The 461,373-nt window shown below is 61.4% G+C and carries 401 protein-coding genes, 1 tRNA gene and 9 pseudogenes (2 of these 411 running past the window's edge); 212 read left to right on the top strand and 199 right to left on the bottom strand.

Annotation, left to right across the window (positions count from 1 at the left end; genetic code table 11):
- Positions 1-792, top strand: the 3' portion of a protein-coding gene (locus tag AC3WOG_RS35215; protein WP_492582322.1) for an ureidoglycolate lyase. The gene continues 57 nt to the left of window position 1, outside the view; 792 of the gene's 849 nt are visible here — the last part of the coding sequence; its start codon lies beyond the left edge, outside the window; the stop codon is at positions 790-792.
- A gap of 113 nt (positions 793-905) precedes the next feature.
- Here the strand turns inward: AC3WOG_RS35215 and AC3WOG_RS35210 are convergent, their stop codons facing one another.
- From AC3WOG_RS35210 to AC3WOG_RS35200, 3 genes are all read right to left on the bottom strand, one after another.
- On the bottom strand, positions 906-2,258 hold the full coding sequence (locus AC3WOG_RS35210) for a pyridoxal phosphate-dependent decarboxylase family protein (RefSeq protein WP_492582321.1): 1,353 nt from the start codon (positions 2,256-2,258) through the stop codon (positions 906-908).
- Between the two features lie 31 nt (positions 2,259-2,289).
- The gene (locus tag AC3WOG_RS35205) at positions 2,290-2,592 is read right to left on the bottom strand and encodes an ArsR/SmtB family transcription factor (protein ID WP_492582320.1); all 303 of its coding nucleotides are present in this window, start codon (positions 2,590-2,592) and stop codon (positions 2,290-2,292) included.
- A gap of 108 nt (positions 2,593-2,700) precedes the next feature.
- The gene (locus tag AC3WOG_RS35200; RefSeq protein ID WP_492582319.1) at positions 2,701-3,135 is read right to left on the bottom strand and encodes a PaaI family thioesterase; all 435 of its coding nucleotides are present in this window, start codon (positions 3,133-3,135) and stop codon (positions 2,701-2,703) included.
- Between the two features lie 271 nt (positions 3,136-3,406).
- Here AC3WOG_RS35200 and AC3WOG_RS35195 point away from each other — a divergent pair, with 271 nt between their 5' ends.
- Positions 3,407-5,029 carry a methyl-accepting chemotaxis protein gene (locus tag AC3WOG_RS35195; protein ID WP_492582318.1) on the top strand — a complete coding sequence of 541 codons (1,623 nt, stop codon included), beginning with the start codon at positions 3,407-3,409 and terminating at the stop codon, positions 5,027-5,029.
- Positions 5,030-5,140: 111 nt separating this feature from the next.
- Here AC3WOG_RS35195 and AC3WOG_RS35190 read toward each other — a convergent pair whose 3' ends face one another.
- Positions 5,141-5,344 carry a cold-shock protein gene (locus tag AC3WOG_RS35190; protein WP_007178724.1) on the bottom strand — a complete coding sequence of 68 codons (204 nt, stop codon included), beginning with the start codon at positions 5,342-5,344 and terminating at the stop codon, positions 5,141-5,143.
- 219 nt (positions 5,345-5,563) lie between these two features.
- Between AC3WOG_RS35190 and AC3WOG_RS35185 the strand changes: the two genes are divergently transcribed.
- Positions 5,564-5,839 carry a hypothetical protein gene (locus tag AC3WOG_RS35185; RefSeq protein WP_492582317.1) on the top strand — a complete coding sequence of 92 codons (276 nt, stop codon included), beginning with the start codon at positions 5,564-5,566 and terminating at the stop codon, positions 5,837-5,839.
- 52 nt (positions 5,840-5,891) lie between these two features.
- Here AC3WOG_RS35185 and AC3WOG_RS35180 read toward each other — a convergent pair whose 3' ends face one another.
- Both AC3WOG_RS35180 and AC3WOG_RS35175 read right to left on the bottom strand, forming a co-directional pair.
- Positions 5,892-7,001, bottom strand: a complete 1,110-nt coding sequence (locus AC3WOG_RS35180; protein WP_492582316.1) for an AGE family epimerase/isomerase — start codon at positions 6,999-7,001, stop codon at positions 5,892-5,894.
- Between the two features lie 47 nt (positions 7,002-7,048).
- Entirely contained in the window at positions 7,049-7,342 is a 294-nt protein-coding gene (locus AC3WOG_RS35175) for a hypothetical protein (protein ID WP_492582315.1), read from the bottom strand.
- Positions 7,343-7,399: 57 nt separating this feature from the next.
- Here AC3WOG_RS35175 and AC3WOG_RS35170 point away from each other — a divergent pair, with 57 nt between their 5' ends.
- From AC3WOG_RS35170 to AC3WOG_RS35140, 7 genes are all read left to right on the top strand, one after another.
- Complete coding sequence (locus AC3WOG_RS35170) at positions 7,400-8,683, top strand: hypothetical protein (protein ID WP_492582314.1); 1,284 nt, start codon at positions 7,400-7,402, stop codon at positions 8,681-8,683.
- 216 nt (positions 8,684-8,899) lie between these two features.
- On the top strand, positions 8,900-9,208 hold the full coding sequence (locus AC3WOG_RS35165) for a hypothetical protein (RefSeq protein WP_492582313.1): 309 nt from the start codon (positions 8,900-8,902) through the stop codon (positions 9,206-9,208).
- A gap of 194 nt (positions 9,209-9,402) precedes the next feature.
- Positions 9,403-9,561, top strand: a complete 159-nt coding sequence (locus tag AC3WOG_RS35160; RefSeq protein WP_410837869.1) for a hypothetical protein — start codon at positions 9,403-9,405, stop codon at positions 9,559-9,561.
- Positions 9,562-10,000: 439 nt separating this feature from the next.
- A complete protein-coding gene (locus AC3WOG_RS35155) occupies positions 10,001-10,309 on the top strand; it encodes a hypothetical protein (RefSeq protein WP_492582312.1) in 309 nt (102 codons plus the stop codon).
- Positions 10,310-10,418: 109 nt separating this feature from the next.
- On the top strand, positions 10,419-11,372 hold the full coding sequence (locus AC3WOG_RS35150; protein WP_492582311.1) for a 3-hydroxyacyl-CoA dehydrogenase family protein: 954 nt from the start codon (positions 10,419-10,421) through the stop codon (positions 11,370-11,372).
- A gap of 107 nt (positions 11,373-11,479) precedes the next feature.
- Entirely contained in the window at positions 11,480-12,091 is a 612-nt protein-coding gene (locus tag AC3WOG_RS35145; RefSeq protein ID WP_492582310.1) for a flavin reductase family protein, read from the top strand.
- Positions 12,092-12,260: 169 nt separating this feature from the next.
- Entirely contained in the window at positions 12,261-12,695 is a 435-nt protein-coding gene (locus AC3WOG_RS35140; RefSeq protein WP_492582309.1) for a cupin domain-containing protein, read from the top strand.
- Between the two features lie 60 nt (positions 12,696-12,755).
- On the opposite strand, the gene AC3WOG_RS35135 is transcribed toward AC3WOG_RS35140, so the two are convergent.
- A complete protein-coding gene (locus AC3WOG_RS35135) occupies positions 12,756-14,189 on the bottom strand; it encodes a polyhydroxyalkanoate depolymerase (RefSeq protein WP_492582308.1) in 1,434 nt (477 codons plus the stop codon).
- 215 nt (positions 14,190-14,404) lie between these two features.
- On the opposite strand from AC3WOG_RS35135, the gene AC3WOG_RS35130 reads away from it, so the two are divergent.
- Entirely contained in the window at positions 14,405-15,058 is a 654-nt protein-coding gene (locus AC3WOG_RS35130; protein ID WP_492582307.1) for a glutathione S-transferase family protein, read from the top strand.
- Positions 15,059-15,109: 51 nt separating this feature from the next.
- Here the strand turns inward: AC3WOG_RS35130 and AC3WOG_RS35125 are convergent, their stop codons facing one another.
- From AC3WOG_RS35125 to AC3WOG_RS35115, 3 genes are all read right to left on the bottom strand, one after another.
- A complete protein-coding gene (locus AC3WOG_RS35125; protein WP_492582306.1) occupies positions 15,110-17,083 on the bottom strand; it encodes a methyl-accepting chemotaxis protein in 1,974 nt (657 codons plus the stop codon).
- A gap of 175 nt (positions 17,084-17,258) precedes the next feature.
- Positions 17,259-19,889, bottom strand: coding sequence for a heavy metal translocating P-type ATPase (locus tag AC3WOG_RS35120; RefSeq protein ID WP_492582305.1), 2,631 nt, complete (start codon positions 19,887-19,889; stop codon positions 17,259-17,261).
- Between the two features lie 116 nt (positions 19,890-20,005).
- Positions 20,006-20,695: an FMN-binding negative transcriptional regulator gene (locus tag AC3WOG_RS35115; RefSeq protein ID WP_492582304.1), complete on the bottom strand. Its 690-nt coding sequence runs from the start codon at positions 20,693-20,695 to the stop codon at positions 20,006-20,008.
- 300 nt (positions 20,696-20,995) lie between these two features.
- Here AC3WOG_RS35115 and AC3WOG_RS35110 point away from each other — a divergent pair, with 300 nt between their 5' ends.
- Positions 20,996-22,417, top strand: a complete 1,422-nt coding sequence (locus tag AC3WOG_RS35110) for a DUF1254 domain-containing protein (RefSeq protein WP_492582303.1) — start codon at positions 20,996-20,998, stop codon at positions 22,415-22,417.
- Positions 22,418-22,616: 199 nt separating this feature from the next.
- The gene (locus AC3WOG_RS35105; protein WP_492582302.1) at positions 22,617-26,441 is read left to right on the top strand and encodes a DUF748 domain-containing protein; all 3,825 of its coding nucleotides are present in this window, start codon (positions 22,617-22,619) and stop codon (positions 26,439-26,441) included.
- Positions 26,442-26,484: 43 nt separating this feature from the next.
- Here the strand turns inward: AC3WOG_RS35105 and pdxR (AC3WOG_RS35100) are convergent, their stop codons facing one another.
- The gene (gene pdxR / locus AC3WOG_RS35100) at positions 26,485-28,041 is read right to left on the bottom strand and encodes a MocR-like pyridoxine biosynthesis transcription factor PdxR (RefSeq protein WP_492582301.1); all 1,557 of its coding nucleotides are present in this window, start codon (positions 28,039-28,041) and stop codon (positions 26,485-26,487) included.
- A gap of 130 nt (positions 28,042-28,171) precedes the next feature.
- On the opposite strand from pdxR (AC3WOG_RS35100), the gene AC3WOG_RS35095 reads away from it, so the two are divergent.
- The 4 genes from AC3WOG_RS35095 (at position 28,172) to AC3WOG_RS35080 (ending at position 32,627) form a co-directional block, all read left to right on the top strand.
- Positions 28,172-29,269, top strand: a complete 1,098-nt coding sequence (locus tag AC3WOG_RS35095) for an ABC transporter ATP-binding protein (RefSeq protein WP_492582300.1) — start codon at positions 28,172-28,174, stop codon at positions 29,267-29,269.
- Between the two features lie 108 nt (positions 29,270-29,377).
- Entirely contained in the window at positions 29,378-30,427 is a 1,050-nt protein-coding gene (locus AC3WOG_RS35090; RefSeq protein ID WP_492582299.1) for an ABC transporter substrate-binding protein, read from the top strand.
- Between the two features lie 67 nt (positions 30,428-30,494).
- A complete protein-coding gene (locus AC3WOG_RS35085) occupies positions 30,495-31,763 on the top strand; it encodes an ABC transporter permease (protein WP_492582555.1) in 1,269 nt (422 codons plus the stop codon).
- 24 nt (positions 31,764-31,787) lie between these two features.
- Positions 31,788-32,627 carry an ABC transporter permease gene (locus AC3WOG_RS35080; RefSeq protein ID WP_492582298.1) on the top strand — a complete coding sequence of 280 codons (840 nt, stop codon included), beginning with the start codon at positions 31,788-31,790 and terminating at the stop codon, positions 32,625-32,627.
- 24 nt (positions 32,628-32,651) lie between these two features.
- On the opposite strand, the gene AC3WOG_RS35075 is transcribed toward AC3WOG_RS35080, so the two are convergent.
- The 5 genes from AC3WOG_RS35075 to AC3WOG_RS35055 are packed head-to-tail and all read right to left on the bottom strand — an operon-like array spanning position 32,652 to position 37,862.
- A complete protein-coding gene (locus AC3WOG_RS35075; RefSeq protein WP_492582297.1) occupies positions 32,652-34,112 on the bottom strand; it encodes an efflux transporter outer membrane subunit in 1,461 nt (486 codons plus the stop codon).
- A gap of 12 nt (positions 34,113-34,124) precedes the next feature.
- On the bottom strand, positions 34,125-35,267 hold the full coding sequence (locus tag AC3WOG_RS35070; RefSeq protein WP_492582296.1) for an ABC transporter permease: 1,143 nt from the start codon (positions 35,265-35,267) through the stop codon (positions 34,125-34,127).
- The gene (locus AC3WOG_RS35065; protein WP_492582295.1) at positions 35,264-36,208 is read right to left on the bottom strand and encodes an ABC transporter ATP-binding protein; all 945 of its coding nucleotides are present in this window, start codon (positions 36,206-36,208) and stop codon (positions 35,264-35,266) included. Before AC3WOG_RS35065 ends, AC3WOG_RS35070 begins: the two co-directional genes overlap by 4 nt.
- The gene (locus tag AC3WOG_RS35060) at positions 36,205-37,164 is read right to left on the bottom strand and encodes an HlyD family secretion protein (RefSeq protein ID WP_492582294.1); all 960 of its coding nucleotides are present in this window, start codon (positions 37,162-37,164) and stop codon (positions 36,205-36,207) included. The genes AC3WOG_RS35065 and AC3WOG_RS35060 overlap by 4 nt, the downstream gene beginning before the upstream one ends.
- The gene (locus tag AC3WOG_RS35055) at positions 37,161-37,862 is read right to left on the bottom strand and encodes a TetR/AcrR family transcriptional regulator (RefSeq protein WP_492582293.1); all 702 of its coding nucleotides are present in this window, start codon (positions 37,860-37,862) and stop codon (positions 37,161-37,163) included. Before AC3WOG_RS35055 ends, AC3WOG_RS35060 begins: the two co-directional genes overlap by 4 nt.
- A 743-nt stretch (positions 37,863-38,605) precedes the next feature.
- On the opposite strand from AC3WOG_RS35055, the gene AC3WOG_RS35050 reads away from it, so the two are divergent.
- From AC3WOG_RS35050 to AC3WOG_RS34970, 17 genes are all read left to right on the top strand, one after another.
- Positions 38,606-39,157 carry a fimbrial protein gene (locus AC3WOG_RS35050; RefSeq protein WP_492582292.1) on the top strand — a complete coding sequence of 184 codons (552 nt, stop codon included), beginning with the start codon at positions 38,606-38,608 and terminating at the stop codon, positions 39,155-39,157.
- An 86-nt stretch (positions 39,158-39,243) separates the two neighbouring features.
- Entirely contained in the window at positions 39,244-40,155 is a 912-nt protein-coding gene (locus AC3WOG_RS35045) for a fimbria/pilus periplasmic chaperone (RefSeq protein ID WP_492582291.1), read from the top strand.
- A gap of 146 nt (positions 40,156-40,301) precedes the next feature.
- Entirely contained in the window at positions 40,302-40,520 is a 219-nt protein-coding gene (locus tag AC3WOG_RS35040; RefSeq protein WP_492582290.1) for a transposase, read from the top strand.
- Positions 40,521-40,589: 69 nt separating this feature from the next.
- Positions 40,590-43,316: a fimbria/pilus outer membrane usher protein gene (locus AC3WOG_RS35035; protein WP_492582289.1), complete on the top strand. Its 2,727-nt coding sequence runs from the start codon at positions 40,590-40,592 to the stop codon at positions 43,314-43,316.
- A 121-nt stretch (positions 43,317-43,437) separates the two neighbouring features.
- The gene (locus tag AC3WOG_RS35030; RefSeq protein WP_492582288.1) at positions 43,438-44,019 is read left to right on the top strand and encodes a fimbrial protein; all 582 of its coding nucleotides are present in this window, start codon (positions 43,438-43,440) and stop codon (positions 44,017-44,019) included.
- A 42-nt stretch (positions 44,020-44,061) separates the two neighbouring features.
- Positions 44,062-44,763, top strand: a complete 702-nt coding sequence (locus tag AC3WOG_RS35025) for a DotU family type IV/VI secretion system protein (RefSeq protein WP_492582287.1) — start codon at positions 44,062-44,064, stop codon at positions 44,761-44,763.
- Positions 44,760-46,406, top strand: a complete 1,647-nt coding sequence (locus AC3WOG_RS35020; protein ID WP_492582286.1) for an OmpA family protein — start codon at positions 44,760-44,762, stop codon at positions 46,404-46,406. Before AC3WOG_RS35025 ends, AC3WOG_RS35020 begins: the two co-directional genes overlap by 4 nt.
- A 280-nt stretch (positions 46,407-46,686) precedes the next feature.
- Positions 46,687-47,223, top strand: coding sequence for a type VI secretion system contractile sheath small subunit (gene tssB / locus AC3WOG_RS35015; protein ID WP_492582285.1), 537 nt, complete (start codon positions 46,687-46,689; stop codon positions 47,221-47,223).
- A gap of 50 nt (positions 47,224-47,273) precedes the next feature.
- On the top strand, positions 47,274-48,776 hold the full coding sequence (gene tssC / locus AC3WOG_RS35010; protein ID WP_492582284.1) for a type VI secretion system contractile sheath large subunit: 1,503 nt from the start codon (positions 47,274-47,276) through the stop codon (positions 48,774-48,776).
- Between the two features lie 291 nt (positions 48,777-49,067).
- Positions 49,068-49,550: an Hcp family type VI secretion system effector gene (locus tag AC3WOG_RS35005; protein WP_492582283.1), complete on the top strand. Its 483-nt coding sequence runs from the start codon at positions 49,068-49,070 to the stop codon at positions 49,548-49,550.
- Positions 49,551-49,696: 146 nt separating this feature from the next.
- Positions 49,697-50,239, top strand: coding sequence for a type VI secretion system lipoprotein TssJ (gene tssJ / locus AC3WOG_RS35000; RefSeq protein ID WP_492582282.1), 543 nt, complete (start codon positions 49,697-49,699; stop codon positions 50,237-50,239).
- Positions 50,240-50,244: 5 nt separating this feature from the next.
- Positions 50,245-51,594 carry a type VI secretion system baseplate subunit TssK gene (gene tssK, locus AC3WOG_RS34995; protein ID WP_492582281.1) on the top strand — a complete coding sequence of 450 codons (1,350 nt, stop codon included), beginning with the start codon at positions 50,245-50,247 and terminating at the stop codon, positions 51,592-51,594.
- Positions 51,591-52,907 (top strand): type VI secretion system protein TssL, long form, encoded by a 1,317-nt coding sequence (gene tssL / locus AC3WOG_RS34990; RefSeq protein ID WP_492582280.1) that lies wholly within the window; start codon positions 51,591-51,593, stop codon positions 52,905-52,907. Before tssK ends, tssL begins: the two co-directional genes overlap by 4 nt.
- A gap of 14 nt (positions 52,908-52,921) precedes the next feature.
- Positions 52,922-56,845 (top strand): type VI secretion system membrane subunit TssM, encoded by a 3,924-nt coding sequence (gene tssM / locus AC3WOG_RS34985; protein WP_492582279.1) that lies wholly within the window; start codon positions 52,922-52,924, stop codon positions 56,843-56,845.
- Positions 56,846-57,066: 221 nt separating this feature from the next.
- Positions 57,067-59,265, top strand: coding sequence for a type VI secretion system Vgr family protein (locus AC3WOG_RS34980; RefSeq protein WP_492582278.1), 2,199 nt, complete (start codon positions 57,067-57,069; stop codon positions 59,263-59,265).
- Positions 59,266-59,352: 87 nt separating this feature from the next.
- On the top strand, positions 59,353-59,619 hold the full coding sequence (locus AC3WOG_RS34975) for a PAAR domain-containing protein (RefSeq protein ID WP_492582277.1): 267 nt from the start codon (positions 59,353-59,355) through the stop codon (positions 59,617-59,619).
- A gap of 31 nt (positions 59,620-59,650) precedes the next feature.
- Complete coding sequence (locus AC3WOG_RS34970; RefSeq protein ID WP_492582276.1) at positions 59,651-63,073, top strand: RHS repeat-associated core domain-containing protein; 3,423 nt, start codon at positions 59,651-59,653, stop codon at positions 63,071-63,073.
- Here the strand turns inward: AC3WOG_RS34970 and AC3WOG_RS34965 are convergent.
- From AC3WOG_RS34965 to AC3WOG_RS34930, 8 genes are all read right to left on the bottom strand, one after another.
- Positions 62,984-64,396, bottom strand: coding sequence for a GlcNAc-transferase family protein (locus AC3WOG_RS34965; RefSeq protein WP_492582275.1), 1,413 nt, complete (start codon positions 64,394-64,396; stop codon positions 62,984-62,986). The two genes, AC3WOG_RS34970 and AC3WOG_RS34965, sit on opposite strands and share 90 nt — an antisense overlap.
- A 22-nt stretch (positions 64,397-64,418) precedes the next feature.
- Positions 64,419-65,438: a fimbrial protein gene (locus tag AC3WOG_RS34960; protein WP_492582274.1), complete on the bottom strand. Its 1,020-nt coding sequence runs from the start codon at positions 65,436-65,438 to the stop codon at positions 64,419-64,421.
- Between the two features lie 77 nt (positions 65,439-65,515).
- Entirely contained in the window at positions 65,516-66,583 is a 1,068-nt protein-coding gene (locus tag AC3WOG_RS34955; protein WP_492582273.1) for a type VI secretion system protein TssA, read from the bottom strand.
- Positions 66,584-66,600: 17 nt separating this feature from the next.
- A complete protein-coding gene (tssG, locus tag AC3WOG_RS34950; RefSeq protein ID WP_492582272.1) occupies positions 66,601-67,644 on the bottom strand; it encodes a type VI secretion system baseplate subunit TssG in 1,044 nt (347 codons plus the stop codon).
- Between the two features lie 2 nt (positions 67,645-67,646).
- Positions 67,647-69,527 (bottom strand): type VI secretion system baseplate subunit TssF, encoded by a 1,881-nt coding sequence (gene tssF / locus AC3WOG_RS34945; RefSeq protein WP_492582271.1) that lies wholly within the window; start codon positions 69,525-69,527, stop codon positions 67,647-67,649.
- A 1-nt stretch (position 69,528) separates the two neighbouring features.
- Positions 69,529-70,047, bottom strand: a complete 519-nt coding sequence (gene tssE, locus AC3WOG_RS34940; RefSeq protein WP_492582270.1) for a type VI secretion system baseplate subunit TssE — start codon at positions 70,045-70,047, stop codon at positions 69,529-69,531.
- On the bottom strand, positions 70,034-70,879 hold the full coding sequence (locus tag AC3WOG_RS34935) for a type VI secretion system accessory protein TagJ (protein WP_492582269.1): 846 nt from the start codon (positions 70,877-70,879) through the stop codon (positions 70,034-70,036). The genes tssE and AC3WOG_RS34935 overlap by 14 nt, the downstream gene beginning before the upstream one ends.
- Positions 70,863-71,831 carry a TagK domain-containing protein gene (locus tag AC3WOG_RS34930; protein ID WP_492582268.1) on the bottom strand — a complete coding sequence of 323 codons (969 nt, stop codon included), beginning with the start codon at positions 71,829-71,831 and terminating at the stop codon, positions 70,863-70,865. The genes AC3WOG_RS34935 and AC3WOG_RS34930 overlap by 17 nt, the downstream gene beginning before the upstream one ends.
- Here AC3WOG_RS34930 and AC3WOG_RS34925 point away from each other — a divergent pair.
- Both AC3WOG_RS34925 and tssH read left to right on the top strand, forming a co-directional pair.
- Positions 71,799-72,437: a hypothetical protein gene (locus AC3WOG_RS34925; RefSeq protein WP_492582267.1), complete on the top strand. Its 639-nt coding sequence runs from the start codon at positions 71,799-71,801 to the stop codon at positions 72,435-72,437. The genes AC3WOG_RS34930 and AC3WOG_RS34925 overlap by 33 nt on opposite strands.
- Before the next feature lie 160 nt (positions 72,438-72,597).
- Positions 72,598-75,267 carry a type VI secretion system ATPase TssH gene (tssH, locus tag AC3WOG_RS34920; protein ID WP_492582266.1) on the top strand — a complete coding sequence of 890 codons (2,670 nt, stop codon included), beginning with the start codon at positions 72,598-72,600 and terminating at the stop codon, positions 75,265-75,267.
- A gap of 35 nt (positions 75,268-75,302) precedes the next feature.
- On the opposite strand, the gene AC3WOG_RS34915 is transcribed toward tssH, so the two are convergent.
- From AC3WOG_RS34915 to AC3WOG_RS34885, 7 genes are all read right to left on the bottom strand, one after another.
- The gene (locus tag AC3WOG_RS34915; protein ID WP_492582265.1) at positions 75,303-75,602 is read right to left on the bottom strand and encodes a phage baseplate assembly protein V; all 300 of its coding nucleotides are present in this window, start codon (positions 75,600-75,602) and stop codon (positions 75,303-75,305) included.
- Positions 75,603-75,763: 161 nt separating this feature from the next.
- Positions 75,764-76,585: an ankyrin repeat domain-containing protein gene (locus tag AC3WOG_RS34910; RefSeq protein ID WP_492582264.1), complete on the bottom strand. Its 822-nt coding sequence runs from the start codon at positions 76,583-76,585 to the stop codon at positions 75,764-75,766.
- A gap of 78 nt (positions 76,586-76,663) precedes the next feature.
- Complete coding sequence (locus tag AC3WOG_RS34905; RefSeq protein WP_492582263.1) at positions 76,664-77,485, bottom strand: ankyrin repeat domain-containing protein; 822 nt, start codon at positions 77,483-77,485, stop codon at positions 76,664-76,666.
- A 78-nt stretch (positions 77,486-77,563) separates the two neighbouring features.
- Positions 77,564-78,385, bottom strand: coding sequence for an ankyrin repeat domain-containing protein (locus AC3WOG_RS34900; protein ID WP_492582262.1), 822 nt, complete (start codon positions 78,383-78,385; stop codon positions 77,564-77,566).
- A 78-nt stretch (positions 78,386-78,463) separates the two neighbouring features.
- Positions 78,464-79,288 carry an ankyrin repeat domain-containing protein gene (locus tag AC3WOG_RS34895; RefSeq protein WP_492582261.1) on the bottom strand — a complete coding sequence of 275 codons (825 nt, stop codon included), beginning with the start codon at positions 79,286-79,288 and terminating at the stop codon, positions 78,464-78,466.
- Between the two features lie 78 nt (positions 79,289-79,366).
- Positions 79,367-80,182: an ankyrin repeat domain-containing protein gene (locus AC3WOG_RS34890; protein ID WP_492582260.1), complete on the bottom strand. Its 816-nt coding sequence runs from the start codon at positions 80,180-80,182 to the stop codon at positions 79,367-79,369.
- Entirely contained in the window at positions 80,179-81,543 is a 1,365-nt protein-coding gene (locus tag AC3WOG_RS34885) for a Tle-like phospholipase domain-containing protein (protein ID WP_492582259.1), read from the bottom strand. Before AC3WOG_RS34885 ends, AC3WOG_RS34890 begins: the two co-directional genes overlap by 4 nt.
- A gap of 545 nt (positions 81,544-82,088) precedes the next feature.
- On the opposite strand from AC3WOG_RS34885, the gene AC3WOG_RS34880 reads away from it, so the two are divergent.
- Complete coding sequence (locus AC3WOG_RS34880) at positions 82,089-82,334, top strand: hypothetical protein (protein WP_492582258.1); 246 nt, start codon at positions 82,089-82,091, stop codon at positions 82,332-82,334.
- Complete coding sequence (locus AC3WOG_RS34875) at positions 82,331-83,032, top strand: transposase (protein ID WP_492582257.1); 702 nt, start codon at positions 82,331-82,333, stop codon at positions 83,030-83,032. Before AC3WOG_RS34880 ends, AC3WOG_RS34875 begins: the two co-directional genes overlap by 4 nt.
- 99 nt (positions 83,033-83,131) lie before the next feature.
- On the opposite strand, the gene acnA is transcribed toward AC3WOG_RS34875, so the two are convergent.
- The 6 genes from acnA to AC3WOG_RS34845 all read right to left on the bottom strand — a co-directional run bounded on the left by acnA (position 83,132) and on the right by AC3WOG_RS34845 (position 91,597).
- Positions 83,132-85,849, bottom strand: coding sequence for an aconitate hydratase AcnA (gene acnA / locus AC3WOG_RS34870; protein WP_492582256.1), 2,718 nt, complete (start codon positions 85,847-85,849; stop codon positions 83,132-83,134).
- Between the two features lie 45 nt (positions 85,850-85,894).
- A complete protein-coding gene (locus AC3WOG_RS34865) occupies positions 85,895-87,346 on the bottom strand; it encodes a bifunctional 2-methylcitrate dehydratase/aconitate hydratase (protein ID WP_492582255.1) in 1,452 nt (483 codons plus the stop codon).
- A 25-nt stretch (positions 87,347-87,371) separates the two neighbouring features.
- Positions 87,372-87,869 carry a hypothetical protein gene (locus AC3WOG_RS34860; protein WP_492582254.1) on the bottom strand — a complete coding sequence of 166 codons (498 nt, stop codon included), beginning with the start codon at positions 87,867-87,869 and terminating at the stop codon, positions 87,372-87,374.
- Between the two features lie 101 nt (positions 87,870-87,970).
- Entirely contained in the window at positions 87,971-89,146 is a 1,176-nt protein-coding gene (gene prpC / locus AC3WOG_RS34855; RefSeq protein WP_492582253.1) for a bifunctional 2-methylcitrate synthase/citrate synthase, read from the bottom strand.
- 169 nt (positions 89,147-89,315) lie between these two features.
- Positions 89,316-90,332 (bottom strand): HpcH/HpaI aldolase/citrate lyase family protein, encoded by a 1,017-nt coding sequence (locus AC3WOG_RS34850; protein WP_492582252.1) that lies wholly within the window; start codon positions 90,330-90,332, stop codon positions 89,316-89,318.
- A gap of 281 nt (positions 90,333-90,613) precedes the next feature.
- Positions 90,614-91,597, bottom strand: coding sequence for a malate dehydrogenase (locus AC3WOG_RS34845; protein ID WP_492582251.1), 984 nt, complete (start codon positions 91,595-91,597; stop codon positions 90,614-90,616).
- A gap of 577 nt (positions 91,598-92,174) precedes the next feature.
- Between AC3WOG_RS34845 and AC3WOG_RS34840 the strand changes: the two genes are divergently transcribed.
- From AC3WOG_RS34840 to gltA, 7 genes are all read left to right on the top strand, one after another.
- Positions 92,175-92,975: a GntR family transcriptional regulator gene (locus AC3WOG_RS34840; RefSeq protein WP_492582250.1), complete on the top strand. Its 801-nt coding sequence runs from the start codon at positions 92,175-92,177 to the stop codon at positions 92,973-92,975.
- 157 nt (positions 92,976-93,132) lie between these two features.
- Positions 93,133-93,546: a succinate dehydrogenase, cytochrome b556 subunit gene (gene sdhC / locus AC3WOG_RS34835; protein WP_492582249.1), complete on the top strand. Its 414-nt coding sequence runs from the start codon at positions 93,133-93,135 to the stop codon at positions 93,544-93,546.
- A gap of 4 nt (positions 93,547-93,550) precedes the next feature.
- Complete coding sequence (gene sdhD / locus AC3WOG_RS34830) at positions 93,551-93,919, top strand: succinate dehydrogenase, hydrophobic membrane anchor protein (protein ID WP_492582248.1); 369 nt, start codon at positions 93,551-93,553, stop codon at positions 93,917-93,919.
- 4 nt (positions 93,920-93,923) lie between these two features.
- Positions 93,924-95,699, top strand: a complete 1,776-nt coding sequence (sdhA, locus tag AC3WOG_RS34825) for a succinate dehydrogenase flavoprotein subunit (RefSeq protein ID WP_492582247.1) — start codon at positions 93,924-93,926, stop codon at positions 95,697-95,699.
- A 24-nt stretch (positions 95,700-95,723) separates the two neighbouring features.
- Complete coding sequence (locus tag AC3WOG_RS34820; protein ID WP_179739517.1) at positions 95,724-96,428, top strand: succinate dehydrogenase iron-sulfur subunit; 705 nt, start codon at positions 95,724-95,726, stop codon at positions 96,426-96,428.
- An 85-nt stretch (positions 96,429-96,513) separates the two neighbouring features.
- On the top strand, positions 96,514-96,786 hold the full coding sequence (locus AC3WOG_RS34815) for an FAD assembly factor SdhE (protein ID WP_492582246.1): 273 nt from the start codon (positions 96,514-96,516) through the stop codon (positions 96,784-96,786).
- An 85-nt stretch (positions 96,787-96,871) separates the two neighbouring features.
- Complete coding sequence (gene gltA, locus AC3WOG_RS34810) at positions 96,872-98,173, top strand: citrate synthase (protein WP_492582245.1); 1,302 nt, start codon at positions 96,872-96,874, stop codon at positions 98,171-98,173.
- 141 nt (positions 98,174-98,314) lie between these two features.
- Here the strand turns inward: gltA and AC3WOG_RS34805 are convergent, their stop codons facing one another.
- The gene (locus AC3WOG_RS34805; protein ID WP_492582244.1) at positions 98,315-99,337 is read right to left on the bottom strand and encodes a helix-turn-helix domain-containing protein; all 1,023 of its coding nucleotides are present in this window, start codon (positions 99,335-99,337) and stop codon (positions 98,315-98,317) included.
- A gap of 137 nt (positions 99,338-99,474) precedes the next feature.
- Between AC3WOG_RS34805 and AC3WOG_RS34800 the strand changes: the two genes are divergently transcribed.
- The 18 genes from AC3WOG_RS34800 (at position 99,475) to AC3WOG_RS34715 (ending at position 120,025) form a co-directional block, all read left to right on the top strand.
- Positions 99,475-100,725, top strand: coding sequence for a DUF1479 domain-containing protein (locus AC3WOG_RS34800; RefSeq protein ID WP_492582243.1), 1,251 nt, complete (start codon positions 99,475-99,477; stop codon positions 100,723-100,725).
- A 196-nt stretch (positions 100,726-100,921) separates the two neighbouring features.
- Positions 100,922-102,331, top strand: coding sequence for a 3-isopropylmalate dehydratase large subunit (gene leuC / locus AC3WOG_RS34795; RefSeq protein ID WP_492582242.1), 1,410 nt, complete (start codon positions 100,922-100,924; stop codon positions 102,329-102,331).
- Between the two features lie 5 nt (positions 102,332-102,336).
- On the top strand, positions 102,337-102,495 hold the full coding sequence (locus AC3WOG_RS34790; protein ID WP_154557950.1) for an entericidin A/B family lipoprotein: 159 nt from the start codon (positions 102,337-102,339) through the stop codon (positions 102,493-102,495).
- An 85-nt stretch (positions 102,496-102,580) separates the two neighbouring features.
- Entirely contained in the window at positions 102,581-103,231 is a 651-nt protein-coding gene (gene leuD / locus AC3WOG_RS34785; RefSeq protein WP_492582241.1) for a 3-isopropylmalate dehydratase small subunit, read from the top strand.
- A gap of 73 nt (positions 103,232-103,304) precedes the next feature.
- Positions 103,305-104,372: a 3-isopropylmalate dehydrogenase gene (gene leuB / locus AC3WOG_RS34780; protein ID WP_492582240.1), complete on the top strand. Its 1,068-nt coding sequence runs from the start codon at positions 103,305-103,307 to the stop codon at positions 104,370-104,372.
- 335 nt (positions 104,373-104,707) lie between these two features.
- Positions 104,708-105,829, top strand: coding sequence for an aspartate-semialdehyde dehydrogenase (asd, locus tag AC3WOG_RS34775; protein ID WP_492582239.1), 1,122 nt, complete (start codon positions 104,708-104,710; stop codon positions 105,827-105,829).
- A 140-nt stretch (positions 105,830-105,969) separates the two neighbouring features.
- On the top strand, positions 105,970-108,447 hold the full coding sequence (locus tag AC3WOG_RS34770) for a FimV C-terminal domain-containing protein (protein ID WP_492582238.1): 2,478 nt from the start codon (positions 105,970-105,972) through the stop codon (positions 108,445-108,447).
- Positions 108,444-109,259 (top strand): tRNA pseudouridine(38-40) synthase TruA, encoded by an 816-nt coding sequence (gene truA, locus AC3WOG_RS34765; RefSeq protein WP_492582237.1) that lies wholly within the window; start codon positions 108,444-108,446, stop codon positions 109,257-109,259. Before AC3WOG_RS34770 ends, truA begins: the two co-directional genes overlap by 4 nt.
- Positions 109,256-109,969 carry a phosphoribosylanthranilate isomerase gene (locus AC3WOG_RS34760; RefSeq protein ID WP_492582236.1) on the top strand — a complete coding sequence of 238 codons (714 nt, stop codon included), beginning with the start codon at positions 109,256-109,258 and terminating at the stop codon, positions 109,967-109,969. Before truA ends, AC3WOG_RS34760 begins: the two co-directional genes overlap by 4 nt.
- Before the next feature lie 60 nt (positions 109,970-110,029).
- Positions 110,030-111,223, top strand: a complete 1,194-nt coding sequence (trpB, locus tag AC3WOG_RS34755; protein ID WP_341317143.1) for a tryptophan synthase subunit beta — start codon at positions 110,030-110,032, stop codon at positions 111,221-111,223.
- A gap of 11 nt (positions 111,224-111,234) precedes the next feature.
- Positions 111,235-112,143 (top strand): DNA-methyltransferase, encoded by a 909-nt coding sequence (locus AC3WOG_RS34750; RefSeq protein WP_492582235.1) that lies wholly within the window; start codon positions 111,235-111,237, stop codon positions 112,141-112,143.
- A 31-nt stretch (positions 112,144-112,174) separates the two neighbouring features.
- Positions 112,175-112,987, top strand: a complete 813-nt coding sequence (trpA, locus tag AC3WOG_RS34745; RefSeq protein WP_492582234.1) for a tryptophan synthase subunit alpha — start codon at positions 112,175-112,177, stop codon at positions 112,985-112,987.
- 80 nt (positions 112,988-113,067) lie between these two features.
- Positions 113,068-113,940, top strand: coding sequence for an acetyl-CoA carboxylase, carboxyltransferase subunit beta (gene accD / locus AC3WOG_RS34740; protein WP_492582233.1), 873 nt, complete (start codon positions 113,068-113,070; stop codon positions 113,938-113,940).
- A gap of 193 nt (positions 113,941-114,133) precedes the next feature.
- Positions 114,134-115,444 (top strand): bifunctional tetrahydrofolate synthase/dihydrofolate synthase, encoded by a 1,311-nt coding sequence (folC, locus tag AC3WOG_RS34735; RefSeq protein ID WP_492582232.1) that lies wholly within the window; start codon positions 114,134-114,136, stop codon positions 115,442-115,444.
- Between the two features lie 29 nt (positions 115,445-115,473).
- Entirely contained in the window at positions 115,474-116,379 is a 906-nt protein-coding gene (locus tag AC3WOG_RS34730; protein ID WP_492582231.1) for an SPOR domain-containing protein, read from the top strand.
- 7 nt (positions 116,380-116,386) lie between these two features.
- On the top strand, positions 116,387-116,881 hold the full coding sequence (locus tag AC3WOG_RS34725) for a CvpA family protein (protein ID WP_492582230.1): 495 nt from the start codon (positions 116,387-116,389) through the stop codon (positions 116,879-116,881).
- A gap of 116 nt (positions 116,882-116,997) precedes the next feature.
- Positions 116,998-118,545, top strand: coding sequence for an amidophosphoribosyltransferase (gene purF, locus AC3WOG_RS34720; RefSeq protein ID WP_492582229.1), 1,548 nt, complete (start codon positions 116,998-117,000; stop codon positions 118,543-118,545).
- A gap of 289 nt (positions 118,546-118,834) precedes the next feature.
- Positions 118,835-120,025 (top strand): O-succinylhomoserine sulfhydrylase, encoded by a 1,191-nt coding sequence (locus AC3WOG_RS34715; RefSeq protein WP_492582228.1) that lies wholly within the window; start codon positions 118,835-118,837, stop codon positions 120,023-120,025.
- Positions 120,026-120,106: 81 nt separating this feature from the next.
- Here the strand turns inward: AC3WOG_RS34715 and AC3WOG_RS34710 are convergent, their stop codons facing one another.
- The gene (locus AC3WOG_RS34710) at positions 120,107-120,886 is read right to left on the bottom strand and encodes a helix-turn-helix domain-containing protein (RefSeq protein WP_492582227.1); all 780 of its coding nucleotides are present in this window, start codon (positions 120,884-120,886) and stop codon (positions 120,107-120,109) included.
- A 41-nt stretch (positions 120,887-120,927) separates the two neighbouring features.
- Complete coding sequence (locus tag AC3WOG_RS34705) at positions 120,928-121,269, bottom strand: FKBP-type peptidyl-prolyl cis-trans isomerase (RefSeq protein ID WP_027803023.1); 342 nt, start codon at positions 121,267-121,269, stop codon at positions 120,928-120,930.
- Between the two features lie 188 nt (positions 121,270-121,457).
- On the opposite strand from AC3WOG_RS34705, the gene AC3WOG_RS34700 reads away from it, so the two are divergent.
- The gene (locus AC3WOG_RS34700) at positions 121,458-122,264 is read left to right on the top strand and encodes a sensor histidine kinase (RefSeq protein ID WP_492582226.1); all 807 of its coding nucleotides are present in this window, start codon (positions 121,458-121,460) and stop codon (positions 122,262-122,264) included.
- Between the two features lie 94 nt (positions 122,265-122,358).
- The gene (locus tag AC3WOG_RS34695; RefSeq protein ID WP_492582225.1) at positions 122,359-123,702 is read left to right on the top strand and encodes a hemolysin family protein; all 1,344 of its coding nucleotides are present in this window, start codon (positions 122,359-122,361) and stop codon (positions 123,700-123,702) included.
- Between the two features lie 1,096 nt (positions 123,703-124,798).
- Here AC3WOG_RS34695 and treY read toward each other — a convergent pair.
- The 8 genes from treY to AC3WOG_RS34655 all read right to left on the bottom strand — a co-directional run bounded on the left by treY (position 124,799) and on the right by AC3WOG_RS34655 (position 144,393).
- Positions 124,799-127,657: a malto-oligosyltrehalose synthase gene (gene treY / locus AC3WOG_RS34690; RefSeq protein ID WP_492582224.1), complete on the bottom strand. Its 2,859-nt coding sequence runs from the start codon at positions 127,655-127,657 to the stop codon at positions 124,799-124,801.
- Positions 127,654-129,849, bottom strand: a complete 2,196-nt coding sequence (gene malQ / locus AC3WOG_RS34685; RefSeq protein WP_492582223.1) for a 4-alpha-glucanotransferase — start codon at positions 129,847-129,849, stop codon at positions 127,654-127,656. The genes treY and malQ overlap by 4 nt, the downstream gene beginning before the upstream one ends.
- Complete coding sequence (gene treZ, locus AC3WOG_RS34680) at positions 129,846-131,759, bottom strand: malto-oligosyltrehalose trehalohydrolase (protein ID WP_492582222.1); 1,914 nt, start codon at positions 131,757-131,759, stop codon at positions 129,846-129,848. The genes malQ and treZ overlap by 4 nt, the downstream gene beginning before the upstream one ends.
- A gap of 104 nt (positions 131,760-131,863) precedes the next feature.
- A complete protein-coding gene (gene glgX, locus AC3WOG_RS34675; protein ID WP_492582221.1) occupies positions 131,864-134,083 on the bottom strand; it encodes a glycogen debranching protein GlgX in 2,220 nt (739 codons plus the stop codon).
- Between the two features lie 98 nt (positions 134,084-134,181).
- Positions 134,182-136,392, bottom strand: a complete 2,211-nt coding sequence (gene glgB, locus AC3WOG_RS34670) for a 1,4-alpha-glucan branching protein GlgB (RefSeq protein WP_492582220.1) — start codon at positions 136,390-136,392, stop codon at positions 134,182-134,184.
- Positions 136,385-139,861 carry a maltose alpha-D-glucosyltransferase gene (gene treS / locus AC3WOG_RS34665; RefSeq protein WP_492582219.1) on the bottom strand — a complete coding sequence of 1,159 codons (3,477 nt, stop codon included), beginning with the start codon at positions 139,859-139,861 and terminating at the stop codon, positions 136,385-136,387. Before treS ends, glgB begins: the two co-directional genes overlap by 8 nt.
- Positions 139,858-143,301: an alpha-1,4-glucan--maltose-1-phosphate maltosyltransferase gene (locus AC3WOG_RS34660; protein WP_492582218.1), complete on the bottom strand. Its 3,444-nt coding sequence runs from the start codon at positions 143,299-143,301 to the stop codon at positions 139,858-139,860. The genes treS and AC3WOG_RS34660 overlap by 4 nt, the downstream gene beginning before the upstream one ends.
- A 429-nt stretch (positions 143,302-143,730) precedes the next feature.
- Positions 143,731-144,393: a DUF1345 domain-containing protein gene (locus AC3WOG_RS34655; protein ID WP_492582217.1), complete on the bottom strand. Its 663-nt coding sequence runs from the start codon at positions 144,391-144,393 to the stop codon at positions 143,731-143,733.
- A gap of 368 nt (positions 144,394-144,761) precedes the next feature.
- Between AC3WOG_RS34655 and AC3WOG_RS34650 the strand changes: the two genes are divergently transcribed.
- The 4 genes from AC3WOG_RS34650 (at position 144,762) to AC3WOG_RS34635 (ending at position 149,522) form a co-directional block, all read left to right on the top strand.
- On the top strand, positions 144,762-145,367 hold the full coding sequence (locus AC3WOG_RS34650) for a sugar dehydrogenase complex small subunit (RefSeq protein WP_492582216.1): 606 nt from the start codon (positions 144,762-144,764) through the stop codon (positions 145,365-145,367).
- A gap of 234 nt (positions 145,368-145,601) precedes the next feature.
- Entirely contained in the window at positions 145,602-147,203 is a 1,602-nt protein-coding gene (locus AC3WOG_RS34645) for a GMC family oxidoreductase (protein WP_492582215.1), read from the top strand.
- A 20-nt stretch (positions 147,204-147,223) separates the two neighbouring features.
- Positions 147,224-148,645 carry a c-type cytochrome gene (locus tag AC3WOG_RS34640; RefSeq protein WP_492582214.1) on the top strand — a complete coding sequence of 474 codons (1,422 nt, stop codon included), beginning with the start codon at positions 147,224-147,226 and terminating at the stop codon, positions 148,643-148,645.
- Between the two features lie 136 nt (positions 148,646-148,781).
- A complete protein-coding gene (locus AC3WOG_RS34635) occupies positions 148,782-149,522 on the top strand; it encodes a metallophosphoesterase (RefSeq protein WP_492582213.1) in 741 nt (246 codons plus the stop codon).
- A 24-nt stretch (positions 149,523-149,546) separates the two neighbouring features.
- Here the strand turns inward: AC3WOG_RS34635 and AC3WOG_RS34630 are convergent, their stop codons facing one another.
- Both AC3WOG_RS34630 and AC3WOG_RS34625 read right to left on the bottom strand, forming a co-directional pair.
- Entirely contained in the window at positions 149,547-150,248 is a 702-nt protein-coding gene (locus AC3WOG_RS34630) for an RES family NAD+ phosphorylase (protein WP_492582212.1), read from the bottom strand.
- Positions 150,245-150,682 (bottom strand): MbcA/ParS/Xre antitoxin family protein, encoded by a 438-nt coding sequence (locus tag AC3WOG_RS34625; RefSeq protein ID WP_492582211.1) that lies wholly within the window; start codon positions 150,680-150,682, stop codon positions 150,245-150,247. The genes AC3WOG_RS34630 and AC3WOG_RS34625 overlap by 4 nt, the downstream gene beginning before the upstream one ends.
- A 169-nt stretch (positions 150,683-150,851) precedes the next feature.
- Between AC3WOG_RS34625 and AC3WOG_RS34620 the strand changes: the two genes are divergently transcribed.
- A complete protein-coding gene (locus tag AC3WOG_RS34620) occupies positions 150,852-151,412 on the top strand; it encodes a hypothetical protein (RefSeq protein ID WP_492582210.1) in 561 nt (186 codons plus the stop codon).
- 8 nt (positions 151,413-151,420) lie between these two features.
- Here the strand turns inward: AC3WOG_RS34620 and AC3WOG_RS34615 are convergent, their stop codons facing one another.
- Complete coding sequence (locus tag AC3WOG_RS34615) at positions 151,421-152,350, bottom strand: HTH-type transcriptional regulator ArgP (RefSeq protein ID WP_492582554.1); 930 nt, start codon at positions 152,348-152,350, stop codon at positions 151,421-151,423.
- Between the two features lie 198 nt (positions 152,351-152,548).
- On the opposite strand from AC3WOG_RS34615, the gene AC3WOG_RS34610 reads away from it, so the two are divergent.
- From AC3WOG_RS34610 to AC3WOG_RS34580, 7 genes are all read left to right on the top strand, one after another.
- Entirely contained in the window at positions 152,549-152,851 is a 303-nt protein-coding gene (locus AC3WOG_RS34610; protein WP_492582209.1) for a hypothetical protein, read from the top strand.
- Positions 152,852-153,473: 622 nt separating this feature from the next.
- On the top strand, positions 153,474-153,692 hold the full coding sequence (locus tag AC3WOG_RS34605) for a hypothetical protein (protein WP_492582208.1): 219 nt from the start codon (positions 153,474-153,476) through the stop codon (positions 153,690-153,692).
- Complete coding sequence (locus AC3WOG_RS34600) at positions 153,693-154,514, top strand: PAAR domain-containing protein (protein ID WP_492582207.1); 822 nt, start codon at positions 153,693-153,695, stop codon at positions 154,512-154,514.
- On the top strand, positions 154,489-154,878 hold the full coding sequence (locus AC3WOG_RS34595) for a lysozyme (RefSeq protein ID WP_492582206.1): 390 nt from the start codon (positions 154,489-154,491) through the stop codon (positions 154,876-154,878). Before AC3WOG_RS34600 ends, AC3WOG_RS34595 begins: the two co-directional genes overlap by 26 nt.
- A complete protein-coding gene (locus tag AC3WOG_RS34590) occupies positions 154,865-155,293 on the top strand; it encodes a hypothetical protein (protein WP_492582205.1) in 429 nt (142 codons plus the stop codon). Before AC3WOG_RS34595 ends, AC3WOG_RS34590 begins: the two co-directional genes overlap by 14 nt.
- Positions 155,224-155,790 (top strand): lysozyme, encoded by a 567-nt coding sequence (locus tag AC3WOG_RS34585; protein WP_492582204.1) that lies wholly within the window; start codon positions 155,224-155,226, stop codon positions 155,788-155,790. Before AC3WOG_RS34590 ends, AC3WOG_RS34585 begins: the two co-directional genes overlap by 70 nt.
- Complete coding sequence (locus AC3WOG_RS34580; protein ID WP_492582203.1) at positions 155,777-156,190, top strand: hypothetical protein; 414 nt, start codon at positions 155,777-155,779, stop codon at positions 156,188-156,190. Before AC3WOG_RS34585 ends, AC3WOG_RS34580 begins: the two co-directional genes overlap by 14 nt.
- A 278-nt stretch (positions 156,191-156,468) precedes the next feature.
- On the opposite strand, the gene AC3WOG_RS34575 is transcribed toward AC3WOG_RS34580, so the two are convergent.
- Complete coding sequence (locus tag AC3WOG_RS34575; RefSeq protein ID WP_492582202.1) at positions 156,469-156,642, bottom strand: hypothetical protein; 174 nt, start codon at positions 156,640-156,642, stop codon at positions 156,469-156,471.
- Between the two features lie 599 nt (positions 156,643-157,241).
- On the opposite strand from AC3WOG_RS34575, the gene AC3WOG_RS34570 reads away from it, so the two are divergent.
- Positions 157,242-158,078 (top strand): TOBE domain-containing protein, encoded by an 837-nt coding sequence (locus AC3WOG_RS34570; protein ID WP_492582201.1) that lies wholly within the window; start codon positions 157,242-157,244, stop codon positions 158,076-158,078.
- A gap of 22 nt (positions 158,079-158,100) precedes the next feature.
- On the opposite strand, the gene AC3WOG_RS34565 is transcribed toward AC3WOG_RS34570, so the two are convergent.
- The 4 genes from AC3WOG_RS34565 to AC3WOG_RS34550 all read right to left on the bottom strand — a co-directional run bounded on the left by AC3WOG_RS34565 (position 158,101) and on the right by AC3WOG_RS34550 (position 161,143).
- On the bottom strand, positions 158,101-158,802 hold the full coding sequence (locus tag AC3WOG_RS34565; RefSeq protein ID WP_492582200.1) for a sulfate/molybdate ABC transporter ATP-binding protein: 702 nt from the start codon (positions 158,800-158,802) through the stop codon (positions 158,101-158,103).
- Between the two features lies 1 nt (position 158,803).
- Positions 158,804-159,478: a molybdate ABC transporter permease subunit gene (gene modB / locus AC3WOG_RS34560; protein WP_492582199.1), complete on the bottom strand. Its 675-nt coding sequence runs from the start codon at positions 159,476-159,478 to the stop codon at positions 158,804-158,806.
- A gap of 54 nt (positions 159,479-159,532) precedes the next feature.
- Positions 159,533-160,306: a molybdate ABC transporter substrate-binding protein gene (gene modA / locus AC3WOG_RS34555; RefSeq protein WP_492582198.1), complete on the bottom strand. Its 774-nt coding sequence runs from the start codon at positions 160,304-160,306 to the stop codon at positions 159,533-159,535.
- Positions 160,307-160,441: 135 nt separating this feature from the next.
- Positions 160,442-161,143 carry a phosphatase PAP2 family protein gene (locus tag AC3WOG_RS34550; protein ID WP_492582197.1) on the bottom strand — a complete coding sequence of 234 codons (702 nt, stop codon included), beginning with the start codon at positions 161,141-161,143 and terminating at the stop codon, positions 160,442-160,444.
- Positions 161,144-161,502: 359 nt separating this feature from the next.
- Here AC3WOG_RS34550 and AC3WOG_RS34545 point away from each other — a divergent pair, with 359 nt between their 5' ends.
- The gene (locus AC3WOG_RS34545) at positions 161,503-162,699 is read left to right on the top strand and encodes an extracellular catalytic domain type 1 short-chain-length polyhydroxyalkanoate depolymerase (protein WP_492582196.1); all 1,197 of its coding nucleotides are present in this window, start codon (positions 161,503-161,505) and stop codon (positions 162,697-162,699) included.
- A 107-nt stretch (positions 162,700-162,806) separates the two neighbouring features.
- Positions 162,807-162,983 (top strand): DUF3563 family protein, encoded by a 177-nt coding sequence (locus tag AC3WOG_RS34540; protein WP_074288982.1) that lies wholly within the window; start codon positions 162,807-162,809, stop codon positions 162,981-162,983.
- A 66-nt stretch (positions 162,984-163,049) separates the two neighbouring features.
- Here the strand turns inward: AC3WOG_RS34540 and AC3WOG_RS34535 are convergent, their stop codons facing one another.
- The 6 genes from AC3WOG_RS34535 to AC3WOG_RS34510 form a co-directional block, all read right to left on the bottom strand.
- Positions 163,050-163,226, bottom strand: a complete 177-nt coding sequence (locus tag AC3WOG_RS34535; RefSeq protein ID WP_492582195.1) for a tryptophan-rich sensory protein — start codon at positions 163,224-163,226, stop codon at positions 163,050-163,052.
- Positions 163,227-163,576: 350 nt separating this feature from the next.
- The gene (locus tag AC3WOG_RS34530) at positions 163,577-163,996 is read right to left on the bottom strand and encodes an organic hydroperoxide resistance protein (protein ID WP_492582194.1); all 420 of its coding nucleotides are present in this window, start codon (positions 163,994-163,996) and stop codon (positions 163,577-163,579) included.
- A gap of 168 nt (positions 163,997-164,164) precedes the next feature.
- Entirely contained in the window at positions 164,165-164,617 is a 453-nt protein-coding gene (locus AC3WOG_RS34525; protein WP_492582193.1) for a MarR family winged helix-turn-helix transcriptional regulator, read from the bottom strand.
- A gap of 177 nt (positions 164,618-164,794) precedes the next feature.
- Entirely contained in the window at positions 164,795-165,601 is an 807-nt protein-coding gene (locus tag AC3WOG_RS34520) for a BPSS1780 family membrane protein (protein WP_492582192.1), read from the bottom strand.
- Positions 165,592-166,587, bottom strand: coding sequence for a homoserine kinase (locus tag AC3WOG_RS34515; RefSeq protein ID WP_492582191.1), 996 nt, complete (start codon positions 166,585-166,587; stop codon positions 165,592-165,594). Before AC3WOG_RS34515 ends, AC3WOG_RS34520 begins: the two co-directional genes overlap by 10 nt.
- A gap of 239 nt (positions 166,588-166,826) precedes the next feature.
- Positions 166,827-167,222, bottom strand: a complete 396-nt coding sequence (locus AC3WOG_RS34510; protein WP_492582190.1) for a hypothetical protein — start codon at positions 167,220-167,222, stop codon at positions 166,827-166,829.
- A gap of 200 nt (positions 167,223-167,422) precedes the next feature.
- Here AC3WOG_RS34510 and AC3WOG_RS34505 point away from each other — a divergent pair, with 200 nt between their 5' ends.
- The gene (locus AC3WOG_RS34505; protein WP_492582189.1) at positions 167,423-168,949 is read left to right on the top strand and encodes an AMP nucleosidase; all 1,527 of its coding nucleotides are present in this window, start codon (positions 167,423-167,425) and stop codon (positions 168,947-168,949) included.
- 54 nt (positions 168,950-169,003) lie between these two features.
- Here the strand turns inward: AC3WOG_RS34505 and AC3WOG_RS34500 are convergent, their stop codons facing one another.
- Together AC3WOG_RS34500 and AC3WOG_RS34495 are read right to left on the bottom strand one after the other, a co-directional pair.
- On the bottom strand, positions 169,004-169,534 hold the full coding sequence (locus tag AC3WOG_RS34500; RefSeq protein WP_492582188.1) for a chromate transporter: 531 nt from the start codon (positions 169,532-169,534) through the stop codon (positions 169,004-169,006).
- The gene (locus AC3WOG_RS34495; protein ID WP_492582553.1) at positions 169,531-170,106 is read right to left on the bottom strand and encodes a chromate transporter; all 576 of its coding nucleotides are present in this window, start codon (positions 170,104-170,106) and stop codon (positions 169,531-169,533) included. Before AC3WOG_RS34495 ends, AC3WOG_RS34500 begins: the two co-directional genes overlap by 4 nt.
- Positions 170,107-170,203: 97 nt before the next feature.
- On the opposite strand from AC3WOG_RS34495, the gene AC3WOG_RS34490 reads away from it, so the two are divergent.
- On the top strand, positions 170,204-171,121 hold the full coding sequence (locus AC3WOG_RS34490; RefSeq protein ID WP_492582187.1) for a transcriptional regulator GcvA: 918 nt from the start codon (positions 170,204-170,206) through the stop codon (positions 171,119-171,121).
- A 77-nt stretch (positions 171,122-171,198) separates the two neighbouring features.
- Here the strand turns inward: AC3WOG_RS34490 and AC3WOG_RS34485 are convergent, their stop codons facing one another.
- Entirely contained in the window at positions 171,199-171,942 is a 744-nt protein-coding gene (locus AC3WOG_RS34485) for an LOG family protein (RefSeq protein WP_492582186.1), read from the bottom strand.
- A gap of 1 nt (position 171,943) precedes the next feature.
- Between AC3WOG_RS34485 and polA the strand changes: the two genes are divergently transcribed.
- From polA to AC3WOG_RS34470, 3 genes are all read left to right on the top strand, one after another.
- The gene (gene polA / locus AC3WOG_RS34480) at positions 171,944-174,685 is read left to right on the top strand and encodes a DNA polymerase I (RefSeq protein WP_492582185.1); all 2,742 of its coding nucleotides are present in this window, start codon (positions 171,944-171,946) and stop codon (positions 174,683-174,685) included.
- A 165-nt stretch (positions 174,686-174,850) separates the two neighbouring features.
- Positions 174,851-176,200, top strand: coding sequence for an NAD(P)/FAD-dependent oxidoreductase (locus AC3WOG_RS34475; protein ID WP_492582184.1), 1,350 nt, complete (start codon positions 174,851-174,853; stop codon positions 176,198-176,200).
- Positions 176,201-176,300: 100 nt separating this feature from the next.
- Complete coding sequence (locus AC3WOG_RS34470; RefSeq protein WP_492582183.1) at positions 176,301-177,173, top strand: dienelactone hydrolase family protein; 873 nt, start codon at positions 176,301-176,303, stop codon at positions 177,171-177,173.
- Between the two features lie 93 nt (positions 177,174-177,266).
- Here AC3WOG_RS34470 and AC3WOG_RS34465 read toward each other — a convergent pair whose 3' ends face one another.
- On the bottom strand, positions 177,267-178,136 hold the full coding sequence (locus AC3WOG_RS34465; protein ID WP_492582182.1) for a sulfurtransferase: 870 nt from the start codon (positions 178,134-178,136) through the stop codon (positions 177,267-177,269).
- Between the two features lie 147 nt (positions 178,137-178,283).
- Positions 178,284-179,390, bottom strand: a complete 1,107-nt coding sequence (locus tag AC3WOG_RS34460; protein WP_492582181.1) for an aromatic ring-hydroxylating oxygenase subunit alpha — start codon at positions 179,388-179,390, stop codon at positions 178,284-178,286.
- A gap of 287 nt (positions 179,391-179,677) precedes the next feature.
- On the opposite strand from AC3WOG_RS34460, the gene AC3WOG_RS34455 reads away from it, so the two are divergent.
- From AC3WOG_RS34455 to folE2, 4 genes are all read left to right on the top strand, one after another.
- Complete coding sequence (locus AC3WOG_RS34455) at positions 179,678-179,986, top strand: exodeoxyribonuclease VII small subunit (protein WP_492582180.1); 309 nt, start codon at positions 179,678-179,680, stop codon at positions 179,984-179,986.
- Positions 179,983-180,864, top strand: a complete 882-nt coding sequence (locus AC3WOG_RS34450) for a polyprenyl synthetase family protein (protein ID WP_492582179.1) — start codon at positions 179,983-179,985, stop codon at positions 180,862-180,864. The genes AC3WOG_RS34455 and AC3WOG_RS34450 overlap by 4 nt, the downstream gene beginning before the upstream one ends.
- Positions 180,865-180,950: 86 nt before the next feature.
- Positions 180,951-182,858, top strand: coding sequence for a 1-deoxy-D-xylulose-5-phosphate synthase (gene dxs / locus AC3WOG_RS34445; RefSeq protein ID WP_492582178.1), 1,908 nt, complete (start codon positions 180,951-180,953; stop codon positions 182,856-182,858).
- Positions 182,859-183,145: 287 nt separating this feature from the next.
- Entirely contained in the window at positions 183,146-183,952 is an 807-nt protein-coding gene (gene folE2, locus AC3WOG_RS34440; RefSeq protein WP_492582177.1) for a GTP cyclohydrolase FolE2, read from the top strand.
- A gap of 78 nt (positions 183,953-184,030) precedes the next feature.
- Here the strand turns inward: folE2 and tsaD are convergent, their stop codons facing one another.
- A complete protein-coding gene (tsaD, locus tag AC3WOG_RS34435) occupies positions 184,031-185,059 on the bottom strand; it encodes a tRNA (adenosine(37)-N6)-threonylcarbamoyltransferase complex transferase subunit TsaD (RefSeq protein ID WP_492582176.1) in 1,029 nt (342 codons plus the stop codon).
- A 121-nt stretch (positions 185,060-185,180) separates the two neighbouring features.
- Between tsaD and AC3WOG_RS34430 the strand changes: the two genes are divergently transcribed.
- The 7 genes from AC3WOG_RS34430 (at position 185,181) to AC3WOG_RS34400 (ending at position 194,676) form a co-directional block, all read left to right on the top strand.
- Positions 185,181-186,398, top strand: a complete 1,218-nt coding sequence (locus AC3WOG_RS34430) for a BaiN/RdsA family NAD(P)/FAD-dependent oxidoreductase (protein WP_492582175.1) — start codon at positions 185,181-185,183, stop codon at positions 186,396-186,398.
- Between the two features lie 68 nt (positions 186,399-186,466).
- A complete protein-coding gene (rpsU, locus tag AC3WOG_RS34425; RefSeq protein WP_028196180.1) occupies positions 186,467-186,679 on the top strand; it encodes a 30S ribosomal protein S21 in 213 nt (70 codons plus the stop codon).
- A gap of 225 nt (positions 186,680-186,904) precedes the next feature.
- Positions 186,905-187,351, top strand: coding sequence for a GatB/YqeY domain-containing protein (locus AC3WOG_RS34420; protein ID WP_492582174.1), 447 nt, complete (start codon positions 186,905-186,907; stop codon positions 187,349-187,351).
- Positions 187,352-187,429: 78 nt separating this feature from the next.
- Positions 187,430-189,301 carry a DNA primase gene (gene dnaG, locus AC3WOG_RS34415; RefSeq protein WP_492582173.1) on the top strand — a complete coding sequence of 624 codons (1,872 nt, stop codon included), beginning with the start codon at positions 187,430-187,432 and terminating at the stop codon, positions 189,299-189,301.
- A gap of 91 nt (positions 189,302-189,392) precedes the next feature.
- On the top strand, positions 189,393-191,789 hold the full coding sequence (gene rpoD / locus AC3WOG_RS34410; RefSeq protein ID WP_492582172.1) for an RNA polymerase sigma factor RpoD: 2,397 nt from the start codon (positions 189,393-189,395) through the stop codon (positions 191,787-191,789).
- 159 nt (positions 191,790-191,948) lie between these two features.
- Positions 191,949-192,036: transfer RNA gene (locus AC3WOG_RS34405), tRNA-Ile, on the top strand.
- Between the two features lie 1,083 nt (positions 192,037-193,119).
- On the top strand, positions 193,120-194,676 hold the full coding sequence (locus AC3WOG_RS34400) for a hypothetical protein (RefSeq protein ID WP_492582171.1): 1,557 nt from the start codon (positions 193,120-193,122) through the stop codon (positions 194,674-194,676).
- 348 nt (positions 194,677-195,024) lie between these two features.
- On the opposite strand, the gene AC3WOG_RS34395 is transcribed toward AC3WOG_RS34400, so the two are convergent.
- From AC3WOG_RS34395 to AC3WOG_RS34380, 4 genes and pseudogenes are all read right to left on the bottom strand, one after another.
- Entirely contained in the window at positions 195,025-195,966 is a 942-nt protein-coding gene (locus tag AC3WOG_RS34395) for a hypothetical protein (RefSeq protein ID WP_492582170.1), read from the bottom strand.
- A 130-nt stretch (positions 195,967-196,096) separates the two neighbouring features.
- A complete protein-coding gene (locus AC3WOG_RS34390) occupies positions 196,097-197,332 on the bottom strand; it encodes a glycosyltransferase family protein (RefSeq protein ID WP_492582169.1) in 1,236 nt (411 codons plus the stop codon).
- Between the two features lie 177 nt (positions 197,333-197,509).
- Positions 197,510-197,812: pseudogene (locus AC3WOG_RS34385) on the bottom strand (ATP-grasp fold amidoligase family protein); the annotation flags it as partial.
- 45 nt (positions 197,813-197,857) lie between these two features.
- On the bottom strand, positions 197,858-198,775 hold the full coding sequence (locus AC3WOG_RS34380; protein ID WP_492582552.1) for a helix-turn-helix domain-containing protein: 918 nt from the start codon (positions 198,773-198,775) through the stop codon (positions 197,858-197,860).
- Between the two features lie 1,392 nt (positions 198,776-200,167).
- On the opposite strand from AC3WOG_RS34380, the gene AC3WOG_RS34375 reads away from it, so the two are divergent.
- The 6 genes and pseudogenes from AC3WOG_RS34375 (at position 200,168) to AC3WOG_RS34350 (ending at position 208,190) form a co-directional block, all read left to right on the top strand.
- A complete protein-coding gene (locus AC3WOG_RS34375; protein ID WP_492582168.1) occupies positions 200,168-202,504 on the top strand; it encodes a polysaccharide biosynthesis tyrosine autokinase in 2,337 nt (778 codons plus the stop codon).
- Between the two features lie 64 nt (positions 202,505-202,568).
- The gene (locus AC3WOG_RS34370; RefSeq protein ID WP_492582167.1) at positions 202,569-203,684 is read left to right on the top strand and encodes a glycosyltransferase family 4 protein; all 1,116 of its coding nucleotides are present in this window, start codon (positions 202,569-202,571) and stop codon (positions 203,682-203,684) included.
- Positions 203,685-203,705: 21 nt separating this feature from the next.
- On the top strand, positions 203,706-205,148 hold the full coding sequence (locus AC3WOG_RS34365; protein WP_492582166.1) for a hypothetical protein: 1,443 nt from the start codon (positions 203,706-203,708) through the stop codon (positions 205,146-205,148).
- Between the two features lie 220 nt (positions 205,149-205,368).
- Positions 205,369-205,566, top strand: a pseudogene (locus tag AC3WOG_RS34360) (glycosyltransferase family 2 protein); the annotation flags it as partial.
- Between the two features lie 64 nt (positions 205,567-205,630).
- Positions 205,631-206,947 (top strand): lipopolysaccharide biosynthesis protein, encoded by a 1,317-nt coding sequence (locus tag AC3WOG_RS34355; protein ID WP_492582165.1) that lies wholly within the window; start codon positions 205,631-205,633, stop codon positions 206,945-206,947.
- A 52-nt stretch (positions 206,948-206,999) separates the two neighbouring features.
- The gene (locus AC3WOG_RS34350) at positions 207,000-208,190 is read left to right on the top strand and encodes a glycosyltransferase family 4 protein (protein WP_492582164.1); all 1,191 of its coding nucleotides are present in this window, start codon (positions 207,000-207,002) and stop codon (positions 208,188-208,190) included.
- Between the two features lie 11 nt (positions 208,191-208,201).
- On the opposite strand, the gene AC3WOG_RS34345 is transcribed toward AC3WOG_RS34350, so the two are convergent.
- Positions 208,202-208,759, bottom strand: coding sequence for a phosphatase PAP2 family protein (locus AC3WOG_RS34345; RefSeq protein ID WP_492582163.1), 558 nt, complete (start codon positions 208,757-208,759; stop codon positions 208,202-208,204).
- 121 nt (positions 208,760-208,880) lie between these two features.
- The gene (locus AC3WOG_RS34340) at positions 208,881-210,128 is read right to left on the bottom strand and encodes an O-antigen ligase family protein (RefSeq protein WP_492582162.1); all 1,248 of its coding nucleotides are present in this window, start codon (positions 210,126-210,128) and stop codon (positions 208,881-208,883) included.
- 621 nt (positions 210,129-210,749) lie between these two features.
- On the opposite strand from AC3WOG_RS34340, the gene AC3WOG_RS34335 reads away from it, so the two are divergent.
- Entirely contained in the window at positions 210,750-212,264 is a 1,515-nt protein-coding gene (locus AC3WOG_RS34335) for a mannose-1-phosphate guanylyltransferase/mannose-6-phosphate isomerase (RefSeq protein WP_492582161.1), read from the top strand.
- A gap of 287 nt (positions 212,265-212,551) precedes the next feature.
- On the opposite strand, the gene AC3WOG_RS34330 is transcribed toward AC3WOG_RS34335, so the two are convergent.
- From AC3WOG_RS34330 to pdxR (AC3WOG_RS34310), 5 genes are all read right to left on the bottom strand, one after another.
- The gene (locus tag AC3WOG_RS34330) at positions 212,552-212,677 is read right to left on the bottom strand and encodes a hypothetical protein (protein WP_492582160.1); all 126 of its coding nucleotides are present in this window, start codon (positions 212,675-212,677) and stop codon (positions 212,552-212,554) included.
- A 100-nt stretch (positions 212,678-212,777) separates the two neighbouring features.
- The gene (gene glnQ / locus AC3WOG_RS34325) at positions 212,778-213,506 is read right to left on the bottom strand and encodes a glutamine ABC transporter ATP-binding protein GlnQ (protein WP_492582159.1); all 729 of its coding nucleotides are present in this window, start codon (positions 213,504-213,506) and stop codon (positions 212,778-212,780) included.
- Entirely contained in the window at positions 213,503-214,159 is a 657-nt protein-coding gene (gene glnP, locus AC3WOG_RS34320) for a glutamine ABC transporter permease GlnP (protein ID WP_492582158.1), read from the bottom strand. The genes glnQ and glnP overlap by 4 nt, the downstream gene beginning before the upstream one ends.
- 64 nt (positions 214,160-214,223) lie before the next feature.
- Positions 214,224-214,976, bottom strand: a complete 753-nt coding sequence (gene glnH, locus AC3WOG_RS34315) for a glutamine ABC transporter substrate-binding protein GlnH (RefSeq protein WP_492582157.1) — start codon at positions 214,974-214,976, stop codon at positions 214,224-214,226.
- A gap of 571 nt (positions 214,977-215,547) precedes the next feature.
- The gene (gene pdxR, locus AC3WOG_RS34310) at positions 215,548-217,077 is read right to left on the bottom strand and encodes a MocR-like pyridoxine biosynthesis transcription factor PdxR (protein WP_492582551.1); all 1,530 of its coding nucleotides are present in this window, start codon (positions 217,075-217,077) and stop codon (positions 215,548-215,550) included.
- Positions 217,078-217,241: 164 nt separating this feature from the next.
- Here pdxR (AC3WOG_RS34310) and AC3WOG_RS34305 point away from each other — a divergent pair, with 164 nt between their 5' ends.
- Together AC3WOG_RS34305 and AC3WOG_RS34300 are read left to right on the top strand one after the other, a co-directional pair.
- Entirely contained in the window at positions 217,242-217,922 is a 681-nt protein-coding gene (locus AC3WOG_RS34305; protein WP_492582156.1) for an FMN-binding negative transcriptional regulator, read from the top strand.
- Entirely contained in the window at positions 217,900-218,091 is a 192-nt protein-coding gene (locus AC3WOG_RS34300) for a helix-turn-helix domain-containing protein (RefSeq protein ID WP_492582155.1), read from the top strand. The genes AC3WOG_RS34305 and AC3WOG_RS34300 overlap by 23 nt, the downstream gene beginning before the upstream one ends.
- Here AC3WOG_RS34300 and AC3WOG_RS34295 read toward each other — a convergent pair.
- Together AC3WOG_RS34295 and AC3WOG_RS34290 are read right to left on the bottom strand one after the other, a co-directional pair.
- The gene (locus AC3WOG_RS34295; protein ID WP_492582154.1) at positions 218,036-219,199 is read right to left on the bottom strand and encodes a M20 aminoacylase family protein; all 1,164 of its coding nucleotides are present in this window, start codon (positions 219,197-219,199) and stop codon (positions 218,036-218,038) included. The two genes, AC3WOG_RS34300 and AC3WOG_RS34295, sit on opposite strands and share 56 nt — an antisense overlap.
- 36 nt (positions 219,200-219,235) lie before the next feature.
- On the bottom strand, positions 219,236-220,465 hold the full coding sequence (locus AC3WOG_RS34290; RefSeq protein ID WP_492582153.1) for a diaminopropionate ammonia-lyase: 1,230 nt from the start codon (positions 220,463-220,465) through the stop codon (positions 219,236-219,238).
- A 172-nt stretch (positions 220,466-220,637) separates the two neighbouring features.
- Between AC3WOG_RS34290 and AC3WOG_RS34285 the strand changes: the two genes are divergently transcribed.
- Positions 220,638-221,114, top strand: coding sequence for an Lrp/AsnC family transcriptional regulator (locus AC3WOG_RS34285; protein ID WP_341316995.1), 477 nt, complete (start codon positions 220,638-220,640; stop codon positions 221,112-221,114).
- Between the two features lie 133 nt (positions 221,115-221,247).
- Here AC3WOG_RS34285 and AC3WOG_RS34280 read toward each other — a convergent pair whose 3' ends face one another.
- Together AC3WOG_RS34280 and AC3WOG_RS34275 are read right to left on the bottom strand one after the other, a co-directional pair.
- A complete protein-coding gene (locus AC3WOG_RS34280) occupies positions 221,248-222,384 on the bottom strand; it encodes a branched-chain amino acid ABC transporter substrate-binding protein (protein WP_492582550.1) in 1,137 nt (378 codons plus the stop codon).
- 505 nt (positions 222,385-222,889) lie between these two features.
- Positions 222,890-223,177: a hypothetical protein gene (locus AC3WOG_RS34275; protein WP_492582152.1), complete on the bottom strand. Its 288-nt coding sequence runs from the start codon at positions 223,175-223,177 to the stop codon at positions 222,890-222,892.
- Between the two features lie 88 nt (positions 223,178-223,265).
- Between AC3WOG_RS34275 and AC3WOG_RS34270 the strand changes: the two genes are divergently transcribed.
- From AC3WOG_RS34270 to AC3WOG_RS34260, 3 genes are all read left to right on the top strand, one after another.
- The gene (locus AC3WOG_RS34270; protein ID WP_492582549.1) at positions 223,266-223,832 is read left to right on the top strand and encodes a TetR/AcrR family transcriptional regulator; all 567 of its coding nucleotides are present in this window, start codon (positions 223,266-223,268) and stop codon (positions 223,830-223,832) included.
- Positions 223,833-224,004: 172 nt separating this feature from the next.
- A complete protein-coding gene (locus AC3WOG_RS34265; RefSeq protein WP_492582151.1) occupies positions 224,005-224,430 on the top strand; it encodes an organic hydroperoxide resistance protein in 426 nt (141 codons plus the stop codon).
- Positions 224,431-224,464: 34 nt separating this feature from the next.
- Positions 224,465-225,493 carry an alpha/beta hydrolase gene (locus tag AC3WOG_RS34260; protein WP_492582150.1) on the top strand — a complete coding sequence of 343 codons (1,029 nt, stop codon included), beginning with the start codon at positions 224,465-224,467 and terminating at the stop codon, positions 225,491-225,493.
- Positions 225,494-225,905: 412 nt separating this feature from the next.
- Here AC3WOG_RS34260 and AC3WOG_RS34255 read toward each other — a convergent pair whose 3' ends face one another.
- Both AC3WOG_RS34255 and AC3WOG_RS34250 read right to left on the bottom strand, forming a co-directional pair.
- Positions 225,906-227,321: an IS1182 family transposase gene (locus tag AC3WOG_RS34255; RefSeq protein WP_492576091.1), complete on the bottom strand. Its 1,416-nt coding sequence runs from the start codon at positions 227,319-227,321 to the stop codon at positions 225,906-225,908.
- Between the two features lie 118 nt (positions 227,322-227,439).
- Positions 227,440-228,399 carry a LysR family transcriptional regulator gene (locus AC3WOG_RS34250; RefSeq protein WP_492582149.1) on the bottom strand — a complete coding sequence of 320 codons (960 nt, stop codon included), beginning with the start codon at positions 228,397-228,399 and terminating at the stop codon, positions 227,440-227,442.
- 117 nt (positions 228,400-228,516) lie between these two features.
- Between AC3WOG_RS34250 and AC3WOG_RS34245 the strand changes: the two genes are divergently transcribed.
- The 3 genes and pseudogenes from AC3WOG_RS34245 to AC3WOG_RS34235 all read left to right on the top strand — a co-directional run.
- Positions 228,517-229,683, top strand: a complete 1,167-nt coding sequence (locus AC3WOG_RS34245) for a mandelate racemase/muconate lactonizing enzyme family protein (RefSeq protein WP_492582148.1) — start codon at positions 228,517-228,519, stop codon at positions 229,681-229,683.
- A 165-nt stretch (positions 229,684-229,848) separates the two neighbouring features.
- Positions 229,849-231,204 (top strand): C4-dicarboxylate transporter DctA, encoded by a 1,356-nt coding sequence (dctA, locus tag AC3WOG_RS34240; RefSeq protein ID WP_492582147.1) that lies wholly within the window; start codon positions 229,849-229,851, stop codon positions 231,202-231,204.
- A 34-nt stretch (positions 231,205-231,238) separates the two neighbouring features.
- Positions 231,239-231,487 (top strand): annotated as a pseudogene (locus AC3WOG_RS34235) (NADP-dependent malic enzyme); the annotation flags it as partial.
- A 375-nt stretch (positions 231,488-231,862) separates the two neighbouring features.
- On the opposite strand, the gene AC3WOG_RS34230 reads toward AC3WOG_RS34235, so the two are convergent.
- The 9 genes and pseudogenes from AC3WOG_RS34230 to AC3WOG_RS34190 form a co-directional block, all read right to left on the bottom strand.
- Entirely contained in the window at positions 231,863-232,573 is a 711-nt protein-coding gene (locus AC3WOG_RS34230; RefSeq protein WP_492582146.1) for an ABC transporter ATP-binding protein, read from the bottom strand.
- On the bottom strand, positions 232,570-233,319 hold the full coding sequence (locus tag AC3WOG_RS34225; RefSeq protein WP_492582145.1) for an ABC transporter ATP-binding protein: 750 nt from the start codon (positions 233,317-233,319) through the stop codon (positions 232,570-232,572). Before AC3WOG_RS34225 ends, AC3WOG_RS34230 begins: the two co-directional genes overlap by 4 nt.
- Positions 233,316-234,275: a branched-chain amino acid ABC transporter permease gene (locus tag AC3WOG_RS34220; protein ID WP_492582144.1), complete on the bottom strand. Its 960-nt coding sequence runs from the start codon at positions 234,273-234,275 to the stop codon at positions 233,316-233,318. Before AC3WOG_RS34220 ends, AC3WOG_RS34225 begins: the two co-directional genes overlap by 4 nt.
- On the bottom strand, positions 234,272-235,141 hold the full coding sequence (locus AC3WOG_RS34215; protein ID WP_492582548.1) for a branched-chain amino acid ABC transporter permease: 870 nt from the start codon (positions 235,139-235,141) through the stop codon (positions 234,272-234,274). Before AC3WOG_RS34215 ends, AC3WOG_RS34220 begins: the two co-directional genes overlap by 4 nt.
- Before the next feature lie 131 nt (positions 235,142-235,272).
- Positions 235,273-236,535 (bottom strand): ABC transporter substrate-binding protein, encoded by a 1,263-nt coding sequence (locus AC3WOG_RS34210; protein ID WP_492582143.1) that lies wholly within the window; start codon positions 236,533-236,535, stop codon positions 235,273-235,275.
- A 215-nt stretch (positions 236,536-236,750) separates the two neighbouring features.
- Entirely contained in the window at positions 236,751-238,094 is a 1,344-nt protein-coding gene (locus AC3WOG_RS34205) for a TAXI family TRAP transporter solute-binding subunit (protein ID WP_492582142.1), read from the bottom strand.
- Between the two features lie 141 nt (positions 238,095-238,235).
- Positions 238,236-238,400: pseudogene (locus AC3WOG_RS34200) on the bottom strand (TerC family protein); the annotation flags it as partial.
- A 193-nt stretch (positions 238,401-238,593) separates the two neighbouring features.
- Positions 238,594-238,965 carry an RcnB family protein gene (locus tag AC3WOG_RS34195; protein ID WP_492582141.1) on the bottom strand — a complete coding sequence of 124 codons (372 nt, stop codon included), beginning with the start codon at positions 238,963-238,965 and terminating at the stop codon, positions 238,594-238,596.
- A 309-nt stretch (positions 238,966-239,274) separates the two neighbouring features.
- Positions 239,275-239,523: a hypothetical protein gene (locus AC3WOG_RS34190; protein WP_492582140.1), complete on the bottom strand. Its 249-nt coding sequence runs from the start codon at positions 239,521-239,523 to the stop codon at positions 239,275-239,277.
- Between the two features lie 285 nt (positions 239,524-239,808).
- Here AC3WOG_RS34190 and AC3WOG_RS34185 point away from each other — a divergent pair, with 285 nt between their 5' ends.
- Together AC3WOG_RS34185 and AC3WOG_RS34180 are read left to right on the top strand one after the other, a co-directional pair.
- Positions 239,809-240,975, top strand: a complete 1,167-nt coding sequence (locus tag AC3WOG_RS34185) for a DUF4382 domain-containing protein (protein ID WP_492582139.1) — start codon at positions 239,809-239,811, stop codon at positions 240,973-240,975.
- Positions 240,976-241,028: 53 nt separating this feature from the next.
- On the top strand, positions 241,029-241,196 hold the full coding sequence (locus AC3WOG_RS34180) for a hypothetical protein (protein WP_492582138.1): 168 nt from the start codon (positions 241,029-241,031) through the stop codon (positions 241,194-241,196).
- A 52-nt stretch (positions 241,197-241,248) separates the two neighbouring features.
- On the opposite strand, the gene AC3WOG_RS34175 is transcribed toward AC3WOG_RS34180, so the two are convergent.
- The 7 genes from AC3WOG_RS34175 to AC3WOG_RS34145 all read right to left on the bottom strand — a co-directional run bounded on the left by AC3WOG_RS34175 (position 241,249) and on the right by AC3WOG_RS34145 (position 248,413).
- The gene (locus tag AC3WOG_RS34175) at positions 241,249-241,653 is read right to left on the bottom strand and encodes a hypothetical protein (RefSeq protein WP_492582137.1); all 405 of its coding nucleotides are present in this window, start codon (positions 241,651-241,653) and stop codon (positions 241,249-241,251) included.
- Positions 241,654-242,020: 367 nt separating this feature from the next.
- A complete protein-coding gene (locus AC3WOG_RS34170; RefSeq protein ID WP_492582136.1) occupies positions 242,021-243,079 on the bottom strand; it encodes a catalase family protein in 1,059 nt (352 codons plus the stop codon).
- Positions 243,080-243,222: 143 nt separating this feature from the next.
- Positions 243,223-243,606 carry a hypothetical protein gene (locus tag AC3WOG_RS34165; protein ID WP_492582135.1) on the bottom strand — a complete coding sequence of 128 codons (384 nt, stop codon included), beginning with the start codon at positions 243,604-243,606 and terminating at the stop codon, positions 243,223-243,225.
- Between the two features lie 121 nt (positions 243,607-243,727).
- Complete coding sequence (locus AC3WOG_RS34160; protein WP_492582134.1) at positions 243,728-245,965, bottom strand: xanthine dehydrogenase family protein molybdopterin-binding subunit; 2,238 nt, start codon at positions 245,963-245,965, stop codon at positions 243,728-243,730.
- Positions 245,962-246,957 (bottom strand): FAD binding domain-containing protein, encoded by a 996-nt coding sequence (locus AC3WOG_RS34155; protein ID WP_492582133.1) that lies wholly within the window; start codon positions 246,955-246,957, stop codon positions 245,962-245,964. The genes AC3WOG_RS34160 and AC3WOG_RS34155 overlap by 4 nt, the downstream gene beginning before the upstream one ends.
- Positions 246,950-247,633 carry a (2Fe-2S)-binding protein gene (locus AC3WOG_RS34150; protein WP_492582132.1) on the bottom strand — a complete coding sequence of 228 codons (684 nt, stop codon included), beginning with the start codon at positions 247,631-247,633 and terminating at the stop codon, positions 246,950-246,952. The genes AC3WOG_RS34155 and AC3WOG_RS34150 overlap by 8 nt, the downstream gene beginning before the upstream one ends.
- A 33-nt stretch (positions 247,634-247,666) precedes the next feature.
- Positions 247,667-248,413 (bottom strand): SDR family oxidoreductase, encoded by a 747-nt coding sequence (locus AC3WOG_RS34145; protein ID WP_492582131.1) that lies wholly within the window; start codon positions 248,411-248,413, stop codon positions 247,667-247,669.
- A 201-nt stretch (positions 248,414-248,614) separates the two neighbouring features.
- Between AC3WOG_RS34145 and AC3WOG_RS34140 the strand changes: the two genes are divergently transcribed.
- On the top strand, positions 248,615-249,520 hold the full coding sequence (locus tag AC3WOG_RS34140; RefSeq protein ID WP_492582130.1) for a LysR family transcriptional regulator: 906 nt from the start codon (positions 248,615-248,617) through the stop codon (positions 249,518-249,520).
- Between the two features lie 3 nt (positions 249,521-249,523).
- Here the strand turns inward: AC3WOG_RS34140 and AC3WOG_RS34135 are convergent, their stop codons facing one another.
- Positions 249,524-250,444: a LysR family transcriptional regulator gene (locus tag AC3WOG_RS34135; RefSeq protein WP_492582129.1), complete on the bottom strand. Its 921-nt coding sequence runs from the start codon at positions 250,442-250,444 to the stop codon at positions 249,524-249,526.
- Positions 250,445-250,574: 130 nt separating this feature from the next.
- Between AC3WOG_RS34135 and AC3WOG_RS34130 the strand changes: the two genes are divergently transcribed.
- From AC3WOG_RS34130 to AC3WOG_RS34115, 4 genes are all read left to right on the top strand, one after another.
- Positions 250,575-251,324 (top strand): SDR family NAD(P)-dependent oxidoreductase, encoded by a 750-nt coding sequence (locus AC3WOG_RS34130; protein ID WP_492582128.1) that lies wholly within the window; start codon positions 250,575-250,577, stop codon positions 251,322-251,324.
- A gap of 54 nt (positions 251,325-251,378) precedes the next feature.
- A complete protein-coding gene (locus tag AC3WOG_RS34125; protein WP_492582127.1) occupies positions 251,379-251,918 on the top strand; it encodes a carboxymuconolactone decarboxylase family protein in 540 nt (179 codons plus the stop codon).
- Positions 251,919-252,091: 173 nt separating this feature from the next.
- The gene (locus AC3WOG_RS34120; protein ID WP_492582126.1) at positions 252,092-252,628 is read left to right on the top strand and encodes a carboxymuconolactone decarboxylase family protein; all 537 of its coding nucleotides are present in this window, start codon (positions 252,092-252,094) and stop codon (positions 252,626-252,628) included.
- A gap of 144 nt (positions 252,629-252,772) precedes the next feature.
- Positions 252,773-253,267 carry a DUF417 family protein gene (locus AC3WOG_RS34115; protein ID WP_492582125.1) on the top strand — a complete coding sequence of 165 codons (495 nt, stop codon included), beginning with the start codon at positions 252,773-252,775 and terminating at the stop codon, positions 253,265-253,267.
- Positions 253,268-253,334: 67 nt separating this feature from the next.
- Here the strand turns inward: AC3WOG_RS34115 and AC3WOG_RS34110 are convergent, their stop codons facing one another.
- Positions 253,335-254,288, bottom strand: coding sequence for an AraC family transcriptional regulator (locus AC3WOG_RS34110; protein ID WP_492582547.1), 954 nt, complete (start codon positions 254,286-254,288; stop codon positions 253,335-253,337).
- 189 nt (positions 254,289-254,477) lie between these two features.
- Between AC3WOG_RS34110 and AC3WOG_RS34105 the strand changes: the two genes are divergently transcribed.
- Positions 254,478-255,377 (top strand): LysR family transcriptional regulator, encoded by a 900-nt coding sequence (locus tag AC3WOG_RS34105; protein WP_492582124.1) that lies wholly within the window; start codon positions 254,478-254,480, stop codon positions 255,375-255,377.
- A 42-nt stretch (positions 255,378-255,419) separates the two neighbouring features.
- Here the strand turns inward: AC3WOG_RS34105 and AC3WOG_RS34100 are convergent, their stop codons facing one another.
- The 4 genes from AC3WOG_RS34100 to AC3WOG_RS34085 all read right to left on the bottom strand — a co-directional run bounded on the left by AC3WOG_RS34100 (position 255,420) and on the right by AC3WOG_RS34085 (position 257,961).
- Complete coding sequence (locus AC3WOG_RS34100) at positions 255,420-256,142, bottom strand: SDR family oxidoreductase (RefSeq protein ID WP_492582123.1); 723 nt, start codon at positions 256,140-256,142, stop codon at positions 255,420-255,422.
- A 77-nt stretch (positions 256,143-256,219) separates the two neighbouring features.
- Positions 256,220-256,894: a peroxiredoxin-like family protein gene (locus AC3WOG_RS34095; RefSeq protein ID WP_492582122.1), complete on the bottom strand. Its 675-nt coding sequence runs from the start codon at positions 256,892-256,894 to the stop codon at positions 256,220-256,222.
- 263 nt (positions 256,895-257,157) lie between these two features.
- Entirely contained in the window at positions 257,158-257,406 is a 249-nt protein-coding gene (locus tag AC3WOG_RS34090; protein WP_492582121.1) for a hypothetical protein, read from the bottom strand.
- A gap of 234 nt (positions 257,407-257,640) precedes the next feature.
- The gene (locus tag AC3WOG_RS34085) at positions 257,641-257,961 is read right to left on the bottom strand and encodes a DUF4148 domain-containing protein (RefSeq protein WP_492582120.1); all 321 of its coding nucleotides are present in this window, start codon (positions 257,959-257,961) and stop codon (positions 257,641-257,643) included.
- Positions 257,962-258,523: 562 nt separating this feature from the next.
- Here AC3WOG_RS34085 and AC3WOG_RS34080 point away from each other — a divergent pair.
- From AC3WOG_RS34080 to AC3WOG_RS34065, 4 genes are all read left to right on the top strand, one after another.
- A complete protein-coding gene (locus AC3WOG_RS34080; RefSeq protein WP_492582119.1) occupies positions 258,524-260,035 on the top strand; it encodes a sugar ABC transporter ATP-binding protein in 1,512 nt (503 codons plus the stop codon).
- Between the two features lie 24 nt (positions 260,036-260,059).
- A complete protein-coding gene (locus AC3WOG_RS34075) occupies positions 260,060-261,085 on the top strand; it encodes an ABC transporter permease (protein ID WP_492582118.1) in 1,026 nt (341 codons plus the stop codon).
- Positions 261,086-261,173: 88 nt separating this feature from the next.
- Positions 261,174-262,115: an ABC transporter substrate-binding protein gene (locus AC3WOG_RS34070; protein ID WP_492582117.1), complete on the top strand. Its 942-nt coding sequence runs from the start codon at positions 261,174-261,176 to the stop codon at positions 262,113-262,115.
- A 111-nt stretch (positions 262,116-262,226) separates the two neighbouring features.
- Positions 262,227-263,525, top strand: a complete 1,299-nt coding sequence (locus tag AC3WOG_RS34065) for an L-fuconate dehydratase (protein WP_492582116.1) — start codon at positions 262,227-262,229, stop codon at positions 263,523-263,525.
- Between the two features lie 18 nt (positions 263,526-263,543).
- Here the strand turns inward: AC3WOG_RS34065 and AC3WOG_RS34060 are convergent, their stop codons facing one another.
- The 3 genes from AC3WOG_RS34060 to AC3WOG_RS34050 all read right to left on the bottom strand — a co-directional run bounded on the left by AC3WOG_RS34060 (position 263,544) and on the right by AC3WOG_RS34050 (position 266,001).
- Positions 263,544-263,819: a CppA family protein gene (locus AC3WOG_RS34060; RefSeq protein ID WP_492582115.1), complete on the bottom strand. Its 276-nt coding sequence runs from the start codon at positions 263,817-263,819 to the stop codon at positions 263,544-263,546.
- Positions 263,820-263,953: 134 nt separating this feature from the next.
- A complete protein-coding gene (locus AC3WOG_RS34055; RefSeq protein ID WP_492582114.1) occupies positions 263,954-264,355 on the bottom strand; it encodes a DUF3597 domain-containing protein in 402 nt (133 codons plus the stop codon).
- 134 nt (positions 264,356-264,489) lie between these two features.
- Positions 264,490-266,001 carry an amidase gene (locus AC3WOG_RS34050; RefSeq protein ID WP_492582113.1) on the bottom strand — a complete coding sequence of 504 codons (1,512 nt, stop codon included), beginning with the start codon at positions 265,999-266,001 and terminating at the stop codon, positions 264,490-264,492.
- Between the two features lie 705 nt (positions 266,002-266,706).
- Between AC3WOG_RS34050 and AC3WOG_RS34045 the strand changes: the two genes are divergently transcribed.
- Both AC3WOG_RS34045 and AC3WOG_RS34040 read left to right on the top strand, forming a co-directional pair.
- Positions 266,707-267,681 (top strand): response regulator, encoded by a 975-nt coding sequence (locus tag AC3WOG_RS34045; protein WP_492582546.1) that lies wholly within the window; start codon positions 266,707-266,709, stop codon positions 267,679-267,681.
- A gap of 86 nt (positions 267,682-267,767) precedes the next feature.
- Positions 267,768-269,198, top strand: a complete 1,431-nt coding sequence (locus tag AC3WOG_RS34040; protein WP_492582112.1) for a sensor histidine kinase — start codon at positions 267,768-267,770, stop codon at positions 269,196-269,198.
- Positions 269,199-269,220: 22 nt separating this feature from the next.
- Here AC3WOG_RS34040 and AC3WOG_RS34035 read toward each other — a convergent pair whose 3' ends face one another.
- The 5 genes from AC3WOG_RS34035 to AC3WOG_RS34015 form a co-directional block, all read right to left on the bottom strand.
- Positions 269,221-269,718, bottom strand: a complete 498-nt coding sequence (locus AC3WOG_RS34035) for an acyl-CoA thioesterase (protein WP_492582111.1) — start codon at positions 269,716-269,718, stop codon at positions 269,221-269,223.
- 226 nt (positions 269,719-269,944) lie between these two features.
- Positions 269,945-271,021 (bottom strand): LacI family DNA-binding transcriptional regulator, encoded by a 1,077-nt coding sequence (locus tag AC3WOG_RS34030; protein ID WP_492582110.1) that lies wholly within the window; start codon positions 271,019-271,021, stop codon positions 269,945-269,947.
- A gap of 127 nt (positions 271,022-271,148) precedes the next feature.
- Positions 271,149-272,129 (bottom strand): dihydrodipicolinate synthase family protein, encoded by a 981-nt coding sequence (locus AC3WOG_RS34025; RefSeq protein WP_492582109.1) that lies wholly within the window; start codon positions 272,127-272,129, stop codon positions 271,149-271,151.
- Between the two features lie 46 nt (positions 272,130-272,175).
- Positions 272,176-273,495: an MFS transporter gene (locus AC3WOG_RS34020; RefSeq protein ID WP_492582108.1), complete on the bottom strand. Its 1,320-nt coding sequence runs from the start codon at positions 273,493-273,495 to the stop codon at positions 272,176-272,178.
- A 309-nt stretch (positions 273,496-273,804) separates the two neighbouring features.
- A complete protein-coding gene (locus tag AC3WOG_RS34015; RefSeq protein ID WP_492582107.1) occupies positions 273,805-274,686 on the bottom strand; it encodes an aldo/keto reductase family oxidoreductase in 882 nt (293 codons plus the stop codon).
- Between the two features lie 103 nt (positions 274,687-274,789).
- On the opposite strand from AC3WOG_RS34015, the gene AC3WOG_RS34010 reads away from it, so the two are divergent.
- The 3 genes from AC3WOG_RS34010 (at position 274,790) to AC3WOG_RS34000 (ending at position 276,888) form a co-directional block, all read left to right on the top strand.
- On the top strand, positions 274,790-275,689 hold the full coding sequence (locus AC3WOG_RS34010; RefSeq protein WP_492582106.1) for a LysR family transcriptional regulator: 900 nt from the start codon (positions 274,790-274,792) through the stop codon (positions 275,687-275,689).
- A 209-nt stretch (positions 275,690-275,898) separates the two neighbouring features.
- Positions 275,899-276,186, top strand: coding sequence for a DUF1330 domain-containing protein (locus tag AC3WOG_RS34005; protein ID WP_492582105.1), 288 nt, complete (start codon positions 275,899-275,901; stop codon positions 276,184-276,186).
- A 78-nt stretch (positions 276,187-276,264) separates the two neighbouring features.
- A complete protein-coding gene (locus tag AC3WOG_RS34000) occupies positions 276,265-276,888 on the top strand; it encodes an MlaC/ttg2D family ABC transporter substrate-binding protein (protein ID WP_492582104.1) in 624 nt (207 codons plus the stop codon).
- Positions 276,889-276,994: 106 nt separating this feature from the next.
- Here AC3WOG_RS34000 and AC3WOG_RS33995 read toward each other — a convergent pair whose 3' ends face one another.
- Both AC3WOG_RS33995 and AC3WOG_RS33990 read right to left on the bottom strand, forming a co-directional pair.
- A complete protein-coding gene (locus tag AC3WOG_RS33995; RefSeq protein ID WP_492582545.1) occupies positions 276,995-277,402 on the bottom strand; it encodes an NmrA family NAD(P)-binding protein in 408 nt (135 codons plus the stop codon).
- 26 nt (positions 277,403-277,428) lie between these two features.
- Complete coding sequence (locus AC3WOG_RS33990; RefSeq protein WP_492582103.1) at positions 277,429-277,722, bottom strand: hypothetical protein; 294 nt, start codon at positions 277,720-277,722, stop codon at positions 277,429-277,431.
- A gap of 109 nt (positions 277,723-277,831) precedes the next feature.
- Between AC3WOG_RS33990 and AC3WOG_RS33985 the strand changes: the two genes are divergently transcribed.
- Both AC3WOG_RS33985 and AC3WOG_RS33980 read left to right on the top strand, forming a co-directional pair.
- The gene (locus tag AC3WOG_RS33985) at positions 277,832-278,797 is read left to right on the top strand and encodes a GlxA family transcriptional regulator (protein ID WP_492582102.1); all 966 of its coding nucleotides are present in this window, start codon (positions 277,832-277,834) and stop codon (positions 278,795-278,797) included.
- Between the two features lie 241 nt (positions 278,798-279,038).
- Positions 279,039-279,869, top strand: a complete 831-nt coding sequence (locus tag AC3WOG_RS33980; RefSeq protein WP_492582101.1) for a class I SAM-dependent methyltransferase — start codon at positions 279,039-279,041, stop codon at positions 279,867-279,869.
- A gap of 258 nt (positions 279,870-280,127) precedes the next feature.
- Here the strand turns inward: AC3WOG_RS33980 and AC3WOG_RS33975 are convergent, their stop codons facing one another.
- The 3 genes from AC3WOG_RS33975 to AC3WOG_RS33965 are packed head-to-tail and all read right to left on the bottom strand — an operon-like array spanning position 280,128 to position 282,699.
- The gene (locus AC3WOG_RS33975) at positions 280,128-280,712 is read right to left on the bottom strand and encodes an isochorismatase family protein (RefSeq protein WP_492582100.1); all 585 of its coding nucleotides are present in this window, start codon (positions 280,710-280,712) and stop codon (positions 280,128-280,130) included.
- 56 nt (positions 280,713-280,768) lie between these two features.
- Positions 280,769-281,617, bottom strand: coding sequence for a pirin family protein (locus tag AC3WOG_RS33970; RefSeq protein WP_492582099.1), 849 nt, complete (start codon positions 281,615-281,617; stop codon positions 280,769-280,771).
- 11 nt (positions 281,618-281,628) lie between these two features.
- A complete protein-coding gene (locus tag AC3WOG_RS33965) occupies positions 281,629-282,699 on the bottom strand; it encodes an alkene reductase (protein ID WP_492582098.1) in 1,071 nt (356 codons plus the stop codon).
- Between the two features lie 100 nt (positions 282,700-282,799).
- Between AC3WOG_RS33965 and AC3WOG_RS33960 the strand changes: the two genes are divergently transcribed.
- Together AC3WOG_RS33960 and AC3WOG_RS33955 are read left to right on the top strand one after the other, a co-directional pair.
- The gene (locus AC3WOG_RS33960; protein ID WP_492582097.1) at positions 282,800-283,678 is read left to right on the top strand and encodes a LysR family transcriptional regulator; all 879 of its coding nucleotides are present in this window, start codon (positions 282,800-282,802) and stop codon (positions 283,676-283,678) included.
- Positions 283,679-284,009: 331 nt separating this feature from the next.
- Positions 284,010-284,612: a DUF1326 domain-containing protein gene (locus AC3WOG_RS33955; protein WP_492582096.1), complete on the top strand. Its 603-nt coding sequence runs from the start codon at positions 284,010-284,012 to the stop codon at positions 284,610-284,612.
- A gap of 290 nt (positions 284,613-284,902) precedes the next feature.
- Here the strand turns inward: AC3WOG_RS33955 and AC3WOG_RS33950 are convergent, their stop codons facing one another.
- Together AC3WOG_RS33950 and AC3WOG_RS33945 are read right to left on the bottom strand one after the other, a co-directional pair.
- Complete coding sequence (locus tag AC3WOG_RS33950; protein WP_492582095.1) at positions 284,903-285,187, bottom strand: cupin domain-containing protein; 285 nt, start codon at positions 285,185-285,187, stop codon at positions 284,903-284,905.
- 344 nt (positions 285,188-285,531) lie between these two features.
- Positions 285,532-286,056 (bottom strand): GlcG/HbpS family heme-binding protein, encoded by a 525-nt coding sequence (locus AC3WOG_RS33945; protein WP_492582094.1) that lies wholly within the window; start codon positions 286,054-286,056, stop codon positions 285,532-285,534.
- A 561-nt stretch (positions 286,057-286,617) separates the two neighbouring features.
- Here AC3WOG_RS33945 and AC3WOG_RS33940 point away from each other — a divergent pair.
- Both AC3WOG_RS33940 and AC3WOG_RS33935 read left to right on the top strand, forming a co-directional pair.
- Positions 286,618-286,851, top strand: coding sequence for a hypothetical protein (locus AC3WOG_RS33940; protein WP_492582093.1), 234 nt, complete (start codon positions 286,618-286,620; stop codon positions 286,849-286,851).
- Positions 286,852-286,966: 115 nt separating this feature from the next.
- A complete protein-coding gene (locus tag AC3WOG_RS33935; RefSeq protein ID WP_492580537.1) occupies positions 286,967-287,200 on the top strand; it encodes a hypothetical protein in 234 nt (77 codons plus the stop codon).
- Between the two features lie 512 nt (positions 287,201-287,712).
- Here AC3WOG_RS33935 and AC3WOG_RS33930 read toward each other — a convergent pair.
- Genes AC3WOG_RS33930 through AC3WOG_RS33920 form a run of 3 tightly spaced genes read right to left on the bottom strand, consistent with a single transcriptional unit; the run spans position 287,713 to position 290,560 of the window.
- The gene (locus tag AC3WOG_RS33930; RefSeq protein WP_492582092.1) at positions 287,713-288,483 is read right to left on the bottom strand and encodes an ATP-binding cassette domain-containing protein; all 771 of its coding nucleotides are present in this window, start codon (positions 288,481-288,483) and stop codon (positions 287,713-287,715) included.
- The gene (locus AC3WOG_RS33925; RefSeq protein ID WP_492582091.1) at positions 288,483-289,484 is read right to left on the bottom strand and encodes an ABC transporter permease; all 1,002 of its coding nucleotides are present in this window, start codon (positions 289,482-289,484) and stop codon (positions 288,483-288,485) included. Before AC3WOG_RS33925 ends, AC3WOG_RS33930 begins: the two co-directional genes overlap by 1 nt.
- A complete protein-coding gene (locus tag AC3WOG_RS33920; RefSeq protein ID WP_492582090.1) occupies positions 289,481-290,560 on the bottom strand; it encodes a sugar ABC transporter substrate-binding protein in 1,080 nt (359 codons plus the stop codon). The genes AC3WOG_RS33925 and AC3WOG_RS33920 overlap by 4 nt, the downstream gene beginning before the upstream one ends.
- A gap of 381 nt (positions 290,561-290,941) precedes the next feature.
- On the opposite strand from AC3WOG_RS33920, the gene AC3WOG_RS33915 reads away from it, so the two are divergent.
- Complete coding sequence (locus tag AC3WOG_RS33915; RefSeq protein ID WP_492582089.1) at positions 290,942-292,684, top strand: IlvD/Edd family dehydratase; 1,743 nt, start codon at positions 290,942-290,944, stop codon at positions 292,682-292,684.
- 35 nt (positions 292,685-292,719) lie between these two features.
- On the opposite strand, the gene AC3WOG_RS33910 is transcribed toward AC3WOG_RS33915, so the two are convergent.
- Positions 292,720-293,448 (bottom strand): FadR/GntR family transcriptional regulator, encoded by a 729-nt coding sequence (locus AC3WOG_RS33910; RefSeq protein ID WP_492582088.1) that lies wholly within the window; start codon positions 293,446-293,448, stop codon positions 292,720-292,722.
- Positions 293,449-294,021: 573 nt separating this feature from the next.
- Here AC3WOG_RS33910 and AC3WOG_RS33905 point away from each other — a divergent pair.
- Together AC3WOG_RS33905 and AC3WOG_RS33900 are read left to right on the top strand one after the other, a co-directional pair.
- Positions 294,022-294,471 (top strand): hypothetical protein, encoded by a 450-nt coding sequence (locus AC3WOG_RS33905; protein WP_492582087.1) that lies wholly within the window; start codon positions 294,022-294,024, stop codon positions 294,469-294,471.
- Between the two features lie 283 nt (positions 294,472-294,754).
- The gene (locus tag AC3WOG_RS33900; RefSeq protein ID WP_492582086.1) at positions 294,755-296,521 is read left to right on the top strand and encodes a DNA-binding protein; all 1,767 of its coding nucleotides are present in this window, start codon (positions 294,755-294,757) and stop codon (positions 296,519-296,521) included.
- A gap of 695 nt (positions 296,522-297,216) precedes the next feature.
- Here the strand turns inward: AC3WOG_RS33900 and AC3WOG_RS33895 are convergent.
- The gene (locus tag AC3WOG_RS33895; RefSeq protein ID WP_492582085.1) at positions 297,217-298,329 is read right to left on the bottom strand and encodes a substrate-binding protein; all 1,113 of its coding nucleotides are present in this window, start codon (positions 298,327-298,329) and stop codon (positions 297,217-297,219) included.
- A gap of 1,375 nt (positions 298,330-299,704) precedes the next feature.
- Here AC3WOG_RS33895 and AC3WOG_RS33890 point away from each other — a divergent pair.
- Together AC3WOG_RS33890 and AC3WOG_RS33885 are read left to right on the top strand one after the other, a co-directional pair.
- On the top strand, positions 299,705-301,357 hold the full coding sequence (locus tag AC3WOG_RS33890) for an FAD-dependent oxidoreductase (protein ID WP_492582084.1): 1,653 nt from the start codon (positions 299,705-299,707) through the stop codon (positions 301,355-301,357).
- Between the two features lie 480 nt (positions 301,358-301,837).
- A complete protein-coding gene (locus AC3WOG_RS33885; protein ID WP_492582083.1) occupies positions 301,838-302,995 on the top strand; it encodes a pyridoxal phosphate-dependent aminotransferase in 1,158 nt (385 codons plus the stop codon).
- Between the two features lie 116 nt (positions 302,996-303,111).
- On the opposite strand, the gene AC3WOG_RS33880 is transcribed toward AC3WOG_RS33885, so the two are convergent.
- From AC3WOG_RS33880 to AC3WOG_RS33860, 5 genes are all read right to left on the bottom strand, one after another.
- Positions 303,112-303,597: a RidA family protein gene (locus AC3WOG_RS33880; protein ID WP_492582082.1), complete on the bottom strand. Its 486-nt coding sequence runs from the start codon at positions 303,595-303,597 to the stop codon at positions 303,112-303,114.
- A 200-nt stretch (positions 303,598-303,797) separates the two neighbouring features.
- Positions 303,798-304,157 carry a cupin domain-containing protein gene (locus AC3WOG_RS33875; RefSeq protein WP_492582081.1) on the bottom strand — a complete coding sequence of 120 codons (360 nt, stop codon included), beginning with the start codon at positions 304,155-304,157 and terminating at the stop codon, positions 303,798-303,800.
- Between the two features lie 769 nt (positions 304,158-304,926).
- The gene (locus AC3WOG_RS33870) at positions 304,927-306,198 is read right to left on the bottom strand and encodes a hypothetical protein (RefSeq protein WP_492582080.1); all 1,272 of its coding nucleotides are present in this window, start codon (positions 306,196-306,198) and stop codon (positions 304,927-304,929) included.
- Positions 306,199-307,497: 1,299 nt separating this feature from the next.
- The gene (locus AC3WOG_RS33865; protein WP_492582079.1) at positions 307,498-308,763 is read right to left on the bottom strand and encodes a leucine-rich repeat domain-containing protein; all 1,266 of its coding nucleotides are present in this window, start codon (positions 308,761-308,763) and stop codon (positions 307,498-307,500) included.
- Between the two features lie 605 nt (positions 308,764-309,368).
- A complete protein-coding gene (locus AC3WOG_RS33860) occupies positions 309,369-310,589 on the bottom strand; it encodes a YncE family protein (RefSeq protein WP_492582078.1) in 1,221 nt (406 codons plus the stop codon).
- Between the two features lie 499 nt (positions 310,590-311,088).
- Between AC3WOG_RS33860 and AC3WOG_RS33855 the strand changes: the two genes are divergently transcribed.
- The 5 genes and pseudogenes from AC3WOG_RS33855 (at position 311,089) to AC3WOG_RS33835 (ending at position 313,545) form a co-directional block, all read left to right on the top strand.
- Positions 311,089-311,310: a tetratricopeptide repeat protein gene (locus AC3WOG_RS33855; protein WP_492582077.1), complete on the top strand. Its 222-nt coding sequence runs from the start codon at positions 311,089-311,091 to the stop codon at positions 311,308-311,310.
- A 558-nt stretch (positions 311,311-311,868) separates the two neighbouring features.
- Positions 311,869-312,264, top strand: a complete 396-nt coding sequence (locus AC3WOG_RS33850; RefSeq protein ID WP_492582076.1) for a helix-turn-helix transcriptional regulator — start codon at positions 311,869-311,871, stop codon at positions 312,262-312,264.
- Between the two features lie 233 nt (positions 312,265-312,497).
- A complete protein-coding gene (locus AC3WOG_RS33845) occupies positions 312,498-312,680 on the top strand; it encodes a hypothetical protein (RefSeq protein WP_410836687.1) in 183 nt (60 codons plus the stop codon).
- 93 nt (positions 312,681-312,773) lie between these two features.
- Positions 312,774-313,199, top strand: a pseudogene (locus AC3WOG_RS33840) (DsbA family protein); the annotation flags it as partial.
- Between the two features lie 94 nt (positions 313,200-313,293).
- On the top strand, positions 313,294-313,545 hold the full coding sequence (locus AC3WOG_RS33835; protein WP_492582075.1) for a hypothetical protein: 252 nt from the start codon (positions 313,294-313,296) through the stop codon (positions 313,543-313,545).
- A 428-nt stretch (positions 313,546-313,973) separates the two neighbouring features.
- On the opposite strand, the gene AC3WOG_RS33830 is transcribed toward AC3WOG_RS33835, so the two are convergent.
- The 5 genes from AC3WOG_RS33830 to AC3WOG_RS33810 all read right to left on the bottom strand — a co-directional run bounded on the left by AC3WOG_RS33830 (position 313,974) and on the right by AC3WOG_RS33810 (position 320,966).
- Positions 313,974-316,853 (bottom strand): bifunctional YncE family protein/alkaline phosphatase family protein, encoded by a 2,880-nt coding sequence (locus AC3WOG_RS33830; protein ID WP_492582074.1) that lies wholly within the window; start codon positions 316,851-316,853, stop codon positions 313,974-313,976.
- A gap of 379 nt (positions 316,854-317,232) precedes the next feature.
- Positions 317,233-317,670: a helix-turn-helix transcriptional regulator gene (locus tag AC3WOG_RS33825; RefSeq protein WP_492582073.1), complete on the bottom strand. Its 438-nt coding sequence runs from the start codon at positions 317,668-317,670 to the stop codon at positions 317,233-317,235.
- A 191-nt stretch (positions 317,671-317,861) separates the two neighbouring features.
- Positions 317,862-318,713, bottom strand: coding sequence for a carbohydrate ABC transporter permease (locus tag AC3WOG_RS33820; RefSeq protein ID WP_492582072.1), 852 nt, complete (start codon positions 318,711-318,713; stop codon positions 317,862-317,864).
- A complete protein-coding gene (locus AC3WOG_RS33815) occupies positions 318,710-319,600 on the bottom strand; it encodes a carbohydrate ABC transporter permease (protein WP_492582071.1) in 891 nt (296 codons plus the stop codon). Before AC3WOG_RS33815 ends, AC3WOG_RS33820 begins: the two co-directional genes overlap by 4 nt.
- 133 nt (positions 319,601-319,733) lie before the next feature.
- A complete protein-coding gene (locus tag AC3WOG_RS33810) occupies positions 319,734-320,966 on the bottom strand; it encodes an ABC transporter substrate-binding protein (RefSeq protein ID WP_410837956.1) in 1,233 nt (410 codons plus the stop codon).
- Between the two features lie 282 nt (positions 320,967-321,248).
- On the opposite strand from AC3WOG_RS33810, the gene AC3WOG_RS33805 reads away from it, so the two are divergent.
- The 5 genes from AC3WOG_RS33805 (at position 321,249) to AC3WOG_RS33785 (ending at position 328,139) form a co-directional block, all read left to right on the top strand.
- Positions 321,249-322,022, top strand: a complete 774-nt coding sequence (locus AC3WOG_RS33805; protein WP_492582070.1) for an SDR family oxidoreductase — start codon at positions 321,249-321,251, stop codon at positions 322,020-322,022.
- Between the two features lie 97 nt (positions 322,023-322,119).
- Positions 322,120-323,202, top strand: a complete 1,083-nt coding sequence (locus AC3WOG_RS33800; protein ID WP_492582069.1) for an ABC transporter ATP-binding protein — start codon at positions 322,120-322,122, stop codon at positions 323,200-323,202.
- Between the two features lie 75 nt (positions 323,203-323,277).
- Complete coding sequence (locus AC3WOG_RS33795; RefSeq protein WP_492582068.1) at positions 323,278-324,141, top strand: MurR/RpiR family transcriptional regulator; 864 nt, start codon at positions 323,278-323,280, stop codon at positions 324,139-324,141.
- Between the two features lie 88 nt (positions 324,142-324,229).
- Positions 324,230-325,507, top strand: coding sequence for a DUF3142 domain-containing protein (locus AC3WOG_RS33790; protein ID WP_492582067.1), 1,278 nt, complete (start codon positions 324,230-324,232; stop codon positions 325,505-325,507).
- Positions 325,494-328,139 carry a hypothetical protein gene (locus AC3WOG_RS33785; RefSeq protein WP_492582066.1) on the top strand — a complete coding sequence of 882 codons (2,646 nt, stop codon included), beginning with the start codon at positions 325,494-325,496 and terminating at the stop codon, positions 328,137-328,139. Before AC3WOG_RS33790 ends, AC3WOG_RS33785 begins: the two co-directional genes overlap by 14 nt.
- Before the next feature lie 366 nt (positions 328,140-328,505).
- Here the strand turns inward: AC3WOG_RS33785 and AC3WOG_RS33780 are convergent, their stop codons facing one another.
- Together AC3WOG_RS33780 and AC3WOG_RS33775 are read right to left on the bottom strand one after the other, a co-directional pair.
- A complete protein-coding gene (locus tag AC3WOG_RS33780; protein WP_492582065.1) occupies positions 328,506-329,213 on the bottom strand; it encodes a hypothetical protein in 708 nt (235 codons plus the stop codon).
- Positions 329,210-329,818 (bottom strand): hypothetical protein, encoded by a 609-nt coding sequence (locus AC3WOG_RS33775; protein ID WP_492582064.1) that lies wholly within the window; start codon positions 329,816-329,818, stop codon positions 329,210-329,212. Before AC3WOG_RS33775 ends, AC3WOG_RS33780 begins: the two co-directional genes overlap by 4 nt.
- A gap of 67 nt (positions 329,819-329,885) precedes the next feature.
- Between AC3WOG_RS33775 and AC3WOG_RS33770 the strand changes: the two genes are divergently transcribed.
- The 3 genes from AC3WOG_RS33770 to AC3WOG_RS33760 all read left to right on the top strand — a co-directional run bounded on the left by AC3WOG_RS33770 (position 329,886) and on the right by AC3WOG_RS33760 (position 330,921).
- Positions 329,886-330,080 carry a recombinase family protein gene (locus tag AC3WOG_RS33770; protein ID WP_492582063.1) on the top strand — a complete coding sequence of 65 codons (195 nt, stop codon included), beginning with the start codon at positions 329,886-329,888 and terminating at the stop codon, positions 330,078-330,080.
- Positions 330,070-330,369: a hypothetical protein gene (locus AC3WOG_RS33765; protein WP_492582062.1), complete on the top strand. Its 300-nt coding sequence runs from the start codon at positions 330,070-330,072 to the stop codon at positions 330,367-330,369. The genes AC3WOG_RS33770 and AC3WOG_RS33765 overlap by 11 nt, the downstream gene beginning before the upstream one ends.
- 99 nt (positions 330,370-330,468) lie before the next feature.
- Complete coding sequence (locus AC3WOG_RS33760; RefSeq protein WP_492582061.1) at positions 330,469-330,921, top strand: hypothetical protein; 453 nt, start codon at positions 330,469-330,471, stop codon at positions 330,919-330,921.
- Between the two features lie 111 nt (positions 330,922-331,032).
- Here the strand turns inward: AC3WOG_RS33760 and AC3WOG_RS33755 are convergent, their stop codons facing one another.
- Positions 331,033-331,995: an IclR family transcriptional regulator gene (locus tag AC3WOG_RS33755; protein WP_492582060.1), complete on the bottom strand. Its 963-nt coding sequence runs from the start codon at positions 331,993-331,995 to the stop codon at positions 331,033-331,035.
- Positions 331,992-332,855, bottom strand: a complete 864-nt coding sequence (locus AC3WOG_RS33750) for an IclR family transcriptional regulator (RefSeq protein WP_492582059.1) — start codon at positions 332,853-332,855, stop codon at positions 331,992-331,994. The genes AC3WOG_RS33755 and AC3WOG_RS33750 overlap by 4 nt, the downstream gene beginning before the upstream one ends.
- 279 nt (positions 332,856-333,134) lie before the next feature.
- Here AC3WOG_RS33750 and AC3WOG_RS33745 point away from each other — a divergent pair, with 279 nt between their 5' ends.
- The 5 genes from AC3WOG_RS33745 (at position 333,135) to AC3WOG_RS33725 (ending at position 338,463) form a co-directional block, all read left to right on the top strand.
- Positions 333,135-334,094: an MBL fold metallo-hydrolase gene (locus AC3WOG_RS33745; protein WP_492582058.1), complete on the top strand. Its 960-nt coding sequence runs from the start codon at positions 333,135-333,137 to the stop codon at positions 334,092-334,094.
- A 45-nt stretch (positions 334,095-334,139) separates the two neighbouring features.
- Positions 334,140-335,858 carry an FAD-dependent oxidoreductase gene (locus AC3WOG_RS33740; RefSeq protein ID WP_492582057.1) on the top strand — a complete coding sequence of 573 codons (1,719 nt, stop codon included), beginning with the start codon at positions 334,140-334,142 and terminating at the stop codon, positions 335,856-335,858.
- 74 nt (positions 335,859-335,932) lie between these two features.
- Positions 335,933-336,169: a DUF2783 domain-containing protein gene (locus AC3WOG_RS33735; RefSeq protein ID WP_492582056.1), complete on the top strand. Its 237-nt coding sequence runs from the start codon at positions 335,933-335,935 to the stop codon at positions 336,167-336,169.
- Between the two features lie 181 nt (positions 336,170-336,350).
- The gene (locus AC3WOG_RS33730) at positions 336,351-337,679 is read left to right on the top strand and encodes an MFS transporter (protein WP_492582055.1); all 1,329 of its coding nucleotides are present in this window, start codon (positions 336,351-336,353) and stop codon (positions 337,677-337,679) included.
- Positions 337,680-337,761: 82 nt separating this feature from the next.
- Positions 337,762-338,463 (top strand): 4'-phosphopantetheinyl transferase family protein, encoded by a 702-nt coding sequence (locus AC3WOG_RS33725; protein WP_492582054.1) that lies wholly within the window; start codon positions 337,762-337,764, stop codon positions 338,461-338,463.
- Here AC3WOG_RS33725 and AC3WOG_RS33720 read toward each other — a convergent pair.
- The 4 genes from AC3WOG_RS33720 to AC3WOG_RS33705 form a co-directional block, all read right to left on the bottom strand.
- Positions 338,415-338,921, bottom strand: a complete 507-nt coding sequence (locus AC3WOG_RS33720) for a 4'-phosphopantetheinyl transferase family protein (protein ID WP_492582053.1) — start codon at positions 338,919-338,921, stop codon at positions 338,415-338,417. The two genes, AC3WOG_RS33725 and AC3WOG_RS33720, sit on opposite strands and share 49 nt — an antisense overlap.
- Positions 338,922-338,933: 12 nt before the next feature.
- Positions 338,934-339,413, bottom strand: coding sequence for a hypothetical protein (locus AC3WOG_RS33715; RefSeq protein ID WP_492582052.1), 480 nt, complete (start codon positions 339,411-339,413; stop codon positions 338,934-338,936).
- A gap of 119 nt (positions 339,414-339,532) precedes the next feature.
- Positions 339,533-340,192: a nitroreductase family protein gene (locus tag AC3WOG_RS33710; RefSeq protein WP_492582051.1), complete on the bottom strand. Its 660-nt coding sequence runs from the start codon at positions 340,190-340,192 to the stop codon at positions 339,533-339,535.
- A 145-nt stretch (positions 340,193-340,337) separates the two neighbouring features.
- A complete protein-coding gene (locus AC3WOG_RS33705) occupies positions 340,338-340,811 on the bottom strand; it encodes an Lrp/AsnC family transcriptional regulator (RefSeq protein ID WP_492582544.1) in 474 nt (157 codons plus the stop codon).
- Between the two features lie 392 nt (positions 340,812-341,203).
- Between AC3WOG_RS33705 and AC3WOG_RS33700 the strand changes: the two are divergent.
- Positions 341,204-341,443 (top strand): annotated as a pseudogene (locus AC3WOG_RS33700) (LysE family translocator); the annotation flags it as partial.
- 134 nt (positions 341,444-341,577) lie between these two features.
- On the opposite strand, the gene AC3WOG_RS33695 reads toward AC3WOG_RS33700, so the two are convergent.
- The 5 genes from AC3WOG_RS33695 to AC3WOG_RS33675 all read right to left on the bottom strand — a co-directional run bounded on the left by AC3WOG_RS33695 (position 341,578) and on the right by AC3WOG_RS33675 (position 345,773).
- Positions 341,578-341,949 carry a hypothetical protein gene (locus AC3WOG_RS33695; RefSeq protein WP_492582050.1) on the bottom strand — a complete coding sequence of 124 codons (372 nt, stop codon included), beginning with the start codon at positions 341,947-341,949 and terminating at the stop codon, positions 341,578-341,580.
- Between the two features lie 1,143 nt (positions 341,950-343,092).
- A complete protein-coding gene (locus tag AC3WOG_RS33690; protein WP_492582049.1) occupies positions 343,093-344,730 on the bottom strand; it encodes an MFS transporter in 1,638 nt (545 codons plus the stop codon).
- 41 nt (positions 344,731-344,771) lie between these two features.
- Positions 344,772-345,056, bottom strand: coding sequence for a DUF3303 domain-containing protein (locus tag AC3WOG_RS33685; RefSeq protein WP_492582048.1), 285 nt, complete (start codon positions 345,054-345,056; stop codon positions 344,772-344,774).
- A gap of 301 nt (positions 345,057-345,357) precedes the next feature.
- Positions 345,358-345,534, bottom strand: a complete 177-nt coding sequence (locus tag AC3WOG_RS33680; protein ID WP_492582047.1) for a hypothetical protein — start codon at positions 345,532-345,534, stop codon at positions 345,358-345,360.
- Positions 345,535-345,554: 20 nt separating this feature from the next.
- Entirely contained in the window at positions 345,555-345,773 is a 219-nt protein-coding gene (locus AC3WOG_RS33675; RefSeq protein WP_492582046.1) for a hypothetical protein, read from the bottom strand.
- A 624-nt stretch (positions 345,774-346,397) separates the two neighbouring features.
- Between AC3WOG_RS33675 and AC3WOG_RS33670 the strand changes: the two genes are divergently transcribed.
- The gene (locus AC3WOG_RS33670) at positions 346,398-348,551 is read left to right on the top strand and encodes a serine/threonine protein kinase (RefSeq protein WP_492582045.1); all 2,154 of its coding nucleotides are present in this window, start codon (positions 346,398-346,400) and stop codon (positions 348,549-348,551) included.
- Positions 348,552-348,582: 31 nt separating this feature from the next.
- On the opposite strand, the gene AC3WOG_RS33665 is transcribed toward AC3WOG_RS33670, so the two are convergent.
- Both AC3WOG_RS33665 and AC3WOG_RS33660 read right to left on the bottom strand, forming a co-directional pair.
- A complete protein-coding gene (locus AC3WOG_RS33665; protein ID WP_492582543.1) occupies positions 348,583-349,761 on the bottom strand; it encodes a formylglycine-generating enzyme family protein in 1,179 nt (392 codons plus the stop codon).
- Between the two features lie 33 nt (positions 349,762-349,794).
- Positions 349,795-350,418, bottom strand: a pseudogene (locus tag AC3WOG_RS33660) (caspase family protein); the annotation flags it as partial.
- A gap of 566 nt (positions 350,419-350,984) precedes the next feature.
- Here AC3WOG_RS33660 and AC3WOG_RS33655 point away from each other — a divergent pair.
- From AC3WOG_RS33655 to AC3WOG_RS33615, 9 genes are all read left to right on the top strand, one after another.
- Positions 350,985-351,383 (top strand): DUF4399 domain-containing protein, encoded by a 399-nt coding sequence (locus AC3WOG_RS33655; protein WP_492582542.1) that lies wholly within the window; start codon positions 350,985-350,987, stop codon positions 351,381-351,383.
- A 53-nt stretch (positions 351,384-351,436) separates the two neighbouring features.
- Positions 351,437-351,871, top strand: coding sequence for a DUF4399 domain-containing protein (locus tag AC3WOG_RS33650; RefSeq protein ID WP_492582044.1), 435 nt, complete (start codon positions 351,437-351,439; stop codon positions 351,869-351,871).
- Between the two features lie 275 nt (positions 351,872-352,146).
- The gene (locus AC3WOG_RS33645) at positions 352,147-352,431 is read left to right on the top strand and encodes a hypothetical protein (RefSeq protein WP_492582043.1); all 285 of its coding nucleotides are present in this window, start codon (positions 352,147-352,149) and stop codon (positions 352,429-352,431) included.
- A gap of 331 nt (positions 352,432-352,762) precedes the next feature.
- Complete coding sequence (locus AC3WOG_RS33640) at positions 352,763-354,163, top strand: efflux transporter outer membrane subunit (RefSeq protein WP_492582541.1); 1,401 nt, start codon at positions 352,763-352,765, stop codon at positions 354,161-354,163.
- A 252-nt stretch (positions 354,164-354,415) separates the two neighbouring features.
- Entirely contained in the window at positions 354,416-356,989 is a 2,574-nt protein-coding gene (locus AC3WOG_RS33635; protein ID WP_492582042.1) for an FHA domain-containing protein, read from the top strand.
- Complete coding sequence (locus AC3WOG_RS33630; protein ID WP_492582041.1) at positions 356,967-358,340, top strand: beta-barrel domain-containing protein; 1,374 nt, start codon at positions 356,967-356,969, stop codon at positions 358,338-358,340. Before AC3WOG_RS33635 ends, AC3WOG_RS33630 begins: the two co-directional genes overlap by 23 nt.
- A 37-nt stretch (positions 358,341-358,377) precedes the next feature.
- On the top strand, positions 358,378-359,130 hold the full coding sequence (locus AC3WOG_RS33625) for a peptidylprolyl isomerase (protein ID WP_492582040.1): 753 nt from the start codon (positions 358,378-358,380) through the stop codon (positions 359,128-359,130).
- A gap of 48 nt (positions 359,131-359,178) precedes the next feature.
- Entirely contained in the window at positions 359,179-362,235 is a 3,057-nt protein-coding gene (locus AC3WOG_RS33620; RefSeq protein ID WP_492582039.1) for a peptidase domain-containing ABC transporter, read from the top strand.
- Positions 362,232-363,608 carry a sigma-54 interaction domain-containing protein gene (locus tag AC3WOG_RS33615; RefSeq protein ID WP_492582038.1) on the top strand — a complete coding sequence of 459 codons (1,377 nt, stop codon included), beginning with the start codon at positions 362,232-362,234 and terminating at the stop codon, positions 363,606-363,608. Before AC3WOG_RS33620 ends, AC3WOG_RS33615 begins: the two co-directional genes overlap by 4 nt.
- On the opposite strand, the gene AC3WOG_RS33610 is transcribed toward AC3WOG_RS33615, so the two are convergent.
- Both AC3WOG_RS33610 and AC3WOG_RS33605 read right to left on the bottom strand, forming a co-directional pair.
- Positions 363,600-364,370, bottom strand: coding sequence for a PP2C family protein-serine/threonine phosphatase (locus AC3WOG_RS33610; RefSeq protein ID WP_492582037.1), 771 nt, complete (start codon positions 364,368-364,370; stop codon positions 363,600-363,602). The genes AC3WOG_RS33615 and AC3WOG_RS33610 overlap by 9 nt on opposite strands.
- A gap of 5 nt (positions 364,371-364,375) precedes the next feature.
- On the bottom strand, positions 364,376-364,663 hold the full coding sequence (locus tag AC3WOG_RS33605; RefSeq protein ID WP_115100824.1) for a hypothetical protein: 288 nt from the start codon (positions 364,661-364,663) through the stop codon (positions 364,376-364,378).
- A gap of 439 nt (positions 364,664-365,102) precedes the next feature.
- On the opposite strand from AC3WOG_RS33605, the gene AC3WOG_RS33600 reads away from it, so the two are divergent.
- Together AC3WOG_RS33600 and AC3WOG_RS33595 are read left to right on the top strand one after the other, a co-directional pair.
- On the top strand, positions 365,103-365,606 hold the full coding sequence (locus AC3WOG_RS33600) for a lecithin retinol acyltransferase family protein (RefSeq protein WP_492582036.1): 504 nt from the start codon (positions 365,103-365,105) through the stop codon (positions 365,604-365,606).
- A gap of 39 nt (positions 365,607-365,645) precedes the next feature.
- A complete protein-coding gene (locus AC3WOG_RS33595) occupies positions 365,646-365,900 on the top strand; it encodes a hypothetical protein (protein ID WP_492582035.1) in 255 nt (84 codons plus the stop codon).
- Positions 365,901-365,902: 2 nt separating this feature from the next.
- Here the strand turns inward: AC3WOG_RS33595 and AC3WOG_RS33590 are convergent, their stop codons facing one another.
- The gene (locus AC3WOG_RS33590; RefSeq protein ID WP_492582034.1) at positions 365,903-366,775 is read right to left on the bottom strand and encodes a LysR family transcriptional regulator; all 873 of its coding nucleotides are present in this window, start codon (positions 366,773-366,775) and stop codon (positions 365,903-365,905) included.
- 99 nt (positions 366,776-366,874) lie between these two features.
- Here AC3WOG_RS33590 and bla point away from each other — a divergent pair, with 99 nt between their 5' ends.
- Positions 366,875-367,804: a class A beta-lactamase gene (gene bla, locus AC3WOG_RS33585; protein ID WP_492582033.1), complete on the top strand. Its 930-nt coding sequence runs from the start codon at positions 366,875-366,877 to the stop codon at positions 367,802-367,804.
- A 62-nt stretch (positions 367,805-367,866) separates the two neighbouring features.
- Here bla and tehA read toward each other — a convergent pair whose 3' ends face one another.
- The 5 genes from tehA to AC3WOG_RS33560 all read right to left on the bottom strand — a co-directional run bounded on the left by tehA (position 367,867) and on the right by AC3WOG_RS33560 (position 374,157).
- A complete protein-coding gene (gene tehA, locus AC3WOG_RS33580; RefSeq protein WP_492582032.1) occupies positions 367,867-368,877 on the bottom strand; it encodes a dicarboxylate transporter/tellurite-resistance protein TehA in 1,011 nt (336 codons plus the stop codon).
- A gap of 280 nt (positions 368,878-369,157) precedes the next feature.
- Positions 369,158-370,888 (bottom strand): tannase/feruloyl esterase family alpha/beta hydrolase, encoded by a 1,731-nt coding sequence (locus AC3WOG_RS33575; protein WP_492582031.1) that lies wholly within the window; start codon positions 370,886-370,888, stop codon positions 369,158-369,160.
- 10 nt (positions 370,889-370,898) lie between these two features.
- Positions 370,899-372,038, bottom strand: a complete 1,140-nt coding sequence (locus tag AC3WOG_RS33570) for a porin (RefSeq protein WP_492582030.1) — start codon at positions 372,036-372,038, stop codon at positions 370,899-370,901.
- Between the two features lie 61 nt (positions 372,039-372,099).
- On the bottom strand, positions 372,100-373,311 hold the full coding sequence (gene mhpT / locus AC3WOG_RS33565) for a 3-(3-hydroxy-phenyl)propionate transporter MhpT (protein WP_492582540.1): 1,212 nt from the start codon (positions 373,309-373,311) through the stop codon (positions 372,100-372,102).
- Between the two features lie 375 nt (positions 373,312-373,686).
- Positions 373,687-374,157, bottom strand: a complete 471-nt coding sequence (locus tag AC3WOG_RS33560) for a MarR family winged helix-turn-helix transcriptional regulator (RefSeq protein ID WP_341316845.1) — start codon at positions 374,155-374,157, stop codon at positions 373,687-373,689.
- Between the two features lie 167 nt (positions 374,158-374,324).
- Between AC3WOG_RS33560 and AC3WOG_RS33555 the strand changes: the two genes are divergently transcribed.
- The 5 genes from AC3WOG_RS33555 (at position 374,325) to AC3WOG_RS33535 (ending at position 380,801) form a co-directional block, all read left to right on the top strand.
- Entirely contained in the window at positions 374,325-375,152 is an 828-nt protein-coding gene (locus tag AC3WOG_RS33555; protein ID WP_492582029.1) for a p-hydroxycinnamoyl CoA hydratase/lyase, read from the top strand.
- Positions 375,153-375,221: 69 nt separating this feature from the next.
- Positions 375,222-376,673 (top strand): aldehyde dehydrogenase, encoded by a 1,452-nt coding sequence (locus AC3WOG_RS33550; RefSeq protein ID WP_492582028.1) that lies wholly within the window; start codon positions 375,222-375,224, stop codon positions 376,671-376,673.
- 115 nt (positions 376,674-376,788) lie between these two features.
- On the top strand, positions 376,789-378,702 hold the full coding sequence (locus tag AC3WOG_RS33545) for a feruloyl-CoA synthase (protein ID WP_492582027.1): 1,914 nt from the start codon (positions 376,789-376,791) through the stop codon (positions 378,700-378,702).
- 35 nt (positions 378,703-378,737) lie between these two features.
- Positions 378,738-379,616, top strand: a complete 879-nt coding sequence (locus tag AC3WOG_RS33540) for an amidohydrolase family protein (RefSeq protein WP_492582026.1) — start codon at positions 378,738-378,740, stop codon at positions 379,614-379,616.
- Between the two features lie 132 nt (positions 379,617-379,748).
- Positions 379,749-380,801 (top strand): phytoene/squalene synthase family protein, encoded by a 1,053-nt coding sequence (locus AC3WOG_RS33535; RefSeq protein WP_492582025.1) that lies wholly within the window; start codon positions 379,749-379,751, stop codon positions 380,799-380,801.
- 49 nt (positions 380,802-380,850) lie between these two features.
- Here the strand turns inward: AC3WOG_RS33535 and AC3WOG_RS33530 are convergent, their stop codons facing one another.
- Positions 380,851-381,495, bottom strand: a complete 645-nt coding sequence (locus tag AC3WOG_RS33530) for a helix-turn-helix transcriptional regulator (RefSeq protein ID WP_492582024.1) — start codon at positions 381,493-381,495, stop codon at positions 380,851-380,853.
- Between the two features lie 96 nt (positions 381,496-381,591).
- Positions 381,592-382,563 (bottom strand): ornithine cyclodeaminase family protein, encoded by a 972-nt coding sequence (locus AC3WOG_RS33525; protein WP_492582023.1) that lies wholly within the window; start codon positions 382,561-382,563, stop codon positions 381,592-381,594.
- A 229-nt stretch (positions 382,564-382,792) separates the two neighbouring features.
- Here AC3WOG_RS33525 and AC3WOG_RS33520 point away from each other — a divergent pair, with 229 nt between their 5' ends.
- From AC3WOG_RS33520 to AC3WOG_RS33505, 4 genes are all read left to right on the top strand, one after another.
- The gene (locus tag AC3WOG_RS33520; protein WP_492582022.1) at positions 382,793-383,581 is read left to right on the top strand and encodes an ABC transporter substrate-binding protein; all 789 of its coding nucleotides are present in this window, start codon (positions 382,793-382,795) and stop codon (positions 383,579-383,581) included.
- A gap of 66 nt (positions 383,582-383,647) precedes the next feature.
- Positions 383,648-384,889: an NAD(P)/FAD-dependent oxidoreductase gene (locus AC3WOG_RS33515; RefSeq protein WP_492582021.1), complete on the top strand. Its 1,242-nt coding sequence runs from the start codon at positions 383,648-383,650 to the stop codon at positions 384,887-384,889.
- Positions 384,890-384,934: 45 nt separating this feature from the next.
- A complete protein-coding gene (locus AC3WOG_RS33510; RefSeq protein ID WP_492582020.1) occupies positions 384,935-386,059 on the top strand; it encodes an aminotransferase in 1,125 nt (374 codons plus the stop codon).
- A gap of 177 nt (positions 386,060-386,236) precedes the next feature.
- A complete protein-coding gene (locus AC3WOG_RS33505) occupies positions 386,237-386,485 on the top strand; it encodes a hypothetical protein (RefSeq protein WP_492582019.1) in 249 nt (82 codons plus the stop codon).
- A 215-nt stretch (positions 386,486-386,700) separates the two neighbouring features.
- Here the strand turns inward: AC3WOG_RS33505 and AC3WOG_RS33500 are convergent, their stop codons facing one another.
- The 3 genes from AC3WOG_RS33500 to AC3WOG_RS33490 form a co-directional block, all read right to left on the bottom strand.
- Positions 386,701-388,254: an alkaline phosphatase family protein gene (locus AC3WOG_RS33500; protein ID WP_492582018.1), complete on the bottom strand. Its 1,554-nt coding sequence runs from the start codon at positions 388,252-388,254 to the stop codon at positions 386,701-386,703.
- Between the two features lie 150 nt (positions 388,255-388,404).
- Positions 388,405-389,868 (bottom strand): tetratricopeptide repeat protein, encoded by a 1,464-nt coding sequence (locus tag AC3WOG_RS33495; protein ID WP_492582017.1) that lies wholly within the window; start codon positions 389,866-389,868, stop codon positions 388,405-388,407.
- A gap of 288 nt (positions 389,869-390,156) precedes the next feature.
- Positions 390,157-390,417, bottom strand: a complete 261-nt coding sequence (locus tag AC3WOG_RS33490) for a hypothetical protein (protein ID WP_492582016.1) — start codon at positions 390,415-390,417, stop codon at positions 390,157-390,159.
- A 661-nt stretch (positions 390,418-391,078) separates the two neighbouring features.
- Here AC3WOG_RS33490 and AC3WOG_RS33485 point away from each other — a divergent pair.
- Positions 391,079-392,269: a DUF6402 family protein gene (locus AC3WOG_RS33485; protein WP_492582015.1), complete on the top strand. Its 1,191-nt coding sequence runs from the start codon at positions 391,079-391,081 to the stop codon at positions 392,267-392,269.
- Positions 392,266-392,766, top strand: a complete 501-nt coding sequence (locus tag AC3WOG_RS33480) for a hypothetical protein (RefSeq protein WP_492582014.1) — start codon at positions 392,266-392,268, stop codon at positions 392,764-392,766. Before AC3WOG_RS33485 ends, AC3WOG_RS33480 begins: the two co-directional genes overlap by 4 nt.
- Positions 392,767-392,945: 179 nt before the next feature.
- Here the strand turns inward: AC3WOG_RS33480 and AC3WOG_RS33475 are convergent, their stop codons facing one another.
- The 3 genes from AC3WOG_RS33475 to AC3WOG_RS33465 are packed head-to-tail and all read right to left on the bottom strand — an operon-like array spanning position 392,946 to position 395,682.
- The gene (locus AC3WOG_RS33475) at positions 392,946-393,809 is read right to left on the bottom strand and encodes an ABC transporter permease (RefSeq protein WP_492582013.1); all 864 of its coding nucleotides are present in this window, start codon (positions 393,807-393,809) and stop codon (positions 392,946-392,948) included.
- A gap of 16 nt (positions 393,810-393,825) precedes the next feature.
- On the bottom strand, positions 393,826-394,620 hold the full coding sequence (locus AC3WOG_RS33470; RefSeq protein ID WP_097395642.1) for an ABC transporter ATP-binding protein: 795 nt from the start codon (positions 394,618-394,620) through the stop codon (positions 393,826-393,828).
- A gap of 39 nt (positions 394,621-394,659) precedes the next feature.
- On the bottom strand, positions 394,660-395,682 hold the full coding sequence (locus tag AC3WOG_RS33465) for an ABC transporter substrate-binding protein (protein ID WP_492582012.1): 1,023 nt from the start codon (positions 395,680-395,682) through the stop codon (positions 394,660-394,662).
- Between the two features lie 281 nt (positions 395,683-395,963).
- Here AC3WOG_RS33465 and AC3WOG_RS33460 point away from each other — a divergent pair, with 281 nt between their 5' ends.
- Genes AC3WOG_RS33460 through AC3WOG_RS33445 form a run of 4 tightly spaced genes read left to right on the top strand, consistent with a single transcriptional unit; the run spans position 395,964 to position 400,169 of the window.
- Positions 395,964-396,641 carry a response regulator gene (locus tag AC3WOG_RS33460; RefSeq protein WP_492582539.1) on the top strand — a complete coding sequence of 226 codons (678 nt, stop codon included), beginning with the start codon at positions 395,964-395,966 and terminating at the stop codon, positions 396,639-396,641.
- Positions 396,631-398,046, top strand: a complete 1,416-nt coding sequence (locus AC3WOG_RS33455) for a sensor histidine kinase (protein WP_492582011.1) — start codon at positions 396,631-396,633, stop codon at positions 398,044-398,046. The genes AC3WOG_RS33460 and AC3WOG_RS33455 overlap by 11 nt, the downstream gene beginning before the upstream one ends.
- An 18-nt stretch (positions 398,047-398,064) precedes the next feature.
- Complete coding sequence (locus tag AC3WOG_RS33450) at positions 398,065-399,474, top strand: sensor histidine kinase (protein WP_492582010.1); 1,410 nt, start codon at positions 398,065-398,067, stop codon at positions 399,472-399,474.
- Positions 399,471-400,169, top strand: a complete 699-nt coding sequence (locus AC3WOG_RS33445; RefSeq protein ID WP_341316827.1) for a response regulator — start codon at positions 399,471-399,473, stop codon at positions 400,167-400,169. Before AC3WOG_RS33450 ends, AC3WOG_RS33445 begins: the two co-directional genes overlap by 4 nt.
- Before the next feature lie 55 nt (positions 400,170-400,224).
- Here AC3WOG_RS33445 and AC3WOG_RS33440 read toward each other — a convergent pair whose 3' ends face one another.
- Together AC3WOG_RS33440 and AC3WOG_RS33435 are read right to left on the bottom strand one after the other, a co-directional pair.
- On the bottom strand, positions 400,225-401,580 hold the full coding sequence (locus AC3WOG_RS33440) for a sensor histidine kinase (RefSeq protein WP_492582009.1): 1,356 nt from the start codon (positions 401,578-401,580) through the stop codon (positions 400,225-400,227).
- On the bottom strand, positions 401,567-402,250 hold the full coding sequence (locus AC3WOG_RS33435) for a response regulator transcription factor (RefSeq protein WP_410837916.1): 684 nt from the start codon (positions 402,248-402,250) through the stop codon (positions 401,567-401,569). The genes AC3WOG_RS33440 and AC3WOG_RS33435 overlap by 14 nt, the downstream gene beginning before the upstream one ends.
- A gap of 176 nt (positions 402,251-402,426) precedes the next feature.
- Here AC3WOG_RS33435 and AC3WOG_RS33430 point away from each other — a divergent pair, with 176 nt between their 5' ends.
- The 7 genes from AC3WOG_RS33430 (at position 402,427) to AC3WOG_RS33400 (ending at position 411,038) form a co-directional block, all read left to right on the top strand.
- Complete coding sequence (locus AC3WOG_RS33430; RefSeq protein ID WP_492582008.1) at positions 402,427-403,104, top strand: response regulator transcription factor; 678 nt, start codon at positions 402,427-402,429, stop codon at positions 403,102-403,104.
- Positions 403,105-403,241: 137 nt separating this feature from the next.
- Positions 403,242-404,723 (top strand): efflux transporter outer membrane subunit, encoded by a 1,482-nt coding sequence (locus AC3WOG_RS33425; RefSeq protein ID WP_492582007.1) that lies wholly within the window; start codon positions 403,242-403,244, stop codon positions 404,721-404,723.
- Entirely contained in the window at positions 404,720-405,922 is a 1,203-nt protein-coding gene (locus tag AC3WOG_RS33420; protein WP_492582006.1) for an efflux RND transporter periplasmic adaptor subunit, read from the top strand. The genes AC3WOG_RS33425 and AC3WOG_RS33420 overlap by 4 nt, the downstream gene beginning before the upstream one ends.
- Positions 405,919-409,032 carry an efflux RND transporter permease subunit gene (locus AC3WOG_RS33415; RefSeq protein WP_492582005.1) on the top strand — a complete coding sequence of 1,038 codons (3,114 nt, stop codon included), beginning with the start codon at positions 405,919-405,921 and terminating at the stop codon, positions 409,030-409,032. Before AC3WOG_RS33420 ends, AC3WOG_RS33415 begins: the two co-directional genes overlap by 4 nt.
- A gap of 254 nt (positions 409,033-409,286) precedes the next feature.
- Positions 409,287-409,436 (top strand): hypothetical protein, encoded by a 150-nt coding sequence (locus AC3WOG_RS33410; protein WP_492582004.1) that lies wholly within the window; start codon positions 409,287-409,289, stop codon positions 409,434-409,436.
- 338 nt (positions 409,437-409,774) lie between these two features.
- Positions 409,775-410,530, top strand: a complete 756-nt coding sequence (locus AC3WOG_RS33405; protein WP_492582538.1) for a COG4705 family protein — start codon at positions 409,775-409,777, stop codon at positions 410,528-410,530.
- Positions 410,531-410,618: 88 nt separating this feature from the next.
- Complete coding sequence (locus tag AC3WOG_RS33400; protein ID WP_492582003.1) at positions 410,619-411,038, top strand: histidine kinase; 420 nt, start codon at positions 410,619-410,621, stop codon at positions 411,036-411,038.
- Positions 411,039-411,221: 183 nt separating this feature from the next.
- Here AC3WOG_RS33400 and AC3WOG_RS33395 read toward each other — a convergent pair whose 3' ends face one another.
- Complete coding sequence (locus tag AC3WOG_RS33395) at positions 411,222-411,410, bottom strand: transposase (RefSeq protein WP_492582002.1); 189 nt, start codon at positions 411,408-411,410, stop codon at positions 411,222-411,224.
- 2 nt (positions 411,411-411,412) lie between these two features.
- Here AC3WOG_RS33395 and AC3WOG_RS33390 point away from each other — a divergent pair.
- Positions 411,413-411,679, top strand: a pseudogene (locus AC3WOG_RS33390) (EAL domain-containing protein); the annotation flags it as partial.
- A gap of 45 nt (positions 411,680-411,724) precedes the next feature.
- Here AC3WOG_RS33390 and AC3WOG_RS33385 read toward each other — a convergent pair.
- Both AC3WOG_RS33385 and AC3WOG_RS33380 read right to left on the bottom strand, forming a co-directional pair.
- Positions 411,725-412,993, bottom strand: a complete 1,269-nt coding sequence (locus tag AC3WOG_RS33385; protein WP_492582001.1) for a methyltransferase family protein — start codon at positions 412,991-412,993, stop codon at positions 411,725-411,727.
- Between the two features lie 78 nt (positions 412,994-413,071).
- Positions 413,072-414,760: a collagen-like triple helix repeat-containing protein gene (locus AC3WOG_RS33380; RefSeq protein ID WP_492582000.1), complete on the bottom strand. Its 1,689-nt coding sequence runs from the start codon at positions 414,758-414,760 to the stop codon at positions 413,072-413,074.
- Between the two features lie 502 nt (positions 414,761-415,262).
- On the opposite strand from AC3WOG_RS33380, the gene AC3WOG_RS33375 reads away from it, so the two are divergent.
- Positions 415,263-416,663 carry an alkaline phosphatase family protein gene (locus AC3WOG_RS33375; protein ID WP_492581999.1) on the top strand — a complete coding sequence of 467 codons (1,401 nt, stop codon included), beginning with the start codon at positions 415,263-415,265 and terminating at the stop codon, positions 416,661-416,663.
- Between the two features lie 335 nt (positions 416,664-416,998).
- Here AC3WOG_RS33375 and AC3WOG_RS33370 read toward each other — a convergent pair whose 3' ends face one another.
- The 13 genes from AC3WOG_RS33370 to AC3WOG_RS33310 all read right to left on the bottom strand — a co-directional run bounded on the left by AC3WOG_RS33370 (position 416,999) and on the right by AC3WOG_RS33310 (position 431,579).
- A complete protein-coding gene (locus AC3WOG_RS33370) occupies positions 416,999-417,400 on the bottom strand; it encodes a transcriptional regulator (RefSeq protein ID WP_492581998.1) in 402 nt (133 codons plus the stop codon).
- A gap of 46 nt (positions 417,401-417,446) precedes the next feature.
- Positions 417,447-418,316, bottom strand: coding sequence for an ABC transporter substrate-binding protein (locus AC3WOG_RS33365; RefSeq protein WP_492581997.1), 870 nt, complete (start codon positions 418,314-418,316; stop codon positions 417,447-417,449).
- A gap of 172 nt (positions 418,317-418,488) precedes the next feature.
- Positions 418,489-419,346, bottom strand: a complete 858-nt coding sequence (locus AC3WOG_RS33360) for an ABC transporter ATP-binding protein (protein ID WP_492581996.1) — start codon at positions 419,344-419,346, stop codon at positions 418,489-418,491.
- Entirely contained in the window at positions 419,343-420,410 is a 1,068-nt protein-coding gene (locus tag AC3WOG_RS33355; RefSeq protein WP_492581995.1) for a FecCD family ABC transporter permease, read from the bottom strand. The genes AC3WOG_RS33360 and AC3WOG_RS33355 overlap by 4 nt, the downstream gene beginning before the upstream one ends.
- On the bottom strand, positions 420,407-421,408 hold the full coding sequence (locus AC3WOG_RS33350) for a FecCD family ABC transporter permease (RefSeq protein ID WP_492581994.1): 1,002 nt from the start codon (positions 421,406-421,408) through the stop codon (positions 420,407-420,409). Before AC3WOG_RS33350 ends, AC3WOG_RS33355 begins: the two co-directional genes overlap by 4 nt.
- The gene (locus AC3WOG_RS33345; protein WP_492581993.1) at positions 421,405-422,781 is read right to left on the bottom strand and encodes an MATE family efflux transporter; all 1,377 of its coding nucleotides are present in this window, start codon (positions 422,779-422,781) and stop codon (positions 421,405-421,407) included. Before AC3WOG_RS33345 ends, AC3WOG_RS33350 begins: the two co-directional genes overlap by 4 nt.
- Positions 422,778-423,833 (bottom strand): PLP-dependent cysteine synthase family protein, encoded by a 1,056-nt coding sequence (locus AC3WOG_RS33340; protein ID WP_492581992.1) that lies wholly within the window; start codon positions 423,831-423,833, stop codon positions 422,778-422,780. Before AC3WOG_RS33340 ends, AC3WOG_RS33345 begins: the two co-directional genes overlap by 4 nt.
- Positions 423,834-423,835: 2 nt before the next feature.
- Positions 423,836-425,290: an alanine racemase gene (locus tag AC3WOG_RS33335; RefSeq protein WP_492581991.1), complete on the bottom strand. Its 1,455-nt coding sequence runs from the start codon at positions 425,288-425,290 to the stop codon at positions 423,836-423,838.
- On the bottom strand, positions 425,284-426,288 hold the full coding sequence (locus AC3WOG_RS33330; protein WP_492581990.1) for an ornithine cyclodeaminase family protein: 1,005 nt from the start codon (positions 426,286-426,288) through the stop codon (positions 425,284-425,286). Before AC3WOG_RS33330 ends, AC3WOG_RS33335 begins: the two co-directional genes overlap by 7 nt.
- Positions 426,289-426,296: 8 nt before the next feature.
- Entirely contained in the window at positions 426,297-427,367 is a 1,071-nt protein-coding gene (locus tag AC3WOG_RS33325; protein ID WP_492581989.1) for a TauD/TfdA family dioxygenase, read from the bottom strand.
- Between the two features lie 146 nt (positions 427,368-427,513).
- Positions 427,514-429,982, bottom strand: coding sequence for a TonB-dependent siderophore receptor (locus AC3WOG_RS33320; protein WP_492581988.1), 2,469 nt, complete (start codon positions 429,980-429,982; stop codon positions 427,514-427,516).
- A gap of 51 nt (positions 429,983-430,033) precedes the next feature.
- Positions 430,034-431,086, bottom strand: a complete 1,053-nt coding sequence (locus AC3WOG_RS33315; RefSeq protein WP_492581987.1) for a FecR family protein — start codon at positions 431,084-431,086, stop codon at positions 430,034-430,036.
- Positions 431,087-431,090: 4 nt separating this feature from the next.
- Positions 431,091-431,579, bottom strand: coding sequence for an RNA polymerase sigma factor (locus tag AC3WOG_RS33310; RefSeq protein WP_492581986.1), 489 nt, complete (start codon positions 431,577-431,579; stop codon positions 431,091-431,093).
- A 308-nt stretch (positions 431,580-431,887) separates the two neighbouring features.
- Between AC3WOG_RS33310 and AC3WOG_RS33305 the strand changes: the two are divergent.
- Positions 431,888-432,046, top strand: a pseudogene (locus tag AC3WOG_RS33305) (ferritin-like domain-containing protein); the annotation flags it as partial.
- Between the two features lie 306 nt (positions 432,047-432,352).
- On the opposite strand, the gene AC3WOG_RS33300 reads toward AC3WOG_RS33305, so the two are convergent.
- Together AC3WOG_RS33300 and AC3WOG_RS33295 are read right to left on the bottom strand one after the other, a co-directional pair.
- The gene (locus tag AC3WOG_RS33300) at positions 432,353-432,844 is read right to left on the bottom strand and encodes a cytochrome b (protein WP_492581985.1); all 492 of its coding nucleotides are present in this window, start codon (positions 432,842-432,844) and stop codon (positions 432,353-432,355) included.
- Positions 432,845-432,940: 96 nt separating this feature from the next.
- On the bottom strand, positions 432,941-434,521 hold the full coding sequence (locus AC3WOG_RS33295) for an MFS transporter (protein WP_492581984.1): 1,581 nt from the start codon (positions 434,519-434,521) through the stop codon (positions 432,941-432,943).
- A 127-nt stretch (positions 434,522-434,648) separates the two neighbouring features.
- Here AC3WOG_RS33295 and AC3WOG_RS33290 point away from each other — a divergent pair, with 127 nt between their 5' ends.
- Together AC3WOG_RS33290 and AC3WOG_RS33285 are read left to right on the top strand one after the other, a co-directional pair.
- Positions 434,649-435,554: a LysR family transcriptional regulator gene (locus AC3WOG_RS33290; RefSeq protein ID WP_492581983.1), complete on the top strand. Its 906-nt coding sequence runs from the start codon at positions 434,649-434,651 to the stop codon at positions 435,552-435,554.
- A gap of 1,347 nt (positions 435,555-436,901) precedes the next feature.
- Positions 436,902-439,127: an NADP-dependent isocitrate dehydrogenase gene (locus AC3WOG_RS33285; protein ID WP_492581982.1), complete on the top strand. Its 2,226-nt coding sequence runs from the start codon at positions 436,902-436,904 to the stop codon at positions 439,125-439,127.
- A gap of 89 nt (positions 439,128-439,216) precedes the next feature.
- Here the strand turns inward: AC3WOG_RS33285 and AC3WOG_RS33280 are convergent, their stop codons facing one another.
- Both AC3WOG_RS33280 and AC3WOG_RS33275 read right to left on the bottom strand, forming a co-directional pair.
- Positions 439,217-439,444 carry a hypothetical protein gene (locus AC3WOG_RS33280; RefSeq protein ID WP_492581981.1) on the bottom strand — a complete coding sequence of 76 codons (228 nt, stop codon included), beginning with the start codon at positions 439,442-439,444 and terminating at the stop codon, positions 439,217-439,219.
- A 357-nt stretch (positions 439,445-439,801) separates the two neighbouring features.
- The gene (locus tag AC3WOG_RS33275; RefSeq protein ID WP_492581980.1) at positions 439,802-440,641 is read right to left on the bottom strand and encodes an alpha/beta fold hydrolase; all 840 of its coding nucleotides are present in this window, start codon (positions 440,639-440,641) and stop codon (positions 439,802-439,804) included.
- Positions 440,642-440,991: 350 nt separating this feature from the next.
- Between AC3WOG_RS33275 and AC3WOG_RS33270 the strand changes: the two genes are divergently transcribed.
- Together AC3WOG_RS33270 and AC3WOG_RS33265 are read left to right on the top strand one after the other, a co-directional pair.
- Positions 440,992-442,596 carry an alpha/beta hydrolase family protein gene (locus AC3WOG_RS33270; RefSeq protein WP_492581979.1) on the top strand — a complete coding sequence of 535 codons (1,605 nt, stop codon included), beginning with the start codon at positions 440,992-440,994 and terminating at the stop codon, positions 442,594-442,596.
- A 314-nt stretch (positions 442,597-442,910) separates the two neighbouring features.
- A complete protein-coding gene (locus AC3WOG_RS33265; RefSeq protein WP_492581978.1) occupies positions 442,911-444,827 on the top strand; it encodes a potassium transporter Kup in 1,917 nt (638 codons plus the stop codon).
- 53 nt (positions 444,828-444,880) lie between these two features.
- On the opposite strand, the gene AC3WOG_RS33260 is transcribed toward AC3WOG_RS33265, so the two are convergent.
- The 4 genes from AC3WOG_RS33260 to AC3WOG_RS33245 form a co-directional block, all read right to left on the bottom strand.
- Positions 444,881-445,318: a YciI family protein gene (locus tag AC3WOG_RS33260; protein ID WP_492581977.1), complete on the bottom strand. Its 438-nt coding sequence runs from the start codon at positions 445,316-445,318 to the stop codon at positions 444,881-444,883.
- 325 nt (positions 445,319-445,643) lie between these two features.
- Positions 445,644-445,922, bottom strand: a complete 279-nt coding sequence (locus AC3WOG_RS33255) for a DUF1488 family protein (RefSeq protein WP_492582537.1) — start codon at positions 445,920-445,922, stop codon at positions 445,644-445,646.
- Positions 445,923-446,325: 403 nt separating this feature from the next.
- Positions 446,326-446,496 (bottom strand): hypothetical protein, encoded by a 171-nt coding sequence (locus AC3WOG_RS33250; protein ID WP_492581976.1) that lies wholly within the window; start codon positions 446,494-446,496, stop codon positions 446,326-446,328.
- 68 nt (positions 446,497-446,564) lie between these two features.
- Positions 446,565-447,707, bottom strand: a complete 1,143-nt coding sequence (locus tag AC3WOG_RS33245) for an MBL fold metallo-hydrolase (RefSeq protein ID WP_492581975.1) — start codon at positions 447,705-447,707, stop codon at positions 446,565-446,567.
- A gap of 83 nt (positions 447,708-447,790) precedes the next feature.
- Here AC3WOG_RS33245 and AC3WOG_RS33240 point away from each other — a divergent pair, with 83 nt between their 5' ends.
- Both AC3WOG_RS33240 and AC3WOG_RS33235 read left to right on the top strand, forming a co-directional pair.
- Positions 447,791-448,405, top strand: a complete 615-nt coding sequence (locus tag AC3WOG_RS33240) for a TetR/AcrR family transcriptional regulator (RefSeq protein WP_492581974.1) — start codon at positions 447,791-447,793, stop codon at positions 448,403-448,405.
- Between the two features lie 186 nt (positions 448,406-448,591).
- Positions 448,592-448,747, top strand: coding sequence for a hypothetical protein (locus AC3WOG_RS33235; RefSeq protein WP_492581973.1), 156 nt, complete (start codon positions 448,592-448,594; stop codon positions 448,745-448,747).
- 90 nt (positions 448,748-448,837) lie between these two features.
- Here AC3WOG_RS33235 and AC3WOG_RS33230 read toward each other — a convergent pair whose 3' ends face one another.
- Positions 448,838-450,265, bottom strand: coding sequence for an MFS transporter (locus AC3WOG_RS33230; RefSeq protein WP_492581972.1), 1,428 nt, complete (start codon positions 450,263-450,265; stop codon positions 448,838-448,840).
- A 193-nt stretch (positions 450,266-450,458) separates the two neighbouring features.
- On the opposite strand from AC3WOG_RS33230, the gene AC3WOG_RS33225 reads away from it, so the two are divergent.
- The 6 genes from AC3WOG_RS33225 to AC3WOG_RS33200 all read left to right on the top strand — a co-directional run bounded on the left by AC3WOG_RS33225 (position 450,459) and on the right by AC3WOG_RS33200 (position 454,689).
- A complete protein-coding gene (locus tag AC3WOG_RS33225; protein WP_492581971.1) occupies positions 450,459-450,683 on the top strand; it encodes a helix-turn-helix domain-containing protein in 225 nt (74 codons plus the stop codon).
- Positions 450,684-450,858: 175 nt separating this feature from the next.
- Entirely contained in the window at positions 450,859-451,689 is an 831-nt protein-coding gene (locus tag AC3WOG_RS33220) for a sugar phosphate isomerase/epimerase family protein (RefSeq protein WP_492581970.1), read from the top strand.
- Between the two features lie 160 nt (positions 451,690-451,849).
- Positions 451,850-452,143, top strand: coding sequence for a GYD domain-containing protein (locus tag AC3WOG_RS33215; protein WP_492581969.1), 294 nt, complete (start codon positions 451,850-451,852; stop codon positions 452,141-452,143).
- Positions 452,144-452,205: 62 nt separating this feature from the next.
- A complete protein-coding gene (locus tag AC3WOG_RS33210) occupies positions 452,206-452,415 on the top strand; it encodes a hypothetical protein (RefSeq protein ID WP_341316786.1) in 210 nt (69 codons plus the stop codon).
- Between the two features lie 82 nt (positions 452,416-452,497).
- Positions 452,498-454,003, top strand: a complete 1,506-nt coding sequence (gene glnA, locus AC3WOG_RS33205) for a type I glutamate--ammonia ligase (protein ID WP_492581968.1) — start codon at positions 452,498-452,500, stop codon at positions 454,001-454,003.
- 218 nt (positions 454,004-454,221) lie between these two features.
- Positions 454,222-454,689, top strand: a complete 468-nt coding sequence (locus AC3WOG_RS33200; RefSeq protein WP_492581967.1) for a universal stress protein — start codon at positions 454,222-454,224, stop codon at positions 454,687-454,689.
- A gap of 75 nt (positions 454,690-454,764) precedes the next feature.
- Here the strand turns inward: AC3WOG_RS33200 and AC3WOG_RS33195 are convergent, their stop codons facing one another.
- The 3 genes from AC3WOG_RS33195 to AC3WOG_RS33185 form a co-directional block, all read right to left on the bottom strand.
- Entirely contained in the window at positions 454,765-456,444 is a 1,680-nt protein-coding gene (locus AC3WOG_RS33195) for an alkaline phosphatase family protein (RefSeq protein ID WP_492581966.1), read from the bottom strand.
- A gap of 505 nt (positions 456,445-456,949) precedes the next feature.
- The gene (locus AC3WOG_RS33190) at positions 456,950-458,122 is read right to left on the bottom strand and encodes a YncE family protein (protein WP_492581965.1); all 1,173 of its coding nucleotides are present in this window, start codon (positions 458,120-458,122) and stop codon (positions 456,950-456,952) included.
- A gap of 58 nt (positions 458,123-458,180) precedes the next feature.
- A complete protein-coding gene (locus AC3WOG_RS33185; protein WP_492581964.1) occupies positions 458,181-458,996 on the bottom strand; it encodes a creatininase family protein in 816 nt (271 codons plus the stop codon).
- Positions 458,997-459,279: 283 nt separating this feature from the next.
- Between AC3WOG_RS33185 and AC3WOG_RS33180 the strand changes: the two genes are divergently transcribed.
- Positions 459,280-459,639 (top strand): YbjQ family protein, encoded by a 360-nt coding sequence (locus AC3WOG_RS33180; RefSeq protein WP_492581963.1) that lies wholly within the window; start codon positions 459,280-459,282, stop codon positions 459,637-459,639.
- On the opposite strand, the gene AC3WOG_RS33175 is transcribed toward AC3WOG_RS33180, so the two are convergent.
- A complete protein-coding gene (locus AC3WOG_RS33175; protein ID WP_492581962.1) occupies positions 459,579-460,466 on the bottom strand; it encodes a LysR family transcriptional regulator in 888 nt (295 codons plus the stop codon). The genes AC3WOG_RS33180 and AC3WOG_RS33175 overlap by 61 nt on opposite strands.
- A 175-nt stretch (positions 460,467-460,641) precedes the next feature.
- Here AC3WOG_RS33175 and AC3WOG_RS33170 point away from each other — a divergent pair, with 175 nt between their 5' ends.
- Positions 460,642-461,076, top strand: a complete 435-nt coding sequence (locus tag AC3WOG_RS33170; protein ID WP_492581961.1) for a VOC family protein — start codon at positions 460,642-460,644, stop codon at positions 461,074-461,076.
- 102 nt (positions 461,077-461,178) lie between these two features.
- Positions 461,179-461,373, top strand: the start of a protein-coding gene (gene pxpB, locus AC3WOG_RS33165) for a 5-oxoprolinase subunit PxpB (RefSeq protein ID WP_492581960.1). 573 nt of this gene lie beyond the right edge of the window; only the first 195 of its 768 coding nucleotides appear in the window; the start codon lies at positions 461,179-461,181; its stop codon lies off the right edge, out of view.

The raw sequence follows: 461,373 nt of genomic DNA, 5'->3' as shown, positions 1-461,373 counted from the left end.
CAGGGCAAGATTCGCGATCTGTCGACAGTGGTCGCCGATATCGACGGCGCCGCGCTGACCGCTGAAGGTCTCGCCAAACTGCGCGCGGTCGATCCGGCTGCGCTGCCGCTGGTCGAAGGCAATCCGCGTATCGGCCCGTGCGTCGGCAAGATCGGCAAGTTCATTTGCATCGGGCTGAACTATGCGGATCACGCGGCGGAATCGAATCTGCCGGTGCCGGCAGAGCCGGTGATTTTCAACAAGTGGACGAGCGCGATCAGCGGCCCGAACGATGACGTCGAAATTCCGCGCGGCTCGAAAAAGACCGACTGGGAAGTCGAGCTCGGCGTGGTGATCGGCAAGCCGGCGAAATACGTCGACGAAGTCAACGCGCTCGATTACGTCGCCGGTTATTGCGTGATCAACGACGTGTCGGAACGCGAGTGGCAGATCGAGCGCGGCGGCACGTGGGACAAGGGCAAGGGCTTCGATACGTTCGGCCCGATCGGCCCGTGGGTCGTCACGCGCGATGAAGTTGCGGATCCGCAAAACCTGAGCCTATGGCTCGAAGTGGACGGCCATCGCTATCAGAACGGCAGCACGAAGACGATGGTGTTCGGCGTCGCGAAGCTGGTGTCGTATGTGTCGCAGTGCATGAGCCTGCAACCGGGCGACGTGATTTCGACCGGCACGCCGCCGGGCGTCGGCATGGGCGTGAAGCCGAATCCGGTGTATCTGAAGCCGGGGCAGACGATCCGACTGGGTATCGAAGGCCTAGGCGAGCAGACGCAGAAGACTTATGCGGCGGAGTGAGTGGCTGGTGTAGTCGAAAGGTGTTGATCGATCATGAAAAAGGCCGTTTCCGCGTTGAGCAGGAACGGCCTTTTTTTATGACCCCCCTTCTTGGCGGGAGCGTTCAGGCGGGTTCACACATGTTGAGCTTTGAGCAGCCGCGCAAGCAGCGCGACCAGCTGGTCGACATGCTGATTTTCCGTGCGCCACGACGACACGCTGATGCGACACGCGGGCCTGCCTTGCCAGACCGTCCCGCCGAACCACGTTTCACCCGAAGCCTGCGCGGCCTCGCGAACCGCGACGGTTTGCTCATCGGTTGCCGCGCGCACCAGAACCTGATTCAAGACGACGCGATTCAACACTTCGAAACCGGCGGCGCGCAAACCCTCGGCGATGCGCGAAGCTTGCGCGCAATGACGATCGACCATGTCCTTCACGCCGCTCCGCCCTAAAGAGCGCAATGCCGCCCAGATCGGAATGCCACGCGGCCGGCGCGAGAACTCGAGGTTCAGGTTCTTTTGCGCATCGTGCGCGGCGCTCAAGTACGCCGCATCGCTGTTCATCGCCGCCGACAGCGCGTCCGCGTCGCGGCAGATCGCCATCGCGCCGTCGTACGGCGTGTTGAGCCACTTATGGCCGTCGGTGGTCCAACTGTCCGCGCCTTCGATGCCGTCCGTCAGCGCCCGCTTCGACGACGCCCGCGCCCACAAGCCAAACGCGCCGTCGACATGAACCCACGCGCCCGCTGCCTTCGCACGCGGAATCAGCGTAGCGAACGGGTCGAACTCGCCGGTGTTCACCTCGCCGGCTTGCATGCAGATGATCGTCAGCTCGTCGAGCGGCGGCAATTGCGCGGGGTCGATACGGCCGTGCGCATCGACCGGCGCGAGAACCACGCGCTTCATGCCGAAGCCGAGCACGCGCAGCGCCTTCTTCACCGTGATATGCGCGGTTTCGGAAATCACGACGCGCACGGTGGGTGCACCGATCAAGCCGTCGTTGTCGAAATCCCAGCCCTGGCGCGCCAGCAACGCGCGCCGCGCCGCCGCGATGCAAACCAGCGTGCAGGCGGTCGCGCTGGTGCCGAAACCGATTGCCGCTTGGCGCGGCAGATCGAGCGCATCGAGCACCCAGCGCGTTGCAATCTTTTCGATGGTGGCGGCCGCCGGCGAGTTGTCGAAGGTCGACGCGCATTGGTCCCACGCGCCCATCAAACGCTCGGCTGCCGCAGCCGCCGGCAACACCGCGCCGATCACGAAGCCGAAGTAACGCGGATCGTTCGACGCCACCGTGCCAGGCGAGCCGCTTTCGTCGAGCAGGCGCAGCACGTCGGCGGGTGGGTGGCCGTGCTGCGGCAATGCTTCGTCGAAGGCGGCGAGTTGCGCCAGCGCGGCGGCGTCCGGAAACACCCGGCGCTTGCCGATGGCCGCGAGGTAAGCGTGGGCGCGCCGGTCCGCGTCGGCTACAAGGGCGAGTTCGTCCATGAGGGTCCTTAAGGTCGTGGTGCCAGCAGGTCTAGAGATTGGCGAGATCGCGGCCGAGCTTCTGCAATTCGGCGTCGATTCGCTTGTAGTAGGTGAATTTGCCGATCCGCTGCGCGCGCACCAAACCGGCGTCGGCGAGGATGCGCATGTGCCGCGTCGTGGTGGCGGGCGCAATGCCGAGCTTGTCGGTGATGAAGGTGCAGCACACGCCGACCGTTTCGATGTCCGCGTGGTCCTGATAGGGGAAGTGTTGGGTCGGCTCTTTCAGCCAGCGCATCACGGCAAGCCGGCTGGCATTGGCAAGGGCGTTGATGCGCGTGAGGTCGTCCGTCATCTGGCGTCGGCTTTACTTGCGGGTAACGTTTCGTATATTAGCTAAATGACGAAACGTGAGCAACCGGCTTTCCGGCGGTACGGTTATGACTAGCGGCCCGTTGGCCGTTCAACCCGCCGGTTCGTGCTCGCCGCTGTCACTGATCCGATTGACGGTGCCTTGCGCAACCGCAACAAGCTTCTCGCGATTGCCGTCCATCACGTAGACGTTGCATTGGCAGGTCGCCTGAGTCTGACCCGCGTAGATGACCTTGGCGCGCGCGATCAGCGTGCCGTTAATCGCCGGCCGCAGATAGTTGATCTTGTACTCGCCGGTCACGACCTTCGGTCCCAGCGATAACGCGCCGGCGAACGTCAGCGCATTGTCGGCGAGATAGCTGATGACGCCGCCATGCACGAAGCCATGCTGCTGCCGCAGTTCGTCGCGGATCGGCAGCGACAGCGTCAGTTCGCTGGTGCCCGTGTGCATCAACTCGGCGCCAAGCAGCATGCTGAACGGCTGGGCATGCAGTGCGCCGCGCGCCCGGTCGAGGAGGTCGGTCATCTTGATTCCTTCGGGCATGGCCCGCGGTGGCATCTGCACTGGCGTGCGTTGTGCAGTCCCTACCCACTCTAGGAAGCGTGTGTGCACGGCGTCAAGGTGATTCGGAAAAATCCGCCACACATTGTTGTGCAAAACGACTGCAATTTTGAAGTTGGCCGATGAAAAGGGGACGTAAGGCGATTTTTAGGGAAATTGATCTCAAGCCACGCCTGACGTTGCCGTTAACCCGAAGGTAGCTCCCTGCCATTCTTTTGCAATTCAGGTGTTCACGATGTTCAGCAAGATCAAGGTCGCATCCGGCCTGTTATGTGTCCTGGCCGCGTTCTGCGTGTTCCAGCTTGTGACCGTTGGCTTGGGGTTCTGGTCGCTCACGCGCACTCACGACGACGTGGGCGATCTGTCGAATATCGCGTTGAAGCAGGTCGATGCAGTCAATGAAACGACGCAGCATCTGATGGATGCCCGTATCAACCTGTCGCGCGCCGGTACGCGGATGGTGCGCGGCGGCGCCGAGCCGGCCGACATCGTGCAGCACGCCCGTGAACAACTGACGGCCGCCGATCAGTCATTCGCCGCTTTCATGAGCGCACAGAAGACCAGCGACGAAAACAGCGCCCGCGCCACGGCGTTGGCCGAGCGCTATAAAAAGCTGCACGACGCGCTCGCGGAGCTGGTGCAGTTCCTCGACTCGAACAATATTCAGGCGTTTCTCGACCAGCCCACCCAGTCGTTCCAGGACGACTACCTCGCCGAGTCGCACCGCTTCGTGCAGTTCGGCGACGCGGCGAGCCGCGCGTCGCTCGATTCGATCGACGCACGCATGGCGATGTTCCGCGGCGTCAGCATCGCCATTCTGCTGTTGCTGGTAGTGGGCACGTTTGCGGTTCACATGGCGTTGCGCCGGGGTGTGGTGGCGCCGCTCGAAGAAGCCGGCCGTCACTTCGAGCGCATCGCGCTGGGCCGCCTCGACCAGCCGATTGCATCGCGCGGCACCAATGAAATCGGGCGTCTCTTCTCCGGCCTCGCGAAAATGCAGGCGAGCGTCGCGCGCACCGTGCAGACCGTGCGCGAATCCGCCGACTCGATCCACCTGGGCGCCGACGAAATCGCCACCGGCAACGCCGATCTGTCCGCGCGCACCGAAAACCAGGCGGCCTCGCTCGAAGAAACCGCGTCGAGCATGGAAGAGCTGACCGCCACCGTGCGCCAGAACGCCGAGCACGCCCGCGAAGCCAACGCGCTCGCCGAGACGGCGCTCGATGCGACCTCGCGCGGCAGCGAAGTGGTCAACGAAGTGGTTGTGAAGATGCGCGGCATCGCGCAAAGTTCGGACAAGATCGCCGAGATCATTTCGGTGATCGACGGCATTGCGTTCCAGACCAATATCCTCGCGTTGAACGCGGCCGTCGAAGCGGCCCGCGCGGGCGAACAGGGCCGCGGCTTCGCGGTGGTGGCGGGCGAGGTGCGGGGGCTGGCCCAGCGCAGCGCGCAGTCGGCCAAGGAAATCAAGACCTTGATCAGCGAATCGGTTGCCGAGATTCAGGGCGGTTCGATGCTGGTCGAGCATGCCGGCGAAGCCATGAGCAACGTTTCGGCATCGATTTCACGCGTCACGCAGATGATGGCCGAGATCAGCGCGTCGTCGCTCGAGCAGAGCACGGGCATCGAACAGGTCAATCAGGCAGTGGTGCAGATGGATGAGATGACGCAGCAGAATGCGGCGCTCGTCGAAGAGGCAGCTGCAGCGGCAGCTTCGCTGCATCAGCAGACGCAGCAACTGAAGCAGGCCGTGTCCGTGTTCGAAATTTCGGAAACTGTGTTGCGTACGCAACACATTGATGACATGCGCGGCCAGGCTGCGGTGTTTTCGCTGTCAGAAGCGCGGGCGATTTAAGCCCTGCAAGCGCCTGGAAAAATGGCGTTTGCCAATGAAAATGGCCCGCGCGAGCGGGCCATTTTGCTTTAGACGCAAGCGCCTAAGGGTGCCAGGCGTACCTGAGGGTACTTAGGCCGGCTGGATGTTCGCAGCCTGCTTGCCCTTCGGGCCTTGCTTAACTTCAAACGTCACCTTCTGGTTTTCTTGCAGCGACTTGAAGCCGCTACCTTGAACTTCCGAAAAGTGCGCGAACAGGTCTTCGCCACCGTCGTCCGGCGTGATGAAGCCAAAGCCCTTTGCATCGTTAAACCACTTCACAGTACCTGTTGCCATTTTTAATCCAGTAAATGTTGTGTGTTGCATTCGCGACCGCTATTTCTCAACACGAGATCGAGCGCGAGGTATGAGTTGTATCACGTCTTTATGATGGACGCCAATCAACAAGTATTCGGGTATTCCCCCGATAGCCCCGTTTTGAGCCCTTCGAGGCATTTTGAAGGGGTGCCCCGGCCGGTAGGGTAAACTGCTTGTATTACTCTTCCAGGAAAAACATTGACACATTATTTGCAAGAAGAACTTACGTCGTTCTGGAGTCGTTTGACCCCCTATCTCGCGATATTGGAGTCTAAATCACCTCAAGAAGGCACCCTGGATCCGGTCGGCCGAATTACCGTCGACACCGAAGATCACCAGGCTTTCGCCCTTCACACCACCGACCAGAAGCCGCACGGCGACGCGTCGGACACCCCCACCGGAAAAAGCGCGACCTTCACGCGATTTAAATCTGCCAACGCCGATTGGGGACCCTGGCAGCGCGAAGAGTATTGATCGACCGGTCGGTCGACTAAACCGGCGGCGTCCGGGTTTGACGGCGCTCGGCTCAGCCCGGCAGCGCCTCGTAGGCAGTTGCAAGGTGATAGGGCGTGGTCGACGGCATGTCTGCCCGCGCCACTTCACCCGCCGGCGTCTTGCATTCGAACCAGCCTTGCGGACGCAGAAAGCGCTGCTGGAAACGTTCGATCTGGCCCGGCAGCGTGGCTAGTGCAGCCGGGTCGTCGTGGCTCGCCAGCGCGCGCAGATATTCGGTCTGCGCCCAGATCCGCTGGGTGGCGTCCTTGATCCGGCCGGTTTCGTCGAGCGACGCGCAAACGCCGCCGGTGTCTTTATCCACACCGTGTTGTTGCGCAAAGCTGAACGCGCGCGCTAGCGCTTCGTTGAGACCCGAGGCCTCAAACAGAGCGCCCCCGCGTTTCACCAGCCAGAACCATTCGAACTGATGCCCCGGCTCCAGACGGTTGTCGTCGGCGCCCAGTGGCAACTCGGCGACGCAGCCGCTCGGCGCATGCACGAAATGTCGCGCGACGGCGCCGGCAAGGCGGCTCAACGCGGCGTCGAAAGCGGCATCGTGCGTGGCTTCGCGGGCCGCCAGCCAGGCCTCGGTCAGATGCATCAGCGGATTCTGGATCGGCGTGCCGGTCACGGCGGCGAAGTCGGCGTCCAAAGCGGCGTTGAAAAGATCGCCGTCGGCGGCAAAGCGAGACTGAATCAACGCCGACGTGCGATGCACGATTTCCAACGCGTCGCGGTTGCCGGAACGGCGGCCATATTCCGCGCACGCGAACACGACGAACGCGTGGGTGTACAAATCTTTGGTGGTGTCGAGCGGCACGCCTTGCGCATCCACGCTGTAGATCCATCCGCCGTTGCGTGTGTCCTGAAACGTGTGCGTCAGCGCGTCGAACAGCACCTGTGCGTGCGCCGCGTCACCGGCTTGCGAGAACACGAACAATTGTCGCGCGCAAGCCATCGCACGGTAGCGTGCGGCGGGAACCGGTCGATGATCGTCGGCGCTGACCGCTTCGTACGGCAGCTTCAACTCCGTGTTGAAACCCGGCCCGCGCCACAGCGGCAGCACCACGCGGGCGAAGTGATCGCGCAGCGTGGCAGCCAGGGAGATCGTCGAAGCGGCGGAAGGGTTCATGCTTTGCATAGTTCAGTTCGTCAAACGCGGTAATTCGAAACGCCCATTGATTCAGGTCATTCGGCGTGCGGCCAAGCATAAAGCAAACGCGTGCCGCTGGCACGCCGGCGCGGGAGCGCAATACGCGTCAAATGCTGTCCGGCCAACATGTCGTGCTCGATCCGTCGCGGATGGCTGCCCAGGTCGTGCCAGGCATTGAATACGAAGCGCTCTGCGAACGCGTGCGTCCACTGCCCGGCGTCAAGCCGTTCCGGCCAGACAGGGAGCCGTCTTAAAATTGGCAAATCGTCGGCGAATGGCTTCGGCAGGTGCATGCGGCCATGCGACAATGCGGTCTCGAAAAATTCCAATGGTATTGACGAGCGGTGCTCGGCGCCCGCTTTTTGGCGACGACCGCTTTTTTCTCTATGGCAGATTCCGCAGCATCCACGCAGTCCCGGCCTCCGCGCGCCGCTTCAAAGAAACGGCGCCAGGCCACCGTCTCGACCGAAACCGAAAACAAGCTGGCGCGCGCCGCGCGCTCAGCACAACGCCTCGCGCAATTGAGCGACGCTTCGCGCGACGATAGTACGCTCGACCTGTTCCCTGACGATCCCACCCGCGCCACCCTCGAAGCGATGAACATCGACGTGCGGCAAGGCACGCTGGATGGTTTCGAATTACCCGATGTGGTGCTGGCGGCGGTCGGCGCGATCGATGCCGACACGCCGTCGGACGCGAAAGCGGCGCGCCGCGCGCCTCGCGCTGCGAAGTCCGATGAACCAGCGCCGCTCAACGCGGAGTTGAGCGGGCTGACGGCGCAGGCTGAGGCGATATTGCCGCTGGACGAATTGGCTTTTGCCGAAGCGAAGCCGGCCGCCGAGGCCGCTGTCGAAGAAAAACCCGCGGCAGCGCCGCTCACGTCCGCGATGGCGGCGGCGACCGTGGCGCGCAGTGTGACCGCGCTGCGTCAAGCGAGCGAGCCGGGTGCGTCGGCGGATACGGGTTCCTCGACCACGGCCGGCGCCAAACCTTCGTTGCCATCGCAGCGCTTTGCGGCGACTTTCGCCAAGGCGACAACGGCTTCGCGCGAAGCAGCTGTGGCCGAAGCCGCTAATGCCACAACGGAGCGCGCTTCGCCTGAAAGCGACGCTGTGGCAGCCGCCGAGCCGAAGTCCGACGGCCAGCCGTCGGGCAATGTGTCGGCGCAGGCGAACGCCGCGTTTGGCGCGCAGTTCAGGGCGGCCCAGCGCGCCGAAGCGGCTGCGGCGGCATTGCGTGTCACGCCTGAACTCGACCGTGCGCGCGCAACCGCCTTCGCCGATACCGTCGATGCGCTGTATGGCGTGATCGCCGATCAACGCCGCGCCGCGACCGACCATTCACGCCGCATGAAATGGATGCTGTCGATCGTGGTCGGCGCGTTGCTGGTCACGGTTGCGATCGGTATCACGCAGACGGTGTTGCTGATGCGTCTGACGCGTGAAACCACGGCCCAGCAGCACCGTATCGAACAAATGATGCAAAACCAGCAAGCGGCCATGGCCAGCCTGCTCGACACCCACATGGCGATGGTCAACGCGGCGGCTGCCAATGCCGCTGCCGCTTCGTCGCCGGCCGCAACCCAGCAAGTTGCCGCCAGTCCGTCTCGTGGCAAGCGCGGCGCACGAACACAGCACGCGCACAAGCCACAAGCAGCCAATTCGCACTGATCTTCAGTGATCGCCGCACCGGCGTCAGCCGGTCGCGGCGACTCACTTTGCCGCCCGCCTGGCCGGCGCTTCTCCCGCTCCCCACGTGTTGCCGGATAGATGCCGTAAGGCGCCGCCCGCTGCCGGCCTCTCGCAAGTCGAATTCGCGTTTTACACTCTCGTTGCTGTTGCGAAGCCGGACCGGATACGCCAGCGCAATTTCTGACGGGAGCCACCATGCCGACCAGCGAGCACAAATATTCCATCGATGAACTGATCCGCGCGCTGCTTCGCGATCAGGGCATTCATGAGGGGCACTGGGCACTGAGCGTCGAGTTTTCGGCGTCGGGAACGTCGGTCAAGCCGCAGGATAACTCCGCGCGGACCCTGCCGGGCCTGATCGTGTCCGTCAATAGCGCGACGCTGGTGCAGTCGGAGAGTGCGGCGGCAGGCACTGTCGACGCCGCCGTGGTCAACCCGCGCAAAGGCATGACGAGCGCGAAGCCGGCGCGAATCAGGAAGCCGCAGTCCACCACGCTCCAATAGGCGGGCAGTTTTGACCCTGAAAATGAAAGAAACGGGGTCGTTGTCATGATGCAACGCACCATGCTCATAAAGCCTGCGGCAACGCACCGCACCCGAAAAATTGCTGCATTGCACTAGCTTTTGCCTAGGGAAAACCCTATAATTCTTTTTAAGGGAAAACCCTAGCAAATTGCAGTAACCAACTGGGAGTCGCCATGAGCTTCATTTTTGCACTGTTCCAAAAGGTCAGCGACCTCTTTGCGTCGCCCCATCTGCCGCTGGATTCGGACTACTCGTACGAAGCGCGTAGCCGCGAAGCACAGCGTGTGCGCCAAGCACAGGCTACGTTGTTCGGCATCAAGCTGACCGACTAAACAGCCACGTTGTACAGCCTGAGCGCGGATCATCGCGCATAGGTGCGCACCTCGAGTGCGCCTCGCCTTATTGAAGCCACTGCTCGCGAAACGCGTGCCGTGGCTTTTGTTTTTTCTGGCGGCATGCTCGCCGAATGTCTGATCTGTCCGAATATTTCCCCGCCGAAATGAATGTAACGGCGCCTGACATGGCGCCGCTGCGCCACGCTGCCATTCCGGCGCGCATCACGCTGTAGACCGGCGGCGAAGGCAAAAAAGCGCGCTGTCCATTGCTTCCCGTGTATGAAATGTACGCTTACAAGTGCTCACGTCTTCACGCGGTTTGCATCGCTAAAGTTCGTCTCAAGCGTACGGCGTCTGGTGTGAACCTGAATTTGCAGTCCAAGGTCGACCGAACACGGACGCCGGCTTGACACAAAACTTTGCCTGGGAGGTCACTATGAAAACCTTTAACAAGACGTCGCGTTCGATTCTCGCTACTTTGCTGGCCGGTGGTGCTTTGCTCGCCGCCGGTAGCGCCTTTGCACAGGAGCGGGTCGTTGTCGAAAACGGGCCGGGTCCCGCGGTTCACGGTCAGCCGCACATGATGCCGGTGGACGTCTCGATCAATATCGGCTGGCATGGCGATCGTTACTACGACGGCCATCGTTACTGGGAACATGACGAGTGGATGCGCCATCATCCGCACGACTACGATCCGCGCCACCACGACCGCGACGATCATCGCCCGCCGCCCCCGCGTTACTGATGCGCGGATGACGGCGCCGCTCGACGCGGCGTGAAGTCCACGAAGCCGGTCTTTCCTCACGGAAGACCGGCTTCGTCACGTTCGGCGTTGGAAACAGGCGTGCTGCGCTATGCTTGAAAGTTTTCATCGAAGGCAGCAGGAGAGCGGCGTGGACAAGGCAGTCATAGGCTTAGTGGGCACGGGACTGATGGGCATCGGCATCGCGACGCAAAGCGCGTTGCACGGGCATCGGACGATCGTTCATGACGTCGATCCGGCGCGCCTCGCAAGCGTTGCGCCGAAAGCGGAAGCGGTACTCGATGAACTGATCGACGCCGGACGGATCGACAAAGCCGCCAAACAGGCGGCGCTCGCGCGCATCGAGACGCACGCGGAACTCGACGTCATGGCGTCGGCGCAATTCGTGATCGAGGCGATTCCCGAGGTGCTCGAACTGAAGCATCGCTTATATGCATCGCTAGCCGCGTTGATGTCCGACGACGCGATTCTCGCGAGCAACACCAGCGGCTTTCCGCCCGACCAACTGGTTGCTCCGTTGCGCGCGAAGGCGCGTTTCCTGATCGCGCATTTCTGGAATCCGCCGCACATGATTCCGCTCGTCGAAGTGGTGCCTGGCACCGCGACTTTGCCGGAAGTGACCGAGCAGACCGCCGCGTTGATGAGCGCGATCGGCATGGAGCCGGTGGTGCTGGCCAAGGCGATTCCGGGTTTCGTCGGCAACCGGCTGCAGTTCGCGGTGTTGCGCGAGGCGCTGAACATCGTGCGTTCGGGCGCGGCCACGCCGGATGTGGTCGATCGCGTGATGAAGGCGTCGTTGGGACGCCGCTGGGGCATTGTCGGGCCGCTCGAAGGCGCGGATCTCGGCGGTCTCGATACGTTCCTCGATATCTCGACGCATCTGATGCCGGAGCTCGCCAAAGATGAAGACGTGCTCGATCTGCTGCGCGCGCAGGTCGACGCCGGACGGATCGGCGTGCGCAGCGGCACGGGCTTTTACGATTGGGACGATGCGCATCTCGCGCAGGTGAAGGAAGGGCGCAAGCGGGTGATCAGCCGCGGGTGAAGTGGGGGGGCGGGCCACCAACACCGTGGCTGCTCGCCCCCCGGCAGTGTCCACGCGACTGCGGTATAACCACCTTTCCCGACCCACCACGCCCAACCGCACCAACCATGTCCCACTACTTCTACGACCCCGCCGCCGGCCACGGTCTCCCGCATGACCCGTTCAAGGCAATCGTCGCGCCGCGGCTGATCGGCTGGATTTCGTCACGCGACACCGAAGGTACGCTGAATCTCGCGCCGTACAGCTTCTTCGGCGCGTTCGCCTCGTTTCCGCCGATCATCGGGTTTTGCAGCGAGGGCCGTAAGGATAGCGTCGCCAACATCGAAGTTACCGGCGAGTTCGTATGGAACCTCGCGAGCAAACCGCTCGCCGAGCAGATGAACCGCTCGTCGGCGCCGGTCGCACCTCACGTCGACGAATTCGAACTCGCGGGCCTCACGCCGGCGCCGGGCCGCAACGTAGCAGTGCCCCATGTCGCGGAGTCGCCGGCCGCGCTCGAGTGCAAGCTGCTGCAAGTGGTGCGTTTGCATACGCTCGACGGCACGCCGATGGACAACTATCTGTCGCTCGGCCAGGTGGTCGGCGTGCACATCAACGAAGCGTATCTGAAGGACGGTCTGTTCGACACGCACGCCGCGCAACCGATCATGCGCGCCGGCTACCGCGCGGACTATGCTGAAATTGGCGCGATGTTCCAGATGTTCCGCCCGAGCGCGTAAACTTCAAACTAGGCATCAACTATTTGAACCGCGTCGCCCAGTGCGGCGCGGCATCAACCGCATCGCGTTCGCGGAAAGCCCGGGCTCGAAAACTGGCCCGCTTGATGCTTGCAACCGGCACTCCAACGCGTCGTTTTCAAGTACCGGCTCACTCTCCAGGAGCGCGATCATGTCTACCGAATTCGCTACGCAGTTCTCGCATGTCCGTCCGCAAGACACGTCCTATGTGGATCAGGGCTTACGCGATTTTTTTCTCTACCGCGATTTAGGCATTGCCCAGGCGACCGGCGGCAAAGTGCTCGCGCAACTCGTCAAGGCGAATCACGCACCAGAGCAAGGCACCGGCTGGCACCGTCATGAGGCCGATTTCCACATTGTGATCATGCTGAAGGGCTGGGCGCGCTTCATGTATGGCGACAAGGAAACACTTGTCGCCGCCGGCGATTGCGTGCATCAGGCGCCGGGCATCGTCCATTATCTGTTCGATTATTCGGAAGATATGGAGTACATCGAGATCGTTTCGCCGGCCGATTTCAAATCGATTGAAGTCGAAGGGCCGTGCGAAGTGCCGGCTGTGACGCCCTGGAAGAGCGTCGCGGCTTGAATAGAGTAGAGCCGCCGCAGTTGCGGCGGCTCTCGTGTAACCGCCTTTAGAGGAAACAACTCATTGCGCCGCCGGCGGCCGTCGACGTGCCGAGCGCGCCGCTTGCGGTTTCGCGGCGGCGCCATTCGACACGGCAGCCACCGCAGCGTTCACGTCGACGTCCACCACCGCAGTTGCAGCCGGCGCCGCTGGGGTCACGTCTGCGGCCGTCGCCGCGGGCACAGGTTGAATCGTGCGCGCGCGCGAACTGACCAGCACCGCGCGCGGCTCGTTGTCGTAAATGACCGCGCGCACGCGTGGATAAATCTGCCGCTCCCAGCGGTGTCCATTGAACACGCCATAGTGCCCCACACCGGTTTGCACATGATGCGTCTTCAGATACGGCCGTAACTTGTCGCACATGTCCTGCGCGGCGAGCGTCTGTCCCACCGCGCAGATATCGTCTTTTTCGCCCTCTACAGTGAGTAGCGCGGTGCGCCTGATCTTCGACGGTTCGACCTTGCGTCCGTTCACTTCGAGTTCATGCAACGGCAGCGCGTGCCGCTGAAAAACCGTATCGACGGTTTCCAGATAGAAATCAGCGGTCAGATCCATCGTCGCGAAGTATTCTTCATAGAAGGTGCGAATCGTGTCGGCCTTCGCCGGATCGCCCTTGGCGCGCTCGTAGTACATGGTCTCGAACGAGTCGAGATGGCGGCCGAGATTCATCGACATGAACGCCGTGAGCTGCACGAAGCCCGGATACACGCGACGGTGCGCGCCCGCAAAACCGAACGGTACCGCGCTGATCAAATTCTGCTCGAACCATTCGATCGGCTTGCTCTTCGCCAATTCGTTGACGCGTGTCGGGTTGATGCGCGTGTCGATCGGGCCGGCCATCAGCGTCATGCTGGCGGGCTGCGCGGGGTGATCGTCGGCGGCCATCAGCGCGGCGGCGGCGAGCGCGGCGACCGTCGGCTGACACACGGCCAGCACATGCGCACCCGGTCCGATCGTTTCGATGAAGTCGATCACATGCTGCACGAATTCGTTGAAACCGAAGCGGCCCTGGCTGAGCGGCACGTCACGCGGATTGTGCCAATCGGTGATGTAGACGTCGTGCTCGGCCAGCATTGTGTGCACGGTGCCGCGCAGCAGCGTCGCGAAGTGGCCGGACATCGGCGCGATCACCAGCACGCGTGGCTGCGGAGTGGAAAGCGTGGTGTCCTTACGGAAATGCAACAGTGAGCAGAATGGCGTGTGCGCGACGACTTCCTCGACGATCGCCACCGGTTTGCCTTCCGTCACAACACTTTCGATACCGAACGGCGGTCTAACCGGCGTGAGTCCGGCGAGTGTCAAAAGATCGCAGGCCGCGCGCATCGAGCGGCCGTGCGGCGTTTCGCCGAGCGCAGGCCATGCGTCGAGCGAATGATTGACCAGAGCCGCGCCGTGCCGCATCGGCAGCATCATGTCGGCAAATGCCTGGTATGTGGGATATGCGAACAGGTTCATAACCTTCGCACGAATGCTAGAAAGGAAGGGACTCGAATAGAGGCAAGTCACGTGCCAATCAAGCATACGCGCTGCCTTATGCTAAGTGTACGTTGGCATAGCATTTGCGGCAGTTGCTGAAGCGGGCCGGAATTGCCGCGCTTTGGTGCGCCGACGCACGGCAGCGTGCATGCGCATCGTCAGGCGTCGCGCGAACGCCTCATCAGGAGGAACGTATGACGAATACCACGCTCACCATCAGCAGCAAGAATTATTCGTCGTGGTCGCTGCGCGGCTGGCTGCTGACCAGGTTCAGCGGCCTGCCTTTCGAAGAGATCGTGATGCCGATCGACGATCCCGCCGCGCGTGCCGAATTACTGCTGCTGTCGCCGTCGATTCTGGTGCCGTGTCTGTTTCACGACGGCATCAAGATCTGGGACACGCTGGCGATTGCCGAATACCTGAACGAGCTGAAGCCGGAGGCGGCGCTGTTGCCCAGGGACCTCCGCGCGCGGGCGCACTGCCGCTCGATCTGCGGCGAGATGCATTCGGGTTTTAGTTCGCTGCGCTCGGCGTTGCCGATGAACCTCAAGGCGCATTTTCCCGGCTTCAAGGTGTGGGCGCGTGCGCAATCGGATATCGACCGCATCGTAACGATCTGGAGCGAATGCCTGAAGCAGTATGGCGGCCCGTTTCTGTTCGGCGAGCGCACGGCGGCCGATGCGATGTACGCGCCGGTGGTGACGCGTTTCGTCACCTACGACGTCAAGCTCGATCCGGAGATCGTCGAATACGGACAGCGCATCATGGCGCTGCCCGAAATGCAGCAATGGATTGCCGACGCCCAGCAGGAAGTGGAAGAGATCGACGAACTGGACGTCGAGTTCTGACCACGGCACGGTGGCGCGCCACGACGAAACGAGGCGCACCGCACCGGCAACTTAGTCGCGCCCGGCTTCCAGCTTGAACACGCTGACCACCTGCGCGAGACGCGCGGCCTGATCGCGCAACTCGGCCGCCGCGAGTTCGGCCTCGCCGACGATCGTCGCATTCTGCTGGGTCGCCTCACCGATCTGGGTGACGGCGAGGTTGACCTGCTCGATGCCGCCCGATTGCTCGCGCGACGCGACGCTGATCTCGGCCATGATCGCGCGCACCTGGCCGACCTGGTGAACGATGCCCTGCATCGTCGAGCTGGCTTCTTCGGCGATCCGGAAACCGCTTTTGACGGTCGCCGTCGATTCGGCGATCAAGCCCTCGATCTCCTTCACCGACGCCGCGCTGCGCTGCGCCAGCGCGCGCACTTCCGAGGCCACCACCGCGAAGCCCTTGCCGTGCTCGCCTGCCCGCGCCGCTTCGACGGCGGCGTTCAGCGCGAGGATATTGGTCTGGAACGCGATGCCTTCGATCACGCTGGTGATTTCGGCGATCTTCTGCGACGAGCGGCTGATTTCGCCCATCGTCGACACCACGCGTTCGACGGCGCGGCCGCCTTCCAGCGCGGCGTCGGCGGCGTTCGTGACGAGCGTGTTGGCTTGTGCGGCGTGGTCGGCGTTCTGCTGCACGGTCGAGGTGATCTGCTCCATGCTGGCGGCGGTTTCTTCGAGGCTGCTCGCTTGTGTGGCGATGCGCGCGGCGATGTCGCCGCTGCCGGTGGCAATCTTTTCGGTGCCGTAAGACATGTCGGTCGATGCGCTGCGCACTTGCGAGACGATGCGCGCAAGACCTTCGCCGATGCCGTCGATCGACTGCATCAGGCGGCCGATTTCGTCGGCGCGAGCATGCGCGCCTTGCGCCACGCGCACGCTCAGGTCGCCTGCGGCGAAACGCTCGGACGCTTTGGCGGCTTCATCGAGCGGGCGGCTCACGAGGCGGCGCACAGCGATCAGGAATACCGCCGCGAACACCCCGACCAGCGCGAAACCGATCAACAGGAAGCGGTTGCGGGTAGCGGTGACGTCGGCCATCACCTCGTCGCGCGGTGCGACACCGCCCACCAGCCAGTGCCATTCCGGCACGGTGATGAACGACACGAATTTGTCGCGCGCGTCGCGCTCGCTGAGCGTCGCATCTGCCGAGCTGTATTCGAGCTGCCCTTGTTTCATCTCGAGCATCTGCTGATACGGCGCGTTGGTGTTGTCGGCGATCTGGCCGGCGGCGGCCGGATGCACGATCAGCTTGCCGCGCTCCGCGCCATTTGAAGCGTTGACCACGAAGTAATAGCCGCTGTCGCCGATCTTCAGTTTGCGAATGCCGTCTTCGACCGACTGGATTTCGCTGTCCACGTTCACGCCGACAAACAGCGCGCCGATCACCCGGCCGCCTGCGTCCGTAATCGGTCGATATTGCGTGATCAAACGTTTGCCGAAGAGTGTGGCAAGCCCGGTATAGGATTGGTTCGCGACGATCAGCGCGTACGCCGGCGCCTTGCGGTCGAGCAGGGTGCCGATCGCGCGCGAGCCGTCCTGTTTCTTCAGCGATGTCGTCACGCGCACGAAGTCGTCGCCGCTGCGCGCGAACACGGTGGCGACCGCGCCGCTGCGTTCGAGAAACTGGTCGGGGATCGAGAAGTCCATGTTCAGGACTTTGTCGCCGGCCTTGATGGTCGGCGTGGCGAGTCCGTTGATGTCGACCTTCTGGGTTTCGTCGAGCGTATAGCCGGTGGGCAGGAAGCTCGCGAACAGCGACATCGAACGATCGACTTCCGCCGATAACGCTTTGTCGAACAGCGTGATCATTGCGGCGATCGAACGGTCCTTATCGGCGATGCGTTCAAGCACCTGATCGCTGATCTGCGTGCCCGCAGTGCGAGTGAGTCCCCAGGTGAAGGCGGCGAAAATCAACGCCACGAGCGCGCAGGAAAGCATTGCCAGCCTGGCGCCCACACTGGCGCGGCGCAAAGAGAGAAGTTCCATCGGCGATTGCGGAGTAAAGGAGGAAGGGTGATGCGCTGGCCACGCGTAGGCATGGCCGGCATCGATGTCCTGTTTACGACCGCGGGGCCGGTTTTCTTTAGTTTATTGAAAGCACCGTGTAATGGACCGCAAGGATCACAACGCGGACGACGACGCGGCCAACGTGCTCCGGCGATCAGCGGCGCCCCGGCGCGCCGTGCCAGGTGCGCAGCAGCAGCGCGTTGGTGACGACGCTGACGCTCGAAAACGCCATCGCCGCGCCGGCCAGCATCGGATTCAACAGCCCGAAGGCGGCAAGCGGAATGCCGATCAGGTTATAGACGAACGCCCAGAACAGGTTCTGCTGGATCTTGCGCCAGGTCCTGCGCGAGATGTCGATGGCGTCGGCCACCAGCGCCGGATCGCCACGCATCAGCGTGATGCCGGCCGCGTGCATCGCGACGTCGGTGCCCGTGGCCATCGCGATGCCGATGTCGGCGGCGGCGAGCGCGGGGGCGTCGTTGATGCCGTCGCCGGCCATCGCGACGATGCCGGCGCTGCGGAATTTCAGATCGCGGATCACGCGGGCCTTGTCCTCCGGCAGCACTTCGGCGTGGAATTCGTCGATGCCGAGCGCCTTGGCGACGCTCGCCGCGCTGCCATGGTTGTCGCCGGTGACCAGCACGCTTTTGACACCCATCCGCGCGAGCCGCTCGATCGCGGCGCGCGCGGTCGGCTTGACGGTGTCGCCGAAGGCGATCAGCGCGAGCGCGGCGGGTGCTTGCGGATCGCGCTGCATCAGCCAGGAGACGGTGTTGCCCGCGGCTTCGAGTTCTTGCGCGCGCTCGGTGAGTCGCGACGGTAACTGGATGCCCAGTTCGTTGAGCCAGCGTGTGCTGCCGAGCGCCAGGGTATGGCCTTGAATATCGGCTTCCACGCCGCGGCCAGGCACGGCGCGCGCGGCGGTGGCGGTGACTGCCTCAGCCATCGACACAGGGGATGCCGCTACCGCAGCGAACCCGGCGCCACCGAGCGGGCTATCGCTCCGCGCCGCGGCGCCGTCATTCGCTGATGTCGCTTCAACTGCGATCTCCGCCGGCAAATCGCTTGCTCGCGCCTCTTCATCAGCCTTCACCACCGCCCGCGCCAACGGATGATCGCTATGCCGCTGCACCGCCGCGGCGAGTGCCAGCGCCTCATCGCGACCGATGCCGCCGATCGGTTCGAACGCCGTTACCGACGGTTGCCCGATCGTCAGCGTGCCGGTTTTATCGAACGCGACAACATTCACCCGATGCGCGGTTTCCAGCGCCTCGGCGTCCTTGATCAGCACGCCATGCCGCGCGGCGACGCCGGTGCCGGCCATGATTGCCGCCGGTGTCGCCAGTCCGAGCGCGCAAGGGCAGGCGATCACCAGCACCGCGACTGCGTTCAGGATCGCGGTTTCGCCGCCCGCGCCGGCGCTCAGCCAGCCCACCAGCGTCAGCGCCGCGATCGCCAGAATCGCCGGCACGAAGATCTCGCTGACCCGGTCGACCAGCCGCTGAATCGGCGCCTTTTCGGCCTGCGCGCTTTCAACGAGGCGGATGATCCGCGCCAGCGTCGTTTCCGCGCCGATCGCGGTGGTTGTCACCGCGATCGCGCCTTCGCCGTTGATCGAACCGGCGGTGACCGGATCGGCCACCTGCTTCGGCACCGGCAGGCTTTCGCCGGTAATCAGCGATTCGTCGATATGCGTGCGGCCTTCCAGCATCGCGCCGTCGACCGGCACGCGCTCGCCCGGCCGCACGATTACCACCGTGCCCACCCGCACTTGCGCGAGCGGCACCTCGCGTTCGTCCGCGCCGAGGCGAATCCGCGCGCGGTCCGGGCGCAGCGCGTTGAGCGCACGGATCGCATCGGTGGTCTGGCGCTTGGCGCGCGCTTCGAGCCATTTGCCGAAGCGCACCAGCGTGATCACCACCGCCGACGCTTCGAAATACAGATGCATCACGTCGCCCGGATGGCTTGCCAGTTGGTAGACGCTGATCCCATAAGCCGCCGACGTGCCGAGCGCCACCAGCAAGTCCATGTTCCCGGCGCCGGCCCGCACGGCACGATAGGCCGCCCGATAGAAACGCGCGCCGAAGACGAATTGCACGATGGATGCGAGCGCAAGTTGCAGCCACGGCGAAAGCATCGCGTGAAGCCCGAACCACTCGCCGACCATCGGCAGGACGAGCGGCAGCGTCAGCACGGCGGAGGCGAGCACGGCATGGAGTTCGCGACGCGTCTTGTCGCGCTTGCTGTCGGCGATGGCGGCGCTGCCGGCGGCCGGCGGCGCGTCTCGCGGGGCGATCAACGTCGCCTCGTAGCCCGCTTTCTTGACGGCTTCGATCAGCGCATCCGGGCTGGAACCTGCCTCGCTGAGATTGACGGTTGCGGTTTCGGTCGCCAGATTCACTGACACGCCCGCGACGCCCGGCACCTTCGCCAGCGCCTTCTCCACCCGCATCGCGCACGATGCGCAAGTCATGCCGCCGATCGCCAGTTCCGTGGCCTGCGGCGCTTGTGCCGCTGTGGCGGCTTGCACGCTTGCGGCGGGGGTGGCTTCATAGCCCGCTTTGCGTACGGCGTTGACGAGCGTTTCCGTAGCGACGGTCGCGTCGCTGTCGATGCTGGCTTTTTCGGTCGCGAGATTCACCGACGCGCGCGTGACGCCCGGCACTTTGGCCAACGCCTTTTCGACGCGCATCGCGCAGGACGCGCAGGTCATCCCGCCGATGTCGAGTTCGGCGGTTTTGGCGGGCGCGTCCGCGGGACGCTGGGGAGTGGCAAGTTCGGTCATGGTAGGCAAGGCTCGTGGCGGCATCGGGCCGCATCATGAACCGAGTATCGACCTTCCCATGATGGGAATGTCAAGGGCGTTTTTTATGGCTCGGGAAGGCGGCCGAACGCGCTCGATCAGAACGCCGGCGGCGCATCCAGCATGGCCTGGCCGACCGCCTGCTGTTCGTCGCTCGCGCGCGCCAGCAAGGTTTCGGCGGCACCGCGCCGGTCGGCGGCGTCCTTGTTCTGGCCGAGCTTCCATTTGCCGACCAGCCGCGTCACCTCGATCTCGAGGCCGACAATCGCGCCCAGCATCTGGGACAAATAGTCGGCCGGCGCGTCACCCATTTTCCATGGCACCGCTTCGCCAGCTTCCATCTTGCGTGTGAGCCGCGCCACCAGGCCGCGCACGAAAGCTTCGTCGTCGCGCACGACGATCCGGCCGTGCGCGTGCACGACCATATAGTTGTAAGTCGGCACCTGACGATGCGCTTCGTGCTTGCTCGGATACCAGTTCGGCGAGATATAGGCGGCGGGGCCCTGGAAGATCACGAGCGCTTCCGGGTTGGCGGCGACTTCCTGCCAGACCGGGTTCGCACGGGCGACGTGGGCGCGGAGGATGCAGTGAGCGCGCGCGGCCCCTTCGGTTCCAGCGGGGGCTGCTTCCCTGATGTTCCCTACAGGGACTAGCTGCGCGTCGAAAGGCAGATGGTTCGCATCGAGCCCGTTCGGCCCATTTGTAATCAGCGTGCCGAACGGCCGGTCGGCGATCAGGCGATGGAGAACCTCTGGACGGTTCTCTTCAAAATGGGCAGGCATATACATGAAACGCTCCGGATGCAAAAAGGGCGGCGAATGGTCGAGAACGGCGGCCGGCCAAAGGAGAGCGTAAGCGACGCGTCGTAAAAACGGTCAGCCGTACCGCAAATGAACCCCGCGCGCTTCGCTTATTACAAAGCTCAATTCTTGCCTTTGCGCTTGCCTGGTAAGTAAGGATACGATACAACCCGATGTTGCCGGCATGGCGACCCCAGACTGTCCGCGCTTGGCTTGGGGAGGCCACGCAAGCAGGTTCCGCTGCACACCGACGTATCCCCTGGACCGCGCGTTCCGCCACCTGAACGAATGATAAAAAATCGCCGAGAACTGTTTTCGCTTCACTGGACCTGCGCATCGCTCGCAGGCCTCGCATTTCTGGCCGGTTGCGCGTCGACACCGTCCGCCACGCAAAAAACGACCGGCTGGATCAAGGACGAAGTCGCCGATTCGTACGTATTCGGCTATCCGCTGGTGCTGATGGGCGTCGCGCGCGATGCGGCGGTCGGCACCGATCCGGGCCAGGCGCCGATCAATACGCTGCGTCATGCACAGGCCTTGCCGCCGGTCGGCAGCGCCAATCCGCCGCAGCCAGGCCTCGACACGCTCGATTCGACCGGCTGGCTGGACGTCGGCGCCGAGCCGGTGATCGTCTCGTTGCCCGATTCGCACGGCCGCTACGTCGACGCCCGCGTGCTCGATATGTGGACCAACGTGGTCTGGTCGACCGGAACGCAATTCGCCACGCGCGCAGCGGGCATCAAGGCGCAAACGATTGCGTTCGTCGGTCCGGGCTGGCAGGGCGATCTGCCCAGGGGTGTCACGCGCATCGATGTGCCGACCCGCAACGCATGGGTGAGCGTGCGCATTCAGTCGAACGGCACGCGCGACCTGACGGCGGTGCGCAAGCTGCAACGCGCGATCCGCGTGGCGCCGCTGAGCGTCTATGCCGGCGACACGCGCTCGGCGTCGATTACGCCGCCGCGCAGCAACGCTGCCGATGCCGCCGCCGCGGCAGCGTCCGGTACGCCGGCCGCGCAGGTTGCCGGGCTCGACGCGAACGGTTTCTTCAGCCGGCTTGCACAGGCGTTGCCGGACAATCCGCCGACACCGGCCGATCCGCATGCATTGAAAATCCTCTCCGACCTTGGCGTGAAGCCCGGCGAGTCGGTGACGCTGCCGAGCGCCACCGAGGCGATCGCCACGGGTCTCACCGACGGCCACGAGCGCGTCGTCACGCCGCCTTCCAATGTGCTGACCGGCAACGGCTGGAGCTGGTTCGGCGACGGCGTGGGCAACTACGGTCCCGACTATTCGATGCGCGCTTACGCCGCCTATGCGCAACCGGGCATCGGCACGAGAGACGACGAAGTGCGCGCTGTCGTCACGCAGGATAGCGACGGTCGTACGCTCAACGGCGGGAACCGCTACGTGATCCACTTCGCGCCGAACCAGTTGCCGCCAGCGCGCGGCTTCTGGTCGATCACCGCCTATACCAAAGACGGCGCGCTCGGCGAAAGCGCACCGGCGCGTCTGGCCGTCGGCGATCGCAATGGCGCGCGCCGCAATCGCGACGGCTCGCTCGACGTGACGGTGTCGTCGGCGCGCGGCAAGAGCGGCAACTGGCTGCCGGCGCCGCGCGCCGATCTGCAACTGGTGCTGCGTCTGTACGCACCGAAGCCGCAAGCCACCGACGGCAGCTGGCAACCGCCGGCCGTTGTACGGCAGTGATATGACGGCCATCCATGAGCGATGCATAAGCACGCGCGTGTCCGTTGCCTGGCGCAGCGGGCACGCGATGCCGTATCGCGGATGATTGTGTAAGTCACGGCTTACATTTCTATCCCACGCAAGATTCACGACTTATACTGCCGCTTGCGGGATTTTCGTTTTCGCGGCGGGCTTGCCGCCGCATTACCCAAGACCGAGCATGGCAAGCCTCGATAAAGCAACACTGGCATCTTCCATGCAGGCCGTGCGCGACGTCGCGCAGTCACGCCGTATCCGGCGTGTCATTACCGGTCTGCTGATCTTCCTCGTCGTGTTTGGCCTGCTAGGCTTTTTTGCGGCGCCGCCGCTGATTCGCCACATCGCCGAACAGCAACTCAGCAAGCAACTCGACCGGCCTGCAACGATCGGGCGCATCGCGCTCAATCCGTACACGCTCAAGCTCGAAGCCGATAGCGTGCATATCGGCGAGCGTGGCGGCGCGGGCGATTTCGTCGATATCTCGCGGCTCATCGTGCGGCCGTCGTGGAGTTCGCTGTTTCGCGCGGCACCGATCATCGACGAAGTGCAGCTCGATTCGCCGCGCTTTCATATCGTTCGCTACGATGCGCAGCGCTTCAATTTCACCGATCTGATCGAGAAGTTCGCGAGCCAGCCGTCCCAGCCCGCCAGCAAGCCGACGCTCTTCTCCGTGTCGAACATCCGGCTCGAAAACGGCCAGATTACTTTCGACGACAAGCTGCTCGGCGCCACCCACGTGATCGATCAATGGAAGCTCGGCATTCCGTTCATCGCAACGCTGCCTTCGAAAACCAATATCTTTGTCGAGCCGCTGCTGCGTGCGCGGATCGACGGCAGTCCGCTCGCCATCGACGGCAAGACCAAGCCGTTTGCGGCATCGCGCGAATCGGAAGTGTCGCTGCGCTTTGACGGGCTCGATGTGCCGCGCCTCATCTCCTACCTGCCGACCAGGTTGCCGGTGATCGTGCAGAGCGGCAAGCTGTCCACCGATCTCAAGCTCAACTTCGTGGTCTCCAACGACGAGCCGTCACTGCGCGTGGCGGGCACGGTCGATATGAGCGATGTGGATGTGAGGGATCAGAGCAAGGCGCCGTTCTTCGCGGCGCGTGCGCTGCATGTGGCCGCTGCGACGCTCGAGCCGTTAAAGAGCGTGTATCACTTCGACGATATCCGCATCGACGCGCCTAGCGCCAATCTTGCGCGTGATAAGGCGGGTGTGCTGAGTGTCGAGCGGATGTTCGCATCTGCACCGGCTGCTGAGGCTTCCGCACCTGCGGCTGCTTCCGCACCTGCGGCTGCTTCCGCACCTGCGGCTGCTTCCGCATCCGCGCCCGCCACGGCGAAGAATCCGGCGAGCGCGCCGGTTGCGGCATCCGGCGCAGCCGCTACGGAAAAAGCCGCACCGCCTTTGGACCTGTCGATCAAACGCTTTGTGCTCAACGACGGCACGGTGAATGTGCACGACGAAGCGGCCTCGCGACCGGTCGACCTCGGCCTGCAAAAACTGGCCGTTACGTTGACGGATTTCTCGACGCTCGCCGCGGCGCCCGCGCATTACACGGTGAACACCGCCTTCAAGGACGCCGCCGGTTCGCTCGGCGCGGCGGGCGCGTTCGGCCTCGTCGCGAAGACTGCCAGCGCGAAGCTCGACCTGAAGTCGCTGCCGTTGCCGCTGCTGCAACCGTATCTCGACACCGCGACCGCGGCGCAAGTTGTCGACGGCGCGCTGTCCGCGACGGCGGACATCGGCGCGAACTGGTCGAAGTCGCCGGCGGCGGTGATGGTCTCCGATACGCAACTGGATCTGCAATCGCTGAAACTCGCGGCGCGTGGCAGCAAGGAACCGGTCGTCTCGCTCGCGCAAGGCCGCGTGACGGTCAAGCAGGTCGACGTGGCGGGCCGCAGCGCCGATATCACCGGCGTCGACACGACCGGCCTGGTGGTCAATGCGCAGCGTCTGAAGGACGGCAGCATCGACCTCGCCGCGCTTGCCGGCCCGCATCAATCCGAGCAGCAACGCACGGCGATTCACGCGGTGAAGAAGGCAGAGGAGCAAGGGCCCGCGTGGCACTACAAGATCGGCGAGCTCAACCTGAAAGACGCGACCGCCAATTTCACGGACAACACCACGCCGCAACCGGTCAAGCTGAGCGTCACGCCGCTGCAACTCAAAGTGCAGCAGATCAGCGATGACCTGAGCCGCCCGCTGCCGATCGATCTGCAAGCGACGCTGAACAGGAACGGCACGCTCGGCGTGACCGGCAATGTCACGGCGACGCCGCTCAAACTCGCGTTGAAGGTGAACGCGAACCGGCTCGACGCGGCGGCGTTCGAACCGTACTTCGGCAGCAAGCTGAACGCGTTGATCGCGAGCGCGTTGCTCAACGCGAACGGCGACCTTGCGCTGACCCAGGCGAAGGCGCTGAAAGCGACGTACCGCGGCGATATGGCGCTGGTCGACGTGCGGATGCTCGACAAGGCCACGTCGGACCCGTTCGCCGGCTGGGGTTCGCTCGCGCTGACCAACCTGAAAGCCGACTACGACGATCGCGGCACCGTTGTCGACGCGGGGCGCGTGACCCTCACGAAGTTCTATGGCCGCGTGCTGCTCAACGCGCAAGGCAAGCTCAACCTGAGCGACGTAGTCGCGCACGAAAGCGGCGCGGCACAGTCGCTGACGCGCGACAAGAGCGCTGCCGAGCCGGTGCCGTTGACGCCGCAAGCCGCATCGGCGCCCGAGGTAGCGTCCGCGCCGGTGCCGGCATCGGCGGCTACACCGGCCACCGTGACCGCCGCCACGCCGCCGCAGAACCCCGTCAAGCTGCATTTCGGCCAACTGGTGCTGCAACAGGGCCGCGTGACCTACACCGACAACTTCGTCAAACCGAACTTCACCGCGAACCTGGTCGCGATTCAAGGCACGGTCGGCGCGTTCGGCACGCAATCGACCACGGCGGCGCCCGTCGACATCGCCGCAAAGCTGGCGGCCAACGGCCCGCTGTCGATTCGCGGCACGGTCAATCCGCTGATCGCCAAACCGGCGCTCGATCTGACTGCCACCGCCCACGATATCGAGCTAACCAACCTCACGCCGTATTCGGCGAAATACGCCGGGTATCCGATTACCAAGGGCAAGCTGAACGTCGATCTGCACTACAAGCTCGACAACGATCAGTTGAACGCGAACAACCACCTGTTCATCGATCAACTGACGTTCGGCGATCACGTCGAGAACGATACGGCGACCAAGTTGCCGGTGCGTCTCGCAATCTCGCTGCTGAAAAACTCGCGCGGCGAAATCGACGTGAATCTGCCGGTGTCGGGCTCGTTGTCGAATCCTGAGTTCAGCATCGGCGGGCTGATCTGGCATGCGGTGCTGAATCTGTTGCAAAAGGCCGTAACCGCGCCGTTCTCGCTGATCGCCAACGCATTCGGCGGTGGTGGCGGCGAGGAATTGGGCTATGTCGAGTTCGATCCGGGTTCGGCGAAACTCTCCGACGCCGGTGAAAAAAAACTCGATACGATCGTGAAGGCCCTGGCCGACAAGACCTCGATTCGTATCGACCTGATCGGCCGCGTCGATCCTGCTGTCGACGAACCAGGCTTGCGTGACCGTTATGTCGAGCGGGTGGTCAAGCAGCAGAAGATCAAGGACGTGGTGGGCAATGGCGAGAGCGTGGATTTGTCGACCGTCACCGTCGATCCGAAGGAATACGACAAGTACCTGACCAGGGCCTACAAGGCGGCCGACTTCAAGAAGCCGCGCAACTTTGTCGGCTTGACCAAGAGCCTGCCCGACGACGAAATGAAGAGCGCGCTGGCCGCCAACGCACCGATCGACGATGCTAGCCTGCGTAATCTTGCGCAAGAACGGGCGCAAAGCGTGCAGCAGTATTTCGAAGGCAAGATCGACAGCAGCCGCGTGTTTGTCGTCGCGCCGAAACTGAATGCTGAAGGTATCAAGGACAAGGGCGCGACGACGCGGGTGGACTTCGGCTTGAAGTGATGCGTTGTGGACCGCACGCCTATGCTATTGCAAAGGCGTGCGGTCAAGCGGCGCGCGTTGGCGCTTTCAACGCCGTCTGCTCGATCACACGAGCGAGCGTGTCGAATGCCGGGCCGATCTTTTCATTCGCCACACACGCGTAACCCAGCAGCAACCCGCGCCGTGCGGGCGTTTCGCTGCTGTAGTAACTCGCGAGCGGCCGCACGATCACGCCGGCATCATAAGCGGCCGCCGTTACCGCGCGATCGTTCGCATGATCGGGCAAGCCGAGCACCAGGTGCAAACCGGCCTCGTCGCCCATTACCGGCAATTCGTCGCCGAAACGCGCGGTGATCGCATCGATCAGAATCTGCCGCCGCTCGCCGTACAGCGCTCGCATGCGCCGCACGTGCGACGTGAGATGGCCGTCCATGATGAAATCGGTCATCACCGCCTGCTGCATCAACTGCCCCTCGCGATACAACTCGGCAACGCCCGTGCGAAACGTATCCACCAGATGCTCCGGCGCGATCATGTAGCCGATCCGCAAACCTGGAAACAGCATCTTCCCCAGACTGCCGACGTAGATCACCTGGCCGGCGTCATCGAGTCCTTGCAGCGACGCTAGCGGACGGCTGCCGTAGCGGAACTCGCTGTCGTAGTCGTCTTCGATGATCCACACGTTGTGCTGGCGCGCGTATTCGAGCAGCGTGCGGCGGCGCGCGAGACTCATCACCATGCCGAGCGGATACTGATGCGACGGCGTGACCAGCGCCAAACGCGGCGGCTGCTGCAGATCCTGCTCGCGCGGATTGAGCCCTTCGTCGTCGACCGGCACGGGTACTAGCGTAATCCCCGACGATTGCAGCACGCTGCGCGCGCCCCAATAGCACGGCTCTTCGACCCAGGCGCGATCGCCGACATCGGTCAGCAAACGCACCGCCAGATCGATCGACTGATGAATGCCCGTCGTGATGATGATCTGGTCCGGCGTGCAATTCACCGAGCGCGCGACCCGCAGGTAATCCGACAGCGCGCGCCGCAGCGGCCGGTAGCCGCCGCCGGGCGCATAGGTCAGCAGATCGGGATTGGCTTCCTTCCACAACCTTGCCTGCAAGCGGCTCCACGTGCGCGCCGGGAATTCGGAGACGTCGGGTACACCCGGCATGAAAGCGCCCCATTGTTTGGCTGACACGCCGGCCTGATCGATCAGCCTTCGTCCGCGGGTCGAGAGGTCGTCGAGCTCGCGTTTCGGCGGCTTCGCAGCCGCGGCCGACGCCGCTGCCGCTGGATTGCCCTCCAGGTCGACACTCGCCACCGGCTTCTTGCGCGCATTTACCGCGGCGCTGTCCGGCCGCGTATCGGCGACATAGGTACCGCTGCCGGTGGTCGAGATCACGTAGCCTTCGGCCGTCAACTGGTCGTAGACGTGCAGTACCGTATTGCGTGCGATGCCGAGGTCCGCGGCGAGCGTGCGCGAGCTCGGCAGTTTGGTGCCGGGCGGCAGTTGGCCGGTCAGGATGGCTTGCTGCATCAGCCGCAGCGTTTGCCTGTAGACCGGTTCGGCGGCCGTGCGGTCGAGCCGCGCGGCAAGCCAATCCGACAAGATCACGGTGTCCAAGTGGTTCTATCCGGAATAATGAAATGGTTCCATATTGTAGAACCGTAAGGGACTATAGTGAGCCACGCAATTGTTGCAATCCCTCTGTTTTGAAGAGGGAGCCAGCCGGAACGCAGAGGAGACTAGTGCGATGAAAACCGATGACGTGATCGTCAGCTTTCGGGGTGTGCGCAAGACATATGACGGCGAAACGCTGGTCGTCAAACAGCTCGATCTGGATATCTATCAGGGCGAATTCCTGACGTTGCTCGGGCCGTCAGGCTCCGGCAAAACCACTTGTCTGATGATGCTGGCGGGTTTCGAATTCCCCACCGGCGGCGAAATCTGGCTGGACGGCACGTTGCTCAATACCGTGCCGCCGCATAAGCGCAACATCGGCATGGTGTTTCAGAACTACGCGCTGTTTCCGCATTTGACGGTCGAACAGAACGTCGCGTATCCGCTTACCGTACGCAAACTTTCGGCCGAAGAACGGGCGCATCGTGTCGATAACGCGCTGAAGATGGTGCGCATGGAGAGCTTCGCAAAGCGTTATCCGGCGCAGCTTTCCGGCGGTCAGCAGCAACGTATTGCGCTGGCGCGGGCGCTCGTGTTCGAACCGAAGCTCGTGCTGATGGACGAGCCGCTCGGCGCACTGGACAAACAGTTGCGCGAACACATGCAGTACGAACTTAAATCATTGCACGAGAAGCTCGGCGTCACATTCGTGTACGTCACGCACGATCAGGGCGAGGCGTTGACCATGTCCGATCGCGTCGCCGTGTTCGACAAAGGCATCGTGCAGCAACTCGACACCGTGGACCGTCTGTACGAGTCGCCGTGCAACGAGTTCGTCGCGAACTTCATCGGCGACAGCAACAAGCTGCGCGGCACGATCGCGAACGTCGACGGCGAGTACTGCGAGTTTCATCTGATTGACGGCACGCGGCTCACGGGCCGCAATATCGGTGGCGCGCGGGCGGGTACGGCGGCGGTTGCCTGTATCCGGCCCGAGCGCATGAAGCTCGCGAACGGCGTGTCGCGGCCCGGCGCCAACGCGCTAAGCGGCGAGGCGCGCGGGTTGATCTATTTCGGCGACCACGTGCGCATGCGTTGTGGTCTGCCGGAACAGGACGAGTGCTTCGTCAAGGTGCCGCTCGGCACGGAATTGCTCGATACCTTCGCGCCCGGCGCACCGGTCGCGCTGGAGTTCGCGCCAGAGCATCTGCGGGTGTTCGCAGGGGCGTGAACGCGTTTGACGCGTGGGTAGTTCAACGCAGGCAGGTCGCATAAGCAGCACAAAAAAAGTCGCACTGTATTTAGCTGAAAGTACACCACCAAAGGAGAGCAACACACCATGAGCAAGATCGGGAAATCGCGCTGCGCCATCGCTGTCGGTGCTGTGGCGCTCGCGCTGGGCGCCGCGCAGGCCAATGCAGCAGAACTGACGGTCGTCAATTTCGGCGGCGCGAATGGCGACGCGCAAAAGGTCGCATTCAACCAGCCGTTCGAATCGCAAACCGGCAATAAGGTGACCGCCGTCGAATACAACGGTGAGCAGGCCAAAGTGAAAGCGATGGTCGAAGCGAAGCACGTGAACTGGGACGTGGTGGAAGTCGAATCCGGCGACATCGGCCGTGGCTGTGATGAAGGGTTGTACGAGAAGCTCGACTGGTCGAAGATCGGCAAGAAGTCGGATCTGATTCCGGAAGCGCCGCAAACCTGCGGCGTGGGGTTCTTCGTGTGGTCGACGGCACTCGCTTATAACGCCGACAAGCTGAAAACCGCGCCGACCGGCTGGGCTGACTTCTGGGACGTGAAGAAATTCCCGGGCAAGCGCGCAATGCGCAAGGGCGCGCGCTACAACCTCGAATTCGCGCTGATGGCCGACGGCGTTGCGCCGAAGGATGTCTATAAGGTGCTCGCCACCAAGGAAGGCCAGGACCGCGCATTCAAGAAACTCGACGAACTGAAGCCGAATATCCAGTGGTGGGAAGCGGGCGCGCAGCCGCCGCAGTTCCTCGTGGCGGGTGACGTGGTGATGTCTACCGCGTACAACGGCCGCATCGACGCCGCGCAGAAGGAAGGCAAGAACCTCAAGGTGGTGTGGAACGGCAGTATTTACGACCTCGACTACTGGGGGATTCCGAAGGGCACGCCGAACAAGGCGCTAGCGGAAAAGTACATCGCCTATTCGATTTCGGCGAAGCCGCAGCAGGACTACGCGCACCACATCGCGTACGGTCCGGTGAACGTGACGGCGATCAAGGCGCTCGATGCGAAGACGCTCGCCAATCTGCCGAACTCGCCGGCCAACGGCAAGAACGCGGTGCTGCAGAACCTCGCGTTCTGGACCGACCATGGCGATGAGCTGGAGCAGCGTTTTTCGTCGTGGGCTTCGAAGTAATTAGGTGAAGGCGCGGCTTGCTTAATCAAGCCGCGCCTTATCGACAGAGGGGACGGGTGTGACTACGATGACGATCGCCGCCGATACGACGCCTGAGTCGAGCGGCAGACTCAAGCGCGAACTGAAGGCCGCCGAAGCTAAAAAGCGCGCAATGGCGCTGCTGCTGATCGCGCCGCTCGCAATTTTCCTGCTGCTGATTTTTGTCGTGCCGATCGGCGCGCTGTTGACGCGCGCCGCGCAGAATCCGGAAGTGGTCAACGCATTGCCGCATACGCTGAGCACATTGAGTGGCTGGGATCGCAAAACGCCGCCTCCCGACGCCGCCTACGCCGCATTGGCCGTAGACCTCACCGCGATCGCGGACAGCGACGGTATGGGTGCGCTCGCACGGCGCCTGAACGTCGAGATTCCGGGCTATCGCTCGCTTGTCGCAAAATCGGCCCGCGCCATGCCGTTCGCCGACGACAACAGCAAGCCGTTGACGCTCACGCCGGCCCAGGTTCACGCGAAGTTCGTCGAACTCGACGAACGCTGGAACGACGTCGCTTACTGGCAGGCTATCGCGAAGAACTCAGGCGCGTACTCGCCGTTTTATCTGCTGGCTTCGTTAGACCATAAGCAGGACGCGTTCGGTCACATTATTCCGACCGATCCCGACCAACAGATCTATCTCGCCGTGTTCAGCCGCACCTTTGTGATCGGCGCGGCCGTCACAATTTTCGCGCTGCTGCTCGGTTACCCGCTTGCGTATTGGATCTCCACGCTCTCCGACCGTCGCGCGAATCTGGTGATGATTCTCGTGCTGATTCCGTTCTGGACCTCGATCCTCGTGCGCGTCGCGGCATGGATCGTGATTCTGCAAAGCGAGGGACTGGTGAACAAGGCGCTGATCGGCAGTGGGCTGCTGCATGATCCGCTGTCGCTGCTGTTCAATCGCACCGGCGTCTACATCTCGATGACGCATATCTTGTTGCCGTTCATGATCCTGCCGCTGTACAGCGTGATGAAGTCGATCCCGCCGACCTACCAGCGCGCCGCGATCTCGCTCGGCAGCCACCCGTTCGCCGCGTTCTGGCGCGTGTATGTGCCGCAGACCTATCCGGGCATCGGCGCCGGCGCGTTGCTGGTGTTCATTCTGGCGATCGGCTACTACATCACGCCCGCGCTGCTCGGCGGACCGAATGATCAGATGGTCAGCTACTACGTCGCGTACTTCACCAACGTGACGATCAACTGGGGCATGGCGTGTGCGCTCGGCGGCTTGCTGCTCGCCGCGACGCTCGTGCTGTATGTCATCTACGGACGCTTTACGCGTTCGTCCCTGAGCCTCGGCTGATCGCCTGAACGGAGCTTACCCGCGATGAAACTTGCCAAGCCCTTGTTTGCGCCGCATACGTCCCTGATTGAACGCGTGTGGTACTTCGCGTTGCGCGCGCTTGCCGTGCTCACGCTGCTGTATCTGATCCTGCCGGTACTGGCGATCGTCCCGTTGTCGTTTTCGTCGAGCACGTTTCTCGTGTATCCGATTCCGGGCTGGTCGCTGCGCTGGTATGAGAATCTGATTGGGTCTAGTGAATGGCGTATGGCGGCTAAGAACAGTTTCATCGTGGCGCCGTCGGCGACTGTCGTGGCGACTGTACTCGGCACGCTGGCGGCAATCGGCCTGACCAAAGCGAACTTCCGCGGCAAGGCGCTGCTGATGGCGATTCTGATTTCGCCGATGATCGTGCCGGTGGTGGTGGTCGGCGTCGGCATGTATCTGTTTTTTGCGCCGCTTGGATTGGCGAATACGTATATCGGGCTGATTCTCGCGCATGCGTCGCTGGGTGTGCCGTTCGTCGTGACGACGGTGGCGGCGACGTTGCAAGGTTTTAACTACAACCTGGTGCGCGCGAGTTTGTCGCTGGGTGCGAATCCGGTGAAGACGTTCTTCCGCATCACGTTGCCGGTGATCGCGCCGGGGGTGATTTCGGGTGCGCTGTTCGCGTTTGCTACCTCGTTTGACGAAGTCGTCGTGACGCTATTCCTCGCCGGTGCGGATCAGACGACCTTGCCGCGTCAGATGTTTACCGGTATTCGCGAAAACATCAGTCCGACTATTGCGGCGCTGGCGACGATTCTGATTGTGTTTTCCACCTGTCTGTTGCTCGCGTTGGAATGGCTGCGTGGGCGCAATGCGGCGCGGGCGGTGGCGGCGTAACGTGATTGTGGAGGCGCGGGATGGCTACGGCGTTGAAGTCGTCGTCGCAGCCTGCCACCCGCCACCCAGCGATTGAAACAACGCAGCCGTATCGGCGAACCGGTCGGCCTGCGCGCGGGTACGGTCGAGCGCGGTTTCCAACACCTGGCGCTGCGTATCGAGCAGGCCGAACTGGCTGACACCACCCGCCGAATACTGCGCGTGCGCGATATCCAGGCTCGCCTGCGCCTGCTGTGCGGCATCATCGCGCGCCTGCAGTTCATGGGCGTCGTTTTGCAGTGCCGTCAGCGTGTCCGCAACCTGTTGCAACGCCTGTAGCACCGTCTGCCGATAGTCAGCGAGCGCAGCATCGTAAGCCGCCTGCGCAGAGCGTTTCTTCGCGCGTAGTTCGCCGCCGCGGAAAATCGCTTGGGTGAGATTCAGACCGAAATTCCAGATGTTCAGCCCACTGACTATGTCCTGGATGTTGGTGCGTTCCGAACCGATCCCAGCCGAAATGGAAAACTGCGGATACAGGTTCGCCGTCGCCACGCCGACATTCGCGCTTGCCTGATGCAACAACGCTTCCGAAGCACGGATGTCGGGTCGTTCGCGCGCGAGCGTCGACGGCAGCGTGAGCGGCAACGTGTCCGGCAGATGCAGTGAATCGAGCGTCAGGTCGGCGAAGTCCGCCTTCGAGGGCGGCATGCCAAGCAGGATCGCGAGTTGGTGATCGGTCTGCGCGAGTTGTGTCGCGAGTGGCGGCAACGACGCGCGGGTCTGCGCGAGCAGCGTGCGCTGGCTGCGCACATCGAGTTGCGAGACACCGCCTGCCGCGAACCGTCCTTCCGTGATCGTCAGTTGTCGCGCCTGGGTGTCAGCGAGGCGCTGCGTCAACGTGATCTGTTGCTGTAGCGATGCGCGCCGAACCGCAGTCGAAACCACATTGCCTGCGAGCGAGAGCCGCGCTGCTTCGAACTCGAACGACTGATAGTCGACTTGCGCCATCAGCGCTTCCAGCGCCCGGCGATTGCCGCCGAAAATATCGAGCGCATATGACACGCTCACCGACGCGTTGTAAAGCGTAAACGGCCCCGGATTGGAGACATTCGGAATGCCGAACGCCGCGATATCGACCTGCTGCCGCACGCCGGATATCGTCGCGCCGACAGCCGGGAATACGGTCGCGCCGAATTGCGCATTGTAGTTTTCGCGCGCCTCGATCAGCTTCGCCCGGGCTTGCGTGAGCGTGGGGCTTTGTTGCAGGGCCTGCTCGACGAGACGGTTGAGCGCATCGGATTGAAACTGCTTCCACCACATCGGTGTTGCATGCTCAGCCGCGACAAATGTCTGCGATGCGCCAGCCACACCGCTGGCCGCGACGGTCGCAGCGGGTTGCGCTTCGTGTATGTAGGTTTGCGTGTCCGGCGCCGCCGGCGTATGAAAATCCGACCCCACCGCGCACCCGCACAGCGCGACGACGGATAAGAAAGCGAGCGGCTTCATCGACCGGTCCTCCTAGTCGAGCGTGCGCCGGTAAAAGCGCAGCGCGATGCCCATCACGACGACCATGAACAGCGCCACGGGCCACACCGACGGCCACAGGTCGGCCCAGTCGTTTCCTTTGAGCAGGATGCCGCGAACCAGCCTGTTGAAATAGGTGAGCGGCAGCAGATTGCCGATGAATTGCGCCCAGCGTGGCATGCCCGCAAACGGGAACATGAAACCGGATAGCAGCAGACTCGGCAGAAAATAGAACACGGTCAGTTGCATCGCCTGCAACTGATTCTGCGCAATCGACGAAAGCGTGATGCCGACCGTCAGATTCGCCGCGATAAACAGCAGCGCAGCCAGATAGATCGCCAACAGGCTGCCGGCGAACGGCACATCGAATACGTAGCGCGCCGCAGTGAGAATGATCGACGCCTGCACCAGCCCGATCATCACGTACGGCACGATCTTGCCGGTCATCACTTCGATCGGCAGCACGGGCGTGGCGAGCAGGTTTTCCATCGTGCCGCGCTCGCGTTCGCGCGTGATCGCGAGGCCGGTCATCATCACCATCGTCATCGTCAGGATCACGCCCATCAGGCCCGGCACCACGTTGTATTGGGTGATGCCTTCGGGGTTGTAGAGCCGGTGCACCTGCACGTCGAATGCGGCAGCGGTGCCGTTCAGATGGGCGAGCGGCCCGGTGATGTCCTTGTCCGCGACCGGTTGCACAAGGCCCGGGAGCGCAGCGAGCGCGGTGTTCGTCGCGGTGGGGTCGGTCGCATCGGCTTCGACCAGCAGCGAGGGGCGTTCACCGCGAAGCAGACGTTTCGAAAAATCCACCGGCACCGACAACACGAACTGCACCCGGCCTTGGGCAAGGGCGCGGCGGCCGGCCTCCTCATTGGGCAAGGTTTCGACGATGTCGAAATACATGGAGTTCTTCATCGCCGCGACGAAGCTGCGCGAGAACGTGCTCTCGTCGCCGATGATGACGGCAGTCGGCAGATGCTTCGGGTCGGTGTTGATCGCGAAGCCGAACAGCGTGAGCTGAATGACCGGCAGGCCGACGATCATCGCGAAGGTGATCCGGTCGCGCTTTAATTGCAAAAACTCTTTGAGCACGATGCTCCACCAGCGCGACAGCGAGAACAGGACGCGCGTGCTCACGATTGCGCTCCGTAGTTGTCGGTGGAGTGGCTCATCAGGTAGATGAATACGTCTTCAAGCCCGGTTTCGATGCGCTCGGCGCGCAGCGCCGTGCCCTCGGTCGCGTGTCTGACGGCGGCTTCGAGCGCAGCATGGTCGCTGCCGCTGACATGCAGCGCTGAACCGAATACGACGGTCTGATCGACGCCGGGCGTTTTGCGCAACTGTTCCGAGAGTTTGCTCAGGTGCTCACCGTAGATGGTCCATGTCGCCAGATTCTGCGATTCGATCACTTCCTTCGAGGTGCCTTGCGCCAGCAGCTTGCCGTACGCGATGTACGCCAGCTTGTGGCAACGCTCGGCTTCATCCATGTAGTGTGTGCTGACCAGAACCGAAATGCCGCGCGCGGCGAGGCGGTGCAACTCTTCCCAGAATTCGCGGCGTGCGTTCGGGTCGACGCCCGCGGTCGGTTCGTCGAGCAGCAGCAGTCGCGGCTCGTGCAGCATGCAGGCGGCGAGCGCGAGGCGCTGTTTCCAGCCACCGGATAGCGCGCCGGTCAACTGATTCGCGCGGCTTTGCAGTCCGAGCGATTCGACTGCGCGATCGACCGCTTCGCGCCGGTTTGCCATCTGATAGATGCGTGCGACGAAGTCGAGATTCTCGCGGATCGTCAGGTCGTCCCAATACGAGAAGCGCTGCGTCATATAGCCGACGTTGCGCTTGATCTGCGCGCTCTCGCGGACGATGTCGTAACCGAGGCAGGTGCCGGTGCCAGAGTCCGGCGTAAGCAGCCCGCACATCAAACGGATCGAGGTGGTCTTGCCGCTGCCGTTCGGCCCGAGGAAGCCGAAGATTTCGCCGCGCGCAACCTGCAACGTCACGCCGTTGACGACATGTTTGTTACCGAAGTGCTTATTGAGCTTGTGCACGTCGATCGCATACTGCGGCGCGGTCTGGTTCATCGCAGGCTCACCGCGACGGGTTGGCCGGGATGAAGCTTGACTGCGTCGGCGGCCAACGGATGGGCTTCGACCATGAACACCAGCTTCGCACGGTTCTCGTTGCTGTAGATCACCGGCGGTGTGTATTCGGCCTCGCTCGATATGTACGTGATTTTCGCTGGGACGTCGGCGGTGCAACCGTCGCAATGAATGGAAAGCGCACGGCCTGGGGCGAGCTTGCCGACCACGGTCTCCGGTACGAAGAAGCGAACTTTCACGTTCTGCGGTGGCAGCATCTGTACGATAGGATTGCCCGCCTGTACCCACTCCCCGACGCGATACAGCGTGTCGTAGACGAGTCCTTGCGCCGGTGCGTTGACGCGCTTCTGGTCGAGTTTCCATTGCGCCTGTGCGACGGCCGCCTGCGCGGCGTCGACCTGTGCGCTTTGCGCAGCGATTTGCTGCGAACGGCCGGGGAGCAAAGCGACCTCCACCTGGTTGCTGAGTTCGCGGACCTGCGCGGCGGTGGCGTCGGCGTTGGCGCGCGAATCGTCGAGCTGTGCTTTCGGAACGCCGCCTACGCGGTACTGTGCTTCATCGCGCGTCAATTGCAATGCGGCCTTGCGCGCGTTGGCGACGGCCTGCGCGAGTTGCGCTTTGGTCACGTTCACTTCGGGACGCCGCTTGCCGGTCTGGAGATCGGCTAGCTGTGCGCGTGCCGCAGCGAGTTGCTGTTGTGCCTGCTGCAATGCGGCGCGCTCGTCTACGGATTCGAGCGTGAATACCGGCGCGCTCGCGTCAACCGTCTGCCCTCGTGCGACCGCCAGGTGCGTAAGCTTGCCGGACTGCGACGAGCCGAGATAGACGAACTCACCTTCGACATAGCCTTGATAGACGTTGTCGTCGCGATGCGAGCATCCCGCCAATGCCACCGCGGCGAACAGCAGGCAAACCGAAACGCGGGAACGGCGGCTCATGACTTGCTCCGTGAGACAGCGCGGGGCTTCGGCGGCGCCGGGCGCGGCAGCGGTTGCATGCCGCCGATCAGCAACGCGGTCACATGCCGGCGCAACGCATCACGCTCGATGACGGGCAGGCCCCGCGCGCTTTGCCAGATCTTCGCGGTGGCGAGCGGCAGCATCACGAGCGCCAGAATTGAGTTGAACAGCAACATGGCTTCCAGTTCGGCGTTGACGGTGCCGTCCTGCTGCGCATGTGCAACACGGCTGCTGAAGCGCTTGATGTTGTCGAACGGGATGCGCTGCATCATTCGTTCACGCAGCAGGCCGCCTTCGTTGACGATCTCCCGCAGCCAGAGCGGCGGCAACCAGGGCATGCGGTCCGTCACATCGAACAGGCGCGCGACGAATTCATGAACCAGCGCGAAGGGATCGCTTGCGGCGTCTTCAACGACCGGGTGCCAGACGAATTCTGCCGCACGGGCGAGCCGCTCGTCGGCCACCGCATCGAGCAGCTTTTCGCGATTCGTGAAGTAGTAATGGACCAGCGCCGACGTGACACCCGCCGCGGCGGCGATCTGCGCGACCGTTGTGGCCGCGATGCCGCGTTCGGAAAAGAGTCGTGTCGCGGTGTCGAGCAGATGTTCGCGCACATCGAAGTCCTCGATAGCCGGGCGGCGACCGAGTGGCTTCGCGGACGAGCGTTTCGGGTTCATCGATTCATGCTAATTGATGAGTTAGTTAAATTCAAGGACGGGTTTTGCCGTGTGTGATCTGGATGCTGGAATCCTGGGCAGGGCAATCGCATCACGTCCGGTGTGCGGCTGTGCGGATCACGCAAATCGCCAAACGCCTCTTCGATGCCGAGCACGTCTTCTTGCGGCGCTTTTTCCCGGCCACAAAAGCCAGAGTAAACGCGCCCTCAACACGGTTTGCAAGAATCTCTTCACCATCTGTAACGTTTCATGCGATTGCCCTGATCACGGCGCCGAGGTCACCTCAAATTTAAGAAATTTCCCATATCCTTGGACCATCCGGAGCGGTAATCTCCTGACCTACGCCAGAGCTTGTTATGGACTCGGAGCGACTTTTGAGTTGGGATGCGATAGAACCTTGCCATCTAGATTTCGTAGTCCAAAGGTTTTATGTGATGTCAAGTGCGTCGGTGCGCAGGGTGTCGATGCGTTGGGCCGATCTCCGGCTTTGCCTGTCAGGCTGAGCGGCGAGTAAGGCTGCGCGAGGTTGAATGGCGGCGTGCGAACCAGCGTGTGTTAAGCAACTTTATCTGTACTCCATAACACATACATTTTGCGTGGTTTGCCTGAAAAGCATCAGCATTATTTGTTCAGGTTCATAACAGGCTATGGCGTAAAAAGTGCGCAGCAATTTCGTCCACGCGTCCTTGCGGGGTTTCAGGGCGAAATTGGGCGCTGTTCATTAAATTGATAGAGGGTGTTGTATGAAGATCAAACTAATTAGCGCGTCCGTCGTTGGCTTGCTCGGTCTCGCCGCGGCGTCGACGGCGTTTGCTTACGACGGACAGATCAACTTCGATGGCAAGTTGACGGGGAGCACCTGCTCGGTCGTTGCGGGTGATACCAACAAGACGGTTACGCTCCCGACGATCTCGACGAATACCTTGGCGACGAAGGGCGCAACGGCTGGCTCCACGACGTTCACTATCGGTGTGGAAAATTGCTCGGCTGGTATCAATACGGTTGCGGCTCACTTCGAAACCGACAACCTGGATGCCGATAACCTCGCTGCGAAAAACACCGCACCAGCTGGTACGGGTGCGAGTGCTCCCGCGACGTTTGTCGACGTGCAACTGGTCGATCGCGACGGCACGACTGCTCTGAATTTGGGGCAGACGGGCACTGGCGTGGCGCCTACGTATACGGGCACGACCGGCGCCGCGACGTTGACCTATGCGGCTCGTTATATTGCAACCGGCGCAGCCACGGCCGGTGTGGTTCAGTCGTACGTCAGGTTTACGCTTGCTTATAACTAAGAAGCGACCGAAAACCTGAATATCACGGGGCGACTCCCGGCTTGATGGAAAGCGCCCCGTTTTCTATTGGATTGGAGATGTACTGCATGCGTTCATGGAAACCTCATGTTATTGCGGCTGCGATTGTTTGCAGCGTAATGGCATTCGCGACGCAAGCGGCCATTGTCATCACTGGCACTCGCGTGATCTACCCGGCGCAAAGCCGGGAGGTCGACGTTCGCATGAGTAATATTGAAAACCGTCCTGTACTGGTGCAGGCATGGCTCGACGATGGCGATGCGGCTGCAAAACCTAATGAAATCCGCGTGCCTTTCGTATTGGTGCCGGCCGTGTTTCGCGTTGAGCCGCTAAAGGGCCAATCGCTGCGCATCATGTTTGCGGGTGGAGACATGCCCACCGATCGCGAATCGGTTTACTGGCTGAACGTACTTGAAATCCCGCCGAAGCCGACGGACGCTGATGCCAAGAACCTGCTGCAAATTGCGTTGCGAACCCGCATTAAGATGTTTTACCGTCCGGCATCGCTTCATGACGATCCGGCTTCTATTGTCGTGCGAAAGCAGCTCAAATGGAGTGTCGTATTGGACCAGAAGGGCGAAACGGTCCTACGTATGAACAATCCGTCGCCATACTACATTTCGTTAGGCAGTGTTTCGTTGGGGGATGGCTCAAAGAAAGTGACACTGAGGGCCGACATGGCACCGCCGTTCGGCCACGTTGATCTTGTTCCTGAGAAGGGCAAGCTTAGCGTACCGAATTCACCGACCGTTTCCTATTCTGTGTTGAGCGATTACGGCGCGGACGTGAAAGACACCGCAATGCTCGGTGGGGCCGGTGAAGCGGAAACAAGCAAGCAGCCTGATTCTGCGCCTGAGAAGGACAAGACTGATGTAAGAGATTCGGAGGCGGGTTCCTCTCCAGGCTCCATGGATTCAGGCGCGGAAGTAAAGGGCGCTGCGCAGGTTAGTGAGGCGGGAAAAGCAAAGCAAGCCGAGTAAGACTCGCTAACAAAGTCTGTCATCCGAAAGCGAAAGGTATACGTTTGATGTCGGATGATAAGGCGGCGAATCAGTGGCGAATTGTCGAAGACGCTTGAGCCGTTGCCGCGTGAGTGGTCGTACTCGCCGAGAGGCGGACGGAGTCGTTGAAACGAAGCAGAATCGTTGCACATATAGTTCGGTATGCTAATGAAAGTGGAGAAAAGCTCAGCCGCCATCGCTGGGTTGTCGAACACACTCACGCGTGGCTCGCCGGTATCGGCAAACTGCGAATCCGTTTCAAACGAGGTCTCGATATTCAGATCGCCTTGCTCACACTTTATTGCGCAGTTATCTGCTCGCGGTTCGTAGAACAGTTTTGTTAGCGACTCTAAGTCGGCGATGGGGTGGATGCAGTGAGAAGTAAGAAGCAGTGGAGGAAGTTGCAGCGCCGTATGCACAAGCCTTTGTGCTATCACCCGCTGGCATGGGCAGCGTTTGTCGCCTCAGGCAGCGCCGCATTCAGTACCGACGCGTTGGCCGTATACGGGCCACCCGCTTCCGGTGAAAGTCGCGTGGACGATCGTGGCGGCGTTGATTCGGAAGGACTGCGGATAGGGAGTGCCGCGCCGTCGCCTGAGGCGGGCGCAACGGGTGTCGGTAAGCTGAATGTTGCACAATCCATCGCTCTAGCGGAAGTGGAATTTAACCCCGCGTTCTTTACCGGAAATGTGGCGGATCTGTCGCGCTACACGCGGGGCAATCCGGTCGCACCGGGAACGTATCCCGTTGACGTGTCCGTCAACGGCGAGGCGCGGGGACGGTTCGACGTCGTATTCGAGGCCGTGCCGGGTTCTGACATAGCGGTGCCGTGCTTTACGGTATCCGGCCTGGAGCGCCTTGGCGTGGATGTCGAGCGTGTGCTGCAGCGGTCAAAAGGCCCGGGCCGCGAAGTTGAGGGTGCGCTGCCCCCAACAACCTGCGTCGCGCTGGCGCAAGCCGTGCCGGGCTCAACAGCGGCACTCGATACAGCCGACCTGACACTTGACCTGTCCGTCCCGCAGCTCGAAATGAACAAGCGGCCGCGCGGATATGTCGATCCTTCTCGTTGGGACGATGGGATCAACGCAGGGTTGCTGCAGTACAGCCTGAGCACGTATTCGAGTCATCAATCCCCGAGTGGGGATTTCAACAGCGTCTATCTTGGTTTGCAGAGCGGGATCAACGTCGGCGGATGGCGTCTTCGTCAGTGGTCGACGGCAAATTGGCAGAATCGTGCTGCTGGCATGCATTGGCAGAGCGTCGCCTTGTATGCGCAGCACGACATCACGGCGCTGCGCAGCCAATTCACGATCGGCGACAGTTCGACAAACGGCCAGGTTTTCGACACGTTCAACGTTCGTGGCGTGCAGCTATCCAGCGACGATCGCATGTTGCCCGATTCCGCGGTGGCCTACGCGCCGGTCGTGCGTGGTGTGGCGGATACGAACGCGCGTGTGACGGTACGCCAGGCCAACAACATCCTTTACGAGACCAGCGTTCCGCCGGGGCCGTTTGAGCTTACCGATCTGCCCGCCACTGGGTATAGCGGCGATATCGAGGTGACGGTAACGGAGGCTGATGGCCGTGTGAAGCGCTTCCTTGTACCGTTCGCGGCAGTACCTCAGTTGCTGCGGCCGGGAATGTCCCGCTTCAATGTGACGGTGGGTCAATATCGCGATACGACGCTGAGCACTCAGCCTTGGGTCGCGCAAGCCACTTACCAGCACGGCTTCACTAACCTGCTGACGGCCTATGCGGGCGTGCTGGGGTCCGAGGGCTATGCGTCGGGGCTGTTGGGGGTTGCGCTCAATACGCCAGTGGGCGCATTCGCGTTCGACGTGACGACCGCTCACACCGATTTACCGAATGGGGGCAAGGGGCAGGGGTATAGCGCGCGTGCGTCGTATAACAAGGTATTGCCGACTGTAAAGACGAACTTCGCGGTGGCGGCGTATCGCTACTCGACAGCGAGCTTCTACAGCCTGCAGGATGCAGTTTATGCTCGCTACGGCACGTCCAGGACATCTAATGGCAGCCCGTACAATTCCCGTTCGCGTAATCGCGTACAACTGAGCATTACCCAGCCATTCGGCGAGGGGAGCTCCGTCTACGTTACGGGTACCTCCCAAGACTATTGGGGAGGCCGTAGAGGGTACGATCTGCAATATCAGATCGGCCTGAGCAGTGCGTTCAAGCGGGTAGGGTACTCGGTGTACGCTCAACGCACGCGCATGCAGAACTCGCAATTCAACACGCAAGTCGGCTTAAATCTCACGATTCCGTTGGGCGGTAATTCGGCTGTCAAGCGCAATATCTTTGATTCCCTGACGACTAACCTGACGCGTAGCTCGGGCGGGGATAGCACGATCCAGGCAAATGCATCGGGCAGTACGGCTGGCGTCACCCCGATCAATTACGGCGTCACCGCGTCGCGCATCGGGGCCAGCGGCAGTCGGAATGAGACGATCGGCGGCTACGGCATGTACCGGGCGCCGTATGGCACATTCGACGGCAATGCCTCAGTCGGCAATCAATCGCGCCAAGCGGCGGTCAACGCGAACGGCGCGGTGGTCGTGCATTCGGGCGGCGTCACGCTAAGTCCACCTCTCGGCACGGCCTTCGCTTTGGTCGAAGCCAAGGGGGCGCAAGGCGGCACGCTCATCAACGGGCAGGGCGCCACGATCGACCGAAATGGTTACGCGGTGATTCCTTCGCTCATGCCGTATCGCGTCAACGCTGTGGCGCTCGATCCCAGCGGCGTTTCTCTCGATGTCGACTTGCACAGCACGAGCGAGGAAGTTGTTCCTCGACTGAATTCCTTGGTCAAGGTGAAGTTGGCGACTTCGCAAGGGAAGGCGACGTTCGCCACCTTGGAGAAATCTGACGGCAAGTCGCTGCCGATGGGCACCGAGTTGTTCGACGCATCCGGAAATTCCGTCGGCGTTGTTGGCCAGGGGGGGATGGCGCTATTGCGGGGCCTCGAGGGCAACGGCAATCTGACGGCAAAGTGGGGTACGCAGCCGGGTGATCAGTGTGTGATGCCGTACGCGATTCCTCAAGGAAACACAAAGACGGGGAATTTGAGCATGGTGACGCACGTGCAGTTGAATTGTGAACTGTCGCCGGATGCGCAAAGATGAGCGGTTTATCTCAACCATCTGGTTTGAACCCAGTCAATGGATCCCACGGCCTGCACGGTCGTGGATGGATCTTCGCAAACTCAGAGATCGAGCCGGCGGCCGATACCAGTAAGGCGTCAAGATGAAGAAAGTTGTGGGTGTTTGGGGCGGCGCTCGAGCCGCCGGTTGGATGTTTGGACTTGCGGTGATCGCTTTCGTGCTGGTCAGGCCATGCAACGAAGCCTATGCGTCGCAATCGCCGAGCGTAGCGCTAACTTTCAGCGGAACCTACGTCGTGGACAGCTGCGCCGTGGTGGCCGGATATACGAATATGGCGGTGGAAATGCCGGCCGTTTCGACGCAGTCGTTGACCGCGGCCGGCCAGACCGCGGGTTCGACGGTGTTCACCATTCCCCTGCAATGCGACAGCGGGGTGGCGAATGCGCGCATCTACTTCGAAAGTGGTTCGTCGACCGATTCGAGCACGGGCAATTTGATACCGCAAAACGTAGCGGGCCAGGCCACTGCGTCGAATGTCCAGATTCGCCTATTAAACATAGATGGCACGCCGATCACAGTTGGCAATCGATCGACAATGGCGACGGTTCCGCTTCCATCGACGGGTACGGTGCCGATGAAGTTTATCGCGCAGTACTACGCGACAGGTGCGACAGGGGCCGGCGTGGTTCAGAGTTACGTGACCTACACGGTCGAGATGCCATGATCTCAGTCCTCAGTCGTGGGACAGCAGAAACTAATGTGAAAGATGCTTGAGCTACCCATCCCCTCTCTGCGCATGATGTTCGGGGACACATCGTTGCATGCAGCTTTGCTGATACAAGGCGCGCAGATTCCCGCGGTTCACCTCTGGCGCGCACGCTGTATGACGCTCGTCGAGGAGCTCCAGCAAGCGATGCGCGACGCCGGCTATTTCGAAACAGACATCGACGAGGTCAGTCTCGTGCAATGCACGTTGCTCGACGACTTGACGCTGCGCTCGCTGCCTGTGGCGCAGCGCGGCGATTGGATGCGCGAATCACTGCAGATCCGCTTTCACGACACGCAAGATGGCGCCGAAATTGTCTGCGAGCGTATCGATGCGTTGCTGCTTGGGGAGCGTCTGACGCCAGAATCCATCGAGCTGTATCGAGTCGCGCTGGAACTCGGCTTCAAGGGCGGCCAGGCGGAGCGCGATTCCTATCGCCAGCTTGTGATCACTGCACTGAACAAGCTGGGGCAAAAAGAAGTGCCGCAGCCTGCTGTGCGTACGTCGGTTGAGACGGCGGCGATGGTCCAGCGTCAGGGCGACCCGCATCGGCATTGGCCGACCAACGGCGTCATTCTGGCTGCGATCGCGGCAGCTGCGTTGTGGCTGGTCTTCAATGTGCACCTCGATCGCGCAATGGCCCGCTTGCCCGAGTACGCGCCTGTTGTGCAGGGCGGTTCTCCTTCGCAGGGGCGCCCGTGACTAGCCTGAATCGTTATCGAGCGCTGCTGATCTGGATCGCGATCCTGACGGCCGGTCTCGCATGGCTGTTTTTGCCGCTCGACTTGCAGCCGTATTGGCCTGTCGTACTGGGTGTCGTTTTGCTGATCGGAGCCGGCGTGATCGTGTTGTCCGCATACGGACAATGGCGGCTCCGCCGTAGCGCGGTCAATGTGCAGTTGGACGCAACAACAGGCGAACTGCCGGTCATTCTGGTGGTTGGCCCATACGCCGCTGCAGCATTTCCGCGCGGAGCGCAGGAGTCGACGGTTCGGCCGGAAGGGCATGCGGTATGGCTGCTCGTCAAAACCCCGGATGAACTCGCGAACACGATGACCATGGTCAAAGAATCGCACGGACGATTTCCCGATGCGGCAGTGATGCCCGTCGTTCCCGAGGGGAATACCGATGAAGCAGTGATCCGGCGAGAATTTACGCAGTGGCGGCGCGCGCTCGAAGCAACGTCTCGGCATCGCGCATGCGTCTTGCCGTGCTATCTCGCTGTCTATGCCTGCCTTGGCTCCCGTGACGATGAGGCCGTGAAGCCGGTTTGGTTCGGCGACGTCATCGACATGACCGCCGTCACGTCGAGCGTCGACAACGCGCGGCAACGCGTGCAAATGATTCGACGCCAACTGGATCACGCTTCGCTCGCGGCGGCCGAAGCCGGGCGCACTACCCGACATGCATTGGGACAGTCTGTGCTCGATTGGTTGGAGGATGCCGCGCTGCTGTCGGCACTCGCACCTTTGGCGAACACCGCCCCTTTTGCGTTGCACGGCATGCTGCTCGCCGATATCGGCTACACGCCCACCCGTGCCGGCGCGTGGACGCGATGGTTGATCGGCAAGACGGGCTTGCAACCGCGAGCAGTGGCGTCGGCGGCTCAACCGCTGCCGCTACCGAATGTCATTCCAATGCAGGTCGTTCAGACGAAGGAATACCGTCAGTACGCGTCGCGGCATACGGTTCAGCATACCGTCGCCGCCATTGCAGTCGTACTTTCGGTTTCAATTGCAGCGTCGGGCTGGAATAACGGTCAAATGGTCGCGCGTACGGCCGGCGATCTCAAAACCTATTGGGACATGCCCGACGAACAGGTTAATGCCAGGCGTGAGCTGCTTGGAGCGCTGCGAAGCGGGTACGCCGAAATGGAGCAGTACGCGAAGGGCGGCGTTCCGGTGGGATTAGGATGGGGGCTTTATCGGGGCGACGAGTTGCAGTCGGCGCTGGCGGGCGCGCTCGCAGCCTATCGCCCACCGCCCGTGGTGCTGACGCTGGATAGCCTGTCGCTGTTCGATAGCGGGAAAACCACCCTCAAGGCGGGCGCGTCGCAGAAGTTGATGAATGCCCTTCAGCTGATCCAAGCGAAGCCGGATAACCGGATTCTTATCGCTGGCCACACGGACGATGTGGGTTCGAGCGCAGTCAATTTGAGGCTCTCCGAGGCACGTGCGCGTGCCGTTCGCGACTGGTTTGTCGCCACGTCGTCATTGCCGATCACACGCTTCGCGATCCAGGGGTACGGCGACACACGCCCGCTGGCTACCAACGAGGATGCAGCGGGTCGTGCGCGAAATCGCCGAGTGGAAATCACGCTGGTACCAGACGTGGAGTCGCGCTGACTCGCGATGGCTTCTCCTGAAGCCGAAACATCAATTGTTTCGGCCTCTCTGCTCGTTGCGTTTCCAGCCCCGTTGTGAATCAATAACGCGGGATGAAACAACACATATTCGCTGCCAAAAAATATGGACTACAAAATAATATAGTTTGGGAATAGTCCTATATTGCAAAAAAACCTTGCGGCGTAGCATTCAACTGGTTGCTAGCCTGCTCCATGAAAAACAGCTGGTTTTGAGCGCCATTTGTAAATATTTTTTCGCACGACATCATGTCGGAGTACACATGTCAGCATCCAATAGTTCGCAGAAGTTCATTGCGCGTAACCGCGCACCTCGCGTACAAATCGAATACGACGTCGAAATCTACGGCTCGGAAAAAAAAGTCGAGTTGCCTTTTGTGATGGGCGTCTTGGCAGATTTGTCCGGTAAGCCACTCGAGCCGCTGCCCCCGGTCGGTGATCGCAAATTCTTCAACATCGACATCGACAATTTCGATGAACGCATGAAGGCGATGAAGCCGCGTGTGGCGTTCTCGGTGCCCAACACGCTGACGAATGACGGCCAGTTGATGGTCGATATCACGTTCGAAAGCATGGACGATTTTTCACCCGCCGCCATTGCGAAAAAAGTCGATGCTTTGTCGCAATTGCTTGACGCGCGCACGCAGCTTGCGAACCTCCAGACGTACATGGACGGGAAGTCGGGTGCGGAAAGCCTCGTTAGCAAGGTCCTGAAAGATCCGGCGCTGCTGAACGCTCTCGCAACGGCTCCGAAGCCCGTGCAAACGAAGCCCGTCGACGAGTCGGCAAGCAACGAATGATTTTCGCGATTAAAGCGAAAACAAAAATAGCCTAATACTGTGGGGAAATGATGGCTGAACGTTTATCCAAGGCTCGAGTTGAAGAGGCATCGAGCGTCAATACGCAACCCGATTTCAATGCTCTGCTGTCGCGCGAATTTAAGCCGAAAACCGAGCGCGCCCGCGAAGCGGTAGAAAGCGCGGTCAAAACTCTTGCTGAGCAGGCGTTGCTCACCTCGGTTACCGTATCGGATGACGCCTACAAGAACATCGAAGCCATTATTGGCGAAATCGACCGCAAGCTGTCCGAGCAGATCAACCTGATTCTGCATCACGACGATTTCCAGAAGCTGGAAAGCGCATGGCGCGGCCTGCATCACCTCGTCACGAACACCGAAACCGATGAGAAGCTGAAGATCCGCTTCATGGACGTGTCGAAGGAAGACCTGCGTCGCACGATGAAGCGCTACAAGGGCGTCGCGTGGGATCAAAGCCCGTTCTTCAAGCAGATCTATGAAGAAGAGTATGGTCAGTTGGGTGGCGAGCCGTACGGCTGCCTGGTGGCCGACTACTATTTCGATCACACCCCTCCGGATGTCGACCTGCTTGGCTCGATCGCGAAGGTGGCGGCTGCGGCTCACGCGCCTTTCATCACGGGCGCCGCGCCTTCGGTGCTGCAGATGGATTCCTGGCAGGAATTGGCCAATCCGCGCGATCTGACGAAGATCTTCACGCAGAACCTCGAGTACGCGCCTTGGAACTCGCTGCGCAATTCGGAGGACTCGCGCTACATCGGTTTGGCAATGCCGCGTTTCCTGTCGCGCTTGCCGTACGGCGTCAAGACCAATCCGGTCGACGAATTCAACTTCGAAGAAGCGACCGACGGCTCGGATCACCGCAAGTACGTGTGGTCCAACGCTGCATACGCGATGGCGGTGAACATCAACCGTTCGTTCAAGCACTACGGCTGGTGCACGCTGATTCGCGGCGTGGAAAGCGGCGGTGTGGTCGAAAACCTGCCGTCCCACACGTTCCCGACCGATGACGGCGGCATTGATATGAAGTGCCCGACGGAAATCGCAATTTCCGACCGTCGCGAAGCAGAACTCGCGAAGAACGGTTTCATCCCGCTGATCCACCGCAAGAACACCGACTACGCGGCATTTATCGGTGCGCAGTCGCTGCAAAAGCCGGTCGAGTACTACGATCCGGACGCCACCGCGAACGCCAACCTGTCCGCGCGTCTTCCGTATCTATTCGCATGCTCGCGCTTTGCGCATTATCTGAAGTGCATCGTTCGCGACAAGATCGGTTCATTCAAGGAACGCGAAGAAATGCAGCAATGGCTCAACGAATGGGTCATGAACTACGTCGATGCCGATCCGGCCAACTCGTCTCAGGAAACCAAGGCGCGTCGTCCGCTGGCTGCTGCTGAAGTCGTGGTCGAGGATGTCGAAGGCAACCCGGGCTACTACCAGGCGAAGTTCTTCCTGCGTCCGCACTTCCAGCTGGAAGGCCTGACGGTGTCGTTGCGTCTCGTTGCCAAGCTCCCGCTGGTGAAGGAAGCCGCTTAACAAATACGCGGCGCGTGTGAAGGAGGGAGCTCTCCGAAGCGAGCCTTCGGAGAACTCCCTCTCGATCAACATCGCTTCCTGCTCAATAGCTCAGTGCGCCCGCGGCTTGCCCATGCAGGTCGCGGGTGCTGGGTTGTCAGTTGCAATCCGGCTCGGATTAGGGGCCGTTTGTGCTACGGGGCATTGGTATATCTGGATTGCCAATCTGGATGAGCGGTGGACAGGCGCTCATTAAATATTCCTGGCCGTCACAGCAGTATTTAAATTAACTAAGCACTAAGGAGTATTTCCATGGCGCAAGACATCTTCCTCAAGATTAACGGCATCGACGGTGAATCGGAAGACGCTAGTCACAAGAGCGAAATCGAAGTTCTGAGCTGGGCGTGGAGCGTCTCGCAGCAGGCCAACATGCACGCCGGTTCCGGCGGCGGTGCTGGCAAGGCGACCGTCGACGATTTCACGTTCGACCACTACATCGACTGCGCGACCCCGAATCTGACGCAGTACTGTCTGACCGGCAAGCACATCGATGAAGCGAAGCTTGTGGTGCGCAAGGCCGGCGGCAACCCGCTGGAGTACATCAAGTTCACGATGAACGACGTGCTGGTGACGCAAGTCAGCCCGTCCGGCGTCAGCAACTCCGAATCGCGTCCGACCGAAACGGTGCGCCTGTCGTTCTCCCGCATGAAGCAGGAATATGTGGTGCAGAACGCCCAAGGCGGTAGCGGTGGCGCAATTACGGCAACGTTCGACGTCAAGAAGAACACTGCTTAAGCTGCAAGACGGGTCTTCCTGGATCGTGACCTCGCCAATCTTTGGCGAGGTTTCCGTGGCTGTGACCAGAGTGCCAAACAACCTGTGGGAAATGTGGTCAGCACGGCATCAGACCACAATGATCGCGGAATTCCTGACTCATTTTGATGGTTCCGAACTTTCTTTCGCAATTCGCCACGCGGCGCCGCATCTTCCGATGGCTTGCCGTCAGCGGAATGTGCTTTTGGCTAGCTGCATGCGGCAGCAGTAGTCCGACGGTTAAAGAGCAAACCGACCTGCGGGTCCAGGTTGTCGCGAGTGCGGCTGTCAATCCGGACGACTGGGGACGAGCGGCTCCCATCATGGTGCGGGTTTATGAATTTAAGTCCGCCACGGCATTCGAGAGCGCCGATTTCTTCACGCTCCAGAACGAGGGCAAGAAGGTGTTAGGCGATGACGTGCTTGCGGTCGACGAATTTATTTTGCGCCCTGGCGACGAGCGCGAAATTCGCCGCAAGTCCAATCAGGCAACAACGGCCGTCGGTGTGCTAGCCGGTTACCGCGAGCTCGGCAAAACGGTTTGGCGTGACGTCTACCGGTTGCCGAGGGCGCCAGACGCTGCATGGTACAGGGCAGCGATTCCAGACAAGAAGCAGAAGCTGACTGTACGTCTTGAGCAGCGAGCTGTTTCGATTAAAGAGTCAGATTAATTGCGATGAGTTGGTATAACAAGGTCGTTTGGAGTGAGGGGCTTTTCCTGCGCCCGCAATTGTTTCAGCAACAGGAGCGCTACTTCGAGTACTTTGCGCATAAGCGCAGCGCTGCGCTCAGTCCGTTTTTCTGGGGTTTCAGTCAATATGAAATCGACCAGGAGTCGCTGTCGTTCGGCAAGCTGGTGTTCAAGAGCGGTTCGGGCGTCTTTCCGGACGGTACGCCGTTCGACATACCGGGGCATACACCGCCGCCGCAGCCGCTGACGATCGCGCCCGAACATCAAGACCAGGTGATCTATCTGGCTGTGCCGTTGCGCCTGCCGAATACGGAAGAGACGGCGCTCGTCGAGCAAAGCGGCTCGCTCGCCCGCTATCTGGCTTTCGATGACGAATTGCGTGACAGCAATGCAATTGGGCAAGGGCCGAAACCCGTGCAACTGGCGAATTTGCGCCTGCGTTTGATTCCGGAAAAGGAACTGACGCGGTCATGGATCGGCATCGCGTTGACACGCGTGAAGGCGCTGCATGCGGACGGCGCCGTATCGCTGCGCAGCTCCGACCACATTCCCCCTGTTACCAGCTATGGGGCAAATCCGCTATTACGCGAATGGACGTTGCAGTTGCATGGCCTCGCCAGGTTGCGCGCCGACGCGCTGGCGGCCCGTTTGTCAGGCAGCGACGGAAAAGCGAGCGCTGCCGCCGAGGTCGCGGACTATCTGCTGCTTCAGGTGCTGAACCGGTACGAGCCCTTGCTGCATCACGTTTGCCAAATCGAAGAGACCGCACCGGTTGAGCTGTATCGCGAATTGGCGACGCTTTCTGGCGAGCTTTCGACGTTCGTGCGCCCGCAAACCCGGCGTCCGCTCGTCGCGCCAGGATATGACCATGCGCAGCTTTACGGAAGTATCAAGCCGCTGGTCGATGAGATCCACTTCCAACTCAATCAAGTGCTGATTCGCGGCGCGCAGCCTATTCCGCTGACGGAACAGGCGCACGGCATTCGCACGGCCAGCATGCTGCCGAGCGAACTCGCGGGTTATTCGAGCCTGGTGCTCGCGGTTGGGGCGCAAATGTCGCCGGATGTGCTGCAGCAGCAATTCGCCGCGCAAACGAAGATCAGCCAGCCGCAGCGGCTGCCGGAGCTCATTCGCTCGCACCTGCCGGGCTTGACGATGTCGCCGCTGCCGGTGCCGCCACGGCAGATTCCGTTCAACTCGGGCTTCATCTATTTCGAACTGTCGCGCGCCGGTCCGTTCTGGGAGCAGATCGCGCAGCAAGGCGGTTTGGCGATGCATATCGCGGGCCACTTCCCCGAACTCAAGCTTGAATTGTGGGGAGTGCGTCAGAAATGAGCAACACACACGGCGATAACGCCTTCGATTTTTTGTCGGATGCTGACGAGCCCGGCATGAATCGTCGTGCGCAAGGCGCGTTTCAGGCAGAACGGGGCCGCGCAGCAGGAGGTTCCGAACGGGAGCCAGTCGTGGACCTCGGCACCTTCGACCCGCCGGAGGACATGCAGAGCCGGCTGGAGACGGTGCTGGCGGCCCCGAACCGTGTTCAGGAAGCTGCGCAGCCGCTCTTGCGCATGCTGGCCGATATGCCGGCCTCGCTAGACTCGGAGGCCGCGATCGCCAGCTTGCGTGCACTGCTCGTGCGCGAGGTCATCGCGTTCCAGAGGCTGTGCGACAAGGCGAATTTGCCGTGGAAGTACATGGCGGCCGTACGCTACAGCCTCTGTACGGCCCTTGACGAAGCCGCGAACCGCACGCGTTGGGGCGGCGGGGGCGTATGGGCGGCCAAGAGCCTTTTGATCACGTTCGAAGGCGAAGTCGACGGCGGCGAAAAATTCTTCTTGCTGATTGGCCGCATGGCGACCGATCCCCAGGAATATGTCGATGTCCTGGAAGTCATGTACCGCATTCTCGGCTTGGGATTCGAGGGGCGCTATAGCGTCGTGGTCGACGGGCGCCGCCATCTCGAGCAGATTCGGCAGCGGCTGTTGACGCTCGTCAGTGGAGCGCGCGATACGATGCGGCTGGAACTGTCGCCTCATTGGCGCGGCGAAGAGCCGGGGCAGATGCGTCTACTGAACAGCGTGCCGGTATGGGCGACGGCGAGCGTGGCCGCGTTGCTCATATTCGGCCTCTTTGCCTGGTACAAGTATCAGCTATTGTCCGTCAGCAACGGCCTGGAGGCGCGAATCCTGGCGATCGGCAAGCAAGCGCCGGTTGCACAGCGCTTGCGGTTATCCGTGCTGCTGAAGAATGAGATTGCACGCGGCCTCGTCACGGTCGATGAGGACAGCCGCCACAGTAGCGTGGTCTTCAACGGGGATTACATGTTCGTCCCCGGGCAAAGTCGCGTTCGTCCGGAAATCGACCCGGTACTCGCAAAGGTGGCGCAAGAAGTGGCTCGCGTCGGCGGCAAAGTCACTGTCGTCGGCCATACCGACAGTCAGGCTATCCACACCGCGGAATTCCCCAACAACCAGGTGCTGTCCGAAAAACGTGCTGCATTTGTCGCAGATATCCTGAAATCGTATGGAACCCCCGCAAATCGCATTCAATCGATCGGCAAGGGTGATACGCAACCTGTCGCTGGTAACGCCACGGCAGATGACCGTTCCCGCAATCGGCGCGTGGAAATCGTGGTCACGCAGTAACGGGAAAGCCTGGAATGTCCTACTTAAATCGCTTCTTTAAGTTTATTTTTTCGCGCCGGACGCTGATGTTCGTGGCAATCGTCCTGGTCGCCGCGGCGGTCTGGTTCATCGGCCCGCTGGTTGCATTCGGCGAGTATCGCCCGTTGGAGAGCGTCTCCTCGCGCGTGTTCGTGATCGTCGTTTTGCTGGTACTGCTGTTGCTTTGGCTGCTGAAATGGTCGTTGAGCATTATCGCGATTGCCGTGCTGTGCCTGGCGCTGTGGCATCTCGGCCCGCTGCTGGCGTTCGGCGATGCCCATCCGCTCGCGCCGAGGTGGGCCCGTGTGCTGCTGATTTCGGTGCTGGTCGCGTGCTATGCCGCCTATTGGCTATACCGTCTGTGGCAGGCAATGCGCAGCGATAAAGCAATGCTTGAGCGTATTCTGAATCCGTTTTCCAGCAAGCCCAAGATGGATCAAGTTGCGGGAAACGAAATTCGCGCTGTCAATTCGGTGGTCGCCAAGGCGATCGAAAAGCTCAAGCGGATGCGCAACAGTTCGATGGGATTGCGCCGTCTGCTCGAGAATCAACGCTATCTGTACGAATTGCCGTGGTACATGGTGATCGGCTCGTCGGGCGCGGGTAAAACGACGTTGATCCTGAACTCAGGTCTGGCGTTTCCAGAAGCCGACCAAATGAGTGCGTCATCGATCAAGAGTCGCGTCGAAACGAGTAACTGCGATTGGTGGTTCACCAATGAGGCAGTCCTGATCGATACGGCGGGCCGTTATACCGTGCAGGACGATGCGTCGGCCGGCGGCGGCGAGGATGGCAACGCCACCCGCGTGAATGCGGCGGAATGGCACGGGTTCCTCGGGGCGTTGCGCAAGCGCCGGCCGCGCGCGCCGATCAACGGTGCGTTGCTGACGGTTTCCGTCGAGGAACTGCTGCGTAAGTCGGCGGCCGAGCGCGTCGCGCTTGCTGCGGCGATGCGCGCCCGCTTGGGCGAATTGCGCCAGCAACTCGGCATCCGTTTCCCGGTGTACGTGCTGGTCACGAAGCTTGATCTGTTGCCGGGATTTTCCGACTATTTCAAGTCGCTGACCGCGGAAGGTAGGGCGCAGATCCTGGGATTCACGCTGCCTTACCAGGAGGATCGCGAACAAGGCGATCGCCGCGAGTTGCGCCAGAGCTGCGCGGGTGAAATTCAGTTGCTCGAGCGCAGGCTGGAAGATGGCATCAATGTCCGCTTGCAAGAGGAGTACGAGGCCGATCGGCGCAAGAAGCTCTACGCATTGCCGGGCGAGTTCCGCAGCTTGTCCTCGCAGCTGATCGAATTGATCGGGCTCGTTTTCCTTGATTCGAAATACGACGATACGCAGTTGAACAGCACGCTGCGCGGCGTGTACTTCACGAGTGCGGCGCAGACTCACGACGTGGTTCCGGCAGATCAGACGACGCTGTTCCAGCGTCTGCGGCGTGGGCTGGCCGGTCTGGTTGGCGACGGCGGTGCGGCAGCGTCCGGCGCCGCACCAGTTGGTCATCGCGGTTACTTCCTGCGCAACCTCTTCCAGCGGGTCATTCTTGCCGAAGGGCATCTCGTGCGGCCGAATTTGCGTTGGGAGTTCCGGTTCCGCGCGCTACGCGTGGTGGGGCATCTGCTTTCGATCGTCGTGGCCGTGTGGCTGATCGGTGCGCTGATGGTGAGTTCCGACAACAACCGCGAGTATCTGGCGGCCATCGGCAAGAAGGCCGATACGCTTGCCTCGCAGGTGCTGACGTTCCGCAAGGCTCCGCAAATGGGCGCAATGGCTGGCGTGCTCTCGGCATCGCACAATCTGCCGCAGTTTCAGAACGTGGATCTGAACAGCCCGGGTGGCGTGTTTCGCTACGGCCTCTATTCGGCGCCGGGGGTTGTCGATGCCTCCGCCACGACCTACGCCAATTTGTCGAACCAGATGATGTTGCCCCAGATCGCGAACCGGCTCGAATCGGTATTGGGTACCCAACTGAGCGCGGGGGATGCGGAGGGGGTTTATCGCACGCTGTCGATTTACCTGATGCTGTACGACAAGGCGCACTACGACGCGAAGGCAATCAAGAGCTGGGTATTGAGTGACTGGGAACGCGCCGATAGCGCCTCCTCCATGGGGGACCGCAACGTCATTGCTGGACATCTGGATGCGTTGTTTGCCGATGACAAGCCCGTGGCGCCGAGCGTTTCGCAGAATGCCGATCTGGTGCGGCGCGCTCGCGATTTCCTGGGCCGTAATCCGGTATCGGGGCGGCTTTATGAACGCGCCACGGCGGAGATGGCGAAGGACGCGCCGGAGAACGTCACGCTGATACGAGCGGCCGGCCCACAGGCGACTTCGGTGTTCGCCTTGGTAGCCGGATCGACGCTGGTGAGGGGTATACCGGGCCTCTATACGTACGAGGGGTACCACGAGGTTTTTAATAAGCGCCTGCCCGAATTTCTCGCGCAGGCGCAAAGCCGGGATGCGTGGGTCATGGGCCGCAGCGACGCCGTTTCGAAATTGGCTGGCGCAGCGCAAGGCGGCGTGTTCCGCTCGAACAAGGAGCCGCTGGCGAATGAGATTCGGCGCCAATATCTGACCGACTACGGCAATTATTGGCAGCAATTCCTGGCGGACGTCCGGCCCGTTTCCGGCAGCACGGACAGCACGCTTGCGCTCGACCTACAGACGCTGCGAACGCTGGCTGCGCCGGATTCGCCTCTGGCACGGCTCGCGCGCACGGCGGCGCATGAAACATCGCTGTCGGTTGCCGACAGCGCCGATGATTCCTCTCTGACTGATGCGGCGATGGCGGCGGTCAGCCAGCGCTCCAGAACGGCGCGAGCCGCCAGCGCAGTAGCTGGTGCCACTGCGACCATCGGGCAGCTGGCGCAACTAAAACTGGAGAAGGAACTGGTGGACAACCGGTTTGCCGCATTGCGAGAAGTCGTGACCGGGCAAGCCGATACGGGAAGCGGTCCGGCGCTGGAGAAAGTGACGAGCGCAAGCGGCGGTGCACTGCAGCTCGACGCCATCATCGGCTTGATCAACCAGCAGTACGTCCGTTTGGTGGTGGCCGGCAACGCGTTGTCGACCAACAGCATGCCACCGCCGGAAGACATCGGCACCACGTTGCAGATGGAAGCCGAAAAACTGCCGGCACCGTTCCGTGCGGTGCTGGCCGGGGTTGCGTCGCAATCGATGCAGAAAGTGGATCAGGGGGTGGGGGTACTGTTGGCATTGCAGGTCGACTCGAGCGTCGGGGACCAGTGCCGCCGTGCGATCGAAGGCAAGTACCCGTTCGCGGCCAGTTCCCAGGAAGTCGACATTGATGACTTCAATCGCGTGTTCGCGTCGGGAGGTTTGCTCGACGACTTCTTCCAGAAGACGCTCGCGAGCCAGGTGGACACCAGCATCCGGCCTTGGCGCTACAAGTCGGTGAGTCCGGGCATGCCACCCATCCGGGGCCCGAGCCTCGAGCCGTTCGAGCGCGCCGCGGCGATTCGTCAGGCATTTTTCCGCGATCCCGGTTCTACTCGGATGGCCTGGAAGATGGGCGTGAAGGTCGTGTCGATGGACCCGGAAATCACCGAGTTGGCGATAGATATCGACGGCCAGACCATGCGTTACGCGCACGGTCCTGTGACGGTGTTTCCGGTGACCTGGCCTGGCCCGCGCGGCGGCTCGATGGCTGGAATAACGGCCAACCCGCGCGTTCGACCGGATACCTCGACCATCATGTCAGATGGACCGTGGGCGTTGTTTCGTTTGATCGACCGTGGCCGATTGACTGGTACGTCCTCGTCGAGTCGGTTGGCGGTGGATTACGACTTCGATGACCGTCACGCTGCGCTCGAACTGGTGTCCAGCGGTCAGTCGAATCCGTTTTCGAGCAGTTTGATGAAGGGTTTCCGTTGCCCTGGCGGCGGCATGGGAGGCTGAAGCTCGCGCAGGTCTTCGGCGCCTCTGTCGCGTGGGCGGAGGCGGGAAAGCTGTAGCAGTGGTTTGAAAACTACCCCGAATTGACGCCGATTGATGGCGTGGTCGATCGTTTTTGCCGGGGGGAGATTGCTGAATATACGAAGCGTCAATGACGCAAAGGCCGGCGTTGAATGGACCGGTGATATGAAGTTGTTTTTGACGAGTAGGATCGAGAGGAGTGCATGTCAAAAAGCCCTTTGAAAATTCCTGTTTCACAGGACCGCACCGTAACTGTCGCTAGTGCGGCGATGCCGCAAGTGCTCGGACAACCCGCCCTTCAGTTCTTGTCGATGCGTGGAAAGGAACGTCTGGGCAAGCTTTTTCGATACGAGTTGCTATTGCGCACGCCGGACGACTATAGCGTCCCGCTCGCGTCCAGTGCCAACCTGGATCTGAAAGCATTGCTGGGCAAAGAAGTGACCGTCATGATTCAACTCGACGGCATGGGTACGGGCGTACTCGGCGGTGTCGGCGCCGGCAAGCGGGAGATCAGCGGTCTCATCGTGAGCGCAGCCTATCTGCGTCAGGAAAACCGTTACAACGTGTATCGCGTGATCCTGCAGCCGTGGCTGTGGCTGGCGACACTCACGACTGACTACAAGATATTTCAGGATAAGACCGTCATCGAGATCCTCGATGAGGTACTGAAGGACTATCCGTATCCGGTGGAAAAGCGTCTGGATGTCGCCAAATATTCTGTCCACGGCGATAGCGAGCGCAATGAACCACGCGCATTTCAGGTGCAGTATGGCGAAACGGATTTCAAATTCATCCAACGCTTGATGGAAGAGTGGGGGATCTATTGGTTCTTCGAGCACTCCGACGGCAAGCATCGACTGGTGCTTTGCGATCATATTGGCGCGCACCGTGAGTCGGACAGTGAAGCGTACAAGACGATCACCTACCACCCGCAGGACGACAAGATCGACGAGGAGTACATCAGCGATTTCTCCGTGAACGAGGCGCTGTGCTCCGGCCGGGTGTCGATCGACGATTTCGATTTCACGCGTCCAAATGCTGACTTGACCGCGATCAATCAACAGCCGCGCGATACGAGCTGGAATACGCAAGAGCGTTACGAGTGGCCGGGCGACTACACCGGCAGCAAGCACGGAGAACTGATTAGCCGCGTTCGGATGGAAGAGTTGCGCGCACCCGGTACGCGTGCTCGAGGCGAGGGAAATGTGCGTGGACTCGCATGCGGGCAAACGTTCGTGCTGTCGAATTACAGCCAGATGGACGGCAATCGGGAATATCTCGTGATCGAATCGGATTTCGGTCTGACCGAGACTGCCGATGAATCCGGGAGCGGTTATAGCTACGAGTGCACGAACGTGTTTGATGTGCAGCCGACGAGCGAAGTCTTCCGGCTTCCACGTAATACACTCAAGCCGACGGTCAGCGGCCCGCAGTCAGCCATCGTTGTGGGCCCAGCAGGCAACGAACTGTGGACCGACGAATTCGGGCGCGTCAAGGTTCGCTTCGTTTGGGACCGGTACGGCAAGAACGATGAAGGCGATTCCTGCTGGGTGCGCGTCAGCCAAGCCTGGGCCGGCGTGAACTTCGGCGGTATCTATATTCCCCGGATCGGCCAGGAGGTCATTGTCGATTTTTGGAATGGCGACCCGGATCGCCCGCTGATTGCCGGCAGCCTCTACAACAGCGTCACGCGTCCCCCTTGGGAACTGCCGGGCAACGCGACGCAGAGCGGGTTCATGAGCCGAACCATCACCGGCGGCAAGCAGAACTACAACGGCATTCGTTTTGAAGACAAGACGGGGGCCGAGGAAGTCATGCTGCAGGCGGAGAAGGACATGAACCGCCTGACCAAGAATAACGAGTCGCATACGGTGGGAGCGAGCCTCTCATTGGGAGTGGGTTTGGACCTTAGCCAGATCATTGGCGCCGCCTATAGCCGTAACGTGATCGGTGCGTCTAGCTATTCCACCGGCGGAGCTGAGTCGACCAATGTGGGCGGCGCTCGTGCGGTAAATGTGGGCGGTGCGGCTTCGATGTCGGTAGGGGGGGCTTATTCGATCACGGTGGGTGGCGCTTTCTCGATCGTATGCGGCAGCGCTTCGTTGAGCATGACCTCCGACGGGACGATCAAGCTTATCGGCTCACAGGTCCGTGTGGAGGGCAGTAACCAAGTGGTGGTGCAAGGCTCGCCATTGGATTTGAATCCGGGGGATTCTGATTGCAACGGTGGTGGTGGTGGTGGTGGTGGTGGCGGAGGTGGGGGCGGTGCAGTTCCGCCAGTACCGGTGGGACTTGGCATGCTACAGCTTGGGGTATGGCGAGAAATATCGGAACCGGAGCCAACGGAACCGCCGCCAACGGAACCGCCGCCAACGGAACCGGAGCCAAGCGATACATGGTAAGGCCGGGTTTTAGTGTGCGACATACGGGGTGCAAATCGCGCCCCGATGCGCATGATCTTGTTCACCCTCACGAGAGGAATCTTCGCTATGAATCCAGCTGCCAGACTTGGAGACCCGATCGGCCACGGCGGCTCGATTACCAGCGGCTCAGGGAATGTCTTTATTAACGGAATACCGGCGGCTGTGGTTGGCATGAGCCTGGCGGTTTGCTCTATCCATCCGTCTGCGCAGGCTGTAGTCCAAGGCTCGAGTACGGTGACTATCAACAATATTCCGGCGGCGTACGTTTCGGGCCTGATATCGTGCGGCGCACCGATTGTCGTGGGTTCTCCTGACGTATTGATCGGTGGGTGAGCCGAATCCTGGGTGATTTGCGGAGGTTGATGTGACGACCGGCATTGGAGGCTTGGGCGGCGTGCTGGTCGGATTGCCGGGCATTTTGATGGAATCGCTGGATGCGGCGCCCTGGATTGATCCCTGCCGGCGCTTGCCCGACGTGGCGGACCGCTATGGCGTGCGACGTGCACTGTCCGGCACGTTGTGCGGTTCGGTGGACATGATAGCGGGCGCCGTGATTTGTCTTCCTGAGCGAGAAACCGACTTCGCTTTGCGCGGGCGGCTTCCTATCGAATGGTCGCGTTTTTACTCCAGTACGCTGCACGTAAGCGGCATGCTCGGAGCGGGTTGGCGGACCGGCTGGGAAGTCACGCTGCGCCGGGAAGGCGAAACGCTGACGTATTTCGACGAGCACGGCCGCGCGCTGACGGTGCCGTTTCCCGCTCGCGGGTCGCAGGTCATCATCTCGTCGGAGCAATTGCATGTGGCTCACCTGCCGGATGGCCGCCTGGTCGTGGCCGATCTTACGCCGCGTTATCGCGTGTTCGGCGATTTCGACGCGCACGGCGTCGCGAGACTGAAGTACATCGAAGATCTTCACCAGCAACGCATCGGGTGTGTCTGGGATGCCGAGGGCCGTTTGCTTAGGATGCGCGGCACCTGCGGTCACGAGCTGAGAATGCACTACGATCCGGCGACAGGCTCGCGCCTGGTCGCCATTGAATGTGTGGATGGCGGCCCGACGGGCATGCTGGTCCAATATGGCTTCAACGAGGACGGCCAACTCGCCGAAGTTCGCAATCGCCTCGGCGATACGGTGCGCCGCTTTGCCTACCGCGACGGGCGAATCATCGAGGAAACCGGGCCGCTTGGACGGGTGACGCGCTACGCATGGCAAACGTTCGGCGGCACTGCACGCGTCGTCGAGAGAGCAACTTGCGATGGCGCGCGCGAGCGGTGTTCGTACCGGCTCGAAACACGCACCAGTGAGGTGACCGATGTCTTTGGCCATACCGCGTATTGGCAATACGACGAGCGCGGTCGCGTGGTTTCGCATAGGGATTTCGATGGACGATGCTACAAGTTCCAGTACCACGGAACGGGTTCGCCAAGCACGCTTTGGCTGCCTGGTGAGCGCGTCGTCCGGCTGGACTACGATCAGCTTGGGCGCGTCGCCCAGGAAACCGATCCGCTTGGGCAGTCACGCTCGACGCTGTACGCCTTCGCCACGTGCGAACCGCTAGTTATTACGTTGAACGACCGCCGTACCTGGATCTGGCGGCGCAATGATCGCGTTCAACCGGTGCAATGCCAGTCTCCGTCGGGAGAGATCACGCGTATCGAGTATGGTGGCGATGGCTTGCCGACGCGGTGTGCGGACGTGCAAGGACGCGTGACGACGCTCGAGCACAACGCTTGGGGGCAGGTGACGCGGCGCACTTCCGCCGAGGGCGATGCCACCCGGTACGACTACGACATCAATGGCCACCTTGCCGCCATTACCGATGTCTTGGGGGCGGTCACGCATTTCGAGCGCGATGGCCTTGGCCGGCCGCTGACCGTGACGCGGGCGGACGGCCGGCACGAGCGCCATGTCTGGAATGCCGCGGGTCAGAGAATTTCATTCGTCGGGGCGGGCGGGCAAAGCCGGCATTGGCATCGGGATCGTCGCGGCCATGTGGTGCGTGCGATCGACGAAGAGGGGCACGTTATTGCGTACGGCTACGATGCGCACGGTCGCCGGATACGCGTCGAGAGCGGGAACGGTGCCACGCAGACGCTGGAATGGGACGCGGCCGGACGCTTGCGAACGATTGCCGACGCGGACGGTGTGTCCCGCACGTTCGCCTATACGAATGCCGGTCAGGTACAAAAAATCACGACAAAGGCCGGGACGCACGAGCGTCACGAAACGTTTTCATACGATGTGATGGGCCACTTGATCTGTCGTGACACGTCGCACAATCGCTACGTCTACACCTATTCCGCGCGAGGGCTGCTGGAGGAGGTCAACCGCACACCAACGAAGGAAGGGGTGACGCTGGGCATCGTGGCAGATGCGATTCGTTTCGAATACGACGCCAGGGGACGGCTGCTGGCCGAACAAGGTACGAACGGCGAGTTGCGCTATGGATACGATCCGTCCGGCCGGTTGATCTCGACCAGATTGCCGCACGGCCAACTACTGAAAATGCCGCGATATGCGACGGGTGCGATGGCGTATGCGGAATTGGGCGAGCACCGTATTACGCAATTTTGGTACGACCCGATGCAGCGCGAAATCTTGCGTACGCAAGGTGTGTTGTTTACCCAAACCGACTATACGGCACTGGGATGGCCTTCGTCGTGGCGATCGGTCTCCTCTAACGGAACGTCTGGGCCAGCGACGCCGTCGGCAAGCGACATGCAGCTATGGCGCGAGGTTCATTATCACGCTAGCGGCACTGTGGTTCAGGTGGATGACGGAGCTCGCGGCGCGACTTATTACGATTACGACCGGCGGGGCCGCTTGCTGCGCTGTGTTTCGGATCGTCTGGGTATCGAGTATTTCACGTGGGATGCAGCCGGTAATCTGCTCGACACGCCGGGCGGGAATTGGCTGCCGGCGATCTATTCCAATCATCGTTTGCGGGAAAGCCGCGGGTACCGCTATGCATACGATGTATGGGGACAGGTCGTCGAGAAGAAGGGCCGCGACTACACATTGTTGCTGAAGTGGGACGCCGAAGGGCATCTTATCGCCGCGCGGCGCAAGGGACGGACGGTGCGTTATCAATACGATGCCCTAGGACGGCGCATCAGCAAATCTGTCGAATCGGCTTCGACACGTCACTCGCTCGCTCAAGTGCAAGCGGAGACTACGCGATTTCTTTGGCAAGGCGATCGCTTAGTGCAGGAATGTGGTGATGGTAAGGTTCGGACTTATCTATATCAGCGGATCTGCGGCGATTCCGCAGGACATGCGCCGCTGGCCTGTGTCGATCAGGTTCTCCTCGACAACGGCGAGATGGCACAGGCATGGGTCTATCACTATCACACCGACGCCGCGGGCACCGCCATCGCGCTGACCGATGGCGACGGCAAGCTGATTTGGCGCGGACACTATCAGGCTTGGGGAAATCTCGTCGCGCAAGAAGGAGGCCTTGGCCGCACTTCGCAACCGCTGCGGTTTGCGGGTCAGTACGCGGACGAGGAAACGGCGCTTCACTACAACGGCTTGCGTGTCTACGACCCGGATGCCGGGCGCTATCTTAGCCCGGATCGCAGCGGCCCAGGCGGTACCAGTCCATATCAATATGCACCGAACCCGCTGACCGTATGTAATCCGCTCGGGCGAGCCGTTCCGGTTCGACCGGCGCATCGCGGCGCCGGAGTGACCGTTTCAGGTTTGGATGGGTTGCTTGACTCGAGCCAACGGCCCGCCCGCGTCGTCGAGCAACTCGACGACGTAACCGGCTGGGACCTGGTTTAGCCTGGATTCGAAGATTAGATGGATGTCGAGCCAGTCGCCGTTTATGCGCTCGGTCAGCGCTTGCGCGTTCAGCGTTGTGTGATAGATAGCAACACCGCTGTCGTCGCATACGACGGCATTAGCGGCTGCAGCCGATGACAGTACGCCAAGCGTGGCTGGGCTAAGCGCGTGTTCGTCGAACACATTCCGATGCTGGCAGATGCGAACATCGTTGGAACGTAGCAAGGACGCTGTCCAGGTTGCCTCGGAAGCCGGGAGCGGCGTGTTTAGTGTCGGCGGCACATTATCCAATGTGGCCTGTTGCACACCGCGATGCGCAAAGCTGATGCCCGCGAAAACTTCGTATTGAGTCAGCGTGCGCGCGGAGCCAAAGCCATACTTGCCGAAGTCGATCTGCGATGGCGCGTGTCCGTCCATGCCGAATAGCACGCGGTTGCGCTGATGCGAAGCATCGTTGCGCTCTACCCAATGCAGGGGAACATCACCTGCGTTCTTGGCCTCCCTTGTGTGATCGTTCCACATTTTCGGGCGGTATTTTCGCATGTACTCATGCCAGGCGATCAGCCGATGCGGATGGTACAGGTCGTACCCGTGCGTGAAGGCGCGCACCGCGATCGAAATTTCCTCACCATGGAAGAAATAGAATGGGTCGTGCTGGACCGCTTCCGTAAAGTGCCCATCTGCGAACGCGAAATGCGCACTGTAGAACCGGGCCGGAACGGGGCGCTCACGTATCAGCCGGTCGGGGAAGGGCTTTGCGTGGAAGAACACCGTGCCTTCCGGACTAAAGCGGCCAAAGGCCAACAGCGCCGGATAGTTTGTGCGAGCGGCGGGATCGTTATCGGGATTAAACGAAGGAAGATAGGCGGTGAGTACCGGTTTGGGGCTTTCCGCGCGTAGCGATTCCAGCATGTCGATCAGTCGACGATCCCACTCCGCGACGAAGCGGTGATGTGAGTCGAGTTGCAACGTGTACCGCTCGCCACCGTAGTGCTGCTGGATGAGATTGCGGGCCCAGCAGGCCCCTTGCGTTTGCAGGTGGGGCACGTCGATCAATACGATCTTCGCACCGCTATGAGTCAGGGCATGCACCATTCGGCCGTCAACGGTATCGAAGTGCCACGCCCCGAAACCCTGTTTCCAGAATTCGCCGAGTGTCTCCTCCGGGCCGTGCTGCCAGCAGACAACGGCGCGCAGCAGTTCCGGCCGACTCGACTTTTCGATCAGATCGAGCAGGGTCGGAATCAGCTGTGAATCGCGGTAGCTGGCGATCTGGACAAAGATGGTGTTTTCCGTGGCTTCAGATGCGGATAGATCAGTCATGCGTGTGCCGCGAGCGCGGTGATCAGAGGATGGTCAGGGTGACGGTTGCCGTGGCTTCGATCTTGCCTGCCGTCGGCGCCGTGCTGCCGACGCGCAGCACGGTTGCATTCATCCTGAACGCCGATTGCATTTCGCCGCCGGGCGTATGCACGAGCGAACTGGTGGCGTCGTTAGGCTTGAGGACGGTGCCGGTCGAGGTTTCTTGCAGGCGAATCGCCAGGTTGTTGGCGCCGGTGTTTTTGAGCAAACTTGGGTTGTTCGTATCCGGTGTGCCGGATAGCGTGGCGGTCACGGTGACCGGGGGTGTCGGGCCGGAGCAGCGCACGTTGAAGTTGACGGGCTGGGTTGGGCCGTCGGTCGTCGAAACCGAGTGCGGGCCGAACTGGCCGAAATCGATGTTCAACGCGCTGGAGTCGACTTGACAGCTCGGCAGCACCTTGATGTTCGTATTGTTGGCGGAGACGGTCATAACGGTCTGACCGACTTGAGTGATGAGTTGGCCGACTGTACCGAAGGCAACCACGACGTTGCTGGCAATGTCGCCGGTCTTGTACAAAACGATGCTCATCTGGCTTCCGGTCGGAAGCCTAATGTAGGTGAGATGGTCCACACCTGGTACGACATCTGAATGACGCGGCCACGCTACCGGTGTGCCGCCCACAATGGTGAAAAGTTGGAAGCCGACACCCGTCACATTGGTGTTGTAGATGGTGCCGTAGTCATTGGTCAGACCGGATGCGGTTGGGTTCAGGTAATGGTAGTCCACGAAACCTCCGGTTTCGGTGCAAACTGCCACGCGGTGCGGATTTGCCAACGAGCTGGATTTGCCGGTCACGATGGTCGAACCGACTGCAAGGTCGGGATCGAGTGACGTTGAGGCCGGAAAAACCACATTGAGGGCCAGCAATTGTGTGACTGGAATGTCTGGATTTTGCTGGAGCGAGTGATCCATCTCTGCGGCACTCATTTGGTGGCAATCCGCGAACGCCGTGCGCGATAGCGCGAAGCTGAGGAAGATCAAGAAGGTGGCGAGTCTTTTCATCACAATGAGTCTCTGAGAACCGGCGTGCGGCTAGGGTTGATGGGTAGGTGAGTTTGCGCGAACGCGGCCGAACGATCTTAGGCGTCGACCTCATCCCATTTGGCGAGCAAATCGGCCGGGATAATATGAGCGACCTCCGAAAACCGCTTGCCGACCATGCGCTCCGATTGACGCAGCAGCACGATGACCGGGCTGCTAGGCTCGTTCTGCTCAAACCACATGCGTGTTTCCTGAATTGCCGCAAGCGCGCTCCAGCGGTCCATGCGGTCGGGTTCGGGGGGTGTCGTCTCGAAAGGTAGGTCGTATGGCGTCTCGATCGATGGCGCCGGTGCTGAGGCGGCGGCGCGCCCGGCGGCCGGCGTTTCCGCGACGGCTTCCGCTGCCGGCCGCGCGGCAGGCGCCGGCGCGCCGCCACTCTCCAACTGTGACTGTGCGAACGGCTGGAGCACCTTGATCAACATATCGAGATCAGGCGCATCGGCATCGAGCATCTGCTGGCCCCATGCGGCGATGTCCGTTGCGAGCCGCTGCGCTTCGACGAGCGCCGCCAGCACCGGATCGCGCCTGCCCCACCATTCCTTGAGCAGGCGAGCGACGGATTCCGGCGCGAGCGCCTCTTTTTGACGCGGCGTAGCGAATGATTTCTCGATGTCGCGCACTTGCAATTGCAAGCCCGCCGCCTTGGGCATGGCGATATCGCGCGCGTCGCCCAGGGCACCATCGGGGTCGGCCAGCGCCGCAATCGCGTTCGCATACATGACCGGATCGCGTTCGCCTTCGAACAACGGCACCGGATGGAGCGCCTCGCCGTAGCGTTCGAGCATGGCTTTGAGGAATGACAGGCCGTCGCGCAGCCCCGCGGCCCCGCTTTGCCGCGTTCGGCATCGCAACAGGATCACCGCGAGACGAATATCCTTCGTGCGCAACAACAGCGCGCGGCAATCGCGCTCGATTTCGGCCCAATTGGCCGACTGCGGGACATTGACGAAATCGCCGTATTGCGCCTCGGCTTTGGGCGCAATCGCCGCTTGCAGCATCACGAAGGTCGAATCGTATTCGAGATCCGGACCGCAGGCTTGATCGGCCGAGACGGGTTCGAGCAGATCTGCGTGGTGCAACGCGGCGTTTGGAGAATTGGCGTTCATAGGCAAGTGCCTCAAGGTCAGTTGCTGTACTGTTCGGGCTCGAAGACCATGCCGACGACCGGCCGGTCGTCCATTGATTCGCCCAGCCAGGTGGAATAGCCGAGCCGCTGCGAAGTATCCGCGCGGGCCGGCGGCGCAGCGCGCGGCTTGACCAGCAATTTGACTTCCCAGTCGTATTCGTGGCCGACGAAGGCCCGCACCCATTCGACGAACGTCGGCAAATCTTCGCCGTGAGGGGTGAGGCGCAGGTATTGGTCGAGATCGAGCGGCCCTACGACGAGCCGGAACTTGTGCTGCCGGTCCGGGATCATCTCGCCGAGCAGCGCGCCTTCGCCCATGATGGCGGGCGCCCCGGGAATACCGATTTTGGTATGCTCCGCATGTGCCAACGGAATCCAGTGCGGCACGAATTCCTCGACGATCATCGGTACACCAAAGTAGTTGGACAAGGCCGCGGCGATGCCATCCGGGTTTCGGGCCTCGCGCACCAGATGCGCCGCGGCGCTGAAGCGTGCGTGGGTGGGCAAGCGGGATCGAGCGGCTTCGTCGGCGTCGATGCCGATCAGGCTCGCGACATAGAACGAGAAGGTCTCTTCGTCCGGCCGATCGAGCGATGCCGTGGCTTGCGACGATGCCCACGCCCGATAAAACAGCGTCAGTGCACGGTGATGGAATAGATCGGTGAAGTTGACCAGCGTGTGATCCTGGTGGCTTTCCGTTCGGCTATAAGCCACCTCGGTCATGTGCAGCGGCAGCGGCCCCTGTGGGCCCCATAGGCCGAGCCCGAAAAGCCTGATGTCCAGGCGGCCGTTGCGGGTTGCCAGCGACGCGATTTCGCGTGGCGCGAAGGCCATCGATGGCTGCTGGCCGATACGAAACGGTTCTTCCTGCGGCAGACTTGCCGTGCCTGGCAGCGGCATGCGCTTGTCGCGCGCGGCAAGTGCGCGCAACAGGCCCAGAAAGCCGGCTTTCCACGGGGCGCGCTGATTGAACCACGCGTCGAGATCTTCCGGACGGGGGGGCGACCCGGTATCCAGGGCGGTCGCGGTCGGCGGGTTCATGCTTACACCGCTCCGCGTCCGCCCATGCGGGGTTGCCAACGTGTGATCAGGCCGCGTTGCATGGAGTGAAGTTCGGTCTCTGTGAATACGTTGATGGAGACGTGGCGGGCCAGATAGTGCTCGAGCACCAGGCCGAACAGATAGGGACTGACGCCGGAGAAGCCGGATTCGTCCACTGTCAGTTCGCAGCGCACGCCGCGTCCGTATACCAGTAATCCATGACCGGGCAGGCGCCGCACGACGGGTTCGGTGCGGGCGCCGATCAGGGCGTCGATTTGCGCGGCTTGCTCGCGCTCGCCCGGCGACACGAACAGGCGCAGCATGTTGCGCAGTGCCTGGCCGCCGTCGCCGTGATCGAGTTCGGCAAGCGGCATGTAGTTGAAGCTCAGCTGGCGTATCAGACGCCAGGCGGTTTCGCCGCCGGCATAGGGCGCGCGTGGCGCGCTTGGCGGATGCACCAGCTTGACACCCTCGATCGGCACCGCATCCGACATGATCAGATCTGTCATTCCATTGCGCGGAATCAACCGCGGCAGATCGCGGTTGGTGGCCCATGCCTCCACCGACAGATAGCGAATGTCGTCGGAGTAGGGCGCTTCCGCCTGATCGACGAGCGAGACATACACCTCGGTGCCGACATACGGCGTGCGCGTGCCGTATTTGCGTGCGTTTGTCGACAGCGTGCGCTGTTCGCGCCGCACCGAGAAATAGCGGCCGTAGTTGCCCATGTCGCTGTGCAACGTTTGATACAGCGGATTGAACGTGATTTCCGACGACGTTTTGGCCTTTTGGCCGAATACCCGCGATACGGAGAAGATTTCGTAGTCAAGCGGCCGGGTGCGATCGCCAAGCAGATGGAAATCGGTCAGCGCGCGGTTGACTTCGACACGGTCTGTACGCTTGGGGAAAAGGTTGACGACCGGCGTGCAGAACAGCAGGAAGCGCGATGCCTCGACGTGCGTGGCAAGCTCTTCCGGCAGACGGTTGAGCAATAGCACGATCTCGGCCTCTTTGCCGTCGACCCGTGAGAGCCCCTGCGCGAGTTGGGTCAACGCGAAAAAGTAAAAACGCTCGCGGCACGCAAAGTACTCGTGCAGCAGATTGTGGCCGTGAAAAACGTTCCACGGCAGCGGCAGCAGGCCTTGATTGGCCTGCAAGCCTTCGAATTCGACGGACGACCTGGCGACGACATGCCCCTCGCCGCGGGCCGCGCCGTAGGCGCGCACCACCGACGCCACGCTGCCGGCGTGGATCAGCTCGAATAGATGGGAAGCGATGCGTTCGTCGCCGCCGATGTAGATCGGCAGACGGTCAAATCCGGTCATCTGATTGAACTTCACCTCGCCAACCGTGCGCAGGCGCAGCCGCAACGCGCCGCGCAACTGCATGTGCGGCAATAAATAGCGTTCGGTGTCGGGAATATCGGGCGGGACCGCCGTCAGCTTGGCTTCGACGAGTTCGATCGGCCACAGCGTGACGTCCTGGCCGCTGCGGAACTCGCATGCCGTCTGCTCGCCAGCCGGGATCGCCGAGCGCAGCATGCTGCGACGCGGCACTTTGAAGCCTTGGCTGAAATCGCCTTCGCGCAGGCTCGGTCGCAACTGCGCCACGGCGATCGACGGCGTGGGCGCGACGTAGTTCGGGTAGACGACTTCGAGCAGCCGCTGCGTAAAGCGCGGAAATTCCGCGTCGAGCTTGATCTGCGTGCGGGCGGACATGAAGCAGAAAGCCTCGATTAGCCGCTCCACGTACGGATCGGCCACTTCGATGCCTTGCATGCCGAGCCGGCGCGCGATCTTCGGGTGCTGCGCGGCGAACTCGCCCGCCATCTCCCGCATGTAGGTCAGCTCGCGGCTGTAGTAATCGAGAAACTGTGGATCCATGTCAATTCTGCCTGCGTGAGCTAGTGTCGAGCGTAACCTTGTTCATCTCGATGTCGAACATGCTCTGAATGCGGAACTCGAGCGGATACGGCGACCATTGCATCAACCCATGGATCTCGAACATCAGCTTGTTGTAGCGCATCGGCTCTTTGCTGTTCACCGGCCGAATGCGCAGCGATTCGGGAATCAGGCGCGGTTCGAAGCGCGTGATCGCCAGCCGGATCAGCTTCACGATCGTTTCCCAGTTCCGATCGGTGAGATAGCTGCCGGACAACGCAGGGATGCCGTAGTTGATGACCGAAGCGGCTGCTTCCGGATGGCGCGACGCGTCCATCTCGTCGTCGAGATTGATCGTGTTGAGCAGCAAGCTCAAATCGCGCTGAACGATGCGGCGCATGCCCTCGGTGTCCGGGGCATACGCGTCAGGACGCTCACTGCGTTGTCGGGGCGCATCGTCCAACAGGCGATCGAGCAGCGACGGCAGGTAGGCCTGCTTGTGCCACGAATCAGGCTGCCTCATGGTCGCTCTCGTGGATGAACCGGCATTCACCGACTTCGAGCAGACCGAAGTCGCCCTGATCGGTGCTCCAGGTCTTTTGCCCCAAGGCGATCACGCCGGTGTCGCCGATGTCCGTCCAAGTCGTTTCGCGCGCCAGCTTGATGGCTGCCGCGCCCAGTTCGGAGCCAGGATAGCGAGTAGGCAGATAGCCTCTGAGAACGGTCGCATTACGCAGGATCGCGGTGACCGGGCGCCAGACCAAGTCGGTCAGCGTGGCGGCCGGAGTCAAGGTCAGCGACTTCATTTCGTCGAACGGGATCCAGCGGTAGCCGCCGGCCACTGCCATCTCGCAGATCGGCCCCAGCCGGCTGTCGCTTTCGCTCAGCCACTCGAATGCGCCCATCTGCGGGCTCTCCCCCCGGGTTGTCGGCGCGTTGTTCAGCGCGGCTTCGCGCAATGCGTCCGCTGCGGCCAGGTTGCCATCGCCCAGCTTTGCATTGGCTTGCAGCAGCGCCTCGACCCATGCGGGAAGCGGATCGATGGAGCCGGGCGTGCGCACGCCGGCAAAGACTTCCGCGCGAAACATTTCGCTTTGAATGAGGCCGCGATACAGCTGCGCGCGCGCCTCGCCTTCTGGCTCGAGGGTCGCCCACGTCTGCAGTTGCTTGAGCGCGCGCTCCCATTCGCCGTCCACGCACAGGAGCTGGAACAGCAGCCAGCGTTCGCGCGTGCTGGACGGATGCTTGCGGACGGCTTCCGTCGTGCTTTTCTTGAGGTCTTCGAAGGTTTGCGTTTGCAGCAGGTCGTGTAGCTTACGCGTGCCCGAGGCGGGCAAATCAGTGGTGATTTTCATGTTCCGAATTCAATTCTTCGGGTTGGGTGGTGTGGGGCATAGGGATATGGCTATCCACGCTGATCAAGTGATGCTCTTGGCGAGCCAGCAGTGCCGGCTGCGGGAGCGACGGGTCGGGCACGCCGCCGGGCGCGAGCAGCGCGAGAATTTCGTGCTGCTCGTCCGCTTTGAAGATCTGATCGGCGCCGAACGTATCCAGGTCTTCCAGGACTGCGTCGATGGTTTGACTGCTTCCGAGCAGATCGTCGAGCAACGAACCTTCAGCGTAGCGTTCCGATGCGTCTAACAGCGGGTCAAGCGGCGCCGTGACGATTGGGGCGTTGTCGGCCGATACCTTTTTTAGCTCGAGGGAGTAGTCGCGCTTGTGATGCAGCAGCGCTTGCCGATACTCAAACGTCAGCGCGGTCAATGGGTCCGATTCGTCGGCCTCGAGCGGCAGCTGGATGCTGCAGCCCTGTGGCCCCCCGGCAAACGCCGGAAGCGACGCGAGCTCGCCCAACGGATGATCGTGATAGCGATCGCCCAATACTGCAGGCCCGGCGAGCGCAATCAGATCGCTGAAGTCTGCGGGTTGTGCGAGCGGGACGACTGCAGTTGGTTCGGTCTCCGGAATAGCGGCGCGGCTCGCGTGTTCGACCTGATTCTCCGTCTCGAACGACGGTTCTGAGAGCGCCGGCCAGGACGGATCGACGGAGGTGTCGGAAGGGTATTCCGAAGACCACTGGAAGGACGGCTCGAGAATCGGTTCGACGGCGGCGGCCGCGGCAAAACCACGCGGCGTGCCGTCACACAGGACTGGCGAGGCGATCGCCCCATTTCCTGAGTCGACCGAGCTTTTGACGGCGGATTCCCCTACGTTTTCAGCATCACTGGCGGGCGCGAGGCGCGCTTCGGCTGTCGGCAACGGCAGCGCGTTATCGTGCAATTCGCTTTTGCCGTCGGCGTTGACCATCGATGCTCGCTCGCCGGTTATCGGCGTGAGGGTGTTTTCCAGAGGTTCGTGCTGGTGTCGTGTGTTGCTGCTTTCCGCAACCCTTCCGCTTGCGCCCAGGCAATCGAGGTTGGGCTCGCCGGCTGGCTGGCCGTACTCGAAATCGGGGACCGGCCGGCCATCGTATTGCATCGACCGAACATTAATCTTGAGCTTGCTTGCCTCGACCTGGGCATTGTTCCACTGAGCATAGTAGCCAGTCACGGTTCGACAACTCCCTTAAGGAAAGCGGAAAAGAAGGCGGCCGCCGACAACGCGGCGTGCCAGACATGCGCGCAACGGGCAAGCGTCGATCAAGAGGAGTACGCGTCAGAGTGCATCTCGATGGGATGCTACTTCTCAGTACAGTGGAGAGATATCGGAATTGTCCTAAAGATAGGGCGCTGCGGCTGCGCTATCGTTGTCGAGTTTTGTGCGGCCGGGAAACAATTCACGGAGCAGGATTTTTCGCCCCGCACCATGAACCGGACAATTTCAAGTATGGAGCATGACACCAACTGGAAATCAGTGAGCTTGCGCGTATCGGCAGACGAGCCTTCTCTGGCAGGACGCAAGTTATCGGGCTAACCAACCAGTCTGGCGGGAAATACGAACGTTATTCAATGAGGTCGCCTTTGTGGGAACGACTTCATTTGATTTCTTTGCGACCTCGTTCTGTCGTTTAAATCGCTAAGCAACTCAAAAATCAGCTAGATCATCAAGCACCCAATTACCTATCAAGTACAGTATGACCATTTCACGTCAGGCCTTGTTCGGCAAACTCGGCGCCACGCTCTTCAAGAGTATCGAATCGGCCACAGCCTTCTCAAAATTGCGTGGCAATCCCTATATCGAGCTGGTTCATTGGCTGCATCAGTTGATGCAACTGCCTGACAGTGATCTGCATCGGATTGTCAGGCATTGCGGCATTGCGCGTGAAGCGCTGGATCAAGATATGACCAGGGCGCTGGCCGCATTGCCCGCGGGCGCGAGCTCGCTCAGCGACTTCTCGCATCACATCGAGACCGCGATCGAGCGCGCGTGGGTGCTCGCGACGCTGAGCTTTGGCGACCGCCGCATTCGCGGCGCATGGCTTGCGGCCGCGCTGGTCGAAACGCCCGAGTTGCGCCGTGTGTTGCTGTCGATTTCCACGGCTTTCGCGAAGATCCCGCTGGAAGGCTTGCACGACGTGTTGCCCGCTTGGGTCGAGGGCTCGCCGGAAGCCGACGATGCGCCATACGAGCATAGCGACTTCGGAGCCGCGCTGCCGGGCGAGGCGTCCAACGCCGTGACGGCATCGGGGAAAAGCGGCGCGCCGCTCGAACAGTTCTGCGTGGACCTGACGGCGCGTGCACGCGCCGGCGAGATCGACCCGGTGGTCGGCCGCGAGCTCGAGATTCGCACGATGATCGATGTGCTGTTGCGCCGCCGGCAGAACAATCCGCTGCTGACCGGCGAAGCCGGCGTCGGCAAGACTGCCGTCGTCGAAGGGCTGGCGCTCGCGATTGCGAGCGGCGACGTTCCGCCGAAGCTCGTCGACGTTCGGCTGCTTGGTCTCGATGTGGGCGGGCTGCTCGCCGGCGCGAGCATGAAGGGGGAATTCGAGGCGCGTTTGAAATCCGTGCTGGAAGCGTCTGCGAAGTCGCCGGTTCCGGTCATTCTCTTCGTCGACGAAATTCATACGCTCATCGGCGCCGGCGGCCAGGCAGGCACCGGCGATGCAGCCAACCTCCTCAAGCCGGCGCTCGCGCGCGGGACGATCCGCACCATCGGTGCGACCACATGGGCGGAGTACAAGCGTCATATCGAAAAGGATCCGGCGCTCACACGTCGTTTCCAGGTCCTTCAGATCGCGGAGCCCGAAGAAGCGGCGGCAATCGCGATGGTTCGCGGTCTCGCGCAGACGTTCTCGAAGCACCACGGTGTCGTCGTGCTGGACGAGGCGATTCGCGCAGCGGTTACGCTGTCGCATCGCTACATTCCGTCACGCCAGCTGCCGGACAAGGCAATCAGCTTGCTGGATACCGCCTGTGCACGTGTGGCGCTTTCGCAGTACGCGCCGCCGCGCGAATTGCAGGATGTCCGCCAGCGTTTGCTGTCCGCATGCGTCGAACTGGATCTGCTCAGCAGCGAAGCCCGCATCGGCCTCGACAGCGAGAAGGCGCTAGCCGCGGTTCGCGCGCGCATCGACACGCTCGAGACCGAAGAGCAGGTGGTCGAAGCACGCTGGCGCGCACAAGTCGAAGCCACACAGGCGCTCTTGGGCGCACGCGATGCGGTCTGCGCGAACGAAGAGACGGGAACGGTCCCGGCGGAGTCGCTGTCCGGGCTGCGAGAACTCGGACACACGCTGACGGCGTTGCAAGGCGACACGCCGCTCGTGTTCCCCGAGGTGAACGAGGGCATCGTCGCTGAAATCGTTTCGGACTGGACAGGCGTTCCCGTCGGCCGCATGGTGACCGATGAAGTCGTCGCGGTTCGATCGCTGCCGGCCACGTTGGCGGCACGGGTGATCGGCCAACCCGAAGGCTTGAACCAGATCTGCGAACGCGTGCAGACTGCGCACGCGGGTCTGACCGACCCGAAGAAGCCGCTTGGCGTATTCCTGCTCGCGGGCCCCTCGGGCGTCGGCAAGACAGAAACGGCCCTGGCGCTGGCCGAGGCGCTCTACGGTGGCGAGCAGAACCTCATCACGATCAATATGAGCGAATATCAGGAGGCCCACACCGTCTCCGGTCTCAGGGGGGCACCGCCGGGATATGTCGGCTATGGTGAAGGTGGTGTACTGACCGAAGCCGTGCGTCGGCGGCCATATTCCGTCTTGCTGCTCGACGAGGTCGAAAAGGCCCATCGCGACGTCCACGAGATGTTCTTCCAGGTCTTCGATAAGGGCTACATGGAGGACGGGGACGGTCGCTACATCGATTTCCGAAACACGACGATTCTGCTGACGAGCAATGTTGGCTCGGATTTGACCGCAAGCCTATTCACGGACGAGGCGCTCGCCCCGGATAGCGAAGGCCTGCGCGCGGCGCTGACGCCTGAATTGTTGAAGGCGTTTCCGGCAGCGTTCCTCGGACGGGTTGCCGTCGTACCGTATCGGCCGCTCGCGCAGGAATCGCTTGCGCACATCGTGCGCCTGCATTTGAACCGCGTCGTAAAGCGCATGGCGGAGCATCAAGAGATCGAGCTCACCTATGACAATCGCGTCGTCGACTACATCGTGGGCCGCTGCCTCGTGCAGGAGACAGGGGCGCGCGTGCTGATCGGCTTTATTGAGCAGCATGTGTTGCCGAGACTGGCCGCGTTATGGCTCGATGCGATGTCGTCGAAGCAGTCGTTCAAGCGCGTGGTAATCGATAAGGTTGACGATGCCGCGCCTCCCGCCACTGCCCTCGTGTTTCAGACGTTGTACTGAGCGACGTCGTCGGGCTCCTGGCATCTCGTTCGGTGCTAAGCGCGGCAAGGTTGACTGACCGTCTTGCACAGCGAGATAGATAGAACGGACAATTGCACGGCCATCCATCTTGTAGACGTGGAAACGATTGATGTCAAAGTCGCCGCGAGCGATGAGGCCGCGCCGTCGCGATACTTGCGAACGTGCTTGTTAGGGTTGGTGCTCGGTGGCGGGAAATCTTCGGAATAGAAGCCGCGCAACGCGACCGCTTGCGGCAGGTCGCCGTTCGGGCAAAGCAACATCACGCCTTCGCCGATGGACGGTGCGAGCCATTCGCTCGATTCGCTGGCGTACACCGCAATCTTTTCATTGCATAGGCAGGAAAAGCCGTCACCCGCAGACTGACGAGCAATGCAGCGGTTCGAACAAGCGGGTTCATTGGTCAGCTTTTCCGTAACCCAATGTCAGTTCGGCAGCCGTGACGACGGTCATTTACGGCTGCCGTTTGGTTTTCCGGCTAGAGCGGGAGCTTGCTGTCATCCAATCGTTTCGGCGCGTGACTGCCCCAGCGGGCGCGTATCTGTTCCGGCGATTCTGGTGGCCATTTCACACCCATCTTGATGATGCGGTCACGGATTTCGATCAGTTTTTTATATGTGATTGATTGCGGGTCGCGGGCATTCGTCTCGATATCGTCCGAAAGCGCCAGAGGAAACGACATGCCGTTGATGTTGTAGGTATTGGGGTTCGCCCCGTGATCAAGCAGATAGTCAATTTGATCCAGTGCATTATTCATTAAGGCCTCGTAAAGTGGCGAATTGCGCAACGAATCACGCCTGTTCACATCGGCACCGCGGGCAATCAGCAGCTTGAGCGAGGCAAAGGTTCTCTCCATTGTCACGAAGAAAATGATGGGAGTTCCGCCTTCTGTCATGGTATTGGGATTGACGCCGACGTCGAGCAAGGTCCGCAGAAATTCGGAATGCGAACTATTAGATAACATGCGTAACGCACTGCCGAAATTCGGTACTTCATGGTTCAAGTCGGCTCCAGCTTTGACCAACACGCCCATGATTTCCAGTTGTTGTGGGTCTCGCTGAAGCGCCTCCTGAGCCGCGAAAAACAGCAGTGTCATGTCCTTACGGCCGGGCGTGTTCAGATCGGTGGCCGGCGCAAGCTGCTGCACCTGGACAAGGTCGCCGCGCTCGATCGCCTGGGCGAGTAGAAGCTGCGGACCGGAAAAGAATTCAGTGGCGGGGAATTTTTTCATGGCATACGCAGGAAAAGCCGTCACCAACAGACTGACGAGCAATGCAGCGGTTCGAATAAGCGGGTTCATTGGTCAGCCTTTCCGTAACCCAATGTCAGTTCGGCAGCCGTGACGACGGTCATTTACGGCTGCCGTTTGATTTTCGGGCTAGAGCGGGAGCTTGCTGTCATCCAGCCACTCCGGCGCGTGACTGCCCCAGCGGGCGCGTATCTGTTCCGGCGACTCTGGCGGCCATTTCACGCCCATCCTGATGATGCGGTCACGGATTTCGACTAGCTTTTTATATGTGATTGACTCTGGGGCAGAGGCATTTAGATTGACACGTCTCGATAAGGCTTGTGGAAATGATAGGCCGTTAACATTGTAGGCATTCGGGTTCGCGCCGTGGTCCAGTAAATAGTCAATCTGGTCTAGTGCGCGACCCGTCAAGGCTTCGTACAGCGCCGTATTGCGCAACGAATCGCGTCTGTTCACATCGGCCCCGCGGGCGATCAGCAGCTTGAGCGAATCAAACGTGCTTTCCATTGTTACGAAGAAAATGATTGGCCGACGCCCCTCGATCATGGTGTTAGGATCGACCCCGGCGTCAAGCAGGGCCCGCAGAAACTCAGGATGCGAACTGTTCAGTACCACGCCAAGCACGTCGCCAAAATTCGGCACCTCCTGAAGAGGATCGGCCCCGGTCTTGACGAGCACGGTGATCATTGCCAGTTGTTTCGGATCTCGCTTAAGGGCTTCCTGAACCGCGAAAAACAGTAGCGTCATGTCCTTACGGCCTGGCGCGTTGAGATCGGTGACCGGCGCAAGCTGCTGCACTTTGACAAGGTTGCCGCGCTCGATCGCCTGGGCGAGTAGAAGCTGCGGGCCGGAAAAGAAATCAGTGGCGGGGAATCTTTTCATCGCATACGCAGGAAAAGCCGTTACCAGCAGGCTGACGAGCAATGCAGCGGTTCGAATAAGCGGGTTCATTGGTCAGCTTTTCCGTAACCCAATGTCAGTTCGGCAGCCGTGGCGACGGTCATTTACGGCTGCCGTTTGGTTTTCGGGCTAGAGCGGGAGCTTGCTGTCATCCAGCCACTCCGGCGCGTGACTGCCCCAGCGGGCGCGTATCTGTCCCCGCGACTCTGGCGGCCATTTCACGCCCTTCTTGATGATGCGATCACGGATTTCGATCAGTTTTTTATATGTGACTGATTGCGGTTCACGGGCATTCGTCTCGATATCGTCCGAAAGCGCCAGAGGAAACGACACGCCGTTGATGTTGTAGGTATTGGGGTTCGCCCCATGATCGAGTAGATAGTCAATTTGATCCAGCGCATCGTACATTAACGCTTCATACAGTGGTGTATTGCGCAGCGAATCGCGCCTGTTTACATCGGCACCGCGGGCAATCAGCAGCTTGAGTGAATCAAAGGTGGTCTCCCTTGCAACAAAGAAAATGATCGGTGTGCCCTTTGATGTCGTAGTGTTTGGCTCGACCCCGGCGTCAAGCAAGGCCCGCAGAAACTCAGGATGCGAACTGTTCAGTACCACGCCAAGCACGTCGCCAAAATTCGGCACCTCCTGAAGTGGATCGGCTCCGCCCTTGACGAGCACGGTGATCATTGCCAGTTGTTTCGGATCTCGCTTAAGTGCTTCCTGAACCGCGAAAAACAGTAGTGTCATGTCCTTGCGTCCCGGTGTGTTCAGATCGGTGACCGGCGCAAGCTGCTGCACTTTGACAAGGTCGCCGCGCTCGATCGCCTGGGCGAGTAGAAGCTGCGGACCGGAAAAGAAATCAGTGGCGGGGAATCTTTTCATCGCATACGCAGGAAAAGCCGTCACCAGCAGGCTGACGAGCAATGCAGCGGTTCGAATAAGCGGGTTCATTGGTCAGCTTTTCCGTAACCCAATGTCAGTTCGGCAGCCGTGGCGACGGTCATTTAGGGCTGCCGTTTGGTTTTCCGGCTAGAGCGGGAGCTTGCTGTCATCCAGCCACTCCGGCGCGTGACTGCCCCAGCGGGCGCGTATCTGTTCCGGCGATTCTGGCGGCCATTTCACGCCCATCTTGATGATGCGATCGCGGATTTCGATCAGCTTCTTATAAGTGATTGACCCCGGGGCAGAGGCGTTTTGATCATCAATACGCCTCGATAAGGCTTGTGGAAATGATAGGCCGTTAATGTTGTAGGTACTCGGGTTCGCGCCGTGGTCCAGCAAATAGTCAATCTGGTCTAGCGCGCGATCCGTCAAGGCTTCGTACAGCGCCGTATTGTGCAACGAATCGCGTCTGTTCACATCGGCACCGCGGGCAATCATCAGCTTGAGCGAACCAAAAGTTCTGGAAGATGTGACCTCAAGAAGAATGGGGCTTTCTCCGTCAATCATGGTATTCGGCTCAACGCCGGCATCTAGCAGGATACGCAAAAAGTCCGGCGTCGGACTGTTCAAGGCTACGCCCAACACGCTGCCAAAATTCGGCACTCTTTGGAACGGATCAGCTCCGACTTCGACCAGCGCACCCATAATGTCCAGTTGCTTCGGGTCTCGCTCAAGCGCTTCCTGAAACGCGAAGAAAAGCAAGGTCATGTTCTTGCGGCCTGGCGCGTTGAGATCGGTGACCGGCGCAAGCTGCTGCACCTGGACAAGGTCGCCGCGTTCGATCGCCTGGGCGAGTAGAAGCTGCGGACCGGAAAAGAAATCAGTGGCGGGGAATTTTTTCATGGCATACGCAGGAAAAGCCTTCACCAGCAGACAGACGAGCAATGCAGCAGTTCGAATAAGCGGGTTCATTGGTCAGCCTTTCCGTAACCCAATGTCAGTTCGGCAGCCGTGACGACGGTCATTTAGGGCTGCCGTTTGGTTTTCGGGCTAGAGCGGGAGCTTGCTGTCATCCAGCCACTCCGGCGCGTGACTGCCCCAGCGGGCGCGTATCTGTTCCGGCGACTCTGGCGGCCATTTCACGCCCTTCTTGATGATGCGGTCACGGATTTTAGTCAGCTTGAGCCAGAAATCCGATCCTTCAACCTGGCGTTTCATCTGTCCTTGTAACTGCCAGGAAAAGGAAACTCCATTGATGTTATAAGTACCCGGATTTGCGCCATGATCGAGCAAATAGTTGGTGGCATCAAAGCTATAGCTAGCCATGGCGTGGACTAATGCTGTGTTACGCAGCGAGTCCCGTTTGTTAACGTCCGCCCCCCGGGAAAGCAATAACTTGAGTGACTCCAAGGTTTCCTCTGTTGTTGCAAAGAAAATGATTGGCCGACGCCCCTCGATCATGGTGTTAGGATCGACCCCGGCGTCAAGCAAGGCCCGCAGAAACTCAGGATGCGAACTGTTCAGTACCACGCCAAGCACGTCGCCAAAATTCGGCACCTCCTGAAGCGGATCGGCTCCGCCCTTGACGAGCACGGTGATCATTGCCAGTTGTTTCGGATCTCGCTGAAGCGCTTCCTGAACCGCGAAAAACAATATCGTCATGTCCTTGCGGCCCGGCGTGTTGAGATCGGTGACCGGCGCAAGCTGCTGCACCTGGACAAGGTCGCCGCGCTCGATCGCCTGGGCGAGTAGAAGCTGCGGACCGGAAAAGAAATCGGCGGCGGGGAATTTTTTCATGGCGCTGGCGGTATAGGAACTCAGTAACAGGGCGATCATTACAGTGAAGGCGGAAAGCAGTCGTCTCATGACGATACTTCCTGCAGAATGGAAATATCTTGCTGCTTCTGCTGTTCGATTCCGTCAATCACCTGGCTAATGAAGTGTCGGCTTATGGGAGAGCCTTTGCCTTCCAGCGTATGGGGTGTGCCTACGGCCTCCGGCAACGGCAGCGAGCTTTGCAGGGTCGTTAAGATTTCACCCTTCACATAATACGCATAGATCGTTGAGGGTTGCGGAGCGCCGGCATAGCGTTTCACGGTTTCTGGGTGCAGGCCAGCGGCATTGAAACTCCAGCAGTCCTTACCGCTTGCGCTTGAAGCTGCCGCACACAACCCACCACCCTGTGAGTGGCCCGCGATATCGATGGGGTTTTCGTCGCTCGTAAGCAAAGTACCAATACTAACGGCCCGCCTGTAATACTCGGATTCCATATTCAATCCCTGCGCGGCATTGTTGCTCCAGTCCTCCAGGCTGCTCATCTCGGTTCCCTTGAATGCCAGAGTTGGTTTCATGTCGTTGCCGAATACGCTCGGGTCGGGTTTGTAAAGTTGGGCGCGAAAATTCGTCCCTTCGATTTTAAAATCGAGCGGATCGAGGTGGTGCCTCTTCAACATACCGAGATCCCCACTCGCATTCCCCCACCCCTCCGGCACGGGCTTCGTCGGATCATAAATATGATCCGACAGCCGCGCCTTCTCCACCGCCATGTTATTGCGCGCCAGCCGCTCAGCGGCAGCGTTGACATGGCCAACCGGATTGCCGCGCCCCGCCGCAATCAACGCCTTACGCTCCCGCCAGCGCTGCGCCTTGGTCAGCAGCACTGCGTGCTTCGGCACAGCGCCCGGGACAGCCACCTGCACACCCGGCAACGGCTCATCGAATTGCGCCCGAAACGGCTCCCCCGACAACGGCGTCGTGCGCGCCATCGCCGGGCGCCGCCGGTATACCGCGTCCAGCTGCCACCGCAATGCCGCGCCGATTTGCGATCTTTCCCCCTCGAGATTGACCTGCCAGCGGCCACCGTCCGGCAGCGCGGGATCGTCCACCCAGTCAACCAGCCCTTTGCCCATGGTGAAACGTGATGAACGCAGCACGACCCAGCGGCCCCGCTCAATCTCATGGCGTAATGCTTCGAGCTGGTTATGATGAATCAGGCCATGAGCCGGTGCATCACGCCAGCGCCACGGGCCGAGCACGTCGTCCATGAATTCCGCAAGCTGAGAGCCGCTCACGTGATGCGGCTCGTAAGGGATGTTCATGTGGCCCAATCCCGCGCTGGCTTTCGACTCTATCGTGCCCCACGCGAACAGTGGGTGGAGGACCCAGGGCGCCTGCTCCAGCCTCAGCTCCCCCATGCGCAACAATGCAGGAGTCTCGTAGGCATCCATCAGCAAACCTCGGCGGGCGTGGCCGGAATCGCGGGCGTTCGACCTTTTCCCCCCGCTCATCGGGCACCCCGCCGGCAAGACGGGAGGGCGACATGGCGTCGAAACGGCCGGGCTTCAGCGAGCCGGATCGTGAACGGGTGTGTCGTGCGTTGTTTTGCGTTGTTCGGCGTGCACATCCTCTCTCGTTCTCCTGTGATTGAACACCTCGGGGAACACAGCGTGGCCGAGAGGTTGTCAAGGAGATATAGGATTAAGCCTAAATGTGATTAGGTGTTCCTGGTAAATCTGTCTGGATTCGGCTAACCTGGCGGCCTCTTGAAACCGGGGTAGCGGATGAAGTGCGTGGTAGAACTGAGCGAAGTCGAGGAAATCGCATTGCAGCAGCTTTCGATCAATCACAGGCACGGGGATGCACGCACGCGTGCAGCGGGCCTGTTGCAGCTTGGGCGCAAGGTCAAGCCGAAGATCATCGCCGGCCTGGCGCCAGTGACCAGTCGGTCTACAACTGGGCTCACGCATGGCGCGACGGCGGCGTATGCGTCCTCATGGGCGGCCATAACGGCGGTCGGCCACGAGCCCTTTCTGAAGCGATGGTCGCCACGGCGTTGGAAGTAACCCGTGCCGAACCGTTGACCCTTGGCCGGATTGCGCAACGCGTGCAGGAGATTCGTGGCGAGGCGCTACCGTGCCGCATCGAAACGCTCGGGGAGGCTCTCAAGCGCGAAGGCTTCTCGTTCAAGCGCAACCGCTACGCCCTGAAAAAAAGCGTGACGAAAAGGCGTTCGCCATGAAGCAGGCCACGCTCGACAAACTTCAGGTCGCCGCCCGCGACGGGCAATGCCGCCTGTTCTACCTGGACGAAGCGGGCATTTGCGCAGCACCGCCGGTTCAACGCAGTTGGTCACCACGCGGCTTGCCTCATACCATTGAACCCAACAGCCACTGCGGGCGCTCGATCGTCGGCGCGCTCGACTTCGGCAAGAATGCGCTGATCCATGCCTCGCACACGCGCACTGTCAAGGGACCCCATGTCGTCGAATTCATCGAAGCACTGGTCCAGCAGGGCGACGGCAAACCCACCGTGATCGTGCTCGATAACGCGAGCATCCAAATCGTGCCGAGACAGACCGTGCAACTTGCGGCCCGCGACGACGCTACGACCACCATGTCGCCAGCAAAGCCGGCGAAGCGCGTCAAGGTGGCGCGCCTGTCCGGGAACCATGTCAACGAACGCGTGGCCTTGAACCGTGCTACCCATCCCGTCACGCGTCCAGTGCCCTCGACGCAGTCCGAATGGACAGCCAATGCACCGTCTTCGCATAACACCGCTTTGACCGACGACGCTCCGTGGCTGAACTGGTCCGTCCCGCAGCAACGTCCGACCATGCGCGCAGCAACGCCTGCCGACCATAGCTGGAACGACCACATGACCCAGCGCCGGATCACCGACGACCCCGCCGCCTTTCACGTCGGAAGCAGCGGGAAATAAAAAAAGCCCGACCAAAGTCGGGCTCTCAAATCGGCTGCGTCCTTCCACAAGGACGCAGCACCTGCAAAACAGCTCACGCGTCTGCTTAGCGCATCAGCCTTAAGCAGCCAGCAGCGAACGCAACACGAACGGCAGAATCCCGCCGTGCTTGTAGTAGTCCACTTCAATCGGCGTATCGATACGCAGCAGCACCGGCACACGCTTTTCCTTGCCGTCCTTGCCGCGAATCACCAGCGTCACTTCCTGTTGCGGCTTGAAGTCAGCGCCCAGGCCTTCAATGTCGTACGTTTCTTCGCCGGTGATACCGAGCGATTGCACGCTATCCGAGCCCTTGAACTGCAGCGGCAGCACGCCCATGCCCACCAGGTTCGAACGATGGATCCGCTCGAAGCTGCGTGCGACCACAGCCTTCACCCCCAGCAGTTGCGTACCCTTCGCAGCCCAGTCACGCGACGAGCCGGTACCGTACTCTTCGCCCGCGAACACAACGGTCGGCGTACCCGCGTCGATGTACTTCATCGCTGCGTCATAGATCGACTCCTGTTCGCCGCTCGGCTGGTGAATCGTCAGGCCGCCTTCCACACGCGAACCGTCAGCCTTCGGCGGGATCATCAGGTTCTTGATCCGGACGTTCGCGAACGTGCCGCGCATCATCACGTCGTGATTGCCGCGGCGCGAGCCGTAGCTGTTGAAGTCGGCCTTCTGCACGCCGTTTTCCTTCAGCCACTTGCCTGCCGGCGAGTCTTCCTTGATCGAGCCTGCCGGGCTGATGTGGTCGGTCGTGACCGAGTCACCGAAAATACCCAGTGCGCGCGCGTTCGTCACGGCAGCAATGCTGTCGGCCGGCGTCATCGAGAAGTCGCTGCCGAAGAACGGCGGCTCAGCGATGTAGGTCGACTTCGGCCAGTCGTAGACTTGACCTTCTTCGCCTTCGATCTTGCTCCACAGGTCGCCCTTCTTGGTGAGCTGCGAGTAGTTCTTGCGGAACGCGTCCGCGTCCAGCGCGAACTTGAGCAGGTCGTTGACTTCGTCGCTGGTCGGCCAGATGTCGCCCAGGTAGATGTCCTTGCCGCCCTTGCCCTTGCCGACCGGCTCGGTCATCAGGTCGCGCGTGATGTTGCCGGCGATCGCGTAAGCCACAACCAGCGGCGGCGAGGCCAGGAAGTTCGCGCGGATGTTCGGGTGAATACGCGCTTCGAAGTTACGGTTGCCCGACAGCACCGCTGCCGCGACGATGTCGTTCTTCGTGATCGCTTCGTTCAGTTCCGGCGTCAGGTCGCCCGCGTTACCGATACAGGTCGTGCAGCCGTACGCGGCCAGCGTGAAACCGAGCTTGTCGAGGTACTTCAGCAGGTCGGTCTTCGTCAGGTATTCCGTGACAATGCGCGATCCCGGAGCCAGCGAAGTCTTGATGTGCGGAGCGACCGTCAGGCCGGCTTCCACCGCCTTCTTGGCCAGCAGCCCGGCGGCCAGCAGCACGCTCGGGTTCGACGTGTTGGTGCACGACGTGATGGCGGCGATCAGGATGTCGCCGTTTTTCACGTTGACGCCGTTGCTCGTCGTGTATTGCGCGTCCAGATCGGCTTCCTTCTTCGCAAAGCCGTTTTCTGCAACCGGCTTCGAGAACAGGTCGCTGAAGGTCGACTTCACATTGCCGATTTCGATGCGGTCTTGCGGGCGCTTCGGACCTGCCAGCGACGGTGCAACCGTGCCGAGATCCAGCGTGACGACCTTGGTGTAGTCGATCTGGCCAGCCTTCGGAATACCGAACAGACCTTGTGCCTTGAAGTAGTTTTCGAAGGCGGAGATTTCAGCGTCGGTACGGCCCGTGCCCTTGAAGTAGTCGATGGTTTTTTCGTCGACCGGGAAGAAGCCCATGGTTGCGCCGTATTCCGGCGCCATGTTGCCGATCGTCGCGCGGTCCGGCAGCGACAGCGATTTCGTGCCTTCGCCGAAGAATTCGACGAACTTGCCGACCACCTTTTCCTTACGCAGCAGTTCGGTCACGGTCAGGACCAGGTCGGTCGCCGTCACGCCTTCGCGCAGCTTGCCCTTCAATTCGACGCCGACCACGTCCGGCGTCAGGAAGTACACGGGCTGGCCGAGCATGCCGGCTTCAGCTTCGATACCGCCCACGCCCCAGCCCACCACGCCGATGCCGTTGATCATGGTGGTGTGGCTGTCGGTGCCGACCAGCGAATCCGGGTAGTACACGGTGTCCGCGCCTTCGGCCTTCTTGTGCACGCCGCGTGCGAGGTATTCCAGGTTCACCTGGTGAACGATGCCGACGCCCGGCGGCACGACCTTGAACGTGTCGAATGCCTGCATGCCCCACTTCATGAACTGGTAGCGCTCGTTGTTGCGCTGGAATTCCAGTTTCATGTTCAGGTCGAGCGCGTTCTTTTCACGGAAGTGATCGATCTGCACCGAGTGATCGACGACCAGATCGACCGGGACCAGCGGCTCGATCGATTTCGGGTTCTTGCCGACGCGTTGCGCAACACCGCGCATCGCAGCGATGTCGGCGAGCAGCGGCACGCCGGTAAAGTCTTGCAGCACGACGCGCGACACGACGAACGGGATTTCGTCGACGCGTGCAGCGTTCGGCTTCCAGTTCGCGAGTTGCTCGATGTGTTCTTCGGCGATCTTCTTGCCGTCGTAGTTGCGCAGCACCGATTCCAGCACGATACGGATCGAAACCGGCAGGCGGTCGATCTTGATGTTCAGTGCCTTGCCGAGTTGCGGCAGGGAGTAGAACTTGCCTTTGCCGGAACCGCTGTCGAATTCCTTGAGCGTTTTGTGGAGGTTGTGGGCCATGGTGTTTTCCTTGGTTTGATCGCGGAACTACAGTACTTAACTTGACTAGATGATGTACAGATCGACGTACTCATTGACCGGCATGGCCTCGAGCCTTGCCTGATCCAGTGACACGTCGAGAATCGCCAGTTGTTGCTTGACCGGAAAGCGGCGCGCGAGGTTGGTCTTGAACTTCTCGACCAGCAACGGAATCCCGTCCTCGCGACGACGCTTATGACCGATCGGGTATTCGACTACGACTTCGTCGAACGTCGACCCGTCGTTGAATTCGATCGTCAGTGCATTGGCGATCGAACGCTTCTCCGGGTCGTGGTAATCCTTCGTGAACTGCGCGTCTTCGACACATTCCATCCTGGCGCGCAGCACATCGATGCGCGGGTCTTGCGCGATCGAATCTTCATAGTCCGCGGCCGTCAGGCGGCCGTGGATCAGCGGCACGGCGATCATGTACTGGATGCAATGATCGCGGTCGGCCGGGTTGTTCAGGGGGCCTTTCTTGTCGATGATGCGGATCGCGGCTTCGTGAGTGCGGATCGTGATCTTCTTGATGTCTTCGACGCGCTTGCCGCTGGCGGCGAGCTGCGCGTGCAACGTCATCGCTGCTTCCACTGCGGTTTGCGCGTGAAACTCAGCCGGGAAAGAAATCTTGAACAGCACGTTTTCCATCACATACGAGCCGTACGGGCGCTGGAACCTGAACGCGTTGCCCTTGAAGAGTACGTCGTAGAAGCCCCACGTCTTAGCCGTCAGCACCGACGGATATCCCATCTCGCCGGTCTTCGCGATCAACGCGAGCCGTACGGCGCGCGAGGTCGCGTCGCCTGCGGCCCACGACTTGCGCGAGCCGGTATTCGGCGCATGACGATACGTGCGCAGCGCGTGTCCATCGACAAACGCCTGCGAAACCGCGTTGATCAACTCGTCGCGGGTCAACCCGATCAGTTGACCAACAACTGCGGTCGAAGCCAGCTTCACCAGCAGCACATGATCGAGTCCGACCTTATTGAAGGAGTTCTCGAGCGCGATACAGCCTTGAATTTCGTGCGCCTTGATCATGGCGATCAAAACGTCTTTCATCGTCCGCGGCTTTTTGCCTGCTGCGATGGCAGTGCGCGAGAGCCAGTCGGCCGTGGCCAGAATTCCGCCGAGGTTATCCGACGGATGGCCCCACTCGGCGGCAAGCCAGGTGTCGTTGAAGTCCAGCCAGCGGATCATTGCGCCGATGTTGAAGGCGGCCTGAACCGGGTCCAACTGAAACGACGTGCCCGGCACCTTGGCGCCGTTGGGGACGATCGTGCCCGGCACGATCGGTCCCATCAGCTTGGTGCAGGCCGGGTAGGTGAGCGCCTCGAGTCCGCAGCCGAGCGTATCGATCAGGCAGTTACGCGCGGTGTCCAGCGCGAGCGTGCTGTCGATCTGATAATCCAGTACGTAATCGACGATATCGACCAGGACTGGGTCCGGGTCGGGTCGCACGTTGGAAATCGGAGCGGACATCGGGGCGCCTTCCTGATGTAACTGATTAGTTGGTCTTGTTGATCGCGTTCGATTGCGTCGGAGCCGGCGCACCTTGCACCATGGCTGCCGTCTTGCACTCGTCGGCCAGGCGCGAGCTGTCCTTATCCGAGAACAACATCGCCTTCGTCGGGATCACAACCAGGTCCATACCCGTTGCGGCGTCGTGGAAACGATCTGCGCCCGTGGTGGTCGCTTCGCGCGGCAGATTGTAGTTTTTGTTCGCCCAGTGAACCGTGACGATCTGGTCACGCTTCATGTCGCCCTTCAGGTCGAATGCCAGACCTTCGTTGCACGACCACTTTTCCGAGCCTTCCGGAATCGGATCGACCTTCGCTTCCTTAGCCGGATTGGCTTTGCGCTTGATCAGACGTTTCGGTTGCGGCTTTTTCGGCACAGCCTTGGCGGCCGGCGTGGTCGTTGTTTGCGCAGCGGCGTCGGTCGCAACGGTCAGCATCGTCGTGGACAAAGCGCCGATTACGGCGGCGATCAACAGCTTATTCATGGAGAAAACCTTTCTATCTAATTTCAGTTGAACAGTGCGCGGGCCCGTGTTGGCGACCGCGAGGGTTGAACTGCACGCGCTTTGGAAGCGCACAGCGAGCGCTATTTTCTCCTATTTAGCGGCACGTACTTCAAATTCTCGGGGCCGGTGTAATTCGCGCTCGGACGGATGATCTTGTTGTCGATCCGTTGCTCGATGACGTGCGCGCTCCAGCCAGCCGTGCGGGCGATCACGAACAGCGGCGTGAACATCGACGTCGGCACGCCCATCATGTGATACGAGACCGCGCTAAACCAGTCGAGATTTGGAAACATCTTTTTCACATCTGCCATCACTGTTTCAAGTCGCTCGGCGATGCTGAACAGCCTGGTGTTGCCCGCTTCCTTCGACAGCTTCTTCGCGACTTCCTTGATCACCTTGTTGCGCGGATCGGAGATCGTGTACACCGGGTGGCCGAAACCGATCACCACTTCCTTGTTCTCGACGCGACGGCGGATGTCGGCTTCGGCTTCGTCGGGCGTCTGGTAGCGCGACTGGATCTCGAACGCGGCTTCGTTGGCGCCGCCGTGTTTCGGGCCGCGCAGCGCGCCGATCGCGCCGGTGATCGCCGAGTAGATATCCGAGCCCGTACCCGCGATCACGCGGCCGGTGAAGGTCGACGCGTTGAATTCATGCTCGGCGTACAGGTTCAGCGACACGTGCATCGCGTCGACCCACGCCTTTGACGGCTCCACGCCGTGCAGCAGGTGCAGGAAGTGGCCGCCGATCGAATCGTCGTCGGTTTCGACCTCGATGCGCTTGCCGTTGTGCGAGTAGTGATACCAGTACAGCAGCATCGAACCGAGCGAGGCCATCAGCTTGTCGGCGATGTCGCGTGCGCCGGGCAGGTTGTGGTCGTCTTTCTCGGGCAGAACGGTGCCCAGCACCGATACGCCGGTGCGCATCACGTCCATTGGATGCGCCGCGGCCGGAATCCATTCGAGCGCGGCTTTCACATTCGCGGGCAGGCCACGCAGCGCCTTGAGTTTGGTCTTGTAGGCGGTCAGTTCGGTTTGCGTCGGCAGCTTTTCGTGCACCAGCAGATAGGCGATCTCTTCGAATTCGCAGGCGCTCGCGATATCGAGAATGTCGTAGCCGCGATAGTGCAGGTCGTTGCCGGTTTTGCCGACCGTACAAAGTGCAGTGTTCCCCGCCGTCACGCCCGACAGCGCGACGGATTTCTTCGGTTTGAAGCCAGGACCGCCTTGTGTGCCGGCGGTTTGCGTTGTCTCGCTCATCTCCCGCAATCTCCGTTGTGCCTGCTCGTTGCTTCTGGCTGAACCATGCATTGAACCGCGCATTCCACGCCTGCATGCCGCTGCGACAGGCAATCGCCCGATTCCGTTGCGCGGCGCGCGTGGGCGCCGTCCAGCACTGCCGCATCAGTTGCCGTGTTGACCGTCATGCTCATGATGCGGATTGCCCGTTAGCGCCCACTTTCATGAAGAGCGGCGCGGCGTCTTGCGGGACGGCGCGGCCCGTGGATTGCGCGCGGCGCAGCACCGACCAGTAGTAGCGATAGCTGGCCCGGTCGTGCAGCGTGTCGTGATGGCGCGTCGGTCCCCATTGCGCGGACTGCGCGGCCAGCAGGATTTCGGTGGCCGTGGCGATCTCTTCGTCGCGCGGTGCGAACGCGGCGACGATCGCTTCGATCTGCGCCGGATGGATGCTCCACATCCGCGTGTAGCCGAACTCGTTGCGGGCGCGGGCGGCGTCGCCGGCGACCACGCTCATGTCGCGTACTTCCGTGCTGACGTTATGCGACGGCACCTTGCCATGCGCATGGCAGGCCGCCGAAATTTCGAGCTTCGCGCGCCGCACCAGCGGATGATCGAACTGGCCGGGCGAGCGCATGGCAGTATCGGGAATTGCACCGTCGTGCGCGGAGACGAAGTCCATCAGGCCGAAGCTCAGCGCTTCCACGCCGGGCAGCGCGGCCAGATCGAACACGCGCGTCAGCGCGCCATGTGTTTCGACCAGCAGTTGTACCGGCACAGGTTGAGCGATGCCGAGTTCGCGCCGCGTCGCTTCGATGAACGCGACCATTTCGGCGGCATCGGGGACGTTGCGGATCTTCGGCAGGGTGATGTAAGCGGGCGCTCGCTTTGCGGCGCGCAGAATGAGGCGGACGTCGTCACGCCAGTGCGGGTGGGCGAAGTCGTGGATCCGCACGCCGACGCGGCCGAAACGGTCATGCTCGCTGCCCAGCAGCGACGCGACCAGCTCCGCGTGTTCCGCTTCGCGGCAGACCTGCGCGCCGTCTTCACAGTCGAGCGTGATGTCGAACACCGGGCCCAGTTGCTGCTGCAACGCGAGCGATTTCAGCATCAGCTTCTCGCTGCCGGCGTAGTGATCGCAGGCAGGCAGCACAGCGGGCGGCGCTTCGCCGTCAAACAGCACTTCGGCGGGTGTGAGGGCGCGCATCTTCGGCGTCAGGGGCGTGGATAATGTTTAGTGAAGTCTGATTCGGACGCGCTCTGCTCGATCATCGTCAAGCAGCCGCGCAAAACGCGTTCGGATCAGATGCGAACGTCGGCGTGGCGAAGCGCCGTACCTGCATTCGCACGTAAAAAACCGGAACCCGCCGCGATGACGTCTGGGAGCGCCCCCAGACCTGTCGCTTCGCGCCAGGCCCCCCGAGGGGGGAGGAAACTTGGGGCGGCCCGGCGTTTCCTCACGAGTTCCGGCTCGTCTGCATCAGGCGCTTAGCCGAGCAGGTGTTGAACGCCGTCGCGCTCTTCGAGCAGTTCGTTCAGCGTACCGTCCATCTTTTCGCGCGAGAACGCGTCGATTTCCAGACCTTCAACACGCTTGTACTCGCCGTTTTCGCAGGTAACCGGCACGCCGTAGATGATGTCTTCCGGAATGCCATACGAACCGTCCGACGGAATACCCATCGTGACCCACTTGCCGTTCGTGCCGAGCACCCAGTCGCGCACGTGGTCGATCGCTGCGTTAGCTGCCGAAGCTGCCGACGACAGGCCGCGCGCTTCAATGATCGCGGCGCCGCGCTTGCCGACGGTCGGGATGAACGTGTTGCGGTTCCATTCGTCATCGTTGATCAGCTTGGTCAGGTCCTGACCTTCTGCCGTTGCAACGCGGAAATCCGGGTACATGGTCGGCGAGTGGTTGCCCCACACAGCCAGCTTTTCGATCGAAGCGACCGGCTTGCCCGACTTGGCGGCCAGTTGCGACAGCGCGCGGTTGTGGTCCAGACGCAGCATGGCGGTGAAGTTCTTCTTCGGCAGATCCGGCGCCGACTTCATGGCGATGTATGCGTTGGTGTTGGCCGGGTTGCCGACCACCAGCACCTTCACGTCGCGGCTGGCGACTTCATTCAGCGCCTTGCCCTGAACCGTGAAGATCTCGGCGTTGGCCGACAGCAGATCCTTGCGTTCCATACCTTTCGAACGCGGACGGGCACCGACCAGCAGAGCGACGTCGGCATCCTTGAATGCGACCTTCGGATCGTCAGTGATCACGACGCCCGACAGCAGCGGGAATGCGCAATCATCCAGTTCCATCACGACGCCTTTGACGGCGGCTTGCGCTTGCGGCAGGTCGAGCAGTTGCAGGACCACCGGCTGATCCTTGCCGAGCAGATCGCCATTGGCAATGCGGAACAGCAGGGAGTAAGCGATTTGACCTGCGGCGCCGGTGACGGCAACGCGCTTTGCGGGCTTAGCCATTGAGAAATCTCCAGGACGATGCGTTAGACGCTAGGGAAAACGCCATTCTATATGCGCGTTCAGCGAAGCGTTGTGAAACACGGCGGAATTCACTGTTCGCGTACGGCCCTGTATGTGTATCGGGGCTGTGCAGCGCGCTGCGGCGAGACCGCCATGCCGGAAACCTGTACTACTGAGTGCCCCCAAACCTGGGGCTTCGCGCCAGGCCCCCCGAGGGGGCAAGAAAACTTGGGGCGGCCCGGCGTTTTCTTGAGAGAGCGGGAGCGCGGCATAAAAGGCGCCGGGTAGTCGCTGCACGGTGCGGGCTCCTGCAAACAGCGCGTTTCGGCAAGCGTCTGACCAGACAATGGCGGCGAATCGAAACCTGGACTGCGTGGGAACAGCATGGTGCAGAATGGCTGCCGGTGCGTCGCGGCGCTGCACAAAACAGCCGCCGAAAAACCCGCAAACCCTTGCTCGACAAGGAGTGTAGGAGTCGGACGTCACAAAGTCAACATTATCTTATGTCTTATATAAGACATATCTGTTGCGGGGAAAACCCTAGACGCGGCCCAGCCCTTTATGATGAAATGCGCGCATGACTTCGAACCCGGCGAACACCACGAATCCGAACGGCCAAGGGGCTGCAGGCGAGGGTGTATCCGCTGCCGCGCCCGCTACGTCGCCCACTTTCAGCCCGTTGTATCAGCAGATCAAGGGGTTGATCACACAGAGCCTCGAAAGCGGCGAATGGAAACCCGGCGAGATCATTCCTAGTGAAGTCGAATTGGCGGCCAGATACAAGGTCAGTCAGGGGACAGTGCGCAAAGCGATCGACGAACTTGCCGCCGACAACCTGCTGGTGCGCCGCCAGGGCAAGGGCACTTTTGTTGCAACGCACAACGAAGATCGCGCCCAGTTTCGCTTCCTCCGATTACTGGCCGATGACGGCGCGGAACATCCGCACGTCAGCCGCCTGCTCGAATGCCGGCGCTTGCGCGCTTCGGCGGACATCGCCCGGCAACTCGACCTGAAGCCCGCCGATCCGGTGGTGTTGATCAAGCGCTTGCTGCAGTTCGACGGCGAAGTCACCGTACTCGACGAAATCTGGCTGCCCGGCGGCGTGTTCCGCGGGCTCACGCTCGAACGCCTGTCGGAGTACAAAGGTCCCCTCTACGCGATGTTCGAGACTGAATTCGGCACGCGCATGATCCGCGCGACGGAGAAAATCCGCGCGGTCGCGGCCGACCCTTCAGTGGCTGATCTATTGAGTGTGCCGGCGGGCTTTCCGCTGCTGTCGGTGGAGCGCGTGTCCTATACATACGGGGACCGGCCGGTTGAAGTCCGGCGTGGTTGGTATGTCACAACCGGGTATTACTATCAGAACGATCTAAGCTGAGTCGGGCTGAACGAAGGCGCAGCGTCCCACACGCGCGCCTGTTTGAAGGCGCCTTTATCGCGCATGCTGTAACGGACCTGTAGTGGTTTTCGCTGCAGCGCGATATAAAAAGGCGCTAAAATCGCGGATTAGTGTGACTACATAGTAGGGGTCTAGCATGGCTGAAGCCGTAAAAAAACCGAGGCCGGAATTCCGGAACATCGGTATCGGGCAGATATTGACGGCATACCGTCTCCCGCTAGCGGGGCGAGTGTCGATCTTGCACCGCTTAAGCGGTGGTCTGCTTTTTGTTTTTCTTCCGTTCCTGCTGTACCTCTTCGATCAGAGCCTGACTTCCGAACTTAGTTTCGAAGTCTTCAAAGGTTTCCTCTCCAACATCGTCGTCAAGCTCATCACGCTCGTTCTCGCGTGGGCCTTCCTGTTTCACTTCTGCGCCGGCATCCGTCACCTGGTGATGGACACGCACCGTGCAGTGACGAAGGAAGGTGGCAAGCAAACCTCCATCGTGGTCCTCGTCGTGTCGTCGCTTCTTACGATCGCATTCGCCGCAAAACTGTTCGGAGTCTTCTAAAAAAATGGCAGCTAATAACCGAATCGGTCCGAAGCGTCTCGTCGTCGGCGCACATTACGGTCTGCGCGACTGGCTCGCCCAGCGCATCACCGCCTGCGTGATGGCCGTCTATACGGTCATCCTGCTCGCGTGGTTCTTCGGCGCGCGCGATTTCTCGTATGACGGCTGGGCGTCGATCTTCGCGACGCAATGGATGAAGCTCGCCACGTTTGTCACACTGCTCTCGCTGTTCTATCACGCGTGGGTCGGTATCCGCGACATCTGGATGGACTATGTGAAGCCCGTTGGCATGCGCCTGTTTCTTCAAGCGCTGACGATCGTCTGGCTGCTCGCGTGTGCGGGCTACGCTGCGCAGATTCTCTGGAGAGTGTAAAAGAATGGCTGCAATCAAGAATTCTCTGCCGCGTCGCCGCTTCGACGTGGTTATCGTCGGTGCAGGCGGCTCGGGGATGCGCGCTTCGCTGCAACTCGCGCGCGCCGGTCTGTCGGTTTGCGTGCTGTCCAAGGTGTTCCCGACGCGTTCGCACACGGTGGCTGCCCAAGGCGGCATCGGCGCATCGCTTGGCAACATGAGCGAAGACAATTGGCACTATCACTTCTACGACACGATCAAGGGTTCCGACTGGCTCGGCGACCAGGACGCGATCGAGTTCATGTGCCGTGAAGCGCCGAATGCGGTGTACGAACTGGAACACTTCGGCATGCCGTTCGACCGCAATGCGGACGGCACGATCTATCAGCGCCCGTTCGGCGGCCATACCGCGAACTACGGTGAAAAGCCGGTACAACGCGCTTGCGCGGCGGCTGACCGTACCGGTCACGCGCTGCTGCACACGCTGTATCAGCAGAACGTTGCAGCAAAGACGCAGTTCTTCGTCGAATGGATGGCGCTGGACCTGATCCGCGACGCCGACGGCGACGTGCTCGGCGTGACCGCGCTGGAAATGGAAACCGGCGACGTCTACATCCTCGAAGGCAAGACCACGCTGTTCGCCACGGGCGGTGCTGGCCGGATCTTCGCGGCATCCACGAATGCGTTTATCAACACCGGTGACGGCCTGGGCATGGCTGCGCGTTCGGGCATCGCACTGCAAGACATGGAATTCTGGCAATTCCACCCGACCGGCGTGGCCGGCGCGGGCGTGCTGATTACCGAAGGCGTGCGCGGCGAAGGCGGCATTCTGCGTAACTCGAACGGCGAGCGTTTCATGGAACGCTACGCGCCGACGCTGAAGGATCTGGCGCCGCGCGACTTCGTTTCGCGTTCGATGGACCAGGAAATCAAGGAAGGCCGCGGCGTGGGTCCGAACAAGGATCACGTGCTGCTCGACCTGTCGCACATTGGTGCCGAGACGATCATGAAGCGTCTGCCGTCGATCCGCGAAATCGCGCTGAAGTTCGCGAACGTCGACTGTATCAAGGAACCGATCCCGGTCGTGCCGACCATTCACTATCAGATGGGCGGTATTCCGACGAACATTCACGGCCAGGTCGTGGGTACGCCGCGCGGTCACGAAGAGCCGGTCAACGGTTTCTACGCAGTGGGCGAATGCTCGTGCGTGTCGGTGCACGGCGCAAACCGTCTCGGCACGAACTCGCTGCTCGACCTGGTGGTGTTCGGCCGCGCGGCCGGCAACCACATCGTCAAGCACGTGAAGGAGATCAAGGAGCACAAGCCGCTGCCGGCCGACGCTGCCGATTTCGCGCTGTCGCGTCTGGACAAGCTGGACAAGTCCTCGTCGGGCGAATACACGCAAAACGTCGCGAACGATATCCGCGCCACGATGCAGGCGCACGCCGGCGTGTTCCGTACGTCGGCGTTGCTGGCCGAAGGCGTCGAGCGCATCCGCGAAGTGGCTGAACGTGTCGACAACATTCATCTGAAGGACAAGTCGAAGGTGTTCAACACCGCACGCGTCGAAGCGCTGGAAGTGGCGAACCTGATCGAAGTGGCACGCGCCACGATGGTCTCCGCCGAAGCGCGCAAGGAAAGCCGCGGCGCGCACGCGCAAAACGACTTCGAACATCGCGACGACGAAAACTGGCTGCGCCATACGCTGTGGTTTAGCGTTGGCGATCGCCTCGACTACAAGCCGGTTCACATGCAACCGCTGACCGTCGAATCGGTTCCGCCGAAAGCGCGGACCTTCTAAGGCACAAGTCAAAGGAATTCAGAAATGGCTAAGCGTACATTTGAAATTTACCGCTACGACCCGGATAAGGATGCAGCGCCGCGCATGCAAACGTACGAGATCGACATCGACTCGCACGAACGCATGCTGCTCGACGCGCTCGTCAAGCTGAAGGCTGTCGACGAAACGCTGTCGTTCCGCCGTTCGTGCCGCGAAGGCGTGTGCGGTTCGGACGCAATGAACATCAACGGCAAGAACGGTCTGGCTTGTCTGACGAACCTGAACGACCTGCCGCAGAAGATCGTGCTGCGTCCGCTGCCGGGCCTGCCCGTCGTGCGCGACCTGATCTGCGACTTCACGCAGTTCTTCAACCAGTATCACTCGATCAAGCCGTACCTGATCAACGATACGCCGCCGCCGGAAAAGGAACGTCTGCAGTCGCCGGAAGAGCGCGACGAGCTGGACGGCCTGTACGAATGTATTCTGTGCGCAAGCTGCTCGACTTCGTGCCCGAGCTTCTGGTGGAATCCGGACAAGTTCGTCGGTCCGGCGGGCCTGCTGCAAGCCTATCGTTTCATCGCGGATAGCCGCGACGAAGCGACCGGTGAACGCCTCGACAACCTGGAAGATCCGTACCGTCTGTTCCGTTGCCATACCATCATGAATTGCGTCGACGTCTGCCCGAAGGGCCTGAACCCGACCAAGGCGATTGGCAAGATCAAGGAATTGATGGTTCGCCGCGCTGTCTAGGATGAACAACCCCCACGCTCCCTATCGTTCGCTGCCCCCCGAGGGGGCGGTCAATACGCTTGGGGGCGGCCCGGCGCGTACTGACATGAACGAAACATTGCATCAGTCCGACCCTCTTCGTCGCGCGCGCCTTCGCTGGCGCGCGCGGCGCGGCTTGCTGGAAAACGATCTGATCTTTGAACGTTTTTTCAGCCGATATGAGCATGACCTCAGCGACGCCGATGTAGGCGCACTCACCCGCCTGCTCGAGCTGAGCGATAACGACCTGATGGACTTGCTGCTCGCGCGCAAGGAACCAGAGGGCGACCTTGCCGACCCGGATGTGATCCGGGTGCTGGAGTTGCTGCGAAACGCTTGAGCGGCTTGAGCGCCCCCGCTTGTCCGTTGTTCCAGGCATGCAAATTATCGAAACCCTGTTTCCATACTTCGATTGAGGATGTGCTATGACCCCGTCAGATGTTAAAGCCACGCTATCGTTCAGCGACAATTCGCCGAGCGTTGAAATGCCGATTTACAAGGGCACCCTCGGCCCGGACGTGATCGACATCCGCAAACTGTACGGCCAGACCGGCAAGTTCACGTACGACCCGGGCTTCATGTCGACGGCGGCCTGCAATTCGGCGATTACGTACATCGACGGCGACAAGGGCGAGCTGCTGTACCGCGGCTACCCGATCGACAACCTCGCGGAAAACGCCGACTTCCTCGAAACTTGCTACCTGCTGCTGAAGGGCGAACTGCCGAACGCGCAGCAGAACGCGGAGTTCGTGGGCACCGTCACGAAGCACACGATGGTGCATGAGCAAATGCACTTCTTCTTCCGTGGCTTCCGCCGTGACGCGCACCCGATGGCGATTCTGGTCGCCGCAGTCGGCGCGCTGTCGGCGTTCTATCACGACTCGCTCGACATCAACAATCCGCGTCACCGTGAAGTGTCGGCCATTCGCATGATCGCGAAGCTGCCGACGCTGGTCGCGATGGCGTACAAGTACAGCATCGGTCAGCCGTTTGCGTACCCGAAGAACGACCTGTCGTACAGCGCGAACTTCATGCACATGATGTTCTCGAACCCGTGCGAAGAGTACAAGGTCAACGACGTGCTGGTGCGCGCGCTCGACCGTATCCTGATCCTGCACGCAGACCACGAGCAGAATGCCTCGACCTCGACGGTGCGTCTCGCCGGTTCGTCGGGCGCGAACCCGTTTGCGTGTATCGCAGCCGGTATCGCTTGTTTGTGGGGCCCGGCGCACGGTGGTGCGAACGAAGCCGCGCTGAACATGCTGGAAGAAATCGGCTCGGTCGACAACATTCCTGAGTTCATCAGGCAGGTGAAGGACAAGAACTCGGGCGTGAAGCTGATGGGCTTCGGTCACCGTGTGTACAAGAACTACGATCCGCGTGCGAAGCTGATGCGCGAAACCTGCCACGAAGTGCTGGAAGAGCTGGGTCTGCACGACGACCCGCTGTTCAAGCTGGCCATGGCGCTGGAAAAGATCGCACTGGAAGACGAATACTTCGTGTCGCGCAAGCTGTACCCGAACGTCGACTTCTACTCGGGCATCGTGCAGCGCGCGCTGGGCATCCCGACCTCGATGTTCACGTGTATCTTCGCGATGGCGCGTACGGTCGGCTGGATTGCACAGTGGAACGAAATGATCGCCGATCCGGAACAGAAGATTGGCCGTCCGCGTCAGCTGTTCATCGGCGACACGCAACGTGAAGCGAAGCCGCTCGCGCAACGTTGATCGGGTTTGAGTCTGCGTGGTTCGCGGCGGCTTGTTTGCTGCGAATGAGCGCAGAGTCTGTGCTGATTGGAAACGCCCCAACGGGTTTATCGTTGGGGCGTTTTGTTTTTGTCGCGCGTCGTGTCGCGTGGCGCGGTGCCGTCAAGCCGGTGTGCGGGCCTGGCGCCGTCTGGTTCGTTCGAGCGAGGGCGGGCGTGTCTTGAGGTTGGCCGGTGTCGAAGCGGCGTCCTTCGGCGCATGGCCGTGGGTTTCGAAAAAGCGCCGGTACGCACTCGGCGTCATGCCGCGCGCCGACAAAAACTGTCGATTGAAATTGGCGAGATTCGGAAAGCCCGCTTTCGTAGCGATCAGCGCGATCGGCCAGCCTGTATCGGTCAATTGCCGTGTTGCATAGCCGATGCGTAGCCGGTTCAGATAACGTCCGACGCTTTCGCCCACGTGCCGCACAAAGTAACGATGCAGCGAGCGTGCCGAGAGGTTCGCCACGTCGCACAATTCGGCGATACGCAGCGATTCGTGGAAGCGTCGATCGAGCAGGTCGAGTACGCGATTCAGACGCTCCGCTTCTGACGCACTGCCGCCGTGCGTGACGGCTGGCGCGATGGCGGTCGTTTGCGCGCCGCGAGCATGCGCTGGCCGCGCGCCCGGCGCATGCGCAGCCGGCGACGCCAATGGTTCCGATTCCGCCTCAGAGAGGCACGCGAGCACCTCCAGCACGGCGCTGAGCCGTACTCGTGGCGACGCGTCGAGCAAAGCATCCAGCCGCGCGCGCATCAGCGCCACGGCCTCGGGCGCAAACCGCAGCCCCGGAGCGCCGCGCCTCAGCAATGCGCGCAGCCCCGCAAACTCCGGACAGCAATCGGCGAGACGCCGCGCCCAATCGCCGCTGAACCATACGACGATTGCCACTTGCGGCGCGCGCGCCTTGATCGGCTCCGTGGACGACCACGTGTGCGGCATGTCCGGCGGCACCAGCACGAGATCGTCGCCGCTGTAATCGGCGCAGTGATCGCCGACGAAACGGCGGCCACGGCTGTTCATCGTCAGCGTCAGTTCGTATTCGGGGTGGTGATGCCATTCGAACGGAATCTGCGCGAGCCGCCGGTGGTAGACGCGCACAGAACAACCTTCGGGAATGGTGACGCGTTCGTATTGCGGTTTCATCGGAGTGCGCGTCTGGCCGTAAAAGGAGGGACAGTGAATGTCCAAATTGTATCGATATTTGGCTGAATAGCATCGCTTGCGGTGGCGCAGGGTGCCTAATCTGCAGGCATAGGCAAATCAAACCAAGGAGATAGCTCATGCCCGTCAAAATCGACAACCTTTCCGAAGCGATCCGCACGGCCAAGCGCGAACTGCGCGCCGCGCTGCCGAGTTACGCCCAGGTCTTTCGCGAGGTCGAGGACGCACTGCGGCGGCAGGTCGACGCGATTTGCAGCGAGCGCGAGCGCGGCTTCGAAGCCATCCCCGTATTCGATTACGCGGCCATTGTTTCGGGCGATGTGGGCGCGAGCGTGATCCGAAGAATCAAGGAGCGCGGCGCGTGCGTAGTGCGACGCGTGTTCGAGCCGCAACGAGCGAGCGACTGGGACGACGAAATCGCGCAATACGTCGAGCGCAACAAGCTCGACGACAAGCTCGCGCATCGCGCCGAAGACAAGTACTTCGGCACGCTGTCGTCGAGCAGGCCGCAGATCTACGGCGTCTACTGGTCGAAGCCGCAGACAGCCGCGCGGCAATCTGAACAACTGACGAATACGCGCGTGTTTCTGAACCGCTTGTGGACCGCGGAAAGCGCAGGGAAGCAGCACTTCGATCCCGAGCGCGTGCCGGTGTACGCGGACCGGATTCGTCGCCGGCCGCCGGGATCGGAATCGCTGGGATTGTCGCCGCACGTCGACGGTGGTTCCGTCGAACGCTGGCTCGATCCGAATTTCCGCCAGGTGTACCGGCATGTGCTGTCGGGCAACTGGCGCGCGTACGATCCGTTCGACGCCGCTTTCCGTCCGGACGTGCGGGAGATCCCGTCGCCCGCCGTATGCTCGATGTTCCGCACCTTCCAGGGCTGGACGGCGCTGACGCCGCAAGGCCCGGGCGACGGCACGTTGCAGTTGATTCCGATCGCCAGCGCAATGGCATATATGATCCTGCGCGCGCTGCAGGACGACGTCCCCGACGACGAGCTTTGCGGCGCGCAACCCGCCCGCGCGCTGTCGATTCAGCCGGCCTGGCACAGCCTGCTGCTCGAAGCGGTCACGCCGATCCCGCACATGCAGCCGGGCGACGCCGTGTTCTGGCACAGCGACGTCGTGCATTCGGTGGAAGACACGCATCGCGGCAGTGGCTACAGCAACGTGATGTACATCTCGTCCGCGCCGTGGTGCGCGAAGAACGAGGCGTATCTGAAACGCCAGCTGCCAAGCTTCCTGCGTGGCGAAAGCCCACCGGACTTTCCAGCCGATCACTTCGAGACCGGCTTTATCGGGCGCGCACAGGAAAACGATTTGACGCCGCTCGGCCGCGCTCAACTCGGCTTCGATCTCGAGCGCTGACGACATGTAAGCGCGGCGGCGCATGGGGCCGCCATCGCGCATTCCGCTGCCGGGTAACGGCGATACAGGTATCGGCACTACCACCCAACCCACTGTTTTTTATCGGTTTTTCCGAGGTTTGATGGGCCAGGAAGCGGCTCTGCGTGGCATAATCGACCGACACAGCCAGCCCGCAGTCATTACTACCCCGCATACCATGGCACAGACTCTCTACGACAAATTGTGGAACACGCACGTGGTCCACACGGAAGAAGACGGTACGACGATTCTCTATATCGACCGCCACCTGCTGCACGAAGTCACCAGCCCGCAGGCGTTCGAAGGCCTGAAGCTGGCTGAGCGTCCGGTGTGGCGCATCAGCGCGAATCTGGCGGTATCCGATCACAACGTGCCTACCACGGATCGCAGCCACGGCATCGCCGATCCGGTTTCGAAGCTGCAAGTCGATACGCTCGACAGCAACTGCGACGCCTACGGCATCACGCAGTTCAAGATGAACGACCTGCGTCAGGGCATCGTGCACATCATCGGGCCGGAGCAGGGCGCCACGCTGCCGGGCATGACGATCGTCTGCGGCGATTCGCACACCTCCACGCACGGCGCGTTCGGTGCGCTGGCACATGGCATCGGCACGTCGGAAGTCGAGCACGTGCTGGCCACGCAAACGCTCTTGCAGAAGAAGAGCAAGAACATGCTGGTGAAGGTCGAAGGCCCGTTGCCGCGCGGCTGTACCGCGAAAGACATCGTGCTCGCGATCATCGGCAAGATCGGCACGGCGGGCGGCACGGGCTACGCGATCGAATTCGGCGGTTCGACGATTCGCGCGCTGTCGATGGAAGGCCGTATGACGGTCTGCAACATGGCGATCGAAGCGGGCGCGCGCGCCGGCATGGTTGCTGTGGACGACATCACGATCGATTACCTGAAGGGCCGTCCGTTCTCGCCGGAAGGCGTCGAGTGGGATCACGCGGTCGAGTACTGGAAGCAGTTCAAGTCGGACGAAGGCGCGCAATTCGATCGCGTGGTCGAACTGAACGCGGCTGAGATCGTGCCGCAAGTCACGTGGGGCACGTCGCCGGAAATGGTTACGGCAATTGACGGCCGCGTGCCGGATCCGGAACGCGAAAAAGATCCGGTCAAGCGCGACGCGATGGAACGCGCGTTGAAATACATGGCGCTCGAACCGAACGCGCCGATCGAATCCATCAAGCCGGATAAAATCTTCATCGGGTCGTGCACCAACGCGCGCATTGAAGACATTCGCGCCGCAGCATACGTCGTGAAGAAGCTCGGCCGTCGCGTCGCACCGAACATCCGCCTGGCCATGGTGGTGCCGGGTTCGGGTCTGGTGAAGGCGCAAGCGGAACGCGAAGGCCTCGACAGGGTCTTTACCGAAGCCGGGTTCGAATGGCGTGAACCGGGTTGCTCGATGTGTCTCGCCATGAACGCCGACCGGTTGGATCCGGGCGAACGTTGCGCGTCCACGTCGAATCGTAACTTTGAAGGTCGTCAGGGCGCCGGTGGCCGTACCCACCTCGTGAGCCCCGCAATGGCTGCCGCTGCGGCCATCGAAGGGCATTTTGTCGATATTCGCAAGCTTGGATAATTCGCATGATGAAGAACATGAATCGCACCACTCTATTGCGCCGCTTCGCGCTCGGTACCTTGGCTGGGTTGCTGTTCGGTCTGGCCGGCTGCAATACGGTGCACGGATTCGGCGAGGACATGTCGCACCTCGGCAATTCGATCAGCAATCACGCTGACAAATAAGCGGTTTTCGATTTTTGCCGGCGATGCGCGGGTAGCTTTGCGGCTACCACGCGCATCGTCCGGTCTTGAAACAGGCGCAAGCGTCATGGATAAATTCATCGTACACACCGGCGTCGTGGCGCCGCTCGATCGCGAGAACGTCGATACGGACGCGATCATTCCGAAGCAGTTCCTGAAGTCGATCAAGCGCACGGGTTTCGGGCCGAACGCGTTCGATGAATGGCGTTACTTCGACCACGGCGAACCGGGTCAGGACAATTCGAAGCGTCCGCTGAATCCGGATTTCGTGCTGAACCAGCCGCGCTATCAAGGCGCGTCAGTGCTGCTGGCGCGCAAGAACTTCGGCTGCGGCAGCTCGCGTGAGCACGCGCCGTGGGCGTTGCAGCAATACGGCTTCCGTGCGCTGATCGCGCCGAGCTTCGCCGATATTTTCTACAACAACTGCTTCAAGAACGGCCTGCTGCCGATCGTGCTGAGCGAACAGCAAGTCGATCACCTGTTCAATGAAACGTACGCGTTCAATGGCTTCCAGCTGACCATCGACCTCGAAGCGCAAGTCGTGCGCGTCGGCGACGGCACCGAATATCCGTTCGAAGTCGCGGGTTTCCGTAAATACTGCCTGCTGAACGGCTTCGACGATATCGGCCTCACGTTGCGTCACGCGGACAAGATTCGCCAGTTCGAAGCGGAGCGGATCGCGAAGCAGCCGTGGCTGAATCACCGCATCGTCGGCTAAAGGCGTAAGGGCCTAGATCCCGTTCGCTGATTCAAGCTCAGAAGTCTCGAAGAAAATCATCAAGGAAATTCGCATGAAGATCGCAGTCTTGCCGGGCGACGGCATCGGTCCCGAAATCGTCAAGGAGGCCGTCAAGGTCCTGAACGTGCTCGGCGAAAAGTTCGAACTCGAAGAAGCGCCGGTTGGCGGCGCGGGCTACGAAGCGAAGGGTCATCCGCTGCCCGATTCGACGCTCGCGCTGGCTAAAGAAGCCGATGCGATCCTGTTCGGCGCCGTTGGCGACTGGAAATACGACACGCTCGAACGCGCGCTGCGTCCGGAGCAGGCGATTCTCGGTCTGCGCAAGCACCTGCAATTGTTCGCGAACTTCCGTCCGGCGATCTGCTATCCGCAACTGACGGGCGCTTCGTCGTTGAAGGAAGAGATTGTTTCGGGCCTCGATATCCTGATCGTGCGCGAACTGAACGGCGACATCTACTTCGGCTCGCCGCGCGGCGTGCGCGAAGCGCCGGATGGCCTCTTTGCCGGTTCGAAGGAAGGTTTCGACACGATGCGTTATTCGGAGCCCGAAGTGCGCCGTATCGCGCACGTCGCGTTTCAGGCGGCGCAAAAGCGCGGCAAGAAGCTGACCTCGGTCGATAAGGCCAACGTGCTCGAAACGTCGCAGTTCTGGAAAGACGTGATGATCGACGTGTCGAAGGAATATGCGGACGTCGAACTGTCGCATATGTACGTCGACAACGCGGCCATGCAACTGGTGAAGGCGCCGAAGTCGTTCGACGTGATCGTCACCGGCAACATGTTCGGCGACATCCTCTCCGACGAAGCCGCGATGCTGACGGGTTCGATCGGCATGCTGCCGTCGGCCTCGCTCGACAAGAACAACAAGGGCTTGTACGAGCCGTCGCACGGTTCCGCGCCGGATATCGCCGGCAAGGGCGTGGCGAATCCGCTGGCCACGATTCTGTCCGCCGCGATGATGCTGCGCTATTCGCTGAACAAGGCGGAACAGGCCGATCGCATCGAAAGCGCGGTCAAGAAGGTGCTCGAGCAAGGCTTCCGCACTGGCGACATTCTGACGCCGGGCTGCCAGCAAGTCGGCACCGCGGCGATGGGCGACGCGGTGGTCGCCGCGCTGTAAAGCGCTTTAAGCGTAAGCAGTCGTTAGGCCCTCAAACGGCCTTTAAAACGCGGATTGGCCTCGAAAACAGGCCAATTCGCGCGTAATACGGACGATGGCGTCGCCAGATTCCGGTTTTCGTGTATATTGTAGCGATGGCGCAGATCTCCCAAATCTCCTCGATTTCCAAACTCCACGGCAAAACGGCCCGTGTGGTTGAGTTCGCCATTACCATCAAAACGATTACCCCGAAAACGATCACGAAACGCTGATCGTCCGTCGTGCCCGCTCATCTTCCCCGCGCGGTCACTGCGGGCAAAGATGCGGGGAAGTTTCCACTCGAAGGGTATGAAGTCATGAACGTAGGTCTCGTAGGTTGGCGCGGCATGGTCGGCAGCGTCCTGATGCAACGTATGCAGCAGGAAGGCGATTTCGACTTGATCGAACCGGTGTTTTTCAGCACCAGCAATGCGGGCGGCAACGCGCCGTCGTTCGCCAAAAACGAGACCAAGCTCAAAGATGCAACAAGCATCGAAGACCTGAAGAAGTGCGAAGCGATCATCTCCTGCCAGGGCGGCGATTATACGAATGAAGTGTTCCCGAAGCTGCGCGCAGCGGGCTGGAACGGCTACTGGATCGACGCGGCTTCGTCGCTGCGCATGAAGGACGACGCGGTCATCATTCTTGATCCGGTCAACCTCGACGTGATCAAGAATGCACTGGTCAAGGGCCAGAAGAATTTCATCGGCGGCAACTGCACGGTCAGCCTGATGCTGATGGCGCTCGGCGGCCTGTTCCGCGAAAACCTCGTCGACTGGATGACGGCCATGACGTATCAGGCCGCTTCGGGCGCGGGCGCGCAAAACATGCGTGAGCTGCTGCAGCAAATGGGCACGCTGTACGGCGCGGCCAAGGAAGATCTGGCGGATCCGTCGTCGGCGATTCTCGACATCGACCGCCGCGTGCTGAACGCGATGAACAGCGACCGTATGCCGACCGATCACTTCGGCGTGCCGCTCGCCGGCTCGTTGATTCCGTGGATCGACAAGGATCTCGGCAACGGCATGTCGAAGGAAGAATGGAAGGGCGGCGCCGAGACCAACAAGATCCTCGGCAAGCCGGCCATGGGCGCGCCGGGTTCGATTCCGGTGGATGGCCTCTGCGTGCGGATCGGCGCCATGCGCTGCCACTCGCAGGCGCTGACCATCAAGCTGAACAAGGACGTGCCGCTGGACGAAGTGAACAGCATCCTTGCGTCGGGCAACGACTGGGTCAAGGTCGTGCCGAACGAACGCGAAGCGTCGATGCGCGATCTGTCCCCCGCGGTGGTGACGGGCACGCTGACAGTGCCGGTCGGCCGTGTGCGCAAGCTGGCCATGGGCGGCGAATATCTGTCGGCCTTCACGGTCGGCGATCAGCTTCTGTGGGGCGCGGCCGAACCGCTGCGTCGCATGCTGCGCATTGTGCTCGACAAGTAAAGTAAACTACGCGCTCACGACGCGTAGAAAACTCAGAAAGCGTCGCGTTTCCCGCGACGCTTTTTTCATTGTGTGCCCCGATTATCTTGTCTCTTTCCAACCGCAAACAAGGGCTGCGCGCTGATGCGCCAGGAGTCCCGATGAACCTTCGACTCTCTTCCCTTCGGGCTATGTTTATTCGTCAACGTGCAGGCCGCCTGGCGGCTGCGGCTGCTTTGGCTTTTGCGCTGGCCGGCGTTAGCGCCGGCGCAGGTAACGCGTTGGCAGCGCCGAGCGACGCCGCGAGCGCGCCAGAGGGCGCGTCGGCTTCCGCGTCCACGTCATATGCCGCGGGCAGTCAATACACGGTTCGGCCTGGGCAGTCGCTGAACGATGTGGCGATTGCCGTCACGCAATCGCACGACCGGGCGACGCTCGCGCGCGCCTCACGCGCGTTGTTCGATTCGAATCCGAACGCCTTCATGAGCCATGACCCGAGCCGGATGCGGATGGGTGCGGTGTTGACGGTGCCGGCGCTGGATGCGTCAGGGGCGTTGGCGGCTTCTTCGGCGAGTGCGGGGTCTGCGGCTGTTGCTGCATCCGCCCCTGCGCCTGCCTCCGCGTCGAACGCGCCAGCGGCGGTTGGTGCGGCGAGCGGGGGAGCGCAGGTCAATGCCGCGGCAGCGAGCGCGGCCCACGCCGTGGCGGGCGCGGTTTCGTCCGTGCCGCTAGCGGGTTCGCAGGCGGCAGCCTCGGCCGCGTTGTCGGCCAGCGGCGCGCATGCGTGGTCCGGGTCGATCCAGCCTTCCGCCAGCGAACCGGCCGAAGGAGCATCGGTGCCAGGTGCTACGGCTGCTCCCGCGACGGCCGCTCAGCCAGCATCGCAAGCGCATGTCCAGGTGTCCAGCTTGCAGCAATTGCTTGCGCTGAAAAACCGTGTGCTGATGGAGTTGCAGAAGCACGGCATCGGCGGTTCGACGACAGCAACGGGCACCGCCTCGACCGGCGCGCAGCCGTCGGTGGGGGCGTCGTCCGCGGCGGTCGTGGCCGGTCATAGCGGTGCGGCGATTTCCACGTCGAACGAACCCGCGATGTCGCAAACGGATTTGAGCGTGGCGGCGGCGGTTGGCGCAGCGTTGGTGGCATTGCTGGCGGCTTTGCGTCTGCGTCGCCGTAAGCGCGAGGGGATTGCCGCGGCTGAAGCTACGCGTACAGACGATGACGTGACGGCGTCAGCGCGAGCGGCTGAAGCGCAGGAGATCGCTTCGACGCGTGAACAGCTTCCCGTGAGCGAATCGGCAGATGTGAGCGACGACGTAGCAATGCAGCGCGCGGCGGCACTGGCGGCAGCAGAGCGTGAGGCCGCAGAAGGCGAGGCGGCGGCGCGGGAAGCAGCGGAACGTGCCGCGGCGGAACGTGAAGCGGAACAGCGACTAGCAGCAGCGCGGGAGCGTGAGGCAGCGGAGCGAGCAGCGGCAGAACGCGAGGCAGCGGAGCGTGTGGCGGCAGAACGTGCAGCGGCGGAACGTGCAGCGGCGGAACGTGTAGCGGAGCAAGCGGCGGCAGAACGTGCGACAGCAGCGCGCGAAGCGGCGGCCCACCAACCCGACACGACCAGCGCCCCCTTCCCGGCGCAAGAGCCCGCCGCGTCTGAGTACCCTTGGCAAGAACGCCGCTCGGCGCCAGCGCCCTTCGAACCAGCGCAACCGAACCCCGACGTCTTGCCAACCGCTGACGGCGGCTTTACGTCCGAACCCATTCCGGCGGCCCATCACGACAACTTCGACGGCGCGACCACAGCCGCAAGCCTTGCAGCCGCCGCCGAACTCGGCGCCGAAGCGTTGCCAATGACGCCGCTCGAGCCGGTCAGCGAGGTCCTGCATCAAGAGGAGCCGCCGCCCCACCGTCTGCAATGGGACGACGAGCCAGCCGCGCCGGTCACGAAGCCGCACGACGATCTGAACGCGCCGCAGCCGTACGTCGAGCCGCACACGACTTCGCCGTTCGGCCAGCCGGACGACGACGCGTCGACGCATCCGGCGCCCGCAGCGCCGTTCTCGTCACAGGACACGCCGCCCGCGAGCGCACCACACTTCGAGCCGGCTCCCGCCGCGCAAGCTCAGCCCGCGCCGACGGTACCGACTGAATTCCCGCGCGACGCCGTCAACGCCTTCAGCAGTCTCGACATGCCATTGCCGCCGCGCGTCGAATCGAGCGATGCCGCCGGGACCGCGCCCGCATCGCTCGCGACGCAGCCGGTTGCGTCCCCGGAGACTGCCGCGCACCAGGCCGTTGCGCCTCACGATCCGGACGACGACGCCCCACATATCGCCAATGAAATCGCCTCTGGCACGGCGGGCCCCGCGGCGGTTGCGGGCCTGGGCGCGGCTGGCTTCGGCGCGCTGAACCTCGACTTCGACCTCGAGTTGCCGCCGAGCCCCGCTCAGCCGCTGCCGGCCTTCACGCAGGCCGATCTCAAGCGCATCGCCCGTAACAAGCTCGATCTGGCCGCCGAATACATCGACCTCGGCGACCTGTCCGGTGCGCGCGCGCTCATCAACGAAGTGATCGAAGCGAACGATCCGGCCACGCGCACCGAAGCCCGCACGTTGCTCTCGACGCTCGCACCGTTGTCGTGAAGAAGCGTATCGCTTTAGGCGTTCAGTACGACGGCTCGGCATTCTGCGGTTGGCAGTCGCAGCCGCACGGCAAGACGGTGCAGGACGAACTCGAACGGGCGCTTCGCGAGTTTGCGCAGACGACGGTGCAAACGGTCGTCGCGGGTCGTACGGATACGGGCGTGCACGGTCTCGGCCAGGTCGTGCATTTCGATACCGAACTCGATCGCGCGGATTTTTCATGGGTTCGCGGCACCAATGCGTTTCTGCCGCAAACCATCTCCGTGCAGTGGGCCAAGCCTATGCCCGACGAGTTCCACGCGCGTTTCTCGGCGTTCGAGCGCACTTATCATTACGTGCTGTACGTGAACCCGGTGCGCTCGCCGATGCTGGCCACGCGGGCCGGTTGGGTGCACATGCCGCTCGACGTCGACGCGATGCGTGCCGCCGCTGTCTGCCTGATCGGCGAACACGATTTTTCCGCGTTCCGTTCGTCGCAATGTCAGGCGAAAACGCCGGTCAAGCATCTGTATCAGATCGACTTGCGGCAACAGGGCGACTTCATCCATTTCCGCTTTCGAGCGAACGCGTTCCTGCATCACATGGTGCGCAACCTGATGGGATGCCTCGTCGCTGTCGGTCGCGGACGCCATCCGGTCGAATGGATGGCCGAAGTTCTCGTCAGCGGCGATCGTGATTGCGCCGCGCCGACCTTCATGCCAGACGGCCTGTACCTGGCGCAGGTGGGCTATCCTGAGCAATTCGACGTGCCCGCGCCGCAGACCGGCAGCGTGCCGTGGAGTACCGTATGGAGCGAGCAACCGAAATCATGAATTCAACCGAAAACCTGGCGGCCGAAGCCCAAGCAGGCAAACCGTGTCAAGCCGCGCCGCGCCGCACGCGCATCAAGCTCTGCGGCTTGTCGAAGCCTGAAGATGTCACGCACGCGATTGACCTCGGCGCCGACGCGATTGGCCTCGTGTTCTATCCGCCCAGCCCGCGCTCGGTCAGCGTGGCGCAGGCGGTCGAGCTGGTGCACGACGTGCCGCCGTTCGTATCGGTAGTCGGCTTGTTCGTCAACGCGACGCCGGACTGGGTCCGCGAAGTCGCAAGCAATGTCGGGCTTACGCTGCTGCAATTCCACGGCGACGAGACCGCGGAGCAGTGCGAATCGCTCGCCAGCTTTGCGGGTTTGCCTTGGTTGCGCGCGTTGCGCATCGCGACGGATACTCAGCCCGCTGATTTGGTAAAATCGGCGCTTAACTATTCAGCAGCCAGCGGCCTCCTGTTCGACACTCATGTCGAAGGCTATGGCGGCGGCGGGAAGGTTTTCGATTGGTCACTTATTCCAGCAGAGCTCGCGCGTCGGGCCGTTTTGAGTGGTGGGTTGAACGCGCAAAACGTCAGTGACGCGATCCATCGCGTGCGCCCGTACGCGGTCGATGTCTCGAGCGGCATCGAAGTGCCGGGCGCCAAGGGCGTGAAGGATCACGCCCGGATGGCGGCGTTCGTACGCGCAGTGCGCGAAGCGGACGCCGAATGATTCTGGTGGCGCGGTTTTCTCGCATGAAGTCCGCGCGCCACACTGAGAAGAGTGATCGTTATGTATAACTTGCCTGACGAAAGAGGCCATTTCGGCCAATATGGCGGCGTGTTCGTCGCTGAAACGCTGGTTCACGCGCTCGACGAGTTGCGTGCCGCGTACGAGAAATATCAGAAAGACCCGGAATTCGTCGCTGAATACGAGCGCGAGCTGAAGTACTTCGTTGGCCGTCCGTCGCCGATTTATCACGCGCAACGCTGGAGCGAACTACTCGGCGGCGCGCAGGTTTTCCTGAAGCGCGAAGACCTGAATCACACCGGTGCTCACAAAGTCAATAACGTGATCGGACAAGCGCTGCTTGCCAGGCGTATGGGCAAACCGCGCGTGATCGCGGAAACCGGCGCGGGTCAGCACGGCGTCGCCACGGCGACCATTGCGGCGCGTTTTGGCATGGAATGCGTCGTCTATATGGGTGCCGAAGACGTTCGCCGCCAAGCCGCTAACGTGTACCGGATGAAGCTGCTCGGCGCGACTGTCGTGCCGGTCGAGTCCGGTTCGCGGACGCTGAAGGATGCGCTCAACGAAGCGATGCGCGACTGGGTCACTAACGTCGAAAACACCTTCTACATCATCGGTACGGTCGCGGGACCGCATCCTTATCCGATGATGGTGCGCGACTTCCAGCGCGTGATCGGCGATGAGTGCAAGGTGCAAATGCCGGAACTGGTCGGCCGCCAGCCGGACGCCGTGATCGCGTGCGTTGGTGGTGGATCGAATGCGATGGGTATATTTTACCCGTACATTGACGACACATCGGTGCAATTGATCGGCGTCGAAGCGGCGGGTGACGGCCTGGAAACTGGTCGTCACGCGGCGTCGCTGATCGGCGGAAGCCCGGGCGTACTGCACGGCAATCGGACCTATCTCCTGCAGGACGAGAACGGCCAGATCATCGAGACGCATTCGGTGTCGGCTGGCCTCGACTACCCGGGCGTCGGCCCCGAGCACGCGTGGCTAAAAGACAGCAAGCGGGCGCAATATGTCGGCATCACCGACGAAGAAGCGCTTAAAGCCTTCCACGATTGCTGTCGCATTGAAGGCATCATTCCGGCACTGGAATCCAGCCATGCGCTGGCCTACGCCGCGAAACTCGCGCCCACGCTGCCGAAGGACAAGTACCTTCTGGTCAATCTGTCGGGCCGCGGCGACAAGGACATGCACACGGTCGCTGAGCGATCGGGTATCCAGTTCTGAGCGCCGCGACGATGCGCGACGAGTTCGACGAGCCCCAGCCCGCGGTTGAAACCAACCCGGCCGCCGGCATCATGGCGGCCGAGGTGCCTGCATCTTTGTTACCGCAGGTACCTGCCGGCATCCAGCTGTTGAACCGCGATTTTCTGACCGATGTGGCGAACATCCCCGACCGGTCGATCGACCTGATCCTTTGCGATCCGCCTTACGGGCTCGGCAAGGATTATGGCAACGACTCCGACATGCGTTCAGGCGACGATTTTCTCGCCTGGACGCGCAGTTGGCTCGAGCGGGCCATTCCAAAGCTCAAGCCGTCGGGTTCGCTGTATATCTTCTGCACATGGCAGTACGCGCCGGAAATCTTCTGTTTCCTGAAGACGAAGCTCACGATGATCAACGAAATCATCTGGGACCGGCGCGTGCCGAGCATGGGCGGAACGGTGCGCCGTTTCACGTCGGTGCACGACAACATCGGCTTTTTCGCGGTATCGAAGGATTATTACTTCGATCTCGATCCCGTCCGCATCCCGTACGATGCCGTCACGAAGAAGGCGCGTTCGCGTAAGTTGTTCGAAGGAAGCAAGTGGCTGGAGCTTGGCTATAATCCGAAGGATGTCTGGTCGGTGTCGCGACTGCATCGGCAACACGCCGAACGCGTCGATCATCCGACCCAGAAGCCTCTGGAAATTGTCGAGCGTATGGTGCTGGCAAGTTGTCCGAAGGGCGGGCGCGTGCTCGATCCCTTCATGGGCAGCGGCACCACCGCAGTCGCTTGCGCCCGTCAGCAGCGCGAATTCGTCGGCTATGAGATCAATGAAAGTTACTGCGCGATAGCGCGCGAACGCGTCAGCGCGGCTGCGGCGGCTTCCGCTGTTGCCCGGCCGGTTGCAGCCGAAACTGAACGGCTAACCGAGGCGCAATAAGCGCGCAGTAGCCCAAATCCGAGAATATTCCATGTCCCGTATCAACAACACATTTGCTGCGCTGTCCGCACAAGGTAAGAAAGGGCTGATTCCGTTCATGACGGCCGGCGACCCGGACCCGGCTCGCACGGTCGAATTCATGCATGCGCTCGCCGCCGGCGGCGCCGACGTGATCGAACTTGGCGTGCCGTTTTCCGACCCGATGGCCGACGGTCCAGTGATCCAGCAATCGTCCGAGCGCGCTCTGGCGCAAGGCGTATCGCTGCGCCACGTCATCGCCGACGTCAAACGCTTCCGCGAAACCGATGACAAGACGCCGGTCGTGTTGATGGGCTACGCCAATCCGATCGAGCGCATGGGCACCGAAGCGTTTGCCAAGGCCGCGAAGGAAGCGGGCGTAGACGGCGTACTGGTGGTCGATTACCCGCCTGAAGAGTGTGCTGACTTCGCTGAACAGATGCGATCCGCCGGCATCGATCCGATATTTTTGCTTGCGCCCACCTCAACGGACGAGCGCATCGCGGAAGTCGGCAAAATCGCCAGCGGCTACGTTTATTATGTGTCGCTCAAAGGGGTGACCGGAGCGGCAAATCTGGACGTTTCCAGCATCGCGAGTAAAATCCCGGCCATCAAGTCGCGCGTACCCCTGCCGGTGGGCGTCGGTTTCGGCATCCGCGACGCGCAAACGGCGCGTGCGGTGGCCGAGGTTTCCGATGCCGTCGTGATCGGCAGCCGTATCGTGCAATTGCTCGAACAAGCCGCGCCCGACACCGCTGCCGAGACGCTGACGCGTTTCGTCGCCGAAGTGCGCGAGGCGCTGGACAGCGTTGCGACTGCCCGATAACAGTTATTTTTGTCTTCTGTAGTGTGAGCGGCGGGTTTGTCCCGCCGTTTGCGCAACCGTTGACCCCAGAAGGATTCAATATGAGCTGGCTCGATAAGCTGCTGCCGCCGAAAATCAAGCAAACCGATCCGAAGAACCGCAAGGGGATTCCGGAAGGCTTGTGGATCAAGTGCCCGTCGTGCGAAGCGGTGCTGTACCGCAACGACGTCGAGGCCAATCTGCATGTTTGCCCGAAATGCGACCATCACATGCGCATCGGCGCGCGTGAGCGGCTCGACGGCCTGCTCGATCCGGAAGGCCGCTATGAAATCGGCCAGGAAATCGTGCCGGTCGACGCGCTCAAGTTCAAAGACAGCCGCAAATACCCGGAGCGCCTGAAAGAGGCGATGGACGACACCGACGAAACCGACGCAATGGTCGTGATGGGCGGCGCAATCCACACGCTGCCCGTAGTGGTCGCGTGCTTCGAGTTCTCGTTTATGGGCGGCTCGATGGGTTCGGTCGTCGGCGAGCGTTTCGCGCGCGGCGCACAGAACGCGCTGGAACAGCAAGTGCCGTTCATCTGCTTCACCGCTTCGGGCGGTGCGCGGATGCAGGAAAGCTTGCTGTCGCTGATGCAAATGGCCAAGACCACGGCCATGCTGACCAGGCTGGCCGAAGCCAGGCTGCCGTTCATCTCGGTACTGACCGACCCGACCATGGGCGGCGTCTCGGCGAGTTTCGCCTTCCTCGGCGACGTGGTGATCGCGGAACCGAAGGCGCTGATCGGCTTTGCCGGCCCGCGCGTGATCGAACAAACCGTGCGCGAGAAACTGCCGGAAGGCTTCCAGCGCGCCGAGTTCCTGCTGACGAAGGGCGCGGTCGATATGATCGTCGACCGTCGCAAGCTGCGTGAAGAACTCGCGCAACTGATGGCGCTGCTGAGTCGCCAGCCGGCTGACGCGGTCGCGTAAGCGATAAGCGAAGCGGCTGTATCGATTCGCCAAAGCATTAATCAGCGCCGTGCCTTCGAAGCGCGGCGATTGTACGAAAAGCAGCCCAAAATAGCGCGCCGCGAGAGTCATCAAGCGGCGCGCTGTCATTTCCGGGATAATCACGGTCTCGTGACACCGCGACGGCTGCCCGCACTCCTACTCGTAGTTTTCGATGACCACATTCCCCACTCTCGACGCGTGGCTTACGCACCTTGAATCCGCGCATCCGGTCGGCATCGACATGGGTTTGGCTCGCATCTCCAAGGTACGCGACGCGATGCAGTTGTCGTTCGCGTGTCCGGTCATCACGGTCGGCGGCACGAACGGCAAGGGTTCGACCTGCGCGATCCTCGAATCGATTTTGCTGCGCGCCGGCTTCACGGTCGGCTGCCACACGTCGCCGCATTTGTTGTCGTTCAACGAGCGCGCGCGCGTGAATGGCGAAACCGCGAGCGATGCCGATCTGCTGCCGCACTTCGAAGCAGTTGAAGCCGCGCGCCTGAGCCTCGCTGAGCCGGTCACGCTGACGTATTTCGAATTCACGACGCTGGCGATCATGAGTCTGTTCGCTTCGCGCGGACTCGATGCGGCGATTTTCGAAGTGGGCCTCGGTGGCCGCCTGGACGCGGTCAACATCCTCGACACGGACTGCGCGATCATTACCAGCATCGATATCGATCACACCGATTATCTGGGCGACACGCGCGAGAAAATCGCCTTCGAAAAGGCCGGCATTTTCCGCGCGGGCAAACCGGCAATCTGCGCCGATCCGGTGCCGCCGCAAACGCTGATCGATTACGCCGAACAGATCGGCGCCGAACTGTGGCTATTCGGACGCGATTTCCGCTACGAAGGGCAGGCGGGCAGCGAGCGCCAGCAATGGAGCTATGTGGGCCCGACGATGCGCCGCTCGGCGCTCGCCTATCCGGCGCTGCGTGGCGCGAACCAGTTGATCAACACGTCGGCGGCGCTCGCCGCTCTCGAAGCGCTGCGCGACCGTTTGCCGGTTTCGGCGCAGGACATTCGGCTCGGCCTTGCCAACGTCGAATTGCCGGGGCGCTTCCAGGTGTTGCCCGGCAAGCCGGCCATCGTGCTCGATGTCGGGCACAATCCGCATGCCGCCGCCGTGCTTACGCAAAACCTCGGCAATATGGGCTTTTTCCCGTACACGTACGCCGTGTTCGGCGCGATGCGCGACAAGGATATTGCCGGCGTGTTGGCTCACCTGAAAGGCGAAATCGACCACTGGTGCGTAACCGATTTGCCGACGCCGCGTGCGGCTTCCGCCGAGGAGCTCGAAGCCGCATTGCGCGAGCAGGGCGTGAGCGACAGCGCCGATAGCAGTGTGACGCGCTACGCAACACCGGCAGAGGCTTTCCAAGACGCGCTAAAACGAGCGTCAGAGAATGATAGAATCGTGGTTTTCGGCAGTTTCTATACGGTAGCAGGCGTGATGGCCTACCGTAAATCGCAGCAACACTGAACGGGCGCCAGGCTCGAACCAAGCGATTCATGGGAATTTTCTCGTTCGGCAAGAAAGACGACACGCCCTCACGGCGTGGCGCAAATACCAATTCCACTCGTGCCGCCCGTGGCGAACGCGTGGAGCGGCGAACCCGCCGCACGGAGCGCGCCGTGGACGCCGATGCGATGCTGCTCGACCCCACGTTGCCTGAAAAGCAGCGTGCGCGGCGCCGGCTCGTTGGCGCGATCGCGTTGGTCGTCGCAGCGGTCGTCGTGCTGCCGATGGTGCTGGATTCGCATCCTAAGCCCGTCACCGACGACATCTCCATCGACATCCCGAGCCGCCCCGCGCCGAAGGCCAGCAAGGCCGACGAAGACACGCAGGCCGGCGTAGCACCTGACAATCCGGCGCCCGACTCGGCACTCGCCGCTTCCGGCCTTGCACCGGCTGCACCGGCGACGGCTGTCGCGCCAAGTCAATCCGGCGCCGCCAGGCAGCAGAGCGCGGCAACGAGCGCAGCGAAGCCCGCTGCCAAGCCGCAAGCGCCGGCCGTCGCGGCCAACACGGCTCCTGCGGCGCCGACGCCCGCCAAACCGGCGAAACCGCAGACCGCACATAGCGCCGCGAACGTTCCGGCCCCGAGCGAGGACAACACGAACAGCACCGCCGCAAGCGCGGACGCCGATTCCGGCACGCCCGCGTCGCCGCCCGGCAGCCGCTTCGCCGTGCAGCTCGGCGTGTTCCCGGACGACACCAGCGCGCGCAGTTGGGCAACCAAGTTGAAAGCAGCCGGCGTGCCCGCATATACCGAACGTCGGAAGCAGGCAGACGGCACGACCCGCACGCTTTTGCGCGCCGGTCCGTTCGCCGACCGTGCAGCGGCCAGCGCCGCGATTGCGAAGGTTCGCGAGGCCGGCTTGACGTCGGGCGCGAACAACGGCGCTGCACAGTAAGCGAGCGATGTTCACCGCCTTCGACTACGCTGTAATGGCGGTGATCGGTTTGTCGGCTTTGCGCGGCACATGGCGCGGCTTTTTGTCTGAGATATTCGGGTTGATCGGTTGGATCGCGGCGTTTTTCATTGCTTGCCGCTTTGTCGGTTACGTCGTGCCGTTTATTCCTGCCACGTGGCCGGGTGGCGCGTTGACCCAATGGCTGCTGGCGTTCGCGCTGGTGGTGATCGGCGTGGTGGTGGTGGCGAGCGTGCTGAATGCGCTGCTGAGCCGCATCGTGCAGGTATCGGGCTTGAGCGGCATAGACCGCTCGCTTGGTTTGATGTTCGGCCTCGTGCGCGGGGTTGTTCTGGTGCTGATTCTGGTCGCCCTGGCAGGCTTGACCGAACTGCCCCAACAGGAATTCTGGCGCAACGCACTGCTTCGACCCTATGCGGTCGACGGCGTGCACGTAATGAAACCGCTGCTTCCCGAGACGCTCGCTGCCTACGTCCGTGTGTGACGATCAGGCGGGTGATCAGAGGAAGCCCGCAGTATTCCGGCGCAATCCGGCTGCTTTTACGCTCCATCGCAGGCACCGGCCGCCGTTACGAATTTCGTACCTTTGAAGGACATGCCATGTGCGGCATCGTAGGCGTAGTTTCCCAATCCCCGGTCAATCAGCTGATCTATGACAGCCTGCTGCTCCTGCAGCACCGCGGTCAGGACGCCGCCGGCATCGCGACAGCGAACGGCAGCAATTTCCACATGCACAAGGCCAACGGCATGGTGCGCGACGTGTTCCGCACGCGCAACATGCGCAGCCTGCCCGGCAATACCGGCATCGGCCAGGTCCGTTACCCGACCGCCGGTTCGGCGTCGAGCGAAGAAGAAGCCCAGCCGTTCTACGTGAACGCGCCGTTCGGCATCATCCTCGCGCACAACGGCAACCTGACCAACTGGCAGCAGCTGAAAGATGAGATGTTCCGCATCGATCGCCGCCACATCAATACCAATTCCGACACCGAAGTGATGCTCAACGTGCTCGCGCACGAATTGCAGCTCTCCAGTTCGAGCCTGCAACTCGATCCGGCCGCGCTGTTCAACGCCGTGTCGGGCGTGCATCGCCGGGTGCGGGGTTCGTATGCGATCGTTTCGTTGATCGCCGGCTACGGTCTGCTTGCTTTCCGCGACCCGTTCGGCATTCGTCCGTTGTGCCTCGGCAAGCAGGAAACGCCGGAAGGCGTCGAGTGGATCCTGGCGTCGGAATCGGTCGCGATCGAAGGTATCGGTTTCGAGTTCGTGCGTGACGTGGCACCGGGCGAAGCGATTTTCATCGACCTCGACGGCAATCTGCACGCCCAGCAATGTGCGACGAATCCGAGCCTGAACCCGTGCATTTTCGAACTCGTGTACCTCGCGCGTCCGGATTCGGTACTCGACGGCGTGCCGGTCTACAACGTGCGTCTGCGCATGGGCGACTATCTCGCCGAGAAGATCAAACGCGAGTTGCCCGACGTCGCGATCGACGTCGTGATGCCGATTCCCGATTCGTCGCGTCCGGCCGCGATGCAGGTCGCCAAGAAGCTGGGCGTCGAGTATCGCGAAGGCTTCTTCAAGAACCGTTACGTGGGCCGGACCTTCATCATGCCGGGCCAGGCGATGCGCAAGAAGTCGGTGCGCCAGAAGCTGAACGCGATGGGCATCGAGTTCAAGGGCAAGAACGTGTTGATCGTCGACGATTCGATCGTGCGCGGCACTACCTCGCACGAAATCGTGCAGATGGCGCGTGACGCGGGCGCGAACAAGGTGATTTTCGCCTCGGCGGCGCCGCCGGTGAAGTTCCCGAACGTCTACGGTATCGATATGCCGACGCGCGGTGAACTCGTCGCCCACGGCCGTTCGGACGAAGAAGTCGCGCGCATGATCGGCGCCGACCATCTCGTTTATCAGGACGTCGACGCGTTGAAGCAGGCGGTGCGCGACATCAATCCGGCGCTGAAGGAATTCGAGGCTTCGTGCTTCGACGGCAACTACGTGACCGGCGATGTGACCACCGAATACCTCGACCGCATCGAAACCGCGCGTCTCGCGCCGTCCTCGCAATCGGATCGCGACGCCGCGAGCGAAGCGATCGACGGCGGCCCGGCACGCTCGCAACTGCATTTGCAATTGTCGGTGGGTTGAGCGGTCCCGCAACCGGCGTGGCGCGCTGCACGCCATGCCGCGAGCGTGTTAGCATGACGGCTTGCGTCGATTTGATCTCAGCTTGCGGACGCGGGGCGACCCGAAACAGCTAAAGCGAATGGTGGAAAAGCCGCAGTCATCCGCCTCCGCTCCAGCTTTCCCCCGCACATGAAGCCCGCTTATGCCGACGCAAAAGCGGGCTTTTTTGTTGCTGCCGTTTGGCGTTGCATGCTCGTCTCATGTGAGCCACGCCGGATGCAGCCATGGAACATTGGAAACCAGAACCAACATGGACGACTCCCTGAACTTCGATACGCTGGCAGTCCGCTCGGGCACAGTGCGCAGTGACTTCAACGAACATTCGGAAGCGATTTTCCTGACGTCGAGCTTCGTCTTCGCGAGTGCCGCGGATGCCGCCGAGCGCTTCAGGAATTCCGAAGACAATTACACCTACTCGCGCTTCACGAACCCGACCGTCTCGATGTTCCAGGACCGTCTGGCGGCGCTCGAAGGCGGCGAAGCGTGCATGGCTACAGCCTCGGGGATGGCCGCGATCATGTCGGTGGTGATGTCGGCGCTGCAGGCCGGCGACCATCTGGTCAGCTCGCAAGCCTTGTTCGGTTCGACACTCGGCATGTTCTCGCAGATCTTCAGCAAGTTCGGCATTACGACGACCTTCGTCGATCCGACCGATCTGGGCGCGTGGGAAAACGCCGTGCGACCCGAGACGAAGATGTTCTTCCTCGAAACGCCGTCGAATCCGCTGACCGAAGTCGCCGATATCGAAGCAATCAGCAAGATCGCCAAGGCGGCCAATGCGCTGTTCGTGGTCGACAACTGCTTCTGTAGCCCGGCCTTGCAGCAGCCGTTGAAGCTCGGTGCGGATGTCGTGATGCATTCGGCCACCAAGTTCCTCGACGGCCAGGGGCGTGTGCTCGGCGGCGCGCTGGTCGGCTCCAAGCAGTTCATCATGGAAAAGGTGTTTCCGTTCGTGCGCAGCGCCGGGCCGACGCTGTCCGCGTTCAACGCGTGGGTGCTGCTCAAAGGTATGGAAACGCTGTCGCTGCGGGTCGAAAAGCAGTCGGCGAACGCACTCGAAATCGCGCGCTGGCTGGAAACGCATCCGGCTGTGAATCGCGTGTTCTATCCGGGGCTCGAATCGCATCCGCAGCACGCGCTGGCGATGCGTCAGCAGAAGTCGGGCGGCGCGATCCTGTCGTTCGAACTGAAGGGCGATACGCCTGAGGCGATGCGCGCGAATGCCTGGCGCGTGATCGACAGTACGAAGATCTGCTCGATTACCGGCAACCTCGGCGATACGCGCACCACCATCACGCATCCGGCCACGACCACGCACGGCCGCGTGACGCCGGAAGCGCGTGCAGCGGCTGGCATTAGCGAAGGGTTGATCCGTCTGGCAGTGGGGCTGGAAAACGCCGGCGATATTCGCGGCGATCTGGAGCGTGGTTTGGCGGGTTAATCCGCTTTACCGGCTTTACCAGCTTTACCTGGAAGGGAAACGGAGGCCGCCTGGCGGCTCGCGTTGAAAACTCAGTGGCATTCAGTGGCGCAGCGCGCGCCACTGCCCGGGCGCCAGACCGAAACGCCGCGTAAAAGCGTGCGTGTAAGCGCTCTGATCGCCGAAACCGATCTCGAACGCGATGTCGGTCAACGAACGGCGCGGATCGGCGAGCAACGTAATCGACGTATCGAGCCTCAGCCGCTGCAAATAGCGATGCGGCGTTTCGCCAAAGGCGTCGATAAAAAGCTGATGAAAGCGCCGCATGCCGAAGCCGCAATGCGCGGCGAGGTCGGCGACACGCAGCGGCTCCGATAAATGCGTGCGCAGCCAGCGGTCGATGCGCGCGAAGTCGAGGCCGGCGCCGGGCGCTTGTGCGCCAGCCGTCATGCCTGCGTCGGCTACCAACGCTGCGCCTAAACGCGCCGCGGCGTCCCAATGAAAACGGCGGGTATCCAGATCGTCGCCCTGAGCGCCGCCTGCGGCATGCGCCGCAATCCGATGCACGAGTTGTGTGAGCGATGCATCCACCGTCACCGCCCGGGCGCGGTCGAACAGACGTTCCGGCACGGCCAGCGAGGTGGCCGGCAGATCCAGCACCAATTGCCGGTTCTCACCGACGCCCGCGTAATCGTGCCGCGCGCCGGCTGGAATGAGCCACGCGGAACCGGCGTCGATCTGTTGCGCGACGCCGTCTACCGCCATCACCATCGCGCCGTCGAGCCCGAGCACGACCTGATGAAAGTCGTGCACGTCCGACGCTTCGATCGCGCCGTAACGGCGCAACGAAACGCTAGGCGCGGTGACGGCTGCGTGATTCATTGCGATGCCCCAATTACAAGCAGCGACAAGCAGCGAAAAACTTAGACGCCGAGCAATTCGACTTCGAACACGAGCGTCGCATTCGGCGGAATTACGCCGCCCGCGCCGCGCACGCCGTAGCCGAGTTGCGGCGGAATCGTCAGCTTGCGCGTGCCGCCGACCTTCATGCCCTGCACGCCTTCGTCCCAACCCTTGATGACCATGCCGCCGCCCAGCACGAAGGCGAACGGGTCATTGCGGTCCTTGCTCGAGTCGAACTTCTGGCCATCGGTCAGCCAGCCGGTGTAGTGCACGCTGACGGTCTTGCCGGCAACCGCTTCGGCGCCGGTGCCTTCAACGATGTCTTCGTATTTCAGGCCGGATTCGGTAGTCACAGTCGACATGAGTCGCTCCTTAGGTCAAGTCGTAAAAACCGACATTGTAGGCGCGTTGGCGATGCGTCGCCGAGGATTGCCGCGTGGCATGCGGTTTGCGGCCATGTTGGTCGTCCGGGCAGGGTGGTTGCGCCGGGCAGCATGCCTATAATGGGGCTTCTTTTAACAATTCATATACCGCCTGAGAGGGCTTGATCGTGACAACCTCTTCCATCGGAGCCGACGGCGGCCAGCCGGTTCGTCCCGGTTTCGCCGTATCCGAACGCACCGCGCGTCTGCGGGCGGAGACCGCGCTGTTCATGCGCGACCACGTGCTGTCGCTGGTGTCGCACGATCTGCGCGGTCCGCTGAATGCCATCCATAGCTGGGCGTACGTGCTTGAACGCAAGCTCGATGCGAACGACCCCAACTCGCAGCGCGCCGTGAGCGGCATTCGCAGTGGCGTGGACCAGCAAGTGAAGCTGCTCGAGACGATCGTCGACGCGACGCGCGCCGAAACCAAAACGCTGGCGCTCGCTTATGCGCCGTTTCCGCTACATCCTTTACTCGACGAAACGGTCGAAGAAGTCCGCTCGGGATTGGCCCGCTCGCGCGGCGTCGAGATCGCAGTCGACTCGCAACCGGCTACCGAGCAACTCAACGGCGACCGGGAGCGCCTTGCCGCCGCCTTGTGGCTGATGCTTACCTTCGCCGTCGAAGCGAGCGCGGAGGGCGCGACCGTCACGCTGGCCGCACGCGCGGACGCCGCCACGTGGCACGCTACCGTCACCTTCAGCGTGACAGCCGCCGCGCTGGACGATCCTTCGTTGCCGCATGTGCTTGAAGCGTTTGCCTGCAAACAGGCGCGCGAACCGCGCGAAGCCAAACGGATCGCGTGGGTGTTCGCGCTGTGCAAGCGCGTCGCGGAGGCCCACGGCGGCAGTTTCGAGCAAAGCGACACACAAGACGCTGAAGCGGGCACGCTCGCGCTGCATGTGCCGCTCAGCGCGACGGCAACCGCGTGAGCGCCGGGCGTCGCGGCGTTTTCCCGCGCGCGATTAACTTTCGCCGAGCTTTCGCCCTCTATACTGACAACTTTTGTTGCCGGAGCCTTCCGCTTTGATCCAGGTTGTCGCCCTTATTGGTGCGTTGTTTCTCGTTGCCCTCAACGGTTTTTTTGTCGCCGCCGAATTCGGTCTGGTCAAGCTGCGGCAGACGCGCGTGCAAAGCCTTGCCACCCAGCACGGCATGCGCGGACGTCTGCTGGCGAAGGTGCATGGCCGACTCGACGCGTATCTATCTGCCTGTCAGCTCGGCATCACGCTGGCGTCGCTCGGACTGGGCTGGATCGGAGAGCCGGCGTTCGCGCAACTGCTTACGCCGCTCTTCAGTTTGCTTGGCGTGGAGTCGGAGAATCTGATCCACGGCATTTCGCTGTTCTTTGCGTTCTCGTGCATTTCGTTCCTGCATATCGTGGTCGGCGAACTGGCGCCGAAGTCGCTGGCCATTCGCGAAGCGGAGAAGGTTTCGCTGTGGGCCGCCACGCCGCTCTACGGCTTTTACTGGACGATGTATCCGGCGATCTGGGTGCTCAATACCAGCGCCAACGCGGTGCTGCGGCTCGCGGGACTCGCGGCGGATCACGGCCACGACTCGCACTATTCGACCGACGAACTCAAGCTGATCTTGCGCGGCCGCCATGCAAACGTGGCGACGGGACTCGGTTCGCCGGACGGCGCATACAGCCAGGACGAATGGAACACGATCGCGCATTCGCTGGATTTCTCGCGCATGACCGTGTCCGATCTGATGCGGCCGCCTTATGAAATGGTTGGCTTGCGGCGCGATTTGCCGTTGCGCGAGAACATGCAGGTGGTGGCGCGGCATCGCTTCAGCCGCTATCCGTTGTTCGAAGATGCTGCTGGGGAGCGCGTGGCCGGCATGATTCATTTGAAGGATCTGCTGCTGGCGCGTCATGCGGGCAGTACGCTCGACGATCTTTCCAAATACGTTCGGCCTGTGCAGTACGTCAAACCGGATATGCCGGCGCTCGAACTGTTTCGCCGCTTTCGGAAGGGCGCGCCGCATTTCGCGCTGGTCGGTCACAAGAACTCGAAGCCGATTGGTTTTCTGACGCTGGACAATCTGCTTGGCGCGCTGGTTGGGCAGATTCACGACGAATTCCGTCAAGGCGACGCTGACTGGTCCCGTATGGACGACGGGACGTTGATGGGCAAGGGTAGTTTGCCGGTGGTGTCGCTGGAACGCGCGTTGGGGATCGATATTGACGAGGGCAAGGCTGAATCGGTCGGCGGTCTCGTGATTCAAGCGCTCAATGATTTGCCCACTGAGGGGCAGAGGATTGAGTTTGATCGTTTTGACGTCGTCGTCAAGAAAATGAAGGGACCTCGGATTGTGCTCGTGAGGGTTTATCCGAAGGTTTTTGATGATGAAGGAGGGTGATGGGGGGTTTTGCCTTTGGCGGCGGCATGGGTTATATGCCTACGGCGTTGGGTTTCCTTGCTTTGTTTGCCTTTCGCGGCGCTTTTGGCTGTGTGTCTATGGCGTTGCCTTTCCTTGTTTTGTTATTGGTTTATTAGCGTTCCCCCTGTGCGGGGGAGCACCTACTTTTCTTTGCCTGCCGCAAAGAAAAGTAGGCAAAAGAAAGCGGCTTTACACCGCCAGCTCTTAAGCGGGTCCCCTGGCTCGGAGGAGGTAGTGGCGCATCTGGAATCGGTGTTCCCGCACACTCCGCGCTGGTGACAAGGCAGTCATGCTTCCGGCGGCGCTATGCGCGCCGCGGCGGTACTTCCCAACACCGATAGTAGAGTTGTGCCTCCGGCATCATCCTTCCCGCCTCGCACTGCGTGCTCGCCGGAACGGTTTGCCAAGGAAACCAGGGGCTTCGTTTGCGCACGGTGAGGGCCATCGGTTTCGCCTCGGCGAGGCGCCCACGTGTGCGAGTGCGAGCTACCACGCCGAGTGAGACGCTAGCGCCTCGGCAAGGCATGGGGGACGTGAGTGCAAGCCACCGCAGTCACCGAAAAAGTGCCGAACGAAACGCAGCCGCGCGCTACGCTAACGCAGCAAACACAAGACATGACGCTTGAACAACCACAGGCGCCGGAAGCGTCCAACGGACCCGACGGTTTTGTGAAGTACCGCTGCGGCGCGCGCAGCGCCGCCGGAAGTATGACGGCTTTGTCACAGGCGCGGAGTGTGCGGGAACACCGATTCCAGATGCTCCACTACCTCCTCCAAGCCAGGGGACCGCTTAAGTGCTGGCGGTGTAAAGCCGTTTTCTTTTGCCTACTTTTCTTTGCGGCAGGCAAAGAAAAGTAGGTGCCCCCCGCACAGGGGGAACGCTAATAAACCAATAAGAAAACAAGGAAAGGCAACGCCGCAGGCACACAGACATAAAGCGCCGCGAAAGGCAAACAAAGCAAGAAAACCCAACGCCGTAGGCACACAGACATAAAGCACCGCGCAGGGCAAAAAAAAAACCAAAAAAGCCACCGCCGCAGGCGCACAACCAATGCCGCCGCCAAAGGCAAAAAACCTAAACCTTTGGTACTCCATCCTCCACCATCACAGCAACCGGCATCGCCCCCAACGCATCGCGTAAAAACAGCAATCCATTTTCATCGACCTTAGGCGCCGCCGGACTCAACCAGTCAAACAAAGCACGTCCAGTCAGATCAGCTGGCATCTCAACCGCCGTATCGCCCCATCTGACCACATCGACCAAAGGCAAATCACCGGTCTCACCGAGCAATCCAGCAGCAAGCCGGCTGGCCACAACAACAGCCCATGCATTTCCATGCCGCCGCGCAAACGCAATCACATTCGACGCATGCGCACCGCGCACCACAAGCGGCAAATAGGTACTCTGACTCAGCAATTCCGGCAAATGCGCACGCAACGCCAGCACGCGTTGCACCACCGCGAGCTTCACGCGCCCATCGCGCCAACCCGGCAAAAATTCCGACGGCGGCATCTGCACAAGCAATGCCTCACGCTTTGCAAAATCGACCGGCCGGCGATTGTCGGGATCGACCAGGCTAAAGTCCCACAACTCAGTACCCTGATAAAGATCGGGAATCCCCGGCGACGCCAATCGCAACACCGTCTGCTGCAAGCTATTGAGCGCGCCAGCTCGGCCAATGCGCGTGACGAACGCGGACAACTCGCGCAAAAACCCATCGCGCCGCTGCGGCGCCAGGATATCGAACAGGAAGTCGCGACAGCCGGCCTCATACGCTTCGTCGGGCGCGAGCCAGTTGGTTTGCAGCTTCGCTTCGCGCAGCGCCTTCAACTGCCATTGCGCGACGCGCTCGGCTAGTGCCCTGACGCCGGCTTCATCGTCCGGCGATAAATCGGGTGGCCAGCAGCCCACCAGCGTCTGATACAGCATTGCTTCGGCCGCGGGGCCGGGCGCCCAGTCATAGCTCGCGTCCTTGTTGACGCTGCTGATCGGCTTGCCGTCGAGCGCACGGCGATGCGGTGTGTTCAATGTCGACCAGGCGCGCAACGTCGCGCTCCAGTCGTGCGCGATCTCGCTCAATACCGCGAGCCGCGCGCGTACGTCTTCGCCACGTTTGTGGTCGTGCGTGGCAGTGGCGAGCATCGCGTGAGGAAAACGCTGTGAGCGCTCCAGGTTCCCCGCATGAAACTGCTCGACCGACAACGCGAATTCGCCCGGGTCCGAGCCGACTTCGTTGCGCGACAGCAGACGGCCATAGCGATAGCACGCGGTGTCTTCAATCGCCTTCGCGGCGACCGGCGCGGTCAGTTGCGAAAACAGCGTCTGCGCGGTGCGCCGCGCGGACCCCGCATGGCTCGGCGGCGCGCCGTTCTGGCCTTGCTGAGGCGGTGCGCTAGCCCGTGCATTCGGCATTTCTTCGGCGCTGCCGCCGAGCCAAGCGTTGACGCGTTCGAGCACGACATGGTCCGCACGCGAAAGCGTTTCTTTCGCGCCCGCCAGCGCCTGTTCGAAATAGACGTTATCGGTGGCGTTGCGCAGCCCGTTCTGCGGATAGATCCGATACACCGGGAAATGCACGATCAGCTCGGTCAACACGCGCCGCAGCGCGGTGAAGGTGAAGTCGCGCGTCGTCAGCGAATCGCGGGCGATGCGATGCAATGCACGCGCCGCGCGGTCCAGTTCCGCCGGCAGGTTTTCCGTGAGGATCTTGCGGCGCGCAGCCAATGCTTCGTCCGCAAAGCGCGCACTGCGGCCGGTAAATTCGGCCCACGTCGCCGCGAGCGGCTCGGCGCCGGCCGGATCGTGAAGCAGTGCGCCCACGTCGCGCATGAAATCGTAGCCGGTCGTGCCGTCCACCGGCCAATCGTCGCGCAACGGTTCGCCGCGGCCCAGAATCTTTTCGACGACCACGTACGGCGCCGTGTCGCGCAATTCGGTGAGGCGCTGCCGCAGGCGCTGACAGTATTCGCGCGGCTCAGCGAGGCCGTCGATGTGATCGATCCGCAAACCATCCACCACGCCTTCCTGGTACAGACGGAAAACCAGCGCGTGCACGGCATCGAACACGTCGGGCCGTTCTACTCGCACACCGGCTAGCGTGGAAATGTCGAAGAAGCGCCGCCAGTTCACTTCATCGGACGCGGTGCGCCACCACGCAAGGCGGAAGTGCTGCCGTTCAAGCAACCGATGCAAGCGGTCACGCGCGGCCGGATCGCCCGGCGCATACGTTGCCAGCGCGATCTCGATCGCCGAGGCGCCGTTCTGCGCGACGAACTCGCGCAGCATGTCGCGTCCTTCGGCGGCGCGGGGCTGATCGGCAGGCTGCGTCGTCAGACCCTGGAAGCGTTCGGCCAGCGCAGCGAGATCGGGGCGCTCGGCGCTTTGCAGGATCGACGCGTAATCGATCGGGCACACCGGGAACACATGCGGTCCGTAGCCGATATAAAAGCGCCCGGTATCGGCGGCGAAATGCAGCGCAATGCGGCCCGCCGCGAGTTCCTCGCCGTACGGTGCGCCGAGCGTCGGCGCCAGCACCTTGCCGCGCAAAGCCGGATCGGGCGAATGCCAATCGACGTCGAAATGCCGTGCATACGCGCTGTGCCGGCCCCATTCGAGGATATCGAGCCACCACGCGTTGCTCGAACCGCCCACACCCATATGGTTCGGCACCACGTCGACGATCAGTCCCATGTTGCGCGCGCGCAGCGTGTCGACGAGGCGCTTCAATCCGGCCTCGCCGCCGCATTCGGCGCTGACCTGGGTGTAGTCGACGGTGTCGTAGCCGTGCATCGAGCCCGGCTCGGCAGTCGTGACGGGCGACGCGTACAGATGGCTAATGCCGAGCGCGGCGAAATAGTCGACGTGCTTCGCGGCATCGTCGAAGGTGAAGCCTCGATGAAACTGGAGGCGAAGCGTGGAGCGCGGGACGGTCATGGCGTATCAGGCTCCGAAGAAGCGTTAGTAGCGGAACGGTTCGCGGCGCTGCGTGCGCGGTCGACCGCCAGCAGCCGATCGCAAAACGTCGCGTCCTCGAATAGCGCGTCGATCGGCAAGCTCACGCGGCGGCGCCAGTTCGGATGCTCGTCGATCGAGCCGGGCAGGTTCGGCTGCTCGACTTGCGCGAGCAGATCTTCGAGCGGGTAAGTCACGAGCGGCCCAGGCGTTGCGGCGATGAAGGCCAGCGCTTCGTCCACGGGCGCGTTGTCGGGCGGCGGAGCAGCGACGTCCGGCGCGGCCACGCCGGCTTGCTGGAACGACACCCAGAGGGCGGCGCGATCGTCGGCGCGTTCATCCTGTGCGACCGCTACCGGGTCGCGGCCATCGGCGCGCGCCATCGTCTGGCCGATCCGGTTGCGCCACGTGATATCGCTGCCGCGCCACCAGCCTGCTACGGTCGGCAGGTCGTGTGTCGTCGTGGTGCCTACTGCATTGCGGTCCCACGCGTGCGGCGGCTTGAAACCCTTGCCGTCTCCCGAACGCTCGAACCACAGCACGCGAATCCCGGCGATGCCGTGCTCGTCGAGCCGCTCGCGAAAACCGGGCGGCACGGTGCCGAGATCCTCGCCGATCACGATCGCGCGATGCCGCCACGATTCGAGCGCGATCAGCCGCAGCAGGTCTTCGAGCGGATAGCGCAGGTAGGCGCCGTTGCGCGCGCTTTCGCCTTCCGGCACGAGCCACAAACGCCGCAGGCCGAGAATATGATCGATGCGGATGCCGCCCGCATGGGCGAACGCGGCGCGCAGCATGTCGATGAACGCGGAGAAGCCCTGCGTGCGCATCGCGCGCGGCGAGAAGGTGGTGAGGCCCCATGCCTGTCCCGCCTGGTTGAACAGATCAGGCGGCGCGCCGACTGAAATGCCTTGCAGCATGTCGTCGCGATACGACCATGCATGGCTGCCGGCGCTGTCGCAACCTACCGCGAGGTCGGCGATCAAGCCGACGGCCATGCCGGCGTCGCACGCCGCGTGCTGTGCGTGCGACAAGCCCTTGGCAGCGAGCCATTGCAGGAAGAGATGAAAATCGACTTCATGACGATTGGCGTCGGCGAATGCTTCGACTTCCGGGCTGCGTGGGTCGCGCAACGCTTCGGGCCAGTTGCGCCAGTGACCGTTGCCGCCCGCCTGCGCGAGTTGCGCCGCCTGCAATGCTTCGAAGCGCGCGTGGTCTTCGAGCGCACGGCCGGCGCGTTCGCAGAAGCCGTGAAATTCCAGTGCGCGCGGCGTGTGCTGCGCGCGTTCTGCAGAGCAGAAGTTTTCGTATAGCGCGCGCAATACCTTCAGCTTCAACACGACCGCATTCGGCCACTCGATCAGCGGCAAGTTTTCGAGCCTGGACCATGCATCGGCCGCTTGCGCGGCGTCGAGCGCGGCGCGTGCGGCATCCGCGCCGAACACCGCGGCGGGATCGATATGCGTGACGTTCAGCCATAAACGCGACGACGGCGAATACGGACTGAAGCGATTCGGCTCCGCGCTGAACATCGCATGCGTCGGACTGACGGCGAGCGCATGCGCGCCACGCTTCGCGCTTTCGATCGCCAGCTGCGCGAGCGCCGAATAATCGCCGATGCCGCCATCGCCCGCGCGGCGCAAGCCGTATAGCTGCGCCGCGATGCTCCACAGCAGCGGCGGTTGCGCTGAGTCGCCGTGCAGCGTGCGCCACGCATCGGCGACGGTGTAGCAGCGCGACGGCGCGACGGCCAGCGTCATGCGTTGCTCATTGATCACGAGCGTGTGATAGCCGGGTTCGCTGATCGGCGCGAGCAAGGCCTCTTCGCCTTTGGGCGCGGTAAAGCGGCCGTCGATGATCGAGCCGCTTTCGAGTTCGATCCGATAGTGGCTATCGGACTTGATCGCCGTGGCAGGCAACGCGATGCCGCGCTCGACCTCGGCGGTCATCAGCGGCGGCAATTTGCGGCCGGACAGTTCGGCTTCGAGCGCGGCGGCGCTTTGACGAATCTGCGTCGCGTTACCGCACGGCAAACCCATCTGTTCGAGCAGCACGGCGAGCGTATGCTCGGGCACGTGCCGCGTCGCGTAGTGCGCGTCCCGCCACTCCACCTCGAAGCCGGCGCGCTTGGCGAGGGTCGTGATCGTATCGTTCGGGTGTCGGGTAGGGCTCACGCGTTGCGCTCCTGAATACCTGCGACGCGGGCGTCGTGACCGATCGCATAGTCGCTGACATCGCCGGTCAGCCATGCGACGAACGCATGCGAGGGCAATACCTTGGCGTCGATCTGTTCGCGTACGCGCGGCGGCGTTTCGAAAATCACTTTGCCGGCGGGGACATCGGCGAACGGCACGCTGTCTTTCGATAGATTCAACGCGATCGACAAAGTCTCGCCGTCGCCGAGTTTCCAGCGCGCGATCAGCGCATTGGCGTCAGCGCCGTGTTCCGCTGTCAGCACCATCGCGCCGAGCGCTTTCGAGTGCTTCAGGCGCGGCGTGATCAGTTTCGCCCGCACAGCGAGCGCAGATTTATAGAAGTGCATCCATTCGAGGCGGTCTTTTACGTTTTCCTGTGCGCTCGCCTCAGCAGACGCAGGCGACGACGCAGCAAACGTCTTCACATCGTTCGGATCGGGAATCTGCGCGCGACGCTTTTCGTCGCTGAACGACGAAAAGCGTGCGAACTCGCGGCGGCGTCCTTCACGCACGGCCTCGGCGAGCTCGCCGGTGTAGTCGGTGAAAAACAGGAACGGCTGGGTCGAGCCGTATTCCTCGTCCATGAACAGCAACGGGATTTGCGGCGATAACAGCAACAGACCGGTCACGGCGCGCAGCGCATCGTCGGATGTCAGTTTGCGCAGACGCTCGCCGAACGCGCGATTGCCGATCTGGTCGTGATTCTGCAAGAACATCACGAACGAGGTCGGCGACAGATGCTTGCTCGGCTCGCCACGCGGCGCACCGTTATGAATCGGCGACGGGTCGCCCTGATACGCAAAGCCTTCCGACAGCACACGCGCCAATCTGCGGATCGACTGGTCCTCATAGGCGTGGTAGTAGCCTTCGGTTTCGCCGGTCAGCAGCACGTGCAACGCGTTGTGCGCGTCGTCGTTCCATTGTGCGTCGAAATGCGTTTCCAGCAGGCTCGCGCTGTTGTGTTCGTTTTCCAGCACCAGATGCACATGGCGCCCGTGCTGCACCTTTGCGCGAATATGATCGGACAATTCGCGCAGCCACGCGTGATTGTCGATTGCATGCACCGCGTCGAAACGCAGGCCGTCGACACGATATTCATTGAGCCAGTACACCGCGTTGTCGGTGAAGAAATCGCTGACTTCGGCGCGCTCGAAGTCGATCGCCGGGCCCCATGGCGTGTGCGTGCCTTCGCGGAAAAACGATCGCGCGTATTCGTGCAGATAGTTGCCGTCAGGACCGAAGTGGTTGTAGACCACGTCGAGAAACACCATCAGGCCGAGGCCGTGCGCCGCGTCGATCAGTGCTTTCAGTTGTTCGGGGCGGCCGTAAGCGGAATCCGGCGCATACGGCAGCACGCCGTCATAGCCCCAGTTGCGCGTGCCGGGAAAATCGTTCAACGGCATCAGCTCGATGGCGGTCACGCCGAGCGCGACGAGCGCCGGCAAACGCTTCTGCACGCCCGCATAGCCGCCTAGCGCGCCGACATGCAGTTCGTACAGCACTGTCTCTTCCCATGGCCGGCCATGCCAGTGCGTGTTGTCCCAGCGGTAAGCGCGCGGGTCGATCACTTCGCTCGGACCATGCACGTCTTGCGGCTGGAAGCGCGACGACGGATCGGGCACCGCAAGTGCGCCGTCGAGCCGGAATCGGTAGAGCGCGCCCGCGCCGCAATCGGCGCTTGCTTCGAACCAGCCGTTGCCGGCGGGCGTCATGTCGTGCGCGCCTTGCGCCGGTCCGTTTTCGATTTCCACCTGCACTGTTTTGCACGAAGGCGCCCAGAAGCGAAACCGGGTACGCGGTTTCGTCCCCGATGCGCCCAACAACTGTGCGCCGAACGGCAGACAATGCGCGTGGTGATGCGCGTGAGGATCAATCGGACTTTCGGACATGATTCGCCACCATTCGGTTTTGCCTTCGAGCCGTGCCTGACGTCTCCAACGCGTCGCGACGCGGCCGCTTTACTGTGTTGCTCGTGTTGCCATGCACGCACCGCTTACGTGCTCGGCGACGTGTCGTCGCCCGGTTGCTGCGCACCCGGATCGGGCGGTAGCGCAGTCAGGAGCCGCGGCCCGTGTTGCGGGCCGGCCTTCCAGCCCGCCTGCCAATCCGCCTCGCCGACCGGCTGCGCCGCCAGCATCACGATGCTATGCGCGGCCACTTCGACCTCCGGCACCGCCAACCGATGCGGCGCGCTTTCCGGGTCGGCGGTATCTAACAGCACATGCCATTCCAGGTGCGGGGCGGGAGGCGTAAAACGTAGCATTTCCGCCGACGCGTTGAGCATCATCAACAATACTTCCGTTTCGCCGTTCAAGCCTGGACCGGCGCGTCGCAGTGTGAACGCGCGGCCTTCCGGGTCCTGCCACGCTTCGATAGTCAGCGGATCGCCGTTTTCGTCGAACCAGCCGACATCGAACAGGCCCGGCAACACTTCGCGGTCGCCGAACAGAAAGCGCGTCTCGCGCAGCAGCGGATGCTGTTTGCGCAGCGCGATCACCCGCGCGACGAACTCGGTCATCCTGCGGCCTTCCGGTGCTTGCGCGCGCTCCCAGTCGAGCCATGATAGTTCGTTATCCTGGCAGTACGCATTGTTGTTGCCGTTCTGCGTGCGCAGCGATTCGTCGCCCGCCAGCAACATCGGCGTGCCGAGTGCCATTAGCAGTGTGGTGGTCAGCGAACGGGTCACGCGCGCGCGGGTTTCGAGAATCTGCGGATCGTCGGTCGGACCTTCGGCACCCCAATTGCGGCTGCAATTTTCGTTGTGGCCGTCGTTGTTGTCTTCGAGATTCGCCTCGTTGTGCTTGTGCTCGTACGCGGTGATGTCGGCTAGCGTAAAACCGTCGTGCGACGCGACAAAGTTGACCGATGCCCACGGTTTCCTGAAGCGCCGGTTGAACAGATCGGCCGAACCGGTCAGACGCGCGGCAAGGTCGGGCCGCAAGCCGGCGTCGCCGCGCCAGAAACGGCGCACGGTGTCCCGGAAACGGTCGTTCCATTCTGCGAATCCCGGCGGATGATTGCCGAGCTGATAGCCGCCCGGGCCGATGTCCCACGGCTCGGAAATCAGCTTGCGCTGCGACAGGATCGGGTCCTGGCGCAACGCGTCGAAAAAACCGGAGCCGGGATCGAAGCCGTGTTGTTCGCGGCCGAGCGTCACGCCGAGATCGAAACGGAAGCCGTCGATGTTGAACGCGGTCGACCAGTAGCGCAGCGAATCCATCACCATTTGCAGCACGCGCGGATGCGCCAGATTCACCGTGTTGCCGCAGCCGGTGTCGTTGATATGGTGGCGTTCGTCGCCGGGAATCACGCGGTAGTAGCTGGCGTTGTCGAGGCCGCGCCACGACACGGTCGGCCCCATTTCATTGCCTTCGCAGGTGTGGTTGTAGACCACGTCGAGAATCACTTCGATGCCGGCCGCGTGCAACTGGCGCACTGCGATGCGCATTTCGTCGAGCCGATGCGTACTCAGATACGACGGCGCCGGTGCAAAAAACGCCGCGGTGTTGTAACCCCAGTAGTTGCGCAGGCCGCGCTCCACCAGAAAGCGGTCGTTCAGAAACGCGTGGACCGGCAGCAATTCGATCGCGGTGACGCCGAGCTTCTGCAAATGCTCGATAAATTCCGGCGAAGCCAGTGTGGCGAACGTACCGCGTTCGTGCTGGCGCAAATCGGCGCGCAGCATCGACGCACCGCGCACATGCGTCTCGTAGACGATGGTTTCGCCCCACGGCACATTCGGGCGCCTGTCGTGCGACCAGTCGAACGCTTCGTCGACCACGACGCACTTCGGCATGGCCGGGGCCGAATCGCGCCTGTCGATGGAAAGATCCGCGCGATTCGAATGCACGCGATAGCTGAACAGCGCATCGGACCAGCGAAATTGCCCAACCAGCTTGCGCGCGTACGGATCGAGCAGCAGCTTGTGCGGATTGAAACGATGACCGTGCTGTGGCTGATACGGACCATGCGCGCGAAACCCATATGCCGTGCCCGGATGCGCGTTCGGCAGATAGCCATGCCAGACTTCGTCGGTGCATTCGGGCAGCATGAAACGCCGGATTTCCTTGCGACCGGTGGGGTCGAACAGGCAAAGCTCGATTTTCTGCGCGTTCGCCGAGAACACCGCAAAGTTGACGCCGAGGCCGTCCCAGCTGGCGCCGAGCGGATAGGGTGAACCGGGCAGAAGCCGGTCGGGCATTGCATGCGACATGATTCCCCTTCCTTGTTCTGATTTATGGACGCGATCGTGGGTCTTCATGCAACGAGCGCGCGGCGCATGCGCCGCGCGCTCGCGTTACGGCACACCGATTAATCCGCGCGCAAAACGATCGTCGCGAGCGGCGGCAAAATCAGCGAAGCGGAGTAAGGCTTGCCGTGGCTCGAGATTTCCTCGGTTTGAACCAGCCCGCCGTTGCCCATATCCGAGCCGCCATACACGCCGGCATCGGTATTCAGCACTTCGACCCAGCGGCCGCCACGCGGCATCCCCATCCGATAGCCGACCCGCGGCACCGGCGTCATATTGCAGACCGCGACCAGTTCGCGCCCCGTGCCATCGCTGCGGCGATAGGCGAATACGCTGTTGCTGCTGTCGTCGCCGATCAGCCATTCGAAGCCGCTCGGCTCGCTGTCGAGCAGATGCAGCGCCGGCTCCTGGCTGTACAGATGGTTCAGGTCGCGTACGAGTTTCTGCACGCCGTGGTGATTCGCATCGTCGAGCAGATGCCAATGCGGCGACGTGTCATGATCGAATTCCGCCATCTGGCCGAATTCGCCGCCCATGAACAGCAGCTTCTTGCCCGGATGCGTCCACATGAAGCCGAAATACGCGCGCAGATTGGCGAAGCGTTGCCACGTGTCGCCGGGCATCTTGCCGAGCAGCGAGCCCTTGCCGTGCACCACTTCGTCGTGCGAGAGGGGCAGCACGAAGCGCTCCGAGTACGCGTAGACCATGCCGAACGTCATCTCATGGTGATGGTATCGGCGGTGGATGGGGTCCTCGTGCAGGTAGTGCAGCGTGTCGTGCATCCAGCCCATGTTCCACTTGAACTGGAAGCCGAGGCCGCCGTATTCGATACGCGCGGTGACGCCGGGCCACGCGGTCGATTCCTCCGCGATCGTGATCGCGCCCGGCACGCCCGGCACATAGCCGACCTCATGATTCAGCCGTTTCAGAAAGGCGATCGATTCGAGATTTTCCCGCCCGCCATAGATGTTCGGCACCCACTCATCGGCGGCGCGCGAGTAGTCGCGATATAGCATCGACGCGACCGCATCCACCCGCAAACCGTCGACGTGATAGCGCTTGAGCCACGCGAGACCCGATGCGATCAGGAACGCGCTCACCTCGTTGCGGCCGAGGTTGTAGATCATCGTGTTCCAGTCCTGGTGATAGCCTTCGCGCGGATCGGCGTGCTCGTAGAGCGGTGTGCCGTCGAAGTCGACCAGACCATGCGCGTCGTTCGGGAAATGCGCGGGCACCCAGTCGAGAATCACGCCGAGGCCGGCCGCGTGCGCCGTGTTGACGAATGCGGCAAACTGCTCGGGTTTGCCGAAACGCGCGGACGGCGCGAATTGCCCGAGCGGCTGATAGCCCCACGAGCCGCCGAACGGGTGCTCGGCGATCGGCATGAATTCAACGTGCGTGAAGCCCATGCTTTTCACGTACGGAATCAGCCGCTCGGCGAGTTCTTCCCAGTAGAGGCCGCGCTGGCCTTCTTCAGCGACGCGCATCCAGGATTCGGCATGCACTTCGTAGATCGAGATCGGTGCATTCGCGGTTTGCCTGGCCGCACGAGATTGAATCCAGTCGTGGTCGGTCCATTGAAACAACTCGACTTCGTCGACATGCGCGACCACGGACGCCGTGCCCGGCGGCTTTTCCGTCTGCATCGCGCAGGGATCGGCCTTCAGCGGCAACGGATGACCGTCGCGGGACAGCAGCTCGTATTTGTAGCGGGTGCCCGCGCCGACGCGCGGCACGAACAATTCCCACACACCTGCCTGATGACGCAGCCGCATCGGGTGGCGGCGGCCGTCCCACGAATTGAAGTCGCCGACCACCGAGACGCGCCGCGCATTCGGCGCCCACACGGCGAAGCGCACGCCAGGCACGCTGTCTACTTCCATCGGACGCGCGCCGAGGCATTCGAGCACCGCATACGGATCGCCGCCGGCGAGACGTCCCAACGGTTCGTCGCCGAGCACGGGGCCGAACGAATAGGTGTCCTCGATCTCCTGCACCACGCCGTGCCAGTCGATGCGCAAGCGGTACGGCGCCGCGGACGTGACGCGGCCGGCAAACAGTCCGGGCCGCAATGGCTGAAGCTCGCCGAGCGCCGTACCATCGGCGCGCGCAATGACGCTGACGTGCGCGGCATTCGGCAGCAACGCGCGCACCACCGGACCCGCATCCGTGTCATGCAGCCCGAGTTGCGAAAACGGATCAGGATGGCGCGCTTCAATGAGCGCGTCGATATCGAGCGGTTGAAGGCCTGCGGCCGGATCGTGCTCACTCATAGTCGCCCTCGGCCGGGTTAGGCGGTGCGGCGGCGTCCGACGCCTGGGTGGATGAATCGTGGGCTGGCGTGCCGGTGTCGCCAAGCAAACGGCTGGTGAGCGAGGCTAGGCCGCGCACCGGCAAACCGATCCACGTCGGACGATTGGCCGCTTCGTAACGGATCTCGTAAGCGGCCTTCTCGATCAGGAACAGATCGAGCAAGGCCTGTTCCGCTTCTGGCGCCCCGGAGGAACTGGCGACCAACGGCGGCTCCGCGGTGGCGATTGCGGCGCGGTATTCCTGTAGGAATGTTTTCGCAGCACTGGCGCGGAAACGTTCGAACAGCACGCGCTTGCGATCGGCGGTTTGCGGCGGCGCGCTTTCCATCGTGGACTGCGCCGCCGCGCTCGCATACGAGAGCGAGCGCAGCAAACCGGCCACATCGCGCAACGGGCTCGACTTCTGACGCCGTTCTTCGAGCGAACGCGCAGGCTCGCCCTCGAAGTCGATCAGATAGGCGTCGCCCTGCGCGACCAGCACCTGACCCAGGTGGAAGTCGCCGTGAATGCGGATACGCAGCGCGCCTGCTTCGGCCGGCACGAGCTTCTTGACGGCTTCGGTGAGTGCCGGGCGGCGGTCCATCAGGCTTTGCGCCAATGCTTTGGTTTCCGGGTCGGTCATCTGATCGATGCGTGGCGCGAGCAGATCGAGCGCGCCGGCGAGCATCGATAGCGTGCCGTCGATCCAGGCCTTCACCTGTTTGGCGCTGGCGCGCTCCGGTGCGAAGGCCGGGTCGTCGGAGGGCGCCGCGAGCGCCACATGCAATTCGCCGAGCCGCTTGCCGATGGTGCCGGCCAGCTCGCTATAGCTTTCCACCAGAATCGCCTCGTTGTCGCGATCCGGCGACTGCGCGTCCGCATCGACGGCAATCGCGAGCTCGTCGACCGAGCGGCGCAGGAAGTCGAGCGACCAGTTCCACGCGTCGCCCTGATTGTCGATAAAGCCCTGCAGGATCGCCAGTGTATGCGGCACGCCTTCGGGATCGACGCGCACCACTTCACCATACAGCGGCGCGGTGTTGGCGTAGCCGAGCTGCGTCAGATAGCGGCTGATTTCCGCTTCCGGATGAATCCCGTTCACCAGCCGCCGCACCAGCTTCAGCACCGCGGCGTCGGCGATGATCAGCGAACTGTTGCTTTGCTCGGCCGCGAGCCAGCGAACGTCGGGCCGCTCGCCCAGATGATCGAGTTCGGCGAAACGCTCGGTCGGGACGAACCTGATTTCGCTTTTCTGCACGGTCGGAACGACCGCGTGTTCATGCAGCTTGCGCAGCACGCCATGCGCGAAGATCGGCAGTGCGAACGCGTCGGTCAAGTGGCCGACGTTACGGCCGCGGCGCACGCGGGCCAGTGCCAGCTGGATGAACAGCGGCGTGGTGGTTTCGCCGCCCCACGTGATCGCGATCGGCACCACGTAGCGTTCAGTGTGATTGCCGACGTCCGCTTCGATTTCGGTGAAGGCGAAGCCGCCGTTCGGGATCGTGGTCAGCGCGGCGAGGCGCACGGCGTGCATCTTCTGATCTTTCGACGCAAACCAGCGGCGCCGGCTCAGCCATGACGGCAGCACTTCGGATTCCAGCAGACGGACGTTTTCCGGCGTTGGCCCGACCTGACCCTCGCGGATCACGATCGTGACGAATTCCGGCAGCGGTTCGGAATGCGCCTGCGCCCACGTCGGACGCTGGCCGCTCTCGCACAGCATGAACCACAGGAAGCCGTACGGCGGGAAGGTCAGCAGATAAGTAAGCTGACCAATCGCGGGGAACACGGAATCCGCGGTCATTTCGATCGGCACCGAGCCGTTGAACTCGGACAGATCGAGTTCGACCGCCTGCGGCGCGCGCGACAGATTCGCCACGCACAGGATCGGCGGCTCGCCCGGCATCTCACGCAAATAGGCGAGAATCTTGCGGTTCTCCGGTTTCAGGAAGCGGATCGTGCCGCGCCCAAAAGTTTGCTTCGCGCGGCGCGTGGCGAGCATGCGGCGCGTCCAGTTCAGCAGCGAATGCGGATCGCGGCTTTGCGCTTCGACGTTGACCGCGTCGAAGCCGTACAGCGAGCCCATCACCGGCGGCAGCACCAGTTGTTCAGGATCGGCGCGCGAAAAACCGCCGTTGCGATCCGACGACCATTGCATCGGCGTGCGCACGCCGTCGCGGTCGCCGAGGTGGATGTTGTCGCCCATGCCGAGTTCGTCGCCGTAATAGATCACGGGCGTGCCGGGCATCGACAGCAACAGCGAATTGATTAGCTCGATACGGCGGCGGTCGCGCTCCATCAGCGGTGCGAGGCGCCGTCGAATGCCGAGATTCAGCCGCGCGCGGCGGTCGCTCGCATAGGTGTTCCACAGATAGTCGCGCTCCGAATCGGTGACCATTTCGAGCGTCAGCTCATCGTGATTGCGCAGGAAAATCGCCCACTGGTTGGTTTCGGCGAGGTCCGGCGTTTGCCGCATGATGTCTGTGATCGGGAAGCGGTCCTCGCTCGCAATCGACATGTAAATGCGCGGCATCAGCGGGAAGTGGAACGCCATATGGCATTCGTCTTCGTCGCCGAAATATTCCTTCACGTCTTCCGGCCACTGGTTTGCTTCGGCGAGCAGCATCCGGTTCGGATATTCGGCGTCGATGGTCGCGCGGATCTTCTTCAGAACCGCGTGTGTTTCGGGCAGATTTTCGTTGTTGGTGCCTTCACGTTCGACCAGATACGGCACCGCATCGAGCCGCAGACCGTCGATCCCCATGTCGAGCCAGAAGCGCATCACTTGCAACACCTCGCGCAGCACGGCCGGATTGTCGAAATTCAGATCGGGCTGGTGCGAATAGAAGCGGTGCCAATAGTAGGCGCCCGCAACCGGATCGTGTGTCCAGTTCGACGGCTCCGAATCGATGAAGATGATCCGCGTCTCCTGGTACTTCTGATCGGTATCCGACCACACGTAGTAGTTGCGATGATTCGAGCTGGGCTTCGCGCGGCGCGCGCGCTGAAACCACGGGTGCTGATCCGACGTGTGGTTGATCACCAGTTCGGTAATCACGCGGATGCCGCGCGCATGCGCTTCCTGAATGAAGCGCTTCACGTCGGCGAGCTGGCCGTAATCGGCGTGCACATTGCGGTAATCGGCGATGTCGTAGCCGTCATCGCGACGCGGCGACGGATAGAACGGCAGCAGCCAGATCGCGTTCACGCCGAGTTCGGCGATGTAATCGAGCTTCGCGATCAAGCCCGGAAAGTCACCCACGCCGTCGTTGTTCGCGTCGAAGAACGACTTGATGTGTACCTGATAAATGATCGCGTCTTTGTACCAGAGCGGGTCGTCGCTGAGCGCGGCGGGTTTGCCGCGCCGCGACGTCCGCGCTTTCGCCGCGCTGCCGGCGGCTGTGCTCGCATGGGCCTGCGACGTGCTTTGGGCTGGATCGTCACGCTTCATGTCGCACCTTCCATTAGGATTGGGTTGCCAGTGTCGTCTGCGTGATAGTCGTGGTCGGCATCATCCGGGCGGTCGGCGGGCAGGCCGCCGAGGGGCGCGATGCGCCAGATCGAGAACGGTTGTCCCGAGCCGAGCTGTATGTGCTGCCAGCGGCCATGCCATTCGAAGCGCGCACCGGTCATCTGATCGGTTACTTCCAGCGCGCCGTGGTCATGCAGATTCCAACGCTTGAAAGTGTCCCACGATAATTCGATGTCGGCGCCCTGTTCATTGAACGGGTCGAGATTGATCGCGACGAGGATCACGTTGTCGCGTGCTTCGGTCGCTTTCTCGAAGAACAGCACGTGGTCATTGTGCGCCGGCAGGAACGTTAAGCCGAGATGCGTTTGCAGCGCCGGGTTCGTACGCCGGATCCGGTTCAACGCGCTGATCTCGCCGACGATGTTGCCGGGCCGGTTCCAGTCCCATGCGCGCAGTTGATACTTCTCGGAGTCGAGATATTCCTCGCTATTCGGCAGCGCGGCCGCCTCGCACAATTCGAAGCCGCAGTACACGCCCCACGAACCGGCGAGCGTCGCCGCCAGGGCCGCGCGGATCAGAAAGCCCGAGCGCCCTGACGACTGCAAATGGCGCGGATTGATATCCGGCGTATTGACGAAGAAGTTCGGCCGATAGAAATCGCGCGCATTGGTTTGCGTGAGCTCGGTCATGTACTCGATGAAATCGCGCTTCGATTCGCGCCACGTGAAATAGGTGTACGACTGCGAGAAGCCGATCTTGCCGAGCCGGTTCATCATCCGCGGCCGCGTGAACGCTTCGGCGAGGAAGATCGTGTCCGGATAACGCGAGCGGACGTCGTCGATCATCCATTCCCAGAACGGCAGCGCCTTGGTGTGCGGATTGTCGACACGGAAAATATGCACGCCCGCTTCGATCCAGAACAGGATCACGTCGCGCAACGCGAGCCACAAATCGGGCCTGGCGTCGTGCGCATAGAAGTCCGGATTGACGATGTCCTGGTACTTCTTCGGCGGATTTTCCGCGTAACGCAACGTGCCGTCGGGACGCCACGCGAACCAGGTCGGATGCTCTTTCAGCCACGGATGATCGGGCGAGCATTGAATCGCGAAGTCGAGCGCGATTTCGAGGCCGTGCGCATGTGCTGCAGCCAGCATTTTCTTGAAGTCGTCGAGCGTGCCGAGTTGCGGATGCACGGCGGCGTGGCCGCCTTCGGCCGCGCCGATCGCATACGGGCTGCCGACATCGCCCGGCTGGGCGTTCAGCGTGTTGTTGCGGCCCTTGCGATTGGCGAGACCGATCGGGTGGATCGGCGGGAAGTACAGCACGTCGAAACCCATGTCGCGCACGCGCGGCAGTTTCGTTATCACATCGGCGAAGGTGCCGTGGCGCGATTCGTCGTCGCTCATTGAACGCGGGAAGATCTCGTACCAGCTCGCGAAGCGCGCGGCGGTGCGCTCGGCTTCGATCTTGTAGACGATCGGATCGCGGCTCAGGAACGGGCGGTGCCGCGCGGCCGTCATCGCCTTCGCCGTGGCCGGCTCGAGGATCAGCGCGAGCTTCGCGTCGGGCTCGGCCTTGGTGAAGTCTCTGACGATATGTTCGAGCGGCCCGGTCACCGCGCCGTCAGACGTTTCCACTTCGGCTAGCACGAGCGCGAACAGATGCGTGGCTTCTTCGAGTTCCAGTTCGACGGTTTGGCCGGCTTTCAGCTTCTTCTCGATATGCTCGACCAGCGAGGCGAAGTCGTCGCGCCACGCGATCACGGTGAACTCGTGGCGGCCGAGGCGTTCGAGCGGGATGCGCGCGCGCCAGAGGTCGAGGCCGGCCGGTGGCGCCGGGACCATCGGCACCTCGTGCCACGCGGTTTCGTCGGCGGCGCGCCAGACCACGGCGGCGGCGATCTTGTCGTGACCCTCGGCGAAGATCGCCGCGCCGATCTCGACGCGCTCGCCCACCGCGCGCTTGACCGGAAAGCGTCCGTTATCGACCGAGGGCGTCACGCTTTCGATCGCCACGCGCGGTGCGGCAATCGCGTCGAGCACGGTCTTATGGCCGCTGAGCTTGCTGCTTGCCTTGTCGATCGGCGGTGCGAGACGGATCGGCTGGTCGGCCACGGCGCGGAACAGGCGGCATGCGCCGGGAGCGAGCGTGAACGGCGTCAAGCCGGCCGGCGTGACATGACCAGGCGCCTCGAGCGGGACGAAGCGCGTGAAATTGCCCGGCACGCCCGCGAGGAAGCGCGCCGGATCGAGGTGTACCGGCGCGCCGAGTTCGGGATTGATCGCGATCAGGACGGCTTCGCCGGCGTTGCGCAGGTCCGGGTGGTCGGCGCGCAGCAGCACGGCGGCCGGCGCGCCCGGCCCGCTCAACGGACGCAGTTCGCCGTTGGCGTGCAGCGTTTTCGTATCGCGTACGACTGCGTTCGCATGCGTGATCCGTTCCGAGAGATCGAATTGTTTCGACTGACAAGCGAGGGCATATCGCGAAGCGTCGCCGCGCGTTTGCCACATCGGCTCCGTGATGCCGTATTCGAAACCCATCGGCATCATCCAGCCGGTGCCGGTCGAGGCCGCCACCAACAGCGCGCGCCTGTAAGCCCGCTCGGCCACGGCTGCGTCGTGCGCATCGCTCAGATCAGCAGCGAGGCGCGTGCCGTAAGGAACTTCGGGAAACGCGATCGGCGCACCGACGCGCGCCAGCGCTGCGTGCTCTTCGACCATCCAGCTGGCGCGGAAGTCCCACCAGCGTACCGACGAGAACACGCTGTCGAAGCCCACGCCTTCGAGACCGAGCAGATCGCCGCGTGTCAGACCCGGCGTCGCGGCGAGGAAGCGCACAGCCGGATGCTGCGCGCGCACCGCGTCGCCGAGTTGCCGCCAGACGGCAGCCGGCACGCGATGCGGCGAATCGAAACGGAAGCCGCCGACGCCCGCGTCGGCCAGCGCCAGCAACTGACGCGTCCACCAGCCGGTCAGCGCCGCGCTGCTGTGGGCGTCGTTGAAGTTCGCGTAGGCGACGTTGTCCTCGCGATGCGCATGGCGTGGATCGAGCCGCGCCTCTTCAGACTCGAATGGGTGGAACCAGCCGGCATGTTCGGCGTACAGCGCGCCATCGGCGGCCATCCGGTCGATCACGAGATCGACCAGCAGGGTCAAGCCGTTCTGACGGGCGGCGTCCGCGAGCGCCCTGATTGCCGCGGTGGCCGGTTGCTGCGTGTCGAATACCGGATGCAGCCGGCTGTGATCGCCGACCACCTGCCCGTGTCCTGCCCGGCCCGGCTCGAAGAGGCTGCCGATCAGCGCATGATCGAAGCCCAGCGCGGCTGCGTGAGCGAACTGCGCAGGCCAGGCATCGAGCGGCCCAACGAGAAGTGAATGAAGAAAGTAGATCCGCGGCGCGTACCCGTTTGGAGATTCCATCGGTCTTTTCCAGATTCGTCCTGCTGCGGTGTGGATGCAATTGGCATGCGATCACAGCGCTCATTGGGCTTCCAGAGCCGGATACCGCGCGATGCGTGACGCGAGGGCGCGTACTGGTCAATGTAGTGCAAAGATCGTCGTCCCGCTGGCCAGTAATGGGCGCATTGACGCCAGACGTCGATTGGACGGGGGCTGGCCAGATCGATTGACAATCAATTGGCAATACGCTGCAAACCGCAGCAAACGCTGTGCCAGCGAGTTGTCGACCGGGGCTTGGGCGTGCGAAGCGTGCGCCCGAAAGGTGGGGCGCAGCGAGGATGGCGGGTGGTGGCTAACGGGCCGCGTGTAAAACGGGCGGACGTCGTCCGGGTTTTTACACGCGACCGGCGGAATGGGGAGCGATTATTCGAAGGAGGCGATGCTGCAGTGTCACGAACCGACCAGGCCCGCCGCGATGTTCACGCACAAGCCCAGTACGGCGACGTTGAAGTAGAACGACAGGATCGACTGCGCGAGCGCCGCGCGGCGCATCGTACGCGAGCGCAGCACGACGTCGGAGGTTTGCGAGGCCACCGCGATCGTGAACGAGAAGTACATGAAGTCCCAGTAGTCGGGCTGGAGCTTGTGGTCGGGGTACAGGAGCGGGGTCTCTTTCGCGTCCGGGTCGTAGTAAAGACGTGCGTAGTGCATCGTGAAAATGGTCGGGATCATGAACCACGCACCGATCATCGTGAGGCCGGTCAGCAGATAGTGCCATGCAGTCGAAGCGCCGGCCGTGCCCTTCGCCGATGCCAGTTCGAGCACGATGGCGGCAATGCTGGCAATGGTCGCAACGCAGATCACGACCAGCACGACGCCCGCGTTTTCGTCGTCGCGTAGAGCGGACTCGCGGACCCGGCCTTCGTCGGCGGAAGCCATGTGCACCCAGATCAGGACGAGATAGCTCCATACGGCGGCGTCCCAGCCGACCAGGCCACGCACCATGGAGCGTGTGTGCTCGGGCACCACGAGCGCGGCGACGACGCCGATTGCGAGGCCGACCAGCATGCGCGGCCGATTGCGTAAAACCTGTGGAAAGTATTTTGTGAGCATGGGGGCGGGGCGGGGAGTCGAGCCAATCGGTGTGTCGCGGATTCTACCCGCGCTTCGGGTGCCATTTGTCGAACGGGCGCATCAGAGGCTATAGTCTTTCGCAATGGCCTTGCACACTGCTTTCAGTTGAAAGGCGATTGGCAGGCAGCGGTTTCTGTCGTACTGCGTGCCGTTTTCATACTCTTTTCACACGGCCGTCATCGGCATAACGTCACGCGGCTCGCATCCGCATGCACCGCTCGCAGCAGAACAAGACCGCTTAAGCGGCGCAAGACCAGGTTCGGCGTAGAGCAATCGACGCAACGCGCGAGTGGCATCACGCCATGCCCGCGTTGCACGTTGGAAACGACTCACCATCTGGAGCCCCCATGACAGATGTTCCTGAGAACAATGATGCGCACCGCGAAGTGACGCATTCAGCCGGGTGTTCGTCGTCAACTTCGTTTTCGTCCTCAGTTTCCTCATCCCGCAGAGCATGGGTGCTGGGTGCATGCGCCACGGCCGCCGCGCTGGCGTTTGCCGGCGCCGGCCGCTCCCTCTCGTGGAGTGCCCCCGCGTTTGCCGATGCGCCCGCAGGCGGCGGCCTCGACGCCTTTCTCGTCCTCTCCCAGCGTCTGACCGGCCGCGCCAGCTTCGACACGGTGCTCGGCAAGCGCGTTTACGACGCCCTCGTTAAATCCGACAGCCAGTTCACCCAGAATATCGCCGCGCTCAACACATGGCTGCAAGGCCATGGCGGCGTGCCGTCCGATACCGTCACGCAGGCTTTGCAGGTCGACCGGCCGGCGCTCGCGAAGTCGGTGAGCGCGATCATGCGCGCGTGGTACCTCGGCCTTGTCGGCGAGATGCCGCGGGTGCAGGTGGTCGCCTATGAAAAAGCGCTGATGTTCGACCCGGTCAAGGACGTGCTGACGATTCCGTCTTATTGCCGCGACGTGCCGTTCTACTGGACCAGGAAGCCCGTGGGCGCCTGAACGACGTTGCTCTCGCGCGTGCCGCCCCTCACCCGGTTGGACGAGGCGCCGGCACGCCATGACAGCAAGCAGAGATAAGCCAGCACAACCATCGTGCATGGGACCGGAGTAAGTGCTGTGCATGGGACCCGAGTAACGCGCTATGGGGCTGGAGTAAGCGCTAACTCCAGCCGACACGCGAACTCTGGTCGACAGCTGAAGCGCTAACTCCGGTCGACACAGAAGAGGGTAACAATGGCAAATTCAAATTCCGCCGATATCGTCGTGGTCGGTTCGGGTGTGGCAGGCGGGCTGGTCGCGCATCAAATGGCGTTGGCCGGCGCGTCGGTGATTCTGCTCGAAGCCGGGCCGCGCATTCCGCGCTGGCAGATTGTCGAGAACTTCCGCAACTCGCCGGCCAAGTCCGATTTCGCGACGCCTTATCCATCGACGCCTTACGCGCCGCATCCCGAATACGCGCCGGCCAACAATTACCTGATTCAGAAGGGCGACTATCCGTACAACTCGCAGTATGTGCGGCTGGTGGGCGGTACGACGTGGCACTGGGCGGCGGCCGCTTGGCGGCTGTTACCGTCGGACTTCCAGTTGCGCAAGTTGTACGGCGTCGGACGCGACTGGCCGTATCAGTATGAAACGCTGGAGCCGTGGTATTCGGCGGCTGAAGTGCAACTCGGCGTGTCAGGACCGGACAATTCGATCGATCTCGGTTCGCCGCGCTCGAAGCCCTATCCGATGAGCCAGCTTCCGCTCTCGTACATGGACCAGCGCTTTAGCGACGTGCTCAATGCGCAGGGCTTCAAGGTGGTGCCCGAACCGGTCGCGCGCAACAGCCGTCCGTACGATGCACGGCCTACCTGCTGCGGCAACAACAACTGCATGCCGATCTGCCCGATCGCCGCGATGTACAACGGCGCGGTGCATGCCGAAAAGGCCGAACAGGCCGGTGCAAAACTGATTCCGCAAGCGGTGGTGTACCGCGTCGAAGCCGACAACAAAGGACTTATCAAGGCGGTCCACTACAAGGACCCGAACGGCAACAGCACGCGCGTGACCGGCAAGCTCTTCGTGCTCGCCGCGAACGGCATCGAAACGCCGAAGCTGATGTTGATGTCGACCTCCGACAAATTCCCGCGCGGCATCGGCAACAGCTCCGATCAGGTGGGCCGCAACCTGATGGATCATCCGGGCACCGGCGTCACTTTCCTCGCCAACGAGCCGCTGTGGCCAGGACGCGGGCCGATGGAAATGACTTCGATCGTCAACTTCCGCGACGGCGCGTTCCGCTCCGATTACGCGGCGAAAAAGCTGCATCTGTCGAACGGCGTGCCGACCATGGGCGTGACCGCCGATCTGCTGAAACAAGGCCTCACCGGCGCCGAGCTCGACCGGCAGATTCGCGACCGCGCCTCGCGCACGCTGAACATCAACAGCTTTCACGAGCATCTGGCCGAGCCGCAGAATCGCGTGGTGCCGTCGGCGGATCACAAAGATGCGCTCGGCATTCCGCAGCCCGAGATCTACTACTCGATCAACGACTACGTGAAGAAGAGCGCGGCCAACACGCATGAGCTGTATGCGCAGATCGCGTCGCTGTTCGGCGGCGCCGAAGTCTCCTTCGACGATAGCTTCGCGCCCAACAATCACATCATGGGCACCACGATCATGGGCAGCGATGCGGCCGATTCCGTCGTCGATGCGGATTGCCGCACGCACGATCACTCGAATCTGTTCATCGCGAGCAGCGGCGTGATGCCGACTGCTGCGTCGGTGAATTGCACGCTGACGATCGCGGCCTTGTCGCTGAAACTGGCCGACAAGCTCAAGCGCGAAATCTGAGCCCTGAACGGAGAGCCACAATGACGAAGAACACCTCTCGCGTGCAGCAGGGCAATACGCTTTTGCAGAAGGCTCATCGCCGCGGCTTCAGGGTTGCGACGCTGGCGGCGGCTTTCTCGCTGTTCGCGCTGTATGTCGCCTGGCACGAAGCACATGGACCCGGCGCGCCGCGCAACGACGAATTGCCGATCATGCAAGCCCATGCCGACGATGCGTCGCAACCGGCCAATGCCGGGTCTGCGGCGACGGCCGCCGCCAGCGATCTCGTGAAACGCGGCGAGTACCTCGCGCGCGCCGGCGATTGCGTCGCTTGCCACACCGCCGACAAAGCGCGCCCCTTCGCGGGCGGCCTGCCGATCAATACGCCGGTCGGCACGATCGTGACGCCGAACATCACGCCCGATCCGGACACCGGCATCGGCCAATGGAGCGACGCCGATTTTCTGCGCGCGATGCATGAAGGCATCGGCAAGAGCGGCGAGCGGCTCTATCCTGCGTTTCCGTATGCGGAATACACGAAGGTCACCGATCAGGACGTGCTGGCGATTCGCGCGTATCTGAAGACGCTCACACCGATCCACTACACACCGCCGCGCAACAGCCTGACGTTCCCGTTCAACCTGCGCTGGCTGATGGTGTTCTGGAACCTGTTCAATTTCACTGAAGGCCGTTTCGTCCCTGATCCGAAGCAAAGCGCCGAATGGAATCGCGGCGCGTATCTGGTCGAGGGACTGGCGCATTGCGAGGAGTGCCACACGCCGCGCAATTTCATGCAGGGTTTGAAGTCGAGTTCGCGGTTCTCGGGCGCGGTGCAGGCCGGCTGGCATGCGTACAACATCACGCCGGACAAGAACAGCGGCGTCGGCAACTGGAGCGACGACGAACTGGTCTCGTATCTGTCGGGCGGCGCGGCGCCCGGCCGTGCCAATGCAGCCGGTCCGATGGCCGAGGCGGTGACCGACAGCACGCAATATCTGACGCGTGAGGACCTCGGCTCGATCGTCAAGTATCTGCGCTCGGTGCCGCCGATCAGCGGCGGCGAAGCGCGTGCGCGCGACCAGTGGGGCAATCCTGCCAACGACGTCGCCGCGCTGCGCGGCACCGCGATCAACGCCGTCAACGGCGCGCAGCTGTTCGTCGCCAATTGCGCGACGTGCCATAACTGGACCGGCGAGGGTATCGGCGCGAGCGCGCCGGGCGCGTATCCGTCGCTGATTCACAACACCGCGGTAGGCGCGAGCGACGCCAATAATCTGGCCCTGGTGATTCTGCACGGGGTCAACCGTACGACGAAACAGGCCGACGTGCTAATGCCCACATTCGGTAGCGAGCTCACCGACGACCAGGTTGCCGCGCTCACCAACTACGTGACCAAACAGTTCGGCAACCCGCAGTCGACGGTGACCGTGGATCAGGTGGCCAAGTTGCGCTCGCAGCAATAATGACTGCGTATGTCGCGTATTTCCGGTAAGCCATGCCGAAAATGCGCCGTTTTCGCGACGATTGCACTGTGCGGGGCACGACGAAAAGATAGGAAGCGCGCATACGCATCCGCGCGCGCCGCACTATCATGGTCGAATGGAATCCGTACTCGTCACTCCCGTGCAGCATCATGCGGTCAATCCGAGCGGTCGCGACTTTGTTGTCGGCGATCTGCATGGCTGCATGGATGCACTGCGTTATCTGCTGCGCGAGATCGCGTTCGATCCGGCGCACGACCGGTTGTTTTCGGTCGGCGATCTGGTGGACCGCGGCGAGCATTCCGAGCAGGCGTTGGCGCTCCTCGACAAGCCGTGGTTCTACGCCGTGCTAGGCAATCACGAAGACACGTTGTGTGCTGTCGCCGACGGGCGCTTGCGGCGCCAATGGTGGTACGGGATCGGCGGCACGTGGGCGATGGATGTGACCGACGAGCGTTTGCAGCATTACGCGGAACGTTTGCGGATGCTGCCGCTTGTACGTGTGGTCGGCAGCGGTAAAGAGCGCTTCAATATTCTGCATGCCGAATTCTTCGGTACGGACGCCGATCTCGACGCTGCGAATTTTTCAGCCGACGTGCGCCAGCAATTGCTGTGGGGCCGCGATCTGGCGATAGGCAACGGCGATCCGCTGCGGCAGCGCGGTCTCTCGCTGACTTACTGCGGCCACACGCCGATGCGCGACATCCAGCAGATCGGTTCACAGGTGTTCATCGACACCGGCGCGTTCGGACCGGGCGGCAAACTGACGATCGTCGAGCCCCACAGGTTGCGGCGCTGGTCGATCTCGGTCGAAGCGGCGCGCGCGGAAGGCGCGGCGGCGCTGGCTTTGCCTTCCTGAGGCCGCTCGCCCTCTGTTTGTCTTTCAGCCCACCTGGTTGAGTTCGAACACTATATCGACGCTGCTGCCGTTCCAGTTGTATTCCAGATACGCCGCGTGATGGCAGTCGCGTAACAGTGTCGTTCTGAACGCGGCGAGACACTCGCCTTCGTCGTCCCGCACCGACGGATACGCGATGCCCGGCGCGCCGGCTTCACGCACGGCACGGCCGAGCGTTTGTCCCGCAAGGTAGTCGTCCGGCGACAGCACCGCGAGATCGAGCGACGCATCGCTGCGTATGTCGACCACCTCGCCTTGCGCCAACACCGTGTACAGACGCATCTGCTGACGCATCGGCGGCTCGGACGTAGCTTCCAGAAATTTACCCGTGTGATAGCGCGTTTCCGCGATCGCGGTATCGCGCGAGCGGGCGCAATAGAACACGCCGTAGGTGCCGTCCGAGAAGCGGCTGCCGAGCGGATTCAGGTGCGTGAGCGCGGCCATGATCGGCCCATAACCCGGCCCGAAACGGCGCTCTTCGCGCGGCACCAGATCGAGTTCGCCGACTTCGGTGCGCAGACGGTCGTTGGTCATCGCTTCGAGCGCGTAGAGGGCGTCGAAATCTTCCGGCGAAGCGACCCGGTCGAACAGATTGACGGCCGGAAAACGCGTCGGAATCACGCGATACGCGGGCGACCAGTCGAGCGGCGCGGTGCGCCAGCGGTCCTGCCAATGCGGTTCTGTCACGCCCAGCCGCCTCGCATCGCGTCGAGATACTGGCGCACGGCGACGAGGTCGCTGATGTTGCCGGCCAGCATGCGGTCCAGCGCGCGGCGGCCGCCGAACGGCGGCGCGCTGTTGGGGCGCTTGATCCAGGCATCGGCGGCGCTGGGCTGCGGCAACAGAATCTGTAGCGCTTTATAAATGCCGAGCAGCAGCGACAGACGTTCGAGCGTATCGCGCCCCACGCGAGCCGTTTCCGGTGCCGCCTTCCATTTGAAGAAGGTGGAGCGGCCGGGCGAGCCGAGCAGGACGATCTGCTCGTCGGCGCTCAGATCCCAGTCGCGAGCGATGTTGAAGAACGCACGCAGGCCCGCCGCGGACATTTCCGTGAGCGAAGGTTCCGGCACAGGCCGGCGACTCGGCGGTTCGGGTTGGGGGGCGCGGGCGGCGTGAGACATGAGCGTGTGAGTCCTTATATGTACTTGATATTGATATTAGTCCAATTATGGATTATTGCAAGGGAATATAATCCCGGCTCGTTACGAAGCCGAAGATCAGGAGAAGCTGCAGATGTGGGTTCGAGTAATAGCAACGGCAGTTGCCGTATGGTGTGTTTCTGGCGCGGCAATGGCTGCTGGATATGCGGAAGTGTGGAATCCTCCCGAGGCCACCGGACATGCCGCGAAGCATGCACAGAAAACGGCGGATGGATCGAAGCTCAAGTCTACAACTGGCGCGAAGACGGCACCGAAGCACGCGGCGAGCGGTCAGCATGCGGCGCAGCGGGTGGCGTCGGGGTCGAAGAGCGGCGCGAAGCCGGCGCATGGCAACGTAAAGAAGGTCGCGGCCAAAACTACGGCCAAAAGTACGGCCAAAACTACGGCCAAAGGGGCGGTTAAGGGCGCGCTGAAGTCGAAGCCGGCCGTCGTGGTACAGGGTAAAAAGCCGCACGCGCAGCTCGCTCAAGCGAAACCCGGTCAGGCTAAGATCATGCGCGCCAATCTGGTTCAAGGTCATGCGGGGCACGCCCACGTGGTGAAGGTCGCGGCGAAAACCGGGCCGGCCAAACCAGCCGTATCCCCCACGAGCGCACCGGCTAAATCCGCGGCCGCGCCGGCTAGTCCCGCGAACGTAACGGCCAATCCCGCTACGGCCAGCAGCGGTTCGCTGCCGCCGATCCTTCACTGACCTCGATCTCAGGCAGCGCGTTTGCGTTTGGTTTTGCTGCCCGGCGGACCCAGCGCCGCGCGGCCGAGTTCGACGATGCGCGCCGATAGCTTTTCGAGGCGGGGCGACTGCACTTTCCACGCGTGCCAGTACAACTCGACATCGGTTGGCTGCCTGGGCGCGAGGTCGACCAGTTCGCCATGCTCCACGGCGTGGTGGAATTCCAGTTCGGGCACCATCCCATAAGCCAGACCGCGCTGGATCGCCATGTAACGCGGCACCGGCGCCGGCACGTAATGGCACGGATACGCCTCCGGTGGCAGACCGAAACGCGTCTCGAGGAAGCGCGCCTGCAACGCGTCCTTGCGTGAGGACAGAATCACTGGCGCGCGCCGGGCGGTCTCGCGCGTCAGTCCATTCGGAAACCACCGCTCGACAAACGCCGCCGACGCCACCAGCCGATAACGCATCGCGCCGAGCCGCTCGGCGAAACAGCCGCGCATCGGCGCCGGTTCGGTGGTGATACAGCCGATCGCGAGGCCCGATGCGAGCAATGCATGCGTGTGATCCTGGTCGTCGACGGTCAGATCGAGCAGCACGTTTTCTTGCAGCAGGATCTCGGAGAGCGCTGGGAAGAACCAGGTGGACAACGTGTCCGCATTCACTGCGGCGGCGACGTGCAGCAATGCTTCATTGGCGCCCGCCAGATCGCTGGCGAAGTCGTCTTCGAGCAGCGCGGCGCGGCGCAGATATTGCAGCAGCCGCTGGCCCATCTGCGTCGCGCGGCATGGCCGTGTGCGCACGATCAGCGGCATGCCGAGACGCGTTTCGAGCGCCCGCACACGCTGCGAAACCGCCGACGACGTGATGTTCAGCCGCGTCGCGGCCTGCTCGAAGCTGCCGGTTTCGATGACCGCGCGGACGGCGGCGGTTTGTCGGGGGTCGAGGTCCACTTGGATACCTTGAAATGATGAGTTTTTAGATTAAGCAAAAACCTGCGTTTTACCGGCAGGATCAGGCAGGCAACGGAGTTCTGGACTGACGACTATAACGGCCACAGCACGCGCATCAATTTCGGGAGCATCAAGCTCGCCGATTACGGTTACGGCGCGTACATCGATCTTGCGCGCGCCTGGGACCAGGACTTTCGCTGGCGTATGCACTACAACGCCGGCAATGATGAGCTTGAATTCAGCAACAACGGTGGACGGTACGTTGCGTTCGCGAGCGACGGCAACATTTTTTGCGGCGGGCGAGGGTGGGTATGGGATGGCATCAACATCGCCAACAGTAAGATAGAGGCGGCGACGACGTTGGGCGGTGGATGGCGAATACGGGCAACAGCAATAACGTCGGTGCCTATCGGCTGGACAACGGCGCGTGGAGTCCGAATCCCGGCGGTGGCTCATGGGTTGAGCGTGGCACCGTACAAACCAGTGGCGGATGGCTTGTCCGACTGATCCAGAGGGTGATCCATGAGACCACCTGGACGCACTTCGCCATCGCACAGGCGGACCGCGACGTCGCGCCGGCAGATTCTTACGGCCCATCCCGGCAACGGGCCGACGCGCTACACAACCGGGCTCGGGTAGCCGAAGCCGCCGAGGGGCAGGCTGTGGGCTCACCGGCTGAAAATCGCCGCTAGAGGCGTTGCGCGCCAGTCTCCGTGCTTTTTTTACCCCGTTGCCCGCCCCCCGGGAGAGTCGCCACGGCCTCCTGCGCGCGCCAGGTGGGCCGCATTGCATGGTTGTTCTGGGTAGTCCTCCCCGATTCTCCCCCCTCGACCAGCCCGCGCGATTCATGGCGCGGGCTGGTCGCTCATCAACTTGCCGTTCATTTTTCGAACTTGTTTGATTTTATTGACCTGGAATTTGTGCAAACGTTTCGGGAGAAATGGGGCGCGAGTCTGGTATCTCGCGCCTTGTTCACCCCCTGCGCCGCTGGCGCATTTTTTCATAGGAGGACCAAACAGATGCACGAACAGGCAGGCGAAGGAAATGGCACCCGATACCGTTTCGCGATTATCGGGACATTCATCGAACGCGGTGGGCGAGTCATAACGGCACTGACTTGGAGGTTGTCATGAGACCACATGTTGCCAGCGGCCGGTCGGCCCGTCATGGCCAGCAATTCATCCTGAGGGACTGCAACGGAAGGCCGCTTCGGCGGACGTACTACACGATCCGTCTGCCGTCCGGTTCGCTCGTTCATGGCACAACAGACGATATGGGTCTGAGCGAGCGCCACGTGATAGACGGCGCGCGCGGTCTCGCGATCTATCTCGGTCACAGGAAGGTGTAAATGCCTGGCACCTACTACGCAGTGGTCGGAGGCGACCGGCTCACCAGCCGCGACGGAAGCCGGGTTTTTGCGAGCGGTAATGGTATCTGCAATATCGAAGGCGAAGATGGCGTCCGCCGTCGCATGGTGTTTATTGGTGACGAGGCATATTGCAGCGCGTGTAACAGCGTTTGTGTCATCGTCGGCGGCGCAGGCGTCAGCGAACAGCGCCGCATGCTTGATCTTGTGAATGGCATGCGCCGCCAGGCGGTCGGCGGTGACGAGGTTCTATGCAAGTGTTCCAGACCGCCGAGAGTCATTGCGGTACACGGTCAACGCTGGATGATTCATGACCAGGGCGATATCCCACAACAGGTTGCGCGTGCGACTGAGTCCGCGCCGTCGCTCATCTACGACGAACAGTTCACGCTCATCGACGCGGCCGGTAACGTGCTCGCGGACACGTATTACATCGTCCGTATGCCATCGGGCGAGCTAATCCACGGCATCAACGACTCGTCGGGCAGTTCCGCGCGCTATAGGGGGACAGCGCGCAGGACATTCACGTTTATCTCGGGCATCGCGAGGTCGCGCAATAACGCGCTTTCGATGACAACTCACACGAAGAAAGGAGAAAAATATGCCAGACGCTCTCTGCAGGGCAACAACGAACACAAACCCCAATTCGAACGTCACGGTTTTCACATCTCGCTTATGCAACCCGTTGAAATTATCAGATGGCGGAATTCGATTTATGGCTGTATGCGAAAGCTCAGTACTAAACGGAACTTATCTCGGCATGCCGGTTGTAGATGGGATGATTTTGAAAGTCTACAACGATAGCAAGGGAAACCCGACGGTCGGGCTCGGGCACCTCGTTCTTTCCAGTGATCATTTGCGTGTCGGTGATGTGATTACGGTTGAGCGTGCACGGGAGTTTGCCAAGAAGGATATAGCAGATAGTGAAAGGGCTATCAATCGCCGCGTGCATGTCCCGCTATTACAGTATGAATATGACGCGTTGGTGAGCGTCGCATTCAACGCAGGACCAGGCAATGGAATCGCTAGACTCGTAGACAAAGTAAATACCGGAGTCTATTCTTCGATACCAGACTACATCCTTACTTATCGTGCCAATGGAATCGAATGGCGTCGCCGCCTTGAAGCGCGCCTTTTTTTGACGGGGAACTACGATGCACGTCATTAAATGGTCCTGTTTGGCGATTGCACTATGCTCGTTTCAGGTTGTTCGCGCCGATGAGGCTATCGACAATTCCAACTGCATGCAACACATTGGTGGGGGTGGTTTCGGCGATTTCGATTGCTACGAAAATAATGCCAAACTTCTCGAAGGAGATAATCAAAAAATCGCAGCAAAGATTAGACAGATCCAGGGCGTTACCCGTGCGAATAGAGTTGAACTTAACCGGTATATGCGCGCACAGGATGAAGTTGCGAAATCCTGCGACCTAGCCGTTAACCTTGCTTATTCATGGAAACTGGGCGCTTCGCCAAAAACACATCGGGATTTGTACGATGTCATGACCGCGCGGTGCCACTATACTCTACGAAAGGAGCAAAACGACTTCCTGCACGATCTGTATTCGATCAGGATCGATTGACTAGCAAGCAGGCCCCGCTTCGGCGGGTTTTTTCATGCGACATTAAACGCGGCACGTCTCTCAGCAGATCCTATGCAGGTCACAAAGTGATAGAGGGATTCATTCTGACTGCATACCTTGACAACGTGGGAATTCCAACGGTTGGATGTGGACATCGAATAATCTCGTCCGATCATATCAACATTGGAGATGCAATTACTTTGGAACGTGCGAGAGCCTTCAAAAAGAGAGCCATAAAAGAGGTCGAGGCTCGATTGAACTCTGATATCCACGTTCCATCATTTCAATACGAGTGCGATGCCATTGTTAGCATCGTTTATAATTGTGGATCGTATGGTGGCGCAAATGAAATAATCAGAAAAATCAACACGGGACACTATGATAAAATGTTCAACTATATACTCACATATCGAGTCGGAGCAAACAAGGGGGTTCGGCGTCGGCGATATGGAGAAGCTCGTCTGTTTGCGGCAGGAGTCTACGATGCATCACACTAAATCGCGCCTAGCTTGTTTTGTCGCTCTAGCCTTTGTTTCCGGCTTGGTAGCTGCGAAAACCAATCCTGAATGCTTGAAGCATTTGGGTGGCGGTTACTCCGACGCGCAGTGTTACCACGGTCTGAGCACGGACCTGACTGCGGATAATAAACATCTGTATGGAAGTGTTCGCAAAACGATTCCGGCTGGCAACATGCACGCGGAGTTGCTGCATCAATATATGACGGCGCAAGATCAGGGAGTGAAGTATTGCGAATTGCAGCGAAACGCCGGGGCAATGTGGAAGACCGTGCATGATGGGTCCATGTTTCCAGCGATATACGAGCAATGCGTTTATGACCTGCGTAAAGAACAGAATAAATTCTTGAAAGACTTGCTGGAAATGGCGAACTGGAAATAAGTCAAAAACCCCGCTTCGGCGGGGTTTCTCATGCGGCATTAAACGCGGCCCATCTCTCAGTGGTCCGTGCCAATGGAATCGAATGGCGTCGCCGCCTTGGAGCGCGCCTTTTTTCAACGGGGAACTATGATGCACGTCATTAAATGGTCCTGTTTGGCGATTGCACTATGCGCGTTTCAGGTTGTTCGCGCCGGCGATCCTCGAGTTTCACTGCGATGGGTTCGAAGCGCACGAACCGGCATTGTCCGTCGATGACCACGCTGTCCCATATGCCTTCGCTATCGCAGTAGAGCACCCGCCTGATACGGGTGTCCGGGTATGAGCCGGCCGGCCTCGACGAGCGACGCGAGCACGTGCTCGATATCGTTGGTGACCGTCTTCACCTCGTCGTGCGCGCCGAGATCGGTGATCGCGACAAGGTTAAACGTTTGCGCGTGCAATACGGCGTGCATAGCGCCCTCCCTCATCGATATAACGTCAGCGATGACGGTAGGGAAGCCGTCTCGAGAAATCAAGATACAGATATTTGAACCGGGTCGCGCGCGTCTGTCAAAACATCGCGGAACGGACAGCCAGTCGGGCCTGGCTGGCTTGATAGGTGTAAATCCGGGAGGTTCGCCTTGCGAGACGGCGCGCACTGGACCCGGAGGGAGCAGACCGTGGGCATGGTGGCCGGTCATGCCGTCAAGTCAGTGAGAACAGTTGGAGCAGGCGGGCGTCAGGAAGAGGTGAAAATGGCGCAAAGCCTTACGTGGCTTGGTTTTTGGCCGCTTCGATGCAAGTGTTATATTGTGTATCGTTCGGCATGTGTATCGTTCGGCAATGGGATTGCGCAGTACGCGCTGTAAGCGGTCGGCGAGCGAGACAGCAGCCCGCTCGAGACCGGCGCTGCCGAAAAATATAAAGGACATGCTGTTCTAACCTTCGCATTGAAGTATCCCATCTACCCGGTTTCGAGGTCGGCGGGGGCGCCTCGTGTAGCCGTCCATCGACGCCTGCGTCGCTATAATCAATGGCTGCCCTTTCCTCCGCTCATCGACCGCTCTCCGCCATGACGTCTGACTACCCCGATTCGTCCCACGAACCGCTCGAACTCGGTGGTTCAGTGTGGTTCCAGGCCGGCGCACAAACGCTCGGCGGCGCGGCACGCATCGCGCTGCTTGCAGCAATTGGCGAAACCGGTTCGATCACCAGCGCAGCCAAAGCGGTGGGCATTAGCTACAAGGGCGCGTGGGACGCCGTCGACACAATGAACAACCTCGCTGGCGAGCCGCTCGTCGTGCGTTCGACCGGCGGGAAAGGCGGCGGCGGCACGACGCTCACGCCGCGCGCGGTGAAGCTGATCGAGACGTTTCGCGCCGTCGAGCGTGAGCATCGGCGCTTTCTCGAACGCGCGGGCGCGGCAATCGAGGGTTTCGCGACGGATTGGGATCTGATCGGGCGCATCGGCGTGAAAACAAGCGCGCGCAATCAGCTGTACGGGACGGTTTCAAGCATCGTCCGCGGCACGGTCAATGATGAAGTGTCGCTGGCGCTGCCCGGCGGTCACACGATCGTGTCGGTGCTTACGCACGAAAGTACTGAGACGCTCGGTCTCGCGCAAGGCTCGGCGGCGTTCGCGTTGATCAAGGCTTCGTGGGTGGTGCTGCTCGTCGAGGACGCCAGCGGCGCGCCGCTGAAGCTGTCGGCGCGCAATCAGCTGCGCGGTACGGTGCAGAGCGTGAAACGCGGTGCGGTCAATGCGGAGGTGTCGTTGGCGCTTGAAGGTGGCACCGTGATAACTGCCGTCGTCACGAACGAAAGCGTCGACACGCTCGGCCTGGCAGAAGGCGGCACCGCAATCGCGGCGTTCAAGGCGTCGAGCGTGATTATCGGCGTGAAAGACTGACGGCGGGACTGAAGGCGCGCGCCTACGGCGTGCTGCGCGCGTAGCCGGCGAACGGCTGATTCTCGCGTACGCAGCCGTCGCTGACCTGCACGACCTGATCGCCGAAGGCGGCGACGTCGTCGGGATCGTGCGTGATCAACACCATCGGAATGTCCAGGCGCGTTTGCAGGTCCGACAGCTCGCGCCGCATGCGTTGACGCAAAGCGCTATCGAGCGCGGAAAACGGTTCGTCGAGCAACAGCAACCGAGGCTGCGCGACCAGCGCTCGCGCCAACGCCACCCGCTGCTTTTGCCCGCCCGAAAGCTGCGCCGGATGATTCCCAGCGACACTCTGTAGTTCAAGCGCGTCCAGCCAATAGTCGACTTGCGGATGCGCGATCCGTGCGCGCGGGTTCAACCAGCCCGGCTGCAACCCGAAGCCGATGTTTTGCCGCACGTTCAGATGCGGAAACAGCGCGTAGTCCTGAAACAGATACGCGATCCGGCGCGATTGCGGTTTCAGATCGACGCCGCGCGTGCTGTCGAATAATGCGTTGCCGTGCAACGTGATCCTGCCTTCGTCAGGGCGCAGCAATCCGGCGATAGCCTGCAAGGTCAGACTTTTTCCCGCACCGGATGGTCCGAACAGCACGACGCGCTGCGTGGTCGCCTGGAACGATACGTCGAGCGTAAAGCTGCGCTCGGCGCTCTTGAAGGTCTTGCGGATGTCGACAGCGAGCGGCATATCAGCGGGACGTCAAAAGCGTGTGCTGCGGCACCAGACGGCCCGCGAGCAACAGGATCACCACGCACGCCACCGATGTGACGAGCACGAGGAAATTGGCGGTGCCGTCGTCGCCGGCTTGTACGGCTGAATAGACCGCTACCGAAAGCGTCTGCGTGCGACCTGGCAAGTTGCCCGCGATCATCAGCGTCGCGCCGAATTCGCCGAGCGCCCGGGCGAAGGCCAGCAAGCCGCCAGCCAGAATGCCGCGCGCGGCGAGCGGCAGCGTTACGCGAAAAAAAATCGCTGTCTCGCTGACACCGAGCGTGCGCGCGGCCCGTTCGAGCTGTGGGTCGACGGCTTCGAAGGCGGCGCGCGCCGATTTCAACACCAGCGGGAACGCCACCACTGTCGATGCGATTACCGCGCCTTGCCAGGTGAACACCAACTGGATATCGACGCGGTCGAGCCAGGCGCCGATTACGCCGCGTCGTCCGAGCAGCACAAGCAGGTAGTAGCCGAGCACGGTGGGCGGCATCACGAGCGGCAGCATCAGCAGCGAATCGATCACGTCGCGCGCGCCCGAACGCCAGCGCGACAAGCCAAAGCCGGCGGCGACGCCGAACAGCAGATTGAGCGCAGTGGCCCAGCCCGCCACTTTCAGCGACAGCAAGAGCGGAATCCAGGCCTGTTGCATGAGCGTGCGAGATCTTTAATGAGGCTGATTAATGACGCAAAACAATGACGCAAATTAATGCGCCGGCTTGAAGCCGTACTTCGCGAGCACTGCCTGGCCGGCCGGCAATAGCACGAAACTGATGAACGCCTGCGCATCCGCAGCGTGGCGGCTACCTTCGACCTGCGCGATCGGGTAGGTGATCTGCGTTTGCGTTGGCACGTTCAGCGCGACTTTGACCTTGTTCGGCATGACCGCGGCGTCGGTGCTGAATACGAAGCCGGCGTCGACTTCGCCGCGCGACACGTAGTCGAGGCTCTGGCGGACATTAGCCGCCAGCACGGCCTTGGCGCTGACAGCGTCCCAGACGCCCGCGGCCTGCAACGCGCCTTGCGCGTAACGGCCGATAGGCACCGACGCCGGATCGCCGTAAGCGACGCGCTTCACATTCGCCGATGTCAGATCGTTCAGTGTGGCCGGCGCGAAACGGCTGTCGGTCGGCACGATCAGCACCAGCGAATTGGCGGCGAAGTCCTTGCGGCTTGCCGGCACGATGACTTTTTCGGCTGCGGCCTTGTCCATCGCCTTCTGATCGGCGGAGGCGAACACGTCGGCGGGCGCGCCTTTGGCGATCTGCTGCATCAGCACGTCGGACGCGCCGAAGTTCAACAGCACCTTGGTGCCCGGATGCTGCTGTTCGAAGACCTCGCTGACCGCCTTGAACGCATTGGTCAGGCTGGCGGCGGCGGAGACGACCAGTTCGTCGGCGCGCGCATTGGCGCTGACGGCAACGGAGACGGCGCTGGCGATGAACAGCGCATGTTTCAGAAAACGGCGGGACAGTGTCATGACGGCTCAAAGCCCCGGCATGGACCGGAGCAACGGGTTAAAACGCTATCGTAATATATGAAAGGTTATAACGGTGGCTCGTGACGAATATTCAGCCGGACGCATAAAGCGGCTCACGAACCTGCGGGGAGTGCGTTAGACGCCGGACGAGCGCGGCGGCGCAAGCGTGTTGAGGGTCTGCGAGAGTGGCGCTACGGTGGCGCGGTCGTCACGCGTGGCCTTCCAGCGTGCGCGGATGAACGGCCTTTCGTGACCGGAAACCTTTAGCGCGATATGCGTGACCCAGCGCTGAGTGGGCACGTGCACGCCGTGCATTGTCACCGCGAGGATCATCAGACTCGCGGTGACGGACAGCGCCGACAGCCGGCCCGGCTCGGCGTTCCACGCCATGCGCACGAAAACCAGCGCGGCCAGCGCGCCGACCAGGCAGCCGGTGATCGCTTCGGACGGCGAGTGAGCACTGAGCACAACCCGCGACAGCCCGACGGCCATGCCCGCAGCGAGGCCGAGCAGCACGCCGATCAGACGAATCGCCGGCCGCGTCGGCAATAGCATGAGGAACAGCGCGACCGGGTACACGGCGGTGGACAACATCGCGTGGCCGCTGACGCCGGTGAAATCCAGTTCGCGCACGCCGACGCCCCAGCCGAGGAACGCCAGCTTGGTGACGGTCACAATGCCAACAGCCGCGCCAAGCAACAACAACCAACCCGTAGCCAGTCGCCATGTGTATCCGACCGTCAGCCAAAGCGCGATGGCGAGCGCGAGCGGCAGCGTCATGCCGGCGCCGCCGAGGCTGGTGATCAAATACCACAGATGGGGAGGTAAATCGGGCATGGCAAAAAGCGCGGCCAGGGCCGCGTAGAATCGGGTTGGTAGTGATCTAACGCGCGAACGGCGCGAATCGCCGACGCAGCATGAGGCTCGCACGTCAATTATTTAACCGCCAGTATAGACGGGGGCCACAACGCGGACTTGACGCGGTGCCGCGTTTTTGTCGCTGAAGGTTAGTTGGCGAACAAGCCATGAAGCGGTTTGACGCCAGCCCCGAGGGAAGGTTCGTCAAGCGGAAATTTCGGTGTTGGGCGGGGACTAATGCTTCCAGCATCGCATGAGGATTGGTGTTATTGTGCATTGCACAACGAAGCGTCGTTCTACCGAACGGCTCCTGTCCCTTTTTGCGAGGTTACCCGCCGATGGCAAAAAGTCTATCGAAAATCTGGCTACGCGGTCTCAAGCGGCTGCTCGCGATTCAGACCGAGCACGCTCACAAAACCACTAGGCGCACCACCGCGCATCCGGTGCGGCCCGCCACCACCAAGTCTTCGACGAAGGTCCGTCCGCTCAAGCAAGCGACCGCGGTGCGCACTCCCGCGAAACGCGACGCGCCGCGCGCCGTCGCCCGGGAATCGCGCGTCCGTCCACGTGCATCGGCTTGGGCGAGCGGTTCGTGGACCCGCTCGTTCCATTCGGCGCCTGTGTCGCCCGGGCGGCTCGTCAATCATCTTCAGTATGGTTTGTACATTCCGTCCGGCCATGCGCTCGAAGCCATGCCGCTGGTGGTGATGCTGCACGGCTGCACGCAATCGATCGATGAATTCGCCGAAGGCACGCGCATGAATGTGCTGGCCGACCAGTTCGGCTTTGCGGTGGTGTATCCGGAGCAGTCGAAGCACGTGCACTCGCACCGCTGCTGGCACTGGTACGACGCTAGCGAAAGCGCTGGCGGCGCCGAGGCGCGCGCCGTGGTTTCGCTGGTGGAAGCACTCGTCATGCAGCATGGGTTCGACGGCGAGCGAGTGTACGTCGCCGGGATTTCTGCGGGCGCGGGCTTGACGGCGCTGCTGGCGCTCAGCCATCCGGAGCATTTTGCGGCAGTCGCATTGCATTCCGGCCCGGCTTTGGGCGAGGCCCGTTCCGGTATCACGGCGATGGACGTGATGCGCCGTGGCGCGCGCGGCGAACCGGCCGAACTGGTCGACGAAGTCGTCAATGTGACGGAATATCCCGGCATGCCGGCCATCATCATCCACGGCGACGCCGATCATGTGGTCGCGCCTGTCAACGCGGACCAACTGGCAACGCAATTTCTCCGGCTGAACCGGATCGTCGACGAGAGCGGCGCGCGCAAATCTGGTGAAGTGCGTGAAGAACGCAAAGGCGGCGTGGTTATGCGCGACTACCTGCGTGGCGGCCGGCGCGTGGTGCGGCTGTGCCGCGTGCAAGGGCTCGCGCACGCCTGGAGCGGCGGCGACGACGCGGTGCCGTTTCACTCCGCCAAAGGGCCGGATGCGAGCACGTTGGTGTGGGAGTTCTTCAGGCATCAGCGCCGCACAGGCGCCGGCCGTATTGCGGAAGGTGCCGTCAGTACGGCCTCAGCCGGCGAAAGGTGACGTAGGAACAACACTTCGAAAAGAGGATTGGCGTATTCCTAGGGTTTTCCCTATAATAGGGGTTATCCCCTAGGCGTTAACGCCTAAATTCATCGTCGAGGTTGACCATGTACCTGCTGAGCCGCTTGTTCCTGTTTCTGACCAAATCGCCCGATCAGCTTGCAAAAGAACGCGCTGACGCATTTCTTGCCGAAGCTACTGATCTGTACGACCTCGAATTCCGTATGCGCAAGCTGGATCGCGAGGCGACCCCCCGCCAACCGTCGTGGATGAGCCAGCACTAAGCTGTTGCTGTTCGGGTGAAGCGCCCAAGCTGTCATGAACTTACAGACAGCCGGATTCGATTGCCATCACGCGTGATTCAACCCCGCGGCGAACACCACCCAAGCTACATAGGGCATCAGTAAGCCGCCTGCCCAGCGGTCCCGTCGCCGGAACGCGAACATCGTCGCGACGATCAACACCAGCAGCACCACAATATCGGCCAGTGCAACGCCCGGCCGATACGGGCTGAAGAACAGCCACATCCCGGCCGCGTTGAACAGCAGCCGTTGACACCCACAAGACGATCGCCGCATTCAGGCCATCGCGCTTCCGCACGCCCCCCGCGGCAATCGCCATCAGCAGTTACAGCACTGACCACATCGTCGGGAACACCCAGTTTTTCGATAAAGCGCGGGATCCGAGCGCTACCTGCCGATGCTGGCACGCATGCGGCGCCGCATGCACCACAGTTTGCAAAACCGACCGGATCGATGCCGCATGGAGCGTGCCGCGTCTGCAAAAAGCGCAGCGCCCGCACCGGTCTTGCCAGGTGAGGGCGCTGTTCATGGCGGCCGGCGTGACACTGGCCGCCGTAGTTCAGCAAGCTTGCCGCTTACGCGACTTGCAAACGCACCGCAACGTTGTTGCGCGTGGCGTTCGAGTACGGGCAGACCTGATGCGCCGCGTCGACCAGTTCGTTGGCCGCATCCGCGGCGAGGCCGGGCAACGAAACGCGCAATTCGATATCGAGCGCGAAGCCGCCGTTGTCGTTCGGGCCGACGCCCACTTCCGCCGTGACTTGCGTGTCTGCCGGCAAAACTTGCTTGCGCTGGCCGGCGACGAACTTCATCGCGCTCAGGAAACAGGCCGAGTAGCCGGCGGCAAAGAGCTGTTCCGGGTTCGTGCCCACCGTGCCGTTACCGCCCAGCTCGCGCGGTGCGGCCAGTTTCACGTCCAGCACATTGTCCGACGACACTGCACGGCCGTCACGGCCACCGGTGCTGGTTGCGGTTGCTTTGTAAAGTACGTTCATTTTGCTGCTCCTTAATCTGGGTGGTCAGGGTCTGCATGCTTGCCGCTGCTTGCTTGCCGTTCTGGCTGATCGCTATCGAAGCGGCATGTGATAAAGATAGTACACAAATAATTTGTGTGCAAATTAATTTACGTATCGAACCGATAGCGTGCTTTTGCAGCAGGCTGGCTAGTGGTCCATGTAATCGTTGAGGGTGGTGCGCAGGCGCGTCAGATCGTCGCGCAGACGAAGCAGGAATTCGGGCGTCTGCTGGGTCGCGCAGAAAATTTCCGCCGGCACTTCGCGCGCCTGGCGCTTCAGTGCCGTGCCGGCCTTGGTCAGCCGGATGTAGACGAGTCGCTCATCTTCGACGCCGCGCACCCGTTCCAGGTAGCCTTGCGTCTCCAGGCGCTTGAGCAGCGGCGTGACCGTGGCCGAGTCGAGATTCAGACGCGCGGCCATGTCCTTGACCGTGACGTCGTCGGTTTCCCATAGCACCAGCATCGCCAGATATTGCGGGTACGTGAGGCCGAGCTTGTCGAGTAGCGGCTTGTACGCTTTCGTCATCGCGAGCGAGGTCGAATAGAGCGCGAAGCAGAGTTGCTCGTCGAGCGTGAAGGGCAAAGCGGGGCGCTGGGTCATGATGCATCTCGTCCGAAAGAGCGTGCAAATCGATTGCGCGCAAACTATTGTGCCGCAAATCACCCTGCGTTGACGAGTGCGGTTGGGGATTCGAGGAAGCAGCGAAGACGGGCGGTGCCCAAAGCGGAGCGGCGTGCGAGCGCCGGATCAGCGCCCCGCGTCCGCGCGCAAAAACACTCAAGCCGCCGGGGTGGTCGGCAGGTCCGGTGTTTCGGGCGCTTGCACGCCGAAGCAGCCGCGATAGGTCGCGTAGAACGAGCAATACAGCATGGTCGTAACGATCATCGTGGCGGGCATCAGGATCGCAAATGCGAAGTCGCCTGCGCCCAGCGCCTGCATCACCGCGGACAAACCGAGCGACACTGTCATCGCCACGGCGAACCACAGCGCGCCGAACACGATGAACGCGCCGCGATTGCGCCAGCAACTGACGAGGCTGAAGAACATCGCCTTGACCGGCGGGACGTCGTGCCACGCAATGAGAATCGGCGAGAACCAGAAAATCATCGCGACCGGAATGTAGAACGCGAATGCAGTGACCACCGCGAGCGGGATATTGCTGTTGGCGATCGCGTCCTGATCCATTGCTACGCCGCCGAGCATCACCTTCAGCAGCATGCCGCCGTCCGCCAGCGCCGAGCCGGCGAGCACCAGCGCCATCGCGACGACATACAACACGCCGAGCACCAGCAGCCGTTTGGCGACCACGGGGCCGTACGAATGAAAGCCGTCTACCAGAATGGTCGGAAACACCGGTTTACCGGCGATCGTATTGCGGCACGCCGCCATGAAGCCGACTGCGACGCCTGGAATGAACGCCAGCGGCAGCACGCCGCCGATCACCGGAATCTGCGACACCAGCGTCATGACCAGCAGGTAGGTGAAGAACAGCGTCAGAAACGCGAGCGGATTCTTGCGGAACAGCCAGATACCCTGCCGGAACCACACATAGCCGGTTTTCGCGGGGACTTCGATCAGTTGCATGAGGTATGAATGCCTGGAAGTGCAACGCCGGTCAGGCGTTCGCGCAGAATGCGCTCGAAATGACCGGGGTCGTGCGGTTTGAGCAGCTCGGCCGCGCGCGGCAAATGAAAATCATACAGGCGCGAGACCCAGAAACGGTACGCGCCCGCACGCAGCATGTCACCCCAATGGCGATTTTCTTCGGCGGTGAACGGACGCACGGTCTGGTAGGCGCGCAGCATGGCTTCGGTGCGCGCGCCGTCCAGCTTGCCGGTGGCGAGGTCGACGCACCAGTCGTTGATCGTGACGGCGACGTCGAACAACCACTTGTCGCAGCCGGCGAAATAGAAGTCGAAGAAGCCGCCGAGGCGCACTTCGTGGCCGGTCTCCGGTGCGGCGTGCGCGAACAGCGCGTTGTCGCGAAACAGGTCGGCGTGGCATGGGCCTTCGGGCAGTGCTGCGTAATCGGCCGAAGCGAAGAAGGCTTCCTGATAAGCGAGTTCGGACGACAGCAACTCGCGTTGCGCACCTTCCAGAAACGGCAGGATGGTCGGCACCGTTTCCTTCCACCACGGCAGACTGCGCAAATTCGGCTGATGGCGCGCGTAATCGCGGCCCGCCAGATGCATGCGCGCGAGCATCTGTCCGACTTCGACGCAGTGTTCGACGCCGGGCGCCAACTCAGGCGCGCCTTCGAGCTTGGTGACGATCGCGGCCGGCTTGCCGTGCAGCGTGCCGAACAGCGCGCCGTCTTCGCGCGGCATCGGGTCCGGCACCGGCACGCGGTGCGCCGCCAGATGCTGCATCAGATCGAGATAGAACGGCAGTTGTTCGGCCGTCAGCTTTTCGAAAATCGTGAGGACGTATTCGCCGCGCGTCGTCGTCAGAAAGAAGTTGCTGTTCTCAATACCGGACGGGATGCCGCGAAATTCGACGACTTCGCCGAGATCGTAATGGCGCATCCATTCTGCTAGTTGGGGTTCGGTGACAGCGGTGAAGACAGCCATGCGGGAAGCGTCGGATCAGGTTGGTCGGGCTGGCGCGTTGCGGCCAGTGCGAGGTGTGTCGGTGTGTCAAAAAGCGGTGTCGAAAGCGCGGTAAGGCAGGGTGGCGAGTCGGAGCTGCTACTAAGCGCCGTAACCGGGCGCTGCAATTCAGCAAGCGGGCTGAAGACCCGGTGGCGATGTCTCGCGGGCCGCGCGGAATCGAAGGGGCGGCTTACGCCGGGCCGCCGCTCCGGCATCCATCAATAGCGCAGATTCACCGACGGCAAACGCGTGCTGGCGCGGCCGTTGTCACGCACGCTGGGCGACGTGTCGAGCGGCGCGCTCATCTGATAGCGCGTGCCGAGGTTCGAATGCACGTTGATCTCGACGGGCTTGCCTTTATCGCGATATTCGGTGATTTCGGTGCCGTTGGCGCTGCGCTCGTAGAAGCTCGGTGTGCGCGGCACGTTGATTTCGACCTTGGAGCTGACTTGCGCGGCCGGCCGGTTGATTGCCTTCAGGTCCGGCAGGCCGGCCCGTTCGTTGGCGGACTGCGGTTGATCCGGGGGCGGCGTGGCATCGACGGGCTGGGCAGCCATCGCGGCGTTGCCGAAGGCGAGGGCCAGCGCAACGGCGATGGGAAGGCGCGGCTTCATGGTGATTCTCCGATATGGTGCCCCGATTCTAGCAAATCCAGCCTTGCCTACGGGCGCGATCGCCTTATTTTGCGCCGCTTTCGCGCGGCGTGCCCGCAATCTCGCAGCCGTTGCCGGCGCATTTGCCGCAAGCGCCGCACGGTCATTTTGCGAGCCCGGGTTCCGTGGTAATGTCGTCTCATCAATTGAGGCGAATGAAGATGAACAACGATACCAATCAACGCGCGGTGCAGACTCCCGCCAACAGCTTCCCAACCGAATCTTTCGACGACGCCGCCGAGGCTGTCACCCGTCTGTCCGCCATTTACGAAGCGAACACCTCGTTTCTGCGCGACGCCTTCGCGCGCTACCGCCGCAACGAATTGTTCGAACGCCGCGTGCGCGCCTGCTACCCGTTCGTCAGAGTGTGCACGGAAGTCAACACGCATATCGACTCGCGCCGCTCGTATGGTTTCGTCGCGGGTCCGGGCGTGTTCGAGACGACCGTGACGCGGCCTGATCTGTTCGGCAACTACTACCGCGAGCAATTGCGCCTGCTGGCGAAGAACCATCACGTGCAGATCGAAGTGGGCGTGTCCGATCAGCCGATTCCGATTCATTTCGCGTTCGCCGAAGGTATTCACCTCGAAGGCGATCTGGATCGCGAGCGTCTGTTTCTGATGCGCGATGTATTCGACACGCCGGACCTCGCGCTGCTCGACGACCGCATCGTCAACGGCACGTATGAGCCGCTGCCGGGCGAGCCGCATCCGTTGGCGCTGTTCACGGCGGCGCGGGTCGATTTCTCGCTGCATCGGCTGAAGCACTACACGGCGACGTCGCCCACGCATTGCCAGAACTACGTGCTGTACACGAACTACCAGTTCTATATCGACGAGTTCGTCAAACTCGGCCGCACGATAATGGCCCATACCGACGACGAAGAACTGCGCGCGTACCGCAGCGAGTACACGTCGTTCGTCGAACCGGGCGACGTGATCACGTACAACGAAAATCTCGGTGAGCAGGCGCAGGAAGGCACGGCGCCGCCGCGTCTGCCGCAGATGCCCGCGTATCACCTGAAGCGCGCGGACGGCAGCGGCATCACGATGATCAACATCGGCGTGGGGCCGTCGAACGCGAAGACGATCACCGATCACATCGCCGTGCTGCGTCCGCACGCGTGGATCATGCTGGGCCACTGCGCCGGGCTGCGTAACACGCAGCGTCTGGGCGACTACGTGCTGGCGCACGGCTATGTGCGCGAAGACCACGTGCTCGATGACGACTTGCCGCTGTGGGTGCCGATTCCAGCGCTTGCCGAAGTGCAGGTGGCATTGGAGCGCGCGGTTGCACAGGTCACGCAGCTGGATGGCGTCGAGTTGAAACGCGTGATGCGCACGGGCACGGTGGCGAGCGTGGATAACCGCAACTGGGAGTTGCGCGATCATCGCGAGCCGGTGCAGCGCTTGTCGCAAAGCCGCGCCGTCGCGCTGGATATGGAAAGCGCGACGATTGCCGCGAACGGCTTCCGCTTCCGCGTGCCTTACGGCACCTTACTCTGCGTGTCGGATAAGCCCTTGCATGGAGAGTTGAAGCTGCCAGGCATGGCCGATCAGTTCTATCGCGCGCAGGTCGACCAGCATCTGCAGATCGGTGTGAAGGCGATGGAGTTGCTGCGTATGAACGGGTTGCATCGTTTGCATAGCCGCAAGCTGCGCAGTTTCGCTGAAGTAGCGTTTCAGTAAGCGGTTTTTTATAAGGCGCAGGCGAGCGCCGGTGCAGCTCGCCTTACTCTTGGCTTAAAACTGCCCAAACCCCGTCAGCCCAATCAGACTTCCAGCCGCCAACAGCCACAGCGGATGGATACGCGTTTTCAACGCCAGCACCGCTACTACGGCGGTAATCGCCCACGCGATCGCTGTCGGATCGGACGCTTCAGCGATCAAGGCCGCGCTCGCCGCGACGATGCCGGCTGTCACCGGCACCAGCCCGGCCTGCGCATAACGCCGCCACGGGCGGTCTTTGAAACGATTCCAGGTATGCAGCGCGAGAATCGTCACGATCGACGACGGCCCGAACTTCGCCACCGAGGTCACCAGCATCCCCGCCCAGCCGGCCACATGCCAGCCGACTAGCGTCACGATCATCAGATTCGGTCCCGGCGCGGCTTGCGCGAGCGCGAACAGCGCGCTGAATTCGCTGGCCGGCATCCAGTGATGCACGTCCACCACCTGACGCTGCATCTCCGGAAGAATCGTATTGCCACCGCCGAACGCGAGCAGCGAAAGCTGACTGAAAATGACGGCGAGCGAAATGAGCGTATCGATCATCGTGCGGCCCTCGACGCTATGTAGATGCTGAGCGGCGTGAGCACCAGCATGGTCGGTAGGAGCGGCAGGCGCATGATCGCGATCGCGATGAAGCCGAGCGCCGCGATCAGCGCCGCCATCGGTTTATCCCGTAACGGCAGCAGAATTTTCACGGCCATCGAGACCAGCAGACCGGCCGCCGCCGCGGCGAGACCGGCGAACAGATGCCGGACATGTGGATCGTCTTGCGTGCGTTCGTACAACACGCCAAGGCCGATTACCACCAGCGATGGCCCCGCGATCAATCCGAGCAAGCCGGCCAACGCGCCGGGCACGCCGCGAAAGCGCATCCCAACTGCCACCGAGAGATTGATCACGTTGCCGCCCGGCAGAAACTGGCACAGGCCAAGCAGGTCCGTGAATTCCGCCGCGCTCAGCCAGTGGCGCCGTTCGACCAGCGCGCGCCGCGCGAGCGGCAGCGCGCCGCCGAACGAAATCAGCCCGAGGCCGAGAAAACCGCCGAAGATTTCCCGCAGCGTCGGTGTAGGCGCCGGCGCCAGTGCGGACTCGGACGAGGTGAGATTGTGGTCCATATCGCTAAGCTTCCAGTTCATGCTCCGGAGGTTAGCGCCGAACCGCCGGCAAACAAAACGATTTTTGAGCCCGCGCTTGTGATCTAGAATCACAAGCATGGCTCGTAACCTTCCCCCTTTTCCGGCGCTGCGCGCCTTCGAGGCTGCCGCGCGGCATGAAAGCTTCACCGCGGCGGCGAACGAATTGCATGTGACGCACGGTGCAATCAGCCGGCAGGTCGCCGCTTTCGAAGCGTGGCTCGGCGTGCAGGTTTTCCATCGCCGCGGCAAGCGCGTGCGTTTGACCGACGACGGCCGCCGCTATCTGGCGACCGTGCAGGCCGCGTTCGACAGCATCGCGCTCGCCACCGACCAATTGCGCGACACGGGCGTCGTCCGTGTGCTGCGAGTGAATGCGCTGCCCACCTTCGCGATGAAATGGCTGCTGCCGCGCCTGAATCGGTTTCAGCGCAAGGCGCCGAACGTGGAACTGCGTTTATCGACATCGAATGCGCCCGTTGAAACCCTGGACAGTTTCGACGTCGCTGTGCGGCGCGGGCCGGGCCACTGGCAGAACTGCGTGAGCGGCCATTTTCTCGACGAGAGCGAGATTCCGGTGTGCAGTCCTGCATTGCTGCAACGCTCGCCGATCAATGTCGCCGACGATCTCGCGCGGCACGTGCTACTGCATTCGGACACGCGGCCCGAAGCATGGAGCAATTGGTTATCGGCAGCAGGCGTGACGGCGAAATGCAGGAAGAAGCAGTCGTTCGATCACTTCTATCTGGCGTTGCAGGCTGCGGTGGACGGGCTCGGCGTGGCGCTCGGTCCGTTGCCGTTGCTGGCGGACGAACTGGCGTCGGGGCGGCTCGTGGTGCCGCTGCCGGGTCCGCGTATCGATGCACGCGGCTATTGGTGGGTCGCACGACGCGAGGTGGCGGAGGCGCCGTTGGTGGCGCAGTTCTGCGAATGGCTGCAAGCGCAAGGCGATCAGGCCGATGAAACGGAAACGGGCGGCATGGAGGCCGCCCGCTAGTTCGTGTCAACCTGGGTCGACCTGTATCGCGCTATCTCATGCGCTATCTCACGCGCTATCTCACACGCCGCCGGAGATCACAGATAGAACATCCGGTCTTCATCCGACTTGGCCGGATGCGGCTCGGCTTCTTCGCGGTCTTCGTAGAACTTCAGCACTGCGTCGAGCACCTGGTCCGGGTCGTCGATCACCTGCATCAAGTCCATATCCGTCGGATTGATCAGGCCCATCGGCGTGAGCGAGCTCCTGAACCACGCAAGCAGGCCTTCCCAGAACTCGGCGCCCACCAGAATGATCGGCACGTGGCGCGACTTCTTGGTTTGAATCAGCGTGAGTACTTCGGCCAGCTCGTCCAGCGTGCCGAAGCCGCCCGGCATCACGATCACCGCATCCGAGTTCTTCACGAACGTGACTTTGCGCGTAAAGAAATGGCGGAAGCGCAACGAGATGTCTTGCCACTGATTGCCCGATTGCTCGTGTGGCAGTTCGATGTTCAGACCGACCGACGGCGCCTTACCCGCATGTGCGCCCTTGTTGGCCGCTTCCATGATGCCGGGGCCGCCGCCTGAGATCACCGCGAAGCCGGCGTCCGACAGCTTGCGCGCGATTTGCGTGGCCAGTTTGTAATACGGCGAGTTCGGTTTCAGGCGTGCTGAACCATAGATGCTGACAGCCGGGCGAATCTCCGAGAGGTACTCGGTCGCCTCGATAAACTCTGCCATAATCGTGAACATCTGCCACGATGCGCGGGCCTTCTTAGCCGTTGCGCGCTCTTGATCTGCGAGTGATCGCAGACTCGGAATCACTTTTCTCTTAGTCATAATGCCTGAAGAACGAAGCCTTGAAGGTAAGACCCTGCTATTGGTCGACGGTTCGAGTTATCTGTACCGGGCCTACCATGCGATGCCTGATCTGCGCGGACCCGAGGGTGGCCCGACGGGTGCGCTCTATGGGATGATCAACATGCTGCGGCGCATGCGCAAGGAAGTCACAGCAGAGTATAGCGCGTGCGTGTTCGACGCCAAGGGCAAAACGTTTCGCGACGACTGGTATCCCGACTATAAGGCGAATCGCCCGTCGATGCCGGACGATCTCTCACGTCAGATCGAACCGATTCACGTCGCCGTGCGCGCGCTCGGCTGGCCGTTGCTGATGATCGAAGGCGTCGAAGCCGATGACGTGATCGGCACGCTCAGCACCGCGGCCGAAAAACGCGGCATGAACGTGATCGTGTCGACTGGGGACAAGGATCTGGCGCAGCTCGTGTCGGATCATGTCACCCTCATCAATACGATGACCAACGAAACGCTCGACCGCGCCGGCGTGCTCGCCAAATTCGGTGTGCCCCCGGAGCGCATCATCGACTACCTGTCGTTGATCGGCGATACCGTCGACAACGTGCCCGGCGTCGAGAAGTGCGGGCCGAAAACCGCGATCAAATGGCTCACGCAATACGATTCGCTTGATGGCATCGTCGCGCATGCGGACGAGATCAAAGGTGCGGTAGGAGACAATCTGCGCCGGGCGCTCGATTTTTTGCCGATGGCGCGAAAACTTGTCACCGTCGACCGGAATTGCGATCTGGCCGGCCATATCGTGTCGATCGAAGAAAGCCTGGAAAGCCGTCCGGAATCGCGCGAGGAACTGCGCGACGTGTTTACGCGCTACGGTTTCAAGACCTGGCTGCGCGAAGTGGAAACCGCGGACGCGGTGGACGGTCCGCAAACCGATGTGCCGCCGGCGCTCACCGTGGACGTCGAACGTCGCTATGACACCGTGCAGACGTGGGAACAGTTCGACGCGTGGCTCGAGAAGATCAACGCGGCCGAACTGGCCGCGTTCGATACGGAAACCACGTCGCTCGATCCAATGGTGGCGCAAATCGTCGGCCTGTCGCTCTCGGTTGAAGCCGGGCATGCGGCCTATGTGCCGCTCGCGCATCGCGGACCGGACGCGCCCGTGCAACTGCCGCGCGAGGAAGTGCTCGCGAAGCTCAAGCCCTGGCTGGAGAGCGCCGGGCACAAGAAAGTCGGCCAGCATATGAAGTACGACGAACAGGTGCTGGCGAACTACGGCATCGAAATGCGCGGCGTCGAACACGACACGATGCTGCAATCGTACGTGCTCGAATCGCATCGCACGCATGACATGGACAGCCTCGCGCTGCGTCATCTCGGCATCAAAACCATCAAGTACGAAGAAGTGGCGGGCAAGGGCGCGCAGCAGATCGGTTTCGACGAAGTCGCATTGGACAAGGCCGCCGAATACGCAGCGGAAGACGCCGACATCACGTTGCGTCTGCATCAGGCGTTGTATCCGCAAGTGGCCGCGGAGAAAACGCTCGAGTACGTGTATCGCGACATTGAAGTGCCGACTTCGCGCGTATTGCGCAAGATGGAGCGCACCGGCGTGCTGATCGACGCGGAGAAGCTGCGTCAGCAAAGTAGCGAAATCGCCACGCGTCTGATTCAGCTCGAAAGTGAGGCATACGTACTGGCCGGCGGCGAGTTCAATCTGGGTTCGCCGAAGCAGATCGGTCAGATCTTCTTCGAGAAGCTTGAATTGCCGGTGGTCAAGAAGACCCCGAGCGGCGCACCGTCAACCGACGAAGAAGTGCTGCAAAAGCTCGCCGAAGATTATCCGCTGCCGAAGATCCTGCTCGAACATCGCGGCTTGTCGAAGCTGAAGTCGACTTATACCGACAAGCTGCCGCGCATGGTCAACGCGGAAACGGGCCGCGTGCATACGAACTATGCGCAGGCCGTGGCGGTGACGGGCCGTCTGGCGTCTAACGATCCGAACTTGCAGAACATTCCCGTGCGCACCGGCGAAGGCCGCCGGATTCGCGAGGCGTTTATCGCGCCGCCGGGCCACAAGCTCGTTTCCGCCGACTACTCGCAGATCGAATTGCGCATCATGGCGCACATCTCCGGCGACGAATCGTTGCTGCGTGCGTTCTCGCAAGGTGAAGACATTCACCGCGCCACCGCCGCGGAAATTTTCAGCGTGACGCCGCTCGAAGTCTCGAACGATCAGCGGCGCGTGGCGAAGGTGATCAATTTCGGCCTGATCTACGGGATGAGTTCGTTCGGCCTTGCCGCGAATCTCGGCATTACGCGCGATGCCGCCAAGCTCTATATCGACCGCTACTTCGCGCGTTATCCGGGTGTCGCGCGTTATATGGACGAAACGCGTCTGAGCGCGAAGGCCAAGGGCTATGTGGAAACCGTGTTCGGCCGCCGCCTGTGGCTGCCGGAGATCAACGGCGGCAACGGTCCGCGCCGGCAGGCCGCTGAGCGCGCCGCGATCAATGCGCCGATGCAAGGCACGGCAGCCGACCTGATCAAACTGTCGATGATCGCGGTCCAGAAATGGCTCGAGGAATCGAAGGTCGGCACGCGCATGATCATGCAGGTGCACGACGAACTGATTCTCGAAGTACCCGATAGCGAATTGTCCGAGGTGCGTGAGCGCTTGCCGGAGCTGATGTGCGGTGTGGCCGCGCTGAAAGTGCCACTGGTCGCCGAAGTAGGCGCCGGTTTGAACTGGGAAGAAGCACATTGACACGGATGTGACGGAGCGCGATACCGTCGTGCGCATGTCACACATGTGTTTTGATGGCTTGTGGCAAGCCGTGCTGCTCGCGGACAATCGCTGACAGACAGCGCGCGCGTGCATCTCATGCGCGCCGTCTCGACGCACAACCCATCGGCAAACACGGAGAATTCAATGCATCGTTTTATCGTCGTTGGCGGGGGCGCGGGGGGGCTGGAGCTGGCGACGCGCTTAGGCGACCGCTATGCGCCACATAAGAACAAAGGTGGCCCGCGTGCGCAGGTGACGCTCGTCGATCGCTATCCGACCCATATCTGGAAGCCGCTGCTGCATGAGGTCGCGGCCGGCAGCATGGACCCGTTCACGCAGGAGCTCGAATATGCGGCGCAAGCGCGCTGGCATGGCTTCGAGTTTCAACAGGGCGAGCTGACCGGTCTCGACCGTGCGAACAGACGTTTGACGCTCAGCACCGTGCTCGACGACGACGGCGCCGAGTTGCTGCCCGTGCGCGAGCTCGAATACGACACGCTGATCATCGCCATCGGCAGCACGACGGCGTTCTTCGGCGTGAAGGGCGCGGCTGAGTTCTCCCTGGCGCTCGACACGGTCAGCCAGGCTGAGCGCTTCCGCAAACGGCTGATCGCGGCGTGTATGCGTGCTGAGCATCAGGTGCATGAACCCGTCGAATCGCAATCGGGCACGTCGCCTTCCACGGAGCCACGCATCCAGGTGGCGATTGTCGGTGGCGGCGCGACAGGCGTTGAACTCTCCGCTGAGTTGCGCAATACGGCACAGGTGTTGTCCGCGTACGGCTTGCATAAGCTCGATCCGCGGCACGACGTCGGCATCGTGCTGATCGAAGCGGGGCCGCGCATTTTGCCGGCCTTGCAGGAGCGCGTATCGACGGCCACCGCCGAATTGCTCACCAAGCTCGGCGTCAAGCTGATGATCGGCGAGACGGTGGCGGAAGTCGCGCCCGGCGTCGTTCGCACCGCAAGCGGTAAGACGGTGCGCGCCGATCTGACTGTGTGGGCGGCGGGCATCAAGGCGCCCGCCGTGCTGAGCCAACTCGACGGCTTGCCGGTCAATCGCCTCGGGCAACTCATCGTGCGCCGCACGCTGCAAACCGAAATCGACGACAACATCTTCGCGCTCGGCGATTGCGCGGCGTGTCCGTGGCCCGGCAACGAGCGTAATGTGCCGCCGCGTGCGCAAGCCGCGCACCAGCAGGCGAGCTTTCTGATGAAGGCGCTCGCGGCCCGGCTCGATAACAAGCCGCTGCCGGAATTCACCTATCGCGACTTCGGTTCGCTGGTGTCGCTCGGGCATTTCAGCGCGGTCGGCAATCTGATGGGCGGCGTGATCGGCGGCAATATGCTGATCGAGGGCTTGTTCGCGCGCTTCATGTACATGTCGCTATACCGGCTGCATATCGCCGCGCTGCACGGCTATGCGCGGATGGTGCTCGACACCTTCGCGCACTGGCTGCGTCGCACCACGCTGCCACGGGTCAAGCTGCACTGAGCTGCACTTGAGGGGCGCTGGCAGCTAGCAGGGCCGTTGTGCAACAGGATGCGCGTGAAGCGTATCCTGTTGCCTCCAACGTTCACCTGAGGAGCGCCGCATGCTAAAACCTGATATCGACAGCCTGGTCCCGCATGTTCCGTTCAATCGACGCACCTTCATCAAAGCCGCGCTCGGCACCGGTTTCGCCGCGGCCGTGCTGCCGGTGTCGGCGCAAACCATTCATACCGATAGCGAGGGCCTCGAAGCCGGCGAGGTGGCCGTGCGTTCGGGCGACACGCTGGTGCCGGCTTATCGCGCGCAGCCGAAGGGCAAGACGCATTTGCCGGTGATCGTCGTCGTCCACGAGATATTCGGCGTTCACGAGCATATCGCCGACGTGTGCCGGCGCTTCGCCAAACAGGGTTATCTCGCGATCGCGCCGAATCTGTACGAGCGGCAGGGCGATCCGACCGTGTACACGAGCATGCAGCAACTCAACGATCAGTTGGTGAGTAAGGTCCCGGACGAGCAGGTCATGGCCGATCTCGACGCGACCGTCGCGTGGGCGGGCGAGCACGGCGGCGATCTGAACCGGCTCGGCGTGAACGGCTTCTGCTGGGGCGGCCGCATTGCGTGGCTATATGCCGAGCACAATCCGCGGCTGAAGGCGGGCGTGGCCTGGTATGGGCGTGTGACGGGCGCGAAGGACGCGATGACGCCGGCCAATCCGCTCGATCAAGTGGCGGAGCTGCATGCGCCGATGTTAGGCCTGTATGGGCGCCAGGATCAAAGCATTCCTCAGGACACGCTGGAGCAGATGAAGCAGGCCATCGCCCACGGTCCGCAGGCAGGACGCGGTTCCCAATTCGTCGTGTATGACGATGCGGGTCATGCGTTTTTCGCGGACTATCGGCCGAGTTACAAAAAGGCCGATGCCGAGGACGGCTGGCGCCGCGCGTTGGTGTGGTTCAAGCAGCACGGCGTCGCGTGAAGGCAAGCGGATGCGTTCGGCTTGACGAATGAAAAAAGGCCGTTGCCGCAGGGAAGCGGCAGCGGCCTTTTTACTAATCGTCCCGCGCTACGTTCAAGGATTCGGGCCGGTGGCAACAGGCCGCGCCGGATCGGCAGTCCATTCGCTCCACGATCCCGCGTACAACGCTGCGCCGTGCATCCCGGCGACCTCCATCGCGAGCGCGTTGACGCATGCCGTCACGCCCGAGCCGCATTGAAGCACGACGTGCTCCGGCGGCGTATCGGCCAGCACCGTATGGAACTCCTCACGCAGCGTATGCGCCGGCTTGAAGCGGCCATCCGCGGTGAAGTTGTCCTTGAAAAAGCGATTGAGCGCGCCGGGAATGTGGCCGCCGACACGGTCGAGCGTTTCGTTTTCGCCGCGATAGCGATCCGGTGCGCGCGCATCGACCACAATGCGCTCCCGCGTGCCGAGATTGCGCTCGACCGTCTGGGCGTCAATCGTCACGGAGAGCGGTGCTCCGGCTTTGAAGTCGCCGGTATTCTGCGCCGGCGCGTCTTGCGTCAGCGGCTGACCGGCCGCTTCCCATGCCTGCAATCCACCGTCGAGCACCGCGACAGAATCGTGGCCGAGCCAGCGTAGCAGCCACCACGCGCGGGCGGCGTACATGCCGCCTTGCCCGTCATAGGCGACCACTTGTTGACCTTGCTTCAGGCCGCGCGACTCCAGCGTTTCCACGAGACGCGCACGGTCCGGCAGCGGATGGCGGCCATTGGTGCCCGTCTTCGGCCCCGACAGATCGCGATCGAGATGCAGATAGTGCGCGCCGGGCAGATGTCCGGCCGTATAGGCTCGTTCCCCCGCCTCGGTATCGGCCAGATCGAAGCGGCAATCGATGACGAACACGCTGCCCGGCACAGCGGCAAGCCGTTCCGCGAGATTCGTCGCGGAAATCAATGTGGTGTGGTGAGTGTGGGGCATGACGTCTCCTAAGCAGGCGATTGCGGCTCTGGCGCGGCGGATTGGCGCCGTTCGCTGATGGCCGAAACATGCTGTTAGTCTAAACAAAAAAAGACGGGCCGAAGCCCGTCTTTCCAAGCTTTGGAGCTTGTATTCGCGCGCCCGCGATCAGATCGCGCCCAATTCGCGCCGCAAAAACTCGTGGAAGTGCTGCATGCCGTCTTCCATCGGGCTCTGATACGGGCCGACCTGCGATTCGCCACGCTCCATCAGCGCGCGGCGGCCGGCGTCCATGCGCTCGGCGATTTCGTCGTCTTCGCGGGCCGTTTCCATATAGGCGGCGCGCTCGGCTTCGACGAATTCACGTTCGAACAGCGCGATTTCCTCAGGGTAATAGAACTCCACCACATTGGTGGTTTTCTGCGGGCCGCGCGGAATCAGCCATGACACCACCAGCACGTGCGGATACCACTCGACCATGATGCCCGGGTAGTACACCATCCAGATCGCGCCGAACTCGGGCGGCTGGCCGTCGCGGAAGCGCAGCACGGCGTCGTGCCACTTGCGGTACGTCGGGCTGCCCGGCTGTTCGAGATCCTTGTGCACGCCGACCGTCTGCACGCTGTACCAGTCGCCGAATTCCCACGTCAGGTCGTCGCAGTTGACGAAGCTGCCGAGGCCCGGGTGGAACGGCGCGACGTGATAGTCCTCCAGATAGACCTCGATGAAGGTCTTCCAGTTGTAGTTGCACTCGTGCACTTCGACGTGATCGAACATGAAGCCCGAAAAATCGAAGTGTTGCTTGGTGCCCAGGCGCGCCAGATCGCGGGCGACGTCGCGCCCCTGCGCTTCGAACAGCAGGCCTTGCCAGTTCTGCAACGGTGTGCCGCCGAGATTGAGGCAGGGGTTATCCGCAAAATGAGGTGCGCCGAGAAGCTGGCCGTTCAGGTCGTACGTCCAGCGATGCAGGGGGCAGACGATGTTCTCCGTCTGGCCGCGGCCGTTGAGCATGATGGCTTGCCGGTGGCGGCACACGTTCGACAGCAGGTCGACTTGCGACTGCTGGTTACGGACGAGCACACGCCCCTCGCTTTCGCTGGGCAAGGCAAAATAATTCCCCGCCTCGGGCACCATGAGTTCGTGGCCGATGTAGCGAGGACCTTTCTTGAAAAGGGTGTCGATTTCGCGCGTCAGAAGCGCTTCGTCAAAGTAAGCCGTGACTGGCAGCTGGCTGTGAACAGACCGCAACTGCAATGCATTGCTCAGATTGGACATTCCCACTCCCGATGAAGACGTGAAAGCAGTGAACAACCCAACCATCGAAGATTCGATTTAGGGAGCCCGAGATTATACCCGTTTCCCCCTGCTTGGGGCGCTTAAGTGACTGATTTGGGTCAAAAATGTCAAGGAAGTTCGCGGTTTTCGCCGCAGACCTACAGATATTTTTCTGCGAAACTGGGGGCAGGGCGCGGAGGGCAAAGGCGGGGCGCGGGGCGGCGAGCGGATCGGAAATGTCGCTTTTGCCGTAGAATGTCCGACTTGTTTTAATTTTGCGACTATTCATGGCGAAGACCGCATCGAAGGATACTGCTGCCGCGCCTGCTGAGGGCGTCGACACCACGCCGCTGCCCGAGAACTACGAGGCGGCGCAGGCGGAGCTGGAAGGGTTGGTCGCGCGGATGGAAGGCGGCAGTCTGAGCCTCGAAGAATCGCTCACCGCCTACCGGCGCGGCGCGGCCCTCGTGGCGTTTTGCCAGCAGCAGCTCGAGAAGGTCGAGCAGCAGGTGCGCGTGCTCGATGGCGAGACGCTCAAGCCGCTGCCCGTGAATAGCGCAGGCACAGCCGCTACAGAAAGCGGGGACGACCTATGACATTCGAACAATGGATGCGCTCGGTGCTCGAACGCGTCGAAGCGGCACTAGAACATTATTTGCCCACTGAAGCGACCGAGCCGGCGCAACTACACGAAGCCATGCGCTATGCGGTGCTGGGCGGCGGCAAGCGGGTTCGCCCGTTGCTGTGCCACGCGGCCGGCGAGCTGACCGGCGCGCGCGCTGAATGCCTCGATGCGGCGGCGGCGGCGCTGGAAATGATCCACGTCTATTCGCTCGTGCATGACGACATGCCGTGCATGGACGACGACGCGCTGCGTCGCGGCAAGCCCACGGTGCACGTCAAATATGACGAAGCCACGGCCTTGCTGGTCGGCGACGCGCTGCAATCTCAGGCTTTTGTTGCGCTGACGTCGGACGTACTGGCCCCGGCGCAGCAGGCATCGCTTGTGCGTGAACTGGCTCTCGCGAGCGGCTCGATCGGCATGTGCGGCGGCCAGGCAATCGACCTGGCGAGCGTCGGCCACACGTTGACGCGCGCGCAACTGGAAACCATGCACCGGATGAAAACCGGCGCCTTGCTGCGTGCTGCGGTGCGCATGGGCGCGCTCGCGGGCGAAACGCCGGATGCGGACACAATGCGTTCGCTCGACGCGTATGCGGCTGCTGTTGGCCTCGCATTTCAGGTCGTCGACGATATTCTCGACGTGACGACCGATTCAGCGACGCTCGGCAAGACGGCAGGTAAAGATGCGAAGGACGGCAAGCCGACCTACGTATCGATTATCGGGCTGGATGCATCGCGCGCGCTCGCTGCGCAACTGCGCGCCGACGCCCACGCTGCGATCGCGCCGTTTGGTGCGCGCTCGCAGCGTCTTGCCGAATTGGCCGACCTGGTGGTGAACCGGGTTAGCTGAACGCGAAAGCCCGCCGCCGCGCACCTTCCACTACGAGGTGCATGTATGAAGTGCGGGCGCGTAAGTTTTCCTACAATGGAACGACGATGTACGACTTGCTGAAAACCATCGACGACCCGGCGGCCCTTCGCCGCCTCGATCGCCGCCAATTGCAACCGCTTGCCGACGAGTTGCGTGCCTTTGTGCTCGACAGCGTATCGCAGACGGGCGGCCATCTGTCGTCCAACCTCGGCACGGTCGAGTTGACCATTGCGCTGCACTACGTGTTCGATACGCCGCGTGACCGGATCGTCTGGGACGTCGGCCATCAAACCTATCCGCACAAGATCCTGACCGGCCGCCGCGACCAGATGCACACGCTGCGTCAGCTCGGCGGCATCTCGGGCTTCCCGAAGCGCGACGAGTCGGAATACGACACCTTCGGCACCGCGCACTCCAGCACCTCGATCTCCGCTGCGCTCGGCATGGCAATCGCCAGCAAGCTGCAGGGCGACAATCGCATGGGCATCGCGGTGATCGGCGACGGCGCGATGACGGCCGGCATGGCCTTCGAGGCGATGAACAACGCCGGCGTCGAAGACGACGTGCCGCTGCTGGTCATCCTGAACGACAACGACATGTCGATCTCGCCGCCGGTCGGTGCGCTGAATCGCCATCTGGCGCGTCTGATGTCGGGTCGCTTCTACGCTGCCGCGCGCGCGGGCGTCGAACGCGTGCTGCGCGTCGCGCCGCCTATGCTCGATCTCGCCCGCAAGCTTGAAGAGCACGCGAAGGGCATGATCGTGCCGGCCACGCTGTTCGAAGAATTCGGCTTCAACTACATCGGTCCGATCGACGGTCACGATCTCGATTCGCTGATCCCGACGCTGCAAAACATCAAGGAACTGCGCGGTCCGCAATTCCTGCACGTCGTCACGAAGAAAGGCCAGGGCTACAAGCTGGCCGAAGCCGATCCGGTGCTGTACCACGGCCCGGGCAAATTCAATCCGGCCGAAGGTATCAAACCTGCAACCACGCCGTCGAAGAAGACCTATACGCAGGTGTTCGGCGAATGGCTGTGCGACGCTGCCGAGCTTGACCCGCGCGTGGTCGGCATTACGCCGGCCATGCGTGAAGGCTCGGGCATGGTCGAGTTCGAAAAGCGTTTCCCGGATCGTTACTTCGACGTCGGCATCGCCGAGCAGCACGCAGTGACCTTCGCCGGCGGCCTGGCTGCGGACGGCATGAAGCCGGTGGTCGCGATCTACTCGACCTTCCTGCAACGTGCTTATGATCAGTTGATTCACGATGTCGCGCTGCAGAATCTGCCGGTGGTGTTCGCGATCGACCGCGCGGGCTTGGTCGGCGCGGACGGCGCAACGCACGCGGGCGCGTACGATCTGGCGTTCCTGCGCTGCATCCCGAACATGACGGTGATGGCCGCGTCGGACGAAAACGAATGCCGCCAGATGCTGTACACCGCTTTGCAGCAGCCGAACCCGACGGCGGTGCGTTATCCGCGCGGCGCCGGCGCTGGCGTGGCGACCGTCAAGCAGATGACAGCGATGCCGCTCGGCAAGGGCGAGATCCGTCGCGAAACGTCGCAGCCGGCCGGCAAGCGGATTGCGATCCTCTCGTTCGGCACGATGGTGGCGCCGTCGCTGGCGGCTGCCGAGCAACTGGATGCAACCGTGGCCAACATGCGCTTCGTCAAGCCGCTGGACGCCGATCTGGTCCGCCAACTGGCCGAAACGCACGACGCCATCGTCACAGTCGAAGAAGGCTGCGTGATGGGTGGCGCGGGTTCGGCCTGCGTCGAAGCCCTGCTTGCAAGTGGGGTTATGCGACCCGTACTACAATTGGGCCTCCCGGATCGGTTCATCGATCATGGGGATCCGGCCAAGCTGCTCGCTCAATGCGGTCTGGACAGCGCGGGCATTGCCAAGTCGATCCGCGAGCGCTTTCTCTCGAGCGGCACGGCCGCTGGTCAGTCGTCGGTGAAACGCGTCGCGTAATTTCTCCGCCGATCGTTGTGCTGCTGCGATGCTATGGCGGCCATAGCAATCTCCAACTTGAATCGCTGGACCTTCGGGTCCATCATCCAACGCCGGCAGGGGCCGGCGTTCGCCGTTGCGTGCCCTGATCCGCACGGCCGCTGAGAGCCACCAAACCTGTCGCTTCGCGACAGCCCCCCGAGGGGGGCAATCCCCCAATCCCCCAAGGGGACTTCCTTCGGGGCGGGGGACTTCCTGCGGAGCGGAAAACTTGGGGCGGCCCGGCGTTTTCTTGAAAGGACAAGAATATGAACCAGATGAACCCCGCCTTTGTGATGCCCGACGTGCAGAGCACGCCCGATACGCGTCAGATCCCCATCCAGCGGGTCGGCGTCAAGGCAGTTCGTCATCCGCTGACGGTGCGTACGCAAGGCGGCGACGTGCAGCCGACAGTGGGTATGTGGAATCTCGATGTGCATCTTCCGGCTGATCAGAAGGGCACGCACATGTCGCGCTTTGTCGCGCTGCTCGAAGAGAACAAGGCGCCGCTCGAACCGGCAACCTTCCGCACGATGCTCACCGCGATGCTCGAAAAGCTCGAAGCCGAGGCGGGCCGCATCGAGGTGTCGTTTCCGTACTTCGTGAACAAGACCGCGCCGGTGTCGGGCGTGCAAAGTCTGCTCGACTACGAAGTGACGTTGACGGGCGAGACCCGCAACGGCGCGACGCGTCTGTTCCTCAAGGTGCTGGTGCCGGTCACGAGCCTGTGCCCCTGCTCGAAGAAAATTTCTCAATACGGCGCGCACAACCAGCGCTCGCACGTGACGATCAACGCCGAGCTGGCAGGTGACGTCGCGGTGGAAGAACTGATCCGCATCGCTGAAGAAGAAGCGTCGTGCGAACTGTGGGGCTTGCTGAAGCGCCCGGACGAGAAGTTCGTCACCGAGCGTGCGTATGAAAATCCCAAGTTCGTCGAAGACCTGGTGCGCGATGTCGCGCAGCGTCTGAATGCGGATGAGCGGATCGTCGCGTATGTGCTCGAAGCTGAGAACTTCGAATCGATTCACAATCACAGCGCTTACGCGGTGATCGAGCGGGATAAGCGGGCGGCTTGATACTGCTCGCCAGCTTTGCTTGCTTTAATAAAAAAGCCGCTTTTCGAAGCGGCTTTTTTTACGGTATCGCTGTCAAGCTTAGCGTGCGAGGGAAGTCAGATCCCAGCGTGGTTTGACTGTGAACGCATAGTCTTTACCCGATTGATGGGGCCAGCGTTGCAGCCTCAAAGCACCGGCCAACGCGATCATTGCGCCGTTGTCCGTACACAGCGACAAATCCGGGTAGTGCACGTAAAAATTGCGCTTCCTGGCCGCTGCCGAAAGCGCCTCGCGCAGTTGCCGGTTCGCGCCTACGCCGCCTGCCACCACGAGCCGATTGAGTTTGGTTCGCTTGAGTGCGGCCAGCGATTTTGCCGCCAACACGTCCACCGCCGCGTCGACGAAGCCGCGCGCCAGATCCGCTTTCGCCTGCTCGCAGATATTTGCGCCGCCGAGCTTCTTCGCATGCGTGAGGACAGCGGTCTTCAAGCCGCTGAAGCTGAAATCGAGGTCGCCGGAGTGCAACATCGGGCGTGGCAGCACGACCGCGCCAGGCGTGCCGAATTCCGCCATACGCGAAACTTCCGGTCCACCCGGGTAGCCGAGGCCGAGCAGCTTGGCGGTTTTGTCGAACGCTTCGCCGGCGGCGTCGTCCAGCGTTTCGCCGAGCGTCTCGTAGACGCCCACATCCGTCACGCGCATCAGTTGCGTATGCCCACCCGAGACGAGCAGCGCGACGAACGGGAACGGCGGCGGCTCATCCACCAGCAACGGCGACAGCAAGTGCCCTTCGAGATGGTGGATGCCGATGGTCGGCTTGTCCCACGCCATGGCCAGCGCATTCGCAACGCTCGCGCCGACCAGCAGCGCGCCCGCGAGCCCCGGCCCTTGCGTATACGCGATCGCGTCGATGTCGCTGCGCGCCGCGCCGGAGCGCTCCAGCACTTCTTCGAGCAACGGCAGCGCGCGACGAATATGGTCGCGCGAAGCCAGTTCAGGCACCACGCCGCCATACTCGCGGTGCATCGCAATTTGCGAATGCAGCGCGTGCGCGAGCAGACCGCGCTCCGTGTCGTAGAGCGCGAGACCGGTTTCGTCGCAGGAGCTTTCGATGCCGAGAACGAGCATGATTGGTGGGCTTGGGCGAGCGCGGTGGACTGAGTCCGGGCGCCCGAAAAGTGAAAAGGCAAGCCTGAAAGTATAGCAGTGCGGGTAAGAGCCCGCAGGCGCGCAGGTACAATGCGGCCCCATGGAATCCTTCGATATCGCGGTAATCGGCGCAGGCGCAGCCGGCATGATGTGCGCGGCGGTGGCCGGGCAACTCGGCCGTCGCGTGGTGCTGATCGACCACTCGCAACGCCTGGCGGAGAAAATCCGCATCTCCGGCGGCGGCCGCTGCAACTTCACGAATCTGTACGCCGGGCCGGCCAATTACCTGTCGGCCAACCCCCATTTTTGCCGCTCGGCTTTGGCGCGCTATACACCGCGCGACTTCATGGCGCTGCTCAAGCGTCATCACGTGACGTGGCACGAGAAGCACAAGGGCCAGCTGTTCTGCGACCAGTCGAGCGATGCCGTCATCAACGTGCTGAAGAGCGAGTGCGACGCCGGTCGCGTCGCATGGCGCGCGCCGCTCGCGGTCGAGCAGGTGCGCCAGGGCGCCGCGGAGGGCTTCACGCTGGACACGCAGTCGGGTCCGATTTCCACGCGCGCGCTGGTGGTGGCGACCGGCGGCTTGTCGATCCCCAAAATCGGCGCGACGGACTTTGCCTACCGGCTCGCCAAGCAATTCGGCCACAAACTGATCGACACCCGCCCGGCGCTCGTTCCGTTGACATTTGCCACCGCCGATTGGGAGCCGTTCGCGGCGCTGTCCGGCGTGTCGCTGGAAGTCCAACTGGCGACCGGCAACAAAAAGACCGGTGCCGAGTTCAACGAAGACCTGCTGCTCACTCATCGTGGCGTGTCCGGCCCGGGCGTGCTGCAGATTTCGAGCTACTGGCAGCCCGGCGAGCCGATCCACATCAATCTGCTGCCTGAGCAGGACGCGACCACGGCGTTGCTGGAAGCGAAAACCGGCACCAAGCGCCAGATCGCCAACCTGCTATCGGAATGGGTGCCGCAGCGGCTTGCCCACGTCTGGCTGGAAACCCATCAGATTCCCGCCGAAGCACGCGTCGCCGATCTGCCGGACAAGACGCTGCGCCGCATCGGTGAGGCTTTGTCGCGCTGGACGCTCACCCCGAACGGTACCGAAGGCTACCGCAAGGCCGAAGTGACGCGCGGCGGCATCGATACGCGTGACTTGTCGTCTGCAACGATGATGAGCGCGCGCGCGCCCGGTCTGTACTTCATCGGCGAGGCGGTCGACGTGACCGGCTGGCTCGGCGGCTACAACTTCCAGTGGGCTTGGGCGTCGGGCGTGGCGGCCGGTCAGGCGGCCGCGGAGTATGCCCGAGGGGCTTGACGGCGACCTGGCTTTGTGAGAAAGCTCTGCTATACTCCTGAACCTTTACAAAGTTCCGTTATTGAAAAATGACGACCATCCGCGTAAAAGATAACGAGCCGTTTGAAGTCGCCATGCGCCGCTTCAAACGCACGATGGAGAAAAACGGGCTGCTGACGGAACTGCGTGCACGCGAGTTTTACGAAAAGCCCACGGCGGAACGAAAACGTAAGAAAGCGGCAGCTGTGAAGCGCCATTTCAAGCGTCTACGTGGCCAGATGTTGCCAAAGAAGTTCTACTGATTCTGGCGTTGCCGCAGTTCCCGTCGAACGGAGCGGCGACATCCAACCGGTGGCGGCGCAGCAGGTGCCATCACGGAAAACGCGGCCCTTTCGGGCCAGCCGGCAGGGTCGCATCCACTACGCGAATTTGCGCCAACCCGCTTGAGGAAGCAGTCCCAAGCGGGTTTTTGTGTTGATGCAGATGGCTTTGCCGGTCTTTCAAATTCCAACGCATTCAGGTGAGTGATGAGTCTCAAGGATCGGATCAACGACGACATGAAAGCCGCCATGCGGGCGCGTGAGACCGAGCGTCTCGGCACCGTCCGCCTGTTGCTCGCCGCGATCAAGCAACGCGAAGTCGACGAGCGCGTCACACTCGACGACACGGCAATCACTGTCGTCATCGACAAGATGATCAAGCAGCGCAAAGACTCGATCAGCCAGTTCGAAGCTGCTGGCCGCACGGATCTGGCCGACAAGGAAAAGGCGGAGCTGGCCATCTTGTCCGCCTATATGCCGGAGCAGATGTCCGAAGCGGAGATCATCGCCGAAGTCCAGGCCGCGGTCGCGCAAACCGGCGCCGCCGGTCCGCAAGACATGGGCAAGGTGATGGGCGTGCTCAAGCCGAAGCTGGCCGGCCGCGCCGACATGACCGCCGTCTCGGCTCAGGTCAAAGCCGTGCTCGCGAAGTAATTCCCGTATTTCCGGTCTGCGCGCGCCGTCGCTTGACGGGGCGTGCAGCCTTGGGCTTTTAAGGTAGCGTCATTCACTGTGATTCCACCGTCATTCCTGCAGGACCTGCTTAACCGCGTCGATATCGTCGACGTGGTCGGCCGGTTTGTGCAGTTGAAAAAGGGCGGCGCGAACTTCATGGGGCTTTGCCCGTTTCACAACGAGAAAAGCCCTTCGTTTACGGTTAGTCCGACTAAGCAGTTTTATCATTGCTTCGGCTGTGGCGCGCATGGCACGGCCATCGGTTTCCTGATGGAGCACGTCGGCTCCACGTTCCCCGAGGCTGTCAACGAACTGGCGCAATCGGTCGGTTTGACCGTGCCGAATGAGCCTTCGCCCGGATATGGCGGAGGCGGCGGGGCCGGCGGTTATGCGCCGGCGGCCTCGAAAGCAGTCACCACCGCGCTGTCCGACGTTATGCAAACCGCCTGCGATTTCTACCGCAAGCAGCTGCGCGGCGCGCCGGTCGCGATCCAGTACCTGAAGAAGCGCGGCCTGACCGGCGAGATCGCGGCCCGTTTTGGGCTCGGTTACGCGCCGGACGGCTGGCAAAACCTGGACGCCGCGTTTCCGGATTATCGGGACGATTCGCTGGTCGACTCGGGTCTGGTGATTGTCAGCGAGAAGTCTGACGCGCAGGGCCAGAACCGCCGGTACGACCGCTTTCGCGAGCGGATCATGTTCCCGATACGCAATGTAAAGGGGCAGGTGATCGGCTTCGGCGGCCGCGTGCTGGACAGTGGTGAACCGAAGTATTTGAATTCTCCGGAAACGCCTCTATTTAACAAAGGCAGCGAGCTGTACGGCCTGTTCGAGGCGCGGCTGGCGATTCGCGAGCAGCACTATGTGCTGGTGGTCGAAGGGTATATGGATGTGGTCGCGCTGGCCCAATTGGGGTTCCAGAACGCGGTCGCCACCCTCGGCACGGCTTGCACGCCGATTCATGTGCAGAAACTGATGCGCCAGACCGATACGGTCATCTTCAGTTTCGACGGTGATTCGGCCGGCCGCCGCGCCGCGCGCCGTGCGCTGGACGCCTGCCTGCCGCACGCGGCGGACAACCGGACCATCCGGTTCCTGTTTTTGCCGTCCGAGCACGACCCGGATAGCTACGTGCGTGAATTTGGCACTGAGGCGTTCGCCGAGCAGGTCGAACGGGCCATGCCGCTGTCGCAGTTCATGCTGAACGAGGTGCTGACCGGCAAGGAGCTGGATCAGCCCGAAGGCAAGGCCCGCGCATTGTTCGACGCCAAGCCGCTGTTGCAGGCGCTGCCGGCCAATGCACTGCGCGCGCAGATCATGCATATGTTCGCCGACCGGCTCGACGTGCCGTTCGACGAAGTGGCCGCGCTGTGCGAGGTCGACGCCCGGATCGCGGCGGCCGCCCGTTCGGCGCCGGCCCGCAAAGACCGGCGCAGCGTGACCGGTATCGAAGAAAAAACGCTGCGCAATCTGGTGATGCATCCGCGCACTGTCGCAATGCTCGACGAGGAAGCCGAACAGGCGCTTCTGACCGCCACGCGACATGGCGAACTGTTCGAAGAAGTGACGACGCATGCGCGCGCGCTGGGCGATTCGGCGGAGTTCCAGTTGCTGTCCGACCTATTGCGAAACGGCGCAAACGCCCCAACTTTCGAGGAAATCTTTCGCAAAATTCTAGACTATGATGAAAACGTCCGGGATTTACTGCTGAAGGATCCGGAAGATGCGACCGTCATCGAGGAGCGGCGCGAGCAGGAGCGGATTGTCGGAGAGGAGCTGAAAGCGGCAATTCTGAAGATGCGGTACGACGCATACTGCGATCGCCTGGAGCAGCTTTCGCGGCAATCCCGGCATACGCCAGAGGAGTTCGCGGAGCTAACGGACCTGAATCAGAAGCGGGCTGACATGAAGCGCCAGCTTGGGCTGTAGGCGGGAAGGGCGGGACCTAGGTGCTATAATAAAAGGTTTCCAGCGGTTTGTTTTTCAAAGGTTTTCCTAGCAAAGGCGAAAAGGCGATGCGATGGCAAAGACTTCAGACGGAACTACGGGCGGGAAAAAAGCGACAGGCACAAGCTCGAAGGAGCCGACCAGAAAGGTCACTGAGGCCAAATTAGCTTCTTCCGCCAGAAAAACGTCTGCCGCGAGCGTCACACCTGCAGTTGGGAAGAAATCTTCGACCTCTTCCGCTGCGCGAGCGGAGCCGGTCAGGGCGGCGAAAGCTGTACAACCGGCCGCGAAACGGCCGAGTGCCAGAAGCGCAAGGGAAGCGGCTGCCGCGCAGGACGATGCGGCAGTGCGCGAGACTCCAGTATCCACGGTTCAACCGGCTGTTGTCCACCAGCCGCGAGTCGAGACTACAGCCGGTACGGCGAACTCCATGACGAAAAAGCTGAACGAAGTACCCGTCGATGACGACGCAACCCAGAGCGAAGAAACCCCTGCTGCAGTTCCTGGCAAGGTTGAAAAGGTCAAGGCTCGCGACCGTCGTGCAAAGGAAAAGGCGCTGTTGAAAGACGCGTTCGCGTCGTCGCAGCCCGGCACCGTCGAGGAACTTGAAGAGCGCCGCTCGAAACTGCGCGCGCTGATCAAGCTCGGCAAGGAGCGCGGCTTCCTCACGTACGCTGAAATCAACGACCACCTTCCGGACAACTTCACCGAGACCGAGGCGATCGAAGGCATCATCAGCACGTTCAACGATATGGGCGTGGCTGTGTACGAGCAGGCGCCGGACGCTGAAACGCTGCTGTTGAACGACAACGCGCCGGCAGCTTCGTCAGACGACGAAGTCGAAGAGGAAGCGGAAGTTGCGCTGTCCACCGTCGATTCCGAATTCGGCCGCACCACCGACCCGGTGCGCATGTACATGCGTGAAATGGGTACGGTCGAGCTGCTCACGCGCGAAGGCGAAATCGAAATCGCCAAACGGATCGAAGACGGCCTCAAGCACATGGTGATGGCTATCTCCGCGTGCCCGACCACGATTGCCGACATTCTCGCCATGGCTGAGCGCGTCGCGAACGAGGAAATCCGCATCGACGAACTGGTCGACGGCCTGATCGACGCCAACGCGGAAGATGCGGACGGCTTCTCCGCGCAGGAAGCGGAAGCGATCGAGAGCGAAGAAGAGGAAGTCGAAGAAGACGCAGACGACGAGGAAGAGGACGACGGCACGGCGCAAGCCACGGCCAACGCGGCGCAGATGGAAGCGCTCAAGCGTGCGTCGCTCGAAAAATTCGCGTCGATCAGCGAATGGTTCGACAAGATGCGTCGCGCGTTCGAGAAGGAAGGCTACAAGTCGAAGTCTTACCTGAAGGCGCAGGAAACGATCCAGAACGAACTGATGACGATCCGCTTCACCGCGCGTACTGTCGAGCGTCTGTGCGACACGCTGCGTGCGCAAGTGGACGAAGTGCGTCAGGTCGAGCGTCAGATTCTGCATACGGTGGTCGACAAGTGCGGCATGCCGCGTGCGGAATTCATTGCGCGTTTCCCGGGCAGCGAGACGGATCTCGAGTGGGCCGACAAGATCGTTGGTGAAGGTCATGCGTATAGCGCGATCCTCACGCGGAACATTCCGGCGATTCGCGAGCAGCAGCAACGTCTGCTGGACTTGCAGGCGCGCGTTGTGCTGCCGCTGAAGGACCTGAAGGAAACCAACCGTCAGATGGCGGCCGGCGAACTGAAGGCGCGTCAGGCGAAGCGCGAAATGACAGAGGCGAACTTGCGTCTCGTGATCTCGATTGCGAAGAAGTACACGAACCGCGGTCTGCAGTTCCTCGACCTGATTCAGGAAGGCAATATCGGCCTGATGAAGGCGGTGGACAAGTTCGAATATCGTCGTGGCTACAAGTTCTCCACGTATGCAACGTGGTGGATTCGTCAGGCCATCACGCGTTCGATCGCGGACCAGGCGCGTACGATCCGGATTCCGGTTCACATGATCGAAACGATCAACAAGATGAACCGCATCTCGCGTCAGATTCTGCAGGAAACCGGTCTCGAGCCGGATCCGGCAACGCTGGCTGAAAAGATGGAAATGCCGGAAGACAAGATCCGCAAGATCATGAAGATCGCGAAGGAGCCGATCTCGATGGAAACGCCGATCGGTGACGATGACGATTCGCATCTGGGCGACTTCATCGAAGATACGAACACGGTCGCGCCGGCCGACGCCGCGCTGCATGCCAGCATGCGCGACGTCGTGAAGGACGTGCTCGACTCGCTGACGCCGCGCGAAGCGAAGGTGCTGCGTATGCGTTTCGGTATCGAGATGAGCACCGATCACACGCTCGAAGAAGTCGGCAAGCAGTTCGACGTGACGCGTGAGCGGATCCGTCAGATCGAGGCAAAGGCGTTGCGCAAGCTGCGTCACCCGAGCCGTTCGGACAAGCTGAAGTCGTTCCTCGAAGGGAATTGATCGAAGCAAGCGGGATGTAGCAAATCTAGGGGCTTCCTGGTTGTTTCGCGAGAGCGAAGCGGTCACGGAAGCCCCTTTTTCGTGTAGTATGTCGGCCTGTCAGTGACTAGGCCCGGACTTCAAGACCGGGTCTTTTTCTTGGTTGGCTTAGTTTTCTCAGGGCCGGACGCCGTGCTGGTTGCAGGCAGCGGACTCATAATCCGCCTCCGAAAGGACATCGTCGGTTCGAATCCGACCCGGCCCACCAAAGGTTTCAGCGATTTCTCAACCCTGGTTTTGTTCCGCAACAAGCGGGCTGTTCCGCAAAACCAATTAACGGGTTGGTCCTACCTTGTCTCCTCGACGCTTTCGCATGTAACGCTCAGTCATGACCACTGAGCCGTGGCCGAGCTGTTTCTGAGCTTGCCGAATGTCGCCCGTTGCCTCCGTCTTGTTCTGACCTATTTTCAGAGAGCCGTCACGAATAGAACTCTTGTCGTACCGGAGCGTGTCTTGTCTGGAGCGCGTCCCGGTAGCACCAGCTTCACTCGCACATTGAATTGCTGGCGCTCCTGCGCAAGACACTTCGTGAGCCATGGGAGGTTGCATCGCAATGGCGCCTCTCAAGAGACCGAGAATTTCGCTTGAATCTCGCACCTGCCGGCTCTCACGTTCGGACAAAATTCGCGTACTTCTGACCATGGTTGTTATCGAAGCGTAAGTGAATACGCGCCCCCGAACGGTGCATCGCTCACTGACCCGATGCCCCCTCGGATTTGCTGCGCAAAGCACGAAGCTTTCCTTGGGGTCGAAGTCATAAAGATAGCGATCATCCAATCCTATGATCATCATGAGAAAGCAGGGATATTTGCGATGCGGCAAATTATTAGAAAGATTCTTACTATTTGTCCGAAAAGTACTATTTCTGGTGGGATCGAATCGGTATTCCGGGTACGATTTACCCCGGTCACGGCGAGTGTGCGGAAGAATTTGCGGGTGGCAGCAGAAACGCCGCCCCGCTTGGTGAAACGTTTGCGCATCGCGCGGCGGCAGAGTTTGAGCAGCAGTGAGTATCGTAGTCACGTCGTCCTCCATCGTTTTTAAACGCAGTATGACGCGCGAATCGGTTCGCCGTAGCGATCGCTGAGATTGTCGTATTTAATCGGGCCTCACCTCGGGGCGATTGATCAGGCTTTGAGCTGCGTCCGGGATATGTAAGAAGATCTTTTTTATATAATTAGGACCGCGAAGTAATCAGAGCTATCTACAGGCACTTACTCATTCGAAAACTTTAGAAACCAATATTTGGATTTTTATCGATAATTTTATCGACAGTGGAAAATAATTAGCCATGGTAAAACGACGTCAATTTATTGGTGGGCTAGCGGCCCTCGGTGGAAGTTATCTTTTGAGCGCTTGCGGTGGAGGCTCGGAAGACGGTAGCGGCACGCTTGGATCTGCTGCCATCAAAGCAACGGCACGTGCGAGTGCCGCATCCGCGAGCGGCACGACAATGCCGCCGGCAGCTTCGATTACAGACAGCACGGGAGCCGTATGGACGCTGTCGGGCGGGGTGGTCTATCAAAACGGCGCAAAAGCAGGGAACAACTACAATGTAACGCTCGCGTTGTGGTACGGCGGGAGCATTTATCACGAAAACACGAGCGGCCAGTTCTATCAATGGAACGGCTCGACATGGGTGAGCTGCATCGATCCGCGTCTGGGCAGCATTTCTGCGGACGGTACCACTCTGCCTTCCGCGCCGTACATTATCGATAAATCGGGCGCGAAATGGACCCTCGTTAATGGCGTCATTTACAAGAATGGCACTGTTGTAGGCATCAATTTCAATGTGTCGCTCGTACTCTGGTACGGTGGCAAGATCTATCATTGCAACACGGGTGGTCAGTTTTACGCGAACGCAGAGGTTGCCGCCCAGTGGCTGCCATGCACCGATCCGCGCATCGCCGTCGCTCCGACCGCGGGTAGCTTCTATGGTATCAACGGGCACTACGACTACACCTACACGCCAGCGCAACTGGTCACGACTCTGAAGGCCATGGGCTGTACCAGCTACCGCGTCGGCTGCACGTCCGACCCGACCCAGATCAATGCGGTGGCCAAACTGGCGCAAGCTTTCCAATCGGCTGGGATCAAGCTGCTTGTATTGATTAACCAGGGTCTCTACGACAGTAGCGGCAAACTCTTCGTTGGTGAGTCGACCGCTTACAGCGCTGGCTACTCGGCAGGCTCAGCGGTGGCACGTGCGCTGATGCCGTATGGCGTGACCATCTATGAATGCGGCAATGAGCTGACACGCGATGGCGCCATTATTCTGGATTCCACCAACGCAGGGACGAAGGCTCTCGATTTCAACAATGCTAACTGGCCGGTCTTGCGAGGCGTGATGCGTGGCATGATTGACGGGGTGAAATCGGTTCAGTCTGCCGCGAAGTGCGGTATCAACTTCTGCGTGAACGATGTTGGCGCGGCCGATGCGTTGTGGGAGGGTACTCAACCCGACGGCAGCAGCGGCTATTCCAAGGTGCGCTGGGACATCACTACCTGGCACAATTACGAGGTCTACGGCGATATCTTCAACATCGGCACCGACGGCGCCGGTCCCGGTTTCGATCTGCCGACGTATTGCAAGGCCAGATATGGTGTGCCTTTCATCATCACCGAGTGGAACACGGGCCCGGAACAAACCGAGGCTTATCGGGCAAATTACATCACCACAAAACTGGGCGAGTTCTATCAAGCGAGAAAGACTCACAACATCCAGTCCGTGATGTACTACGTGCTCGATAGCGGAAACAATACCTTCGGCATTATGATGAACGGCTCGCCAATCGACCCATCGTACAGTGCATTTACGAACTTTACCGCGGGCAACCCGGACAACTAAGCCGGCAAGCATCTGATTGCACCGTAGATCTGGTCTCCTCTTGAATGGCTAAGGGGAGACCGGGTACTTTTGTTCTGTCTGCAACTCGACCCAGCGTGCGTTTTAGCAGTGCTTCTTCCCAAACACGGCCCTCGCGGCCGTCGTTAACTCACCAATTTTCTCCACTCGTAGTCACCGCTGTCCGGCGAAAAGGCCATACGACCGCGCCTCAAGTGAAGAGTGAAGGTCAGCTGATCGAAGTAGAATATTTTAATTGAAGCCGGCGCAGGCTTATTTCCCATACTTATGCAGACCCTCGGCAACCCGTCGCTCTGCATTCCAGGGATGGCTGCAAAAGGTGTTCCATATTCAATCAAATTCCAACAGCCGATCGATATCAATCTCGTTGAACTGAGCGATGATCGCCTCCGAATCGTTGACGCCAAACCCGACCGCTACCGTTCCATCATGAACCGCCAACCCGCAACAGAACTCCACGCCATATTCTTTCCAGTAGAACGGTTCAGAGAGCACCACATTCCAGCTCCGATCGAAATAGACAAATCTGTGTTTATAAAGATGCTTTTTTCCTCGACTGCGCTCGTGTACGACACACAGCCAACCGTCCTTCCATTGGACCAGTTGAGATGATCCCAGCAGATCTTTCGGTACCTTCAATGGCTTCCGAAGCGACACTGTTGCGCCACGCTCGTTGATCTCGACAATCGTCAACGGATTCATCGTGTGTATCGCCCAGAGCTTCCCATCGGAAACGAAGGGCATCCAGTTTTTCTCACGACTCGAACCAAATGGCGATTCAATAAGGTAGCTTTCTACAACACGATTTCCGGCTATTTTTTGAAGGGCCATCGTGTTAGTGTCGTCCGAATTGCTACGCGCACTAGCCAGGCACCACAAATCGTCTTTCCAGAAAAAGGTTCGTAAATCTTCAAATCCATCACCTGACTTACCTGATAGGTGCCTGAAAGCAGCGTCTTCCAGAGAGTTCATGCTCAGAACACTAAGATTCGTGGATAAATTGCCAATATAGTTGATGGTGTCGTAGCCTTCACCATGCAATCTTGCGCCGCCGCTCTCCATTAGTTCATAGTTAACAGATCTAACAACGACGGCATAGCCATTTCCGTCAAAACACAATGATGGATTACAGGGGCGGTATTCACCTGGAAGCTTCACCGAAACAAACTTTGGGCGAAATGTATGGAACAGCCTTTCTTCCTGAGGGCGCTCGGCAACATATCTATATAGAAAAGTCTTGAGCCGTCCCGGAACCAGTTGTGAAGTTAACATTCAGGTCTTTCTCCTGCGCACGGTTTTGCTGAGTCAGAAATAGAAAATTTCATTGCATTTTCGGAAATAACGGTCGCTGAACGATGAACCTCCCGACCTCACTCGCTGAGAACCGACCGCCTCGCCTTCACTAAACAACTGGCTTCTCAACCGCGTTCCGGTGGCCCTCAACGGTTTCAAAGAACTGCTCGTAGCGCCGGCAACAGGCATTCCAGCCGAATTCATCGATAGCCAGGCGGTTGCCTGCGTTGCGAGCAATCGTCGACCACGACTCGTTAACCGAATGAACAATCTTCGGGAGCTCGGAGATGTCATCGAACAGAATGACATTATCGAACTTCCTTGCAGCCCACACCATGAACGGTGTCGCGCGCGCGATCAGCAACGGCACGCGTCCGATGGCCTCGAAAAACGCGCCGCTCACCAGCATTGAGTCGGCCGCGTGCGGCAGGATCAGCACGTCGCTATCGACAATGCACTGGGCAAACTCCGCGTCGGATAGGAACTTGGCGTCGAGGCGCACGACGTTCTGGAGCGATCGCTTGTCGATGATTTCATTCAGCGTCGCGAGGTAGGCTTCCGTGCCGTGTCCGGCGATATGCAGCTTGCACTCGCTCGGCCAGACATCGAGCACAGCATCAATCTGCTTGTACGGGCGAATCACGCCGAGCAACGAATACAGTGGCGTCGCGCTATTTTTTTTATGCGTGGTGGGTGCCTGTCCGGGCGCATCCCAATAGAGTGGATGCGGCAGATATTGCGCGTTGTACTGCGCCTGGAAGTCCGGCGCGTGGACCACGCGGAAGTCCGCCAGGCGGCGCACGAATGCAATAATCCGAATCGAAAGACGTTTGTTGAAGCCAATCGTATCGTGGACCACGTGATCGTGTACGAAATAAACGACCTTCGCCCGCCCGATCAACATGAGCGAGCAATAGAACGCGAAGAGCAGAGACCCCGGCAAGCTCAACCGTGCAGTGCCTTTGTCTCGCTTGAATGGCCGGTACTCAAGCCAATGAAAAGCGAGAATGTTGTCTGGTTTGAACAGTTGGGAGAATCCACCTTTCATTAAACCCTTGATGGAAAGTGGTACGACGTCATAACCGATCGAGCTATAGAGATCTTTCTGAACTTGTATATAGCGATTCGTGGGGTTGGTGAATGGACACATCATCACTCGGGGCCGCGGCCCTTCTGCCGCATTGCTGCCGATCGTGTTGCGTGCTTCCTTGATAGCTCGCGTCATTTGTACATCTCCGGTTGAGTTGAAGGTCACAAAGACATTTGGTGAAGCACGCACAGGAGTTAGAAAGTCGCTCGCTCGCAGCCCGTCGCGACCTATTGCGTGCTCGACAGCGCAAGCCATACCTGCGGCATTGAGACTAACGGCGCACCTTTAAACGAGTCGTACCGCCTTCCTGTCTGCGACTCGACCCACCGCGCGTTTTAATGCATCGTCTTCCACGACGCGGCCCTGGTTGTAGATGATGGGACGTCCCGGCCGGCCGCCAAAACAATGCAACTTGTAATCGGCGGGTATCTGATCGGGTCTGAGACTTCGTTGCAGGATCTTTTCGTTGAATGTGGCGGGGCGGAGAAGATTCGGATAGCGGCCAATGCACTTGTGATGCAGCAGACTCAGGAACACGGAATCCGGCAGCATGCACTTCGCCGCCTCCTTGAGCCGCCTGACTACGGAAGCTGACTGCTGCGTTGGCAGATACAGATCTCCCGGTGCGAGGCTCACGTCGTTGGCCACGATGTTTCCAGATGGTCGCGCTTCTTTGTGCCTTGGCGTGGATGTGGCGGCTTCCCGGTCGGACTGTGCGGACTTGGTGGTCGTCATGTTTCAATCCATGGTTGGTGGAGTCGCGAAGCTGCAGTCGGAAAATCAGGGTGCTTCTCGCACAATCTCAGTCGCGGTATTCCAACCTTCTTCGGGCGTCAACCATCGCTCCTCGGACTCGATGTGCTGCTGCGCACGGAATTGCGTGGGTGACATGCCGTATCGCTCCTTGAACTGGCGACCGAGTCGATTGCCGTCGCCCATTCCGCACCGTCTTGCGATTTTGTCGACAGGCAAATCGGTATTTCTTAGCATCGCGCAGACAACTTCAAAGCGCGTGCGCAATAGATACTCGAGCGGTGTCATGCCAAACTCGCATTTGAAGCGACGCTGAAAATTGCGTTTGCTCATTGCAGCGGATTCGGCTGCTTTGGCCACCGAGATGGCCTTGCTATAGTTTTCCTTGATCCAGCGTGCCGACTCGCTGATTTTCTCGGTTGTTGTGGTGATGCTCGCATCGTCCAATTCCGGCTTGTTCTGCTCGATGTAATTCGTTTGCAGCGCACGCGCGATCTTTCGCGCGGTGTCCGAATTCAGGTCGCGCTTGATCTGCGCAAGTGCGAGGTCGGTAGGCGTCACGCTGGTGCTTGCGCCACCGCCGCCGTCGTCAAAGAAAAAGATGGACACTGTTGATTGCAATGTGTTCCTGCAAACGACGGCCAGATTCGCTCCTTGCTGAATACCAAGAGATGCAATCGATCCGTGGCGCGAGATCCATGAAAGAAAGCGATCGTTGGACTCCACAGTTTCAGTGGCGTCACGGCAAGCCACAAAGAACGCGTGGAAATCGGCCAGGCTATATTGTTCGAGACTTTGCGTCCAGATCGAGATGCTGGATGAGCTGGTCACCAGGCCACCTTCGTCGGACACCACCGAGAGCCTATAAGGAGGCTCGTCGCCTCCCGCTTTTTCGAACTCGTTGGCAAGCCGGAAAGCATCTCCGACAGCTCCGGTGGTCAACATGGAGCAGTCCTGAAAAATCAGAAGGCCAATGTGTTTCACCGCTTTCGGTCCATTCTGACGCTCATTGACGCACGACGTAAGAAAACCGGTGGAAGTCATCACGCTTATTTCTCCGAACACGCAATCACGATACGTAGCGAGATTAGCGCATTGAAATTTGCGGTACGAATTTGGCCGGTATTTCAGGGTGTTTTGGCGTAATTGTCATGATCGGGGAAATTCTTACTTTGCACTTTGAAGAAGAAGCGTTTGAACAGTGTTCTTAGCCAGAAATTTTTTCCGAGTCTAATGACCAAACCTGCGTTCAATTGGACCGTCGGTTGATGACCTTTCTGCCCTGTCTGGCAGGGGATTCAGCCAATCTCGCTGGTTCAAACGCGCGTTTTCACGGCGTGAACTGTCACTAAGCTTCTGTTACAGCGCTGCAAGCGAGCCGTACTATTCTGTTGCAGCAGTTACAGATAGTAACAACGCTTTCTGAAGCCACCGCATTCGTAATGCGTTCCGCTTAATCGGCCATTAACACCCGAATTTATGCCGTCGACGATGTGACGCATTAATTGCAGGCTATGCTTCATCGCAACATGAATAGAGAAATTCGCACTGGCGATTCGTCGAATTTCGATTCCGTCCGCTGAGTAATTTGCTTGAAGATGCCGTCCAGCCGCTGTGGCAAGGACGTACCAATTACCGCTTTCCAAGACCGCTGATGGTCTTGTCGGGTCAACATGCGCGATGTCACAAAGCAGGTGCGCGATCGCGTGAAGCTGTGCTCGCGTGGTTCCAACGGTATTGCGTTCGTCGTGTCGCGCTGGACGTCGATGACAGCGAGTGTCTGGGATGCCACGCGCTCGCATACAAAAGATTGACCTTGCAAGTTGAGATCGGCAGGAGGTGGGCCCGTCCGGGGCAAAGCGCGGGCAGCTCACATGGCAAGGCTTTCTCACGATGTGTCCTCGCAGCTAGAGGCCGACGTCGTCGATATCGGGCAGCTCAATATGTACATATCCGCCTGTTCGAAAGACAGCGTGGCCGCTTGTTCGTCATGCACAGTGAAGTCAGTTTTTAAATTGGTCGACGAAACATGTAGTAGTACGAATGTATAGCAGTCTTCGTATGCATAAAACTGATCATTCCGTCGCCTACAGAAACGAGGCGTTTCTGGCGGGGTCGGCAAAGCCGCTGGCAAAAGGCCATAGGCCGTACTGCACTGCGTCGCCCACGAAGGCCTGAATGCGGCTCTTCGACCCAACCTGACCCAGCACGTAACTCCGAGGTGCCGCCGGCCGTGCCACATCCACGTTCGGCGGCGGTTCCAGATCTCGAACTGGTGGTGCAGCAGAGCGGCAACGAGTCATTACTCTGCTCATCGAATATGGAAGGATCAAACCGGTGGATTACTACCCTACAAATTCGCTCTCTCCCGCTCCTGGTACGGAGCGTGGTCAACTCAGCGCTGGCGGAATGCTCACTCTGATGCGGGATCACATTTGGGAAATCGTGGTTACGGCAGTCATAGTGCTGGCCCTGGCGGTGGCTTATCTACTCATTGCAACGCCGATCTACTCCGCCGACGTGCTGTTGCGTGTCGACCCGCCGGAACCGAATGCGCTCGGCCTCGCCTTGCAGAATCAGGAAACCCTTCCGCCGCCCGCGCCATCGCCGGTGACTGAAATGACCGTGATGCGCAGCCGCGCGGTACTCGAGCCGGTCATCGAAAAATTCCGCTTCGACGTGTCGGTGACGCCACACAAGATCCCTTTGCTGGGGGACATCGCGGCTAAGTTTGCCACTCCGGGAGAGCCGGCGGCTCCATGGCTCGGATTGAAGTCGTTTGCGTGGGGTGGAGAGCGCATTGAGGTCGGTTCGTTGGATGTGCCGCGGGACCTCGAAGAAGAGAAATTGACCCTGATCGCCCTCGAAGATGGCGCATACGAGTTGCGTGGTCTGTCGGATCAGCTCCTTGTAAAGGGCGTAGTGGGCAAGGCCGTCCAGGACAATGGCATTTCCATGCTCGTTAAGAAGTTGGACGCGCATCCGGGCACGAAATTTGAAGTCATTCGCTGGAATTCGCTCGACGCAATAAAGCGGTTTGGAGACCTGGTGAAGGTCGGCGACAAGGTGAAGGACTCCGGCCTTCTTCAAATAGAGTACGCGGACAAGAGTCCGGATAAGGCCACCGAAGTCGCCAACGCGTTGGGGGAGCAGTACCTTGCTTATGCAATTGCCGCTCGGCAACTCAACGACACGACCACGCTAGCGTTCATTAATGGTGAGCTTCCCCGTTTGCTGGCGGACCTCAGGAAGGCTGAGGATGATCTCAAGCATTTCCGTGGGGCGTCACAGTCCATGCAGCCGACGAATGAAGCGCAAGCCTATCTCCAGGGTGGTTTGGACATTGACAAGCAGATCGCGACCCTGCAGTTACAGCGTACGCAACTCCTCGATCGCTACACGGCGGATAGCCGCTGGGTGCAGAGTGCCGACCGGCAAATTGCGCAATTGCAGGATGCGAAGGCGCAATTCGACAGCCATTTCAATGGCATGCCGTCGTCCGAACGTGAGAGCGTCGATCTTATCCGCGCGCAGAAAGTTGCGGAAACGATCTACCTCGGGATGGTCCAGAAAGCCGAGCAATTGCAAGTCCGGCGCGCCAGCACGACGGGCGGCGCGCATATCGTCGACGCCGCAATCAGCCCTCATCGTCCGGTCAAACCACAGCCCGCACTCGTGCTTTCGGGGGGCGTGGTACTCGGACTCCTGTCCGGCGTCGTGCTGGTCTTCATGCGCCGCCATGTGATGACCGGAGTGACGGATCCGAGGTACGTGGAAAGTCGCATGAGCGTGCCGGTCTTCGGCGAGATCCTGTTCAGTCAGCAGCAGTTGTTGCTTGACCGCCACGGCGCAGGCCGCAAAGCACTGCCAGGCGTGGGAGGACGTACCGATCTGCCATTTCCGCGAAGCTCAGCCGATATTCAGTTTCCTGGCGGTGCAGCCGGAACGGACATAGCAATGTCTCGTGGTGCCGACAACGCCAGAGTCCTTGCCGCGCGGTTTCCGCATGACACGTCGGTCGAGGCGCTTCGTGCCGTGCGAACAGCGGTGGCGCGCGATCTTGCGCACACGCGCAATAACCTTCTGATGATTATCGGGTCGACGCCTTCCGCGGGAAAGAGCTTTGTTGCGGCGAACCTCGCGATCCTGCACGCGGAGATCGGCTCGCGCGTCCTCCTGATAGACGCCGATATGCGTCGGGGCCACCTCGCCTCGTTGTTCGGCGAAAGCAACCGTGGCGGTCTTTCGGAGGTGCTCTCGGGTCGGCTGGGCTTACGTCAGGCATTGCGGTCGACGAGCATCGACGGTTTGACGTTTCTGTCGTGCGGCATACGACCGGAGAACCCTGCCGCATTGCTCATGAACCCCCACTTTAAGGAGCTATTGGAGCGACTCGCCGGCCAGTTCGACATGGTGATCATCGATACGCCGCCATTTCTCGCAGTCACCGACGCTTCCATCATCGCGAGTGAAGCGGGCTCGTCCTTGCTGGTGTTGCGCTCCGGAATGCAGAGCGAGCAGGAAATTGCGGACACAGTCAAGAAGATGGAGCGCGCCGACGGACGCATTGCCGGTGCGGTCTTCAATGGCATTCCCCTACGACGAAGCACACGAAATTACGGCTACGTGACGAACTATGCCAGCGATTTCGGCGATCTCGAAGCAACGCATTAATAGCGTACCGGCCGCAGGAGACTTGCGGCCAGATGTTTCGCGACGCCGTCAAACGGAGATCCCGATGGCCTTTGCAATTAACGGAAAGTTCACCTCGCAGTCAGTCACCGGTGTTCAACGTGTGGCGTATGAACTCACCCGGGCAATGCAGATGAGCGCAACGCGTGGTGACGAACTGGAAGTTTTCGTGCCTCAAAACGTTGTCGAGCCTGGCGCGCACCTCAAGCGGAAGCGGTGCTTCCCGTGGCTACGCGGCACGCTTTGGGAGCAGATCACGCTGCCCATCGCGGCGAGAGGAATGACGCTCCTTAATCTGTGCAATACCAATCCGATTTTCAAGCGCGGGCAAGTCGTGATGGTTCATGACATGGCGATCTACGATGTTCCGCAAGGCTTCTCCAGGAAGTTCCGGCTTTGGTATCGCATTTGCTTCGCGATGCTGCCGCGAATGGAGCCGATGATTTTGACGGTCTCGACCTACTCGAAGAGGCGGATCTGCCATCACTTGAAGGTTGATGAGTCGCGTGTCACGGTTGTAACGCCCGGCGCGGATCATCTGGACCGCGTCGTATCGAATCCGGCAGTCTTGGGGCGTCTGAAAGTTGTAAAAGACGCTTATTGCGTCATCGTCGGCAGCCTTGATCCACGAAAGAATCTGCAACGTGTTCTTGAAGCGACCGATAAGCTTGGACATCTGAAGGGCGTGAAGTTCGTCATTGTTGGCGGCCGCAATAGACGTATCTTCAACAGCGAGAATGTGGAGCAGCGGACCCATCACAGCCAGATTGTATGGGCTGGTTTTGTGTCGGATGGCGAGTTGAAGTCGCTGTATGAGAACGCGGCCTGCCTCGTTTTTCCCTCCCTGTACGAAGGATTTGGACTGCCGCCTCTCGAAGCGATGTACTGCGGCTGCCCGGTGATCGCTTCTTCGCGGACCTCAATGCCGGAAGCGTGCGGTGATGCCGTGATGTACTGCGATGCGACGTCGGCGGACGATATCGCGGCGAAGATTTCCCAGATGATGGCCGATGCGGAACTGCGGCAGCGTTACCGAACAATGGGCGTGGCTCACGCGCGTGAGTTTCGCTGGGAATACTCGGCGCAGAAAGTGCTACAGATTCTGCAGGGCCATGCCGGCGATCAGTTGTCGGACCTGGCGCCTAGCGCGTCGGCGAGCTAGCCCATGTTCGTGGTCAGGCGAATGGACCGGGTCACGAGCGTTGCCGGCAGGCGGCGGGCGTTGCGCACACTCGCTGCACTCGCAGGAGCGGTGATACCGCTCGCGCGTGGCAAGACCGCGCCGTCATTGATGCCCGAGCCGCGGCCTCAGCGAGTTCGCGGTCGCAGGATCGCGGAGTTGATCGGTTCGAATGGCTGGGCGGGTGCGGCCAGCGATGTTCAGATGTGGCGCGCGATGGGCATCAGTTGGGGGCGAGGCTCGGTTGGCCCTGGCCAGCCGGATGGGCCACAAGACGTGATGCGCATCGACAAGACCAGCTCCGCGTTCGATAGCGACCTGTCGTCGGCGTTGATCGCGAATGACCGCAATGGGATCGGCTCGCTCCTGCAGCTCGGTTACACGCCGACGTGGAATGCGAGCGTGCCAGGCGACGTTAATTCGGCGCCGGTGGACGTGGAGGTGTGGACGCGATATGTCGATGCAGTGGTTCGTAAGTATTCCGCGCCGCCTTATAACCTGCGCTATTTCCAGATCTGGAATGAGGCAGCGGGCAGGTTGTCGGGCGGACTGGCCCAGGCGACCTTCTGGCATGGCCCGGATTCCAACGGGAACGTAAAGAGCTCGAAACCGTACGAGCGTGCAATGCAGGATTACGTCGAGCGCATCCATATCCCGGCGGCCCGCATCATCCGCAGCTATCACGCGTATGTTGTCTACGGTGGATGGCCGGACCAGGGCGGCCTCGACAACTTCAGGACATGGCTTGAGTACAGGAGCCCAGTGTTGAAGGAACGGATGCTGGATTGGGTCGATTACATCGACACGCATTACCTCCCCGTAGCCGACCTGGATTCCCTGTATCAGCAGTACGTCAGGAACGGGCCCGCGCGAGGCATCTGGCAAACGGAAATCGGTGACGAGTATATGAAGGATCCGCACTACCTGCCGCGCTATTTCTTCGACTTCGCCGTGTGGGCACTCGACAGAAACTGGGACGATCCGAACAAATACCTGTCCATGGTTTACCACTGGGATGGCTACGAATCTTTCCGTCTGACGCATCGCGGTCCGCCGAAGCGGACTTACAACGTATCCGGCCGAAGCCTGGTCGTGCTGAATCAGACTGCGAGCGGATCGCTAGCAAACTTTTCGAAACCGTTGCAGTTCGATTCAGGGGCTTCTGGAAGTGCGTTGCTTTCTGGTCATGATGTCGTGATGCAGGTAAGCGCGGATCCGGGTTGGCAAAGCGTCACCGTAGGCGGACTCAAACCGCCGTCTTCACGCAATGCACGGGTGGAGTTTATCGACGCGCTGACTGGTACGGCGAGTGTTCACGACGATGTTGCCATGGCGTGGAACGACCAGACCCTGAAGATCCGCTTCAAGGTGCCGGATCGAGTCAATGGGGCCGACAACAAGCCGCCTAAGCACCTTGCCTATGTCGTTGTTCGTGGAGTCGCGTAGTGAACTGGATCAATAAAGACGATGCTCAACTCGTGTGAGTTTGAGTGCTTGCAGCATGTGTCGGTAGTTTCACGGTCGTCGAATTTCGACTGATCGAACCTTTGGATAGCGTCGAGATATCATGAACCACGTCACTGATGTGATCTGCAACTACAACTACGAGCACTATCCGGCCACGGCGATCGAATCGGCGCTCGCGCAGGACTATCCGGAGATGCACGTTTTTCCGGTTCCGGAAGCGGACATCAACCGCTACGGCGCTGCTCTGGTAGGTCGTGTCGCCACGGTCCGAAAGTCGTTGGGAGGTTATCGCGTGCGCAGCGCGGGCGGCGCGACGGTGTCGTTCGCAAACTCGGAGCAGATCAACAAAGCGCCGGAAGCCTTCAACATGAGATGGGCAATATTGAGGAATATCGCCAATCCGTTTGCCCGCCGCCGCGTGGCTGGGCGCTGAAGTCCAGAACGCATACACGGAGGACAGAATGGATCGACGAAAGAGCGTTCGGATTATTGGATTTGTTTACGGCGGCTACCTGATGAGGTACGTGTACCTCATCATCGTGGTGCCGTTTTACGGCAGGATGCTCGGTGTAGCCGGGTACGGTCGGGTACTGGCGTCAATGTCGCTCATGAACGTGATATGGATGCTCGTCAACTACGGCTTTAGCCCTGTCGGCATGCGCGACGTGTCGAAAGCGCAATCGGAGGCGGAATGTAACGACATCTTCTCGTTGCATGTGAGCGCGCGCCTTGCGCATGGCGTGGTGGGTGGATGTATCGGCCTGGTTGCCACGATGTGCTCGCCCATCTTGTCCGAACGCCCTCTAATCGGTGTGCTGGCTACGCTGCTGGGGATCGTGTCCGGCATGAACCTCGGTTGGCTGTTCCAAGGGCGTCACCAGTTTCGAACTCCCATCATCATCGAGGTGTTCGGCTTCATCTTGAGCCTTGTGCTGGTCCTGACCCTCGTAAAAGGACCCAATGACGCCGTATGGGTGCTTGCGAGCGTTTTGATTGCGGGTGTGGCGTCCTCGATCATTTCCTACGGTCTTACGATCTATCAACTGGGCTGGCCGCGTCTCAGGTTGGCAGGCATCGTTCCTCTGGTGCGAAATTCGACGATGCTTTTCCTTTACTCGTCCGGGTCGGTCGTATTCACGGCATCGTCGACCTACCTGTTGACGCTATTGTCCACGCCCGATCAGGTCGGCTACTTCGGCGCGGCTGAACGCTTTGCGACGATCGCGCTCGCGCTGATGGGACCGGCAGCGCAGGTGTTCATTCCCACCATAACGCGGCAGCTCGCGCAGGGCGACATGCAAGGAGCGCACGAAACGACCCGGCGCGGCGCTACCCTGCTGATGGGGTACGGATTGCTGATTTTCTGTGGCGCGCTAGCGCTGTCGCCTTTCGTGCTGCCTTTGATCCTCGGCGCCACCTTTGAACCCAGCGCTCACGTCCTTCAGATTTTTGCGTGGATGTTCCCGTTCGCTGCCTTTAACGAGTTCGTGGCGGGCTACGTATTTGTGCCGCGAAGGAAGGATCGCCTGCTTGCCATCGTGGGCATCGCGTCGGGCCTGATCAATCTTGTTGCGGCGCTCATTCTTGCGCCGCGGTACGGCGCCATTGGAATCGCACTCGCCCGTGTGATTGGCGAGGCGATGCTATCGGTCATGCTGATGGGCATCGTGATTCGCCTCGAGCTGGTTGGCCTCGTACCGGGAGGCGAGCGGGCGCTAGGGATGGTTCGGGTTGCATGCGGTTTCCGGCCCCAGACACGTGCTGCAAAGGACGAGTGAATCTGATGGTGGAAGGGGAAGGATCTCGGTCGTAATATCACAGGAGGTCGAAGTGAAAGTCGCTATTGTTCACGATTGGTTGGTGGTTTTGGGTGGCGCAGAAAAGGTGCTGAAAAACATCATCGAGTGCTTTCCGAAAGCGGACATCTTTTCGGTTGTCGATTTTCTGGAAGACCGCGAATGCGTGAAGGGGAAATCCGTCACGACCTCTTTCATTCAAAAGTTGCCTTTAGCGCGCAAACGTTATCGTGCATACCTGCCGTTGATGCCGATCGCGATCGAACAGGTCGACCTGTCTGGCTATGATCTTGTCATTTCCAGTTCGCACGCGGTTGCGAAGGGCGTGCTTACCGGACCGAACCAGGTCCACGTCAGTTATGTACATTCACCCATTCGCTATGCCTGGGACCTGCAGCATCAATACCTCAACGAATCTCATCTAAATACTGGCATCAAGTCCGTCATGGCGCGCGTCCTGCTTCACTACATTCGTGGGTGGGATTCGCGCTCGGCCAATGGCGTGGATCATCTTCTGGCGAATTCGCAGTTCATCGCCCGGCGAATCAGAAAAACGTACCAGCGTGAAGCAACCGTCATTTACCCGCCTGTCGATCTGGCAAACATGACGATGTGCACGCAGAAGGACGACTTTTACGTGACGGCGTCACGGATGGTGCCGTATAAGCGCATCGATCTGATCGTCCGGGCCTTCTCGCAGACGCCTGAACGCCGGCTCGTAGTGATTGGCGATGGCCCCGAGATGAAGAAGATCAAAGCAGTGGCTGGCGAGAACGTCACGATCCTCGGTCATCAACCATTCGATGTTCTTGTCGATCATTTACGGCGCGCTCGTGCGTTTGTATTTGCTGCGGAAGAGGACTTCGGTATCTCGGTGGTGGAAGCACAGGCATGCGGTACGCCGGTCATCGCATTCGGCAGAGGCGGCGCGCTCGAGTCCGTCATCGGTCTGCCGCTTGAACGGCCAACCGGCGTGTTCTTTGGTGAACAGACGCCGGAGTCTTTACTAGCAGCGGTAAGCCGGTTTGAGCGCAACGCTAATCTGTTCGACCCTCGGGCATGCCGTAGAAACGCAGAGCGTTTTTCGTCGGAGAACTTCAAGACGGCGCTGACGAATTTTATCGACTCCCGACTCCCATACGGGTGCCTCGAACAGTTTCTCCCGTATCCGGTCATGGGCCAACTACCCGTCAACCAGCGGCATCATGCTGACGTAGTGTCATGAGAATGAATGCGCTATCGGATCTGACCAAGGAAGGCCATGACAGACGGGACATGGCAGTGGATTGCTGACGAGTGAGCATCGATTAAGTATTGAAGCGGCGCCTCGTGCCCATAGACAAGCGTGGAGGCCAGCAAAAGGCTGAGGGTGAACCAGACCGGCCTGAAGCGCGCAAATTCGACGCTGATAGCGGTCCGTAAAAAGAATACGGCCACAAGCGTGCCGAGAAACCGGCCAGCAATCACTTCCGGAAACGAATGGGAGTGATCCATGACTCGGGAAGAACCGGTAAGCGCCCCAATGGCAATACCGGCGCCGACACCTGGGAGCGGCGGCAGACGCCACCACTTCAGCTGGAGGGTAATCGCTACGGTCCACACGGAAGTCGACAACATGGCATGCCCGCTAACGACGCGGAAATCAGTAGCCGGGATGGATACGCCCCAGCCGGCATAGATAATCTTGGTTGCACCGACAATGGCGGTTCCAGCGGCGAGTGCACCGATCAACCGCCATGCCAGGCGGACATTGAATATCGCCAGCCAGCCGATACAGATAGCCGCTACGGGCAACGTTATGGCGGCATCGCCTATGTGGGTGAACAGGGTTCACATAGGATTCTCTCTTCTTCGTTTTCGCCAGCGCGTGGCTGCGAGAAATGTTTGCCGGCACGCCGGCTCGGCGTGCCGGCAGTCAGCGTGGCGCGCGGCCGTTTGCCTTCTGCTGAAGATGTTCGATCGCGGCGGTGTTGACCGACCGCGCTGCCAGCAACAGGGAGATGACGAGAGCAAGGATCAGAACATTCGATGGCGAGACCAGACGATGTTCGGTCGCGGCCATGACAAGCAGGCAAACAGACGAGATTTCAACAAATCTGAAGGCGGCGAAGTTCTGTCCGCCGCCCCACAGCGCAGCGGCGGCTGCGCCGTGTTTGCTCCATTCAATCAATCTCCAGTAGAAGCCCAGCATCAGGGCGAGACCGACTACGCCGAGTTCCGCAAGGAAGTTCAGGTAAGAATTGTGAGCATGCGAGTCGCTATGTTCGATGGTCAAGTCTGAGGGTACGCCCAGCAGATGAAAGTAAGAAGTCACGCTGCCGATATGATCGTCGAATGAGCCGAAACCGAGGCCTACGACCGGGCTCTGCTCGAAGTACGCAAGAGCCCGCGGCCATAGCCATTCATAGCGAATGTCCAGGTTGGCGACCTTGGCATCCTGATTCTCGATGGTGAAGGTGTAGCCCATATAGTCGACCTTCGAATCCGTATGGTAGATCGCCATCGCGATGGAGCCGACGATAAGGCTGGCGATCAGGGTGGCCAGCATCCAGCGTTTGCGGCCGAAGTAGAGGTAGGGAAGTATGACCAGAGCGCCCAGCAAAGAGCCTCGGCTATAGGTGGAGAACAGCATGAGCGCATTACCGGCGAGCAGGGCCAGCAGCGGCTTGCTGCGCCTGTGCAGGTAGCATGCGATGCCCAGGCAGAACAGCATGGCGAAGAACCCGCCTGCCGCGTTGCGCGCGATGAAGTAACTGCCAAAACTGTCGTCGGGACGCGCGAAGATGCTGAGTAAGCCATTGTGGATGATGTAGTAAGCGTAGGGCGGTATGTTGATCACCACCGCGAACATGAAAAACGTGCGAAGGACTTTATTCAGATCCCAACGGTGCGTGTACAGGCAGCCGGCAAAGATCGGTGCGTACGAGATGAGGAAATTGCCGTCGCGCCGATAGAAATCGAATTCCAGGAACGACCGGGGATCGTAGAGCAGCGTGGAGACCACGACCAGAAGGGTGAACGCGGTGAGCGGCGTCATAAACGCGGGGTAGCTGCGTCCAAAGAAGCGCCATGGACAAAAGACGAGAGGGATCAACCCAACCGCGCTCATGGGTACCAGATTGGTGACCGTCAGGAATAGTGCGAGAAGCGATATGTAAGCCATTGCGGCTCCAGGCAAACGGATGGCGTACAGTTTTTGAAGACCACTCCGCGCCGCAGGACAAACATGGAGTTGGACGCCAAAAGCCAGCGTGTTACGGACAACGGACAATATTGGTGTTCTACCTTTCACACCAAAGCATCAACTTGTTCACGTGAACGGTACCACGGCTATAAATTGATTTCCAACCTGCTTATTTCATCAAGCGTGGAAATCAAACATGTTTGGTGCGCTTGCGAAAACGGGTCCGACGATCAGGGCCAAAACCTCAACTGTTCGCGCCAGAAATGCTGTGGTGCAGCGTAGTCTGACTATGATGAAGCACATCAAGTACGGCTCTTTGGCGCCAGCTTGTCGGTAGATCGTCGGTGCGTGTCGTTACTGTTGAATGCCATCCAACTGCGATCGAACCGCTACGCTGTCCACGCTTTCCGGTCGGGCCAGATTGACGGTCAACGCGTGCACCTTTGTCACCGCGAACTGAACCGCTGGCTTTGTCCGCCTGATACGGTCGTCCTGTCATTGAACACACAAGAAGCCAACGGCGCGATTGACGGTGCAACGCATCGTGCGCGGACGTGAGGATTTCGTTCGCCAGCTGGTTTCAATGTAAAGGAGTTTTAAATGAGCAAGGTTACGGTAGTTGCCGGCGAGATGGATAGCGAAGCGATCGATCAGGTTCTGGTGGATTATCCGCCGCTCGTGCAAGTGATTCTCGCCGGTGGGTCAGGTACTCGCCTGTGGCCGGTGTCGCGTGAGCAGTTTCCGAAGCAGTTGATCGACGTGATCGGCAACCAGACGTTGCTACAGGCCACGATGGGACGTATGGCAGGCTTCAGCGCGACGTGGGAGATCGCCGCAGATCCTCTCATCGTGTGCGGGGCAGAGCATTACTTCGCGACTTACGAGCAGGCTCGGGAAATTGGGGTGAACGCGCGCATCATCGTAGAGCCGGCGCGTCGGGATACCGCACCGGCTCTCACGCTTGCCGCGCTGGCGGCATGCGCTGACGGTCAGGATGCCATCCTGGTCGCCATGCCCGCGGACCACGCTATTGCGAATCTGGATGCGCTTCACCAGTCGATCGATATTGCAGCCCGCCATGCGCTGAAGGGCGCGATCGCCACGCTAGGCATTCCGCCCGACCGCGCCGACACGGGATTTGGTTATATCCGCCTCGGTGACGCGTTGCCGGATGGCGCGCATCGCATCGAGCGGTTTGTCGAGAAGCCAGCAGCGGAGCTTGCCGCGCAATATGTTGAATCCGGTAATTACTGGTGGAACAGCGGCATGTTCGTGGTTCGTTCGTCCGTCTGGCTAGCAGTGATCGAGCGGTTCCAGCCGGACATGCACGCTGCGTGTGTGCAGGCCTATCAAGGCGCCAGGAAAACGGACGAATGTGTCATTCCCGATGCCGCCGGGTTCCTGCGTTCGCCATCCGATTCGATCGATTACGCTGTGATGGAGCACGTTGGCAAGCCCGATTCGCCATTCAGCGCAATCGTGGTGCCGCTCGAAGCGGGCTGGTCGGATCTCGGTTCGTGGGATGCGGTCTGGCAGGCGATGGAAAAGGACGAATGCGGCAACGCGTCGAACGGGCGCGTGCTGTTCGAAGGGGCAACGGCCACTTATGCGCGCTCGCAAGGCGGCAGGCTGGTTGCGTGTGTCGGCACGAACAACATGATCGTGGTCGATACCGACAACGCCGTGCTGGTCGCGGACCGCTCGCACGTGCAGGACATCAAGGGACTGGTGTCACGCATCAAGCGCGACAAGTCTCCAGAAGCCGACGCACATAGAAAAGTCCGCCGGCCATGGGGCTTCTACGATTCGATCGATCATGGCGACCGTTTCCAGGTGAAGAGAATCGTCGTGATGCCGGGCGCGCGCCTGTCGCTGCAAATGCATCACCACCGCGCGGAGCATTGGGTCGTCGTGAGTGGCACAGCCCTTGTCGCCCGCGGGGAAGAGCAGTTCATTCTCGGCGAAAACGAGTCGACCTACATTCCGCTTGGCATACGCCATCGTTTGGAAAATCCCGGCTGCGTACCGCTTCAGATCATCGAGGTTCAGTCGGGAACATATCTTGGCGAAGACGACATCGTCAGATTTGACGACAAGTACGGACGGTGCGGTTGAATCATTTTCGCGACTGTATTCAAGGGGCTTCATCATCCTAACGCTTACTGAGCTTAGATCGAGGCCCCAGTAATACGGTACAGGAAGTAGAGCGGTAGAGCCTGTCGGCTTTAAAAGTAGCAAACCGGACGACTCGGTCTTGAGCGGAAACAGTGTCTCAACCAGCGTGATTGATAGAGACGGAGTGCGAAAAACCAGTCGGATATCCGCAGGGTGGGACATGATGTCATTCGATGTTGAGCGCGTAGCTAGACTCCAACCCGGGCACGACGCAGTGACCAAGGTAGTCAAGCTTCGCCGTACCATTCACGATGCAGCGTCACGCGATTTCCCTTGAGCAACGGATTGCCTGCACCGACGCTCTCATTGCTGACCGCACGCCACGCGCTGCACTGCGCTATGTAGGCGTCCATGAGCGAGCGCCCCTTCCCTGTACCGAGGCCATGTCTGCCGCGATATGCCGAGGCGAAAATAAAGGAGGAGTCAAAGCCCGCATCCAAAGCACGACCTCAACTAGGACACATGCCTCAAAAAGTCCTTCAACCGTTGCGTAGGCGGGTTATCAATCAGCACCCCCGGCTCGCCGTCCTCCGCAATACCGCCCTGATCCATGAACAGCAGCCGCGTGCCAACCCGTTTCGCGAATCCGATCTCATGCGTCACGACGATCATCGTCATGCCTTCCATTGCGAGGTCCTGCATGACCTTGAGAACTTCGTGACGAAGCTCGGGGTCGAGCGCGGATGTCGGCTCATCGAACAGCATCAGCTTCGGCTTGATAGCCAACGCACGGGCAATGGCAACACGCTGCTGCTGTCCGCCAGACAGCTCCGACGGATAGTGATTTGCCCGCGCTTCGAGACCGACCTTGTCAAGTAGCGCCATGGCCTGGTCACGAGCGTCGGCGCGCGCCGCGCCGCGTACCTGAATGGGACCGAACATGACGTTCTCGAGCGCAGTCATCTGTGGAAACAGGTTGAATTGCTGGAAGACCATGCCGGCTTCGAGGCGGATGGTGCGTATGTCCGACGCACTACCTTTGACGCTCAAGCCATCGACCAGCAATTCGCCGCCGCTAATCTTTTCGAGCGCGTTGATGCATCGAAGCATTGTCGATTTGCCCGAACCCGAGGGCCCGACGATCACCACAACCTCTCCGTTCTCGATACGAAGACTGATGTCTTTGAGTACGGACACGTGGCCGAAGCTCTTCGAGACGCTTTGGAATTCGACCATGCTCATAGTATGCGCATCCTTTTTTCGACCAGACGCAGCGACAGCGTCATCACACCGGTGAGGACCAGGTAAATCACCGCGACGGCAGACCAGATTTCAACCGCACGGAAATTCCCGGCGATGATTTCCTGGCCCTTGCGTGTCAGTTCTCCTACGCCGATGACGATGAACAGCGACGTATCCTTCAGGCTCACGATGCACTGATTGCCCAACGGCGGGATCAGTCTGCGGAAGGCCAGCGGCCCGACGATTTTCAACAGTGCGCGCGGCATCGACAATCCCATTGCAAGACCGGCTTCCATTAAGCCCTTGGGAATGGACAGCAATGCGCCCCGTACGACCTCTGCGAGGTAGGCGCCCGAGTTCACCGTGATGGCGATGATGGCGGCAGTGAGCCCGTCGATTCTGAGGTGTGCGAGCAGTGGCAGGGCGAAGTAAAGAAACATTACCTGAACAACAATCGGCGTGCCACGAATGAGTTCAATGTAGACCTGCGCAAGGACGTTCAGCGCGAGGGGGCCGTACGCGCGGCACATGCCGGCTATGACGCCGACGACGAACCCTCCGACAAGTCCCACAAATGCAATGAACACCGTTAATTTCACGCCGGCCATCAAGTCTGGAAGTGCAGTCCAGATAACTGACCAATCGAATTCCACAAACCGCTCCTGGTTGATTCGTCCCTGGCGCAGCGGAACTCGCTGCGCTTCCTGCTCGTGACGATTACGACTTAGGCGGTTCGGAACCGAACCACTTCTTGTACAGCATCGCGTAGCGGCCATCGGCCTTTATCTTGATCAGCTCCTCGTTGACCTTCGCTACCAGCGGGCTTCCCTTCGGGAAACCGATGCCGTATTTGTCACCGCTGACTGGCGTGCCGGCGACCTTGACCTGACCTTTGCCGGCGGTACTGACGAAATAGAGCACGTTCGGCGTGTCGTGCATGGCGGCGTCTACCCGGCCCGCCTCCAGCGCAAGATAGGCCTGGTCGATGTTCGGGAACTGGCGGATTTCCTTGGGCTTCAGGTGCGCCTTGATCCAGTCGATGGTGGCCGTGCCGGTTTTGGCCGCGATGACTTTGCCGTTCAGGTCGTCGATGGACTTGATGCTGGTGTTATCGGTTTGCACCATCGCAGCGAGCCCGCTGTCGTAATACGGGGCGGAAAAGTCGATAGCCTTCTTGCGCTCTTCCTTGATGGTCATGCCCGAAAGCGCGACGTCGATGTTCTGCGTCTGCAGGGCCGGAATCAGGCCGCTAAAGTCCATCGGCTGAATCTTATATTTCCAGCCTTGGTCTTTCGCGATTTCCGCCCACAGGTCGAGATCAAAGCCGACGTACTTGTCACCCTGCTTGAATTCGAAGGGCATGAACGAGGTGTCGGTTCCGACGATGAGTTCCTTGTTGTCGGCGTGCGCGAGGGTTGTGCCGAGCATGGCGACAGCAACCATAGACAAGAGGAAGGAGCGACGTCCCATAATTTCTCTCCGCAGTGATTGGCAATGCCCCTGATAGTGTCAAGGGATGGCTGACGGACACCGGGCGGTTTCACAACATGCGATGTGTGATCCGCCAAGGTGGCAACATGTGTTGTCAAAATAGATACTACGACAACAAAATATTTGGCAACAGGTATTTTTGTTGATGAAAACCATGACGTGACAACATGTGTTTCTTTGTGGGTCAATCCAGGGCATCGCGTTAGAGCTATCGTCAGGACCCATTCGAAGCCCGATTTTGTACGCGGATAGCTCGCCCGGTCGGGCGCCAGGTAGCCGGCGACGAGGGAAATCGCTGATGCGTCGGCAACGCGCATAGGTCTGAGATCGGGCATTTGCTACGGCGGCGACGTGATGGCTCGAGGCGAACGGCGCGGCGGCCCGATCTCGGAGGTAGGGCCGTCCGTCGCGCATCCTGGGCTTACGGCCTACCGGCGCTTGGGGGCGGTAGGCGGAAGTTTGTTCGCCAAGCCGTCGGTGCGCGCGCAGGGTATTGCCGTCATGACGCTACGCACCTGATGGGAGATTGATTCCGGATTGTCGGCGCCAATTACCTCGCACCCGCCCTTTTTTTCGGCGGATTCGCACGATCGCAGCGAGCAGCTTTTGCCACAGCCGCAATACTCGTGGCGAGCCGATGGGTGGCAGTTTCAATTTCGTCGTCGCTGAAACCTCCGAGGCCCAGTATCAAACCCATTGGACCTTTTCCATCGGAATACATTGGGGACACCGCCCGTACGGCAACCCCGCTTTCGGCCGCTAGCGACGCCACCGACCTGTCGTCGACGCCTCCTCCAAGCCAGAGCACGAGGTGCATTCCCTGGTCACTCGGCTGCAACCAGGCGACCTCTTTCGGCAACAGTCGTTCGAGCGTCTCGACGATGCGTGCGCGCCGGTCCGCATAGACGCCACGAATACGCCTGATATGACGGTCCAGGTGACCTTCCGCGATGAAGGCCGCTAGCACGTGTTGATCCGCGTTTGGAGGATTGCGATCCATGAGTACGCGCGCGCCGCAGAATGCCTCCACGAGGTTTTCCGGAACAACGGCATAGCCGAGCCGCAATGACGGAAACAGGATCTTGCTGAAGGTGCCGAGATAGACCACCCGGTCAGGGTCGAGCCCCTGGAGCGAAGGAAACGGATGTCCCGCATAACGCAGCTCGCTGTCGTAGTCGTCCTCGACCACCCAGGCGTTGTTTGAGCGGGCCCACGCCAACAGCGCGTTACGCCTTGCCATGCTCAATGGCATTCCCAGCGGGTACTGGTGCGACGATGTGACGAATGCCGCCCGTGCATGCGGGCCCAGCTTCATACCCGCATCGACGTTGAGGCCCTCCGCGTCGACGGGCACCCGGATCATGCGCTCCGGGCGGCCGGTGCTTTCCAGAATTGCCGTAATGCCCCTATACGCCGGGTCCTCCACCCACGCCGACGCGTCGGCATCGAGCAGCACCTGGCATGAAAGGTAAAGGCCCTGCTGTGTGCCGCTCGTGATGATCACCTGCGCAGCCTCGCAGCGGACTGAGCGCGATTTCCGGACGTAATCGGCCACCGCTTCGCGCAGCGCCCGCTCCCCTTGTGGGTCGCCATACCCCGCCGGTGCGCCGGGTCCGCGGGCGCGCAGCCGGTTGCCGAGCCGGCGCCAGACATCGTCCGGAGCGGCGGGTCCAACCGGCACCGAAACAGCGAAGGGCGCCTGCGGTACTGCGGGAAACTGACGTGCAACCTGTGCAAACAGGCGGGCGCGTTCTGGAAGCGGGGCTGTTTCAACGGATGAGGAACGCCCGCGGGCATGGGCGGGAGGCGTCAACGACTGCGCCACGCGTGTGTCAGCGCCAGGATGCGATTGCAGAAAACCCTCGGCGATCAGTTGCTCGAATGCCTCGATGACGGTTCCACGGGCAACATGCAACGACGCAGCTAGCGTGCGCGTGGATGGAAGCACGTCGCCGGGTTTGAGGTCGCCACGGCGGACGGCATCGCGCAGCGCCTGCGCGAGCTGACGCCCCAAATGACCCGCCGCTCGATCCAGCATGCCGATCGACGGGACCTCCACCGCTTTCGGTTTTCGAGCCATGGCTTTCTGGTCCAAAGAAAATGATCCAAACTGGTTCTACAACATAAACCAGTTTACCGCCACAATTCTTTACGGACTTGGAGCCTTGCAATGTGCGGGCCTGCCGCACCGGCGTTGCCTGAAATGAGGGTTAGCGCATCGCTGCACTCATCACGGAGCCTTATATGTACGTACCGACCCATTTTGATGAATCGCGCACTGAGGTGCTGCACACACTGATCGCGGAGAATCCGCTTGGCATTCTGTTCACGCACGGCAAGAGCGGTCTGGACGCCAATCACATCCCGTTTGAACTGAAAGCCGACGAAGGAGCATGTGGCGTCCTTCATGCCCACGTGGCTCGCGCAAATCCGGTCTGGCAGGACGTTGCCAACGGGGACGAGGTGCTGGTCGTGTTTCGCGCTGGCGACGCCTACATCTCGCCCACCTGGTATCCGAGCAAGCACGAGTTTCACAAGCAGGTGCCGACATGGAACTACAGGGTGGTCCACGCCTGCGGCCGGGTGACCATCCGCGATGACGAGCGCTACGTTCGAGGGCTGGTCGCACGTCTCACGCGTACCCATGAAGCGTCCCAGCCCTATCCGTGGAAGATGACGGACAGCGCCAGCGACTATATCGATACGTTGCTCAAGGCGATCGTCGGGGTCGAGATCGAAATCACCCGGCTGGTTGGGAAGATCAAGCTCAGCCAGAACAAGGAGGTGCGGGATAAACGAGGGGCCGGCGCTGCCCTCAACGAACAAGGAGAAAACGTGATCGGTGAAGCCATGCTTGAGTACGCCGCGACAAAAGGCGCCCTAAAGGCGGCGATTACACTACGTGACGCTCGTGAAAAACCGTGACCGGCAACGTCGCCTGTTTCTCGAAATCGCTCAATGCAAGTCGTTGTCAAAAGCCGCGGATGTATTGGGTCTGACGCAGTCCGGCCTCCTGGCGACGAGAAGGGATGCGCTGCTCAGGCAGCGGGAAGCGCGAGTCGCGCTATTTCAGCAAAGTATCGCGCGCCGGTGAGCAAGATCTCGTCGTTGAAGTCGTAGGTGGCGTTGTGGAGCGGAATACCCCCGTCCTTTCCCGTCTCTCCGTTGCCAACGAAAATAAAGTTGCCCGGCACTACCTGAAGGAACGCGCCGAAATCCTCGGAGATCATCATGGGTTGCACGCCGGCGTCAACGTTATCCGCGCCGGCGATATTGCGCGCGGCCGAAACGGCAAGATCCACATATTCCGGTGAGTTCACGGTAGGTGCAAATTCGTGCGTGTATTCGAACGTGCATTCGGCTCCGTGCGCATGGCAGATGCCTTCGCTGATTTCACGCATGCGGGTTGCCAGCATCGCCTGGACCTCAGGTGTGTAGCTGCGCGTATCGCCCTTGATCGTCACGTTCGACGGGATGACGTTGCGGATACCGTCCGTCATGAATTCCGTGCAGGAGATCACCGCCTGCAGGCTCGGATCGAGATTACGGGACACGATTGTCTGCAATGCCAGCACGATTTGCGAGGCGATCACGATGGGATCGACGCCCATGTGCGGCCTGGCTGCATGTGTACCACGGGCCTTGACGTGAATGACGAAATTGTCTTCGCTGGCCATGATGCCGCCGGCACGTGTGGCGAATGTCCCGGCGGGCATGCCGGGCATGTTGTGCGCGCCAAAGATCGCGTCGACAGGGTATCGTTCGAAGAGCCTGTCTTTCATCATCGCTTTCGCGCCGCGGCCATGTTCTTCGGCCGGTTGAAAAATGAACCGCACGGTGCCGCTGAAGTCCTTTCTCTCGGCAAGCAGGCGCGCCGCGCCGAGAATCATCGACATATGTCCATCGTGTCCGCAGGCGTGCATCTTGCCTTGCGTTCGCGAGGCATGCAGGCGGCCCGGTGCGTTCTCCGCGATATTCAGTGCATCCATGTCGGCGCGCAGGCCAATAACGCCGTGGCCATTGCCGACCGTGAGATTGGCGACCAGGCCCGTTCCACCAATTCCGCGATGCACGTCAAGGCCGAGTGCTTTCAACGCGCTCGCGACATAGTCGGAAGTAGCGACTTCCTCAAAACCGGTTTCCGGGTTCTGATGGAGGTGCTGACGCCAACTCTTCAACTGCGATTGCAAGGAGCTTTCCATAACGCATATTCCTTTTCGATGTCGATTCAGGTTGTTTTATCGAACCGCGGCGCCTAGCCAATGAGTCTGACGTGAAAGAACTGAGTCGGCCGTTTCGCCCACGCATTCGCTATAGACCGCTGGTGCCGTCGCTCCCTCTGTGCTGATCACCAGAACACGTGAATGACCGTTCAGGCCGGCGGCCCGCGCCAGCTGTGAATCTCGCATCAATACTTCGAGGCCGGCGTAGCCCGCGGCACCAGATTCGCCGACTACCAGCGGAATGTCCGCGCCGGTTCCTGTTGCGAGCCTGCGCATCGCCCCGATCGCGTCTTCATCGCTGATCGTCATGAAATCGTCCACGCACAGCTCGAGGATCTTCCACGCGAGCGGTGAAGTTTCGCCGCACGCAAGCCCCGCCATGACTGAATCGACGGAGCCGGTCGCTTTCGCGGCTCGACCTTCGAGCGCACTTTGATACAGGCAATCCGCTTGCAGCGGCTCAACGACTATGAATCGCGGACGTTTGCTGCCATGCATCTCCCAGAGATAACTGGCAACCCCGGCGGCAAGGCCGCCGACACCGCCTTGCAGAAATACGTGCGTGAAGGCGCATTCGCCTGCATGACTTTCGGACTGCTCGACAATCTCGGCTGCGATCGCACCATAGCCCTGCATGACGTCGCGAGGAATTGCTTCATACCCTTCATACGACGTGTCGGAGACCACGTGCCAGCCGTTTTCTTTCGCGAGGCGCGCGGCTTCTTCCACCGATTCGTCGTAGTTGCCACTAATGCGAATGATTCGTGCGCCATACGCAGCGATGGCCTGCTCACGCTCAACGCTCACGTTGGCGTGCAGGACAATCACACAATTGCACCCGAGCGTTTGTGCCGCAGCGGCCAAAGCCTTGCCATGGTTGCCGTCGGTCGCACTGGTCACGACCAGGTTCGTGAGCATTTCCTTGTACCGTCCCTGGATCAAGCCCTTGGGATCGAGATCGTGCCCGGGCCACAAACGCAGAACCAGGCGTACCAGTGCGATCGGCGCGCCCAGCGCCTTGAAGCTGCCGAGCGGTGACCGCACGGATTCGTCCTTGATGCTCAGACGCGTCACGCCAAGTCGGGCTGCCGCATCGGGTAGATTCCAAAGAGGCGTAGCGGACGGGCTGAGAAGGTTCCAGTTCGAAAGCCATGCACGGCTCTGTTCAGCGGACTCAACACTCAGAATCGTCTTCAGTTCGTTGGGATAGTCGGCGTGCGACGCGCGCTTGTTGGTGATCAGCATTGCTGTGCGGCTCCATGAAATAAGTGTCCGGCACGACCGTCGGATTCCCCGCACGCGGGAAATCGACACGCCAGCCAATCACAAAATAATATTGCTTGACGTGGTCAAATTAATCGCCGAATCTCCGGGTGCGACGCAATAATTTCTCACTTTTGTACCGGAATTCCACGCCATGGCGACCACACTCGACGTATTCGATCGCAAGCTGCTAGCCGAGGTCCAGCGGGACGCTCAACTCCCTCAAAATGAACTTGGCGCCCGGGTCAACCTCTCTACTGCCGCCGTGAACCGCCGTTTGCGCCGCCTGGCCGAAGACGGAGTGATTGATCGGTATGCGGCCATCGTCTCGCCCGAAAAGGTGGGGTGTCCTCTTACTATCGTTTCCATGGTGGAAGTCGAGAGTGAACAAATCGATCTGCTCGATTCAATGAAGCGGACCTTTGAACAATGTCCGCAGATCCAGCAGTGCTACTACGTCGCGGGTGAATGGGATTTCGTGCTTATCCTCACAGTGCGGGACATGGAGCAATACAACGACCTGACTCGGCAGCTTTTCTTTTCCAATAACAACGTCAAGCGCTTCAAGACGCTCGTCAGCATGAGCCGGGTGAAAGTCGGGCTGGGCGTACCTGTGGACGTCGACGAGTGAAGTGCATCGTCTGATCCGGGGACCCGTGCACGCCGAACGCAACGCTTCTGTTGCATCGCCGCCGGGACGCGGCTGACGATGCCCTCGACGATTTCGCGATGGATCTCGAATTTTCCATAGCGACGAAAATGGCTTATCTGACGACGCTCTTGTCGTGCCAATCACCCTGGCCGAACTGCCGGACAGTAATCGCGCCGTTGCGGATGTCGCCGTTTCCGTCAAACTTGATCGGTCCCGTCACACCGTCCAGCGTCAGGTTCTGGAGCTTGGGCAGATAGACTTTCGGGTCGACCGAGTCGGCCGCCTGCATCGCACCGGCCATCGCCATCACGGCGTCGTACGCATACGGCGCGTAGAGCTGCACGGGAACGCCAAACCGATGCTGGAAGCGCTTGAAGAAGGCGTCTCCCTGCGGCATCTTCGACGGCGGCACGCCCGCCAGCGTGCAGTACGTGCCGCTGTTCATCGCGGCTCCCGCGAGCTTGATGAATTGCGGCGTACACGCTTCGTCGCCCGCGATCAGTTTTGCCTGCAGTCCAAGTTTCTGGGCCTGCTGGGCAAACGCTGCAGCTTGCGTATCTCCGCCTGTGAAGACGATTCCATCGGGAACGTGGCTCTTGATGGTCGTGAGGACCGCCATCCAGTTAGTGGTTTTGTCGGTACCGTATTCGCGATCTACAACGGTGCCCCCCGAAGTCTTGACTGCCTTTTCGACCTCGTCGACCAGTCCCTGTCCATAGGCGGTTCGATCGTCAACGATCGCGATCTTCGTAGCCTTCAGCTCCTTCACAAGATATGTGCCGATGACCGTTCCTTGCCGCACGTCGTTCGCAACCATACGGAAGACGTTTTTATAGCCTTGCGCCGTGAGCTTGGGGTTGGTTGCGGACTCGGTGATCATCGGTATGCCGGCATCCGAATAGATCTTCGAAGCGGGGATCGATGTGCCGGAGTTGGCGTGGCCGACCACTCCCGCAACACGATCATCGACCAGCTTTTGCGCAACGGTCACAGCGGTCTTCGGGTCGGCGGCATCGTCCTGCGAATCCAGCGCGAACGTGACCGGCTGTCCTCCGATATGGAGTTTCTTCGCGTTGAGATCCTCGATTGCGAGCCGGACGCCGTTTTCATCGTCCTTGCCTATGTGGGCCAGTTCACCAGTCAACGGTGATACCTGGCCGATCTTGACCGTGACGTCAGCCTCCGCCAGAAGCGGCTGCCCCGCGAACACCATCGTCAGAAGAGGAGGGATGAATTTCAAATTTTTCATGCTCGGGCGCTCGCTAAGTTGCGCAGACGGTTTAGAGAAAGGCTGGCTCTTCCGCGGTCTTTTTGATCGCGTCAGGCTGTAACGATCGTAAAAGAGCGCTGCAATAGCCAAAATCCACCGGTTGCTCTGCGGTGCAATTTCTGATCGTTCCGATGCGGAAAAGTGAGAGATTTTTGACGTCCGTGTCGCCGCGAGAACGCGGAACAACGGTGACGGTAGATAAAGCTACAGGCACGCCGCCGAGTTACAAGGTTCGGGATTGGCAAAGTGTGCCAGCACAATTGCGCTTCTGAGTGCTTGGCTCGTCGCGCCAGGTGCGGCCGCTATCGATCAAGCAACGGTCATTTGGGTTCTTAATGTTGGGGACCGTTGTGGGTCGACTACGGAAGTCCGCCGTCGGACCGGGTTCGGCCAGTTTGAGGCGGTCACCGTGGTCGCGTGAGCGACCGTTGCACGAGATATACCGATCGGTCACCTCGAACGAACACAGCTCGACCGGAGCTTGTCACAGTCCCGCCTCGCTCCCACAAACCGAAAACAGTTGTTGCAGATGTAGGCTGCCCGCTTGGGACACGTAAGCCGAGCCTGCCTCGATCGTGTATCGGGCGGTCAGACTCAGGTTGGACGGCCGCAGCAGCATCGGTCCAGCTGAAATGACTGCCGAGTCTTTGGCCGGACTTGCGTCGAGGTTCGCGAAGTCGGTTTCGCCAGTTGTATCTGCCGCATCGCGTGCGTTGACCAGCGCCTTCGTATTGTCGTACTCATGATGCCAGGCAATCTGCAGGTCCGGCACGATGACATCGCAACTGGTCGACAGTTCACGCGAGACTATACGACCGAGTCACTTGACAGTCTATCTATGTGTAGATATAGTTCGATCCATGGAAACGACAACGACAGTGCGCGAACAGATCCTCGACCATGCAATCACGCTCATCATGCTGCGTGGTTACAACGGGTTTAGCTACCGTGATCTGTCCAGTCTGGTTGGCGTAAAGACCTCGAGCATCCATTACTACTTTCCGTCGAAAGACGACCTGGTACTGGAAGCGGTCAACGAGTACAGCAAAGAGGTACTCACCGCCCTCCACGCCATCGGCGCTTCGTTGCCTGCCGATGCAAAGCTCAGCAAGTACGCGAAGATGTTTGGCAGGACACTCGGTGATGGCAATCAGATCTGCCTGTGCGGGATGCTGGCCGCCGATATCGAGTCGCTGCCCGACAACATCCGGCAAGCGGTGCAGGCGTTTTTCAAGGCCAACGAAAACTGGCTGGCCAGGGTTCTGGCGCAAGGCGCGCAGGAGCGTACGTTGGCAGTGAACGGTAAACCGGAAAACGCGGCGCGTGCCCTGTTTGCGGCTTTCCAGGGCAGTGTGCTGGCAAGCCGGCTGTTTCACACCAAGGCTCGACTCGAAGATGTCGAGGCTTCGGTGAGGATTGCGCGATAACGCAGTCGATATGAGGTGGTAAGCCACCTCTTTGTTTGGCCCTTTCATCTATCTTTGAGTAGATAGATGAAAGATGAGTGTGTTGTCGAATCATCCGGTTTTTTTTACGGACTAATCTATCTAGTAGTAGATAGCAAACTCTGATTGTCACTCTCTTTAAAGGAGCTTCACCATGTCACTCGAAAAAGTCCTCTACCGCGCCCATGCCCACGCCACAGGCGGCCGCGATGGCCGTGCTGTCGTCCCCGCCGGTAATCTCGACTTCAAATTGACCACGCCCAGGGAATTGGGCGGTGCGGGCGGCGAAGGAGCCAATCCCGAACAGCTTTTTGCCGCCGGCTATAGCGCCTGCTTCCTTGGCGCGATGAAATTTGTGGCCGCGCGCGACAAGGTCGCCATCCCCGCAGACGTCTCGATTGACGGCAGCGTCGGCATCGGCGCGATCCCGAACGGCTTCGGCATTGAAGTCGAATTGAAAATCTCCCTGCCCGGCATGGCACGCGAAGCGGCACAGGCACTGGTCGACAAGGCGCACATCGTCTGCCCGTACTCGAATGCCACCCGCGGCAACATCGACGTCGCCCTCACGATCGTTTAACCACGCGCTCAATCGACTCGCATAGGAACAAGCCATGAAGACATTCAAGCCCTTGCTGCTGGCCGCCGTACTTGCGGCCAGCACCACCCTCGCCGTCGCCGCGAGCCCTGCAACACACGCCTCGCCCGATCTGGTGACCAGCCAGTTCCTCCATGCGCTGAACAGCGGTACAGGACCGGCAATCAACACGTTGACACCGGCGCAAGCGCGCCAGGTGCTGATCGACGCGCAAAACGGCGTGAAGGTCGATCTGTCTGGTATTGATGTGTCGAACAAGACCGTCGAGCAGGACGGCATCACCGTGCCGATCACGATCGTTCGGCCGCAACGCGCAACGGGTACGCTGCCGGTCTTCATGTTCTTTCACGGCGGCGGCTGGATCCTTGGTGACTTCCAGACCCACGAGCGGCTGGTGCGCGACCTCGTCGTGCAATCCGGGGCAGTGGCGGTGTTCGTCAATTACACGCCGTCGCCCGAAGCGCGCTACCCGGTGGCGATTAACCAGGCGTACGCGGCAACCAGATGGGTCGCTGCGCATGGCAATGAAATCGGCGTGGACGGCAGCCGCCTCGCGGTAGTGGGCAACAGCGTCGGCGGCAACATGGCCGCGGTCGTCTCCCTGATGGCGAAGAACAGGCAAGGCCCCACAATCCGCTTTCAAGGCCTGATGTGGCCGGTGACGGACAACGATTTCAGCGACGGTTCGTACAACGCCTATCCGGAAGGCCATTTCCTGACCCGGCCGATGATGAAGTGGTTCTGGGATGCTTATACAAAGGATCCGAAGCAGCGTAACGAGATTTACGCTTCACCGTTGCGTGCTTCAGCGGATCAGCTGAAAGGTCTGCCGCCAGCGCTGATCCAGGTAGCGCAGTTCGACGTGCTGCGCGATGAAGGTGAGGCCTATGGTCGCAAACTCGACGCTGCGGGCAATGAAGTCACCACGACCCGCTACAACGGTACGATTCATGACTTTGGCTTGCTTAACGCGCTCGCCGCAGACGTGCCGACCAAAGCCGCAACCAGGCAGCTTGCGAACGAGTTGCAGGCGCGTCTGAAGTAAGCCGTAAAACCCTGGCCGCGGCGCACTTGCGTAACAGCATCGTGCCGCGGCTATCCGAGCAATCGACTTCACGTTCGTGCAAGGCATCGTGACTCGCCTACACCGAAAAATCGTTGCGAGAGTCTGCTCTGCAGTACGGTTGAGACGTGGGTTCCGGCCACCGCGCAAGGCTGTTGCGGGTCGTGTGCTGCCGATGGCAGACTCGCACAGTTCACAATGCGTATGCGCTTTGCATGAGGCAGTCTGGCCATGAAGAGTCTTTCGAGAATTCGACGCGAATGGCTGCAAGCCTCACGGATTGTGTTGAAAAAGTCTTGTTTTGGATCAGGGCGCTGGAGTTGGCACGACGTTATCGAGTTGTGACGATCGGCGAAGCGGTGAACTTGGGCGAGGCAACGATCCTCATTTCTCGTCATGCAACTGCCTGGTTCATCTGCTTGCTTCCTGACATGAACCGCTTGGCCATTCTTCGCAGGTTTTGCGCAGTCGCTGCCATCAGGAACTCATCATGAGCACCGCTTGGACCTCGCAGTCGCAAACGGTCCAGTTTCAGGATGCGTTTGAGATGGGCAAAGAGCATTTCCACCTTCTTTCGCTCACGGCAAGATCGCTTGTATTCAGGCGTCTTCGCAATACGCCTCGTTTCGTCACGCGCAGCTTCATGGATGCTGCGGGCGATCTTGCGGAATGGTGTATTCGGACAGCAGCGATCCTTCATCGAACAGCTCTCGCAGTCGAGCTGACTTGCCCGATAGATGATCGTGTCAGCCTTCGTGACGCGCGAGCGCGGATTCGTGAATTTGCGCCGATCACTGCGTAGTGCGTGCCCGGTGGGACAGCGATATTCATTGGCCAGTTCATCCCATAGGAACTCGCTGCTGGACAATGTATTGTCCTTGCGCGTCGTTTTATCCCAGACCGGAACATGTGGTGCAATCTCCTTCTCTTCGATCATCCAGGCAAGCATCGCTGCCGAGCCATACGCGGTGTCGCCTGCAAGACGTCGAGGTTTGAGATCATGCCGCCGCTCAACGCGGTCAATCATCGTCCTGGTTGATTCCACTTCGTGCGAACGGTTCGCGGGCGTCGCCTCGACGTCAACGATGATCCCTGCCTGCAGGTCAATCAGATAATTGGTCGAGTAGGCGAAGAACGGCAAGCCACCCTTGGCCGCTGTCCAGCTCGCGGCGGGATCCGTCAGAGATATCCTCTTTGGAGGGGGCAATGTCTCTGCCATCTCCGCCGCTTCGGTGCCCGCTGGATTCGCTTCTTCCAATGCTTCCAGATACTCGCGCACTGCACGGCTTTGTCCCTTGACGCAACCCCAGTCGATGGGCCCGGAACCCGGAACACCGCGTGCAGAGCTCACGTCGGCTCTGATGATGCTTGCGTCAATCGCGAATCCTTCACCCTTTACGAGCCCTTCGGACATGCACCGACCCAGCACCGACTCGAACACATGGCGTAGTACATCGCTATCGCGGAAGCGACCGTGGCGGTTCTTGGAGAATGTCGAGTGTTCGGGTACGGCGTCCTCCAGGCCCAGGCGACAGAACCATCGATACGCCAGGTTCAGATGTACCTCTTCGCATAGCCTGCGCTCGGACCGGATGCCGAAACAGTAGCCGACGATCAACATGCGGATCATGAGCTCCGGATCAATCGATGGCCGCCCCATCGGACTGTAGAACGGCGCGAGATGCTGGCGTAGATCGCGCAGATCAAGGAAGTGATCGATGCCTCTCAACAGGTGTTCGCGAGGGACGTGATTATCGAGGTTAAACGAGTAGAAGAGTTTGTCCTGTCCGCGGCCCAGTTGACCCATCATGACGAATCACTCCCGTCGATCGATGTCTTCCAGGATACCGAACATTCCGAACCACGGACGACTTTTTCAACACAATCCTCACGTATAGCGGACAGTCACGCTTACTGCGCTGGGCGACTCATGCCTTGCGACCTGCTCTCTTTTTTTGATCGTAGATCAAGGCGCCAGTTTCGACCGGGATGAACGGTGCTTGAAAATGGTCGATCAGAAAATCGATGAATGCTCGGGCGCGTGCTGTCTGGTTTCGCTGGCTGGGGTAGTAAACAAACAGGTCGGCTGACGGCAGTAGTATATCTGGCAACACCAGTTTTAACCGGCCGCTCTGAACGTACTTCGCCAGATCCCATTCGGAGCGAATCAATATCCCATGCCCGTCGAGCGCCCACCGCAGCACGATATCGCCATCATTGCTTGAAAGCGCTCCTTTGACTTTCAGCGCTTCGGTGTGGTCGCCCTGTATGTACCTCCAGACGCCGTAGGCATCATCGTTCTGGCGATGAATGATGCAGCGGTGTCGAACAAGGTCCTCTATGCGCTCCGGTGTCCCAAAACGCTGAAGGTACTTCGGCGAAGCGCAAAGAAAACGACGATTGCTCATGATGCGCCGTGCGCTAAGCCGGCTGTCGGGAAGCGTTCCAAAACGGATCGCCATATCGAACGCTTCCTCAACCAGATCGATGGGCCGGTCGGTCACTTCAAACTGGATCTCCACGTTGGGAAAGCGCTTCGCGAATTCAGACACAAGCGGCGCGATGGTCGTGCGCCCGAAGCCGAGCGTCGCATTGACGCGTAACAGACCGTGGGGATCGGATCGAGCCCCAGATATCTCGTCTTCCATTTGCCGGACTTGCCCGACGATCTGCGTCGCGTAGCGCAGGTAAGTCTCGCCTTCGGGCGTCAGGCTGACACTCCGTGTTGTCCTGTTGACTAACCGCGCCGCTAGTCTTTGCTCGATTAGCCCAAGGCGTTTGGTCGCGGCCGGTGGGGTGAGATCGAGCGCCCGCGCGGCTCCCGACAAACTTTTGAGTTTGGCGAGGAGGATGAAAAACTCAAAATCGGAACTCGAATCAGTTGTCACTTTAAGTAAAAAATGAAGTGAATTCAGGTGAATTTTAACCCCTCATTTCGCGGATAAGCTAGTTTCCATTGCAGCCAGACGCATGCAACTCGTGCCTAAAACTCAGGAGACACCGTCATGAGAATCGTTGAAATCCGCGAAAAGACCGTTCCGATCAGCTCCCCGATCCGGAATGCCTACATTGACTTCAGCAAGATGACGCTGAGTCTCGTCGTCGTGGTGACGGATGTCATTCGGGACGGAAAGCCGGTTGTAGGTTACGGCTTCAATTCCAACGGCCGCTACGGGCAGGGCAAGCTGATGCGTGAGCGCTTCATTCCGCGCATCCTCGAAGCCGATCCCGTCACGCTCGTCAACGATGCCGGCGACAACCTCGATCCGCACAGGATCTGGGCGACCATGTTCACGAACGAAAAGCCCGGAGGCCACGGCGAGCGTTCGGTCGCAATCGGCACGATCGACATGGCGATCTGGGATGCGGTGGCGAAGATCGAAGGCGAGCCGCTGTTCCAGTTGTTGGCCGACCGTTACGGCAATGGCCAGCCCAACCGTAAGATTTTCGTGTACGCGGCCGGTGGTTACTACTACCCAGGCCAGGACCACGAGAAGCTGAAAGACGAAATGCGCAGCTATATCGACCGCGGCTATACGGTCGTGAAGAAGAAGATCGGCGGCGCCTCGCTCGACGAAGATCTGCGCCGCATCGACTCGATTCTGAGCGTGTTGGGCGACGGACAAAAACTCGCTGTCGATGCCAACGGCCGCTTCGATCTGGACACGGCGATCCAGTACGCGAAGGCGCTCTCCCAATACGACCTGTTCTGGTACGAAGAACCGGGCGACCCGCTCGACTTCGAACTGCAGGCAACGCTGCGCAACTACTACGACAAGCCGATGGCGACCGGCGAGGATCTGTTCTCGATGCAGGACGCCCGCAACCTGATTCGCTACGGCGGCATGCGTGCGGATCGCGACTGGTTGCAGTTCGACTGCGCATTGAGCTATGGCCTCGTAGAGTATCTACGCACGCTCGATATGCTGCATCAACACGGCTGGTCGGCGAGCCGCTGCATTCCGCACGGCGGACACCAGATGTCGTTGAACATCGCGGCCGGACTTGGCCTGGGTGGCAACGAATCGTATCCGGATCTGTTCCAGCCTTATGGCGGCTTCCCCGACGGCGTGAAGGTGGAAAACGGCTTCATCACGATGCCCGATCTGCCAGGCATCGGCTTTGAAGGAAAAGCCGATCTCTTCGCCGAGATGCAAAAGCTGTCCGCATAAGCCGTTAACCGGCAAAACGCGCCGACAAAAACGTCGGCGTAGCGTTCATAAAAATAGACGAAAGGAACGCAGGCGAAATCGATCTGTGTACGCCGCAGCGCTAGATTCCGCTACGGTGGCTCGACCTGACTTTCATTAAAAAGATGCCACGCATAGGAGACAGTCATGCGGGTTTCAAAGATCGGAAAATCTCTTTCCAAGCTCTATGTACAGGTTCTGATTGGCATTGTTGCCGGCGTCCTCGTCGGCCATTTTTACCCTGACATCGGTTCTCAACTTAAACCACTCGGCGACCTGTTCATCAAACTGATCCGGATGCTGCTTGCCCCGATCATTTTCGCATCCGTTGTCGTCGGTATTGCCCGCATGAGCGACCTTCATGAGGCCGGTCGCGTCGGCGTCAAGGCGGTTGTTTACTTCGAAATCGCATCAACGATTGCTCTCGCTGTCGGCCTTGTAGTGGTGAATGTCATCAAGCCTGGCAGTGGTATGAACATAGACCCCGCGCATATCGACAGCTCGGCCATTTCGACCTACACCCATGCGGCACAGCAGCACGGGATGCTTGAGTTCTTCATGAGTATCGTTCCGAACAGCATTGTCGGAGCATTCGCGAATGGAGATATCCTGCCAATCATCTTCTTTTCGCTTCTGCTCGCAATCGCTCTCGCCAAGCTTGGTCCCCGCACTGCGCCGTTCGTCGACATGCTCGACATGTTCCTTCAGGGCATGTTTGGCGTCGTGCGAATCGTGATGTATGTAGCGCCCATCGGTGCCTTTGGTGGCATGGCATTTACCATTGCGAAGTACGGAATTGGCACGCTGGCATCGTTCGGCCAGCTGATGCTGTGCCTTTACCTGACCTCGATTTTCTTCGTCGTGGTTGTGCTTGGTCTGGTGATGCGGATGAGCGGGCTGTCGCTGTGGAAGTATCTCCGCTACATCAAGGATGAAATCTTCATTACCCTCGGTACAGCTTCGACTGAAGCGGTGCTCCCGCAGATGCTCATCAAAATGGAGAAGCTGGGGTGTTCACGGCCCGTAGTCGGGATGGTGTTGCCTACGGGCTATACCTTCAATGCCGATGGTACGGCGATCTACCTGACCATGGCCTCGATGTTTGTTGCGCAAGCGATGAATATCCACCTGACGATCTGGGACCAGTTACTGCTCCTCGGCGTGCTGCTGCTGACATCCAAAGGGTCCGCAGGCGTGGCCGGAGCCGGATTCGTCGCGCTGGCTGCCACGCTCGCCTCGATGCACAAAATCCCTGTATCCGGACTGGTGCTGCTGTTAGGAGTTGATCGCTTCCTCAACGAGGCCCGTGCCGTCACGAACCTGATCGGCAACGGGGTGGCGACCATCGTGGTAGCTCGATGGGAAGGGGCGCTCGATATGAACAAGGCCCGCGCAATGCTCGACCGTACCGACACGAGCATTGATGCGTTGGAGTCCACCGGCGAGGCGCCGACAGATCGGACGCCTCCGAAAGACGCTACTATCCGGACCCAGGCTCATTGAGCCGTTAGTCAATTTCATCCCGCGCACCGCAGCCATGACCAGGCAATCCGACACAACGAGCTTCCGCGAAGCCGCTCTCGATTATTACGAGTTCCCGACCCCTGGGAAGATCGCGATCGCCCCGACCAAGCAGATGATCAACCAGCGCGACCTCGCGTTGGCGTACTCGCCGGGCGTCGCGTTCGCGTGCGAGGAAATCGTCGAAAACCCGCTGAACGCCGCGCGTTTCACCGCGCGCAGCAACCTCGTCGGCGTCGTCACGAACGGCACCGCGGTGTTGGGCGCGGCCAGGCCGCTGCACGTGCTGACCGCGTCGGCCACGGTTCGCCGCATCGTCAAGATCCGGCGCTGCTGGTGGCGGATGTGATTGCGCTCAAATAGCCGCGACGCTCAAGTACCAGGGCTGCGTTATGTATGCTTTCTGCCAATCCCCGTGTTGGCAGAAAGAAAAGAGGCGACGAACGGCGATCTGTTACCGAGGCGCGACGGTCTGCTCCAAGCGCAACGCCGGACCTTCGGGAAGCGGCAGGAGGCCCGCTAGATGATTTTCAATCGGTATCGGGAGCGAGCGGATCCGGGGGCGGTGCCCATTGCATCCCTACAACGAGCAGACTCTGCCGCGGTGCTACCGGGAAGGGTAAGCCGGCTACAAGGAAATTCACTGCTCCGCACTGGCGCCGGTTAGGGCTCGTACCCGGCTTTCATCGGCGGCAAGCTCGGGCGCATTTCCCGAATAGACGATGCCGCCATCGTCCAGCACGTAAGCATAGTCGGCGATCTCGAGACTCATGCGCGCGTTCTGCTCCACCAGCAGTACCGAAATCCCCTCATCGCGCATCTGCGACACGACTCGAAATACCTCCCGAACGATCAGCGGGGCCAGGCCTTGCGATGGCTCATCGAGAATGAGCAGCCGGGGATTGAGCAGGAGTGCGCGGGCAATCGACAGCATCTCCTGTTCGCCGCCGGAGAGCTGGCGCCCGCGGCTGAACTTGCGCTCGGCCAGGCGTGGAAACAGCGCGTAGATCCGCGCGATCGTCCACGGTCCGCCGCGCTCCAGCGGGACCTTCAGATTTTCCTCGACACTGAGATTGGCGAAGATTCTTCGCCCCTCGGGCACGTAGCCGACGCCGCTCGCGGCGATCTGGAAGGTCGGCCAGCGCGTAGTGTCCACCCCGAAGATCGTCACGCGCCCCTGGCGCGCGGGCGTCAAACCTACGAGGGTACGCAAGGTCGTGGTCTTGCCGGCGCCATTGCGACCGAGCAATGCCGTGATCCGGCCCTCCGCGACCTCCAGGCTCACGCCATGCAGGATATGACTCTTGCCGTAGTAGGTATGGAGTCCATCGGCGGTGAGGGCGGCGCTCATGCTGCGTTACCCAGATAGGCGGCCTGCACGGCCTCGTTGGAGGCGATCTCCGCTGGCGAGCCTTCGGCGAGGAGGCTGCCCTGGTCGAGCACCGTGATTCGATCGGCGAGATGGAAGACCACGCGCATGTCGTGCTCGATCAGCACGATGGTGAAATTGCTCTCGCTGTGCAGGTGGCGCACGAGCTGCGTAATCTCGTGAGTCTCCTGATCGCCCATGCCGGCGGTGGGCTCGTCGAGCAGCAGCAGACGCGGCCGCAGCGCCAGCGCCATCGCGATCTCGGCAACCCGCTGGTCGCCGTGCGGCAGCTCGCCGACCAGCCGGTGCGATTTACCGGCAAGACCCGTGAGCTCGAGCGTCTCCTCGACGTGACGACGCACCCGCGTCCGTTCGTTGCTGCTGATCCACGGGCGCAGGCGAAAACCCTCCGTCACTTCCGCACTGATGCGCACGTTCTCGAATACCGTCAGTTCGGGAAAAATCTCGGTGATCTGGAACGTGCGGGCGATGCCGGCCGCGACGCGCCGATACGCAGGAAGCGCCGTGATGTCGACTCCGTCGAACACGATCGTTCCCGTGCTCGGCGGGAAAAAGCCGCTGATGAGATTGAAAAAGGTGGTTTTGCCTGCGCCGTTTGGCCCGATGACAGCGCGCAGCTCGCCCTTTTCGACGGTGAGCGATACGTCGCGCACAGCGGCCAGGCTGCCGAAGCGTTTGCTGACGCGCCTGACTTCGAGCACGCTCACGAGTCGCTCCTGCGCCGAATGAAGCCGAGCAGCCCGCGCGGGAAAAACAGCACGATCGCGACGAACAGCATGCCGACGAACGACATCCAATTGACCGTGATGCTCGAAAGATAATCCTGCAGCACGACGAATACCGCGGCGCCGAGCAGCGGCCCCCACAAGCTGCGCATGCCGCCCATCACCGCCATCATCACGAAATCGCCGGACTGGCTGTAGTGCAGCCCGCGCGGATCGGCGAAGTTGTTCAGCAGTGCATAGAGCGCACCTGCGAACCCCATGAAGAAGCAGGACAGCGTGAAGGCGAACCAGATATGCCGATCGACGGGGATGCCGAGAAAGCGCGCACGCCGCTCATTTTCGCGGATTGCGATCATGGTGCGCCCGAACGGGGAGCGCAGGATGAAGCCCATCAGGCCGATCGCCAGCGCAAGGCAAAACAGCACGAAGTAGTAGAACGCGCTGGCGTTCGACAGGATGTCGATCCGGGCGACGCCGAGATCGAGCGGCTGGCGCGAAAAGCCGCGCAACCCGTCATCGCCGCCGGTGACAGAGCTCCATTGGAAGGCGATGTAGTAGAAGACCTGCCCGAAGGCAATGGTGACCATCGCGAAGTAGACGCCGCGTCGCCGCGCGATGAGCGCGCCCAGCAGTGTGCCGGCAATGCCGCCGAGCAGCGTGCCGCACAGCAGCGCGAGCGGTGTGCTCGGCGCGAGAAACTTCAGCGCGAAGCCTGCGCCATAGGCGCCGAGCCCGAAATAGGCCGCGTGTCCGAAAGACAGCACACCGGTGAAGCCGAGCAGGAAGTTCACCGACATGGCGGCCAGTCCGAGCACGAGCACGCGCGTGCCGAGCGCGGTGTAGCCGCCGAGCAGCGGCATCCAGTAGGGCGCCAGCAAGAGCACTGCCCAGAGTGCTGCGATGACGGCCAGCCGGGGAGGGTGGCGGTAGTCGCTCATGTCATCATGCCTTCTTCGCCGAGCAGGCCGCGCGGCCGGATCAGCAAAACCACAGCCATCAACACGTACATGATGGCCTCGCTCGCCGCGGGCAGGAACACCGCGGTGATGCCCGAGGCGACGCCGATCAGCAAGCCGCCGAGCAGCGTACCGGTGAGGCTGCCAACCCCGCCGACGATGATGGCGATGAAGCTCGGCATCAGGAGGCCGGTTCCCATCGTCGGCTCCAGCCCGAGCTGGCCCGCGGCGAGCACGCCGCTCAGGCCGGCGAGAAAGATGCCGACGGCGAAATTGAGCGCGCGCAGCCTGCCCACGTTGATGCCGAGCGCCGCGACGGTCTCGAGGTCGAGCGTGCCGGCCCGGATGCGTATGCCAAGCCGACTGTAGCGCAACAGCATGAAGAGCAGTGCAACCGCGATGGTCACAGTGCAGACCATGAACAGGCGGTAGCCGGTGATAAAGAAGAGCTCGTTGCTCAAGGGCTGAGCCAGCGCGGGCGGAATGGTCACGGGCTTGCCCTGCGCACCCCAGATGAAGCGGGTGCCGTCTTCGATCATGAAGGCGAGGCCGAACGTCAGCAGCAGGCTGTAGAGCGGATCGCGCCCGTAGACCCGGCGGATGAGTATCCGCTCGACGGCGAGACCGATGACGGCCGTGCATATCGGCGCGATCAGCAATGCACCCCAGAACCCGACATACGGCGTGATCGTATAGGCAATGTAACCGCCGATCACGAGAAAGCCGCCATGGGCGAAGTTGATCACGTTGCTCAAGTTGAGAATGAGCGACAGGCCAAGCGCCATCAGCACGTAAAACGCACCGATGATCAGCCCGTTGGTGACGTTGAAGAGGAGTAGTTGAGTCATCGGCCGCTCATGTCCGGACGCAACCCGTGCACGAGCCGCGTCGGGCAGCCTGGGTCGCTGTGTTGCCACGCATGCATGTCAGGTTCACGGCAACGGCTGCCGGCACTACCGCGCGGACATCGTCTTCGGGATCAGGCCGGCCACTGCAGCTTGCAGCCGGTCGCAGCCTCGGGCGGCGCAGTCTTGTCGCCGGCGACCACGCGTTCGACACGGAACAGATCCTCCGGGTCGCCCGCCGGCTGGGACAGCGCCTCGCCGACGAACGACGAGGTCATCAGCTGGTGGTCTCCCTTGCGGTAATAGCACTTGTTGGGCTGCAGCTTGACGTCGTCCGCGAGTTCGAACCCGCCGAGCGCCTCGGCGAGCTTTTTCGCATCGAGGCTCTTTTCCTTGTTGGCGACCGACGCGAGCGTATGAACCGACGTGTAGCCGAACCAGTGGCGTGCGGTGGGGACTTTGCCGCCGTTCATCTTGCGGATCTCGGCGACGAACTTCTCGACGCCCGGGACACCCGGCTGCTTCCAGTACCATTCGAACATCCAGATGCCGACGCGCGCCTCCGGCGGCATCGCCTCGAGCGATTCGAGTTCCTGCTGAAGCCCGGCAACGTGGATCTGCTTTCCGATACCGAACTGCGCGACCTGCTTCAGGCAGTTGACCATGTCGGAACCTTGCGGCAGCACCAGCAGAACATCGGGGTTGGCCGCGCGCGCCTTGATCAGGTACGCGGAGAAATCGGTCGTACCGAGCGGCGTGAGCTCGTTGCCGGTCATCGTGCCGCCGAGCTTTTGCAGATCCGCCAGCGCGGCCTTCTGCAGCGTATGGCCGAACGCGTAGTCCGGCGTAATGAAATGCCACTTCTTGCCGTACTTGGTGAAGAGGAGGTCGGCGACCGCGTTGGCCTCCATGCTGGTCGTATTGCAGACGCGAAATACGTTCCACTTGCAATCGCTGCCTGTGATCGTGTCGGTGTGGCCGCCCGAGACGATATGCAACACCTTCTTCTCGTTGGTGACCTGGGCGATTGCCTGAGCGATGCCGGAATTCACGTCCCCGATCAGAAACGTGACCTGATCACGATCGATCAGCTTGCGCGCCTTCTGCACGCCGGTGCCGACGTCGTTCGCCGAGTCTTCTACCAGCAGCTCGATGGGGCGCCCAAGAATGCCGCCGTTGGCATTGATCTGTTGCACGGCGAGCCTGGCGCCCGTCACTTCATTCTGTGCAACCGCAGCATAAACACCGGTCAACGGATCGACCATGCCGATGCGCAGCGGTGTCTCGCCACGTGCCTTGATGATGAACGGTGAGGCGAGTTGCAACGCTGCGGCAGCAGCGGCCCCCTTGAGCAAGGTGCGACGACTGACGGCGCGGATACGACCCGGGGTTTTCATAGGGGTTCTCCCTGATTTTTTCACGTCGAACCGGTCAAACGCCTGAATCCTGAACCGAAGCGTGAGCATCCTCGGTCAACACAATCTTGATCTTGTTAGATGGGATCCACAAGTCCTCGTTATCCCCCCGGCTGGCTAACGGACATCCGCTTTCGCGAGATGCGAACGACGGGTTGCGCTCGAGCGAGCGCCGGACATTTTCATCGCCGCCGCAGCTATTCCTTCACCCTCCCAGTCGCTTGAAGAATCCGGTCTCGTACGACGCTAATCGCCTGTTTCAGGGCGTAAACATCTTGAAGATAACGCTGAGGAATCCGTATCTGGCTGGCATGCGCATCAATGTTCTCGATTTCATCGCGCCACTGTGCAATCTGGTCCGGGGTTGGTTGCCTGTTTCTCCATATTTCATCTTCCAGCGATTTGAGTTCGCGATACCAGATCACGAGCCGGCCTTTTATCCGCGCCTCCGCCATGCGCGGCAATGCCTGTAGCAAGCCTAGCAGTAAGGCCATGAAGGGAAGCAGGATCAGCAGGCGTCTTTCGATAAAGCTGGCCAGCCAGAATGGCAGGTAGCGCTGCAGGAAGGGACGGCCGGATTTGAAGTAACGCGTGCTTTCGTCGGAGAGGGGAAATTCCTCGGAGTTCAGGTTCGGAAACGTGCCGAGCGGCGTGAAGTAATCTTCGCCGCCATGGACGGTTTTGGCCGCGTCCAGCAGCAGGTAGACCAGGGCGGGGTGCATGGTGTCTTTGGCCACGAGCAGAGCCGTGGCGGCCAGCAGGGTGACATCGGCCTGTGGAAGATCGTTGACGATGCTGGTCGAGGCGCGTGGAAAAATAATCTTGGAGAGAGACGGGAATTTTTGCACCAGGGCATCGGCCTGGGCAAAGCTCATCAGCTTTAGATTGCTGTTCAGCAGCGTTGTCTGCATCGCAGCATCGGGTCTGCCGATAAAGAAAGCTGCATCCAGTTGGCCATTTTCGAGGCCTTGATAGGCCTTGACCGCATCCATTTGCAGCAGCGTGGTGTTCTCGCCGGTGACGCCACTATAGTCGAGCAGCACCTGGGCGACGTTAAGCAGGCCGCTGCCGGGAACACCTGTCGCAATCCTCTTGCCGCGCAGTTGCGCCAGCCGGTTGACGGTCGCTTCGCCGCGATAAAACACCCAGATCGGTTCATATGAAACGGCTGCGATGGTTTGCAGGTGGTCAGTTTCTTTTGGACTGGTGGTGCCTGACTGGATAAAGCCCACTTCGTATTCGCTGTCCGGATTCGCCAGCCGCTGATAATTTTCAATCGACCCGGACGAACTGCGAATATCAAGCGTGATGCCGTCGCGCTTGAGGACGGGGGCGTAGCGATCGGCAAAGCCGCGATAGATGCCCTTGTCCGCCCCGGTCGTGATGACGATCGTGCGCTGGATGGCGGGCTTGAGTACGGTCGCCGTTGCCCAGCCTATTGCCGCTAGCAACACTATCGCGCCAATGATGAGCAGCCGCCGGCGCCGCGGTGTCATGGGGGCTTTCTGGCTACGCTGAAGCGCAGGGTTGTGCTTGGGCATTGTGCTGTCCTTCCCCTCTGTGCTCTCTGGTTGAGCCTGATATTCTGCACCGTCGGCATGTTTGCTCCACGGAAAAAACGATTCTGGTTGTCGGGTCCTGTGCGCGGTGTCTTTCCTGGGGATCAGGGAAGGAAACGTACCTCATCCCGAATGGCTGGCCACCCGCCTGGATTTCGCCTGGCGCGCGAGCATGTTCAAAGCCTCGACAAATGCAGAGAACACCATGGCCGCATAGATGTAAGCCTTCGGCACGTGTGAGCCGAAGCCTTCCACGATCAGTGTCATGCCGATCACGAGCAGGAAGCTGGGCGAGCAGACAGTCTATGGAGCGAGTAACAGCCGCTTTGGAACGGACCAACTTGTCGTTAGGAGTCCAACTTTGAATTTTCGCCAGCTCCCATCTGGTCGCCGGCATGTCGTGCAGCGAGCGGACGACGCCCCATCGCCACGCTCGCGGTGCGCCATGACCGGCACCGATGCAACTGTCAGATATTCTGGACTACGGCCCGACTCGCAGAATCAGCCCAGAAGAGACCTGCACCATCAGATAGTCGCCGCCGACGCCGACCCAGGAATAGCCGCGCGGAGGCGGAGCAAGCCGGTAGGCGCGCCAGTCATCGATCACATACTGTCGATCGCGGTATTCGGGAGGCAAACGATCACCCTTGCGCCAGTGTCCGGGCGCGTTCGCCGAGTTGCCCGGACCCTCGGGGTCGTGTCCCGGTGGAACCTGTTTCGGGCCGTGCCCCTTTGATCCTTGACCGTGATTGCCTTTACCAGGGTTGTCGTGCGGCGGTTGCGCGATAGCGAGTGACGATGCCAGCATACCCGTGACCATCAGCGACGCGAGAAGTATGCGGGATTTCTTCATGACTTATCTCCTGTCAGATTCGCAGCATTGGGGTTTGGGGAGGCAATGAAACGGACAAACGGGTTAAATCCGGTCAGGTCTGTATATTAGTGGTCGCAGCCAATCGGCGCATAAAATCTTGATGGCGTCCTCGTGCGCGTTGCCGGCGAGTACGATGCGATGCCTCCATTGGCTTCTGGCTCCCCGTGAGTCCAGTAGCGGACGATCAAAAGTTCTATGCGCCTGACTGCGATTCGGCAATTGGAACCATGCGCCGGCAACAATGCCTTTGTAAATCTCCGCACTTCTCCATTCAGATAATCAGGCCCATTAGCCCGTGCTGACTGCCGCCCGGGGGGCGATACCATTCGAGACCTGGGCTTCGAGTTCATCCAGTTGCCGCAGCAGGCTGTCCAGCGAGCGCAATTGCGCATTGGTCAGGTGCTGTGCATCGAGCAGTTGATGAAGCCGCCCGCGCCAGTAGGCGCCCGGCAGAATCGGTCCCGCGAGGTCCCCGATCATTGATGCGCCCATCACCCGCGCAAGATGTGCGATTTCGAGGTCGAATAACGTGGCCATGCTTTCCCTCACAACGTTCGTTCTTGTTATGTAACGAAGAGCTACTACAACCCTAGTCCAAATGCCGCAGATTAACAATTGGGTCGGTTATCAGTCGCTTTGCTAAAGCCGGGAGCCCGTCGTCCCAATAATCCATGCTGCATCACATGCAAACTGACATGCAGAATTTCTCCCGGCATGACAGAAAATGTTAAAAATTTCGGTTACTGGTTGTTGCAATTTGCTCGATCTACTTACAGAGCGTTTCCGTATCCTTCAGCACACAACAATACAGGAGGATTCCCCATGAACACGGTACTTAAAACGCTGACGTGCGTGCTGGCGTTTCCACTCGTGCTTGCCGGATGTGGAGGCGGCGGTGGTGATGGCGGCAGCACCGCCACCGGCACGCTCCATGTCCAGATGACAGACTCACCGTCGTGCGGTTTCGACCATGTCTATGTGACGGTCAGCAAGGTTCGTGTCAACACGAACGCGCAGGCCGGTGACACCGACGGCGGCTGGACTGACGTGGCATTGTCGAGTCCGCAGAAGATCGATCTGCTGTCGCTGACCAACGGCGTGCTGGCCGACCTTGGACAAACCGCATTGCCCGCCGGCCAGTATCAGCAGGTTCGTCTGGTGCTCGCGCAGAATCAGGGCAGTACGCTGGCGAATTCGATTGTTCCGACCGGCGGCAGCGAGCAGCCGCTCGACACGCCAAGCGCCGCGCAAAGCGGCTACAAGATCATCCGGCCGTTCACGGTTCAAACCAACACGCTGGTCGATCTCGTACTCGACTTCAACGCGTGCAAATCGATCGTCCAGAAAGGTAACGGCTCGTACAGTCTGAAGCCGGTCGTGACCGCGACGCCGACGGTCGTGAGCGGCACGATCTCCGGCTACGTCGCGCCGGCCGAAGCGGGGGCCGGCGTTTATGCGGAGCAGAACGGCCACGTCATCAAGGGCACCGTTGCCGACAGCAACGGACAGTTCGTGCTAACACCGCTCGAGCAGAGTTCGACCAACGGCAACTATGATGTCGTCATCGTGCAGAATAACGTTGCGACGGGTATCGTGCGCTCCGTGCCGGTCGTTGTGAATACGTCGACGGTCGTGGCCACGTCGTCGGCACCGATCGTGCTGCCGGCATCCGTCATGCACGTCGCAAGCGGGACAGTTCTGCCGGTCAGCGCGCAAGCCATCGTACGGGCACTGCAATCGATTAGCGGCCTCAACTACGAAATCACCAGCGCGAACGCCAATCTGGATAGCGGTGCCTACGCGATGAACCTGCCAGCCGCCGCACCACTGATCGGCACTTATTCGGGGAGCCTGCCGGTCGCGCTGGCCCCGGTCGCAAGCGTCGCTGGACAGTACACCGCAGAAGCCGATAGCGCGAGCGGAGCGACCCAGTCGTCCGCGGTCAATGTATCGACAACCGATCAGGCCAACGTCAACTTCAGTTTCTAAGGATCACTACGCGATGAAGAAGGAAGGGCGCAAGCCCTTCCTCGGGGAACCCCATGAAAAAAATCTTCTGTCTTCTGACGGCAGGTGCCGCCCTGTTGGGCGGTTGTGCGCTGTATGTGCCTGATTCGCCGGGCATGCTTGTCGTGCCGCAAGGCGGGCCACAAGGTGGTCCGGGCAACGGTTTCTGTCCGCCGGGACAGGCGAAGAAGGGGAATTGCTGACGAGAAGAAAGATGGAACACAGAGGGCGCCCGCGGGCGCCCTCTGTGTTTCATCAAGTCGAATGGCTGATTGCGATGTGCTGGCTGTGGTGAGGCTTCGCGCTCACCCGCGCATGCGAGTGTGAACGCGCATGATCTGTGTGAGCCGCGTGAAGACTCCGACTGCTCGTTTGCGCGTCGGCGCGGTCCGCCTGCGTGTCCGATCGATCCGCCGCGCGGGCAAGGCCGGCATCGCGGTCGGCTGAGCTAAAGCCGTTGGTATTGCTGACTCCCTTGCTGCTCATGTGGCCGGCGGACAAGCCGCCCGCGTTGCCGCCCAGACCACCGTGTCCGGCCCCCCCGCTGCTTCCCGCTCCGCCGCTTCCACCGTTTCCGCCTCCATTGCCACCCGCTGCCGCAAGGGCTGACACGGACGCAAGTGCCACGAGGCTTGCGGCAATCCATTGCACTGGTTTCATTTTCGCCTTCCCAAAGTCCACCTGAATGCTTCGATTGTACGAACGGCGCGCGCTGGTAACCCCGAACACTTGTAATCAACTGTAAGTGGCGTGGTCTCGTCGCCACGGATCAGGCCTCGATTCCTAGGCCGGTTGCGACAAACCAGGCAGGTTGGCTCCGAACCAGATGTGGTTGGTGCCCGGTAGCAAAGTACGGAAGCAAACGCGGCGGATGGCGGCCATCGTCAATACGCGAACGGTCGGTTAGGCCAATTTCAGGTGTCAAAGCTGGTTTTCCGAACGTCTGCTCCGCACCTGCTACCTGACGCCTGCTAGTCGGAATGGCAAAGGTTTCTTCAGGGTCGATCCCGGAAGTGCGACGCCAGCCTCACACCGATCCAAGGTACTTACGCGCGTCGTCGCTCGACAGTACGCCGCGGTCCTTGCGGTTCGCGGCGCTAGCCGCGTAGATGTCCTTGCGGGCGTGCGTGATGCCCAGCGGCTCGAAACCATTGCCCGGGTTGAATGCCATCTGGTTGATGCACGCTTCGTCATCGGCTGAGGGCGGTGACGGGATCTCCAGCTCGCCGATCGCGATCGGCGTCCCCGCCCATGCAACGGATGCATCGTTTACCGGGGTGCTTTCTTCATCAGCGAAGAGCTGCACGCAGAGTTGCCACTTGAGCGGACCTTTCTTCAATCGGTTCAATAGGTCTTCGCGTAGGTAGTTGTCGCTGTAGCGATCGCCGTCTGTGCCGTGCACGGCTGCATCGTCGGGTTGAAGCGAGTATTTGATGGCCGCTGCGCCCAGCTTGACAACCGAGCCCCAGAACCGCTCGGTCGCCAAACTTTCGACTGAGCGCAGCTTCGTCTCCTTCGCCAGAATCGCGACGATACGGGCCGTCTCGATGGGTCCCAATTTGCCACTGAACACCTCCATCGACGCCACCTCCAGTGCGCTAACCGTGCCATTCGCGATCTGGGCGACGAGGATATCGGCGAAGTCCATGAACTGCACCGCGTTTCTCGCGTGCGAGCGGCCACCCTCGTTGGTCATGAGGAGATCGGTTTCGGTGCCCTGCTGGGTGAAGAACTTGATGGCGACGCCCCGCACGTCGGCGGCCTTGTCGGAAAAGGGGCAGGGCTGGCCGTTCGAAAAGCGGCAGGCGGCGCGATAGGAAAGTGACGGCGCCAGAGCGTCCTGTTTCGCGAAGGGTCCCTGCTTCAGCGCGGGGGAAATCGTGTCGAAGATCCGCAGCGTGCCGAAGGCGCCAAGCGTTTGCTTCTGGTGCTGGCCCCGATCGACGCGTCCGTCCAGACGAGTCTTGCTACTGGCTGCGAGCGTCGCTTGTTGCGCTTTGATCTTCTCGACGAGGACGGCGATTACATTGGCGTCATCAGGCTGGTCGATCCAGCCGGTGCCGCGTTCTTCTGTATCGTTTGCCATGCTCTGCCTCCATCAAGGGTTCGTCGCGCCGGCAACGCCTTCGTGCGCACGCTTTGGTACGTACTAGCGTTTCGGTAAATCGCTTGCCATGCCCACTGCCAGCTTCGATAGGCGATCAGCGAGTGGAGAAGTGCCTGCAGGTGCTAGAAAAGATCCAACTTTGCCTTACGTCTTTGGTTGCGTGGCTTGGGCTCGACACCCACGCGCCAGTCGCGCGCGAGGACGAGCTTCGTCATTCTTTCGGCGATGGATTCAAACGCCGGATCGTCTTGCGGTACATAAAGCCATTTGCCCAACACGGGATGCGGCTGCAAAGCGGGCATTTCATCAATGAGCGCAGCGTGGCGTTCTTGCGATGTGCACACGAGCAAACCATTCCACGGCTTGTCGCGATCGGCGACAACCAGACACAACAGGCCATCGATGTATGCGGCATCGCTGCCGAACATCCTCTTGCGCATGTAGGTCGAATCGCGCTCGAATGCTTCGAAGATCCAGACGAGCGAGTTCCTGATGGAGGAGGGCATTGGCGTGAAGTCGGTGGTTACGGAAGCGAGGATGAGCTTACATAATATAGCGGTCAATCTTTCAGGTGTATTTGCTTCGTAGTGGTCGGGGCAGTCAGCTGAGCGGGACGATTCTCGCTGCTCACAATGCCCCGAATGTCGCCGGCACGTCGTCCATCAGCTTGTCCAGCGTGACTGGAAGATTTCGTATCCGTTTGCCGGTTGCATGATAAACAGCGTTCGCAACCGCAGCCGCCAGGCCGGTCACACCGATCTCGCCGATACCGCGTGCACCGAATTCGCTCAGGTGGTAGTCGGGATAGTCGAGCAGGATCACATCGATCTCCGGCTGGTCCGCGTGCACCGGCACGATGTACTCCGCGTAGTTGTTGTTCACAGGCAGGCCGTTGCGCGAATCGTATTCGGCCGCCTCGAACAGCGCCATCCCGATGCCCATCACAATGCCGCCTTCCACCTGATTGCGGGCCGCCAACGGATTGACCACCTTGCCGACGTCGATTGCGCTGACCACCCGTGCCACGCGCAACCGGGAAATGCCAGGATCCCAGCGAGCTTCGACAAAGTGCACGCCGAACGATCTGAACGAATAGCGGGACATGTCGGCCGCCTCGCTGTGATACCAGCCTTCCGCGCGGGCGAGACGCTGGCTCGCCAGGATGCCGGCGAATGAAACCTGCTTGTTACCGTCCGAGAGCGCGCCGTGCCCCACGACAAGCGAGTCCGGTTTGACGCCCGAAAACGGGCCTGACTCTGCAACGGCGTATTGCTTCAAGTGCTTGAGCGCTTCACGCGTCGCCCCGGCGATCGCCGACATCGCGCTGGCCGTCGCCCACGATCCGCCCGACACTGGTCCGGCCGGAAACGACGAACTGCCCAGTTCGACCTCGACTTTTTCCAGCGGCAGGCCGGTCAGCTCGCTAACGGTCTGCGCGACGATCGTATACGTCCCCGTCCCGATGTCCTGCAAACCGCACTGCGCGAGCGCCGTGCCGTCGGCACGCAACGTCACACGCGCCTCTGTCGGCACGCGGTAGGCTTCCCAATTGCACGCAGCCATCCCGTAGCCGATGATCTCGTCGCCCTCGCGCATCGAACCGACAGCCGGATTGCGTCGATGCCAGCCGAAGCGCTCGGCCGCGCGCGTCATCGCCTCCGGCAGATGATTACTCGACCACGGCAGCCCGCTGCTTTCATCGAGCGTGGACAGATTGAGCTGACGGAAGGCCAGCGGGTCCATGCCGATGGCGAGCGCCATTTCATCGATGGCCGATTCCAGCGCAAACAGACCAGGCGCCGCGCCGGGCGCACGCATCGACGTAGGCGTGCCGCGGTTGACGGCGCTGCGGTTATGCGTGACCAGCACGTTTGGACACGAGTACAGGCTCCTGGTCATGCCGCCACATGCCTCGGTGTAGTCGTCGACGGTCGAGGTGCTGTTGTACGACTCGTGGCTGATCGCGACCAGTCTGCCGGCGGTGTCGGTCGCGAGCTTCACGTGCTGGATCGTTTCGGGCCGGTGGCCGACCGTCGTAAACATCTGCGCGCGCGGCACGACGAGTTGCACTGGCCGGCCGGTCATCCGGGCCGCCGCACAGGCCGCGATTGAGTGCGGCCACGGCCAGAGCTTGCTGCCGAAACCGGAGCCGATAAACGGTGCGCGCACCTCCACCTGATCCGCGGTCAAGTCGAACACATTGGCAAGCACATTGCGATGATTGAGCACGCCCTGACTCGATTCGTAGACGATCAGCCGTCCCGCTTGCCAGTAAGCGGTCGTCGCGTGCATCTCCATCGGATTGTGCGTTTCGACGGGCGTCGTATAGGTCTGCTCCAGACGATGCGCGCCCGCCTGGAATCCAGCCTCCGAATTGCCGCGAGAATGCCCGCGCGGACCGCTACGCGAGCCGTGCGCATCGAGCGCCTGCGCAAGACTCTTCACCGCGTCGGCCACAACGTAGTCCACCTTCACGCGATACGCCGCCGCGCGCGCATGCTCGAACGTATCCGCCACGACGAGTGCCACGAACTGACCCGGATAGTAGACCTGGTCGTCCTCGAAAGGCAGCCGGTGTTCGTCCACTTTCCCGGACGAAAGGATTTCGGCGAAATTCAGCGGCGCGTCGGGCGTCCGATGCAGCTTCAGGATGTTGCCGTGATGCAGGACGTTCACGACGCCGGGCATGCGCCGGGCCTCGTCGTCGTGGATCGCCTGGATTTTACCGCTGGCGATCGTGCTGTAGACGCCATACGCGCACAGCATGCCGCCGACCGGATGATCCGCAGCGTAAAGCGCTTTGCCGCTCACCTTGAGGCGGCCGTCGATACGTTTGTGCGGGGTGCCGATGATCGGGGCGCTCATGAGATATCCTGGGCAGTGAGGTCGCGCAGATTGCGAACGATGGCCTGCTGGCCGAGCGGCACCTTGTACGCGTTGTGCGCGTACGGACGAGCATCCCGGAACGCGATGCTCGCTGCACGTGCGTAAGCATCCATCGATGCAACCTGTCCCGCGAGCGACGCCTCGGCCTCGTGGGCGCGCCACGGCTTGGTACCGACACCGCCCATCGCGATACGCGCCTCGCGGATACGCCGTCCCTCCAGTACGACGATAACCGCGCTCGATGCCAGCGCGAACTGGTACGACGCGCGATCGCGCAGCTTGAGATAACCGGACTTGCTGCCGGCAAGCGGCGCATCCAGCGTGACGTGGGTGATCAACTCGTGCGGTTGCAGCGCGTGTTCCTTCCAGGGCGTATCGCCCGGCAGCAGATGAAAGCCGGCGATGTCGATCTCGCGCGATCCCTGCGGTCCTTGCACGGCGATCCGGGCGCCGATCGCCGTCATCGCCACGCACATGTCCGATGGATGCGTCGCGATGCAGTGATCGCTCGTGCCGAGCACCGCATGTACGCTGCGGTTGTGTCCGTCGATCGCCGCGCACCCCGAGCCTGGCTCGCGCTTGTTGCATGGCGAGAGGCCGTCACGGAAGTAGTTGCAGCGTACGCGTTGCATGACGTTGCCGGCCGTCGTGGCCTTATTGCGCAACTGGGTCGACGCGCCGGCCAGGATCGCCTGCGACAGCACCGGATAGCGCTCGCGCACCAGCGGATGCCGCGCGAGGTCCGTGTTCGTCACCAGCGCGCCGATCCGCAAACGGCCATCGGGCAGGGGTTCGATCTGCTTGAGCGGCAGTCGATTGATATCGACCAGGTGGTCCGGACGCATGACGTCCAGCTTGACCAGATCCAGTAGCGTCGTGCCGCCGGCCAGATAGGAGGTCTGACCGCCGTGGGCATGCCGGCTGACGGCCTGCGCGGCGGAGTCTGCACGTGCATAGTCGAAGTTACGCATCAGGCAACGCCTTCATCCTGGCGCGGGCGGACTGGATCGCTGCCAGAATGTTCCTGTAGGCCGCACAGCGGCAGATGTTGCCGCTCATCGCTTCGCGAACGCTGGCATCGTCGGCGGGAATGTTCGGATCGCGAAGTATCGCCACTGCGCTCATCATCTGACCGGACGTGCAATAACCGCACTGATACGCGTCGTGCTCCCAGAACGCCTGCTGGACCGGGTGCAGTTCGCCGCTGCGCTCGAGGCCCTCGATCGTCGTGACGCGGTCGCCCTCGTGCTGGATCGCCACCGACAGGCACGCATTGACCGCGCGGCCGTTGACGTGCACCGTGCAGGCGCCGCATTGGCCATGATCGCATCCCTTTTTGGTGCCCGTCAGGTGCAGGCGGTCGCGCACCACATCCAGAAGGATCGCATTGGCCGGCACATTTAGCGTATGCGTCTGACCGTTCACGTTGAGCTGGATGCGGTGCTCGCCTGCGGAGGGATTCCCGGCATCGTCAATGGGCTTGGACGGCTCATCGCGCGTGGCGCCTCCGGCAGGAGGCAGCCATGACGTCGCCGTCGCACTGACGACGCCGATCTTCAGGAAGTTGCGCCGCGACGGCCGGTGTGCCGTCTCGTTCGCTCGCTCGGGCAGGGGGGCTTTGTCTGTATCCGGAAAACTCTCTGGCATGCTCGACTCCTTGCTTTCACACCTTCAAAGTACTTACCCTTCCTGGCGCGTAGGCCGGAACAGGATTTCGTTCACGTCGACTTCCGGCGGTTGACTGATCGCGAAGGCGACTGCGCGCGCGAACGATTCGGCGGGGATCGCGTACTGCTCATAGAACTTGTTGATGAAGCCGGCAACATCGGGCTCGGTGATACTGTTCGGGAGTTCCGTTGCCACCGCGCCAGGCGAGATCACCGTCGTGCGAATGTCGTAGGGTTTTACTTCCTGTCGCAGCCCTTCGGACAACATCAGGACGGCGCTCTTGGTAGCCGCATAGACGGCGCTGCCGGGCCGGACTGTACGGCCGGCGACGGACGAGACATTAATGATCTGGCCGCTCTTCTGCTGCTTCATGTACGGCAAAGCAGCAGCGATGCCGTACAGCACGCCCTTGATATTCACGTCGATCGTCTGGTTCCAGTCGTCGATTTTCAGACGCTCAAGCGGAGAGTGCGGCATGAGTCCGGCATTGTTGATCATGACGTCTATGCGTCCGAAGGTCTGCACCGCTGCGTCGACGAGTGCTTTAACGTCTTCGTGGCGGGTGACGTCGGTTGCGACGGCGATTGCCTTGCCGCCATTGCGGACGATATCTTCGGCGAGCGACTGAATGCGCTCGGCGCGCCGTGCGCCTAGCACGACCTTTGCGCCCTGTGCGCTCAGATGCCGGGCGGTCGCCTCGCCCAGCCCGCTGCTCGCGCCCGTAATCACGATGACTTTGCCTTCAATATTCGATCCCATACACCTTCTCCGCTTTGAACCTGCAGGCACCAATCGGCCGTCGAGCGGAAGGCCCGTCGGCTAACGCAATTCATACATGCCGAAGACACCGACAGCGCCCGCGGAATGCCGGTCGGCGTGGAATATCTTCGATCTTAGTTTGTTGCGCCATGCATTAACAATGCAGGTAAAATTTCACGGGGTATTAAGGAAAATTCATCTATGCTGCGCGCCGGGCTTTCGGAACTGACTGCATTCATCACTATTGCCGAGCACCGAAGCTTCCGCGCGGCCGCGCGAGAGCTTGGCGTTTCGCCGCCGGCGCTGAGCCACGCGATACGAAATCTCGAAGAAAGTCTCAATGTGCGGCTGTTTAACCGAACGACCCGGTCGGTGGCGCTGACCGAGGCGGGCGAGCACCTTCTGCGGCGCGTAGGTCCCGCTCTCGCGGATCTGGAGGACGGAATCAACGAGGTGGCGTCGGCAGGCAACCGTCCGTCCGGGTCGATACGGATCAGCGCGGCCGAGGCTGGGGCCAGACCGCTGGTCCTTCATGTTCTCCCAGACTTTTTGGCCACTTATCCCGACATTCACGTTGAAATTGTCGTGGATACCCGGCTCGTGGATATCGTGGCGGATGGTTTCGACGCCGGCATACGTCTCCTTGAAGACGTGCCGCGCGACATGATCGCTGTCAGGTTCGGACCCGAGCTAAGGTTTGCCGCAGTGGCATCGCCAGCGTATCTCTCTCGCCACGAGCCGCCAAAAACGCCTCAGGATCTTGCGCAGCACCGATGCATCCGCTTCCGGTTCGTCAGTGGCGCCCTCTACCGCTGGGAGCTTGAATATCGCGGCAGCAGCGCCAGCATCGATGTCGCCGGGCCGATGACGCTTGGAAACACGAACCTGATGGTCGATGCGGCACTGGCCGGCATCGGCATTGCGTGGGTCCCGGATTACCACGTTACAGAACATCTGGCATCGGGCAGGCTGATCCACCTGCTTCCTGACTGGAGCCCTTCCTTATCGGGCCTGTGCCTTTACTATCCTGCTAACCGGCACCCGCCGGCAGCGCTCAGATTGTTTTCGCAGGCTGTGCGTGAATGGGCGAGTGCCGAATTGCGCTAGATTTCAGCTACGGGCCATCTCCTCGCCGACGTGTTCGAAGAAGGCTTTGACCTTGGCCGAATGCCGACGCTCACGAGGGCTCACCACCTGGATGGGGATGGCGGGCGGCGCCCAATCCGGCAAGAGCTGCTGCACCTCGCCGCTCGCGAGTTCCTGATCGAAAAGCCACATCGGTGAATAGCCGATGCCCATTCCAGCGAGGACCGACGCCCTCATCACCTCGCTGCTGTTGGTTTGCAGGTTACCTTCGACGCGCACGACGCGCGTCGTTCCCGCGGGTTCAGACGCTCCCGACCCGGCCGTAAAACGCCAGTCATTGCGCATGGGCAGCTCTGTGTAGACGATGCAGTTGTGCTGCAACAGGTCTTCAGGATTGGCGGGCGCTTTTGTTCCTTTCGGCAGTGAACGCAGGTAACTGCGATGGGCCACGAGCATCCGGTAGGTCGTCCCCACGCGTCTCGCGATCAGGCTGCTATCCGGCAGGTCGCCAATCCGCACGGCCACGTCGATTCCCTGTTCCACCAGGTCGATGAAGCCGTCATGAAGACGCAGGTCGATCTTCACGCCGCGATGCGCGGCCAGAAACGACTGAATCATCGGCATGAGCTTGAGGCGCCCGAAGCCCACCGACGCCGCGATCCGCAGCCGCCCTGTCAATTGCTGCTCGCCACGTTGCAAGGCGCCCTCGGCCTCCGCGATCTCCGCAACCAGGCGCCGTACCTGGTCGAAATAGCGCTCACCTTCTTCCGTCAGCGCGAGCGACCGCGTGGTGCGTGTCAATAACTTCGCGCCAAGCTCGCGCTCCAGCGCCGCAACCTGTTTGCTCACCGCGCTCTGTGTCGTGTCGGACTCGTGGGCCACCGCCGAAAAGCTTCCCGCCTCGACGACGCGCACGAAAGTCTTCATGGCCTGCAGCTTGTCCATTGGCGCTCCATATATGCCTGATGGGAATGAGTCATATGAGCATACACCGTCTATATCAGCCGTTTGGAATCAGTCAAAGTTCAGCCATCGCAAACGCGATTCAACACAACCCCACCCAAGGAGCACTGACATGAACCAGCCCGTCGTCCTCATTACAGGTGCATTGACCGGAATCGGCCGTGCCACCGCTATCGCTTTCGCCCGCGAAGGAAACCGTGTGGTCGTCAGCGGCCGCCGCGAAGAGGCAGGCCAGACACTCGCCGCTGAACTGCGCGCCCTCGGTGCCGAAGCTGAATTCCTGCGCGCCGACGTGCGTTTTGAAGCCGAAGTCCGCAACGTCGTCGAGCAGACCGTCGAGCGTTTTGGCCGCATCGATGTGGCGGTCAACAATGCCGGTACCGAAGGCCAACTGGCGCCCATCGTCGAGCAGTCGGCGGCCAACTACGAAGACACGTTCGCGGTCAACGTGCTGGGCACGCTGCTGTCCGTCAAGCACGAGATGCGCGCGATGCTGGCCCAGGGCTCGGGCTCGATCATCAACCTCTCGTCGATCGCGGGCCAGGTCGGTATTGCGGGCGCTTCGGTTTATGCGGCCAGCAAGCACGCGGTCGAAGGCATCACGAAGAGTGCGGCTCTCGAAGGCGCCACCGCTGGCGTGCGCGTCAACGCCGTGGCTCCCGGCCCGGTGGCTACCGAGATGCTCGACCGCTTCGCCGGCGGCAGCGAAGAGGGCAAGGCGAGCTTCCTTGCGACGATACCGGCGCGACGCGCCGCCACCCCGGACGAGATCGCGCAAACCGTCGTGTTCCTCGCCAGCGACAAGGCGCGCTACCTCACCGGGCAGAGCATCGCGGTCGACGGCGGCTACACGGCGCAATGACGCGCCGGCTAACCCGCTTTATCACACGATTTTTTTCAACCCAGGAGAACCAGCATGACCACCATCAACGTCCCGACTCGCGACGAAGTGTCCCCGGCCAACCAGGCCATTTTCGACAAGCTCAAGAGCAGCCTTGGCAGCGTGCCCAATCTGTACGCCACGCTCGCTTACTCTGAAAACGCGCTCGGCAACTACCTCGCCTTCCAGAACGCGAAGAGCAGCATCACCGGCAAGGCCCGCGAAGTCGTCAACCTCGTCGTGAGCCAGGTGAACGGCTGCGAATATTGCCTCGCTGCACATACTGTCATCGGCAAGATGAGCGGTTTCACCGACGAGCAGATTCTCGAGATCCGTAGTGGCAAGGCGAGCTTCGATACGAAGCTCGACGCACTGGCGCGGCTCGTGAAAAACATCGCGATCAACCGCGGACACGCCGATCAGACGCTGGTCGAGGCGTTCTTCGCCGCGGGCTGGACCAAGGCCAATCTGGTCGACGCGATCGTCGTCATCGGCGACAAGACGGTGACCAACTATCTGCACGGAACGACACGCGTGCCGGTCGACTTCCCGGCCGCTCCGCAGCTTTCAGCCTGATCGTTGCCATCGGATGAGCCTCGGACGTCACGCGATACGCGCGATGTCCGCCTCGCCCGGTCAATTGAAAGAAGTGATACGAATGAGCATTTTATCGAGTATTTAAGGCCTTATAAGGATCATCCCTTCGTCTTAAAGTGAAGACTCCTACCCCCTGATGAAGGAGTAACACCATGAGTCGTATCACCGTACCCGCAGTTGAGTCCGCCACTGGCGCGACTGCCGAAGTCTATGCCCAGGTCAAGAAGGCCGCAGGCAGCATCCCGAACCTGTTCGTTGCGCTAGGCGCGCTGTCGCCCGAAGTGCTCAAGGCGGTGCTGAATGCCGAAGGTGTTCTGGCTTCCGGCACGCTCAGCAAGCAGGAAGTGGAAACGATCAAAGTGCTGGTCAGTGAGCTCACCGGATGCGACTACTGCGTGGCTGCACACACGATGCTGGGCAAGATGACGGGCCTATCACCAGAGACGCTCAGGCTGATCCGCGCGGGCCAGCCTACCGGGGACGCGAAGCGCGACGCGTTGGTGCGCTTTGTGCGGAACCTGCAGCAAACCAGCGGCACGATCCGCGCAGACGAGTTCGCGGCGATCAAGGCGGCCGGCTTCACCGACGTGCAGATTGCGGAGATCTCATTGGGCATCGCACTGATAGTGTTCACGAACACCTTCAACCGCATTAACGACACCGACCTGGACTTCCCGCCGGTCAAGTAGTGCGCAACGGGGCAGGCGTTCTTTTGTGGCGCCTGTTCCTTTCGCTGCAGGTATTCGGCAAGCGTGACGAACCGACGAGCGGGATGTGGGGCGAGCCGCGTGGACGAATACATCGCAATTTATACGGACATAGTGTGAAAGATCATGAACATTCATTTCCGAGTGGCAGAAAGGAGCAGCGGGTCTTATCTGCATCTGGCATTTTTGAGGTGGTCGATGGTGGCCATCTTCATCTGGTTCGGGATACAGAAATTCACGCCCTATGCGGCCGACGCCATCGCGCCGTTGATCTCACACAGTCCGTTTATGAGTTGGTTGGGCGTGTTCGGCGTGAGAGGCGAAGCCCGGGTTGTGGGGACAATCGAACTGACGACAGCGGCAGCCCTAATCGTCGGATCGGTGATTCCGGCGGTGTCCGCTTTAGGAGCGGCGATGGCGAGCGCCACTTTCCTTCTGACGACGTCCTTTGTTCTCAGCACGCCGGGTATCACGCAAATTAGCCCGACCGGTTTCCCGATCATCTCGACGTTGCTGGAGCAGTTTCTGTTGAAGGACATCGCCCTGTTGGCCGCATGCGTAACGCTGCTTCTCGCCTCGTTGTCACTGCGTGCCGAGGCTCCGGGAGGGGCTCGCAATTAGCAACCTCGGTGCGCGGGACCGGCCTGGTCCCGCGCACCGGACAATGCCGAAGGTTCTTCGGCCCTTCTCATTCCGGGACACGCGCCGAACGGCGCCAATCCCCCGGTGTGATGCCCATGCGCTGCGTGAAGGCACGTCTGAAGGCCGCGAGGGATTGATAGCCCACGACTTCGGCCACGGTTTCGGTGGAAGTCGACGGCTTCTTCAATTCGTTGGCCGCCAGGGTCATCCGGATATCGGTCAGCAAATCACTCGCAGAACGCCCCACCTTGTCCTGAAACTGACGAACCAGTGTTGCACGCGACATATTGCAAAGCTGCGCCAATTCAGGGAGGGTCCACGGATGCGCAGGCTCATTGAACATGGCCGTCAGCGCGGGCGCAAGGCGTGGATTCGCGGCGAGGGCCAACAGGCCGAAAGGCACTGCATTCGACTCGCTGGCCGTGCGCAATGTCAGCGCGAAAAGCGCTGCCGACAGGGCGTTGAGCATCGCATGGCCGCCCAGGTTAAATGTGGTCGATTCTGCGCGAATCAAACCGACCAAGGTTGCCAACTGGAGCGCAGTCGCATTCTGCTTTGCTGCATCGTCTTGCGCAGATGTCCGCACCACGAGCGTGGCGGGGAAATAGTCGCGCATCAAGCGATCGTGCGGGGGCGTGAGGACGAAGCGGCCGCAGAGCATATCGAGGCGTTCGCCGGTTCCACCGTTTTCACTGACTTCCACGTTCAAGCTTTCGCGCGTGCTGGCCGGCAAGGGCGCTGTGCCGCTACCGTCGTGAAGGACGTGCTCCGAGCCGTGAGACAACAGCAAGATATCACCCGCCACCAGGCGTTGTGGCGCACTGCCGCCCGGGGTCTCCAGTATCGCTGACCCGCCGAGCACGACGTGATAGGGCATCTCGCCGGCATTGGCGCGATCGTAAGCAATACGCCACGGCGCGCCATACAAGCAGCGGATTTCAAGCTGACCTCTGACGGGCATCATGACAAGCAGGCGGCTAAGCCAATCCAGACGAAGCATGGTGGTCCTTGTGGTGATACGAATGAGCATTTTAGTGACCCGCAAAAGACTGATCAAGCTCACTCGAGCGGCTTAAAATGGATAAGATTCTGAGGATGGCAGAAGTGGTGTACGCGGACTCCGATCCGGATCAGACGAAGAGCAGGGGCGAAGCGCGACGCCCAAACATCCGTTCGAGGAGGGACGACTGTGGACCGACTGACAGCGATGGAAACCTTTGTATGCGTGGTGGAGTCCGGTTCCTTTTCGGCTGCGGCGCGGCTGCTGAGCGTGGGGCAGCCAGCCGTTTCCAAGTCTATCGCCCAACTCGAAGAACGGCTCGGCGTTCGACTGCTGCTCCGCTCTACGCGGGGGTTGACGCCGACTGAGGCGGGGAACGCGTTTTACGAACGCGCGAAGCGCGCGATCGAAGAGGCCGACGAAGCGGAGTTTGCGGCAAGGGGATCGGCTGGCGCCCTCTCGGGTCGTCTCAGGATTTCAGCGGCAGTGACCTTTGCGCGGCTTCATATCGTCCCGCGACTCCCAACATTTCTCGATCGACATCCCGAACTGAACATCGACATCGTGCTCGACGATGAGAATATTGATCTGCTGGAAGGCGGTATCGACGTAGCGTTACGGATGGGGGTGCTCGGCGACTCGAACATGACGGCGCGCAAGGTCGGTCACAACCGGCGTTGCGTCGTCGGCACGCCAGCCTGGTTCGCGAAAGCCGGCGAACCACGGGTACCCGCCGATCTGCTATCGCATCACGCGATTGTGTATGAGCAAGGCGGCGGCGGAAACGTGTGGTCGTTCAGGCGGGGCAATACGGAGACGTCGATTGTCGTCGCCGGGCGCGTCCGCGTGAACGCGGCGGAAGGCGTGCGCGCAGCAGTGCTCGCCGACATGGGCGTCGCAATCGCGTCCGAATGGATGTTCGCGCCGGAAATTGCGAATGGCGCGGTAAAACAGGTGCTCGCTGACTGGGAATTGCCAGGCATCGACCTGTGGGCAGTTTTTCCGAGCGGACGCATGGTCGGTGCAAAAGCACGTGCTTTCGTCACGTGGGTCGAGGAGGTGTTCCGCGCGTTCGATACAGCGGCTTGACTCGATGAGCGTGCCCGCTGACCTCTCCCAGGTAGCGGGTCTTCAAATTGAAGCCTTACCGATCGAGGCGCCGCCATCGACCAACAGCGTTTGACCTGTAATGAAAGCAGCATCTTCGGACAGCAGGAAAATAATGGCTGCAGCGATTTCAGCCGGCCTGCCGAAGCGTTTCATTGGGACAGCAGCGAGGTAGCGCTGCTCGCCTTCGCTTCCCGGTGCGTTGTTGGCTCTAAAGAGTTCGGTTTCCGTGGGTCCGGGCGCCACGGAATTGACCGTGATGCCGGCGGTCGCCAGCTCAAGTGCCCAGGAACGTGAAAAGCTCACCAGGGCGGACTTGGCGGCAGCATAAGCGGTACGTTCCACGATGCCAAGGACAGTGAGGCTCGATATGTTGACGATTCGCCCCCAGCCCTGGGCGCTCATATTGGGCAGGAGCGCTTGCGCCGCCTGTATAGCCGGATGCAGATTGAGCGACATGACGGAGTCGAGTGTGTCCAGGTCGATGGCGCCCAGCCGCTGCGGTTTCACCAGCCCAACGTTATTGACCAGACCATCGAAGTGATATTCCGATGCAAGTTTGTCGAGCGTGGCCTGCGTTTTCACGCGGTCGGACAGGTCGACGGACACGAGCGTTCCTGGGAAATCAGGGTCGTCGCCATGACGTGCCAGTCCCACAACCCGGTGCCCGTCTGCGTTCAGCCGCTGTGCGACGGCCCGGCCGATGCCTTTGCTGGCACCCGTTACTAGAAAAGTGCGTGATTTCATGTTGTCTCGATGTTTAGACGCCCGTCGCCCGTTTGCTCTCGCCGACCTTGAAGCGTCGGGAGCGAAGCAGATCCGGCTTACGAAGCCGAGGCGACCTTGCGGCGGAGAACGGGCAACATGTCTTGCGGCTCAGGGCGGTGCGTGTAGTCCGGGTTCACTTCGGAGTACAGGATCGTTCCATCTTGCCCGACCACGTAGCGCGCCGGCATCGGCAGAGTCCAGCTATCGTCGCCGTTGAACGCCGGCAGGTCGTTCTTGAGGTTTTTGTACAGATCAACCAGATAGTCCGGCAGAGCAAAGCGGATGCCGAACGCGGCTGCGACGTCATTGTGCGTGTCGCTCAGGATCGGGAAGCCTAGCTTGTTAGTGCGGACCGACTTGCGGCTATTCACGGCATTCTGCGGTGAGATTGCGACCAGATTGGCACCTTCGGCTTTGAACGACGGCAGCGCTTCCTCAAGCGCCATCAGTTCAAGGTTGCAATACGGGCACCACACGCCACGATAGAAGCTGATGACGAGCGGCCCGCGTTTCAGCAGTTCGACAGACGACACAGGTTTGCCATCCGGGTCGTTGAGGGTAAATTCCGGCGCTACGTCGCCCGCTTTGAGAGCACGTTCAGCCTGACCAGACGCCACCAGTTCGGCCGTAGCGCGTTCCATGACCGGATGGATTTCCGGCGGAGCAAAGTATGGAGCCTTTCCGCCTTTGAAATCCGCTTTGAATGCGTCGAGTTTCGCTTGAAGTGACATGACAATCTCCTTCTTCAGACGGGGATGTGTTGAAGTTGTATTGCATTGCGTTGGACGGATAGTCCACCAATGCAAACGAGTGGAGAAGGCACGCCGGCCGAATAACAGTCATTCCGGCAAGGCATAAAGGTTTGTGGTACCCGGACAAGTGGGTCGCGGTGTGCCAGGCATGGGCGATCTGGATCGGCTTTAGTATTTATATTCGGACTACAAAAGATGCAATCTGTTTGCCCTTTACCGCTTGTTCGAGCTTGTGATACAGATCAAGCGGCCCACCGATCACTGGTCATTGAGGGGCGTGCGATCCGGGGCGGAAATACGCACCAGCAGCCGTCGTCGTGCCGAAAGAAAAAGATTGCACGGGAGCCGCTCGGAGTTGATGCTTCGACGTGCACGTAGCGTCTCCTATATTCGCGTAGACGCCCAAACTGGACTACGCGAATTTGAGTGTGCGGGGCAGGCGCAAGCCACTTTTCCACCAGGTAATGCAGGGACTTCTCGGCGGTGTTCATGGTCCTCTCCTTCGATCGCCCATCCCTCGCCGGCCGGAGACTTAAGTGCTGAGACCTGAGCCCATTGCGACGGGGATGACTACAGCCTAGGCCCTGCCGTCAATTAACGATAATTAATGTTTTTAACGATAACAATAAATCATTATTTATATATCGTTCTTCTTTGGCGAACGCGACTGCTCACTTGATACGCCGACACGAGCAGCCGGCGCTGGCTTGCGAGACATGAGGTCATCAGTGACCGAAGTAGATTGTGTGACTACCTTCGTTTGCCCGCGGCGCACCCGCCTGCGTGGAGCCATCCGACACACCGCCTACACCCGAGGAGGTTCCTGGCGCCGTGACATCCTGCGCTTGAAGACGCGCCTCGGCCGCCTGAATATCTGCTGGGTAGTACAGATCGTTGGCGGCCGGCCGGTATCCGGCCTGCTCGACTCGAACCAGATCCGCGCGGACTTCGGCGCGCGTCAACGGAGCAGTAGCGTCCTGTGCGAAAGAAGCAATCGGAGTGGCAAGTGCGCCGGCAATCAGCGCTGCATAGATAAGGGCTTTCATAGTGAATTACCTCCTGAACTTAGGTTTGGTCGGCATCGCGCCGCCATGGATGAAGCCTGCAATCTCACGACCTCGTGGAAACGGGAGTGCGTAACCCTTATTCTGCACAGCGAAGATTGATGCACACTGACGCTCACATTACATTGACGTTATGTTCGATCCGCCTTCAGGAATGACGGATCTGGCCGGGAAGAAGACCGCACCGGTGACAGTTAATCGACCCACGTCGCTGCCTTGCGCTCCGCAGCGCACGGAATGATCGGCAGCACCAGCCTGTTTCATTGCCTCACACACAAAACGGAACGGGTGGGACGGCAAATAGTGGGAAACACGCGTGAGATACATTTGCTCAGACACTAGGGAATGCCTACGCTTGAGCCGCTGCCGTCCAGCGTCGTAAAATCGTGGCACATCGGTTTGGGGCCCCAGCAATGTGTCTGGCTTCTCGTTGCGATTTCAGCCGCGGTTTCAGCCGCGATACCCGGCAATGCCCGGCGTTTTTTCGACCCGCTTCTCGCGATGAGACCAGCGGCGGTCGCGGAATTGTTGTTAAATCCGCGCCATGAGCCCGCTCATTTCCGTCAAAAGGCTCAGCAAGAGCTTTCCCGGCGTGAGGGCGCTTCACGAAGTCCAGTTCGAGCTCATGGCGGGTGAAGTCCATACGCTGGTGGGCGAGAATGGCGCCGGCAAGTCGACGCTGATGAAAATCCTCGCCGGCGTGTACACCCGGGATTCCGGCGAGATCCTCCTTGACGGCGAGCCGGTCGAGTTCTTAAGCCCGCGCGAGGCGCAGGCCATGGGCGTCTGCATTATTCATCAGGAACTCCAGTTGATGAATCATCTGACGGTCGCCCAGAATATGTTCATCGGCCGCGAGCCGCGCGGACGCTTCGGCCTGTTCCTCGACGAAGACAAGCTCAACGCGCAAGCGCGCGACATCCTTGCCCGCATGCATGTGACTCTCGACCCGCGTGCGGTTGTCAGCACCCTCACGGTCGCCAGGCAGCAGATGGTCGAGATCGCCAAGGCTTTGTCCTTCGATTCGCGCGTCCTGATCATGGACGAGCCCACCTCGGCGCTCAACGACGCCGAGATCGCCGAGCTCTTCCGCATCATCCGCGAACTGAAGAGCCGGGGCGTGGGAATCATCTATATCTCACACAAGATGGACGAGCTGAAACAGATTTCCGACCGCGTCACTGTGTTGCGTGACGGGGAATACGTGGCCACCGTCGCCGCCGGGGACACCAGCGTCGACGCGATCATCGGCATGATGGTCGGGCGAACTTTGATCGACGTCGCGCCTTCTAACAGCGCCGCGGACAAAGGCGAGGTCGCACTCGAAGTAAAAAATCTGAACGCCGGCCCGCTGGTCAGAGACGTGAGCTTCACGCTGCATAAAGGCGAGATACTGGGTTTTGCCGGCTTGATGGGCGCTGGTCGTACCGAGGTCGCGCGGGCGGTGTTCGGCGCCGACCCGATCGAATCCGGCGAACTTGTCGTGAGAGGCGTGAAGGCGACGATCAGGACGCCGAGCGACGCGGTGGCGCGCGGTATCGGCTATCTCTCGGAAGACCGCAAGCGCTTCGGCCTTGCGACCAAAATGGACGTCGAATCGAATATCGTGATGTCCAACTTGCCCAAATTCCTGTCGCTCAACTTTTTCTTGCGCCGCGCTCAGATACGCCGGACGGCCTCCCATTTCATCAATCTGCTTGCCATTCGTACGCCCTCCGCGGCGCAGGAGGTGCGGCTACTCTCCGGCGGCAATCAGCAGAAAATTGTCATTGCGAAATGGCTCGAGCGCGACTGCGACGTGCTCTTCTTCGACGAGCCGACGCGCGGCATCGACGTCGGCGCCAAGAGCGAAATCTACAAGCTCCTGCGCTCGCTCGCCGGGCAAGGCAAGGCGATCGTGATGATTTCGTCGGAACTGCCGGAAATCTTGCGTATGAGCGACCGCATCGTCGTGATGTGCGAGGGCCGCATCACCGGCGAACTCTCGGCCACGGAGGCGACGCAAGAGCGCATCATGCAATTGGCGACGCAGCGCGAAACCTTAAAAGCGGCGTGAGCCTCGAGAGGAGAGGTCCATTTTATGACACTGCGATCGGATACTTCGGCGCTGGCTAACGAGGGGCGGCCGTCCGGCCTCAGAGCCCGCATCTTCGCGCCGGCCGCTCTGCAAAAGCTGCTCGCCTTCGCGAGCCTGATCCTGCTGCTGTTTTTTTTCAGCTTCGCCTCGCCCGCCTTCATGCAGACGGACAATATGCTCGGGATTCTGCAGGCGACGGCGGTCAACGGCGTTCTGGCGATCGCGTGCACGTTCGTCATCATCACCGGAGGCATCGATTTGTCGGTCGGCACGTTGATGACCTTCACGGCGGTCATTTGCGGCGTGTTTCTGACCTTTTGGCATTTGCCGATGTGGATCGGCGTCGTTGCTGCGATTGGGACCGGCGCGATCTGCGGAACCATTTCGGGAACCCTCACGGCGAAAATGAAAATACCGCCGTTCATTGCCACCTTAGGCATGATGCTGCTGCTGAAAGGGCTTTCGCTCGTCGTCTCGGCCGACAAGCCGATCTATTTCACCGACACCGAAAACTTCTACATGATCTCTCAGGATTCGCTGATCGGTTATGTACTGCCGAGCCTGCCCATTCCAAACGCGGTCCTGATTCTGTTTTTCCTTGCGGTCGCGAGTTCGATCACGCTGAATCGCACGGCGCTCGGCCGCTACACATTTGCGCTCGGCAGCAACGAGGAAGCCGTACGCCTTTCCGGTGTGAATGTCGATCGATGGAAGATCGCCATTTACGGCCTGGCCGGGGCAATTTGCGGCGTCGCCGGGCTGCTCATCGCCTCGCGCCTGAATTCGGCCCAGCCGGCGCTGGGGCAAGGCTATGAACTCGAAGCGATCGCCGCCGTGGTGATCGGCGGGACCTCGCTTAGCGGCGGTGCGGGCACGATTCTGGGCACCATCATCGGCGCGTTCATCATGAGCGTGCTGACCAACGGCCTGCGCATCATGTCCGTCGCTCAGGAATGGCAGATCGTGGTGACCGGTCTCATCATCATTCTCGCGGTTTATGCCGATATTTTGCGGCGCAAGAAAAGCTGAAGTTGCACAGGACAAGATCAAGAAAGGGAGCGCCAAAGGCTCCCCCAACGGCTGAAGGTTAATGGCCCACCTTAGGAGGAGAAACACCATGTTGAAAAGAAGATTAATCGGTGTCGTGGTCGGCGTTGGCGCGCTCATTGGCGGGACGAGCCTTGCGCGCGCCGACGAAGCCTACATTCCGCTGATCTCGAAAGGCTTCCAGCACCAGTTCTGGCAGGCCGTCAAAGCCGGCGCGGAACAGTCGGCGAAGGAGCATAAGGTCAGGATCACCTTCGAGGGTCCGGAAACCGAAGCCATGGTCGATAAGCAGATCGACATGCTCTCGGCCGCGCTCGCCAAGAAGCCCCAGGCGCTCGGCATCGCCGCGCTCGACAGCAAAGCCGCCATTCCGCTGTTGAAGCGGGCGCAGGCCGCCAAAATGCCGGTCATCGCCTTCGACTCTGGCGTCGACAGCGACATTCCACTGACGACGTGTGCGACGGACAACCTTGCCGCGGCCGCCCTCGCCGCTGACAAGATGGCCGAGGCGATCGGCAATGCCGGTGAGGTCGGCGTGATCGTGCACGACCAGACCAGCCGCACCGGCATCGATCGCCGCGACGGCTTCCTCAATGAAATGAAGACGAAGCACCCGAACGTCAAGATCGTCTCCGTCCAATATGGCGGCGGCGACCATCTGAAGTCGGCGGAAATCGCCAAGGCGATGATCCAGGCCAACCCCAATCTCAAGGGCATTTTCGGCGCCAATGAAGGTTCGGCGGAGGGTGCCGCGATCGGCGTCAAGGAATCGGGCAAGAAGCTCGTGCTGATTGGCTACGACTCCGGCAAGGAGCAGAAGGAGGACATCAATTCGGGGCTGATGGCCGGCGCCATCACGCAGAACCCGGTCGGCATCGGCAAATGCGTCGTCGACTCCGCGGTGAAGGCGCTGAAGGGCGAGAAGCTGCCCAGGAAAGTCGACACGGGCTTCTATTGGTACGACAAGAGCAATATGAGCGATCCCAAGATCGCCGCTGTGCTCTACGACTGACCGTCGCTGTCAGGGCGCGGCGAGAGAGGGAGGGTCGCGGCGCCGTTCGGCGCCACGGCCCTCTTTGCTCATCGGCGCGAATCGAAAGCTGTCGACCAGGGGAGTGTGCAGATGCCCACGATCACCAGGCTGTCCGTGCGGGACATTCGGTTTCCGACCTCGCGTTCACTCGACGGCTCCGATGCGATGAACGCCGCGCCGGATTACTCCGCCGCCTACGTGACGCTCGAAACCGATTCGCCGCGGACGCTCACAGGCCATGGCCTCACCTTCACCATCGGGCGCGGCAACGAGATCTGCGTGAGTGCGGTACAGGCGCTTGCCCCGCTGATCGTCGGCAAAACGCTGGAGGATATCGCGGCGAACATGGGCGCTTTCTGGCGCGCGCTGACCTCGGACAGCCAGCTGCGCTGGATCGGCCCGGACAAGGGCGCCATTCATCTGGCGACGGCGGCTGTCGTGAATGCGGTCTGGGACTTGTGGGCAAAAGCGCAAGGCAAGCCGGTGTGGAAGCTGCTCGTCGACATGAGCCCCGAAGAACTCGTGCGTTGTCTCGACTTCCGCTATGTGACCGACGCGATTACGCCGCATGAAGCCATCGCCATGCTGCACCGCCATGCAAAAACCAGGGGTGAGCGCGAAAAGGACATGCTGGCGCGTGGCTATCCGGCCTACACGACTTCGGCAGGCTGGCTCGGCTACGACGACGACAAGATCCGCCGGCTCGCGCGTGAAGGCGTCGCGCAGGGCTGGACGCACTTCAAACAGAAGGTGGGCGGCAATCTCGAAGAAGATATGCGCCGAGCCCGCATTCTGCGTGAAGAAATCGGCGAAAACCGCAAGCTGATGATGGATGCGAACCAGGTGTGGGATGTCGATGAAGCGGTTGTCAACATGCGGCGCCTGGCGCAATTCGATCCGTGGTGGATCGAGGAACCCACGAGTCCCGACGACATTCTCGGCCACGCGGCCATCCGCCAGCGGATTCGGCCAATCGGCGTGGCGACGGGCGAGCACTGCCATAACCGTGTGATGTTCAAGCAGTTGCTGCAGGCGCACGCAATCGACTTCTGTCAGGTAGACAGCTGCCGCCTGGGCGGTCTGAACGAGGTGATCGTCGTCCTGCTGATGGCGGCGAAATTTGGCGTGCCCGTATGTCCGCACGCGGGCGGTGTCGGCTTGTGCGAGTACGTTCAGCACATTTCGCTTTTCGACTATATCTGCGTGTCGGCGTCGCTAGAAAACCGGGTACTCGAGTACGTGGATCATCTGCACGAGCATTTCGTCGATCCTGTCGTGATCCGCAAAGGCCGTTATATGCCGCCGCAACGTCCCGGCTACAGTATCGAGATGCATGCGGCATCGCTCGATCAGTATGACTTTCCTGAGGGCCCGGTCTGGCGGCCCTAAGACACGCGGCGGAGGTTTTCACCAGCGATGCGCCCGTTCACGCGCCGGCGTGTTCCGGGAAGTCAGTATCTGCCGGATCGTCGCCAGCGACTGCTCGGCGGCCGCGCTTGGACGCAGCGAACTGAATCGCGGCGCAGTCACACCGAGCGTTCGGCAGACCGCCGACAGGTATGGCTTCGCCGCTCCGCCGCATTGCTGCGCCGCTTGCGCGATTGCCGCGTCGCCGACCTGCGCCCGCAGCCACGCGAGCGTGCGGCGGTCCCGTTCATTCTGCACGCGCACCAGATGCTCCATGACGACCTCCGGAACTGTATATGCAAACATACTGTACATATATACAGGTTCCGCGGGTTTTTCAAGGTCCAGTCCGTTCAATTAACGAGGCGAACGGTGAAAGACCCTCGGTCAGGTGGGCGTCAGAAGCGAATTCAGGCCGCGAGGTCGGGCGGCAACTTCCCGCCGTTCGCCGCCAGCGCCGCCATCACCTGCTTGTGCAGCCAGATGTTCATGCTCGCCGAGTCGTTCATGTCGCCGCCGTACTTGAGTTCCTGGGCGAGCTGTTTGCGATGCTCGAGGCTGCTGTCGACGCCGAGCGCCTTCATTGTGTCGACGATTGACGTGCGCCAGTTCAGCGTTTGCCCGCTTTCACTGACAAACTGATCCATCACGGCTTCGACGTCGACGTCGGTCAACGGCGCGGGGGCTGGCGCGGCATCCGGGGCGGCAGCCTGTGCTGCCGCGGGATCCGGTGTCGGTTCCGCCGCGGGCGGCTGTTGATCCGGCTTTGCCTTTCCAAACAGCTTGTTCACAATATCGCCAAAGATGCTCATTCTGGATGCTCCCAACAGGTTGGTCATTCACGGAAACACCGTACCGTTTCCGGAACGTGTGCTTTCAATATGCTATCCGAGGTTTGCGTCTAAGCCGTGGCAAATTGTTTAGCAATGTTCAGTTCCCGGGCACGTCACGATTCGGCAAAGGCCGGCGGCTGCACGAATCCGCCAAATTCGCGCTCGGCTAGTTCAGCAAAGGCGATGGGCGTCCGGTCCTCGAGGTAGGGACCTATCGCCTGGAGCCCGATGGGCAAGCCGCTTTCCCCCAAGCCGATTGGAAATGCGGTCGCGGGCAATCCAGTCAAGGTTGCGAGACTCTGCCATAGGGCCTGTTGAGTGTAGGCAATCTGCCTGCCGTCGATTTCCAGACGGCGGGAGCGGATGTCAGAGTGGTCATGCGTGAAGGCCGTTGTCGGCAGTACGGGGCAAAGTACGAGATCCCATTCCCGAAAGAGCTGGCGCCACCGATGCATCAGGGCAACCCGGGTGCGGTCGGCAGCAATCCAGTCGCGATGGCTGAGCACAAGACCGCGTGACTCCATCGCAGCGTCACTGGTGTCGCTCGCGGGTAAACGGGCCGCTTGCTCCTGAAGCGCGCGATATTCCTCAAGTGGCATGTCTGCGCCCATGAATGACAAAAATAGCTGGCCTAAGGTGCGCATCACGAGCCCCAGGTCGGGCAGCAAGGCACTCCCAGTCGCCACTGTGCAGCTGGCTCCCTCAAGCCGCTGACGAAAACGCCGCATGGCCGCGCGTACCTCGTCGGAGATCGGTACCACCGGATGGTCTTCAAGCATGAGCGCCCTGAAGTCGGCAAGCCGGGTACGGCGAGGGGGCGGAAGCTCGAGGCGGTAGGCCGCCGCCTGCGCGTCGTCGGGGCCGGCCAGCACATCGAGAGCCAGCGCGAGATCGCCGGCGCTGCGCGACATGGGTCCCGCCACGACGAGGTCGGGATCGACGCTCACCGATAACATCGGGCTGCCTGGCGGGCCTGCGCCGCGCATAGGCACAAGGCCGTGACTGGGCTTATGCGCATAGATGCCGCAGCAATGCGCCGGAACCCGCAGGGAGCCGTAAAAGTCGCTGCCGAGTTCGAGCGGAACGAACCCAGCGGCCAACGCAGCCGCCGAACCACCGGACGAGCCGCCGGGCGTGCGTGTGAGATCCCAGGGGTTGTTGGTGACGCCGTACACGGGATTGCAGGTCTGCCAGTCGCCCAGCATCGTGGCGACGTTGGTCTTCCCCAGAATGACGGCCCCCGCATGCTTAAGACGTTGCACAGCGACCGCGTCCTCGGCAATCGCGATTTTCTCGGTGCCGGGCATCCCCCAGGTCTTCGGCAACCCCGCCATGCCGAAGGACTCCTTCACGGTCATCGGCACGCCGAGCAGCGGACGACGTTCGCCTCGCCTGAGGGCGGCATCTGCCTCTGCCGCGGCCAGACGCGCACGCTCGAAGTCTCGCACCACGACGGCATTCGTCAGGCCGTCGTAACGTTCGATGCGAACCACGGCTTCGTCAAACAGTTCGACGGCTGAGATCTCGCGGGACTGCAACGCGTGTATCATTTCACGGGCTGTCCTGAATATCATATCGTTCTCCTTATCACTGATCGACATCAATGAAACAACGTGCTTGTGCATAGGGATTCATCGTTTTCATGACAGTGGTCAGGGAGCACTATATGCCAATGACGCGAGGGCTATTTGATTGTTCTTGCGCAATTTCCATTGATCGTCTCGGCGCTTGATGCCGGTCGCGCAACTTCAATAAGTTCGCAGACACGAAATAATTTCGTGAAGGGCCGAGAATGATGAGAAGCGCGCACCCGCCTCGCCAATGAGAAAAGTTTCTCAAACCTTGGATGCTTGCGCGTTTGCTAGCTCGGCGGTGCTTGAAATAGTTGACTATCGCACCCCAAGGCTGGCAAGCGCGTAAGCAAGTGTGTCGAGATCTATGGCAGCCGGAGTGTTTTGCAGATCGATCGGGGCGACCCATCCTTCCCGATGTATTCAATCCGCATATACCGGGGGAAAGGCAACGCAAGTTTGTACTGTTAATGCAAAGACCCCGGTACTATACGGTTCAGCGGGAATCGGCCCGACAGCCAGCATTAGAAAAACCGGCGTGTAAGCAGGCGCGAGGCGCACCGCATAGTCCACTGAGAGTACGTGGTGACCGAAAGCGGCAAAACAAGGCGGTGGAGACGCGGCTGACGGTCTGGGTATCGGCCGCTTTTCATGCTCGGGGGCCGTCGCGCCGCGACATGTCGCATGGATAGGCCTTTTCGTATGGTTGCTGTTCTGCCGCCGTTGCCCCCGCGGCGCCGTGATGAACCACGTGAAAATATGAAAAACTTTATTCGACCACCTGTTTTTTATCCGGCATCTGTTGTTTTCGTGGACGACAACGACAGCTACCTTGATGCACTGCGCCGATTTTTCCCGGACATTTCCACCAATCTGTTTTTCACGCGACCTCAGACCGCGCTCGCTTTCATCCGTCAACATGCTCGCGAGATTTCGCTAGAGTTTGCGCCGGCGAATGCCTGTCTGAGCGAGACCGGTTTTGAGCGGTTTGTCGAAAGCTCGGCAGAGCGGGACATCTTGACCCAAGGTGCCCGATTTGCGGAGGTGGCTGCGGTTGTCGTCGATTACGACATGCCTGGACTGAGTGGCGTCGAATTCCTTTCGTCCATATCCAATTTGCGTTGCGCAAAGGTGCTCCTGACAGGCGTCGCGGACGAGACAGTCGCGGTAAAGGCCTTCAATGCCGGAATCGTCGATCTATATCTGAGAAAAACTGACGCAGAGTCAGCAAACAGATTGGTACATTTTCTGAAGGACGCCAGAAACAGGCATTGCTCAGAAGGAGGCTGGCTTGGATTAGGCGAGAACGGCATGACCTATTGTGATCCGAGAACGAGGAGGGTCATCGACGATGTGGTTGCCGCAGAAGGTATCGTCGAGTACTACTGGCGTCCGGAGCAGAATGCCATCTTGATGTTCGACCGCGCTGGAAACCCGAGCGTTTTCCTTGCCTGGGCTGAGAACGATTGGATATCCCAAGGCGAGATTGTGGCGGATGAGGGCGGGCCGACGAAATTGTTGAGGCAGATGTCGGTGCGAGAGGCGATGCCGCTATTCTGGCCGCACCTGGCTTTCCGTCCCGATGCGGACTTCAGGACGCTAACACCCCATAAAATTCCCGGCTGGGATGACGCTTTCTATTGCTGGACCAGAATAGACGCGACCGACGTGGGTTTGGACCTTCTGACGTTTTCGCAATGGCGGAATGATCGGAATCGGCGAACGCCCGGATGACCGGGATAAAGCATCGGTCTGCGTTCTCGCGGGCTCTCCTGTAAAAATGCCGGAATAGACCAACGTTTCGAGACACATCGAGCCTCATGTACGCCATTCCGACTGCTTTCGTGTCTGCGCTGTTTGTGGTGTTCGGCCTTTACGTACTCATCACCCAAGGTGTCACGCGTCTATCCGCGCCATTCCTTTTGATGTGCGCGACGACATTTGCATGGCAAGGCACATGGACATTGCTGTTCCAGACGGAGAATGCCCAGATCGCAGGCGTGCTGGTCAGGGTAGGCTACCTCTTCATTCTTTTTCTGCCCACCACGTTTTACCACTTCGTCACGGAGGTGGCGGCGAGGCGCCGTGAGCAGCCCTTATTGCTCGCGTCCTACGGTGTGTGTCTCGTCCTCGCCGTGCTGCTTCCCGGTGACGAAGTCGTCGCCGGCTACCGAAGGTTCTTCTTTGGCTACTATCCGATCGCCGGACCTCTGCATCCTTTGCACGTAGTGCAGACCGTGTTACTTGCCGCACGCAGCGGACAGCTTCTTCTTGCTGCCCGCGAGAAGGCAGGTGGTGAAGCGCGCAGGCGCGTCAATCTCTGCTTTGCCAGCCTTTGCCTGTACTCGTTCGCAGCAGTCGATTACGCGGTTAACTACGGCTACGCGTTCTATCCTCCGGGTGTGCTGTTCATCGCCCTTAGCTTGGGGCTTCTCGCGATCACGATCGTCCGCTATCACCTGATCCATCCGTATGCACTCGCGGCAACCATCGCGCACGAGATCGCGACTCCGCTGGCGACGATTGCCATGCACGCGGACGAAATCTCGAGCGTATGGACTCACGTGTTCAAAGGCTACCGGCTGGCCGTCACGCACGGGCTCTATGACGATCACGTGCATTCCGGACAGTCCGAGCGCATAAGTCAACTCGCAACGGCGATCAGACGGGAGGTATCGGGTACCAGCGCGATGGTCGAAATGGCACTCGCGTCTTTTACCCTTGAGCGTCTGGATCGTAGCCGCTTCAGCCCTCATTCCATACAGCAATGCGTGGCGTCTGCGCTGGAGCGTTATCCGTTCCGGGGCGACGAACGTGCATGCGTAACACTGGTGCCCATCGACGGGGCCACGTGCTTTTCAGGTTCGGACACGCTGGTGGTTTTTGTCCTGTTCAACCTGCTGAAAAACGCGTTGCACGCTATTCGCGTGGGCGGCGACGGCCACATCACAATCAGTGCCGTTCAGGAGCAGGATTTCTGCGTACTGCGATTCCGCGACACGGGGCCGGGCATCGCGCCCGACGTGTTGCCACATATCTTCGACGCCTTCTTCTCGACCAAGCTGCACGGAAGCGGCGCGGGAATGGGGCTCGCGTTCTGCCGCCGCGCTGCTGAGCTTCTGGGCGGCAGTATCGAATGCAGTTCGATGCGCGGCGCGCACACCACCTTCACCGTGCGGTTGCCGGTACCGGGCACGCCGGCGGACCGCGCACTGCGCGAACCGCCGGCGCGTTCCCGGCGCCGGCGTTAAGGGCGAAAGTTAAGCGTTGTTATCAGTCCGTCAGCGCCGAAAACGGCAGTTCATACTCCTTCACCCGCTCGATGATTCCGTCTGGGAACCGCCTGATCTTCCGGTCCCGTCCGGCGTACAGGATTTGCTGGTAGCCCTGCGAAACCTGGCGTCCGTCCACGCAGAAGCGAAAGAGCAGGTACGCCGAGCAGTGCCTGACCTGCACGGTGTTCAGATAGCAATCCACCTGCTGGAAAGGGAAAGTTTCATGTACGTATTCCTGGTGTGCGCGTTTGGTCACAAACATGCCGTCCGATCCCAGCAAGTCGTTGTGGACGCACTCGTGAAACCACCGCTCGCGGCAAACACCCTGCCACTCGAAGTATCGCGAGAAATACGTGTTCATGAACGCATTCGAGTCCTTTAGATAAATGTCGAACGCATAATGGAAGGTCTTTGGTGAAACCAGAGTCGTCGGGTTCTCTGAAAGAAGGGCGGATCCTCGGTTCAGAGCGTTAGGGATTACGTCACGCATCAACATACGATTTTCCTTATGCAGGAATGGCTGCTCGCGGTAGCCACGCATGCCTGCCGGTACGGTAGACACATCCCATTCTGTCGGTGATGCTGGTGATGTGGCTATTGGCTTACGAACACGAGTCGCAGAGAGCCTGCGTGCGCTGGGCCGCGTATCGGTGAGCGGCGTCGGCTACCGGTCCTCCGGCTTCACCCGGCTGGTTCCTTCCGTCGCATGGAGCACCGCGAAACTATCCCGGGCACGGCCCTGTCGACTGCCGAACCTGCAATTGCGCATGTACCTCGTATCCCTGTTGCGGGCGTTTGCCATCGAGCGCGTCGAGCAGGTGCTGTGCCGCGAGCCGTCCGATCTCGGCGGTGTCGACACGCATCGTCGTCAGCGCCGGGCGCATTTCTTTCGCGATCGCGAGATCGTCGAAGCCCGTCACGGACAGTTCACCGGGAATCGCGATACCCAGTTCCTCGGCCTCGCGCAGTACGCCAAGCGCGATGTGGTCGTTGCCGCAGATGATCGCGCTCGGGTGCTCGGCGGGCGATTGCCAGATCGCGCGCAGGCTGCGCCGTCCGAATCCGATCGTCGATTCGCCTTCGAACATGTGCTCCGGCCGTACGGCGAGGCCGTGGCGTTCGAGCGTCGAGCGGATGCCCGCGACGCGCGCCTGCACGCGATCGTTGTCGCGCGTCGGCTGGATGCAGACCGCGAACGAGCGGTGCCCGAGGCCGAGCAGATGTTCGGTGATCTCCTCGTAGGCCGCGCGATTGTCGAAGCCGATGCAGATGTGCGGGCTGCCCTCGCGATACGCATACGTGACCGCATAAGGCACGCGATAGCGCCGCAATGCTTCGAACAGTTCGGGCGGATGCGCCTCGCCCACGATAGCCATTGCCTCGACGCCGCGCGCGAGCATCGCGCGCACCTGCATGAGCGCCTGGGCGGGATCGTAGTTCGAGCAGCCGAGCACGAGCGTGATGCCGCGTGCCGCGAACGCGGCCTGCATGCTGCTCACCTGCGAGGCGAACACCTGGTCGTCGAGTGTCGGAATGATGATGCCGGCAATGTGGCTGCGCGTGGATGCGAGGGCGCGTCCCGCCGCGTTCGGAAACCAGTTGAGCTGGAGCGCGGCATGCTCGACGCGCTCGCGCACGTTCGCCGAGACCTTGTCCGGCTCGTTGTAGACCCGCGACACGGTCGCCGTCGATACCCCCGCGAGCTTGGCGACATCGGCAAGCACGGTGCGGCCCGTGTTGCGGCGGGCACGGCTGGTCGGGGTCCGGGCGGCGGCCGGCGGGTCGAAGGAGTCGGGCATCGGGTCAGGAAGCAGAGGCTGAGTGGCGGGTGAGTGGCGCAACGCCCGCCATCTTACCGCCGCGTGCGCATGCGAAGCGTGAGCGAACATGGCCGTCGGCGCAGACGTTCCGGTTATCGCGAAGCCCTCACGGGAGACGTCCGTGAACCTGGCGGCCCGCGCCGGGCGCGGCGATGCGCGCGCGGAAATGCTCGGTGCCGGCGACGATCTTGTCGAGCACCGCATCGAGCGCCCAGAAGCGTTCGCGCACGTCGTAGTCGATCACGCGGCAGCGAATCGAGTCGAACGTGCCGATGCGCTGGTGGTAGATCTTCGCGAGCGCCGGATAGCCGAGCGCTTCGGATACTGCGGCAAGCACGAGAAACGTCGCCAGTTCCCCGGCAAGCGCCGGATCCTGTGCCGCGTCGTTGCGCAGCCACTTATACAGATCAGGGTGGAAGTTCGTGAACACGCCGTTGAAGCCTGCCGAGCCGGCCTTCATCGCATCCCACGCGATTGCCGCGTTCGCGTTCAGGATCTTCAGCGGCGAACCCTGCGCGAGCGCGACACGCCGCTTGACGGTATCGAGATCGCAGCTCACGTCCTTCAGCATGATGAAGCGGCCGGTATCGATGCACAGCTTCAGTTCGTCGTCGGAGAGCAGCCGCCGATACGGCGCCGGGCATTCGTAAAGACCGAGCGGAATCTCGGACGGAAGGCGCGTAAGGAGCCGCTTGAGATTCGCGGCGAAGACCTCCGTTCCCTCGCGCTTCGGGTCGAGCCGGTTGGTCACGAGCACGATGCCCTGGGCACCCGTTCCCGCGGCGACGTTGAGCTCTTCGGCCTGGGCGTCGGGGTCGTCGGAGATGTGGCCCGACACCACGACGGGAATGCGGCCCGCCACCTTTTCGACGACGAACTTGCCCAGCGCGCCGCGCTCGGCAAGGCTCAGGAACTGCATCTCGCTCGACTGTGCGACGGCGAACAGCGCGTCGGAGCCGTGAGCGATATACCACTCGATCAGGCGTTCGAGCCCGGTGTAGTCGATCGCGCCGGAAGCGCCGAACGGGGTCAGCATCACGGGAACGATGCCTTCGATTGAAGTGGCGGTTTGTGTAGCGGTCGTCATGGTTACCTCTCGGAGGGGGTTGTATGGGCCGGGACGCGAACTGACGTCACGCCGACGCTCGAACGGTTTCGGCGCGCGCGGGCTGGTCCGTGATCGGCTTGCGCACGAGCAGCAGATAGCTCATCGCGCCGACGAACGCGATGCCCGCAGCCGTCAGCAGTGCGGGTACGAACGACCAGTTCTGCGCGATGTAGCCGGTCAGGATCGGCGCGAGCGCACCGCCCAGAAAACCGCCGAAATTCTGAATCGCGCCGAGCGAGCCGACGCGGTTCGGCGGGGCCGCGGCTGTCGCGAGGGCCCAGGAACTTGCGGATGCGGCGTTGGCGAGGAAGATCACCACCGAGATGCACACGATTGCGATCGCATTGCTCTCGACGAGCGCAGCCGGAATCGTGAACGCGACCATGCCGAGCATCGCGATCACCACCGCATTGCGGCGGCTCGCGACCGGGCTCGTGCTTCGGCTCGTAATGAGATCGGAAAACCAGCCAGCCGTGAGCGAGCCGAGAAAGCCGCAGAAGAACGGCACGGATGCCGCGACGCCCGTATGCATCAGGCTCATGTGACGCTCCATCGTCAGGTAGCCCGGCAGCCAGGTGAGGTACACCCAGTTCAGGTAGACCGAGCCGAAGAAGCCGATCAGCATGCCCCACGTCGTTCCGTGCGAAAACAGCGAACGCCAGTCGGCGAAGGTCAGCGAGGGCGCCGGCTTGCGATCCGCTTCGTCGCCTTCGAGATAGCGCCGCTCGGCTTCGGTCATCGTGGCCTTCGCGGGATCGCGATATATCGCAAGCCAGACGGCCGCCACGATCAGGCCGGCGATGCCCGTCACGATGAACGCCCAGCGCCAGTGAAACTGCACGACGAGGATCGACAGGCAAAGCGGCGCGAGTGCCGTGCCGAGCGGGGACGCCGAGTTGAAGATGCCCGTCGGCTTGCCGCGCGCACGCAGCGGAAACCAGTTGCTGACGACGCGTGCCGCCGACGGAAACTGCGGCGCCTCGCCGATGCCGAGCACGATCCGCGCAATGATGAACCAGCCGAAGGTCGAGACGAAGCCGCCGGCGGCCTGCGCGAGCGACCAGACGATCAGGCCGATGCCGAGCAGCTTGCGCGGCCCGATCCGGTCGACGAGCCCGCCCACCGGCAACTGGAATAGCGCATAGCTCCAGGAGAACGCGGAGAGCAGCAACCCCATCTGACCCAGCGACAGACCGAGGTCGTGGCGGATCAGCGGATTAGCGACGGCGAGCGTCCCGCGGTCCATATAGTTGACGATGCCACTCACCATCAGCAGCGTGAGCGCCACGATCTGGGCGCGGCGGATTCTCGGTGGGGCCTGCTCGTGGCTCGGGGTTGCGCTCATGATCGTTGTCTCCGTTTCATGTTTTCGGTCGAGGTGTGGCGGGCCGCGCCGATACGATGTCAGGCGGCCGGAAGTTGCGCGTCAAGTTCGTCCCGTTCGGCGCGCGCCGGGATCGAGAATTGAGACTTCTAAATGTATGGTAGCGCTTACATTTTGAGGCGCCATCAAGGCATTAGCGTGCTATTTATGCTAATCCGGTATAGACGGCATCGTGTTAGCGCTTACATTTTGTGTCGCCCCGGAGGGTGTTGCAAGCGCGAGAGAGGGTTTGGCGGGTAAACACCGATCATTCGCGGCCGAATGCGCGCTTCACTTTTCCCCGTTGACGCTTCCTATCGCGTCCAGTTCAGCGAGCACCGTGTCCGGTAAGCTCCATTGCGCCGCGTGCATGTTTTCACGCAGATGTTCGAGCGACGAAGTGCCCGGAATCAGCAGAATGTTAGGCGCACGATGGAGGAGCCAGGCGAGCGCCACCTGCATCGGCGTCGCGCCGATCATCTGGGCGACCTTGGACAGCGCTGACGATTGAATCGGCGTGAATCCGCCAAGCGGGAAGAACGGCACGTAGGCAATGCCCTTGCCCGCGAGTTCGTCGACCAGCGCGTCGTCTTCTCGATGGACCAGGTTGTAATGGTTCTGCACGCAGACGATCTCCGCGATGCCCTGCGCTTCGGCGACCTGAGCCGAGGTGACATTGGAGAGGCCGATGTGACGCACGAGCCCCTGGCGCTGAAGTTCGGCAAGGGCCGCGACCTGCTTTTCGATCGATCCTTCAGCGGGGGCGTGAACGCTGCCCATGATCCGCATGTTGACGACGTCGAGCGCATCGACACCGAGGTTGCGGAGGTTGTCGTGGACCCCGCGCTCGATATCTTCCGGTTCGAGCGCCGGTAGCCACGAGCCGTCGTCACCGCGGACGGCGCCCACCTTGGTGACGATCACAAGGTCGTCCGGGTACGGATGGAGCGCTTCGCGAATGAGCTGGTTGGTGATGTGCGGCCCGTAGAAGTCGCTCGTATCGATGTGATTGACGCCCGACGCCACCGCTTCGCGCAGCACCGCGATGGCCGCGTCACGATCTTTCGGCGGCCCGAATACGCCGGGTCCGGCAAGCTGCATGGCACCGTAGCCCACACGATGAACGGGATGACCTGCAAGTGGAAATGTATTGACAGACGTGAACTTCGACATGGCGCTCTCCTTGATGAATGCTGAGCGCCAGTATGGAGATGTTTGTGTTGTTAGATAATCCGATCTAAATTGCACAGGTTGTTTAACAAAGTGAACAATGGCTATGGAGTTCAACGATCTTGCCGCATTCGTTTCAGTCGCACGCGCCGGCGGCTTTCGTGACGCGGCCCGAATCAGTGGCGTCTCTGCCTCGAGCCTCAGCATCGCCGTACGTCGCCTCGAGTCGAAGCTCGATCTGCGGCTGCTCAACCGGACTACACGCAGCGTGGCCCCGACCGAAGCGGGACTGCGTCTCATCGAAAAGCTGACGCCGTTGTTCAACGAGATGGAAGGGGCGCTGGATGTCCTGAACGGGTTCAGAGATAAGCCGACGGGCACGCTCAAACTCAACGTGCCGTCGAGCGCCGCGCGGATCGTATTGCCCACCGTCATCGCGCCGTTCCTCAAGGCTTATCCCGGCATCCGCGTGGAGGTCGTGGTCGAGGATGGGTTCGTCGATGTGCTTTCGATCGGCTGCGACGCGGGCATTCGCTATGACGAGCGACTCGAGCAGGACATGATCGCCACCCCGATCGGGCCACGTGTGCAGCGTTTCGCTACGGCTGCGGCGCCAGGCTATCTCGACATGCACGGCAGACCCAAGCACCCGCGCGACCTGCTGTCTCATGCATGCTTGCGCGGCCAGTTTGCCGGCGGCGCGAAGCCAACCTGGGATTTTGAGCGGGACGGCGAGGTGGTGCGGCTGGATCCTCCCGGACCGCTGCTTGTCAGGCCAGGCGCGGCAGTCGACCTTGCAATCAGTACGGCCGTAGCAGGCGTGGGCGTCATTCACCTTTTCGAAGATATGCTGCGCCCTCATCTCGATAGCGGAGCATTGGAGCCGATCCTGGAGCCGTGGTGGCAGCGCTTCTCGGGGCCGTTTCTTTACTATCCGGGGCGTCGCCACTTGCCCGCACCGTTGCGTGCCTTTGTCGATTTTCTGAAGGCGAGTGAAAGTATCTGACGCGCTGGCGCATGCTGCTGGCCGGCGAAAGGCTGGCCAATTCCAGCGACGCTATCTCCACGATCGCCTCGCGAACGTCTCCTTAGGAGCCCAGTGGTCCTCGCGCCCACGCGGCGACCCGACACCTGCGCGGAGGTAGCGCACCGACAGCGTGTGCGGTTTGGTGGCATCATCGTGTGCAACTTCACACCACTGCAGGAGCATATGCCATGGCGACCTATATTGTCTTTACACGAGAAAGCACGCAGGATCGGGGCGAACTCGACACTTACAGCAGCAAGGTCGGCGAGACGTTGAAAGGTCACCCGGTCAAGATTCTCGCCGCCTACGGACCTCAGCAGGTGCTCGAGGGCGAGGCGCCGGAGGGCGTCGTGGTCGTGGAGTTTCCGTCCACGGCGGCCGCGCGCGCGTGGTACGACAGTCCAGCGTATCAAGCGGTCGCGCAGCACCGCTTCAAGGGGGCGCGCTATCGCGCTGTTCTCGTCGAAGGCGTTTGACGAAAAAGGGGACGAGCGGGCGGAGAGGGAGGATGCTTGTCTCGCATCGTGTTAACGCGTTCAGCCAGGATCGTGCATATGAAGAGTCTATTTCTGGTCCCTCTTTGTGCAGCTTTGCTCTCGTTCGGCGTTGCGGCGTACGCGCAGGTCGACCAATCGGACCCGCAGGCGCTGATCAAGACCGCGACGCAGCAGATATTCGACGAGGTGCGTACCCGGGCGATCGAGCCGGACGACATCCCCCGCATCATGGATATCGTGAACAGGGACATTCTTCCTTACACCGATTTTCGCCGCACCACGTCGCTCACAATGGGCCGCTACTGGCGGACGGCGACACCGGCGCAGCAGCAGCAGGTGGTCGAACAGTTCAAGATGCTCCTGATTCATACGTATTCTGGCGCTGTTGGTCAGCTCCGGGCGGATCAACAGATCGAGTACCCGCCGTTGCGCATTGCTCCAACCGATACGGACGTGGTGGTACGCACGATTGCAATGAAGAACGGACAGCCCGCGGAGATCGACTACCGGTTGTACAAGACGCCGCAGGGCTGGCGTTTATATGACCTGAACGTGCTCGGCGTTTGGCTGATCCAGACATATCGGCAGCAGTTCAGCGACAAGATCCAGCAAAGCGGCGTGGACGGTCTGATTCAGTTTCTCGCTGAGCGCAACCAGCAGCTTGCTTCGGGAAAACAGTAAGCGACTGTTGGGCGAGTTGGCGATGGGCTTGCCCGGCAGTATGTTGGTCGCGCGACGGGCGATTCGCGGGCGGTGCTGAAAATGGCTTGATCAGCGCCTGTGAGCGTTAGATATCCGAAGTATTGTGATGGCTGTGAAGGACTCGGCCTCGGCCATGAAGCGATGTTCGACATTGCAGCAGAGATCGTCGACACCCATTAGCGGGCCCGGTGTCAAGTGAGCGAACAATACCCTCGACTGCCGGAGCAGCCGATTTCGCTTCCAGCGCGGCCTGAGCAAAATGCACCGTCGCTTGCGCGATGCCTGGGAGGATCGGATAAACAAAGTAAGCCCGTTGGACGCCTTTGAAGGCGCGCTGAAGGGATCGGAAATCCTGGTAGTCGCCAAGGGCAATTTCGACCCCCTGTGCTTTGAGTTTTTGCGACCGCTCATCTTCAGCGTGAACGAGGGCACGGACGGGAAAGCCCTTCTCCAAAAGAACTTCTGTAGCGACGCTGCCGGTTGCGCCGCCGATGTGTTCATTGACGGCGCCTCCTGCGCTTACTTGCTCTGGATCAGAAGACCCAGCGGGGCGAGCGGGCCGACGTGCATCAACTCATACTTTGCGAACCCGCCGGCTGTGAGCGGCAGCGACTCCACCGCAGCCTTGGCCTCTTCGATCGTTTCGACGTTCATGAGGAAGATCACGCCGGGCTTATCCTGGCGCAACCAGAACTGCTCGATCTTGCCGTCGAGATAGAGCTTGAGCGTGGCAGGCACTTCGTTCGGCATGATCTGCTGGCGCTGTTCCGGCGAGAGCGGCTGAACGATCGATGCGACAGCTAAAACCTTCATGTGGATCTCCTTGGTTGAAGTTCATTGCGTTGTGCAACGGAGAGCACTGTAGTCGTCGCGGGCAAAAATCTGTATCGTCACAAATGCCAACTTTAGGGTCACTTGCGCCATGCGTATTTCGGTACTCGCTCTTGATGGATTGTTCGACACCGGGCTCGCGGTGACGCTCGATGCGCTCACCGCCGCGAATGGGCTCGCTTCCCGCCTGATGGGCGGAACACCTCGTTTCGACGTATCAACCGTGGGCGTGCGCAAAAGAGTGCGTTCCGGCCAGGGCTTCACGATTCCCGTACAGGCCATCACGCCCGATCTGAAGCCGGACTGGGTGATCGTTCCAGCACTGAATACGACGACTCCGGACCTGCTGGTCCCCGCTCTCGAACGGGCGGATGTGAGGCGCGCCGTCGCGCAACTGCGGACGTGGCATCGCGAAGGCGTACGTGTTGCCGCTTCGTGTATTGGGACGTTTCTTCTGGCAGAGGCCGGCCTGCTCGATGATCGGGAGGCGACAACGACCTGGTCGCTTGCTCCGCTGTTTCGGCAACGTTATCCGCAGGTCTCGCTCGACGAGTCCCGCATGCTCGTGCCATCGGACTTCGGCGTAACCGCTGGCGCAGCGATGGGACATCTCGATCTCGCCCTCTGGTTGATACGCACGGCGAGCCCGGAATTGGCGTCCCTCGTTTCACGCTACCTGCTGGCGGATATTCGCTCGCTGCAGGCGCCCTACATCATTCCCAATCATTTGGCGCAGGCCGATCCTTTGATTCAGCAATTCGAACGGTGGGCCCGCGGTCATCTGAAGGAGGGGTTTTCGCTGCAGGAGGCGGCCGGCGCGCTGGCGACCAGCACGCGGACGCTGCAGCGCCGTTGTCAGGAAGTGCTCGGCAAGTCACCGCTTGCCTATTTCCAGGATCTGCGCGTCGAACGCGCGCAATCCCTTCTTCACGGCAGCGGGCTCGACATTGAAGCGATTGCCGCGGAAGTTGGCTACGAAGACGGGGCAACGCTGCGCACTCTCTTGCGCCAGCGGCTCGGGCGAGGCGTGCGCGATCTACGTGCCGAACTGCTGTAATGAAGCTGATTCCTGACTTCATCCGATCAAGATACGTTTAAGCCGGCAATATGAGGATCGATGCCAGTCAAGGCCAGCTGTGCTTGCGGCGTGCCTTTGGGCTCGCTTTTCCGCCCGCCGAAGCACAAAGAATCTTGTGGCGTAAACGGCTGCAAAGTTGTCGTCTATGACTCTGCAGTCTGTCGCATTCCAACGTTAGACTCCACTCCATCGTGCGTGGCACGGCGAACAGGAGGAGAAGATGGCCGACGCAGCAGAGATCGCGCAGCATTACGAACCGGAAGGCTTGCTCGACCGCCTGAAACTTGCCCTGTCCGCAATGGGACGCGAAGCAGGTCGTCTCCGGTTGGAGGATCTTGCGTCCGTGGATCAATTTCATTCTCGGGGCCTGGACGCTACGGTAGAGCTCGCACAGGCGCTTCGGATCGACGGCTCGACGCGCGTCGTCGACATCGGGTCAGGCTTGGGTGGACCGTCTCGCTATCTGGCGGCGACCTACGGTTGCACGGTGTATGGCATCGACCTCAGCCTGCCGTTCGTCGAAGCGGCGACCTTCCTCGCGGAACGAACCGGACTCTCCGACAAAGTCACCTATCAGTGCGCGGATGCGCTCGACCTTCCGTTTGGTGTCGATGCGTTCGATGTTGCATGGACGCAGCACGTTGCCATGAACATAGCCGACCGCGCGGCGCTCTACCGTGAGACGTCTCGCGTGCTGCGCCCGGGAGGCCGCTTTGCCATCTTCGATGTTGTCGCGGCATCCGATGCCCCGCTGCATTACCCCGTTCCGTGGGCTCGCGGGCCGGAAACGAGCTTTCTCGTTACCGCGGACCAGATGTGCCGTCTGCTGACGGAACAAGGGTTTCGGCCGATCTCGTGGGTCGACAGCACGCAGGCCGGTATCGCCTGGTTTGCGGAGCGGCAAAAGGCCCAGGCTCAGCAATCAGCCCCGCCCGTGCTCGGCCTCCATCTCGCGATGGGTCCGGGCTTCGGCGAAATGACGGCCAACCTCGCGCGCAACTTGCGTGAGGGACGTGCGGCGCTCGTCCAGGCCATCTACGAAAAATCTTGATCGACCTTGGGCTTGCGTCATCATCGCGTGGCTGTCGCCAGGTAATACGTGACTGAGTACCCGGAAAACCGCCGCACGCCTTTATTGGCCGCGGCGTTTTTCTGTGCGCAACATGTTTCCACCGCTTGCGAAACGTGAAGTCGTCGATGTTCTCATTCGAGGAAATCGTGATGAATGTCACCGGCGAAATGCTGATAGGGTCTCGATCTCAACCCGGGACACGAACGAGTGACTGCGTTGTAGAGATTTCATCGCTCGTCAAGCTTGCAACGCTTGCATCAACACCTGTACCAACTGGCCACCTTCCGGCGTGGCCCAGCTACCGGCTAGTTCCGCGATCAGCTGGTTGGTACTGGTCAGCGTCACGCCGCCGCGTTCCATCCGGCGAAGAGCGATGTCGTCGGCCATCTTGCTGGGCGAACCGCCTGCGTCCGCGACCACCTGCACCTCGAAACCGTCGCGTACCAGGCTCAGAGCCGGGTAGACCGTGCAAACGTCGTTGGTGACGCCAGCAATGATCAGCTTCTTGCGCCCAGTCGCTTTTACTGCTGCAGCGAAGTTCTCATCGTCCATTGCATTGACGATGCCAGCACGCTTGACACGTCCGGCAAATGCGGACGGCAGGATTGATTCCAGTTCGTTCAGCAGCGGCCCCTGCGCGTGCTCTTCCATGCTGGAGGTCAGTACGACCGGCAACCTCAGGATGCGAGCCGTCTGCGCCAGCATCAGCGCATTGCGCTTCATCTCGTCGAGCGAAATGGATTTGACCCAGCCCATGGTGCCGACCTGGTGATCGATCAGCAGCATAGCGGCATTGTCTGCACTGAATTTCTCGTAACTCATGAAAGTTCTCCTAACAGTTTGACGGGGGGCGCACGCGTCCCCAGGATGGGGGCCGCTTACTGGCCCGATGGGGATGACAGCGCACCGAATTCTCCGCGCTTATATGCTGCCAGGGCGGCGGTCAGCGCCTCGCCCGAAGCGAGCGCTAACGGACCATGCCAGTGAACTGGCTGACGCAGTGGCGGGCCGGAAAACACCACGATTTTTGCGCCACCCTGTTGCGCCTGCAGCGTGATCGACCGCGCAACAGCCTGAACCGGAAAAACCGGAAGCGCCAGCTCGTCGCTATCGAAGCACCGGCCGTCGACCGTCACAGCGCCATGGATCGGCATCACAAACGCGTTATGACCCGCCGTCACCGGCACGTGCAGTTCAGCGCCTTCGTCGATGAAGATATCGAGCAGCGTCACCTCGGTAGGCGGCGTCAACGGCGAACGTGCCTCACCGTAACTGCCCAGCGGCACGCGCACCTTGATACCGGGTGACTGGACGACCGGCACGTTCTCCGGCGCGAGGCTCAGCGCGAACGGCTCGGCACTCTGCTTCTCGCGGGCGAGGTTGATGAAGATCTGCAGCATATGCACGGTCTTGCCGTTCTCGGCCGGCACTTCCTCGTGCACCACACCGCGACCGGCGGCGGTCCAGTGCATACCGCCGGGAGAGATCAGGTTTTGGTTGCCAAGCGAATCACGGTTATTGATGCCCGTTTCCGAATCGAGAAACAGGTAGGACACCGCTGAAAAACCAGCATGGGGATGCGGCGGAAAGGTCGATGCACTGAGCCAGGCATGGTCCACGCCGAGGATCGGATCGATCGACGATACATCCTCGCCGCCGCGCAAGCTGAAAGCGCGGAAGTGGCTGCCGTGGTTCATGCGTTGCAGGCGGGCGATGGCTGTCGACATAGCGGCGGTCCTCAGGCGTTACCGGCCGCGCTCAGCGCGGGGTAGTCGATATAGCCCTGTGCGCCGGGCGTGTAAAACGTCGCCTTGTCCGGGGCGTTGAGGGGGGCGCCGTTGCGGAACCGCTCGGGCAGGTCCGGGTTGGCGAGGAATGCACCGCCGAACACCGTCGCGTCAGCGCGGCCCCCGGTCAGCAGGGCCTCGGCGGCGGCCTGGTCGAGTCCACCGCCGACCAGATAAGCGCCATCGAAATGCGGTCGCAACAGTGCATGGTAGTCGACGTTGGTGCCGAACAAGGCGACGTGCAGGTACGCAAGATTGAGGCCGCGCAGACGTTCGACGAGATACGTGTAGGTTTCCTGTGGCGCAGCGTCTGAAATGTCGTTGAAGTTCATTTCCGGCGAGATCTTGATCCCCACGCGATCGCCACCGGCCTCTGCCACCAGCGCTTGCAGCACTTCGAGAACGAAACGGGCGCGGTTCGCAACGGAGCCGCCGTATTCATCCTCGCGCTGATTGCTGCCGGACGAGAGGAACTGTTCAGGCAGATAGCCCGATGCAGCATGCAACTCGACGCCATCGAAGCCCGCTTCGAGCGCGCGACGCGTCGCCATACGGTACTCGTCGACAACACCGGCGATCTCATCCAGGCGCAGCGCTCGCGGCGTCACGAATTCTTCCATGCCGTTGCCGGTCCAGGTCTGTCCCGCCGGCTTGATGGCCGACGGTGCCACCGGCAGCGCGCCATCCGGTTGCAGCGACGGATGCGAGATACGCCCGCTATGCATCAGCTGCATGAAGATACGTCCGCCGCGGGCATGTACGGCTTCGGTGACCTGCTTCCATGCGGCTACCTGCGCATCGCTATGGATGCCGGGCGTACGCACATAGCCCTTACCGGCCGCGGAGGGAAACACGCCTTCAGAAATGATCAGACCCGCGCTGCTGCGCTGGGCGTAGTAGGTGACGACAACGTCGTCGGGCACGCCCGCGTCATCGGCGCGCGAACGGGTCATCGGGGCCATGACGAGGCGGTTCGGAATGGACTGGCTGCCGATGCGGACGGGGGTGAAAAGCTGGCTCATGTTGTGCTCCTCAGTGGCGATGTGCTCATCATCCTGTAATCCGAATCCGGGATAAAGATGGCAAAATAGAAATCATTGATCCATTAATGGAGCAGTCGGGATGGAATTTCTTAACGACATGGCCTTGTTCGTCGAGGTCGTAAAAGCAAAAAGCTTTCGCCGCGCGGCCGAAGCGATTGGCGTGCCGAACTCGACGCTGTCGCGCCGCATCAGTTCGCTGGAGAAGGCAATCGGTTTGCGCCTTCTCCATCGCACCACCCGCAAGATTGAGCTGACCGAAGCCGGCCAGCTCTATTTCGAGCGCTCCAGGCGCATCGTTGACGAGGCCCGGCTTGCGCACGAGCAACTCGGGGAAATGCTGGCGCAGCCAAGTGGCGTGTTACATGCCTCGTTGCCGGTGGATTTCGCCAATATCTTCCTGGCACCCCTGCTCGCGGAGTTCGCGCGCCGCTATCCCGGCATCAGCTTCGAATTTGACCTGACGCCGCGCCGGGTCGATCTGGTGACCGAACCGGTCGATGTCGCAATCCGCATGGGCGAGCCGCCGAGCTCGAATCTGATCGCACGACAGCTCGCCCGTCTACCGCGCTACCTCTATGCTTCGCCGCGTTATCTCGAACTGTATGGCGAGCCGCTCCAACCGGCCGACCTGGAGCGGCACGAGTGTCTGCGCCTCAGCCCGGCAGAGGTCAACGGATGGACGCTGCACAGCGAAAGCGAAACGGCTGAGGTCGCAGTGGGCGGTCGGTTCCTGCTCAACAGCGTCGGCATGATCCGGCGACTGGCGACCCTGGATCTGGGCATCGCTGTGCTTGCGGAAGAAATCGTCGCCGAAGACGTCGCCAGCGGGCTGTTGCGCCGGGTGATGCCTGCATGGCGGGCCCCGCTCATTCCCGTGTACGCCATCACCGAGACGCGGTTGTTGCCGGCGAAGACGCAGCGCTTCATCGAATTCTTGCGCGAGCATTTGGGAGCGTAGTGCCCATTGGGTCGGACGCGAAATGGCGTTCGGGGGGGCGCGCTCGTTGCGTGACTCCGGCGCGGTCGCCTTGCTCGGAGAGAGCCTGACGCGCCGAATCTTACTGGCCTCGGTAGCAATCCTCGCAGGAATCGCTCCGGTTCTGGTGCGCCGGGAAACCCGGCCGACAAGAGGGCGCAAAAGCAGAGGAGGCCGAGAACCCGCGCAAGTCGCAGCGCCGACGGCATAGGGTTTTCCTACGTTGCGACCCACCCACCGCGTCGGCTCAGGGTGCATATATTTAAGTCACTTACCGATCGGATCCGGGGAATTCACCACAGTGGGAGGCATCATGAGTTACAGCCTGGAGGGACGCATACTGGAAGTCTGCGATTGCAAGGTGCTTTGCCCATGCTGGATCGGCGAGGATCCCGACAACGGCACCTGCAGGGCGACAGTCGCGTATCACTATGACAAAGGGGCGGTGGACGACATCGATGTATCGGGATTGACGATCGCGTGTGCGGCATTTGTCCCGGGCAACATCTTGCAGGGCGACTGGCGGGTCATCATTTTCATTGACGAGCGCGCCAGCGATGCCCAATTCGAGGCGCTCGCCAGTGTCTACCGGGGTGAGCGGGGCGGTCCGATAGCCGACTTCGCCAAACTGTTCGGCGACATCGTGGCGATCGAGCGTGCCGCAATCGATTTCGATGTGCGCGAGGGGAAAGGCACCCTCAAGGTCGGCAACACTACCTACGCCGAACTCGAACCCTACCTGGGACCGACAGGTGAGCCGACCAGACTGGTCGAAAGCATCTTCTCGACGATCCCCGGATCGCCTGCATTCGTAGGCAAAGCCACCACGTTCCGGATGCAGGAGCAGAAGCTCGGCATCGATCTCGATCTGAGCGGACACAATGCCATTCAGGGGTATTTCACATTCCAGTCGTGACGTTTATCCACGCAACCGCTATCGCTTGCATACCCCGCCTGTGCATCGCAATGAGCGCGACTGCGCGCCGTCGTCTGTTCGTGCCGCTGGCTGTCACGCTGATCGCCGCAGCGTGGCTCAACCCTTAAGCGACACGCGCGAACGGCATGTAGACCGGTCTGAGAGGTTGATTTCTTGACGAGATATCCGACAATTGCGCGATGGGACTTTTTCACTATCGGCCGGGAGCGGTCAGTCGGCTGGGCCGCTTCGAAGCGACCATTCGTCTGTGCTTTTTCTCAAGAGCTGCCTCAGCGAATCTCCACCTCGATAAACACCACCTCGTGGTCGGTCGCGTTGACGACGTTATGTTCCACCCCCTTCAACCCAGCGTAACTGTGCCCGGCGTGCAGTTGCGACTCCCGGTTGCCTTGCGCTGTCTCGAGGAGAAGTTGACCGTCCGTTTGCGGCACCACGACATAGTCATGTCCATGAACATGCCAGCCGGTCTCGGCACCGGGTGCAAATCGCCACTCGGTGACGATCACGCGTTCATTCAATACCTGCTGCGTTGGAACTGCCTGCGGACGATCCATGAGAGTTTCCTCAGCGAAGTGGGCGACGAGGTTCGTCGGGTAGCCGTCAGGCCGCGTCGTTAGACGCGCTATCGCCTGTTAATGGCGACTCCACCGTGCGTCAACATGCTTCCGGGCTCAATACATCTATTAATCATTCTGAAGGTGAAGTCCTTCGTTTGACATGTACAGTGGCTTTACTCTTACCAACACAGTTGCATTCACCTATGCGATACAAGAGGGCCGGTATTGAAGACGGAGCACGACACACTCGTCGGTCGCATAGCCAGTGGCGAACTGGTACACCCCTTACCGAGTGTTGAATGGCTGCTTCGCCGGACCGCGACCGGCAGCTCAGCGTCGCACTACTTGATCGTATCCGCGGCTGCCTTACACACAGCGGCGTCCTGATCTCCCGTGCCGCCACTACAGCCGATAGCGCCGACGAGCTTTCCTCCTTCTACGAGCGGAAACCCTCCCGGCGATGCCACCAGCCCCGCATCCAGCGTGTTCACGTATGCATGTCCGGTCTCAAACTGGTTGTAGAAGACCCGGGTTTCACGACGAAATCTTGCTGACGTGCGGGCCTTGTTCTGCGAGATCGCGATCGACGCATACTGCGCGCCGTTCATTCGTTCGAACGCGAGGAGTTCGCCATGCGTGTCGACGACAGCAATGTCCATTTTCCAGTCGTGTTGCTTCGCTTCGGCTTCTGCAATCGCGAGCAGCCTCTTCGCAGTGTCCAGACCAATCGCAGTGCCGTAGGGAATGTCGAATGGCATCTTGTCGGGCGTCCCGCCCGCGGAAGGTTGTGAGGCTGGGGTTTGCGCTGTCGCAGCGGCCGCTATGACGAGGCAGGCTGCGCACGCGATCTGGACGAGGTTTTGCATCGCATCATCTCCTATTGGTTGACCGGAGGCGCGTGCATTGGCCTATTGCCGGAGTGCTTTGCACGGTGGCCTTTGCCAACGTAATGCGAGCAGGATCGCCACGCAAGGGTGGTTTGCTCATCACGAGCGCAACGCGATTTACCGCACAACCCCGCTTTCGCCAAGCCACGGTACTCACGCTTCAGCTACGGCGACCACAGCGCGCGCGGTCCCGCACAAGCCGCATGCCCGACGCGCATCGGCTATCGACGTGTACGCGACGCCGGCCGGGCGGACCGGGAACGGCCGTCATGTCATCTGACATTGACCTGGGCAGACCTGTTGTTCGAAAACAGACAGTCACTGAGAGATCTGTTTGTCATAGCAGGACATCGTTTTTCCTCCAACCCTTCGGAATGCTTCGCAACAGCGCATGCGAAATATTTATTTTTCTTTGTTTTCATGCGGTTAGGCGATTCTTTACGGCTCGCGATTTGAGCATGGCACACCCTATGCGTTTGTGTCTGTGAGCGCAACGAATAGTGCTCTTTCCCAAACCGAAGCAAACCCAGGAGATTTACCATGACCTCGCTGATGATCAAAGACCTCGCACATGCCGAAGAACTGTCCGCCAAGGCCCTCTCCGCTGTCCGCGGCGGCAGCAACTACAACGTCGCAAACATCAACGCTGCGTTGGGTGGCGGCTTCGCCAGCCCGGGCGTCGTGGTGGCGCCGGTCACCCAGACCGACACGCACACGAAGGTCGAAATTCCGACCGTTCAGAATTTCGGCGGCCTGCAGTTTGTCGCACTGTGAGTTAAGCAAATTGGAGAGTCTCTCTGACCGGGGATACCGTTCCCCCTACGGGGACTCTCCACCGCTTGCAACCAATCGTGTTTTCCCAAACCGAAGCAAACCCAGGAGATTTACCATGACCTCGCTGATGATCAAAGACCTCGCACATGCCGAAGAACTGTCCGCCAAGGCCCTTTCGGCTGTACGCGGCGGCAGCAACTACAACGTCGCAAACCTCAACGCTGCGTATGGCGGCGGCTTCGCCAGCCCGGCCATCGTGGTGGCGCCGGTCACCCAGACCGACACGTACACGAAGGTCGAGATTCCCACCATCCAGAATTTTGGCGGCCTGCAGTTTGTCAAGGCATGAGATAAAGGGCCGGGAGAGTGGCACCGACGGGATGCGGTCCGATCCTCCGACGTGCGCTCTCCGCGATGTTCACGAGCGAGCGCTGCTTCCTTCAACAGGAAATGGCGCGCCGGTCGGTTCTGGCATGCGAATGAACATTTCCGGCAACGGGATTCGGTTCAGATCTGAATCGATAGCTTCAAAACAGGGGAGCACATTGTCGAGGTCCAGGCGGTTGGTCCAATCAACGTAGTTCGTTGTCCTCCCGAACCCTCCGGACCAGTCACCGAGGTTCGGATTCAAAAGCCCTGCCCGGCCACTCCTCCGGCGGGCTTTTTCATACGCGGATCATCAGGTCGGCCGCCCTAACTGGCGGACCTTCGCGCGCCGATCCTGTCCGGCGCGTTGTCGGCCATTGCAGCCGGTCGCAGGTCGCTGGCAACACCGATCTGAAATGTGCCGCGGGCGTCCGCTTTTGAAAGCGCGGGTGGATCACGCCTAACTCGAATGCTCGCACATGCAACGGTCCGGTCTCAGTTCATCGTGGTCCGCATCGCCCGATATTCGCGTCGCACGATATCCATCAGCTCCTCGACCGACGTGCTGGCTGCCTCCCGCTGGTAAGTTACCCGTCCGCGCTGCATCAGCATCACACGGTCCGCGATGTCGAGCGTCTGCGCGTAGTTGTGCATGATCATGACGATAGACAGACCACCTTTGTTCTTGAGCCGAAGGATCAGGTCGATGATCAGTCCAGCCTCGCGGGCGCCCATCGCGGCGAGCGGTTCGTCGAGCAGCAGTATTCTTGCATTCGAATTGACCGCGCGGGCGACCGCGATAGCCTGTCGCTGCCCGCCGGAAAGCTGCTCGACCGGCAGGTCGACCGAAGGCACGTGCACGCCGATTTCTTCAAGACACTCCGCGGCGCGCTCACGCATTGCGCGATTGTTCAACAGGCGAAACGGCCCTCGACGTATGATTTCCCGGTTCAGGAACATGTTGTGATAGATGCTCAGCGAATTGGCGAGCGCCAGATCCTGGTAGACGCATTCAATGCCGAGTGAACGGGCGTGATCAACGGAGCGCAGCATCGTCTCCTCGCCGCCTACAAAAAGCTTGCCGCTTGTCTGCTGATGAAAGCCGGTCAGAATCTTGATCAACGTCGATTTGCCCGCGCCATTGTCGCCAAGGACGCCAAGGATTTCGCCCTGTCTTAGCGTCAGCGTCACGCCATCGAGCGCGGTGACCGCGCCGAAACGCTTGACAATATCTTCGCCGCGCAGCACCTCCAGCGCCTCGGACATCACAACTCCCCCTTGCGCGCGAGACGAACCACGTGGATGTTGAAGATCATGGCCCCGAGGATCGCCGCGCCGAGAATCATGTTGAAGGTGAAGGCGTTGATGCCGATCAGCGTGAAACCGTCGTTGAGAATGCCAAGCACCGCCGCACCGATCAGCCCGCCAATGATCGTGCCCGATCCACCGGCGAGGGGCGTGCCGCCAATCACGGCTGCGGCAACTGCAAGGAACATGATCTGGTTACCGCCCGCTTGCGGATCGATCGACGTGATACGAAAACCCTCCAGAATTCCGGTAAAGCCGGCAAGCAGCGCGGCGAGAATGAAGTTGCCGAGCTTCAGGCGCCTGACCTGTATCCCCGCTTCGCTCGCGCCCAGCGGATTCGCTCCCGATGCGATCGTATGCAAACCCCAGCGTGTATGACGAAGCAGCACGTGCATGACTGCGGCAATGGCAAGCGTCCAGATGATCTCGCTGTAGCCCCATTCCCCCATGAACGCCGCAAACGCTGAATTCTCCGGTGGCGAAACCGGTGTACCCCGTGAGATTGTCAGCGTGAGGCCGTTCACGAAGAACAACGTGCCGAGCGTCGTCACGAAGGATGGGATGCGCAGGTACACCGTCACCGCACCGTTAATCAGCCCGACGAGGCCTGCTGCAATGACGCCGGTGAGCATCGCCAGCCATGCCGGCAAGCCTGCCTCGAGGGCAAAATGCATGATGAAAGGCGCAAACGCAAAGACCATCCCGGCGGAGAGATCGATCTCCCCACCGATCATCAGCATGATTTCGCCAAAGGCAATGATCGCCACCGGGGCGATGAACTGCGAGAGATTCTGAAGACTCGCGCTGGTCAGCAGGAAGTCATGGTTGACTGTCTCGAAGTAGATGCTGAGGATCAGCGCAACCGCAAAGATGCGAGTCTCGCTGGAACGCCCGAGCGCGCTTGACCAGCGCCTCGGACGCGTAGCGGGTTTTTGAGCGTCCGTCACGGAAGACGTCACCCTTTGATCGCACCTGTGCGTGGCACGATCTGGGCTTTCGTGCTCTTGCCTTCATAGCGCGTTGAAGTGCTCAGGTACGGATCGACTGTGCCCTTGGTGACGAACTTCAGGCCCGTGTTGACATTGGCCGGCCCAACGAGCCCACCGGAGGCGAGAAAGATGAACGCCTCGAGCACCGTATAAAAACCCTGCACGTAAGGTTGCTGGTCGATCGTGAAGTCGAGGAAGCCTTCGTGGATCAGATCGACCGTGCGCGGCAACAGATCGAAGCCGCCGCCGTGGACGCCTTTAGACGGCAGGTTGGATTCTTTCATCACCTCGGCGACGCCCTGGGTGCTGCCCGCGTCCACCGCAAACATCCCTTTGAGATCCTGGTGGCCGAGAAAGAAGGACTTGATCTTCGATAGTTCTTCGTTGACGGTCGCGCCGGTTGCGATGGTCTGCACGTCGATTTTCTTGCCCGATTTCTTGATTGCAGCCGCTGCACCGTCGAGCCGGGGCTGAATGTTGAGCTGGCCTGGCGTTGCGATAAAGAGCGCGACGAGGCCGCTATCGATGAGGTTCGCGATTCGCTCGCCCATCTGGTAGCCGGACAGATAAAGATCCTGGCCGATATAGGCAAGGCGAGGATTCGTCGAACCCGAGGGCGCATCGGCGTTATAGGCGAACACGGGAATGCCGGCGTCGAGCGCGGCCTGGATGGGTTTGTCGAACGCCTTGGGGTCAACGATCGGTACGGCGATTGCGTCGGCTTTCCCGGCAATCGCCGCGTTGACCGCGTTCACCATTTCGCCGATGTCGGCATTGGCCGAGCCGGTCCATTGATAGTCCATCCCCAGCAAAGCGGTCGCGTCCTGAATGCCGTATTGCGTCGGAACGAAGAACGGATTCGTTGTGACGTGGTTGACGAATACGATCTTCCATCGCTTGTGCGCCGGGAACGAACCGGCTTCCGCCGCCTGGGCCGGCGTGATCATTCCACCCAATAGCGCCAGTGCTGCGGACAGGCCCGCGCCCTGCAGCAATCCCCGACGCATGCCCTGCACTTCGTCCTTGTCTTCCTTCGCTTGCGCCATCTCGATCTCCCGTCTCTTCGTTGTTGAACACTTCACTGTCCATGACGGCGCAAGCAGGAAAAGCCCCGGCAAGAAAAGCACCGGAGCCGGGCATCATTCCTTTCATGAAACCCACGTGCACGCGCGTACGCATGACTACCCTCCAGAAAATGCTATATCACGCCCTTTTACCTATTAATCGATGTATACCCTTAACTAGTCCGACTAATTAATTTGCGCGGTGCAGCGCAGCTTTCCGCATTCGCATCCAGCGGTACAGCACAACACGATGACGGGACTGGTCTGGCTCGTTGGCCGCAGGTCATGCGTTGTCGAAATGATCTGCACGATGTGCCGCTTTAATAGTATTACTATCGAGTTAGCGTCTGGAAGGAGAGGGACATGAAGAACGCAAAGCGCCCGCTACGCTCTGCCCAATGGTTCGGCTCAGCCGACAAGAACGGTTTCATGTACCGAAGCTGGATGAAAAACCAGGGCATTCCCGATCACGAATTTCACGGCAAGCCAATTATTGGGATCTGCAACACGTGGTCCGAGTTGACCCCGTGCAATGCGCATTTTCGAAAGCTTGCCGAACACGTGAAGCACGGCGTGCTGGAAGCAGGCGGCTTTCCGGTTGAATTCCCGGTGTTTTCCAATGGCGAGTCGAACCTGCGTCCCACGGCTATGCTGACACGCAATCTCGCGAGCATGGACGTCGAGGAGTCGATTCGCGGCAATCCGATCGACGCTGTCGTGCTGCTGGCCGGTTGCGACAAGACGACCCCCGCGCTTCTGATGGGCGCGGCAAGCTGCGATGTGCCGGCGATCCTCGTCACCGGCGGCCCGATGCTCAACGGCAAGCATCAAGGCCGCGATATCGGTTCGGGCACGATCGTCTGGCAATTGAGCGAGCAGGTGAAGGCGGGCAAAATCTCGCTGCACGACTTCATGTCTGCTGAAGCCGGTATGTCGCGCTCGGCAGGCACCTGCAATACGATGGGCACCGCCTCGACAATGGCCTGCATGGCGGAAGCGCTTGGCGTCACGCTCCCTCACAACGCGGCTATTCCCGCGGTAGACGCGCGCCGCTACGTGCTGGCGCATATGTCGGGCATGCGTATCGTGCAGATGGCGTTTGAGGATCTGCGTCTGTCGAAACTGCTCACGCGCGAAGCATTTGAAAATGCGATTCGCGTCAATGCAGCGATTGGCGGTTCGACGAATGCGGCGATTCATCTCAAGGCGATTGCGGGACGCATCGGCGTGAGCCTTGAACTCGACGACTGGACGCGGATCGGACGCGGTACGCCGACGGTGGTCGACCTGCAGCCGTCGGGCCGCTACCTGATGGAGGAGTTCTATTACGCAGGTGGCCTGCCTGCGGTATTGCGCCGGCTCGGCGAAGGCGGTCTGCTGCCGCATCCGGGTGCGTTGACCGCAAATGGTCAGTCTCTGTGGGACAACTGCAAGGATGCCCCGCTCTATAACGACGAAGTCATCCGCACGCTCGACAGGCCGATTTTCCCCGATGGCGGCTTATACGTACTGCGCGGCAACCTGGCGCCCAATGGGGCGGTGCTCAAACCTTCTGCGTCCACACCCGCGCTCCTCAGGCATCGTGGACGCGCGGTGGTGTTCGAAAGTTTCGAAGATTACAAGGCACGCATCGGTTCGCCCGACCTGGACGTGACCGCCGATTCGGTGCTGGTATTGAAGAACTGTGGCCCGAAGGGCTATCCTGGCATGGCCGAAGTCGGGAACATGGGCCTGCCGCCAAAACTGCTGGCCCAAGGCGTGACGGACATGGTGCGACTATCCGACGCGCGGATGAGCGGCACCGCGTACGGGACGGTGGTGCTGCACGTAGCACCCGAGGCTCGCGCGGGCGGCCCGCTCGCGGTGGTCCAGGACGGCGACTGGATTGAAATGGACTGCGCTGCCGGGCGCCTGTATCTCGACGTTAGCGATGACGAACTCGCCGCGCGGCTCGCCGCGTGGACTAAAGCCCGACAAAACGATCCCGCCGACGCGAGCGGCTACCGGCATCTATACGTCGAGCACGTATTGCAGGCCGATCAGGGATGTGACTTCGATTTTCTGGTGGGTTGCCGGGGCGCGGAAGTGCCGCGCCATTCGCATTGAGCGGAGCAGGCTCTGCCGCCGCGTTCGGGTGAGGGTTACGCCGGGTACTGGTTGCCGGCTTCCAGAACGCTCTCGGCGTCCGCGCGCGCATTGTCGAGCTGGACCAGACTTGCATGTCGCGCGCCCAGCGGGTCACGGCTCTGGATCGCAGTGAGAATCGCCTTGTGACGCGGCAACGAAAGCGCATGCGTCTCGGGATGACGGCTCGTCAGCTTGATCGATTCCGACAGGGCAAGGGACAGCATGTTGCCAATATAGGCCAGCAGGTCGTTGTGTGTGGCCGCCATGATTGCCCGGTGAAACTCGAGGTCGGGAGCCAGTAGCGCGCTTGCGGTCTCCGCACGTTCCATCTGGTCGTAAGCCGATGCAATGCGCGCAAGATCGTCGCTTGTCGCCGCGGTGGCGGCGAGCGCAGCCGCCGTGGGTTCGATAATGCGGCGCACAGTCAGGAGCGAACTGAAGAACTCGCCTTCCGGAACACTGTTGATCGTCCAGTACAGGACATCGGGGTCAAGCATATGCCACTCCGCGCGAGGCTTCACGATACTGCCGACACGCGGTTTCGACACGACCAGTCCTTTTGCCACCAGCACACGGGTGGCCTCGCGCAGTACCGGGCGGCTAACGCCATAGCGCTCGCACAGGACAGCCTCAGCGGGCAACCGCTGGCCCGGCTGTACCTTGCCGCTCACGATATCCATGCCGAGTTCCCTCACGATGCGGCCGTGCAGGCTCTTGCGCTGTTGCAGATGACGGTAGTCCATGGTCAGCGATTGCGGTCGTGTCCGGCTCAGTCCTGTGCCGAACGATGCAGCGTTTTGGACGGCACTTACCTCGTAGTCGACACGGATACAGGTCTGTTTCGTGGAGATCCGCTGGCGCTCCAAGCATAGCACGCGACATCTGGCGTGGCCCGGACGCCGACGCCGATCTCGCATTCGACCGATGCTGTGGTGTTACTGCGGTCGAGCCTCTTCGCGACGAGGGTGTCGCCGTGCTTCGGCCAGAAAACAAGCTGTTGAATGCCGGTGAGGGTTCGTTCAGGGGCGGTCGCTCTGACCATGTCCGCCAGTTATTGACCTGATTATGTCTTGCACTTCAAAACGGCCTCTCTTTGTTAGCTCATTGAGGCATTGCGCTCATCTCGATTTCATAAAATCGTCAAAATAGTCAGTCTGCCAGCCAATATAAAAATTTAAAAAGGCATTTATTCAAAAAATCCGTATATGCACCCGGCGTATCGAAATTCTGTTAAATGATTGTCATGACGGTTTTTATTGTTACTGAATGGATTAATATGCCGGGTTTGAAACGGCGTTAACCAGATAACACGATCCATGTCGCAGAATCGCAAGAAACGATCCGCAGCGAGCCAGTCGCGCAGAAAGCCGCTTGGCAAGACCATGCTATTGCCGCACAAGGCCACTTATGTACGCGAACAGTCGCTGCACTGGCATCTCGCCTTGGCAGCGTTTCGGGCGGGCAAGGGCAACGGCGATCTGCTGGCAGAATTGGTGAAGGCGCTTTATCTGGCCTGGTATCTTCAGGAAGCGGGATTCGGTACGGCAGAGCGAGAACTTTATCTTGAGGCAGAACGCATCTTGGACAGCGCGGCAAGAGACACATGCAAAAACATCTGGCTTATCGAAGCCGCCGACTGTTTGCCGATCATCACGATTCTCGATTTGCACGAAGAGCAACTGTTGTCTGCACCGGTGTACGCGGTCGGCGAAGCTAAGCAGCGCTTGCTGCATTTCGGAAAGAGCGACAAGCGGTCGCCGTGGTAAGCGGCCAATGCCAGAAAGGGATATGGCCGGCAACAGACGGTCATTCGATGAGATCCAAGGTCCGAATGTCGCCTGCCGCGCATCTGTGAGAGAGCGCCAAGCACGATCAGGGTGACGAGCATCATCCGTCATAATGTCGATCGTCGATAACAATGGCAGTTATCGGCCTCCAAATCGAACGCACTGAGCGACCCTGCGATCCTTTCATCGGGAATGTCGCAGGATGAAGTAACGTATTGGGGACTCAATTTTTCGCCAGGTCAGAATGAGGTTTGAGGCGCTTATGTCCACGAACGCAGACACAATCACGGATGAACTGGTCGCGGGAATCGCGGATCGCATGGTCGATGAAGGCCGGAAGGTTTCTCCGGTGACCATTTGGCCGGAGATTCCTGGCGGTTCGATCGTTGCCATAGCGGCGGCCTTGCAACGCTGGCGCGAAGCGCGGCAGCCCCTCGCGCCCCACGTGCAGGTTCAGGCCGGGTTGCCGGAGCACATTGCCGAAACCATGATGAGCGCAGCGGACCGGCTCTGGATGGCAGCTCAAGGCGACGCCGACAGGGCGGTCAGTCAGCACCTGAGTGTCGTGAACCAGCATCTCGACGCTGCCCGCGCGGAACGGGATGAGGTTTTACTCGAGTACCAAAAGACGGCGGAAGAAGTTGCGACCGAGCGTGAGCGGCACCTTGCTCTGACGAATGCGCTGAGCGCTTCCGAGGATGCGTCCACGCGCCTCACCGTGGAACTCGCTTCGGCGACCGGCCGCGCCGAAGCGGCCGAGGCTCGAGCGGAGGAACTGGCGCAGCGTGTGTCAGTGGAAGAGGCCGTGCTGGAACACACCAAGGCGGAACTTGACGAGGAGCGCAAGGCGCGTGGAGAGCTGGCCGCTGCTGTTTCGAGCCAGAACGATGAGATCGCGCGGATGAAGCAGGAACTCGATGAGGCGCGGCAGGAGATCTCCTCGTTGGGCTACGACTGTCAGGTGAAGTTGACCGAAGCGGATAGAGCGTTGGAGGAGGCTAGCGCGGCGTCATCGCGCGCAGAAGCGGCTACGGCGCAGGCGAACGAGAGCCTCGCGCGGGTCGCTGGACTGGAGGCTGAGCGGGATGAGGCGCGCATTGCGCTCGAAGCAGAGCGGCAGACAAGCGCAGCGCAGAGCGAGGAAGCATCGATTCAGTTTGATGAATTGCAGCGCGTCGGCCGGGAACTTGAGGCGGCGCGGGAACAGATCGGTGCTATGACGGAGGCGAAGGCGGCTGTGATGGCTGAATTGGCTCAGGTTTCGCAGGATGCGTCTGCCGCGAGCGCTGAACTGGCGAGGGTCTCGCAAGAGGCGTCTGCAGTGAGCGCTGAACTGGCCCGGGTCTCGCAGGATGCGTCTGCCGCGAAAGAGCGGGCTGAGGCTGCGGAACAGCATGCGGCGACGCTGGAGCAGTGCCTCGCGGAAGTCAAGCATGCGAAGGCGGCCGAAGCGGAACGATGGACTCAGGAATCCAGCGCGGCATCATCGCGCGCTGAAGCTGCTGCGACGCAGATGAGCGAGAGCCTGGCGCGGGTCGCTGCGCTAGAGGCTGAGCTGGATGAGGCTCGCAACGCGCTTGCAGCAGAGCGTCAGACGAGCGCAGCGCGAAGCGAGGCGGTGTCGGTTCAGCGCAACGAACTACAGCGGGTCGCTCAAGCGGGCGAATCTGCGACGGCGGAAGAAGTCGCCGAGTTACAGCGCCAGATGTCGGCACAGGCCAAAGCACATGAGAAGGCCTTTAACGAGCTTCGCACGATTGCTGAACAGTGGGTGGCGCACGCCAAGGACCTCAAGGAACGACTCGGTTCGGCAAACGAGAAGCTATTGTTCATCGACTCACGTAGCACAGGGGAAGTGGCGCTCATCCGGAAACTCTCGTCTGAACTTGAGCGCCTTAAGCCAGATAGTGACTTGATATCCCGGGACACGCAGCAAAAGCTTATCGGAGCGACGATGGCCGAGCGACTTTCGCAGAAGGGTTATCGGTATGACCCGGCGACGGCGGTTATGTCGAAAGTGGAGCGGTGATGTACGTATGTCTCGGTTCGAGAGATGGCTTCGCCACTGCGGGGAGGGGAGGCGGTGCAGTGGCCGCCTCCGGTAGCGGTTGCCCCGCGCTCAGCTCGGTCGCTTGTTGACGCGGCAGGTTGGCCGCCTTGAACGGTTAGTGCCTAACGGGACCCGGATGCTGCGTAGTGTCTGCTTCTACGCTCGTCGCGGCTTTGGCTGACGTTCGTTTGCGCGGACTGGGCTTCGTGGTTGCCGGCGGTTCTGTCGTTGCTATTTGTGATGCCTCTGCTAGAAGGCGCGCAGCACGGTTCGCGGTGATGCGGCTTTGAGGGATGCCCTTCGCATCGAGTGCGATCACCTGGTACAGCTCACGGTCACAGTCGAGCGCCTGCCGATATTGCTCCAAGCCGTGACGCCACAAAGCTGCCGCTGACGCAGGGCGAACGTTTTCGATCGGCGGCTTAAGGTGAAGGTGCCGAACGCGTGCAACCGGCCATCTCCTGCCATTCGCCTAGGAGCTCAGACGGACATTCAAACGTCCGGTGCACTTAGGCAGCGGACGTTCCCCTCGCGCTAAAGTTCCTCGCGCCCTATACCGGTGGCGTGGGCGTTTTTCCCGGTCTGATCCTGCGGTCGCCGCGTGAATCAGTTCCTAAAATGGGCGCCACGCCTTCCAGTCACCGGATCAATTCTCAGTAGCCCTTTTGAATTGCCTACTCTATGCCTTGCATGCACTCCTTCGGATCAATGACCCCAAGGCTCTTGACGATCCTGAAACTACCATTTTTTGCCTGGGCAATGTACATATTCATTCGAACGTGATGCTGACCGGGAACCATTTCAGCTGGACCACCCGGTCCCTCAGCGATCTTTGCGTGGTCTAGTGCCTTAAGGACATCTTCCTGCCTTAGCGAACCTGCCTCATTCACAGCAGCCTCCCAGAGCCTCAGGCCTCGGTACATGCCTGAACACGCACTGCCAGCAGTGAACTTGGCATTGCCTGGATAGAGCTTGTCGTACTGATCGATCAATGTCCTGCTGAAGGAATCGCTGACGTTTTGGTAGTAATCGAGGCAACTGTACAGACCCTCCACGTGTGCGGCTGGCACCAAGTTCAGGAAGTTCTCGTCGAAATACGTGCAGACTATGTATCCACCTCGCTTCGTAAAGCCAGAGTCGTAAAGCTGCTCGAGGAATGGCGTGAGCCCAGGAGGCACGATCGTATTGAATACCACCTGCGCACCGCTGGACGTGATCTTGTCAATAGTCTTGCTGTAGTCAGTGTGATCGAGGGGAAAGTACTCCTCTCCGACTATCGCGCCACCGTTGGCCGTGACAACTTGACGAACCTTCTTATTCATCGTGTGTGGCCAAATATAGTCAGCTGACGGCAAGTAGAATTTCTTCGCACCCGTTTCTTGCATCAACCACGGCATGAAAGGTTCAACCTGCTGCGCTGGCACCGGGCCGGTACAGAAGATGAGCGGGTCACATTCCTGTCCCTCGTATTGCTCTGGGTAAATGTAAGGCTTCTTGCCATTCACTACAGCGGACCGCTTGATAGCCTGCCTCGTGGAGCTATAAATGCCACCGAAGATCACATCGACTTGATCTTGCAGGACGAGCTTGGCAGCTTTGGCTTCCGCTACGCTATCTGTAGTTGCGCTGTCCTCAAGGTACAGATCTATCTGCCGCCCCAACAAGCCACCCTTTGCATTGATGTCGTTAATTACCATCTTGGCCACATTTGCATTGGCGATACCCATGAACGAGAGTGCACCCGTCTGGTCCGTGACTACTCCCACCTTGATGGATGATTCGTTCATGGCGTTCTCTCCTCTCGGAACTGGCTATTGGTGAATGAGCGCTGGCTTTCGAACGGTGTACTCGCACATGTGTTGGCGTGGCCTGACATATCTCTCGTCTTTGGGAAGCATGCTCACCCATACCAGCCTGCGCTTCAGTTCCTTGGGATGTCGGCTGTGACGGCGTTCTGTAACCATAGCTGCTCTTCCTCGCACCCAACCAGCATAGGTCAATTCAGGGTTGGCTTCCTCTCCAGCGGACGGGGTTCAATTCACGCGAACCGTCAACACGCGTAAATTTCACCTGAGGTCCGCTATTTCCCTTCGGGTCTAGCCCCACGCGCTGCTCAAATACTGCCGTATCATGTTTCATGACGCGCGGGCGATCCACCCGGGAACGCCGCGAATTTCGCTGCGTTGCCTCAAATTCACCACCACGCACCGGTTACCCTATGTCTTATCGTTTTCCACGGGAGATGCGGGAAACCCTTCCCTGTCAGAGGCGCATCAGGCTCTAAAACGCCACTACGGCTGCGAGACCGGGTTCTAGCCACCGAGTGGCTATCCATAGCGGATCCTCGCCAAGACTTGGGCACTCCGGCGACTGTCCGGACAGGCCGGTGGTCTGCCGAGTGACTCGAAGGGATAAATGACCGCTACCCCTGAAAGCGGCCGATGACGTGGCGCCTGGTCCAGCGTCCGGAGCAGGTCGAAAGTACGCATTCGCTAGCGGTGGGACCGCTCATTCGCGACCGCCGACCTTCGAAGGTCAGGGAAGCGACCCGTAGCCGCCTGACCAACGCCGATACTTGAATGACCGCAAAGGCCGATGAAGGAGCGTTTGTCTTTGTCAATCGGATGGCCGGTTACGGGGTGAAGCCGACGCTTGAACGTCCGAGGGACGACGCATGCGAACGGCGGCTCCTGGCCGGTTGCACCCGCTGAGATATGACGCCAAAAAGCTGCCGCTGGCTCAGGGCGAATGTTTTCGACCGGCGGCTTACGGCGAAGTGGCTGAACGCGTACAGTCGGCCAGGAGCCGTCATTCGTGTCGTGAGGCACAAAGCGGACCTCCGACCTCGGTTGCCTCGGAGGAGCGGCGAACGCTATCGCCGCGCTTAGACCGGGGAACTGGCTCCAGCGAATAAACATTCGCATCCGAAAGTCATATACTGGCTCGGTCTGCCTGCTGTCTATCGCGCAGCTGTGGTATGCGTTCGCATAACTATTCGAGCGGTATTGGTGCACTCGGTGCGGGAAGACTAACGGTGTTGTGCCCGCCTCGGATCGAACGCCAGGGGCTGAGCCGTCTGCTTGCGCATGTTCTTTTGGCCAGGCGGGCGACGTGAAACCAAGTGGACCGAGCTTCACCTCACTTGCCTGTTTGGACGAAGCCATGCTGACAATCGACGACATCCGGGCGATTCCACTGTTTTCAACACTCCCTGACGACGAACTGGAACATCTCGCGCACACGTGCGCAGACCTGCATCTGAGCGCGGGTGAGTTCGCGGTCCATGAAGGTGGAGAGCGCGCACTGTACGCCGTTGTGTCCGGCAAGATGGAAGTCATCAAGACGTTCGACGGTATCGAGCGCACGCTGGGCTGGCGTCTGCCCGGAACCATCTTTGGCGAAGTGCCGCTCGCGCTGAGTTCGCCGTTTCCAGGTGCCTATCGGGCCGCGGAGCCGTCGCGTGTCATGCGCGTGGACGCTCAGCGTTACTACGTACTTGCTGCGGCGTCGCCGGAAATTGCGTTCAAGATGGGTGCCCTTGCGCGCGAGCGCATTGGCGGACTGCAGGGCCTCTCCGCCGAGCCGCCCAAGGCCCGCGTGACCATGATTGGAAGTCGCTGGGACACCGCTTGTACCGCGTTGCGCCAGTTCCTCGCCCGCAACCAGATCAGCTACGACTGGATGACACCGGATGCGCCCGAAGTGACGGCGCGCTGGCCTGGAACCTGCCCGCCTGAGCAGGATTGCCCGGCATTGCGACTGGTCGACGGGACGGTGCTGAGCCGACCTACGACACGAGAGCTTGCGGAGTTGCTGGGTCTGCAGACACAGCCTCGCCTCGCCGAATACGACACGATGATCATTGGTGGCGGGCCGGCCGGTCTCGCGGCGGCAGTGTACGGTGCGTCGGAAGGCTTGCGTACTGTGGTGCTGGAGCGCGAAGCGCCAGGCGGGCAGGCCGGGACCTCGTCGCGTATTGAGAATTACCTCGGCTTCCCCAACGGCGTGTCGGGCGACGAACTGGCGAGCCGTGCACTGCAGCAGGCAAGGCGGCTCGGTGCAGAGATTCTGGTGACACGGTCTGTCGCTCGAATCGATGTCGCCGGCCGTAGCGTTCACCTCGACGGAGGCGGCGTCATCCGGGCGCGAACGATCATTCTCGCGACTGGCGTCACGTGGCGCCGCCTCGCGATCGACGGCTTCGACCGCTTTATCGGTAAAGGCATTTACTACGGCGCGTCACGCAGCGAAGCGAACGCTACTCACGGCCTCGACGTCTATCTGATCGGTGGTGGAAACTCGGCCGGCCAGGCAGCGTTGTACTTTGCCAATCATGCGCGCATGGTTACGCTTGTCCTGCGAGGCGATTCGCTGGAGAAGAGCATGTCCCGCTACCTCGTCGAACAGCTTCGTGGGAAGTCAAACGTAGGGGTGCAACTGCGATCGGAAGTAGTCGGTGCGCACGGCGATACCCATCTGACAGCGATCGACGTACGCGATGGATTGAGCGCAGAGATGCGTCGACACGACTGTGGTGGATTGTTCGTGTTCATTGGCGCCGATGCAGAGACTGAGTGGTTGCCGGAGGAAATCGCACGCGATGTGCGCGGATATGTTCTCACCGGCGACGACGTCGTCAAGGCGGGACGCTGGTCCCATAGCCGGGATCCCTACCTCCTCGAATCGAGTGTTCCTGGCGTGTTTGCCTGTGGGGATGTGAGATTGAGCCCGGTCAAGCGCGTCGCTTCAGCGGTCGGCGAAGGCAGCATGGCGATCGCGTTCGCCCACAAATATTTGCAGCACGACGCCAGATAGCATTGGGTGCGACAGTGAGGCGTATGGGTGCTTGTTGTAGCGGATTTCGATTGACTTTGAATGTCCGCTTCAATGAATCGGATAGACCGCTATATTGGGTCGGGTTTTGCCATTCGCATGCCGAATCGATCGGGGTCTACGTCGGGCAGCGTTCGGCCACTCTCCGACGTTGGCCCTCGCGTCCGAAAGCGGACACTCAACGCTGGTTTTACCTCGAAGGCAATGTTCGTCGGTGCCACGAGGGGTCTTTCCACGTCTGAGCCGTCCAGAGCCGTCCATAAGACCTGTCCATTCGGGTGCGCCAGCCGAGTGCGCGCTGATCCTTGGTGTGGACGCAGATCAGTCGCCTTTGCAGACCTCCTTCTCGTTGCTCTGGTTGGCGCAGAACTGATAGAAAAGCGCTTGGGATGACGCATGGCAAAACTTGCCATCGGAGGGCTCTCCGACCTTTAATGGATTGGGAAGGACAAGGAGAGCAGCATGGCCGTCACACGCTTGCAGAACATCCCAGGTATCGGGGTTGATAGGATGGCCGAAACCGCGGACTCAATGCACAATACCAGCATTCTTCGGCTCGAGAATCTCGATACTGACCTGAGGCCTCCACCGGCGGCGATCCGGCGCACACACGAGGCAATCGACAACGATGACGCCAACAGCTATTTACCGTTCATGGGTCAGCGTGCGCTGCGTGAAGCCGCGGTCGAACGTATCCGACGCTTTTCCGGCGTCACATACGACCCCGATACCGAGTGCGTCATCTCCGCAGGTGGGCTGGCCGGAATCCTGAATGTCCTGTTATCGACACTCGAAGACGGAGACGAGGTTGTACTGACCGATCCGACCTACGCTGGCTTGATCAATCGCGTGTATCTGGCAGGGGGCGTGCCAAGATTCGCACAACTCGTGCCGGGAATAGACGGATGGCGACTCGACCTGGAGAGCCTGGCGAGCTTGATTAGTCCTCGGACACGGGCCTTGCTCATCATGTCGCCTTCCATGCCGACTGGTTTCGTCGCTTCGCCGGCGGAATGGGCGGCAATTGCGCGCCATTGCGAGCGGGTCGACGCGTGGCTGGTATATGACGCTGCCATGGAGCGCATCCTGTTTGATGGTCGACAGGTCGTCCACCCTGTTTCGCTGCCGGGTATGCGCGAGCGGACCATCACCGTCGGCTCGGTCTCCAAGGAATATCGGATGATCGGTTGGCGAGTCGGCTGGATAGTCGGACCTGCACAGCTTATGGCGGACGTCAGGCTGACCAGTTTGTCGAACGTTGTTTGCCAGGTTGGCATCGCCATGCCAGGGGCAGCAGCTGCACTGGGTGCTGACGACGATGGCGTGGCTGCGGCGACGGCGGAGTGGGAGGCCCGCTGCCAAGCGCTGTTGTCCGCTCTGAGCGATCTCCCCGTGGTTCGCCCGCACGGCGGATGGTCGCTTCTGATCGATACGCAGCAGCTCGGTCTGGCACCGTCGGAAGCTTCCAGGCGCTTGCTGGCGCGAGGTGAGGTGGCCGCCACGCCGATGGACAACTGGGGGCCAAGCGGCAGTCGGTACCTGCGTTTTGTATTCGCAAACGAGCCCGTCCAGCGCCTGGCCGACATTCGCGAGCGGATTCGCAGGTCATGGGACACCTGATCTGCACGGGTACGATGAAAGGCTGCTCGCGAGGCTTCGCTCTGTGCATCGATCAACGCATGTGGGCATCCGCTGATGCGCGACTGCCGTGGCCCAGTACCCTGGCGAGGGGCGCTTCAACTTCCGTCGATCTCGACCTCTGCCTCACAGTTCACTGGCGCGTTGAGCGGGATCATCATACCAATCGATGAGCGGGCATGCATGCCAACGTCGTCGCCATAAAGCTCAAGAATGAGATCGGAGTAGCCGTTAGTCACGCGCGGTGTCTCGTTGAATCCGGGCGCGACATTGACCATTGCAAAGACTCTAAGCCAGGCGGTGATTCGATCCAGGTCGCCGAGCGCTCGCTTCAGACTTCCCAAATGAGCGAGCGCTACGAGCCGGGCTGCTTGATAGCCCTGTTCTGGAGAGACCTCCGCTCCTACCTTCCCGAGTGGCTGTGCCACGGTGCCGTCCGGGTTCTGTGGAATATGCCCCGAGATGAATGCCCGATTCCCTCGGACTCGGACCCACGCGAACGGCATTCGGATGTCTGCCGGCATCCGAAGCGGCAGAGGCAGTACCAGTCCCATTTCTGCAAGCTTGGCTTCAATCCTTGCCACGGTAACCTCCTCGAGTCGTGGTTGCCTTGATGCCGTGCGGCGCAGACGGTTTGCCGCACGCCTAACAAAGAAGGCTGAGTCGTCGACGTTGCCACTGTCCTCGTGCAGCGTCCGCGCCTGCCACCGACCATGGCGACGTCATGTGCCGGATAAAAGAAAGCTTCATCGCCGGCCGGTCGACACATTGCCTGTGAACCGCATCAGGGTACCCGTGCATCCAGATCGGGGTGCATCACGACGCTTTCCTGGGCCGTCGGTTCATTACGCACGCCGATAAAGACCGCCGGTGTCTTGCCGCGATTTACCGCCACGTGCGGAATGCCTGCGGGGATATAGAGATAGTCGCCGCAATGCGCCACGTCGCGGTATTCCAGCGTGTCGCCTGTCCACAGTTCGACCTCGTCTCCGCTCAGCATATAGAACGCCGACTCATGGTGTTCATGGATGTGCGCCCTCGTGCGGCTTTCGGGGGGGATCGTCACCATTCCAAGAAACAGCACTTGCGATCCAACTGTCTCCTGACTGATGCCGGGCGCGTATTCCGAACCCTGCCTGCTCATATAACTGGCAGCCCCAGATACGACGCGTCCGCACCTGTTGTTCGCCATAGTTTCCATTTGATCACCTCCCGAAAACATGAAAAAAGCATATGCCCGTGCGCTGTGGGGCGTCAATCAGGGAGCAATTACGGGTGTTCGGCGAAGCCACGAATGACCGCATGCGCGTAGCCGACGGGCCGCTCCGGGTCGAAAGTACGAATTCGGCTTCCGTGAGACCGGTCATTCGCGACCACCGACCTGCGAATGTCAGGAAAGCGACCTGTAGCCGCCTGACTAACGCCGATACTTGGATGACGGTAATGGCCGATGAACGAGCGTTCGTCCTTTACGATTGGATGGCCGGTTACGGGGCGGAGCCGACGCTTGAACGTCCGACCGACGACGCATGTGAACGGCGGTTTGTGGCCGACTGTACGCGTTCAGTCCCTTCGCCGTAAGCCGCCGGTCGAACACATTCGCCCGACCCCAGCGGCAGCTTTTTGGCGTCATATCTCAGCGGGCGTAACCGGCCATGAGCCGCCATTCGCTTACCCGGTTGCTCGGACACTCAGACGTCGGCTTCGTCCCAGTAAGCGGCCTTTCCATCTGCGAAGGTGAATCTTGCATCGCGGCCAAAGTAGCCGCTCACAGATCGTCACTGGGATGACCGCATTACTGCGCTGCGAATGGGGAAAACGCTTGAACCTTCGGCACCGCCCGTGACACTGTCCATTCCCCGCTCGCACTGCGGGCGGGGATAGTGACGCAAACGCGATCGTCCGCCTGGGGATCAGTTATCGGCATTGCCCGACACGAAACTGGTGAATGCACTGTACGGCGGATTGAGTGCAACGCCATTGGTCATAATGCCGTAGGTATTGTCTCCGCTATCGAGCACGTAATACATCACCGACTGAATGTTGTGTGTTTTCCGCGCCTGATAGAACTTGCCCAGCGTGTTCGTGATGTAACTGGCTCGATATGCCTGAGTGCTCTCCGGTCCGGTGTTCCATTCGGTGATGATGAACGGCACGCCATATCGGGCGTTGCAATACGTAGGCAGGTCGAAACCCGGGCCTGAGCCGTCTATTCCAATGTTGAAGATGTCGCCGTACACCTCGTAGTTGTGCCAGGTCGTGATGTCCCACCGCACCTTCGGATAGCCGCCTGTGCCGTCCGGTTGCATACCGTCCCATAACGCGTCAGCTGCGCCAATGTCCGCGACACAGAAGTTGATACCGCAATTTGCGGACGGCTGAACGGCCTTCACGCCGTCGATCATCCCGCGCATCGCACCGCGCATGATGGGCCAGTTCTGGTTGTTGAAGTCGACCGCTTTGGTGCCTGCGTTGGTGAAGTCGAGGATCGTCGCGTTCTGTCGCGTCAATTCGTTCCCGCACTCGTAGATCGTGACGCCGTATGGCTTGAGCGCATTGGCGACGGTCATGGCAGCCTGCAATCCGCGGTTGTATGCGGCAGACTCGCTGCTGAACAGATTGCCATTGGAATCGTAGACGCCCTGGTTGATCAGCACGAGCAGTGAAATTCCGTTCGACTGGAACGCTTGCGCCAGTTTAACGACCGCATTCACCTGGGCCGGGTCGTCAGTACATCCCACACGATAATTCGTGCAACCCATGCCCTTCAGGATCGATACGAGCTGTACCGGTGTGTACGTATAGTCATAATGCCCGTTCATGCCGTAGAACGTTCCCGCAGTGGCCGCGGTGGTGATTCGTGGGTCATTACATGGCAACCATCCGCCAAGGTCGGTGCAGACGTAGAACTGGCCGCCCGTACCCTTGTGCCAGATCTTTCCGCCGTACCAGAGCAGCAGCGACACACTAAACGTATTGCCCACGGTATTGCCATCGCGATAAATGACACCGTTGACAACCGTCCACACGGCGCCGGAGCTGTCGGTGATCGATGCGGCCGATGGTATGGTGGTACCGCTCGCCGATGCCGCGCTAACCTGGCTGGAGCCCGCGCCACGTGCGGTCAGGATATAACTGCCACCGAGAGCCGTCAGGCAGCCAAGAAAGTGACGTCGTTTAATCATTGCAAATTCGTCCCTGTCGAGAAAGTTCTCGGAAAAAATCCAAATAGATGACTGCTAGAATTTCGGACTAGAAGTACGGCACAAGTGATTTCGCATTACTCAGCAGTCCTGACTGACAATGGCAATTTCCCGCTTGCTCGATACGTGGATAGGGAGAACTGATCCGCCGCCTATCCTTGTGCATTTCGCAAACGTTTCGCCTTTCAGCCGTAAAAGACAGTCCCGGAAATTTGTTCGCGCATGCTCGTCCGACCGGGTAAATAATATCCGCATCGCGAGTTAATTTGCATAAAAATGTGGGGCCATCTTCCAATTAGCGGAGATCTTCTGAATGTTCATTTTTGAAAAGGGAAATCCCGCTTTTTTCTTCGGATCAGTGACAGTCCTGCGCGGCCACATCGGCGAATTTGACCCCACGAGGTAATTATCGGACTTCAGTTCATCACGCAGTACATTGCACTGCCTATATGCACTCGGCTGGTTTAGGGCGGATGCGCAGTGTCCTCTATCAAGGATGTCGTAATTACCGAAAATCAAACCCGCGTTAGATGTTGGAAATCTAGCTTCATTGAGAATATTTTTTCGGATTCGACCCTGGAGGTGCTGCACCAAATACGGGACGACACAGACAGCGCCTCTCCGACTTCCTGATTTAGAACCTTTCGAAATGGGCGTTGCAGAAGAATGGTTCCGCGAGCCGGACAAGCCGTTTTTTCTCACATTCGGCAGATCTCGGTCACTGAATATGCGAAGGCACGTCAGCGGTTGCGGGCCCTAACGAGACGGCCGGGAGGACTCCGGTTATCGTCGTGCGCCGGTGGTGCTTATGAGAAACACATGTATCAACGACTACTTGCGAGGTTCGGAGGCGTTGATTGAAGTACCGTCGGCCCGGCGCGTGGTAGCGACGGCCGCTGCACCTCGGAAGCTGCCATTCGCTTCTCAAATGCTAACGACCGGAGAGGGTCGGGAGTGTGAGTTCGCTGATGCAGGAAGCTGCCGTCTGGCTGCTCGATGCCGCCACCGTCAGCAATCTGCCACATTGCTGACGTAGAACCCAGCCCGCCCCAATGTCAGCAATGGCCGATAAACCGTCTGTCACTTCGCGTCAGTGCTCGGCAGGTCGTCGGCCTTTGCAGCCGTTCGCACTTGACCAATGGCTGCTCGTTGCGAATGACTGCCGTGGCGCCAAGCTCGAGTCTGCGATCGTCCAAATCGATCGCGTTTAACCTCAACTCTGGTAGATAGTGCGGCTATATGAGAGATCGCGTAGTTGCGAGAGCGGAGCAAACGGAATGGTCACCAAACAACTCGAGTGTTTGGTAGGGCCGCCTTGATCTCATCGATGTTCGTGGCTCTGGTGCCATAGAGAACGAGCTCTCGCAGACCAGTCAGGCCTTTCAGTACATCAATGTCCTGGACCGGGGTGTTTGCGAGGTAGAGCTCTTGCAGACCGGTCAAGCCCTTCAGCGCATCGACGTTCCTAACCCTTGTACGGAAGAGATTGAGCATTTGAAGGCCCGTCAGGCCTCTCAGCACATCGATGTTCTCGATCCTGGTGTCGGCGAGATTAAGCCTTCGCATGCCCTTCAGGCTCTTCAACGCATCGATATTCGTAACTTGTGTGCGCGCAAGAACGAGTGTTTCCAACTGGAGCAATCCCTGAGTCGCATCGACGTTCTCGACTTTGGAGCCGTCGAGCACGAGTATTTTCAGGGAGGACATTCCCGTTAGCGAATCGATGTTTCGGACTGGAGTGTTCGCGAGATAGAGCGCTTGCAGATCGTGCAACTTCTTCAACGCATCGATGCTCTCGACCTGGGTCTCGTTGAGATCGAGCGTTTTCAAGGTGGTCAACTGGCTGAGTGGCTCGATGTTCCGGACATTTCTGGCGCCACCCAGTTTGAGTGTTTCCAGGTGAGGCAATTTTTCAAGCGTATCAAGATCCCGAACCTGCGTGTCCCGGAGATCGAGTTGCCGCAGGTCAGTCAAGTCCTTCAGCGCATCGAGGTTCGAGACCCGGGTGTCCCACAGATTGAGCGATTGCAGACCGGTCAGGCCTTTTAGCGCATCGATGTTCTCGACTTCGGTGCGGTGGATCACAAGCTTTTTCAGGGAATGCACTCCCTTGAGCGCGTCGATGTTCCATATGCGGGTGCCCGAGAGGTCCAGAGATTCCAGGCCATCCAGTCCGTTCAGCAACTCGATGTTATCGACCTCGGTGTCTGCCAGACTCAGCTCAAGCCTTAGGTGGAGCTTTCTTAGGTATGGCAACGCGGCGGCAACCTGAGACGCGCTTAACGCCGGCTTTGCCCGCAATGCCAGGCATCCCGACTCAGATGTGATAGCTGGACCGTTACTGTCATTGCAGGCGCCCCTGAAAAATCCCAGGTCGGTCAGCGCCCGTTCATCCCGGTTTTCCTGCAAAGGGTTCAAGACGAGAAACAAGATTCCGAGCAGAAGTGCGATGCCGCCACCAATGGCCCATGGTCCGGCACGACGCCAGACGGATGTGCGCAAGCCTCCCTTAGCTGGCTTTGTGCTTGGGGGTGGGGTTTCGGCCACGACGGACTCCGCTTGTCCAGGATTGCCTCCTTTATACACGAAGAGCGATGCTGTGATTTTCCATCAAGTGAGACCGCGCTCCGACCATACAACACTTCGAGACGAGGCCCGTCATCGACCGGCAAGCGTCGGAGCGGCTGCAGCATCATTCGTCGGCAGCTCGAAATGCAAGATGCACTAAAGCTGAGCTATGCGGAGCTCGAAATCGTGGCTAGCTGCGACGCTCGCCGATCCAGATGGGCGAGCAAAAGCGAAGCCACGTCCGACCGCGCCGGTTTGAATGCGACCCGTGTCGGACACTGGTCGCTATTTTCGTGTCTCCGCGGCTAGCATGGGCTCGCAACAGGTTGATACGCCAATTCGTGCGCGTACGATAACCTTCGTGTGGCATTCATGTCGGCGGCCTTTCGGCCATTGCGGTCATCAGCAGCCCATCGAGTTCCGTGCTCACCGAATGGCTGTCTGGATTGGGGGGCTTTCAGCTTGTTGAGGTGGTGAACAAACGCGCGGGCGTCGTCACGTTGAGGTATCCGCCCGAGGCAACGACGTGGGAGAGCCACCGGCGCGTATAAGGCGGCGCCAGCGGTACCACAGCAATGATTGGATTACATCTGGAAGGCCAGCACCCCGCCGTTTGTAAAGTGGTTCGCGACGCAGGTCGCGCAACCTGCCGGCTTGTCGGCCGCGGAGTACGGCATGAAGATGAGACCAGACACAGGGTCAACCGCCACCGAATGGGTGTTGTTTCCCGTTGCGACTCGAGCGACCACCGTGCGCGCTGCCGCATCGATAACGGTCAGGACCGGCGTACAGGGAGCCGCAGCCGAGCAGCCTGCGGAGCCGACCGAGTTACCCGTCGCCGTCCAGCGATAGCTAGCGTTATAGTAGCGATTGGACTTTGTATCATATTGGATTTCATCTCCTCCGCCAGCATTGAGAGACGCCACCAAAGCACCTGACGAGCGATTCAGGATCTGTACGAGGAGTGGAGCCCCCGCGGTCGCCTCGCGGCAGCCTACCGCGGCGTCGGTACCCGGTCCGAGCGCAAGCCCGGTGGGATCGCAATTGCCGAGAGGGTACGCGGCAGCGCCAGCGAGGTCAGTGTAATTGACCGTTGTGCCGCGGGGAATCGCTCGGACCGAGGCCGCAGGAACCTTGATGAGTTCACCATGCGGATTGGCAGTACTTCCGTCGTTGTTGACGAAGAATGTGTCGCTTGCGGCATCATATCGGCACTGTTCAAGACCCGCCGACGGTGCTCCTCCCGCGTCCGAGAAGGTGACCTTAGCCAAAATCGTCTGCGTCTGCGTGTCAATGAACGTCGCGAATGGCGTTGCTTCCTCCGGACTCGAGATCATGTAAACATTGTGGACCGAGTCCAGACATCCTTCGTCTGCCCGGACGCCACCCGTGCTCACGGTGATGCTCTTGACGACTGTGTTTGTCGCCGGATCGGCAATCTTCACCGAATTCACATCGCCGACGTACAGAAGATTTCCCACGGCGTTGATTCCATCAGGTCCGGACAGAGCCGGCCTCGCACCTGCACCTGCAAAGGCCAACGCCCCGCTCCCCTTGATCTGGGCAACGAGTTTCTGGCTCGCGATGTCGATCACATCCACCGCCGCGTTATTGCGGTCCGTAAAGAAGAAGCGCCCCCCGCTGATATCGCCCAGGTCAAACGAAAAGTTAACGCCTGGACCCACGCCGGGCATTGCGATGTCTGCGACGACATGCGGCACTCCTGAAGAATTGACGCTGCCTCCGCAAGCGGTCAGAAGTGACGCACTCAGCACGGTAATACCTAACATTCGCTGCAACTTCATTTTCGTCTCCAAACGTTGTAATGGTTGTGGGAATAAAGCGTGGCAATACGACCTTCGGCTAGTGAAGCCTCACTAGCCAGCCAGGCCTACTTACGAGCTTGACGACAAATGACCTCACCGTTGATAACGCTAGCAGAGAGATCCTAGGAAGTACCATAGAAGTACGTATTGCATGTCGTAATCACTCGTGCCCGTCGAAATGCTCCATAAAACCTTACGTTTCGCCGCAATCAAACGGATCACTTGCCTCCTGCCCGTGACCGGGTCCAGCGGGCAGCGAGTGAGAAGCAAAACTGATACCAGGTTCGGCCGTTCGCCAGTGGATTGATTACAAAGGCATCGTTGAACGGCGAGGCGCGTGCGCGTCTGCATTTCCAGAAAACCGTGCGACGGGCTGTCTGGATTTTCGGACTTGCATCCACGCAGATGAGTGCTGCGTATGCTGAGGCGGGCCGGTAAAAGTAGATCCCCGCGTTTCGTGGAATTGCGCAGCGAAGGTATGGACGGGGCTCAGGAGGTCCGCCGGAAGGCCATCCGCGACTTTCAGAAGGCCATCTCGCGAAACAGCGACTGCGCCGAAGCGCATCTCAACCTCGGGAAGGCGTACAGGCTGGACCCAACGGAATATTTCCGCCTGACCTGCATCGAGTCGGAACTCGCGGCTGCGACGAGGCGCGCGACGGAGGCGTTTCACGCGGTGTCGAGTCGGCCGGCGGTGTAACGCTCACCGTCGCCCGTAGCGCAGGGCTCGACAGGCCGCTTTCGAGCAGCCTTTTCTTCGCGCAGCACTTGATTGCAAACTCGTATCGAGGCCAGAGCATTCCGCCGATCGGCGCGGTACTGAACGAATCAACGCGATGAAGTGACTCACGCAGGCGTCGTCCGACTACGGCAAGCTGAAGAACCTGTCCGACGTCGCGCCGCAGCGGTCCAGATACTACAGACTGCCGGTCGCCACACGGGCTGCGGGCTTGATCGTCAGTGTCATTCTTTCCTCGTCTTCGGTTGTTCGGGCTGCGGGTCACGTCCGCGTTGCGTCGGTGCCCTCGTGCACGCATCCGGGGGCGTCACATAGGTCACGTCGTCGCAGCAGCACGCATAGACCGGAAACCCGTACGCGTTCGTGCGGATGATGGTCGTTGGCCCGTGCAATGGGCATACCGCGTTCATGTTGCCTCCTGAAACTCATGGTCAACCGGTTATATCGTACACGCGGCTCGTCAGTGCGGCACGGCCAAACACCGGTTCGACCAGTCAAGACAACGGAAATCTTGGCCGCTTGCTCGACCCGCACCTGTTCACTGGTCAGCGTGGTGCCGCCGTCGAGCACGACGACCCGCCGGTGCTGCTTCTGGTCGGCGTTCAGTTCGTGAATGATCCTCGTCATGGTGTAACGACCGACGAGGTAACGGCATTGATCGGCCGTTCGAGGTCGAAGCTCTACACCATGCGCCTCGCCGGCGATTTTCCCCGGCTCGCCGCAACGTGCACTAAGGTCGGGTTTTGCTGGGTCGCCCAGGTGGCGAAAACTGCCCGTATATTGTCAGTTGAACGGCCTATACCGGCCGTTCAATTGTTGATGGGCCAACGGCTGCAAAGGCCGATCAGCCGTCTTTCACTTCGCGTCGGTGGTCTGCAGGTTGTCGGCCATAGCCGCCGTTCGCAGAACGGGTAGACGCGTCCGCTGCGGGCCTTACTGGTCGTTCCGCATTGCTGAAAACGCGTCGTCTACCCAGTCATGGTAGTTCATGGCGCACACGGCGAATGCAAACTGTCACAACCAGACGAACACGCAAACGCCAATTGGCAAACTGATCAAATGTCTGTGCCCGACCGGTTACGTTCGGACACACTTCGTTGCGAATCAGAATAGGTCCGCCAACTACAATTCGCGCATGGAGAAAAAACATGATCAGACTTTTGTGTGTCGTTGCGCTTGCGGCTAGCCTGTCAGGCTGCATTGTCGCTCCGCCGTACGGCTATGCGCCTGCGCCGGTCTATGGATATGGTTATGCGCCAGCGTATTACGCAGCGCCGTCCGTCGATGTCGGCATCGGTTTCGGCGGTTACGGGCACGGCTGGCGAAGATAGCCTCGTTGTGGCACCGGTTCCGTTGACGAACGTGTCGCTCGAGTCGAATACAGGCGCGGCAGTCTTTAAGACGGTTCCAATCCAATGCCCTGACCGGGGCAGATTGCCGAAACGCAAGCCATGATTCGCGAGCGTTGGCTTTGCCTTCGGCCCGCGTACGCGCGTCTATAACACCTTCGATGCGCACCGCCAGGTGCATTAGGCCGGCATCAAAGGCAGCCAGTTGTCACTCAAACTGGCGCTGCTACGGGCCGATCATTCCGAACGCAAGGACCCAGGCAACCACGAAGTCCTGGTCGAAGCTGCGCAATCGGTGGGACTCGACGCCGCGGAGGCACGTGACGTACTGCGAAGCGGAGACTATGCCGATGAGGTTCGTGCGGAAGCACGGCAATATCAGGCGGTAGGCATCCAATCGGTGCCGGCGATCATCTTTGATCATCGCTATCTGATGACCGGCGGGGGCAACCCTTGGAAGCCTTCGAGCAAGTCATCCGGCAGATTCTGGCCGAACCGTAGTGGGAGCACCGGCGCCGACGTACTGGATGTGAGCGTTCTCAAGCTGTCCGGCTGCCTATCGTGCGCACCAATTTTATGTGGGGGAATCAGATTGATGAAGAAGATGAGAATTTCGATCATTCTGTTCGTGCTGGCCGTGCTCAGCCCGCTGGCGCATGCGAGCCTGGCTACAGGTGCCCACGAATTCAAGAACGATGTCAAGACGGCAGGAAAGAAGAGCGGGCATGCCGTGCGCGATGCCTCGCACGCGGTCGGCCGCGGCGCGAAGACGGCCGGCCATGCCGTTGCCGATGCAACAAGGCACGGTTATCACTCGACGAAAAAGTTCGTGACAGGGCACGGATAAAGGTCGCTTAGCGGCAACTGAGGCGGCGACTGCGGATCCAGGACCCGCAGCAGGCTGCACGTGCCATGGACGATCGCACTCTTAACCGAGTCGATATCAACTGCGACAGCCCGGTCGTTTTTCCCACTAAGTGCCGTTACCGCGGCCTCGCAGCGAGGGGGAATTGTCGTCGCCGGACCACCCGCCGGCCACAACCGCCCGACCGTGTCCGGTTGTCGTGAATTTAGGGGCCCTGCTGCTACGTTATGCGAGGTTGGATGCCCGGCAGTTTGCGTGTGGCGTCATCGGGCAGAAATCGGCCTCTCGACCGTGCGGCGACATCTTCAAACAAATGAACCACGAGCCGACGACCGGGGCAGTTGCTCGTTGAGTTGCGGATGGGCATCTGAATGCCCACCCGCCGACTTCACGATCGACCAATCCGGCGATCAGTCGTCGTCCCGCATCGCCGTCTTCTGCGTGCTACCTTTGATCCGCGGATAAGGCTTGCCGCCCATCATGCCCTTCCACAGCACGCGGTTGAACTGATCCGCCGGTACTTCGTCGGCGTCATCGAAATTGAACTTCGCGGTCACCTTGGCCCAGTACGTCGCGTCATGCTTCGGCGCGACGTCTGCGCCGGCCGCAAACTTCGTATCGACTTGCTCTGTCATCTGGGCCAGTTGGGTGGTCTTCAGTACCGTCGAGGCGACGGCCGTGTAATTCCATGAGGCCGAACCATGCACGTCGAACACGTCGGCCATCGGACGCTGGTAGGCGGTGTTGAGGTTCATGTGCTGCGTGCCGAGCACGTCTTCGATCGTGCGCAGCGCATTGACCTGGCTGTAACCCGTCCGAATCACCGCGCCCTGCTTCACGTAGGGGCCGACGATATACGCCGGGCCACGGTGCGAATCCACATGGTCAGGACCGTCCTGCACATCGTCTTCGGTCACGACGATCAGCGTGTCGTTCGCGTACGGGCTCTTTGCGACCGCTTCAACCAGGCGGCCGACGGCGAGGTCGTTATCGGCCTGCTGCGTCTCCGGTGTGTTCACGCCCGCGAAGGCGGTGCCGAACGAACCCATGTGATCATGGGACAGGCGCACCAGTGACAGAGTCGGCAGACTGCCGCCCGCGACATACTGGTCGAATTCGCGCTTCCACTCGTTGAAACGCCACTGATCCGGATAGTTCTGGTCGAAGCCGCGGAAGTAAGCGTCAGTCAGCGACGCGAGTTTCGGATCGAGCGGCGCGACCTGGACGACGCCCGCAGCGTGCGGATCCGTCACGGGATTGGCCGCGGTGCCGATGCTGCCGATATTCTTCACGAGGAAGCCGTAATTGCGGACTGTGCCGCCGGCCGCGAGTACTGCGTCGAAGATGTAGCCCTGCTGGTGGCCGAACGGTGCGTCAGACGACGCATGGTTGCCCGTGCCCGTCAGCAGGTTGTCCGTGCCGCCCGTGACGCTGGCCGAGTTGTTGCTGTAGTTCGTGGTGCCGCTGGGACCGGCGGCCGCGTCGCGCTGCTGGACCGTCGCCCAGTTGACGGGCACGTTGCGGTTCGAGCCCTCGCTGTCATATGACAGGCCGCGATTGACCGCCGCGTAATTCATCTGCTGCGTGAGCGTCTCGGTATTGGTGACTCGGCCCTGCAACGCCCACGACCAGCCGTCCATGCTGCCGTCGCCGGGGTTCATGAAATTGTCGAGCGTCACGAACTGGCTCGCCAGACGATGGAAGTTCGGCGTGATGGCCCGGCCGAACTGGCTCAGTCGCGGATCGCCGTTGCCGCCGTTGCCGAGATCGCCGAGGATCTGGTCGTACGTGCGGTTTTCCTTGACGATGTAGATCACGTGCTTGATGTGATTGTGCAGGAAGCCCATCACCTCGTTGTCCTGGTCATTGGATTCCGGGCGATAGAAGTTGTTGCGCGCGACCTGCTGCGTGAGCTGCGGCAGGTCGTTGTCCGTCGGCACTGGCGCACTGACCAGCGATGCGCGCTCGAGCTGGAACTGGTATTCGTTCGACGCGCGCGCGGCGGCGGCCTGTGCCGCGGTGCCGCCCGACAGGTGATCCGGGTTCGGACCGGTCACGCTCTTGCCGTTCACGACATACATCCACGAACCGTCTGCGCTGAACGTCACGTCATGCGGTTCGAACGCGGTTGGGATCAGGCCGGTAACATGAAATGCGCGCGGGCCGCTCAGCGGAATTACCGCGATCTCGTTGGCGCCGGCATTCGTCGCGTACAGCGTGCCGCCGTCGCGCGACAGCGTCACCGAGTAGGTGCCTGCGCCGGTATGTTCCTGACGGTGGTCGAGCACGCCGGCCGGCGCGCGCGCATCGATCTTGGCCACCACGGTATTCGCGTTGGTATTGATCACCGCGACCTGGTCTGCATTGTCCTGCGCGACGTACAGCAGCGACTGCGATGCGTCCAGCGTCATGCCGAGCCCGTTGCCGTCGAGCTTGATGCGCTTGACCAGGCGGCCGTGTGACGGCGACGAGATATCGATTGCGACGATTTCGCGATCGCGGTCCGACGAGACATAGGCCGTGTTGTTGCCCTTCACGACCACCGCGAACGGATAAGTGCCGCCGACACCGCCCGGCGAGCCTTCGTTGCCGGAGAAGAACGGGCGCAGATCGTGCTCGTAACGCACCGAGTTGGAGGCGGTATCGATCACGCTGATTGAATCGTTGTAGTTATTGGCCACGACGAGCGTCTTGCCGTCGGCCGAAAGCGCGAGACCGCCCGCGTTCGGCTGCACGCCTATCCCCACGCCCTTGCCATTATGGCCGAGCGCGATCGTGGCCGACTGCACCCATGCGCCGCCGTGTTGGGTGTAAACCTGGACGACGTCATCATTGCCGCCCGTCGCATACAGCGTGTTGCCGTCGTGCGAGAACACCAGGCCCACGAACGCATTCGTCTGGTGGATCACCTGCTTGAGCTGCGGCCGGGTCTTGTTCGCGCCCGACACGTCATACAGGAAGATGTACTGCGTCGAGTTGGCCGTATCGACCGAACCGTCCGCGTTGTACAGCGAGTTCTGGCCCGCGGTGATGATCGCGAGCGTCTTGCCGTCCGGGCTCAACTGCGAACGCACGGCTTCGCCAGCCACGAAATTCGGATGGGCCGGCAGGCCCGGATTCAGATATTGCTGGACCGCGCCGCGCACGACCAGCGGCGTGATCGACTGACCGCTTGGCACGCGCGCGGTGTCGACAGCGCTGAGGTTGTCAGCGTGAGACTGCGCTGCGAGCAGCACGGCCGACATGATGACGCCGAGCCGGAGCCCAGTCACGATATTGTGGGTTTTCATTTTCATAGGATTCCTCATTACGCAATAGCCATGCCGAACCGGCGACCGGTCTGGCATGACAGGCATGACCCGGCGCCGCTGCGTCGCCGTACGCTGCGGAGATGTGCCGGAATATAGTTTCTGGATATGTCGAACAGGACCTGTCGAGCGAACCTCTCATCGGCCAGTGGGGCTTGACCAACAATGCGGTATTAAGTCACTGCCGAATGTCAATAGGATGACGTGCTCTAAGCAAGATTCGATGATTACAAATTGTTACAACAACGATTGTCATATGACACCCGTCGGTCGCTCGCGGTCGTAACGCAACTGGCCGCTCACGGCTATAGAGCCGTCGTACAGCGAGGGCGACCTTGTGAATACTTATCAGACTCGAGTATCAGGTCGCCGAGCGCCGATCATTCGCCAGATGGATCCGATTCACTTCGTTCATTTGCTTTTGAGCTCGCCCGTACCGGCGTGGAGCATAGCCCAGCACTTGACGAAATGCGCTTTCCGACTCGTAGCCCAAGGAGAGGGCAACGTCAGCCACATTCTCTTCGCTATTCATGAACTTATCGGACGCCAACAACATTCGCCAACGCGTGAGGTATGCCATCGGGGTTTCACCGACAACTTCCTTGAAGCGCTTTGCAAAGATCGAACGGAACATGCCGGCACGCCGTGCCAGTTCCTGAAGCGTCCAGGGATAAGAGGGGTTTTCATGCATGCACGCGATCGTCGATCCGATGGGTTTGTCAGCCAGGGCAAACAGCCAGCCGACAGCGCCTGAAGTGGTTTGAGCCAGATGCAGTCGCAACGCCTGAACCAGAATCATGTATGCGCGGTTGCTGCGCAACCTATAGCGATCCGGGCTGTTCTCCGTGCAGTTCTTGACGCATGCGCCCTAAGGCCCAGCGAAGCTCGGCCCTACCATGCGATCACACGCATGCCTTTTGCCAGGCCACTTCACGTGATGTTGGGAGGTGCGCCAAATGGCATCGTGTCCAGGTTCACTGCGACCCTCTTCTACTTTACCGCCCCCAACGCCAACCCCTTCACCAGGAACCGCTGCAACCACGCAAACACAATCGAAACGGGCAACGTCGCACAGAGGGTAGCGGCCATCACCAGATGCCACTCGACGACGTACTTCCCGGCGACCATGTCAGTCACTTGAACGGTCAAAGTCTTATTCTCCGGCGACCGAATCAACGTATAGACCACCGCAAACTCATTCCACGCATTAATAAAAGTAAAGATCGCCGTCACAACAATCGCAGGCACGGCCAACGGCAAGAACACCTTAAAAACAGCCCTGGTCCTCCCACACCCCTCCAACCACGCCGACTCCTCAAGATCCCGCGGCACAGTCTGAAAGTAAGAAGACAACATCCAAACCGCGAACGCGATATTAAAAGCCGCATAAGAAACGATGACCCCAATCCTGGAGTCAACCAGATTCCCATCCCCATAAGGGATCATCGCGGCCAACCTGAACAGGCCAACAACCAGCAAAATCGGCGACAACATCTGCGTCACCAGAAGAAACTGCGAATACAACCCCTTCCCGCGAAACGGAAACCTCGCCAACGCATAGGCTGCCGGCAAACTCACAGCCAACGCCAACGCGGTCGACAGAAAGCTGATCACGCAGCTATTCCTCAGTGCCACGCCAAAGTTAGCCGCGACCCACATATCGACAAAATTGCTCCACTGCCAATGCACCGGCAACCACCGCGCCGGATACACAAAAATCTCAGAAGCCGGCTTCAAAGCAGTAAACAACATCACCGCAAACGGAAACAGCACCACCACAACCAGCGGCGACAGCGCGAGCCAGCACCACAGCGAGCGCTTCATCTTGACGCTGAGACTCATGACGGCTCTCCTTCTTTCGCGGGCTGCAGGCGCAGATAGGCGATCGAGAAAACAAACAACATGACGAGCATGATCAGCGACACTGCCGCGGCTTCGCCGGGACGTCCCAGGCGGAAGCCAAGCTCATAAAGATACGTGACGAGAATATGCGTGCTGTTATCCGGCCCACCTTGCGTCATCACCCAGATGATCGGAAAAGAGTTGAACACGTAAATCACGTTCAGCAGAATCGCCATGTTGACGAACGGCCGCATCAGCGGCAGCGTCAGCTTGCGAAACTGCTGCCAGGCGCTGGCGCCGTCCATGCGCGCGGCTTCGTAGATATCGCCCGGTATCGACGACAAACCGCCAAGCAGAATCGTCACCGTAAAAGGAATCGACACCAGAATGCCGACCGCGATCTCCACCGGAAACGCGAGCTCCGGCGTAGCAAGCCAATGAATCGGGCCGCTGATGAATCCGAGCCGCTGCAACGTGACGTTGACCATGCCGTAGTCGTCGTTGAAGGCCCAGCGCCAGACCACGGCGGTCATTGTCAGCGAGACGGACCACGGCAGCATCACGATCGTGCGGGCGACGCCACGTCCATAGAAATCCTGATTCAGCACCAATGCGACCGGCACTGAAATCAGCACCGTGCCGCCCACCACACATACGGTCCAGACAATCGTCCGTTTGGCGGCGGCGAGGAATGCGGGGTCGCTGAAGATCGTGTAGAAATTCTGCAGACCGGTGAAATCGCGAATCGCGCCGAAGCGCGAGACTTCGTGCATCGATTGCCACACGATGTTGAAAATCGGATAGCTGATGATGAATAGCGCCAACACCAGGCTCGGCGCAATCAGCAACCAGGGCGCTTGCAGGCGCGAAGAAACGGAACGGCTCATGCGTGCTCGATCGTAAGACGCGTCAGCGTAAAAACTGGCGCGGCGGGATGGGCCGGATAGTGCATTACAACCGAAACGCGCGCCGCCTTCGCAACGGCAGCGCGCGTTCCGTGTTCAGCGAACCACGACGAGATCAATGACCGAGCGACTTGTTCGCTTGCGCCGCCGCTGCAGTCAACGCATCGGCCGGCTTGGCCTTGCCCAGATAGATCGATTGCATCGCATCGGACACGGCCTTCGCGGTGTCTTCCCAACCGGTCACGGTCGGCGCGAAGTGGGCCGTCGGCAGCAGCGCGACGAAGGCCTTGGTGTCCGGATCATTGAACGCCGGATCGGTCGCCTCAGCCTTGGTGGTCGGCAGGAAGCCTTCGGTCGTCGTGAACTCGACGCGCGGTTCCTTCGTGAACAGATAGTCGAGGAACTTCCAGGCCGACTTCTTCACCTTCGAGTTCTTGAACATCACGATCGAGTCCGTCACCGCGTAGGTGGCGTGTGTTGTGCCCATCGGGATCGGATCGATGCCGTACTTCAGGTTCGGTGCTTCTTTCTTGATCTGCTTGGCGAGGAAGGGCGCGGAGATCATCATCGCGACACGGCCCTGCTTGAACAGATTCTGCACGTCTTCACGGCTGAAGCCGGTGACGCCCGGTTGCGTCAGCCCCTGGTCGATCATGGTCTTGTACAGCGTGGCCGCCTTGATGCCGGCCGGCGAACTGAACGCTGCCTTGCCGTCCTTGCCGACCACGTCGCCGCCGTTGGTCCACAGGGCGTAGTAATAGTAGACGTCGGTTTCGATTTCCTTGCCTTGCAGACCGAAGCCGGCAATGCCCTGCGCCTTCAGCTTCTTCGACGCCTCGATCACGTCATTCCAGGTTTTCGGGCCGTCGGGATAACCGACCTTCGCGAGCAGGTCCTTGTTGTAGTAGAGCGCGCGCGCGGACGCTGCAATCGGCAGGCCGTACACCTTGCCGTTGATCTCGCCCGGTGCGAGGAACGGGCCGATGAAGCGGCCCTTGAAGCTCGGGTCCATGTAGCTATCGAGCGGCTCGGCGACGTCGTCCTTCACGAAGTCGAGCAGCCAGCGCGTGCCGACGATCGCCAGGTCGGCGTTGGCGCCGCCGGAAATGTCCGTTTGCAGCTTTTGTTGCAGCGTGTCCCAGTTCACGTCTTCGATCTTGATGGTCGTGCCGGGATTGGCCTTCTCGAAGTTACGGGCCATCTTTTCGAAGTACGGCGCGGTGGCATCGCTGTAATGCGCGACGGTGACGCGGACCGTGTCGGCGTGAGCCGCGACGGCGATACCTGCAAACGCGAGCGCCACGGCAACTTTGCCGAGCGCGAGGGAAGCACGGGCATGCAACGACATTTCTCTCTCTCCTGGATGGTCTGCTGCCGTCGCCGGCCGCTTGGGGTTGAATTGTTTGAAAAAATCCTACATGACGCAAAATAGCTTGTCACGTAGGGTCTGCCATATTTTTTCTCAGCCAGTTTTGTGCATAAGATGCTGCAAAGCAGGGGTATTTTGTGCGCCGCGAAGAAACGGATACCCAATCTTCGGGATGACTAGACAACTGTGCTGGCAGCGGATTTGTAGGAAATTTACATGCCAGACCGGTTGCGGCAACCAGCTTCAGGAACGAGGGCAGATATGAATCGTGTGGTGTTGGTAACCGGCGCCTGCGGCGGAATCGGCAGCGTGTTGTGCAAGCGCTTCGTGGAGCAGGGCGATACGGTGCTGGCGCTCGATATCGACGCGAACGCGCTCGGCGCGCTCAGCGCCCAGCTAGGCGAGGCGCACGTCACGCCGATCGCGGTCGACCTCGGCGACGCTGCCGCGGTCCAGCAAGCAGTGGCCGATGCGGTCAAGACGCGCGGTCCGGTGGACGTGCTGGTCGCGAACGCGGGCGCAGCCAAAGGCCTGACGCTTGCCACGACGGACGCCGCCAGCTGGCAACGCGACATCCATCTGAATCTGAACGGCACGTATCACACAGTGGAAGCGGTGCGCGCATCGATGATCGAACGGCAAAAGGGCGCGCTGGTGCTGATCGGCTCCGTGAACGGCATGGCGGCGCTCGGTCATCCGGCGTACAGCGCGGCGAAGGCCGGCCTCATCAGCTACACCAAAGCGCTGGCGCTCGAACTGGGCCGTTACGGCATTCGCGCGAACATCGTCTGTCCGGGCACCGTGAAGACGCAAGCCTGGCAGGCGCGGGTCGACAAGAATCCGCAGGTCTTCGAGGATTTGAAGAAGTGGTATCCATTGCGCGACTTCGCCACGCCCGACGACATCGCCGACGCGGTGCTGTTCCTCGCGTCGCCGATGGCGCGCGTGATTACCGGCGTCGCGTTGCCGGTCGACGGCGGCTTGATGGCAGGCAACCGTCTGATGGCTGAAGAACTGACGCTCGAAACGCTTTGAGCCGTTTTGAACTGCTTTGAACAGGTAAACGCGGCGCGTGCTTTGCTCAATGAAGCGCGACAACACGGCCGCACCACAGCGCGACGATGAGGACAGCATGGCAGCAGTGCAACTGAGCGGCATCTTCAAACGCTACGGCGACACGCAGGTGGTGCACGGCATCGATCTGCACATCGACGACGGCGAGTTCGTCGTACTGGTCGGCCCGTCGGGCTGCGGCAAGAGCACACTGATGCGGATGGTGGCGGGTCTCGAAGAGATCAGCGGCGGCGATCTGATGATCGGCGGCACGCGTGCGAATAGCCTTGCGCCGCAGCAGCGCAATATCTCGATGGTGTTCCAGAGCTACGCGCTCTATCCGCATCTGTCCGTCTACGAAAACATCGCGTTCGGGCCGCGGATTCGCAAGGAGTCGTCCGCGAGCTTCAAGCCGCGGATCGAAGCCGCCGCGAAGATGCTGAATCTCGGCGGCTACCTGGATCGCTTGCCGCGTGCGCTGTCCGGTGGTCAGCGGCAGCGCGTGGCGATGGGCCGCGCGGTGGTGCGCGAGCCGTCGCTGTTCCTGTTCGACGAACCGCTGTCGAATCTCGACGCGAAGCTGCGCGTGCAGATGCGCACGGAAATCAAGGCGCTGCATCAGCGTCTGAAGAATACGGTGATCTACGTCACGCACGATCAGATCGAAGCAATGACGATGGCCGACCGCATCGTCGTGATGAATGCGGGGCGTATCGAACAGATCGGCCGGCCACTGGAGCTGTACGACCGTCCTGCGAATCTGTTTGTCGCCAGTTTCCTCGGCTCGCCGTCGATGAATTTCGCCGAAGGCGTGCTGGTGAACCGAACCCAGGGGCAAGGCCTCGCGTTGAAACTCGACGACGGTGGCGAGATTGTTCTGGAGGGCGCGCCGGCTTCGGCAACTGTCGGCGCAAAGGTCACGCTCGGCGTGCGGCCCGAACACATCGAGACGTTAGCGCAGACGCCGGACGCCGAGATGGAAGTCGAAGTGGTCGAGCCGACTGGCGCGGAGACCCATTTGTACGGGAAAATAGGCGGCAGCACGTGGTGCGTGACGACCCGCCAGCGCTCGAAGATCGAGCCGGGTCAGCGCGTGACGCTGCGCCTGCCGGCCGAACATATTCATCTGTTCGATACGGAGAGTGGACGCAGGCTTGTCTGAACCGCGTGTTGCCCGACTGAAGCTGATTGAAGCTGCGACGCGACGCGGATTCATTTAACCCTTAAGGAACACCGGGTGTCCGCACCGAACTTGATTCCCCACATCCGCGGCGCACTGGCCAATTTGCGGCCCGCCGAGCGCAAGGTCGCCGACATGGTGCTGAGCGACGTCGACTTCGCCATGCGCGCGAGCATCACCGAGCTTGCGCAACGGGCGGATGTCTCTGAGCCTTCCGTCACGCGCTTTTGCCGCGCGATCGGCGCGCATGGGCTGCGCGACTTCAAGATGCAACTGGCGCAGAGCGTGGCGGGCGGTTTGCCGTACGCATCGACTGCGGTTGCGCGCGACGACGATGTGCAGACGCTGATGGACAAGGTCGGCGAAGCGGCTGTGGATGGAATTACGCATGCGCGTGGCGCACTCGATCCCGCGGTGGTCGAAAGCGCGATTGCGGCGCTGGCCAGCGCGCGGCGGGTGTTCTTCTTCGGCGTTGGATCGGGCTCGGGGCTGGTCGCGCAAGACGCGGCGCTGCGGTTTTTGCGGCTCGATATCGCCGCGACTGCGTTCACCGATGGTCATCTGCAACGCCTGTACGCCGGGCTGATGGAACCGGGCGACGTGGCCTTTGCGATTTCGCATGCGGGCCGCAGTGTCGAAGTGAACGAAAGCATTCAGATCGCCAAGGAGCGTGGCGCGACCACCATTGCGCTGACCAATGTGGGTTCGCGGCTCGCGTGGCTGGTCGATATTCCGCTGCTGCTGCGCGTGCCGAGTCAGATCGATCCGAATACGCCGGGCGTGTCGCGGCTCGTGCATCTGTGCATCATGGATGCGCTCGCGATTGGCGTCGCGCTGAAGGCGGGGCCCAAGACGCTTGAAAAGATGCGGCACGCGAAAGCGCGGTTGTCGTCGCATGAGCCGGAGGCGGCGGGGGATTAACTGCCGGCGTGAATTGCGCCAAGCTTTTTTAGAAGCCGATTATCTTGTCTGGCCGCGGTTTTAAATCCGCTTGCTGTCTGTCGAACGGATGACTCCCATTTCGCTCTCCACTATGAGTAACGGCGATTCATCGCCAATCGGGCGGCGCGCGCTTTCCGTGCTCGCCACCTTCACCGCGCTATGGCTGATGATGCTGCTCAGCGCCTGCAGCAGGCCGCCCGCACCGCTGCCCAACGACGCGTACGTGTGGCAGCGCAAATGGACCCCCGCTGTCACATCCGCGTTGCTCGACAGCAGCGGCTTCGTGCAAACATGGCACGTGCTCGCCGCGGAAAAAGACCGCAAGGACGACTGGACGGTCATGTCGCCTGACTGGGCGACCCTCGCCGCAACGCATGCGCCGGTAACGGCCGTTGTGCGGATCGACGGCCAACTCGGCGACTTGAACACGCTGCCGGTCGCTCGCATCGTGAAACTTGCCGATGACTGGAAGCAGCACGGCATCGCGCTGGCGGGCATCGAAATCGACCACGACTGCGCGACGTCCCGGCTAGCGGGATACACGCGTTTCCTCACTGCGTTGCGCGCGCAGCTCGACCCCAACTTGAAACTGTCGATCACCGCGCTGCCCACCTGGCTCGACAGTACCGCGCTCGACGATCTGCTCACTCACGCGGACGAAGCGGTCCTTCAGGTGCACGCGGTCGTGAACCCCGCGCGAGGTCTGTTCGACCCGGCGGAAGCGCGCGCCTGGTTGCGCGCTTTCGCGCAACGCACGAAGCGACCATGGCGCGTCGCGTTGCCCACTTACGGTTCGCGCGTGACGTGGGGCGACGACGGGCGCGTCGCCGGCATCGAAAGCGAACGCCCCATGCTGCTGGCGAACGGATTCGCGCAAGGTCTGTCGCATGAACTTGTCGTGCAGCCGAAGCAGATCAGCGCGTTCGTTAAGCGGATCGAACGCGATGCATTGCCGCATCTGGCGGGCATTGTCTGGTTCCGCTTGCCCACCGATGCCGACGAGCGCGCGTGGAGCCTCGCCACATGGCGAGCCGTGCTGACGCGCGCGCCGCTGACTGCCGCCATTGCCGCCGACGTGCTCAAGAGCACGCAGCCGGGACTGTTCGATGTGTCGCTCGTCAGTCACGGCAATGCCGACGCTCAGTTACCCGCCGTCGTGCGCACCGATTCGTCCTGCGAAGCCGCTGACGGCATCAACGGATACGCACTCGACTACGACGAGTTCGGCATGCTGCTGCGCCGCGTTCAGCCAGGCTTGCTGCGCGCTGGCATGCGCCGCACGATCGGTTGGCTTCGCTGCGGCGAAGTCGATAACCAAAAGGTCTCTGTTCATGTCGAACCGTAAATATCACGCGCTTGGCGGGGGTGTTGCGCTGCTGGCCGGCGCCGTCATCGTTCACGCGTGCGGGCCGTATTTTTCGCTGCAATTGCTCGACAATCGCGCGGGCACGCTGGCGGGCACGCCGACCAATTCGTTTGCCTATGAGGCGATGCATCTGGTCGTACCGGGCGACCATCTGCTCGCACCCGAGGCGGTGCCGGTCCCTGCCGGGCAAATGCGGCCGGATCCCGCGAAGGCGTCGGCGGCAGGTTTGACGCCGGCGCAGATCGCCACGCTTGGCGCAATGGCTAAAGCGGCCGACGGCGACGCGGCGTACGCGCTGGGGAATGGCCTGCCCGAAGCGCAGCGCTTGTACGCGGCGGCTAATGTCGATTACGGCCTGGCGGTGGCGGACTGCACGGCCGCGGCGGCGGGTTCAGGCGCGGCCGCATCCGGCGCGGCTAGCGCCGCGGCCGTGGACAAGGCCGCTTCTGCCGTCGCACCGAGTGCCGCTCATGCGCGATCGTGCGACATGCGTGAACCGTTGCTCAAACGCGCTGCCACCCGGCTGGAAGCGATCCTTGCGTTACCGACTTCATCCGGCGCCTCGCGCGCTGTCGCGGCGGCATCCGAACTCGCGGCGATCGCGCAGGCACGCGTCGACGACTGCGGCGCCGGCGGCGATTGCGCGCCGCGCGTCGCCGCGTTGCATGCGGCCTACGCGAAACCGCGCGCGCTCGCCGTCGCCGGTGCGCTGGACCCTGAAGGGTTCGCCGTCAAAAGCTTCGGCGATGAAGCGTTGATGTCTCTGCGCAGCAAGACCGGCGATCAATGCGATTACAGCAGCTTCCTGAACGGCACGCCGTGCGCGAGTGCGATTCCTGCCGCGGATCTCGAGCACGCCATCGGTCTTTACGCGCAGCAGACCGCGCGCGGTTCCAGCAGCGGTCTCCAATCGCTGCGCGTGATTGCCGCGTGGGCGCTGGCCGACAAGGCGCACGCCGCGTCGCTGATCGACGACCCGCTCGCGCAGCGTCTGCTGGTGGCGTATGCGCTTGCCCGCGTGGGCGACATCGTCAAGGACGATCTGTCGAGCGCGTCGGAATACTACGGTGGCTATGACAATAGCTACGGACCCATTGGTTACGCCGATGCCGCGCGCGGCGATGCGGTCATCAAGACCAATCCGGTGTTGTTGTCGCTGGTCGAAGCGATCCGTCAACGCGGCGTCGAGCATGTGGCAGGCGCGGACCGGCTTGCCGCGCTTGCGTATCGTGTCGGCCGTTACGATTTCGCCGATGAACTCGTCGCCCGTCAGCACAGCGCGCTGGCGAGCTGGGTGAAGGCGAAACTCGCGCTGCGTCGCGGCGACACGGCGGCGGCCGTGCAGGCTTACGCGGATGCGGCCAAAGGCTTCCCGCAGTCCGATCCGAGCGTCGAGCCGGCCAGCGCGCAACTGATCAAGGGCGAGCAGGGCGTGTTGACGCTTTCGCGTGGGCAGTATGTGGAGGCGCTCGGATATCTGTATGCCGCAGCCGTGGCGCAGACAGGTAGTCCCGTGAGAGATGGGGGCTGGGGTCCCGACGTCGGGATCGGCAACGATATGACCTACGTCGCCGAGCGCGTGCTGACGACCGACGAGCTGAAAACCTTCGTCGATGTACACGTGCCGGGCACGCCCGCGCCTCTTCTTCCCGCTTCGGCTGCGAACGCGGACACGTACAACTTCGTCAGCCCGCCGGTCGCCGACTCGCTGCGCTATCTGCTCGCGCGACGGCTCGTGCGCGACGGCCGGATCGACGACGCGCTGCCGTATTTCCCCGCCGACAACGATCCGCGATTCGCCACTTACCACTATGACGAGAAGGGGATGACCCGCACGGTGCTTCAGCTTCGCAAGCGCGCGCGTGAGTACGCGGACGCTTTGCATGACGGCGAACACGCGTGGTTTGCAGTCAACCGCGCGCGAGGCTGGTTCGTCGCGGCGACCATTGCCAGACAGTCGGGCATGGAGCTGATGGGTTACGAGCAGACGCCGGATTACTCCGACGTACGCGGCGCGTTTGAAGGCGGGTCCGGACGATCCGGCGTGATCGGCGCGAGCGCGGGGCGCTCTTCTTCTGACGGCGCGAATGTCGCCAGCGCCGCTACGGTGCCCGACACCCCCGCGGCTCGCGCGGACGTCGCGCTCGCGGGGCCGTTCGTCACCGCCGACGAAAAGCGCCGCTACGCTGCCAGCGAGAGCAAGCCGCCGCTGCGCTTTCACTATCGCTACATCGCCGCCCGCGAACTGTCGAAAGCAGCGGATGCGCTGCCGCCCCGATCGCAGGCGTTCGCCGCGGTGCTATGCCGCGCGACGCGCGGGATGCAGAACCATGATTTGCAGAGGGCGTTCGGCTTTTATCAGCGGTATGTCAAGGAGGGGGCTTACGTCGACTTCGGCGGGCCGTTCGGCACTTCGTGCCCTGAACCAGATTTCCACGCTGCGGCGACGTTCACTTATACGCGGGCTTGGCAGCGCGTGAAACACGATGCGGGCCGCCATAAGAAATGGAGCGCGTTGTTTGCGCTGCTGGTCGCGGCGGGTGCGGTGGGTTTCGGCGCTTGGCGCTATCGCAGGTCCAAAGCGCGGCGCGACGCGGCGAGCGGGCAGTGATCGTGCGCCTGCGGGGGGAGCTGGAGCGCTGGCGCTGCGATTTCGATTACTCGGCTCTCGAAACGATTAGAAATCGCCTGTTTTACAAAAAAACGACTACTCCGCAGTTCCTGCGAAGGCTTATTCAGCCTTCGCTATTTGTAGTGACCTGCAATCGAAACCATCCGAACCTGCAATTCAGGCGACTTAACTGCAACCAACGGGAGGCGTCGGCCAGCATTATCTGCAACGGGACCAGCATTCAGCGGTGCCGACCTGGATGCCATCGCCGTGTATCGACATTATCTGCAACTGACTCTGATTCACGGCAAGAGAGGTCCGGCAGTAAAGGAGGTTCAGGTCGACAACTGACCCTAGCTATACCGTTCATTCCTTGTCCTGAATCGAGAACTGGAACGGAACCTCTGGATGGGTAAAGCGGAGCCGAATCTCGTTAAGAACTGGGGCGAAGCGCCGGTCCTCGAACGTGTAATACGACACCAGCAACCCGACGCAGGACTCCTGCGCGTCGTCCAACAGGTAGCTATTCCTCGGAAAGGCGAGCTTCCCCTCTTTCGTCTCCGATACGGCCCGGCACGACGAGAGCAGGCTGGGTAAATGCAGAAAAGTCACCTTGCCCTTCGGTGCCAAAGGATTGACCAGCAAATAGATTTGCGTGTACCGATCGGATTCACCCGACCCGTTGCTGCCGCCTTGCACGCAGAGGACGGCGGGATGGGCGTTCGTTCTCGGAGCAAGGAACACGTCGGCGGTCAGAGGATAGATATCCGATGGATGTTCTCCGGGGAATGTCGCCGCGCTCGCATAGCGATAGGTCTTGCCGTTGACCGTTATGCGATTCGCCGCGAGCGTGATGTGCACCGCTCGCCCTTCCGAGACGGCTCGCAGCTCCGTGTAAATGCCTTGCTCACCTAGGGAGGAATAGGCAACGCCAGGCCTGGACTTAATCGGATCACCGAACACGGCACTAGGTCGGGCGACGTAAAAGGCGTCATAGCTGTCGTAGGTTTCAGCCGCACAAGCGCCGCCCGCAAAGGCGGCCAGCGCCGCCGCCAGCACGATGGGGAATCTCATCGGTATGACTTTCCTCCAGTGGCCTTCAGATAGTCCGGATTGTGCTGCCAGAATACGGTGCTGCCGTGCGCTGCAGTCGAAACCCACACCGAATCGTAGCGGCCACGTTCACCGCCATCGACGATCTTTCCGGTCTTCTTGTTGCGGATTTTCCACCGCACAATGACCTCGATCCGGTGCTCCGGCACGCCAAAAATGTTGTGGGACGGGTCACCCCATTTGAACCCGGCTTGAACCTTCCTATGACGCGCGTAATTGGTCTTGAAGTCGAGGCCGTCCCACCAAAACGCGCCGTTGGACGGGTCTGGCCCGTCGTTGGCTAATGCCTCGTTCGCCCAATCAACAGCCAGCCTCATTCCTGGATCAAGCTCAATTTTGCTATCAGGAGTTCGCATCAATTTGTTGAATCTGGCGTTGGAGCCTTGCCATGCATAGGAGTAGTTTGAGTCTGCGGCGCGCAGATTGATCACGGTCTTTCCGTTCCACGCTCGGCATCGGTTGGCCGTCGTGAACGCGATGCCGCCGCCGACTATCCAACAAACGATGGTTTGATGGATGCCGATCGCCGGAGAGTCTTGCGTTGTGGCAAACCATGCAAAATACATCCACCATCAGCTTCCGTCTTTCAATGCCCGACTATACTGGATTTTCATCGGACAACTTAGAATTCGTATGCTCATTGGCTATGCGCGAGTTTCGACCGACGACCAGCCTCTCGACCTGCAACGCGATGCCCTCGCGAACGCCGGGTGTGACCGCGTGTTCATCGAACAGATACTGGCCGACACACTGGTGCGGCGCATCGTATTGGCACGCGTTCGGGACTATTTCCGCCACCGGAAGACAGAAGAAGGCCATGCGAGCTGAAGTGATGGAGCACTACGAACTGGCGGTACCTCTGAGTCTGTCGGGCTACTTCGAGACGGCGGACCATCAGCAGTTAATGAAGGACATCAAGGGGGCGATCTTCGAGGGACGGCTGATCGCGCTGTGCGGTGTCGCCGGCTGCGGCAAGACCGTGATGCTGCGCCGGCTTCAGCAGGCACTCGAAGACGAGAAGCGCGTCACGGTTTCGAAATCGCTCGCGATCGAGAAGCACCGCATCAACTTGCGACCTTCGTCGCAGCGCTGTGCGTCGACGAGGCGCACGACCTGAACGGCAACACCCTCACGGGACTGAAGCGCCTGATGGAACTGGTCAAGGATGGCGGCGGCAGCCTGTCGGTGATCCTCGCGGGACACCCAAAGCTGCACAATGACCTGCGGCGCGCGACGATGGAAGAAATCGGCTACCGCACTGACATCTTCTCGCTCGACGGCATCGCCGGCAGCCAGCGCGAATACCTGTACTGGCTGCTCGGCCGACAGCACCGATGTCGAATCGATTCTGACCGAAGATGCGATCGACCTGCTGGCGACCAAGCTGCGCACGCCATTGCAGATCCAGCTGCATCTGGCATTGGCGTTCGAAGCCGGATACCTGACCGGCGAGAAGCCGGTGTCGGCTTCTCTGGTCGAGTCGGTCCTGTCGCGCCAACTCGACGACCTTGAACCGACCTTGACCCTACGCTGGTATCGCGTCAAGGATCTCGTCGAAAAGTTCGACGCCAAGCCCGCCGAGATTAAGGCGCTGTTCAGCAACTCGCTGGAGCCGGTGAGGGCCGCGACCCTGCGCGACAAAATGCTGGCCGCCAGGCTTCCGATTTGAATCCGGTCAGTTGCAGATAATCCCGGTTCGCGGCGATGGAATGCAGGTCGGCGCCGCTGAATGCAGGCCCGGTTGCAGTTAATCCCGGTTTGCGCGTTCCGTCGTTTGCAGTTAATGCCGGCCGGAAATCGCGTGGATTGCAGGTTTGCCCCGTTGCGATTGCAGGTTGCTACAGCTATTCACCGCCATCCACCCAAACCGGCGCGACAACCGCAGGGTCGCCGCGCTTAGCGTTTGCGCCGGCCCACCCGCCAGTTCGCTATCGAAGCTGCCGCTCGGCCCCATCAACGCCAGCACCAGACAGATGCTGCCGGTATGGTCCAGCACCGGTGCGGCGAGCGTATTGATGCCCGGAACAGGCCGGCTCAATGCGGTATCGATGCCGTCCGCGCGGATTTGCGCGAGGCGCTGCGCGTAGGCTTTTGTCAGCTGCGGCAGCGATGGCGCTGCGTTTTTGCCGCCTGCGGTCGTTGTCGGATCCTCAGCCGCCGTCGCCGCCGCCGCCCCCGCAAAAATCTCCGTCGCATTGGCCCCTGCCAGCCGCAAGTGATCCTGCGCCAGCAAGCCATTGCGCACGTCGTCCGCGACGTAAGCAGCAAACACGCGCCCGATCGCTGTATTCACCAGCGACATCACCGTGCCGACCCGCAAGCTCACATGCAGCGGCCGCGCCGATTCTTCCAGACGCACGACGGTCGGCCCGAGCGGCCCGAGTACCGCCATCGCGACGCTCATTCCCGTCGATGCGGCCAGTTCGACCACTTCCGGTTCGGCTTCGCGCGTCGGCGATAAGCGTTGCAAGCCGATCAAGCCAAGCTCCAGCGCGAGCGGACCGGCTTCGAAACAACCCGACGCGTCGCGATTGAGCAAGCCGATCTTCAGCAGGCTGACCAGATGCGGAAAGGCCTTGGCAGGCGGCATTCCCGCGGCGGCCGCCAGATCGCGCAACGTCAATGGTCTCGCCGCCGCGACCAGCGCGGCGAGCAACTCGCCGGTGCTGTCGAGTGACTGGATGCCGCGCTGCGGTTTCGCATCGGCGGCGACGGCGGTAGAGGTGTCGAGAGCGTCGGTCACGATGCGGAAGAAGCGAGCAGAGAAGGCACCGCGGCAAGTTCGGCGCTGATGTCTCGAGCCGCGGCGAGCAGCGTCCGGGCGATCGGGCCGTCGGCGGCCACGTCGATCGCACCGGTCGAGCCGATTACCGTCAGTGCGAGGCGTAGGCGGCCATCGGCATCGAGCACCGGCGCGCTCAGGCTGCTGATCCCCGGGCTCGGCACGTCGACGCTGCACTCGAGCCCGCGTGCGCGGATCCCGGCGAGCGCCGCTGCGAACGCGGCACGCTCGCCGGGTGGCGTCATCGGACTATCGGCGGCGCCGGACTGGTTCGCCCACATGCCGTCCAGTGTGGCGCGCGGCAGATAAGCGCAAAACACACGTCCGGTCGAAGTGGCCGGCAGCGACATCACCGTGCCCACATGCAGATTCACATGCAACGGAAAGCCCGCGTGCTCATATCGAACGATGGTCGGCCCCTGCGGCCCGGCAATGCAGACCGCGACGCTAAAACCGATCGCTTCGGCCAGCGCGGCCACGCGCGGTACGGCGGCGCGGAACGCCGGCTGGTTTTCCAGATGCAGTAAGCCGAGCCGTAGCGACAGGGGGCCCGGTTCGTAGCGGCCGGAAAGTTCGTCACGCTTGATCAGGCCCAGCCGGCTCAGGCTCACCAGGTAGGCATGCGCCTGTCCCGGCGCGATTTGCGCACTGACGGCGAGATCGGACAACGCCAGCGGCGTGCGCGCCTGCGCGAGCGCCAGCAGCACGCGGCCGCCCACTTCGACGCTCTGAATGCCGCGTTGGGTCTTACCACCGTCCGCCGGTTCGCCGCTGGTGGTGGCTTTGGCCCTGCCCGCGCCCGATTTCGCTGCCTTGCTCACACCCGTGCTCGTCCGTAAAAAGGGTTCATGTTAGCCGAAGGCCCGCGAAGGCCCACGCCTTCCTGCCATCATCTTAGGCGCTTTGAAATTTGTGTATAGCGATACATTTCGCTATTGACAAATAATCTGGCCCAGCCATAAGATGTATTCACCCCGACATACCGGCGCAGTCACAGAGTCAAAACGGGGCGAGACAAGCCTCCAATACAGTCAGCCTGCGCCGCCAAGCGCGCGCAGCCGGCCGTCTCGCCTCACGTCCAACTTTTGAGGGAGACAAGCATGGCAAAGGCATTCGCATCCCAGGCCGACCTGGAAGTCAAAAAAGTCACGTGGACGCAGCTGTCCGAGAACGCCTATGCGTACACCGCTGAAGGCGATCCGAACTCGGGCGTGATCATCGGCGACGACGGCGTGCTGATCGTCGACACCACCGCCACGCCGGCCATGGCGCAAGACCTCATCGCGAAGATTCGCAGCGTCACTGACAAGCCGATCAAATACGTCGTGCTGTCGCACTACCACGCGGTGCGCGTGCTCGGCGCGTCGGCGTATTTCGCGGAAGGCGCGCAGCAGGTGATCGCGAGCCGCGGCACGTACGAGATGATCGTCGAGCGCGGCGAAGCGGACATGAAGTCGGAAATCGAACGCTTCCCGCGTCTGTTCGCCGGTGTCGAAACAGTGCCGGGCTTGACGTGGCCGACACTCGTGTTCGAAAAGGACATGACGCTGTTCCTCGGCAAGCTCGAAGTGCGCATCGCGCATCTGGGCGCGGGTCATACGAAGGGCGACACGGTGGTGTGGCTGCCGTCGCAGAAGGTGCTGTTCTCCGGCGACCTGGTCGAGTACGACGCGGCGTGTTATTGCGGCGACGCGCAACTCGAACAATGGCCGGCCACGCTCGAAGCGCTGCGCGCGCTGAACGCGGAGAAGCTCGTGCCGGGCCGCGGTCCTGCCTTGACCACGCCGGAAGACGTCAACAAGGGCCTCGACTACACGAAGGACTTCGTCACCACGCTGCTGCAACAGGGCCGCGAAGCCGTCGAACAGAAGCTCGATCTGAAGGCCGCGATGGCGCACACGCGCAAGGCGATGGACCCGAAGTTCGGCCACGTGTTCATCTACGAGCACTGCCTGCCGTTCGACGTCTCGCGTGCGTTCGACGAAGCGAGCGGCATCGCGCATCCGCGCATCTGGACCGCGCAGCGTGACAAGGAAATGTGGGACGCGCTGCAAGCCTGATAAGAAAAAAGCGTACAGCAGAGCAGAGATGGACGGAGACACAAGATGAGCATCGACTACCAGACGCTGTCGTTCGAATATAAGCCGTGCCGGGAGCAGAGCGAACCAGGCGAATCAGGCGGCGCGGAGCAGGCGGCCTATCCTGTGATCGTCGTCGGCGCGGGCCCGGTGGGCCTCGCTACCGCGATCGATATCGAGCAGCACGGCGTGCCGGTCGTGCTGGTCGACGACGACTGTTCGTTGTCGACCGGTTCGCGGGCGATCTGTTTTTCGAAGCGCTCGCTCGATATCTTCGACCGGCTCGGCTGTGGGCAGCGGATGGTGGACAAGGGCATCAGCTGGAATGTCGGCAAGGTGTTCCTGAAAGATGAACTGGTGTACACGTTCAATCTCCAGCCGGAAGCGGGCCATCACCGGCCCGCGTTCATCAATCTGCAGCAGTACTACGTTGAAGGCTTCCTGCTTGAACGCGCGCAGGAGATGCCCGATATCGAGATCCGCTGGAAGAGCAAAGTAGTCGGCGTCCAGCAGAACGGCACGCCGGGCACCGAGGACGCAAGCGTCACGCTGACGGTGGATACGCCCAACGGTCCGTATCCGTTGCGCGGCCGTTATGTGGTGGCCGCCGACGGCTCGCGCAGTCCGATTCGCAATCTGATGGGACTCGACAGCAAGGGCGTCACGTTCAAAGACCGCTTCCTGATCGCCGACGTGAAAATGGAAGCCGACTTCCCGACCGAGCGCTGGTTCTGGTTCGATCCGCCGTTCCATCCGAATCAGTCGGTGCTGTTGCATCGGCAGCCGGATAACGTGTGGCGGATCGATTTTCAGTTGGGCTGGGACGCCGATCCTGTGCTGGAAAAAACGCCGGAACGTGTGATTCCGCGTGTGCGCGCGTTGCTTGGACCTGACGTGAAGTTCGAACTGGAATGGGTCAGCGTCTATACGTTTTCGTGTTTGCGGATGGACAGCTTCCGGCACGGCAACGTGCTGTTCGCGGGCGATTCGGCGCATGGCGTGTCGCCGTTCGGCGCACGCGGCGCGAACAGCGGTGTGCAGGACGCCGAAAATCTCGCATGGAAACTGGCGATGGTGCTCGCAGGCAAAGCGTCCGACGGATTGCTCGATACCTACGCCAGCGAGCGCGAATTTGCCGCCGACGAAAACATCCGCAATTCCACGCGCTCGACCGATTTCATCACGCCGAAGAGCCCCGTGAGCCGCGTGTTCCGCGACGCTGTGCTGAAGCTCTCGCGCAAGCACGCGTTTGCACGGCAGTTGGCGAATAGCGGCCGCTTGTCGGTGCCGGCGGTGCTGCGTGATTCTCCGCTGAATACAGCAGACAGCGACCGCTTTGAAGGCCTGATGGTGCCGGGCGCGTCGTGCGTCGATGCGCCGGTACTGGCGGCAGGGCAACCGGCGTGGCTGTTGCGGCAACTCGGCCAGCAATTTACCGGCGTGTTGTTTTGCGGTTCGCAAGCTGTCAATTCAGCGGCGCAGGCTGCGTTGGAAACATTGCGCGCCGGACCGATTCCGCTGAATCTCGTCGTCGTCACGAGTGGCGACGCGCGGGCCGCGGTGACTCAGGGCGCGAACGTCGTGCACGACGCCGAAGGCCTTGCAACGGCGCGCTACGACGCGACGCCCGGCACGTTCTATCTGATTCGTCCGGACCAGCATGTCTGCGCGCGTTGGCGGCAATTCGATGCGAGCGCCGTGGCAGGTGCGTTGAAGCGCGCATTGTGCGTCGAAGGCACGGCCTGAACGTGCGGTAGGCCACACGCCACATGCCACCCGCCACATGCCGCTCGTCAGCAAAAAAATAGCAGGAGACAGTCATGACGTTGAACACGCAACCCAATCTCGCCCGCCCCGACGATTTCTACGAAGCGCTGATCGACATGCATCGCGATCTGGACGAAGCGCAAAGCCAGTCGGCCAATGCGCAACTGATTCTGCTGCTCGCCAACCATATCGGCGATCACGCGACGTTGCTCGAAGCCATCCGGTACGCCCGTGAAGGCGCGACCGACGCGCCGGCTCGCGGCGGCGAGGCGCACCCGTTGGCCGCCTGAGCCAGCGATGCCGGTAACACGCAAACGCAGTACGCACGCGGCGGTTCGCGCCACGTGCAATCCACCACGGCACGCGGCGCACCCACACCGCCGCATACCGTTCCAGTAGAAAACAGAAAACGCGGCGCATCAGACGCCGGACCCATTGGGTCCGTTGGACCCTCACGTTTGGAGAAGACCGATGAGCCAATCTTTCGTCCCCGCGCTCGAGCCGGGCGCATCTACCGTTGTGCAAGACGACCTGCTGTATCGGAAGGTGTCGCTGCGGATCATTCCGTTTCTGTTCCTGTGCTACGTGGTGTCGTTTCTCGACCGCATCAATATCGGCTTCGCGCAGTTGCAGATGAAGCACGATCTCGGTTTCAGCGACGCGATGTACGGTCTCGGCGCAGCGGTCTTCTACATCGGCTACGTGCTGTGCGAAGTGCCGAGCAATCTGTTGCTCGCGCGCTTCGGCGCACGCCGTACCTTCACGCGGATCATGCTGCTGTGGGGCATAGCGTCGGCCGGCATGATGCTGGTGTCGAAGCCCACGCACTTCTACCTGCTGCGCTTCATGCTCGGCGTGTTCGAGGCGGGTTTCTTTCCCGGCATCGTACTGTATTTGACCTACTGGTATCCGGCGCGGCGGCGTGCAGCGGTACTGTCGATTTTCTTTGCGGGCGTCGCGGTGGCGGGTGTGCTCGGTGGTCTGGTGTCCGGCTGGATCATGCGCGACATGGGCGGCGTGATGGGGCTATTCGGCTGGCAGTGGATGTTCGTGATCGAAGGCGCACCGGCCGTCGTGCTTGGCCTGCTCGCCGCGTTTTATCTGGTCGATGGGCCGCAGCATGCAAAGTGGCTCAACGCTGCCGAGAAAGCGCAATTGATCGCGCAGCGCGATGACGACCGCTGTCCATCAACGGACGCGCATTCGTCGCGCGCTTTCATGCAGGCACTGCGCAATCCCCGAGTCTATCTGTTCGCGTTCATCTATTTCTCGCTGACCTGCGCGTCGCTGACGCTGAACTTCTGGATGCCGCTGATGATTCGCGACTTCGGCATTCACGACGTGCTGGCGATCAGTCTTTATACGGTAATTCCGAACGCCGTCGGCGCGGTAGGTCTGATTCTGATTGCGCGCCACTCGGATCGTCGCGGCGAACGCCGCCGGCATTTTTCGGTTTGCACGATGGGTGGCGGCATCGCGCTTTCGCTATTGACGTTGCATCTGAGCAGCTTCCCGGCCATGCTCGCGATTCTGTCGCTGGCCGCCGTGCTGATCTTCGCGGCGCTGCCGATTTTCTGGACCGTGCCGTCGGGCTATCTGTCGGGCACGGCGGCAGCGGGCGGGATTGCGCTGATCAGCAGCATCGGTATCACGAGCGGGATTGTCAGTCCGTGGGTGATCGGTCAGATCAAGACGCACACCGGCAGCATGGACAACGCGCTGTATCTGCTGACCGCGCTGTTGTTCGTCAGCGGCGTGGCGTTGCTGCTCGGCGTGCCTGAAGAAACAAAGGGTATCTAAAAGATCGAACGGGTTTGGACGTCATATCGGGTACAGTCGCGCTATTGTCTTGCGACCTCGCGTGTGACGCCTAAATTCTACGATGCATTTCGTCGACCCTGTTCTCTTACCGCATGAAGGCCCGTCCGACGTTTCGTTGTGGCGGGTCGATTTCGCTTTCGATGCGTCACTGGACGACGCCGCCTTCGCGCCGCTCAGCGACGATGAGCGCGCCAGAGCCCGAGCTTTTCGCCGTCACGAGGACGCGCTTCGTTTCGCGACGGTACGCGTGGCGCTGCGTGCGCAACTCGCGCGGCATCTTGGCGTCGCGGCGCACGCCGTCCGCTTCACGCTCGATGTAAACCGTCGTCCCCATATCGCCGATTCCGACGCGTTCGATTTCAACGTGTCGCATTCGGGTGCGCATGGGATTATCGCGATGTCGCCTTGCCGGCGTGTCGGCGTCGATATCGAACAGTACAGCGACACATTCGACTGGCGCACGATCGCGTCGTTGACGCTCGATGAAAGCGAAGCGGCGTGGATCGAGCGCTTGGGCGGCGCGCAGCAAATCGCCGCGTTTTACGACGCCTGGGTCGCTAAAGAGGCGCTCGTTAAAACAACCGGTGCAGGCATCGCACGCGGTCTGCAGCATCTGACGGTGCTGCCGCGCGACAGCGCACAGGTGACGCTGCGCAATCACATCCCGAACGACATGCGCGATATTGCAGCGCGCTGGATCGGGGCGCCGGAAGCTTATGCCGCATGTGTGGCGTGGTCGGTCTCGGCATTCGTCGCGCAATAAATGGTGATGCCGCGGCCGTCGTGAGGATGACGCGCGCGCAGCTTTTCGTTGCCGTCGTCCTGCAAATCGACGGCGCGCGGTGCGCAGTCGAACAGATTCGCAACGATCCAGCGCACCACCACGCGCGCGCTGATGAAGCGTTTGCGCAACGCGGCGTTCGGATGCAGCCGTGCGCGCTCGCGTTCTGTCTTCGATAACCAGCTATCGCCTTCCTGCACCGGCACCGGCACCCATTCACAACGGAACCGCCACAGATGCAGCTTGCCCGCGCGCGGTACGGCGACGGTCCGCGGATAGTGACGCGTTAGCGGGTGCGTGACGAATTCGGGCGCGGCCGCACTGGCGATAGCGTGAGCCGCTCGATCAGACTGAGCGGCGAGTACAGCGTGCGAGTCGATGTTGCCGTGCACGCGCGGCGATGCGGGGGAAGCCAATTCCAGCTCCAATTCCAATGGCATGCGCTTGGGTCCTCAATGCATATACGTGACGCGGCGCGCTTGCACGTTGAGTTCGAGACCGGCGTCGAGCAGATCGATGGCGAACCAGCGGATCAGCTTCAACACCCCGCTAACGGCCGGCGCGGGCAGCCATTCGGTCAGCATGCGCAACGCGGCGCCGCTATGGGTCTTTTGCAGCAGCGCGATGGTTTGCAGAATCACGGCTTCGTCCTTGCCGAGATCGCTGGCGCAGCGGCAGCGCATGTCGAGCGGACGATAGGAGACGTGCATCAACGAACGCATCAGCAGATCGAAGTGTTCAATGCCGTCTTGCCGCAAGCCCACGCCGGTCAGGATGTCGCGCCAGTTCACGCCGCTGCGCACCGTTTCGCAAGCCGGGCGCAGCCACGTACGCACGGCGCTCAGGACCGTGCGGTCGGGGGCGTCGGTGGTGTCGATGGGATGATCGTCGATCAGTTCGGGACGACTGCTGTATTGAGAGCGGAAGTTCATCGATGCTCCTGAATGGACACGGTCCAATGAGTCGCGCCGGCCTGATTGGATGAGTGCCGCGTCGCGGGCCAGCGCTGTTCGCATGCGACGGATAGGCGATGACGCAATGCTTGCTTGCGTCAGGTTCGTGCCGGCTCAAGCGGGCGCCATTCGCGCACGTGTTCGCTGCGTCGCGGACGCGCCGTTTTTTGCCCGGGTGTTTTCGGCGTGCCGACAAAGAGGAAGCCGAGCAGCCGCTCGTTCGGCGCAAAGCCCAGTGCGTCATGCAGACGCGTTTCGTAGCTGTCCGCTCCCGTGGACCAGAAGCCGCCATAACCGAGCGCATGGATCGCGTTCAGCATGTTCATCGTGGCCGCGCCGACTGCCAGCAATTGCTCGCTCTCGGGCACCTTCGGATGAGCCGAGAGCGCCACGCCGAGCGCGATCACCAGCGGCGCCGCGTAGGCCTTTTGCCGCCGATGCGCATGCACTGAGCGCGGCTCGCCGGGCGAGCGGGCGCAGGCGAGGTCGACCAGTACGTCGCCGAACTGGCCGCGCGCGTCGCCTCGTATCGTGACGAAGCGCCACGGCCGCAGATTTCCGTGGTTGGGCGCGCGCAATGCGGTGTCGAAGATCAGATCGAGCTCGGCGTCGGCCGGACCCGGCTCGACGAGCGGCCAGTGAGACTGGCGCGACAGCAGCACTTCAAGCACCGCTTTCGTGTTCGATGTGGCGGCGGTCTCAGGTGGCGTGGCGACTTCAGTTTTGGATTCGGGACAACAGGCGTCTGGCGTGATCATGATTTCGTCCGGCGGGTAGCACGGGCTCCATGATGATCGAATTCATTGTTTAATGCAAATGATTCTCATTTAGATGGTGGCGCGGTGCAGATCACTTGCCAAAGGCGGTTGCGCGGCGCCTGATTCAGCGCAGCGGCGGGATGTGTCACACCTGCACGGACGGGATGCTCTTCATACAGCGCAGCGCGAACATCGAGCGGCTGTGGCGGATGCCGGCGATCTTGTAGAGCTTCTCGCGCAAAAACCGCTCGTAACCGGCAGTGCCGTCGACGGCCACCTTGACCAGATAGTCGTAGTCTCCCGACACAAGATAGGCCTCCAGCACCTCGGTCAGCGTCGCCAGTTCGGCGCCGAAGCGGGCGAGGGCATCGTCATCGTGACGGTCGAGCGTGACTTCGAGCAGCACCACGTCCGCGAAACCGAGCTTCTGCTGATCGAGCAGCGCGACATAGCCGCGAATGTACCCCTCGGTTTCCAATTGACGCGTGCGGTTCCAGCATGCGGTGGTCGACATGCCGACCAACTCGGCAAGCTCGGCGTTGCTCAGGCGCGCGTTTTTCTGCAATTCGCGCATGATCTTCCGATCCTGGTTGTCTAGTGGACGATTTCGGGTGGTCATGACATTCACGGAAGCTTGTTCGTTGAAATGCCATTCTAAAGGAAGATCATCCTGCAATTGGCCTTCCGGTCTATTGCTTTAAGAAGCCTATCCAGCATGGGACTGGGTATATTTTGAAGGTGCTTTCATGCCCGGGACAACCGTCCGGGCCGCCGGTGTCGAGCCCGCGGCCTTGTGCGGCCACAAGCTGCCATCCGGTGTCTCGCTGCCTTCACAGGAAGGCGGCCCGCGCGGGCGATTTCCGGCGTAACCCGCGTCGGAAGACGCGCTCGCCGGGCATGGACGCATTTTCATAGCCGAATGCTTGCCAGCACGACCGTCCGCACACCGTCTTCATCGACATTCGCTCGCGGCGACGGCGCGCATTGGCGAAGCCGCAACCCAGCCCGCCGATGTCGATTCAGCTGTACGTTTCATTTCTTCTCGCCTCCCTTGTACCTGTCTATTCCCCTGGCCCCGTCAACGTACTGACGATGAGCCAGGCGCTCAGCGCTGGCTGGCGAGCCGCCTTGCCCTGTGTTTGGGGCGGGACCTGCGCCGTGCTGTTGCAATTGGGTTTCACGGCGCGGTGTTTGAACTCATTGCTGCTGATCGACGATCGCGCGCTGGTTGCGCGCGGTGCTGCAACGGCCGAAACGGCTGCGGGCGGTCAATCGTTTGATGGGCAGCTTGCTGGTCGGCATGGGTGCGTGGATGGAGGCGGTTCGCTGATTGAGTGACCTGCGTTAGCTGCTTACGTGGCCCGCCCCCTGCATGCAGAGGACGCTCAGGTTGTTTGCGTGGGCGTTTTGGCCGCGCTTTGTACGACGACATTGCGATAGACGTCCCGGCAGAATTGCATGCTGCTGTCGTGTGTGCCGCTGACGGCAGCCGTTATTTGCGCGGCCTGCTCGTCGGACGGCGGCATTGATGGATTGATCAATGCGGCGTCGATTGCGAGCGGATCAGTGGCTGATGCGCGCATGATGCCGATGCCCTTGATCGTTACCGAGAGACAAGGGTCCGGCACTTGTGGACCGTGCGCGGCGGCGACATTGAAATTGATGTTCAGTGTCCAGAAGCCTTCATGAATGCCCTGATGAATGATTACCGCCTTCACTATGTCCTGATGTGACAGCGTGTATTCGTTGCTTGCCATCGGTCCCTCCTTGCTCGTACGCGGCATGCGCGTGCGTTTACATATCTGGCTTTCGCGTGGAACTCTCAGTGTAGTTTTACGCGCCTATTTCTACAGTGCAAGGGAGTTTGCTCGCGCAATGAGGAAAAAGGGGCGCCTGTTGGGGGCGCCGCAGTGAAGTGTTTGCTTTGCCTACGGTGTTGGCTTTCCTTGTTTTGTTATTGGTTTATTAGCGTTCCCCCTGTGCTGTTTGCCTACTCGGCGCTTCTGGTTGTACGCCTGCGGCGGTGGCTCTTTCGTTTCTTATTGGTTTATTAGCGTTCCCCCTGTGCGGGGGAGCACCTACTTTTCTTTGCCTGCCGCAAAGAAAAGTAGGCAAAAGAAAGCGGCTTTACACCGCCAGCGCTTAAGCGGGTCCCCTGGCTTGGAGGAGGTAGTGGAGCATCTGGAATCGGTGTTTTCGCACACTCCGCGTTGGTGACAAGGCCGTCATATTTCCGGCGGCGCTGCGCGCGCCGTAGCGGTACTTCACAAAACCGTTGGGTGCTTTTGGCGCCTGCGGTTGTTCACGCGTAACGGCTTGCCTTTGCCGCGCTAGCGCAACTCGCGGCTGTGTTTCATTCGGCGAGTGGCCCGCACTTCCACAACTCAGCGCCTCGCCGAGGCGAAGCCGATGGCCCCGACCGCGCTCAAACGAAGCCACTAGTTTCCCTTGCGGACCCGTCCGCGACGCACGAGTGCGGAGTGGACAGAACGATGCCGGATGCGCATATCCGCTGTTGGTGTTGAGAAGTAGCCTTCGGCGCGCACAGCACCGCCGGACGCGTCAAGCGAAACGTTGACGCGAAAACGGAGGGTGGTTTTATGAAGTACCGCATCGGCGCGCGCAGCGCCGCCGGAAGAATGACGGCCTTGTCACCAGCGCGGAGTGTGCGGGAACACCGATTCCAGATGCTCCACTGCCTCCTCCAAGCCAGGGGACCCGCTTAAGAGCTGGCGGTGTAAAGCCGCTTTCTTTTGCCTACTTTTCTTTGCGGCAGGCAAAGAAAAGTAGGTGCCCCCCGCACAGGGGGAACGCTAATAAACCAATAAGAAGAGAAAAAGCCACCACCGCAGGCGTACAACCAGAAGCGCCGAGTAGGCAAACAGCAACGGCGTCCTGGCCTAAAGCGCGTTACTTCTCGGCGGCAACGCGTCCGCTTCCGCCTGCGCGCCCGCCAGCAGGTCACCTTCCGGATAAGTGATCCTCACGGGCGGCACGAACCACGCGAGGCACAGACCGATCAGCGCGGCCGCGCCCGCCACCAGAATGCCGATATGAATCGACTGCACCAGCGCGTCGCGCGCGGAATTCATCATCGCGTCGCCGGCATGGCCGGCACTCACCAGACGATTGATCAACGCCGCCTGTTCCGCGCGGTCCACCAGCAACTCGGGGCTCGCGAACGATTTGAACCACTGCGTCGCCTGATACGAATCCAGTGATCGATGCACGCCGCGCGTGTACAGATGTCCGAGCAACGCCCCCGTCATCACCGTGCCGAGCATGCCGCCGAACGTGCGCAGCGATTGCAGCAGTGCCGTGGCGGCGCCGAGATGGTCGCGCACGACGATTTGTTGTGAACAGATCGTCAGGCTAGTCGCCACCAGACCGAGTCCGAGTCCGCTAATACCCATGCACGACATCCAGATCAGATGCGGCTCGTTGCCCCTGAGTGCGACCACGCTCAGACACGCGAGCGCGGATAGCGCAAAGCCGGCATACATGATTGCATTCGCGCGGCGGATTCGTGTGACGATACGATTGTTCACGACGCTGCCGATGGTCGTGCCGAGCAGCAACGGCGTGATCAGCATGCCCGAATCGTGCGCGGACATGGCATAGCCGCCCTGAAACAGCAGCGGCACATAAAACACCAGTGAAAACAGTGCAAAACCGCCGAGCACAGACATCGCCAGGAGCGGGGAGAGCTTGCGATCCATCAGGATGTCCACTGGAATGATCGGGTAGCCGATGCGTCGCTCCCATAACCAGAGCGTCAGCCCGCAGAGCGCCGCCACGATGCTCAACACGACAGTTATCGTGCTGACGCCTTGCCTTGGAAATAACTCGATCAGCAATTGCAGCGAACCGAACGTGACGGCGAGTACGCATGCGCCGAGCCAGTCGAGCCGCACCGGGCCGCTACGCCGCAAGTGACGCAGCGGCGGCAGAAAGCGCTGCACGAACAGCAGCGACACCAGACCGACCGGCACGTTGACGAAGAACACCAGCCGCCAGCCGCTGTATTGCGTCAGCATGCCGCCGAGCGTCGGGCCGACCATATTGGCGATGCCGAACGCGGACGTCACGAACACCAGCCAGCGCAGCCGCAGCTTCGGATTGGGGAACAGATCGGCGACGGTGGCGAACACCGTGCCGATCAGAATGCCGCCGCCGATGCCTTGCACGCCGCGCGCAATCACGAGGAACAGCATGCTCGTGGCGACCCCGCACAGTACGGACGCACAGGTGAACAGCACAATGGCGGCAATCAGAAACGGCTTGCGGCCGAACAGATCGCCGAGGCGGCCGAAGATCGGAATCGTGATCACCGACGCGAGCATGTACGACGTCGCGACCCACGCGTACAGGTCGAAGCCCTTCAGATCGGCGACGATGCGCGGCAGCGCGGTGCCGACGATGGTCTGGTCGAGCGCCACCAGCATCGCGACGAACGCGATGCCGAACATCGCCAGCAGCGATTCGCGAAACGGCAGCAGCTGTCCGCTGGGTAGCGGCGTAGCGTGATCCGGCGTCATGACGTGCTCCACGGCAAGTGAAGACGGACGTATTGGTGTGTTTATTTGCGTGCTGCCTGATCTGCGGCCAATACCGCACCCAGGTCTTCGTCGGTCATTGCCGGTGAGATGGTCATCGACAACAGATCACCCCATTCGAGCGCCATCGTCGCGAGCGGGCGTGTATCGTCCGCTTCGACGATCGCGACGCCCTGCAAGCCGCCGGTCGCGTGCCAGCGCCCGAGCAATTTGACGCCTTCCGGTGGCTTGCCGCCGGTTTTCATGAAGCGCTCAATCACGGACAGTTCCGCCGACGGCAGGCCATTCCATTGCACGATGAATTTCATTGCGGATCTCCAATCTGAATTGGCGATGCCGGCTCGTGGTGGGCTGCCATCGTCGCAAGCGTTGCGCGGCGCTTATGTAAGACGCGTGTTGCGACACTTCTGCGCCAGCACGCCGCAGGAAGAACAGCATGCGCTGTTCGCGAGCGTCATAAAACCACGTGGCGTCTTAACCATCATAGTTGACGGGGCGGCGGCTATCGTCGCCGCACGCGGACATTCAATAGGCCTATTAAACAATGACCCCTCCGCGAAAAAAGCGTGGAGGGGTCGTTTGTTTCCAATTACGGGCGTCTCGCGCGTCCTACAGGAAGGATCCTTTAATACGGCCTTCGAAAATGGCGTGGTGGATGTCCCGGTCGTCGACGTGGCCTTGGGCGCCATTGTCGACCGTGACGACGACGGAGCGGCCGCCGCGCAGATGCTTCATCTGGTACGGAACAAACGCAAACGGCACGCGCATCGAGCGCGTGCCGTTCATGCGAACGTCCGGGCCGGCGTCTAGCCGCGCGACGGTTTGCGCGGCACAGCCGCGTCGGCGATTGCCTCGTGCGCCGCGGGAAAACCCGGTGGAAACTCGACGACGCGCGGTGAGCCTGGCGCCGGTTGCGCGGCAAAACTCGAGCGCGCACCGATGCGGGCTCCACCGACAATGGCAGCCATGGCCTGGCGGTCAAGTTCGACGCTGTCGGTGAGGTCCTTGATGACGAGCTTTGCCATGGCGGCTCCAGAGAAGAAGGCGAGTCGGTAGCCGGTTCGCTTCGAGGGTGCGATGATTCGGCGGCCGCCCGGATTGAGTCGTAAAAGTGTGCTGAGGTCTCCTCGCACCTATCAGTATAGGAAATCTGCTTGCGGTCCGCCCGTTGCATACCAACAATCAGTAGTAGGGAAGCCCCCGGTCGTTCGCTACTGCGCGGCGTCAAACGTTGACGTTGGCGATGCCGCCAAGGCCGGCCACCGACGGCAGGCCGGGCACGCTGCTGACGGTGCCGCCGACCGCCGCCTACATCGTGTGCCGGTCGAGCTCGCGGGTGCGGGACAGATCGCGAATCATGAGGGATGACATGGTGACTCTCCAAAGGTGCGCGGAAGACGGACGGGATCGGGGCGAAGCGCGTGTTCCGAAGATGGTGGCACCTGCCCAACAGGGCGCCGCATGCTGTTGGATATCTCGCGACATCGATATGGCGTGCCCGCAGCGGGGCAATCCTGGTTTGCGAAAGCGTGGGTCCGGGGCTAGTATCGAAGCGGCACATGTAACTGGTTACGACAGGTTTTTTATTAGCCCGACTGGCTCCGGTCGCATGCGACCCGGTCCAACGGCAGCGGCGGCGCTTCGCAAAAATGGCTAGCCTTGCGCATGTGATTCGCGACTTTCAGAGCGGCGAGCTGTCACACGACGAGTTCGTTGCTGAGCTCGACAGCACGTTGACGACCGAAGGGCTCGGTCCGACGCAGCTGCTGGAGGTGCTCGGCACGGCTCATCGCAAAACACCCCTGCCCGACGATCTGTACGCGGAAGTGCGGCGGCGGATCGAACAGTTGCGTGTCTCCAACGTGGCGGCGGGCGGCGAGGAAACCGGCCTGCAGACGTCGGTCGAGATTCCGTCCGAGTCTTCTGCGAGTTCCGCGAGCGCCTCGAGCTCATCGAACTCGGCAAGCGCGGCAGGTGGGATCAACCCCCCCGGGCACGACCAGATCAAAGGCACCGGCGACACGCTGAATAACCGCTTCGTTCTCGAGGAATGTCTGGGTGTCGGCGGGATGGGCACGGTGTACAAGGCGCTCGATCTGCGCAAGCTCGAAGCTTCGGATCGCAAGCCGTATCTCGCGATCAAGGTGCTCAACCTGCAGTTTCGCGGCAACCCGAACTCGCTCGTCGCGCTGCAACGCGAGGCGCGCAAGGCGCAGGTGCTGGCGCATCGCAACATCATCACGGTGTACGACTTCGACCGCGACGGGCCGATCGTCTACCTGACGATGGAGTATCTGACCGGCAAGCCGTTGAGCCAGTTGCTGCGCACGCCCGGCTACAAAGGCATGCCGGTGCGCGCCGCGCTGCCGATCGTGCGCGGCATGTGCAACGCGCTCGCCTACGCGCACGAGCGCGGCTTCGTGCATTGCGATTTCAAGCCCGCCAACGTGTTCCTGACGACCGGCGCGGAAGTGAAGGTGATCGATTTCGGCATCGCGCGCGTCTTCCAGCGGCCGGAGGAGGAGACCGACGCAACCGTCTTCGATCCCGGCAGCCTCGGCGCGTTGACGCCCGCGTACGCGAGCCCGGAAATGCTGGAACATCTCGAGCCGGACCCGCGCGACGATATCTACGCGCTCGGTTGCATCACCTACGAACTGTTGACCGGCCACCACCCCTTCGATCGACTGTCGGCGACGCAGGCGCGCAGTGCGGATTTCAAACCGCAGCGGCCCGCCAACCTCGACGCGAAACAGTGGCGCGCGTTGCGCGCGGCGCTTTCGTTCGATCGCAACACGCGCATGCCGAGCGTGGTGCGCTTCATCGCGGAGTTCGACAACGAAGCGCGCGCCGAGAAGTCGGGGATGTGGGTGAAGGTGGGCTTCGCGAGTTTGGCTGTGTTGTGCACGGCGGTTGTCGGCGTGTTTGCGTTCCGGTCGTCGCAGGATCGTCAGGGCGGGACGCCGGCGGTGACGGCGGCTTCGCAGACTTTAGCGGATCAAGCGGCTTCGGCGGCACCGCCTGTGTCCACGGCGACGGTGGCGAGTACGCCTGAGCCGCCTTCGACGGCCGGGCCGCCCCCCGCAGCGCCACCCGTCGCGCAACCCCCGCCCGCGCCCAAGTCGGCGCTTACGTTAGCCGCAGTGGCGCCGGTGCTGGCGCAGATTCCATGTTCGGTGCTGGCCGGTTCGGCACACGACCACTCATTGACGGTGCGCGGCTACGTCTCGCAACGCTACGGCGCCGCACGTCTGAAGGACACCTTGGCAGCACTGCCGGGCGTCGACACGCTCGCGCTCGACGTCGAGCCGCTCGCCGACGACAAATGCGACACGATCAAAGCGCTCGCTCCGTACTGGACCCGCAACTGGCAAGGCGGCCACGTCGCGGCGCTGCATGTGCGCCCGCCTGGCGGCCAGTTGAGCGAAGGCGATCCGCTCGTCGTCGACGTGACGACGCCCGCTTACGACTCGTACGTGAACCTCGACTACTACCAGCTCGACGGCAGCGTCGTGCATATGGTGCCGAGCCCGCGCGCGAAGGACAATCAGGCGCCGCCGCGCTACGCCGCGACGATCGGCAGCGCGGGCGACTGGATCATTTCGAAGCCGTTCGGATCGGAGATGGTGGTGTTGCTGATTACGCCGGCGCCGCTATTCGACAAGCCGCGGCCGGAGAGCGAAGCGCGTGCCGACTATCTGCGCGCACTCGACACGCGTCTTGCGCAAATCGCCGGCAAGTACGGTCAGGACCGCATCGTCGCCGATTTTGCGCAAATCACGACGAAGCCGCGCACGCCCTGATTCGCGCGCAAGATCATCCGCGGCACCTGAATCACTTGAGTTCCTTGACGACCCTGAAGCCGTCCTGCGACTGGCGCACGCTCGCGCTGTATTTGAAGCGCGTCGCGCTGAGCATGTAATTTGCGCCTTCGCGCCACGAGCCGCCACGAATCACGCGCATCTCGCAGCCTGGCGTGTCCCACGCGTGACCGTCGGTGGGTGCGCTCTGGTACGAGTTGTGCCAGCAATCGCCGACCCACTCCCAGACGCTGCCGTTCATGTCGTACAAGCCGAGCGGATTCGGCGCGAACGAGCCGACGCTCTCGGGTCCTTCCTTGTGCCAGGGCTCGCCGCAATCCTTGCAATTGGCGTTGCCCTTGCGCATCTGATCGCCCCACCAGTATTGCGTGGTGGTGCCGCCGCGGTCCGCGTATTCCCATTCTGCCTCGGTCGGCAAACGATACGTCTTGCCGGTCACCTTGCTGAGCCACCTCACGTATTGCTGCGCGTCGTCCCAGCTGAGGTCGCGTGCCGGCGCGTTTTTTACGGAATTGGATTCGGGTGTTAGCTTTTGACAGGCGTTGGCGTCGGCGCACGCGTTCCACTGCTCGACTGTCACCGCGTATTTGCCGATTGCAAACGGCGCGCCGATGGTCACATGGTGGACGGGCTTTTCGGAGGGATCGTCGGTGTTGCTGCCCATCGAGAACGAGCCCGCCGGCACGGCGATCACGATTGGACAGGTAGCGCAATCGCGGCTCTCGTTGGCGTTGGCTGGGCGTGCTGTGGTTTTTTGCGCGGCTGTTGGCGCGGTTATAGGCGCGCTCGAGGGTGCGGGAGTAGGCGCAACGGGTGTTGGCGCGGCCGTCGAGCGGGGGTGTTCCGGCGGCGCTGCACTGGCAGGCACGGCTGGCCGCGCGGCTTGCGGTGCCGCCGCGGGCGCGCTTGACGGCGCGGCGGCGCGCAACCGGTCGATGCGCGCATGGGCGAGCGCGGCAAAGCGGCCATTCGGATAGGCCTTCAGATAGGCTTCGTAGTCGCTCGGGTAGTTGCTGTCCTTGATCGAATTCCAGAAGGTGATTTCGTATTGCTCGCTGCTGTCCTTCGGCAAGATGCCGCGGCTGTGCAACGTGACAACCGGTTCGACGAGTGTGGCGGCCGTGAGTTGCGTGGCTGCGAAGCTGAACGAAGGCACGCTCAAACGAAAAGCCCTGGACAACGATGAAACCATCCACGGGCTTTGCTCACCGCCGGTGTCCTCGTGAACCTCTGCCGCGACGCGTTGAAACAAGCCGGCGAGATCCTGCGACGGGGCGTCGGCAAGGGCACGCAGCAATGCGCTCGTATAGACGCCGTGACGCACGCCGTCCGCCGCAAAGCCGCCTGGCGCGGTTGCGTAAGCGAGCAGCGTATTGCCGGGAAGCGCATACGCGTCGGGCGTTGCGTGAGCCGCGAACGGATTGTTCAGGCACGTATCGAGGATCACCAGATTCAACGGATCGGCGCGCGGCGCGCGCATCGCTTGCAACACGGCGCGCAAGTCGACGCCTTCGCCAATCAGCCGCGCCGGTGAGCGCATGTCGACGCCGGCCGGGATCAACAGCGTCTGCCCGCCGACTTGCATGCCATGTCCCGCGAAATAGAAGAGCCCGACACCGCCTGCTTGCAGACGTTGACGGAATTCGGCGATGGCCTGTTGCATCTGCGGCGGTGTCGCGTCGATGCGCATGATGACGTCGAAGCCGAGCGAGCGCAGTGGGTCACGCAACGCCTGGGCATCGCGTGGCGCGTTCTCACGAACCGGGTCTGTGTCGTTGCCATACGCGCCGTTGCCGATCACGAGCGCGATACGCCGAGGATGGTCTTTATCCGGCAGTTCGGCCGTCATAGCCGCGACGCCGGCCTCTGTGCCGTTACGCTGCGCCGCGGCATAGGCCCCGCCCCAATGCGCCTGAATTGCCCCGGCCATGCACACCAGCAGGAATATTCGCCACATATTCAAATCCTGTTTGTTCCGGACAGAACATAGGTATTCGACGACCGCGACGCCGACAGCGGCTGTTGACGCGCATCACACGGCGCATCGACGCCGCTGTCGGCCATTCATCGACAAGCTATGAACAACGATAGCACGCGATTTGCGGGTCACAACCGTCCGTGTGTTGTCTAAAGGTTAACGAGCGTGTCGTTTCTTTTTGGCAAGTTACGTCCTAAGCTAAATCACCAAGTAACGCAGCACGGCCTTTGCATGCCGCGGCCGTCCGACCACGCGTGCGCCCGCAAAACCAGCCGGAGCGCGCGGCCCGCGCCTCGTGCAACAAAAGGCGCCCGGGCCACTCTTTGGGAGAGTGGGCAATGCGAATAACCGTCACACTGGGCGTGCTCAACACACGGCATCGGGCGCTCGCGCGGTCTTCCGTTCTCCGCACGGCGCTTTGCACCGCGCTTTTCACCATGCTCGGCATCGCGTCGCTGTCCGGATCCGCGCTCGCCGAGCAAACCGCTTCCGCGCCGGGCGCCGAGGAGTACATCATCTGGCCGCCGGACGGCGCGGTGATTCACGGCGGCAAGCTGTGGGTGCGCATGGGGCTGCGCAACATGGGCGTGTGTCCGAAGGGCGTCGTTTTTCCCAACACCGGGCATCATCATCTGCTGATCGACACCGACCTGCCGCCGCTCGATCAGGAAATTCCGTCGGACCGCAATCACTTGCACTTCGGTGCCGGCGAGACGGATGCGCGCGTCGAGTTGCCGCCGGGTAAGCACACGCTGCAGCTCCTTCTCGGCGACCACAACCACGTGCCGCACGTGCCGCCCGTGTATTCGAAGAAGATCACCATCAACGTGCAATAAGATTCGCGCGACCCGTTCGTTCAACGCGGGTCCGTCAGGACGGAGAGCCTTTCATGTACAGGAACATCGCGATCGCGGCGCTTGTGACACTGGCTGCACTGGCCTCGCCGAACCTCGTCCTGGGCGGCACGACGCCCGCGCCGGCCGGCGCGCATGCGTATATCGGGTATCCGAACGACGGTCAGATGGTGCCCGCGAACAAGCCTTTTCGCGTGTGGTTCGGCTTGCGCTTCATGGGTGTGGCGCCCAAAGGCGTCAAGTATCCGAACACCGGGCACCACCACCTTCTGATCGACACCGACCTGCCGCCGATGGACCAGGAAATTCCATCCGACCGCAACCATCTGCATTTCGGCGCGGGCGAAACGGAAACAATGATTCAACTGCCGCCAGGCAAGCACACCTTGCAGTTGCTGATGGGCGACTCCATGCATATTCCGCACAATCCCCCGGTCTACTCGAAGAAGATCACGGTCATCGCGCGGTGACGCCGCGCGGCGTGCCGTTCACAGTGTCTCGGTCCGGCCAACACGACCGCGCGTGTTGTTGGCTGCGATCCACCATCTGCCGCTCGGCGCCTTGCCGCCGCCTCGATGCCTTTAGCGGGGCCGTATCCCGCCAGCCCTTTATCTACGGTCTTTCTGCGATTTTCTTAGGATCGGAAATCAAAACTGGCACAGCCCATGCGTTAGTGACGTTCGAGCAGACAAGTTGTTCGAACCCAACCGCAAGACTGTGCTGTTTCCCTTCCAGGAGATCTACCATGAACACGCTGATGATCAAAGACCTGTCCATCACCGAACAACTCGACAGCAAGGTCATGAGTGCCGTGCGCGGTGGTTTCGGCTACTACTATCCGCCGTCGTTGTACTTCAGCTTCGCGCCGGTGTACGCACCGGACAACAGCAAGCGGGTCGACGCCACCCAGCTGATCAGCACGACGATGAACATTCAGAGCGCGAACGGCAACAACGCTGCGTTCGATGCCGGCACCACCACCACGATCAACCCGCATGTGAGCGCCAGCAACAACCTCTACGTCGCCTGAACGGCGCAGGCCGCCGCGGAGGCTAACCGGCTTCCGCGGGACGCGCAACAGCGGTTCGTCAAAAAAATTCGCCTTCAATCGTTCTTTTCACACGACCCCCCGCGTCACCGTACGATCCCCGCGCCGACTTTCTTGCACCGCTTCGATGGTGAAGCCGGGCAGGACATGCTTTACTTGAAGAGCGCGTTCTCCTCGTGCAGCGCAGCCGGCGTCATCGGAGAAAATCGTGTCAGCGTTGCTTGATTCATCGGTCCGTCAGCGCTTTTGCAATTCATCGGCGCAGTGCGGCGCGGCATGTCAGCCGCCGCGTGCGAAGCGCGTTGCCGCAGCGATACGAGGACTCGGCGCAGCGGTTTCGTGCGCACTGCTGCTGTGCGCGTGTATCGATGTCAGCATGCCCAGCTACAAGCGGCCCGATACACCGGCCAAGGCGTCATGGTCGGATCAGAAGGGCTCGCCGGTGTTGGCGGCCGCGACCATCGAACCCGACTGGTGGAAAGGCTTCCACGATCCGTATCTGGACACGCTGATCGCGAAAGCGATTGCGGGCAATTTCGACATCAAGGTGCTGGCCGCGCGCATCGACGTCGCCGGCACGCAGATCGGCGAGGCGAAAGCCGGCGCATTGCCGACCATGGATCTCGGCGCAGGCGCCGATTTCGAAAAGACCACACGCCAGACTTTCTCCAAACAGTACAACCTCGCCACCCAGGTGAACTGGGACATCGACATCTGGGGCAAAGTGGAGAAGGGCGTGCAGGCGCAAAAGGCCGAGTTCCATGCGACCGAGGCGGACTGGCGCGCCGGCTATCTGGAACTGGTCTCGAACGTATCGAGCACCTATTTCCAGATTCTTCAATTCGACGACCAGATCGACCAGCAGCAGAAAACGCTCGTCACGAACAAGCAGATTCTCACGATCTACGACGGCCAGAGCCGCAACGGTCTCATACCGCAGACCCAGGTGTTGCGTCAGCAAGCCGAGATCAACCGCCTGACGAACCAGTTGCTCGAACTGCGCCGCTCGCGCGATCTCGCGAACAACGCGCTATGCACGCTGGTCGGCGTGCCGGCGGGCGAATTCCAGCTGCCCAAAGGGCATTTGCAGCAACGCGTGCAACTGCCATCCGTGCCGGACGGTCTGCCGGCGCAACTGCTCGCGCGGCGCCCCGACGTGGTGGCCGCCGAATTCAGAGTGCTGGAATCCTACGATCTCGTCGGCCAGGCCAAGCTCGCGCAACTGCCGACCATCAGTCTGACCGGTCACGGCGGCACCGCCAGTTTCGCGCTGACCGACCTGCTGAAATCGTTCACGTTCGGTTTCATGCCGAGCATCAACATTCCGCTGCTCGATCCCGGCGTGCGAGCCCATGTGAAGGTCACGCAAGCGCAATCGACGGTGGCCGAACAGCAGTATCGCGTCGCCGTGATAGGCGCGTTCGAGGAAGTGGAGAACGCGCTGGTCAATCTGAATTCGCACAAGGAGCAGCGCGTGCAATTGCAGCAGCAGGTGTCGCGCCTGCAAATCGTCGCCGACCAGATTCAGGCGCAACTGCGCCTCGGTGTGGTGTCGCAGCTCGAAGTTTTCGAAACCGAACGGACGCTTCTTGAAGCGCAGCAGGCGCTGCTCGCCAACCATCAGTTGATTCTGTCCGACACGGTGCTGCTCTATAAAGCGTTGGGCGGCGGCTGGCCGAGCGTCGACGTGCAAGCGCAAGCAAAGGACAAATAAAGCGCAAGTAAATGAACACTGAGCTAATCCGCGGCGTGGCGTGCAGCGTGGGGAATTCAGGCTGCATGTCGCGCGTTTATTGCCTCTACTACCGACGATCTGAAAATTGACACTGGCCATGTGTGACTTAAAATCGTTAAAGGGCCGACGTTTGCGCGGCTCGTTCGAACAACATCTAGCCGCCGTCGTCAGTTTCCTCCATGTGCATTGCGTTCTCGCCGCGGCGGGTAAACGCTTAGTGATCCAGACAAAATGAACGCCGGCGAAGCTCCGATTGCCGAGGTGCGCACGACACCGGACGCCGCGTTCGACGTGGTGCTGTCACCGGTCGTGTCCGCGCAGCGTCCTGCGCTCGACGCGATCCGGATCGTCGACAACCTGTTCGCAATCGGGCGTAGCGAGGCGCCGTTTACCGATTACCCGGCCGAGCGGATCACGCGTCTGTCGCGCCGGCATGCACGGATTTTCACGGAGCACGGCGCCGTCTATGTCGCCGACCTCGGCAGTAAGAACGGCACCACGGTGAACAGCGTCGCGGTGCAAAAGACCCCCGCCCGCGTGCGTGCCGGCGACGAATTGTGCTTCGGCGGCGAGCTTTGCTACCGCGTCGGCATCGAACCGCGCGCGCGTATCGTGGCCGCCGCCAGCGCCGCGCCGGCGCGTGGCTTACTGCTGGTGCCGCAGCGCGACGATCTCGGACTTCAGCCGATCGACGTGCAGGCGTTCCCGTTTCTCGTCAGCAAAGCGGACGAAATCTTCTCGCGCTACAAGGATCGCTATCCGCATCAGGTCAACTACATCTCGCGGCGTCACGCGCACATCTTTCTGAAGGGCGGCGAGCTATATGTCGAGGATCTCGGCAGCACCAACGGTACATTCGTCGGTGGAAAGCGGCTCGACGAATCGGCGCTGCCGCTTGCCGACGGCGACCTCGTTGCATTTGGCGGCGACCACTTCGTCTACAGGGTGACGTTGAAAAAACCCCCTGAATCCGAGCCGACCGTGACCCAGCTCTATCTGAATCCCGCCATTGACGAGGCTGCCGATACCGACAAGACCACGTTCGTTGCCGCCGCGCATTCGTTCCTCGATATCTTTTGCGTCGACTCGGGGCTACAACGCGAAGACGAGGTCAACGAGGCGGCGCAAGCCGCGTCGGCGCATGCGAAACGCGACACGGCCACCGGCGGGGCGAACGGCGCCAGCGGTATCCATGGGTCGAACGGCGCCAGCCACGCTGGCGCCGCCAAGGGCAGGCAGCCGCGTTGGCGTCTGCTGGCGGCCGAACTCGGCAAGGCCTTCGCGGGCGGCGACCGCACGACGGTGCGGCGGGTGGCATGGTGGGGCGGCGCGGGTGCCGCCGTGCTGGTGGCCCTGGCGCTGACACTCTACATGCGGGGTTCCTCGGAGCGCGAATTGAAAAACCTGCTGGCAAGCGGCGACTACACGAGTGCGATCGCGGTGGCGAACGGCTATCTGACCAGCCATCCCGACGATACGCAGGTCAGGGCGCTGGCGAGCGAAGCGCTACTGAAGGCGAAGGTCCCCGGCTGGCTGAATGCGCTGCAAAAGGCGCAATTCGGGCAGGCGGACACGCTGCTCGCGGAGATGAAATCGTTGAGCGCGAACAACGCGGACGCCGCGTCGCTGGTCGGCGAATTGCAATGGGTCGGCGATCTGGAGCGCTTCGTGGTCGGACGGGGCGGCGTGGACGCGCCGATCCGGATGTACGCGGACGAGGCCACTATCCACGGCTTGCTGCAACGCTGGGACGACGACGCAAAAAATCACCAGCGCGCGCTGGACCGCATCGCGTCATACGTGCCCCTGTTCGCGGAGCCGTATGCGCAGGCGCTGAGTCATTTGCGCAAACTGGAAAGCGACGACTCGGTGTACCTCGCCGCCATCGACCGGCTCAACGCGACGATTCGCACCGAACTGGCGCGCGACAAACCCGACGCACTACCGCCGGTGTTCGACGATTACGCGCAGCGTTATCCGCGTCTCGCGGGCCTCGACCGGCTGCGCGAAGATTTGCGCCAGTACGCGAATGTGCTGAACGCCGCGCTCGGCCGCCAGCTGACGCCGCTGCTGGCTTTGCTGAAGACGGTGCATTTCAGCACGCCGCCGTTCCAGGCGCAGTTCCAGCAACTGGCCGCGAGCCGCCTGCCTTCGGTGGACGTGATCCAGCGCCACGACGCCGTGACCGCGGCATGGCTGCGTGGCGACGCTCAGCAGGCCCTGGCCGGTTTGCAGGCGATGCCCGCCGGGCCGTGGTCAGACGTGCTCGCAGCGGAGCAGGCGCACAAGAAAGCGCTGCTCGATCAATTCGCCGACTTGCAGAAAACCCGTGGTGGCAAGGATTACGACGAACGGCTGCTGTCGTTCTACGCCAGCCTCGATCCGGCGGTGGATGCGTGGTTCGTGCAATCGATCCAGAAGGATGTGTCGGCTTTGCACGACAAGGCGCTGGCCCGTGCGCAGGATTTGCTGCTGCGTGCGCAGGGTCTCTGGAAGCAATACCGCGCCAATGGGTCGATCGGCGGCACGCAACGGCTCGAAGCGGGGATTTCGGCCGGTTTCCGCAGCGAGGCGCGGTTGTTGTCGGATGCGCAGGCTGCCGCGCAACAGGGCATGCGCATCTATACGCAGTTGAAGGCGGATCATCCAGCCGACTTCGACCGTCTGCTCACGGATATCGAAGCCGAAGCGAATTTGCAGCGCCGCTCGTTGACCGAGCTGCGCATGGTGCTGGACCCCGCGCTGTTGAAGGCGAAGCTGGCGTTGATCGGAGGCGAGCAGAGTGAAGCGCGACAGTCACCCTAGACCGTTGTCGGAGGCGCTGGAGGACCACAGCGTCGAAGGCATCGCGATCCTGACCGCCGAACCGGTGCGGCTCGCACGCGCGCTAATCTGGGCGATGGTCGGGCTGGTGGTGGCCGGCCTGCTGTGGTCGTTCGTCGGCCGCGCGGATGTGATCGTCAGCGCGCAAGGGACTTTGTCGCCGGACTCGGAAGTGCGCCGCATCTATGCGCCGATCGACGGCGAGCTTGCCGATCTGTACATCGCCGAAGGGCAGCCGGTGCAGAAGGGCGACGTGCTGGCGCGGCTTAACGCACGCGGCGCGATCGAAGCGGCCAGCAATGCGCTGCAAGCGCAGCTCAAACTCGAAGACGCCGAGCGTGACTGGAAGCAATTCCCCGAGAAGAAGGCGCTGATGGAGCGCAAGGCCGCCGCGCTGAAGGCCCAGATGGAAGTGGAAGCGCGTCAGCATGAAAACCGTGTATCCGAAGGCACGACCAAGCTCGCCGAAGGGCAGAAAGCCGAACTCGACCAGGCGCGCAGCGTGCTCGAGAACGCCCGCCGCACGCGCGAGGCGGCGCGCCAGGAACTGGACAGATACTCGCGCCTGTTCGCGCAGCCGGGCGGCGGCGGCATCGCCGAGCTTCAGGTGGAGCAGAAACGCACTGCCGCGATGGAAGCGGACAACGCCTACCGCGTCGCGCAATCGAAACTCGCGGAACTGGATTTCCGCTTGAGCCACGAATATGCGCTGGCCAACGCGCAACTCGAAACCAGCGGCCAGCAGACCACCGACCTGCAACTCCAGTACGACGCCGCGGTGCGCGATATCACCGACGCGGAAGACAAGGTGCGTCTGCAATTACAAACCGCGCGCCTCGTGGCCGAAGCCGCCGCGCGGATTCGTTTCGAGAACATCGACAAAGACAATTTTCTGCTGATCCTCGCGCCGGTCTCAGGCGTTGTTACCGATGTCACCTCGACACAACGCGGCGACAAGATCCAGGCGAACGCGCCGCTCGGCGGCATCGCGCCGAAGGATGCACAGCCCGTGCTGAAGATCGAGATCGCCGAACACGATCGTGCGTTTCTGCATGAGGGTTTGCCGGTGAAGCTGAAATTCAGCGCGTTCCCCTACCAGCGTTATGGACTGATCAAAGGCACGCTTGCCTATATTTCGCCGGCGACCAAACCTTCAGCGCAGGACAAGCAGCCGGTGTACGAAGGCCGCGTCACGCTGGAAGACAAGTCCTACCAGATTGCCGGCACCCGCTACCCGTTGCGCTACGGCATGACCGCGAGCGCGGAGATCGTGGTGCGCGAGCGGCGCCTGATCGACCTCGGTCTGGATCCGTTCAGGCAGGTTGCCGGCTGATAGCGCAGATCACACGTCAATTAAAGGAGCGGATGACATGACCGCGATAGTGCGAATCGATGAAGAAGTCGTGGACGTTGCCGAGTTCATTCGCCTTCTGAAATTGACCGGCCAGTTCGAGAGCCTGATCGAGCAGATCGTGCGCGACAAGCTCACGGTGCACGCGGCGAGGAAGCAGGGCATCGTTGTGACCGCGGACGAAATCCAGCAGCGCGCCGATCAGTTCCGCCGCGTGCGCGGTTTGCATCGCGCGACGGATATGAATCAGTACCTCGATGCGCTCAATGTGAGTCTCGACGAATTCGAAGCGTTCATCACCGACGGTCTCTATCAGGAAAAGATGCTCGACGTAGTCGGCAACGAGGCGGCGATCAAGGACTACTTCGCGCTGAATTCGCCGAAGTTCGACGCGATCGAGGTGAGCCATATCGTGCTCGACAGCGAGGGCAAGGCGAAGGAAATGATTTCCTATCTGCACGACGATCCGGACTGCTTCGCGGACATGGCGCGCGAGCATTCGATCGCCGATACGCGCGAAGCCGGCGGGGTGATCGGCAAGGTGCTGCGCGGCTCGCTGAAGCCGGATATCGAAGCGAAGATTTTCAACGCGGCGGTGGGCGATCTGCTCGGGCCGTTTCCGTCGGCGGACCGCACGTGCTTCGAGATTTTCGCCGTGACGGCCAAGTATCCGGCGACGCTCGATGCGGACGTCGCCTCTGAAGTGAAGCGTCTGCTGCGCGAGAGCTGGCTGATCGCGCGCGCGCAGGAACATGTGATCGAAGCGCGATAGCCAGAACACCAACGCCGACGCCAACGCCGAATCGAGGTCGAGAAGCACATGGATGCACCCCAGACCGCGCCGTCCGCTGCCGAGTTTCTGACCTCGGTGGAGATTCTTTCGCCGTTTTCGCGCGACGAGATCGAACGTCTTGCCGAATATGCGCAAGCGCGCTTCTATTCGTTCGGCGAAACGGTGTGCTCCGCAGGCGAGGCGGCCGACGGTTTGTACGTGGTTCGTTCTGGCTCCGTGCGCATTTTCACCGAGGAACACGGCAAGGAAACCAGCATGGGCGTGCGCAAGGCCGGCGAGATCTTCGCCGACATCGCGATGTTGCGCGCGTATGTGCACGAAGCGTCGGTGCGGGCGTCGGCGAAAACCGAACTGCTGTTCATTCCACGCGCCGCGATCGAGCCGGTGATCGCCGGCAATCAGGCCGCGCTGGCGTTTATCGCGAGCTATGTGGCGATCAGTTCGGCTGGCGGTTTCGTCGCGCAGCTGTTCGATCTGCGCGGCAAGCTGAACAAGGCGGAACTCGAAGAATATGTGCGCAGCGTCGGCGTAAAACGCGTGGCCGCCGGCAAGGAGATTCTCAGGCAGGACGGGCGCGACGACCGGCGGCTCTATGTGGTGCGGCAAGGGCAAGTGCGCATCGTGCGGCATGAGGAAGGGCACGACTACACGCTCGCTACGCTGGACCAGGGCGAAATCTTCGGCGAGAAAGCGTGTTTGATGCGCCAGGAACAGATGGCTTCGGTGGTGGCGACGACCGATACGCGGCTGCTGGTGATTCCCGAGCGCACAGTCCACTTCATCCTTGAACGCAATCCGAAGCTGCGCGAAGTGCTCGACGAGCGGATTCGTTACGGCGACCGTGAGCTGCAGCGGCAAAAGCGGCTCGAACAGCGGCGCAAATTGCCGCTGATGCTCGATTTGCAGACCAGGCCCGAGTTCGGGGAAAAGGTCATCAAGCGCTTTGCGCTGGTCGAGCAGGCCGAGGAGATGGATTGCGGCGCGGCGTGCCTCGCGATGGTGTGCCGTCACTACAGCATTCCGATGACGCTCGGCAAACTGCGCGAACTCGCCAACGTCACGACCCAGGGCGCAACCCTCGACAGCCTCGCGCGTGCCGGCGAATCGCTCGGCTTCACCGCGCGCGGCGTGCAATGCACCTTCGACTCGTTGCGCGGCTTCGACCTGCCGTTCATCGTGCATTGGGAGGGCTACCACTACGTTGTGGTGTACGGGCTCTCGAAGGACTATGTGTGGGTCGCCGATCCGGCGCTCGGCTTCAGGAAGATGGCGGTTGAAGATTTCGAACGCGGCTGGAGCGGCACCTGCCTGCTGTTTACCGGTGGCCCGAATCTGTTGCAGATGTCGGCTTCGCGTTCGCCGTGGATACGCTTTGTCGGCTACCTCAGGCCGTACAAAAAAATTCTTGGGCACCTGTTCCTCGCCACCTTCGTGATTCAGGTGCTCGGCGTGATTCCACCGCTGATCATCCAGAACATTCTCGACGGCGTGATCGTGCATCAGAACGTGAGCCTGCTGCATCTGCTGATTGGCGGCCTGATTATTTCGAGCGTGTTTTCGCAATTGATGTCGTCGATTCGTGCGTATCTGGCGAATTTCATGGTGCGCAACATGGACTTCTCAATGATGTCGCAGTTCTTCAGGCACACCATGTCGCTGCCGTTCTCGTTCTTCGCCAAGCGCAAGACCGGCGACATTTTCGCGCGCTTCCAGGAGAACCAGACGATCCGTGCCTTCCTCACCGAATCCACTGTGACCACCGCGCTGAATCTGCTGATGGTGTTCATCTACTTCACGATCATGTTCGTCTACAACGTGAAGATGACGCTGGTGCTGATCGCGTTCGTCATTCCGATCATGGCGCTGACCGTGCTGGCCACGCCGAAGATCAAAAACTACGCACGCGAAGTATTCACCGCCTCGACCGATTCGAAGGCGTTTCTGATGGAAGCGCTCGCCGGCGTGGAAACCGTCAAGGGCATGGGTATCGAACGACCGGTGCGGCTGCGCTGGGAGAAGAAGTACGCGAAGGCGCTCGAGGTTCAGTATCGCGCGCATGCATTCAATATTCTCGTCGGGCTCGGCAGCCAGTTGCTGAACGCCGCGACCACGATCGCGATTCTCTGGGTCGGCGCGAATCTGGTGCTGGCGCGCGAAATGACGATTGGTCAGCTGATTGCGTTCAACGCGTTCATGGGCAGCGTGCTGGGTCCGCTGATGGGGCTGGTCGGCTTGTGGAGCATGTTGAACGACGCGGGTGTCGCGATGGAGCGGCTCGGCGACGTGCTCGATATCGAACCGGAGCAGAAGCCGGAGGATTTGCCCTCGCGCGTGATGCTGCCGGAACTGCAAGGTGAAATCAGCCTTAACGGGGTCTATTTCCGCTACGGCGACAACGACGCCGCGTACGTCCTCGAAAATATCAGCTTCGACATCAAGCCCGGCGAACTGGTGGCCATTGTGGGCCGCAGCGGCTCGGGCAAAACCACGCTCGCCAAACTGCTGGTCGGCTTCTATGCACCGACCGAAGGCAAGATGACCATCGACGGTTACGATCTCGGCGTGGTCGATAAGGCGTATTACCGGGCACAGATCGGCTACGTGATGCAGAGTAATTTGCTGTTTTCCGGCACGATTGCCGAGAACATCGCGAGCGGCGACGACGCACCCGAACGGCGCCGTATCGAGGAAGTCGCGAAGATGGCCGACGCGCACGCGTTCATCAGCAAGATGCCGCTCGGCTACGAGCAGATTGTCGGCGAACGCGGCGTTGGTTTATCCGGCGGGCAGATTCAGCGCCTGTGCATCGCGCGGGCGTTGTATCACGATCCGCGTCTGCTGGTATTCGACGAAGCGACCTCGGCGCTGGACTCGCAATCGGAAAGCAATATCCTCGGCAATATGCACGACATTCTGAAGGGCCGCACCGCGGTGATCATCGCGCATCGGCTCAGCACGATCATGCGCGCGGACAAGATTCTCGTGCTGTATGAAGGTGCGGTTGTCGAGCAGGGCCGGCACGATGAACTGATCCAGCGTGGCGGCATGTACTACCAGCTGGTCCAGAAACAGTTGAGCGCGTGATGAAGATACTCGACCAGATTGAAGAGGCCAGCCCGGCGATTTCGTACGCGGGCCTGATCGAGCGGATCGAGATTTTGCGCTCGACGCTGCGCTGGTCGTCACGGCTTGAGCGCGCCGACATCGACAAACTGCTCAGGCAGGCCACCTCGTTGCGCGACGAGGTGATGCAGCTCTCGCACAAGGAGCGCTTCGTGCAGGCCGCGACGGCTGCCGAGCCCGCGCATGTCGATCAATCGCGTGGCGCGCGCAGAAGAGCCTTGCTCGAGCGCAGCTTCATTTTCGAGGGTACGTTCGGCGACAATCCGCGTCTGCTCGAATCGCTCGAAATCGCCGAAAAAGCGGCGCCCACCGATCTGCCGGTGCTGATCGACGGCGAAAGCGGCACCGGCAAGGAACTGATGGCGAAGGTGATTCACGCGAACGGCGGGCGGCCGGACAAGCCGTTTATCTCCGTCAACTGCGGCGCGATTCCCGACAATCTGCTCGAGTCGGAACTGTTCGGACATCGCAAGGGCGCGTTCACCGGTGCGTCGGGCGACCGCAAGGGCAAGTTCGAAAGCGCGCATACCGGCACGATCTTTCTCGACGAAATCGGCGAGTTGCCGCTGGCCGGCCAGGTGAAGCTATTGCGCGTGCTGGAGGCGCATGAGATTCAGCGCGTGGGCTCCGACGAAACGATCGCTGTCGATACGCGCATCGTCGCGGCGACCAATCGCAATCTGCGGCAACTGAGCGAGGAGGGCAAGTTTCGCGAGGACCTGTTCTACCGGCTCAGCGTGATTCACGTCACGCTGCCGCCGCTGCGCGAGAGACGCGATGAGATTCCGCTGCTGATTGCGTGGTTCGGCGACGAGGCCGCCGGCACGCTAAAGCGCCGGCCCGTGCGATTGACGCCGCGGCTGCGCGACTTTCTGCTCAACTATGCGTATCCGGGCAATATCCGCGAGCTGCGCAACGTGATGTATCGCGTGTCGTGCCTGGCCGGCGACATGGCGGATATCGATCATCTGCCGGTGGATATGCGGCCGGCCGCGCCCGGTTCGGCCGCGGCGGCGGGCACGGCGTCGTCAGGCGGTGAACCGATCAGCGTGGCGAATCTGATGTCGCTGAGCGACGCCAAGCGGGCCGCCAGCGACGATGCGGAAAAAGCCTTCCTGGAGCGCGGCCTTCGCGAAGTAAGCGGCACGGTTGCGGAACTGGCCCGGCGCATCGACATGAACCGCTCGCATCTGCAAATGCTTCTGAAGAAGCACGGCCTGCATTCGAAAGACTTTCGCAACCGGAACTCGTCGCCGGCCAGCAAAAACGGCGCCGATGACGATGATGAAGAAGACAGCGATAGTTCGCCAGTTGACGCCACGCCGTCAGGGTGACGGGTTTAGCAGGGTTTTGTCAGACGCGTAGAGATCTTCGGCCTGTACCACCACGGCAGTGATGTTGTCGCGCCCGCCGCGCGCGAGCGCCAGTTCGACCAGTTCTTCAGAGGCGCGCTTGCACTCCACCGTGGTCAGCACGGCGAGCATTTCCTCATCGGCGACTTCGTTGCTCAGGCCGTCACTGCATAGCAGAAAGACGTCGCCGTCCGCGACTTCGATGGCATCGTCGTCGAGTTCGAGCCGGTCCGTTGCGCCGACGGCGCGCGTAATCATGTGCTGCGCCGGATGGTGCCGCGCCTGTTCCTCGGTGATGACGCCCAGTGATTTGAGTTCTTCTATCTGGCTATGGTCGCGCGTCAGTTGCCGCAATTGCCCTTCGCGATATAGATAGAGACGGCTGTCGCCCGCCCACAGATAACCGCAGAAGCGGTCGCACGCGAGCAGCACGATCACGGTGCTGCCGATTCGCTGCACCTGGCGGCGCGCCGCTTCGTCCCTGAGCTGGCGGTTGGCCTTTTGCAGCCGGGCGCGCGCGTCGGCGATCAAGGCTTTCATGCCCACCGGCGGCGCGAGCCGGCTCAACGTATCGATTACCAGCCGGCTCGCCAGATCGCCGACCGCGTGGCCGCCCATGCCGTCGGCGACGGCCCAGCGCCCGAGTTCGGGCTGGTCGAGGCAGGCATCTTCGTTGATTTCGCGGACGCGCCCGACGTCGGAACGCGCGGACGACGTCCATCGAAATTGGCTCGCACAGGTCACAACGTCTACACCGTATCGTTTCTGCTGCGTGCGTCGGGAGAGACACTGATGTTCGAGTTCGCGCCGGTGTTGCGGACATCGACCGACTGGAACTGGTTGATCATCTGGTTAGCATAGAAGTTGTTCGAGACCTCGTACAGGTTGACGACCGGTCCGATGCTAGGTGTTTCCCGCACATAGGGCTGAATCCAGCCGTACACCCACGGCGCACCGCCGCCGCCGCGGATCGCCGCCATCGCTTTACGGTCGAGCGCGAGGTTCAGCGCCAGGTCATTCACTGTGATTGAAGCCATGTCGATCTCCGGTTGGCCGCCCGGGGGCGGCGCGCGGTTAAAAGAGAAGCTGAACGAGATGGTGCAAGTGGCATGCCAATTTGCGGCCGGCGCGCGCGGTTTGTCGTAACGCGTTGATTGGGCGGCGATTCCGTTCGATCAGGTCCGCGCCGCACGTTCAGGCCGACGCGCAGAGGTCGGGTTGCAGCCAACAGCCGGGGCCTCGGACCGGTGCTGTACCCAACACATTGGCAAGGCCTGCCGCTCGTTTATCGACGACCGCAACTGATCGCCGGGGGCCAACACTTCGACGCGAAATCTGTCGGCTGACGGCGCACATCTGATTGATTCCCGAACCCTCGAAAATGCCGATTCCCCCGTAAACAAAGGCTTTGCGGCCCATGGCCCGGATGATGCAAAAGACCTCGCAACAGTGTTGGATATTGAACCGAGGCCAGCCATGAACACCCACCTTCTTCAGACGAACGTCGAACGGCGCAGCGAAGGCCGCAACGATACGTCGACCATCGACCTGCCGATCGGCGCGCATCTCGTGACGCAACGCAATGGTTACGAACACCACGGCATTTATGTCGGCAACGGCCGGGTGGTTCATTACGCCGGTTTTGCGACCTCGGCGCGTCGTGGCCCGGTGGAAGAAGTGGAGCTGGCGCGCTTCGCCGCCGGCCATCCGCTGTCGGTCCGCGCAACGCCCTGCCCGCGCTACCAGGGCGACGAAGCCGTGCGCCGCGCGCGCTCCAGGCTCGGCGAAAACCACTATCGCCTCCTGACCAATAACTGCGAGCACTTCTGCGCGTGGTGCCTGCTCGGCGAAAGCCGCAGCGAACAGGTGCATTGCTGCCTGACCCATCCGCGCACCGGCATGCATGCGCTGCTGTGTCTGGTGAAGGCTTTTGTCGAAAGTGGCACGCGGGGTGGTCAGGTTGCCGCGCACGCTGCCTGAGTGAGTAAAACGAGTGGAACGGGATTCGAGGAGAACATCATGGTTGCCGCAGAAAAGACCTTGCACTGGGCCGTCGATAAATGGCTCGCACCGACACCGTCGATGCCCGCGCGTGTCGTGCAGTTTTGCCACAGCAGGATGCAGCATCAGCGCTATGTTTGCGTGGAGGCACTACGCCCAGGCGGACTGCTGTCGATCTTCTTCTTTCGTCACGACGACGGTTCGTGGAACGTGTTCCCGCAGCAGGCGGAGCGGCCCGCGATGAACGGCCATCGCCGTACGGCGGCTTGCTAGTCTCACGTTTGCGTGGCCGCTTCCTTGACGATCCACTGACTGAACAGCAGCATCGCCGGCGTCATCGGCCTGGCCTTCAACCACGTCAGCCAATAGCTGCCGGCATGAACCTCCACGTCGAACGGGCGCACCAGACGGCCCGTGTTCAATTCGTGATCGAACATCAGCGCAGGCGCCAGCGCGATGCCCGCGCCTTGCATCGCCGCTTCCACCATTAACCTCGACGAATCGAACACCGGCCCGCGGATCGGCCGCGGCGGAATGCCGGCGGCCGCGAACCAGTTCATCCAGTCGTCCGCGCGATACGAACGCAGCAAGGTTTCGTGCGCGAGATCGGCGGGCTCATGCAAACGCGCGGCGATCTCCGCTGTGCACAGGATCGCGAGCGGCGCGTCGAGCAGCCGGATGGCGAGCGAACCGGGCCACGTGCCGTCGCCGAAACGAATCGCGAAGTCGAGGCCTTCGGTGGCGAGATCCACCAGGTTGTTGTTCGTGAGAAGCCGCAGCTCGACAAACGGATGCGCGTCGCGAAACGACTTGAGCCGCGGCATCAACCAGCCGACCGCGAACGTGCCCACTACGCCGATCGTCAACACCTCGTGAAAGTGGCCGCCTTCGAATTGCTTGAGCACGGCCTCGATACGATCGAATGCATCGGTCAGTACCGGACGCAGCGCGAGGCCTTCGTCGGTCATCGCCAGTCCGCGCGGCAGGCGCTTGAAGAGTGCGGTGCCCAGCCGCTCCTCGAGCGTTCTGACCTGCTGGCTCACGGCTGCCTGAGTCACGTTCAATTCGAGCGCCGCGCGAGTGAAGCTCAGATGCCGCGCGGACGATTCGAAGGCGCGCAGCGCGTTCAACGGTAGATACGGACGCATAGCGGAGGCATAAGATTTTCTTGTGAGTCGACTAACTTATCATCGTTTGTCAGCGCGTGCCGAAAACCCGATAGTTGCGGCTTTACACAAGGAGCGGCGATGATCGTAAGGCGAAAGTTTACGTGCGCGGTGCTGGGTGTTTCGATAGCTGGGGTTGCGCTTGGGTCGGTTGGGGCATTCGGGAAGGTGGTGAAAGCGAGCGCGCAAGGGGGCATTCCAGCAAAGGCCGACGAAATCCGCCAGCGGCTCGCGCAAATCGAAGCCGAAACCGGCGGGCGCTTAGGCGTTGCAATACTCGACACGGCTTCCGGATTGCATGCCGGCGCGCGGATGGACGAGCGCTTTCCGATGTGCAGTACGTTCAAGCTGCTGGCGGCGGCGGCCGTGCTGACGCGCAAAGATCGTGGGCAGGAGGATCTGCAGCGGCGCATCGTATTCTCCAAGGGCGACCTTGCGCCATACTCGCCGGTGACGAGCGAGCACACCCGTGAGCGGACCGGCAGCGCGGGCATGAGCGTCGCTGGCTTGTGCATGGCGGCGATAACCCGCAGCGACAACACGGCGGCCAATCTGCTGCTGGCGAGCATCGGCGGTCCGGCGGGTTTGACCTCGTTTGCCCGCAGCATCGGCGACGGCATCACGCATCTTGACCGTATCGAGCCGACGCTGAACGAAGCGATTCCTGGCGATCCGCGCGACACCACCACACCGAATGCGATGCTCGGCAATCTGCGCGAGCTTCTGCTGGGCGAGCGTTTGTCCGCGTCATCGCGTGAGCAACTGGTGGCATGGCTCGTCGCCAACCAGACGGGCGGCGAACGGATTCGCCTGAAGCTGCCGAAGGATTGGCGCGTCGGCGACAAAACCGGCACCGGCGATCACGGCACCGCGAACGATGTCGCGATTCTTTGGCCGCCCGGACGCGCGCCGGTTCTCGTGTCGGTCTATCTCACCGGAACGAGTGGTAAGGCGGCGCGCAATAACGCTGCGATTGCGAACGTTGGGGCACTGGTGTCGGCGTCGATTTGACGGCGGCGCTGCGTTGACGAAATTCTGCGAGACGCCGCAAGCGTCTCGCAGAATCCCTGGGCTTAGCTAGCGCGTGCGATGCGCGAGTCCGCTGTTATGCGATCAGCAGCTTGGACCGCCGGGGCGGCGGGAAGCAGTTTGCCGCGCAGCAGCAATTCGAGCGTCTTCACCACCAGCACGCCGATTATCAGATTCGCGGCGACGAAGAGAACCGGTGCGACCCATTCAAGCGGCCCAGTTGCGCCGCGTTCGACCATCCGCATGGCCATCGTCGGCAACGCGCCCACGCCGAAACTGAAGGCCCAATATCCCGGCACGAACGCTTGCTGGCGAATCCACGGCAGCAGACGCAACAGCAGCAATGCCTGGTACAGTCCATAACCGAGCAGGATCAGCGCGAACAGGTCGGGTGCGCCGGTGGTCAGGCTCAGGTAGGTCACACCGCCCACCACCGGCGGCGCGAGTTGTACGCCGAGGATCGGACGCAAGGCTTCCGGCAGCGGTTCATGTACGGCGGCGCGGTGCAGGATCAACGATTCGATCGCGAGCCACGACAACAGGCCGGCGCCGAAGAACAGCCCGCCGAGTTGATGAAAACCGAAGGTGGCGGCAGCGGTACCCGCGACGAAACTCGGCGCCACGGTCGGCAGGTAAATGGCTGGCGTGATCAGTTCCGGTTTGCGTCCGCCTTGCCAGAGCCGTCCATGCAGGAACATCCCGAGCGCCAGCTGGACGACGGCTGCCACGCCGAACAGCGCAAGGGCAATGGTGTGCGAATACGGCTGCAGGAGTTGCGCGGCGAGCATGCTGGAAACCGGTCCGAGCGCGGCAAACGACGATTGCACAGGATGCTGCATTTCCGCACGAGCGTCGGCCGCGCGCGTCAGCCACTTATGCGCGTAGGCCAGCAGGATGACCAGCCACACGGCGAGCGCCGCGACGGTCAACACCTCTGCTGCGCCGGCGGGCACTGGCCAAATCCTGGTTGCCACGCGCCACATATTGGCGAACGCCAGCGCGCCCACTGCGATACCGAAGAAAGCCACTGGAATCGAACCACGATTGCTGTTCATCGCCGATCCTCCGAAAGTTGCGTCGCGCGCCGATGTACTGGCTTTGCGCGATCGATGACTCAATGTAGAGGGCAGCGGGAGAATGGTGAACGCGGGCAAGACTCAACAAATCGCGCGATCGTCTCAAGGTGGATTTGCTGGCCGAGCGGGCGGTTCTGAACAAGATGATCGGGATCGTCGCACTGTGCGTGTGCGGTCCGCTTTTACGGAACCTCCCCCGCACGCATCGAGCGCGTTTCGAGCGCAAATCACGCGCGAGGGAGGTGCGCTTGCAGCTCGATCAACTACAAACGAAACTGCTCGCCGCATTCACGTCGCCGCCTTTATACCGGGCAACCTTCGGATACGCGCACAACGGCCGCGTGCGTCCCGTGCCCCAGTCAGCCGGCACATCCGCGTTCGGCACGGCATTGCTCGCATCGCGCGCGGTGGCGACCACGCCGTCCGGCGCCTTGCCCTGTTCGACCCACGCGATCATCGGCGTGAGCAGGTCGAACTGGTCGGTGCTCGGACCTCCGGAGCAGTGGTTCATGCCCGCGATCGTATAAAGCCGCGCGAATTTCGACGCGTCGCCGCCGTTGGCCGCCATGAGCCGCTGATACCAGTCGGTCGTGTCGTTCGACGAAAACACCGGGTCGCTCGTGCCGTGATACACGATCAGCTTCGCGCCACGCTGCTTCAATGCGCTGAGATTGGTCTCGTCGGGCGGTGTCATGAACGACCACGCGGACTCGCTATAGACGCCGCTGGTGGCGAAGATCTTCGGCGCGTCCGTGTCCATGCTGAAGTTCAGCGCGTACGCGGACAACCGGCTCAACACCGAAGCGCTTTGCGGCGGCGTGGTGAACGTGAACGCGGCAGCCGCCGGATCGAGTGTGATCGAGTTTGACTGCTTCCACGCCGACCAGCCCGGGCCGAGACCGGCATCGTACGGGAAGCTTGCATATAGCGCGTTGCCGGCGCTGTCGCGTGCGCCTGAGAAGACGTTGCCGATCGCGTCCTTCTGCGCGCTCGTCAGACAGGTTCCATCGCGCACGTTGTTCGTGCAGGTGGGGACGTCGGCCGCGAGGCTGAAGTTTGCCTGGCAGGCCTTGATATCCTGGATGAGGCCGTCGCTAACGCCGTCGAGTGCGTCGCATTTGGCCAATATCCTCGACGCCACCATCTGACGTTCGGCGGCAGTAAAACCGGTCGTGATGTCAGGCAGACCATTCGCCGTGTTGGCGGTCGCGACCTTCGCCAATTGCTGCGCGCTCCACATTTCTCCAACCGCCGCTTTAGGCAGATGGAAGCCGGGATCGCCGGCAATGATGCCGTCGTATTGCGCCGCCGAACGCGCCGCTGCCACCAATGCATGGCGGCCGCCGTTGGAGCAGCCGTCGAAGTAGCTGCGGTCCGGTCCCTTGCCGTAAGCGAGTTTGATCACTTGCTTGGCCATCGGCGTGAGCATGGCGACCGCGTTGTAGCCGTAGTCGATGCGCGCCTGTGGGTCGAGGCCGAAGAGCGGATTCTGCGCCGCGCTGTGTCCCGCATCCGAACTGATCACCGCAAAGCCCATGTTGAGGGCGTTGTTGGTCGGGCCGCCGCCGCCGATTACGCCGGTCGCCGTCACGATATTGCCGTCGAGGCCGCCGTTGGCCTGATAAAAGAAGCGGCCGTTCCATGCAACCGGCAGGCGCATCTCGAAGCCGATCGCGTAAGTCTTGCCGTCGACGCTGCTAACCCGCTGATTCATGCTGCCCTGGATCAGGCAGTGTTCGGCGATCGGTTTGCCGGCCACGGTGAGCGTGCCTGCTGCGACGTCTGTCACCGAAGTGAAGACGGTGTTGGCGAACGTGAGCTTTGAGCCGAGCGTTGCACAACTGCCTGCAAGCGCGCCGGGCGTGGCCGCGTTCAGTTGCGGCAGCGCGCTGACGCTGCTGGTGTTATTGCCGTCGCTGACATCGTTGCCGCCGCATGCCGCGAGCGTAAGCGCCGCCGCTGTTGCCAGAGCGATGGATGTGCACTTCATGCGCTGTCTCCTAGAACGAATGACGAATGCCGAGCATCACGCCGGTCTGGCCGGTGCCTGCTGTGGGTGTCGTGCCGCCGCCACCGGCGCTGACCGAGTAGCGCGCCTTCGCGCTGTTGGCGAGATACGAGCCTTGCGCGTAGACCGCGGTGCGTTTGCTGAGCAGATATGTGGTGCGCAGCGTGCCCATCGTGGCGCGCGTGTCGTGATCGCTGTTGGTGATGTGATAGACCTCGCCGTCGACAATGAACGCGGGCGTCACAAAGTACGAGGCACCGACGAAGAAGAGATTCGAGCGGACATCGGCGACCGTAGCCGACAGCGGTTCGACGCGGCGGTTGAGCCAACCCGCGCCGATCTTTGCGCGGCCGATATTCGCGTAGGCGCTGACGTGCGTGCGGATGTCCTTGTCGGCAGCGCTCGTGAGTGGAGTGGGGGCGACGCCGTCGAAGAAATTCGCCGCCGCCGTGCTGCCACCGCGCTGTTCTTCATACGACGCGGCGATGCCGAACATCGGTGCGTCGTACTTGAGCATCACGGACCACTCGCGGCATTCGGTGGCGTGCCCGGCCACCGAGCCGGTGCAGGTGCCCTGGCCTGGCGAGTTGCCGGTGCCCGCCGAGTCGCGGCCGAACGAATAGTTCGCGCCGAGCGTCACGCCGGCATAGGTGCCGATGTAGGTCATCGAGTTGTCGGCGCGGGCGTTCGGCACATAGGCGTCGAGCGAACCGAGGCCGTAGATATCCGGGCCGATCAGGTCCGCGCCCATCAGCGCGAAGTACGTCATCGTGTACTGGCGTCCGAAAGAAAGCGTGCCGTACGGACTCTTGACGCCGACGAATGCCTGGCGCCCGAACAATCGCCCGCCCTGGCCGAGGTCGCCGCCGCGCACGTTGAAGCCGCTTTCCAACGTGAATATCGCGCTGTAGCCACCGCCGAGATCTTCGTTGCCGCGCAAACCCCAGCGCGACGGCAGTTCGCCGGTGACCGACGGCATGCGGAAAACGCCTTTGCCGGCGGCGTTCGCGTGCGATACATATTCGATGCCGGTATCGATGATCCCGTAGAGTGTCACGCTCGATTGAGCCGCTGCGGCGCCGCTGACGGTGCACAGTGCGCCGCAAAGTAGAAGGCGTGCGGATGCTTGCATGAAAGGTGTCTCCAAACCGTTGATTGAATGTGTTGTTGTCGTTGGTTCTTGATGTGGCGGATCAGTCTTCGGCGCGCGGACGGCGCAACAGCAGCAACGCGGCGGCGGCTGCGATCAGCGTGACGGGAATGCTCGCGCTGATGACCGTCGACGAACTGCGGCCCATCGCCAGCAATTGACCCGCCGCAAGCGGCCCGACTACCGAGCCGATGCGGCCCACCGCGACTGCCGTGCCGACTCCCGTGCCGCGCATCGCGGTTGGATAGAACGCCGCCGAAAGCGCGTACAGCACCGACTGCCCGCCGATCACGAACATTCCCGCGAAGAACGCGGAGGCTGCGAGCGCGCCGAATCCGGGCGCCATCGAGAGCGCCGCGAGCGACGCGATGATGCCGATATACATGCCCGCGACGACGACGCCCGAGCGCATCCGGTCCATTAGCATGCCGATGCACAACGCGCCGATCCCGCCGCCGATGTTGAAGAAGATCTGCACGTAGCCGACTTGCGCGCGAGTCAGGCCGCTTGCCGCCATCAGCGACGGCAGCCAGTTGAGCAGGAAGTAGAGGACGATCAGCGTGCAGAAGTAGCTGACCCAGATTTGCACGGTCGACAGGCCGCGCGTGCCGCCGAACAGGATTTCGCCGACCGGAGCGGGCTTCGCGTGGCCGTCATGCGAGGCCTTCGTGAACGCTTTCGAATCCGCGAGGAACACGAGCAGCAACGGCACCAGCACCAGCGGCCCCGCGCCGCCGACGTAGAAGATATGACGCCACTCGGTATCGCCCGCGCTCAGCACGCCGATCACCGAAGCAATCACGCCGCCGAACGGGATGCCGCAATACATCACACTCACCGCGGTGCTGCGCGAACGCGGCTCGACCGCCTCCGACGACAAGGCGATCAGGTTCGGCAACGCACCGCCGAGACCAATGCCGGTCAGCACACGCACGATCACCAGTGTGTGAAAGTCGCTCACCAACGCGGTCGCGATCGACAGCAAACCGAACAGGCACGCGGACATCACCAGGACGCGCTTGCGACCGATCCGGTCCGCGAGCCGTCCGCCGAACATCGCTCCAGGCAACAAACCGAAGGTGCCGGCGCTGAACGCGAGGCCCATTTGCGCGACGGATAAACCGAACTCGCGCGCCATGCGCGGTGCGGCGACGCCTACTGATTGCAGGTCGAGTCCTTCGAGCAGCGCGATCGCAAAGCACAATCCGAGGGTGACAGCGGCGTTTGTCCGGCCTGATGTCGCCGAGCCAGACAGGCCATCGGGCGAGCTTAGTGTTCCGGTTCTTTTCACGTTAGTGATCCTTATTAAAATGCTTGGTTTTCCGATGTCGCTGAAAAGCAGGGGATGCAGTGTCGCCGCAGAAGCGGTCGTGCTTGCCCGGCGCCTGGTAGCCAGGCGGCCTCAGCGAAGCGGGATTCAGATCGCCATCGAGCTCACGATGGGATGCTTGTGAACAGCCCAGCGAACACCGCAGCGCGCGGCGCATCGGTTTGATGCCCACGTTGCTGTCCGTTTGCCTCGAAGCGATGCAGCGCGTCTCCACACGCGGCACCGTGGGCTGGATTTAATATCAGGTAGGCTGATAACACAAGCTCAATCGCTTCGGTGAAAACACCTAGCGCAGGAATGTCAGCCGCGCAGGTTGCGCACGAAAGTTTCGAGGTGGTTTTGCACCGCACCGGCCGTTTCGAGTTCGATGCCTTCCATCATCTGCCGTTCGATCGCGCGCACGGCCTGCTCGCACTCGCGCAGCACGGCGCGCCCCTGATCCGTCAGTTGCAGCAGCACGATGCGGCCGTGGGTCGGATCTGGCTCGCGGCTCACCCAGCCGCGGCTCGCCATAGCGTTCATCACTTCATTGGCGGATTGCGGCGTGATGAACGAGCGCTCGGCGAGCTGTGCATTGGACGCCTGCCCTCTCGTTTCGAGTACGGAAAGCGCGGTGAATTGTGCGAGCGTCAAACCAAGCGGCGCGAGCGCTTCGGTCATGCGGCGCCGCAGAATGCGGTCGAGGCTGCCGATCACGTAGGTCAGCCGCAAGTTGGCGCGGCGGGTGCGCGCAGCGGCGGGTTCGGCAAGCGGATTTTGATTTTTGCTCATTGGGCGCAAGAGGTTTGGTCTATCCCGCATCTTAGCGCGCTTGCCCGCCGATTTCGCCGATAGGGGTTTGCACCAAGCTCGCGACATTCCACTTTACATATCAGGCAACCTGATATTAAATGCGCTCATCAGGCCGCCGTCGCGGCCAACGTTCACGGAGAATGCAGATGAGTTATGAAGGCCGCTGGAAAACCGTCAAGGTCGATGTCGCGGAAGGCATTGCATGGGTGACGTTCAATCGTCCCGAGAAACGCAATGCAATGAGCCCGACGTTGAACAAGGAAATGATCGAGGTCCTTGAAGCGGTGGAACTGGATGCCGAAGCGCAGGTTCTCGTGCTGACAGGCGAAGGCGATGCCTGGACCGCCGGCATGGATCTGAAGGAATATTTCCGCGAAGTCGACGCCGGCCCGGAAATCCTGCAAGAAAAAATTCGCCGCGATGCATGTCGCTGGCAATGGCAACTGCTGCGCATGTACGCGAAGCCGACCATCGCGATGGTCAACGGCTGGTGTTTCGGTGGCGGCTTTTCGCCTTTGGTGGCGTGCGATCTCGCGATCGCCGCAGACGAAGCCGTGTTCGGCTTGTCGGAGATCAACTGGGGCATTCCGCCGGGCAACCTGGTGAGCAAGGCGATGGCCGACACCGTGGGGCATCGTCAGGCGCTTTACTACATCATGACCGGCGAAACGTTCACGGGTCCGGAAGCGGCGCAGATGGGCCTCGTCAACAAGAGCGTGCCGCGCGCCGAGTTGCGCGAAGCCACGCGCGTTCTCGCGGCGAAACTCCTTGATAAAAATCCGGTAGTGCTGCGCGCGGCTAAGCACGGCTTCAAACGTTGCCGTGAGCTGACGTGGGATCAGAACGAAGACTACCTGTACGCCAAGCTCGATCAGGCGCAATTGCGCGACCCCGAGGGTGGCCGGGAGCAGGGCCTGAAGCAGTTCCTCGATGACAAGGCAATCAAGCCGGGTCTGCAATCCTACAAACGCTGATCTATTACGCACGCTGAAGCGCGTTCAAGCAGATTCACGCGAGAGAAGACAAGCGAGGAGACGAGAGACATGCATGAAGTGACCCTGTTGATCGGCGGCGAGAACCGCGGCGCATCGGACGGCAAGACGTTCGAGCGGATCAATCCCGCGAGCGGCACGGCCGCCTCGCGCGCGGCGGCCGCGACGTTGGCCGACGCGGACGCCGCGGTCGAAGCCGCAGCGTGCGCATTCCCGGTCTGGTCGGCCTTGGCGCCGACTGAACGCCGCAAGCGTCTCCTGGCGGCGGCCGACCTGATGGACGCCCGCACGGGCCAGTTCATCGAAACCGGCGTAGCTGAAACGGGCGCGATGCCCAACTGGTACGGCTTCAACGTCATGCTGGCCGCCAACATGCTGCGCGAGGCCGCGGCCATGACGACCCAGATCGACGGCGACGTGATTCCGTCGGACGTGCCGGGCAGTCTCGCGATGGCGGTACGCCAGCCGTGCGGCGTGGTGCTCGGCATGGCGCCATGGAATGCCCCGGTGATCCTCGGCACGCGGGCGATCGCGATGCCGCTCGCCTGCGGCAATACGGTCGTGCTCAAGGCCTCCGAGGGTTGTCCGGGCGTGCATCGGTTGATCGGCAGTGTGTTGCAGGAGGCCGGTCTCGGCGACGGCGTGGTGAACGTCATCACGCATTCGGCGGCGGATGCCCCTGCGATCGTCGAGCGGCTGATCGCCCATCCGGCGGTGCGGCGGGTCAACTTCACCGGTTCGACGCGCGTCGGCCGCATCGTCGCGCAACATGCCGCGCAGCATCTGAAGCCGGCCTTGCTCGAACTCGGCGGCAAGGCGCCCGTGGTGGTGCTCGACGATGCCGATCTGGATGCGGCAGTGGCCGGCATCGCGTTCGGCGCATTCTTCAACCAGGGGCAGATATGCATGTCGACGGAACGCGTGATCGTCGACCGCAAGATCGCCGATGCACTGGTCGAGAAGCTCGCGGCCAAGGCGCGAACCTTGAAGGCGGGCGATCCGGCTGCGGCGGATTCGGTGCTCGGCGTGCTGGAGAGTGCGGCGGCCGCGCGGCGCATCAAGGCGCTCGTCGACGACGCGCGCGAGAAGGGCGCGAAGCTGCCGGTCGGCTGTTCGGTCGAGGGCGCCGTGATGCAGCCGGCGATCGTCGACGGTGTGACGCGTGAGATGAAACTGTATGCCGAGGAATCGTTCGGCCCGGTGGTGACGGTGCAGCGCGTGGACGGCGACGAAGAAGCGATTCGTGTCGCCAACGACAGCGAATACGGTCTCTCCGCAGCCGTGTTCAGCCGCGACGTAGCGCGGGCGCTGAACATCGCGAAACGCATCGAATCGGGCATCTGCCACATCAACGGACCGACCGTGCACGACGAAGCGCAGATGCCGTTCGGCGGCGTGAAGAAGAGCGGCTATGGGCGTTTCGGCAGCAAGGCGTCGATTGCCGAATTCACCGACCTGCGCTGGATCACGATCCAAACCGGACCGCGACACTATCCCATCTGATCGTCCGCTTCACGGGCGTCAGTGATGGACTAAAGAAGGTTGCTCCGCCGCGTAGAGCGGAGCGTCCGACGCCGCCGCAAGGCGGCGCGCAGGCAGCTTTCCCAGGAGACAGGCTTTGCATTCCGAGCCGAGACAATCGAGCACACCCGGCGCGCATACCAGCGGGCCGACGCACTACCGCGCGACGACGATCGGCGCTTCATCGTTGCACGTGCAACAGAAGGGCGACACGTGGTATTTGCGCGCTGCCGAGCCGCTCGGCGAGCATCCGCAGCGCTTGACCGACCGGCTCGCGAGCGGCGCGCGTGAGCATCCGGACCGGTGGCTGGCGGCGCGCCGCGGCAGCGACGGTCAGTGGGTGGGACTCAGCTACGCGAAGGCGCTGCGAAGCGCCCGCGCGATCGGGCAGGCGTTGCTTGCGCGTGATCTGTCGGTCGGGCGGCCGGTGGCGATTCTGTCGGGCAACGATCTCGAGCATCTGCAACTGGCGCTCGGCGCGATGTGGGCCGGTATTCCGTATGCGGCGATTTCTCCCGCTTACGCGCTGGCTTCCGGCGACTTCGGCAAGCTGCGACATACGCTCGAACTGTTGACGCCGGGCCTCGTGTTCGCCAGCGATTACGACATGTTTGCAAGGGCAATCGAGGCGGTGGTGCCGAACGATGTCGAAATAGCGGCGGCGACTCCGCCGCGGGAGCCCCAGTCGGCCCGCAACGTGACGCTATTCAGTGACCTGTTGAACACCACACCGGCGAATGTCGATGCCGTTCACACTGCAGTAAGTCCTGACGCCATCGCCAAATTCCTTTTCACCTCAGGCTCGACCAAACTGCCCAAGGCGGTACCGACTACGCACCGGATGCTGTGCAGCAACCAGCAGATGCTGCTCGAAACGTTTCCCGAATTCGCCAGCGAACCGCCGGTGCTGGTCGACTGGTTGCCGTGGAATCACACCTTCGGCGGCAGTCATAATGCGGGCATTGCGCTCTACAACGGCGGCACGCTGTATATCGACGACGGCAAGCCGGTCAACGGCAAGTTCGAAGAAACGCTGCGCAACCTGCGTGAAATCGCGCCGACGATTTACTTCAACGTGCCGAAGGGTTGGGAGGAACTGGCCATTGCGCTCGAGCACGACGCGCCATTGCGCGAGACTTTTTTGTCACGTGTAAAGGTCTATTTCTTCTCGGGCGCGGGGCTGTCGCAAGCGGCGTGGGACAGGCTCGAACGGGTCACCGAACAATATTGCGGCGAACGCATTCGCATCATGGCCGGGCTCGGCATGACCGAGACGTCGCCATCGTGTCTGTTCACCACCGGGCCTATCATGCGCGCCGGCTATGTCGGGCTGCCCGCGCACGGCTGCGAGGTCAAACTCGCGCCGGTCGGCGACAAGCTCGAAGCGCGCTATCGCGGCCCACATGTGATGGCCGGGTACTGGCGCGCAAGCGCTGCCGAACTGGACAACGCTTTCGACGAAGAGGGCTATTTTTGCAGCGGTGACGCGCTGCGTTTTGTCGATGCCGGGCAGCCGGAACTCGGACTGCTGTTCGACGGCCGGATTGCCGAGGACTTCAAGCTGAGTTCGGGCACCTTCGTCAGCGTCGGTCCCATGCGCGCTCGGGTGATTTCGGAAGGCGCGCCGTATGTGCAGGACGTGGTCGTGACCGGGATGAATCTCGACGATATAGGTCTGCTGGTTTTCCCGCGACTCGACGATTGCCGCTGGCTCGCCGGCCTGCCCGCTTCGGCGAGCGCGCGCGAGGTGGTCGACGCGCCGGCCGTGCGAGCGCATTTTGCCGTGCTGCTCGACACGCTCAATCGCAGCGCGACCGGCGGCGCGACCACGATAGCGCGTATGCGGCTGATGGACGTCGCGCCTTCGCTCGATCTCGGCGAGATCACCGACAAGGGCTCGATCAATCAGCGCGCGGTGTTGACGCAACGGGCCGCGCTAGTCGAAGCGATGTACGACACGACGCAGCGCGACCCCGCAGTGATTTACGCGACCGCTTGCGGTGCGACGTAAAGCGCGCTGATTGATAAACCAGGGGGGAGCAGTAGATGGAGATCGAAAAACTCGTCGCGATCGACACGCATGTGCACGCGGAGGTCTCGTGTTGCCAGCCGCCCGATCTATTCGGGAAGGAATTCGACGATGCCGCCGACAAGTACTTCGGCACAGTGCTGAAACTCGGACGGCGGCCGACGATTCAGGAGACTATCGAGCATTATCGCGAGCGCAATATAGGCTTCGTGATGTTCACCGTCGATTGCGAAGCGAACCTTGGGCGCCGGCGTATTGCCAACGAGGAGATCGCCGAATTCGCCCAGAAGAACAGCGACGTCATGATCGCGTTCGCGAGTATCGATCCGCACAAAGGCAAGATGGGCGTTCGGGAAGCGCGCAAGCTGGTGGAGGAATACGGCGTGCGCGGCTTCAAGTTTCATCCGACGATGCAGGCGTTCTTCGCCAATGACCGGCTCGCTTATCCACTGTACGAGCTCATTGCCGAATACCGGCTGACGGCGGTGTTTCATAGCGGACATTCCGGCATGGGCTCGGGTATGCGAGGCGGCGGAGGTCTTCGCCTGAAGTATTCGGAGCCGATTTATCTCGACGACGTGGCGGCGGATTTCCCCGATATGAACATCGTGATCGCGCATCCGTCGTGGCCGTGGCAGGAACAGGCGTTATCGATCGCATTGCATAAACCGAATGTCTATATCGATCTGTCCGGCTGGTCGCCGAAGTATTTTTCGCCCGAGTTGATCCGGCACGCCAACACCTTGCTGAAACGAAAGATGCTATTCGGCTCGGACTTCCCGCTGATCCAGCCGGACCGCTGGCTGGAGGATTTCAGGCAGGCCGGTTTCAGGGAAGAGGTGCAGCCTCTGATTCTGAAGCAGAACGCGATCGGCTTGCTGGGGTTGAACGCATGAGCGTCTAAGCGCTCAACGTGCGGAAGGTCGGTAGTGCGGAGTTCGGGAAGTCCGCGCCGCACAGCAGAAGCGTTACGCCGTATACAATTCGGCAGCGCCCGATTTTCGTCCAATACTGACCTGATCCCATCCATGCCGAATCCGACCCGGGCCTTTCTTCTCGGCCCGCTCCTGAAAGGCGTTTCACGCTCCTTTTACCTCACCCTGCGCGTGCTGCCCGCCGGGATGCGCGATCCGATCGGCCTCGCGTACCTGTTGGCGCGCGCTGCGGACACGATTGCGGACACGTCGCTGATCCCGCCGGAGCAACGCCTCGCGTTGCTGTTGTCGCTGCGCGACCAGGTCAACGGCACCGCGGACGACGGCGCGTCGATCCGGCGAATGGCGGCCGAAGTGGCGGGCCAGCAGATCCAGTCGGATGAAAAGGTGTTGCTCGAGTCGCTCGGGCCCGCGCTGGAGGTGTTGTCGCAACTGAGCGAGTCCGACCGGAAGGCGGTGCGCGAGATCGTCTCGACGCTGACCGAGGGCATGGAATTCGATCTTCGAACGTTTCCCGATGAGCGTTCTGGACAGATCGTCGCGCTTCGGGAATATGAAGAGCTCGACCGGTATACCTATCTGGTGGCGGGATGCGTCGGCGAATTCTGGACCACGATGACCTACGCGCACATACCCGGCACACTGAAGGAGCGGCCCGAGACGATGACGCGCCGGGGCGTGCGCTTCGGCAAAGCGCTGCAGATGACCAACGTTCTGCGCGACTGCGGCAAAGACTTGCGAATCGGCCGCTGTTATCTTCCCAGCACGATGCTGGATCGATTCGGCTTGAGTGCGCAAGACCTTTTGCTGCCGGGCAATTCGGTTCGCGCGCGGCCTCTGATGGTGGAGCTCGTGCGCAAGACGCTGGATCACTTCCGCGAAGCCCTGGAATACACGCTCGCGATTCCCGCGTTCTCCGTGCGTTTGCGCCTTGCCTGTTTGTGGCCGGTGCTAATCGGCCTCGACACAGTGCTGTTGCTGGTGGATAACGACGCCTGGCTCGATCCGGCCAAGGTCTCCAAAGTGCGGCGCAACGACGTGTACAAGATCATCGCGTCTTCAATGCTGCTGGTCACGTCGAATGCACTTGTGCGTAGGTCGGTCGAGCGGCGGATCGGGAAAATCGAAGCACGGCTCGGAGACTGACTCGGATGCGAGTCGTCGAAGACTTTGCTGCCTTGTGGCGGGGTGAATGCTACTCCGCCGCGTCCCGCAGATCCCTGATGTGCTGATACACCGTCGCGCGGCCCATCCCCAGAACATTTGCAACGTAGTTCGCCGCGCTCTTTCCTTTGAAGGCGCCCTCTGCCCACAGCGCCGCGACGAGTTCGCGCCGATGGTCGCGAGTCAATGAGTTCAACGCCAGTTGGCGCTCCTGAAGCCATGCGTGAAGGAATGTGTTGATGCGTTCCTGCCAGTCGTCCTTGAACAGTTCCTCGGGCTGCTTCACGATGCCCGCGCCTGAAACGACAAGGTCGATGACGTGTTTCACTTCATCGAAGACGGCGATGTTGTAGTTGATGCACATCACGCCGAAGGCGACGCCGGCATCGTCGAACAGCACCGTGCTGACGCAACGCATGCGCCGGCCGTCCCAATTGATCTTCTCGTATGGACCGATCGTGCCCGGCGGCGCTACGTGATCGATTTCTTCCAGTGCTGATTCATCACCCAACTCGCGCTTCGACAGATTATTCGCGATGTACGCGACAGTCTGGCTGTGAAGGTCGTGAATGACGATCTCCACGTACGGGAAAAAGAGCAACGCTATACCGTCGGCAACGCGGCTATATCGCTCGAGCAGAAGCCGGCGAGCCGGTGTGGTTTTTGTCTTTCGCATGGAGATAGGTGCAGTTTTCAGGTAGCGGCGATGTCTGACATGGGGTTGTTCACGCCGCCGTCAATCCTTGTGGTCCGTACTATTTTGCCACGGCGTCTACGCGGCGATTTTCGACGTCAGATGCCGCAACAACTCGTAGGCGATCGCCACGTCTTCCAGGCCGAGCCCGATCGAGCGGAACAAGACATGCTTCCGGTAAGACGGCCTGGCGGCCTTGCCGCAGACCAGGTCGGGCAGGTCAGCCACTACGCTTTGCGGCGACCATCCATGGAGCTCAGCCGCCAGCTTCATTTCACCCGCGCTGGCCGGCGTGGTGCGCCGGTAGTCGCAATATACGTCCATCTCCGTCAGCCAGGCTGGCGGGATCTCGTGTGCATTCGCGGCGTTCGTGCTGATCGACGTGATCAACGCCGGTTTTTCCAGCATGCCTTCAGACAACACAGGCGTGCCCGATGAGGTGCACAAGGCCACGACATCAGCGTCACGCACGCAGTCCTCGAGTGTGGTGCTGATCGTCACACGCGCATCCAGCGCGGCGATCGCCGAGCGTTTCGCCTCGTTGCCGCGGAGTCCGGGCGCGAACACCTGAATGGCATCCCAGGGCCGCAACGGAGCGATATGGCGCAGGTGCGCCTGTCCGAGCGCCCCGGCGCCGACGATCGCGAGCCGGCGCGCACCGGCTGCCGCAAGGTGTTCGACCGCGAGCGCCGTCGCGCCGGCGGTGCGCTCGATGGTGAGCAGGCCGGCGTCGCACCACAGCAGCGGCCGGCCGGTCTCCATGGACATCAACGCCGTCCACGCCGTGATGATCGCCTTCGAGCCTGTCACGATGTACGGCGACAACTTCGCGCCGAATACCCTGGCGTCGGCGATGGCGCCGAGGTACGTGATGAAATCACCCGCATTGGCGGGAAACAGCGTCAGGCTTTGCGGCGGCTGGACCGCATCTTCGTTGCCGAGCGCGCGAAACATCTGCGTCAGCGCGCGGCGCACATCCAGTTCTGGCAGAGCGTTGCGCACGGCGTCCTCCTGGACGATCAACGGGGTGGTCGTTTCGCGATTGCTCATTTGCCTGCTCTCCAAGTCGTTGCCGGGTTCCGGCGGTGACGCAATTCTAAATTCAAAGTCCAGTCTGGACTATTATTTTTGAAAAATGCTTGCAATTGCCTGAGTCCAGAATAGACTTGTGTTCCAGAACAGCGATGAAACATGGTCCATGCCATTGGAGTTGGCACGGTCTCATGGCTGTTTCACCCGACCCCCATTTCTAGCGATACTCATCAGGCCCGGAACCATCATGAATCTCAAGATTTCGCTTTCACTCTGCCTCGCTGCCGCGTTAGTCAGCGTGGCCGGCACGGTCAACGCCGAAACCGCAGGCAGCTTGCGTTTCGGCATCGAGGCCGCCTATCCGCCGTTCGAAAGCAAGTCTCCGACCGGCCAGTTGCAGGGCTTCGACATCGACGTCGGCAATGCCGTCTGCGCGAAGATGGGCGTGAAGTGCGTGTGGGTGGAAAACTCGTTCGACGGTCTGATTCCCGCGTTGCAGGCGCGCAAATTCGACGCCATCAATTCGGCGATGAACATCACCGCCAAGCGTAAGCAGAGTATCGATTTCACGCCGCCGATCTACGTCGTGCCGATCGTGATGGTCGCGAAGCGCGGCTCCACGCTGTTGCCCGATGTAAAGAGTCTTCAAGGCAAGCGCGTCGGGGTCCTGCAGGCGTCGTCGCAGGAAGATTTCCTCAAGCAGCATTGGGAGAATGCAGGCGTAAAGATCGTGTCGTATCAGGACCAGGATCAGGTCTATGCGGACCTGGTCGCAGGACGTCTGGATGCGGCGGTCCAGGAAGCGCAGACTGCGCAGGACGGGTTTCTGGACAAGCCGGCCGGCCACGACTATGTGATCGCCGGCGAGCCGCTCAAAGATCCGGCCACCCTCGGCGAAGGCACCGGCTTCGGCATGCGCAAGGGCGACAAGGCGCTGGGCGGCAAGATTAACGCCGCGCTCGACGCGCTGAAAAAGGACGGCACGCTGAGCAATCTGTCAATGAAGTACTTCAAGCGCGACATCATTGCGAAGTAACCGGCTCCCAGGCCGGAGCCGACAGATCCGAACCGCGCGAGCAGGTGCGGATAACAGAGCGAGTCTATGGATTTCGATGTAATCGTACTGGGCGCCGGCATTGTCGGCGTGTCGTCCGCGCTGCATTTGCAGGATCGCGGACGGCGCGTCGCGCTGGTCGACCGGCGTGGCCCCGGTGAGGAAACCAGCTTCGGCAACGCGGGCTTGATCGAGTGTTCGTCGATCGTGCCTTACGGCTTTCCTCGCAGTCTCGGCACACTGCTGCGTTATGCGCGCAATCAATCGACCGATCTCTATTGGGACTACCGGGCACTGCCCGCGTTCGCGTCATGGCTCGGGCGTTTCTGGTGGGAGTCGTCACCGGAGCGCCTCGCGATGGCCGCACGCGACATGCTGCCGCTGATCCGGCAAAGCGTCGCCGAACACGATGCGCTGATCGAGCGCGCCGGTCTTGGCGGCCTCGTGCACGACGGCGGGTGGATCGAAGCGTTTCGCACCCAGGCCGGGTTCGACCATCAGGCGGCGGCCGCCGAAACCGCCGCGCGCCAGCACGGCCTGCGCGTCGCCTCGCTCGATGCGGCGGCGCTCCATGCGCAAGAATCTGGCATCGGGCAAGGCTTTTGTGGCGCGCTGCATTGGCAGGACCCAAAGAGCATCTCGGATCCGGGCGCACTGACGAAGGGCTATGCGCGTCTGTTCGAAGACGGCGGCGGTACGCTGCTGACCGGCGATGCGGCCACCGTGAGCGCCGAAGGCGATGCCTGGACCGTTCAGACAAGCGCCGGAAAAATCAGCGCAAAGGACGTGGTGGTCGCGCTCGGACCGTGGTCGGACACGGTGTTCGCACCGCTTGGCTATCGCATTCCGCTGCGTGCGAAACGCGGATATCACATGCACTACCAGCCCATGCAAACGATTCTCTCGGTGCCGGTGGTCGATACAGAAGAAGGCTACGTGATCGCCCCGATGCAAGGCCGCTTGCGTCTCACCACGGGCGTCGAGATTGCCGGACGGGATGCGGCGCCCACTGCTATTCAACTCGAACGCGCGGAACGTATTGCCAGGCCGGCATTCGGTCTCGGGGATCGTCTGGATGAGAAACCATGGCTGGGGCTGCGTCCGTGCACACCCGATATGCGGCCGGTGATCGGACCTGCGCCTCGTCATCGCGGTCTCTGGTTTTCGTTTGGACATAACCATCATGGCTTGACGCTCGGGCCCGTCACAGGGCGCCTGCTAGCGGAAATGATGACGGGCGCTACGCCGTTCGCCGATGTGCGTCCGTTTCGTCCGGAGCGCTTCCGTTAGGCTGGCTGTGCACGTCGTCGCGATTCGAAAAACAAGGAGAGTGAAATGAAGATCAAGGAATTCGGCGTCGAGCGCTGGATGGACCTCTATGAGAACCAGTGCACATACAACCTCGCGGAAACCTGCGTGGAATCGCTGACGGTCGATCAGTTGCTGACCCTCACGGGCAAGCAGGACTGCATTCTGGACGAATTGCGTGCGCTTAAGCTCACCTACGGCGCAATCGAGGGCTCCGCGCGTTTGCGAGAGGCGATCTCGGCGATGTACGAACGCCAGACGCCGGCCAACGTGATCGTCACGCATGGCGCGATCGGAGGCAATGCGCTGGTGTACGAGACGCTAGTCGAACCCGGCGACACGGTGATCTCGGTGCTGCCTACGTACCAGCAACATTATTCGATTCCCGAGAGCTATGGCGCGGACGTACGCATCCTCAAGCTGCGCGAGGAAAATGCGTTCCTGCCGGACTTCGCCGAACTGCGAAGCCTCGTCAACGACAAAACCAGGCTAATAGCGATCAATAATCCTAACAATCCGACCGGATCGTTGATGGATGAGAAGTTCCTTCGCGAGGTGGGCGAGATCGCGCGATCGTGCGGCGCATACGTGCTGTGCGACGAGGTTTATCGCGGCACCGATCAGCACGGTAACGGCTACACCGCATCGATCTCGGACGTCTACGAGCGCGGCGTCAGCACGGGAAGCATGTCCAAGACCTATTCGCTGGCGGGACTGCGGCTCGGCTGGATCGCCGGTCCAGAAGAACTGATTCACGCGGTCGCGATTCATCGCGACTACAACACGATCAGCGTGGGCATGATCGACGATCACTTCGCGTCCATCGCGCTCGAACACCGCGCTGCGATCCTCGCGCGCAATCACGACATCGTGCGATCCAATCTGGCGATCGTCGACGCCTGGGTCGCCAAGGAGCCGGCCATTTCGTACATCAGGCCGAAATCCGGCACCACGGCTTTGTTGAAATACGATTTGCCGATGCCGTCGCGCGATTTCTGCACGGCGCTTATCGAGCAGACCGGGGTGATGTTCACGCCGGGCAGCGCACTCGACATGGAAGGCTATGTGCGCATCGGCTACGCGAATAACCGGAATGTGCTCGAAGCGGGGTTGGCCAAAGTGTCCCAATTCCTCGCGAATCAGCTTAGATGAACGCGGCGGCGTGAGCACGCCTCGCTGCACCGCCACTTCAAGGCTGCTATGGCAAGCGAGGCTTTCAACCGCGAAGGTGCGTATTTAATCCGCATCATTTAACACCGGCCAATCGGGAAACCCCTAGCATCGTGCATCGGTGGTTCGCGTTAGGCTCCTCAAAAGAGGAGACGAACCATGAGACAAGTGTTCAATATTGCCGTGGTATTGCTGCTTGGCTATCTGATGGCGGATAGAGCGTTGATGCGCGCGCAAGCAGGAGAGATGGGGACAATAACCTGCTCGCAAGGCGCGGAGCTGGTCAAATTGGACGCGTTGAAAAAAGGTTTCGGCGAGGCCGGATCCAGCAGCCAGGGTGAAAATTTCCTGTCGAGTTGCCTCGTTACCGGCCGCGGGCGCGTCGGCGATCTGATCGCACGCGATTGATTATCGCGGAGCGTCCTGCCCGGGCACAGATAACGACGAAGAAAAAGCGCCCAGACCGCGAAGGTCCGGGCGAAGTCATCGGGAGCCCGATGAATTGCATTGTAGATTTGCGATCTGGCTAGAGTAATCGCCACTTCAGGTAAGGTTTGTTGCGAGATTTGAGATAAAAGCGGGTAACTCGGCGCTCTGTTGGAAACAACAGCGCGCTGCTAACGCTAGGGCGGCGTCACCGTGTCGACGGCGGCCTGCTCATGTGCGGTATAGCGTGCGGATTGCCTTAAACGCGTGAATGCCTGGCCGGTGCGCTTTTCCCGGTCACTTTGAGCTTCATAAAAGTCTTTGCTCAGCCACTGCCCGAAACCCACCATCGCGGAGCCGAGTGCGCTCTTCAACCGTACCCAGACAGTGCCCGTACGAGCGAGTTGTGCGGCCGACTCCACCAGGCCCGCGGCCAGCAAATCGAGTTCGGCGTGCAGATAATCCGCGAAATGATTGAGCCCGTGCTGGTTGCCATTAGAAGACTTCCGTTCGAGGTCCACGTGCTCAGGAATCAGCGACTGATTGGTGACGCGGATAAACGGTGGCGTATCTGTCCGGGCAACGCCCCTGGACCGGATCGCCAGCCCGGCGCTTGCCGCGGCCTGCACGCGTTTTCCGAGCGGTCCAAGCGCCCACTTGTCGGTTAGATACTTCAGCAGGCTTGAATGATCGAATTGCGCGTGACACACACCGGGATCGCACCACGGTGAAATCAGAACGGCGGGCACGCGCACGCCGAGCAGGGTGAAATCGAATGCGTCGACGTGCTCGTCGGGCGCGGCCGCATTGGACGGCGGCGGCACGTGGTCGAAGAAACCACCATGCTCGTCGTACAGCACGACTAACAGCGTGCGCTCCCACAAGGCTTGATTGGAGCGCAGCGCATTGTAAGTATCGGCGATCAGCTTTTCCGCTTTCATGATGTTGTGCGGCGGATGATCGTCGTTCTGTGCTTCGCCGAAGTATTTCGGCTCGATCAGTACAAACGCCGGAAACGCATTCTCGGGGCCGGCTGCGTCCTCGAAGAACTCGTTAAACAAGCGGTAGTTTGCGAGGTTTTCGGCGCGCCTCTGATTTTTCAACAGCAGCGACGCGGGAAAATCGTAGAAATAAACCCGCCACGTTTTCTTCGCGTCGTTCAGGCGGTCAAAAATCGTGTCCTGGGTTTGCTCGGTGTACCACTTCGGATTCAGTGCGTCGAGTCCCGAGGGCATCTCGACCTGACCCATCGATGTGCCCGTCAGCGCGAAATACCGGTTCGGCCAGGTCGGGCCCGGCAATGACGAGAACCATCTGTCGCAAACGGTGAATTGCGCGCCTAGTGTGTGCAACGCCGGCAGAAAATTGAGCGGGTAGTAGCCCATGATGTCTTGTCGCGCGGCGAGGCTGCTTTTTGGGTAGTCCGTTGCAAAGGATTGAACGAAGCCGCCATTGTCTGCCTGGAGTTGCTTTAACACGGCCGCGTGTCCGTGATTGGGATCGAGCTTCATCTGCCGCTCGCTTGTCTCACGGGGGTAAAACGTGTGGCCCTGGCCGTCGTCGTTCGATTTCGACGATGCGTTCTGGATACCGTCCAGCCCCTTGTGCACTTTGTCCAGACATCCGAGCATCTGATCGAACGAGTGGTTTTCCATCAGCAGCAGCACCACATGTTCGATGTGATCCTTCTGTGCAGCGTTCGTTGTATTGACCTCGCTTGCCGCCGCTTCGCCGTTGTGGACGTCACTCATATTCATCGCTCCAGCAGGGGATTGGATGGATTCAGTGTGCGCACTACCGTTCGAGTTTGATCGTGTGAGCTTGCCAGCGTTGCAAACGTAGCGCAAAACGCGCCGCTGCGAAAGAGTCTTGGTGACAATGCAACATGAGATGCCTTTGAGTCAACCGATCTTCGTCGCGATCCATCCGGCATCGCTTTGTGCGGCTTGAAGCTGGGTGGCCGCGGGCGAATTCGAAATGGGTCTGGTCTTCACGCCGGGCATGGGGGTGCCGGGACCGTCGGCGTCCTGAAACGCCTTGCTGAGCCGGGCCATCTGGATTTCACGCGCCGACAAGCTACCTGCGTCGAGTTCCGACGCCCGCGCATATTTGCGCCCGGCGCCGGATAGATCGCCTTTACGATCGAGCGCCCGGCCCCATTCGGCATACGAAGGCGCGAGGTCAGGACGCAGCGCCACCGCTCGAGAGAGCTTGTCGATCGCTTCGTCGTAGCGGCCGACAGTCACGAGCGCCTCGCCCCAGTCGTGCAAATTGTCTACCGAGTCCGGCCTCATCTTTGCTGCTTTACTGAAGGCATCGAGTGCTTCCGGATAACGCTTCGCGTGCAGAAGCACATCGCCGAGAAGACGCAGGTTTTCAGCCGTCTTCGATTTCTCGCGCGCCCCGGCCTGGAGCGCGTCGAGCGCGTCGTCGATGCGGTTCTGCTGTTCGAGCGCAATCCCGAGGGCTGCCCGCAGAACCGCCGAATCCTTGTACACGGTCAGTGCTTCACGGCTTTGTTGTTCCGCCTGTTGCGACAGCCCTTGCCTGGTGAGCAGCCACGCCCTACCGGCCAGCGCCCATTCGCCTTGCTCGGAGGCCGGCAGCGCAAGCACCTCGTCATAGATATCGAGGACCTTGCGATAATTGCATTGCGCCAGCGAACACCTGGTCTTCTGGACTTCTGAGTAAAGATGGCTGGCGAGTACATTCGGCTCGGCGAGCCGCATGGCCTGGCTGGCGATGTCGCTCACGAATTTTTCCATGTCGCGCCCGACGAACGGCACCGCGCTCTCGCGCGAATTGAATGGGCCGCCTTCGATCTGCACGTGTGCAATGTAGGAATCCGCGCTATCGCCCACCTTGGTGATGCCGACATGAACGACCACATCCGGGCGCTTGACGATACCTTTGATGAAGCGGACCGTCGACGCATAGGACACGTCCTGACCGGGAATCTGGATATCGGGTTGCGCGTCGTTGTCGGCCATCGTGTCGTGTGGAATCGACTGGGCGTCCTGGCCGATCTCTCGCATCGCGGACATGATTCGCTCGGCGAGAAAGTTGGAGGTATAGCCGCGTTCCATCAACGAATGCGGTGTTTCGACCGGTGGCACCAGCAACTGTCGCGTGAGCACGCCGCGCACCACGAGACTGAAAAACGCGACGGCCAGCAGCGCGCACACCCACGGCAAGACATACGGCCATAGTTCCTTCGGGCAGCGGCCGATCCATCCGGCAGTGCGCAATCCAGCCGGGACGAGTCTTCCCGAATGGCGGTTGATATGGCGGCCCGTGCCGCTGACGCGGGAGAGCGGACGGCCTTGCCAGTTCATGGTCCGACGTTGCCCCTGAATACTCGACATGACGCACCTCGATTCAACCGGAGTGGGTAAGTGCACGACTTGAGTGGCAGCTGTTATGCATCGTCCGTGCCATCGCGCGTCGATCGTTGCCCGGTGGGGATGCGGGGGCTTTGCGGCGATATCGAAGCTCGAATTGTGTTGGCCGCCGGCCGACGGATGCCGGTCGGAAGTTCGGCGGCATGAGACTAACGCGGCGCCTATCGAGTAGACGCCGCGTTAGTCTCATGCCGTAGCAAGCGAAGCGGCGTTTTACCTGGAGCAGTGGCGTCGAGAAATCAGCCTGCCAGCTCAATTACCTCCCTTGAAAAGCTCCTGCAGTCGAGCGGCTTCACCACTTTGCTGCGATTGTTGAAGTTGCTGGTAAACCTGCGCCCGCGTCAGCCCTTGTGCGGGACCGCCCGACATCGTGGTGGTTGCAGGCTGCCCGCCGACGGAGTCGACAACGGCCTGCGGTGCTTGCGCGGTCGTCTCCGTGCTGGCGTCTTGGGCACGCGCTTGCCACGACAGCGCGCAAAGTAGTCCGCCTGCGATCATCAGAGCCTTCTTCATTTCCATCTCCTTCAAACTGCCGGCGCCGCCCTCGCGACACCTCATTGCGAAAACCTCGCCGGATTGCTCACGATGAAGACCGAGCGGTCTGACGAGACTCAGAGTGGAGACAGTCACTGGCTTCCATTGTCGAATTCCGCACAGCGCACCAGAGAAGTGCGTTACCGGAAGAGCTTCCTTTCGCAATGGAAAGGTGCATGCTGTGGCTTTGTTGTTTGACGGACCTCAGAGAACCGGTTTGCTTCCACTACAAGAAAGAGACGAGCCAGTCGCAATGAAACTTAAGCATTAATCAGCCATCCTTAATGCGAAATAAGCGGGTTCAGATCTGATGTTTTTATACGATGATTGCTGTGGGGCGGTGCGCCTGGGGCAAGGAGAACGGGGCTAGTCGTTGAATTCGACTCGCTATCAATCGATCGCGCAAACACCCCAAGATTTAATCGGGAGTCGTAGTGGGCGGGATAACGCGGCAGCAACGTGCTTCGCGGGACTGCTCGAGATTCGCCAGTGGTCTTCAGGAAAGCTTGCCTTGCAGCCGGATTCTCTCCAGCAACAGTTTTTCGAGACAAGATAACCGGCTAGGATGCATTTCCGCGAGCTAGTGGCAGAGAGCCATCGCTGGTGATCGGAACTCGAAAAACCACTCTGTTGGGTCACTATGTCGTCCGCCTACTACGAGAAAATACCGTACTACAAGATCAATAAAATTCTGTGGCGTTGGAAACGGTGCGCCGGTAAGAGCGGATGTTACGCGGTGCCCAATCTGGCCGTTTCAATGGAAAGGGATCTGCCGGCGCTACGCGATCAGGCGCGACCGTCGCCCGTCCCCAAGCAACCGCGCAAGACGAAAGACGCCGGGGACATGTTGCTTGACGTCCTGGAAGCCCAAGCCCGCTTCAGAAAATGGCTAGATACGCCCGATCCTCCAAAAGCACTGAAGCCTGCGTCAGTCGAGGAGGAGGAGCGGCATGTGGTACCCCAATTTGACATCCAGGAAATTCCCGGAGCCATGCGCAAGGAATTTATGCCCGTCTCGGCGCTGCTCATGGAGAAGTGGTTTGCGGGAGCGCTCAACTATTCGCCCACGACCGACGACGAAAAGGCGGGGATCAACCAGAATGGCGAACCGTACCCGCCAAGCATGATCGATACGACGACAATCAAGTTCGACTGGATTCTTAAATACCCGCGAGCCAAGGCACAGTATGACTACCTGATTAGTACCGCCGTGAGAACGCCGAAGGCGGTCGAAGAGATTGGACGCAACCTCAAGCCGTATCGCACATCATATGGCGGAGTTGACGGACTGGCCGCTAGCGCGAAGGATCTGCCGACGCTACACAAACACTTCCAATTCCAGCGTGCGGGTGTTGAAAGCACGATAAGCCAGAAATTCGACCAGTTCGTTGCATCGGAAACGAACAATCACGGGGTCCCGGATGACCTCACAGGTTCCTTGGGTTCGTTCAATTTTTACGCAGCTATCGCTGATGCCGCGCTCGACTGGAATGCACAACACGCGACGGTCACAAGCATCGTTGTCTACGTCAAGGCCAATTACACCTTTACCGACGGGCCCGGCGAGCCGTCGCAATATCTTGGCCACTGGAGCCGTGACGGAGTAATTATTGTACCGGCGACCGCGGGCGCTGGCATCGCCGGCATACCATGGATTGACTATCCGGTCGCGGTCGGAAATGTTCGTGTACGTGGGAACGTTCACTATCCGGTGAGGAATAGTTCATTCAGACAGTGGCAGCGGATCCACAAGCGCGGAGGGGACTTTGTCGTTTATTCGGATTACCGCGTTATCAGGCTGAATCCGCCCATCGTACTGAGGTTCCTGTGAAAGGCTTTCAGATATATGGTCAAGGCATGCTCATGCTTTGGGCGATCGTCATTATCACAGTGGTTTTCCTGGTTAGCCTTGCCCGGTCCGGCCTGTTCATTTTTTCAAGCAGTAACGGCAGGGCGGCGCGTGCTCGCAAGGTAATTACGATAACAACAAAACGTCTCGTCGTCGTCATGGTGTTAGGTTACGCGGGCAATTATCTTTGGGGTGTGCGGCAGCGATCGCACGCCACCACCTGGCACGATGTGCGGTCCGACATGGACAGCCGCTACGTGGCCAGCTACAGCTACTTATGGGATGACAGGATTCTTTTGCGACTATACGAGGCGCAGTCCAGCAAACTATTAGCCGAACGGACCTACTCGTATCCTGACGAGGCCAAACTCGTCTGGACGGGACACGCATTGATCTACGACACAGCAGCGGACGGTGATGACGGGAAAATCGATTTGCCGCCCTCGTTATACGATCGCCTCACGGCTCGGCTGCCATAGTGCAACGTGCCCCGACGATGCACGGACTCTCGGTCCAGGGCGCGGGGTGGTCTGGGGCCATGGGGTAGCCGTCAAAACCCTCGTCAAACAGGCAATATTGGCGGGCAGCGCTTCCGCCAGAGCATAAACAACAAAGGGCGCCCGCGGCGCCCTTTTCACTCTACAACCTGACGATCCAGTTAAACCACCGCCGGCCGCCACTTCAACAACCGCTGTTCGACGGCAGTCAACAGATAATCCGCGGCCAGTGCGACCACCGCCAACACAATCATCGCCGCGAACACACCGCTTGCGTTGAATGCGCCTTGAGCCGTCGAGATCAGCAAACCGATACCTTGCTTCGAACCGAGGAATTCGCCGACCACCGCGCCCACCAGTGCAAAGCCGAAGCTCACATGCAAGCTTGCCAGAATCCAGCTAAGCGCCGACGGAATCACAACCGAAGTCGTCACCTGGCGACGCGACGCACCCAGAATCTGCGCATTCGCGATCATGTAGCGATCCGCCTCGCGCACACCCTGAAACGCGTTGGCGAACACGACGAAGAACACCATCACCACCGCGAGCGCCACTTTCGACGCCATCCCAAGACCGAGCGCAATCACGAACACCGAGCCGAGCACCACACGCGGAATCGAATTCGCGATCTTGATGTAAAGACTGAACACGTCGGACAGCAGCTTGTTGCGGCCGAGCAGGATGCCGCAGAAGATGCCCGCCACCGAACCGATGATGAAGCCAAGACCGGTTTCTTCCAGCGTGACCCAGACCTGCGTAAGCAACGGACCCTGCGATGTGCCGTTCACGAACCAGTCGATGATCTGTTCGAAGATCGCACTCGGCATCGAGAAGAAGAACGGATCGATCCACTTCAGGCGCGCCGACAATTCCCAGCCGCCGAGCACGACCACCAGCACGAGAATACGCAGTGAGACCACCAGCGCATGACGTTGACGGATGCGTTTTTGCGCGACGCGTTCGACTTGCGCGAGCGACGCGGGATCGATACCCGAAGGCATCACCTGTTGAGGGGTAGTAGACATGTTTGCCGTTCCTTGATTAACCGATCTGCACTTCTTCGCGCAGGTCATGCCAGATGTCGCGCGAGATTTCGATAAAACGCGGGTCGTAGCGAACCTCCGACGTGACGCGCGGACGCGGCAAATCGATTTCGTACACTTTCTTCAGCGTCGCCGGGCGTGCGGTCAGCACGAACACACGGTCGGCGAGCGCAATCGCTTCTTCCAGATCGTGCGTGACGAACACCACCGAGCCGGCGCCGCCCCACAATTGCAGCAGTTCGTCCTGCATCAGCGTGCGGGTCTGCATGTCGAGCGCCGAGAAGGGCTCGTCCATCAGCAGGATTTCCGGTTTGTTGATGAAGGTCTGCGCCAGCGCCACGCGCTTGCGCATACCACCCGACAGTTGATGCGGATAGTGCTTGCCGAACTTGTCGAGGCCGACGCGGCGCAGCCATTCGTTGGCTTCGTCGTAGGCGGCGGATTTCGAGCGGCCGCGATACAGTGGGCCGGCCGCGACGTTGTCGATGACCGAGCGCCACGGAAACACGGCGTCGGCCTGGAACACGAAACCGATGCGCGGATCGATGCCGTCCACCGGCGCGCCCATCACGCGCACTTCACCGGTGGTCGGCTTGAGCAGGCCGGTAATCATGCTGAGCGTGGTCGACTTGCCGCAACCCGTCGGGCCGACAACGGCGACGAATTCGCCGCGCGCCACCGACATGCTGAAGTCGCGCAACGCGATCGTCGCTTTGCCGTCCGGAGAAATGAAACGGCACGATACGTTGCGCATCTCGATGGCTGGCGTATCGCGTGACATAGGTTGATTCATCGGCTGAGGCCTCGCTGTTCTCGTGATATTGAAAGGGGGTTACTTCGCCGCAGTCTTGACCGATGCCGACGACACATACTCGTTGGTGTAGGTCTTGGCGAGGTCGATATGCTTACCCTTGACCGAAGGATTGAATGCCGACAGCACCTTCAGCACCGTATCGGGACCGTCGGCGGGCATCTTGCCGTCCTTCGTGAACATCGGCATCGACGCCTTCAGCGCGCCGACGTACAGGTCCTTGTTGCTGCCGTAGTAGTCCTTCGGCATTTTTGCGGCGATCTCGTCGGCGCTATGCGTGGCGATGAAGTTCAGCGTCTTCACGAACGCGTGCGACAGCTTTGCCGCGTCGTCCTTGTGCGCTTCGGCCCACGCGCGCTGCACGTAGAAGCTCGAGGCCGGATAGGTGCCGCCGAGCGCGGCGCGTGTGCCTTCGAGCGTGCGCATGTCGACCAGCACCTTCGCGTCGCCGGTCTTCAGCAGTTGCGAAACGGTCGGCTCGGTCGTCATGCCGGCGTCGATACGGTTCTGCTTGATGGCCGCGATAAAGCTGTTGTCCGCACCGACCGGCAGCAGCGTGTATTGTGTCGACGGCACGCCGGCGCGTTGCGCGAGGTATTGCGTGAGGAAGCTGGTGGAGGAGCCGAGGCCGGTCACGCCGAGCGTCTTACCCTTCACGTCGGCCATGCTCTTGAGCGTTTCGGCGGCCTTGGTCGAGACCATTTCGACTTCGCCCGGCACCTGGCCGAAAATCACCAGCGCCTGGACTTCCTTGCCCTTGCTTTGCAGGTCGATGGTGTGGTCGTAGAAGCCCACCACGCCTTGCACCGCGCCCGCGAGCAGTTCGTTTTCCGCATCGACGCCCGCCGGTTGCGACAGGATTTCGACGTCGAGGCCTTCGTCCTTGAAGTAGCCGAGCTGCTCAGTCAACTTGGCCGGCAGGTAGATGATCTTGGTGGCGCCGCCGACCATGATCGTGAGTTTTTCGGCATGAGCGGCGGCCGAAGCAGCGGCAAGGGTGAACGCAACACCTGACACAGCGGCGATCTGGCGCAAGGTACGCATGAAGCAGTCTCCTTAGGTTTGGTCGCCGCGAGGTGCTGATGCGGCGCTTTCTGGATGAATGTCAGGGATTATAGAAACCGGAAACCTTCTGCCAGCTTTCTGCACTGCCGGCAAATCATGGGTGTTAACCCGCAACTGAGCTGCAACTGAGCCGCAACTGCCCAACAGCAAAGCCGCAACGCCATCGCAAACGCCCCGGCGTGTGCCACAAATCACGCAGGACGCGCGCAAAGCCCTTGTTTTACGGCACAATCGACGGCCTGACTCTCGCCGTTCCCGCCATGAAGCTGCTGCTTATCGAAGACAACCCCACGCTTGCGCACTGGCTCGCGAAGATGCTGGAGCAGGAGGCGTTTACGCTCGACGCCGTGCAGGACGGCGATGCCGCCGACCAGCTGCTGCGCACCAATCACTACGACGTGATCCTGCTGGACCTGAATCTGCCGAAGCTGTCGGGCAAGAACGTGCTGCGCCGGCTGCGCCAGCGCGGCGACGCCACGCCGGTGCTGATCCTGACCGCGAGCGGCTCGATCGACGAGAAGGTGGAACTGCTCGGCGCCGGTGCGGACGACTACCTCGTCAAGCCGTTCGAAGTGCGCGAACTGATCGCGCGGATCAAGGTGGCGATCCGGCGGCAGACGCCTTCGAAGGCGAGCGAGGTGGTGTGCGGCGATCTCGCGTTCGATATCGACACGCGCCAGTTCACGCTGAAAGGCGCGCCGCTGAACGTCACGCCGCGCGAGCGCACGGTGCTTGAAACGCTGATCCTGCGCCTGGGCAAGACGGTGACGAAGCCGGCGCTGGTGGACGCGATCTTCACGCTCGCGGATGAGCCGAGCGAGGACGCGGTCGAAATCTATATCTCGCGGTTGCGCAAGAAGCTCGACGGCAGCTCGGCGGCGATCGTCACGCTGCGCGGGCTCGGCTATTTGCTGCGCAAGAAAGAAGATGACCAATAGTCTGCGCATGCGTCTGCTGTGGTGGCTGCTGGTGCCGCTCGCGTTGTACGTGTTCGTCACCGGCAAGGCCGAGTACGACAACGCGCGGCGTACCGCGGATCTGGTGCAGGACAATCAGTTGATTTCGTCCGCGCGCATGATCGCCGGCGAAGTGGAATGGGTGGACGGTTTCCTGCGTGTCGACGTGCCGCCTGCCGCGCTCGAAGTGTTCGTGTCGCCGTACCGCGATCAGGCGTTCTACAGCGTGAGCGTCGACGACGGCCGGCTGCTGGCGGGCTCGCCGGATTTTCCGCCGCGCGCGGCGCAGGCGCCCGACACGCCCGATCACTACGACGCCGATCTGCGCGGCCAGCCGGTGCGCGCGGTCGGCCTGGTGCGGCAAATGTACGACAACGGCGTGACGCGGCGCGTGCTCGTGACGGTCGGCAAGACCGTGCGTTCGCGCGACGCGATGGCGCAGCAGCTCTGGCAGCCGCAACTCGTGCGGCAGATCGAGATGATCGTGCTGGCCGTGGCGCTGGTTTGTATCGGCCTGACGTTCGAATTGCGACCCTTGATGAAAGTGAAGGAGGAGGTGGCCGACCGCGACCCGATGCAACTCGAGCCGATTCGCGTCGAGCGCCTGCATACGGAGTTGCGGCCGATCGTCGAGGCGATCAATCAATGCATTGCGCGGCTCGGCGTACAGGTGGCCGCGCAACGGCGCTTCATCGCCGACGCCGCCCATCAGTTGCGCACGCCGCTCACGCTGCTGGGCACGCAATTGCAGTTCGCGCGCCAGCAGGACGGTTTGACGCCCGCGCTCGGCGAAGTGCTCGCGGCGATGCATCGCAGCAGCGGCTCGATGGTCGGGCTGACCAACAAACTGCTGCTGCTCGCGCAGGCCGAGGCGGCCGACAACACCCAGTTAGCCGTGGAAACGGTGGATCTGGTGCCGCTGGCGATGGAGGTGGTGGAAGATCTGGCATTGCTCGCACAGGCCCGCGACATCGATCTGGGCGCCGAGTTGAATGGGCCCGCGCCGGTGGCTGGGCATCGCGGGTTGCTGCAGGCGCTGATCTCCAATCTGGCGGAGAACGCGATCCGTTACTCCGGCAAGGGCGGCCACGTCACGGTCGCGGTCAGCGCCGACGCGGAAACGGTCACGCTGGCTGTGCTCGACGACGGGCCGGGCATTCCGCCCGAGTCGCGCAGCCGCGTGTTTGAACCGTTCTTCCGGGCGTCGACGGACACAGAAGGGACCGGGCTGGGGCTCGCGATCGTGCGCGAGATCGCGGATGCGCATCACGGCGAAATTACGCTCAAGCCTGGTGATGGCGGCAAAGGCGTGCACGTGACGGTGTCGTTCCCGCGAGCGGCGGCCGGCGCGGCGGCAGGCGGCCTCCAGACGGGCGCCGGCATATGAAAGAGAGGTCTACGAATCGTGTTCTCAGGTAGCTTGCGTGGGCGTTTGCTGTGGTGGCTATTGTTGCCACTGGCGGCGTTCGTTTCCATTTCCGGCATGATTTCGTTCCGCAACGCGCAGACCACGGCCGACCTGGTTCAGGACAATGCGTTGCTGTCGTCGATGCGGATCATCGGCGAGGACGTCGACTGGGACAACGGCAACATCATGATCCAGATTCCGCCGGCCGCACTCGAACTGTTCGAGTCGCCCGAGCAGGACAGCGTGTTCTATCGCGTCGAGGCGAGCGGACATCGTCTGCTGGCGGGCACCCCCGAGCTGCCGTTACCGCCGGGCTCCGGCAACGGCCCCACGCTCTATTCCACCCATCTCCAGGACGGCCGCGCCGTGCGCGCCGCTACTTACGTGCGGCAACTCTACGACTCAGGGCGTACCGAGGAGGTCGTCGTGGCGGTCGCCAAGACAGAAGGCTCGCGCGATGCGATGGTGTGGCGTTTGCTGCGTCCACAACTGTCCGGCGAAGTGCTCACGCTGGTGCTCGCGATGCTCTTCGTCTATCTCGGGCTGACCTTCGAACTGCGGCCGCTGATGAAGGTGAAAGACGACGTCGCCGATCGCAATCCTTCGCAGCTCGAACCGATTCGCGTGACGCGGCTTCATGTGGAACTGCGGCCGATCGTCGAGGCGATCAATCAGTGCATCGCGCGCATGGGCCAGCAGGCCGCGACCCAGCGGCAATTCATCTCCGATGCGGCGCATCAGTTGCGCACGCCGCTCACGTTGCTGGATGCGCAGATCCAGTTCGCACGCCAGCGCGAAAACCGCGATGCGAGGCTCGCCGAAGCGCTGACCGGCATGCACAAAAGCAGCCGCAAGATGACGACGCTGACCAACAAACTGCTGCTGCTCGCTCAGGCGGAGTCCGCCGCGCCATCCAAAGAACACGAGCGCGTCGATCTGAGCGCGTTGATCGCGGGCGTGCTCGAAGAACTGATCGCGTTCGCACAGTCGCGCGAAATCGATTTGGGCGCGGAACTGGAAGATGGTCTGTACGTCACCGGTGACGAAGCACTGACCGCGGCGCTGGTGACCAATCTCGTCGACAACGCGCTGCGCTATACGCAAGCGGGCGGCTGCGTGACGGTGCAGACGCAGCGCAGGAACGACATGGCGATTGTGCGTGTCATCGACAACGGGCCGGGTATCAAAGCCGAGGCGAGGGCGCGCGTGTTCGAGCGCTTCTATCGCGCGTCGAACCACGCGGAAGGAACCGGCCTCGGTTTGCCGATCGTGCGCGAGATTGCCCATCGGCAGGGCGGCACGGTCACGCTCAAGCCGGGAGAAGGCGGAATCGGTCTGGTCGCGACCGTCGAGATGCGATTGTGGGTAGCCGCGCTTCGAAGCGTGGCAACGAGGGGAGACATATGAAACTGCTGCTCGTCGAAGACGACGCTGACCTGGCGCGCTGGGTCATCAATCTGATGCAGGTCGAACATTTCGCGCTGGACTGGGCGCAGGACGGCGAAAGTGCGGAGACCTTGCTCGGCCTGCAATGCTACGACGCGGTGCTGCTCGATCTGCGCCTGCCCGGCATCGGCGGCAAGGAAGTGCTCGCGCGTTTGCGCCGCAAACGCGACAACGTGCCGGTGCTGATGCTGACCGCCAACGGTTCGACCGACGACAAGGTAGCCTGCTTCTCGGCCGGCGCCGACGACTACGTCGTCAAGCCTTTCGACGCACGCGAACTGGTGGCGCGCATCAAGGCGCTGATCCGCCGTCAGGCGGCGGGCGACAAGGGCCAGTCGATCGACTGCGGAGATTTGCGCTATCTGTTCGATACACGCGAATTCCTGCTGCAAAACGAGCTGTTGCCGCTGCGCCGGCGCGAACACGCGATCCTCGAAGCGCTGATTCTCAAGCAGGGCAAGACGGTCTCGAAGACCACGCTGATGGACAGCGTCTTCAATCTCGACGACGAACCGAGCGCCGATGCGATCGACATCTACATTCACCGCTTGCGCAAGCATCTCGCGAGTTCGAGTGTGAAGATCATGACCTTGCGTGGACTTGGCTACATCTTGCGCGAAGAAGCGCCTCGCGAAGCATTCGCCGAAGCGCTATAACCGCATTCCGCCATGTTGTCCCGTTAGTGACTTCACCGACGTTTGCTGCCCGGCGCTACTCATTCGGTTTGTACAGCATGACCTCGCATCCGGGCGTCGCGTCGTTGAAACGGATCGACATGCCGTGCATGCCGGCCACCGCGAGCGCCAGACTCAGGCCGAGCCCGCTCCCCGGCGTATGACGGCTCGCCTCGCCGCGATAGAATCGTCGCAGCACGGCTTGCTGTTCAGCAGGGGCAATGCCCGGCCCGTCGTCGGACACGCTGACGCCGGCGCCCGTCCGGTCGCGGAACACCGTGAGCTGTACCTTGCCGCCGTGCGGGGCGAACTTGATGGCGTTCTCGACCAGATTGGCCAGCGCTTCGAACAGCAGGCTCGGCTCGCCCTGGATTTCCAGCGGCCCGGCGGTCGTGCGCCGCACTTCGAAGCTAATCTGCTTGTCCTCGGCGGTCGGCTCGTAGAACTCGAACACGTCATCGGCGACGGCGGCCAGATCGACATTCGTGAAGCCTTTGCGGCGCACGCCGCTTTCGATTTCCGAAATGCGCAGCAGCGCATTGAAGGTGCGCAGGAGGCCGGTGGTCTCGACGATGGTTTCATCGATCGCGGCGCGATACTCCGCTTCGGTTTTGGCGCGCCGCTGCGCGCGTTCGAGCCCGCCGAGCATCCGCGTGAGCGGCGTGCGCAGATCGTGCGCAATCGCATCGCACACGCCCTTGACCTCGTGCATTAACCGCTCGATCTCGTCGAGCATGCCGTTCACGACGCCGACGAGGCGATCCACGTCGTCCCGCTTCGAATGCACCGGTAGACGCCTGCTGAGATTGCCGGCGACGATTTCTTCAATCGATGCGGTCACTGCATCGAGCCGCCGCATCGCCGAGATACCGATCAGGCTCGCGCCGATCAAGCCGATCACAAACGTGAGGATGGCGGTGGAAAGCAGCGCGTGCAGCAGTTCTTCGTCGAAATGGTCGAGCTCGCGGACGTTCTGGCATTGCAAGCCGATGCGGCTGTCAGACAGGCGTGCGGCGATACATCGTCCGGGCGGGTGGCCCGGCAGATTCGCGAGGCGCATCGAAAACGGCTTGTCGAAATGGGGGATCGCCGGCTGCTCGCCCGGATAGCCGCCGGCAAGATGTTTGCCGCCGGTGTCGAACAGCGCGAACGGACGCTGGCGGCGTGGGTCGAACTGGCCTTGATGCTGGAAGCGCGCAACCAGTTCGTTCGGGTCTTCGCGTATCAGCTCGGCGTGTTCCCGCATCAGCCAGTCGTCGATGCGTTCCTGTTCGAAGCCGGTGATCTCGCGGTAGAGGTAGCCGAATAGCAGAATCGCGATCACGCCGAACAGTACCAGAAACAGCGTGGCGAGGCGAAAGCCGGTGGTGCGGTGCAGTTCAGTCAGGCGCATGCAGCATGTACCCCGAACCGCGCACGGTGTCGATCATCGGCGCCGACCCGTCCGGGTCGAGCTTCTTTCTGAGGCGGCTGATATGCACGTCGATCACATTGGTCCGCTCGTCGAGCCGGTAATCCCATACCGCCTCGAACAGCATGGTGCGGCTCACGACCTGACCCTCGTGCTGCACCAGATATTCGAGCAACCGGTATTCGCGCGGCAGCAGCGGCACCGGGCGGCCGCCACAGGTCACTTCGCGCTTGAGCGGGTCGAGCCGCAGCGGCCCGACCTGATATTCCTGCACACCAGGCGCCGCTTCGCGCCGGCGCATCAGGGCGTCGAGCCGCGCGGTCAGTTCGATGAACTCGAACGGCTTGGTCAGATAATCGTCGCCGCCGGCACGCAGACCGCGCACGCGTTCGTCGACCGCGGACAGCGCGCTGAGAATCAACACCGGCGTGAGCACACCGGCGCTGCGTAACGCCGCCAGCATGCCGAGCCCTTCGAGGCCGCCCGGCAACATGCGATCGAGCACGATCGCGTCATAGGTGTTGGCGACCGCGAGCATCAAGCCGTCGCGGCCCGTGCGCGCGGCTTGCACCGTGCAGCCGTGATCGGTGAGGGCCTCGACGATTTCCCCGAGGGTTTGCTCGTCGTCCTCGACGACCAATACATTCGACATGCCTCTATCCAGGTCAATGAGCCGGCTCAACAGGCCGGCCAGATAAGCGCACCGGGCCGTTGCCGGCCGGGCGTTTTACACTACGCCCGTACGTGCGATGTCCGCAGTATGCCGCGCGAAGCCGCACAGGCGTTTCGCGCCAACATGAAAAAATTTTAATGTAAGCCCATTTGCGCATGCGAATCCTTCTGATCGAGGACGATACGCGCGCCAGTCAGTTCCTGGCGCGCGGTTTGAGCGAGAGCGGTCTCATTGTCGACACGGTGGCCGACGGTGCGACTGGGCTCGCCTATGCGCGCGAGGGCATCTACGACGTGATTGTGACCGATCGGCTCTTGCCCGCGCTCGACGGCATGGCGCTCGTGCAGCAACTGCGCGCCGGCGGCGACACGACACCGGTGCTGATGCTGTCCGCGGTCGGCGGGTTGAACGAACGCGTGGAGGGGATTCGCGCGGGTTGCGACGATTACCTTGTGAAGCCGTATGCATTTGTCGAAGTGCTGGCGAGAATCGAAGCGCTTGCCCGGCGCGCGGATCGCAGCAGGATGAGCGAGCGGCTCGAGTGCGCGGATCTGGTACTCGACATACGTGCGCGGAGTGCGAGCCGCGCCGGCCGCGATCTGCGCCTGCAGCATCGCGAGTTTCTGTTGCTCGAATGCCTGGCGCGCCGCGAGGGGCAGGTCGTGACGCGCAGCATGCTGCTCGAGGCGGCGTGGAATTACGATTTCGAACCGCGCGGCAATATTATCGACATGCATATGCATCGTCTGCGCACGAAGGTCGATCGCGACTTTCCGGTGGCGCTGATTCACACCGTGGTGGGCGCGGGCTATGTGCTCAGTCCCGCGCCTTGAACGCTGTCGACAGCCTCGCACAGGCCCCGTTAAACGAGCATGTTGCGTCGCATTAATTTTTTTTAATCATTGGGCGAAAGCGCCGACAGGACCCGCTGGCTAATCTGGCGAGATTCTTTTTTGCCAGAGGCGTTTCCATGTCAGGGCTGCCCCGTTCGGCGCCGTTTTCTCCCGTCGTCAGTCCTCATGCGCGGCACGCCGGCGCCGTGCGCGCCGCGGTGTGCACATTGGCCGTCGCGTTGCTGGCCGGATGCTCGCTCGTGCCTTCCTATCAACGGCCCAGTGCGCCGCTGGCGCAAACCTTCGACGGCGCGGCGGGCGCGTCGCTGGCCGATACGGTGCCGGTCAGAAGCGGCTGGTGGCGCGAGTATCGCGACCCCGCGCTCGACGCGCTGGTCGAGCGCAGCCTGCGCAATAACTTCACGCTGGCGTCAGCCATCGCGAGCGTCGAACAGGCGCGCGGCAATGCCGAGAAAGCCGGCGCGCCGCAGTATCCATCGCTCTCGCTCGGCGGTACGTTCAATCGCAGTCACCAGGGCCGCGGCTCGACCACCAAAAGCCAGAGCCTGTTCGCCGAAGCCAGCTACGAGATCGATTTCTGGGGCTTCAATGCCGCCAACGCCAATGCAGCCGACCTGCTTGCGCGCGCCTCCGAATTCGATCGCGATACGGTTGCGTTGACGCTGACGGCCTCGGTTGCGGACACGTATTTTCAGGTGCAGAGCCTGCGCCGCCGTCTCGCGATCGCGCGGACGATCTCCGGCGACGCGTCACGCATTCTTCAATTGCTGCTCGCGCAACAGGCGGCGGGCGTCGCGACCGAGTTGCAGGTGCAGCAGCAGCGCAATGCGCTCGCCTCCTTCCAGGCCGCCGTGCCGGCGCTGCAACAGCAACTCGACATCAGCGTGCATGCGCTCGCCGCCCTGGTGGGCACGGCGCCCGAACAATTCACTGTCAGCGAAGCGCCGCTCGCCGACATCGTCATTCCGCAGCCGCGCGCGAATTTGCCCGCGAGCCTGCTCGAAACGCGCCCCGACATCCGCTCGAAGGAAGCGCAGTTGCAATCGGCGAACCAGAGCGTCGGCGCGGCGCGCGCGGCTTTTCTGCCGAACCTCGTGCTGACCGCCGACGGCGGCCTCAGCAGCAAATCGCTGTCGCATTTCCTGTCGAGCCCGATCGCCAGCATCGCCGCTTCGCTGGCGGCGCCGATCTTCGACGGCGGCGCGCTGCGCGGCCAGTTGCATGCAAGCCAGGCGGCCGAGGCGAAGGGCGTTGCGGATTACCGGCAGGCCGTGGTGACCGCGCTGCAGGACGTCGAGGATTCGCTTTCGGCGGCGCAGCAGCAGCAACTCGCGGAAGCGGCCGACCAGAACGCCGCCGACGCCGCCCGCAAAGCCGCCACGCTCGCCCAGGCCCAGTACACGCTCGGCACCGTCGATTTTCTGACCGTCCTCGATGCCCAACGCACGCTGTATCAGTCCGAAGACACACTGGTGCAGGCACGGCTCGCGCGCCTGCAAGCGTCGGTCAGTCTGTTTCGCGCGTTCGGTGGCGGCTTCGGCATCACCGCCGATAGCGACGGCAGTCCCGCTTCCTCTTCTACGCCTTCCCGCTCATGAAACCTGCAGACCTTCCGAACCGTGCGCGTAGAAGCCGCGCGCCGATGATCGCGGCGTTGGCCGTTCTCGTCGTGATTCTCGTGGCGTGGTTCTGGCCGAGGCATCCGGCCGTCAAGCCGGCGCCGGCCGTGCCGGTCAACGCCGGCCATCCGGCGAGCCGCGACTTTCCGATCCGCGTCGCGGCGGTGGGCACGGTTCTGGCGCTCAATACCGTGGACGTCAAGGTGCGCGTCGATGGCCAACTGCAGCGCGTGGCCTTTACCGAAGGGCAGGACGTGAAAGCCGGGCAACTGCTCGCGCAACTCGATCAGGGGCCGTTGACCGCCCAGCTGCATCAAGCGGAGGCGGCACAGCGCAAGGACCAGGCATCGCTCGATAATGCGCGGCTCGATCTCGCGCGTTATTCGAAGCTGGTCGGCATCGGCGCGGCGACCACCCAGGCCGTCGATACGGCGAAGTCGCAAGTAGAAGCACTCGCCGCGACGGTCGCCGCGGATGCCGCGCTGGTGCAGAGCGACCGCCTGCAACTCAGCTTCACGACGCTCTCGGCGCCGTTCACCGGCCGCGTCGGCGCGCGCGAAGCCGACCTCGGCGCGATCGTGCATCCGGCCGACACGACCGGCATCGTCACCGTCACGCAGATGGAGCCGATTACCGTGCTGTTTTCCGTGCCGCAGGACGTGCTGCCCGAGCTGCTCGCCAATCAGGCGAAAGCGCCGCTGGCGGTGAACGTCACCACGCGCGCCGGCAGTACGGCGCTTGCCGACGGCACGCTCGTGTTCATCGACAGCGCGGTGGATGCGACAACCGGCCAGATCAAACTCAAGGCTTCGTTCACCAACAAGGACCGCAAGCTTTGGCCCGGCGAACTGGTGAATGCGCGCGTACTGGTGCGTACCGATCTGCAACGTCTTGCGGTGCCGAGCCGCTCGGTGGTGAACACGCAGAACGGCACGCAACTGTATGTGATCGGCGCGAACGGCACGGCGCAGATGCGGCCGGTGCAAACCGGTGTCACGGTCGACGGCATGACGGAAATACGCAGCGGCATCGCGCCGGCGGATCTGGTGGTGTTCGACGGACAAAGCCGGCTGAACCCGGGTGTGCACGTGGCGGCGACCGTGGTAGCGGCGCTTGCCGAAGCGCCGGCCAATGCGAACTCGGCGGGTAGCCAGGCTAATCAGGACAATCCGTCATGAGCCTCCTGGAATTGTTCATCAAGCGGCGCATCGCGACCAGTTTTCTGGCGATCGCGGTGCTGCTGGTCGGCGCGGTGGCGTATTTTCTGCTGCCGGTCGCGCCGCTGCCACAAGTGGATTTTCCGACCATTCAGGTCGTCGCGAAGTTGCCAGGCGCGAGCGCCGAGACCATGGCGACTTCGGTGGCGACGCCACTCGAGCGGCAACTCTCGCTGATTGCGGGCGTCACGCAGATGACGTCGTCCAGCTCGCTCGGCAACACCAACATCGCCATCCAGTTCGACCTGTCGCGCGACATTAACGGCGCGGCGCAGGATGTGCAGACCGCCATTAACGCGGCCGGCGGCAATCTGCCGAAGAATCTGCCGAACCCGCCGACCTATCAGAAGGTCAACCCAGCCGACTTCACGCTGCTGTCACTGGCGCTGACGTCGCCTTCGCTGACGCTCACGCAGCTCGACAGCTATGCCGAAGACTATCTCGCGCAACAGATCTCGCAGATGCCCGGCGTCGGTCTGGTCGATTTCCACGGCCAGCAGCGGCCCGCGGTGCGTATCCAGCTCGATCCGGACAAGCTCGCCGCACGCGGCCTGACGCTGGAAGACGTGCGCTCGATCGTCGGCGTGCAGACGGTGAATGCGCCGAAGGGCAGCCTGAACGGCCCCGACCGCTCGGTGATTTTCAACGCGACTGACCAGATCACCACCGCGTCGCAATATCGCGATCTGGTGGTCGCTTACAAAAACGGTGCGCCGATTCGCGTGTCCGATCTCGGCACCGTCCTGAACGCCGCCGAAGACAACCAGCAGGCCGCGTGGCTCCAGCACGAACGCGCGATCATTCTCGACATTCACAAGCAGCCGGGCTACAACGTCGTGCAGACGATCGCCAACATCAAGGCGAAGCTGCCCACGCTCGAAGCGATCCTGCCCGCGGCCGCGCATCTGCATGTGGTGGGCGATCGCACGCAGACCATCAATGCGTCGGTGCACGATGTGCAGTTCACGCTGATGCTGACGATCGCGCTGGTCGTGATGGTCATTTTCTCGTTCCTGCGCAACGTGTGGGCGACGGTGATTCCGAGCCTGACGATTCCTCTGTCGCTCGTCGCCACGTTCGGCGTGATGTATGTGCTTGGCTATAGCCTCGACAATCTGTCGCTGATGGGCTTGACGATCGCGGTGGGTTTCGTGGTGGACGATGCGATCGTCGTGATCGAAAACGTGATGCGTCACATCGAAGAGGGTGTGCCGCGTATGAAGGCCGCGCTGCTCGGCGCGATGGAAGTGCGCTTCACCATCATTTCCATGACGATCTCGCTGATCGCCGTGTTCATTCCGATCCTGCTGATGGGCGGCATCGTCGGCCGGTTGTTTCGCGAATTCGCGGTGACGGTGAGCGCCGCGATCGTGATGTCGGCGCTGGTTTCTCTGACTGTGACGCCGATGCTATGCGGCTGGCTGATCCGTTTGCCCGAGCCGGATGGCGCAGGCCGGATGCGCAAGCTCGAAGCGTGGCTCGAGCGTGGCTTTGTCGCCGTGGAACGGCGTTACGAGCGCGGTCTCGACTGGGTGTTGAATCACCCGAAAATGATGCTTGGTGTGACGATAGCGACGATCGTGGCGACCGGCGTGCTGTTTGTCGCCATTCCGAAGGGATTCTTTCCACAGGAAGACTCCGGTTTGATCATGGGCGTCGCGCAAGCCGCGCCGGATGTTTCGCCTCGCTCGATGTCGCAGAAGATGCAGCAGCTCGGCCATATCATCGAAGCCGATCCCGCCGTCGATAACGTCTACTACTGGATGGGACCGAATCCGACGGTGAGCCAGGGGCGCGTGATGATCAACCTGAAGGCGTTCGGTCAGCGCAAGGACAGTGCCGCGCAGGTGCTCAATCGATTGAAGCCGCAACTGGCGAAGGTGATGGGCATTTCACTGTCGATGCAGGTGCGCCAGGACATTCAGGTGGGTGGCCGTATCAGCGCCGCGCAGTATCAGTACACGCTGCAGGACCCGGATATCAACGAACTCAATCACTGGGCGGGCGTGCTGACCGACAAGCTGTCGAAGCTGCCGCAACTCGCCGACGTCACGTCCGACCAGCAGGCTGCCGCCACCAGCGCGACGCTCGTGATCGACCGCAGCACGGCGTCGCGCTTCGGTATCACCGCGCAAGCCATCGACGACACGCTATACGACGCGTTCGGCCAGCGGCAGATTGCGACGCTGTTCACGCAGCTGAATCAATACCACGTCGTCGAAGAAGTCGACCCGAGCTTCCAGTTGACCACCGACGCGCTCGCGCACCTCTACGTGCGCTCGCCGCTCACCAACGAACTGGTGCCGCTCGACACGCTCGCAAAGGTCGAAAACAACGTGTCGCCGATTTCGGTGAATCACCAGGGGCTGTTCCCGGCCGTGACGATCTCGTTCAATCTGGCGGCGGGCCAGTCGCTCGGTAACGCGGTGACGGCGATTCACCGGGCCGAAGTCGCGGCAGGCAAACCCGATAGTTTGACGGGTTCGTTTCAGGGCACCGCGCAGGCGTTCCAGGCGTCGCTCGCGAGCGAACCGTATCTGATCGCCGCGGCGCTCGTGGTGGTCTATCTGATACTCGGCATCCTGTACGAGAGCGCGATTCATCCGCTCACCATCATTTCGACGCTGCCTTCGGCGGGCGTGGGCGCGCTGCTTGCGCTGATGTTGTGCGGCCAGGATCTCTCGATCATGGGGATGATCGGCATCATCCTGCTGATCGGCATTGTGAAGAAGAACGCGATCATGATGATCGACTTCGCCCTGGTGGCCGAGCGCGAGCATGGCTTGTCGCCGCGCGAAGCGATCCGCCAGGCCTGTGTGCTGCGCTTCCGGCCGATCATGATGACCACGCTCGCGGCGCTGTTCGGCGCGCTGCCGCTCGCGCTTGGGTCTGGCGCGGGCGCCGAATTGCGCGTGCCGCTCGGCATTGCGATTGTCGGCGGCCTGATCGTCTCGCAGATGCTGACGCTTTTCACGACGCCGGTGGTGCACCTGTGGTTCGACCGTCTCTCGCACTGGCTGGCGAAGCAGCGTTCGAGTGGCAGCATGGTCGAACGGGAATCCGTTAGTTGAGCGCTGACGCGCGGCCATCCATAAGCATGCAATTCATCAGCGTGCTTCACATACTGCAGGACCGCCGCCGATGCTGCGCGGCGGTCCATTCCTTTGAAGCTGTCCCGCGCGCTAATGCACCTTAGTGCACCTTTGCAGCGTTCTCCTTTGCGAGCAACCGCTGTGCCTGCTGATCTCCGGTTTGTGCCTCCTGAGCGGTTTGAACCGAGGTTTCGGCTGCTTCCGCGAGGAGTGCGCGTGCCGCGCTGCTGATATTGACGCTATACGACGCCGTGGGCGCGCTGCTGCTCGATGCAGTCGTCGACGTCGACGACGTGGTTCCCGTCGCGCTCGAAGCCGATGCCGCGGACGTGGAAGTCGAGCCTGCCGTGACAGATGGAGCAGGTGCTTGCGCGGTGTTTTGACCGACTGCCTGAATGGACATCTAAATCTCCCGATTGGAAAAAACGTTCGTACAGCACTCTGTCTATCGGCCCGGAACCCGCGTGCTTGAGAAGTATATTTTTCGTATTTTGCGCGGCGCTTAAGCATCTCTTAAGGCTTGGTCGAAGCTTGTCCTGGTGAGGTGTTGGAAGACAGTCATTCGCGGTTCTTTTCGGTCTTTGGTAAGGATTTCATAAGGTTTCCCGTCGCATATTGGCGCCTGGACAAAACGCGAGCGAACTCGCTCGCGGCGTCGATCTATTTGCCTATCAACGGGAGAACCAGCGTGGCTGAGAGTGCGAACTATCGCGTTGCCGACATGAGCAACAAAGTGCCTGAAGCGACACTTGTCTTCTGGGCGATCAAGATCATGGCGACCACGGTCGGCGAAACCGGCGCGGATTATCTGGCGGTGCACGTCGGTCTCGGCACGGCGCTCACCGGCGGGATGATGCTTGCGTTGCTGCTCGCCGCACTGGCCGTGCAGCTTCGCATGCGCAAGTACGTGCCGTGGATTTACTGGCTCACCGTGGTTCTGGTCAGCGTGGTCGGCACGCAGATTACCGATGCGCTGACCGACGGTCTCGGCATCAGTCTTTACGCCAGCACCGTCGCGTTTTCCATTGCGCTCGCCGTTGTGTTCGCCCTTTGGTACCGCAGCGAGCGGACGCTATCGATCCACACGATCGTCACGACACGCAGAGAACTGTTCTACTGGGCCGCCATTCTGTTCACGTTCGCTTTGGGCACCGCGGCAGGCGACCTCGCGACAGAAGCGCTGGGACTCGGCTTCATGATCGGTGTGGCGGCGTTCGGCGCACTGATCGCGTTGGTGGGCATCGCCTACTACGTCGGCGGAAATCCTGTGCTGACCTTCTGGATTGCCTACATTCTGACGCGGCCGTTGGGCGCCTCGTTCGGTGACCTGTTGTCCCAGTCGCGCGCATACGGTGGTCTCGGACTGGGCACGATCAATACGAGTGCGCTGTTCCTGAGCGCGATCGCCGTGCTGGTTATCTTCGCCAGCGCGCTCGAACAACGGTCCATGCGCACGTTCACCGCGCGTGAACCTTGAGCCCGCGGCGCTCGAAAAGCTGCCCACATTGCTTTCTTTTTTCACCGCGTTTTCTACCGACTATCAGATCCAACCGAAGAGAACAATCATGAATCAACGCACCCTCAGCAAGACCGTCATTGCCTCGTTCATCGCGATCTCCGCCGTCAGTTTCGGGCATATCGAGCCGGGCAGGATCGGCTTTTCGTCCGCGCAGGCCGCCGAGGCCGCCAAGGCTTCGAAGCTCGGCGACTTGTCGCCGTTCCGCAAGATTGCCGCCGATACCGCGGCCCTGGTCGACAAAGGTAATCTCGCGGGCGGCAAAACACGTATCAAAGATCTGGAACTCGCATGGGACGATGCTGAGCCTTCGCTGAAACCACGCGCCGCAGCCGACTGGCACACCGTCGACAAGGCGATCGACCGCGCGTTGAGCGTATTGCGCGCCAGCACGCCGAATGCGGCGGAATGCAAACAGTCTCTTGCAGATCTGCTGACCGTTATCGATCGGATGAGCGGAAAGGCCTGACGCCGTAGCGACGGTCGATGCAGGCGCCATTCGCAAGACCGTGGATGGCGTCATAAATCGATACGGTATGCGAAGCGAAAACGAAATCGCGTGACGCGCGAAACAAGTGTTTCAAGCAGTCAGGATTGATTCGATGCGGTTCGATTTGCGGCGAGCGGGATCGTCGAGGCGCGCTATGCGCTTTCAGGTGGAAAGCGCCGTGGCGCAGACCAGAAGATCATTCACCTGGTCCAGCACGCCTATCTTCTTCCACGCGATATAACGCAGATAGCAGGTCTGCTGCGGCGGAAAAGTCGCTGGAAGCCTGTGCCATTTTTCCTTGTTCTGCTGGACCCACAGGATTGCGTTGAGGAGAACTTTCTCAGTCGTCATGTATGCGCGCGGGCGAGTTTCATCTTGTCTTTCAAGGTGCTTATCGCGCGGCGACCGGAGCATTGGCGCGCGTCGAAGCACCGGTCCGCTGGATGCATCCGGAATACGGGTTATGGCTCCCCGGCAGCTTCCTGATGCCGCTGGAACACCCGCAGGTCGCTATTGAAATGGCGTCGTTCGTCATCGACGGTGTGTGTCGAGCGCTTCGCGACTATCTGTCCGGCGGCGTGCAGTTCCACACCATCGCGATCACCGTACCGGCTCAGGTAGCCCACGTACCACCGCGCGGTGCAGTGCGATTGATTCGAGAGTCCTTATTCAAACGCACGCGAGAGCTTTGCAAACAGTCCATTCCTTGCGATCCATTCGGCGTAGACCCGATACTCGGGATCGTTCATCAGATGTCTTTCCTCGGTTTTGGCGCGCAGGAAATACAGCAGATTGACAGCGATAAGCGCCGCGCAATGAGTGACCGCCGGCCGCCAGCCCAAGGGCTCGATAAAAGGCACCGAGACCATCCAGTACGACAGATTCTTCGCGATGTAGGCGGGGTGCCTGGTGAACCGGTAAGGACCTGAGGTGATAATCCCGCGATTGGTCAGGTTCGAAAATCGCAGTCCGAACGAAATGGTCGAGAGCGCGTAGCACATCACCAGGGCAATAATCGCTGTGCCCCAGATCATTCTGACAACCGGCATCGAGATTAGCCAGTTGTCCCAGAACATCGAGCCTCCGTAGCGGATGTACTGGTTTGAGATCAACGACCAGAACGGTTGATAGCAGATAACCGCCACCAGCCAACCGAGCACGGTTGGTTCCGCGCTGCGCACGTGGCTATCGAGAATGCGCAGCGTGCACAGGTAACCCACCGTGCCGAACATCAGGTCCATCGTGAAGGACAGGTCGTACATGAACCTGAACGTCGACAGCGAGAACGGTGCGTTCAGCGCCAACGCCAATGAGGCGTTGAGATGGTCCGCATCGGTGGACAGGTAGACGATCATCAGCGGCAGGAAGAACGCCTTCACCATCCACCCGGCCAGCATTTCACGCACGGGGCGCCAATTGGCGGGGCGCTGTCCGCGAAACAGCAGGCGTCCCCACAACATATAGGCATCGTCGACCTCGCGCTGATGCCTGTCCATCCACGCAAAGTAAAACGGCGCCGCCACGATCAGATACGGAGCAAGCGTGCTGATCAGAGACCAGAAAGGTTTGTAGAACGCACCTTGATACTCGGGCAACAGCCAGTAGAGCAGGCCGATGCCTGCATACACGGAAGCCAGCGCGGCAAGACGCAAGGCGACGCGCGCGACGCTTAGCGGCCGAACCGCACCGCTAGTCAGGCCGGCGCTTGGGCGCAGATACGCGCGGGCGACCAACAACTCGTAGGTGGCGATCGTCGCGATGATCGCGAGGCAGGCGGCGGTGCTGCGGCGCGCGCCGTCCAGCGCGGTGCTGTTGCGCAGTAGCCAGAGCGTGAGAAGACCCGCGACGATGCCCAGCAGGCCGACTGAAAACGGCGTCGCCGAACGCGGCCGCTGATCTTGAGCGTGCGCAACGGTATCGAAGGTGGAGTTCACGTCATCCTCGTATTCATGACATAGAAGGCGGCCGGGCTTTTGATTTTTTAAGGCCCGGCCGCTGTGCCGAAGTACCGCTTATTTGCTGGGAGTGCCGTCGAGCAATCCGCTGACAAGATTCGTCACCGGCGCCAGTAGACCCGTGCTTGCCGAACCGCTGCCGGTACCCGTGCCAGCACTGCCGGTCAGTCCGCTAACGAGACCCGTGACGGGGGCAAGCGGTGAGCCCTTGTTGCCGGAGGTGCCGCTTACCGTCGAGGTCAATCCGCTAACCAGACCGGTGACTGGTGCGAGCGGCGAGCCTTGGGCCGAAGTGCCGCCCAGTGTCGAGGTCAGCGTAGTGACGAGGCCGGTGACCGGCGCGAGCGGGCTCCCGGCGCCCGACGTGCCGCCGGCCGAACCTGATTTGCCGAGTAGCCCGGTGATGGGAGCCAGCGGGTTGGCCGAGCCGGAACTGCCGCCGGGCGATCCGAGATTGCCGATCAACCCTGTCAGCGGCGGGATCGTTACGCTGCCGCTTGCTGTGCCGCTTGCTGTGCCGCCGAGTCCGCCGAGCGGACCGAGAAGGCCTGTGATCGGCGCGAGCGGGTTAGTGGTTGCGCCGGTGAGCAGTTCGCCGGTGCTCGTGACTGTCTTGCCCGACTGGCTGACGGCGCCACCGACGTCTTTGCCGACCTGATTGCCCGTGGTGCCCGACAGTTTCACGCCGGCCGAATCGATCCCGTTGCCGACGGTGCTGAGCAGATTATTGAGCGGTGCGCCCAGACCTGTGGTGTTGCCGATGGACTGCGTCGTGTTCGAGACCGCCAGGGTGATCGGGTTGATGACAGAGCTTAGTTGCGTCTCGACCTGCTGAACCGGCGCACTGGTGAGCGCCGAGTTCAAGCCGGAGCCGACCGCGACGACGCCCTTGCCCGCACTGCCGACGACGCTGCCCAGCGTCGAGGTGACCGGCGCGAGCGGCGACAGCGGCCCGGTTCCAAGACTCGACACGACGCCGCCGACCGCGGTGACGGCTGCGCCCGCATTTGAAACGACGCCGGATGTGGGGGGCAGGGTCGGGTCGAGCGGATTGGTCGAGCTGCCGAGCGTGCCGAGGCCTGCGGCCGTACCGTTGCCTAACACGTTGACGCCATTGCCGAGATCGGTGATGGCAGCGCCGAGATTGGCGGTCGTTGCGCTGTTGACACCGGGCACTGAAGTGCCGGTGACCGTGGTGCCCGTATCGATGACTGCCGTGCCCACCGCGGTGATGAGGTTGCTGGCTTGAGTGACGACGTTGCCGATTGGGGTGGAGGACGTACCCGAAGTACCCGACGACGTGCCCGACGAAGTGCCTGACGACGTACCCGACGAAGTGCCTGACGACGTACCCGACGAAGTGCCTGACGACGTACCCGACGAAGTGCCTGACGACGTACCCGACGAAGTGCCTGACGACGTACCCGACGACGTGCCTGACGACGTACCCGACGACGTACCCGACGACGTGCCTGACGACGTACCCGACGACGTGCCTGACGACGTACCCGACGACGTGCCTGACGACGTACCCGACGACGTGCCTGACGACGTACCCGACGAAGTGCCCGACGAAGTACCCGACGAAGTACCCGACGAGCTGCTCGAAGTCCCTGACCCCGACGTGCCGCCCAGTCCGCCACCACCCAGCCCGCTAGGGGTATGGACGGTTGATCCGCAACCGTAGAGCGCGAGTAAAGCAGACGTCGCAACGGCGATAGCCGTCCGACCGACGAAGTTTTGCATGATGTCCCCGTAGAAGTGCTGTTGGCGGACCATCTAAGCAAGTTGTAGGCCAAGTGCTGAATATGGCGCAATTTTAATGATTAATTGTATTTATATTTACTACTTTTTAATGGATAGGAATTTAAATCTAAATTAACGCGATTTATCCTCGATTGATGACCCGTGTTCCCGCCGGTGCTACGTAACGTCTCTGGCGAACGTAACGGTTAGCAAGGGTTGGCGCCTACGGATTGACTTCGCTTGAACCCGTTGCCGATTTAAACGGTTCGCGTGCAGGTCGACGCCACCGAACCCTCGAAGGGGCGCGCACGCGCATTGCGTCACACACGCATTCCGATCCCCACTATCATCTTCGGCACATTCGCGGGAACCGGCTGATGCGCGGTTTGCGAACCGTGTCCCGGCCGTTCGTTCTCAAGATAATTGCCGCGCTGTTTCCGAAGTAACGGCCCAAAACGCCCGTCCCCGGTCAACTGGACTGGAACGCTAAGAGGAGCATGCAATGTCAGCAATCCAGAATATCAAGAAGATGTTTGTGCTGATGCTGGAGAACCGTTCATACGACAACATCTTCGGCTGGTCGGACCTGCGTGGCTGGACCCCGAACGGCGTCGCGACGCAAGCGGATGGCCTGCTCGGCAAGCCGCCGTTCCAGAGCACCGACGCGAGCGGCCATGCCTATACGATTGCACAAGGTGCACCATTCCGGCTCGCGTTCGACCCGGGCCATGAGTTCACCGATACGCTGGTGCAGTCGTGCGGCGGGACCGATGCCCGGCACTTCATGGCAAACGCCGTAACCGACTCCGCCGTTCTGCAGGATGGCCTTTACCCGCCACCGGCGACCGGCACGAACGATCTGGGATTTGCCTGCGACCTCGGCGCGCATGGCTACGACATCGCGACGGGCCTGCGCGCGCTCACACCGGATCAGCTCCCCGTGCTCAACTTCCTCGCGCAACAGTTTGCGGTCTGCGACCGCTGGTTTTCGTCGATGCCTGGCCCGACATGGCCGAACCGTTTCTTCGCGTTGGCTGGAACGTCGTGGGGACTCGATCATTCCCCGAGCAACCCCGACTCGATCATTTCGAGCCTGTTCGACGGCGCGAAGTTCGGCAACGGCCGCGACTCGTTGCTCACGCGGCTGGCGCCCACACAATGGCTGGTCTCGCACGGCGACATACCCCAGTCATGGGCGCTGAAGGGTGTCGACGCCTACCCGTCGAACTTCCTGACTCATGCTGATCTGTTCGCGAGTCTGGCGAGCGGCAACGTGGATGCGAGTTTCGTCTTTATCGAACCTGCCTACGATCCGATAAGCAACTTTCGCAATGGCGAGTCGATGCATCCGTGCGGCGATGTACGCAGCGGCGACGCGTTAGTCGAGCGCGTATACAACGCCATCAGGACCTCGCCTTACTGGGAAGAAAGCGTGCTGCTCATTCTGTTCGACGAGCACGGCGGCTTTTTCGATCACGTCGTTCCGCACCCGGCGGTGGTGTCCGGCATGCCGGCGCTTGCGCCGGTTGCGCCCACCGGGTTGACGAAGCGCGGCTTCCGCTTCGATCGCTATGGCTTTCGCGTTCCGGCTGTCGTCGTTTCGCCCTATGTGAAGCAGGCGACGGTCGACCATACGTTCTACGACCATCTGTCGATGGCGAAGACGCTCGCGAAGATTGTCCCGCACACGGATTCGCCGCTACTCGACACGCAGCGTTTCGCGGATGCGGCCGATCTCTCGGCTTTGTTCGTGTTAAGTCAGCCGCGCAAGGCGGACGAAATTCACGCCTGTCCACATGCGTTGCCCGTCGCACCACCCGCAACAGTCGCCACGGCCAATAACAGCGCGGTAGCGTTCAACTCGCTGAACTGGCCGGTCAAATCGATTTATGCCGGAGCGTGAGTAGCGGTCGGGGTCGACCAAGGCGCGTGCTGATTAATTCTGCCTTGGCTGAATAAAGCAGGGGGATTTCAACTCCGGTTAGCGAATGAGAGAGGTCCTCGCGCGCGTCCTTCATCAGGGACCGGGCCAACTACCGTACCAACCTTGCTTGATTCGGTTCGGATACTACAGACCGCATGGCAAACGAAAGCCAAGTCTGAACCGGCTACACTTGCAGAAGCATTCCCTCACGCGAGTGCTTGCGAGTGACCGCTCGCGAGGCACAGGCGGCCAAACAACTCCGGGATTGCGATTCGATGACTATCCGTGTCAGCAGGCACGGCTCACGTGCCGCTTCATGCCGCCACCTTCAATAAAGAAAGGTCCACGTCACACGCGGGGAGCGCGTGCGCGAAAATGTGCCGGGTGGTTTTCGGTGGATACAGCATGCGCGTCCGGGCGCGCTTGACGATCTCTTCCCCATCGACGCAGTACCCAATGCGCCGTGCCTCTACCGCCACCTGCGCATAGTCGAGCATCACGCACGGAACGCGCGACAACTCGAGTCTCTTCGCCGCAGCCAGCCTATGATGACCGTCCATCACGGCAAGGCTCCGTTGTTCGAGCACGATCGGTGTGGTCCAACGGCCGCTGCTCGAAATGCTCTCAATGACCTCTAGCACACGTGCTTCGATATGCTGCTCGTTCGGCAAAATCAATTCGGTTGAAATCAGTCGAATCGGCCAGTCGGAATGCATGGTCGGCGTCCTTTTAAATTGGAGATGGCTGTGCAAATTGCGACGTTCAGGTGAAAAAGCGTCCGGCGAGCGCACACAGATCGGTGGCAGGAAATGTGCGTGGGTAAAGTGCGTGTGCTGCTTCGGCCAGCACCGCTTCGCGTGCGATCGGACCGAACGACTCGATCCAGTGATCGCCTACACGGATTACGCGTGCCTGACGCACGGCATTCAGATGCTGCCAGACCGGGTTCGATTCGAAGGCTTCGGTAGGACCATCGTCGTAGACGAAGATCAGTTGCGGATCGGCGAGCAGCATCGTCTCGAGACTTATCTGGAACGCAGTGTTCTCACGGTGTGCCGGCATCGGGTTGTGCCCGGCGGCATTGACTCCCCCGATTGCGTTCAGCAACGAGCAGGTCATGTTCTCGTCGTAGAACGCCCAGGGCGCGGTACCGGTGCCCCAGATGAAGAGGTAGCGTGGCGGCGCTGTGTTACGCGGGACGCCGGCACGATAGCGCGCGAGCGTCTGGGCAAAGCGCTGGTTCAGTTGCAACGCCGCGCGTTGTTTGCCTAGCGCCGCACCGACCAGCGCAATGCTGCGGTCGCTGTCGTCGAAGGTTTCGAGGTCGAGCGCAAGGTACGGGGCAATCCGTTCGAGTCGCGCGGCATGAGCTTCTGTGTAGCGACGCATGGCGATGATCAGATCGCAACGCGTACTCGCGAGCAGTTCAAGATTCGCCGATGCGCGCTGACCGAGATCGCGCACGCCGTCCATGCGCCCGCAGAGGTAAGCTGGTGTGCGCCCGCGCACGAGGAAGGTAGAGGCCACCGGCTTGATGCCGAGGGCTAGTCCGGTGTCGGCGCCGAAATAGGAGATTGTCGCCAGTCGCTGTGGCTGACGCTTGAAAGTCAACGTGTGACCGCGGTCATCCATTATGTTGCGCGGCGAATCACCCACACCGTTTATGCTGGCCGCACCTGCCGCACCTGCCGCACCTGCCGCACCTGCCGCACCTGCCGCACCTGCCGCACCTGCCGCACGGACGCTGAAACCGCCAGCCAGAACCGGAAGCACCAGCGCAATAGAGGTGCATACTCCGCGCCGCTTAAGATCGGTCATTCGACACCCGCGGCATCAACGGCACAACGTTGGGCGCCGACGCCGCTGTCGCCGAAGCGGGATAGCGCAGTGGATGGCACAGCGGAAAACCATCGGCGGCGCCGTCCAGAATCTGCGCTTGCACGCTGAACACATTGGCTAGAAGCGCGGGCGTCAGGACGTCGGCGGGCGTACCTTCCGCGACCAGGTGGCCGCCCAGCATGACCAGCGCGCGGTGGGCAAAGCGCATCGCCTGATTCAGATCGTGTAACGACATCACCAGTGTGAGGCCGTAGTCTTCGTTCAACTGCCGCAGCGTCTGCATCACTTCCAGCTGATGGCCCAGGTCGAGGTAAGTCGTCGGTTCGTCCAGCAGGAGGATGCCGGCCTTTTGCGCCAGTGCGAGTGCGATCCAGGCGCGCTGACGTTCGCCACCCGACAATGCGCCTAGCGAGCGGCCTCGTAATGGCGTAAGACCCGTGACATCGAGCGCCCAGTTCACCGCGTCGCGATCTTCACGCGACTCGCCGCCGAATATGCGCCGATGCGCGAAGCGGCCGTGCCGAACCAGTTCCTGCACCGTTAGCTCTTCAGGCACCTCCTGGGTTTGCCGCAGAAACGCCACGCGGCGCGCCAGTTGTTTGCGCGGCCATTTATGAAGCGCAACGCCGTCGAGCGTGACGCCGCCGTGACGCGGCGCTAGCAGGCCGGCGAGGCCGCGCAGCAGCGTGCTCTTGCCGCAACCGTTCGGCCCGAGCAGCGCGGTGACGCGGCCGCGCGGCAGCGCGATCGAGAGGCCATCGACCACGCGACGCGTGCCGTAACCGAGCGTGAGCTCGTCAGCGATCAGGGTCATTGAAGTCATCGGGATATGCGAGAGAGGAGCAACAGAAAGAGCGGCGCGCCGAGCGCCGCGGTTACCGCGCCGACGGGGATTTCCGCAGGCGAGAGCAGCGTGCGACCGGCCAGATCGGCGAGCGCGGTCAGTAGCGCGCCGAGCATGACGGCGATCGGGGCCTGCCGGCCCAACGTGCCGCCGACGGCGAGTCGCGCGGCATGTGGCACGATCAGCCCGACGAAAGCGATCGGCCCGGCGATGGCGATCGCTGAAGAGGCCGCGAAACCGGCGAACACCAGTGCGCCGAGCCGCCAGCGTTCGACCTCGACGCCGATGCTCGCGGCCGGATCGTCGCCGATCGCGAGAGCCTGCACGGCGGGTAAAACCAGCGGTAGTGACGCCAGTGTGACAAGCGTCCACGGCGCGAGCAGACGCACGTGCTCCCAGTCACGGCCGTACAGATTGCCGGACAGCCAGGTCAGCAGGACTTCGATCCGGCTCGAGCCCCAGCCGGCGAGGATCGTCATCGCAGCGGCATACAGCGTGGCGCTGACGGCAACGCCCATCAGGATCAGGCGGATCGGCGCGGTACCGCTGCGCCAGGACAGCGCGTAGACCACCAGCACCGCGCCGATGCCGCCGGCCTGCGCGGCGAGGGGCATGTAGGTCGCGTCATAGACAACAAGGCGGCTGCTGTCGGCCATGCCGGCGAAGTTCGCGATCAGCAGTAGCGTCATCACGCCGAAGGTCGCGCCCGATGACACGCCGAGCACGCCAGGCTCGGCGAGCGGATTGCGCAAGGTCGCCTGCAGCACCAGGCCGCTGATCGCGAGATGCGCGCCGATCATGAGCGCGAGCAGGATGCGCGGCATGCGCAGGTCCCACAGAATCATCATCGCTGCGCGGTCGGCGCTACTGCGAGTGAGTACGTGCAATAACGTGGCGAGCGGATAGTCGGCAGCGCCGAGCACCATACTGAGCGGCACGACCGCGAGCAGTGTGGCGAGAAGCGCGAACGTCAGCGCCAGATAGCCGCACGGTGTGCGTGCATTCAGGCTCGTCCTCACTTGTGTGTTAAGCGGAATGTTCATGTGCGCACTCCAGCGCCGCCGCGAATCAGCTGGATGAGAAACGGTGCTGCGACGAGCGCGGTCAGAAAGCCCACCGGCAATTCGCGCGGGGCGGCGACGGTGCGCGCGGCGAGGTCTGCCGCGCAGACGAGCAGGCCGCCCGTGAGTGCAGCGAATGGCAGCACAAGCCGGTGCGCGGAGCCGGCGATCAGGCGAGCCGCATGCGGGGCGCACAACCCGACGAATCCGACCGGACCGGCGTTCGCCACGACGGTAGCGGACAGCAGTACCGCGAGGGTACCCAGACCCAGACGCCAACGCCGCAGCGCGATGCCGACGCTTTCCGCCGCTTCGTCGCCGAGTGCTAACGTGTCCATTACGCGTGCGCTGCCGAGCGCCAGCACGAGACCCACGACGGTCCACGGCGCGAGCGCGGCGGCCTGCCGCCAGCCCGCGCCGGCGAAGCCGCCGGCCAGCCAGTAGAGCAGCGGCCCGGCCTGCGGTCCGGCAGCGATCATCAGCACGATGACGCCGGCACTGCCGAGTGCCGCCACCGTGCTTCCGGCGAGCGAAAGCCGCAGTGGCGACAGCGTGCCGCGCCACGACAAGGCGAAGGTGAGGGCGGCGCCCGCGGCAGCGCCCGCCGTCGCCAACAGCGGATGCCAGCGCGCCGACAAGGACGGCGCGAGTACGGTAGCCGCGACTACGGCCAGCGCGGCGCTGCTGACGACGCCGGTCAGACTCGGGTCGGCGAGCGCATTGCCCGTGATGTTTTGCATCAGCGTTCCGGCCAACGCAAGACTCGCGCCGACCATCAGGCAGGCGATGAAGCGCGGCAAACGCAGATCGCGCACGATGATCGTCAACGGCGCATCGCCATGGCTCGTCAACGCCGCCCATGCCGCTTCAGGCGTGAGCGGCAGCGTGCCCGCGCACAGACTGGCGATACCGACTGCCAGCCATCCGGCGAGCAGCAGCGCTGCGATCAGCAAGAGAGACACACGTGCACGTTGTCTCATTGCGCACCGCTCGCCGGTCTGGCCGACAACTGCCCGAGGCGCGTTTCGAAGGTGCGCAACAAGAGCGAGGCGGTTGCCGCCAGTCCCACGGCAAGCCCGATCCAGATGCCATAAATCCCGTAGCCCCACACGATGCCGGCGAGATACGCCACCGGCAGTCCGATCAGCCAGTAGCCAATCAGCGAGATGCGGAACGAACTCTTTACGTCACCAAGTCCTCGCAGAATACCGACGCCGATGTTCTGGCTGCAATCGAAAATCTGCAGCAACGCGGCGATCGTCAGCAAGCCCGCAGCCAGTTTCAACACGTCTGCATCGGCGGTGGCGTGCGCGTCGAGAAACGGCTTGATCACTGCGTTGGGACTCACAAGATAAGGCAGCGCGACCACCAGCATCGCGACGACACCGAGACCCAGGCCGGTGTAACCAAGTCGCCGCGCGCCGCGATAGTCGTGCTGCGCGCACGCATGGCTGATACTGATCGATGAAGCATGCGACAACCCTACCGACACCATAAACACGATGTAGATCACCTGGTTGACGATGGTCTGCGCGGCGAGCGCGCCTGCGCCCAGCGAGCCGATCACGAGTGTCAACACGGTGAAGAAGGCCGCCTCGGAGCCGTAGGTCGCGGCAATCGGCAAGCCCATTTTCCAGGTGCGGGCGAATGCCGCGAGGTCGGTGCGCCACACTGCCAGTGACAGGTGTGTGGCGAGTTCCCGGCGTCCGAGCACGACACCGAGAAAGGCCAGGAACGACAGCAGATAAACGCTGCTGGTCGCCCACGCGATACCGGCAAGCCCGAGCCTCGGAAACCCGAATCTGCCGAACATCAGCGCGTAGTCGAGCGCAGCGTTCAATGCAATCGACACGATCGTGATCGCCAGCAGCGGCCCGGGTTTGCGCAAACCCACCGTATATTGGCGTAGCGCCTGGAACCACAAGCACGGCAGCATGCCGGGCGCGGCGGCGGCGAGATACACGGCGGTTTGGCGCGCGATCGACTGATCCTGGCCGAGCCACACCAGAGGCTTTTCGATTACTAGCATCAGCATGGCGAAGACCAGTGCGGCCAGGGTCGTCAAAGCGAAGCTGGCGCGCACGAGCCGGCGAATCTGCGCCGGATCGTTCTGGCCGTTCGCGAACGCGATCAGGTTGCCGGTCCCGGTGACAAGACCGGTGCCCATCGTGCGCAACTGGTTGAAGAGCGTGAGCGCGAGGCCGCCAGCGGCGACCTCGCGCGCGCCGAGCATGCCCATCATCACGATGTCGGTCGTAGTGAGCGCGACCTGTGCGAGTTGCGTCAGGATCAGCGGCGCGGCGAGCGCGCCGATATGCACGGCGTCGAGCCGGAACTGTCGAAAGAACGTCATGCTGCTCCGTGCCAGAGCGGTTCCAGTTGCGCGGCGATACTGTCGTCGAGGAGATTGCGCTCGCGCAGCCAGTCGTCGTTGAAGACGGTATCGAGATACTTTTCTCCGCCGTCGCAGACGAGAATCACAAGCGTTGCGCCGGACGGCAGCGAATCGAGCATATGCAGCGCGTGATAGATCACGCCACCCGCCGATCCGCCCACCAGCAAGGCCTTCTTGCGCGCGACATAACGCGCGGTATTGAATGCGGCCGCGTCCGATACCTTGACGCCTTCATCGAGCAACGAATAATCGACGAGTGCACCGATCTCGGCTCCGGGCGGCGTGCCGGTACCGGACTGGTAGTACGAGCCGCCTTCGCCGCCGAATGCGATGGAGCCGACGGGCTCGACGCCTACCACCCGGGTCGTGCTTTCCATGCCGTGTTCGGCGTTCAGCGCTTTCAGCGCGCGCGCCGTGCCAAATAGCGAGCCGCCGGTGCCTACCGAACCGACCAGATAATCTACCTGGCCGCCGAGCGCGGTGTGCAGTTCCTGCGCCAGTTCGCGATAGCCGTTCGCATTGGCCGGGTTGTTGTGCTGCTCGGTCCAGATGCTCTGCGGATCGTCCGTGGCCATCTGCTCGGCAAGCGCCTCGCGATCGGCGGTGGCGAGACCTTCGCCTTCGCTGACGTAGACGAGTTCCGCACCGAAGGCCTGCATCGCGCGCAGTTTGTCTTTCGACGCGTGGCAGTCCACGACCGCAGTGAAGCGGTAGCCGCGCTCCGCGGACAGCAGCGCCAAACCCATGCCGGTGTTGCCCGAGGTGGATTCGATCACGCGGCCTGCGGGGCGCAGCGAGCCGTCCTGTTCGGCCTCATCGAGCATTTGGCGCGCCATGCGGATTTTTGCGCTACCAGTCGGATTAGTCGATTCGAGCTTGAGCAGAATGCGCGCACCGTTCGGACGGCGAATCAGTTCGAACAGCGGCGTGCGGCCGATCAGATCGGAGACCTTCGAAACGATTGCCGGGTACGCAATGTGCGCGGTGTCACCCATGAAGCGTATGTTCATTGTCAAGCTCCTGAAAATGGTGAAAGGCGATCGAGCCGCCAGTGCGGGCCAACGCTATCGAACGTGACGACCAGCTTGGGCGGCAGCGGCAGTTCATGAAACGGCGATTCGTTGGAGTCCATCTGATAGCCGGCGGTGTTCGGGTACAGCAACAGGTCACCGGCCTGGGGGCGTTGCACGAACTGCACCTTGCGCCACGTGAGCATGTCGGAGTCGAGACAGCTCACGCCGCCGACGCACGCGCGGTAAGGCTGCTGTCCATGCTCGGGAAGCGCGCCGCGTGACGCCGGCAACAGCTCCGGATCGGGCAGATACTCGCTGTCGAACCATTGTTCCGACAGGCTGAAGCTGGTGCCGTTGGCGGTCACGATGCCGTAGTCGTCATAGTCTTTCACGCCTTGCACTGTGAAAACCGTGAAGCCCGCCTGATCGAGCAGAGCCCGGCCGGGTTCGAGCATCAGGCGCAAGTCGTGACGCTCGAGCAACGCGCGAAGCGGCTGCACTTCACCGTCCGGCGTCCCTTGCAGGATGGCGTCGAGCATCGCTGCGCCCGGCTGTGCCTGGTAGTACGGATAGAAGCCGCCGCCGAACTGTTTGTTCGCGTGATAGTCGGTGGGGATGTGGGTCGCCAGGAACGTGCGCCAGTCGGCCTCGTCGGCATACGAGACCGCGAAACCGCCACCGATGTCGATCGTGTGCGGCGACAGCCCGCGTGTCCGGGCGGCAAGGCACGCCCGTACCGCAACGGCGGCCTGATTGCACCGCTCGGCTGCGCGATAGCCTGACAAATGGAACGAAAAACCTTCCAGTTGCAGATGACGAACATCGCGCAGGCAGACGGCAAGCGCCGAGTCGAGCGCTACCTCGTCGAGGCCGAAGCGACTGCCGCTTTGCGCGGACGGACGCATTCGCAACAGCACGCGCGTGGTGTGGGATTGCGAACGGGCGAGTGCGCTCAACCGTTCGAGTTCGTCGAGTGAATCGACGGCGATTAGTGCGTGGTGAGCGAGCGCGAGCTGGAGCAATTCCTGTGACTTTGCCGGCCCCGATACGCCGATTGCCTCGCCGCGCAATCCTGCTGCGAGTCCGTCGATGAATTCTCCCTGGCTAGCGGCATCGAGCCCGATGCCGAGTTCGGCTGCCGCGCGTGCGAAGCAGCGCGCTTTGTTGGCCTTTTTTGCATAGAGGATGCGGCCCTGCACGCGTTGCTTTTCCAGCACGCGTTGGAACGCGCGCACGTTATCCGCGAATGTCTGCGGGAAAACAAAATGCAGGGGCGCGTTGAAACCGTGCGACAGTTCGCGAATCAAGCGGCGGTGATCGTCCGCAAAGCTGCGTAGCAGTGGATGCCAGCGCGCGGGCAGACGCGGCGCGCGACGCACAGATGCCTGCTCTGTATCGCGCGTTGAATCACGCGCAACAGGCCGCGGGGCGACGTTGGCGAGCGCGTCTACCATAGCGCTACCTCCTGTCCCAAGCCCTTCGCGCGCGCGTTCTCGGCCAAGGCGCGGCCCAGCGCGATATCGGTCACGACCATGCCGCTGTTGTACGCGAATACGGTCTGCCCGGCATTCTGGCGTGCCGGCTTGCGGCCGAGCAGAATATCGGGCAGTTCGGCGTCGATGGCCGGCAGCTTGCCGTCGGCGTCGACCAGATCGCTGCCGGTCACCTGCATCTGCTGCTCGCTGGTGGCGATCCGGTAGTCGGCGCCATGTAGCGTGTCCGCGTGCAGACCGTAGCCGACCAGAATGGCCAGTGCACCTTGCTTGAGCGACGCATGCCGTACCGCTTCGGCCGCGCCCGCACCGGCTACGCCGAGCACGATATCGGCCTGCGCGGCAGAGGTAGACAGATCCGACGACACTTCGATGTCGCGCTTCGGATAGAAGCGCTTAAGGTTCTGGCGCACCGCGAGAACGCCTTCGTCGTAGTGACCGTGCACGACCACACGTTCGATGTCGGGCAACGCGGCAAGTAGGAACGGTGCCGCCATGCGGCCTTGCGTACCCGTGCCGACGATCAGCGCGGTGCGTGCTTGCGGCGCGGCGGCGCGCGCAATCAGCGCCGACACAGCGGGCGTACGTAGCGAACCGACCAGGCTGCCGTCCATCAGCGCGACCGGCATGCCGGTGGTGTCGTCGAACAACAGCAGCGTGGTGTAGTACTTCTGCAGATCGCGATTGTGTTCGGGGTCGTACTTATACGAAGTCTTGAAGCCGACGGTCTGCCGTCCGCCATCCCGGCCTAGCATCGAATACGCGACCGAGTGCTTTTCCGGCGGCTGGCTCATCAGTTTGCGCGGATTGTCGGACTGACCGTTCCCGAGCGCGAGATACGACCGTTCGACCGAGGCCAGCACGTCGGCCGGGTGGTAATCGATTTCGTTAAGAAGTTGTTTGCCCAGCACAAGAATGCGGGAAGGCTGGACGATCGCTTCGAGAGTCATGGCGTTCATGGCGAGTCTCAGAGAATTTCGCGGGTCGATGGGGCCTGCCGGAATGGCAGCGTTTCGCGCAGATTGATGTGGACGTTCACGCGTCGCAGCCAGCGCTGGCGCGGGCCGTAGTTCGGCTGGTAGACCGTGCGGCCGTGCACGGCGCGCTTGTTGTCGACCCACACCATGTCGCCGGGCTGCATCACGACAGCGGTTTGTTTCGCATAGAACGCATTGATCAACCAGCGCAGCGCCGCCGCGGCCTCATCGTCGCCGGGCAGCGGGCGCATGAACGCTTCGTCCACCCGCAGCCATGGCTTGGCGCGCAAGCCGCTGACAGCCGGCACGGGTTCAGGATTCAGATGCATCTGTTTGATGCGGGCGAACACGTGATCATCGAGGCGCCATTGACCGCTGACGTTCTGCTCCGGCAAATGCGACTTGTCCGGCAGGATCGTGAAGCGCGGCGCGGACAGTACGTTCCACTGGGCATCGGGAATGTCGATTTCGTCGACGCCGCAGAAAATGGTCTCAGCGCGTTCGTCGTTGCGATAGCAGAGAATCGACAGAAAGTCGGCACGGTGCTCGTGGAATGCTTCTTCGTTATGCCAGACGAGCGTCACGCTGCTGCCACCGCCCAACTGCTCGGCGTGATCCTTCCTGATCGGAACGATATGGCGTAGAAAGCGGCCGTTCTCCTGCGTGCGCCAGCCAAACATGTCGCCAAGCAGAGCGGTCATCAGACACTGCATGGTTTCTTCGAGCAGCGATGGCGGGTTTTGCCACGGCCCGTCCCAGTGCGATGGCGAAGGCCCGATGCGGACGTCGTCCACCGGCATGCCGCGCAACAGCATCACGGAGCAGGGCAGTTCGAGCTGCCGGTAGCGCAACGCGAGTGAGCGCAGCGAACGCGGCAGCTCCTGCGCCGCGAGGGCGCAATCGGCGGCGAAGCTGGCGCTTTCGACGCTGTCATGCGCTCGGCTTAATGCGTGTGCGACCCGTGCGAGAGCATTGACTTCGTCGGCGCTCAACGCGTAGATCGAAAGTGTGTCCGACACGGGCTGGAGCCCGAGCCGGTCGATACCTTCCGCGAGATTCATACGCTTGCCTCATGGTGAAAACGGTGAGAACCGGTCATGCGGCGCGTGGCGCGGGCATGACCAACTTGCTGCCTGTTTTCGTGGGGACGGAAGCGTGTGCGCTCGACGGCGCACGGTTTGTTATCGGTACAGGTGAAGCGGGGGCGCTACATGTCGATCTGGGCGGACAGGAAGAAGGTGCGCGGCGTGCCCGGCCACACCGAACTGTAGTTCGCCGCGGCCCAGTAGCGCTTGTCGGTCAGGTTCTGCACGCCGGCGCGAAATACGGTGGACAGCCCGCCGATGCGCGTGAGGTAGCGAACGCCCGCGTCGAACCGGACATAGCCCGGCAGATCGACGGAGTTCTGCGCGTTCAACGGCCGGCTACCGACGTAATAGACACCGGTGTCGACGCTCAGGCCCGTGACGACCGGAATGCGGTAATCGAGGAACGCGTTCGCCTGAAAGCGCGGTACGTTGGCCGCGCGCTTGCCCGAGGTAGACGGGTCGCCGGTGTCTTCCTGCACGGTATCGAGATACGCCGCTCCGGCCACCACCGACAGATCGCGCGTAATCCGTCCATTCGCGGTCAGCTCGACGCCGGTATGGCGCTGCGTGCCGCCTTGCACGTAATAGTTCGCGCTGTTGACGTACTGCAGCGTCTTTTCGATGCGGAACACGGCGGCATTGACGCTTACGCGGTTGGCGATGTCGGCCTTCACGCCCGCCTCGTACTGCTTGCTTTTAACTGGCGAGAGATACGTACCGGCATTGAGCGTGTTGTACGGCGCAACGCCACCCTGTTCGAAACCTTCGGCGTAGCTGAGGTAGGTGGAGACATTCGGTAGCGGCTTGAAGATCAGCCCCGCCGACGGCACGTTGACGCTGGTTTCGTAATGCGACGCCGCGCCGGACGCCGGATACGAGTCGTTGCGATATTTCACGTGACGCACGCCGAGCATCACGCTCCACTGCGAGCCGATATCGATCAGGTCGCTGATGAACACGCTCGGCTGGAAGTTCTTCGTTACCGTTTTCTGTGGGAACACCGTGTCCGTGGGCGCCGGCGAATAAACCGGATTGAAGATGTTGCCGACTGTCAGAGGGATGGCAGCAAAACCCGCTTCGTGCGAATCGTAGTTGCGGGTCGAGATGCCGGTCACGAGCTGGTGTTTGAGCGGGCCCGTGTTGAAATTGCCCGACACGAACGTGTTGGTCGACAGGACCCGGAAACTCTGGTCCGGCGACAGATAGATGTCGCCGCTCAGGATGTCGCCATTGGCGGCGACCGAGTAGACATCGGGAAACGCGGCGTCGCGGTTGTTGTACGACTGCGCGATCTGCGTGGTGAAGCTCCAGTTCGCCGAGATCTTATAGTCGAAGTGGGCGCCGAGGTTGAACGTGCTGCTGCGGTATTGCAGCCACGGCTGGCCGAGCAGCGTGCGCGGATCGAATTGAGGCGGCAGCGAGCCGTCCGGTTGCAAGCCGATCACCGGCTGCGCGGCGAGCTTCTTGTCCTGATAGTCGAAGTCGAGGCGCAGCAGCGCGCGCGGCGTGATCGCCCAGTCGAGCGCGCCGCTCACGAAGGTGCGCGTGCGGTCGCCGCTATGGTTGAAGTTGCCGACTTTCTCGCCCGCCACGTTGAAGCGGTAGCCGAATTGTCCGTCGCCGATCGGACCGCCGGTGTCGACTGCGCCGTAGTAGCCGTCGTAGCTGCGGATTTCGGCGGTGGTGCTGACGAAGCGGTCGCGCGTCGGCCGCTTGATCACGTAGTTGACCGTGCCGCCCGGTGAATTCACGCCGTACAGGAAGCCCGACGGTCCCTTCAGCACGTCGATGCGTTCGGTGTTTTCGAGCGGTATGTCGTAGTAGGGCGCCACCGGCATGCCGTCGCGGCGCATCGTGTTGGTCCAGTCGATCGGAAAGCCGCGGATGCTGATGTTGTCCATCGCGCCGCCCACGGCGGTGTTCTGCACCGACGGATCGTTCTTCAGCACGTCCATCAAGGTGCGCGATGCCTGAGCGGTGATCAGTTCGCTCGAATACGATTCGACCGACATCGGCAGGTCTTTCGGATCTTTCGAGCCGAGCGCGCCGACGTTGACGTCCGGCACCGCGTACAGCGAGGGCCGGGTGCTTTGCACCGCGACCGTGTTCAGCGTGCCCGCGGTGCCTGATGCCGTGTCAGCGGCGGTGACGACCGTGGCTGCGGCAACCGGGGCCGCAGTCGCTGCGCCCGTCGTTTCAGTTGCTTCAGCTGCTTCGACGGTGACCGCATTGTCCGCGGTTTTCTGGTAGCGCAGGCCGGTGCCTTGCAGCAAGGCGTCGAGCGCGGCTTGCTGCGCCATCGTGCCTTTCAGCGCGGGCGCGGTTTTGCCGGCTACGGCTTCGGGCGAGAACGACACCTGCATATGCGCCTGCCGCCCCAGTTCGAGCAGCGCCTTGCCGAGCGGCTGCGCGGGTAGATCCACGCTGACCGTGCCGGTTGAGGCGGTCTGTGCATGCAGATGAAGCGGCGCAAAAGCGAGCGCGCAGGCGAGCACGATAGCGGCTTGCGTGCCGGACTTGCGGCTGACGAGCGGCAGCGTGGAGGCCGGTTGACGGATCCGTCGATTGAGTCTGGTCTGAAACGACATCGGGTTTCCTAAGTGGTCTTTCCCGTATGACGTTTGCCGGGGCACATCCCCCTACCGGTTTGCAAAAATATTTTTCGGTGAACCGACCAGCGAACCGACCAACAGCACGCCGGGCATGGCGCGCACGTCGAGTTTCGCGGCGGCGGCGAGCACACGCACGGCGGTATCCGGGTCGTGCGGGTCGACCAGCGCGGACACCCGGCGCTCGCCGGCGCTCCGCTCGGCGAGCCAGATGCGCCGGTGCGTGTAGCGCTGCAAGTCGGCCAGCGCGTCGCGCAAGCTCACGTTTTCGAAAGTCAGCGTGCCTTGTGCCCAGCCCGCGATGGCGGCGGCGTCGGTGGTCCGCGGCGTGCTCACGCCCAGCAGCGTGACATCGACCTCGTCACTGGGACTCAGCACGCGCGCCGCGGAGGGCTCGTCGCAGGCCGTGCAGCGCAGCGCGACACGGCTTTGCAGTACGGCGACACGCGAATGCCCGGCCAGCGCTTCGACCGTGAAGCGCGTGCCGAGCGCGGTGGCCTCGGCGTCGCTGGTACGTACCACGAAGGGTTTGGACGGGTCGTGCGCGACCTCGAACAGCGCGCGGCCGCGCAACAAACGGATATTGCGCGCAGTTGGCGTCAGCTCGACGGCGATCGCCGACTGGGCGTCGAGCGTGACGTTGGAGCCGTCGGCGAGTTCGACCGTGCGCACTTCGCCGATCGCGGTGGCGGCGTCGGCGAGCGCCAGCACCCGCAACGAGTCGCGGTACAGCAGCGCGCTGCCGGTGAGTAGGAAGGCCAGCACCGCGAGCGACATGATCGCGGTGCTGGATCTGTTGCGGCGCCGTTTGGCGCGGATCGCGCCGGCGTCGACCGCGGACAGCTTGTGCCAGATATCCAGCAGTTCGTCGTAGAGCTGCGCGTGCCGCGCATCGGCGGCATACCACGCTGAGAAAGCATGGCGATCCTGCTCATTGGGTTCACCACCGGTGTTCAGCACCACCCAGCGCGACGCAATTTCTTCGAGTTCATCCGGCCGCCGGTCGGATGCGGCGGCGCGTGCTGGGTTGCGCGGCGCGCGCGTGCCGTTCGAATTGCGGGTTGCCGATGTGCGGTCGTTCACGCCGCTAATCCTTCAACGCCATGCGGCAGGCCAGCAGCACTCGCATCATGTGCTTTTCGACGGCTTTCACCGAGATCGACATGAGCGCGGCGGTCTCGCTGTGGGTCTGGCCTTCGAGCTTATGAAGCAGGAAGGCCTGTTGTGCGCGCAGCGGTAGAGCGAGGATCGCGGCCTCAAGCCGTTTGACCGTCTGGCTGGCGACCGCTGTCTCGGCGACGTCCGGTGCGCTGTCGCCACTGCGCATGGCGGCGTAATCCTCGGTCATCGCACGCTGGCGCCGATTCTGCCGATGCCAATCCATCGCGACATTCGACGCCACCCGGAATACGTATCCCTTGATGCACTTGAGCGCCGCGGGCATTTCCGCGCCGACCAGCTTCAGATAAGTTTCCTGGGCACAGTCCTGCGCGGTTTCGCGTGAGCCGGTTCGATGCGACAGGAAGTCGACTAGCTCGGCGTAGTGCGAGATGAGGATTTGAGTGGATGGTTGCACGATGTGGAAACCAGCGGCGGTGAGCGGTTTTTGATGTGAATTACATAAAAATGCACGATAACGCAAATGACAATTATTCTCATTTATCGTCTGATGTCAAGTAAATGCAAGCTGGCCGATAGTTTGAGGTGACGAGCCGAGCCATACGCTCCGCAGCGAAATGTGCTTAAGGTTCTCTTAAGGAACAGCCTCAGATAGTTCGTGCTCGTCCGTTGATGACGCTGCCGCGAAGCGAACCCATCCGCGTTTCCCCCTTCCGTGATGAGCATCTGGAACGTGTCTTGACGCGCGCCGGCTGTGCTCTTCGTTGCGAGTCAGTACAGGACTATGTGTCGCACGATACCCTGACAAAGATCCTCGACGACACTGAAGAGCACATTGACTGGCTTGAAACGAGACTCGATTTGATCGCGAAGGTCGGCATTGAAAATTTCGTGCAATCCGCCATGTCAGAGATCGATGACTAAGGTGTAGACAGCAGCACTTGACTCGACAGACAGTGTCAGTTCATTTCGTCATTCCCGACTTGATAGCCGCCTTTCCGGGGCGAGGAGAAGGTCAAGCCCGAGGCCGCGAAGCGGTGCGCCAGCGGCGCAGGCTTGAGGTTCTCCTCGCCCCGGAAAACCATTCCCATGGTCGGGAGTGGACGATATCTCCGCTGACATTGTCTGGCCGGTCGAGTCCCAGCTAATACAACTAAGGCGCCTCGATAATATGTTCTGTGCCTATCTATGCTGCGCTGTTCATGAACAACCCTTAACATCGAGCGACGCTCAAATGAGGGCCGCGATAGTCAGGGTTCCGAACAAACAAGAGACGCTGGCCAGCCAGTTCCAGACTGTTCCCATGGGCAGGCCCGATGTAGGGCGGCAAGCAGAAAAGCACTGCAGATCCCCCGTGGCGGCACTGGACAGCATTCTTCGCAACACGTCGTTACGGGCGATCAACTGATGCTTGACGACCGCGAGTATGTGCAGCACAACCAGCCCTGCCAGCGGTGCGCAACTTGCGCGGTGTATGACGAAGAGTTTGTCGGTGAGCGCACCTTTCACGAATGGTGTGTGAATCTCGACCAGACCGAAAAACGAATAACCGTTCGGGACCATCAAGAAACCGCTCGCCAGCACGGCAAAGATCGTTATGTCGATCAACATGCGCACTCGGTGTGCCAGCGCACGCTGCACGTCGGATGCACCGGGAAGCGCGCGCGGCTCGATTCGCATGAACTTCCAGCACACCCGCAGCGGGAAAAGCACGATCAGCACCGTAGCGATGTGCCCTCGCGCACTCCGCGCTGGTGACAAGGCAGTCATTCTTCCGGCGGCGCTGCGCGCGCCGAGCGGTACTTCTCAACATCAGCTTCAACGGGAATCGCATGGCAGGGACGGGCTCGTTGCCTGCATTCCAACTTTGCCGATCCTCCTCGAAGCGCTTCCAGAAATCACAAAGCTAAGCGCCGCCAGCACCCAGACACCGACGCCGCCATACAGCATCACCCAGCCGAATCCCTCAATCAATGCCGCGTGAACAGCGCTGCCAGACGGGTCGAGCCGTGCTAACGCCGGAAGCCCCTGTCCGATGGCTTCGACGTTGCCAGCCGCGATCTTCTCCGCCAAGTGGCCGAGCGCCGCGGCGTCGAGCGTCGCCGGAAAGCGGGCCTTCAAATTGAACAGGATGCCAGTCACGAGTATCGCGCCCATCAACGCGATATTGATAGCGAGCGTAATCATCCGCGCGCTCATGTCGATGCCGGAAGCCATGCCCGCGCGTTCCACCGGAACCGAACCGGTCGTCGTGTTAGTCACAGGCGTGTTGGTCAAACCCAGTCCCGCGCCGGCAAGCAAACAGCCAGGCAGCATGTTCAACACGCCCGGATGCGCGGCGTTGCTGCCGTATTTCATCAGCATGAAGCCGAGGCCGATCGTAAACAGGCCCACAGGTATCGCGATTCCCGATCCGTAGCGCAGCGCAAGGCGCTCGCCGATCGGCGGAAACAGCAAGGTCGGCAACGTGTAGGCAAGCAGTGCAAGCCCGGCTCTCACGCTGTCATAGCCAAGACCGATCTGGAAATAGATCGGCAAATAAATCATGAACGGCCAGAAGCTGAAATTCATCCCCACTGAACCCATTAGCGCACCCGAAAAGTTTCGAATCCTGAACACCGAAAAATCGAACATGGGGCGAGCACTGAGTTGCTCCGCGAAGAGAAAGGCCACGAACGCGACCGCCGTCGCCGCCATGATGTAGACCGCGTGGGCGCTCGTGAAGCCGAGGTCCGAGCCCTGCGTGATGAAGTACACGAGACCGAAAACCGACAGCGAAAGCGTGACAATGCCAGCGACATCCAGCGTGTGGGCGTGCGGATCGCGCGATTCCTGCACGCCGTTGAAGACAAGCGTCAGCGTGACAATGGCGAGCAGCGCGTGGACCCAGAAGACCCATTGCCAACTCGACACCGCAACGATTATTCCGCCGATGATCGGCCCAAAGCCGAGCCCGATCCCGAAGATGATGCCCCACGCGCTGAACGCTTTGGCGCGCTCGGCGCCCTCGCTGAACTGGTGCGAGAGCACGGCCACCTGGCAGATCAGCATCGCGCCGCCGCTCGCGCCCTGCAACAGCCGCGCGACGATCAGCGTCGGCACGCTTTGAGCCAGGCCGCAGATCAGCGAGGTGATGCCGAACAGCGCGATGCCGACGACGAAAATACGTCTGCGGCCGAATCGATCCGCAAGCGTTCCTGTCGCCATGAGCACCGTTGTCACCGCGAGCGTATAGGCATTCATGATCCATTGCATGCCCTTGAAGTCGCCGTGCAAGACGCGTTCGAGGGTGGGCAGAATCACCGGCACGCTGGAGATTTCAAGGCCGAACATGAGCGAGGAAAGGCACACGGCGCCCAACGCGATCATGTTTTTGCGGACGGGTCGATACCTGGGCATACGAATTCACCTCGAAAGTCGATGGGCTTAGCCAACGTTGACTGCGTACTATAGAGGGAATTAAAGTCCCCATTGATGAACATATTTCCCAGAAATGCGTCCTCAGTGGAACCAATAAGGTGCATGTATGAGCGACATGCTCGATGGTGTGACGACGTTTGTCCGCGTGGTGGAAACGGGCAGTTTTGCATTGGCCGCTGAGCGCATGAACCTGACGCGCTCGGCCGTCGGCAAGGTGATTGTGCGGCTCGAAAAACGGCTCGGCGTGCGCTTGCTTCATCGCACGACCCGCAGCCAAAGTCTCACCGAGGACGGCCAGGCCTATTACGACCGCTGCGTGCGCGCGCTCGCCGAACTGGAAGCCGCCGAAGCCGATCTGGACTCGGGGCGGCGTGAACCTCAAGGTCGTTTGCGGGTGAGTGTGCCGCTTGCCTTCGGCCATCACTGCGTGGCGCCGGTGCTGCTCGGACTCGCGCGCAGACATCCGCAATTGAGGATCGACATTTCGATTTCTGATCGCTTTGTGGATCTGGTGGAGGACGGTTTCGATCTCGTTGTGCGGATTGGTCCGTTGATGGACAGTGTCAGCCTCGCTGCGCGGCGGCTTGGCGTGCAGTGTGCGAGCATCGGCGCGGCGCCTTCCTATCTGGCGCGGCACGGCACGCCGGCGAACGTTGATGAACTGCGCGGTCACCGGGTCATTGCTTACTCGCGAGCCGGGATCGCGGAGCCGTGGGACGTGCGGGATGTCGACGGGCAAATCCGCCGCGCGGATATTCAACCGCAACTCAGTTTCGACGATGTGCAGGGGATTGTTGATGCCGCGATTGCGGGATTTGGGCTGGCGTGGCTGCCGAGTTGGTTGCTCGCGCGGTATGTGAAAACGGGTGAGCTGGTGGCGGTCATGGAGAACTGTTTTCATCCTTCGCAGGAGATTCATGTGGTCTGGCCGAAGACGCGGTATTTGTCGTTGAAAACTCGCTGCGCGATTGATGCGCTTGTTGCCGAGATTCCCTCGATGCTCTTCGCTTGAGTTTGGTTGCCTTCGCGGGGCTTATGTCTGTGTGCCTACGGTGTTGGCCTTTCCTTGATTTGATATTGGTTTATTAGCGTCGCCCCTGTGCGGGGCAGGCACTTACTTTCTTTGCCGCCGCAAAGAAAGTAAGCAAAGAAAGCGGCTTCACACCGCTAGTTCTTAAGCGGGTCCCCTGGCCTGGAGGAGGTAGTGGAGCATCTGGAATCGGTGTTCTCGCGCATTCCGCGCTGGTGACAAGGCAGTCATTCTTCCGGCGGCGCTGCGCGCGCCGCAGCGGTACTTCATCAAACCGCCGGCCGTTTTCGCGTCAACTTTTCGCTCGACGCTTCCGGCGGCGCTTCTCAAAACCGATAGCGGGTATGTGCTTCCGGCATCATTCTTCCCGCTCCGCACTGCGTGCGTCGCGGATGGGGCTGCGAGGGAAACCCGTGGTTTCGCTTGTGCGTGGTGGTGGGGCCGTCGGCTTCGCCTTGGCGAGGCGCGCAAGTGTATGAGTGCGAGCCACCACCCCCGCGTGGGACGCTAGCGCGTCGGCGATGCATGGGGGAGACGAGGAGACACCGCGCCAAACCAGGCGAAGGCACCAAAGCCGGCTGACGGTTTTATGAGGACCCGCTGTGCCCAAACCGCCTGGCAGTTTGATGAAGTACCGCCACGGCGCGCGCAGCGCCGCCGGAAGCATGACGGCCTTGTCACTAAGGCGGAGTGTGCGAGAACACTGATTCCAGATGTTCCACTACCTCCTCCAAGCCAGGGGACCCGCTTAAGAATTGGCGGTGTGAAGCCGCTTTCTTTGCTTACTTTCTTTGCGGCGGCAAAGAAAGTAAGTGCCTGCCCCGCACAGGGGCGACGCTAATAGACCACCAGGAAATCAAGGAAAGGCCAACGCCGCAGGCACACAGACAATAAGCGCTGCGAAGGCAAACAGCACAGGGGCGAAGCTAACAGACCACCAGGAAATCAAGGAAAGGCCAACGCCGCTGGCACACAGAACAAGAAAAAGCCACCACCACAGGCACACAACCACCGACGGCAAACACTCAAAAATAGTAATACATCTGATTCGTATTAACAATAAAACCACATTCAAGTCATGTATAAGACATCTGATGAAAGACCTGGCGAGATAGCCTCTAACCCATACCTGGCGGGCTTCGGCCGCCTTTAGGGCGTCCCTGGGATATGTTTATCTAGCAGCGAGTACTGGAAAACACGCATATACTCACGTGCGGGCCGTAAAAAGTAGTGCCGCGGGTCGCGCGGCATTTGCGCCGTTCGTCGCAACCTCGCTGGCTCAGCGCTACCAACGCTCTGTCTTTCATTTCACCAAGCAAAGCATTAAACATGTCCACGCCAAAGATCATCTACACCCTTACCGACGAAGCGCCTGCACTGGCGACTTACTCGTTGCTCCCGATCGTCAAGGCTTTCACGCGCTCGTCCGACGTGATCGTTGAAACGCGTGATATCTCGCTTGCCGGCCGGATCATCGCTGCATTTCCGGATTATCTGACCGCGGAACAAAAGGGTTCCGACGATCTGGCGGAACTGGGTGCGCTCACCACGCGCCCGGAAGCGAACATCGTCAAGCTGCCGAACATCAGCGCGTCGGTGCCGCAACTGAAGGCCGCAATCACGGAACTGCGCGACCAGGGCTACAAGCTGCCGGCCTATCCGGACGAAGCGAAGACCGACGCTGAAAAAGACGTCAAGGCCCGCTACGACAAGATCAAGGGCAGCGCGGTGAACCCGGTGCTGCGCGAAGGCAATTCGGATCGCCGCGCGCCGTTGTCGGTCAAGAACTACGCACGCAAGCACCCGCACAAGATGGGTGCATGGAGCGCGGACTCGAAGTCGCACGTGGCGCACATGAGCAGCGGCGATTTCTACGGCAGCGAAAAATCCGCGCTGATCGCGGCGGCCGGCAGCGTGAAGATCGAATTGACGGCTACTGACGGCACGAAAACGGTCCTGAAAGAAAAAACGGCCGTGCAGGCGGGCGAGATCATCGACGCTTCGGTGATCAGCAAGAACGCGTTGCGCAGCTTCATCGAAGCAGAGATCGCCGATGCGAAGAGCAAGGGCGTGCTGTTCTCCGTGCACCTGAAAGCCACCATGATGAAGGTGTCGGATCCGATCATCTTCGGTCACGTGGTGTCGGTGTTCTACAAGGATGTACTGACCACGCACGCGGACGCATTGGCGCAAGTGGGCTTCAATCCGAACAACGGCATCGGCGATCTGTACGCGCGCCTGAAAGATCTGCCGGCCGAAACGCGTGAAGCGATCGAAGCGGATATCAAGGCGCAGTATGAACAGCGCCCGCCGCTGGCGATGGTCAATTCGGACAAGGGCATCACGAGCCTGCACGTGCCGAGCGACGTGATCGTCGACGCGTCGATGCCGGCCATGATTCGCGAGTCGGGCAAAATGTGGGGCGCGGACGGCGCACTGCACGACGCCAAAGCGGTCATTCCGGACCGTTGCTACGCAGGTGTCTACCAGGCTGTGATCGAAGACTGCAAGAAACACGGCGCGTTCGACCCGGTCACGATGGGCACCGTGCCCAACGTCGGCCTGATGGCGCAAGCCGCGGAAGAATACGGTTCACATGACAAGACGTTCCAGATTCCGGCGAACGGCGTGGTTCGCGTGATCGATACGGCGGGTCAGGTTCTGCTCGAGCAACCGGTCGAAGCAGGCGACATCTGGCGCATGTGCCAGGCCAAGGACGCACCGATCCAGGATTGGGTCAAGCTCGCGGTGAACCGCGCACGCGCTACCGGCACGCCCGCTATTTTCTGGCTGGACGCGGCTCGCGCGCATGACGCGCAGATCATCAGGAAGGTCGAGCAATACCTGAAGGATCACGACACCAGCGGTCTGGATATCCGCATCATGACGCCGGTCGAAGCGACCCGTTTCTCGCTCGAGCGCATTCGCGCCGGCAAGGACACGATTTCGGTCACCGGCAACGTGCTGCGCGACTACCTGACCGACCTGTTCCCGATCATGGAACTGGGCACCAGCGCGAAGATGCTGTCGATCGTCCCGCTGATGGCGGGTGGCGGCATGTTCGAAACCGGTGCCGGCGGTTCGGCGCCGAAGCACGTTCAGCAACTGGTCGAAGAGGGTTTCCTGCGTTGGGATTCGCTCGGCGAATTCCTCGCGCTGGCTGCGTCGCTCGAACACCTGAGCAATGCTTATCACAACCCGAAGGCGGCGGTTCTGGCCAGGACGCTGGATCAGGCGACCGGCAAGTTCCTCGATAACGACAAGTCGCCGGCGCGCAAGGTTGGCGGTATCGACAATCGCGGCAGCCACTTCTACCTGGCGATGTACTGGGCCGAGGCGCTCGCTGCGCAAACCGAAGACGCGGCGCTGCAGGCGCAGTTCGCCGGCGTTGCGAACGCGATGGCCGACAACGAAGCGAAGATTCTCGAAGAGTTGGGCGCAGCGCAAGGCAAACCGGTGGATATCGGCGGCTACTATCGTCCGAGCGTTGAACTGACGAGCAAGGCAATGCGCCCGAGCTCGACGTTGAACAAGATCGTGGACGCTGTCGCCTAAAGCACTGAAGGCGGTCAACACGACGATGGCGCTCGTGAGCGCCATCGTCGCTGCCACTTGCACGTGGACGGCCGGCATGCCTGCCGTCATCACACGTGAACGATTTCCCAATCGCTGATTTTTTCCGGAATCTCGAGCGTCGACGTGTCGACCTCGGACAGATGCGGGCAGGTCAAGCCGCGCGCGAGGTCGTCGGCCGCATGTTGCGGGCTGGAAAACTCACCGAGCGTCTCGTTGCCGAAGGTTGCCTCCCAACCATCCTGTCCCGGCAAAATGTAGAACGCTCCCTGCGTCGAACCAAAACGAAAGCCTTTCATTTTTAGTCTCCCAATTGCCAATAAAAACCGCGATGTCGTGGCGGCTTCTTGCGGGCGGCGGGGACAAGCTCAGCAGCGTTTTCGTCCTATCCGTTTCGACCCGACCGCGTGAAGCGCTAACTCATGTAAAAGAGTCTACGTCAGCAGCTCGCGTCGCAAGGCGTTGTTAGACGGTTCATTCGATCAAAAAATATCATTTAAAAACAATTATATGCGCGTGTCATTTTGCGATGTGCAACGTGGGGCGACATTACGAAATGGCAAATTTGTGCCTTGCACCACGATTTTTTACAGCGCAAGGCGTCATGCCACATCGTGAAATTTTGGTTGATTGGTGTGACCTAAGCCATCGCGGAGTCAAGGTGAAGCGCAATCCCGCGCGCCATTCCGTTCGACAAGAACCCTGCTGAGAAAAGCCAGTATCACGCTGTTGAACTGATCCGGTCTTTGCAGTGGCGCGAAGTGGCTCACGCCAGCAAGCAGAATCAATTCCGCGCCGGGAATGCTGCGGGCGAGATAGTCGGCATGTTCGTGTTTGATGAATTCGTCATGCTCGCTTTGCACGATCGCAACCGGCACACGGATCTCAGCCAGATCGCGCGCGGAATAATTGGGCTCGGTTTTCATCATCTCGCTGACCGCGCCGACAAACGCATTGAAGTCGTCCGGCGTGGCCGAGAGTTGCGCATAGTCTTTGGCATGCCGGCTGAAACACCGGTCGATGACCGGGCTCGGCGTGAATTCCCTGGTACCGCTGGGGTCCATGTTGCAGCCAAAGAAAAATACGCCCGCCACTCGCTCGGGGGCTTTCATGCCGAGGATCATGGCGACGCATGCGCCATCGCTCCAGCCCACGATGGCCGCTCGTTCAAGCTGCAATGTGTCCATCACGGCCAGAACGTCGGACGCCATCAACTCGTACATGTAGGGCCGTGAATCGCGCGTACTGCGGCCATGGCCGCGGCTATCGATGAGTACAACGCGATGCCCCGAGCTGACCAGCGCGGGTACCTGATAGCCCCAGTTGCCGCTATGGCCGAGACCGCCATGCAGCAGAATCACCGGAGAGCCGGTTCCGTATGTCATATACAGGATGCGCGCACCATCGTGCTCCACGTAGCCCTGGTCGCTCGAGGCAGGCAGAGGTGCGGCGCCATGCGCGTCGAAATGCTCGAGGTTGTCGTCGTAGGATTTCATGTTGTGCCTGGTTCCGGTTGTCTCGCGATCTGCTGGAGAGGAGTGCCATGCGGTCTGACGCATCCCTGCGGATTCTAGCTTTGTCCATGCGATGCCGGGTGCGGTGTCGATGCGTCGTCTTTAGCGATGCGTTGTCTGTTCGAGTCCGTGTCGCGTCGTCGCATTGCCCGCCGTCGACGAGCGCGGAGTGTCGGCCGCTTCAAACCGCGCATACCGGCCAACCTTTCTGAACCATTTCATTGCAAAAGTCGCCAAAGACGACGCTAGCCCTGCATGACCGCTTTACCTATACTCATCTCACTCTGGAAGGCACCCCCAACTGCTGTCACACGAACAACACGGAGCCTCACATGCCTGTAGCATTGCGAAACGCGGCCTTGGCATTCCTGACCTGCTCCATGTTGAGCGCCACCGTCTACGGACAAGACGACGCCAGATGCAATGCCGCACATTGCCATCCCCGCGGCCAACTCCTCGATCAACGCACCACACTACGCCTGAGCGCAGCGGCATTCTCGAAGCTGCTGGCTTCGACCGCCTCCGGCCAGCAACTCGCCCAGCTCGCCGGCGCCCCCGCTTGCAACGTGGAGATCGTGTATCTCCGCTACCGCACAATCGGCGCCGCAGGGGAGCCGACCACCGCCAGCGCCGCCCTGATGATTCCTGGCGGACGTCCGGCTTGTGGCGGCCGGCGCCCGCTCATGCTCTACGCGCACGGCACCACCGCCTATCGCAACTACAACATCGCCGACGTGACGCAAAGAGATCCTGCCAACGGAGATGGCGCGTCGGAGGGCATCAGCGTCGCTGCCATGTACGCAGCCCAAGGCTATATCGTGGTAGCAAGCAACTACGCGGGCTATGCCGGCTCCGATTTGCCGTACCACCCCTACCTGAACGCCGACCAGCAAGCGGCCGATATGATCGACTCGCTTCGGGCGGCGCGCATCGCCTTGAGCGAAGCGAAGACGGAAAGGCCGGAGCGGTCGGAAAGAAAAACGCGGGAAAACGGCAAGCTCTTTGTCACCGGTTATTCGCAAGGCGGCTTCGTTGCCATGGCGACGCATCGTGCGCTGCAAGCCGCGGGCGTCACCGTGACAGCTGCCGCGCCGGGATCGGGACCCTATGCGCTCGCCGCCACGGCCGACGCGCTGATCGAAGGCGAAGTGAACCTGGGCTCGACGCTGTTCACGACGCTGATCGTGACGGGCTACCAGCATGCGTACCAGAACCTCTATCGCAAGCCCGGCGACTTTTACGAAGCTGCCTATGCGCCCGGCATCGAGAATCTGCTGCCCAACGTGAGGCCGCTCGACACCCTGTTTGCGAAGGGGAAGCTGCCTGCGACGCAACTCTTCAGCAGCGTCCCTCCCGCCCCGCAGTTTGCCTCGATGACGCCGCCGACTTCGCCGCCCCTCGTGCCTCCCGCACTGACGCCGCTGTTTGCTTCAGGGTTCGGCAGCGCAAACCTCGTGCGCAACGAGTATCGCCTGAGCCTTCTCGAAGACGCATCCGTCAATCCCGATGGCGCCTTCCCCGATGCAACCGTGGCCCTGGCACCTGCTGCCAATCCGACCCACCCCTTGCGTCAGGCATTCAAGCGAAACGATTTGCGAAACTGGCTTCCGCGTTCGCCGGTTCTGCTCTGCGGAGGGCAGTCGGATCCCACGGTGTTCTTCTTCAATGCACAGATCGAACAGGCCTACTGGCTGAACGCCAAAGTGCCGGCGGGGCTCACGTCCGTGCTGGATGTCGATTCTCCGATCTCCGGGCCCAACGACGTCTACGCGCCGATCAAGCAAGGTTTTGCGCTCGCCAAATCGACGCTCGCCAGCCAGGCCGTTGCCGCAGGCGCCACCGACGGCGGCGCCTCCGCGGTGCTTCAGGCCTACCATGGCGAACTCGTCGCGTCGTCCTGCATGGTCGCCGCACGGGCGTTCTTCGCGAACTTCTAGGCGCGCCGCCGAGATTCGAACCGCTTGGCGGACTTTATCGGCCGAACAGCGGCAATCGACCGGCAATCGACCGGCAAGCGGCGGCGTTCCGAAGGTGACGGGCCATCGTGGCACGCTTTTTTTCGCTGTCACATCGAACCTGCTTTTCGGCTGTTGCTTCCCTATACTTTGAACAACTGAGGCAGCAAGCCAATCAACTGATCATTGATCGTGCTTTCAGATCGATCGAGAGCGAACACGCGACGATCTGTTCCTCACGGCGCAGCGACACCTCGAGTGCGTTGCATCGCGGGAGCGCCAATCTGGAGCGAGACATGAGCCAGTCAGTATCCGCCAGGGCCAAGGCTGGCCATCCCGGCGAACCCGCACCTCACCGGCCGGCGATGCCCGCGCTCGCACTTGCGGCGCTGGGTATCGTGTATGGCGACATCGGCACCAGCCCGCTCTATACGCTGCAGACGGTGTTCGATCCGGCCAATGGACTCACACTGAATGCGCTGAACGTGGTCGGCATTGTGTCGTTGATCTTCTGGTCGTTGACTGTCGTTGTCTCGCTCAAGTATGTCGCGCTGATTCTGCGCGCGAACAATCACGGCGAGGGCGGCATCATGGCGCTGCTGGCGCTCGCTGCTTCGTCAGTGGCGACACGGCCACGGCTGCGTCATACGCTGCTGGGCGTCGGCATCATGGGCGCAGCGCTCTTCTACGGCGACAGCGTGATCACGCCGGCAATCTCGGTGCTGAGCGCGGTCGAAGGTCTGGAGGTCGCCGCGCCGTTTCTGAAGACGTACGTGATACCGGTGACACTGGTCGCGCTGGTCACGCTGTTCCTGATGCAGAAGCGCGGCACAGCCGGCATCGGTAATATCTTCGGGCCTGTGATGGTGCTCTGGTTCATCGTGCTTGCCGTGGTGGGCGTCGTCAATATGACGAGGGCGCCCGCGATACTGGTTGCGCTCGATCCGTTCACCGGGCTCGCATTCTGCCTGCGTCACCGGTGGCTGGCCTTCGTTGCGTTGGGTGCGGTCGTGCTGTCGCTGACGGGCGCCGAGGCGCTGTATGCCGACATGGGACATTTCGGCGCGAAGCCGATCAGGTTGACCTGGTTCGGCCTGGTGTTCCCGGCGCTCGCGTTGAACTACCTGGGGCAGGGCGCGTTGCTGCTTGCCGATCCGGGGGCGCTGCAGAATCCGTTCTACCGGCTGTTCCCGCAATGGGCGCTGTATCCGATGATCGTGTTGTCGACGATCTCGACCGTCATCGCGTCCCAAGCCGTCATTTCGGGTACGTATTCGATGACGAAGCAGGCGATGCAACTCGGCTTCCTGCCGCGCATGAACGTCGTCTATACATCGGAAAGGGAGATGGGGCAGATCTACGTGCCCGGTATCAACTGGACATTGCTTGCTGCCGTCGTGGCCGCGGTGCTCGGCTTCGGCTCATCGACGGCGCTCGGCTCCGCATACGGTATCGCCGTGACCGGCACGATGCTGATCACAACAGTTCTCACGTTCTTCGTCGTGCGCTACGCGTGGCATTACAACTGGCTGCTGTGTGTTTTCGCCACCGTATTTTTCTTCGTCATCGACGCAACGTTCTTCTCCGCGAATCTGCTGAAGCTGATGCAGGGCGGCTGGTTCCCGCTTCTGGTCGGGCTGATCATCTACACGATCATGGCGACATGGGGGCGCGGCTGGGAGATGATGCGAGCCGAAGCGCGCGTGAGGGCCGGGACGACGCCTCTCAAGCCGTTCCTGGCGAAGCTGCTGGCCCGCTCGCCGATGCGGGTCGGCGGTACGGCGATCTTCCTGTCGGCTGATCCTGATGGTGTGCCGCACTCGCTGATAAACAATCTGATGCACAACCGCGTGCTGCACGATCGGGTGGTTTTCGTGACGGTGAATAATGAGGAGATACCGTGGGTTCCGGCGAGCGAGCGAGTGACCGTGCACCCGCTCGACTCGGACTGCTACCAGATCACGATCACCTATGGCTTCATGGATGAGGTCGATCTGCCGCGCGCGCTGAAGGCGTCGGGTCTCACCTTCGAGTCAGCGGAGACGTCTTATTTCCTCAGCCGGGCGACCGTGGTGCCCACGCGCGACAGCGGCATGGCGATGTGGCGCGAGCGGCTGTTCGCGGTCATGCTGCACAACGTCGGCAACGTCGCGGCTTATTTGAAGCTGCCTGCCAATCGGGTCATCGAGTTGGGCGCACGTGTGGAAATCTGATGCGCCAAGCCTCACGCGGCGCGCGTCTCGGGATTCGGGGCCGCGTGCCCGCGTCAGCGCGGCTTGTTCGCCGCGCCTTCGGCCGCAGCGCGCAGGCGTTCTTCCTGGGCCTGCAGCTCGGGCGTGAATTCGGCACCGAAATCGGCGGCCTCGAACAGCGGGCGAATTTCGATCTCCGATTCGCCTTCCATGGGGTTGGGGCAGCGCCTGACCCATTCGACGGCTTCCTCCATCGACTTGACTTGCCACAGCCAGAACCCGGCAACGAGTTCCTTGGTTTCTGCGAACGGTCCGTCGATCACGGTCCGCTGGCTGCCCGAGAAGCGCACCCGTTTGCCTCTTGCGCTCGGGTGCAAGCCCTCGCCCGCGAGCATCACGCCGGCCTTGACGAGTTCTTCATTGAAATTGCCCATTGCGGTAAGCAGCTCCGTGCTGGGCATTTTGCCGGCCTCCGACTGGCTGGTAGCCTTCACCATCACCATGACTTTCATCGTCGTTTCTCCTTGAGTGAGTTGTGGGAGCCGTATGGCCCCGGGCCCCGAAGTCGATTCAGGATCGACGGGCGGCTCTGATACTACGACGAATCGGGCTACCTGAAATCGACGCCGATTTCAAAAGATTGGGTGCACGCGCATGTCATTCCCTCGGTCTTCTCATTGGGATTGGCGTACCGGGAGAGATAGCCCTGACATCCGCGCATCGCACATCGCGTATTGCGCGGAGAGCGTTTTGTCGGGATGCCGGAGTCTGCGGGAAGGTAGCTGCCTCGGTGGCACGCGCCGTCGTTGCCTTGGGCCGTGCCGTTGCCGCCGGCACCTAGTGCATGACCATTCTGAATTCGTCGAGACCCAGCTTGATGGGCTCCGCCGGCTTGAAAGATTGCTTGAGCTCCGCCACCTTCAATATTTCAAGCTGCGCGTCTTCGAATGCGATCAGAAGGTCCATCCGCCGTCTGCTCGCGGCTCCGCAATATCTGATCAGTGCCTCAGCGCTCACCTCGAAGATCTGGGCGCGATCGTCGAAGCAGACACGAAAGGCGACGGTCGCGCATTCCGTGACACGGGGTCTGAATCCTTCATCGACATATACCGACATGGCGATCTCCCAACATACGCCCGAACTGTCAGTATGACGGAGCGTCAATTTCCGATGTGTGGGAAAACCGGCATTAGTCGCGAAGTGGTCGTCCAGCGCGTCCGGGTGAATACACTGAAGCAGTCGGCGCGCGACTTCCGTACAGGCATTCGTGGCCGGGCTGAATCGGGTCGAAATCCGGCTCAGCCCGGCAGACTCACGAGATTGCCAGCCATGCTGCCGCATTGCCGGGAAGCCGGCCCGATGCGATCAGCGGCTCGCTGGATATGAGCAACTCGCCCGCGGCAATGTCGTGGGCTGCATGCCGAAATGGGTCGCGGAGCGCAGCTTGCCGTTGTCGATAAAAATAGTAACCAGATGGGCGGCTAGCTCAGTGGCAACGCGACTATTACCGCGCGCGCCGTCAGAAACGGTGGATCATCGCGACGCGATAAACCATCTGGTTTTCACTTGTGGACAGATCGGCTGCGGCCGGATTATCCGCAAAGTCGAACGCCGTACCCGTGTGCGCGCTGACCACGTGCTTCTGCGCGGCGATTGTCGTAGGCGCGTCTTCGAGGCTGTAGTGGCCCACCCCGGCCAGCCAGGACGCTCGCAGAGCGGAGAGGCGCCTTGGTTCGCCGTATCGGCGAGCGCGAATAGTTAGCCCTGCGAATTGACTTGCCCAGCATTGCGACAGGCAAACCAGCGCCGCAACGTCCTGGGCTCCTGCACGATCTCGGCGATCTCGGCGACTTCGCGCCACCACCGCTCACCGCGATGCGGCGCGGCCAGATCCAGCCGCTCGCCCATGCGCGGCGTCGCGAGCGGAATGCCGCGCGCGGCGGCGAGCCCCATCACGCGCTCGAACGGTTCCTGCCAGCGATGCATCGCCAGATCGAACGTGCCGTTGTGAATCGGCGCCAGCCAGCGGCCGCGCAGATCGAGGTGCGCCTGGACGGTTTCGTCCGGCTGCATGTGCACGTACGGCCATTGGGCGTCGTAGGCGCCCGTTTCGAGCAGCGTCACGTTGAATGGACCGAGCCGCTCGCCGATAGTCCTGAAACCGTCGAAGTAGCCCGTGTCGCCGCTGAAGAACACGCGCAGATCGCTGTCGACGATGACCCACGAGGCCCACAAGGTGCTGTTGCCGTCGAAAAGACTGCGGCCGGAGAAATGCTGGGCAGGTGTCGCCGTGAACGCCACACCGTCGATCTCTACATCCTGCCACCAGTCGAACTGGCGCACCTTCGACGCGTCGATACCCCACTCGATCAGTCGGTCGCCGACACCCAGCGGCGTCAGAAACACGCTCGTTTTACTGGCGAGTGCAAGCACCGTCTCGCGGTCCAGGTGGTCGTAGTGGTCATGCGACAGAATCACGCCGCGCAGTGGCGGCAAGTCGGCGAGCTCAATGGGCGGTGCATGAAAGCGTTTTGGACCGAACCGCTTGAACGGCGATGCACGTTCGGCGAAGACCGGGTCGGTCAGCCAGAACTGACCGCGCAGTTTGAGCAGCATGGTCGAATGCCCGAGGCGATACAGGCTGCGCTCAGGCGCCGCGTCAAGCTGTTCGCGTGTCAGCGCATCGACGGGCAGGGTGCTTGCGGGCGCAGTGCCGTCCGGTTTGTTGAGCAACACATTCCACGCGATGCTCAACATTTTGCCGATTCCTTCGACGGGCCGCGGCTTGACGTTACGAAAGCGCTCGCCGTCATGCTGTGCTGACGAGTCGAACAATTCACGCCCGCGTCGCGCTGCCGTCATGCCCAAAGCGCGGCGGATAGAAGCGGTGAAAGATGTCATGTAAGGCGTCCCGATGCAGAAAGTAGACTATGCAGTGTAGTTTATTGCCAAAAAAAGTAAACTGCCCGGTGTAAAATTTAGCTATGAATACCAGTGATACCCGTCTACGCCTGACCGATCGCAAGCGCGCCGCCGTGATCAGCGCGGCTATCGAAGAATTTCTCGGCGCCGGCTTCGACGCAACCAGCATGGACCGCATCGCAGCCCGCGCGGGCGTCTCAAAGCGCACGGTCTACAACCATTTTCCAAGCAAGGAAGCGCTGTTCGCAGCCATCCTGCGGCAGTTGTGGGAATCGAGTGATACGGCAGAGGTGCCCGCTTATTCCGGCTCTCAGCCGTTGCGCGCGCAATTGCTCCAGTTGCTGTTGAAAAAGCTGAGTCTTTTAAATGACGAGGCATTCCTGTCGCTCGCGCGCGTTGCGATTGCGGCAGGCATTCATTCGCCGGAGCGCGCGCGCGACATGGTGGCCCGCATGGGTGAGCGCGAAGAAGACCTGACTGTGTGGATACGTGCAGCCGCTGCCGATGGCCGTCTCAAGACATCGGACCCAATGTTCGTCTCGCAGCAGTTGCAGGGCCTCGTGAAAGCGTTCGCTTTCTGGCCGCAGGTGACGATGGGGCAGCCGCCTCTCAGCAAAGAGGAACAGAAGCAGGTAGCGGAATCCGCCGCCGATATGTTTCTTGCGCGCTATGCATGATTGGTGCGCGACGCGGGGCTGTCCAGCCTGGTGAAGTGCGTCATGACATTAGGGTTTATACTTATTTCGACGGGCGATTTTCTGAATTCCCGCCCGGTTTGCTCTCGGGCCGCGTCTTAAGAAAACGCTTCATCGCCTCCGCTACAGCAGGCCGCTAGCCGGAAGAACCTACTCAGGCCCCCACTTATGAAATCGCTTATTACAGCAGCAATTGCCGCCACCGTTCTCGCGCCGGCCGTTTTCGAATGGCTCTCGCGGCTTCCCGACGCAATCCGGGATGCGTTGAAGACCCGCGCTGAGGTCAGCGCGCTCATGGCCGAAGCGTATCGTCGTCAGCGTTGAAACGAATCGGCGCTGTCGGCGTCAGTTCGTCGACCAGCGCGGTCGTCGCGACTTGGTGCGGCATCGTGACGAGCGCGCCGTGAAGCTTGGTCAGGCGGACGCCCTTGCCAGCTTCTCGTCCGCTACGGTTTGGCCGCGCAACCGGTCATATTCGGCTTTGCCGATAGGAACGGCGTCGGGCTCGCCGAGCTGGCTCATCGGGATGCGATACGTCTCGCGTGCGCTCCATGCCGCGAGCGCCGCGATGATCGTCACGCCCAGCGTGATCGAGCCGACGGTGAGCGGAACGTTGGCCGATCCCGGCGGCGCGACAGTCGCGAACAGCGCTGGCAGCAGTGCGGTAATGAGCGTGCCGATGTTCTGCGCGATCGCCATTGCCGAAACGCGGGAGCGCGTCGGGAAGAGTTCCGGGTAGAAGCTCGGGAAGATCGCGTTATAACCCTGGTAGACGACGCCCCACATCAGCAGCGACATGATGAACGCGAGTGGCATGTTGTGAATGCTGATCGCGTAGAGATAACCGAACGAAAGCAGCCCCGAGCCGATCGCGCCGACCGCGATCGGCAATTTGCGGCCGATGCGATCCGACAGATTGCCGACGAACGGAATCACCAGCACCGCGACGATATTGCCGACGACTGGAATCCACAGATACACGCTCTTGTGAAAGCCGATACCGTATGCGGCCTGCACCGCGTAGGCCGCGCCGAAGATCGTAGCGACGACAGGGATCACGTTCATCAGCGCCATGCAGACAACGCGGATCATGTCCTTCCAACCGTACTTGAACGCTTCCCTGATCGGCGCCTTCGGCACTTCCGCTTCGCCGGCTTCCTTGGTAAACGCGGGCGTTTCCTCGACTTCACGGCGGATGATGTAGCCCGCGACCAGTACGCCAGCGGAGAGCAGGAACGGAATGCGCCAACCCCACGAATTGAACGCGTCTTCCGGCATGAAATACGCGAGCGGCAGGAAGACGGCCGCGGCGAGAATCTGCCCGGCCTGCACGCCCTGCAGCGTGAAGCTTGCGTAATACCCCCGGCGGCCGAAGGGCGCGTGCTCGAGAATCATTGAACTCGCGCCGGAGATTTCGCCGGCCACCGCGAAGCCCTGGATCAGACGCACGATGACGAGAAGCGTCGGGGCCAGCATGCCGATCTGGTGGTACGTCGGCAGGAGACCGACGGCCATCGTCGATGCGCCCATCAGGAACATGCACACCAGGAGCACGGTTTTGCGGCCGTGCGTGTCGCCCCAGTGTCCGAGGAAGAACGCGCCGATCGGCCGTGCAACGTAACCGACGCCATAGGTTGCCAGCGACGCGATGATCGCCACTTTCGGATTGCCTGACGGAAAGAACAACTGCGGGAAGATCAGCGCCGCGGCCTGCGCATAAATGAAGAAATCGTAGTACTCCAGCGCCGAGCCGATCCAGCCGCTCGCGGTCGCCTTTCTGGTCTGCTTGCGATGATGTAGCACGTCGTCCGGGCTGGATGCTCCTTGCGATTGGGCTTCCATGTCGTCTCCGAAATTGGCTTGTTGAGGCCGGGCGTTCTTCGGCTTCTTTGTTCCGATAGGCAGCGCGCGGTCGGTGAGGTACTGGGACCCATATTGATCCAAGTCCGTTGTGTGTGGAATAGTCTCCCATAGGGTGTGGGACGAAATTCCACTCGGTGTTTACCCGTCGGGTGACACGCAAACGGAGACAGGCATGGCAAGTCCTTCGCGGGAATGCAGCTACCCGGGCGCTCTGGATCGAGGATTGGCAATCATCGAATTGCTGGCGCAAAGCGCGGGCGGATTGCCGCTGAGCGCTATGTCAGAAGATCTGCGGATTCGCCGCAGTGCAACGCACCGGCTGCTGACTGACGCGGTGAAGGTGTTCCCCGGCAGCTTCGGAACCTTCGCCGGCCTGAAGACGGCTGGCTCAGCGTAAGTACTCGATCAGGATTGCAAATCGATTGTCGGCGCTGTACGCGGTGGGTACGACTGACCATGAAGGTCCCGGCGCAGTTGGTGCCAGCGGCAAGACAGCACAGGCGGCGGGCCGTGCGCCGATGCCCGCTCGCTAACGGTAGCGCCAGGCCAACGTGCGCTCATAGGAGAAGGACATGTCACGGAAAAATCGCCCGTTGTCGCTTGCCGCATTGACGGTCATCGAATTGACGCCGCCGCGGATGGTCCAGTGCGCAGCTGATGCCGGCTACGATTTCGTCGGCTTGCGGCTTCTACCCGCCACGGATCAAGAGGTGCGTTACGACTTCGTTGGCGATACGCCATTGAAACGCGAGGCGCTCGCGCGCCTGAAGGACACCGGTGTGGGCGTGCTCGATACCGAGATCCTGCGCCTCAAGCCCGATACCGATGTGGCGGCCTACAAGCCGATGCTCGAAACGGCGGCTGAGCTTGGCGCGCGCTACGTGCTCGTCGCGGGCAACGATCCCGACGAAGCGCGTACCGCCGATAACCTGGCGAAGCTATGCGACCTCGCCGCGCCCCTCGGACTCACGCCGTCGATCGAACCGATGCCATGGACCGACGCCAGCAACATCACGCAGGCCGCGCGTATCGTGAAGGCAGCGGGGAGGGCGAATATTGGACTGCTCGTCGATCCGATCCACTTCGATCGCGCAGGCTCGTCGACCGACGAACTGCGTGCGTTGCCGCGCGAATACTTCCGCTACCTGCAGTTTTGCGACGCACCTGCCGAGCGTCCGAAGGACCTCCAAACGCTGCTCTATCAGGCGCGTTGCGAGCGGCTGATTCCGGGCGAGGGTGGCCTCGATCTGGCCGGAATCCTGCGTGCGTTGCCGGACGATCTGCCGATCAGCATCGAAGTGCCGATGGAAGGCTGGGGGAAGACGGCGAAGGCCACTGAGCGGGCGCGGAAGCTTCGCAAAGCTACCCTTGCCGTACTCGAGACGACATACGGTCCAGACTGATCGTACTCAATGAGGGCATCCAAACAGTCAGTGGCACGTGATTCCATTGCCTAAAATCAGGTTACGCGCAGAACGCTTTCGAGCAACGCGATCGCTGTAGCGTTCGCGGTCTGTCTGCGCGTGTGAATCCCGACTCGTACCAATCGTAAGGGGAATCGTCATGGCAACTTATGTGGTTCTTGCACAATTCACTGATCAAGGTATACGCAACATCAAAAACAGCCCACAGCGGGCCGGTCTGGCGATGGAGCTGGCCAAGAGTTTTGGCTGCGAAATGAAAGAGATCTACTGGACGTTGGGCCAATATGACATTGTCACGATCGTGGAAGCACCGGATGAGCAAAGCTTCACGTCATTCGGCTACGCGCTCGGCTCCGCAGGCAATGTCCGCACACAAACGCTCCGTGCGTTCACGAAGGACGAATTCAGCGCGAGTCTTGCCAGACTCCCGTAAATTACGCCGGCATCCGGCACGCGAACCGTTTTCTTTCCGCGACAGTTTCTCTGGAGGTCACTATGAAAGCGAAGGTAAACGACAGCGATGAGGTGCGCGCTTTCGTGCAAACGGCCGAGCAGTCTGGCGCCTATGTCTGGGTCATCACGCTGGTCGACTTTGGGGCACAAAAGGTCAAACGTTCGCTCGTTTCGGACGAAACATACGCCATGCGCGCTGCTGCTCAAGACGCCGGCGACGCTTATCTGAAAGCGCTGGAGGAAGACCGGTAGCCAGGCCGGCGGGCGCCTTGTTTTCGTAAGTGGACAGACTAAAGTTGGATCAGAGGCAGAGGGCCGGAAGAGGAGCAAGCCAATGTCCACTACGCAAGATCATTCTGGATCGCCTTTCGCGGTGTCTGTCGACGCAGGTCGCTACCGCGTCACTCGGCCAGCAAGTGCGAGCGACGTGATAGAACTGCTGGAGAGAACAAATATCCAGATCGTCGATCTGAAATTCACCGACTTACCCGGGCTCTGGCAGCACTTCTCGATCACACTTCCGGAAGTTCACCCGGACCTCTTTGGCGCCGGCATCGGCTTCGACGGCTCGTCGATTCGCGGCTTTCAGGAGATCCACGAATCGGACATGCTGCTCAGACCCGATCCGGCGACCGCCTTCGTCGATCCGGTTTGCGACACGCCGACTCTATCGCTCATCTGCGACGTGGTCGATCCGGTGTTGCAGCAACCGTATTCGCGCGATCCGCGCTATGTGGCGAAAAAAGCGGAAAACTACCTGCGCCAGACCGGTATGGCGACGACGTGCTATTTCGGACCCGAACTGGAGTTCTTCATTTTCGACTCCATCCGCTTCGGCCAGGACCAGCATTGCGGCTTCTACTATGTCGAGTCGGCCGAGGGCGACTGGAACGCAGGTCGCGACGAGGGCGCGTACGGCGGTGGCAATCTCGGCTACAAACAGCGCTACAAGGAGGGTTATTTCCCGGTGCCGCCTCACGACACGCTGCAGGAGATCCGCTCGGAGATCGCGTTGACACTGCAGCAGGCCGGTGTACAGATTGAAGTGCATCACCACGAGGTAGCGACAGCAGGCCAGAACGAGATCGACATGCGCTTTGCAACGCTCACGCGCATGGCCGACAACGTGATGATCTACAAGTATGTCTGCAAGAACGTCGCGCGCCGGCATGGAAAAGTGGCAACTTTCATGCCGAAGCCGCTGTTTGCCGACAATGCGAGCGGCATGCATTGTCACCAGAGCCTGTGGAAAGACGAACAGAATCTGTTTTACGACGCAAGCGGTTGGGCGCTGACGTCCGACATGTGCCGCTGGTACATCGGCGGCTTGCTGCAACACGCGCCCGCGCTAATGGCTTTTTGCGCGCCCACCACCAATTCGTACAAGCGCCTGGTCCCGGGGTATGAGGCGCCGGTCAATCTGGCAATGTCACAGCGCAACCGTTCGGCCGCGGCGCGCATCCCGATGTATTCGGATTCGCCGAATGCGAGGCGCGTCGAGTTCCGCTGTCCGGACCCGTCGGCCAATGCGTACCTCGCTTTTGCGGCGATGCTGATGGCCGGTCTCGACGGGATTGAAAACAGGACCGATCCGGGCGATCCGCTCGACCGGAACATTTACGACCTTCCGCCCGAAGAAGCCAGCCACATCCGGCAGGTCCCGGGCTCGCTCGACGCGGCGCTCGCGGCACTGGAGGCCGATAATGCGTTTTTGCGCAAAGGCGATGTTTTCACCGAAGATGTGATCGAGACCTGGATCGAATACAAGCGCAAACGCGAGATCGACGCGATCAAACTGCGTCCGCATCCCTGGGAGTTTTACCTGTATTTCGATACTTAAAATAACTGGCGAGCCGGTCATGACCCGCCTGGGAGGTTTCGTATTGACGATACGCAGTGCAGCGGCCGCCAGAGATCGTGCAAACAGGTTGCCGCCCGGCACCGCGTCGGGGTGACTATACTCAAGGAGGTCGCCTTTGATTCAGGTGTGCCAGGCTTCGGGCGGTAAGCGCCGAACGGGATGTCACCGCGGCCAGGCCTGGTTGCCGGGAGAAACGTATGTTCAAGCATCTGCTGGTGCCGACCGACGGCTCGGCGCTCTCTGAAGCCGCCATTCACATGACGGTGACGCTCGCCGTGGAAAGCGGAGCCAAAGTCACGGGGCTCCATGTCATTCCGGAATTTCGCGTTCTTGCGTATGGCACGGAGATGATCGCGGACAATGAGGAGCGCGTCATTCAGGCTGCCCGGCAGCGTGCGGATGACTACCTCGCGGTCATCACCCGAGCGGCTGCGCAAGCAGGTGTCGAGTGCGACACGGTTGCCATGAATCGTGCCCATCCTTACGAGGCGATTATCGGCGTTGCGGAACAGCGCAACTGTGATCTCATCGTCATGGCCTCCCACGGTCGAAGCGGCATGCGGGCATTTTTGCTCGGCAGCGAGACCCAGAAGGTCCTGACGCACAGTCAGATCCCGGTCCTCGTCGTCCGGCAGTCGACGAAAACCGGCCACGGCGCGACTTGAGACCGTTGAACGTCTCGGGAGTCGCGCCGCGCCGGTTGTGGGCCGCTCGCCGCTGCTGATGACGGCTTTGCGTGCTTAAAAGTGACCGTGTTCGCGATCGAAGCCGGGCAGCGTGCGTGTTCCTTCGATCGCCACCGAATGCAGCAGTTCGGGCTCGAGGTCGAGCATGCGCAGGATCGTCGGCGCGACCTGCGTCGTCAGCACCGGTTCGTCGACGGTCCGTCCAGCGTGACGGGCTCCGGGCATGTAGACCACGAGACCGAGATGGTTGTCGTCGGGTGCGTTGCCGCCGTGTTCCTCGTCCTTGGTCTTACTCGACGTATAGATGACGCCCGGGTTCGGCTGCACGATGATATCGGGCGTGCGTCCGCTCGCGGGATCGCCGAACCGGGCAGCGATCTGCGGGCCGTACAGAATGTACGCTTGCGGGCCATCCGCGCAAATGCCGGGCGCATTGCAGCTCAGGTTGTCCTTCAGCGTTTTCACCACTGCTGACAGCTGGCTTTGATCGCGCAACCAGATCAGGCCGACGTCGTCGGTCTGCACCATGCCCGTATTGACGAGACCCGTCCCGTCATTCAGATTGCCGCTCGCTGTGTTGTTCTGCCCAAAGTTGCCGTTCGGATCCAGATAGTTGTTTGCTTCAAGCAGTTTCGAGAGCGTGTCGCCGTTCTTTATCAGCTTCGAATGGTCTGTCGGGGACTGGCCATGCTTCGCGGTGACGATGATCGCCGTGGACGAGTAAAGGTTACGCTGCTTGAGCTCGGAGACGATGCGGCCCAAAGCGTTGTCTATGTAAGCAATCGCACCCGTCACCTGCGGGCCCGGCGTAAAGCTGGCGTCCAGATAGCCGCCGCCGTTTGCCACCAGCGCCTTTTGTGCGATGCTCAAGGTCTGGAAGTTGGTGCCGAAAACGGTGGGCACGTCGGCGCCGGGTTTACCGGTCGAGTCCTTGCCGTCAATTTCGTTGATCAGCGATTGCACATGAAGGTCGTCGAACTGTTCCGTGTGCGTGTAGACATCGGTGTAGCTCGTTTGAGTAGCCGGATCGATCGAGTTGATCTCTGTGCGGGAAAGATCGTCGACGCCCTTGCCAGACGGTCCGTTGAGCCAGTCGTAGCCCCACGCATGCTTGTCCGCCCAGGCGGTTCGTGCATCCTTCACGTGTTGCTTGACCACCTCGAAAATCGTGTTCGTCTTCACGTAGTTGTGCGGATACACGGGCGTACAGACGCCGTTGATCAACGCGTTCGGGATGGCCTGCGGATTGAATGCGCCGCCGCCGTCGAGATGCTTCAGCGCACCGCCGTTTTCTCCATCGACGCCCGTGGTCTCGTCGAACACGACATTCCACCCCTGCTTGCCCGTGCAATGGGTATCGGTTGGTGCGTAGAGCGTGCGGTCATAAGACACGTCATAGAACAGGCCCGCTGTCTTCGGCGAACCGCCCGTGACTAATGCGGCGAGCCCCGGGAATGAATCCGATAGGCCCGGCGTGTGCGCGTTGGTGTACGTGGTGCCGGCCTTCGCCAGCAACGCGAGATTGGGGCACGTGTTCGAACCGATACAGCGTGCGACATCCTGCTCGTGCAACCCGTCGAAGCTGATCAGCAGCACGTGCTTCACTGCGTCGTGATCATGTTCATGTTCGTTCGCATCACGCGCCGCCGCGCCTGGCGCATGCAGTCCGGCGAGTACGACTATGCCGGCGCCGATGGCGCTCTGTACGCGCATCCATCTCCTGATCGTCTTCATGTCCTGTCCTATGAAAGTAGTCGCGAAATATTTTGTAATGCAGGATGAATGTGCAACGGAATTGAGTCGTGCAGATGAACCGGTTCTTTCGATTCGCTAACGTAAGAGCGAACTGGGGCATAAACCCAAAAAATTCACTCAACATCGCAATTTGCGATTCGGATTTGCACCGAAGTCGCGGTAACCACTCTTTCATCTAGCATTGCTACGGTGAACCGGCTGCACTTGCCAGTTACATCGGCCATCAGTGGTAACGGCGATGTCGGTGCGGAGCTGAATAAGCTGGTTGAATTCGCGACATACTCACGAATACGAGCGCATCTGGTGTGGCTCGCGAGAAATTCGTGGCGTTGCGCAGCGCGGGATTTGCCGAGGTGTTGCGTGGGGTTTCGTTCACGCCGGGGACTGAACGGGATCGGCGTTTCTGATACGCCGGTAGCGTGACGAAGTTGAGCCGCAGAGCATGAAAATGTATGCGGCTCAACCGGTCGTCACGCGTCACTGGTCAACGCATGTTGCCGGTGTGGCCCAGCGAATAGCGCCCGGGCTGCGGCCAGACGGTGAGTCCGTGCGGTTCCGCGCCAACTGGAATGGACCTGACCGCGCCGGTGGTCGTGTCGATCGCGTAGACCACGTCGTCGAACCTTCCGGACAGCCACAGCATCTGGCCATCCGCGCTGACGTTGCCCATATCGGGACTGCCGCCGCCCGGAATCGGCCAGTTCGCGACGATCTTGCGTGTGGCGAAGTCGATTACCGACACGCTTCCCTTGCCGTGGCGCGGTCCGTGGATCAGATTGGAGCCCCGATTGGCGACGTATAGTCTGGTGCCGTCCCGGCTCGGGTACAGGCCGTGCGTACCGACGCCGGTCTTGACGAAACCGAGCTTCGCGAAGCTATCGCCGTCGACCATGAAAACGCCGTCGGCCATCATGTCGGCGACATAGAACACCTTGCCGTCCGGCGAGACGCGAATATCCTGCGGCATGCCCTTTTTGTCGAGTTGAAGGTAGCCCACGACCTTGCGGTCGACGAGATCGATCTTCGCCAGCTTCCCGCCGAATTCGCAGGTGAACAGCGCGTACTTGCCGTCAATCGAAAAATCGGCGTGATTGATACCCTTGCACTCCGGTACGGAAAGGCTCGACTTCAGCGTCATCGTATGCGGATCGCGAAAGTCCAGCCGCGCGTGCGCTTCCGCCACCACGATCGCTTCCTTGCCGTCCGGCGTGAAGTACATGTTGTAGGGATCGTCGACCATGACCGCCTTGCCGGTTTTTCCGGTCTTCGGATCGATCGGCGTCAGGCTGCCATCGGGTCGGCCTTCCGCATTGTTGGCCACCCACAGCGTCTGCAGATCCCACGCAGGAACGACGTGCTGCGGGCTGAGTCCGACATGAAAACGATCGACCACCTTGAACGTCGCCGGATCGATCACATAGACATCGTTCGAGCGCAGATTGGGCACATAGACCCGCGGCAAGGCGCCCGACACCGCTGGACTGAGGTGGCCCGCGCCTGCTTCGCTATAGAGGTTGCTGGCATTCACCACGGGCGGCATGCCGGCTACCGTGGCGACGGCCGGTGCGGCGGACACGGCGCCGGCCATCCATAAGCCGGCCAACGCGGCACCGATTGACGAGGCAAGGCGTGACAAACGACGGGAACACGAATGCATATCGACTTCCGTTATCGAGGGGGTAATTGAAAACAAAGCCTGGACGCCGGCGAACCCGTCAGCGGCCGGCGATTTCTTTCCTGACGCCGTCAATGGTCTGCGACACGATTGCATCGATGCCGAGCTGACCGAGTTCAACGCTCGAGCGACGCGGATCGCCCCCGTAGACACCATCGGCGGCCCCGAGTTTCGGGCCGCTTCGCAGGTGTTCCAGCCGCACCATCTGGGGCGCGACCGCCAGCAACAGCGACGTATCCGCGAGTCCCGCGTGAGTGCCTATCTCGTCGTCGCGGTAGCCGTGCTGGCGCAGGATTTGTGCGTATCCGTCGGAGCTGGCGCCGTAATACTCGGGCGGCACAAATGCCCTCGCGCCGGAGCCGGCCCATACCTTGTTGAGCCGGGCTACCGCCAGCTTGATGTCGTTCTGATAGCCGCCGTGATCGCCGAGAAAAACGATGTTCCTGAAGCCGTGGACCTTGAAGCTGTTGGCGGCGGATTCCAGCGTCTTTTCGAACACGTCGTCGGGCACCGTGATCGTGCCGGGAAAACGCATGTGCGAGGTCGGCGGGGCGTAGCCTCCCTCAGGCACGTAGGCAATGACCGGCGCGACGAGCGCGTTGCCCAGGCCCTCTGCAATACGCTGGGACAGCACCTTCACCCGCGCATTGTGCTTGCCGAGCGCGACGTCGGGCCCGCTTTGCTCGGTCCCGCCGATGGGAATGATGATGGTGGTCTTGCCCGCATGAATCTGATCGCGCAGCTCGGTCCAGCTGAGGTCCTCCAGCTGCACCGTTTTTGGTGTTTGCGCGAGGACCGCTTGAGTAGTGACAAGCAACATGACAGAAGCGAAAGCTCGCCGTAGGGTGAGGCGCATCCTGAATCCTCGAAGGAAGGGGGAGTATGGGAGATCAGTCTACGGGATACGGGAGCCTGGTTGACAAGGGAACGTCTCTTCCGTGATCAAGCTCAACTAGCTCGTTGGTGACTGGACCGCTAGCGTAGTACGTATCGCCGCACGAAAACGGGCCATGTCACAATGCATTCCGAATCACGTGCCAACGGTGAACGATCTAATTCCACAGGGATGTGGGTCCAGGTATTAAGCGTAGCCCCGGTCCGCGATCCGTCAGCGACAAAAACCAGACATTGAGAAGACGATGATAGAAAGACATATGGTCGCAACGACGTTTGCGCTTCCGGGCCACAGGATAGACCGCTCCTTAGGCGTCGCTCGTGGGATCGTCGTTCGATCCCGATCCATCGTCGGGGCGCTTGGCGCATCCCTGCAGACGATATTCGGCGGAAACATCTCGCTGTACACGTCGCTGTGCGAGCGAGCGCGACAGGATGCATACGAACGCATGATCGCGCAAGCTGCCGACTTGGGGGCAAACGCGATCATCGGCATGCGCTATGACGCAACCGAAATAGCGAAAGGAATCACAGAGGTACTGTGTTACGGGACGGCGGTCCACGCAATCCCATCGACCGCGGAACACAGGCAAGCGGAAAACTGAGCGATCGCGGGTTGCTGATGTTGTGTGCCTCGCTGAACAAGTCCAATTTCACGGTTGAACGTGTCTTCTCCCAAGGACAGCGCGACGACGTTGTCAGGCAGGTGGAGCGCCGCTGCCTCGGGAACCAGCGAAATGCCGACGCCGTGAGAGACGAGCCCCACGATCCCCTGCAATTCATCCAGTTCGACCACGTCGTGCACCGTGACCCGGATCCTTCTCAGGAACCGATCGACAAGCCGGCCACCGAAGGAATTCCGGTCGTACCTGACAAAGGGTTCTGTCTTCAGCAGCGTGCGCCATGGCTGATCCGCAAGCTCGCGGGGAACCAGCAGCGCAAAGGCCTCCGTCATCAGGGTGCGCCACTGCAACTCTGCGGGCAACGCGAACGGCGGTTTGATGATCACCGCAATATCTACCTCGCCCGAGTCCACCTGTGTCAGCAGGTTGAGCGACACGCCGGGGACGACACGAATCCTCCATCCAGGCGAATGCCGCCGGAATTGCTGAATCGCGCTGATGAGAAACGACGCCTGCGCCGACGCAATGGCGCCGATGCGCAGAATGCCGGAGCGCTCCGCATCGCCGCTTTTCTCCGCCAGCCGCGCATAGGCGGACAACACATCTTCAGCCAGTTTGACCGTTTGCTTGCCGGACTCGTTGAGCGTCGCGGATCGCCCCGTCCGATCGAACAGCGCAAATCCGAGGTCTTCTTCCAGTCGCTGAATTTGCGCGGAGACGGCTGACTGCGTCAGTCCGATATGAGAGCCGGCACTGGCGAAGGTGCCGTAGCGCACGACAGCCAGGAAGGTTTTGAGCTCTCGCATCATGGGTTTATTGATCGAAATTATTGTTGCTGAGGGTGAAAATATATCGCTTTTGCACTATTTTTGTCATCCCTAGACTGCTCTTCATGGCGTGACCTCCGGGTCGTTCCAGCACGATGGGATGAAGCGGTTTCGGTCCCGTCGCCGGCTAAATCATCCAACCTGTATCGGTCCGACCATGAGCGACACGACTGCCGTCATCTCTCCTTTTCATCTTGCCTTTCCGGTTCACAGCATCTCCGCGGCCCGCGAATTCTACGGCGATCTGCTGGGTTGTCCGGAAGGCCGCAGCGCTGCCGACTGGGTGGACTTCAATTTCTACGGTCACCAGATTGTGGCCCATCTGGCACCGGAAGAAGCCGGTCACCGCGCGACCAGTGCGGTAGACGGCGACGCCGTGCCGGTCAGGCACTTTGGCGTCGTGCTGCCGATGGAGCAGTGGCATGCCGCGTCGAACAAGCTGACAGCGGCCGGCATCGAATTCATCATCGAGCCGCACATTCGTTTCAAGGGCGAAGTGGGCGAACAGGCCACGATGTTCTTCCTCGATCCGTCGGGCAACGCGCTCGAAATCAAGGCGTTCGCCAATATCGAATCGCTGTTCGCCAAGTAAGCGTTCAGCCGCCTGTTCACTTCCCGAATGACGGCGCTGTCATAGCGTTGCTCGTTGCGCCGCTGATTGCGCCGAACTCTGCCCTGAAGCTGGATCTGCCCCATGAAAAGCGAGCCTTTCCTGCCGGAAGCTGTTCCTGAGTGTTCATGGTCGCTCTTTCCGTCGGGCGAGAGCCTTCTGATCATCGACGTGGCAGGTGCCGACCGCGTCGAGCAGAACCGGCGGGCGCGGGACTTGGCGGCGCGCGTCGCAGCCGCGCAACTCGCCTTTGTGACCGACATCGCACCTGCGATGACG

Source organism: Paraburkholderia sp. FW306-02-B (assembly GCF_058782725.1).
Note: the sequence above shows the minus strand (reverse complement) of the source record. Positions and strands in the feature narration are given on the sequence as shown.

Excerpts from the sequence above, each read along its gene's own strand:
- AC3WOG_RS35210 (WP_492582321.1), bottom strand. The coding sequence starts at position 2,258 with ATGGACGAACTCGCCCTTGTAGCCGACGCGGACCGGCGCGCCCACGCT.
- AC3WOG_RS35205 (WP_492582320.1), bottom strand. The coding sequence starts at position 2,592 with ATGACGGACGACCTCACGCGCATCAACGCCCTTGCCAATGCCAGCCGG.
- AC3WOG_RS35200 (WP_492582319.1), bottom strand. The coding sequence starts at position 3,135 with ATGACCGACCTCCTCGACCGGGCGCGCGGCGCACTGCATGCCCAGCCG.
- AC3WOG_RS35195 (WP_492582318.1), top strand. The coding sequence starts at position 3,407 with ATGTTCAGCAAGATCAAGGTCGCATCCGGCCTGTTATGTGTCCTGGCC.
- AC3WOG_RS35190 (WP_007178724.1), bottom strand. The coding sequence starts at position 5,344 with ATGGCAACAGGTACTGTGAAGTGGTTTAACGATGCAAAGGGCTTTGGC.
- AC3WOG_RS35180 (WP_492582316.1), bottom strand. The coding sequence starts at position 7,001 with ATGCAAAGCATGAACCCTTCCGCCGCTTCGACGATCTCCCTGGCTGCC.
- AC3WOG_RS35170 (WP_492582314.1), top strand. The coding sequence starts at position 7,400 with ATGGCAGATTCCGCAGCATCCACGCAGTCCCGGCCTCCGCGCGCCGCT.
- AC3WOG_RS35165 (WP_492582313.1), top strand. The coding sequence starts at position 8,900 with ATGCCGACCAGCGAGCACAAATATTCCATCGATGAACTGATCCGCGCG.
- AC3WOG_RS35160 (WP_410837869.1), top strand. The coding sequence starts at position 9,403 with ATGAGCTTCATTTTTGCACTGTTCCAAAAGGTCAGCGACCTCTTTGCG.
- AC3WOG_RS35155 (WP_492582312.1), top strand. The coding sequence starts at position 10,001 with ATGAAAACCTTTAACAAGACGTCGCGTTCGATTCTCGCTACTTTGCTG.
- AC3WOG_RS35150 (WP_492582311.1), top strand. The coding sequence starts at position 10,419 with ATGCTTGAAAGTTTTCATCGAAGGCAGCAGGAGAGCGGCGTGGACAAG.
- AC3WOG_RS35145 (WP_492582310.1), top strand. The coding sequence starts at position 11,480 with ATGTCCCACTACTTCTACGACCCCGCCGCCGGCCACGGTCTCCCGCAT.
- AC3WOG_RS35140 (WP_492582309.1), top strand. The coding sequence starts at position 12,261 with ATGTCTACCGAATTCGCTACGCAGTTCTCGCATGTCCGTCCGCAAGAC.
- AC3WOG_RS35135 (WP_492582308.1), bottom strand. The coding sequence starts at position 14,189 with ATGAACCTGTTCGCATATCCCACATACCAGGCATTTGCCGACATGATG.
- AC3WOG_RS35130 (WP_492582307.1), top strand. The coding sequence starts at position 14,405 with ATGACGAATACCACGCTCACCATCAGCAGCAAGAATTATTCGTCGTGG.
- AC3WOG_RS35125 (WP_492582306.1), bottom strand. The coding sequence starts at position 17,083 with ATGGAACTTCTCTCTTTGCGCCGCGCCAGTGTGGGCGCCAGGCTGGCA.
- AC3WOG_RS35120 (WP_492582305.1), bottom strand. The coding sequence starts at position 19,889 with ATGACCGAACTTGCCACTCCCCAGCGTCCCGCGGACGCGCCCGCCAAA.
- AC3WOG_RS35115 (WP_492582304.1), bottom strand. The coding sequence starts at position 20,695 with ATGTATATGCCTGCCCATTTTGAAGAGAACCGTCCAGAGGTTCTCCAT.
- AC3WOG_RS35110 (WP_492582303.1), top strand. The coding sequence starts at position 20,996 with ATGATAAAAAATCGCCGAGAACTGTTTTCGCTTCACTGGACCTGCGCA.
- AC3WOG_RS35105 (WP_492582302.1), top strand. The coding sequence starts at position 22,617 with ATGGCAAGCCTCGATAAAGCAACACTGGCATCTTCCATGCAGGCCGTG.
- AC3WOG_RS35095 (WP_492582300.1), top strand. The coding sequence starts at position 28,172 with ATGAAAACCGATGACGTGATCGTCAGCTTTCGGGGTGTGCGCAAGACA.
- AC3WOG_RS35090 (WP_492582299.1), top strand. The coding sequence starts at position 29,378 with ATGAGCAAGATCGGGAAATCGCGCTGCGCCATCGCTGTCGGTGCTGTG.
- AC3WOG_RS35085 (WP_492582555.1), top strand. The coding sequence starts at position 30,495 with ATGACGATCGCCGCCGATACGACGCCTGAGTCGAGCGGCAGACTCAAG.
- AC3WOG_RS35080 (WP_492582298.1), top strand. The coding sequence starts at position 31,788 with ATGAAACTTGCCAAGCCCTTGTTTGCGCCGCATACGTCCCTGATTGAA.
- AC3WOG_RS35075 (WP_492582297.1), bottom strand. The coding sequence starts at position 34,112 with ATGAAGCCGCTCGCTTTCTTATCCGTCGTCGCGCTGTGCGGGTGCGCG.
- AC3WOG_RS35065 (WP_492582295.1), bottom strand. The coding sequence starts at position 36,208 with ATGAACCAGACCGCGCCGCAGTATGCGATCGACGTGCACAAGCTCAAT.
- AC3WOG_RS35060 (WP_492582294.1), bottom strand. The coding sequence starts at position 37,164 with ATGAGCCGCCGTTCCCGCGTTTCGGTTTGCCTGCTGTTCGCCGCGGTG.
- AC3WOG_RS35055 (WP_492582293.1), bottom strand. The coding sequence starts at position 37,862 with ATGAACCCGAAACGCTCGTCCGCGAAGCCACTCGGTCGCCGCCCGGCT.
- AC3WOG_RS35050 (WP_492582292.1), top strand. The coding sequence starts at position 38,606 with ATGAAGATCAAACTAATTAGCGCGTCCGTCGTTGGCTTGCTCGGTCTC.
- AC3WOG_RS35045 (WP_492582291.1), top strand. The coding sequence starts at position 39,244 with ATGCGTTCATGGAAACCTCATGTTATTGCGGCTGCGATTGTTTGCAGC.
- AC3WOG_RS35035 (WP_492582289.1), top strand. The coding sequence starts at position 40,590 with ATGCACAAGCCTTTGTGCTATCACCCGCTGGCATGGGCAGCGTTTGTC.
- AC3WOG_RS35030 (WP_492582288.1), top strand. The coding sequence starts at position 43,438 with ATGAAGAAAGTTGTGGGTGTTTGGGGCGGCGCTCGAGCCGCCGGTTGG.
- AC3WOG_RS35025 (WP_492582287.1), top strand. The coding sequence starts at position 44,062 with ATGCTTGAGCTACCCATCCCCTCTCTGCGCATGATGTTCGGGGACACA.
- tssB (WP_492582285.1), top strand. The coding sequence starts at position 46,687 with ATGTCAGCATCCAATAGTTCGCAGAAGTTCATTGCGCGTAACCGCGCA.
- tssC (WP_492582284.1), top strand. The coding sequence starts at position 47,274 with ATGGCTGAACGTTTATCCAAGGCTCGAGTTGAAGAGGCATCGAGCGTC.
- AC3WOG_RS35005 (WP_492582283.1), top strand. The coding sequence starts at position 49,068 with ATGGCGCAAGACATCTTCCTCAAGATTAACGGCATCGACGGTGAATCG.
- tssJ (WP_492582282.1), top strand. The coding sequence starts at position 49,697 with ATGGTTCCGAACTTTCTTTCGCAATTCGCCACGCGGCGCCGCATCTTC.
- tssK (WP_492582281.1), top strand. The coding sequence starts at position 50,245 with ATGAGTTGGTATAACAAGGTCGTTTGGAGTGAGGGGCTTTTCCTGCGC.
- tssL (WP_492582280.1), top strand. The coding sequence starts at position 51,591 with ATGAGCAACACACACGGCGATAACGCCTTCGATTTTTTGTCGGATGCT.
- tssM (WP_492582279.1), top strand. The coding sequence starts at position 52,922 with ATGTCCTACTTAAATCGCTTCTTTAAGTTTATTTTTTCGCGCCGGACG.
- AC3WOG_RS34980 (WP_492582278.1), top strand. The coding sequence starts at position 57,067 with ATGTCAAAAAGCCCTTTGAAAATTCCTGTTTCACAGGACCGCACCGTA.
- AC3WOG_RS34975 (WP_492582277.1), top strand. The coding sequence starts at position 59,353 with ATGAATCCAGCTGCCAGACTTGGAGACCCGATCGGCCACGGCGGCTCG.
- AC3WOG_RS34965 (WP_492582275.1), bottom strand. The coding sequence starts at position 64,396 with ATGACTGATCTATCCGCATCTGAAGCCACGGAAAACACCATCTTTGTC.
- AC3WOG_RS34960 (WP_492582274.1), bottom strand. The coding sequence starts at position 65,438 with ATGAAAAGACTCGCCACCTTCTTGATCTTCCTCAGCTTCGCGCTATCG.
- AC3WOG_RS34955 (WP_492582273.1), bottom strand. The coding sequence starts at position 66,583 with ATGAACGCCAATTCTCCAAACGCCGCGTTGCACCACGCAGATCTGCTC.
- tssG (WP_492582272.1), bottom strand. The coding sequence starts at position 67,644 with ATGAACCCGCCGACCGCGACCGCCCTGGATACCGGGTCGCCCCCCCGT.
- tssF (WP_492582271.1), bottom strand. The coding sequence starts at position 69,527 with ATGGATCCACAGTTTCTCGATTACTACAGCCGCGAGCTGACCTACATG.
- tssE (WP_492582270.1), bottom strand. The coding sequence starts at position 70,047 with ATGAGGCAGCCTGATTCGTGGCACAAGCAGGCCTACCTGCCGTCGCTG.
- AC3WOG_RS34935 (WP_492582269.1), bottom strand. The coding sequence starts at position 70,879 with ATGAAAATCACCACTGATTTGCCCGCCTCGGGCACGCGTAAGCTACAC.
- AC3WOG_RS34930 (WP_492582268.1), bottom strand. The coding sequence starts at position 71,831 with ATGGTCAACGCCGACGGCAAAAGCGAATTGCACGATAACGCGCTGCCG.
- tssH (WP_492582266.1), top strand. The coding sequence starts at position 72,598 with ATGACCATTTCACGTCAGGCCTTGTTCGGCAAACTCGGCGCCACGCTC.
- AC3WOG_RS34910 (WP_492582264.1), bottom strand. The coding sequence starts at position 76,585 with ATGAACCCGCTTATTCGAACCGCTGCATTGCTCGTCAGTCTGTTGGTG.
- AC3WOG_RS34905 (WP_492582263.1), bottom strand. The coding sequence starts at position 77,485 with ATGAACCCGCTTATTCGAACCGCTGCATTGCTCGTCAGCCTGCTGGTA.
- AC3WOG_RS34900 (WP_492582262.1), bottom strand. The coding sequence starts at position 78,385 with ATGAACCCGCTTATTCGAACCGCTGCATTGCTCGTCAGCCTGCTGGTG.
- AC3WOG_RS34895 (WP_492582261.1), bottom strand. The coding sequence starts at position 79,288 with ATGAACCCGCTTATTCGAACTGCTGCATTGCTCGTCTGTCTGCTGGTG.
- AC3WOG_RS34890 (WP_492582260.1), bottom strand. The coding sequence starts at position 80,182 with ATGAGACGACTGCTTTCCGCCTTCACTGTAATGATCGCCCTGTTACTG.
- AC3WOG_RS34885 (WP_492582259.1), bottom strand. The coding sequence starts at position 81,543 with ATGGATGCCTACGAGACTCCTGCATTGTTGCGCATGGGGGAGCTGAGG.
- AC3WOG_RS34880 (WP_492582258.1), top strand. The coding sequence starts at position 82,089 with ATGGGCGGCCATAACGGCGGTCGGCCACGAGCCCTTTCTGAAGCGATG.
- AC3WOG_RS34875 (WP_492582257.1), top strand. The coding sequence starts at position 82,331 with ATGAAGCAGGCCACGCTCGACAAACTTCAGGTCGCCGCCCGCGACGGG.
- acnA (WP_492582256.1), bottom strand. The coding sequence starts at position 85,849 with ATGGCCCACAACCTCCACAAAACGCTCAAGGAATTCGACAGCGGTTCC.
- AC3WOG_RS34865 (WP_492582255.1), bottom strand. The coding sequence starts at position 87,346 with ATGTCCGCTCCGATTTCCAACGTGCGACCCGACCCGGACCCAGTCCTG.
- AC3WOG_RS34860 (WP_492582254.1), bottom strand. The coding sequence starts at position 87,869 with ATGAATAAGCTGTTGATCGCCGCCGTAATCGGCGCTTTGTCCACGACG.
- prpC (WP_492582253.1), bottom strand. The coding sequence starts at position 89,146 with ATGAGCGAGACAACGCAAACCGCCGGCACACAAGGCGGTCCTGGCTTC.
- AC3WOG_RS34850 (WP_492582252.1), bottom strand. The coding sequence starts at position 90,332 with ATGCGCGCCCTCACACCCGCCGAAGTGCTGTTTGACGGCGAAGCGCCG.
- AC3WOG_RS34845 (WP_492582251.1), bottom strand. The coding sequence starts at position 91,597 with ATGGCTAAGCCCGCAAAGCGCGTTGCCGTCACCGGCGCCGCAGGTCAA.
- AC3WOG_RS34840 (WP_492582250.1), top strand. The coding sequence starts at position 92,175 with ATGACTTCGAACCCGGCGAACACCACGAATCCGAACGGCCAAGGGGCT.
- sdhC (WP_492582249.1), top strand. The coding sequence starts at position 93,133 with ATGGCTGAAGCCGTAAAAAAACCGAGGCCGGAATTCCGGAACATCGGT.
- sdhD (WP_492582248.1), top strand. The coding sequence starts at position 93,551 with ATGGCAGCTAATAACCGAATCGGTCCGAAGCGTCTCGTCGTCGGCGCA.
- sdhA (WP_492582247.1), top strand. The coding sequence starts at position 93,924 with ATGGCTGCAATCAAGAATTCTCTGCCGCGTCGCCGCTTCGACGTGGTT.
- AC3WOG_RS34820 (WP_179739517.1), top strand. The coding sequence starts at position 95,724 with ATGGCTAAGCGTACATTTGAAATTTACCGCTACGACCCGGATAAGGAT.
- AC3WOG_RS34815 (WP_492582246.1), top strand. The coding sequence starts at position 96,514 with ATGAACGAAACATTGCATCAGTCCGACCCTCTTCGTCGCGCGCGCCTT.
- gltA (WP_492582245.1), top strand. The coding sequence starts at position 96,872 with ATGACCCCGTCAGATGTTAAAGCCACGCTATCGTTCAGCGACAATTCG.
- AC3WOG_RS34805 (WP_492582244.1), bottom strand. The coding sequence starts at position 99,337 with ATGAAACCGCAATACGAACGCGTCACCATTCCCGAAGGTTGTTCTGTG.
- AC3WOG_RS34800 (WP_492582243.1), top strand. The coding sequence starts at position 99,475 with ATGCCCGTCAAAATCGACAACCTTTCCGAAGCGATCCGCACGGCCAAG.
- leuC (WP_492582242.1), top strand. The coding sequence starts at position 100,922 with ATGGCACAGACTCTCTACGACAAATTGTGGAACACGCACGTGGTCCAC.
- AC3WOG_RS34790 (WP_154557950.1), top strand. The coding sequence starts at position 102,337 with ATGATGAAGAACATGAATCGCACCACTCTATTGCGCCGCTTCGCGCTC.
- leuD (WP_492582241.1), top strand. The coding sequence starts at position 102,581 with ATGGATAAATTCATCGTACACACCGGCGTCGTGGCGCCGCTCGATCGC.
- leuB (WP_492582240.1), top strand. The coding sequence starts at position 103,305 with ATGAAGATCGCAGTCTTGCCGGGCGACGGCATCGGTCCCGAAATCGTC.
- asd (WP_492582239.1), top strand. The coding sequence starts at position 104,708 with ATGAACGTAGGTCTCGTAGGTTGGCGCGGCATGGTCGGCAGCGTCCTG.
- AC3WOG_RS34770 (WP_492582238.1), top strand. The coding sequence starts at position 105,970 with ATGAACCTTCGACTCTCTTCCCTTCGGGCTATGTTTATTCGTCAACGT.
- AC3WOG_RS34760 (WP_492582236.1), top strand. The coding sequence starts at position 109,256 with ATGAATTCAACCGAAAACCTGGCGGCCGAAGCCCAAGCAGGCAAACCG.
- trpB (WP_341317143.1), top strand. The coding sequence starts at position 110,030 with ATGTATAACTTGCCTGACGAAAGAGGCCATTTCGGCCAATATGGCGGC.
- AC3WOG_RS34750 (WP_492582235.1), top strand. The coding sequence starts at position 111,235 with ATGCGCGACGAGTTCGACGAGCCCCAGCCCGCGGTTGAAACCAACCCG.
- trpA (WP_492582234.1), top strand. The coding sequence starts at position 112,175 with ATGTCCCGTATCAACAACACATTTGCTGCGCTGTCCGCACAAGGTAAG.
- accD (WP_492582233.1), top strand. The coding sequence starts at position 113,068 with ATGAGCTGGCTCGATAAGCTGCTGCCGCCGAAAATCAAGCAAACCGAT.
- folC (WP_492582232.1), top strand. The coding sequence starts at position 114,134 with ATGACCACATTCCCCACTCTCGACGCGTGGCTTACGCACCTTGAATCC.
- AC3WOG_RS34730 (WP_492582231.1), top strand. The coding sequence starts at position 115,474 with ATGGGAATTTTCTCGTTCGGCAAGAAAGACGACACGCCCTCACGGCGT.
- AC3WOG_RS34725 (WP_492582230.1), top strand. The coding sequence starts at position 116,387 with ATGTTCACCGCCTTCGACTACGCTGTAATGGCGGTGATCGGTTTGTCG.
- purF (WP_492582229.1), top strand. The coding sequence starts at position 116,998 with ATGTGCGGCATCGTAGGCGTAGTTTCCCAATCCCCGGTCAATCAGCTG.
- AC3WOG_RS34715 (WP_492582228.1), top strand. The coding sequence starts at position 118,835 with ATGGACGACTCCCTGAACTTCGATACGCTGGCAGTCCGCTCGGGCACA.
- AC3WOG_RS34710 (WP_492582227.1), bottom strand. The coding sequence starts at position 120,886 with ATGAATCACGCAGCCGTCACCGCGCCTAGCGTTTCGTTGCGCCGTTAC.
- AC3WOG_RS34705 (WP_027803023.1), bottom strand. The coding sequence starts at position 121,269 with ATGTCGACTGTGACTACCGAATCCGGCCTGAAATACGAAGACATCGTT.
- treY (WP_492582224.1), bottom strand. The coding sequence starts at position 127,657 with ATGACCGTCCCGCGCTCCACGCTTCGCCTCCAGTTTCATCGAGGCTTC.
- treZ (WP_492582222.1), bottom strand. The coding sequence starts at position 131,759 with ATGTCCGAAAGTCCGATTGATCCTCACGCGCATCACCACGCGCATTGT.
- glgX (WP_492582221.1), bottom strand. The coding sequence starts at position 134,083 with ATGTCGCATGCAATGCCCGACCGGCTTCTGCCCGGTTCACCCTATCCG.
- glgB (WP_492582220.1), bottom strand. The coding sequence starts at position 136,392 with ATGAGTGAGCACGATCCGGCCGCAGGCCTTCAACCGCTCGATATCGAC.
- treS (WP_492582219.1), bottom strand. The coding sequence starts at position 139,861 with ATGAAGCGTGACGATCCAGCCCAAAGCACGTCGCAGGCCCATGCGAGC.
- AC3WOG_RS34660 (WP_492582218.1), bottom strand. The coding sequence starts at position 143,301 with ATGGAATCTCCAAACGGGTACGCGCCGCGGATCTACTTTCTTCATTCA.
- AC3WOG_RS34655 (WP_492582217.1), bottom strand. The coding sequence starts at position 144,393 with ATGCTCACAAAATACTTTCCACAGGTTTTACGCAATCGGCCGCGCATG.
- AC3WOG_RS34650 (WP_492582216.1), top strand. The coding sequence starts at position 144,762 with ATGACAGATGTTCCTGAGAACAATGATGCGCACCGCGAAGTGACGCAT.
- AC3WOG_RS34645 (WP_492582215.1), top strand. The coding sequence starts at position 145,602 with ATGGCAAATTCAAATTCCGCCGATATCGTCGTGGTCGGTTCGGGTGTG.
- AC3WOG_RS34640 (WP_492582214.1), top strand. The coding sequence starts at position 147,224 with ATGACGAAGAACACCTCTCGCGTGCAGCAGGGCAATACGCTTTTGCAG.
- AC3WOG_RS34635 (WP_492582213.1), top strand. The coding sequence starts at position 148,782 with ATGGAATCCGTACTCGTCACTCCCGTGCAGCATCATGCGGTCAATCCG.
- AC3WOG_RS34625 (WP_492582211.1), bottom strand. The coding sequence starts at position 150,682 with ATGTCTCACGCCGCCCGCGCCCCCCAACCCGAACCGCCGAGTCGCCGG.
- AC3WOG_RS34620 (WP_492582210.1), top strand. The coding sequence starts at position 150,852 with ATGGCTGCTGGATATGCGGAAGTGTGGAATCCTCCCGAGGCCACCGGA.
- AC3WOG_RS34610 (WP_492582209.1), top strand. The coding sequence starts at position 152,549 with ATGCACTACAACGCCGGCAATGATGAGCTTGAATTCAGCAACAACGGT.
- AC3WOG_RS34605 (WP_492582208.1), top strand. The coding sequence starts at position 153,474 with ATGAGACCACATGTTGCCAGCGGCCGGTCGGCCCGTCATGGCCAGCAA.
- AC3WOG_RS34600 (WP_492582207.1), top strand. The coding sequence starts at position 153,693 with ATGCCTGGCACCTACTACGCAGTGGTCGGAGGCGACCGGCTCACCAGC.
- AC3WOG_RS34595 (WP_492582206.1), top strand. The coding sequence starts at position 154,489 with ATGATTTTGAAAGTCTACAACGATAGCAAGGGAAACCCGACGGTCGGG.
- AC3WOG_RS34590 (WP_492582205.1), top strand. The coding sequence starts at position 154,865 with ATGCACGTCATTAAATGGTCCTGTTTGGCGATTGCACTATGCTCGTTT.
- AC3WOG_RS34580 (WP_492582203.1), top strand. The coding sequence starts at position 155,777 with ATGCATCACACTAAATCGCGCCTAGCTTGTTTTGTCGCTCTAGCCTTT.
- AC3WOG_RS34575 (WP_492582202.1), bottom strand. The coding sequence starts at position 156,642 with ATGCACGCCGTATTGCACGCGCAAACGTTTAACCTTGTCGCGATCACC.
- AC3WOG_RS34570 (WP_492582201.1), top strand. The coding sequence starts at position 157,242 with ATGACGTCTGACTACCCCGATTCGTCCCACGAACCGCTCGAACTCGGT.
- AC3WOG_RS34565 (WP_492582200.1), bottom strand. The coding sequence starts at position 158,802 with ATGCCGCTCGCTGTCGACATCCGCAAGACCTTCAAGAGCGCCGAGCGC.
- modB (WP_492582199.1), bottom strand. The coding sequence starts at position 159,478 with ATGCAACAGGCCTGGATTCCGCTCTTGCTGTCGCTGAAAGTGGCGGGC.
- modA (WP_492582198.1), bottom strand. The coding sequence starts at position 160,306 with ATGACACTGTCCCGCCGTTTTCTGAAACATGCGCTGTTCATCGCCAGC.
- AC3WOG_RS34550 (WP_492582197.1), bottom strand. The coding sequence starts at position 161,143 with ATGCCCGATTTACCTCCCCATCTGTGGTATTTGATCACCAGCCTCGGC.
- AC3WOG_RS34545 (WP_492582196.1), top strand. The coding sequence starts at position 161,503 with ATGGCAAAAAGTCTATCGAAAATCTGGCTACGCGGTCTCAAGCGGCTG.
- AC3WOG_RS34540 (WP_074288982.1), top strand. The coding sequence starts at position 162,807 with ATGTACCTGCTGAGCCGCTTGTTCCTGTTTCTGACCAAATCGCCCGAT.
- AC3WOG_RS34535 (WP_492582195.1), bottom strand. The coding sequence starts at position 163,226 with ATGTGGCTGTTCTTCAGCCCGTATCGGCCGGGCGTTGCACTGGCCGAT.
- AC3WOG_RS34530 (WP_492582194.1), bottom strand. The coding sequence starts at position 163,996 with ATGAACGTACTTTACAAAGCAACCGCAACCAGCACCGGTGGCCGTGAC.
- AC3WOG_RS34525 (WP_492582193.1), bottom strand. The coding sequence starts at position 164,617 with ATGACCCAGCGCCCCGCTTTGCCCTTCACGCTCGACGAGCAACTCTGC.
- AC3WOG_RS34520 (WP_492582192.1), bottom strand. The coding sequence starts at position 165,601 with ATGCAACTGATCGAAGTCCCCGCGAAAACCGGCTATGTGTGGTTCCGG.
- AC3WOG_RS34515 (WP_492582191.1), bottom strand. The coding sequence starts at position 166,587 with ATGGCTGTCTTCACCGCTGTCACCGAACCCCAACTAGCAGAATGGATG.
- AC3WOG_RS34510 (WP_492582190.1), bottom strand. The coding sequence starts at position 167,222 with ATGAAGCCGCGCCTTCCCATCGCCGTTGCGCTGGCCCTCGCCTTCGGC.
- AC3WOG_RS34505 (WP_492582189.1), top strand. The coding sequence starts at position 167,423 with ATGAACAACGATACCAATCAACGCGCGGTGCAGACTCCCGCCAACAGC.
- AC3WOG_RS34500 (WP_492582188.1), bottom strand. The coding sequence starts at position 169,534 with ATGATCGATACGCTCATTTCGCTCGCCGTCATTTTCAGTCAGCTTTCG.
- AC3WOG_RS34495 (WP_492582553.1), bottom strand. The coding sequence starts at position 170,106 with ATGGACCACAATCTCACCTCGTCCGAGTCCGCACTGGCGCCGGCGCCT.
- AC3WOG_RS34490 (WP_492582187.1), top strand. The coding sequence starts at position 170,204 with ATGGCTCGTAACCTTCCCCCTTTTCCGGCGCTGCGCGCCTTCGAGGCT.
- AC3WOG_RS34485 (WP_492582186.1), bottom strand. The coding sequence starts at position 171,942 with ATGACTAAGAGAAAAGTGATTCCGAGTCTGCGATCACTCGCAGATCAA.
- polA (WP_492582185.1), top strand. The coding sequence starts at position 171,944 with ATGCCTGAAGAACGAAGCCTTGAAGGTAAGACCCTGCTATTGGTCGAC.
- AC3WOG_RS34475 (WP_492582184.1), top strand. The coding sequence starts at position 174,851 with ATGCATCGTTTTATCGTCGTTGGCGGGGGCGCGGGGGGGCTGGAGCTG.
- AC3WOG_RS34470 (WP_492582183.1), top strand. The coding sequence starts at position 176,301 with ATGCTAAAACCTGATATCGACAGCCTGGTCCCGCATGTTCCGTTCAAT.
- AC3WOG_RS34465 (WP_492582182.1), bottom strand. The coding sequence starts at position 178,136 with ATGCCCCACACTCACCACACCACATTGATTTCCGCGACGAATCTCGCG.
- AC3WOG_RS34460 (WP_492582181.1), bottom strand. The coding sequence starts at position 179,390 with ATGTCCAATCTGAGCAATGCATTGCAGTTGCGGTCTGTTCACAGCCAG.
- AC3WOG_RS34455 (WP_492582180.1), top strand. The coding sequence starts at position 179,678 with ATGGCGAAGACCGCATCGAAGGATACTGCTGCCGCGCCTGCTGAGGGC.
- AC3WOG_RS34450 (WP_492582179.1), top strand. The coding sequence starts at position 179,983 with ATGACATTCGAACAATGGATGCGCTCGGTGCTCGAACGCGTCGAAGCG.
- dxs (WP_492582178.1), top strand. The coding sequence starts at position 180,951 with ATGTACGACTTGCTGAAAACCATCGACGACCCGGCGGCCCTTCGCCGC.
- folE2 (WP_492582177.1), top strand. The coding sequence starts at position 183,146 with ATGAACCAGATGAACCCCGCCTTTGTGATGCCCGACGTGCAGAGCACG.
- tsaD (WP_492582176.1), bottom strand. The coding sequence starts at position 185,059 with ATGCTCGTTCTCGGCATCGAAAGCTCCTGCGACGAAACCGGTCTCGCG.
- AC3WOG_RS34430 (WP_492582175.1), top strand. The coding sequence starts at position 185,181 with ATGGAATCCTTCGATATCGCGGTAATCGGCGCAGGCGCAGCCGGCATG.
- rpsU (WP_028196180.1), top strand. The coding sequence starts at position 186,467 with ATGACGACCATCCGCGTAAAAGATAACGAGCCGTTTGAAGTCGCCATG.
- AC3WOG_RS34420 (WP_492582174.1), top strand. The coding sequence starts at position 186,905 with ATGAGTCTCAAGGATCGGATCAACGACGACATGAAAGCCGCCATGCGG.
- rpoD (WP_492582172.1), top strand. The coding sequence starts at position 189,393 with ATGGCAAAGACTTCAGACGGAACTACGGGCGGGAAAAAAGCGACAGGC.
- AC3WOG_RS34400 (WP_492582171.1), top strand. The coding sequence starts at position 193,120 with ATGGTAAAACGACGTCAATTTATTGGTGGGCTAGCGGCCCTCGGTGGA.
- AC3WOG_RS34395 (WP_492582170.1), bottom strand. The coding sequence starts at position 195,966 with ATGTTAACTTCACAACTGGTTCCGGGACGGCTCAAGACTTTTCTATAT.
- AC3WOG_RS34390 (WP_492582169.1), bottom strand. The coding sequence starts at position 197,332 with ATGGCTTGCGCTGTCGAGCACGCAATAGGTCGCGACGGGCTGCGAGCG.
- AC3WOG_RS34380 (WP_492582552.1), bottom strand. The coding sequence starts at position 198,775 with ATGTTGACCACCGGAGCTGTCGGAGATGCTTTCCGGCTTGCCAACGAG.
- AC3WOG_RS34370 (WP_492582167.1), top strand. The coding sequence starts at position 202,569 with ATGGCCTTTGCAATTAACGGAAAGTTCACCTCGCAGTCAGTCACCGGT.
- AC3WOG_RS34365 (WP_492582166.1), top strand. The coding sequence starts at position 203,706 with ATGGACCGGGTCACGAGCGTTGCCGGCAGGCGGCGGGCGTTGCGCACA.
- AC3WOG_RS34355 (WP_492582165.1), top strand. The coding sequence starts at position 205,631 with ATGGATCGACGAAAGAGCGTTCGGATTATTGGATTTGTTTACGGCGGC.
- AC3WOG_RS34340 (WP_492582162.1), bottom strand. The coding sequence starts at position 210,128 with ATGGCTTACATATCGCTTCTCGCACTATTCCTGACGGTCACCAATCTG.
- AC3WOG_RS34335 (WP_492582161.1), top strand. The coding sequence starts at position 210,750 with ATGAGCAAGGTTACGGTAGTTGCCGGCGAGATGGATAGCGAAGCGATC.
- AC3WOG_RS34330 (WP_492582160.1), bottom strand. The coding sequence starts at position 212,677 with ATGGACGCCTACATAGCGCAGTGCAGCGCGTGGCGTGCGGTCAGCAAT.
- glnQ (WP_492582159.1), bottom strand. The coding sequence starts at position 213,506 with ATGAGCATGGTCGAATTCCAAAGCGTCTCGAAGAGCTTCGGCCACGTG.
- glnH (WP_492582157.1), bottom strand. The coding sequence starts at position 214,976 with ATGGGACGTCGCTCCTTCCTCTTGTCTATGGTTGCTGTCGCCATGCTC.
- pdxR (WP_492582551.1), bottom strand. The coding sequence starts at position 217,077 with ATGGCTCGAAAACCGAAAGCGGTGGAGGTCCCGTCGATCGGCATGCTG.
- AC3WOG_RS34305 (WP_492582156.1), top strand. The coding sequence starts at position 217,242 with ATGTACGTACCGACCCATTTTGATGAATCGCGCACTGAGGTGCTGCAC.
- AC3WOG_RS34295 (WP_492582154.1), bottom strand. The coding sequence starts at position 219,199 with ATGGAAAGCTCCTTGCAATCGCAGTTGAAGAGTTGGCGTCAGCACCTC.
- AC3WOG_RS34290 (WP_492582153.1), bottom strand. The coding sequence starts at position 220,465 with ATGCTGATCACCAACAAGCGCGCGTCGCACGCCGACTATCCCAACGAA.
- AC3WOG_RS34285 (WP_341316995.1), top strand. The coding sequence starts at position 220,638 with ATGGCGACCACACTCGACGTATTCGATCGCAAGCTGCTAGCCGAGGTC.
- AC3WOG_RS34280 (WP_492582550.1), bottom strand. The coding sequence starts at position 222,384 with ATGAAAAATTTGAAATTCATCCCTCCTCTTCTGACGATGGTGTTCGCG.
- AC3WOG_RS34270 (WP_492582549.1), top strand. The coding sequence starts at position 223,266 with ATGGAAACGACAACGACAGTGCGCGAACAGATCCTCGACCATGCAATC.
- AC3WOG_RS34265 (WP_492582151.1), top strand. The coding sequence starts at position 224,005 with ATGTCACTCGAAAAAGTCCTCTACCGCGCCCATGCCCACGCCACAGGC.
- AC3WOG_RS34260 (WP_492582150.1), top strand. The coding sequence starts at position 224,465 with ATGAAGACATTCAAGCCCTTGCTGCTGGCCGCCGTACTTGCGGCCAGC.
- AC3WOG_RS34255 (WP_492576091.1), bottom strand. The coding sequence starts at position 227,321 with ATGATGGGTCAACTGGGCCGCGGACAGGACAAACTCTTCTACTCGTTT.
- AC3WOG_RS34245 (WP_492582148.1), top strand. The coding sequence starts at position 228,517 with ATGAGAATCGTTGAAATCCGCGAAAAGACCGTTCCGATCAGCTCCCCG.
- dctA (WP_492582147.1), top strand. The coding sequence starts at position 229,849 with ATGCGGGTTTCAAAGATCGGAAAATCTCTTTCCAAGCTCTATGTACAG.
- AC3WOG_RS34230 (WP_492582146.1), bottom strand. The coding sequence starts at position 232,573 with ATGAGCGCCGCCCTCACCGCCGATGGACTCCATACCTACTACGGCAAG.
- AC3WOG_RS34220 (WP_492582144.1), bottom strand. The coding sequence starts at position 234,275 with ATGAGCGACTACCGCCACCCTCCCCGGCTGGCCGTCATCGCAGCACTC.
- AC3WOG_RS34215 (WP_492582548.1), bottom strand. The coding sequence starts at position 235,141 with ATGACTCAACTACTCCTCTTCAACGTCACCAACGGGCTGATCATCGGT.
- AC3WOG_RS34210 (WP_492582143.1), bottom strand. The coding sequence starts at position 236,535 with ATGAAAACCCCGGGTCGTATCCGCGCCGTCAGTCGTCGCACCTTGCTC.
- AC3WOG_RS34205 (WP_492582142.1), bottom strand. The coding sequence starts at position 238,094 with ATGCCCAAGCACAACCCTGCGCTTCAGCGTAGCCAGAAAGCCCCCATG.
- AC3WOG_RS34195 (WP_492582141.1), bottom strand. The coding sequence starts at position 238,965 with ATGAAGAAATCCCGCATACTTCTCGCGTCGCTGATGGTCACGGGTATG.
- AC3WOG_RS34190 (WP_492582140.1), bottom strand. The coding sequence starts at position 239,523 with ATGGCCACGTTATTCGACCTCGAAATCGCACATCTTGCGCGGGTGATG.
- AC3WOG_RS34185 (WP_492582139.1), top strand. The coding sequence starts at position 239,809 with ATGAACACGGTACTTAAAACGCTGACGTGCGTGCTGGCGTTTCCACTC.
- AC3WOG_RS34180 (WP_492582138.1), top strand. The coding sequence starts at position 241,029 with ATGAAAAAAATCTTCTGTCTTCTGACGGCAGGTGCCGCCCTGTTGGGC.
- AC3WOG_RS34175 (WP_492582137.1), bottom strand. The coding sequence starts at position 241,653 with ATGAAACCAGTGCAATGGATTGCCGCAAGCCTCGTGGCACTTGCGTCC.
- AC3WOG_RS34170 (WP_492582136.1), bottom strand. The coding sequence starts at position 243,079 with ATGGCAAACGATACAGAAGAACGCGGCACCGGCTGGATCGACCAGCCT.
- AC3WOG_RS34165 (WP_492582135.1), bottom strand. The coding sequence starts at position 243,606 with ATGCCCTCCTCCATCAGGAACTCGCTCGTCTGGATCTTCGAAGCATTC.
- AC3WOG_RS34160 (WP_492582134.1), bottom strand. The coding sequence starts at position 245,965 with ATGAGCGCCCCGATCATCGGCACCCCGCACAAACGTATCGACGGCCGC.
- AC3WOG_RS34155 (WP_492582133.1), bottom strand. The coding sequence starts at position 246,957 with ATGCGTAACTTCGACTATGCACGTGCAGACTCCGCCGCGCAGGCCGTC.
- AC3WOG_RS34150 (WP_492582132.1), bottom strand. The coding sequence starts at position 247,633 with ATGCCAGAGAGTTTTCCGGATACAGACAAAGCCCCCCTGCCCGAGCGA.
- AC3WOG_RS34145 (WP_492582131.1), bottom strand. The coding sequence starts at position 248,413 with ATGGGATCGAATATTGAAGGCAAAGTCATCGTGATTACGGGCGCGAGC.
- AC3WOG_RS34140 (WP_492582130.1), top strand. The coding sequence starts at position 248,615 with ATGCTGCGCGCCGGGCTTTCGGAACTGACTGCATTCATCACTATTGCC.
- AC3WOG_RS34135 (WP_492582129.1), bottom strand. The coding sequence starts at position 250,444 with ATGGACAAGCTGCAGGCCATGAAGACTTTCGTGCGCGTCGTCGAGGCG.
- AC3WOG_RS34130 (WP_492582128.1), top strand. The coding sequence starts at position 250,575 with ATGAACCAGCCCGTCGTCCTCATTACAGGTGCATTGACCGGAATCGGC.
- AC3WOG_RS34125 (WP_492582127.1), top strand. The coding sequence starts at position 251,379 with ATGACCACCATCAACGTCCCGACTCGCGACGAAGTGTCCCCGGCCAAC.
- AC3WOG_RS34120 (WP_492582126.1), top strand. The coding sequence starts at position 252,092 with ATGAGTCGTATCACCGTACCCGCAGTTGAGTCCGCCACTGGCGCGACT.
- AC3WOG_RS34115 (WP_492582125.1), top strand. The coding sequence starts at position 252,773 with ATGAACATTCATTTCCGAGTGGCAGAAAGGAGCAGCGGGTCTTATCTG.
- AC3WOG_RS34110 (WP_492582547.1), bottom strand. The coding sequence starts at position 254,288 with ATGCTTCGTCTGGATTGGCTTAGCCGCCTGCTTGTCATGATGCCCGTC.
- AC3WOG_RS34100 (WP_492582123.1), bottom strand. The coding sequence starts at position 256,142 with ATGAAATCACGCACTTTTCTAGTAACGGGTGCCAGCAAAGGCATCGGC.
- AC3WOG_RS34095 (WP_492582122.1), bottom strand. The coding sequence starts at position 256,894 with ATGTCACTTCAAGCGAAACTCGACGCATTCAAAGCGGATTTCAAAGGC.
- AC3WOG_RS34090 (WP_492582121.1), bottom strand. The coding sequence starts at position 257,406 with ATGAACACCGCCGAGAAGTCCCTGCATTACCTGGTGGAAAAGTGGCTT.
- AC3WOG_RS34085 (WP_492582120.1), bottom strand. The coding sequence starts at position 257,961 with ATGAAAGCCCTTATCTATGCAGCGCTGATTGCCGGCGCACTTGCCACT.
- AC3WOG_RS34080 (WP_492582119.1), top strand. The coding sequence starts at position 258,524 with ATGAGCCCGCTCATTTCCGTCAAAAGGCTCAGCAAGAGCTTTCCCGGC.
- AC3WOG_RS34075 (WP_492582118.1), top strand. The coding sequence starts at position 260,060 with ATGACACTGCGATCGGATACTTCGGCGCTGGCTAACGAGGGGCGGCCG.
- AC3WOG_RS34070 (WP_492582117.1), top strand. The coding sequence starts at position 261,174 with ATGTTGAAAAGAAGATTAATCGGTGTCGTGGTCGGCGTTGGCGCGCTC.
- AC3WOG_RS34065 (WP_492582116.1), top strand. The coding sequence starts at position 262,227 with ATGCCCACGATCACCAGGCTGTCCGTGCGGGACATTCGGTTTCCGACC.
- AC3WOG_RS34060 (WP_492582115.1), bottom strand. The coding sequence starts at position 263,819 with ATGGAGCATCTGGTGCGCGTGCAGAATGAACGGGACCGCCGCACGCTC.
- AC3WOG_RS34055 (WP_492582114.1), bottom strand. The coding sequence starts at position 264,355 with ATGAGCATCTTTGGCGATATTGTGAACAAGCTGTTTGGAAAGGCAAAG.
- AC3WOG_RS34050 (WP_492582113.1), bottom strand. The coding sequence starts at position 266,001 with ATGCACAAGCACGTTGTTTCATTGATGTCGATCAGTGATAAGGAGAAC.
- AC3WOG_RS34045 (WP_492582546.1), top strand. The coding sequence starts at position 266,707 with ATGAAAAACTTTATTCGACCACCTGTTTTTTATCCGGCATCTGTTGTT.
- AC3WOG_RS34040 (WP_492582112.1), top strand. The coding sequence starts at position 267,768 with ATGTACGCCATTCCGACTGCTTTCGTGTCTGCGCTGTTTGTGGTGTTC.
- AC3WOG_RS34035 (WP_492582111.1), bottom strand. The coding sequence starts at position 269,718 with ATGTTGATGCGTGACGTAATCCCTAACGCTCTGAACCGAGGATCCGCC.
- AC3WOG_RS34030 (WP_492582110.1), bottom strand. The coding sequence starts at position 271,021 with ATGCCCGACTCCTTCGACCCGCCGGCCGCCGCCCGGACCCCGACCAGC.
- AC3WOG_RS34025 (WP_492582109.1), bottom strand. The coding sequence starts at position 272,129 with ATGACGACCGCTACACAAACCGCCACTTCAATCGAAGGCATCGTTCCC.
- AC3WOG_RS34020 (WP_492582108.1), bottom strand. The coding sequence starts at position 273,495 with ATGAGCGCAACCCCGAGCCACGAGCAGGCCCCACCGAGAATCCGCCGC.
- AC3WOG_RS34015 (WP_492582107.1), bottom strand. The coding sequence starts at position 274,686 with ATGTCGAAGTTCACGTCTGTCAATACATTTCCACTTGCAGGTCATCCC.
- AC3WOG_RS34010 (WP_492582106.1), top strand. The coding sequence starts at position 274,790 with ATGGAGTTCAACGATCTTGCCGCATTCGTTTCAGTCGCACGCGCCGGC.
- AC3WOG_RS34005 (WP_492582105.1), top strand. The coding sequence starts at position 275,899 with ATGGCGACCTATATTGTCTTTACACGAGAAAGCACGCAGGATCGGGGC.
- AC3WOG_RS34000 (WP_492582104.1), top strand. The coding sequence starts at position 276,265 with ATGAAGAGTCTATTTCTGGTCCCTCTTTGTGCAGCTTTGCTCTCGTTC.
- AC3WOG_RS33990 (WP_492582103.1), bottom strand. The coding sequence starts at position 277,722 with ATGAAGGTTTTAGCTGTCGCATCGATCGTTCAGCCGCTCTCGCCGGAA.
- AC3WOG_RS33985 (WP_492582102.1), top strand. The coding sequence starts at position 277,832 with ATGCGTATTTCGGTACTCGCTCTTGATGGATTGTTCGACACCGGGCTC.
- AC3WOG_RS33980 (WP_492582101.1), top strand. The coding sequence starts at position 279,039 with ATGGCCGACGCAGCAGAGATCGCGCAGCATTACGAACCGGAAGGCTTG.
- AC3WOG_RS33975 (WP_492582100.1), bottom strand. The coding sequence starts at position 280,712 with ATGAGTTACGAGAAATTCAGTGCAGACAATGCCGCTATGCTGCTGATC.
- AC3WOG_RS33970 (WP_492582099.1), bottom strand. The coding sequence starts at position 281,617 with ATGTCGACAGCCATCGCCCGCCTGCAACGCATGAACCACGGCAGCCAC.
- AC3WOG_RS33965 (WP_492582098.1), bottom strand. The coding sequence starts at position 282,699 with ATGAGCCAGCTTTTCACCCCCGTCCGCATCGGCAGCCAGTCCATTCCG.
- AC3WOG_RS33960 (WP_492582097.1), top strand. The coding sequence starts at position 282,800 with ATGGAATTTCTTAACGACATGGCCTTGTTCGTCGAGGTCGTAAAAGCA.
- AC3WOG_RS33955 (WP_492582096.1), top strand. The coding sequence starts at position 284,010 with ATGAGTTACAGCCTGGAGGGACGCATACTGGAAGTCTGCGATTGCAAG.
- AC3WOG_RS33950 (WP_492582095.1), bottom strand. The coding sequence starts at position 285,187 with ATGGATCGTCCGCAGGCAGTTCCAACGCAGCAGGTATTGAATGAACGC.
- AC3WOG_RS33945 (WP_492582094.1), bottom strand. The coding sequence starts at position 286,056 with ATGCAAAACCTCGTCCAGATCGCGTGCGCAGCCTGCCTCGTCATAGCG.
- AC3WOG_RS33940 (WP_492582093.1), top strand. The coding sequence starts at position 286,618 with ATGACCTCGCTGATGATCAAAGACCTCGCACATGCCGAAGAACTGTCC.
- AC3WOG_RS33935 (WP_492580537.1), top strand. The coding sequence starts at position 286,967 with ATGACCTCGCTGATGATCAAAGACCTCGCACATGCCGAAGAACTGTCC.
- AC3WOG_RS33930 (WP_492582092.1), bottom strand. The coding sequence starts at position 288,483 with ATGTCCGAGGCGCTGGAGGTGCTGCGCGGCGAAGATATTGTCAAGCGT.
- AC3WOG_RS33920 (WP_492582090.1), bottom strand. The coding sequence starts at position 290,560 with ATGGCGCAAGCGAAGGAAGACAAGGACGAAGTGCAGGGCATGCGTCGG.
- AC3WOG_RS33915 (WP_492582089.1), top strand. The coding sequence starts at position 290,942 with ATGAAGAACGCAAAGCGCCCGCTACGCTCTGCCCAATGGTTCGGCTCA.
- AC3WOG_RS33910 (WP_492582088.1), bottom strand. The coding sequence starts at position 293,448 with ATGGACTACCGTCATCTGCAACAGCGCAAGAGCCTGCACGGCCGCATC.
- AC3WOG_RS33905 (WP_492582087.1), top strand. The coding sequence starts at position 294,022 with ATGTCGCAGAATCGCAAGAAACGATCCGCAGCGAGCCAGTCGCGCAGA.
- AC3WOG_RS33900 (WP_492582086.1), top strand. The coding sequence starts at position 294,755 with ATGTCCACGAACGCAGACACAATCACGGATGAACTGGTCGCGGGAATC.
- AC3WOG_RS33895 (WP_492582085.1), bottom strand. The coding sequence starts at position 298,329 with ATGAACGAATCATCCATCAAGGTGGGAGTAGTCACGGACCAGACGGGT.
- AC3WOG_RS33890 (WP_492582084.1), top strand. The coding sequence starts at position 299,705 with ATGCTGACAATCGACGACATCCGGGCGATTCCACTGTTTTCAACACTC.
- AC3WOG_RS33885 (WP_492582083.1), top strand. The coding sequence starts at position 301,838 with ATGGCCGTCACACGCTTGCAGAACATCCCAGGTATCGGGGTTGATAGG.
- AC3WOG_RS33875 (WP_492582081.1), bottom strand. The coding sequence starts at position 304,157 with ATGAGCAGGCAGGGTTCGGAATACGCGCCCGGCATCAGTCAGGAGACA.
- AC3WOG_RS33870 (WP_492582080.1), bottom strand. The coding sequence starts at position 306,198 with ATGATTAAACGACGTCACTTTCTTGGCTGCCTGACGGCTCTCGGTGGC.
- AC3WOG_RS33860 (WP_492582078.1), bottom strand. The coding sequence starts at position 310,589 with ATGAAGTTGCAGCGAATGTTAGGTATTACCGTGCTGAGTGCGTCACTT.
- AC3WOG_RS33855 (WP_492582077.1), top strand. The coding sequence starts at position 311,089 with ATGGACGGGGCTCAGGAGGTCCGCCGGAAGGCCATCCGCGACTTTCAG.
- AC3WOG_RS33845 (WP_410836687.1), top strand. The coding sequence starts at position 312,498 with ATGATCAGACTTTTGTGTGTCGTTGCGCTTGCGGCTAGCCTGTCAGGC.
- AC3WOG_RS33835 (WP_492582075.1), top strand. The coding sequence starts at position 313,294 with ATGAAGAAGATGAGAATTTCGATCATTCTGTTCGTGCTGGCCGTGCTC.
- AC3WOG_RS33830 (WP_492582074.1), bottom strand. The coding sequence starts at position 316,853 with ATGAAAACCCACAATATCGTGACTGGGCTCCGGCTCGGCGTCATCATG.
- AC3WOG_RS33825 (WP_492582073.1), bottom strand. The coding sequence starts at position 317,670 with ATGATTCTGGTTCAGGCGTTGCGACTGCATCTGGCTCAAACCACTTCA.
- AC3WOG_RS33820 (WP_492582072.1), bottom strand. The coding sequence starts at position 318,713 with ATGAGTCTCAGCGTCAAGATGAAGCGCTCGCTGTGGTGCTGGCTCGCG.
- AC3WOG_RS33815 (WP_492582071.1), bottom strand. The coding sequence starts at position 319,600 with ATGAGCCGTTCCGTTTCTTCGCGCCTGCAAGCGCCCTGGTTGCTGATT.
- AC3WOG_RS33810 (WP_410837956.1), bottom strand. The coding sequence starts at position 320,966 with ATGTCGTTGCATGCCCGTGCTTCCCTCGCGCTCGGCAAAGTTGCCGTG.
- AC3WOG_RS33805 (WP_492582070.1), top strand. The coding sequence starts at position 321,249 with ATGAATCGTGTGGTGTTGGTAACCGGCGCCTGCGGCGGAATCGGCAGC.
- AC3WOG_RS33800 (WP_492582069.1), top strand. The coding sequence starts at position 322,120 with ATGGCAGCAGTGCAACTGAGCGGCATCTTCAAACGCTACGGCGACACG.
- AC3WOG_RS33790 (WP_492582067.1), top strand. The coding sequence starts at position 324,230 with ATGACTCCCATTTCGCTCTCCACTATGAGTAACGGCGATTCATCGCCA.
- AC3WOG_RS33785 (WP_492582066.1), top strand. The coding sequence starts at position 325,494 with ATGTCGAACCGTAAATATCACGCGCTTGGCGGGGGTGTTGCGCTGCTG.
- AC3WOG_RS33780 (WP_492582065.1), bottom strand. The coding sequence starts at position 329,213 with ATGAGATTCCCCATCGTGCTGGCGGCGGCGCTGGCCGCCTTTGCGGGC.
- AC3WOG_RS33775 (WP_492582064.1), bottom strand. The coding sequence starts at position 329,818 with ATGTATTTTGCATGGTTTGCCACAACGCAAGACTCTCCGGCGATCGGC.
- AC3WOG_RS33770 (WP_492582063.1), top strand. The coding sequence starts at position 329,886 with ATGCTCATTGGCTATGCGCGAGTTTCGACCGACGACCAGCCTCTCGAC.
- AC3WOG_RS33765 (WP_492582062.1), top strand. The coding sequence starts at position 330,070 with ATGCGAGCTGAAGTGATGGAGCACTACGAACTGGCGGTACCTCTGAGT.
- AC3WOG_RS33760 (WP_492582061.1), top strand. The coding sequence starts at position 330,469 with ATGACCTGCGGCGCGCGACGATGGAAGAAATCGGCTACCGCACTGACA.
- AC3WOG_RS33745 (WP_492582058.1), top strand. The coding sequence starts at position 333,135 with ATGGCAAAGGCATTCGCATCCCAGGCCGACCTGGAAGTCAAAAAAGTC.
- AC3WOG_RS33740 (WP_492582057.1), top strand. The coding sequence starts at position 334,140 with ATGAGCATCGACTACCAGACGCTGTCGTTCGAATATAAGCCGTGCCGG.
- AC3WOG_RS33735 (WP_492582056.1), top strand. The coding sequence starts at position 335,933 with ATGACGTTGAACACGCAACCCAATCTCGCCCGCCCCGACGATTTCTAC.
- AC3WOG_RS33730 (WP_492582055.1), top strand. The coding sequence starts at position 336,351 with ATGAGCCAATCTTTCGTCCCCGCGCTCGAGCCGGGCGCATCTACCGTT.
- AC3WOG_RS33725 (WP_492582054.1), top strand. The coding sequence starts at position 337,762 with ATGCATTTCGTCGACCCTGTTCTCTTACCGCATGAAGGCCCGTCCGAC.
- AC3WOG_RS33720 (WP_492582053.1), bottom strand. The coding sequence starts at position 338,921 with ATGCCATTGGAATTGGAGCTGGAATTGGCTTCCCCCGCATCGCCGCGC.
- AC3WOG_RS33715 (WP_492582052.1), bottom strand. The coding sequence starts at position 339,413 with ATGAACTTCCGCTCTCAATACAGCAGTCGTCCCGAACTGATCGACGAT.
- AC3WOG_RS33710 (WP_492582051.1), bottom strand. The coding sequence starts at position 340,192 with ATGATCACGCCAGACGCCTGTTGTCCCGAATCCAAAACTGAAGTCGCC.
- AC3WOG_RS33705 (WP_492582544.1), bottom strand. The coding sequence starts at position 340,811 with ATGACCACCCGAAATCGTCCACTAGACAACCAGGATCGGAAGATCATG.
- AC3WOG_RS33695 (WP_492582050.1), bottom strand. The coding sequence starts at position 341,949 with ATGGCAAGCAACGAATACACGCTGTCACATCAGGACATAGTGAAGGCG.
- AC3WOG_RS33690 (WP_492582049.1), bottom strand. The coding sequence starts at position 344,730 with ATGACGCCGGATCACGCTACGCCGCTACCCAGCGGACAGCTGCTGCCG.
- AC3WOG_RS33685 (WP_492582048.1), bottom strand. The coding sequence starts at position 345,056 with ATGAAATTCATCGTGCAATGGAATGGCCTGCCGTCGGCGGAACTGTCC.
- AC3WOG_RS33680 (WP_492582047.1), bottom strand. The coding sequence starts at position 345,534 with ATGAACGGCACGCGCTCGATGCGCGTGCCGTTTGCGTTTGTTCCGTAC.
- AC3WOG_RS33675 (WP_492582046.1), bottom strand. The coding sequence starts at position 345,773 with ATGGCAAAGCTCGTCATCAAGGACCTCACCGACAGCGTCGAACTTGAC.
- AC3WOG_RS33670 (WP_492582045.1), top strand. The coding sequence starts at position 346,398 with ATGGCTAGCCTTGCGCATGTGATTCGCGACTTTCAGAGCGGCGAGCTG.
- AC3WOG_RS33665 (WP_492582543.1), bottom strand. The coding sequence starts at position 349,761 with ATGGTTTCATCGTTGTCCAGGGCTTTTCGTTTGAGCGTGCCTTCGTTC.
- AC3WOG_RS33655 (WP_492582542.1), top strand. The coding sequence starts at position 350,985 with ATGCTCGGCATCGCGTCGCTGTCCGGATCCGCGCTCGCCGAGCAAACC.
- AC3WOG_RS33650 (WP_492582044.1), top strand. The coding sequence starts at position 351,437 with ATGTACAGGAACATCGCGATCGCGGCGCTTGTGACACTGGCTGCACTG.
- AC3WOG_RS33645 (WP_492582043.1), top strand. The coding sequence starts at position 352,147 with ATGAACACGCTGATGATCAAAGACCTGTCCATCACCGAACAACTCGAC.
- AC3WOG_RS33635 (WP_492582042.1), top strand. The coding sequence starts at position 354,416 with ATGAACGCCGGCGAAGCTCCGATTGCCGAGGTGCGCACGACACCGGAC.
- AC3WOG_RS33625 (WP_492582040.1), top strand. The coding sequence starts at position 358,378 with ATGACCGCGATAGTGCGAATCGATGAAGAAGTCGTGGACGTTGCCGAG.
- AC3WOG_RS33620 (WP_492582039.1), top strand. The coding sequence starts at position 359,179 with ATGGATGCACCCCAGACCGCGCCGTCCGCTGCCGAGTTTCTGACCTCG.
- AC3WOG_RS33605 (WP_115100824.1), bottom strand. The coding sequence starts at position 364,663 with ATGGCTTCAATCACAGTGAATGACCTGGCGCTGAACCTCGCGCTCGAC.
- AC3WOG_RS33600 (WP_492582036.1), top strand. The coding sequence starts at position 365,103 with ATGAACACCCACCTTCTTCAGACGAACGTCGAACGGCGCAGCGAAGGC.
- AC3WOG_RS33595 (WP_492582035.1), top strand. The coding sequence starts at position 365,646 with ATGGTTGCCGCAGAAAAGACCTTGCACTGGGCCGTCGATAAATGGCTC.
- AC3WOG_RS33590 (WP_492582034.1), bottom strand. The coding sequence starts at position 366,775 with ATGCGTCCGTATCTACCGTTGAACGCGCTGCGCGCCTTCGAATCGTCC.
- bla (WP_492582033.1), top strand. The coding sequence starts at position 366,875 with ATGATCGTAAGGCGAAAGTTTACGTGCGCGGTGCTGGGTGTTTCGATA.
- tehA (WP_492582032.1), bottom strand. The coding sequence starts at position 368,877 with ATGAACAGCAATCGTGGTTCGATTCCAGTGGCTTTCTTCGGTATCGCA.
- AC3WOG_RS33575 (WP_492582031.1), bottom strand. The coding sequence starts at position 370,888 with ATGAAGTGCACATCCATCGCTCTGGCAACAGCGGCGGCGCTTACGCTC.
- AC3WOG_RS33570 (WP_492582030.1), bottom strand. The coding sequence starts at position 372,038 with ATGCAAGCATCCGCACGCCTTCTACTTTGCGGCGCACTGTGCACCGTC.
- AC3WOG_RS33560 (WP_341316845.1), bottom strand. The coding sequence starts at position 374,157 with ATGAGCAAAAATCAAAATCCGCTTGCCGAACCCGCCGCTGCGCGCACC.
- AC3WOG_RS33555 (WP_492582029.1), top strand. The coding sequence starts at position 374,325 with ATGAGTTATGAAGGCCGCTGGAAAACCGTCAAGGTCGATGTCGCGGAA.
- AC3WOG_RS33550 (WP_492582028.1), top strand. The coding sequence starts at position 375,222 with ATGCATGAAGTGACCCTGTTGATCGGCGGCGAGAACCGCGGCGCATCG.
- AC3WOG_RS33540 (WP_492582026.1), top strand. The coding sequence starts at position 378,738 with ATGGAGATCGAAAAACTCGTCGCGATCGACACGCATGTGCACGCGGAG.
- AC3WOG_RS33535 (WP_492582025.1), top strand. The coding sequence starts at position 379,749 with ATGCCGAATCCGACCCGGGCCTTTCTTCTCGGCCCGCTCCTGAAAGGC.
- AC3WOG_RS33530 (WP_492582024.1), bottom strand. The coding sequence starts at position 381,495 with ATGCGAAAGACAAAAACCACACCGGCTCGCCGGCTTCTGCTCGAGCGA.
- AC3WOG_RS33525 (WP_492582023.1), bottom strand. The coding sequence starts at position 382,563 with ATGAGCAATCGCGAAACGACCACCCCGTTGATCGTCCAGGAGGACGCC.
- AC3WOG_RS33520 (WP_492582022.1), top strand. The coding sequence starts at position 382,793 with ATGAATCTCAAGATTTCGCTTTCACTCTGCCTCGCTGCCGCGTTAGTC.
- AC3WOG_RS33515 (WP_492582021.1), top strand. The coding sequence starts at position 383,648 with ATGGATTTCGATGTAATCGTACTGGGCGCCGGCATTGTCGGCGTGTCG.
- AC3WOG_RS33510 (WP_492582020.1), top strand. The coding sequence starts at position 384,935 with ATGAAGATCAAGGAATTCGGCGTCGAGCGCTGGATGGACCTCTATGAG.
- AC3WOG_RS33505 (WP_492582019.1), top strand. The coding sequence starts at position 386,237 with ATGAGACAAGTGTTCAATATTGCCGTGGTATTGCTGCTTGGCTATCTG.
- AC3WOG_RS33500 (WP_492582018.1), bottom strand. The coding sequence starts at position 388,254 with ATGAGTGACGTCCACAACGGCGAAGCGGCGGCAAGCGAGGTCAATACA.
- AC3WOG_RS33495 (WP_492582017.1), bottom strand. The coding sequence starts at position 389,868 with ATGTCGAGTATTCAGGGGCAACGTCGGACCATGAACTGGCAAGGCCGT.
- AC3WOG_RS33490 (WP_492582016.1), bottom strand. The coding sequence starts at position 390,417 with ATGAAGAAGGCTCTGATGATCGCAGGCGGACTACTTTGCGCGCTGTCG.
- AC3WOG_RS33485 (WP_492582015.1), top strand. The coding sequence starts at position 391,079 with ATGTCGTCCGCCTACTACGAGAAAATACCGTACTACAAGATCAATAAA.
- AC3WOG_RS33475 (WP_492582013.1), bottom strand. The coding sequence starts at position 393,809 with ATGTCTACTACCCCTCAACAGGTGATGCCTTCGGGTATCGATCCCGCG.
- AC3WOG_RS33470 (WP_097395642.1), bottom strand. The coding sequence starts at position 394,620 with ATGAATCAACCTATGTCACGCGATACGCCAGCCATCGAGATGCGCAAC.
- AC3WOG_RS33465 (WP_492582012.1), bottom strand. The coding sequence starts at position 395,682 with ATGCGTACCTTGCGCCAGATCGCCGCTGTGTCAGGTGTTGCGTTCACC.
- AC3WOG_RS33460 (WP_492582539.1), top strand. The coding sequence starts at position 395,964 with ATGAAGCTGCTGCTTATCGAAGACAACCCCACGCTTGCGCACTGGCTC.
- AC3WOG_RS33455 (WP_492582011.1), top strand. The coding sequence starts at position 396,631 with ATGACCAATAGTCTGCGCATGCGTCTGCTGTGGTGGCTGCTGGTGCCG.
- AC3WOG_RS33445 (WP_341316827.1), top strand. The coding sequence starts at position 399,471 with ATGAAACTGCTGCTCGTCGAAGACGACGCTGACCTGGCGCGCTGGGTC.
- AC3WOG_RS33440 (WP_492582009.1), bottom strand. The coding sequence starts at position 401,580 with ATGCGCCTGACTGAACTGCACCGCACCACCGGCTTTCGCCTCGCCACG.
- AC3WOG_RS33435 (WP_410837916.1), bottom strand. The coding sequence starts at position 402,250 with ATGTCGAATGTATTGGTCGTCGAGGACGACGAGCAAACCCTCGGGGAA.
- AC3WOG_RS33430 (WP_492582008.1), top strand. The coding sequence starts at position 402,427 with ATGCGAATCCTTCTGATCGAGGACGATACGCGCGCCAGTCAGTTCCTG.
- AC3WOG_RS33425 (WP_492582007.1), top strand. The coding sequence starts at position 403,242 with ATGTCAGGGCTGCCCCGTTCGGCGCCGTTTTCTCCCGTCGTCAGTCCT.
- AC3WOG_RS33420 (WP_492582006.1), top strand. The coding sequence starts at position 404,720 with ATGAAACCTGCAGACCTTCCGAACCGTGCGCGTAGAAGCCGCGCGCCG.
- AC3WOG_RS33415 (WP_492582005.1), top strand. The coding sequence starts at position 405,919 with ATGAGCCTCCTGGAATTGTTCATCAAGCGGCGCATCGCGACCAGTTTT.
- AC3WOG_RS33405 (WP_492582538.1), top strand. The coding sequence starts at position 409,775 with ATGAGCAACAAAGTGCCTGAAGCGACACTTGTCTTCTGGGCGATCAAG.
- AC3WOG_RS33400 (WP_492582003.1), top strand. The coding sequence starts at position 410,619 with ATGAATCAACGCACCCTCAGCAAGACCGTCATTGCCTCGTTCATCGCG.
- AC3WOG_RS33395 (WP_492582002.1), bottom strand. The coding sequence starts at position 411,410 with ATGACGACTGAGAAAGTTCTCCTCAACGCAATCCTGTGGGTCCAGCAG.
- AC3WOG_RS33380 (WP_492582000.1), bottom strand. The coding sequence starts at position 414,760 with ATGCAAAACTTCGTCGGTCGGACGGCTATCGCCGTTGCGACGTCTGCT.
- AC3WOG_RS33375 (WP_492581999.1), top strand. The coding sequence starts at position 415,263 with ATGTCAGCAATCCAGAATATCAAGAAGATGTTTGTGCTGATGCTGGAG.
- AC3WOG_RS33370 (WP_492581998.1), bottom strand. The coding sequence starts at position 417,400 with ATGCATTCCGACTGGCCGATTCGACTGATTTCAACCGAATTGATTTTG.
- AC3WOG_RS33365 (WP_492581997.1), bottom strand. The coding sequence starts at position 418,316 with ATGGATGACCGCGGTCACACGTTGACTTTCAAGCGTCAGCCACAGCGA.
- AC3WOG_RS33360 (WP_492581996.1), bottom strand. The coding sequence starts at position 419,346 with ATGACTTCAATGACCCTGATCGCTGACGAGCTCACGCTCGGTTACGGC.
- AC3WOG_RS33355 (WP_492581995.1), bottom strand. The coding sequence starts at position 420,410 with ATGAACATTCCGCTTAACACACAAGTGAGGACGAGCCTGAATGCACGC.
- AC3WOG_RS33350 (WP_492581994.1), bottom strand. The coding sequence starts at position 421,408 with ATGAGACAACGTGCACGTGTGTCTCTCTTGCTGATCGCAGCGCTGCTG.
- AC3WOG_RS33345 (WP_492581993.1), bottom strand. The coding sequence starts at position 422,781 with ATGACGTTCTTTCGACAGTTCCGGCTCGACGCCGTGCATATCGGCGCG.
- AC3WOG_RS33340 (WP_492581992.1), bottom strand. The coding sequence starts at position 423,833 with ATGAACATACGCTTCATGGGTGACACCGCGCACATTGCGTACCCGGCA.
- AC3WOG_RS33335 (WP_492581991.1), bottom strand. The coding sequence starts at position 425,290 with ATGGTAGACGCGCTCGCCAACGTCGCCCCGCGGCCTGTTGCGCGTGAT.
- AC3WOG_RS33330 (WP_492581990.1), bottom strand. The coding sequence starts at position 426,288 with ATGAACGCCATGACTCTCGAAGCGATCGTCCAGCCTTCCCGCATTCTT.
- AC3WOG_RS33325 (WP_492581989.1), bottom strand. The coding sequence starts at position 427,367 with ATGAATCTCGCGGAAGGTATCGACCGGCTCGGGCTCCAGCCCGTGTCG.
- AC3WOG_RS33320 (WP_492581988.1), bottom strand. The coding sequence starts at position 429,982 with ATGTCGTTTCAGACCAGACTCAATCGACGGATCCGTCAACCGGCCTCC.
- AC3WOG_RS33295 (WP_492581984.1), bottom strand. The coding sequence starts at position 434,521 with ATGCCCAGGTATCGACCCGTCCGCAAAAACATGATCGCGTTGGGCGCC.
- AC3WOG_RS33290 (WP_492581983.1), top strand. The coding sequence starts at position 434,649 with ATGAGCGACATGCTCGATGGTGTGACGACGTTTGTCCGCGTGGTGGAA.
- AC3WOG_RS33285 (WP_492581982.1), top strand. The coding sequence starts at position 436,902 with ATGTCCACGCCAAAGATCATCTACACCCTTACCGACGAAGCGCCTGCA.
- AC3WOG_RS33280 (WP_492581981.1), bottom strand. The coding sequence starts at position 439,444 with ATGAAAGGCTTTCGTTTTGGTTCGACGCAGGGAGCGTTCTACATTTTG.
- AC3WOG_RS33275 (WP_492581980.1), bottom strand. The coding sequence starts at position 440,641 with ATGAAATCCTACGACGACAACCTCGAGCATTTCGACGCGCATGGCGCC.
- AC3WOG_RS33270 (WP_492581979.1), top strand. The coding sequence starts at position 440,992 with ATGCCTGTAGCATTGCGAAACGCGGCCTTGGCATTCCTGACCTGCTCC.
- AC3WOG_RS33265 (WP_492581978.1), top strand. The coding sequence starts at position 442,911 with ATGAGCCAGTCAGTATCCGCCAGGGCCAAGGCTGGCCATCCCGGCGAA.
- AC3WOG_RS33260 (WP_492581977.1), bottom strand. The coding sequence starts at position 445,318 with ATGAAAGTCATGGTGATGGTGAAGGCTACCAGCCAGTCGGAGGCCGGC.
- AC3WOG_RS33255 (WP_492582537.1), bottom strand. The coding sequence starts at position 445,922 with ATGTCGGTATATGTCGATGAAGGATTCAGACCCCGTGTCACGGAATGC.
- AC3WOG_RS33245 (WP_492581975.1), bottom strand. The coding sequence starts at position 447,707 with ATGACATCTTTCACCGCTTCTATCCGCCGCGCTTTGGGCATGACGGCA.
- AC3WOG_RS33240 (WP_492581974.1), top strand. The coding sequence starts at position 447,791 with ATGAATACCAGTGATACCCGTCTACGCCTGACCGATCGCAAGCGCGCC.
- AC3WOG_RS33235 (WP_492581973.1), top strand. The coding sequence starts at position 448,592 with ATGAAATCGCTTATTACAGCAGCAATTGCCGCCACCGTTCTCGCGCCG.
- AC3WOG_RS33230 (WP_492581972.1), bottom strand. The coding sequence starts at position 450,265 with ATGGAAGCCCAATCGCAAGGAGCATCCAGCCCGGACGACGTGCTACAT.
- AC3WOG_RS33225 (WP_492581971.1), top strand. The coding sequence starts at position 450,459 with ATGGCAAGTCCTTCGCGGGAATGCAGCTACCCGGGCGCTCTGGATCGA.
- AC3WOG_RS33220 (WP_492581970.1), top strand. The coding sequence starts at position 450,859 with ATGTCACGGAAAAATCGCCCGTTGTCGCTTGCCGCATTGACGGTCATC.
- AC3WOG_RS33215 (WP_492581969.1), top strand. The coding sequence starts at position 451,850 with ATGGCAACTTATGTGGTTCTTGCACAATTCACTGATCAAGGTATACGC.
- AC3WOG_RS33210 (WP_341316786.1), top strand. The coding sequence starts at position 452,206 with ATGAAAGCGAAGGTAAACGACAGCGATGAGGTGCGCGCTTTCGTGCAA.
- glnA (WP_492581968.1), top strand. The coding sequence starts at position 452,498 with ATGTCCACTACGCAAGATCATTCTGGATCGCCTTTCGCGGTGTCTGTC.
- AC3WOG_RS33200 (WP_492581967.1), top strand. The coding sequence starts at position 454,222 with ATGTTCAAGCATCTGCTGGTGCCGACCGACGGCTCGGCGCTCTCTGAA.
- AC3WOG_RS33195 (WP_492581966.1), bottom strand. The coding sequence starts at position 456,444 with ATGAAGACGATCAGGAGATGGATGCGCGTACAGAGCGCCATCGGCGCC.
- AC3WOG_RS33190 (WP_492581965.1), bottom strand. The coding sequence starts at position 458,122 with ATGCATTCGTGTTCCCGTCGTTTGTCACGCCTTGCCTCGTCAATCGGT.
- AC3WOG_RS33185 (WP_492581964.1), bottom strand. The coding sequence starts at position 458,996 with ATGCGCCTCACCCTACGGCGAGCTTTCGCTTCTGTCATGTTGCTTGTC.
- AC3WOG_RS33180 (WP_492581963.1), top strand. The coding sequence starts at position 459,280 with ATGATAGAAAGACATATGGTCGCAACGACGTTTGCGCTTCCGGGCCAC.
- AC3WOG_RS33175 (WP_492581962.1), bottom strand. The coding sequence starts at position 460,466 with ATGATGCGAGAGCTCAAAACCTTCCTGGCTGTCGTGCGCTACGGCACC.
- AC3WOG_RS33170 (WP_492581961.1), top strand. The coding sequence starts at position 460,642 with ATGAGCGACACGACTGCCGTCATCTCTCCTTTTCATCTTGCCTTTCCG.